This window comes from Prevotella sp. E13-27, assembly GCF_023217965.1.
GTDB lineage: Bacteria > Bacteroidota > Bacteroidia > Bacteroidales > Bacteroidaceae > Prevotella.
Map to the genome: position 1 here is coordinate 576,717 of NZ_JALPSC010000001.1, position 461,373 is coordinate 1,038,089.

381 protein-coding genes, 1 tRNA gene, 8 pseudogenes and 2 riboswitches (2 of these 392 running past the window's edge) are annotated in these 461,373 nt (G+C 47.0%); of the genes and pseudogenes, 143 read left to right on the top strand and 247 right to left on the bottom strand.

Going from position 1 to position 461,373, the window contains the following annotated elements:
• The 26 genes from secY to argB form a co-directional block, all read right to left on the bottom strand.
• A protein-coding gene (secY, locus tag M1L52_RS02440) for a preprotein translocase subunit SecY (protein ID WP_248613223.1) crosses the window boundary here: on the bottom strand, positions 1-1,076 show its 5' portion. 268 nt of this gene lie to the left of the window's left edge; only the first 1,076 of its 1,344 coding nucleotides appear in the window; the start codon lies at positions 1,074-1,076; the stop codon falls past the left edge of the window.
• Positions 1,077-1,083: 7 nt separating this feature from the next.
• Positions 1,084-1,530 (bottom strand): 50S ribosomal protein L15, encoded by a 447-nt coding sequence (gene rplO, locus M1L52_RS02445; RefSeq protein ID WP_248613224.1) that lies wholly within the window; start codon positions 1,528-1,530, stop codon positions 1,084-1,086.
• A 28-nt stretch (positions 1,531-1,558) separates the two neighbouring features.
• Positions 1,559-1,735 (bottom strand): 50S ribosomal protein L30, encoded by a 177-nt coding sequence (gene rpmD, locus M1L52_RS02450; RefSeq protein ID WP_248613225.1) that lies wholly within the window; start codon positions 1,733-1,735, stop codon positions 1,559-1,561.
• A gap of 14 nt (positions 1,736-1,749) precedes the next feature.
• Positions 1,750-2,262 (bottom strand): 30S ribosomal protein S5, encoded by a 513-nt coding sequence (rpsE, locus tag M1L52_RS02455; RefSeq protein ID WP_248613226.1) that lies wholly within the window; start codon positions 2,260-2,262, stop codon positions 1,750-1,752.
• A 7-nt stretch (positions 2,263-2,269) separates the two neighbouring features.
• Positions 2,270-2,614: a 50S ribosomal protein L18 gene (gene rplR / locus M1L52_RS02460; RefSeq protein WP_248613227.1), complete on the bottom strand. Its 345-nt coding sequence runs from the start codon at positions 2,612-2,614 to the stop codon at positions 2,270-2,272.
• A 39-nt stretch (positions 2,615-2,653) separates the two neighbouring features.
• Positions 2,654-3,223: a 50S ribosomal protein L6 gene (rplF, locus tag M1L52_RS02465; protein ID WP_248613228.1), complete on the bottom strand. Its 570-nt coding sequence runs from the start codon at positions 3,221-3,223 to the stop codon at positions 2,654-2,656.
• A gap of 14 nt (positions 3,224-3,237) precedes the next feature.
• Positions 3,238-3,633 carry a 30S ribosomal protein S8 gene (gene rpsH, locus M1L52_RS02470; protein WP_248613229.1) on the bottom strand — a complete coding sequence of 132 codons (396 nt, stop codon included), beginning with the start codon at positions 3,631-3,633 and terminating at the stop codon, positions 3,238-3,240.
• A 63-nt stretch (positions 3,634-3,696) separates the two neighbouring features.
• Positions 3,697-4,014, bottom strand: a complete 318-nt coding sequence (gene rpsN / locus M1L52_RS02475) for a 30S ribosomal protein S14 (protein WP_248613230.1) — start codon at positions 4,012-4,014, stop codon at positions 3,697-3,699.
• Positions 4,015-4,019: 5 nt separating this feature from the next.
• On the bottom strand, positions 4,020-4,574 hold the full coding sequence (gene rplE, locus M1L52_RS02480; RefSeq protein WP_248613231.1) for a 50S ribosomal protein L5: 555 nt from the start codon (positions 4,572-4,574) through the stop codon (positions 4,020-4,022).
• Positions 4,574-4,891: a 50S ribosomal protein L24 gene (gene rplX, locus M1L52_RS02485; protein ID WP_248613232.1), complete on the bottom strand. Its 318-nt coding sequence runs from the start codon at positions 4,889-4,891 to the stop codon at positions 4,574-4,576. The genes rplE and rplX overlap by 1 nt, the downstream gene beginning before the upstream one ends.
• 21 nt (positions 4,892-4,912) lie before the next feature.
• Positions 4,913-5,278, bottom strand: coding sequence for a 50S ribosomal protein L14 (rplN, locus tag M1L52_RS02490; RefSeq protein WP_027448981.1), 366 nt, complete (start codon positions 5,276-5,278; stop codon positions 4,913-4,915).
• 2 nt (positions 5,279-5,280) lie between these two features.
• The gene (gene rpsQ / locus M1L52_RS02495; protein ID WP_092067148.1) at positions 5,281-5,547 is read right to left on the bottom strand and encodes a 30S ribosomal protein S17; all 267 of its coding nucleotides are present in this window, start codon (positions 5,545-5,547) and stop codon (positions 5,281-5,283) included.
• 2 nt (positions 5,548-5,549) lie between these two features.
• Positions 5,550-5,744, bottom strand: a complete 195-nt coding sequence (gene rpmC / locus M1L52_RS02500; protein ID WP_248613233.1) for a 50S ribosomal protein L29 — start codon at positions 5,742-5,744, stop codon at positions 5,550-5,552.
• 5 nt (positions 5,745-5,749) lie between these two features.
• Positions 5,750-6,178 (bottom strand): 50S ribosomal protein L16, encoded by a 429-nt coding sequence (gene rplP / locus M1L52_RS02505; RefSeq protein WP_027448978.1) that lies wholly within the window; start codon positions 6,176-6,178, stop codon positions 5,750-5,752.
• A gap of 27 nt (positions 6,179-6,205) precedes the next feature.
• Positions 6,206-6,928: a 30S ribosomal protein S3 gene (gene rpsC, locus M1L52_RS02510; RefSeq protein ID WP_248613234.1), complete on the bottom strand. Its 723-nt coding sequence runs from the start codon at positions 6,926-6,928 to the stop codon at positions 6,206-6,208.
• Positions 6,929-6,932: 4 nt separating this feature from the next.
• The gene (gene rplV, locus M1L52_RS02515) at positions 6,933-7,340 is read right to left on the bottom strand and encodes a 50S ribosomal protein L22 (RefSeq protein ID WP_248613235.1); all 408 of its coding nucleotides are present in this window, start codon (positions 7,338-7,340) and stop codon (positions 6,933-6,935) included.
• A 38-nt stretch (positions 7,341-7,378) separates the two neighbouring features.
• Complete coding sequence (gene rpsS / locus M1L52_RS02520) at positions 7,379-7,645, bottom strand: 30S ribosomal protein S19 (protein WP_248613236.1); 267 nt, start codon at positions 7,643-7,645, stop codon at positions 7,379-7,381.
• 24 nt (positions 7,646-7,669) lie between these two features.
• Positions 7,670-8,497, bottom strand: coding sequence for a 50S ribosomal protein L2 (rplB, locus tag M1L52_RS02525; RefSeq protein ID WP_248613237.1), 828 nt, complete (start codon positions 8,495-8,497; stop codon positions 7,670-7,672).
• 7 nt (positions 8,498-8,504) lie between these two features.
• Positions 8,505-8,948 (bottom strand): 50S ribosomal protein L23, encoded by a 444-nt coding sequence (gene rplW / locus M1L52_RS02530; RefSeq protein ID WP_248613238.1) that lies wholly within the window; start codon positions 8,946-8,948, stop codon positions 8,505-8,507.
• A gap of 16 nt (positions 8,949-8,964) precedes the next feature.
• Positions 8,965-9,660 carry a 50S ribosomal protein L4 gene (gene rplD / locus M1L52_RS02535; protein WP_248613239.1) on the bottom strand — a complete coding sequence of 232 codons (696 nt, stop codon included), beginning with the start codon at positions 9,658-9,660 and terminating at the stop codon, positions 8,965-8,967.
• A 3-nt stretch (positions 9,661-9,663) separates the two neighbouring features.
• On the bottom strand, positions 9,664-10,278 hold the full coding sequence (rplC, locus tag M1L52_RS02540; protein WP_248613240.1) for a 50S ribosomal protein L3: 615 nt from the start codon (positions 10,276-10,278) through the stop codon (positions 9,664-9,666).
• Positions 10,279-10,533: 255 nt separating this feature from the next.
• The gene (locus M1L52_RS02545; RefSeq protein ID WP_248613241.1) at positions 10,534-12,891 is read right to left on the bottom strand and encodes a CotH kinase family protein; all 2,358 of its coding nucleotides are present in this window, start codon (positions 12,889-12,891) and stop codon (positions 10,534-10,536) included.
• Between the two features lie 445 nt (positions 12,892-13,336).
• Positions 13,337-13,972 carry a thiamine diphosphokinase gene (locus M1L52_RS02550; protein WP_248613242.1) on the bottom strand — a complete coding sequence of 212 codons (636 nt, stop codon included), beginning with the start codon at positions 13,970-13,972 and terminating at the stop codon, positions 13,337-13,339.
• Positions 13,950-14,546, bottom strand: coding sequence for a nicotinamide riboside transporter PnuC (gene pnuC / locus M1L52_RS02555; protein WP_248613243.1), 597 nt, complete (start codon positions 14,544-14,546; stop codon positions 13,950-13,952). The genes M1L52_RS02550 and pnuC overlap by 23 nt, the downstream gene beginning before the upstream one ends.
• Positions 14,547-14,589: 43 nt before the next feature.
• Entirely contained in the window at positions 14,590-16,911 is a 2,322-nt protein-coding gene (locus tag M1L52_RS02560) for a TonB-dependent receptor (RefSeq protein ID WP_248613244.1), read from the bottom strand.
• Between the two features lie 54 nt (positions 16,912-16,965).
• Positions 16,966-17,068: riboswitch (TPP riboswitch) on the bottom strand.
• 128 nt (positions 17,069-17,196) lie between these two features.
• Positions 17,197-17,970 carry an acetylglutamate kinase gene (argB, locus tag M1L52_RS02565; RefSeq protein WP_248613245.1) on the bottom strand — a complete coding sequence of 258 codons (774 nt, stop codon included), beginning with the start codon at positions 17,968-17,970 and terminating at the stop codon, positions 17,197-17,199.
• A gap of 247 nt (positions 17,971-18,217) precedes the next feature.
• Between argB and M1L52_RS02570 the strand changes: the two genes are divergently transcribed.
• The gene (locus tag M1L52_RS02570) at positions 18,218-18,493 is read left to right on the top strand and encodes an ATP-binding protein (RefSeq protein ID WP_248613246.1); all 276 of its coding nucleotides are present in this window, start codon (positions 18,218-18,220) and stop codon (positions 18,491-18,493) included.
• A 57-nt stretch (positions 18,494-18,550) separates the two neighbouring features.
• Here the strand turns inward: M1L52_RS02570 and M1L52_RS02575 are convergent, their stop codons facing one another.
• From M1L52_RS02575 to M1L52_RS02590, 4 genes are all read right to left on the bottom strand, one after another.
• Complete coding sequence (locus M1L52_RS02575; protein WP_248613247.1) at positions 18,551-19,792, bottom strand: aminotransferase class V-fold PLP-dependent enzyme; 1,242 nt, start codon at positions 19,790-19,792, stop codon at positions 18,551-18,553.
• Between the two features lie 51 nt (positions 19,793-19,843).
• Positions 19,844-21,232, bottom strand: a complete 1,389-nt coding sequence (gene sufD, locus M1L52_RS02580) for a Fe-S cluster assembly protein SufD (RefSeq protein ID WP_248613248.1) — start codon at positions 21,230-21,232, stop codon at positions 19,844-19,846.
• A complete protein-coding gene (gene sufC, locus M1L52_RS02585) occupies positions 21,225-21,977 on the bottom strand; it encodes a Fe-S cluster assembly ATPase SufC (RefSeq protein WP_248613249.1) in 753 nt (250 codons plus the stop codon). Before sufC ends, sufD begins: the two co-directional genes overlap by 8 nt.
• Positions 21,978-22,066: 89 nt before the next feature.
• Positions 22,067-22,148: transfer RNA gene (locus tag M1L52_RS02590), tRNA-Leu, on the bottom strand.
• Between the two features lie 161 nt (positions 22,149-22,309).
• Here M1L52_RS02590 and M1L52_RS02595 point away from each other — a divergent pair.
• Positions 22,310-23,416: a mannose-1-phosphate guanylyltransferase gene (locus M1L52_RS02595; protein ID WP_248613250.1), complete on the top strand. Its 1,107-nt coding sequence runs from the start codon at positions 22,310-22,312 to the stop codon at positions 23,414-23,416.
• Positions 23,417-23,466: 50 nt separating this feature from the next.
• Here M1L52_RS02595 and M1L52_RS02600 read toward each other — a convergent pair whose 3' ends face one another.
• The 8 genes from M1L52_RS02600 to M1L52_RS02635 form a co-directional block, all read right to left on the bottom strand.
• Complete coding sequence (locus M1L52_RS02600; protein ID WP_248613251.1) at positions 23,467-23,865, bottom strand: HIT family protein; 399 nt, start codon at positions 23,863-23,865, stop codon at positions 23,467-23,469.
• 38 nt (positions 23,866-23,903) lie between these two features.
• Positions 23,904-24,371 (bottom strand): transcription elongation factor GreA, encoded by a 468-nt coding sequence (greA, locus tag M1L52_RS02605; RefSeq protein WP_248613252.1) that lies wholly within the window; start codon positions 24,369-24,371, stop codon positions 23,904-23,906.
• Positions 24,372-24,544: 173 nt separating this feature from the next.
• Positions 24,545-25,726, bottom strand: a complete 1,182-nt coding sequence (locus M1L52_RS02610) for a MalY/PatB family protein (RefSeq protein WP_248613253.1) — start codon at positions 25,724-25,726, stop codon at positions 24,545-24,547.
• A 23-nt stretch (positions 25,727-25,749) separates the two neighbouring features.
• On the bottom strand, positions 25,750-26,601 hold the full coding sequence (locus tag M1L52_RS02615; RefSeq protein ID WP_248613254.1) for a DUF3737 family protein: 852 nt from the start codon (positions 26,599-26,601) through the stop codon (positions 25,750-25,752).
• 54 nt (positions 26,602-26,655) lie between these two features.
• Positions 26,656-27,162, bottom strand: coding sequence for a 5-(carboxyamino)imidazole ribonucleotide mutase (gene purE, locus M1L52_RS02620; RefSeq protein WP_248613255.1), 507 nt, complete (start codon positions 27,160-27,162; stop codon positions 26,656-26,658).
• A gap of 29 nt (positions 27,163-27,191) precedes the next feature.
• The gene (locus tag M1L52_RS02625) at positions 27,192-27,812 is read right to left on the bottom strand and encodes a phosphatase PAP2 family protein (RefSeq protein WP_248613256.1); all 621 of its coding nucleotides are present in this window, start codon (positions 27,810-27,812) and stop codon (positions 27,192-27,194) included.
• Positions 27,809-29,317, bottom strand: coding sequence for an RNA polymerase factor sigma-54 (gene rpoN / locus M1L52_RS02630; RefSeq protein WP_248613257.1), 1,509 nt, complete (start codon positions 29,315-29,317; stop codon positions 27,809-27,811). The genes M1L52_RS02625 and rpoN overlap by 4 nt, the downstream gene beginning before the upstream one ends.
• A gap of 12 nt (positions 29,318-29,329) precedes the next feature.
• Positions 29,330-29,980 carry a hypothetical protein gene (locus tag M1L52_RS02635; RefSeq protein WP_248613258.1) on the bottom strand — a complete coding sequence of 217 codons (651 nt, stop codon included), beginning with the start codon at positions 29,978-29,980 and terminating at the stop codon, positions 29,330-29,332.
• A gap of 92 nt (positions 29,981-30,072) precedes the next feature.
• Here M1L52_RS02635 and M1L52_RS02640 point away from each other — a divergent pair, with 92 nt between their 5' ends.
• Positions 30,073-31,356, top strand: coding sequence for a histidine-type phosphatase (locus M1L52_RS02640; RefSeq protein ID WP_248613259.1), 1,284 nt, complete (start codon positions 30,073-30,075; stop codon positions 31,354-31,356).
• A 4-nt stretch (positions 31,357-31,360) separates the two neighbouring features.
• Here M1L52_RS02640 and M1L52_RS02645 read toward each other — a convergent pair whose 3' ends face one another.
• The 3 genes from M1L52_RS02645 to M1L52_RS02655 form a co-directional block, all read right to left on the bottom strand.
• The gene (locus M1L52_RS02645) at positions 31,361-31,783 is read right to left on the bottom strand and encodes a SufE family protein (RefSeq protein ID WP_248613260.1); all 423 of its coding nucleotides are present in this window, start codon (positions 31,781-31,783) and stop codon (positions 31,361-31,363) included.
• Positions 31,784-31,807: 24 nt separating this feature from the next.
• On the bottom strand, positions 31,808-33,052 hold the full coding sequence (locus M1L52_RS02650; RefSeq protein WP_248613261.1) for a U32 family peptidase: 1,245 nt from the start codon (positions 33,050-33,052) through the stop codon (positions 31,808-31,810).
• A gap of 201 nt (positions 33,053-33,253) precedes the next feature.
• A complete protein-coding gene (locus tag M1L52_RS02655; RefSeq protein ID WP_317231464.1) occupies positions 33,254-34,414 on the bottom strand; it encodes an IS4 family transposase in 1,161 nt (386 codons plus the stop codon).
• A 382-nt stretch (positions 34,415-34,796) separates the two neighbouring features.
• On the opposite strand from M1L52_RS02655, the gene M1L52_RS02660 reads away from it, so the two are divergent.
• Positions 34,797-34,898: a smalltalk protein gene (locus M1L52_RS02660; RefSeq protein WP_248613262.1), complete on the top strand. Its 102-nt coding sequence runs from the start codon at positions 34,797-34,799 to the stop codon at positions 34,896-34,898.
• A gap of 50 nt (positions 34,899-34,948) precedes the next feature.
• Here the strand turns inward: M1L52_RS02660 and M1L52_RS02665 are convergent, their stop codons facing one another.
• The 12 genes and pseudogenes from M1L52_RS02665 to cysS all read right to left on the bottom strand — a co-directional run bounded on the left by M1L52_RS02665 (position 34,949) and on the right by cysS (position 47,161).
• Entirely contained in the window at positions 34,949-35,422 is a 474-nt protein-coding gene (locus tag M1L52_RS02665; RefSeq protein WP_248613263.1) for a hypothetical protein, read from the bottom strand.
• 17 nt (positions 35,423-35,439) lie between these two features.
• The gene (locus M1L52_RS02670; RefSeq protein ID WP_248613264.1) at positions 35,440-36,081 is read right to left on the bottom strand and encodes a hypothetical protein; all 642 of its coding nucleotides are present in this window, start codon (positions 36,079-36,081) and stop codon (positions 35,440-35,442) included.
• A 177-nt stretch (positions 36,082-36,258) separates the two neighbouring features.
• A complete protein-coding gene (locus M1L52_RS02675; RefSeq protein ID WP_248613265.1) occupies positions 36,259-36,492 on the bottom strand; it encodes a hypothetical protein in 234 nt (77 codons plus the stop codon).
• A gap of 232 nt (positions 36,493-36,724) precedes the next feature.
• Positions 36,725-37,354: a PHP domain-containing protein gene (locus M1L52_RS02680; RefSeq protein ID WP_248613266.1), complete on the bottom strand. Its 630-nt coding sequence runs from the start codon at positions 37,352-37,354 to the stop codon at positions 36,725-36,727.
• Positions 37,355-37,447: 93 nt separating this feature from the next.
• On the bottom strand, positions 37,448-37,891 hold the full coding sequence (locus M1L52_RS02685; protein WP_248613267.1) for a phospholipase D family protein: 444 nt from the start codon (positions 37,889-37,891) through the stop codon (positions 37,448-37,450).
• 68 nt (positions 37,892-37,959) lie between these two features.
• The gene (locus M1L52_RS02690; protein WP_248613268.1) at positions 37,960-38,751 is read right to left on the bottom strand and encodes a DUF6994 family protein; all 792 of its coding nucleotides are present in this window, start codon (positions 38,749-38,751) and stop codon (positions 37,960-37,962) included.
• A complete protein-coding gene (locus tag M1L52_RS02695) occupies positions 38,732-41,260 on the bottom strand; it encodes a DUF262 domain-containing protein (RefSeq protein WP_248613269.1) in 2,529 nt (842 codons plus the stop codon). The genes M1L52_RS02690 and M1L52_RS02695 overlap by 20 nt, the downstream gene beginning before the upstream one ends.
• Positions 41,261-41,272: 12 nt before the next feature.
• A complete protein-coding gene (locus M1L52_RS02700; RefSeq protein WP_248613270.1) occupies positions 41,273-43,126 on the bottom strand; it encodes a DUF262 domain-containing protein in 1,854 nt (617 codons plus the stop codon).
• Between the two features lie 13 nt (positions 43,127-43,139).
• Positions 43,140-43,632 (bottom strand): annotated as a pseudogene (locus M1L52_RS02705) (3'-5' exonuclease).
• An 82-nt stretch (positions 43,633-43,714) separates the two neighbouring features.
• Positions 43,715-44,707 carry a virulence protein RhuM/Fic/DOC family protein gene (rhuM, locus tag M1L52_RS02710; RefSeq protein WP_248613271.1) on the bottom strand — a complete coding sequence of 331 codons (993 nt, stop codon included), beginning with the start codon at positions 44,705-44,707 and terminating at the stop codon, positions 43,715-43,717.
• An 87-nt stretch (positions 44,708-44,794) separates the two neighbouring features.
• Positions 44,795-45,286: a 3'-5' exonuclease gene (locus M1L52_RS02715; protein WP_248613272.1), complete on the bottom strand. Its 492-nt coding sequence runs from the start codon at positions 45,284-45,286 to the stop codon at positions 44,795-44,797.
• A 381-nt stretch (positions 45,287-45,667) separates the two neighbouring features.
• Positions 45,668-47,161 carry a cysteine--tRNA ligase gene (gene cysS / locus M1L52_RS02720; protein ID WP_248613273.1) on the bottom strand — a complete coding sequence of 498 codons (1,494 nt, stop codon included), beginning with the start codon at positions 47,159-47,161 and terminating at the stop codon, positions 45,668-45,670.
• Positions 47,162-47,345: 184 nt separating this feature from the next.
• Here cysS and rnr point away from each other — a divergent pair, with 184 nt between their 5' ends.
• Positions 47,346-49,574, top strand: coding sequence for a ribonuclease R (gene rnr, locus M1L52_RS02725; RefSeq protein WP_248613274.1), 2,229 nt, complete (start codon positions 47,346-47,348; stop codon positions 49,572-49,574).
• Positions 49,575-49,721: 147 nt separating this feature from the next.
• On the opposite strand, the gene M1L52_RS16345 is transcribed toward rnr, so the two are convergent.
• The 5 genes from M1L52_RS16345 to sufB all read right to left on the bottom strand — a co-directional run bounded on the left by M1L52_RS16345 (position 49,722) and on the right by sufB (position 58,306).
• Complete coding sequence (locus M1L52_RS16345; protein WP_262917927.1) at positions 49,722-49,844, bottom strand: hypothetical protein; 123 nt, start codon at positions 49,842-49,844, stop codon at positions 49,722-49,724.
• 414 nt (positions 49,845-50,258) lie between these two features.
• A complete protein-coding gene (locus M1L52_RS02730) occupies positions 50,259-52,811 on the bottom strand; it encodes a DEAD/DEAH box helicase family protein (RefSeq protein WP_248613275.1) in 2,553 nt (850 codons plus the stop codon).
• Positions 52,812-52,813: 2 nt separating this feature from the next.
• Positions 52,814-54,811 carry a DNA methyltransferase gene (locus tag M1L52_RS02735; protein ID WP_248613276.1) on the bottom strand — a complete coding sequence of 666 codons (1,998 nt, stop codon included), beginning with the start codon at positions 54,809-54,811 and terminating at the stop codon, positions 52,814-52,816.
• Between the two features lie 716 nt (positions 54,812-55,527).
• Positions 55,528-56,346 (bottom strand): KilA-N domain-containing protein, encoded by an 819-nt coding sequence (locus M1L52_RS02740; protein WP_248613277.1) that lies wholly within the window; start codon positions 56,344-56,346, stop codon positions 55,528-55,530.
• A 451-nt stretch (positions 56,347-56,797) separates the two neighbouring features.
• Positions 56,798-58,306 carry a Fe-S cluster assembly protein SufB gene (gene sufB / locus M1L52_RS02745; protein WP_248613278.1) on the bottom strand — a complete coding sequence of 503 codons (1,509 nt, stop codon included), beginning with the start codon at positions 58,304-58,306 and terminating at the stop codon, positions 56,798-56,800.
• Positions 58,307-58,523: 217 nt separating this feature from the next.
• Here sufB and M1L52_RS02750 point away from each other — a divergent pair, with 217 nt between their 5' ends.
• The 8 genes from M1L52_RS02750 to M1L52_RS02785 all read left to right on the top strand — a co-directional run bounded on the left by M1L52_RS02750 (position 58,524) and on the right by M1L52_RS02785 (position 77,156).
• Positions 58,524-60,812 (top strand): fasciclin, encoded by a 2,289-nt coding sequence (locus M1L52_RS02750; RefSeq protein ID WP_248613279.1) that lies wholly within the window; start codon positions 58,524-58,526, stop codon positions 60,810-60,812.
• Between the two features lie 55 nt (positions 60,813-60,867).
• Positions 60,868-64,146, top strand: a complete 3,279-nt coding sequence (locus M1L52_RS02755) for a SusC/RagA family TonB-linked outer membrane protein (protein ID WP_248613280.1) — start codon at positions 60,868-60,870, stop codon at positions 64,144-64,146.
• A 13-nt stretch (positions 64,147-64,159) separates the two neighbouring features.
• A complete protein-coding gene (locus tag M1L52_RS02760) occupies positions 64,160-65,740 on the top strand; it encodes a RagB/SusD family nutrient uptake outer membrane protein (RefSeq protein ID WP_248613281.1) in 1,581 nt (526 codons plus the stop codon).
• Between the two features lie 22 nt (positions 65,741-65,762).
• Positions 65,763-67,499 carry a DUF5108 domain-containing protein gene (locus M1L52_RS02765; protein ID WP_248613282.1) on the top strand — a complete coding sequence of 579 codons (1,737 nt, stop codon included), beginning with the start codon at positions 65,763-65,765 and terminating at the stop codon, positions 67,497-67,499.
• A gap of 36 nt (positions 67,500-67,535) precedes the next feature.
• A complete protein-coding gene (locus tag M1L52_RS02770) occupies positions 67,536-69,254 on the top strand; it encodes a fasciclin domain-containing protein (protein WP_248613283.1) in 1,719 nt (572 codons plus the stop codon).
• 29 nt (positions 69,255-69,283) lie between these two features.
• Positions 69,284-72,415: a SusC/RagA family TonB-linked outer membrane protein gene (locus M1L52_RS02775; protein ID WP_248613284.1), complete on the top strand. Its 3,132-nt coding sequence runs from the start codon at positions 69,284-69,286 to the stop codon at positions 72,413-72,415.
• 40 nt (positions 72,416-72,455) lie between these two features.
• Entirely contained in the window at positions 72,456-74,204 is a 1,749-nt protein-coding gene (locus M1L52_RS02780; RefSeq protein ID WP_248613285.1) for a hypothetical protein, read from the top strand.
• Positions 74,205-74,399: 195 nt separating this feature from the next.
• Positions 74,400-77,156, top strand: a complete 2,757-nt coding sequence (locus M1L52_RS02785; protein ID WP_248613286.1) for a chitobiase/beta-hexosaminidase C-terminal domain-containing protein — start codon at positions 74,400-74,402, stop codon at positions 77,154-77,156.
• 80 nt (positions 77,157-77,236) lie between these two features.
• Here the strand turns inward: M1L52_RS02785 and M1L52_RS02790 are convergent, their stop codons facing one another.
• The 13 genes from M1L52_RS02790 to M1L52_RS02850 form a co-directional block, all read right to left on the bottom strand.
• Positions 77,237-78,229, bottom strand: coding sequence for an RsiV family protein (locus M1L52_RS02790; protein WP_248613287.1), 993 nt, complete (start codon positions 78,227-78,229; stop codon positions 77,237-77,239).
• A gap of 2 nt (positions 78,230-78,231) precedes the next feature.
• On the bottom strand, positions 78,232-81,192 hold the full coding sequence (gene infB, locus M1L52_RS02795; RefSeq protein WP_248613288.1) for a translation initiation factor IF-2: 2,961 nt from the start codon (positions 81,190-81,192) through the stop codon (positions 78,232-78,234).
• 206 nt (positions 81,193-81,398) lie between these two features.
• Positions 81,399-82,661: a transcription termination factor NusA gene (nusA, locus tag M1L52_RS02800; protein ID WP_248613289.1), complete on the bottom strand. Its 1,263-nt coding sequence runs from the start codon at positions 82,659-82,661 to the stop codon at positions 81,399-81,401.
• Between the two features lie 12 nt (positions 82,662-82,673).
• Complete coding sequence (gene rimP / locus M1L52_RS02805; RefSeq protein ID WP_248613290.1) at positions 82,674-83,138, bottom strand: ribosome assembly cofactor RimP; 465 nt, start codon at positions 83,136-83,138, stop codon at positions 82,674-82,676.
• A gap of 108 nt (positions 83,139-83,246) precedes the next feature.
• Positions 83,247-85,058 (bottom strand): RagB/SusD family nutrient uptake outer membrane protein, encoded by a 1,812-nt coding sequence (locus M1L52_RS02810; protein WP_248613291.1) that lies wholly within the window; start codon positions 85,056-85,058, stop codon positions 83,247-83,249.
• 132 nt (positions 85,059-85,190) lie between these two features.
• Positions 85,191-88,448 carry a SusC/RagA family TonB-linked outer membrane protein gene (locus tag M1L52_RS02815; RefSeq protein ID WP_248613292.1) on the bottom strand — a complete coding sequence of 1,086 codons (3,258 nt, stop codon included), beginning with the start codon at positions 88,446-88,448 and terminating at the stop codon, positions 85,191-85,193.
• A 41-nt stretch (positions 88,449-88,489) separates the two neighbouring features.
• A complete protein-coding gene (locus M1L52_RS02820; protein ID WP_248613293.1) occupies positions 88,490-90,331 on the bottom strand; it encodes a fasciclin domain-containing protein in 1,842 nt (613 codons plus the stop codon).
• A gap of 30 nt (positions 90,332-90,361) precedes the next feature.
• Positions 90,362-92,563: a fasciclin domain-containing protein gene (locus M1L52_RS02825; protein ID WP_248613294.1), complete on the bottom strand. Its 2,202-nt coding sequence runs from the start codon at positions 92,561-92,563 to the stop codon at positions 90,362-90,364.
• A 27-nt stretch (positions 92,564-92,590) separates the two neighbouring features.
• Complete coding sequence (locus M1L52_RS02830; RefSeq protein ID WP_248613295.1) at positions 92,591-94,378, bottom strand: RagB/SusD family nutrient uptake outer membrane protein; 1,788 nt, start codon at positions 94,376-94,378, stop codon at positions 92,591-92,593.
• 104 nt (positions 94,379-94,482) lie between these two features.
• Positions 94,483-97,893, bottom strand: a complete 3,411-nt coding sequence (locus tag M1L52_RS02835; RefSeq protein ID WP_248613296.1) for a SusC/RagA family TonB-linked outer membrane protein — start codon at positions 97,891-97,893, stop codon at positions 94,483-94,485.
• A 9-nt stretch (positions 97,894-97,902) separates the two neighbouring features.
• The gene (locus M1L52_RS02840; RefSeq protein WP_248613297.1) at positions 97,903-100,761 is read right to left on the bottom strand and encodes a fasciclin domain-containing protein; all 2,859 of its coding nucleotides are present in this window, start codon (positions 100,759-100,761) and stop codon (positions 97,903-97,905) included.
• Positions 100,762-101,119: 358 nt separating this feature from the next.
• Positions 101,120-105,076: a hypothetical protein gene (locus M1L52_RS02845; RefSeq protein ID WP_248613298.1), complete on the bottom strand. Its 3,957-nt coding sequence runs from the start codon at positions 105,074-105,076 to the stop codon at positions 101,120-101,122.
• Positions 105,077-105,478: 402 nt separating this feature from the next.
• A complete protein-coding gene (locus tag M1L52_RS02850; protein ID WP_248613299.1) occupies positions 105,479-109,144 on the bottom strand; it encodes a glycosyl hydrolase in 3,666 nt (1,221 codons plus the stop codon).
• Positions 109,145-109,340: 196 nt separating this feature from the next.
• Between M1L52_RS02850 and M1L52_RS02855 the strand changes: the two genes are divergently transcribed.
• Positions 109,341-111,212: a DEAD/DEAH box helicase gene (locus tag M1L52_RS02855; RefSeq protein WP_248613300.1), complete on the top strand. Its 1,872-nt coding sequence runs from the start codon at positions 109,341-109,343 to the stop codon at positions 111,210-111,212.
• A 7-nt stretch (positions 111,213-111,219) separates the two neighbouring features.
• Here M1L52_RS02855 and M1L52_RS02860 read toward each other — a convergent pair whose 3' ends face one another.
• The 3 genes from M1L52_RS02860 to M1L52_RS02870 are packed head-to-tail and all read right to left on the bottom strand — an operon-like array spanning position 111,220 to position 114,703.
• A complete protein-coding gene (locus M1L52_RS02860; RefSeq protein WP_248613301.1) occupies positions 111,220-111,753 on the bottom strand; it encodes a TIGR00730 family Rossman fold protein in 534 nt (177 codons plus the stop codon).
• Positions 111,750-112,160: an rRNA maturation RNase YbeY gene (gene ybeY / locus M1L52_RS02865; RefSeq protein WP_248613302.1), complete on the bottom strand. Its 411-nt coding sequence runs from the start codon at positions 112,158-112,160 to the stop codon at positions 111,750-111,752. Before ybeY ends, M1L52_RS02860 begins: the two co-directional genes overlap by 4 nt.
• 47 nt (positions 112,161-112,207) lie before the next feature.
• Positions 112,208-114,703 carry a glycoside hydrolase family 2 TIM barrel-domain containing protein gene (locus tag M1L52_RS02870; RefSeq protein ID WP_248613303.1) on the bottom strand — a complete coding sequence of 832 codons (2,496 nt, stop codon included), beginning with the start codon at positions 114,701-114,703 and terminating at the stop codon, positions 112,208-112,210.
• Between the two features lie 159 nt (positions 114,704-114,862).
• Here M1L52_RS02870 and dapB point away from each other — a divergent pair, with 159 nt between their 5' ends.
• From dapB to M1L52_RS02895, 5 genes are all read left to right on the top strand, one after another.
• Positions 114,863-115,597, top strand: coding sequence for a 4-hydroxy-tetrahydrodipicolinate reductase (gene dapB / locus M1L52_RS02875; RefSeq protein WP_248613304.1), 735 nt, complete (start codon positions 114,863-114,865; stop codon positions 115,595-115,597).
• A gap of 136 nt (positions 115,598-115,733) precedes the next feature.
• Positions 115,734-117,218 (top strand): signal peptidase I, encoded by a 1,485-nt coding sequence (lepB, locus tag M1L52_RS02880; RefSeq protein ID WP_248614558.1) that lies wholly within the window; start codon positions 115,734-115,736, stop codon positions 117,216-117,218.
• Between the two features lie 60 nt (positions 117,219-117,278).
• Complete coding sequence (gene lepB, locus M1L52_RS02885) at positions 117,279-117,845, top strand: signal peptidase I (RefSeq protein ID WP_248613305.1); 567 nt, start codon at positions 117,279-117,281, stop codon at positions 117,843-117,845.
• A gap of 2 nt (positions 117,846-117,847) precedes the next feature.
• Complete coding sequence (locus tag M1L52_RS02890) at positions 117,848-118,456, top strand: WbqC family protein (protein WP_248613306.1); 609 nt, start codon at positions 117,848-117,850, stop codon at positions 118,454-118,456.
• Between the two features lie 21 nt (positions 118,457-118,477).
• A complete protein-coding gene (locus M1L52_RS02895) occupies positions 118,478-120,394 on the top strand; it encodes an alpha/beta hydrolase-fold protein (RefSeq protein ID WP_248613307.1) in 1,917 nt (638 codons plus the stop codon).
• A 15-nt stretch (positions 120,395-120,409) separates the two neighbouring features.
• Here the strand turns inward: M1L52_RS02895 and M1L52_RS02900 are convergent, their stop codons facing one another.
• A complete protein-coding gene (locus M1L52_RS02900; protein WP_248613308.1) occupies positions 120,410-121,669 on the bottom strand; it encodes a M16 family metallopeptidase in 1,260 nt (419 codons plus the stop codon).
• A gap of 72 nt (positions 121,670-121,741) precedes the next feature.
• On the opposite strand from M1L52_RS02900, the gene M1L52_RS02905 reads away from it, so the two are divergent.
• Both M1L52_RS02905 and dusB read left to right on the top strand, forming a co-directional pair.
• Positions 121,742-122,587, top strand: a complete 846-nt coding sequence (locus M1L52_RS02905) for a bifunctional hydroxymethylpyrimidine kinase/phosphomethylpyrimidine kinase (protein WP_248613309.1) — start codon at positions 121,742-121,744, stop codon at positions 122,585-122,587.
• Between the two features lie 27 nt (positions 122,588-122,614).
• Positions 122,615-123,571 carry a tRNA dihydrouridine synthase DusB gene (gene dusB / locus M1L52_RS02910; protein ID WP_248613310.1) on the top strand — a complete coding sequence of 319 codons (957 nt, stop codon included), beginning with the start codon at positions 122,615-122,617 and terminating at the stop codon, positions 123,569-123,571.
• Positions 123,572-123,587: 16 nt separating this feature from the next.
• On the opposite strand, the gene M1L52_RS02915 is transcribed toward dusB, so the two are convergent.
• The 3 genes from M1L52_RS02915 to M1L52_RS02925 are packed head-to-tail and all read right to left on the bottom strand — an operon-like array spanning position 123,588 to position 127,816.
• Entirely contained in the window at positions 123,588-125,153 is a 1,566-nt protein-coding gene (locus M1L52_RS02915) for a S41 family peptidase (protein ID WP_248613311.1), read from the bottom strand.
• Positions 125,154-125,169: 16 nt separating this feature from the next.
• On the bottom strand, positions 125,170-127,167 hold the full coding sequence (locus M1L52_RS02920) for a DNA topoisomerase IV subunit B (protein WP_248613312.1): 1,998 nt from the start codon (positions 127,165-127,167) through the stop codon (positions 125,170-125,172).
• Between the two features lie 4 nt (positions 127,168-127,171).
• Positions 127,172-127,816 carry an AAA family ATPase gene (locus M1L52_RS02925; protein WP_248613313.1) on the bottom strand — a complete coding sequence of 215 codons (645 nt, stop codon included), beginning with the start codon at positions 127,814-127,816 and terminating at the stop codon, positions 127,172-127,174.
• Positions 127,817-127,973: 157 nt separating this feature from the next.
• On the opposite strand from M1L52_RS02925, the gene ruvB reads away from it, so the two are divergent.
• The 3 genes from ruvB (at position 127,974) to dprA (ending at position 130,666) form a co-directional block, all read left to right on the top strand.
• Positions 127,974-129,020, top strand: coding sequence for a Holliday junction branch migration DNA helicase RuvB (gene ruvB / locus M1L52_RS02930; protein ID WP_248613314.1), 1,047 nt, complete (start codon positions 127,974-127,976; stop codon positions 129,018-129,020).
• 70 nt (positions 129,021-129,090) lie between these two features.
• Positions 129,091-129,495, top strand: a complete 405-nt coding sequence (locus tag M1L52_RS02935; RefSeq protein ID WP_248613315.1) for an acyl-CoA thioesterase — start codon at positions 129,091-129,093, stop codon at positions 129,493-129,495.
• A 43-nt stretch (positions 129,496-129,538) separates the two neighbouring features.
• Positions 129,539-130,666: a DNA-processing protein DprA gene (dprA, locus tag M1L52_RS02940; protein ID WP_248613316.1), complete on the top strand. Its 1,128-nt coding sequence runs from the start codon at positions 129,539-129,541 to the stop codon at positions 130,664-130,666.
• A 78-nt stretch (positions 130,667-130,744) separates the two neighbouring features.
• Here the strand turns inward: dprA and rfbC are convergent, their stop codons facing one another.
• The 3 genes from rfbC to M1L52_RS02955 all read right to left on the bottom strand — a co-directional run bounded on the left by rfbC (position 130,745) and on the right by M1L52_RS02955 (position 133,711).
• Positions 130,745-131,305 (bottom strand): dTDP-4-dehydrorhamnose 3,5-epimerase, encoded by a 561-nt coding sequence (gene rfbC, locus M1L52_RS02945; protein WP_248613317.1) that lies wholly within the window; start codon positions 131,303-131,305, stop codon positions 130,745-130,747.
• Positions 131,306-131,385: 80 nt separating this feature from the next.
• On the bottom strand, positions 131,386-132,567 hold the full coding sequence (locus tag M1L52_RS02950; RefSeq protein WP_248613318.1) for a glycosyltransferase family 2 protein: 1,182 nt from the start codon (positions 132,565-132,567) through the stop codon (positions 131,386-131,388).
• 13 nt (positions 132,568-132,580) lie between these two features.
• A complete protein-coding gene (locus tag M1L52_RS02955) occupies positions 132,581-133,711 on the bottom strand; it encodes a glycosyltransferase (RefSeq protein WP_248613319.1) in 1,131 nt (376 codons plus the stop codon).
• Between the two features lie 220 nt (positions 133,712-133,931).
• On the opposite strand from M1L52_RS02955, the gene M1L52_RS02960 reads away from it, so the two are divergent.
• Together M1L52_RS02960 and M1L52_RS02965 are read left to right on the top strand one after the other, a co-directional pair.
• Entirely contained in the window at positions 133,932-134,735 is an 804-nt protein-coding gene (locus tag M1L52_RS02960) for a glycosyltransferase family 2 protein (protein ID WP_248613320.1), read from the top strand.
• A 30-nt stretch (positions 134,736-134,765) separates the two neighbouring features.
• The gene (locus M1L52_RS02965; protein ID WP_248613321.1) at positions 134,766-135,782 is read left to right on the top strand and encodes a glycosyltransferase; all 1,017 of its coding nucleotides are present in this window, start codon (positions 134,766-134,768) and stop codon (positions 135,780-135,782) included.
• 7 nt (positions 135,783-135,789) lie between these two features.
• On the opposite strand, the gene M1L52_RS02970 is transcribed toward M1L52_RS02965, so the two are convergent.
• Together M1L52_RS02970 and M1L52_RS02975 are read right to left on the bottom strand one after the other, a co-directional pair.
• Complete coding sequence (locus tag M1L52_RS02970; protein WP_248613322.1) at positions 135,790-136,605, bottom strand: DUF5672 family protein; 816 nt, start codon at positions 136,603-136,605, stop codon at positions 135,790-135,792.
• 40 nt (positions 136,606-136,645) lie between these two features.
• Positions 136,646-137,455 (bottom strand): DUF5672 family protein, encoded by an 810-nt coding sequence (locus M1L52_RS02975; RefSeq protein WP_248613323.1) that lies wholly within the window; start codon positions 137,453-137,455, stop codon positions 136,646-136,648.
• A gap of 107 nt (positions 137,456-137,562) precedes the next feature.
• Here M1L52_RS02975 and M1L52_RS02980 point away from each other — a divergent pair, with 107 nt between their 5' ends.
• From M1L52_RS02980 to M1L52_RS03010, 7 genes are all read left to right on the top strand, one after another.
• Positions 137,563-138,378 carry a glycosyltransferase family 2 protein gene (locus tag M1L52_RS02980; RefSeq protein WP_248614559.1) on the top strand — a complete coding sequence of 272 codons (816 nt, stop codon included), beginning with the start codon at positions 137,563-137,565 and terminating at the stop codon, positions 138,376-138,378.
• A complete protein-coding gene (locus M1L52_RS02985) occupies positions 138,375-140,225 on the top strand; it encodes a glycosyltransferase (RefSeq protein WP_248613324.1) in 1,851 nt (616 codons plus the stop codon). The genes M1L52_RS02980 and M1L52_RS02985 overlap by 4 nt, the downstream gene beginning before the upstream one ends.
• A 46-nt stretch (positions 140,226-140,271) precedes the next feature.
• Complete coding sequence (locus M1L52_RS02990) at positions 140,272-141,279, top strand: glycosyltransferase family 90 protein (RefSeq protein WP_248613325.1); 1,008 nt, start codon at positions 140,272-140,274, stop codon at positions 141,277-141,279.
• Between the two features lie 30 nt (positions 141,280-141,309).
• Positions 141,310-142,263, top strand: a complete 954-nt coding sequence (locus M1L52_RS02995; RefSeq protein WP_248613326.1) for a lysophospholipid acyltransferase family protein — start codon at positions 141,310-141,312, stop codon at positions 142,261-142,263.
• 2 nt (positions 142,264-142,265) lie between these two features.
• Positions 142,266-143,414 (top strand): glycosyltransferase family 4 protein, encoded by a 1,149-nt coding sequence (locus M1L52_RS03000; RefSeq protein WP_248613327.1) that lies wholly within the window; start codon positions 142,266-142,268, stop codon positions 143,412-143,414.
• An 89-nt stretch (positions 143,415-143,503) separates the two neighbouring features.
• Positions 143,504-145,297, top strand: coding sequence for an LTA synthase family protein (locus M1L52_RS03005; protein ID WP_248613328.1), 1,794 nt, complete (start codon positions 143,504-143,506; stop codon positions 145,295-145,297).
• 8 nt (positions 145,298-145,305) lie between these two features.
• Positions 145,306-146,457 carry a glycosyltransferase family 1 protein gene (locus tag M1L52_RS03010; protein ID WP_317231467.1) on the top strand — a complete coding sequence of 384 codons (1,152 nt, stop codon included), beginning with the start codon at positions 145,306-145,308 and terminating at the stop codon, positions 146,455-146,457.
• Positions 146,458-146,807: 350 nt separating this feature from the next.
• Here the strand turns inward: M1L52_RS03010 and M1L52_RS03015 are convergent, their stop codons facing one another.
• From M1L52_RS03015 to M1L52_RS03035, 5 genes are all read right to left on the bottom strand, one after another.
• The gene (locus M1L52_RS03015; protein ID WP_248613330.1) at positions 146,808-148,592 is read right to left on the bottom strand and encodes a membrane dipeptidase; all 1,785 of its coding nucleotides are present in this window, start codon (positions 148,590-148,592) and stop codon (positions 146,808-146,810) included.
• Positions 148,593-148,601: 9 nt separating this feature from the next.
• The gene (locus M1L52_RS03020; RefSeq protein WP_248613331.1) at positions 148,602-149,075 is read right to left on the bottom strand and encodes an Lrp/AsnC family transcriptional regulator; all 474 of its coding nucleotides are present in this window, start codon (positions 149,073-149,075) and stop codon (positions 148,602-148,604) included.
• Positions 149,076-149,406: 331 nt separating this feature from the next.
• Positions 149,407-150,318 (bottom strand): FKBP-type peptidyl-prolyl cis-trans isomerase, encoded by a 912-nt coding sequence (locus M1L52_RS03025; RefSeq protein WP_248613332.1) that lies wholly within the window; start codon positions 150,316-150,318, stop codon positions 149,407-149,409.
• 9 nt (positions 150,319-150,327) lie between these two features.
• Positions 150,328-151,200: an FKBP-type peptidyl-prolyl cis-trans isomerase gene (locus M1L52_RS03030; protein ID WP_248613333.1), complete on the bottom strand. Its 873-nt coding sequence runs from the start codon at positions 151,198-151,200 to the stop codon at positions 150,328-150,330.
• Between the two features lie 41 nt (positions 151,201-151,241).
• Complete coding sequence (locus M1L52_RS03035; protein WP_248613334.1) at positions 151,242-151,850, bottom strand: FKBP-type peptidyl-prolyl cis-trans isomerase; 609 nt, start codon at positions 151,848-151,850, stop codon at positions 151,242-151,244.
• 126 nt (positions 151,851-151,976) lie between these two features.
• Here M1L52_RS03035 and M1L52_RS03040 point away from each other — a divergent pair, with 126 nt between their 5' ends.
• Positions 151,977-152,669 (top strand): SIR2 family NAD-dependent protein deacylase, encoded by a 693-nt coding sequence (locus tag M1L52_RS03040; RefSeq protein ID WP_248613335.1) that lies wholly within the window; start codon positions 151,977-151,979, stop codon positions 152,667-152,669.
• Positions 152,670-152,700: 31 nt separating this feature from the next.
• On the opposite strand, the gene asnB is transcribed toward M1L52_RS03040, so the two are convergent.
• The 18 genes and pseudogenes from asnB to gltB all read right to left on the bottom strand — a co-directional run bounded on the left by asnB (position 152,701) and on the right by gltB (position 177,924).
• Entirely contained in the window at positions 152,701-154,413 is a 1,713-nt protein-coding gene (asnB, locus tag M1L52_RS03045) for an asparagine synthase B (RefSeq protein WP_248613336.1), read from the bottom strand.
• Positions 154,414-154,431: 18 nt separating this feature from the next.
• Positions 154,432-157,344 (bottom strand): annotated as a pseudogene (gene carB / locus M1L52_RS03050) (carbamoyl-phosphate synthase large subunit); the annotation flags it as partial.
• Between the two features lie 6 nt (positions 157,345-157,350).
• On the bottom strand, positions 157,351-159,111 hold the full coding sequence (locus M1L52_RS03055) for an amidophosphoribosyltransferase (protein ID WP_248613337.1): 1,761 nt from the start codon (positions 159,109-159,111) through the stop codon (positions 157,351-157,353).
• A gap of 10 nt (positions 159,112-159,121) precedes the next feature.
• On the bottom strand, positions 159,122-160,789 hold the full coding sequence (locus M1L52_RS03060) for a CTP synthase (RefSeq protein ID WP_248613339.1): 1,668 nt from the start codon (positions 160,787-160,789) through the stop codon (positions 159,122-159,124).
• 165 nt (positions 160,790-160,954) lie between these two features.
• Positions 160,955-161,665 (bottom strand): SDR family NAD(P)-dependent oxidoreductase, encoded by a 711-nt coding sequence (locus M1L52_RS03065; RefSeq protein ID WP_248613341.1) that lies wholly within the window; start codon positions 161,663-161,665, stop codon positions 160,955-160,957.
• Positions 161,666-161,768: 103 nt separating this feature from the next.
• Positions 161,769-162,128: a hypothetical protein gene (locus tag M1L52_RS03070; RefSeq protein WP_317231468.1), complete on the bottom strand. Its 360-nt coding sequence runs from the start codon at positions 162,126-162,128 to the stop codon at positions 161,769-161,771.
• Positions 162,129-162,195: 67 nt separating this feature from the next.
• Complete coding sequence (locus M1L52_RS03075) at positions 162,196-162,906, bottom strand: hypothetical protein (protein ID WP_248613344.1); 711 nt, start codon at positions 162,904-162,906, stop codon at positions 162,196-162,198.
• 20 nt (positions 162,907-162,926) lie between these two features.
• A complete protein-coding gene (locus tag M1L52_RS03080) occupies positions 162,927-164,183 on the bottom strand; it encodes an ammonium transporter (RefSeq protein WP_248613346.1) in 1,257 nt (418 codons plus the stop codon).
• A gap of 24 nt (positions 164,184-164,207) precedes the next feature.
• Positions 164,208-164,555: a P-II family nitrogen regulator gene (locus M1L52_RS03085; protein WP_248506211.1), complete on the bottom strand. Its 348-nt coding sequence runs from the start codon at positions 164,553-164,555 to the stop codon at positions 164,208-164,210.
• Between the two features lie 198 nt (positions 164,556-164,753).
• Positions 164,754-165,533, bottom strand: a complete 780-nt coding sequence (gene trpA, locus M1L52_RS03090; protein ID WP_248613348.1) for a tryptophan synthase subunit alpha — start codon at positions 165,531-165,533, stop codon at positions 164,754-164,756.
• Positions 165,530-166,216 carry a phosphoribosylanthranilate isomerase gene (locus M1L52_RS03095; RefSeq protein ID WP_248613350.1) on the bottom strand — a complete coding sequence of 229 codons (687 nt, stop codon included), beginning with the start codon at positions 166,214-166,216 and terminating at the stop codon, positions 165,530-165,532. Before M1L52_RS03095 ends, trpA begins: the two co-directional genes overlap by 4 nt.
• A 4-nt stretch (positions 166,217-166,220) precedes the next feature.
• On the bottom strand, positions 166,221-166,964 hold the full coding sequence (trpC, locus tag M1L52_RS03100) for an indole-3-glycerol phosphate synthase TrpC (RefSeq protein ID WP_248614560.1): 744 nt from the start codon (positions 166,962-166,964) through the stop codon (positions 166,221-166,223).
• A 52-nt stretch (positions 166,965-167,016) separates the two neighbouring features.
• Complete coding sequence (trpD, locus tag M1L52_RS03105) at positions 167,017-168,015, bottom strand: anthranilate phosphoribosyltransferase (protein ID WP_248614561.1); 999 nt, start codon at positions 168,013-168,015, stop codon at positions 167,017-167,019.
• Positions 168,016-168,077: 62 nt separating this feature from the next.
• Positions 168,078-168,641, bottom strand: coding sequence for an anthranilate synthase component II (locus M1L52_RS03110; protein WP_248613352.1), 564 nt, complete (start codon positions 168,639-168,641; stop codon positions 168,078-168,080).
• Positions 168,638-170,140 (bottom strand): anthranilate synthase component I family protein, encoded by a 1,503-nt coding sequence (locus tag M1L52_RS03115; RefSeq protein ID WP_248613354.1) that lies wholly within the window; start codon positions 170,138-170,140, stop codon positions 168,638-168,640. The genes M1L52_RS03110 and M1L52_RS03115 overlap by 4 nt, the downstream gene beginning before the upstream one ends.
• Before the next feature lie 16 nt (positions 170,141-170,156).
• Complete coding sequence (gene trpB, locus M1L52_RS03120) at positions 170,157-171,362, bottom strand: tryptophan synthase subunit beta (RefSeq protein WP_248613355.1); 1,206 nt, start codon at positions 171,360-171,362, stop codon at positions 170,157-170,159.
• A 338-nt stretch (positions 171,363-171,700) separates the two neighbouring features.
• Complete coding sequence (locus tag M1L52_RS03125; RefSeq protein WP_248613357.1) at positions 171,701-173,128, bottom strand: glutamate synthase subunit beta; 1,428 nt, start codon at positions 173,126-173,128, stop codon at positions 171,701-171,703.
• Between the two features lie 38 nt (positions 173,129-173,166).
• Positions 173,167-177,924, bottom strand: coding sequence for a glutamate synthase large subunit (gene gltB / locus M1L52_RS03130; protein WP_248613359.1), 4,758 nt, complete (start codon positions 177,922-177,924; stop codon positions 173,167-173,169).
• 295 nt (positions 177,925-178,219) lie between these two features.
• Here gltB and dapF point away from each other — a divergent pair, with 295 nt between their 5' ends.
• The 7 genes from dapF to M1L52_RS03165 all read left to right on the top strand — a co-directional run bounded on the left by dapF (position 178,220) and on the right by M1L52_RS03165 (position 188,454).
• Complete coding sequence (gene dapF / locus M1L52_RS03135) at positions 178,220-179,095, top strand: diaminopimelate epimerase (protein ID WP_248613360.1); 876 nt, start codon at positions 178,220-178,222, stop codon at positions 179,093-179,095.
• 8 nt (positions 179,096-179,103) lie between these two features.
• Positions 179,104-180,366 (top strand): LL-diaminopimelate aminotransferase, encoded by a 1,263-nt coding sequence (locus M1L52_RS03140; protein WP_248613362.1) that lies wholly within the window; start codon positions 179,104-179,106, stop codon positions 180,364-180,366.
• A gap of 183 nt (positions 180,367-180,549) precedes the next feature.
• Positions 180,550-182,766, top strand: a complete 2,217-nt coding sequence (locus tag M1L52_RS03145) for a glutamine synthetase III (RefSeq protein ID WP_248613364.1) — start codon at positions 180,550-180,552, stop codon at positions 182,764-182,766.
• A 139-nt stretch (positions 182,767-182,905) separates the two neighbouring features.
• Entirely contained in the window at positions 182,906-183,811 is a 906-nt protein-coding gene (locus M1L52_RS03150) for a helix-turn-helix transcriptional regulator (RefSeq protein ID WP_248613365.1), read from the top strand.
• Positions 183,808-184,497: a DUF4923 family protein gene (locus M1L52_RS03155; protein ID WP_248613367.1), complete on the top strand. Its 690-nt coding sequence runs from the start codon at positions 183,808-183,810 to the stop codon at positions 184,495-184,497. The genes M1L52_RS03150 and M1L52_RS03155 overlap by 4 nt, the downstream gene beginning before the upstream one ends.
• On the top strand, positions 184,481-185,890 hold the full coding sequence (locus M1L52_RS03160) for an RluA family pseudouridine synthase (protein WP_248613369.1): 1,410 nt from the start codon (positions 184,481-184,483) through the stop codon (positions 185,888-185,890). The genes M1L52_RS03155 and M1L52_RS03160 overlap by 17 nt, the downstream gene beginning before the upstream one ends.
• Positions 185,891-186,009: 119 nt before the next feature.
• A complete protein-coding gene (locus tag M1L52_RS03165; protein ID WP_248613371.1) occupies positions 186,010-188,454 on the top strand; it encodes a beta-galactosidase in 2,445 nt (814 codons plus the stop codon).
• A gap of 34 nt (positions 188,455-188,488) precedes the next feature.
• Here M1L52_RS03165 and M1L52_RS03170 read toward each other — a convergent pair whose 3' ends face one another.
• Complete coding sequence (locus M1L52_RS03170; RefSeq protein ID WP_248613372.1) at positions 188,489-190,537, bottom strand: helix-hairpin-helix domain-containing protein; 2,049 nt, start codon at positions 190,535-190,537, stop codon at positions 188,489-188,491.
• Positions 190,538-190,849: 312 nt separating this feature from the next.
• Positions 190,850-191,890, bottom strand: coding sequence for an IS110 family transposase (locus tag M1L52_RS03175; protein ID WP_248613034.1), 1,041 nt, complete (start codon positions 191,888-191,890; stop codon positions 190,850-190,852).
• A gap of 514 nt (positions 191,891-192,404) precedes the next feature.
• Here M1L52_RS03175 and M1L52_RS03180 point away from each other — a divergent pair.
• From M1L52_RS03180 to M1L52_RS03190, 3 genes are read left to right on the top strand one after another with little or no spacing between them, the layout of a single operon-like run.
• A complete protein-coding gene (locus M1L52_RS03180) occupies positions 192,405-203,591 on the top strand; it encodes a LamG-like jellyroll fold domain-containing protein (RefSeq protein WP_248613373.1) in 11,187 nt (3,728 codons plus the stop codon).
• Positions 203,588-204,385 (top strand): hypothetical protein, encoded by a 798-nt coding sequence (locus M1L52_RS03185; protein WP_248613374.1) that lies wholly within the window; start codon positions 203,588-203,590, stop codon positions 204,383-204,385. The genes M1L52_RS03180 and M1L52_RS03185 overlap by 4 nt, the downstream gene beginning before the upstream one ends.
• 12 nt (positions 204,386-204,397) lie before the next feature.
• Entirely contained in the window at positions 204,398-205,285 is an 888-nt protein-coding gene (locus M1L52_RS03190) for a fimbrillin family protein (protein WP_248613375.1), read from the top strand.
• A 177-nt stretch (positions 205,286-205,462) separates the two neighbouring features.
• Here the strand turns inward: M1L52_RS03190 and M1L52_RS03195 are convergent.
• Positions 205,463-205,675 (bottom strand): annotated as a pseudogene (locus tag M1L52_RS03195) (rhamnogalacturonan lyase); the annotation flags it as partial.
• A 335-nt stretch (positions 205,676-206,010) separates the two neighbouring features.
• On the opposite strand from M1L52_RS03195, the gene M1L52_RS03200 reads away from it, so the two are divergent.
• From M1L52_RS03200 to M1L52_RS03215, 4 genes are all read left to right on the top strand, one after another.
• Positions 206,011-206,586, top strand: coding sequence for a zeta toxin family protein (locus M1L52_RS03200; RefSeq protein ID WP_248613376.1), 576 nt, complete (start codon positions 206,011-206,013; stop codon positions 206,584-206,586).
• The gene (locus tag M1L52_RS03205; RefSeq protein WP_248613377.1) at positions 206,576-206,734 is read left to right on the top strand and encodes a hypothetical protein; all 159 of its coding nucleotides are present in this window, start codon (positions 206,576-206,578) and stop codon (positions 206,732-206,734) included. Before M1L52_RS03200 ends, M1L52_RS03205 begins: the two co-directional genes overlap by 11 nt.
• Positions 206,735-207,030: 296 nt before the next feature.
• Positions 207,031-208,071 carry an IS110 family transposase gene (locus M1L52_RS03210; RefSeq protein WP_248613034.1) on the top strand — a complete coding sequence of 347 codons (1,041 nt, stop codon included), beginning with the start codon at positions 207,031-207,033 and terminating at the stop codon, positions 208,069-208,071.
• A 543-nt stretch (positions 208,072-208,614) separates the two neighbouring features.
• On the top strand, positions 208,615-212,928 hold the full coding sequence (locus M1L52_RS03215; protein ID WP_248613378.1) for an RICIN domain-containing protein: 4,314 nt from the start codon (positions 208,615-208,617) through the stop codon (positions 212,926-212,928).
• A 124-nt stretch (positions 212,929-213,052) separates the two neighbouring features.
• Here the strand turns inward: M1L52_RS03215 and M1L52_RS03220 are convergent, their stop codons facing one another.
• Positions 213,053-214,381, bottom strand: a complete 1,329-nt coding sequence (locus M1L52_RS03220; RefSeq protein ID WP_248613380.1) for an anaerobic C4-dicarboxylate transporter — start codon at positions 214,379-214,381, stop codon at positions 213,053-213,055.
• A gap of 209 nt (positions 214,382-214,590) precedes the next feature.
• Between M1L52_RS03220 and metG the strand changes: the two genes are divergently transcribed.
• The 3 genes from metG to M1L52_RS03235 all read left to right on the top strand — a co-directional run bounded on the left by metG (position 214,591) and on the right by M1L52_RS03235 (position 220,003).
• On the top strand, positions 214,591-216,657 hold the full coding sequence (metG, locus tag M1L52_RS03225) for a methionine--tRNA ligase (RefSeq protein WP_248613387.1): 2,067 nt from the start codon (positions 214,591-214,593) through the stop codon (positions 216,655-216,657).
• 14 nt (positions 216,658-216,671) lie between these two features.
• Positions 216,672-218,480 carry a DUF6057 family protein gene (locus M1L52_RS03230; RefSeq protein WP_248613389.1) on the top strand — a complete coding sequence of 603 codons (1,809 nt, stop codon included), beginning with the start codon at positions 216,672-216,674 and terminating at the stop codon, positions 218,478-218,480.
• An 83-nt stretch (positions 218,481-218,563) separates the two neighbouring features.
• Positions 218,564-220,003, top strand: coding sequence for a lipopolysaccharide biosynthesis protein (locus tag M1L52_RS03235; RefSeq protein ID WP_248613391.1), 1,440 nt, complete (start codon positions 218,564-218,566; stop codon positions 220,001-220,003).
• On the opposite strand, the gene M1L52_RS03240 is transcribed toward M1L52_RS03235, so the two are convergent.
• The 3 genes from M1L52_RS03240 to M1L52_RS03250 are packed head-to-tail and all read right to left on the bottom strand — an operon-like array spanning position 220,004 to position 221,722.
• Positions 220,004-221,044, bottom strand: a complete 1,041-nt coding sequence (locus M1L52_RS03240) for an asparagine synthase C-terminal domain-containing protein (RefSeq protein ID WP_248613393.1) — start codon at positions 221,042-221,044, stop codon at positions 220,004-220,006.
• Between the two features lie 11 nt (positions 221,045-221,055).
• The gene (locus tag M1L52_RS03245; protein WP_248613395.1) at positions 221,056-221,247 is read right to left on the bottom strand and encodes a hypothetical protein; all 192 of its coding nucleotides are present in this window, start codon (positions 221,245-221,247) and stop codon (positions 221,056-221,058) included.
• Positions 221,248-221,257: 10 nt separating this feature from the next.
• Positions 221,258-221,722 carry an adenylyltransferase/cytidyltransferase family protein gene (locus tag M1L52_RS03250; RefSeq protein ID WP_248613396.1) on the bottom strand — a complete coding sequence of 155 codons (465 nt, stop codon included), beginning with the start codon at positions 221,720-221,722 and terminating at the stop codon, positions 221,258-221,260.
• Between the two features lie 211 nt (positions 221,723-221,933).
• Between M1L52_RS03250 and M1L52_RS03255 the strand changes: the two genes are divergently transcribed.
• From M1L52_RS03255 to M1L52_RS03300, 10 genes and pseudogenes are all read left to right on the top strand, one after another.
• Complete coding sequence (locus M1L52_RS03255; protein WP_248613398.1) at positions 221,934-223,085, top strand: CDP-glycerol glycerophosphotransferase family protein; 1,152 nt, start codon at positions 221,934-221,936, stop codon at positions 223,083-223,085.
• Positions 223,086-223,090: 5 nt separating this feature from the next.
• Positions 223,091-223,960 (top strand): capsular polysaccharide synthesis protein, encoded by an 870-nt coding sequence (locus M1L52_RS03260; RefSeq protein ID WP_248613400.1) that lies wholly within the window; start codon positions 223,091-223,093, stop codon positions 223,958-223,960.
• Positions 223,957-224,937, top strand: a complete 981-nt coding sequence (locus M1L52_RS03265) for a glycosyltransferase family 2 protein (protein ID WP_248613402.1) — start codon at positions 223,957-223,959, stop codon at positions 224,935-224,937. The genes M1L52_RS03260 and M1L52_RS03265 overlap by 4 nt, the downstream gene beginning before the upstream one ends.
• 4 nt (positions 224,938-224,941) lie before the next feature.
• Positions 224,942-225,607, top strand: a pseudogene (locus M1L52_RS03270) (magnesium chelatase domain-containing protein); the annotation flags it as partial.
• Positions 225,608-225,809: 202 nt separating this feature from the next.
• On the top strand, positions 225,810-227,633 hold the full coding sequence (locus tag M1L52_RS03275; protein WP_248614562.1) for a recombinase family protein: 1,824 nt from the start codon (positions 225,810-225,812) through the stop codon (positions 227,631-227,633).
• A 244-nt stretch (positions 227,634-227,877) separates the two neighbouring features.
• On the top strand, positions 227,878-228,231 hold the full coding sequence (locus M1L52_RS03280; RefSeq protein WP_248613404.1) for a ParB N-terminal domain-containing protein: 354 nt from the start codon (positions 227,878-227,880) through the stop codon (positions 228,229-228,231).
• A 9-nt stretch (positions 228,232-228,240) separates the two neighbouring features.
• Entirely contained in the window at positions 228,241-228,972 is a 732-nt protein-coding gene (locus M1L52_RS03285; RefSeq protein WP_248613405.1) for a tetratricopeptide repeat protein, read from the top strand.
• Positions 228,973-229,028: 56 nt separating this feature from the next.
• On the top strand, positions 229,029-230,075 hold the full coding sequence (locus M1L52_RS03290; protein ID WP_248613406.1) for a hypothetical protein: 1,047 nt from the start codon (positions 229,029-229,031) through the stop codon (positions 230,073-230,075).
• 115 nt (positions 230,076-230,190) lie between these two features.
• Positions 230,191-230,460 carry a hypothetical protein gene (locus tag M1L52_RS03295; protein WP_248613407.1) on the top strand — a complete coding sequence of 90 codons (270 nt, stop codon included), beginning with the start codon at positions 230,191-230,193 and terminating at the stop codon, positions 230,458-230,460.
• Positions 230,461-230,510: 50 nt separating this feature from the next.
• Positions 230,511-232,238 (top strand): YfjI family protein, encoded by a 1,728-nt coding sequence (locus tag M1L52_RS03300; RefSeq protein ID WP_248613408.1) that lies wholly within the window; start codon positions 230,511-230,513, stop codon positions 232,236-232,238.
• Between the two features lie 473 nt (positions 232,239-232,711).
• On the opposite strand, the gene M1L52_RS03305 is transcribed toward M1L52_RS03300, so the two are convergent.
• Both M1L52_RS03305 and M1L52_RS03310 read right to left on the bottom strand, forming a co-directional pair.
• Positions 232,712-232,867, bottom strand: coding sequence for a hypothetical protein (locus M1L52_RS03305; protein ID WP_248613409.1), 156 nt, complete (start codon positions 232,865-232,867; stop codon positions 232,712-232,714).
• Between the two features lie 7 nt (positions 232,868-232,874).
• Positions 232,875-234,641: a hypothetical protein gene (locus M1L52_RS03310; protein ID WP_248613410.1), complete on the bottom strand. Its 1,767-nt coding sequence runs from the start codon at positions 234,639-234,641 to the stop codon at positions 232,875-232,877.
• 221 nt (positions 234,642-234,862) lie between these two features.
• On the opposite strand from M1L52_RS03310, the gene M1L52_RS03315 reads away from it, so the two are divergent.
• Positions 234,863-235,390 carry a hypothetical protein gene (locus M1L52_RS03315; protein WP_248613411.1) on the top strand — a complete coding sequence of 176 codons (528 nt, stop codon included), beginning with the start codon at positions 234,863-234,865 and terminating at the stop codon, positions 235,388-235,390.
• A 27-nt stretch (positions 235,391-235,417) separates the two neighbouring features.
• On the opposite strand, the gene M1L52_RS03320 is transcribed toward M1L52_RS03315, so the two are convergent.
• From M1L52_RS03320 to M1L52_RS03555, 48 genes are all read right to left on the bottom strand, one after another.
• Entirely contained in the window at positions 235,418-235,909 is a 492-nt protein-coding gene (locus M1L52_RS03320; RefSeq protein WP_248613413.1) for a hypothetical protein, read from the bottom strand.
• Between the two features lie 7 nt (positions 235,910-235,916).
• Complete coding sequence (locus M1L52_RS03325) at positions 235,917-237,185, bottom strand: zinc ribbon domain-containing protein (RefSeq protein WP_248613414.1); 1,269 nt, start codon at positions 237,183-237,185, stop codon at positions 235,917-235,919.
• A gap of 1 nt (position 237,186) precedes the next feature.
• Positions 237,187-237,447 carry a zinc ribbon domain-containing protein gene (locus M1L52_RS03330; protein ID WP_248613415.1) on the bottom strand — a complete coding sequence of 87 codons (261 nt, stop codon included), beginning with the start codon at positions 237,445-237,447 and terminating at the stop codon, positions 237,187-237,189.
• Between the two features lies 1 nt (position 237,448).
• Positions 237,449-238,276, bottom strand: coding sequence for a zinc ribbon domain-containing protein (locus tag M1L52_RS03335; protein ID WP_248613417.1), 828 nt, complete (start codon positions 238,274-238,276; stop codon positions 237,449-237,451).
• Positions 238,277-238,281: 5 nt separating this feature from the next.
• Positions 238,282-239,547: a zinc ribbon domain-containing protein gene (locus M1L52_RS03340; RefSeq protein WP_248613422.1), complete on the bottom strand. Its 1,266-nt coding sequence runs from the start codon at positions 239,545-239,547 to the stop codon at positions 238,282-238,284.
• Positions 239,548-239,559: 12 nt separating this feature from the next.
• On the bottom strand, positions 239,560-240,087 hold the full coding sequence (locus M1L52_RS03345) for a hypothetical protein (RefSeq protein ID WP_248613423.1): 528 nt from the start codon (positions 240,085-240,087) through the stop codon (positions 239,560-239,562).
• A 7-nt stretch (positions 240,088-240,094) separates the two neighbouring features.
• Positions 240,095-240,463 (bottom strand): hypothetical protein, encoded by a 369-nt coding sequence (locus tag M1L52_RS03350; protein WP_248613425.1) that lies wholly within the window; start codon positions 240,461-240,463, stop codon positions 240,095-240,097.
• 13 nt (positions 240,464-240,476) lie between these two features.
• On the bottom strand, positions 240,477-241,010 hold the full coding sequence (locus M1L52_RS03355) for an NINE protein (protein ID WP_248613426.1): 534 nt from the start codon (positions 241,008-241,010) through the stop codon (positions 240,477-240,479).
• A gap of 134 nt (positions 241,011-241,144) precedes the next feature.
• Positions 241,145-241,372, bottom strand: coding sequence for a hypothetical protein (locus M1L52_RS03360; protein WP_248613427.1), 228 nt, complete (start codon positions 241,370-241,372; stop codon positions 241,145-241,147).
• Between the two features lie 183 nt (positions 241,373-241,555).
• Entirely contained in the window at positions 241,556-241,789 is a 234-nt protein-coding gene (locus M1L52_RS03365) for a hypothetical protein (protein WP_248613428.1), read from the bottom strand.
• A gap of 28 nt (positions 241,790-241,817) precedes the next feature.
• Complete coding sequence (locus tag M1L52_RS03370) at positions 241,818-242,342, bottom strand: hypothetical protein (RefSeq protein WP_248613429.1); 525 nt, start codon at positions 242,340-242,342, stop codon at positions 241,818-241,820.
• Between the two features lie 93 nt (positions 242,343-242,435).
• Positions 242,436-244,085, bottom strand: a complete 1,650-nt coding sequence (locus M1L52_RS03375) for an ATP-binding protein (RefSeq protein ID WP_248613430.1) — start codon at positions 244,083-244,085, stop codon at positions 242,436-242,438.
• Positions 244,086-244,149: 64 nt separating this feature from the next.
• Positions 244,150-244,677 (bottom strand): hypothetical protein, encoded by a 528-nt coding sequence (locus M1L52_RS03380; RefSeq protein WP_248613431.1) that lies wholly within the window; start codon positions 244,675-244,677, stop codon positions 244,150-244,152.
• An 87-nt stretch (positions 244,678-244,764) separates the two neighbouring features.
• Positions 244,765-246,525 carry a DUF262 domain-containing protein gene (locus M1L52_RS03385; RefSeq protein WP_248613432.1) on the bottom strand — a complete coding sequence of 587 codons (1,761 nt, stop codon included), beginning with the start codon at positions 246,523-246,525 and terminating at the stop codon, positions 244,765-244,767.
• Positions 246,512-248,230 (bottom strand): DUF262 domain-containing protein, encoded by a 1,719-nt coding sequence (locus tag M1L52_RS03390; RefSeq protein ID WP_248613433.1) that lies wholly within the window; start codon positions 248,228-248,230, stop codon positions 246,512-246,514. The genes M1L52_RS03385 and M1L52_RS03390 overlap by 14 nt, the downstream gene beginning before the upstream one ends.
• 32 nt (positions 248,231-248,262) lie before the next feature.
• Positions 248,263-248,754, bottom strand: coding sequence for a 3'-5' exonuclease (locus M1L52_RS03395; RefSeq protein ID WP_248613434.1), 492 nt, complete (start codon positions 248,752-248,754; stop codon positions 248,263-248,265).
• 17 nt (positions 248,755-248,771) lie between these two features.
• Entirely contained in the window at positions 248,772-249,338 is a 567-nt protein-coding gene (locus tag M1L52_RS03400; protein WP_248613435.1) for a hypothetical protein, read from the bottom strand.
• A gap of 1 nt (position 249,339) precedes the next feature.
• On the bottom strand, positions 249,340-250,389 hold the full coding sequence (locus M1L52_RS03405) for a hypothetical protein (RefSeq protein WP_248613436.1): 1,050 nt from the start codon (positions 250,387-250,389) through the stop codon (positions 249,340-249,342).
• A gap of 2 nt (positions 250,390-250,391) precedes the next feature.
• Positions 250,392-251,294: a helix-turn-helix transcriptional regulator gene (locus M1L52_RS03410; protein WP_248613437.1), complete on the bottom strand. Its 903-nt coding sequence runs from the start codon at positions 251,292-251,294 to the stop codon at positions 250,392-250,394.
• Positions 251,295-251,379: 85 nt separating this feature from the next.
• A complete protein-coding gene (locus M1L52_RS03415; RefSeq protein ID WP_248613438.1) occupies positions 251,380-251,901 on the bottom strand; it encodes an HAD domain-containing protein in 522 nt (173 codons plus the stop codon).
• 134 nt (positions 251,902-252,035) lie between these two features.
• Entirely contained in the window at positions 252,036-252,356 is a 321-nt protein-coding gene (locus M1L52_RS03420; RefSeq protein ID WP_248613439.1) for a hypothetical protein, read from the bottom strand.
• Positions 252,357-252,361: 5 nt separating this feature from the next.
• Entirely contained in the window at positions 252,362-252,730 is a 369-nt protein-coding gene (locus tag M1L52_RS03425; RefSeq protein WP_248613440.1) for a hypothetical protein, read from the bottom strand.
• Positions 252,720-252,935: a hypothetical protein gene (locus M1L52_RS03430; RefSeq protein WP_248613441.1), complete on the bottom strand. Its 216-nt coding sequence runs from the start codon at positions 252,933-252,935 to the stop codon at positions 252,720-252,722. Before M1L52_RS03430 ends, M1L52_RS03425 begins: the two co-directional genes overlap by 11 nt.
• A 236-nt stretch (positions 252,936-253,171) precedes the next feature.
• The gene (locus M1L52_RS03435) at positions 253,172-253,675 is read right to left on the bottom strand and encodes a hypothetical protein (RefSeq protein WP_248613442.1); all 504 of its coding nucleotides are present in this window, start codon (positions 253,673-253,675) and stop codon (positions 253,172-253,174) included.
• A gap of 86 nt (positions 253,676-253,761) precedes the next feature.
• A complete protein-coding gene (locus M1L52_RS03440) occupies positions 253,762-254,052 on the bottom strand; it encodes a hypothetical protein (RefSeq protein WP_248613443.1) in 291 nt (96 codons plus the stop codon).
• 18 nt (positions 254,053-254,070) lie between these two features.
• Positions 254,071-254,406, bottom strand: a complete 336-nt coding sequence (locus M1L52_RS03445; protein WP_248613444.1) for a hypothetical protein — start codon at positions 254,404-254,406, stop codon at positions 254,071-254,073.
• Positions 254,387-254,932, bottom strand: coding sequence for a hypothetical protein (locus M1L52_RS03450; protein WP_248613445.1), 546 nt, complete (start codon positions 254,930-254,932; stop codon positions 254,387-254,389). The genes M1L52_RS03445 and M1L52_RS03450 overlap by 20 nt, the downstream gene beginning before the upstream one ends.
• A gap of 105 nt (positions 254,933-255,037) precedes the next feature.
• The gene (locus tag M1L52_RS03455) at positions 255,038-255,334 is read right to left on the bottom strand and encodes a hypothetical protein (RefSeq protein WP_248613446.1); all 297 of its coding nucleotides are present in this window, start codon (positions 255,332-255,334) and stop codon (positions 255,038-255,040) included.
• 5 nt (positions 255,335-255,339) lie between these two features.
• A complete protein-coding gene (locus M1L52_RS03460) occupies positions 255,340-256,032 on the bottom strand; it encodes a recombinase family protein (RefSeq protein WP_248613447.1) in 693 nt (230 codons plus the stop codon).
• A gap of 123 nt (positions 256,033-256,155) precedes the next feature.
• Positions 256,156-256,554, bottom strand: a complete 399-nt coding sequence (locus tag M1L52_RS03465; protein ID WP_248613448.1) for a hypothetical protein — start codon at positions 256,552-256,554, stop codon at positions 256,156-256,158.
• Positions 256,555-256,565: 11 nt separating this feature from the next.
• Complete coding sequence (locus M1L52_RS03470) at positions 256,566-256,907, bottom strand: hypothetical protein (RefSeq protein WP_248613449.1); 342 nt, start codon at positions 256,905-256,907, stop codon at positions 256,566-256,568.
• A gap of 3 nt (positions 256,908-256,910) precedes the next feature.
• On the bottom strand, positions 256,911-257,360 hold the full coding sequence (locus tag M1L52_RS03475) for a YopX family protein (protein ID WP_248613450.1): 450 nt from the start codon (positions 257,358-257,360) through the stop codon (positions 256,911-256,913).
• Positions 257,361-257,362: 2 nt separating this feature from the next.
• Positions 257,363-257,602 (bottom strand): hypothetical protein, encoded by a 240-nt coding sequence (locus M1L52_RS03480; RefSeq protein ID WP_248613451.1) that lies wholly within the window; start codon positions 257,600-257,602, stop codon positions 257,363-257,365.
• Positions 257,603-257,609: 7 nt separating this feature from the next.
• On the bottom strand, positions 257,610-257,855 hold the full coding sequence (locus M1L52_RS03485; protein WP_248613452.1) for a hypothetical protein: 246 nt from the start codon (positions 257,853-257,855) through the stop codon (positions 257,610-257,612).
• Positions 257,856-257,984: 129 nt separating this feature from the next.
• Entirely contained in the window at positions 257,985-258,533 is a 549-nt protein-coding gene (locus M1L52_RS03490; protein WP_248613453.1) for a hypothetical protein, read from the bottom strand.
• Positions 258,530-258,682 carry a hypothetical protein gene (locus M1L52_RS03495; protein ID WP_248613454.1) on the bottom strand — a complete coding sequence of 51 codons (153 nt, stop codon included), beginning with the start codon at positions 258,680-258,682 and terminating at the stop codon, positions 258,530-258,532. The genes M1L52_RS03490 and M1L52_RS03495 overlap by 4 nt, the downstream gene beginning before the upstream one ends.
• Complete coding sequence (locus tag M1L52_RS03500; protein WP_248613455.1) at positions 258,672-258,905, bottom strand: hypothetical protein; 234 nt, start codon at positions 258,903-258,905, stop codon at positions 258,672-258,674. Before M1L52_RS03500 ends, M1L52_RS03495 begins: the two co-directional genes overlap by 11 nt.
• Before the next feature lies 1 nt (position 258,906).
• A complete protein-coding gene (locus M1L52_RS03505; protein WP_248613456.1) occupies positions 258,907-259,383 on the bottom strand; it encodes a hypothetical protein in 477 nt (158 codons plus the stop codon).
• A gap of 25 nt (positions 259,384-259,408) precedes the next feature.
• The gene (locus M1L52_RS03510; RefSeq protein ID WP_248613457.1) at positions 259,409-260,098 is read right to left on the bottom strand and encodes a hypothetical protein; all 690 of its coding nucleotides are present in this window, start codon (positions 260,096-260,098) and stop codon (positions 259,409-259,411) included.
• Between the two features lie 83 nt (positions 260,099-260,181).
• Positions 260,182-260,547 (bottom strand): hypothetical protein, encoded by a 366-nt coding sequence (locus tag M1L52_RS03515; RefSeq protein ID WP_248613458.1) that lies wholly within the window; start codon positions 260,545-260,547, stop codon positions 260,182-260,184.
• 7 nt (positions 260,548-260,554) lie between these two features.
• The gene (locus tag M1L52_RS03520; RefSeq protein WP_248613459.1) at positions 260,555-260,788 is read right to left on the bottom strand and encodes a hypothetical protein; all 234 of its coding nucleotides are present in this window, start codon (positions 260,786-260,788) and stop codon (positions 260,555-260,557) included.
• On the bottom strand, positions 260,788-261,078 hold the full coding sequence (locus tag M1L52_RS03525; RefSeq protein WP_248613460.1) for a hypothetical protein: 291 nt from the start codon (positions 261,076-261,078) through the stop codon (positions 260,788-260,790). The genes M1L52_RS03520 and M1L52_RS03525 overlap by 1 nt, the downstream gene beginning before the upstream one ends.
• Before the next feature lie 83 nt (positions 261,079-261,161).
• A complete protein-coding gene (locus tag M1L52_RS03530; RefSeq protein ID WP_248613461.1) occupies positions 261,162-262,097 on the bottom strand; it encodes a PD-(D/E)XK nuclease family protein in 936 nt (311 codons plus the stop codon).
• Between the two features lie 3 nt (positions 262,098-262,100).
• Entirely contained in the window at positions 262,101-262,904 is an 804-nt protein-coding gene (locus M1L52_RS03535; protein ID WP_248613462.1) for a DUF1071 domain-containing protein, read from the bottom strand.
• Positions 262,905-262,917: 13 nt separating this feature from the next.
• Positions 262,918-263,922 (bottom strand): hypothetical protein, encoded by a 1,005-nt coding sequence (locus M1L52_RS03540; RefSeq protein WP_248613463.1) that lies wholly within the window; start codon positions 263,920-263,922, stop codon positions 262,918-262,920.
• Positions 263,923-263,925: 3 nt separating this feature from the next.
• Positions 263,926-265,548, bottom strand: a complete 1,623-nt coding sequence (locus M1L52_RS03545; RefSeq protein ID WP_248613464.1) for a hypothetical protein — start codon at positions 265,546-265,548, stop codon at positions 263,926-263,928.
• Positions 265,549-265,680: 132 nt separating this feature from the next.
• Positions 265,681-266,700: a DUF3871 family protein gene (locus M1L52_RS03550; RefSeq protein ID WP_248613465.1), complete on the bottom strand. Its 1,020-nt coding sequence runs from the start codon at positions 266,698-266,700 to the stop codon at positions 265,681-265,683.
• Positions 266,701-266,833: 133 nt separating this feature from the next.
• A complete protein-coding gene (locus M1L52_RS03555) occupies positions 266,834-267,049 on the bottom strand; it encodes a hypothetical protein (RefSeq protein ID WP_248613466.1) in 216 nt (71 codons plus the stop codon).
• Positions 267,050-267,703: 654 nt separating this feature from the next.
• Between M1L52_RS03555 and M1L52_RS03560 the strand changes: the two genes are divergently transcribed.
• The 8 genes from M1L52_RS03560 to M1L52_RS03595 all read left to right on the top strand — a co-directional run bounded on the left by M1L52_RS03560 (position 267,704) and on the right by M1L52_RS03595 (position 274,449).
• A complete protein-coding gene (locus M1L52_RS03560; protein WP_248613467.1) occupies positions 267,704-268,033 on the top strand; it encodes a hypothetical protein in 330 nt (109 codons plus the stop codon).
• Complete coding sequence (locus M1L52_RS03565; protein ID WP_248613468.1) at positions 268,030-268,449, top strand: hypothetical protein; 420 nt, start codon at positions 268,030-268,032, stop codon at positions 268,447-268,449. Before M1L52_RS03560 ends, M1L52_RS03565 begins: the two co-directional genes overlap by 4 nt.
• Before the next feature lie 99 nt (positions 268,450-268,548).
• Entirely contained in the window at positions 268,549-268,824 is a 276-nt protein-coding gene (locus M1L52_RS03570) for a hypothetical protein (RefSeq protein ID WP_248613469.1), read from the top strand.
• Between the two features lie 476 nt (positions 268,825-269,300).
• A complete protein-coding gene (locus tag M1L52_RS03575) occupies positions 269,301-271,259 on the top strand; it encodes a hypothetical protein (protein ID WP_248613470.1) in 1,959 nt (652 codons plus the stop codon).
• A 9-nt stretch (positions 271,260-271,268) separates the two neighbouring features.
• Positions 271,269-271,814: a hypothetical protein gene (locus M1L52_RS03580; RefSeq protein ID WP_248613471.1), complete on the top strand. Its 546-nt coding sequence runs from the start codon at positions 271,269-271,271 to the stop codon at positions 271,812-271,814.
• A gap of 93 nt (positions 271,815-271,907) precedes the next feature.
• Complete coding sequence (locus M1L52_RS03585) at positions 271,908-272,813, top strand: NUMOD3 domain-containing DNA-binding protein (protein ID WP_248613472.1); 906 nt, start codon at positions 271,908-271,910, stop codon at positions 272,811-272,813.
• Positions 272,814-273,214: 401 nt separating this feature from the next.
• Complete coding sequence (locus tag M1L52_RS03590; protein ID WP_248613473.1) at positions 273,215-273,736, top strand: leucine-rich repeat domain-containing protein; 522 nt, start codon at positions 273,215-273,217, stop codon at positions 273,734-273,736.
• The gene (locus M1L52_RS03595) at positions 273,733-274,449 is read left to right on the top strand and encodes a DNA adenine methylase (RefSeq protein ID WP_262917929.1); all 717 of its coding nucleotides are present in this window, start codon (positions 273,733-273,735) and stop codon (positions 274,447-274,449) included. The genes M1L52_RS03590 and M1L52_RS03595 overlap by 4 nt, the downstream gene beginning before the upstream one ends.
• A 116-nt stretch (positions 274,450-274,565) precedes the next feature.
• Here M1L52_RS03595 and M1L52_RS03600 read toward each other — a convergent pair whose 3' ends face one another.
• Positions 274,566-274,739 (bottom strand): hypothetical protein, encoded by a 174-nt coding sequence (locus M1L52_RS03600; RefSeq protein WP_248613475.1) that lies wholly within the window; start codon positions 274,737-274,739, stop codon positions 274,566-274,568.
• Positions 274,740-274,753: 14 nt separating this feature from the next.
• Positions 274,754-275,401, bottom strand: a complete 648-nt coding sequence (locus M1L52_RS03605) for a hypothetical protein (protein ID WP_248613476.1) — start codon at positions 275,399-275,401, stop codon at positions 274,754-274,756.
• Positions 275,402-275,480: 79 nt separating this feature from the next.
• Between M1L52_RS03605 and M1L52_RS03610 the strand changes: the two genes are divergently transcribed.
• Positions 275,481-275,909 (top strand): hypothetical protein, encoded by a 429-nt coding sequence (locus M1L52_RS03610; RefSeq protein WP_248613477.1) that lies wholly within the window; start codon positions 275,481-275,483, stop codon positions 275,907-275,909.
• A gap of 18 nt (positions 275,910-275,927) precedes the next feature.
• Here M1L52_RS03610 and M1L52_RS03615 read toward each other — a convergent pair whose 3' ends face one another.
• The 6 genes from M1L52_RS03615 to M1L52_RS03640 are packed head-to-tail and all read right to left on the bottom strand — an operon-like array spanning position 275,928 to position 277,660.
• The gene (locus M1L52_RS03615; RefSeq protein WP_248613478.1) at positions 275,928-276,164 is read right to left on the bottom strand and encodes a hypothetical protein; all 237 of its coding nucleotides are present in this window, start codon (positions 276,162-276,164) and stop codon (positions 275,928-275,930) included.
• Positions 276,157-276,438, bottom strand: a complete 282-nt coding sequence (locus M1L52_RS03620; protein ID WP_248613479.1) for a hypothetical protein — start codon at positions 276,436-276,438, stop codon at positions 276,157-276,159. The genes M1L52_RS03615 and M1L52_RS03620 overlap by 8 nt, the downstream gene beginning before the upstream one ends.
• A gap of 23 nt (positions 276,439-276,461) precedes the next feature.
• On the bottom strand, positions 276,462-276,788 hold the full coding sequence (locus tag M1L52_RS03625; protein ID WP_248613480.1) for a thioredoxin family protein: 327 nt from the start codon (positions 276,786-276,788) through the stop codon (positions 276,462-276,464).
• Between the two features lie 4 nt (positions 276,789-276,792).
• Entirely contained in the window at positions 276,793-277,161 is a 369-nt protein-coding gene (locus tag M1L52_RS03630; protein WP_248613481.1) for a hypothetical protein, read from the bottom strand.
• Positions 277,158-277,475: a hypothetical protein gene (locus M1L52_RS03635; RefSeq protein WP_248613482.1), complete on the bottom strand. Its 318-nt coding sequence runs from the start codon at positions 277,473-277,475 to the stop codon at positions 277,158-277,160. The genes M1L52_RS03630 and M1L52_RS03635 overlap by 4 nt, the downstream gene beginning before the upstream one ends.
• Before the next feature lie 2 nt (positions 277,476-277,477).
• Positions 277,478-277,660: a hypothetical protein gene (locus M1L52_RS03640; protein ID WP_248613483.1), complete on the bottom strand. Its 183-nt coding sequence runs from the start codon at positions 277,658-277,660 to the stop codon at positions 277,478-277,480.
• Positions 277,661-277,802: 142 nt separating this feature from the next.
• Here M1L52_RS03640 and M1L52_RS03645 point away from each other — a divergent pair, with 142 nt between their 5' ends.
• Genes M1L52_RS03645 through M1L52_RS03685 form a run of 9 tightly spaced genes read left to right on the top strand, consistent with a single transcriptional unit; the run spans position 277,803 to position 284,261 of the window.
• A complete protein-coding gene (locus M1L52_RS03645; RefSeq protein WP_248613484.1) occupies positions 277,803-278,336 on the top strand; it encodes a hypothetical protein in 534 nt (177 codons plus the stop codon).
• 1 nt (position 278,337) lies between these two features.
• Positions 278,338-278,982: an NAD-dependent epimerase/dehydratase family protein gene (locus M1L52_RS03650; protein WP_248613485.1), complete on the top strand. Its 645-nt coding sequence runs from the start codon at positions 278,338-278,340 to the stop codon at positions 278,980-278,982.
• Between the two features lie 3 nt (positions 278,983-278,985).
• Entirely contained in the window at positions 278,986-279,492 is a 507-nt protein-coding gene (locus M1L52_RS03655) for a phospholipase D family protein (RefSeq protein ID WP_248613486.1), read from the top strand.
• Between the two features lie 6 nt (positions 279,493-279,498).
• Positions 279,499-279,933, top strand: a complete 435-nt coding sequence (locus M1L52_RS03660; protein ID WP_248613487.1) for a GNAT family N-acetyltransferase — start codon at positions 279,499-279,501, stop codon at positions 279,931-279,933.
• Positions 279,930-280,445 (top strand): pyridoxamine 5'-phosphate oxidase family protein, encoded by a 516-nt coding sequence (locus M1L52_RS03665; protein WP_248613488.1) that lies wholly within the window; start codon positions 279,930-279,932, stop codon positions 280,443-280,445. The genes M1L52_RS03660 and M1L52_RS03665 overlap by 4 nt, the downstream gene beginning before the upstream one ends.
• Before the next feature lie 6 nt (positions 280,446-280,451).
• On the top strand, positions 280,452-280,838 hold the full coding sequence (locus M1L52_RS03670) for a C-GCAxxG-C-C family protein (RefSeq protein WP_248613489.1): 387 nt from the start codon (positions 280,452-280,454) through the stop codon (positions 280,836-280,838).
• Positions 280,839-280,847: 9 nt separating this feature from the next.
• On the top strand, positions 280,848-281,612 hold the full coding sequence (locus M1L52_RS03675) for a YaaA family protein (protein ID WP_248613490.1): 765 nt from the start codon (positions 280,848-280,850) through the stop codon (positions 281,610-281,612).
• Positions 281,609-282,151, top strand: coding sequence for a nitrous oxide-stimulated promoter family protein (locus M1L52_RS03680; RefSeq protein ID WP_248613491.1), 543 nt, complete (start codon positions 281,609-281,611; stop codon positions 282,149-282,151). The genes M1L52_RS03675 and M1L52_RS03680 overlap by 4 nt, the downstream gene beginning before the upstream one ends.
• Entirely contained in the window at positions 282,138-284,261 is a 2,124-nt protein-coding gene (locus M1L52_RS03685; protein WP_248613492.1) for an ATP-dependent RecD-like DNA helicase, read from the top strand. Before M1L52_RS03680 ends, M1L52_RS03685 begins: the two co-directional genes overlap by 14 nt.
• 153 nt (positions 284,262-284,414) lie before the next feature.
• Here M1L52_RS03685 and M1L52_RS03690 read toward each other — a convergent pair whose 3' ends face one another.
• The 23 genes from M1L52_RS03690 to M1L52_RS03800 form a co-directional block, all read right to left on the bottom strand.
• Positions 284,415-285,194: a hypothetical protein gene (locus M1L52_RS03690; protein WP_248613493.1), complete on the bottom strand. Its 780-nt coding sequence runs from the start codon at positions 285,192-285,194 to the stop codon at positions 284,415-284,417.
• A complete protein-coding gene (locus M1L52_RS03695; protein WP_248613494.1) occupies positions 285,187-285,327 on the bottom strand; it encodes a hypothetical protein in 141 nt (46 codons plus the stop codon). Before M1L52_RS03695 ends, M1L52_RS03690 begins: the two co-directional genes overlap by 8 nt.
• 14 nt (positions 285,328-285,341) lie before the next feature.
• Positions 285,342-285,755, bottom strand: coding sequence for a secondary thiamine-phosphate synthase enzyme YjbQ (locus M1L52_RS03700; RefSeq protein ID WP_248613495.1), 414 nt, complete (start codon positions 285,753-285,755; stop codon positions 285,342-285,344).
• Positions 285,756-285,758: 3 nt separating this feature from the next.
• Positions 285,759-286,322, bottom strand: a complete 564-nt coding sequence (locus M1L52_RS03705; RefSeq protein ID WP_248613496.1) for a GNAT family N-acetyltransferase — start codon at positions 286,320-286,322, stop codon at positions 285,759-285,761.
• Between the two features lie 7 nt (positions 286,323-286,329).
• Positions 286,330-286,848, bottom strand: a complete 519-nt coding sequence (locus tag M1L52_RS03710) for a GNAT family N-acetyltransferase (RefSeq protein WP_248613497.1) — start codon at positions 286,846-286,848, stop codon at positions 286,330-286,332.
• A complete protein-coding gene (locus M1L52_RS03715; RefSeq protein WP_248613498.1) occupies positions 286,849-287,274 on the bottom strand; it encodes a hypothetical protein in 426 nt (141 codons plus the stop codon).
• Positions 287,271-288,554: a Y-family DNA polymerase gene (locus M1L52_RS03720; protein ID WP_248614563.1), complete on the bottom strand. Its 1,284-nt coding sequence runs from the start codon at positions 288,552-288,554 to the stop codon at positions 287,271-287,273. Before M1L52_RS03720 ends, M1L52_RS03715 begins: the two co-directional genes overlap by 4 nt.
• Before the next feature lie 163 nt (positions 288,555-288,717).
• Entirely contained in the window at positions 288,718-289,752 is a 1,035-nt protein-coding gene (locus tag M1L52_RS03725) for a tyrosine-type recombinase/integrase (RefSeq protein ID WP_248612889.1), read from the bottom strand.
• On the bottom strand, positions 289,739-292,279 hold the full coding sequence (locus tag M1L52_RS03730; protein ID WP_248613499.1) for a tyrosine-type recombinase/integrase: 2,541 nt from the start codon (positions 292,277-292,279) through the stop codon (positions 289,739-289,741). The genes M1L52_RS03725 and M1L52_RS03730 overlap by 14 nt, the downstream gene beginning before the upstream one ends.
• A 204-nt stretch (positions 292,280-292,483) precedes the next feature.
• Positions 292,484-293,704 (bottom strand): DUF3883 domain-containing protein, encoded by a 1,221-nt coding sequence (locus M1L52_RS03735; RefSeq protein WP_248613500.1) that lies wholly within the window; start codon positions 293,702-293,704, stop codon positions 292,484-292,486.
• Positions 293,705-293,714: 10 nt separating this feature from the next.
• Positions 293,715-294,017: a hypothetical protein gene (locus M1L52_RS03740; RefSeq protein ID WP_248613501.1), complete on the bottom strand. Its 303-nt coding sequence runs from the start codon at positions 294,015-294,017 to the stop codon at positions 293,715-293,717.
• Positions 294,014-294,451 carry a LexA family protein gene (locus tag M1L52_RS03745; RefSeq protein ID WP_248613502.1) on the bottom strand — a complete coding sequence of 146 codons (438 nt, stop codon included), beginning with the start codon at positions 294,449-294,451 and terminating at the stop codon, positions 294,014-294,016. Before M1L52_RS03745 ends, M1L52_RS03740 begins: the two co-directional genes overlap by 4 nt.
• 11 nt (positions 294,452-294,462) lie before the next feature.
• Positions 294,463-296,445, bottom strand: a complete 1,983-nt coding sequence (locus M1L52_RS03750; protein WP_248613503.1) for a PGN_0703 family putative restriction endonuclease — start codon at positions 296,443-296,445, stop codon at positions 294,463-294,465.
• Positions 296,446-296,455: 10 nt separating this feature from the next.
• The gene (locus M1L52_RS03755) at positions 296,456-297,964 is read right to left on the bottom strand and encodes an exodeoxyribonuclease VII large subunit (protein WP_248613504.1); all 1,509 of its coding nucleotides are present in this window, start codon (positions 297,962-297,964) and stop codon (positions 296,456-296,458) included.
• Between the two features lie 35 nt (positions 297,965-297,999).
• Positions 298,000-299,370, bottom strand: coding sequence for a DUF4236 domain-containing protein (locus tag M1L52_RS03760; protein WP_248613505.1), 1,371 nt, complete (start codon positions 299,368-299,370; stop codon positions 298,000-298,002).
• Between the two features lies 1 nt (position 299,371).
• Positions 299,372-299,806, bottom strand: a complete 435-nt coding sequence (locus tag M1L52_RS03765) for an NUDIX domain-containing protein (RefSeq protein ID WP_248613506.1) — start codon at positions 299,804-299,806, stop codon at positions 299,372-299,374.
• Between the two features lie 246 nt (positions 299,807-300,052).
• Positions 300,053-300,943 (bottom strand): hypothetical protein, encoded by an 891-nt coding sequence (locus tag M1L52_RS03770; protein ID WP_248613507.1) that lies wholly within the window; start codon positions 300,941-300,943, stop codon positions 300,053-300,055.
• Positions 300,944-300,958: 15 nt separating this feature from the next.
• The gene (locus tag M1L52_RS03775; RefSeq protein WP_248613508.1) at positions 300,959-301,168 is read right to left on the bottom strand and encodes a hypothetical protein; all 210 of its coding nucleotides are present in this window, start codon (positions 301,166-301,168) and stop codon (positions 300,959-300,961) included.
• 2 nt (positions 301,169-301,170) lie between these two features.
• Positions 301,171-301,671, bottom strand: coding sequence for a hypothetical protein (locus M1L52_RS03780; RefSeq protein WP_248613509.1), 501 nt, complete (start codon positions 301,669-301,671; stop codon positions 301,171-301,173).
• Positions 301,672-301,781: 110 nt separating this feature from the next.
• A complete protein-coding gene (locus tag M1L52_RS03785) occupies positions 301,782-302,360 on the bottom strand; it encodes a hypothetical protein (RefSeq protein ID WP_248613510.1) in 579 nt (192 codons plus the stop codon).
• Positions 302,361-302,368: 8 nt separating this feature from the next.
• On the bottom strand, positions 302,369-303,544 hold the full coding sequence (locus M1L52_RS03790) for a hypothetical protein (protein ID WP_248613511.1): 1,176 nt from the start codon (positions 303,542-303,544) through the stop codon (positions 302,369-302,371).
• 4 nt (positions 303,545-303,548) lie between these two features.
• Positions 303,549-308,990 carry a DEAD/DEAH box helicase gene (locus tag M1L52_RS03795; protein ID WP_248613512.1) on the bottom strand — a complete coding sequence of 1,814 codons (5,442 nt, stop codon included), beginning with the start codon at positions 308,988-308,990 and terminating at the stop codon, positions 303,549-303,551.
• Positions 308,991-309,011: 21 nt separating this feature from the next.
• The gene (locus M1L52_RS03800; RefSeq protein WP_248613513.1) at positions 309,012-309,212 is read right to left on the bottom strand and encodes a helix-turn-helix transcriptional regulator; all 201 of its coding nucleotides are present in this window, start codon (positions 309,210-309,212) and stop codon (positions 309,012-309,014) included.
• Positions 309,213-309,415: 203 nt separating this feature from the next.
• Here M1L52_RS03800 and M1L52_RS03805 point away from each other — a divergent pair, with 203 nt between their 5' ends.
• Both M1L52_RS03805 and M1L52_RS03810 read left to right on the top strand, forming a co-directional pair.
• Complete coding sequence (locus tag M1L52_RS03805) at positions 309,416-311,104, top strand: hypothetical protein (protein WP_248613514.1); 1,689 nt, start codon at positions 309,416-309,418, stop codon at positions 311,102-311,104.
• 29 nt (positions 311,105-311,133) lie between these two features.
• Positions 311,134-312,042 (top strand): annotated as a pseudogene (locus M1L52_RS03810) (YifB family Mg chelatase-like AAA ATPase); the annotation flags it as partial.
• Between the two features lie 77 nt (positions 312,043-312,119).
• Here M1L52_RS03810 and M1L52_RS03815 read toward each other — a convergent pair.
• Together M1L52_RS03815 and M1L52_RS03820 are read right to left on the bottom strand one after the other, a co-directional pair.
• Complete coding sequence (locus M1L52_RS03815) at positions 312,120-313,958, bottom strand: sensor histidine kinase (RefSeq protein ID WP_248613515.1); 1,839 nt, start codon at positions 313,956-313,958, stop codon at positions 312,120-312,122.
• Positions 313,955-315,358 carry a cache domain-containing protein gene (locus M1L52_RS03820; RefSeq protein ID WP_248613516.1) on the bottom strand — a complete coding sequence of 468 codons (1,404 nt, stop codon included), beginning with the start codon at positions 315,356-315,358 and terminating at the stop codon, positions 313,955-313,957. The genes M1L52_RS03815 and M1L52_RS03820 overlap by 4 nt, the downstream gene beginning before the upstream one ends.
• A 218-nt stretch (positions 315,359-315,576) precedes the next feature.
• Between M1L52_RS03820 and rmuC the strand changes: the two genes are divergently transcribed.
• Together rmuC and M1L52_RS03830 are read left to right on the top strand one after the other, a co-directional pair.
• The gene (rmuC, locus tag M1L52_RS03825; protein ID WP_248613517.1) at positions 315,577-316,986 is read left to right on the top strand and encodes a DNA recombination protein RmuC; all 1,410 of its coding nucleotides are present in this window, start codon (positions 315,577-315,579) and stop codon (positions 316,984-316,986) included.
• Between the two features lie 16 nt (positions 316,987-317,002).
• On the top strand, positions 317,003-317,896 hold the full coding sequence (locus M1L52_RS03830; RefSeq protein WP_248613518.1) for a ComEA family DNA-binding protein: 894 nt from the start codon (positions 317,003-317,005) through the stop codon (positions 317,894-317,896).
• Positions 317,897-317,924: 28 nt separating this feature from the next.
• Here the strand turns inward: M1L52_RS03830 and M1L52_RS03835 are convergent, their stop codons facing one another.
• The 3 genes from M1L52_RS03835 to murQ are packed head-to-tail and all read right to left on the bottom strand — an operon-like array spanning position 317,925 to position 320,735.
• Positions 317,925-319,355: an alanine/glycine:cation symporter family protein gene (locus M1L52_RS03835; RefSeq protein ID WP_248613519.1), complete on the bottom strand. Its 1,431-nt coding sequence runs from the start codon at positions 319,353-319,355 to the stop codon at positions 317,925-317,927.
• Positions 319,356-319,385: 30 nt separating this feature from the next.
• Positions 319,386-319,901 (bottom strand): DUF3237 domain-containing protein, encoded by a 516-nt coding sequence (locus M1L52_RS03840; RefSeq protein WP_248613520.1) that lies wholly within the window; start codon positions 319,899-319,901, stop codon positions 319,386-319,388.
• Positions 319,902-319,919: 18 nt separating this feature from the next.
• Positions 319,920-320,735, bottom strand: a complete 816-nt coding sequence (gene murQ / locus M1L52_RS03845; protein WP_317231469.1) for an N-acetylmuramic acid 6-phosphate etherase — start codon at positions 320,733-320,735, stop codon at positions 319,920-319,922.
• A gap of 164 nt (positions 320,736-320,899) precedes the next feature.
• On the opposite strand from murQ, the gene M1L52_RS03850 reads away from it, so the two are divergent.
• From M1L52_RS03850 to M1L52_RS03860, 3 genes are read left to right on the top strand one after another with little or no spacing between them, the layout of a single operon-like run.
• Positions 320,900-321,586 (top strand): SIMPL domain-containing protein, encoded by a 687-nt coding sequence (locus M1L52_RS03850; protein ID WP_262917930.1) that lies wholly within the window; start codon positions 320,900-320,902, stop codon positions 321,584-321,586.
• 4 nt (positions 321,587-321,590) lie between these two features.
• Complete coding sequence (locus M1L52_RS03855; protein WP_248613521.1) at positions 321,591-322,316, top strand: glycosyl hydrolase family 8; 726 nt, start codon at positions 321,591-321,593, stop codon at positions 322,314-322,316.
• Positions 322,317-322,346: 30 nt separating this feature from the next.
• Positions 322,347-322,862 carry a hypothetical protein gene (locus M1L52_RS03860; protein WP_248613522.1) on the top strand — a complete coding sequence of 172 codons (516 nt, stop codon included), beginning with the start codon at positions 322,347-322,349 and terminating at the stop codon, positions 322,860-322,862.
• 434 nt (positions 322,863-323,296) lie between these two features.
• Here the strand turns inward: M1L52_RS03860 and M1L52_RS03865 are convergent, their stop codons facing one another.
• Entirely contained in the window at positions 323,297-324,406 is a 1,110-nt protein-coding gene (locus tag M1L52_RS03865) for a DUF4886 domain-containing protein (RefSeq protein ID WP_248613523.1), read from the bottom strand.
• A gap of 445 nt (positions 324,407-324,851) precedes the next feature.
• Here M1L52_RS03865 and M1L52_RS03870 point away from each other — a divergent pair, with 445 nt between their 5' ends.
• Positions 324,852-325,865: a transposase gene (locus M1L52_RS03870; RefSeq protein WP_248613524.1), complete on the top strand. Its 1,014-nt coding sequence runs from the start codon at positions 324,852-324,854 to the stop codon at positions 325,863-325,865.
• A 147-nt stretch (positions 325,866-326,012) separates the two neighbouring features.
• On the opposite strand, the gene M1L52_RS03875 is transcribed toward M1L52_RS03870, so the two are convergent.
• The 4 genes and pseudogenes from M1L52_RS03875 to M1L52_RS03890 all read right to left on the bottom strand — a co-directional run bounded on the left by M1L52_RS03875 (position 326,013) and on the right by M1L52_RS03890 (position 331,153).
• Positions 326,013-326,771 (bottom strand): succinate dehydrogenase/fumarate reductase iron-sulfur subunit, encoded by a 759-nt coding sequence (locus M1L52_RS03875; RefSeq protein WP_248613525.1) that lies wholly within the window; start codon positions 326,769-326,771, stop codon positions 326,013-326,015.
• Positions 326,772-326,819: 48 nt separating this feature from the next.
• On the bottom strand, positions 326,820-328,799 hold the full coding sequence (locus M1L52_RS03880) for a fumarate reductase/succinate dehydrogenase flavoprotein subunit (protein ID WP_248613526.1): 1,980 nt from the start codon (positions 328,797-328,799) through the stop codon (positions 326,820-326,822).
• A gap of 249 nt (positions 328,800-329,048) precedes the next feature.
• Positions 329,049-329,729 (bottom strand): annotated as a pseudogene (locus tag M1L52_RS03885) (succinate dehydrogenase/fumarate reductase cytochrome b subunit); the annotation flags it as partial.
• A gap of 269 nt (positions 329,730-329,998) precedes the next feature.
• The gene (locus M1L52_RS03890) at positions 329,999-331,153 is read right to left on the bottom strand and encodes an N-acetyltransferase (RefSeq protein WP_248614566.1); all 1,155 of its coding nucleotides are present in this window, start codon (positions 331,151-331,153) and stop codon (positions 329,999-330,001) included.
• Positions 331,154-331,350: 197 nt separating this feature from the next.
• Between M1L52_RS03890 and M1L52_RS03895 the strand changes: the two genes are divergently transcribed.
• Positions 331,351-332,556, top strand: coding sequence for an OmpA family protein (locus M1L52_RS03895; protein WP_248613527.1), 1,206 nt, complete (start codon positions 331,351-331,353; stop codon positions 332,554-332,556).
• Positions 332,557-332,614: 58 nt separating this feature from the next.
• On the opposite strand, the gene M1L52_RS03900 is transcribed toward M1L52_RS03895, so the two are convergent.
• Positions 332,615-333,841, bottom strand: a complete 1,227-nt coding sequence (locus tag M1L52_RS03900; RefSeq protein WP_317231470.1) for a THUMP-like domain-containing protein — start codon at positions 333,839-333,841, stop codon at positions 332,615-332,617.
• Between the two features lie 35 nt (positions 333,842-333,876).
• Positions 333,877-335,520, bottom strand: coding sequence for an endonuclease (locus M1L52_RS03905; protein ID WP_248613528.1), 1,644 nt, complete (start codon positions 335,518-335,520; stop codon positions 333,877-333,879).
• Positions 335,521-335,772: 252 nt separating this feature from the next.
• Between M1L52_RS03905 and M1L52_RS03910 the strand changes: the two genes are divergently transcribed.
• Positions 335,773-336,708, top strand: coding sequence for a carbohydrate kinase family protein (locus M1L52_RS03910; RefSeq protein WP_248613529.1), 936 nt, complete (start codon positions 335,773-335,775; stop codon positions 336,706-336,708).
• Between the two features lie 112 nt (positions 336,709-336,820).
• Here M1L52_RS03910 and M1L52_RS03915 read toward each other — a convergent pair whose 3' ends face one another.
• From M1L52_RS03915 to M1L52_RS03990, 16 genes and pseudogenes are all read right to left on the bottom strand, one after another.
• The gene (locus M1L52_RS03915; RefSeq protein ID WP_248613530.1) at positions 336,821-337,837 is read right to left on the bottom strand and encodes an iron ABC transporter permease; all 1,017 of its coding nucleotides are present in this window, start codon (positions 337,835-337,837) and stop codon (positions 336,821-336,823) included.
• A complete protein-coding gene (locus tag M1L52_RS03920) occupies positions 337,834-338,994 on the bottom strand; it encodes an ABC transporter substrate-binding protein (RefSeq protein ID WP_248613531.1) in 1,161 nt (386 codons plus the stop codon). The genes M1L52_RS03915 and M1L52_RS03920 overlap by 4 nt, the downstream gene beginning before the upstream one ends.
• 7 nt (positions 338,995-339,001) lie before the next feature.
• Complete coding sequence (locus tag M1L52_RS03925; protein ID WP_248613532.1) at positions 339,002-345,913, bottom strand: DUF4465 domain-containing protein; 6,912 nt, start codon at positions 345,911-345,913, stop codon at positions 339,002-339,004.
• 21 nt (positions 345,914-345,934) lie between these two features.
• Complete coding sequence (locus tag M1L52_RS03930; protein ID WP_248613533.1) at positions 345,935-346,948, bottom strand: hypothetical protein; 1,014 nt, start codon at positions 346,946-346,948, stop codon at positions 345,935-345,937.
• Positions 346,949-346,985: 37 nt separating this feature from the next.
• Complete coding sequence (locus M1L52_RS03935; RefSeq protein WP_248613534.1) at positions 346,986-348,161, bottom strand: YncE family protein; 1,176 nt, start codon at positions 348,159-348,161, stop codon at positions 346,986-346,988.
• Between the two features lie 85 nt (positions 348,162-348,246).
• Positions 348,247-350,319, bottom strand: coding sequence for a TonB-dependent receptor (locus tag M1L52_RS03940; RefSeq protein WP_410896764.1), 2,073 nt, complete (start codon positions 350,317-350,319; stop codon positions 348,247-348,249).
• Positions 350,320-350,371: 52 nt separating this feature from the next.
• Positions 350,372-350,579, bottom strand: a riboswitch (cobalamin riboswitch).
• Between the two features lie 114 nt (positions 350,580-350,693).
• Positions 350,694-351,213 (bottom strand): annotated as a pseudogene (locus tag M1L52_RS03945) (virulence RhuM family protein); the annotation flags it as partial.
• Positions 351,214-351,396: 183 nt separating this feature from the next.
• The gene (locus M1L52_RS03950) at positions 351,397-352,767 is read right to left on the bottom strand and encodes an ATP-binding protein (protein ID WP_248613535.1); all 1,371 of its coding nucleotides are present in this window, start codon (positions 352,765-352,767) and stop codon (positions 351,397-351,399) included.
• A gap of 1 nt (position 352,768) precedes the next feature.
• Entirely contained in the window at positions 352,769-353,386 is a 618-nt protein-coding gene (locus M1L52_RS03955; RefSeq protein WP_248613536.1) for a DUF4062 domain-containing protein, read from the bottom strand.
• A gap of 120 nt (positions 353,387-353,506) precedes the next feature.
• Complete coding sequence (locus tag M1L52_RS03960) at positions 353,507-354,211, bottom strand: hypothetical protein (RefSeq protein ID WP_248613537.1); 705 nt, start codon at positions 354,209-354,211, stop codon at positions 353,507-353,509.
• 51 nt (positions 354,212-354,262) lie between these two features.
• Positions 354,263-356,053 (bottom strand): phospholipase D-like domain-containing protein, encoded by a 1,791-nt coding sequence (locus tag M1L52_RS03965; protein WP_248613538.1) that lies wholly within the window; start codon positions 356,051-356,053, stop codon positions 354,263-354,265.
• Positions 356,054-356,066: 13 nt separating this feature from the next.
• Positions 356,067-356,969: a phosphodiester glycosidase family protein gene (locus M1L52_RS03970; RefSeq protein ID WP_248613539.1), complete on the bottom strand. Its 903-nt coding sequence runs from the start codon at positions 356,967-356,969 to the stop codon at positions 356,067-356,069.
• On the bottom strand, positions 356,962-357,363 hold the full coding sequence (locus tag M1L52_RS03975; protein WP_248613540.1) for a LytTR family transcriptional regulator DNA-binding domain-containing protein: 402 nt from the start codon (positions 357,361-357,363) through the stop codon (positions 356,962-356,964). Before M1L52_RS03975 ends, M1L52_RS03970 begins: the two co-directional genes overlap by 8 nt.
• Positions 357,364-357,432: 69 nt before the next feature.
• Positions 357,433-358,086, bottom strand: a complete 654-nt coding sequence (locus M1L52_RS03980; protein ID WP_248613541.1) for a murein L,D-transpeptidase catalytic domain-containing protein — start codon at positions 358,084-358,086, stop codon at positions 357,433-357,435.
• Positions 358,087-358,202: 116 nt separating this feature from the next.
• On the bottom strand, positions 358,203-358,769 hold the full coding sequence (locus tag M1L52_RS03985) for a hypothetical protein (protein ID WP_248613542.1): 567 nt from the start codon (positions 358,767-358,769) through the stop codon (positions 358,203-358,205).
• Positions 358,770-358,866: 97 nt separating this feature from the next.
• Positions 358,867-359,649 (bottom strand): DUF4846 domain-containing protein, encoded by a 783-nt coding sequence (locus tag M1L52_RS03990; RefSeq protein WP_248613543.1) that lies wholly within the window; start codon positions 359,647-359,649, stop codon positions 358,867-358,869.
• Positions 359,650-360,733: 1,084 nt separating this feature from the next.
• On the opposite strand from M1L52_RS03990, the gene M1L52_RS03995 reads away from it, so the two are divergent.
• Complete coding sequence (locus tag M1L52_RS03995; RefSeq protein WP_248613544.1) at positions 360,734-361,507, top strand: hypothetical protein; 774 nt, start codon at positions 360,734-360,736, stop codon at positions 361,505-361,507.
• A 118-nt stretch (positions 361,508-361,625) separates the two neighbouring features.
• Here M1L52_RS03995 and M1L52_RS04000 read toward each other — a convergent pair whose 3' ends face one another.
• From M1L52_RS04000 to M1L52_RS04015, 4 genes are all read right to left on the bottom strand, one after another.
• Complete coding sequence (locus M1L52_RS04000; protein ID WP_248613545.1) at positions 361,626-362,117, bottom strand: hypothetical protein; 492 nt, start codon at positions 362,115-362,117, stop codon at positions 361,626-361,628.
• Positions 362,118-362,244: 127 nt separating this feature from the next.
• Positions 362,245-363,273: a helix-turn-helix transcriptional regulator gene (locus tag M1L52_RS04005; RefSeq protein WP_248613546.1), complete on the bottom strand. Its 1,029-nt coding sequence runs from the start codon at positions 363,271-363,273 to the stop codon at positions 362,245-362,247.
• Between the two features lie 167 nt (positions 363,274-363,440).
• Positions 363,441-363,668 (bottom strand): hypothetical protein, encoded by a 228-nt coding sequence (locus M1L52_RS04010; protein ID WP_248614602.1) that lies wholly within the window; start codon positions 363,666-363,668, stop codon positions 363,441-363,443.
• 16 nt (positions 363,669-363,684) lie between these two features.
• A complete protein-coding gene (locus M1L52_RS04015) occupies positions 363,685-365,199 on the bottom strand; it encodes a DNA methylase (protein WP_248613547.1) in 1,515 nt (504 codons plus the stop codon).
• A 94-nt stretch (positions 365,200-365,293) separates the two neighbouring features.
• On the opposite strand from M1L52_RS04015, the gene M1L52_RS04020 reads away from it, so the two are divergent.
• The 4 genes from M1L52_RS04020 to M1L52_RS04035 all read left to right on the top strand — a co-directional run bounded on the left by M1L52_RS04020 (position 365,294) and on the right by M1L52_RS04035 (position 371,377).
• Positions 365,294-366,142 (top strand): phosphate acyltransferase, encoded by an 849-nt coding sequence (locus M1L52_RS04020; RefSeq protein ID WP_248613548.1) that lies wholly within the window; start codon positions 365,294-365,296, stop codon positions 366,140-366,142.
• A gap of 12 nt (positions 366,143-366,154) precedes the next feature.
• Complete coding sequence (gene buk / locus M1L52_RS04025) at positions 366,155-367,222, top strand: butyrate kinase (RefSeq protein ID WP_248613549.1); 1,068 nt, start codon at positions 366,155-366,157, stop codon at positions 367,220-367,222.
• Positions 367,223-367,445: 223 nt separating this feature from the next.
• Positions 367,446-369,359: a glycoside hydrolase family 13 protein gene (locus tag M1L52_RS04030; protein WP_248613550.1), complete on the top strand. Its 1,914-nt coding sequence runs from the start codon at positions 367,446-367,448 to the stop codon at positions 369,357-369,359.
• Between the two features lie 14 nt (positions 369,360-369,373).
• Entirely contained in the window at positions 369,374-371,377 is a 2,004-nt protein-coding gene (locus M1L52_RS04035; protein WP_248613551.1) for an alpha-amylase family glycosyl hydrolase, read from the top strand.
• Between the two features lie 476 nt (positions 371,378-371,853).
• On the opposite strand, the gene M1L52_RS04040 is transcribed toward M1L52_RS04035, so the two are convergent.
• Positions 371,854-373,311, bottom strand: coding sequence for an oligosaccharide flippase family protein (locus M1L52_RS04040; protein ID WP_248613552.1), 1,458 nt, complete (start codon positions 373,309-373,311; stop codon positions 371,854-371,856).
• Between the two features lie 15 nt (positions 373,312-373,326).
• Positions 373,327-374,559: a nucleoside recognition domain-containing protein gene (locus tag M1L52_RS04045; RefSeq protein ID WP_248613553.1), complete on the bottom strand. Its 1,233-nt coding sequence runs from the start codon at positions 374,557-374,559 to the stop codon at positions 373,327-373,329.
• Positions 374,560-374,669: 110 nt separating this feature from the next.
• Between M1L52_RS04045 and M1L52_RS04050 the strand changes: the two genes are divergently transcribed.
• Together M1L52_RS04050 and M1L52_RS04055 are read left to right on the top strand one after the other, a co-directional pair.
• A complete protein-coding gene (locus tag M1L52_RS04050; protein WP_248613554.1) occupies positions 374,670-375,953 on the top strand; it encodes an LruC domain-containing protein in 1,284 nt (427 codons plus the stop codon).
• A 76-nt stretch (positions 375,954-376,029) separates the two neighbouring features.
• The gene (locus M1L52_RS04055; protein WP_248613555.1) at positions 376,030-376,989 is read left to right on the top strand and encodes a family 43 glycosylhydrolase; all 960 of its coding nucleotides are present in this window, start codon (positions 376,030-376,032) and stop codon (positions 376,987-376,989) included.
• Between the two features lie 120 nt (positions 376,990-377,109).
• Here the strand turns inward: M1L52_RS04055 and rpmH are convergent, their stop codons facing one another.
• Entirely contained in the window at positions 377,110-377,265 is a 156-nt protein-coding gene (gene rpmH / locus M1L52_RS04060) for a 50S ribosomal protein L34 (protein ID WP_027450624.1), read from the bottom strand.
• Positions 377,266-377,522: 257 nt separating this feature from the next.
• On the opposite strand from rpmH, the pseudogene M1L52_RS04065 reads away from it, so the two are divergent.
• The 14 genes and pseudogenes from M1L52_RS04065 to M1L52_RS04130 all read left to right on the top strand — a co-directional run.
• Positions 377,523-377,945 (top strand): annotated as a pseudogene (locus M1L52_RS04065) (energy transducer TonB); the annotation flags it as partial.
• Between the two features lie 124 nt (positions 377,946-378,069).
• Positions 378,070-378,249 carry a type II toxin-antitoxin system HicA family toxin gene (locus M1L52_RS04070; RefSeq protein WP_248613556.1) on the top strand — a complete coding sequence of 60 codons (180 nt, stop codon included), beginning with the start codon at positions 378,070-378,072 and terminating at the stop codon, positions 378,247-378,249.
• A gap of 50 nt (positions 378,250-378,299) precedes the next feature.
• Positions 378,300-378,698, top strand: a complete 399-nt coding sequence (locus M1L52_RS04075) for a hypothetical protein (RefSeq protein WP_248613557.1) — start codon at positions 378,300-378,302, stop codon at positions 378,696-378,698.
• A 122-nt stretch (positions 378,699-378,820) separates the two neighbouring features.
• Positions 378,821-380,656 carry a helix-turn-helix domain-containing protein gene (locus tag M1L52_RS04080; RefSeq protein WP_248613558.1) on the top strand — a complete coding sequence of 612 codons (1,836 nt, stop codon included), beginning with the start codon at positions 378,821-378,823 and terminating at the stop codon, positions 380,654-380,656.
• Positions 380,657-381,460: 804 nt separating this feature from the next.
• A complete protein-coding gene (locus tag M1L52_RS04085; RefSeq protein WP_248613559.1) occupies positions 381,461-382,309 on the top strand; it encodes a hypothetical protein in 849 nt (282 codons plus the stop codon).
• A gap of 286 nt (positions 382,310-382,595) precedes the next feature.
• Entirely contained in the window at positions 382,596-383,030 is a 435-nt protein-coding gene (gene dut / locus M1L52_RS04090; protein WP_248613560.1) for a dUTP diphosphatase, read from the top strand.
• A gap of 140 nt (positions 383,031-383,170) precedes the next feature.
• Positions 383,171-384,910, top strand: coding sequence for a tetratricopeptide repeat protein (locus M1L52_RS04095; RefSeq protein ID WP_248613561.1), 1,740 nt, complete (start codon positions 383,171-383,173; stop codon positions 384,908-384,910).
• On the top strand, positions 384,907-385,767 hold the full coding sequence (locus M1L52_RS04100) for a DUF4292 domain-containing protein (protein WP_248613562.1): 861 nt from the start codon (positions 384,907-384,909) through the stop codon (positions 385,765-385,767). Before M1L52_RS04095 ends, M1L52_RS04100 begins: the two co-directional genes overlap by 4 nt.
• Before the next feature lie 68 nt (positions 385,768-385,835).
• Entirely contained in the window at positions 385,836-387,407 is a 1,572-nt protein-coding gene (locus M1L52_RS04105; protein ID WP_248613563.1) for a murein hydrolase activator EnvC family protein, read from the top strand.
• Between the two features lie 179 nt (positions 387,408-387,586).
• Positions 387,587-389,266: a tetratricopeptide repeat protein gene (locus M1L52_RS04110; protein ID WP_248613564.1), complete on the top strand. Its 1,680-nt coding sequence runs from the start codon at positions 387,587-387,589 to the stop codon at positions 389,264-389,266.
• A 90-nt stretch (positions 389,267-389,356) separates the two neighbouring features.
• On the top strand, positions 389,357-390,361 hold the full coding sequence (locus M1L52_RS04115) for a DUF4369 domain-containing protein (protein ID WP_248613565.1): 1,005 nt from the start codon (positions 389,357-389,359) through the stop codon (positions 390,359-390,361).
• A 22-nt stretch (positions 390,362-390,383) separates the two neighbouring features.
• The gene (gene folP, locus M1L52_RS04120) at positions 390,384-391,187 is read left to right on the top strand and encodes a dihydropteroate synthase (protein WP_248613566.1); all 804 of its coding nucleotides are present in this window, start codon (positions 390,384-390,386) and stop codon (positions 391,185-391,187) included.
• Positions 391,188-391,192: 5 nt separating this feature from the next.
• Positions 391,193-392,011 (top strand): diadenylate cyclase CdaA, encoded by an 819-nt coding sequence (gene cdaA / locus M1L52_RS04125; protein WP_248613567.1) that lies wholly within the window; start codon positions 391,193-391,195, stop codon positions 392,009-392,011.
• A complete protein-coding gene (locus tag M1L52_RS04130) occupies positions 391,980-394,082 on the top strand; it encodes an AAA domain-containing protein (RefSeq protein ID WP_248613568.1) in 2,103 nt (700 codons plus the stop codon). Before cdaA ends, M1L52_RS04130 begins: the two co-directional genes overlap by 32 nt.
• Positions 394,083-394,086: 4 nt before the next feature.
• Here the strand turns inward: M1L52_RS04130 and rnc are convergent, their stop codons facing one another.
• From rnc to M1L52_RS04175, 9 genes are all read right to left on the bottom strand, one after another.
• The gene (gene rnc / locus M1L52_RS04135; RefSeq protein ID WP_248613569.1) at positions 394,087-395,139 is read right to left on the bottom strand and encodes a ribonuclease III; all 1,053 of its coding nucleotides are present in this window, start codon (positions 395,137-395,139) and stop codon (positions 394,087-394,089) included.
• 57 nt (positions 395,140-395,196) lie between these two features.
• Positions 395,197-396,462 (bottom strand): beta-ketoacyl-ACP synthase II, encoded by a 1,266-nt coding sequence (gene fabF / locus M1L52_RS04140; RefSeq protein ID WP_248613570.1) that lies wholly within the window; start codon positions 396,460-396,462, stop codon positions 395,197-395,199.
• Positions 396,463-396,629: 167 nt separating this feature from the next.
• Positions 396,630-396,866, bottom strand: a complete 237-nt coding sequence (locus M1L52_RS04145; protein WP_248613571.1) for an acyl carrier protein — start codon at positions 396,864-396,866, stop codon at positions 396,630-396,632.
• Positions 396,867-397,076: 210 nt separating this feature from the next.
• A complete protein-coding gene (locus tag M1L52_RS04150) occupies positions 397,077-398,987 on the bottom strand; it encodes a family 43 glycosylhydrolase (protein ID WP_248613572.1) in 1,911 nt (636 codons plus the stop codon).
• A 19-nt stretch (positions 398,988-399,006) separates the two neighbouring features.
• Entirely contained in the window at positions 399,007-400,593 is a 1,587-nt protein-coding gene (locus M1L52_RS04155) for a glycoside hydrolase family 30 protein (protein WP_248613573.1), read from the bottom strand.
• Between the two features lie 15 nt (positions 400,594-400,608).
• Positions 400,609-403,023, bottom strand: coding sequence for a rhamnogalacturonan lyase (locus M1L52_RS04160; RefSeq protein WP_248613574.1), 2,415 nt, complete (start codon positions 403,021-403,023; stop codon positions 400,609-400,611).
• A gap of 79 nt (positions 403,024-403,102) precedes the next feature.
• Positions 403,103-406,459: a hypothetical protein gene (locus tag M1L52_RS04165; protein WP_248613575.1), complete on the bottom strand. Its 3,357-nt coding sequence runs from the start codon at positions 406,457-406,459 to the stop codon at positions 403,103-403,105.
• A 30-nt stretch (positions 406,460-406,489) separates the two neighbouring features.
• Positions 406,490-406,663 (bottom strand): hypothetical protein, encoded by a 174-nt coding sequence (locus M1L52_RS04170; RefSeq protein ID WP_248613576.1) that lies wholly within the window; start codon positions 406,661-406,663, stop codon positions 406,490-406,492.
• A 37-nt stretch (positions 406,664-406,700) separates the two neighbouring features.
• Complete coding sequence (locus M1L52_RS04175) at positions 406,701-408,329, bottom strand: hypothetical protein (RefSeq protein ID WP_248613577.1); 1,629 nt, start codon at positions 408,327-408,329, stop codon at positions 406,701-406,703.
• Positions 408,330-408,538: 209 nt separating this feature from the next.
• On the opposite strand from M1L52_RS04175, the gene M1L52_RS04180 reads away from it, so the two are divergent.
• From M1L52_RS04180 to M1L52_RS04295, 26 genes are all read left to right on the top strand, one after another.
• A complete protein-coding gene (locus M1L52_RS04180) occupies positions 408,539-410,971 on the top strand; it encodes an AraC family transcriptional regulator (RefSeq protein WP_248613578.1) in 2,433 nt (810 codons plus the stop codon).
• 654 nt (positions 410,972-411,625) lie between these two features.
• Entirely contained in the window at positions 411,626-411,859 is a 234-nt protein-coding gene (locus M1L52_RS04185) for a DUF3791 domain-containing protein (protein ID WP_248613579.1), read from the top strand.
• Positions 411,856-412,365, top strand: a complete 510-nt coding sequence (locus M1L52_RS04190) for a DUF3990 domain-containing protein (protein WP_248613580.1) — start codon at positions 411,856-411,858, stop codon at positions 412,363-412,365. The genes M1L52_RS04185 and M1L52_RS04190 overlap by 4 nt, the downstream gene beginning before the upstream one ends.
• Positions 412,362-412,562, top strand: a complete 201-nt coding sequence (locus M1L52_RS04195) for a DUF3791 domain-containing protein (RefSeq protein ID WP_248613581.1) — start codon at positions 412,362-412,364, stop codon at positions 412,560-412,562. Before M1L52_RS04190 ends, M1L52_RS04195 begins: the two co-directional genes overlap by 4 nt.
• A gap of 627 nt (positions 412,563-413,189) precedes the next feature.
• Entirely contained in the window at positions 413,190-413,531 is a 342-nt protein-coding gene (locus tag M1L52_RS04200) for a hypothetical protein (RefSeq protein ID WP_248613582.1), read from the top strand.
• Positions 413,528-413,839 carry a type II toxin-antitoxin system RelE/ParE family toxin gene (locus M1L52_RS04205; RefSeq protein WP_248613583.1) on the top strand — a complete coding sequence of 104 codons (312 nt, stop codon included), beginning with the start codon at positions 413,528-413,530 and terminating at the stop codon, positions 413,837-413,839. Before M1L52_RS04200 ends, M1L52_RS04205 begins: the two co-directional genes overlap by 4 nt.
• Before the next feature lie 96 nt (positions 413,840-413,935).
• On the top strand, positions 413,936-415,210 hold the full coding sequence (locus tag M1L52_RS04210; protein WP_248613584.1) for a helix-turn-helix transcriptional regulator: 1,275 nt from the start codon (positions 413,936-413,938) through the stop codon (positions 415,208-415,210).
• A 411-nt stretch (positions 415,211-415,621) separates the two neighbouring features.
• Entirely contained in the window at positions 415,622-415,753 is a 132-nt protein-coding gene (locus M1L52_RS16355; protein ID WP_262917932.1) for a hypothetical protein, read from the top strand.
• Entirely contained in the window at positions 415,750-416,256 is a 507-nt protein-coding gene (locus M1L52_RS04215) for a DUF6169 family protein (protein WP_248613585.1), read from the top strand. The genes M1L52_RS16355 and M1L52_RS04215 overlap by 4 nt, the downstream gene beginning before the upstream one ends.
• 557 nt (positions 416,257-416,813) lie before the next feature.
• Positions 416,814-417,095 (top strand): response regulator, encoded by a 282-nt coding sequence (locus M1L52_RS04220; RefSeq protein WP_248613586.1) that lies wholly within the window; start codon positions 416,814-416,816, stop codon positions 417,093-417,095.
• Positions 417,088-417,360 carry a type II toxin-antitoxin system YafQ family toxin gene (locus tag M1L52_RS04225; RefSeq protein WP_248613587.1) on the top strand — a complete coding sequence of 91 codons (273 nt, stop codon included), beginning with the start codon at positions 417,088-417,090 and terminating at the stop codon, positions 417,358-417,360. Before M1L52_RS04220 ends, M1L52_RS04225 begins: the two co-directional genes overlap by 8 nt.
• Before the next feature lie 484 nt (positions 417,361-417,844).
• On the top strand, positions 417,845-418,048 hold the full coding sequence (locus M1L52_RS04230; protein WP_248613588.1) for a hypothetical protein: 204 nt from the start codon (positions 417,845-417,847) through the stop codon (positions 418,046-418,048).
• A 4-nt stretch (positions 418,049-418,052) separates the two neighbouring features.
• Entirely contained in the window at positions 418,053-418,325 is a 273-nt protein-coding gene (locus tag M1L52_RS04235) for a type II toxin-antitoxin system YafQ family toxin (RefSeq protein WP_248613589.1), read from the top strand.
• Between the two features lie 585 nt (positions 418,326-418,910).
• Complete coding sequence (locus M1L52_RS04240) at positions 418,911-419,201, top strand: DUF6722 family protein (RefSeq protein ID WP_248613590.1); 291 nt, start codon at positions 418,911-418,913, stop codon at positions 419,199-419,201.
• Positions 419,202-420,254: 1,053 nt separating this feature from the next.
• Positions 420,255-420,383: a hypothetical protein gene (locus M1L52_RS16360; RefSeq protein WP_262917933.1), complete on the top strand. Its 129-nt coding sequence runs from the start codon at positions 420,255-420,257 to the stop codon at positions 420,381-420,383.
• The gene (locus M1L52_RS04245) at positions 420,380-420,871 is read left to right on the top strand and encodes a DUF6169 family protein (RefSeq protein ID WP_248613591.1); all 492 of its coding nucleotides are present in this window, start codon (positions 420,380-420,382) and stop codon (positions 420,869-420,871) included. The genes M1L52_RS16360 and M1L52_RS04245 overlap by 4 nt, the downstream gene beginning before the upstream one ends.
• 239 nt (positions 420,872-421,110) lie before the next feature.
• On the top strand, positions 421,111-423,543 hold the full coding sequence (locus M1L52_RS04250) for a PCMD domain-containing protein (RefSeq protein ID WP_248613592.1): 2,433 nt from the start codon (positions 421,111-421,113) through the stop codon (positions 423,541-423,543).
• Positions 423,544-424,018: 475 nt separating this feature from the next.
• Entirely contained in the window at positions 424,019-424,444 is a 426-nt protein-coding gene (locus M1L52_RS04255) for a GxxExxY protein (protein WP_248613593.1), read from the top strand.
• A 196-nt stretch (positions 424,445-424,640) separates the two neighbouring features.
• Positions 424,641-426,233: a PCMD domain-containing protein gene (locus tag M1L52_RS04260; protein ID WP_248613594.1), complete on the top strand. Its 1,593-nt coding sequence runs from the start codon at positions 424,641-424,643 to the stop codon at positions 426,231-426,233.
• Between the two features lie 56 nt (positions 426,234-426,289).
• A complete protein-coding gene (locus M1L52_RS04265) occupies positions 426,290-427,813 on the top strand; it encodes a DUF1566 domain-containing protein (RefSeq protein ID WP_248613595.1) in 1,524 nt (507 codons plus the stop codon).
• Positions 427,814-427,870: 57 nt separating this feature from the next.
• On the top strand, positions 427,871-429,667 hold the full coding sequence (locus M1L52_RS04270; RefSeq protein ID WP_248613596.1) for a hypothetical protein: 1,797 nt from the start codon (positions 427,871-427,873) through the stop codon (positions 429,665-429,667).
• Positions 429,668-429,815: 148 nt separating this feature from the next.
• Positions 429,816-434,036: a hypothetical protein gene (locus tag M1L52_RS04275; protein WP_248613597.1), complete on the top strand. Its 4,221-nt coding sequence runs from the start codon at positions 429,816-429,818 to the stop codon at positions 434,034-434,036.
• A 440-nt stretch (positions 434,037-434,476) separates the two neighbouring features.
• Positions 434,477-435,613: an OmpA family protein gene (locus M1L52_RS04280; RefSeq protein ID WP_248613598.1), complete on the top strand. Its 1,137-nt coding sequence runs from the start codon at positions 434,477-434,479 to the stop codon at positions 435,611-435,613.
• A 372-nt stretch (positions 435,614-435,985) separates the two neighbouring features.
• Positions 435,986-436,771: an Ig-like domain-containing protein gene (locus M1L52_RS04285; RefSeq protein WP_248613599.1), complete on the top strand. Its 786-nt coding sequence runs from the start codon at positions 435,986-435,988 to the stop codon at positions 436,769-436,771.
• 173 nt (positions 436,772-436,944) lie between these two features.
• Entirely contained in the window at positions 436,945-437,298 is a 354-nt protein-coding gene (locus tag M1L52_RS04290; RefSeq protein ID WP_248613600.1) for a hypothetical protein, read from the top strand.
• Positions 437,295-437,594, top strand: coding sequence for a type II toxin-antitoxin system YafQ family toxin (locus M1L52_RS04295; protein ID WP_248613601.1), 300 nt, complete (start codon positions 437,295-437,297; stop codon positions 437,592-437,594). Before M1L52_RS04290 ends, M1L52_RS04295 begins: the two co-directional genes overlap by 4 nt.
• 661 nt (positions 437,595-438,255) lie before the next feature.
• Here M1L52_RS04295 and M1L52_RS04300 read toward each other — a convergent pair.
• Together M1L52_RS04300 and M1L52_RS04305 are read right to left on the bottom strand one after the other, a co-directional pair.
• Entirely contained in the window at positions 438,256-438,855 is a 600-nt protein-coding gene (locus tag M1L52_RS04300; protein ID WP_248613602.1) for a zeta toxin family protein, read from the bottom strand.
• 2 nt (positions 438,856-438,857) lie between these two features.
• Positions 438,858-439,019: a hypothetical protein gene (locus M1L52_RS04305; protein ID WP_248613603.1), complete on the bottom strand. Its 162-nt coding sequence runs from the start codon at positions 439,017-439,019 to the stop codon at positions 438,858-438,860.
• An 818-nt stretch (positions 439,020-439,837) separates the two neighbouring features.
• On the opposite strand from M1L52_RS04305, the gene M1L52_RS04310 reads away from it, so the two are divergent.
• Positions 439,838-440,878, top strand: a complete 1,041-nt coding sequence (locus M1L52_RS04310; RefSeq protein ID WP_248613034.1) for an IS110 family transposase — start codon at positions 439,838-439,840, stop codon at positions 440,876-440,878.
• Positions 440,879-441,133: 255 nt separating this feature from the next.
• Here the strand turns inward: M1L52_RS04310 and M1L52_RS04315 are convergent, their stop codons facing one another.
• Both M1L52_RS04315 and M1L52_RS04320 read right to left on the bottom strand, forming a co-directional pair.
• Positions 441,134-441,733: a zeta toxin family protein gene (locus tag M1L52_RS04315; protein WP_248613602.1), complete on the bottom strand. Its 600-nt coding sequence runs from the start codon at positions 441,731-441,733 to the stop codon at positions 441,134-441,136.
• 2 nt (positions 441,734-441,735) lie between these two features.
• Entirely contained in the window at positions 441,736-441,897 is a 162-nt protein-coding gene (locus M1L52_RS04320; RefSeq protein WP_248613603.1) for a hypothetical protein, read from the bottom strand.
• A gap of 421 nt (positions 441,898-442,318) precedes the next feature.
• On the opposite strand from M1L52_RS04320, the gene M1L52_RS04325 reads away from it, so the two are divergent.
• Entirely contained in the window at positions 442,319-443,998 is a 1,680-nt protein-coding gene (locus tag M1L52_RS04325; RefSeq protein WP_248613604.1) for an ISL3 family transposase, read from the top strand.
• 749 nt (positions 443,999-444,747) lie between these two features.
• Here the strand turns inward: M1L52_RS04325 and M1L52_RS04330 are convergent.
• The 4 genes from M1L52_RS04330 to M1L52_RS04345 form a co-directional block, all read right to left on the bottom strand.
• Positions 444,748-444,864, bottom strand: coding sequence for a smalltalk protein (locus M1L52_RS04330; RefSeq protein ID WP_248613605.1), 117 nt, complete (start codon positions 444,862-444,864; stop codon positions 444,748-444,750).
• Positions 444,865-444,954: 90 nt separating this feature from the next.
• A complete protein-coding gene (locus M1L52_RS04335; protein WP_248613606.1) occupies positions 444,955-445,437 on the bottom strand; it encodes a DNA-binding protein in 483 nt (160 codons plus the stop codon).
• Between the two features lie 90 nt (positions 445,438-445,527).
• Positions 445,528-445,929 (bottom strand): hypothetical protein, encoded by a 402-nt coding sequence (locus tag M1L52_RS04340; RefSeq protein ID WP_248613607.1) that lies wholly within the window; start codon positions 445,927-445,929, stop codon positions 445,528-445,530.
• Positions 445,930-445,970: 41 nt separating this feature from the next.
• A complete protein-coding gene (locus M1L52_RS04345; protein WP_248613608.1) occupies positions 445,971-446,510 on the bottom strand; it encodes a D-Ala-D-Ala carboxypeptidase family metallohydrolase in 540 nt (179 codons plus the stop codon).
• A gap of 334 nt (positions 446,511-446,844) precedes the next feature.
• Between M1L52_RS04345 and M1L52_RS04350 the strand changes: the two genes are divergently transcribed.
• The 3 genes from M1L52_RS04350 to M1L52_RS04360 are packed head-to-tail and all read left to right on the top strand — an operon-like array spanning position 446,845 to position 460,398.
• The gene (locus M1L52_RS04350) at positions 446,845-457,851 is read left to right on the top strand and encodes a LamG-like jellyroll fold domain-containing protein (protein WP_248613609.1); all 11,007 of its coding nucleotides are present in this window, start codon (positions 446,845-446,847) and stop codon (positions 457,849-457,851) included.
• 55 nt (positions 457,852-457,906) lie between these two features.
• Positions 457,907-458,698 (top strand): hypothetical protein, encoded by a 792-nt coding sequence (locus M1L52_RS04355; RefSeq protein ID WP_248613612.1) that lies wholly within the window; start codon positions 457,907-457,909, stop codon positions 458,696-458,698.
• 5 nt (positions 458,699-458,703) lie between these two features.
• The gene (locus M1L52_RS04360) at positions 458,704-460,398 is read left to right on the top strand and encodes a DUF4842 domain-containing protein (protein WP_248613614.1); all 1,695 of its coding nucleotides are present in this window, start codon (positions 458,704-458,706) and stop codon (positions 460,396-460,398) included.
• 12 nt (positions 460,399-460,410) lie between these two features.
• On the opposite strand, the gene M1L52_RS04365 is transcribed toward M1L52_RS04360, so the two are convergent.
• On the bottom strand, positions 460,411-460,800 hold the full coding sequence (locus M1L52_RS04365) for a VanZ family protein (RefSeq protein ID WP_248613616.1): 390 nt from the start codon (positions 460,798-460,800) through the stop codon (positions 460,411-460,413).
• Positions 460,801-460,870: 70 nt separating this feature from the next.
• Between M1L52_RS04365 and M1L52_RS04370 the strand changes: the two genes are divergently transcribed.
• Positions 460,871-461,373 carry the 5' portion of a sodium-dependent transporter gene (locus tag M1L52_RS04370; RefSeq protein ID WP_248613618.1) on the top strand. Its footprint extends 859 nt past the window's final position, so the window shows 503 of its 1,362 coding nt (coding positions 1-503); the start codon lies at positions 460,871-460,873; its stop codon lies beyond the right edge, outside the window.

Sequence of the window (461,373 nt, forward strand, 5' to 3'; positions counted from 1 at the left end):
GTATCCTTGCCTGGCTTAATGCCTGGAATGAATCCGTTGTTACGCTTCATATCTTCCGCCATCTGCGTCGGGTTGAGTGTAATAGCAGTATAGAAGTAAGTAAATGCAATAATCAACAGTGCAAAAACCAAGTTATACACCCAGCTGTGGTGATCGAGCATAGCGCGAAGCAGCCAGCTTGCATTCTCTGGATTAGCATACTGTATGATAGTCAATGGAATGAACATTATTGCCTGTGCAAAGATGATTGGCATCACATTGGCTGCAAAAAGCTTCAATGGTATGTACTGACGTGCACCACCATACTGCTTGTTGCCTACTATACGCTTTGCATACTGCACGGGAATCTTACGAACACCTTGCACCAAAACGATGGCTGCACAAACAACTGCATAAAGAATGATAATCTCTGCGAGGAACATCATCAGGCCACCACCTGTTACAGCAGTGAAGCGAGAGATTACTTCCTGGAAGAAGGCCTGTGGCAGACGAGCCACAATACCTATCATAATAATCATAGAGATACCATTGCCAATGCCCTTATCTGTAATGCGCTCACCCAGCCAAAGGATGAACATACTTCCTGCTGCGAGGATAATAGTAGCAGGGAACAAGAATACAGTCCAGCTGATACCTGTTGCAAGAGCTGAAGCAGCCTGCATCTTAAGGTTAATCAGGTAGCTCGGTGCCTGAAACAGCAGGATTGCTACTGTCAGCCACCGAGTGTACATACTGATTTTCTTGCGACCGCTCTCACCTTCGCGCTGCATCTTCTGGAAATAAGGTACAGCTACAGCGAGAAGCTGCATAACGATAGAAGCCGAGATGTAAGGCATGATTCCAAGTGCGAAGATTGACGCATTGGAAAATGCTCCACCAGAGAACATATCCAACAATGACATCAGACCGCCTGCAGTCTGTTTCTGCAATTGATCAAGCATGCCGGGGTTGATACCAGGAAGTACTACGAATGATCCGAAACGGTATATAGCTACGAACAGCACAGTGATACCAAGACGGGTTCTAAGATCCTCGATCTTCCAAATGTTCTTCAGTGTCTCAATAAACTTCTTCATGTTAAGCTTAGATTATAGTTGCGTTTCCACCTACTGCTTTGATTGCCTCTTCAGCCTTCTTAGAGAAAGCGTTTGCCTTCACTTCAAGCTTTGCCTTCAGTTCGCCATTGCCAAGAACCTTTACAAGCTCCTTGCCATTGGTCAGACCTGCTGCTACAAGTTCCTCGATACCGATAACGGTGAGGTTCTTGCTCTCAGCCAACTTCTGAAGTGTTGACAGGTTAACTGCAAAGTACTCTTTGTGGTTAATGTTCTTAAAGCCGAACTTCGGCAGACGGCGCTGCAGTGGCATCTGACCACCTTCAAAGCCAATCTTTCTCTTATAACCAGAGCGAGCCTTAGCACCCTTATGACCACGGGTAGAAGTACCGCCGAGACCTGAACCAGGACCGCGACCGATTCTACGACGTGAATGTGTAGAACCCTCTGCTGGCTGCAAATTATTCAGTTTCATAATAGAATGTCTTTTAAATAATTATTGTTTAGTCAATAACGGTCACCAGATGATGTACCTTGCGAATCATACCGCGGATAGAGGGATTATCTTCCACCTCAACAACCTGAGAGATCTTGTGAAGTCCAAGTGCCTCGAGTGTACGCTTCTGGTCAACGGGAAAACCGATCTTACTCTTAATCTGCTTAATCTTAATTGTTGCCATAGTATAATCTCCTTTTATCCTCTAAATACTTTTTCCATACTGATACCACGTGTTCCAGCTACAGTATAGGCATCGCGCATCTGAGCCAGAGCTGCGATAGTTGCCTTTACCAAGTTGTGAGGGTTAGAAGAACCCTTTGACTTAGCCAGCACATCCTTAATACCAACACTCTCAAGAACGGCACGCATTGCACCACCGGCTACGAGACCGGTACCTGCTGCTGCAGGCTTCAGGAATACCTGAGCACCGCCAAAGCGTGCTTCCATCTCGTGAGGAATAGTACCCTTCAGTACAGGTACTTTCACGAGGTTCTTCTTGGCTGCTTCTACACCCTTAGCGATGGCAGCTGTAACTTCACCTGCCTTACCAAGACCCCAGCCGATAACGCCATTGCCGTCACCGACAACAACGATAGCTGCGAATGTAAAGGTGCGACCGCCCTTCGTTACCTTAGTAACACGGTTGATGGCAACCAATCTGTCTTTCAGTTCAACGTCACTATTTACTTTAACTTTGTTCATTGCCATAATCGTTTTAGAAATTTAGTCCACCTTTACGTGCTGCATCAGCGAGCGACTTTACGCGGCCGTGATAGAGATAACCGTTACGGTCGAAGACAACAGCTGTTACGCCAGCCTCCTTAGCCTTTGCGGCAATCAGCTCACCAACCTTCTCAGCCTGCTGAATCTTTGGCATAGCCTCAAGACCCAGTGATGATGCTGCAGCAAGTGTTTTACCATCAATATCATTAATCACCTGAACGTAGATCTGCTTGTTAGAGCGGAACACGCTCATACGAGGACGCTCGGCTGTGCCGAAAACTGACTTACGAATTCTGTATTTGATCTTGATTCGTCTTTCTACTTTCTTTGTCGTCATAATCTTTTAATTTTTTAATTTCTAATTCTTAAATAAAGATTACTTAGCTGAAGCTGACTTACCCGACTTACGACGGATGACTTCACCCTTGAACAAGATACCCTTTCCTTTATAAGGCTCAGGCATACGGAAAGAACGAATCTTTGCACAGATAAGACCGAGGAGCTGCTTATCAGCACTCTCCAGGATGATCTGTGGATTCTGGTTACGCTCAGACTTCGTCTCAACCTTCACTTCCTTAGGAAGCTGAATGAAGATTGGGTGTGTATAACCCAGTGAGAACTCGATGAGGTTGCCCTGGTTAGAAACGCGGTAACCTACACCTACAAGCTCCATCTCCTTCTTGTATCCCTCGCTTACGCCAACAACCATGTTGTTAACGAGTGCGCGATACAGACCGTGGAATGCCTGCTTCTGTTTGATATTAACAGGGCTGTTCTCGTCAATCTCGAATGCGACGTGACCATCCTCAATCTTTACGATAATAGACTTGTCGACTTTCTGAGAAAGCTCACCCTTTGGACCCTTAACGGTAACTACGCCGTCCTTATCCTGTGCTACAGTAACGCCAGCAGGAATACTAATTGGCAATTTTCCTATTCTTGACATATTCTATCCTCCAATTAATAAACGTAGCAAAGAACCTCACCGCCAATCTTCAGGTCAGCAGCCTCTTTGTCTGTCATTACACCTTTAGACGTAGATAAGATTGCGATACCCAGTCCGTTAATTACTCTCGGCATGTCCTTATAACCAGTGTACTTACGAAGACCTGGTGTTGACACTCTCTTGAGACACTTGATTGCGTTCTCTTTTGTTGCGGGATCATACTTCAAGGCAACCTTGATTGTTCCCTGTGGGCCATCCTCGATGAACTTGTAGTTCAGGATGTAACCTTTCTCGAAGAGGATTTTTGTGATTTCCTTCTTCAAGTTTGAAGCTGGAACTTCTACAACACGGTGATGAGCCATGATTGCGTTTCTCAACCTCGTCAGAAAATCTGCTATTGGATCTGTCATAAAATATAAAAATTTAATTAATCGGGACTCCCCCGACAATATTAAAAAACTATCAGCTCTTTTTTACCAGCTTGCCTTCTTAACACCAGGGATGAGACCGGCAGATGCCATCTCACGGAACTGGATACGAGAAATACCGAACTGGCGGATGTAACCCTTTGGACGACCTGTCACCTTGCAACGGTTGTGCAGACGGATTGGGTTTGCGTTCTTGGGGATAGCCTGCAACTTGCGAGCAGCCTCATAAGCAGCAATAGCGCCTTCCTCTGTGTTAACATCGGCAGTAGCGATAATCTTCTTCAGAGCTGCACGCTTCTCAGCATAACGAGCTACAAGCTTGGCGCGCTTTACCTCGCGGGCCTTCATTGATTCCTTTGCCATATCTCTTAATCGTTTTTAGCGTTCTTGAATGGAAGACCGAAAGCCTTCAGCAGAGCAAAACCTTCCTCGTCGGTCTTAGCCGTTGTAACGAAGGTGATGTTCATACCCTGAATGCGGTCAACAGAATCGATATTGATCTCAGGGAAGATGATCTGCTCCTGCACACCAAGTGTGTAGTTGCCACGACCATCAAACTTGCTCTCAATACCCTTGAAGTCACGGATACGAGGCAGAGCTATGCGGACGAGCTTCTCCAAGAACTCATACATGCGCTCACGGCGGAGTGTTACCATAACGCCGATAGGCATCTTCTTACGGAGCTTGAAGTTAGCGATATCCTTCTTTGAATAGGTAGCCACAGCCTTCTGACCACAGATGGCAGAGATTTCGTTGATGGCAACCTCAATGAGCTTCTTATCCTGTGTTGCATCGCCGAGACCCTGGTTAACCACGATCTTCTTCAGGACAGGAATCTCCATAGCAGAACTATAGTTGAACTGCTTCATCAATGCTGGAGCGATCTGCTCAGCATAAACATTCTTAAGTTGTGCTGTATTCATTACTTAATCTCCTCTCCTGACTTTTTAGCGATACGGATAACGTTCTTACCCTCGTGCTTGATTGAAACGCGAGTAGCCTTGCCGCTCTTCGGATCGATAAGACTCAAATTAGAAATATGTATGGGAGCCTCTACCTTCTCGAAGCCACCCTGAGGATTCTTAGCGCTGGGCTTAGAGCTCTTGTTTACGAAGTTAATACCTTCAACAATAGCTTTCTGCTCCTTTACCAAGACCTTCAGCACCTTACCTGTCTTGCCCTTGTCCTCACCGGCCAGAACAATAACGGTATCATTTTTCTTAATATGTAACTTACTCATTACTTCTATTGCTTTAAAATGTTAAAGAACCTCAGGTGCCAAAGAAACGACCTTCATGTTAACGGCACGCAGCTCACGTGCAACAGGACCGAAGATACGGCTGCCGCGGAGCTCACCAGCGTTATTCAGAAGTACGCAAGCATTGTCGTCGAAGCGGATGTATGATCCGTCTGGACGACGAATCTCTTTCTTCGTGCGGACAATCAGAGCCTTTGAAACAGCACCCTTCTTCACGTCACTAGTAGGGATTGCGTTCTTGATAGCGACAACGATCACATCGCCTACGCTTGCATAACGGCGGCGGGTACCACCCAGTACACGGATGCAGAGAGCCTCGCGTGCGCCGCTGTTATCAGCTACTGTAAGTCTTGATTCTGTCTGTATCATAATTACTTAGCTTTTTCAACGATTTGTACTAATCTCCAGCGCTTTGTCTTTGACAGAGGGCGGGTTTCCATAACGAGTACTGTATCACCTACATTGCACTCGTTCTTCTCATCATGAACATGGTATTTCTTCGTCTTCTGAACGAACTTACCATAAATAGGGTGCTTCTCCTTGAACTTTGCTGCAATAACAATGGTTTTATCCATTTTGTTGCTGATTACGACACCCTGTCTTGTCTTTCTTAAATTTCTTGTTTCCATCTGGACCATTGTTATTTGTTAAGTTCTCTCTGGCGGAGTTCCGTCTTCATACGTGCGATATCACGACGAGCAGCCTTAATCAGTGATGGGTTCTCCAGGGGAGTGATGCTGTGGTTCAGCTTCATCTGGTTGTACTTAGCAACCTCTGTCTCAATACGCTCTACCAATTCCTTGGTCTCGAGCTCTTTCAATTCCTTGATCTTCATACTAATTAAGCGTTTTTATCGTAGTCACGTCTTACAACAAACTTAGTCTTCACGGGCAGTTTCTGAGCGCCGAGGCGAAGAGCCTCCTTAGCTACATCGAATGGAACGCCCTCGACTTCAAAGAGGATGCGACCAGGTGTGACAGGTGCAACCCATCCTGCGGGATCACCCTTACCTTTACCCATACGTACGTCAGCAGGCTTACGAGTGATGGGTTTATCTGGGAAGATGCGGATCCAAACCTGACCTTCACGGTTCATGTAACGGTTGATGGCAACACGAGCTGCCTCAATCTGACGGCTGTCAATCCACTTTGCATCAAGAGTCTTAATGCCGAAAGAGCCGAATGCCAGCGTCGTACCTCTGTGGGCGTTGCCTTTGTTGCCGCGTCCATCTTGAGGTCTTCTATATCTTACTCTCTTAGGTTGTAACATGATAACTTCTTTCTTTAATAACAGTTATTACTTCTTCTTATTACGGAACTTGCGGCCATCTCTGTTACCACCGTTAGCGCGGCCACTCTGCTTCTCCTGTGAGAAGTTTGGTGCGAGGTCAACCTTGCCATAGACTTCACCACGGCAGATCCAAACCTTAATACCGAGCAGACCAACCTTTGTGAGAGCCTCAGCCTGGCAGAAGTCGATGTCAGCACGGAAAGTGTGCAGAGGAGTACGTCCCTCCTTGATCATCTCACTGCGGGCAATCTCGGCACCATTCAGGCGTCCCGAAATCTGAACCTTAATACCTTCGGCTCCGGCGCGCATTGTGTTTGCCACAGCCTGCTTAATAGCACGACGATAAGCAATCTTGCCTTCAATCTGGCGAGCGATGTTTGTTGCAACGATTGTTGCGTCGAGCTCTGGACGCTTCACCTCAAAAATGTTGATCTGAATCTCCTTGTCGAAGAGCTTCTTCAGCTCATCCTTCAAGTTGTCAACATCCTGTCCACCCTTACCGATGACGATACCTGGACGAGCAGTGCAAATAGTGATGGTCACCAGTTTCAATGTGCGCTCGATGACAATCTTCGAAACGCTGGCCTTTGCCAGACGCTCATTGAGATACTTGCGGATCTTCTGATCCTCTACCAGGTTATCTCCGAAGTCTTTGCCTCCGAACCAATTTGAATCCCAACCTCTAACGATACCCAGACGGTTGCTAATTGGATTTACTTTCTGTCCCATTCTATTATTCTTTTACGTCGTTAGTTTTAGCGTCAACAAACAGGGTAACGTGGTTAGAACGCTTGCGGATGCGATATCCGCGACCCTGAGGTGCAGGTCTCATTCTCTTCATAGTAACGCCCTCGTCAACGAAGACGCGAGTCACGAACAGTTCGCCGGCCTCAGCCTTGCGCTCGTTCTTAGCCTCCCAGTTAGCGATAGCCGAACGGAGAAGCTTCTCCACGTCGGCAGCAGCAGCCTTCTTTGAGAATCTCAAGACGCCAAGAGCGCGGTTTACTTCCATGCCGCGAATCATGTCAACGACATAGCGCATCTTGCGCGGAGAAGAAGGACAGCCTTTCAGCTTTGCAAAATACTGTGTCTTAAGAGCTGCTTTTCTCTCTTCAGCCTTAATATGTTTTCTTGCTCCCATTTTTAATTTTCAATTTTAATTTTCAATTTTCCCTGGGATTACTTCTTGTTACCGGCGTGACCACCGAAGCGACGTGTGGGTGCGAACTCACCGAGCTTGTGACCAACCATGTTTTCTGTAACGTAAACAGGGATAAATTTGTTACCGTTATGAACTGCAACAGTGTGTCCCACGAAATCGGGGGAAATCATTGATGCTCTGGCCCAAGTCTTAACGACTGTTTTCTTACCGCTCTCATTCATAGCGAGAATCTTGTTCTCGAGAGATACGTTGATGTATGGACCTTTCTTTAATGAACGACTCATAATTTAACTCTTCTGATTTCTTGTTTACTTCTTGTTAGCTCTTTCAATAATGTACTTGTTTGAAAGCTTCTTTGGTGCGCGTGTCTTCAGACCCTTAGCGTACAGACCCTTACGTGAACGTGGGTGTCCACCAGACTGACGGCCTTCACCACCACCCATTGGGTGATCATGTGGGTTCATAACAACACCGCGGTTGTGAGGACGACGTCCCAACCAGCGTGAGCGACCAGCCTTACCAGAATGCTCCAGAGCGTGGTCAGAGTTACCCACGGCACCAACGGTAGCCTTACAAGCAGAGAGCACCTTGCGAGTTTCTCCTGAGGGGAGCTTAATCACGCAGTAGTCTCCTTCACGAGAAGTCAACTGAGCAAAATTACCAGCCGAACGAACGAGCAGTGCACCCTGACCTGGACGGAGCTCAATGTTGTGAATCACCGTACCTACTGGGATGTTGGCGAGAGGGAGTGCGTTACCAATCTCTGGCGCAGCATTCACTCCAGACATCAGAGTCATGCCAACCTGCAGTCCATTAGGAGCAATAATGTAGCGTTTTTCACCATCTGCATAGTAGAGAAGTGCGATGCGAGCCGAACGGTTTGGATCGTACTCGATTGTCTTCACTACAGCAGGAATGTCATCCTTCTCTCGCTTGAAGTCGATCAGACGATACTTCTTCTTGTGACCGCCGCCCATGTAGCGAACAGTCATCTTACCAGTGTTGTTTCGACCACCGGTAGAACGTTTACCGTAAACGAGAGACTTCTCTGGCACGGATGCAGTAATATCCTCGAACGTGCCAATAACCTTGTGTCTTTGACCCGGTGTAACGGGCTTTAATTTACGTACTGCCATTTTTTAATTAATCGATATTGCTGTAAAAATCAATTTCGTCGCCATCTTTCAGAGTTACGATTGCCTTCTTGAAAGCGTTCTTCTGACCTCTCACGAGTCCAGCCTTTGTATAACGCTGGCTACGCTTTCCAGCATAGCGCATTGTGTTAACGCTAAGAACCGTAACATTGTAAAGAGCCTCGACTTCCTTCTGAATCTCAACCTTGTTAGCCTCGGGCTTTACGATGAAAGCGTACTGGGGACGAGCAGGCTTCTCATAAGTGTAGATAGTCTTCTCCTTTGTCTCGTCAGCCTTATTCTTGTGCTTTACGACATAGGACAGTTTCTCCTCTACAGCATTATTCTTCTCAATAGTCTTCTTGCTACGAGCACGGAGCTTCTTAGGAGCAGAAGTCTTTTCTGTAATCTTGGTCATCTTCTCAGTGACCAGGGGTTTTATGATAAATGCCATATTCGTTTGTCTCCTTTTACTTGTTTAAGATTCCGTCGATGGTAGCCAGCGACTTTTCTGTAATAACGAGCAGATCAGCGTTCATAATCTTGTAGGTGTTGATGCTTGCAGCAGGAATAACCTCTGCGCTAACAGCCTTTCTTGAACGATGCTTCTGTCCCTCCTTCAGTTCACCTACAGCGATCTGCTTTGGTGCATTCAGGTTGCGAGCTGACAAATAAACGTTCTTATTTGCTTCTGGCAAAACGAACACCATCTTCTTCTCCTCACCCTTCAGGTTCTTGATAATGTTTACAAACTCCTTTGTCTTTGGTGCCTCGAAATCGAAGTCCTCAACAACGAGAATTGCATTATCCTGAGCCTTGTAAGAGAGAGCCGAACGACGAGCGAGCTGCTTCACCTTCTTATTGAGCTTGAAGTCATAGTCACGAGGTACTGGACCGAATACGCGACCACCACCACGAAGCAGAGGTGAGTTGATATCACCATGACGTGCGCCACCGCCGCCCTTCTGGCGACCAAGCTTACGTGTAGAACCAGCGTGTTCGCTGCGCTCCTTTGACTTTGCGTTACCCTGACGCTGATTAGCAAGATACTGCTTTACGTCGAGATAGATTACGTGATCATTGGGCTCAACACCAAAGATAGCCTCATTCAGAGTTACCTTTCTTCCGGTCTCCTGACCGTTGATATTCAATACACTTACTTCCATGGCTTACATCTGAATTAAGAGGGTTGAACCATTACATCCTGCAACACTACCCTTCACGAGAAGAAGGTTGTGCTCAGGAATTACCTTTAACACCTTCAGGTTCTGCGTTGTTACGCGGTCACCACCCATGTGGCCACCCATGCGCATTCCCTTGAACACCTTAGCGGGGTAAGAACAAGCACCGATAGAACCTGGCTTACGCAGACGGTCGTCCTGACCGTGTGTGCTCTGACCTACACCACCAAAACCATGACGCTTCACAACGCCCTGGAATCCTTTACCTTTCGATGTGCCTACAACGTCTACGAACTCTGCGTCAGCGAAAAGCTCTACGGTGAGTGTGTCACCAAGGTTGTAGTCCTCATCAAACTTGAACTCGGCCAAGTGCGCCTTTGGAGTTGTGCCTGCCTTCTTGAACACGCCCATCATTGGTTTTGTTGTGCGTACTTCTTTAGCCTCGCCAAAACCGAGCTGAACAGCCTTGTAGCCATCCTTCTCAACTGTCTTGACCTGGGTCACAACGCAAGGACCACATTCGATAACAGTGCACGGTACATTCTTACCGTCGGCACTGAAAACGGAAGTCATTCCGATTTTTTTTCCTAATAATCCTGGCATTTCAGTTTTAAAAAAATTGAATAATAATAAATGAATTTATTTGTTGTTTATTAGTGTCATTTTACCACCTCATACTTATACACACACGAAAAGAAGAAACAGCCCACCGCTTCTTTTAAGAAGCTAAACTGCTCTTATTCAGTGTATTGTTAGCATTTAGCCAGCGCAATTACCACTTTTGCGGCTGCAAAGGTACACATTATATTCTATACGCACAACACTTTGCAGCCGGAAATATTATTTATTTTTGAATTTTTACCTTTTGTTAACAAGAACTTTCTTGCCATTTATAATAAACAATCCATGTGACGGATTTGCCACTTTCTGTCCTTGAAGGTTATAAATTGCGTTGTCAACGCCATCTCCTCCACGAGCTTTTTCATGTTCAGCAAGTGTATTAGCATCGATACCAACCGACTGCTGCGATGGAATGAGATATACTCCGCGAACATTTGCGCTGCTATTCCAGTCAACTTTAAGCACATGCAGGTGCAGGAAATCGTCTATTCTAACATTATTACTTGTGGTTCTCATTGTCTTCAGTGCGTCGAGAGGTATAATAATCACGCCAAGTTCGTTATCCCAATATGGGTCAGTTTCATTAAAGTCAACAACAATCTGTTTCCATTCGCCATGATCCACGAGTCTGTTTGCAAGCACGCGAAGGCCATTGCCTGTTCCACGAATGGCAAGCTTCTCATAGTCGCTGATGTCTGCATACCTGTTATACTCCACATTAGCAAAACCTGCAACAGCACCGCCACCGCCAAGGTTCACGTTAAAATTCCAGTCAACTGAAGGCTGTGAGTCAAGTTGTTGCGCGTCCTTGCTGTTGCCGTTCCACTCGTGGAAGATGTCCTTCGACAAAGCCACCCATCCTTCGGGAGCCTCAAAGTCGTCAACAGTCACATAGCTCAATATACTATTCAACACTGTCTCTGAACGATAAGGGAAGTATTGCGTCAACAGACGATTACGCTCAGCCATATATGTGTTATCTACCGTATAAAGTGATCCGCGCGAAGAGTAGTTATGCACATCGCGACGATAGTCGCCCCATCGAGCTGCCTCGGCATAGAGCGCTTTTGATATAACATTGTAAAGGCTGTCCCATACTTCTACAGCCGACGTTTGTCCGAGGAAGCCATCATCAGCAAGTAGCTGTTTAGCTCTCTTCACATAGCGTCGAGCGAAGTCGTCGTTTCTCAGCAGGTTCTGGAACATTCCAGTAGGATAGCTGTTACCATTATTTTTATTGAGCACATTCTCACCTGAATTAATGATAATACACTCCGAGTCCCAGCAAAGGAAGCGGAAGCCCTGACTGCCGTCGCCGCGACGACGCAGCGCATACCAGTTATGATGATCCCAGTCGGTATTGCCACCATACTGGTTGATGAGCATATAGTCAATAAATCCATCGATATCGAGCAGAGAGTCTTTCAGTTGTTCATAAGCCTGCTGCGGGTCGATGTCAGACTTAGCGCCTCCCACTACCTTACAGAGGTTCACCATCTCATTCCATGCATCGATGGTTCCCTCGCTGGCTTCAATATGGTTGCCTCCGCTTTCCTCGATTTTTATGACATCAATATCGCTTTTCGATCCACCGAGATGATCCTTGCCGTACTGGTCATCGACACGCTCTGCGATATTATACATTCCCCAGTACATTCCATTAATGAAAAGATTAACATATAGGGCATTAACGCTCGTATGTCCCATGCGACGCTGCATGCGACGAGCCCACACATCACGTGTATATTGTGCTTTCCGACGATTATCCTCACTCCAGTGCTGCCATGAGTTTCCAAAGTGACAGCGCAGCACCAACTGGTCGAACTTGCTTGGCTCATCCTGACCAAAGAGAGGATACTTAAGCGTCTTAGCTCCATATTTCTCCTTAAAAATAAGACGGAACGAGTGTTTAGGATTCTTCTCTGCCAGTCGGCCGTGACCACCGTGCAGGCGCAGTCCGCATCCGATACTGAAGTCATGTCCCTGTCCAAACAGCTCAACACTTGCCGGACGTGTCCATCCGTGACCTGTAGCATCGCCTACTGGAGGGCCGGTGAAGATATAAATGCCGCCCTTCACCGAGTCGTTCTCGTGACTGAACAGGTTATCCTTGTCGGTAACTATGCTGAGCACAGGCAGACTCATCAGACCTTCCTTGATCTTCGGACGCAGCTTTGAGTCGTTGGTCATCTCGGGGTCCATCTCATAGTCAGCAATTGCGGTTCCGTTTATATCAGTATATTTGCCCCACGTGGCGGGATAGCCCTCTGGCGTATTCGACTGGCTGAGCACATCGTTCACAAAAAGATAGGTCGCCGTTAGCGGCATTCCGATCTGCTCACCGCCGTTGAAAGCAGCTGCACGCAGGATTGTAGTATGCGAGATGCTAAGCGGAGCGCTGTACACCTTGCTCTGTGGCGTAGGTTCAGAACCATCAAGGGTATAGTAAATGGTATTCTCTCCCCCACCGCTGATGGTAAGAGAGAACGAATTATCGTAGAATCCGTGCTGATGGCTAAGTGCAATCTGTTGTGCTGATGCCTTCGTGAAGAACAACAGGCATAACAGGCAAATGGTTGAGTAATAATTTCTCATATAAGTTTTAGTTAATTATCCAGATATATTTTCCAAGGTGCAAAATTACTCAATCATTCCGTAACACGCTATATCAAATGTAACTTTTTTTATTAGCTATGTCTCAAAATGGCTGACAGATAGACAGGAATACAGACAAAGAGCGCTTAAAATAGAAGACAAGCCAAATTAAAAAAATTAAATCTGCGACGCAGATTACTAAATCTGTGACGCAGATTATGTATTCCGTGACGCAGATTATTAAATCTGTGTCGCAGATTTAAATATTTCAATCGCAATTGGAGTGAATTTCCTGCTTATCACTAAGCTATTCCAAGCTATATGCGATTCTATTCCGAAGCGCTTTAAGATTTAGTTTAGTACATGAATACTTTTTCGACGTATCCAAATACTTATGGTTTAAGGTTAAAGCGAGGAAGTCTTCTATAACATATCTTTACCGTTTTTATTTTCCTTCGTAGGTACGGAATACGAGATAGTCGCCATCAGCCTCAACACGGAAGCTATCGGAAGTAGCTTCGTTGAGCGTACCCTGCCACCACTGTTGGAAAGGATAGCCATCGTAGCGGAGACCTTCGGTGCGTAGAGAGGTACAACCGAAATTGAAGATGCTCACCTGCTGTCTTAGGAAGGAGGCAAAACTGCAGGAGCCGCTGGCAGGCACAAACCATCCGTGGTTTGTTGCCATAATGGGTTCAACGCCCATCTCTCGGAAATAGCGCATCAAGAGCGATATATTACCCAGAGTATGGTCTTCACGAAGTCCTGTAGCTCCGAGATAGACAATCTTTTTAAACCCTCTTTCAACACAGAAGCGCGTGGCTTTAGTGAGGTCGTTATCCTCCTGCTCTTCTTCCTGATGGAATATACACTCATACTCTTCCATGGCCCACGATGGTATGCTGTCGCCATCGCCAACTACGGCATCAGCCCAGTCACAATAGTTTATAGCGCCATCGCAGCAGACAATATAAGGAGCCTCCTGCAAAAGTTCTGTAGGAATATCGTGCTCAGGCTGTTCACCGTTGGCAAGTATCACGGCATCATAGCTGCCATTATTAAGAATGTCCTTGTAGCTCATATTTAGTTTTCTTTGTCATCTTCTTCCACTTGAAATATCCCATTACGGCAATAACGACATAGAGTCCGTAGAGACCGGCCTTGAACGGGATACCTTTCTGAATATATAGGAACATACAGACAGCATCAACACCGATCCAGAACAGCCACTGCTCAAGATACTTTCGCGCCAGCGCCCACATGCCGACAAACGACAGGGCATTGGTAAACGAGTCGAGAAGAGGTACTGTGGAATCAGTCCACCTTATTAATACATAATAAACAGCTCCCCAAGCAGCGAAAAAGAATATCAAGGCAGGCAGGTACTGTCGCCTTGGCATGCTTATTATGGGGAGTTCCTTCTTCATTTTTTTAGTTTTCTTGAATTTCCAAATAAACAGACCATAGAAAGCAGCCAGGGTGTAATAGACTGCCATACCAGCATCGCCATAAAGACCATGACTATAGTAAAGATAAACATCAAGGGCAGGCATTATGATGCCCACTATCCACAATGCAATATGAGCACGATACTCGAGCCAGATGTAAATCAAGCCGAGTATCGTGGTCAATATGTCGAGCCAGTCGAAAGACATGAGAGGTGAGAATTGAGAGGTGAGAGGTAGGATTAGTCTAACGTTAGAAGTTCAGCGAGAGGTGAGCCATCCAGTTGAAGGGAGCCGACGGTGCGAAGCCTACTGCTCCGTCATCACGCACACCCCATGTATTAACAGCGATAACAGAGCCATCGGTCAGCTGACGATACTGCGGTGCAGCCCATCCGTTGTTATCAAACTTCTGGCTAAGCAGGTTGTAGAAGGTGACGCCTACGGTGGCTTCCTTCAGACGTATGGCTTTCAGTGAGAACGTATAGCTAAGGTCAAGATTTGCCAAGAAATGGTTTTTCAAGAGCAGCGTTTCATAGGTATCGTTGCCGTTGGCATCCTTACACAGCATCTCTTTATATCCGGTGTTAGTAAGATACTGATCACCCACATACTGACACTGCAGCGCAGCCTTCGCACCACCATAGCTGAACGTCATGATGCTGTTGGCAATGATGTCGGGCGAGAAAGCCAATGGTTTTTCACCATTCAGTGTGACCGTTGTCACTCCGTCCTCTAGCACAACGCCCATCTCTTTCACGCGGTTCTTAGAGAAAGTAGCATTTGCATCCCAACGGAACCACTCAACAGGCTGCCAAGCAGCTTCTACTTCTACGCCCATGCGATAGCTCTTCGGCAGGTTGCGCGTTACGGCCTCTCCAATAGCGTCAATCTCACCCGTCAACACAAACTGGTCCTTGTAGTCCATCCAGTAGGCATTGATGCCGGCACTGAAGGTGCTGCTGAGGTACTTATAGCCCACCTCCAGGTCGTTGAGTTTCTCATAGCGTGGCATTGGCGAGCCAGCATTGTAGTTATTCTCAAAGTTGTTGCGCACCGGTTCCTTGTGGGCAATGGCATAAGAAGCATACGCCCTGTGGTTACGGGCAAACTCATAGTTCAATCCGAACTTAGGGTTGAAGAAGTCATACTTCTCATCAATGATATAGTCACCGGTGGTGTTGCAGCCATACCAGTCACATGGCTCCTGCATTTTCATTCCCACGTGTCGATACTGAAGGTCAACATAAGCATTCAGGCCAACCAGAAGCTGATAGTTCACCTTGCCATAGACATTCATATCGGTCTTGCGGGCATTAGTGTCATAGTACTTATAGTTGCTGGTATAGGCCGTAGGAGCATTCTTCACCCACGTGAGCAGTCCGAAGTGGTCACCATCATAGTGGTTCCATCCGCCACCGATAGTTATATCCAGTCCATTAAGATTATCATAAAGCAGCGATGCCACAGCGCCATAGAAGTCATTAGCCATTTTCTTCTGACGTACAAGGTCACTCTTCATACCTTTCTCTGCGGCTGTCAGTGGCAGATAGTCCTTCAGTTTCTTGTTGCCCTTGAACTGCTCATAGTAGCCATCACCACGGGTGTAGTGCAGTGCGGCATTCAGCGACAAAGTGTTGGAGAACTGCTCGTTCCACACAAGCTGATAGTTCTGCTGATGATAGTTGTCGGTCTGCTTGTCGTAATATATTGCATTTCCATTGGCATCAGTATCCATATAACCACAGGGATTATAAGTGCGGCCATAGGTATCCTGTGCATAATGCGAAGCGTAGTCCCATGCATGATAGGTCTCTTCCTTACCGTTCCAAGTGATAAGTTTCACGGCACGGTTATCATCAAAATATCCTCCTTGGAGGAAATAGCTATACAGCTTCGTCTCGGCACGGTCTATATAGCCTTTTGAGCCGATATGCGACACACGTCCCTGCAGTCCCCAATGTCCTTCACCAGGCAGACCTGTAGAGAAACGCACCGTCTCTTTGTTCGACGAATAGCTTCCTGCGCTGAGGTCTATACCCACATAAGGCTTCGTTCCAATGTTTTCCGTCTGCATGTTAATAGTAGCGCCGAAGGCACCCGCACCATTAGTGCTTGTTCCCACACCGCGCTGAATCTGCATTGACTGCACGCTTGAGGCGAAGTCACCCATGTTCACCCAGAACACCGAGTTGCTCTCAGCATCGTTCAAGGGCACACCGTTGGCAGTAATATTGATACGTTCTGCTGCAGTACCACGCACACGCAACGAGGTATAGCCGATGCCATTGCCGGCATCGCTCGTAATGGTGACACTGGGGGTCAGCGACAATAAATAAGGAACATCCTGTCCGTAGTTCACCGCCTTAATCTGGTCACGATTCATGTCAGTGAATGCCATTGGCGTCTTCTTCGACGCACGTGTAGAGCGCACCTGAACGCCTTGCAGCTTAACAGTTTTCAACGAATCCACAGGTTGGGTTGCACTGCCTGCAACCATTTCTCCTGTCTGTTCTCCTGTTGCCATAGCATTCGCTGCCACAAGCAACATCGCAAAAATGAATGTCTTTTTCATCCTTTAATCTTTTACCTATTAGAACTTAATAAACGAATAAATTAAAGGGGGAAACCATACCTATCTTATCATCCCTACGTCGGCATTACCCGCATCAGGTTCTGAAGGGTATCATCTCAGCAGATTCCAAACGGAATGAGCACCCCTTGATAAGCCACTCTGGCAAATCGCGTGCAAAGGTACGCATAAGCGGACAAAATACCAAACATTTCTGGGCTTTTTAAAGCAAAAGTGCCCAAGAGCATAACTCCAAGGCACTATTATACAAACACTTTTATTCTGTTCCTAACAAATCACAGTACCGTGATTACCATCAATCTCAGTAGCGAGCGCAATGATTACTCGGCTTACACCGGCATCGACTGCAGCCAGCGCATTCTCAATCTTTGGAATCATGCCTCCAGAAATAGTGCCATCAGCTTTATACTGTTCAAAGTCGGCATGTGTAATCTTTGTTATAACCGAGTCGTCATCGTCAGGATCACGAAGCACGCCTTTCTTCTCAAATGAGTAGATAAGCGTCACATCATATATCTCTGCCAATGCCTTTGCTGCTTCTGAAGCTATTGTGTCAGCATTAGTATTAAGCATGTTGCCCTTCCCATCGTGGGTCAGAGGTGCTAATACAGGAACCATTCCCTGTTCAATGATATGGCTCAGTGCTGTGTTTCCTACTTTTTCAACATCACCTACAAAGCCATAGTCCACCCCATCCTTCACAGGACGACGATGAGAGCGTATCACATCGCCATCGGCACCTGTAAGTCCTATGGCGCTTATACCTCTTGCCTGAAGCATCGCCACAACATGCTTATTGACAAGACCGCCATATACCATTGTCACCACTTCGAGCATCTGCTCATCAGTGATACGTCGTCCATTCACCATCTGCGACTCAATCCCCAGACGTGATGCCACCTGCGTGGCACGACGGCCACCACCATGAACAAGCACCTTACGTCCTTCAATAGCGCCGAAATCATTAAGCAGCTGTGCTAACTGTAACTCATCTTCTACTATGGCACCGCCAACTTTCACCAATGTCAGTTTCTCTTTCATAATAATATATAATGTGTAGTTCTTATTATCATACAGATCGTTTTTTACTTAAAACCCGATTCCTTCTTTTACAGGAAACGGCAAAAGTCTCCGTTTTATTGCATTTTTAGTGAAACTTTGTTAATTTCTCACGATTTTAACAAACAAAGTTTCACCTGCGAACCTTTTGTGCACACTAACCTCGTTATTTTGCATGCGAAATCAAGAAACAACGAACTAATAATATAAACTAAAAACTCAAAGAACAATGAACAACGAAATGATTCTCAATCGTCGCGAACAGAAAATCAAGAGTATTCTCAACGCAACAGCTACTGCCTTCAACAACTCTCTGCGCAGTGTATCTTCTTACTACGGTCAGGTCTTGGAACGCGAAATCAACAACAGGCAGACACTCGCACTTTTAAACGCGCAGATTGCATTCATAATGGCAGTTTTCCCAATGGACTGTTCCCTACTCCTTCGCTCGCTCTGCGGATGCTGGCTTGTACTGGCCCTGTTGAAATGTAAGGAGCTGCTCTGAACGAGGTATATATCAAACAGCAACGGACTTCTTTGGAGTAAAGAAATCCGCTGCTGTTCAAAACATTTTACTTACACGGTGGATGCCATCTATAAGGGCATCCACCTCTTCTTTTGTATTGTATAGTGCAAACGAAGCACGCACAGTACCCGTAACACCGAGGCGCGTCATAAGTGGATGAGCGCAGTGGTGTCCAGTACGCACCGCAATGCCCAGTCGGTCGAGCAATGTTCCCATGTCAAGATGATGAATATCACCAACAAGGAACGAGACGACGGCATCCCGATGAGATGAGAGGTGAGAATTGAGAGGTGAGAGATGGGGTCCGAAGATACGGATATTCTCTATCTCCTGCATGCGCTCCATACAGTAACGGGTCAGTTCCTGTTCGTGAGCCTCGATATTATCAAGACCCAGAGAGAGCATATAGTCTATGGCAGTAGCCAGACCGTGGGTAGCCACATAGTCTGGGGTTCCAGCCTCAAACTTCAACGGTAGCTGTTCGAACGTTGTCTTTTCCCACGACACCTTATCAATCATCTCACCTCCACCTTGGTAAGGCGGCATCTTTTCAAGCAGTTTCTCCTTACCATATAGTACACCTATACCAGTAGGACCATACATCTTGTGTCCACTGAATGCATAGAAGTCGCAGTCAAGATCCTGCACATCAATCTTCATGTGGGGCGCACTCTGAGCACCATCCAGCAACACAGGTATATCATGTTCGTGAGCCAGGCGGATAATCTCCTTTACAGGGTTAACGGTGCCTAACACATTGCTCACATGGCAGATGCTGACAAGCTTCGTTCGAGATGAGAGGTGAGAACTGAGAGTTGAGAGGTCAAGAAGCCCATCGTCAGTAATTGGAAGATGGCGTACCACAATTCCCCTTTTTTGTGCCTGTAGCTGCCAAGGCACTATGTTTGAATGGTGCTCCATGTCGCTAACCAGCACCTCATCACCCTCTTTCATGAATGCCTCGCAGAAGGTCTGAGCAACAAGGTTTATGCTTTCTGTAGTGCCACGCGTAAAAATCACCTCACTTAGACTCTTGGCATTGATGAACGAACGCACCTTCTCGCGCGCTGACTCATGAAGGTCGGTAGCCTGCTGTGACAAATAGTGAACGCCACGATGTACATTGGCATTTACATTGAGATACTCGTTGCGCATGGCATCCAGCACACAGAGCGGTTTCTGTGTAGTGGCAGCATTGTCAAGATAGACCAATGGCTTATTATATACCGTCCTCGAGAGTATCGGGAAATCTTCGCGAATCTTGTTTACGTCGTACATCTTTATTGAGTTTTGTCCGCCACGGCGGAACCTTGTTTGTTTTTCAGCTTTCTATCGGCAAAGCTTACATCCTTCGCACTTATTGAGCTCACCACGAAAACGTTTCTCTACCAGGTAATGCAGTCGGTCTCTCAATGGAACAAGACTTATCTGGTCAATAACCTCACGAATGAATGCCACCTGTAGAAGCATGCGAGCCTCAGCCTCAGGGATACCACGCTGACGCATATAGAACAGTGCAGCATCGCTGAGCTGTCCCACGGTAGAGCCATGGGCGCACTTCACATCATCGGCATAGATTTCAAGCATAGGCTGGGTGTACATATGCGCTTCACGAGTAGTGGTGAGGTTCTGGTTTGTCATCTGCGATGTTGTCTTCTGTGCCCCTGGCGACACCAGCACACGTCCTGCAAAAGCGCCAGTGGACTTATCGTCCAGAACATACTTGTATAATTCGTTTGAAGTACAGTGCTGAGCGTTGTGCACAATAAGGGTATTGTTATCTACATGCTGCTGTTTGTCAGCAATGACACATCCGTTACAGGTGCACTCTGCCCCATCGCCAGAGAGCGTGAGGTCGAGCTTGTTACGTGTGATGCCATTATGAAGGGTTATAACATTATGTCGCACCCTACTGTCACGCTCCTGATTGACATACACATTGCTTACACGCACATTCTTGGCATGAGTCTCCTCAAGACAATACATGTCAATCTTGGCATTAGCACCGGCAAACACCTCAATCACCTGAGTTGCAAGGAAGTTGCGGTCATCGGCAGAATGGTCGCAGAACAGCAGTTTAACCTCTGCCCCCTCCTCAGCCACGATGAGCACACGTCGGTTAACCATCATATCAGGCACCTGTTTCTCAGCATTGCGTGGTGTTGCCTTCAGAATATTTATAACCTGTATAGCCTTGTCAATGACAACTCCTTTTGGAACATAGACAAGCAGTCCATCCTGAGCCAGCATGGTGTTTAGTGCGGTAACGGCATCCTCATCAGTCTTAGCGAGCGTTGCATAATATTTCGCCACGATGTCCTGACGCTCCTTCATAGAACCGATGAACACACCATCCTGCAGAAGATTCTTTGGTGCAGCATCGCCATAGAAAGAGTCGTTGACAACGAAATAGAGTAGTGTGGAAAGGTTTGGCACATCACAACGGAATGCCTCGTAAGGGTCAACAGGAATCTTAAGACGATTAAGATTTACGCCGAAGTCGGGCTCGAAGAGCTTAGCCACGTCAGTGTACTTATAGCGTTCTACTATCTTACTCTGAGCAGCATCCTTCTTTACAGCATGTTTGTTGGGGAACCCGAGCTTCTTGAAATTCTCGAATGCCACATCACGCACTGCATTCATCGCCACTGGTGCATTGGCAAATATCAGGTCACGGCACTGCTGATAAAGGTCTATATATTGAGCCTCACTATTCATTTGCTTCTGCTTTTATCCAGTCGTAACCACGTTCCTGTATCTGCTGAGCCAGCTCGGGGCCGGCAGTCTTCACAATCTGTCCTTTGTACAGCACGTGTACCACATCTGGACGAATCATATCGAGAAGACGGTCATAATGGGTGATGACTATGCACGACGTCTCCGCAGTCTTCAGCGTGTTAACGCCCTCTGCCACAATACGCATGGCATCAACATCAAGGCCAGAGTCAGTCTCGTCAAGGATGGAGAGCTTCGGCTCGAGCATTGCCATCTGGAATATCTCGTTACGCTTCTTCTCACCTCCACTGAAGCCCTCGTTCACAGAGCGGTTTGCCAGTTTGTTGTCCAGTTCAACAATCTTCTGCTTCTCACGCATGAGCTTCATGAACTCACCAGCCTTAAGCTCGGGAAGTCCCTGATATTTGCGTTTCTCGTTGACAGCAGCCTTCAGGAACTGACTCATAGGCACACCTGGTATCTCAATAGGATACTGGAAAGAGAGAAACAGTCCTTCATGAGCACGATCCTCAGGTTTCATCTCAAGAAGGTTCTTCCCATTGAACCAAGCCTCACCTTCAGTGACTTCATATAAAGGATTACCCACAAGAACAGCACTAAGTGTTGACTTACCAGAACCGTTAGGACCCATGATGGCATGTGTCTCACCATCTTTGATTGTGAGGTTTATGCCACGCAGTATCTCCTTGTCGCCGATTTTTGCATGAAGATTTCGAACTTCTAACATATATCTCTTTTGTTTTTAGTAACAAACATGTAATTTTGAAAAAGGTGCCGCAAGTCATTGACCTACAGCACCTTGCTTTTCAAGCTTTGTACCCAGACCCGGGGTCGAACCGGGACGGGTTGCCCCACTGGTGTTTGAGACCAGCGCGTCTACCGATTCCGCCATCTGGGCTCTAAAAGCGGTGCAAAGGTAATGATAAAATTTGAAACTCACAAAATTATCTCATAAAAATATTAAAAATAGTTGGAAGTTATGTCTTTATTTCGTAACTTTATCCCCACAAAAACAATTATCAATACCTGAATACGATTTTACCAACTAAACCATACGCTATGAGCACACTAAAATCCGACTATTCGAAAGACAACTATTGCATTATATTAGCAGGCGGTAAGGGTCGTCGTTTGTGGCCTTCAAGCCGTGAGGGACGCCCCAAACAATTCATTGATTTCTTCGGTACCGGCCGTTCGCTCCTGCAGAGCACCTTCGACCGCATGGCCAACATCGTCCCTCAAGACCATATTTATATATGTACTGGTGCGGAGTATGTTCACTGGGTTAAAGAACAGTTGCCCGATCTCAACGAGCGTTGCCTGATGGTAGAGCCCGTGAACCGAAATACGGCAGGCAGCGTGGCATGGGCTATGCTTAATATCCAAAAGATAAACATGACGGCAAATATCGTCATCATGCCCAGTGACCAGTTTATCACAGATGAGGAAGCTTTCCGCAAGAACATCATTGAAGGTCTCGACCTCGTGGCCCGTCAGCACATGGCGCTGATTATGGGTATCAAGCCCTCGCGCCCCGAGCCTGGTTATGGTTATATACAGATGGGCAGCGACTCCATCCAAGAGAATGTGTTTGCCATCCAGTCGTTTGTGGAGAAGCCTGAGCGTGAGTTTGCCCGACTGTTCATGGAGAGTGGCGAGTTCCTGTGGAACACAGGTATCATACTCTGCGGAGCCACCTATCTGCGCGAATGTCTGCGTAAGCTATTCTTCGAACTATTCGTCCCTGGTATGTGTGAGAACCACGACTACACCATAGACCAGATCATCGACTTCATTGAGCGCAACTACGCTTCGCTGCCCAACATCGCTATCGACCAGGGCGTGCTGCAGCAGTCAGACAATGTGTATGTCATGAAGTGTAGCTTCGGATGGGCCGACATTGGTACGTGGCATTCCATCTATGAGGGTATGCAGAAGACCGACGGCGACAACGTAGTACTCGACTCAAAGGTAATCATGGAGGACTGCCGCAATAACATCATCTGTCTGCCCAAGGGGCATATAGGTGTCATCAATGGTCTGGAAGGTTATATCATTGCCGAGCAGGACAATATGCTGCTGATATGTCCTAAGGAAGACTCTTCAGCACTCATTCGGAAATACGTGAATGAGGTGGGAATAAAATACGGCGACGAATACATCTAACATAAAAATTTGGGGCTTACCACTTGGCAAGCCCCAAACTTTTATATCACTTATTTTGCTGAGAACTCAGCAAAAATCTTGTCTGCTATCTGTTTCATCTCCTCGGCTGGAAGCTGAAGCTTCTCACGACGGAAGTCAACATCTGCCTCAGTGTTCATAGGAATGAGGTGTATGTGAGCATGAGCAACCTCAAGGCCAAGCACCACCTGAGCAACCTTCTTACATGGGAAAGCCTTCTTCAGGGCCACTGCCACCTGCTTTGCAAACTGCTGGTAACGGGCAATCTCATCATCCTCCATATCGAAGATGTAATCTACCTCACGACGAGGAATGACAAGTGTGTGACCCTTAACTACCGGATTAATATCAAGGAAAGCATAGAACTCATCGTTCTCTGCACACTTATAGCTGGGAATCTCACCAGCTGCTATCTTGCTGAAAATATCCATACTGACTTAGTTTAGAGTTGAGAGTTTAGAGTTGATAATTATCCAACTGTGATCTTCTCGATACGCAGCTTGATGGTGCCGCGTGGAATCTTTACTTCCACCTCGTCGCCAACCTTGTGGTTAAGCAGTCCCTGAGCAATAGGTGTCTGTATAGAGATCTTACCCTCACGCAGGTTTGCCTCGTTCTCGCTCACAATAGTATATGTCATGCGAGCCTTGGTTGCAAGGTTAGTCATCTCAACCTTTGACAGAATCTGTACAGAGTCAGTAGAGAGACGGCTTGTATCTACGATCTTTGCATCGGTGATAGCCAGCTTCAGCTGGTTAATCTTTGCCTCCAGATGAGCCTGTGCTTCCTTAGCTGCCTCATACTCCGAGTTCTCGCTCAGGTCGCCTTTATCACGTGCTTCCGCAATGGCTGCCGAAGCCTTGGGACGCTCTATTCCCTCCAAATGTTTCAGTTCGGCTATGAGCTTATCATAGCCTTCTTGTGACATGTATGCCATATTCCTTAGTTTTTAATTATTATTTTCTTATTGTTTTCCTTGGATTAGCAAAAAACAAAGAATCCCGACTTTCTTTCGTCGGAATCCTTGCTATCAAAATGTCTTTAACTATTATCCGTCGGCAAAGGTAATAAGTTTTTCTGATACGCCCAAATTTTGACGGTAAAAAAATGCTAATGCTCTGTCAGGCCATTTATTACCATTGCAATTCTTCTCAGTCCTTCCATCATCTGAGAGCGTGGACAAGCAATATTAATCCTTATGAAATGCTGTCCGCAGGCAGGATCATACATCGTGCCACTATTCACCTGCACACGTCCTTCTTTCAACAGGCGTTCGGTCAGCTCGTCAGCTGAGATATGCGTAGCGCTTATGTCCACCCACACAAGATATGTACCCTCAAGCGGTGTAAATGCCAACTGTGGCAGATGCTCGGCAAAGAAGTCGCTTAGCGCCTCATAGTTACTATAGATATACTCACACAGTTGGTCAAGCCACTCTTCGCTCTCGTTATAGGCAGCCTGCAGCGCCACCACCCCAAAAGGATTAACATCGCACACCTCGTTCTGGTTTATAGCACGGTCTATTTTCTCCCTCCACTCAGCCTTTGAGCAGATTATGTTGGCAATCTGCAAGCCGGCAGTATTAAACGACTTCGAAGGTGAGGTACAAACTATTGCATTCTCCAACCCTTCGTCAACAGTGCCATAAGGCACATATCGGTTACCACGATATGTCAGCTCATTATGAATCTCGTCAGAGACCACTATAACGCCATGCTCCTTACATATATTATATACGCGCGCGAGCTCTTCCCTACTCCACACCCTTCCTGCGGGGTTATGAGGATTACATAATATCAGCAGTTTCGTCCGCTCGTCGGAAGCCTTCTCTTCTAGATCAGCAAAATCCATCTCGTATGTGAGGGGTGAAGAGTGAGAGATAAGAGGCGAGCATACCACTTCGCAGCCGTTGTTCCTGATGGAAGAGAAGAAGCAGTTATAGACAGGTGTCTGCACTATGACCTTGTGGCCTGGCTCTGTAAACGCCTTCACTATAACCGACAAGGCAGGCACCACGCCCGAGGTATATTGTATCCACGAGCGGTCTATCGTCCACTGATGGCGATGCTTAAACCATGAGATTACGGCATCATAATAGCTGTCAGGCACAAGCGTATAACCAAATACGCCATGCTCCACCCTACGGTGCAGAGCATCAATGATGGCAGGTGAGGTTTTAAAGTCCATGTCAGCCACCCACATGGGTATGACACCGTCCTCAGGCGTCTCATCCCACTTATAGCAGCCCGTACCGCGACGTGTTACCGGCGTATCAAAATCATAGATTTGCATCGCTCTTGACTTTAAAGCTGTTATTAGTGCTTACCTTTTTCTTCAATCACACAGTTCGCCGGCTGCTTAATATTCTCATCAATAGTGACAGAGCCTATTGAGTCAGCCACGATATGTCCCGAGGTAGGGTTCTTGATATTCTCAATGTGTCCACGAATATCGGCCTGAACAGTACTGTATTCAAACACGCGGTCACATGCAGCATCGAAAGTACAGTTCTCCAGCACCAGACTGTCTGCATAGCAGAGCAGCTGCTCGCCTGCCAGATGACAATTGACAAGTCGCACATTCTTAGAGTGCCATGCCAGATACTCACCGTCAAGCACGGAGTCACGTATGGTAACATTCTCACACTCCCAAAACGAATCCTTCGTAACAATGTTTGCATTGCTTAGCTCCACGTTCTTACAATATTGGAAGACATACTTCGAATCGCTCTTCAGTCCGTCAATACGTATATTCTCGCAGAACATGAACGGATATGTACCTTCATGCAGCTCAAGATTCTTCGCAACGATGTTCGTGCATCGCCAGAAGGTCTCGTCAGCATCGTTAATCAGTACGTTCTCAAGACGAAGGTTATGCATCTCGCGAAACATCTTCGGTCCGTCAATCTGTGTGTTGGTCATAACCAAGTCGTTAGAATACCACAGGGCCGAGCGAGCGCCCTCGTCGAACTTACAGTTGTCAATCTTCAAGCCATCAACATGCCAGAACGGGTATTTACCCCAGAAGTGGCATCCAACGGCTTCGATGTCAGAGCATTCTTTCACTGCACTCTCGCCATCGCCGATTGTCACCTGCTCAAGTCTCAAGTGATGCCGTTCAAAGAGCGGACGTTCACCTTCGAAATGCTGTTTAACAATAACATCCATTGTAGTCGTAGTCGTTTTTTTGTTTATTTGTTTTTGATGACAAAATGATTCTGTTTAGTTGGTCTTGAACTGATATTTCACCTCAGCCAGTTCCTTGTTTGCCTTTTCTATCTTTTCCTTCAGGCCATTCTTGTATGCTGCGAGACGCTCAGCAAGAGCCTCATCGCTAAGAGCGAGCATCTCTACAGCGAGGATTGCTGCATTCTGAGCACCGTTTACGCCCACCGTTGCTACAGGTATGCCAGGAGGCATCTGAATGATTGAGAACATGGCATCAAGACCATCGAGCATGCCCTTGATGGGTACACCGATAACAGGCAGAGTAGTAGAAGCCGCGATAACGCCTGGCAGAGCAGCAGCCATGCCAGCACCTGCTATAATCACGCGCAGTCCGCGCTCCTTGGCTGTACGGGCGAATGTCTCCACAGAATCAGGAGTACGGTGGGCAGACAGAGCGTTGACTTCAAACGGCACCTGCATCTCATCAAGGAACTTGCAGGCTTTCTCCATTACGGGCAGGTCACTTGTACTGCCCATGATAATACTAACTTTAGGATTCATATCTTTTTCGTTATTACATTATTTCATTATCACAAGAACAACACTCCAAGTGCGGCACAGACAAGCCCTATATAGAAGCCCGCTACTACCTGTGCCAACGAGTGCTGGCGGAGAATCATCCTGGCAGAGCCCATGACACCTCCTACCACAAACACCACACAGAGCCACCACACCGGATTGAAGCCGAAGATTTCGGAGAAGGCGAAGAGGGCGCCTGCCACTCCGCCTATTGCTGCAGTATGAGTTGACACTTTCCACCACACATTTATTACAGCACATACTATCTGTACCAATAGAGCTGCCATGAGAATACTGCTCACGAAATGAAACACGTTCATATAACGCAGCAGCCACACACAGGAGAGATAGCACACTATTGACACTACATAGGGCACCATGCGTCGTTCACGCTGACCAAGCTCTATGAGCGTCCAACCGTGATAGCGGCGATAGAAATGAATCAGCAGTGTGGGAAGAAGTATGGTGAACAGATAGATTATTGCTATGACCTGCAACCTGTAGTCTATGGGCAGCAATGCCAGATAGCTGAAGGTAAACAGCAGTATCAGTCCCATCAGCGGGAGATAGAAAGGAGTGAACACCATGCTCACAACCCTTGACAAGTATATTATCGTCTTTTCTCTGCTCATTTCCTTAATCGTGCTACTGGTATTCCTAACTGGTCACGGTACTTTGCCACTGTGCGGCGCGCTATAGGATAGCCTCGACGCTTCAGTTCGTCTCTTATAGCATCGTCACTAAGTGGTTTCTTCTTATCCTCGCCATTGATAATCTCACGAAGTGCCGACTTTATCTCGCGTGACGACAGCTCTTCACCTTCGTCAGTAACGAAGCTATCGTTGAAAAAGAATTTCAATGGGAAGATGCCCCATCGTGTTAGCATATATTTCGAGTTGACCACTCGTGATATTGTTGATATGTCAAGTCCGGTCTTAGCAGCCACATCTTTCAGTATCATTGGACGGAGCGACGACTCGTCACCATCCTCGAAAAAGCGGTGCTGCAACTGGACAATGGCTTTCATCGTAAGCATCAACGTGCGACGACGGCTTTTCACTGCCTCTATGAAGTTCTGTGCTGCATCAACCTTCTGTTTAGTATAGAGCAGAGCCTCTTTCATCTGACGCGACAGCCCGTCACGGTTCTGCTGGTAGTCTTTCAGCAGACTGCTAAACGATTGCGACACCTGCATCTGTGGTATGTCGCCACTATTAAGCGATGCGGTTATGGTGCCATCGTCCTGTGTATCTACAATGAAATCGGGCGTTATCTGCTGCATGGAGCGTCCCACGGTCTCACCCAGTGACGTGCCTGGCTTCGGATTAAGACGTCGCAGCTCTTTCTGTAAAACCTCTGCCTGGGCATCGGTCAACGACAGGACCTGTCTCAGCCTGTGCCAGTGTTTCTTTGTGAACTCATCGAAGTAATCACGGATTACGGTTTCCATAAGTTCAGTAAGCCGCGACTTCTCACGACGTTCAATCTGCAACAGCAGACATTCCTGAAGCGAGCGTGCACCAATGCCGGCTGGGTCAAACTCCTGCAGCTTTCTTAGCACTTGTTCAATCTCAGACACTGTCACATCCATGCTATGATAGATTGCAAGCTCGTCAGAAATACTCTCAAGATCCTTACGGAGAAGCCCATCATCATCAAGAGAGCCTATGAGATATTCCATGATATCGCGCTCACGCTCAGTAAGCTGCACCTCACTCATCTGCTGTTTCAGCTGGTCATAGAAAGACAACGACTCTCCATAGACCATCTCTTCACGTTCCTCAGTGGTTGGCATGCCGCCATGATAGACAGGCAAGTCTTCATCGTCACGTCCTATATACTCAAGGGCCGCATCGAGAGCATCGCTACGCTCTTCGCGCTCACGCTCCTGGTCATAATCGTCAGTATTTTCTGGAGAATCGGAACCCTCTGATATTTCTGGCGAATCAGCATAATCGGGATAGTCGTCGGAAACGCTGCTCTCAAGCGCAGGATTATCGTGCATCTCAGTCTCTATACGCTCTATGAGCTGCGTGATAGGCAGCTCTACCAGCTGAGACTGAAGATACTGCTGAGCAGTTATGCTCTGCTGCAGTTTCTGTTCCTGTTTCTGTTCTTGTATCTGCTTTTGAGGCATCGTTCACACTACTCAACCTTTATAAAACGCTTTAAGCTCCTCGGCATATTCCGCCAACTGCTCCGTATCACCATTACCATAACGTCTCCACACCTTTTTGCAAGGAGCGAGAAGCGGCATTGGTGATGAGACGCGACGGTTCAGGTAAGGGTCACAGAGCTGATAGGTTTTTAACACGCTGACCACGAGGGCTGTTTCAATCTTCATAAGACGGGCCAGTTCCTGCACCTCGGGAGTCTCTACAGCCATGGTCTGTGGGGTTAGCTTGAAATACAGGTCAAGCATGATGATCAGCGCCACGGGGGTAAGACGGTCATCTTCTTCCAACGGACGGAAATCGCTCTCAAACGACTCCTCCACATCCACTCCCTCATAGAAAGAGTCTGCCGAGCCGAAGCCACGCATCTGTCGCCACAGGCTGACAGCTCGCTTAAGCCTACGCGGATTTGAAGAATACACCTCCCATATATGTTCCAGTCGCGGAGTACTCAGTTTGGCAATCTGCTGCATACGCTCCACCAAGACGGGTGGTGCCACATGAAGCTCCATGCTCAGACTGACCATGTCCCGACTATAGGCTGCCTTCACACCTGTGGGGTGCTTGAGATACAACTGCATCACAGGCAGCCAAAAATCATCTTGCCAAACAGTTTTTTTTGCCATGCCGTGCAAAGGTAGGTATTTTTGCTGACAAAACAACACGTTTTTCAAAGAAAAAGTTTATTGTATTCTTTTTTTTGTGTACCTTTGCCCGCATGTTCAGGCTATTAACGACTATCATCCTCGCATCGTTCATCACGATGCTGTCTGCACAGACGCCAAGAGAAGAATTCAGAAAATCTCCTGAGCGCTCTGCCAGCAATAGTGTGGCATATCCATTGCCAACCAAGAAGCTCACTCCTGCCCCAAAGGATAAAGAGCCGTTCTATCTTAGCCATTACGGACGTCACGGTTCCCGTTATCTCACGAAGACCGATGACTACGAATATATCGTTCGTCTGTTCAAGCAGGCTGACGAAGAAGGCAAGCTTACCCCATTGGGCAAGGACGTTCTCCAGCGTGCAAATCTGCTCAGCCAGCAGGCCAAGAACAGATGGGGTGACTTGACAAAGGTGGGTGTCCAGCAGCTTAAGGACATTGCGCTACGCATGACGAAAAACTTCCCCCAGCTGTTCAAGGGCAAAGCCAGTGTCAGAGCCCGTAGCACCCTCATACCGCGATGTCAGCTATCCATGACATCTGCCATACAGCAGCTGACTATTTGCAATCCCAATCTCCAGTTTGACTTCGATGCCAGTGCCCACGACCTGCACTACATGAACTTTCAGGACAGGATACTGAGAGACAGCAACAAGAAGCCCAGTCTCGAAAAATACTATGACGACTACACCAACAAGCACCTAAGCTACGATCGTCTTCTCAACTCTCTTTTCAACGACACCGCATTCATAAGCAAAAACATAGACGCCTATCAGCTCAACATCCATCTTTACCGCTTGGCAGGCAGCATCCAGAACACCAGTTATGCAGGAAAGATGACGCTCTATGACATCTTCACCGACGAAGAGATCTATGAGAACTGGCAGGTATCCAATGCATGGTGGTTCTTAGGATTCGGCTTCACCCCGCTCAATGGCAACAAGCAGCCGTTCACACAGCGCCATCTTCTACGTAAAATCATTGAAGAAGCCGATGCAGCAATAAATGGCGAGGGCACCAAAGTCGATCTGCGTTTCGGCCATGACACCATGGTTCTTCCTTTGGTATGTCTCATGGGCATAAACGGATACGACGCATCTATCGGCGACCTCGACTCACTTGTCAGTCGCGGCTGGATAGACTACAAGGTGTTCCCCATGGCAAGCAACCTGCAGATTGTATTCTATAGGAAGAACGCCAAAGACAACGATGTGCTCATAAAAGTTCTTCTCAACGAAGAAGAGGCAAGTCTGCCCGTTAAGACCGACATTGCCCCTTATTATCATTGGAACACCGTTCGCCAATATCTCTTAGATATTGTCAACAACTACAAAGAGTGACCCTTTAGTTACCCTTTGACTGAAACGCCAAGGCATACATTCTCATTTGTTTCACCATTGCCAGCAAGCCATTGCTGCGTGTAGGGCTGAGGTGCTCCTTCAAACCTATCTTCTCTATGAAATACAGGTCGGCATCCAGAATCTCCTGTGGTGTGCTGTCGCTGAGCACGCGTATCAGCAGTGCCACTATGCCTTTCACTATGAGCGCATCGCTCTCGGCAGTGAACCTTATCTTTCCGTCCTCATAGTCCGCCTGAAGCCACACACGGCTCTGACAGCCGTCTATGAGGTTGCTTTCTGTCTTATACTTCTCGTCGAGAGGTTCCTGCTCGTTGCCTAAATCAATAAGCAACTGGTATTTGTCCATCCAGTCATCGAAGTCCTGAAACTCTTCGATAATCTCGTCTTGTCTTTCGTTTATTGTCATCGTATAATTCCGTTTTGATTTCTTCTACTCCACCGTTTCCAGCTTGAACAGCTTGTCGCTCGGACGCACCTTGTCAGTCACAGGTATTGCCACGCGTGTTCCTTGCGGAGCTTCCTCCACAGGGTTGCCGTCGTTGTCGTGAATCTCCGTGGCAGTGAGATACATCACACCAGTGGTAGGACCAGTCACCAACAGCTTATCGCCAAGCTTGAACGTTGTTGCCTCAACGGTGAACTCTGCCACGCCCAACTTTGAGAAATATTTCACGCCACGACCCACATACACCTTACGCTCAGTGGCATTAGAGCCATAGCTCTTGTTCCATTCGCCCAGTGTCTGTCCCTGATAGTAGCCATCCCAGAAGCCGCGGTTGAACACTCGGGCGAGCTCCTTGTCCCATCCGTCCTTTTTCTCTTCAGTAAAGGTGCCGTCAATCACAGCCTTAATAGCCTCCTTGTAGCACTTCACCACAGTATAAACATATTCAGGACCACGGGCACGTCCCTCAATCTTGAACACCCTCACGCCACTGTTCATCATCTTGTCAATGAAGCGCACGGTCTTCAGGTCCTTAGGACTCATGATATACTTATTGTCTATCTCAAGCTGGTTGCCCGTCTCGTTGTCAGTCACCGTATATGAACGGCGACATATCTGTACGCACTCGCCACGGTTGGCAGAGCGGTTAGCGTTGTCAAGGCTCATATAGCACTTGCCCGATATTGCCATGCAGAGCGCACCGTGACAGAACATCTCTATGCGCACAGGCTCACCACTCGGGCCGCATATCTTCTCTTCCTCTATGTGACGGTATATCTCTGCCACCTGCTCCATTCTCAGCTCACGTGCCAGCACCACCACATCGGCAAACTGAGCATAGAACTTCAGCGCCTCCACGTTCGATATGTTCAGCTGTGTGGACAGATGCACCTCCTGTCCCACCTTTCGGCAGTAGTTCATCACCGCCACGTCGCTGGCTATTACGGCGGAGATGCTTGCTTCCTTGGCAGCATCAATAATCTGGCGCATCAGCTCCAGGTCTTCCTGATAGATAATTGTGTTCACTGTGAGATAGCTCTTCATGCCGTGCTCCGCACATGTTGCTGCTATCTCTCTAAGATCATCTATGGTAAACGTAGAAGCCGAATGTGCACGCATGTTCAGCTTCTCTATGCCGAAATAAATGCTGTCGGCACCTGCCTGTATGGCTGCTGCCAGCGACTCACGCGAGCCCACTGGCGCCATTATCTCAAGATCCTTTACGTTCATGCCTGCAAAGGTACTACTATTTTTTGATAAATCCTCAATTTTTTGCGCACTTTTGAATCGGAAGAATCAGACTTCGCATGATTCTTTACAGGCTTCTTCATTCGATGGCAATCTCCAAATAGTTGTTCAACACTACACAGCTACGCAGCTACGCAGCTGCGTCAATTTTAACATTTGAAATCACTACTGTCCGGTTAAATTTCACCAAAGCGAAAGTTGGCGGTCATCTTCCGGATTTTGATTAATAATTGGTTTGTCAAAAAGTTCATTCAGCGGAGTCCTCTCAAAGAGAACTTGGCCGATGACATTAGAGAATATGTAAAGATTTTGTTCGATATGATACATCTTCAGAGCAATAATAAGCAGCAGGTAGTCACAGATGGCAATCCATATCTGTGTGAAGACTGCGTTTTGGGACGTCCCATAGAACGTCTTGATGTGCAGGTGCTGCTTGATCCATTTGAAGAACGTTTCGATAGTCCAGCGCTCTCGGTACAGTTCCGCAATGGTAATTGCTTCAAGGGTGAAGTCATTCGTCAGGAATCGATACACTACGTTCTGCGCAAAGTCCTCATAGACGACCAGACGCAACAAATCAGGGTACTTCTTGGCTGTAAAGAGACCAGTAAGACTGATGGACTCGTCAGAGATGACGCCAGTCTGCCTGTCAACCTCTCTTGCCTCGAATACGGAATATTTCATGTTGTCCTTTGCTCTGGTTACAAAGTAAGCCTTCTGCTGTTGGAAGAGACGGAACAGACGGTCAAAGTCCACATAGCCTTTATCCATCAGATAGTAAGCCCCTGCTTCTACAGGCAAGCTGTCCATAGCCTGAGTATCATGCACATTGCCAGGAGTAAGCATGATGAAGTTGGGTATGTTGTTCTTTACATCAATCAAAGTGTGCATCTTGAAAGCACCTTTGTCATGATGGAACTTCGCCCATGGACAGAGATGCAGACACAGGTTGATGGTACTGCTGTCAAAGGCATACACCATATTGTCAATTCCCAACCGATAGTATTCATCTTTATACAGGACTTTAGCCCTCTCGACAAGTACCATTGCGTAGTCCTGATAGATACGCCAGTCCTTCTTCTCGTTCATGTCGGCGAGAGTGGACTTGGGCATCACCTTCAGACCGGCATGATACAACTTGGAGTTGAAAGCAGTCAACTGAGCCTCTATGCTACGAAGGCTTGCGCTGCTGGTCAGCTGAGCATAACTCATGACAAGGAACTGGTCACGGCAAGTGAATCGTCTTGCATGAAAATCCCCTCTATATCTGTCAATACATTTCCTGAGCTCGTAGTCAGGGATGAGAGACATCAGTTGCGAGAATACAGTATTTCCGGCATTCATATCCTGTGCTATCTTATATATGAGACAGTACAAAGATAAAAAATCAAATCGGAAAATTTTTAAATCGCTGTATCTCATTGAAATTTAAACATTTAATTAACGTTCGGAAAAATTTAACCGGACACTAGTGATTTGAAATAAATCTGAGATAAATGAAAGGAATCCTTGCGTGGCACCTCAAAATTTAGTACCTTTGTACTGTGTTTAGGATGCATCACAAAGACACACAACGAGCGTTTAGAAAGAACGCACGCGGCGTTTAGAAAAAACACCGCCAGCAATCAGGAAGAACGCTCACGAGAGACCTCAAAACAACTACTAATGTCTAATTAAAAACAACAAAAATTATTAATCTTAAAGACAACAAAAAAAACTGAAAGCTATGAAGAACGAAACGTGGAAATTTGTGTTGCAGACACTCGCGGCGATACTTACCGCGATAGCAACAAGTCTCGGAGTGCAGAATTGCATGACGATGATGTAATACAAAAAAAACGAGGATGTGTCAAAAGGCACATCCTCGTATAACTTTTATTATTCAGATTTTGTCCATATCGTATCATCTATCGTCATCTTGTTGCCGTTGATGGAATAGTTTAACGTATCTTTGGGAAGTTTATCCTCGCCTCCATAACCGTAGTCTTCGCTCTCGTTATCGACTTGGGTCTTGCCGTTGTAATAGTGAATATTACGTATTCTGTAGGTGATGATCAGCTTGCCGTCAGCTATCTCATAATTACCGTTCGTAGAGCTCTCCACACGGTCGTAGTTGACTATTCGGCCGCTATAATTTTGACGAGAGCCCGTCTCCTTCTTGTCAACGATATATTGGGTAGTGCCATAATCGCTGAAGTAACGGCTGATGACAACAGTATCAGGCGTATTATCCTGTATCCAGGTACCAATGATGGGAGGAATATTAGGTGAGACAACATTCTGTGCACGCTCTAAAGTGCCAACGAGCGTGTGGTGATAGGAGGGTACGGTAGAGATAGAATAAACAGGCAATAGAGAGCGACTGAGTTTTAATTCACTTGTTTAATCTCAGCATCGACAACAAAGATATCGCCTTCGTTATCAATAAGGACATTACGAGGAACTAGATCCCAGACTTCGTATTGGCCGTTTCTGTAACGCCCTTCTTGAGCAGTCTTTTCAAAGTCAAGGGCTGCCATATAAGTGTCTATCTGAATCTTTGTTGCTGGATGCGCATCTGCAATTCTTGGTTGTACAATAACAGGTTGGATGGTACGCCCATCAAACCCTGCAAAACCATAAAAAGAATATGCTGTATCTGGGAAAAGAATATTGTGCATCAATATCTTGTGAAGCAGACCAGCTATGCTTCCACAATTAAGTAAATTGTTAACTTTATATATAACTCTCTCGCCAACGTAGGTGTCGTTTTCGTTGCCGCTAGGACCTGGTATGCCAAGATTGAAGACATCCATCATGGGAATCCAAAAACCTTGGCTCTTTGCCATTTGTTCAGCGGTACGTTGCTCAATCTCGAAACGACTTACATTTTGGAGGCTATCTCCACATTGCGCTTCATGTATTGTGCAAAGTCGCTTGAGCTCATCGGCGATTGCTGCGATGCGGCGATTTTCCGTATCTTGCGCTCCGTCACTTCCTTGTGGAACTGGTTGAGAAAAGTCATGACTCATTACTATTTTTGTTTCTTCTGCTGCAAAAGTAAGAATTAATTTTGAAAAAACCAACTAATATCTCATGAAAATATTGTCAGGTGACAGGTACCTAACATCGCTAACGGCAGGCTTCCGAAATGGGAGCCTGCCGCTTTATTATTGATTGTTTGTTGTCTTATGAATAGAAGATGGTAGTTATACTCGTACTCCGAAAACAGACTGGAGCATACGGAACATCATATCTGTGAAACTTTCCTGATCCTGCTGAGCATCACCATTAGGAGCAGTCTTTACGCGAACCTCAAGATTGTTCTTCTGACCATACTCTCCTGAACGTGCGTCTGAATTAGTGGTGAACACGAATGAGAAAACGACTGCTGCAACTGTGCTCATGAGCACCTTCTTTGCATTGAAAGTATTTGTTGTCATAGCTTTAAGTTTTTTATTGTTATACTTTGTTGCTTGTTTCTTTTGTTGATGCAAAGTTACGGCCCTTTTCTTCCGATTCCAAGAAATTTCTCAGATTCTTCTTCATCTTGTATGGACAAACGCACCTTCTTTGGACAAATGGCAGAAAAAGGGCCAAAAGTTGTCCAAAGTCTTGCCTGTAGTACACAAAAAACTTGGGAAGCGTGTGTCATGTACCAGGTCCTGATACACATTAGCTCATCGTGTTACTCATACCATTACATTGTATATCTCCGACCGATACATTGTTTCTCTCGGAGCGTTGCTTTGAATAGTTTGTGATGATGTCCATCTCTCCCGTCAACCGTCTCATCTTCGTTCTACCCATAGTGTAGCCATACTCTTCCCATACTGTTTGAGTATGCCTAGAAGCAGCCTGGAGTATGGCTAAAGGCTTGATACAGCAAAGATGACGGCTGAAAAAGTGCACATTAGGGTCTGCTGTGTTCTCAGTCCATGCATTACTTACAATCTTAATGAGGTTCTTATAGCCTGTCTGGTTCTTGGCAAGAACTGTCAGATGATAGCCATTAATGTCTATGATGTTTTCTTTTTGTTCTTTGGAACCTCGTCTGGCCACATATAGCTCACACCCGATGATGGGCTTGAAAGGATTCATGCCCTTCTTTGGTCTTTCAATGTTAATGCGACTAACATATCCAAAAAATTCCATGATACCAAACATATTACCATTATCAGTAATATCAACACCTGGCATTCCATCTTTGATGGCTGCATCCACCAATTCCCTAATACTGGCGCATCCATCCATTATTGAGTAATGGGAATGGACATTCAAATGTACGAATCGATATGCTTTCATGTTTTATCAATATTAATATTTTTGCGCAAAGTAAATCTGAACTTACGCCAAATGGTGGCAGAGGTCTTATAAAATTGTTATTATTAACCCCAATTATACAATTGGGTCTATACAAAAGTCTCGACGCTTACAGGTCTTACAGAATTTTCCCATCCATACTTCATCGAACTGGTTCATTGCTTGTTCGACAATTTCTGGTTCATCTGTAAGGATGCCAGCTTCAAAGTTTCTTTTATGATCCGTTTTCATGCCGATACCAGCACCAGTAAGGTTTGCGCTCCCGATATAAACTCCTTTTCCGTCAAAGACAAGCATTTTGAAATGAACACGAGGACAAAGCACTTGCTCCAAGCGGTCATATAGAACAGGGTACTTGTCAAAATCTCCCCGAAAGTTTGGTCCAGGTTCCTTTGCATGAATAAGTCGTACCTCCACGCCGCGCCGTATAAGTTGGGCAATGATGGCGAGAAATGGTTTCTTCTCTTTGCCCACCTCAATATACAGGTCTTTTATATCGGCAGTACCAATCCAAAGCATATTCTTCACGGATTTTACCCGTGAAAGAACCTCTTTGTAGTGATCCGTATTCGATATGTATAGAACACTCATAATAGTCGTTCTTTTATATAATTAACTATACGTTTACCACGGGATTTAATGATTGTCGTTGAATCATCAATATACCTGTTGGCTTCTTGAAAGAAACGCTCTTTATTAGTATATCCACCTCTCCACCACGTATAACCTTTCGATTTAATAACGGGCAAATAGTTGTCGTCAACATAATATTCAAGCATATTCCCATCAATGAAACGTTTCCATCCGTCAACACCGAAGAATGGATTAAAATCATCCCTATTAAGCATTACAAGTTCTTCCAAATCTTCATCTGCATCATCTTGGTAAGTTAGGACTTTGTATAGGGCATAGAGAAAACGGTCTTCATAGTCATGCCATTCATCGTGACATCCTCGATGTTTATTTATACTCCATTCATCAATACGTTTATCTGGAAGAACTGTCATATTGCCTACTGTATGAAATGTAGTCTGAAACTCAGCAATCTTTTTTATGAGAAATGCTGGAGGATTCCATGTCGGAGTAAATCTGTCATTCCACGGATATGAGAAAAAAGTTGCCGAAGAGTTCATTGTATCTCCTCTCATTTTTTCATTTCCACTATTATCCATACTGAGGTTAGGCCAAACAGAACCAAATACCACACAATAGATTGCTCGCATTATGGTGGTGTCATCTGCATCGAATTTTCTGTTCGGACATCCATAGACTTCATCCTTCATCAACTTTTTCAAATCAAATGTAATTAGATTATCCAAGTTGCATTCAAGATGGTCTTCAGCAAAAGAACGTATTATATCAATGGGATTCTGTTCCATAATGTTCAGTAATGTATTCTTTTAACGAAGGCAAAAGCTGATGGAGCAATAATTGTATTCCTTTCCTTGAAAAGGTCTTTTCTGTTATATACCGTCCAGACTTTTCTTCCTGATGAATAGGGATGTTGATGTTTACATCCAAGAATGGTTTGAAGAAAGTGTAATTATTCTCAATATACAGATTCTGGTCGTTTTCCTCCTCATTAGTTGGACGCAAGAATACACTTAGAGCATAATCGTCTTCCTTTTTGCATTTATGGAATACGTCTATTGCCAGATTGCGTTTAAGTTGTGGCACAAATATTTCAAAATACATGCAGGTATCTTCTCTTGGCCATATGCCTACAGACCAACCATTTCTGTCATCCACCAAATCTTTTCTAATTGAAGTGTCGAGGTAGTCAAGATAAAGGGCATAAGTGCGGAGTTCCATCTTTCCACTATTGTTTCCGTTAGATGTTTTTAACAAAATATGAAGTCCATGTTCATCATCTTCTGGCCAACTACATCTGGATGTTCCCATATAATTCCATATACCTACGTGATGTATAAAATGAAGATTATATTTATCATCTACTTCATTCTCTTCCAATTTCTCTTCATAGTCTCTATTTGCATTATCAATAGCCTCATGCATAGATTGAAGAAGAGATTCTGATATATCAGCACAAGAAGAATGCCTTAGTGCTGGCAAACAAGTTTTTATAATCAAAAGTCTTAATGAATTGATTTCTGTATCTTTATTATTCAGGAATAATCTCCATTCTTCCATATTATCGCAAAAACACCAATAGGCATTCCTATACATTCCGTAGAAATATGGGGGGAATGACATCAAAGCACGACGTAACAATCTGTCATCTGGTTTATCGTAGATACTTTTTACTCCACCATCACGACCATCTCCTGAATAGAAGATTTCCATCAATATGTTAGAGCAGTCGATGAAGTCTTGTAATGTATAGTTTTCTATGCCATCTTCATGCTCCAGCATACGGAAAACGCTACTGATACGCCCAGAAAAGAATCTGTTATTCTCCATCTTTTCCATTTGTGGGAAATACTCTGAGGGCATAGAGGCTTTTTTACATTCTTCCTTGATTTGACTTCCGAATGAATGCAGGAAATCATTCTCTTGCTTATCATATGATTGTAGTATCGTATATACATTGCTATGCTTTGTTTGTTCAGCAAAAGCATTTAAGCAATTTAGAATCTCAGGTAACTTTTCTTTCTGTATGTCGGTATTGAGTATCAAATTTCTACACTCCCTCATCCATGCTTTAGTATCAATGTCTTCAGTAATCAGCAAAACAGCATAAAGCAAAGGAAGAGTACGTCCATACGAACTTTCTGAAAGAGCTAAATCGTAAATGGGCATAACATTTGTGTCAATATTTCCCATAAAAAGATCCAAATCATTCACCGCTCTATAAATGCATGACAGTTTGTTCAGCGAATCATGCGCAAATTTCAAAAAGTCTAACGGCAATAGTCCTAATCTTTCAATCCAAACTAAAGAAAGCATATCTCCCTTTTGCAATTTATCAAAGATATAGCTAACTATTTCTGATGTTCCATCTGTCTCTTTCGATTGAGGGAACAATGTCAACAACTGCTCATATAAATAATGATCAGTTGTTCTCATTTCTCGGATATTGCTTTGTAATTGTTCCTTGTTCAGCATCCAATACAAGATGATTAGATTACAGAAACAGAACAATTGTTCATCATCAATTTCTTCTGGATTTATTTGAGTAAGGTTACGATTGTTCCAAAAGAATTGAGTCCACGAATTATCCATGTTATTTATCCACTCATGCAGCCATAATTCATTACTATCCTTCATAGCTTGTATTACCTTCTCGTCCATCCATGATTTAAGGTTTTCAAAAACACTTAGTGGACGACCACGGCCATTCATCTTAATATAAATATCATCATCAAGCCCATTCTCTTCTGACATATCAAGAAAAGAAAAAGTAATACCATCTTCTGACAAAAGGTGTTTCCATAATGTTTCAGCCTCCTGACCTGCACACTTTCGATGAATATACTTCAGGGTTAGGAGCATATTATTCACCGTTGTATTATTTAGCCATGAGGATAAAAACCAATACTCGTCTTGAATAATTGAATTTAAGCTATCATTTTCGGTGGCTTTCTGTAAAACTTCAGGCATTTTACACTTTAATCTTTCACAGAAATCCCCAGCGTATTCTCTTGACAAGAAAGTAAGATTAACGGTAAAATCTGACATCATCCCAGCTTTGGCAGCTGCATAAAGATATAAAAGCCATAACGTTGTTAAACGTTGTTGACCATCCACAGGAATAAAACTCCCATGTTCCGTATAGCCATAAATATAGTTCAAGTCTGATGGATTTGTTTCATCGAGCAATGAATCTATAAAGGGCGAAATAACAGATTCCTTTCCACCTTGAACATAATCTCTCTGCAAAAGGGGAATGCAAATAACCTTGTTTTTGAATATATTTAGAAAGTTCATAACGAATACACTTTAATTCTTGAAATATCTTATTGTGTTACTCTCTGGCTTATCACACAGCTTTTGCTTGATGTCTTCCCTGTATGCATCGGCATCTGGCTGAAGCCAAGAATTAAGCTTTGTGCTACTCTTCTTACTGTACGCTTTGGTAAAACATTGCATTGTACATGGAGGTATATAAACCTGAGTAACATTTGTTTCCTCATCATCTTCTGATTTCAAGCCATTTGCTATAACTACAATCCTTCTTTTTCTGGGAAACAGAGAATTGTGGAAGCTTCTATTGGTATGGCTATCTAATAAAACGAGATTACCGACCTGATTCTTATCGTCTTCAGGAATATGGTCTCCATCTTGTGCATCATTATACATAATGACGGCCTTATAGAGTTCGTCAAAATTTTCTTTACTCTTTTTCAAGTCATATTTGGTTAATCTATCCTTAATCTCTGTGACTTCGAAATAAGAAGGATAGTCATTCCTCACACTGCTCAACCAATCTTTTCTATCTTGTTCATTGTCAAATTTAGAATCAGTTTGAGATGTAATATGCTCAATATCCCAACTTTGTTTATGCAGAAGTTCAAAGGGGAATTGTTCATATTCATGTTGCAAATTCAGCTCCTTACTACTTTTTAAGGTTTCATATTTCTGCAATATGGTTTCAATATTATGCAATAGGAAGAAACGACGCAACATCATAGTCGATATCTGACCATATTCAAAATCAGAAATTGATAACTTATCGTTAGGATTGATCGTTCGTCTAATACGCTCGCGGAGTCTGTTAACAAAAACAGTTTTTGAATATTCCCGACTACTTTTCAGGAGAAAAGAAAGAAATTTATATCTGTTATCTTGATTGCAATAGGTGAGATAACCAATATAATGATAGGTGTAGATATTCTTATACATATCATAAAGACGTAAGAACGTGTGTCTTATCTTCTGCCACTTTGCTTCAAGATTATCATTTGCCTCATTTGCAAACCACCTAAATGAGCTGCGGAAGTCTTTATCAGCTTCAGAGTCATCCACCTTGGCAATGAGGTTAAATAATAAATCCATCCGAGTATGGGGGAAAATCGGTTCCTCGCTTGATAGCATCGCCCAAAAATGGTCATTATTTATTATCTGCTCCATTTCCTCAAACTGTCGAGCAGCATCATCACGCAACCCTTCGTTTAGTCCAGAAGCACGGTTTAGGAAAAGGGCTTTTATTAGTTCCGTATTTGTTAATGATATTTTTCCACTATTCAGATTGCGGAACGTTTCATGTGCTTTATTCTCTGGAACTTCATACCATATGACCTGAATTGACTTAGCACTTTGTCCATTCAGTAGTTCAAGATACTTGCTTTTAATCTCTTCTGTAGTTAGTTCCTTATCTGCTGAAAAAACCTCATCATGATTAGTCTCAAAACAATCAGAAATGGTCTGGTATGCACGATGTATATAATACAAATCTATCTGGCTATCTGCCAATTCTATACTCTCTTTGCTTGATATATTTGTTAAGAAACTCCATCGATTTACAATATTGTCATCGTCCTCACTATCTCTTACAAATTCTAAAGTGTAGGCATTTTGATTGGTAAGATATTTATACAGCAGAAATAGAGTTGTCAATCTTTGTTGACCATCAAGTACACTATATTTCCCACTTAATGGAACCACAGCTAATGGCTGAAGGCAATAGACACGTTTATTCTCAGGAGCATTCATGAACTCCCATAAATCACGAAGCAGCTCTTTTATGTTAGCAGGAGTCCATTTATACCCACGTTGCTGACTCGGAATTTCGTAGATTTCACCTTTTAGTTTTGGGAAATCCCTCATTGGTATTTGTTCTGATAAAGAAGACATAATATGTTGTATCTTATAAAATTTCTCTTGCTATCCATGCACATGCCTCTGCATCGGCAAGTACGTGGTGATGGTTTTCCAACTCATAGCCACAGGCGGCAGCTACAGTTTGAAGTTGGTGATTTTCTAAATCAGGGAGCACTCGTCGTGAAACACAAAGAGTGTCGTAAAACTCGTAATCTGGGTAATCCATCTGATATACTCGAAACACGGCCTTTAGGCAACCTTCATCGAATGGTTTATTATGTGCTACGAGCGGCAAACCCTCTATCAGAGGTTCAATCTGTGCCCAAACTTTCGGAAATACAGGCACTTCCTCAGTGTCTTCCTGGCAGAGTCCATGCACCTGAGAGCACCAGTAGTTATAATAGTTCGGCTCTGGCTGGATGAGAGAATAGAACGAATCTACAATCTCACCATCACGTAACGATAACGACACCTACAGAACAAACGCTACTTCGCTCATTGTTTGCCGTTTCAAAATCTATTGCTGCAAAATCTTTCATTATAATGCTTCCTCCTTATATTTATTCCACATTCTCTTTATCTTACCTGCTATTTCTCTTGCAATCCAGGCACAAGCCTCTATCATACGTTCTGCTGGTTAATCAGATTTACCACCACTTTCACCATCACGTCTTTCTCCTCCGTCTTGCTCTCGGCAATCATCAGGGTTAGGGCAACGAGGGTATTATCGGCTAGGCGTTTAGAACCATCTGCACGGTAAAGAATGCAGTTGTTGTTGAGGAACCACAGAAAGAGGGTGGCGGCAATGCGTTTGTTGCCATCGCTGAAAGAATGGTTCTTTGTCACCAGATACAATAACATGGCTGCTTTCTCCTCCACACTGGGATAAAGTTCCTCTCCAGCAAAAGTCTGATAGATCTGGCCTATACTGCTCTTGAATGAGTCATCCTTCTCATTGCCAAACAAGGCTGAGCAACCAAACTTGTCACGAAGGAGGCGAATCTCTTCCATCGCGTTCTCGTAAGTGGCGTGGAAGGGCTCTTCCTTGGTGGTCTTGTCAATGGTCAGTCGCTCATAGTCGTAGTTATCTAGCGTGTCAAGAGCGTAAGTATAGTCCGTTACCACCTCGAAAAGGGCATTCGTTTCGTCTGTAGAAAGCAGGGGTTGTCCCTGAATGGTACGACCAAGCATCCCAACCAGCTGACGCAACTCACCAATCTGCTCGCTATGTATACGCTGATTGACGGCATAACCCTTAACAAGATAATCCTTAATAATCTTTCGGGCCCAAATGCGGAAAGCAGTACCACGTTTGCTATGTACACGATAACCAACAGAGATGATGACGTCAAGGTCGTAGTATTTCACTCTACGGGATACTTTCCTTCTGCCTTCTTGTTGAACTTGTAAGTATTCCTTACATGTTGACTCCTTTTCAAGTTCCCCCTCTTTGTACGCATTACCAATATGCATTGTAATGTTTTGCGGTGTTTTCTCAAATAGTTCTGCCATCTGAGCCTGCGTCAACCAAACCGTGTCATTCTCCAACCGGACATCAATCTGTGTCTGTCCGTCCTCTGTCTGATAGATAACTATCTTCTGATCTTCTTTCATACCTTCTTGATTCTGCTTGCAAAGATAAAACTTTTCTACCAATATAGTATTCAAAAATCTAAAATGTTACATTCTGTATAATATCATCTATAATATCTCTCTTGCTATCCATGCACATGCTTCTGCGTCAGCAAGGGCGTGATGATGGTTTTCCAAGCAATATCCACATTCAGCGGCAACAGTATGCAGTTGGTGGTTCTCCAGGTAACGGAAAGCTCTGCGTGAAGCTGCAAGTGTATCGTAGAACTCATAATTAGGGTAATCCATTTGATAGACTCGAAACACAGCCTTAAGGCAACCTTCGTCAAAAGGTTTATTATGAGCTACGAGAGGTAAACCCTCTATCAGAGGTTCTATTTGTGCCCACACCTTTGGGAATATTGGGGCTTCCTCTGTGTCTTCACGACAGAGACCGTGTACTTGGCTACACCAGTAGTTATAATAGTTCGGCTCTGGTTGGATGAGGGAATAGAATGAATCCACAATCTCACCATCACGTACGATAACGACACCTACAGAACAAACGCTGCTGCGCTCGTTGTTAGCTGTCTCAAAATCTATTGCTGCAAAGTCTCGCATTATTCAGTTTCTATGATTTATCTGCAAAAGTAAGGCAAGGGTGCGCCAAACTGTGGCAGAGGTTAGATTTTAATAGATTATTTTATTGTTTTCTTTATACGTCATTGGTAATGATGTCGCAAATATATAAAAACATTTGGAATTATTAGACAATAAAGATAAAAAAAGATTGCTTCAACAATTGATATTCTAAGGCATTATTGGTAAAACACAAAATATGTCCCAAAAATTTTGGAAGATAAGCGAAAAACACCTATCTTTGCAACAGATTATTAAAGCTCCGCCATTCTTTCTTGAATGGACATGGCCGTCTGAGGACGGCTTTTTTAGTATATAGACAATAAAGCCCCGACTTAAAATGTCAGGGCTTTATTGTTTGTTTTACTTATTCAATTTCCACGTTGCACCGTCCTTGGTGTCTTTAACCTCGAAGCCGGCTGCAGCAAGGGCATCACGGATCTGGTCGCTTGTAGCCCAGTCTTTGTTGGCCTTGGCCTTTGCACGCAGCTCGAGCACCATGTCAACGACTTTGCCGAAGGCTTCCTCACGACCGGCATTGTTTGCGCCAGCGCTCTGGGGCTGAAGGCCGAGGATGTCGAAAGCGAAGGTATGCATAACATCCTTAAGCTCTTTCAGACAGTCGGCACAGATGGTTGCCTTGTGGTCGGTGAGCTTGTTCACCACTGAGCAAGCCTCGAACAGATGGCTGAGAACCTGTGGCGTAGCGAGGTCATCGTTCATGGCGTCATAGCACTTCTGACGGAGAGCCTTGACAACCTTTTCCGTCTCAGCATCGCACTTATCGGCAACCTGAACACGCTCCATATCAGCTATTCCGTTCATGAGTTTCTCCAGTCCCTTCTCAGCTGCCTGCAGGGCCTCATCGCTGAAATCGACAGTGCCGCGATAGTGAGCAGAGAGAACGAAGAAGCGTATCACCATTGGCGAGTAAGCCTTAGACAGCAGCTCGTGATTTCCTGTGAAGAACTGCTCAAGGGTGATGAAGTTATTATATGACTTACCCATCTTCTGTCCGTTGATGGTAAGCATGTTGTTGTGCATCCAGTATTTCACGGCAGGATGGCCCATAGACGCCACTGCCTGTGCTATCTCGCATTCATGGTGTGGGAACACAAGGTCCATGCCGCCACCGTGGATGTCGAACTCCTCGCCAAGATACTTGCGACCCATAGCAGTACACTCACAGTGCCAACCAGGGAAACCATCGCTCCAAGGTGATGGCCAACGCATGATATGCTCAGGCTGTGCCTTTTTCCAGAGTGCGAAGTCGGCCTGGTTATGCTTCTCTCCCACTCCATCGAGCTCACGGCTGGCATCCTTGATGTTCTCAAGCGAACGGCCAGAGAGGATGCCGTACTTATGTTTCTTGTTATAGGCCTCGATATCGAAATATACAGAGCCGTTAGACTCGTAAGCGAAGCCATTGTCAAGGATCTGCTTCACCAGCTCCTGCTGCTCAATGATATGGCCTGTGGCATGGGGCTCAATAGACGGGCGCAGACAGCCAAGCGCATCCATGGCTTCATGGTAGCGATTGGTGTAGTACTGGGCTATCTCCATTGGCTCGAGCTGTTCCAGACGCGCCTTCTTGGCAATCTTGTCCTCGCCCTCGTCGGCATCGTGCTCCAGATGGCCTACATCGGTGATGTTACGCACATAGCGCACCTTATAGCCGAGGTGCTTGAGGTAACGGAACACAAGGTCGAAGGTGATGGCCGGACGGGCATGTCCAAGATGCGGATCGCCGTAAACAGTGGGGCCGCAGACATACATTCCCACATTAGGGGCATGAAGTGGTTCAAAACGCTCTTTCTGACGAGTCAGGGTGTTGTAAATAACAAGTTTTGATTCCATAATTATATCTATTGTTTCTTTTTTTCTGTCGCAAAGGTACTGCAATTCAACCAAAAAGCCAAATTTTTACCTTATGGAGAGACATTTTTGGTCAAAATAATTAAAATAATAGCAACTTTTGGTACAACATAACGAGAAAAAACGTATATTTGCCCAAAATAAACAAACTTAAAACAATAAGATCATGGGAAAAAAAGGTGGTAAAAGACTATCAAAGCGTGAAGTAGCGGATGCCCTGCAGGCACTGTTTCAGGCTCATCCTAACGAGACATTCACCCTTAAACAGATATTCAAGTCTTTAAGGCTTGACACACACCCTTCAAAGATGCTTGCTGTCGATATTCTTGAAGAGATGGCATGGGACGACTATGTAAGTCAGCCAGAGAGGGGCAGCTATAAGCTGAACCTGAAGACACAGGTACAGGAAGGTACATTCATTCGAAAGGCTAACGGCAAGAACTCGTTCCTTCCCGACGATGGCGGAAAGCCCATCTTCGTCAGCGAGCGCAACTCAATGTTCGCCATGGGCGGCGACCGTGTGAGGGTGGCAATGATGGCACGCCGTCAGAATCACATAAAAGAGGCCATAGTAACAGACATTCTCGAGCGCAAGCACGACCAGGCCGTAGGAACGCTGCAGGTAGAGAAGGACTATGCATTCCTCATCACCGAAGACAACATCTTCAACCACGACATCCTCATACCGAAGAAGAAGCTAAAGGGAGGAAAGACCGGACAGAAGGCTGTGGTGAAGATTACACAGTGGCCTACCACAGACGGAAGGAGCAAGGACGAGGCGGTCTTTGGCAGCAAGAGCCTTGTGGGAGAAGTCATCGATGTGCTCGGCGATCAGGGCGACAACAACGTGGAGATGCATGCCATACTTGCGAAATATGGGCTGCCATACAAATATCCGAAGAAGGTTGAAGATGCTGCCAACAAGCTCACGGCAGACATCACAGAGGAAGAGATTGCACGCCGCGAGGACTTCCGCGACGTGACAACATTCACCATAGACCCGAAGGATGCTAAAGACTTCGACGATGCGCTGTCCATACGCAAAGCACAGGGCAAGGGAAATGCCCAGCTCTACGAGGTGGGTGTCCACATTGCCGACGTGTCACACTATGTAACCGAAGGTTCCATCATTGACCGTGAGGCAGAGCAGCGCGCCACAAGCGTATATCTTGTTGACCGCACCATACCCATGCTTCCAGAGCATCTGTGTAACTTCATCTGCTCACTGCGCCCCGATGAGGAGAAGCTCTGCTATAGCGTGATTTTCGTCTTAGACGAAAATGCCAACATCAAAGACTGGCACCTGGCACACACCGTGATAAAGAGCAACAGGCGCTTCGCCTACGAGGAGGTGCAGGCGATACTTGAGCAGAATGGTGTCGTTGACGGAACAGGCGAGCCTGCGCCCCCTGCTACGAAGGCAAAGCCCTACACAGGAGAGTATGCAGAAGAGCTCATCACGCTCGACAGTCTAGCAAAGAAGCTGCGTGCTGCACGCTTCAAGAACGGTGCCGTGAAATTCGACCGTGAGGAGCTTCACTTCGACATTGACGAGAAGGGACACCCCACTCGCTGCTACTATAAGAAGTCGAAAGATGCCAACAAGCTCATTGAGGAGTTCATGCTGTTAGCCAACCGCACTGTTGCCACGTTCATTGGCAAGGCAGGAAAGAATGCGAAGACATTCGTTTACCGTATCCACGACCAGCCCGACCCACAGAAGCTGGAGTCGCTGCGCGCTGCACTCGTGCCCTTCGGCTACAAGGTAAAGACTGGCGGCACACGAAGTGCTATATCAAAGAACCTGAACAAGCTGATGGATGACGTACAAGGTCAGCGCGAGCAGAAGCTTGTAGAGACGCTTGCCCTGCGTGCCATGATGAAGGCGAAATACTCTACTCATAATATTGGGCACTATGGTCTTGCCTTTGACTTCTACACTCATTTCACCTCGCCGATACGTCGCTATCCGGACACAATGGTACACCGCCTGCTCACACGTTATCAGGAGGGCGGACGCTCAGTGAACCAAAACCACTACGAGGAGTTGTGCGAACACTCAAGTGAAATGGAGCAGACGGCACAGAACGCTGAGCGCGACTCAATAAAATACAAGATGGTGGAGTTCATGGCAGACAAGATAGGTCTGGAGTTCGATGCCCATATCTCCGGCATACAGTCCTATGGCATCTACTGTGAGATTGACGAGAACCACTGCGAAGGCTTGGTGGGCATGCACGACCTTGATGGCGACTACTACGAGTTCGACGAGCGTAACTACCAGCTCGTGGGACGACGTCATCACAAGAAATACCAGCTGGGCGACGCCATCCGCATCAAAGTGGCTCGTGCCGACATAGAAAAGCGTCAGCTTGACTTCGTCTTAGCAGAATGACTATAGACTGTTTTAGACTATAGACTACAGATTGTTTTGGACTTTAGACTATAGGTGTTTTTAGACTATAGACTGAAGGCTTTAAACTATAGAATATTATTGCATTCCGCTAAAAGATGAAATGCTATAGTTCATGCGGAGGGTGTGTCATGACACCCTCTCGTTCTTGCTGTCAGAGCGACTCGCACCGAACGGATAATAAAAGTTCTGCTGCTCAACGACACCTTCCGAACTCAGAACTATACGGTTACTTCCCATAATGTATGTCATCTTCTCAAACGCACCGTTACTAAAACTTATTTTCTTCGGCAAATTTAGGATATAACACTGACGTAGCAAAGCGATTTTGGAAGATTAACGCAGTCCGCCCCATAAATAAAGGCATTTCGAGGAAAATTGAGGCAAGTCCGCAAGATGCCACTAAACAAATCGAGGCGGATTGAGGAACGAATTAGGTTTCATATTCGTAACCCGATTGGGCTACGGTCGAAAGTTAAACTTTCTTAACCAACTAAGCAAATCTAGGCATTTCTCGGCAGTTCGAACCGTTTTCACATTTTGCGTTTTTCTTTCTTAAATCTGCCGTGATTTGCATAGCAATTTATTCCCAGAAAGGTATTACTTTTGCAGCCCGAATTTTAAAACGATTAAGAAGCATCCCGCTGAGATGCACAGTAGCAACTGCTATGCCAATAACAGATTCTCCAACTGCTCCTTGAACTCATTTTCATTGCCTTCATTATAAAACGGTATGCCTGTTATATGATAGTTGTCAGTATCTATCTTTAATGAGAGTCCGCTGTTTTGTATTTCTTTCAGGAAATCCTCTTTCCATTTGTCCTTGCCAACGAGGTGGCTTCCTTTCGGCTCTATGAAAATCTGGTAGACAGCATGGCCGCAATTCCTGTCACGCAGATACAGAAGGAAGTCTGGCTCAAATGTGCGTCCCTGCTTGTCGATAATCTTAACAACCTTTTCATTGCGGATGACATAGATGTCCTCGTACTTCTTAGTGAAGTTCTCGTATCTTCGGGCAAATAGACTGATGAACGCCCGTTCCTCGCTTGTGCCGTAGTTCGCGTTGTAGGCATACCAGTCCTTTTCGGCTAATTCATCCTCTTGTCCTCTCATACGTTCTTCATCATCCTTGGGAACAGGTACTTCCTTAGTGCCGAAGACGTCACGCAGATACTTGCTGATGTAAGGCGAGCCCTCATAGTCGGTCTTATTGGCTTTTATCTCCTGCTCTATGTTGATCAGTAGACCCTGAATGGCTCGCAAATAGTCGTGGTTCGTCAACCGGGAAAGCCGTTCCTTGCTTCCCAGAATAGTAATCTCCAAACTGCCAAGATATTCATCGGCAGAAATGAATTCCTTGTATGAAAGCAAGTTCGGACAATATCTTTTCAGATTGTTGAAGCGGAAGAATGGCACGGTGGTTAATGCGTACCTGATTACATGGAGAGGAATGTCCCTGAGAGGAACGTCTCGTCCTTCACTTACCACTGCCGGATCGCTTACTTCACCAAAGGCAAGGATGGTACTGCTTTTCAACTCGTCAAGTCGGTAAGCATAGTTCTTCTTCCTTACGGACAGGTCGGCCAGTGATGTCACCTTGTCGTATTGCTTGGGAACTTTCAGATTATACACCACCCGTGCCTCGCGGAAGAACTTTGTCTGCTTGAAACTGTCCTTCAGCCTTAGCGTTTTCCTCACCGTCTTGTCATCACCAATGCCTGCCTCATGGAGGGCTTTCTTGATTTCCGACACATAGCGGCTGTCCTCCATGATGTGGTAGTAGAGTGTCTCCAGAATGCGCAGCTCATTGTTCAGGTCATTGTCGTATTTGCGCATATAGAGCGGCTGCCCCTCTTCTATGTGGAACGGGAAATAACGTGCTCCTCGTCCAATGAGCTGTGCCTCAGCCCGTGTGGTCTTGCCTATTTTCCCCTTGTTCTCTTCGTTGCGGTCGTCATACATACGGACAATGTCGAACAGGTTCAGCACGTCCCATCCACGATCCAGTTTATTCACGGCAAATACGGCACGGATGGGATTGTCCTCATCCTCCAACGAGTTCAGCAACATTTGATTGCGCTCTTTCTCTGCATCATTGTTGGCACTGATACAGTTCTCCTCACGGAAGTTCTCTCTGGTGCGTCGCACAATGTCTGATGTGGTGATGCCCATGCGGTCGAAGTAGGCAAAGGCGGTCTTAATGATGCCGTCAACACCTGAGCCATTGCGAATACAGTCGATATCCTCATCACTGAGCAGGTCTATCCATTGATGGAAACATTTCTTGTTCAGTTCGCTCTCGGCAATGGTGCGTTTGGCCTTGAACAGGATGACTGGCTTCAGGTTGATGCCGTGATTGGCTGCAAGTACCTGTCGGTAGAGGTTTAGAATCAATGCGTGCATCACTCTGTTTTTTTGGTCAGCTGCCACCTTCATTAGTTCTATCTCTTTGGAATAACCGTCTCGGCGGAACTCTTTCAGTTCGTACTTGAAGATGGCCTTATCAGCATACTTGGCTTCTATCTGAGGTGTTTCCAAATCCATTGTCGCCGTGAACTCTAACAGAATGTTGTCTGTGCTCTGTCGGTGTATGCTTTGTATGGTGTTCTCCCAATTGCCATCCAAGGTGTTCTCATTGCGTGTTGCCACGTTGAAGGCATCGGCTTCGTCGGCCAATAGCACTATCTTACGGTTCTGAAAGTCCTCCAAACTGACAGAGTTCTCCTTGGCATTGGTCATGTCGGAGTGGAGCAGCTGTATGGTTGTGAACTTGATGTTGATGTTCTGCGGGTCGCTCTCGTCAAACGACTGCACTTCCTTCACCGTAACCCGTCGCCCGTCGAACATCAACCGCTCATTAAACACGTACTTCGACGAGCGATCGTTCAGGAAATTGTCTTTCGTCTTGCGGATGACGGCATCGCTGCTGACAAAGAACAGGAAATCCCGGTAGCCTTGGGCATAAAGGTAGAGAACCAGCCCGGCCATGATATTCGTCTTGCCACTACCTGTAGCCATATTATATAACAGGTGATAAGGGCGGCGCTGCTTGTTGGGCCGTTGGTCACGCTCATAGAAGTGGACGAACCTCGCAAAGGCTTCTGCCTGATAGGGGCGCAATGCAAACTTCGGGCGAAGATTCTCCACCACATAGCGAGGCGCCTCGGGTAGCATCCCGAAGTTGCTCAGTATATTGTAATCGTCGAATAAGAATGCCATGCCTACTCCTCTCCGTAAAATGCTTTGGTGATTCGCTTCTCCTCCTCTGTCACACCCGCCTCGGCATCCTCCATGTCCGAAATATTCACATAGAGTTGGTTCATATCGAGCAACGAACAAAGCATCTGCTTCTGCTCTTCCAAGGTAAGTGCCTTGAAGTCCTCCATATCATCGTCCAACTTCTGCATCTCTACGTTGAAGCGGAAAAATGCCCGGGCCTTCATCTGTTCCCAAATCGCAATCAGCTCGTCGGTACTCTGTGCTTCCTCTATCTCGTCAATGAACTTCTGATTATATCGCTTCAGTTCCAGATAGACAAAACTGCCGCCACCGCACCATTTGACTTCATCAGATATTCCTCCTTCATCGCTATCTACAACTTCTTTTAGCCTTCGTACATTTAGTTCGACTTGGTGGTCTATCTGCTCACAGGCTATATACTGTCGATTCATTTTATGGGCTACAGCTGCTGTCGTTCCACTGCCTGAAAAGAAATCTAAAACAATGTCATTTTCAGAAGTTGCTACAGACAGTATAGTCTTTATCAGATTCTCTGGCTTTGCATAATCAAACTCATCACGTCCGAATAGCACATCTATCTCTGCGTTTCCCTTTTCATTCTTACACTCTGAGAGCAGAGATTTTAGAAAGTCTACAATTTGTATGTCTGAGATGACAGCACTCAGTTTCCCTTTTGCGTCATCCTCATATTTGAATTTTCTGCCGTAAGGTTTTGTTATTTTCAGGAAGTCATAGTCATCTGGGAACACAATATAGCCAATGTCGTAATAATGCTGGAAAGTATCTTTTGTTACAGCCCATGTCCTCTTTTCACTTGCAGGATATTCCTTGTCGGTCTTTGGATCAACCATTGTGAAGAAGGAATTTTGACGCTCTTTCGCTGTCGTCTGTTTTGTCAAATCTGCCAATCGCCAAGGTTTTCCAGGATAATCAGGCGTTGTATAATATGTGCGCTCAATGCTTCTTCCCATAACATCAACATCATCGGATACATTGGTATAGACTAATAACCAATCGAAGTCTTGTGAGAAATTGTAGGGAACATCTGATTTGCCGGACCTTGTTCTGCGTGGCAACGTCCCTACGAAATGGTCTGCTCCGAAAATATCATCAGCCATCACTTTTAGATAGTGCATCCCGTCTTCGCCAATGTTAATCCATATTGTCCCGCCTTTCTTTAGCAGTTTCTTTGCTATTTGCAGCCTGTTGCGCATAAACACAAGCCATGAAGATAGGTGAAAACTTGAATTATACTTGAACGTGTCAGTAGAAGGATTGTTTTTGAAATAATATGGCGGGTCTATATATATCAGTTTTATCTTTCCTCCAAATTCACCCAATAGAGAATGGAGAGTAAGCAAGTTGTTGCCTTTGATAATCAAGTTGTCGGTGATGGTGTTAGCATCCAGTCCCCTTATTTCATTCTTTTGCGCATCCCTATTGAAGGATTGGATTTCGTGCTGCCCGTCTATATCATACAAGGCCGCATTCGTCAACACCTTTGGTTCCAACAATTGCGTTATCTCATCCTGTGCCAACGTCTGATTAAAGAATATCTCGTTGCGCTTCTGGTCTTCTTTCGTCTGCCCTCCCTCAAGGATGCAGTCCTTATAGGGGAACACCAGTTCCACCTCGTTGCGCTGGTTCATAAACCTGCCGCCAATCTGCAGGCCAATCTTCTGTGAATAGCGTGTGTAGCTGTCGCTCAGGTAGTTCTTCTGTTCGATGAATTGCAGAAAAGCCTCCGTCTTGAACACCAAAGCCTCTGCCGTCTCCACGAAGAACGTCTCACGCAGTTGCTCGTCCTTCAAAAGCAGGGCGAGTAGCGTGGGCGAGTAGTTGCGGGCTTCTTCTGCCACCACCCATTTCTTCACCTTTCCATCGTCCGACACATAGTTTGGCTCCTCGGTTAGCCGTTCCATCAGACGGTCGTTCAACCGGCTGCCGCCTCTCTCCTTGTTTGCCTGTTCGTTTGCCATTGTCTTGCTGTGCTTACTCGTTTGACATGAACTGCACGCTGGGCAAGGACATAAAAATGGCGTGAAGCCATCCTTATGCACTTAACCTGAGGGGCTGGCCTAGGAAACGGAGACCCCCAATCACAAATAAGGCTGCAACACGCCAAAGCGAGTGCAAAGCTAAGATGTGATTGTGAGTCAGCCTGCTTTCCAGACCTCCTCTGCTCATGAACGAACTATCTCCAAATAAAGGTTTCCTAGGCCAATTCGGTTAAGTGCGATTCAATAAGCCATGCATTATTGGCGCGGGATTTCTCCCCACACCATGTGCAAAGGTACAAAGAATTATTGAAACGACGTTTGTTTATTAAAAGATTTTACGTAAAAATGACACGTCAGACCATTAAAAGTCAACCATTTTAGACTTTCCTACTAATTACTTTGCAGTTACCCACTAAGTGTAATGAGTTACCCACTAACTCTAAAAGTCAATCTACAAAAAACTGTCTTGATAAAAAACTAATCGAAATCTTGTGAAATTCAAAAATACATTATATTTGCACAGGAATGAAGAAGATTCTCGGATAAGATAGTCCGAATCAAACGATAACAGAACCCGTCGGCATCCCGTAGATCTGCTGGCGGGTCACCTTTTTTAGATACAGCAACGAGTAATCAGAAGCCACGCACGATAGATGAACTATCATGCAATTGTGAATTTCCTATTTGAGAAAGGGTTACTTAAGAAGATTCCTATTACTATTCCCCTCCAAGACCTGCATTTGCTGGATAGCAATCTGGTTCAGTTTTACAAGCCTTTCTCCTTGTGGAACACCATCATTGATAAGCACAGCATTGATATTCTCCATATTCGACAGACATATCAATTCATTGATGGTGGCATAGTCGCGAATATTGCCTTTCAAATCGGGATTTGCCTCTCGCCATTGCTTGGCGGTCATCCCGAACATAGCCACATTTAGCACGTCTGCCTCTTCTGCATAGATGATACTGGCCTGTGCTGAGGTGACTTCTTCGGGTACCAGATGACTCTTGATGGCATCAGTATGGATGCGGTAGTTGATTTTGGATAGTTCTCTCTTGGCAGTCCATCCCAATAATTCCTGTTCCTTGGCTTTTAGGCGTTGGAACTCCATGACAAGGTAAAGGCGGAACTCAACGGAAATCCATGATGCAAACTCGAAGGCTATATCAGTTTGGGCAAAAGTTCCTCCATAGCGTCCCGCTTGCGAAACAATCCCAATAGCATTGGTGGCTTCAATCCAACGAGTAGGCGAAAGCGTGAAAGCATTCAAACCAGCCTCTTTTCTAAACCCCTCGAATTCGAGGGGGTTAAAATTTGGGTTGTGAAGAGTCTCCCATATACCAAGAAATTCCACGGTATTGCGGTTACGCATCCAGTTCGCTATAACTCCGTTGGGGTCTGTGGCGTTTTTCTGCCTGGCGATGTCTGTGATGCTAATGTAATCTATACCATCTTTTGACATAGTCTTGATAGCTACATCTTTAACGATAATCTCATTCTTCTTTGCCATAGGATAGTCTCTAATATAAATTATATGTGCAAAGGTAGCATAAAATCATGAGACAAAAGAACAAAAGGTAAACAATCCCATCCGAAAATGCATTGAATTAATGAATTGTTTAGACTGAACTGTAACATTGCATAAACGGAAATGTGATACAGTCCTGACTGTACCATCTTACAAAGTCGACGACTTTGGTGACCAAACTCGTCGACTTTGGTCACCAAACTCGACGAGTTTGGTTTTCAGCTTTGTCAGTATTGGATTACAGGACTGCCTATGCCACATTACAAAATAGGCAGAACCACATTTAATCTAAAATCTATAATCTTCAGTCTAAAGTCTATAGTCTTCAGTCTAAAGTCTATAGTCTTCAGTCTAAAGTCTATAGTCTTCAGTCTAAAGTCTATAGTCTTCAGTCTAAAGTCTGTAGTCTAAAGTCAGAGAACTACAGTCAAGGCTATCCGACGGTACCCTCTAAAGTCACGCTAAGGAGTTTGCGAGCCTCAACGGCAAACTCCATGGGAAGTTTATTGAGCACATCCTTGGCATAGCCATTGACGATGAGACCTACGGCCTGTTCTGTAGGGATGCCTCGCTGGTTACAATAGAAGAGCTGATCCTCAGAGATTTTTGATGTCGTAGCCTCATGCTCAAAGATTGCCGTGGGGTTCTTGACATCCATATAAGGGAATGTGTGGGCACCGCAGTTGCTACCAAGGAGCAGCGAGTCGCACGAAGAATAGTTACGCGCGTTCTCTGCAGAAGAGGCTGCACGCACCAAACCGCGATAGCTGTTCTGGGAATGTCCAGCGGAGATACCCTTGGAGATGATGGTCGATTTGGTGTTCTTACCTATATGTATCATCTTCGTACCTGTATCAGCCTCCTGATAGTTGTTGGTGACAGCGACAGAATAGAACTCAGCGGCGCTGTTGTCACCACGAAGGATACATGAGGGGTATTTCCATGTTATGGCAGAGCCAGTCTCCACCTGTGTCCACGACAGCTTGGAATCGACACCGCGCAGATCGCCACGCTTAGTAACAAGGTTCAGCACACCACCCTTTCCATTCTCATCGCCAGGATACCAGTTCTGCACTGTGGAATATTTCACCTCTGCACGGTCCTTAACGATAATCTCCACGATGGCAGCATGGAGCTGGTTCTCGTCACGCATAGGAGCGGTGCAGCCCTCAAGATAAGACACATAGCTGTCATCGTCGGCAATGATGAGCGTACGCTCAAACTGACCTGTGCCGGCAGCATTGATGCGGAAATAGCTGCTCAGTTCCATGGGACAGTGGACACCCTTTGGAATATATACAAAAGAGCCATCAGAGAATACAGCGGAGTTCAGGGCAGCAAAGAAATTATCCTTGTAAGGTACCACGCTTCCCAGATATTCGCGCACCAGGTCGGGATGTTCCTTTATGGCCTCGCCTATGCTGCAGAAGATGACACCACGTTCAGCCAGCTCTTTCTTAAACGTTGTCTTCACCGACACAGAGTCCATGATGGCATCGACAGCAGTATTGCCACTGAGAGCCAGACGCTCCTCCAAGGGGATGCCAAGCTTATCGAAAGTTTTTTCAAGTTCGGGGTCTATCTTACCAGCCTCATCGCCCTTCTTGGCTTTCTTCGCAGTAGGGTCGGCATAATAGCTAATTGCTTGATAGTCAACCTCTGGCACATGCACATGCCCCCACTTCGGCTCTGACTGCTCACTCCAATAGCGGAAAGCCTTAAGACGGAAGTCGAGCATCCATTCAGGTTCGCCTTTCTTCTGTGATATGAGTCTGACGACATCCTCGTTCAGACCTACAGGAATAATCTCTGTATGTACATCAGTGGTAAAGCCGAACTCGTATTTCTGTTCAGCAATGCGGCGCACCAATTCGTTATCGCCCGATTCACGCTGCGCCTCTTCCTGTTGAAGATTATTATTTTGCTGTTTATTAACTTCCATTCATCTCAATCTTTGGGGATGCAAAAGTACAAAAAATATGCATAGCATCTTTCTTTTTCAGCTTTTTTAAGCAATCAGAACCCTTGAAAAATGATTATAATGCCATGTTTTTGGCTTTTTTCAATAATGATTTAAATAATTACACAAAATTATGTAAAAAACAATTTAACTTTGCATTACCTAAAAAAGACTAACAATTAAAACTGATCATTCCAATATGACAAGGAAAACATCACTATTAATCACTGGTTGGCTACTGCTGACTAGTCTCTTTATGCTTTCTTGTCAGGATATTGCTGATGACGATCATTATTCAGCACCCTCGTGGCTGAGGGGAAATGCCTGGCAGGTTCTGGAAGGCGACGGTAATCACAAAATGTTCCTGAAAGCCGTAGAGCTAACCGATTACAAGCCCATCGTCAACGGACAGAGTATCCTTACAATCATGGCGCCCGATGATGATGCATGGCAGAAGTTCTTGCAGGAGCAGGGCTACGCATCAGTAGAGGACATGAACGAGAAAGCTCCACAGGCGTTGAAAAAGACAGTAGGTTTCCACCTGATGTACTACGCCTACGACTGGAACAATCTGGTGAACTATCGTCCTTCAGAAGGCGATGGAGCTTCTGCAGAACAGAAAGAGGCCAATGCCGGTCTGTGGTACAAGCACCGCACACGCAGTCAGGACGATATGGAAGACATGCGCGGAAAGCTCAATGGCGTTGACACGCTTGTCACCGTTTATCACTACGAGCGATTCCTTCCCGTTCTTTCAAACAAGTTCTTTGCGTCGAAAGGCATTAGCGCCAAGGAGAACTATGAGTATTTCTTCCCGCAGAGCCAATGGTCTGTGCAGAATGACGGATTCCAGGTTGCCAACGCAAGCGTGAAGGACGCAAACGCAGTAGTTACCGACAATGGCTATCTGTATCACATCAATCAGGTGATACGTCCCTTGGAGACAATCTATCAGACTCTGAAGGGCAACCCCAACTATTCAGACTATATCAGTCTATACGACAAGTATGCCGAGTTTACGGAAGCTGCTACTGAGACCAGCGACAAGGTGGGAAAGGTGGTTTACACGCTTACTCACGGCGTACTGCCCAGTATTGCCTGTGAATGGCCGGTAACCGACTATCGCAGGATGGAGACGCTGGAGCGTGCTGCATATAACATTTTTGCGCCGTCGAACCTTGCTATCAACAATTTCTTCAAGAACTATTGGACAGCAGAAGGCGGATATCTGTCACTGGACGACCTGGATCCGATGATCATGCGCTATTTCATCATGCAGTCGTTTGCAGAGAGCACGGAGCCTGTATTCCCTGAAGAAATAACAAAGGGTCTGGTAGAGACTTCGTTCGGCACACCCATCAACATTAATCCGAATGACGTGAGCGACCGCCTGTTCTGTGAGAATGGTGTGGTATATGGTATGAACGACATGAAGGCGCCCGCCATCTTCTCGTCAGTGGTAGGTCCTGCTTTCAAGGACACTACATATCAGTGCTTCCTCTACACTCTTGACAAGAGCGACCTTATCCTTTCATTGGCATCCAACAAGTCTGAATTTGTGGTATTGGTGCCCAGCAACCTGCAGTACAATCAGAACGAACCAGAGATGCGTATTAACGTCACATCACAAGGCAAGAATCTGGAAGTCTTCAATGAGACTGACGGTGGTTACGCCAACATTGGACAGAGTCAGGCACGCAATATCATCAACATTCACACTGCCACCAACCTGAACGAGCTGAAAACAACAGGTACACAGGTAGTAGAGACAAACACCGCCTTTAACTACTGGTTCGTTCACGATGGTAAGATTACCACCAACGCCCTGTTCAACGAGCAGCTGAATCCTTCATACACAGGAACACCTTTCGTGGGATTCAAAGAGGTGACCATCAACGGAAAGCCATGGGACAATGGACGCGCCTACACTTACGAGAACAAACAGCTCTTCAGTGAACAGACAGGCGACGGACTTGAGCACCTGCTGGCAGTAGGCAACGACAAGAACTACGAATACTATCTCTTCTCACAACTGCTACAGAAAGCAGGCATCGTAAATCAGGGAAAGATGTCAAGCATCTTCACTGAAGGTGAGCGCTGTGTGGCCTTTGTTCCTACCAACGAAGCCATAAAGCAGAACATCAGCAATATACCTGGCTGCAGCGGTCTGAAGGTAGCTGGAGACTATACACTCTCAGGCTCTATCACAAGCACCAACAAGACATTGCTTGCCAACTACCTTCGCAACTATTTCGTATCGTCATTGACAAACACTGTCACAAGCTATCCTTATCCAGGATCAGCTTTCAAAGGCAAGTACCTTGCTCTCAGTGGTAATAATGTAGAGTTGCAAGATCATGGCACCACCATCAGCATTGGAATGGAGAATGGTACGCAAGTCTATGCCATTGACAAGTATTTTGCATTGCCTTTCGCCTTCAGCGATGGTTGCATGCAACTAATAAATGGAATCCTTTTAAGTGAATAGTGAAAAGTGAAAAACAAATAATTTGCTACAGCTTAAATTTAAACAGGAAATGACTATGAACTATAACATATTTTTTTACACGAATAGTATGAAGTCAAGGATGTGGAAGCTTGTGATATGCACGGCATTCTTCATTCTTAACTCTTCACTCTTCACTTCCATTTCGGCACAAACCATTACCGGTACCGTCACCGAGCTTATAGGTAACACGAAAGAGCCTATCATTGGTGCCAACGTGGTGCTGGTGAACAATCAGAACCGTCATGTAAAAGGTACTGTGACCGACTTTAATGGCAACTATAACCTACAAGTGCCCAAAGATGCAAACAATCTGAGACTGAAGGTTTCATATATCGGCATGAAGACTCAAACTGTGAAATATACAGGCCAGAAAGTGCTGAACTTCACACTTGAGAACCAGGCCATGCTGAAAGAAGTGACTGTCACCGGACAGAAAGGCGGACGCGACGGTATGGGAATATCCCGTATGGAGCAGACCTCTTCAGTACAGAGACTCGACATGACGGAAATCGTGGAGACGTCGCCTGTCACCTCAGTAGAAGAGGCACTTCAAGGTCAGATTGCCGGTTTGGACATCAACCTGGGAGGCGACCCTGGTGCACGTAGCAGCATACGCATCCGCGGTACCAGCTCACTGAGTGCAAGCAACGAGCCGCTCATCGTCATCGACGGCGTGCCACAGGACATTGACATCAGCGATGACTTCAACTTCGCCACTGCCAACGAGGAAGATTTCGGCGCACTTCTGAACATCGCCCCTGCCAATATCGAAAGCATTGAGGTGATGAAAGACGCATCGGCCACTGCCATCTACGGTACGAAAGGTGCTAATGGTGTGCTGCTCATCAACACTAAGAAGGGAACAATGGGTAAGACCAAGTTCTCATTCTCCAGCAAGTTCACAGTGAAGAAAGAGCCAGAGAGCATTCCTCTGCTCAATGGTCCACAGTATGTGGCCTTGATGCAGAACTCTATCTGGAATGCAGCCAACGCGAAGGGCGTTAGCAGCGCAAGCAACGAGATGAACATGCTGTTCAACAATGCAGAGCTGAACTACGACCCGAACTTCCGTTATTACGACGAGTACAATGTAGATACCGACTGGCTGGAAGAAGTTAAGCAGGATGCCATCATCACAGACAACAACTTCTCTATGACTGGTGGTGGCGAGAAAGCTGTTTACAAGCTGAACCTCGGCTACTACGACGAGCAGGGTACGACAATAGGTACAGGTGTTCAGCGTTTGAGCGCCGGCATGAAGATTACATACAGCTTCAGTGATCGCCTGCGCGTACATACCGATTTCTCATTCTCCAACACTAACAAGGACGCCAACGTGCTGGATAACGCCCGCTCTATGGCAATGAACAAGATGCCTAACCTGAGTCCATACTGGATTGATGATGTGACAAAGCAGTCAACAGGTGTCTATTTCACTCCAGAAGAGGACTTCCAGGGTGGCTACTCCAGCAACTACAACCCTGTGGCACTGGTCAAAGAAGGCTACAGCAAGACCACACAGCGCCAGGAGAAGATGACCATTAAGCTGGACTATGAATTCCCATTCAAGCTAAGATATGAAGGCTGGGTATCCATGAACATGAGCACCACGAAGAACAAGAAGTTCCTTCCTCAGGAGGCAACGGGTGTGCTGTGGACCAGCAGCAATGCCAACCGTTCAACGGATGCTACCAGCGATGCTTTCTCTTTGCAGACAGAGAACAAGCTTATCTACAACAACACATTCGGCAAATATCACAAGTTGATTGCCACTGCCCTGGTGAAGACTGCTGACAGCCAGAGCTTCAGCTACAGCAGCAGTACCTACGGCAACGCCTCGCCAAACCTGAGCGACCCCGTAGTTGGCAGTGTGGTGGCATCTTCAGGTTCAGGCAACTCTGAACGCCGCAGCATTATGTTTATCGGACAGGCCGTCTATTCTTTCGACAACCGTTACGTGGTACGTGCAACAGTGAACCGAGAGGGTAACTCTACCATGGGTAAAGATAAGCGCTGGGGCACCTTCCCTGCCTTCGGCTTGGCATGGAACGCTGAACAAGAGCACTTCTGGAGCGAAAGCATAAAGAAATGGCTCAACACCGCCAAGCTTCGTATAGGCTACGGATTGAGCGGCTCATCACCTTCAGGTGCCAGCATCTATCTTGGTGCATACAAGAGTCTTGGACAATACATGAACATGGCGGCCATCGTGCCAGACCGCATGCAACTGGACAACCTGAAATGGGAGACAACGCGTGAGACAGACTTCGGTATCGACCTGCGTCTGTTTGACAAGTTGAACTTCACCTTCGACTATTATGACAAGGAGACAAGAGACATGCTGCTTAAAGACACCAAAGTGCCTGCATCAACAGGTTACTCATCTGTCAAGTACATAAACAGCGGAAAGATGTCGAACAGAGGTGTCGAGTTCCGCATGGACTACGAGATATACCGTAACAAGACATGGACAGTCTCCGTCAATGCCAACGTGAGCCGTAACGTGAACAAGGTTAAAGAGCTGCCATCTACATGGGTGTTTGACAACTACACCTTCGGCAACGGAAACTATGCGCTCCGCATAGTGGAGAACGCCCCAGTAGGCTCGTTCTATGGCTATCGCTACCTTGGCGTTTATCAGAACACGGAAGAGACATACGCCCGCGATGCCAACGGAAACGTGATGACCGACTGGCAGGGCAAGACCATTACCATGAAGAATGGTACTGAGCAAGTATATCCTGGTGATGCACGCTACGAAGACATCAACCACGACGGTGTAATCAACGAGAATGATATCGTATATCTAGGCAATGCCAACCCGAAGTTCTTCGGTGGTGGTGGTTTCCAGATACGCTGGAAGCAGCTGACACTGACAACATTCTTCTACGGACGCTACGGACAAAAGGTCATCAACGGTGCACGCATCTCACTGGAGAACATGCGCGGAAAGGGCAACCAGTCAACAGCAGTTCTGCACCGCTGGCGCTCGGAAGGCGACCAGACCGACATTCCACGCGCTCTCTATGGCATGGGCTACAACTATCTGGGCTCAGACCGTTTCGTGGAGGACGCATCATTCATCCGTCTGAAGACTCTCTCACTGAGTTATAACCTGCCAAAGGCATGGCTCAAGAAAATAGGTATCACACGACTGAACGTCTTCGCTACAGGATATGACCTCCTCACATGGACAAGCTATAAGGGACAGGATCCTGAGGTGAAGATGCCATCACCAACATCTTTGGTAAAGGACAACGCGACGACACCTGTCTCTAAGCGTTTCGCATTTGGTATTAACCTCGACTTCTAAAGAACTAATGATTATGAAACAGAAATATATCAAAATCATCTGCGCAATCTGCGTAATCTGCGGTCTTTCCTCCTGCAATGACTGGCTCGATGTCCTGCCCAACAACGAGCAGGTGACCGACAACTACTGGAAGTCGAAAGAGGATGTGGAAGCTGTTATCGCCTCCAGCTACTATTATATGAGACAAAGCACACCAACCATAATCAAATGGGGTGAGCTGCGAGGTGGCACCATCTATACACTGGGAGCAAGTGAAGCTAAGCTACAGGACTTCAACATGACTGCCAGCCATTCACTCTGCGACTGGTCAACCATCTACAAGATCATAGGCCTTGCCAACTCAGTCATCATGTATGCGCCTGGTGTAAACGATAACACCTATTACGACGCTATGCGTAACTCGCACCTGGCAGAAGCTTATTTCATACGCGATTACTGCTATCTCCTGTTAGTGAAGAACTTCAAGGAGGTGCCCCTCGTACTTCAGGCATACGTCAACGACCACGCTTCATTCGACTTGGCAAAATCTAGTGAACTGGAGATTATCGCACGTATAAAAGAAGACATTAAGACCATATTAAGTAAAGGGTCTGCCAAAGGCACATATGAAGAGGATTGGCAGACTAAGGGCCGTGTCACGAAATGGGCACTCTATGCTCTGATGGCCGATGCTTGTCTGTGGAGCGAGGACTACGACCAGTGTATCCAGTATTGTGACATGATACTCAATGCCACCGACAATTTCCGTCCGGCATTCATAAAGAAGTCGAACGACTGGTTTACCATGTTCTATCCTGGCAACTCCAATGAGAGTATATTCGAGCTGAACTGGGACTATAACAGCTATCAGGAGAGTAACAACTTTGCATCACTGTTCACGCCGACAGGCTCCCCCACCCTTCGTCCCACGCCACAGGCCACTGAGAAGATGAAACAGGAGACACAGGAATTAAAGAACAAAGGTGTAACGGAAGACGGACGCATGGGACGCATGCTTCTCGGAACCTACGTGCCTGATAATGGATCAACTGCAGCTTGGGCAACTGCCAACCAGTATTACATCTGGAAATATTATGGTACAGACGTGGCAGACATCTCCGGTGGTGCACGTCAACACCAGGATGCCAACTTCATTATCTATCGTGTGGCTGAAATCATGATGATGAAGGCACAGGCACTGACCATGAAAGGAGAAAGTTCATGGAAGGAAGCAATCAGCCTCATCAATAAGATTCGCAACCGTGCCGGTCTTGCCGACTTCAAGAATATCGACATCACAGCTTCAGATGCTGACGCTCTGATTTCACAACTTGACGAGCTGACTCTGCTGGAGGAAATTCTTGATCAGAAAGAGATGGAGTTCATGGCAGAAGGCAAGCGCTGGTACGACCTGTTGTGGTTCGGACGAATTGCCGGAAACAAATACAAGACGCAATTCATCAATAAAGTTATTGAAGGAAACGTGACCACTAATCAGCAGTGGATATTCTCTGTTTTGCAAGACGCAAACGCATGGTACATGCCTATTCCACAGGCAGACATTGAGCACAACACGCTGTTGGTGCAGAACCCATATTATGGAACAACGAAGTAATTGAGACAAAAAACAGATAATTATGATTACCAATAGCATAAAGAAAATCATCGCAAAAGGACTGACAGGATGTACCTGTGCTTTCGTCCTAATGGCAGTTTCTTTTCTCACTGCCTGCGACAAGGATGTATTCGACATCAACACTGACCCTTTCAAGGATCAGAAGTATGTCAATGAGCTGAAATCGCCTATCTCGACATTCCTTACCGAACAGGAAGGCTTTAGCGAGTATGTAGCTGCGCTGAATTATTCAAACATGTTCAACGCGCTTAACCAGTCGTCCTCAGGCGTCAGTTTCACAGCCTTTGTGCCTAACGACAACGCCATGAAGGAGTTTTATCAGCGTCGCGGTGCGAACAGTCTGACGGACCTCACTCCAGAATATGTACGCCAGTTCGTTCTCTATCACACGGTAAAGGACTCTATCCTGCCAGACCAGTTTATCATGAAGAAAACTGTGCAGAATCTGAGCAACGATGTGATTTCAATAAAAATCGACTCCACCCAGGCAGGACAGATACTTCTGAACGACGAAGGCCGTATCATTGAAATGGGACTTAGTGCATTCAATGGAAAGATTTATGTACTTTCTAAGGCCATGACGCCATTGGTAGAGACCGTTTTTGACCGTATTTCAGATGCCGGGCAGTCAACTATCATGGTCGAAGCCCTGCGCGCCACAGGATGGGCCAAGAAGCTCAGCACCGTGGTAGATACCACTATTGTAGAACGCCAGAAAGTTATTACACATTATTATTATACAGTACTGAATGTTACCGATGCTGTTTTCAGCAAAGCTGGTATCAGTTCATTAGACCAGTTGCGCTCGAAGCTGAAGAGCAATGACAGCAGAGCTCTTTCCGAGGACTCGCTGCTTCGCGAATATGTGGGCTATCATATTCTTCAGAATCAGTACTCAACAGACGATCTGGGAGCCATTCAGGGTTCTGAGACAACACGTATATGGAGTTCATCGGCAAACAACCAGGTATTCACAGTAACTACCGACACGCTAACCGACGTAGTAGCAGAGAAATACAAGTTGAATGCTTCTTCGGAAGCAGCTCGCTTCGTTCCAGAAAAGTCAAACATCCTGTCGAAGAACGGCTATGTGCATGAGATTGACAACTGGATGCCAGTATGGGAACCTAAGCAGACCGCAGTCCTCTGGGATTTGGCTGACTATCCGGAAATAAAGAATATTGTTCCTGCTGAGGATTATCAACCATCAGAGCCCACGTCGTCTGAGAAGCGCACCCGAGTAGCCAACGCTGCCTGCTTCGAATATGAGGTAGGAGAATCTGGCACAAATAATTCCTCTTATAGTGAGATTGACTATGTCACCTGTAAGAGCAACATGGCTGATGCGAACAACTACGACCGCATTGTATTCAACGTTGGCTATATGGGTAAGGTCAGCATGAAGACTCCTACCATTGTACGTGGCAAGTACCGCGTAGAGCTGACTCTATCCTACATGGCAAACCATAACTTCATGCGCACCATGAGCGACGGTAACGGTGGATTGCTGAAAATAACATTCGACGAGAAACAGGAACATACCATTTTCTCAGCACCTTACACCAAGGTGCCCAAACCACTGCCCGGTGTTTATACCAGCGTACTCTACGATGAGATTGAATTCGAGGAGACAGCGTCACACAAGTTCAGTTTCGTTGTTCTCGACCCGGCTGCCAGCACTAACAAAAGCTTCAGTCTGCAATTCGACTGCATACGCTTCATCCCTATTGAAGATTGATAACAGAGCATTAATGTTTGAATAAAACGAAATATTATGAAGACAAACATCATATCAAGATTATCGACCGCATTACTGGTAGCAAGTATCGCATTGGTATCTTGCTCCGAGCTGGAGGACAACGATCACTACTCCAATACAGACAGTCAGATAAACAACAAGGAGTTGAAGATTGTAAACCAGACCAGCGACCAATACATGCACAGTCGCGAGGATCTCTCCCAGATGAACCAGCTGTTTGAGGCTCAAGGCATCTACAAGGAGCTTCAGGAGAAAGGTCAGTTCAGCACACTCCTCGTGGTGGCCAACAACGACTTTAAACAGCCGTCAACAGACAGCATCAAGTTCATCACACGTTCACACATCAGTGACATATCTATCTCTCCTGCCAACCTTAAGGACGGCACTCGTCTGATGATGTGGCACGGAAAGTATGTTGACGTGAGCATCGACTCCTTGGGACATGAAGGCAATATTGTTGATCATATCATGTTCAACAACGCTGCCATCAAAGAAGTGGTGAAGACAACAAACGGATATATCTACATCATTTCCGATATGATTAAGACCCCAACCTCACTGCGCGACTATATCGAGTCATTGCCCGATGACTACTCTATCTTCCGCGACATGATCTTAGCATCCGGAGGTAAAGTCTTCGATCGCACTAACAGTAAGGCTATTGGTGTGAACAATGAAGGAAACACGGTCTATGACACAGTATGGATCTACACGAATGAATTCTTCGACAATGTTAAATTCGACATGAACTCAGAGTCGCTCACTGCAACCATGCTGCTCTTCTCTAACGATGTCATCAACGATGCCATGAACGATGCCCACGAGCGTCTTGGTAAATGGCAATTGGAACGCAGCGACAGTCTCATCAAGGACTGGCTGTTGAAGACATCATTCTTCTCTAAGAAATACACTGGCGAGGAGATTCAGACCACAGAAGAGAATGAGCTCAAGAGTATCTATAACACCGTTTGGCGCACCGACCTGCAGCAAGTAGATGCCAACAACCCCATAGCGCTATCAAATGGTATTGTTTACAATGTTAAGAAACTGCGTTTCCCATTGGGTGTGCTCGTCTATCGCCTGAAGGACTACTTCCACCATTACGAGTACTGTACCGCAGAGCAGAAAGACGAATACTTCAAGGGAACAAACCTTACCTTTAAGAATTGCAGCACAGAAGTTGTAGCATGGACACCATGGGCTGGTGTATGGCCTATGCACGAAAACCGTGTCCTTCAATACGACAAGCCATCAGGCCTCAACGACAGTGAAGGATTCCAGTTGGACTTCACCCCAGTGAAAAAAGATGCAGATGGCAACATAACGCCATATCTCATCCCACCTGGCACATACCGCATGGGTATGGGATTCACCCAAGCCGTAACATTCTCAGCCCTTACTATAACCGTCTTCGCAAACGGCACTGAAATCGCAAAGGTTTCACGAAAAGTGGGTGGAAACACTGACTATCACTACGATCGTGGCTCCACACTGCCGAGATGTTTCCCTGAGGGCTATGATGCATCATACGTTCGCGAAATGGGTGGTAACAGCAAGGCAAGCTACTACGACACCGACGGTGGTAAGATATTCGACGAGATTATTATCCCCGATGTTAATGGCGACAACTCCGGTGTAAAGATTGTCATACGTATCAGCAGCAACGACTGGGAAGGACAAACCTTTATCAGGCTCCATCACTGGTGTCTGCGCCCCATTGAGAACACAAAATGAACCTTTCAACTACCAGCATATCTATGAATATGAATATCAAGAAACTGCTTTTGACCTTGGCATTGCCCATAAGCATTGTCACAGGCACACATGCACAGAAACTCAGCGGCTATATTGTCACATCAGCCAACGAACCCATTGCTGAAGCGATCATCTCCAGCCCAGGTTGCGAGACAGTACGCTCAGCTGCCGATGGTAGTTTCACCATCGAAGGCATAAAAGAAGGTAATGCGCTTACCGTCTGGCACGACGGTTTCTTCCAGCGCAGTATATATATCCTCGACAACTCTGCGAAGAATCTTCGTGTATATATGATTGAGAGCGATCGTAGCCGCTATAACGAAACAAGCGTTACACCTTTTGCCACAAAGCAAGGCGACCCGGCTGCTAACAGCATGCAAAATATCAACCGCAAGGACTTTGCTTTAGGCTCGCTGTCTATTGACAATGCACTGAAAGGAGAAATGACCGGACTGTTGGTTACCAACAAGAGCGGCATGACGGGTGAGGGAGCATACATGCAACTGCGCGGCATACGCTCACTGGTAGCAGACAATGCGCCACTCATCGTTATCAACGGGGTACCTTACATACCCGATGCAAATCTCAGCCAGATTGTCGGAGGCTACTCACGCTCACTGTTCCAGTCGCTCAACAATCAGGACATACGCAACATCACCGTTCTAAAAGGTGCTGAGGCTGCCACATACGGTTCTATGGGTAGCAACGGCGTCATAATGATTGAGACCGACCAAGCAAGCAGTACTAATATGGACACACGTATATCGTTCTCTGCTATTGCCGGTACCAACTGGAACAGTAAGCGAATACCGCTGATGAACTCTACTGAATACAAGAACTACCTCAGCGATATTGGCCTTACCTACTATCCCAACATGGAAGCCTTCTTCAGTGACTTTAACTTCCTCAGTGACCCGAAGGCCAACAAATGGTATCTCTATCAGTATGACACCAACTGGCAGGACGAGATCTACCGCAACAGCACATCAATGGACTACTTGTTCCGCGTGGAGGGTGGTGATAACATTGCAAAGTACAACATCTCATTGGGCTATATGAGCGACGAAGGAACCCTAAAGGATACCTATAGCGATCGCTACAATGCACAGATAAACGCCTCAGTATTGGTGAGCAAGCAATTTGAGATACGTGCAAACATCAATACTGCCTATCTCAAAGGCAAGTATCAGGAGCAAGGACTAAGCCTGGAGACCAATCCTCTGTTGGCTGCCTATCGCCGTGCGCCCCTGCTCAGCCCCTATTGGAGTGACCTTTATGGCAACCTGACCGGCAAATATGCTGATTATAATCTGGGTGCCATCACCAATGAGAACTTCCGTGTGTCCAACCCTGTCTCACTGGTCAACACCATGATGGGCAAGAACCGCCAGTATGACATGAACACGAAGATACATCTCATCTATACCCCCATGCGCAACCTTACCATCAACGGCATTGTTGGCATGTATTACAACTACAATCAGGAAGAGACATTTATTCCAGGTAAAGACAATCTGGACATTGTGCCCACCTACGACCAGTACGGTCAGTCAGACAATACCGTTCGCGTAGGTACCAACCACACATTTAATATGTACTATCATCTGAATGGCGGCTACAAGCTGAATTTCGATGAGCTGCATAAGTTCAATTTCAATGCCGGATGGCAGGTGCTTACCACTTCATACGAGTATGACGCAGGATTCGGACGCAACTCAAACAACGACTTCTACCAGACTCTTGGTGATGCACAGTCATTAGGTAAATATTTCTCAGGTTATAACAACAAGTGGAACTGGGCCAATGGCTATGCTCATGCCGACTGGACCTATAACAACACCGTAAAGGTGGGACTCACAGCTTCACTCGACGGAGCTTCAAGCATTGGCAAGGATGCCACCCGTCTGTCGTTCTATCCTGCTATAGATGCTGTGTTCATGGCTAAACAGGTGCCACTTTTCAACCAGATAGAATGGCTTGAGAAGCTGAATGTCTATGCTAACTACACACTGTCAGGAAACAGCCGCTTCTCGTCAAAGTTAGGCAAATATTATTACACCTCCTATCCTTTCCAGAACATCTCCGGACTGGTGAGAGGCAATGTGCCCAACAACGCATTGGAAGCCGAGAAAGACCGCACAGTCAACATTGGCTTAGAGACTTCATTGCTCCGCAACCGTTTGTCTCTTGGCATAGGCTATTACAACATCCAGTCTTCTAATGTATTGGTGGCAGGCACACGTTCTGTCCTACTGGGCTCCAACACTTATTACAGCAACGAAGGCAAGTTTGAGTCACAAGGCATAGAACTGTCTGTAGCATTCGCCCCCATTTACATGAAGGACTTCAGATGGATGGTTGGTGGAAACCTGACCACATTGCGTAACCGCGTTGTATCATTAGGCTCGCTTGGTGAGATTGTCAACACCTTAGACGATGATGCACAGGTTATCACTCGCGTGGGCGAGGACCCCTACGCTTTCTACGGACTGAAATCAATGGGCATATTAACCACCACAACTGAGGCCGAGAAAGCCAACTTGACAGCTAACGGTGAGAAATTTGTTGCCGGTGATGTTCATTTCTATGACAAGACTGGCGATGGCATCATTGACAATCAGGACCGCGAGGTGATTGGCTCTGCCACTCCAGATTTCTATGGTTCATTCTTCACCCGCTTTGAATACAAGCAGTTTGCACTCGACATGACGTTTGCCTACAGTGTGGGTAACGATGCTTACAATGCTGTGCGCCGCATCACAGAGTCGGGAAACAGCTTTGCCAACCAGGCTAAGTCCGTCAATCGCCGCTGGCTCATGGAAGGTCAGCAGACTGACATGCCACGAGTGCAGTACAACGACCGTGTGGGCAACAATGCATTCAGTGACCGTTGGATTGAGGACGCATCATATCTGAAGCTCCGCGACGTGACCTTCAGCTACACATGGCAGAAGCCCTTGTGGAATTTCATTCAAGGAGGTACAGCCTTTATCACAGGTCAGAATCTGATTACATTCACAAAGTATCTGGGTCTCGATCCTGAGTTCTCCTATTCTTACAGTCCGATGATGCAAGGTGTTGACTATGCTAAGGCAACTGCTCCTCGCGCTGTCAAGGTCGGTGTTAATCTGAAGTTCTAAAACAGAGAAATTAGTAATTAGAAATTAGTAATTAGAAATTATGATTACCAAAGATATAAAATTCCTTATTATAGGTTTTGTTTCATTCTGCGGCTTTTCTGCTATAACGACAAGCTGTTCCGACTTCTTCGAGCCGACCACTGACGATGAACTCGACGGAAGCAAGGGATTCACCAGCAATACTGAGATGTACACAGGCTTTCTGGGCATCATCACAAAAATGCAGGCTGTGGGTGACAAGGAGATACTGTTGACCGAAACACGCGGTGAACTCATTGAGCCCAGCGACGAGTCATCAGACGAACTCATAGCCCTCTATAACTATGAGCAGAACCTGCAGAACAACTCATACGCCAATCCAAAGGGCTACTATGAGGTAATTTTGGCCTGCAACGACTACTTGCAGAATATGGAGAAATACAAATCAAACCCCAATGCTGACAAGGATGCTTGGAAGGCGCTCGTCTCCAGCACCATCCGCACTAAGGTATGGGCTTATAAGACATTAGCCGAGATCTATGGTCAGGCTATATGGTATGACACAAACGTTGTCACCCCTGAGCAAGCAGCCAATGGCGACGCTTATCCTGTGCTGCCATTAGACCAGATTATCGACAAATGTCTTTCTCTGATGGACAACGGCTTTGACGGTGTGCCCTCTACATTGGAAATCAACTGGATTGCCTGGCTTGATCCGTCAAACGTTTCAAGCATTGCCAGCAGCAGCTACCGTAAATGGACCTATATCGTTCCTCCCTACGCAGGGCTCTATTCCGAGCTATGTCTCTGGAAGGGAGCAGTACTGGATGCTGCAGGTACAGACGCTAAGACATATTACAAAAAGGCTGCCGACCTCATGCTTGAGGTGCTCAACAAACAGATATGTGTTACCAGCGACCCTGGTTCCAATGTCTATTGGATGCCTTCAGGTTCTACACCAGGTCACTACACCCCTATATGGAACTATGCACAACCCTACCCCTACGAGTCGGTTTCGGCAATCATCTACGACTTCAACAACAACCAGACCAACTCATTGTTGAAGCACTTCTCCAATGAGTTCCCCAACAAGTATCTGTTACGTCCTTCAGAGGCTGGTATTGCGCGTTTTCTCGACAAGACATTTAACCCCGGAGCTACGACCAGCGACACTCGTTACAAGTGCTGTTTTGGCAATTCCTCTGGTCAGCGCTATCTGTCGAAATTCCGCCCTGTGGGCAGTTCCGTCCGTGCCAATGCTAATCAGGATGATGTACATATCTACATCTATCGCGCCACACAGTATCACATGATGCTCTGTGAAGCATTGAACCATCTGAAGCGATTCATCGCACTAAACGCAGTATTAAACACTGGTGTAAAATCTGGCGAACTGGACTATTGTTTCAACGCCAAGTCTTCTGAGTGGGAAGGTTTTGCCAGCACCGTTGATCCGACAAAGTGTGACTGGACAGCCGATGCCAACTGGGGCACCCGCAAATATCCGTCGCTTGGCATCCGTGGCTGTTTCAGCGGCCTCACCCCTCGCAGTCTGAAAGACAACATCATAGAATTAGGTGAGACAGCATCACTGAAAGTAAACGACATGGCACTGCTCGACGAATCGATGCTTGAGTTCGCAGGTGAAGGTAAGGTATATCCTATGATGAACCGCATGGCTGTACGTTATAACGACCCAGCAATCGTGGCTAACCGCGTAAAAGCTAAATACACTGACGCTGCCCTTGCTGCCACAGTTAGTGCCCGTATCATGGAAGGAGGATACTGGGTGCCGTTTAAGTTAAACTAATTATAATTCCATTATAATAATAAGCTCTGAAATAAATTATAGCTATAATTTTCGCGATTATAGCTATAATTTTCGTATTTATAGCTATAATTTATGACCGAACACTTTTCCCTTTGAACTTATTTATTTACTTTTGCGTATTAATATAAACCAAACAAATCAATTAATATAATTATTAACTAAAAACAATTAAGCATGAAGAAATTATTTACACTTGCTATGTTACTTGTGCTCGCCCTCACGGTCAACGCACAGGAGACGTATCGTAAGTCGTGGGACTTCACAAAATGGAGCGCTACGACAGTGGCTAACCTGAAAGCAGAAGCTGTAAAGAGCGAAGTCAAAGACTTAGGAGACGGCAAGACACAGTTAGTCGATGACCATGGTGCTCTTTGGTCAGACCATGAGAAGGCTGTTGGTAAAGATTGTACATCCTATGGTGCATCTAAAGACGGCAAATGTTTCTGGGCAACCAGCAACAACAATGTTGGCGGTGACTCACTGAAGGCTAACGGTGAATTGATTCCTGAACTCGCCGGATTATACTTCAACAAGTCATATACCAGTGCACGTTCACTGGCAATTGGCGTTGACTATAACAGTGCAGGTGGCTATCAAGGAGCTTCTTACCTCTGGTTTGGAGGTTCAAAGAAAGATATTGCCGTCATCCGTGGCGTTGCGCCTGGCACAACCATTAAGATGGGTGTCGAGTCACACAAGACCACTGAAGCTCGCGGTATAGAACTCTATCTCGTTAAGAACGCCACCACATTGACGCACGGTACAAAACTGAAGGATCCTGATGGCAATGAAGTTGCTATTCCTACAACCTATCAGGATCTTGAATGGCTTCTTCCCGCAGAAGACCAGCTGACAGATGCTGACAAGCAGATGGCTAACGAGGACGGTACATACAATGTGCTCATCTATCACACCAACGGTTGCCATGTTTACTACATCACCGTTGGCGATGGCGACTCTCCAGTTGTAGAAGATGCCAAGAAGGTGGCTTATCTGACAGGTGCATCATTCAGCGCAGATGACGACATTGCGTATATCATGCTGGATGGTAACGACAAGTTCGATGTCACTCCTGTTGCTATCTCAGCGGAAGTAACACGTGACTCTTTGGCAAACTTCGATGCAGTGGTTATCGCTCCTACAATTGGTGCTGCCGAGGCTGCTATAATAAAGCCATATATCGCTTTCCTCCCCATTGTCAACCTCAGCTCTGCAATCTATGAGCCATTAGGACTTGGTAAGGCTGTTAGCACAGAAACCACAGACCTGACAATTAAGGATGCCGGCAATGCCATCTTCGAAGGCATGGAGGCTATCAGCTATGACGGTTTTATCGATGCCGTAGAGCTGGGCGACTATTTTGCAAAAGACGACACACTGGCTCTGGCAGGCGAAGCTGTTGCTATCCACGCCCACAATGCCGGACGCAATGCTTATTACTATATTCCTGGCACCAACCTGAGCGAGGATGTTTATCTGAATCTTATTCCTCAGACCGTTCTTGCTGTAGCTAAGACAAAGCGCGCCATCACTGCCGTTGGCAAGCCTGCTATCACTTTCAAGCAGGAGGACGGACAGAGTATCGTGACCATCGCTGCTGCCAACAGCAAAGCCATCTATTATACACTCGACGGTACTGATCCTACCACTGCCAGCACACTCTACACAGAGCCATTCACGCTGACCGAGGCTACTACTGTTAAGGCCTTTGCCATTGGCGACGGATATCTCGATAGTGAGATTGCTACTAACGAAGTGACCATCGCCGTTAAAGCTGCCAAGCCAACCATCGCAATTGCACGTGAGGCAGGCAAGAGCACTGTTACACTTAATGCTGCTGAAGGCATTGACATCTACTTCAACTTCACACAGAGTGAAACTCAGGCCGAGGCACAGAAGTACGATGCTCCTATCGAGATGATGGAGCCATCCTATATCACCTTCTTTGCAGTTGGTGAGAACCTGTTGCAGTCGGATGCAACAACAGAGTTTGTTGGCATTGACGGCATAGATAAGACAAACATCCGTTGGGATATTCTTGCCCACATGGATGCCAACAAAGACGACTGGAGTACTGTTGGTAGCGAAGAAAGCCGCTCAAGCAAAGTGAACTACTTCTTCGGCAAGAACGCACAGAGCATGTACACTGATGAGATTGAGAGTCAGGAGCCTGTGAGAGACTCATTGGGCAATATTATCAAGAGCCAACTAGATCCTGAGATGGACTCTGTCTTGACAGTTTACAAGAAGGTAGAGCAAATAGTTGTTCCCAATGTATCTAACACTTGGAAGGTGACCTCTTACGGACAGGTAATGACATGGGAGAACCCTGTTCCTGGTAAGAACGTAGGCGTTGCAGGCAGCAACTGTCCTGAACTGGCAGCAGACCACATGCCTGTCAATGGTACCGATGGTGTTACTAACTACATGTTGAACTTCAAAGGTAAGAAGTCTGGCGAGCCTTACAATGCTACCATCCAGACTGTAGAGGCTTATCAGGGTCCATTCGACATCGTCGTATACTTCAACAACGGCTCTGCAGGCAGCTATCCTAAGGTTGACGTAGAATATTCACTTGACGAGAAGGAGTGGGTTAAGATTGACACTCTTGAAACTCGTGACGTACGTCTTATGAAGCGCAATAAGCTGAGCTATGAGGGAACAGACAAAGTATTCATCCGTCTTGCTCATAAGGGTGGAAACAGCGCCGGTCAGGTGTTCGACATCTACCTGCTTAATAACGGTGAGCTCTCTCAGAACTACAACGAGGAGGAAACAGGTATTCAGACTGTTCAGCCAGAGGGTCCAGTTGTTCGTACAGAGTTCTTCACACTGGGTGGAAGCCGCATGAACAACGCAGGCCGTGGCATACAGATTATCCGCACTACCTATGCTAACGGTACAGTAGTAACAAAGAAGGTGATCAGATAAACACCTTCTTCATAACACACAATAAAAAACGGTAGCGATTCTTTCGTTACCGTTTTTTATTGCTGTATGTTAAAAGCGTTTCACTTCTTCAGATACGGCTTCAACAACCGAGAAGCCTCTTCTGTTAGATAGGGTGCTATCTTATTGTATGGAATGACAAACGACGGCATTCCGGCTGCATAGCAGGCCACCTCATACTGCTGATAGGTGAACACAAGGCCTTCGCCTGTAGGGAAAGGCTTCAGCATCGGTAATGGTATGGTACGCTCATTACCACTAATGCCTATCTGGAGGTTCTCAAACAGCTCATTATCGGTCATCTTCACTCCATTCTCAGCGAAATAGCTCTTCAATCCTTCACGCAGCAGCGGCTGCATGGCCTCAACCTTTGTGGAGTCAACAAAATGTTCTATCAGTTTGCCGTCAACCTTGCTGAACGTAAGGTCGCCATCGCCGCCAATTCCGCCATGGGCACCGCCGGTATAGGTATAGAACTGTGAGAGGAACGCCACATAGTTCAGTGTGTCAGCCACCTTTACAAGAGTGTAGTCATAGGCCCATGTTGGGAAAGTGCTGAGATATTCCTTACGCTGTTCGTCTGTAAACGTAGTGTCGCTGATATAGTATTTCTCTCTCTCGCTATAGTCGCTCTTGGCATCAGTGGCAACAGCCTTTGACACATTCTTGAAATAGTAGTCAAAGAATTTCCTGTTATCCACGTCCTTACCCTCAAACAAAGGGAACCGGCTATCATCCTCATAGCAATTAATATAAGATATGCACCGGCCTACTATATGACAGAGCTGGCTGCGAATAAAGCCCTCTACGCCGTCAGTAGCGGTAGGCAGTTCCATCTTCATGGACACTGAGGAGAAACGCGTTGTATCGGTCTTATAAAGCGTCTCAGTGGCTATTGTATCAAACGACAGCCCTTCTATATCTGATGAATCGCTGACGACAGTGCTGTCAGCATTATCAGAAACAGCTCCCCCTGACTTATTTGTACAGGAGGAGCTGATAGTCATGGTGCTCGCTATAGAGAAGAGAGCAACATAGAGTGATGTATGTTTCATTATTACAGTTTCTGTTCTACCTCGATTTCTGAGAATGTCTCAATCATATCACCGACCTGGATGTCGTTGAAGTTGACCAGCGAGATACCGCACTCCAAGCCTGTTGCCACTTCCTTGGCATCGTCCTTGTAGCGCTTCAGAGCATCGATATTTGCTGTATGGACAACTATACCGTCGCGAATGACGCGGGCCTTGTCCTTGTTGTGTACCTTACCCTCGGTAACGAGACCACCGGCAACGGTGCCAACCTTTGAAATCTTGAACACCTGCTTCACCTCGATCATACCAGAGACAATCTCCTTCTTGACCTTGTCAAGCATACCCTGCATGGTTGACTTAACCTCATCAATAGCATCGTAGATGATAGAATAGGTATTGATTTCAACGCCCTCGCGCTCTGCCAAACGACGTGCCTCGCTTGAAGGACGCACCTGGAAGCCCACGATGATGGCTTTTGAAGCCGATGCAAGCATCACATCGTTCTCGGAAATCTGACCAACGGCCTTGTTGATGACGTTCACCTGCACCTTCTCAGTAGAGAGCTTGATGAACGAGTCAGAGAGAGCCTCAATAGAGCCGTCGGTATCACCCTTGACAATGATGTTGAGCTCGTGGAACTCGCCAAGAGCAATACGGTGAGATATCTCGTCGAGACCAACCGTCTTAGTGGTGCGGAGCGACTGCTCACGCTGCAGCTGTGTGCGCTTGTTGGCAATGTCGCGTGCCTCCTGCTCGCTCTCCATCACGTGGAAAGAGTCACCGGCAGTAGGAGCGCCGTTAAGACCGAGGATGATTGCTGGTTCAGCAGGTCCTGCGCTCTCAATACGCTGGTTACGCTCGTTGAACATTGCCTTTATCCTACCCCATGCTGTTCCTGCTATAACGACATCACCCTGACGCAGTGTACCATTGCTTACGAGCACTGTTGACACATAGCCACGACCCTTGTCGAGAGAGCTCTCGATGATTGAGCCGGTAGCCTTACGGTTTGGATTGGCTTTCAGGTCGAGCATCTCTGCCTCGAGAAGAACCTTTTCGAGCAGTTCGTCAACGCCAATGCCTTTCTTTGCAGAAATCTCCTGACACTGATACTTACCACCCCACTCTTCCACGAGAAGGTTCATGTTTGCGAGGTCCTCACGAATCTTATCCGGGTTTGCGCCTGGTTTATCAATCTTGTTGATAGCGAATACCATTGGCACGTTGGCAGCCTGTGCGTGAGCAATAGCCTCTTTTGTGGTAGGCATGACAGAGTCGTCGGCAGCCACGATGATGATGGCAATATCGGTTACCTGAGCACCACGGGCACGCATAGCGGTGAACGCCTCGTGACCAGGAGTGTCGAGGAATGTTATCTGGCGACCGTCCTTCAGCTTAACGTTGTAAGCACCGATGTGCTGTGTGATACCACCAGCCTCACCAGCGATAACGTTTGTATTGCGGATATGGTCAAGGAGCGATGTCTTACCATGGTCAACATGACCCATCACTGTAACGATAGGTGCACGGCTCATGAGATCGTTCTCATCGTCGGCCTCCTCAGTGATAGCTTCCTGTACTTCGGCACTGACATACTCGGTGGTGAAACCAAACTCATCAGCCACAAGGTTAATGGTCTCAGCATTAAGACGCTGGTTGATAGACACCATGATGCCTACTGACATACATGTTCCGATGACCTTCACTACAGGTACGTCCATCATGGTAGCGAGCTCAGAGACGGTAACGAACTCGGTCAGCTTAAGCACCTTGCTCTCTGCTGCCTGTGACTCCATCTCCTCCATCATTCGCTCAGCCACAGCATCGCGCTTCTCCTTACGGTACTTAGCGCCTTTCTTGTTCTGCTGAGTCTTAGAAGTGAGGCGTGCCAGTGTTTCCTTTACCTGACGTGCCACATCCTCCTCGTTCACCTCAACAGGCTTAAACATCTGACGGTTCTTCTGCTTATTCTTCTTGCCACCGCCCTGCTGTCCGTCGCCCGAACGCTGTGGCTGGTCACTGAAGTTCTGGTTTCCGCCCTTATTTTTCTTCTTGCCCTGACCCTGCTGGTTCTGTTGCTGCTTCGATGCAGCCTCGATATCCACCTTGTCGGTACGTATGCGCTCACGCTTGCGCTTCTCTCCACCCATGCCAGCGCCATGCTGCTGGGCCGCTTTTTCCTCACGCTGCTTGCGCTTCTCCTCCTTAGACTTCTTCTTAGGACGAGTACTCTGGTTGATACTTGACAGGTCTATCTTTCCAAGGACATTAACCTTCGGAGCCAGCTTAGCCTCGCTCTTCAGAGTGTATATTTCCGTCTCAGAAGACTCAGAGGCAGGCGTTGCATCTTCCACATCGTCATCATCATCTTCAACGACAGGTGAATTAACAGGCTCAGCCTCCTGCTTCACATTAGCCTTAGTCTCCTGCTTTGATGTCTCAACAGGTTTTGCAGCTTCTGCCTTCTTCTCGACAGGAGCATCAACGACAGACTCTTCTACGACAGATGTCTCAACGACTTTCTCTGCCTTAGGAGCCACAGACTGTGCTTTCTTTTCTTCCTGCACAGGGCTTTCGGCAGTAGCCACAGGTGCAGCTTCTGATACAGGCTTCTCTTCACTCTTCGGTGCAGCAACAGTCTTGGGCTTTCCAATAGAGTCCAAGTCAATCTTACCCAGCGGAGTGAACTGCTGACGCTGCGCTATCTTCTCCTCAGTAGTAGTCTTCACCACCTCAGGCTGAGAATCCGTACTCACGGTTCTCTTCTCCTTCTTCTTCGGGAAGAGGTTTGCAGCTTGGGTCTTCACAGCTTTGTCGCCACTGAACTCTGCTACCAAAGCATCATACTGCTGGTCTGAGATCTTGGTGTTTGAAGTAGCGTCATCGCGTATCTCGCCCAAATTCTTCTTATTTTTCAGGAAATCAACTGCCGTTTGAAGTCCTATATTCAGCTCTGTTAATACTTTATTTAATCTTACTCCCATATTTTAAACCCACCCCCTGCCCCTCCCGAGGGGAGAGGTGCTTGGTTAGATAGGGTGGCCCAAGCAAGTAATTATTTCATTTATTTCTTCCCACTTCATTGTCTATTTAGACTCCTCTCCCCTCAAAAAGGTCAGATGGACAAAGTTACTACTTAGTAGTCTATATAGACTCCCCTCCCCTCGGGAGGGGATGGGGGTGGGTTTTATTATTCGAACTCAGCCTTCAGCACCTCGATCAGATGGTCAACAGTCTCCTCCTCAAGGTCGGCTTTCTCGATGAGCATATCACGTGGAGCGTTGAGCACAGCCTTCGCGGTGTCAAGACCGATAGCCTTAATGCTGTCGATAACCCACTGGTCAATCTCATCGCTGAACTCATCGAGGTAGATATCCTCATCATCAGCCTCAGCCTCGCTGACTACACGGAATACGTCGATGGTGTGTTCTGTAAGCATTGAAGCGAGCTTGATGTTGATACCGCCCTTACCGATAGCGAGACTAACCTCTTCTGGCTGGAGATAAACCTCTGCCTTGTGGTTCTCTTCGTCGAGCGTGATGCTTGTAACCTTTGCTGGTGACAGAGCGCGCTGAATGAACAGCTTTGTGTTAGATGTATAGTTGATAACATCGATATTCTCGTTCTGAAGCTCGCGCACGATACCGTGAACACGTGAACCCTTCACACCCACACAAGCACCTACTGGGTCTATGCGGTCGTCGAAGCTCTCAACAGCAATCTTTGCACGCTCTCCTGGCATGCGGGCCACACGACGTATAGCGATGAGTCCATCGTTGATCTCAGGCACCTCAGCCTCAAGCAGACGGCGGAGGAAGTCTGGGCTTGTGCGTGAAAGAATGATACGTGGGTTATTGTTCTCGTTCTGAACCTCCTTTACAAGTGCACGAATGGTCTCACCCTTGCGATAGTTGTCGGCAGGAATCTGCTCGCTCTTCGGCAGGTGGAGCTCGTTGCCCTCATCATCCATGAGCAGTATCTCGCGCTTCCACATCTGATAGACCTCACCTGCAACGATGGTGCCTACCTTATCCTTATACTTCTGATAGAGAGCGTCGTGATCGAGCTCAAGGATTTTCGAAGCAAGGGTCTGGCGCAGGTTCAGGATAGCACGACGTCCAAACTTCTGGAAGTCAACCTCCTCACTAACCTCTTCACCAACCTCATAGTCAGGTTCTATCTTCTGAGCCTCAGAGAGTGCTATCTCCTTGTTCTCATCCTTCACTTCACCATCCTCAACCACCACGCGGTTGCGATGAATCTCAAAGTCCCCCTTGTCAGGGTTTACAATTACGTCAAAGTTCTCATCTGAACCAAACATCTTTGCCAGTACGTTGCGGAAGCTCTCCTCAAGCACACTGACGAGAGTAGTACGGTCAATGTTCTTTGTCTCCTTAAATTCCTGGAAGGTCTCAAACATGCTTGGACCTTTCACTTCTTTCTTTGTTGCCATTTATATTGTTTTTTATTTGAAATTCAACACATATTTTGTGTACTTCACCTCATCCATTGCGAATGTCTTGTCAACATCCACGAGGACAGGGCGTTTCTTTCCTTCAGGTATTTGTTTCTCCTTTGTGGTGATTACAAAGCTGTTCTCTTCAACAGTCTTCAGCACACCTACATACTTCTTTCCATCGGCAGCGAGCACCTCCACCTCGTCACCGATGTGGTTCTTATACTGCTGAACGACCTTAAACGGCTGTCCAAGACCTGCTGATCCAACCTCGAGTTCATATTCGTCGAGTTCCTCACCGAGTTTCTCCTGCAGGTAGCGGCTCAGCTCGGCGCAGTCTTCCACCCACACGCCGTCTGCATGGTCAATTTCTATGGCGATGCGGTCGCCATCCATCATTACGTCAACAAGGAAGTAGTCGCCTTTCTGCAGCCACTCTTCCACCAGTGTTTTAATTGTTTCCTTATTAATCATTCTGATTTATTTAAAAAGAAATGAGGAGCTTTTGTCAAGCCCCTCATTCCACTGAACGCTGCAAAGGTACGACAATTTTCGTAACTATGCAAATATTTTTCAGAAAAACTACTTACCTAAGCCAATCTTTCCATTCCAGTTAAGATACCAGTTGTTCTTGTTGGTAAGGTCTTTCTTTATGTCTGCGTCCTTTGTTCCGTTACCCTTACGTGCATATACACGGTCTGCAAGGAAGCCTGTATCGTTACGACGCAATGCCATACGCATGAGGTCGTAGAAACGCTGTCCCTCAAAGGCAAATTCAAGGGCACCTTCGGTGAGAATCATACGCTCTATGCTGTCGGTCTGAAGAGCGAGCGTATCACCCGTTGTAAACTCTGGGAACGCATATTTCTTGTTTGCACGAGAGTCGCCACAGCCACGAGAATGGATACCCTGCTGGTTATCGCTCTTGATTCCGTCATAGAGTATGTAGTAGGTATCGTTGAAGTCGAACTGGTTCACGAACGCCGAATCAGATGCGGTATGACAGTAAGGCAACACCTCGTTCTTGATAACCGTGTTGTTCACGCCTGACTCCAGGAACTTGAATGCGAAACGTGGGTATCCGGCGCGGTTCAGAGCCTCAGCCATGTGGAGATAAACCATTTGGCGACGCCATATTCTCACGTTACGAGTATCATATTTCCTGATAGAAGAGATTGTCTCAATAGTACTTGTCTTTGGGTTCAGCACACCCTCACGCATGCGCCACCAGTAGCCAAGACGCATATCACCGGACATGTGGTCTTCAAGTCCTTTTGGCACATAAATAGTGTCATTGGTATTTGTAACCATGCAATAGTCTTGTGCCTCGGAAATCTGGATCAAGCGATTCGATGCAACGATGCTGGCATGATTATCATTCTGATCAGTTATAGAGAAGAGGTTTCTCAACTGGTTATAGTTAGGATTAGGCACTGAGTCATACTCCTGGGAGATAGGTATCTGAGTTATCAGCTCACCCTGTGGCATATAAGAGTTATATCCAGTCCATCTTAGAGAGTATGAATCCCATGTCGTCTGCTGTTCATTTCCCCACGACAAGCCATCAGTACCAGTTGCATAATAGCTGTTCAAGCCATTGCGCGTGCTAATGTACTTGTAGTAGTTCAACGCAGCCTCACCATAGTGTCCTGCCCAGAGGTTAAGCTCTCCAAGAAGGATATAGAGTGGGAAATAGCTCAGACGAGTGTCAACACCAGCAATAGAACCATAGCTGGGATATTCTGTCGCATACTCTGGCACCAATGGCTTCAGGTCATTAATAAGCTCATCGCAGAGAGGTGCAATCTCAAGCATCGGATAATCCGTCTCGCGGTCAGCATCCTGCTTTGTCAAAATAGGTTTCGTAACAAAACGCACCTGTCCGTAGTTCAGCGCCAGCTGCAGGTATGTCCACGCACGGAACGCCTTCACAGCAGCAAACTCACGCATGAAGATATACTGGTTACGGTTATTCTTCAGAGCGGTGTCGGCCTTTGCTATGAAGTAGTTACAGTTGTTTATCACTGCATAGTAGTCGCGTGGTGAGTTATAGATGTTATCATCATCTACATTGAACTCTGCAATCTGACGCACGTTTGCCGGAGCATAGTCGGTCAGCGATACGAGGTCGCCGCGCAGCTCACCTAACAAGATAGTACGGTCGGCCAGAATCTGCATCTTATCCATGATACCCGTAACAGAATATATGGTATCGACAGCATTGCCCAGATGGTCCTTGTCAGCAAAGATGACATGGTCAGACTCTTGCTCAAAGAAGTCTTCACAGGAGGTAAACAGCCCACCTCCGACCCCTCCCAAAGTGAGGGGAGTCAATATAGCACTAAAGAGCCAAACGGACACATTTTTTATTTGTTTATAAGAAATCTTCTTCATATTCTTTCTTACTTAATAAATACATTTATATATCTAATCCATCCCCCGGGCGCTCGGCGCTTGCGGCGCTTTACCATTCCAATTCCCCTCCCCTCGGGAGGGGTTAGGGGTGGGTTTCTGGGGGTGGGTCGTTTACAGGTTAATCTTCACACCAGCCACGAACGAGCGGCCCTGTGCCAGCTGTCCCATGTCAATACCCTGTCCGAGGACAGCGTTTGTTGATGCGAACTCAGGATCGCTGCCCAGATACTTGGTAAGAGTAAACACGTTGTTTGCCTGCACCCAGAACTGAATACCCTGGATGAACTCCGACTTCAGCGGCAGGTCATAGCTCAGAGTTACGGTCTTCAATCTCAAATAGCTTCCGTCCTCAATCCAGCGGTCGCTGAAGCGGCTGTTATTCATTGGGTCCTGGAAGGCTATACGTGGCATGTCTGTCTGCTGACCTTCAATCTGCCAACGCTGTGTCATTGCAGACGTCTGGTTCATGAAGCGGCTACCCGACTCAAGCTGCTGACGCATGTAGTTATACACATCGTTACCAAGTGAGTAATTGAAACGTACGTCGAGTTTCAAACGCTTGTAAGACAGAGATGTAGAGATGTTACCGTAGATATCGGGATTAGGATCACCGATGACAGTGCGGTCATACTCGTTGATTTCACCTGCGTTGCCATGAGTCTGGTCAAGGTCAAGGAAGTTCACGTCACCAGCCTCGAAGTATGTGCGGCTGATACCATTCTCACCAAGGATATACTTACCTGCGGTCTGTGCCTCAGCAGTTGTTGAGAACACGCCGTTAGTGCGATAGCCATAGAACAGGTTTGCAGCCTGTCCCACCTTTGTCTGTATGGTAGCGCCGCCAACAGTTGTCAGCATCTCTTCCTTACCGTCGCCAAGAGAAACGATCTTGTTCTTGTAGTGACCTACGCTTGCTCCTACTTCCCACTGCCAGTCTTTCAGTGCGAGCACCTTCACATTTGCAGCTACATCGAAGCCCTCATTACGCATCTTACCGCCGTTAGACCAGTTCTGTTCAAGACCTGACAGATAGCCCAGTGACTGATAGGTAAGAAGGTTGTCAGTAGTAGAGTTGAAGTAGTTGAAGCTCACGTATATGCGGTTGTCAGCCATGCTTGACTCCAAACCAGCATTGAAACGGCGTGTGGTCTCCCACTGAATCTCGTCGTTACCGATACCGTCGATAGTCAGACCTGAGATTGACTTCAAGTAGCGACGAGCACGGAAGTAGCTACGTGCAGCATTGCTGTTGATGTCGTCGTTACCACTTACATCGAAGCCTGCTGTCAGACGCAGATAGTTGATGCTGTTCTGCTTTGCAAGCCAAGGCTCATTAGTCAGCACCCATGATGCCTGAATGCCGGGGAAGACGCCCCATCCTGCACCGAACATCTTCAGTCCGGCATCCTTACCGAAGCGTGAAGAACCTTCAACGGTCAGGTTACCCTGCAGGTAGTAGCGGCTCTTGTAGTTATAGTTTGCCTGTGCATACCATGCCAGTGAGTTCCAGTCCTCTGTCTCACCAATGGTGTTTGCATAGAGCAGACTTGAGCTCATGAAAGGAGTCTTATCAGAACCAGTGTTATAACCATACTGGTTGTTGTACTTATAGCTCTCAAACAGCATACGAGCACCACCGAAGAGAGTTATCTCGTGAGCATCGTAACGGTTATTCCACATCAGACGTGTGTCGCTATAAACACTGTTCTGTTTTGAAGCCAATGAACGCACCTCGTTCTCCAGCTTGTTACCAACGCTGTTCACCCAGTAGCTTGGCACACCGTTAAGAGGAATATAATACTTCTCACTTGTGTTCACAAGGCTATAGCTGAAATGCTCCTGCAGAGAGAGATGCTGATTGAATTCATATTTTGGAGTAACGGCAATGTTCAGCAGTGAGTTCTCGAAACGGTTCTTGTTCTCTGCTTCAGCATATTCGTTAAGTGCTGCCGGGTTGGCAAGTCTCCAGTTATAGTCGGGATATTTTACGCTAAGAGCCTGGTTAAGATATGACTCATCATTAATCTCCCACTGGCTGTCAGAGAAGCGTCCCTGACCATAGCTATAAGGATTAAGGAACGGGCTCTTTACATATGCCAGGAACGATGGAGATGTAGGAGTTCCCTCTTCGTATGTCGTTGGAGCACCGTCGTTGCGCAGATCGCGTGTCTGGTTGCTGAACGATGCGTCAAACTTCACGAACAGCTTATCTGTAAGCGAGATGTCGGTATTGAAGCGGATGTTCAGACGTGACAGGTCATTGAATTTCAATGTATTGTCACCCATCATATAGTTCACCGACAGGTTGTAGTTAGCCACAGCGTCACCACCTTCTACATTAATACCATAGTTCTGTGTCAACGCCTCCTTATAGACATATTCTTTCCAATCGGTGTTGTTGTTATGGTACATCGGATAATAGTAAGCATTGTTCTCGTCGAGGAACTGGAAGTCGCTCAGCTTCGTACCAGTGGTTCTAAGCAGGTCAGAAGCGTAGGCACGATACTGGTTCTCGTTCATCATTGATATGAACTTCGGTTTCAGCGTAACACCTACCGATGCCGTTGCAGTGATTCGAGTAGCCATGCTCTTTGAGCGCTTTGTCTGGATAAGGATGACACCGTTGGCACCCTTTGCACCATAGAGGGCTGTACCGTTACGCATCACTGTCACCTTCTCCACGTCGAGCATAGAGATATTTGAAAGGATGTCGTTATACAGACCGTCGTGAAGCAATGTACGGCTGTACTGCTGCTCCTGGATGACGCCGTCCACCACGATGAGTGGCTGTGCGTTGACATTCAGTGAGTTCAGACCGTTCATGAAGATAGCGCCACCAATTCCGAGTGTTCCGTTGTGCATAGTGGTATGAGCCACTGCACCGAGCTGCTTCTGAATCTCTTCTTTCACGTTGACGGCACCTGAATACTTGAAATCATTTGCCGTATAGTCACTGAGCACATTGGTCTCCTTGCTATACTCAGAAGTGAACTTTGAAGAATAGAGCTTCACCTCAAACTGTTCCTCACCATCCTTCAGCGACATGCGTACAGCGTTGAAGTCTGGGGCAGTGACAATGACCGATGTAGCGATAAGAGGCACTTTCAGCTCATAGGTACCATCGTCCTCTGTCAGTACGCTATAGCCGCCAAAGTCAATGGTCTGAACCATTGCACCTGAGAGAGGCTCTCCTGTGGCAGCGTCAACGACACGGCCTTTCACCGTGCGTGTCTCGTATTTCTTTACTTTCACAGCCTTCTTCTTTACCACGACCTCAGCCTCATCTTCGTCGAAGTCTTCGTCCTGGGCTGACATGCTCAGTGGGAAAGCCATCAGCAGCGATAGTCCAAATAAGATATATCGTTTCATAATGTTCCTATTTTATTTCTTAGGTTTCAGTTTCATTATCACTATTCATCTTCTTTCAGCGGTCCGAACTCTTGCGGACGGAGGATGATGCAGTCAATACGTATTGTACGGTCATAGGCATTGTCTGGGTCATAGTCAACCCAGTTGAGCACACGCAGCTGTGTCTGTGAGTTCGTTCCCCATACACATGTCGGGAATGTCACGCCCTTAGCCAGACAGATTGTGTCAACATCGGTGCCACAGCCATAGCCCTTACCCAATGTGCCGTCCAAGTCTGCAAGCAGATACTTAGCATTGTCAAAGATACCGTCACGATTATTAGTGATAGAGTCACGCTCAGGACCATAGCCGTCCAATTCCTTATAGAGTCGAGAGATATAGTAACGTGTAGGCTTCAGTTCAGATGCAGTCACTGTTGAATCAGCAGCGTCAGCAGGAACGGTCACCATATAGATATCATACTTGACATTTGACAGTATGCTTGGCAATACGAATGTCACCTCTGGGTCAGAGATAGAACGGTCGTACGGATAAACCTCAAGATAGCCATTTCCCGAAATCTTATTATAGTATTTGCTCCATGAGGGCACTGAGACATAGTTCTTGCGGCGAAGTGTCTGCTTGTCATCGACAATGATTGTCCTTGCATTCTCGGCCTCAATCACAATCTGACGAAGGAAGGTGTTGGTCTTGTCAATACCCCAGTTGTCAGACTTCATAATCATACCGTTACTGCACTTCACCTGTTCAGCATTATAGAATGCGCCACCGGCAGCAAATGGATCCTGTGGATTCTTTCTTGTGCCATACTGATAATAATGCAGGCTGTCGTCTCCCCAATAGTATTTTCTCATGTTATACTCACAAGCAGCTACTGAGAGTATAGAGTCTGCTGCTGCACCACCATTCAGCTGGCTTCTCAAAGCCAAATTAGAGGAAAGACTGAATATACCTCCAGCAAGAATCTGAATACGTGGCATTGCCCAGCGCAGTGAGTCATACTTGTCCACCTTCTCATGGTACATGAAGTACTGCTCATATTCTTTAACCAATTTATCCCATTCCTTGTTTGTTGGAACGGCCATGATATAGGTACTGTCCTCACTGTTCAGGTTAACATAATCTCTTCCTGAGCCAAGTATCTCGAACAGCTCATTGTTCTTCACCATCACTGAGTCGAGATATGTGGTCTTACCGTTCACAATATCACCAGGAATACTCTGCTCCTCGTCAAGCTCGTAGCGATAGTAGCGCTTGTTATAAAGGAAGTTTGCAATGCTGTCCAAACCATCGGGAGTATTTGTTCTCTGCTTGTCAATGTACTCGAATACATTGCTATAGAAAGCAGCAGGACCGTCTATGGTAAAGAGCACACCGTTCTCATACAGCTGGTTCTTGGAAACAAGCTTAATTCCGCCAAACTCGTTTGTAGTAAGCGGTATATACTTACTGTTCATCATCACCACTGAGTCTGAATAAGTAGCGGCGTCAGCCACAGAGTATGTGTAGCGTGCAATATGGTTCTGAAGGAACTCTCTGATAGCACGGTTGTCGGCAGTACGTGTGCCATCGGCAATCTCCTTCTTATACACATTGATAACGCTGTCTGCCTGTTCAGAGGTGAAATGGCTGTTTGTCGGAGCAAACACTGAGAACATCTGACTGCTCTTCAATGCCTTGTCATAGCCGCATGCCTCAGCCACGCGACGGAAGTTGCTCAGCTCCGGATTCTGCTCCATTGCCTGCCAAATCGTGCCGCTGTTTGTGCCAGGCAAAGCAGCATCACTATAGTGATCGTCCCACTGGTCGGCGCAGGCGGCAAAGGTGAGGGCGGCTACAGCCAGCCCTATCACCTTATTATTATATTTAAAGAATCTTTTCATAATTGTCAATTCTCAATTCTAAATTCTCAATTAAAGATCATCCTCACGCAAGTCTCCGTCAGTAACGCCATATACGCTCTTTGGCACCACTTCGATGTAGTCAAGCATACACTCGTTCTTACCACGAGGAATGTTTGTAGCCTTACGTATGCGTACATAATAGTATTTGCCTGGCTCCATATCAACAGTACAGAGCACTATACGGAATGTAGTATTGATGTCTGCGAAGTGAGTCTTTGAGTCTTGTGTGCCAGTACCGCATCCGCATCCGTAAGCGCCACGGTAATAGCCCATGTTCTTCAGCACCTTCTGGTCTTGTGACAACAGGTCCTGACACTCCTGGTTTGGCTCTGCATCAGCCGTGGTAGGATAAGCGAGCTCTCTAACTTGTGAATAGGTCTCAGCCTTCTTCTTAGTAGAAGATGATCCTTCATCTACCGTGTACTCATAGCTGAACTTAAAGTTTGTTCCAAGCATACGAGCATTGTCAAGCATCACGAACATATCGACAGGTGTGCCCTGAGGATTTGAAGGAACAGGCTTGTCGCCGAAGTAGAACTGTGCAATGGTACGCTCGTTCATGGCTGCATAGCCTAAACGCACCTGATATGTACCGGCTGTAGGCACAGGAGGCAGACGGAAGCTCACGTCAAAGTTACCCTGCACAATCATCTCGTCGCCACTGTATGACCAGTATCCTGAGCGTGGGTGACGATAGATGAACTTACCACCCTTACAGGTCACGCCCGACAGGTATCCATCGGGATACCAGTAGTTGTAACCCACCTGAGGCATCTTGTCAAGGATAGCATCCTTCTGGTGAATCTGGTAGTCGCCATTCATACGATGTCCGTTTGTCATCATCTCTGGGAAGAGTGAAGACATATCAACACGCATACGGGCATTGTGAACCTCATCACGCACCTTCTGGTCATAAACAATGATGTCGTCAACATAGAAGTACCAACCGTTGAGAGCCTCGTTGACATACTGTGGCTCTACGTCATACTTCACGTGGATACCCTCAATTGTATTACCGAAGCCTTTGGTCTTGTCATAGTCAAAACGACGGTTAATGTAGTGGTCGCCCAACGTAGCAGTGCTTCCCACGCCCGACTTATCTACGGTACATTTCTCAACCTTCATGATAGTGTAGGTGAGCATTGTCTCATACCACTCTGTCGGATTCATAATCTTTGTGAAGATGCCCAAGTCATCACGCACTGTGAGATAAGCAGGCTTATCCATCTTTCGTGGCAAAACCTGATAAGCCATAAAACGATGGAGAGGGTTCTTCTCGCTTGTAAAGTCGTCACTGAGGCTCGGACTTCCCACATAGTCTGATGGGAACGTCTGTTTATAAACCTCATTAGCTTTCTTATACAGTTCCAGAAGAGCCTGGTCCTTGTTTTCCTTTGGATCTGTGGTGATATACCCCTTTGCCAACAGCACATCATCAGGCACTACGAAAGCCGTGAAGCCCAAATAGCGGTGCTCTGGTGACAGGGCTATCTCCCAAGGCTCAGCGCCTGAGGTATATTTGAACTGCTCGTCAACAGAAGGACGCTTATAGTTCAGGTCTTCATAGGCTTGCATTGTCTTTGCCAGACCGGTCTTCTCCAGTGCATAGTAGTAAAGGCTGATACGTGGGTTCTCCTTCATAAGGTCAGGCACAGGCTTCATAGAGTTCTCAAGCATTGCAGTGATAGGATGCACAATGCCATTCTCCACAGAGTCGTTCATTGTATTGTAGTCAATGAAAGCCACCTTGTTGAGTATTATCGTTGGATTACCATCGGCATCTACTGTGTCCTTAACAGCGATAAGACGGTCACGCATGTTCATCACGCCACCACTAGAGCTACTCAAGTCGTAAGTAGAATATATCTGTGAAGCTACCAAGTGTGTACGTGCAATGGTATCACACTCCTCTACAGTCAGGTCGTTGACCGATGCACGTCCATGAGACGACAGATATGCATTCACAGCCTCATTATTTGGAACGAAGCAGGTATAGTGGCCATAGCTTGACAGCTGTTCCGTCAGTCCTGCACGGTCCACGATGGCCTTAAACTGACTGAACTGACTTCTGTTTTTCAGATAGTCGCTCATCATCTCGCCCGTGAACGAGTAGTAGTATTGTTCATCTGGCTCGTCTGAGCAAGATGTAAGCACCGGTGTTGCTCCTGCAATCAGAGCAATGAGTGCTAATATTTTATTTTTAAGTTTCATAGTCTTTGCTGTAAAAGATTAGTTACTTCATTTACCAGTATTACTATAGCTACTGTTCTCACCGCTTGAGAACGCAGGATTCTGCTTCAAGCTGTGGTTAACACGCATCTCCTCGAGGTTGTAGGGCCAGAAAATGGCATCGATCTTCTTCAGTCGCTGGCTTGCGGCAGCGCTTGCATCCATCTTCTTCTCTGCCACTGCACTTGCAAGTACAGATGTATTGCCGTCACGGAGACTGCGGCGCACGAGGTCATACCAACGCTTGCCTTCAAACATCAGCTCACGCTGACGCTCCTTGAGCACGAGCTCACGCATCTGCGACTGCTTCTTATAGTTGTTCTGATTGAGCTTGTTCTGAGCTGTTGACAGAGGTGACTCACAGAGTGAGCGGTTGTTCACTGCCTGTACGAGCTTGAATGCCTCAGTGAGCTCTGTGCTGTTGTCAGCTCCCATCTCAACAAGAGCTTCTGCCTTCAGCAACATTATGTCAGTCAGACGATAGATAATCCAGTTTGCGTGGTTATGACCAGCTGTCTGTTTTCCTAAATAAGACACCGTTGCCATCTTTGTGGGGTCGGATGAAGAAATCAGCAGGTCCTTAATTATAAACTTACCTACTCCATAGATGTCTCCACGGACATTATACAAATTCTCATAATAACGGGAATCGGTCTTGGTATAAATGCTCTTGTTAGCGTTGTCGGAGATTACGAAGCGGTCTGATGGAGCAACAATGCCTCTTTCAGCATTTGACTTTGCACCACTTCCATAGAAACGGTTCACTGATGCGTTCTGAAGCATGTTATCGTTCTCCATGAAGGCGAGCTCGAAGATTACCTCATCACCGCTGCCAACAGCTACGCTGGTATTCTGCTTACCAAAGATATAAAAATATTCGTTTCCATAAGTTGAACTTGTACCTATGCGGCTAAGCTCAAGTGGGAAACCGTTCAGACGGCCTTCCTTATCAGGAGTCATGCCCTCATACTTCTCAGCATAGTCAAGTGAGTCACGCTTGATGACAAGGTCAGCATACTTCACACAGTTTGCATAGTCTTTCTTCCAGAGGTACATCTCACAGAGCAATGCATGGATTGCCTGCTGGGTGATACGTCCCGTCTTATGGAGAGCCTGTGTCTTTGGATAGGTAATCATTGCATCGTTCTGCACACCTTCAAGGTCGTTGATAAGGTATGTCAGAATCTCGTCAAACGATGTTGCAGCAACATCCATCTTCTGATTGTCGTCGGTGTAAGCCTCTGTTGAGAACGGTACATCGCGGAATGTACGGATGAGATAGAAGTAGCACAGCGCGCGCAGTGCCTTTGCCTCAGCTATTGTAGCCTTCAGCATGGTCTCTGAGTAAGCAGGATCCTTTGCCGACACCTTTGGCGCATAGAGAAGCACGGTGTTCAGACGATTAATAACATCATAGAGTCCATCCCATGTAGTATATCCGTTAGTAGCATCGATATTCTCATTGAGGATACGCTGTATGTTAATATCTGAGTTAACTTCAGTACCTGGCTCAATATTGTCTGAGCGGAACTCGCCCCATACCATTATACGGTCGAGCACATTCTCTGACTGCATGGCAGAGTAGCAACCGATGAGCACATTGTCAACGTCGGCCTTCTCGTTCCAGAACTTCTCCAGCACAATCTTGTCCTGCGGTTCAACTTCAAGGAAGTCGCCGCAACCAGAGAAGAGAAAAGCAACAAGGACCCACCCCCAGCCCCTCCCGAGGGGAAGGGGAGCGTTAAGAGCACTGAGCCTTGAACACTGTTCCTTTATTATATTAAAAAACTTTTCCATATATATTATCATTCTATTTTAATAATACTTACTCATCTCCCCTTCCCCTTGGGCGCTCGGCGCTTGCGACGCTTGGCTTGCCAAGAATGGGCTGGGGGTGGGTTTTAGAACTTCACAGTAATACCGAAGGTATAAGACTTTGAACGAGGAGTCTGACCTGTGTCACAGGCAGGACCATAGCCGCCGTAAGCCACTTCTGGGTCAACACCTGTATATTTCGTGAGCACGAACAGGTTGTTGGCACTTGCGTGGAAGGTAATGCCGTTGATGCCGAGCCACTTCAGCTGATTCTTCTTCAGAGCGTATGTCAGCTGAATGTAGTTAAGACGCAGGTAGTCACCCTTCTCAAGGAAGCGGTCGCTGATGAGAGTGTTGCGGTTGCTGTCGCCACCATAGAGTGCGCGAGGAATGGTTGTGTCGTCACCTTCCTTACGCCAGCGGTAGTTCACAGCCTCAGCCTGGTTGTTGTTTGAAATCATTGCCTCAGAATCGAGACGTGCCAGGTTCAGGATCTTGTTACCCAAACGATAGGTGAACTGAGTGTTCAGACGCCACTGACCGTAGTTGAAGGTGAAACCGAAACCACCGGTGAGCTTTGGCAGTGAAGAACCCAGATAAACAATATCGAGTGCGTTGATGTTACCATCGTGGTTCACATCTTCATATATAGCATCACCGCCGTTGAAGTAACGGGTGTCTGTTGACTCATTGCTGTAGTTGAACGCCATCTGCAGAGGCTTACCCTCATCATCGACGATGACTGTTCCGTCAGCATTACGGGCAACAGGAGCAGTGAGAGGCTTCTTCGTTGTTCCAAGCACATCGCTATAGAACTGATCAGGCAGAGTACCCTGCAGGAATGCGTTCACGAAATCCTTGTACGAGTCATAGTTGTCCTGGATGAGCTTTGTCTTCCAGTTGTTCTCCAAGAAATCGTATGAGCAGTTGTAAACGCCCTGTGAGCGGAAGCCGTAGATTGAACCGAAGGCATTATGCAGCTGAATACGTGTGAGCACCTGACGGTTCACGTTGTTGAACGTAGAGTTCTGGTTCTTCAGCAGGTTCTCGTCCATCTCAAGAATCTCATTGCGGTTATTACCGAAGTTCACGTTCATATCCATTGTGAACTTGCCTTTCTTGATCATCTTGTTTGTATCGATGTGGAACTCCCAACCCATGTTGCGCATCTTACCGTCATTCTTGTAAGCCAGCGTTCTGTAACCAGCATTTGAAGGAATACGGAAGTTTGCCTGCAGCAGGTTTGTCGTTGTTGCGACATATCCCTCGAGGGTGAGCTTAATTCGGTTGTCGAAGAATCCCCAGTCCATACCGAGGTTAAAGCTGTTGGTACGCTGAGCAGTGAGGTTTGTCAGTCGGATGTTCTCCGGACGCATCAGACCGTTCTGGTCCAGATAAGCTGAAGCGAAACCATAGATACTGGTGTAGAGATAGTCTCTCGAAGGCTGGTTACCAGATACACCCCATGATGGACGCAGTGACAGCATTGACAGCCACTTCTCGCTCCATTTCATCCACTTCTCCTGGTTGATGTTCCAACGGAGAGATGCCGATGGGTAGTAAACCCAGCGCTTGTCGGGACCGAAACGAGTAGTACCCTCTGCGCGAACAGCACCTGTCAAGCTATAAAGACCATCCTTAAATGAATAGTGTCCCTGAACGACGAAGTTCACGTAACGGCTTTCACCGTAGCCAGAGGCCAGACCTGTGATAAGACCACCTGCATCAGGACTGGTGATACCTCCTGAAGGCAGACCCTTACCATTGGCACCCTGATTGCTCCATGTGCTTGAGTTAAGCTCGAAGCGTCCCATGATTGAAGCGTGGTGATTCTGGTTGGTGAAGTACGGAGTGAATGTCAGCTGATGCTTCGTATTGAAAGTAACACGCTTTGACGATCCTGAATAAGAGGTGTTCACACCACCGCCAGTGCTCCATGAAGTGGTTACCAGCTCTTGTGGATAGAATGTATCGTCGTAGGCATTATTGATATTCATATAGACGGCTCCACGATAGTCGAGACGTGTGTGCTCGTCATCCATGCCGAGAAGCTTATAGTTGATGATAAGCTCAGGGTTCATGTCGTAGGTAGAAGTGATGTTCTTTGCCAGGTGTGCACTTGCCACAGGGTTTACCATAGGCTTCTGATCGTCGTTGAAGACAGAAGAGCCGCTCTGCAGCATGGTGTAGTAGGCATCGGTATCCTCACCTGTCTGTGGGTTCTGCTCATAGATGCTCATGTTTGGCATCTTGCGCAGTGCTATTGACAGGAGGTTATCACTGTTCTTGTTGTTCTTCGTATAGGTCATAGCGAAGTTAGTGCTTACCAAGATACGGTCACTGACGTTGTAGTCAAGGTTCACACGTGTAGAGAAACGGTTCAGTTTCTGCTGGATGACAGAACCTGTCTCATGGTCGAAACCTCCAGAGATACGGAAGCGGGCCTTCTCGCCACCACCTTCTACAGTGAGATAATGGTTCTGGCGCAGACCCCACTGTGTAACGGCGTCATACCAGTCAGTGTTGTTGTTGTACTGCTCATACTCAGAGAAATCAGGCAGATAGCTTATTTCCTTGATGTTTGAAGCTTCATCGTTCTGCTGTGGGTTGAAGTAAGACTCTTTCAGCAGCATGGTATAGTCATCACCGCTAAGGAGCTTGTAGCCCTTTGGCTGATAGGTGCCGGTGAGCTTCAACGAGTATGTGAGACGTGGCTTACCACGAGTACCACGCTTTGTCGTCAGCTCAATGACACCCGAACCACCTTGAGAACCGTAGATGGCTGTAGCAGAGGCATCCTTCAGCACGTTGATATCTGCAATATCCTCAGGGTTGATGTTCAGCAGTTCAGCGAACTTCTCGTTGTTGGCACCTGCCATATCGAAGTTCTCCATGTCAAGGTCGTTGCGAATGTTACCATCGACAACGATAAGCGGGTTACCGTTTGTCAGGTCGCTGACAGAGGTGGTACCACGCAGACGCATGGTTGAACCACTACCCAGGTCACCGCCTGAGATAATATCCAGACCGGCGATACGTCCCTGCAGGGCTTCATCGACGGTAGTGATGCCCAGACCTTCGAACTCCTTCATTGAGATGCTCTGCGTAGCAAACGAAATCTCCTTCTCTGGAATAGCGAGGTTGTTACCGCCAAGACGCTTCTTTGACTTTACCACCACTTCCTTCAGCTGAGTGGCTGATGACATGGTGATCTTGAAAGATGTCTTATTGATAGGCAGCGTCTGGGTCTTCATACCCACGTAGCTGAAACGGATCTTGTCTTTCTCATTCTTGACCTTCATGGTAAAGTTACCGTTCAGGTCGGTCAGAGCACTCTCAATGATACGTCCCGTGGCATCGATCTCACACACGGTAGCGCCCATAAGAGGTCCCATATCGTCGCTCACTGTACCGTGAACCGACGTAATCTGCTGTGCACTGGCACCAAGAGCCAGCATGCACATCACTGTCAATAATATGAATCTCAGTTGTTTCATAAGGCTCTTTTATCTTTTTCTTGATGAACCAGGATTTTTTGCATCGTAAGCAGCCTTGTCGAAGCCATCGGCATTATATACCTCGTCAAACCACGACGTTAGCTGATTCTTACTGAAAATGAGTGCGCCATCGATGAGATGAACCACTGCGTCGGAAGTAGAATAAATCTGCTTGTTCTCATCAGCAAGAGCAGCATTACCGCTCTTTGTAGAGCTGTTCCAGAACTCACGGGCCATGAGGTTATAGCAGCCTGATGCCTTGTCAACGCTGACGCTCTGACCTGCAATAGCAAAACCATCGTCGTCAATACCCTGATAAGGAATGCAATTCTCGTCAACCCAATACTGTCCCCATACATTCAGTCCAGAATTATCGGCTGTTACCTGCAATGAGTAGAATCGGTTGTTAGAGGTGTTAATCATTGAAGACTCGTAGGCACGCTGTGTGACAGGCTCACCGGCAATAAACAGCGAGTTATCCTGTACATGGTACTTCACGAAGTCGGCCATGCGCTGCTTCATGATGCGTTTTGCGATAGCTACGTTGGTGGCATTACCATACTTTGCCACAATGGCACCTGAGAAATCAGCAGGAGAAGGCAGATAGCCCTTAGCCTGCAGAGCCTGGATGTATTTTGCCTTTGGCACATATACAGTATAGTGATAGCCGTCTAAGAGTGACAAGTTCTGGTGACCTGAATTTGGCTGTGCATCAACAGATGTTGAAGCACCTGTCTCGTCAGTATAGTTACCTTTCAGAGAAGAGGTGAACAGTCCTGCGGGAGAGAGGAGGTCATAGAAATCCTTGAACTCGGGATACTTCGCTGTATTGCTAAGTATTGAACCTACCGACTGTGTTGAAGACATTGGCATTGACTGGTCGAGCTGATAAGACTTACCGTTCTTCTGGTTATAAGGAGTCTTTGTCACAGGACATGGGTCGTTGTTAAGGATCTCAGCACCGTCAGGGCCTAATATTGTATTGTGTCCCTCAAGCTGATAGCCACCTGCAACAGTCATAGACGTAGTGTTAGGATTAAGAACACGTACTGTGCTACCTGCACGTGTACGGTAGTATTCCTGTGAAGGGTTAAGCTCACCAACGATAATCATTGAGTTGAGCATGTCCTTCATACGGTTCTTTATGATGGTCGAGTTGAAAGCTGTTGTTGACTCATAGCTCTTACATGTCCACTGACCACCCTTGTTCTCCATGTTATAACGCTTAGCCTTTACACGCTCATCGGGAGAGATAGTAGAGTCGTTGTCATAGTAGAACTGGTAGAGGTTCATGGTGTTGGCACCATAAAGTGTCGGGTCAACATAAGTCAGCATGGATGTGTTGGCTGGCATAAGCAAGCTATAAGTTGCCTCCATTGACGAGAGGAGTGACTTGAATGCACCACCGTCGAGCTTCTCAATAGCCCAGTAGAAGATGTTCAGCACGTCCTTGTGAATCTGAGCAGGGAACACTACTGACGAGAAGCTACTTGGAGCATACACGCTGTCAGTGAGATATACGACACCATTGCTTGCGAGGTAGGTCTTCTTCACATCCTTTGTCTGCACATGCATTGGCATCATGGCATCATCCACGATATTATCGAAGTTTGAAGGAATAGAACTAACGAAGCTACTCATCATATTATTATTGATGAGGTCGGCAACGATATCATCGGGCAGTCCGTCCCATGTGCCATACTGCTCACGCAATGGCTTTCCGGCACCTTCATTCCACCACTTGTCAAGACCTGCTGTAGAAGGCACGAACATTGCACCTGCATCGTCGTGATAGTCATAGCCGCTTGAGTTGGGATAATACTGGTTCCAACCTGGGTCAAACGTGAGCGAGCCCTTCATAGTGGTCTTGCCATCGGGGAGATACTCCAGGGCAACCGAACGAGTGTCGGTAGAACCTGATGTACGGTTGCTCAGGTAACGCAGCACAAACACAGAGTCTTTCTTGCTCGTATTCAGATTGTATTTCGTGTTATAATCGTCCATCACGGTACGATTGAAATAGGGAGCCGAGAAACGGTCGAGCAGATGAGAGAAGCGTCCCATCTCATCCTTGTTATCCCTGATAATCTGTGCCATGTTTGACAGAGGCATCATCACCTCGGCAATCTTGTGAATGTAACCGTTCTTACAGGTGATGTTCTGCTTTGTCACCATCACGCCGTTTACGAACGACTCATTGACCGAGTTAGAGGCGTGGTTGGTAAGGATGTCAACATCTTCAGAAGTGAAGCTCTTCACCTTCATGAATTCAGGCAGAAGATGAATGATTGTGGGTGCAGTAGCATCACTAACAGTAAGGATCTTAGCATCCTGTGACTTGTAGTACTTCCATGCGTTGTTGTCAGGCATGGTGGAAGTGTCGAGCAAGGGCACAGAGTCAAGAATTGACGATGCTGTAAGTCGGCGCATGCTGCCGCCCTTTGTCGGTGGATTGCCTGCCTTGTTTGACATAAGCTCAATGAGGTAGGCGTTAGTAACCATTGAGGTGTTGAGCAGCATGGTCTTCTGAGCCTTCGTCAGCTTTTCATAGGAGTCAACCTTCCAGCTGTTGTTCTTGAACCAGCGCTCAAAAGCGGCATCATCGGCAGCAAAGAGCGTTCTTGAGCCTGTGTGGTTCAGAATCTCTTTTTGGCCAAGATCATCGATCAGACGAAGCAGATAGGTATATTTCTGCCCATCAGGATCGTTGTTCAACCGCTCGTAGATGGAGTTACCAAGCCACTCAGGCTGTCCAGTGAGGATAGCATCCTCGTCCTGACAAGACTGTAGCGACATAGCACCCATCAGCAAGCCGCAGAAGGCGAGTGCCACCTGTCGACTGTGTCTTACGATAAGATTGCGTTTCATAGTCTCTTAAGTTTAATTAGTATTATTGTTTATAGTTATTGCTTACTATTTCTGTTATTATATATGTCGTAGGTCCTAAGACCTGGGGGTTTCTGCTTTTGGTGGGCCCAGAGGGCCAGAAAGGGAAACTAGCTGGAGCTAGTAGAGCTAGGGAAGCTAGTGGGAACTAGGGGAACTAGTAGAACTAGTGGGACTAGTGGGTCTAGTGAAACTAGTCAGAACTAGGGAAACTAGGGAGTCTTTTCTTCAATTTTTAAAAAACGAAGGAACCGGAGACGGGGTTTCCCCCGCCTCCGATCCCTTTAGATCAGAGTTTTGTCAATATTTTTGTTGACATTAATAATTCTTTCAGTAGTACTTATTTAAGGGTTACCTTCTTCACAACAACCATGCCGTTGCTGAGAGTCTGGCGCATGATGTTGATGCCACGCTGTGGAGCAGCTGTGCGAACACCATTGAGGCTGAAGAACTCAGTGCGGAGAACCTGAGCCTCACCGGCAGTCTTCTCAATACCTGTAGAGTAAACTGTTGGGCCAGAAGCCTGCTTCGTGCTGTTAGCACCGTAGCAGATGAGCATGAAGTCGTCCATGATTGCCCATGTGTTAGCGTCATTGGTAAAGATACCGAGGCGCAGGGTCTGACCTTCCTCAACCTTTACGAATACGCTGTTAGTGTAAGGCTTGTTATACTTCTCAGTGTTCAGAGCGAAGTACTTAACTGAAGAAACCATGTCGTTTGGTGTATAGCCGAGAGTATCATTCTCAACAATATACAAGCCACCGTATCTAACGGTATCAACCTTCATTTCACCTGTACCCTCATCAATATCACCCTGAATATATTCAGTGATGACAGCTGAATCCTCAATAGCTACGAGACCTGCGGTATAGTCCTTTACGAGCACGTTGTTCAGAGCGATGGTGTCACCCTTCAGCATTGTGTTTGCATAGAGAAGCAGTGAATCCTGAGATGTCTGGTCGTCAATACGACCGAATGCGTTAACGCGTACCTCATAGATACCTGCGGGCAGACCAGCGATTTCCTGATACATGTTGAATGCTTTGTGGTAGAACTCAAGAGCGAGAGCAGCTTTCTGGGTGTCGTTGTTACCGAAGTTATAACCGTCAGTTCCCTTCCAGCCATCAATGCTGTTCACATCCTTAGCCTGATCAGTATCGAACTTAGAGAACGATGCAGACTGAATCATTGCTGTGCAGTTCACAGGATTAGCATCGGTAGCATCAGCGATGTTAGCGGGCTTGTACTTGTTAGAGATCATTACATTGATCTTGTCAATCCATGTAGGAATCTCGTCGATTACGAGTGTACCGTTATTAATAAGATCAGTAAGCTCACCAATCAGAGTGTTAGAATCGTCAATCCAGTTCTGGGTAATCTTAAGCTCTGCAAGTTCCTCTTCCTCAGTAGCCTTAACATTCTCAAGTGAAGTGATAGCGTTTCTGAGCTCGATGCACTTGTCAGCGATAGCCATCTGAGCGTGGAGCTGCTCAATCAGACTAGCAACATCATCATCACTGATTGTGCGCTGCTGCAGACCTTCACCAATCTGGTCCATCAGGTCCTTAGCATCGACGAGCACCATATCCATCTCAGCCATCTGTACCTTCTCCTTCAGAGAGTCAGCAACAGCAGCCAGGCCATTCAGCAGAGCCTCAGACTCGCGAACCTTAGCCTTCATGTTGTAGAGGTCAACCAAAGCAGCGAACAGTGCCTCGCCGTCTTCCTGCTGAGTGTTATATATTGCCTGAGCAGTCTCAATTACTGTAGCAAGCTCACCCTTGATGTTTGCACCAACGCGGAGGTCAGTGTTGGTCAGGTAGCCTTCCATCTCAATGATAGCGCCCTCGAGAGCTGGGAGCACCTTGTCAGCTCGCTTGCCCCAGAATGTAAACTTGAAGTTATCGAAAATTACCCAAGAGTCACCAAGCTGGTTAGAACTACCCTTAACGCCGAAGCGTAGCTTATCATCAGCATTTACCTGTGCACCGAATGCAGAGTTCACGAACATGTTGTTATCGAATGCACGTGCAGCACTTGACATGCCATTGGGGAAGTAGAGCGTAGAGTCGCCAGATTCATAACTAGTATAGTCGGTATCAGGATTCTTATAGAAGTTCTCATCGCTAATCTGTCTTGGCTCAGCGAAGATATTCATGAACGATGTGGTGTTAGCGTTCATATAGATATAGGTAGGAGAGTTCTTTGGAGCATTTCCATTATTATAATCTGAGAATGCACTATTACGTCCATAGCGATAGAAACCCTGAACAGAAATCTCATAAACACCTACAGGCATGTTTTCAACTTCCTGATAGATATCGAATGAAGCATTGTTCCATGCCTCGCAACATTTCTCAGCAACACGCACGTTACCACCTGAAGCAGCCTGATGCGTCCAGCCAGTCCAATCGTTGGTCTCGAATGCTGGATTATTAAGGAAAGATGTCATGTCAGTACCTTCAACGATTTCAACATTTTCCCTAACAGCCTTGATAAGATTACGCAACTTGTCAAGCTCAGCACGGAGCTCCTCATTTGTCAGCGCGCGAGCCTCAATCTTCTTCACAGCATTATCACCACGACCAGTGAGATAATTCTTCAACTGAGAAACTTCCTTAACAGCGCCCTGGCCCTTGTCAATATACTCCTGAAGGATAGTCTGGGCAATAGCAACGCTATCCTCATAAACCTTCCACAGTCTAATGTTAAGGTCAAGAGCTGCCTTTGCAGCCTTCAGCTGTGCTACGTAAGCCTCTGCCTCGTCCTTGCTATTTGCAGTAGCGTTTGTTCTGAGATTATCGTAAGCCTCCAGGTAAGACTGGGTTACAGCTGTTGTGTTGTATGCAGGATATGACTGAGCAAGAATCTTTGCATAGCCCACCCAGCGGTCTTCACCAGCACCACAGAAGATAAGTGTAAAGTCATCGAAAATTGACCATGCGTCATAGCTTGTAGCCTGATCTTTCTTCACACCGATACGTGCAGTAACGTCAGCAGCGCTTACCTCAACAGGAAGAATGTGACCATAGAGACCATCTGTGTGGAAGAACTCGTTGGCATCAGCCATGGTGTTTGGAATCCAGAAGCCATTGCTTGCCATAGCCTTACCGTGTGCAGGCTTCTCTGTTGGAGCGCCATCAAAGATGTTGCTCATGAGAAGGCTCTCAGTCTGGCCATTAATAGTAACATAGAAGCTTGACAGGCGAGCCTCATCACTGCCCGTTGAGAACAACTGGTAAGAGTTGTCAGAAGAACCAGCACGATAGAAGCCTTTCACGCCAAAGAGATACAGACCGGGATACAGGATAGTAATGTCCTGATTGATATCGAAAGCATTCTTGCCATAAACCTCAGCATTGGTAGATGTTGTACCACCAGCACCGAACTTACCATTATTGGTTGACCAACCGGTGAAGTTGCCGACAGTATCGAAAGTACCATTGGTAATCCAAGCAGAAGCGTCCTGTGGGAACTGTCCTGTCGCATTAGGGATGTTGCCCTTAATAGCTTCCTCAAGAGCTTTAATCTCATTATCCATCTCTTCGACAGTTGAATTCAGATTGTTGTAAACATAAACAGCATTTGTTACATCAACACCTGCAGCTTCAGCCTTCTCAATCATAGCCTTCAACTCTACAGACTTGTCATAGATAGCGAAGATGCTTGCATCGAAGAACTGCCAGTCAACATGGATGCCATCACCAGGAGTCAACATAGCTGACAGAGGATAGCGCTCGTTGTCGTCGGTGAACTGAGCCCAAGCATTGCCGAAATCCTGAGCAACAGCATCGTCACGACCAAGGAACTGTGTGCCATCAGACTTATGCAAAGCGTTTACCTCATTAGGCATGATGCGATAGACATTTGTGCCAGCGTCCTGTTTCTGAAGCTCATAGAAACGGTTGCCCCAAGTTGTCTGGTCAGTGTAGATGTTACCTGAATCATCCATAGACATCTTGTACCAGCTGTAATTGCCAGTGCGTGGAGTAACATAGTCCTCAATCTCATAGGTCTTGCCGTCCCAGACATCATTAACCTTGTACTGTGCAACCTTGATGAGCACAGCAGACGCCTTTGGACCTACACAACCACGTGTACCCCAAGTGTTACCTTGAGTAAAGAATTTCTCTGCTGTAACGTTGTAAAGCAGGTAAGTCTCGCCCACCTGGAACTCTACAGGAACCTCAGGTACGTCAGCATTTGTAGGCTTTGTACGCTCAATGAGGTCAGCAGCATTTGCATTGAAGCCAACAAGCCACAATGCGCTCATTACGAGTAGTTTTGAAAACTTCATAAGCTGTTTTTTTAATTAGTAAAGTTAGTAAAAATAGAAAATTGGTTTCTTAAGAATTCAATCATGGCTCTCGCCACTCTTGGTTTTAGAATTGATATCGGGTGCAAATATAAGCAAATTTTCATAAACACCAATCATTTTTCAAAGTTTTTTTCATGGCAGGAGCTGAAATGGTGTGATTTTAACACTTTGGCGGTATGAAACAAAAAGAAAATCGTTTGAAACAAATTACTATGATATATATAATCGCTACTTTAATCGTTAGGAAAAAAACGTATTGTTTAGGCAGAACTGCACCACTGTTTAGTAAGAACAATAGCAGAGTTTAGCCAGAACAGCAAGACCGTTCTGGCTAAACAATATCTCGAATTCTTAAATTCTCTAATTCTTGAAAGCTTTTCTCTAATTCTTGAAAGCTTTGCGTACACGGCCATTCTCCTTGATGATTATCAGGCCACGAGCTGTGGCAGAAGCGCGACGTCCATCAACAGTAAAGAACGAAGCCTTGACATCATTTGAAGAAACAGGCATCAGACGGATACCCTCGGTATAGTCACCATTGAGTGGCATCTTCACGCCATCCCATGATGTAAGCTGATCAATATCGGCAAAGCCATAGAGGAAAGCCTCGTTCTTGGGAACGGTGTAATAGCCTTCGGCATAGTCAGCATCTGTAAGCTCACGGAAGTTGCTGTTCTCAATAACAATGGTGCCGACAGCGCCTTCCTCGAAGCTATAGATAGGCTGAGTGGTGAAGCTGCCTGTAAGGGTATTACGACCTTCCTTTGGCAGTTTGACAGCATCGCCACTGGTGAAGAACAGTGCTGTCTTATAATCAGAATGGAAGACTGCCGGATAGCCTGCGGCAATACTCTCAATAGGCTCAAGACAGATGTAGCGCTTGTCGCCATCGGTGAGTCCACCAGCCACCTCATAGAGCTGAACATCGCTGGTCACACTTACAGCCTGAGGCAGACAGATGGTGCCCCAGAAGTCGCCTTCCACAGCTGCACTACGCGTATTAACCGGCAAGTAGTATAGCACGAAGTCAGTAGCACACCACCATCCTTCGCGATTGTCGCCCTTGCCACTACTATTTGTCCACGAGCCTTCCTGAGCACCCGTCTTAGAGCTTTCGAAGCCCACTGTTAGCGTCTCGCCATCGGCAAGATAGAGGGGCTGGGTGATAAGACGCTCCCATGCTTCGCTATCTGCCACATCGGGATGGTCGAAAAGATCGCAGGTGAGCAGTGGGGTATTATTGGTCACTGTTCCGTTGGTGATATAACCATGCTGGTCTGACAGACAGCCGTGCTGCGTAGTGGCGCGACAAACAAGATAGTAGAAGCCTGCGGGCAGGTTATTTACTTCCTGTTTGATGCCAAGAGTCTTATCGCCAACCTCAGCTGTTGGCACGCTCCACCAGGCATTCCAGCATGTGGTGCCAAGGACTGTGTTCTTACGCTGGTCGCCACCAGTATAGGTACTGGTTACGACCCAACCTGTTGTAGAGGCGAAGTTTGAGTTCTGAACAGACTGAACAGCAGAGAATCCCTTATATGCGTTGAGAGCCTTTGACAGAGCGGTATAGACAGGCTTCACCTCAGCAGCAGTGCTGATAGCATTGACCTGTTCTATAAGGGGCTTAAGTTCTGTAGTATTGGGAAGACGATTGTTGATGAGGCCTTCGGCACGTCCGACAAGTACGCGAAGCTCTGGAATATATGAGAGAGCATCCAACGCATTATCGACAGCGTCGTCGAGAGCCTTAAACGTCTCAGCATCGGTAGCAGCAGGGGTATCGATAGCTGCCTGCACCTCTGCATTGAGAGCTGGTAGTATGGTGTTATATTTTATAAATGTACGCGCGCGAAGAAGAGCCTTCTCCACACCGTCAGTGAACGCCTCTTCACGAGTGTTAAAGAGTCGGCAGAGAACGAACTTGTCCATGCGTGCCTTGTCCATATTACGGAAAGAGATGGCTATCTCTGTTTTATCGCCAACATTAAAATTACCATCCTCCATAAGCCAGTTTGTCGTTGCTCTTGTAGTAAACAGAGTGGTGGTACCAGCCTTTACGGTCTGGTTGGAACCACCAGCATTGCTAAGCATCACAGAGAAATAGTAGTGTGACTGTGGCTCAACAGTAAATTTCTTATAAAGACAGGCGGCTGTCGTTTCGGCACCATTTACCCAAGAGAGGAGATGATGGCCGGCATCGGCACCATTAACATTGACAACCTGGAACTGAGGCATGGCGGCAGCTGTACCAGCGCCGTTAGTCCAATCAACAAGTCCCATCTCAAAGTCACCATTTACCAGCATATTACCACCGATATACATTATCTTTCCATCAATGGTAACGCCATCGCCAGTTGAAGGATCAGCGAGTGTGGCAGTAACAACTCCACTATATCGGTCGGTGTTGTTGAAGTCAACGATATGTACGCGATAACGATAGCCGTCGCGCGACTCCAAGTCTGTATAGTTATAGCTTGAAGGAGCCTCCTTCTGAGTAATAACAGCAAGCTCATTATATGTCCGGCCTCCATCGGTACTACGCTCCACGACCATCGACTTGTTCCACTCACCGTTCTGGTCGTTCCAGCTCAAGGCTGTACGCATGTTGGCCTTATTATATACAGCCTTCATGTTGATGGGGCTCTTCATTGGCGGGTTCTTAGGAATGAATTCATAAGACTTCTTATAGCCAAGACCGGCATCATGCTGCGAATACCACTCACCAGCGGGGGTGAGACTATTGTTCTTATAGAGTTTAGACGGATCGCGCTCGCCATTCCAGTAGTAATAGCGCTCCACATTGTTATTATTGCTGAGGGAAGTGCAAATACGACTGAGTGCTTCCTTCACCTGCGTTTCTGTTACACCGTTGGCGAAGGCACCGTTATTGTTCCAAGATGCACCCCAGCACCACTCTGATATCCAGATAGGACGCTTGTACTTGTTATACCAGTTGTTCACATTGCCGAAATTGCTCTCAGGCCAATAGCAGTGCAGGTCAATGATGTCGCAGCGCCAGCCACGTGCATCGATGGAATCGAGGAATTCAGCCAAGAAGCCGGTAGCATTCCAGTAATCACTGCCATCCCAAGAGGCTGGTGAGCAAAGGCGCAGACCAGTAGCCATCATGTTCTCCCAGTTGTTAAGAATGGTGGTCAGGTCTTGTGGATGGTCATCGCTTGGGTTGCGCGGTTCGTTATTGTTCTTACAGTTAGGCGACTGCGATGTACCGCCGATGGTTGCCGACGATGGCCAGTCTTCGTAAATGTGGTTGGGTACCCACTCAAAATCGGGCAGGAAACTGCTGTTGCCCTGTCCCCAGTCATAGCTACTCTGCACATTCAAGGCATTGAGTGCTTCCTTATTCATATAGTTGGCAAGCTGTTTTTTGCCTGCGTCATACCACTTAAAAATGCGATAGCTGCTTATATATCCATTCATGATGGCTGGCAGGGCTGCAACCTCACGATCCTCGTAAGCTGCAACGAAGCAACGGCTATAGCCACGACCATTAGGCAATGTAGAGAAAGTAACCATATAGCCACGCTTCAACTTGAATGAGCTTATGCGGTTGTTCCACTCTGTAGGCACATTTTTCATGAATCCGTTGCCATTATGGCCGAGAGTGAAGTCATTTGACGATTCGCCCTCGTACTTATTCTCTGAATAAACGGTGAGAGGCTTGCATTTGTCGCCATAAGGCAGAATGATAGCGCCACGGTTGTAGAGCTTCACCTGACAGTTACTATCATTAATAGCAACTGCTCCATTAATCTTCACATTCTTGGAAAGGAGCTTGATGACTGACGATGGCTTAACAGCAGAGAAGATGAGCACTGCATGCTCAGTATTCTTAATATCAACAACGCCATTTGTACCGAAAGGAGTCGTACCTGTGATGACATAGTCAACATCGGTAGTCAGGTCAACAGCTGTGGTGACCTGTGCCACTGTCGTTGTAGTGTTTACTGCCATTGCCTGAACGACAAAAGCAAAAAGCACAAGGGCTACGCTCAGGAATCGATTGATGATGGTAGTCTGTTTCATAAACGTGGTATTTTTAGTTATTAATATTCAACAGTAAAAAGAAAAAAGATGTAATTAGCATTCAACCTGCAAAGATAACGCAATACAAGCAAAAAGCCAAATTTTTGCGCGATTTTATTACATTGTGGAAAGAAAACTTCCCAAATAATTTGTTTTGCTACCATTTTAGATTACCTTTGTAACCAAATCATTGATAATGAAGACATTTGAAGAACTTGGAGTAAGCGCGGACATACGTCGCGCTATTGAAGAAATGGGATTTGTACAGCCCATGCCTGTACAGGAGGCCGTAATACCAACACTTATCGAAAGCCGACGCGACACTATTGCGCTGGCACAGACAGGAACGGGAAAGACAGCAGCATTCGGAATACCACTGCTACAAAGGATAAGCCTCACACTTTCTGCCACAGAAAAGAGGGGGCTCCCCCGTGCACTGGTGCTCAGCCCTACGCGTGAGTTATGCCTGCAGATTGCCGATGACCTGCGCGATTTTTCCAAATACATTGAGGGAATACACATTGAAGCTGTCTATGGAGGCGCAGCCATTGAGCCCCAGATGCGTGCTCTGAAAAAGGGCACAGACATCATCGTGGCGACACCAGGACGACTCATTGACCTGAAGAACCGTGGCTTCGCACACTTGGAGCAGGTGCAGAACATTGTGCTTGACGAGGCTGACGAGATGCTGAACATGGGCTTCTCGGACTCTATAAACGAGATTTTCGAGGCACTGCCAGAGGAGCATAACACACTGATGTTCTCTGCTACTATGAGTTGTGACGTGGAACGCGTGGCAAAGACATACCTCAAGGACCATCAGGAGATAGTGGTGGGCTCACGTAACGAGGGTGCAGAGAGCGTTAACCACATCTACTACATGGTGCATGCAAAGGACAAGTATCTGGCACTGAAGAGAATAGTTGACTACAACCCTCGAATCTTCGCCATCATATTCTGCCGCACGAAGCTTGAGACGCAAGAGATAGCCGACAACCTGATTAAAGACGGATACAATGCCGAGTCGCTGCACGGAGACCTGTCACAGCAACAGCGCGACCTGACAATGCAGAAGTTCCGCAACCACCTGACGCAGTTGCTCGTGGCTACCGACGTAGCAGCACGCGGCCTTGACGTTGACGACTTGACACACGTTATAAACTACGGACTGCCCGACGACATAGAGAACTATACCCACCGCTCAGGACGAACTGGACGAGCAGGAAAGAAGGGCACGTCAATAAGCATTGTGCATACAAAAGAAAAGCACAAGATACGCAATATTGAAAAAGAGATTGGCAAGCAGTTCGTGGAAGCAGAGATTCCGAAGCCTGAGGAGATATGCAAGAAGCAGCTCTACAAGGTGATGGACCAGATAGTGAAGACCGACGTGGACGACGAGGAGATAGCTCCGTTCATGCAGGATATAAACCGCTACTTCGAATATATAGACAAGGAGGAGATAATAAAGAAGATAGTATCTCTGGAGTTCGGAAAGTTCCTTGCTTATTATGCTGACGCTCCAGAGATTGAAAAGCCCATCCCCAACAAATCAGGAAAGTCAGGGGAGACAGGCCGTCAGACCGACAAACAGAAGCGTGCCAACAAACCACAGAAAGGCTATGCCCGACTGTTCATAAACCTTGGCAAACGCGACGGCTTCTATCCTGGAGAGCTGATGCAGACGTTGAACCGCTATGTAGGCGGTCGTCAGGAGGTGGGCCATATCGACCTGCTCGACACCATATCTTATTTCGAAGTGCCTGAGAAGGACGCACGCAAGGTTATGACACAGCTCAGCGGCATACGCTACCACGGGCGCACAGTACGCTGTAACAATGAGAACGACGGACGGCCAGAGAACGACAATAGAAACGACAGCCGTGAGAGACGCGGCTCATCGAAGCGTTCAGCAAACGCTCCCAAAGGCCGTGATGACCATAAAACTCGTCAGCAAAATAAAGGGAAACTACCAAACTCTGCAGAGGGATGGCGCAACATGCTTCGTGGAGAAATGCCCGATTTCACCGAAGAAGGTTGGGCGCGCCGTAAGCCCAAGAAAAAATAATTTACCTCTAACCTCTCACCTCTAGAACAACCTCATCCAGTGTGTTCGCGACTTTAATATATTGGCGCCACTCGCCACGCACCATGTTCTTTTCTTGAAGATCATCAAGACAGGCGATGAGCGAAGACCAGAAGCCCTTCATATTATAAAGTATGATGGGCTTTTTATTGTATGAAAGGGTAGTTGCAGCTGCTACGGTAAACAGTTCATCGAGTGTACCTATGCCGCCAGGAAGAACGATGAAACCGTCACTTTCTGCCATCATCAACTCTTTTCTGTCAGTAAGATTCTCTGTAGGGATATGAACATCAAGATAAGGGCTTAGCTTACCCATCTCCTCAATCTTATGAGGAACGACACCTATCACCCTGCCACCGTTTTCCTTTGCAGCCTTGCTGACGCTATGCATAAGGCCGGCATCGTGACCACCGAACACAATCTCATGACCATTCACAGCAGCCCACTTACCCAGCTCTTCAGCCATCACGAAGAAATCCGGGTCTATGTTATTATTAGCGGAACAGAAAATACAGAGCTTCATAACAGACTTAATGCTTTATTCTCGGCTGCTTCCATTATCTCACGCTCACCCGGTCCTTTGTCGTTGATACCACAGAGATGAAGAATGCCGTGGATGATGACACGATGGAGCTCTTCCTCGTAAGTCTTATGGAACAGATCTGCATTGGTACGCACGGTGTCGAGAGATATGACAAGGTCGCCGTTGAGCACATCATCCTCACAATAGTCAAAGGTGATGATGTCAGTATAATAGTCGTGCTGCAGATACTCGCGGTTTACCTCAAGGATATGTTCATCGTCACAAAAGAGGTAACCCACCTCACCGACCTTCTTATTATACGTTGCTGCCACGCGACGGATCCATGCTGTGGTCTCGCGCTTCTTGATGGCAGGCATCTTCACATTTTCAGTACTGTATGTTATCATATCATTTGTTTAACGCTGCAAAAGTACTACTTTTTCCGAAACCAAAGTTACTTTTCTACCTTTAAATTTATAGTCTGCTTCAAACGGCGTTCCTTGTCAGTGACCTTAAGAGTCAGCGTGCCAGCCTTCTTTGCTGCCTGAAGAACAACGACCAGCTGACCAGAGAAGAGTTTCATGGTGGGCTGAGTGAAAGGCTCAAGAGAAGTGGCATCGCCATTACAAACACCACGGAATGAGCCAGCACCCGTGACATCAAACTGCAGCTGGTCGGCAGCATCGGGAATGAGCGTACCGTTCTTATCAACAAGAGAGACAGTGACGAAAGCGAGGTCGTTGCCATCGGCTTTTAGAGGTGAGAGATGAGAGGTGAGAGGTGAGAAGTCAGATTGTTGAGTCCAACAGTCTAAACGCAAACGTGCGGGTTTACCTGCTGTTTTCAATATCTTTTCGCCGGATTTTTTGCCGTTTTCATCGAAAACAACGACTTTCAGTTCACCTGGTTCGTAGCACACGTTATTCCAGCGCAGGCGGTAGCGGTCCAGACGCTCATTGGGGTTCTTCCTTATGCGCCCCTGACTCTTTCCGTTTAGGAAGAGCTCAGCCTCGCTATAGTCGGTGTAGCAATAGACCGGCGTCAGCTCGCCACGACGCTCCTTGCCCCAAGTCCAGTGAGGCAACAGGTGAATGGTATGCTCACGTGTCTGCCACTTGGAACGATAGAGCCAGAAACGGTCCTTAGGCAGACCGGCAAGGTCGCAGATACCGAAATAGCTACTGCGCGAAGGCCAGTACTCATCGTAGGGAGTGGGCTCGCCAAGATAGTCAAAACCGGTCCACACAAACTCACCAATGACCCAGGGTTTATCGTCCTGCCACACCCAGTCGTCATCGGGGAGATTGGACCATGAGCAATACTCCACATCGTAGGAAGAGCACTGTCCGTCGGCTTTCTTTATAGCTTCGGGATCGTAGTTCTTTGCCCAAGAAGAATATTGGGAATTGTCGGAAACAACGACAGGGAACTTATATACGCCGCGAGAAGAAACGGTGGAAGCTGTCTCAGAACCAAGAAGGAAGCCCTGCCACAGCTGTTTGATGTTGTTATCATACTTCTGCACACGATAGTTGAAGCCTGGCACATCCATCACCTGAGCAAAGCCGGTGGAGAGAGCACTCTCAGCACGATCCATGCCCTGAGTGACAGGACGTGTGGGGTCGAGCTGATGGCACAAATCCTGCAGGTGCATGGCTATGTCGCGACCACCCTGCATGCCCTGTTCGGGTATCTCGTTGCCAATGGACCACATGATGATGGAAGGATGATTGCGATGAGCACGCACGAGATTCTCTATGTCGCGGTCAGCCCAACGGCTGAAGAAACGAGCATAGCCGTTCTTACATTTCTTGTAGTTCCACATGTCGAACGACTCAGCCATAACCATCATGCCGAGAGAATCGCACACATCCATCTGCATCTGCGACGGCATGTTATGAGCTGTGCGGATGGCATCGCATCCCATGTCTTTAAGAATCTGTATCTGACGGATAAGTGCCGACTTGTTGACTGCAGCGCCTAAAGGTCCTAAGTCGTGGTGCAGACAGACACCTTTTATCTTGCGAGTGACGCCATTGAGCTGGAAGCCACCTTTCTTCGACACGCTGATGGTGCGTATGCCGAAGCGCTGCGACAGTTCATCGATTTTCTCGTTGCCATCGTAGAGACTGATGACAAGATTATAAAGATAAGGTGACTCAGGAGTCCACAAATGAGCAGTGTTAACAGGGAAGAAATAGTGAATATCACCATTTCCAAACTCCAGATATTGCGGAGAGTCCTTGGATATCTTGTTTCCTTGACGATCGTACAGGCTCACATCAAAGCGCAAGTCTGTCACAGGATTCTTTATCTCGAAGTCAAGACGCATCAATACTCGCTCGCCTTCTTTCACCTTCTTGGCATCATAGGGCTTGATGAAAACACTCCAGTCGTCGATGTAACGCTTAGTGGGCGTGAGGATGAGTTTCACCGGACGGTAGATGCCCGCACCGGGATACCAGCGCGAACTCTCTTCCAAGTTCTGCAAATCGACAGTCAGCTCATTGTCGCCAGTGGTGATAAAATCGGAAATATCTACTCGGAACGAGTTGTAGCCATAAGCCCAATAGCCGGCTTTCTTACCATTGACATAGACCGTGGGCTCTGCCATAGCGCCATCGAAGAGGAGCTCAGCCTTTCCCTTGAAATCCGATGGAATAGGAAGGTTTCTACGATAATAGCCCTCACCAATCCAAGGAAGAGCACCACTACGTCCAGACTTCTCAGTAGCTTCTTTCTCGCCATTTTGTTCAATACGAACGACCTGAAGATCCCACTTCTTATCAAACGGTCCTGCTATTGCCCAGTCATGAGGCACGCTCACGGTCTGCCATTGCTGTCGGTCATGAGAAAACTGCCAGTTGTCGGAAAGGACTATTTCCTGTCGTTGTTGTGCAAAAGATGCTGAACACAACATCAAAAAAAAGAAGATTAGTTTTGATTTCATTATCGGTAGTAATTGATTTTACATGCAAAGATATACTATTTCTTTGAAATAGCCACTAAATTATTTGCATTTTAGCTGTTTTTTATTAAAAACTCCTAACTTCTAACAACAAACTGCCAACTCTTTTGTATCTTTGCATCGTTTTTAATTCGAATTAAAATGAAAATAGCTTTAATCGGCTACGGCAAGATGGGCAAGATGATTGAAGAGATTGCCCGCAGCCGTGGTCATGAAATTGTGAGTATCATAGACATTAACAACTTAGGAGACTTCGACAGCGATGCTTTCCGCTCTGCCGATGTAGCCATCGAGTTTACTAACCCCACTGCCGCTTACGGAAACTATCTTAAAGCCTGGGAACAAGGTGTTAAGGTGGTCAGCGGCTCTACCGGATGGATGAAGGAACACGGCGATGACGTGCGCAAGGCATGTTCAGCCGTTGGCACCAACGGCATGAGCGGCAAGACGCTCTTCTGGGCATCAAACTTCTCTATCGGAGTGGCTATTTTCTCAGCCGTAAACCGCTATCTGGCAAAGATTATGAACCAGTTCCCACAGTACGACGTAGAACTTGAGGAGACCCACCACGTGCACAAGCTCGACCACCCGTCAGGCACAGCTATAACACTGGGCGAAGAGATTGTGGAAGCCATAGACCGCAAGGAGGCATGGGCTGAAGACACTACAGACCCTAAATTGCTGCGTATAGACCACATACGTCGTGGAGAGGTGCCAGGAATACACACCATCCGCTACGACTCCGACGCAGACTGCATCACCATAACCCACGATGCACACTCACGCCGCGGCTTCGCCCTCGGTGCTGTGCTCGCTGCTGAATATACCAACGAACATGAGGGTCTGCTGACAATATCAGACATGTTCAAGTTCTAAACGCTTCAGGATATAAAAAACACGTATACGATAGTATCTTATTATGACATTTTTCGATAAAGTATGGAGCGTGCTCCGTGGAAAGCCAGACTACTCATTGCCAAAGAAGAAAGCTGAAGAAGAGCCGAAGCTGAACATGAAATGGCAATGGACGAAATTTATTATCGTTCTGGCATTATACCTATTATTCCTTTATTGGGTAGAGTCATGGTGGGGACTGATTGTCGTTCCTTTCATCTATGACGTCTATATCTCGAAGAAAATAAAATGGCAGTGGTGGCGAAAGAGCGAAAGCAGTGTAACGCGAACCGTGATGTCATGGGTTGACGCTATAGTATTCGCTTTGGTGGCTGTCTATTTTATAAACCAGTTCTTCTTCCAGAACTATGTTATTCCCACATGTTCGTTGGAGAAGTCACTGCTTGTTGGCGACTACCTCTTCGTGTCAAAGGTGAGCTACGGCCCACGCATACCAGAGACGCCGCTGACGATGCCACTGACACAGCACTCGTTGCCTACAATGTTCGGTGTTACGCCAAAGTCATATATCGAATGGCCACACTGGGAGTATCGCAGAGTAAAAGGTCTGGGCAAGATAGAACTTAATGACATCGTGGTATTCAACTATCCTGCAGGTGACACTCTCCTTTCTGCACCGCGCTATTCAGCCAATGACTTCTACCTGCTCAGCTATGGCTACGGATATCAGCTCTACCCCAACAGGCCAAACCCCGACTCCATCTCGGCATTAGAGCGCTACAGACTTTATGAGCAGGTTTACGATCTCGGCAGGCGTTATCTTACAGGTAACACGATGGAGTTTGGAGAGGTCATGACACGTCCTACAGACCGCAAGGAGAACTATGTTAAGCGCTGCGTGGGACTGCCAGGCCAGACATTGCAGATCAAAGACAGAGTCATCTACCTTGATGGCAAAGAGAACAAGGAACCCGACAATGCACAGTTCTCATACGACGTTACATTCGTGCGCAACGCAAAGCTAACCAACGAGTTCCTCGAAGAAAACCATATCACACTGGAAGACCTCGGCATCATGGAATATGACCAAAGCATGAGAGCTTTCTTCAAGTCAAACGACTACATCACGTTAGTGTATAACAATGTGACTATGCCATTGACAAGAAAGACAGCAGAGGTACTGAAGCATCGCAAAGACCTTGTGGAGAGCATTGCTATCAACACTGAGGCATCTGAATGGGACATCTACCCACTGAATGGCAACAAACACTGGACTCGCGACAACTACGGTCCTATCTGGATTCCGAAAAAAGGCGAGACAATCGAACTGACACTGGACAATCTGCCTATCTACGAGAGGCCTATACGTGCTTACGAGAAGAACGACCTGTGCGTCACTGACGATGGAAAGATACTAATCAACGGACAAGAGGCAACAAGCTACACGTTCAAGATGGACTACTACTGGATGATGGGTGACAACCGTCATAACTCTCTTGACTCACGCTACTGGGGCTTCGTACCTGAGGATCACATCGTTGGTAAGCCAATATTCATCTGGCTGTCGAGCGACCCCGACAGAAGCGGTTTCTCTGGCATAAGATGGAACCGTCTGTTCCGAATGGTGGACGGGATAAAATAGAGGTGAGAAGTGAGAGGTTAGAAGTGAGAGGTTAGAGGTTAGAGGTTAGAAAATAGAGAGATGAAAGGCTGGTTTAAGTTCCTGTTGGCATTTGCGATAGCCATCATAGCAATGATAGGCTTTCGTGCCATGGCTCTCACCATATTCGTAGTGAATGGTGAGGGACTTGAACCAGAGTTCAAAGCCGGCGACAGAGTGCTAGTCAACAGATGGAGCTATGGACTGAGGACTGGCTGCCACACAGCCAATGGGAAACTGCAAACGGTTCTTTTCAGCTATGGCCGCATATGCCGGCAGCCTGTAAAGCGTTGCGATATCGTTGCATATAACGACCCGTCGGACAGCACCCATACCCGAATACTCCTTGGACGCATCTGTGCGTTGCCAGGAGACACCATCCGCTATGGCGGGCGCACAATCTTAGTACCAAGCATTGCCAACTGCGATGATGCTGACTACTACTGGATAAAAGCACTGAGCGAGACGAGCCCCATTGACTCACGCTATCTGGGATTCATCAAAGAGCCGTTTATCATTGGTCGCGCCATGATGACCGTCTATTCCCACGACCCGAAGAAGCCTGTATGGAGCGGCTACAGGAAAGACCGATGGTTCCGTTCAAAATAGATATGAGAGCACTACTTTCCACAACATTCTTCGGACCAGTACAGTGGTATCAGAAGCTGTACCGCTACGATGAAGTGTTTATTGAGAACAACGACAGCTATCAGAAGCAGACCTACCGCAACCGCTGTCTAATTGCCACCACCAACGGTGTGCAGGCGCTGACGGTGCCGGTGACAATAGAACATGCAGGAGACACAGAGACAATACGCATAAGCGACCACGGCAACTGGCGGCACCAGCACTGGCAGGCACTATGCTCAGCATATGGCGACTCGCCGTTCTTCCAGTATTACGAGGATGACCTGCGTCCTTTCTTTACAGAAAAATGGGAGTTTTTGCGCGATTTCAACGAGGCAATACGCAAGCAGATGTGCATTCTGCTTGACATAAAGCCAAAGGTGATGCTGACACCACGCTACCAGAAAGGCAATGACTTGACAGACTGTGACGACTACCGAGAGGTCATACGGCCGAAGCGTCCACTACCCGACCCCGATTTCTCGCCACAGCGCTACTATCAGGTATATGAGCACAAACACGGTTTCCTGCCAAACATGAGCATACTCGACCTGCTGTGCAACATGGGACCAGAAGGAATTTTTTATCTATAAACCATAAATATTATGAAGACCATGATGATACGAACACTATTATTGGGCACAGCGCTTTCAGCTTGTGCAATCGCTGCTGAGGCACAACCTCGTATAAACAGCGACAAGACTGTGACTTTCCAATACAGGAATGATGCAGCAAAGAATGTAATGGTTGACGTGCAGTTTGCAGGACGGAATGCAATGACACGCGACGCAAACGGAGTTTGGACAGTAACTCTCGGACCAGTAGCCCCTGACATGTACCCTTATTGCTACATCGTAGATGGTGTTAGCATTATGGATCCGGAGAACGACCAGTACTTCCCCAATGAAGGCTTTAAGAACAGCCTGCTGGAGATTCCCGGTGACAGCGCACTGCCCCACGACATACGCAGAGACGTGGCACATGGCAGGATAGAATACGTACATTATTACTCTAAGAGCCTCGGTGCCACGAACAATGCCGTGGTCTATCTACCACCATCATATATGACAGACCACCAGAAGCGCTACCCTGTGTTCTACCTCATCAGCGGTACTACCGACACTGAAGAGGTTTATTACAAGGTGGGACGCGTGAACTATATACTCGATAATCTCATTGCCGCGAACAAAGCAAAAGAGATGATTGTTGTGCTGCCTTACGGCAATCCTGCAAAGCTAAAGTTTCAGTATGCCCCATCGACAGTCCCAGGCGAGAGCACAAAGGAACGATCAGAAGCATTAGCAAAGGCAATGCGCTTCGGTGGTGACATATTCAGCCAAGATCTAATAAACGACCTCATTCCGTTCATAGAGAAAGGCTATCGCACGAAGGCCGATCGTGACCACCGTGCCATTGGCGGTTTCTCGAGAGGAGGTAACCAGGCTTTGTTCAACGGACTCACAAACCTCGACAAGTTCTCATATCTCTGCTCATATAGTTCGTTCACCTCTACTGACATACCCGATGTGTATGACAACGCGAGTGACACAAACAAGAAGATCCATCTCTTCTGGCTCGGTGTGGGAACCGACGATTTCCTCTATGGTAATGCCCGCGACTACCTTGAGTTCCTCGATAAGAAAGGCATACGCAGCGTGAAGGAGTTCACTTCTGACAAGTACGGACACACATGGATGAACGCGAAATATTTTCTTGCGAAAACATTACCACTGCTCTTCAACAAGAAAGCAGCCGAAATGGCCATGAACGACGCAAAGCCTGCTCCTGTAGCTACCGGAAACGAGAAGCAGTTCACACCAGGCGTCATGGCACGCCTATTCCCAAAGCCCATCATCTCACCAGAATATGACGAGAAGGGCATAACATTCCGTTTCAAGGCTCCCGAGGCGAAGCAAGTAAATTTGGCATGCGAGGCATTACCTGATGAGGTAGCCATGCAACGCGATAGCGACGGCGTGTGGAGCACCACCGTAACGGAGCTTTTCTTCGAAACATTCAGATATTGCTTTGTTGTTGACGGCACTCCAGTGGCAGACCCAAGCAACATGTACCTGTCACCCGACCGCGGTTTCAAGTTCAGTATTGCAGACAATCCCCGTTCTCCGTTCAACTTTGCATCACAAGGCGATATTCCCCACGGACACGTAAGCTACGACATAGACCGCCAAGAGGCCTGGTACATCTCACCCGCGCTACTATTCGGACAGAATGCTCCAACAATGCCTATGATACGACCACTATTCATACAGCTGGTTCCTGGCAAAGACGACACCATGGAGAGTTGGTTCAAGATTGGTGGTGCTGATGCCATTGCCGACCGACTGCAAGCCGATGGAAACGCTGTACCATGCATAATAACCACAAGCAGCCTCGACTTCATGAAACAAGGACCTCAGATGCCAGGCTTTGGTATTAAGACGCTGAAAGCTGACGACTATCCCACATGGTCTCAGCGTCGCCGCGCACTTTTCAAGCTTCTACTTGACGAGAGCAAGAAAAACCGCAGATAGAGAAAAAGACAATTACTACTGATAGACAAGAGTAATCATCTGAGACGGACTGAAGAGCTGTGACGCGACTTGTTGCAGCTCTTCTGCTGTAATAGCATCTACATGTTTAAGAATCTCTTCAAGATTGCGCTCTGTGCCATGATGCAGGAAGTTCCTTGCAAAGTCAAGGGCAAACTGCTCACGGTTGTCTGCGGCGATGGCAAGCTGTCCATGCAATTGCTGCTTTGCTTTTTTCAGTTGACTTTGGCTAAGCTGACTGTTTATGAGCTTATCAAGCTCGCGTCTTACCAGCTGGCAGCAACGTTTCACGTCATGTGGGTCACAACCAAAATAGACTGACCACAAACCTGTATCGCTGTAATTCGCAGTATTACTCTCTACGGTATATACAAGTCCGTTGCGCTCGCGTAACGACAGGTTCAAGCGCGAGTTCATGCCAGGTCCGCCAAGCATGTTATTCAGCAGGAAAAGTGCCCAACGACGATGGTCGGTAGCGGCGAAGGCTCGCGTACCAATCATAACATGTGCCTGATGAGTGTTACGCTGGCGAATGATGGGGGAAGGAGAGATGGTGCTCAATAATAATTTTTGATCCTTAGCTGACTCAATGGAGCCATCAGCAGTCTGTTGTCCTACTGGCTGGGTATTAGCGTTCTCAACATTAACATCTTCCATCCATGACACCAGCCTCTTGAAATCTATATCTCCACTGGAGAAGAAGATACAGTTATCTGGACGATAATATCGCCTTGTGAAACGACGTGCATCATCGCCTGTATACTGGCGCACGCGCTCCGAACTACCTAAGATATTATGGCCTAAGGAATGACCATCGAAGAGAATATTGTCGAATTCATCGAAGATAAGCTCTGACGGCGTGTCCTCATAGCTCTCTATCTCGTCGCACACCACTTCACGCTCTTTCTCCACCTCATGTTGAGGATACTGGCTGAAGAACACTATGTCAGTGAGCACATCGACAGCCTGACGGAAATGGTCACGTGTTATGGCAGCATAATAGACGGTGTCTTCTTTATTGGTGAAGGCATTAAGCTCACCGCCCACGCCCTCGATGGCATTGATTATCTGAACGGCAGTACGCCGCTGAGTGCCTTTGAATGCCATGTGCTCACAGAAATGAGCCAGTCCCTCCTCGCCTTTTTGCTCATGACGTGCGCCGGCCTTGACGGCAAAACCGCAGAAGATAACGTTTGCTGATGAGGGGAGATGTATGAGTCGTAAGCCATTACGGCAGGTATGTATATTGTAGTTCATGGCTGCAAAGGTACAAATAAATTAAGAATTGAGGACTAATTAAGAATTAATTCGTAACTTTGCACGCAGAATATGAAACAGATACTGCTCATAAACGATGTCGTGGGCTACAGCCATGTAGGAATGGTTGCCATGCTGCCCATTCTGACCTACCTTGGTCATCCCACCTACAACCTGCCCACGGCTCTCGTATCAAACACCCTTGACTATGGCCGTTTCAATGTTTTGGAAACGACTGAGTACATGCGCGGCACCATCCCAGTATGGAAACAGCTGGGCTTTCATTTCGATGCAATCTGCACAGGACTGATGTTCAGTGAGGACCAGGCGCGTCTGGTAGCATCTTACTGTACCGAACAGCATCAGCAGGGTACAACAATCTTCGTTGACCCTATCATGGGTGATGCAGGCCGACTATACAACGGCATGACCGAACATCAGGTACAGCTAATGCGTGAGATGCTTAGCGTTGCCGACCTCACCTTTCCTAATTACACTGAAGCCTGCTATCTCACCGACATACCATACCGCGAAGAAGGCATGACTTGGCAGGAGGCATGTGACATGCTTGACCGCCTTGTAGCCCTTGGTGCCAAGTCGGCAATCATCACCAGTGCGCGTGTAGATGGACACAACTGCGTTGTAGGACGCAGGAGCAATGAGCCGTTGGCTGGCTTCACTCAGCATCTTGACGATGGTCAGTATTTTCGTATTGACTACGAGGAGATACCTGTTCTCTTCCATGGCACTGGCGACATTTTCTCTGCAGTGCTCATTGGTCATCTCATGAAAGGAGAGCCCCTGCGTGAGAGCACACAGACAGCCATGAGAGTGGTTAGTCAGCTCATAGACCGCAACCGTGACCTTCCTGACAAGTGTCGTGGCATCCCCATTGAGCAATGTCTTGACTTGTTATAAACCCCATACCCCTACTCCACATATCAAATGAAAATAGGCGACATTGATTTTGGCGAGCGTCCACTTTTCCTTGCACCTATGGAAGATGTCACAGACATTGGCTTCCGTAGGCTCTGCAAGCGTTTTGGTGCTTCCATGGTATATACAGAATTCGTATCGGCAGAGGCTCTGGTGCGCGACGTAAAGACGACAGTGCGTAAGCTGCAGATTAGCGACGACGAGCGTCCTGTAGGCATTCAGATCTATGGGCGTGATATTGATGCCATGGTAGAGGCAGCACAGATTGTGGAGCAGGCTTGTCCCAATGTCATTGACCTGAACTTCGGCTGTCCGGTAAAAAAAGTAGCAGGCAAAGGTGCTGGAGCTGGTATGCTACAGAAAGAGAACCTTCCAAAGATGCTTGAGATTACACGTCGTGTGGTAGATGCAGTGAAGGTTCCTGTCACCGTGAAGACTCGTCTTGGATGGAATCACGACCAACTCATCATCACAACCCTGGCTGAGCAATTGCAAGACTGTGGCATACAAGCCCTGACAATTCACGGCCGCACACGTTCACAGATGTACACTGGAAATGCAGACTGGACGCTGATAGGTGAGGTAAAGCGTAACCCGCGCATACATATTCCTATTATAGGCAATGGCGACATACACTCACGCGAAGAGGCTGATGCAGCTTTCGACCGCTATGGCGTTGACGCAGTGATGATTGGCCGTGCCACCTTCGGCTGCCCTTGGCTATTCAGTAAGGAAGAGCTGACATTCGACCAAAAGCTTGACGTTCTTCTTGAACAGCTCCGCATAAACGTTGAGATGATTGATGAGCAGCGAGGCATCCTACATACCCGCCGTCATCTGGCTGCCACACCAATCTTCAAGGGCATTCCCAACTTCCGCCAGACACGCATTGCCATGCTCCGAGCCACCACAGTAGCTGAGCTCACCGCAATATTAGAAGACACGCGTAGTCTGTTGAGAGACTGAATTTACTACGTATATACTATTCCAGAAGTTCGAGCGCCTTCTTCACCAACTCACTTTCATCATTAACGATGCTGTAGTATTCAGTCATGTCCCAAAGATCACGGGCAATAAGCGCCTTCATCTGTAGCTTTAGCTCAGGAAGAGTCTTTGCGAGCTCTTCAGCATCCTTCGGCTTGATATTCTGCTTCTCACCCTCTTTCAAGACAGTATCAATATATGACTGCGGTATCTCGAAATCTCTCTTGAACAGCGCGAAGTCCTTGTACTGCTTTAACAGACTCTTGCGGTTTTTGTCCATATAGCGCAAGTTCTGATTGATAAGGACACTCTTTGCTGCCAACTCACGATGGAACTTTGTATAGCGAGTTGTGTCGAGAGGTATGAAATGGTCGGGCATGATACCACCGCCACCATATACCGTACGATGTTTCTTCAGAGTATAATAACGCAGAGAGTCTGAGAAATGTATGGAGTCCTTGTTAGTAAGCTCTCCATGCTTCAAGCGGTTTGCCACATCCATGGCATAGTCCTTCTTATTACCTTTCTCATAGGGTTTCTGTATGCATCGGCCCGACGGCGTGTAGTAATGAGCTATAGTAAGACGAATCATCGAACCGTCAGGAAGGTCAAGAGGACGCTGCACGAGTCCCTTGCCGAAAGTGCGACGACCGACGACTAGGCCTCGGTCTTGATCCTGAATAGCACCTGTGACAATCTCAGCCGCAGAAGCCGTATATTCATCTACCAAGACTACCACACGTCCCTCAGTAAACATACCAGTAGATGTGGCATTATAGTCACGGCGGTCCACCATGCGCCCGCGCGTATATACAATAAGGTCTCCACGATGCAGAAATTCCGATGCAATGTCAGCTGCAGCCTGGAGATAGCCACCGCCATTGCCCTGAAGATCCAGTATAAGGTCCTTCATACCCTTTGACTTCAGTTCCGTCATGGCATCAACGAACTCCTGATATGTCGTAGCGCCGAAATTGCCTATGCGGATGAGTCCCACCTGAGGGCGCACCAAATAGACTGCATCAATGGACTTAACAGGTATCTTGTCACGAACAACATTGAAGAACAGTGTGTCCTTTATTCCCTGGCGCACAACTTTAAGATGAGCAATGGTACCCTTCTTACCACGCAGACGACGCATAATCTCTTCACGCGACATCTTCACGCCAGCTATTGCAGTATCATTGACCCCCACGATACGGTCGCCAGCAAGTATTCCGACCTTCTCTGAAGGACCTTTGGTGATGGTCTGTATAACGACAAGGGTGTCCTCCATCATGTTGAACTGCACACCGATACCCTCAAACGAACCCTGGAGCGGTTCGTTCATCGCCTTTGTCTCCTTAGGAGTGCTATAGGCACTGTGAGGGTCCAGTTTCTCAAGCATGCCACGGATGGCGTCCTCTACAAGTTTTGTTTCGTCAACACTATCTACATAGAGGCTCCTAATGGCCATCTCGGCATAATTCAGCTTGCGCAAGTTGTCATCATTACGTTTCTGCGCATTAACAAGGGTTGTCGCCAGAAGCAACAAGAATACCGCTGACAGTATATAATTTCTCATAATCCGATATTCCTAATTATTCATAAACATCTTCCTCAGGTCTGTCTTCCTCTATAACGAGGTTATCGATAATGAAATTCTGGCGTTCCATGGTATTCTTTCCCATATAGTATTCCAGAAGCTTCTGAACCTGGTCGGTCTTGTGCAGTGTGACCTGCTCCAGTCGCATATCCTCACCGATGAAACCGGCAAACTCTTCAGGAGAAATCTCACCAAGACCTTTGAATCGGGTTATCTCTGGGTCTGGTCCTAAGTCGCTGATAGCCGCCAGGCGTTCCTCCTCATTGTAGCAATAGCGTGTTATGAAGTCAGACTTCTTACCATCGCGTGCCTTTGAGTCGGCATCGGCAATGACATCCTTGTTCTTTATCTTCGTACGACGGTTACGCACTCGGAACAATGGTGTCTGCAACACATAGACATGTCCTTTGCGGATAAGCTCAGGGAAGAACTGCAGGAAGAACGTTATGATAAGCAGTCGTATATGCATTCCATCGACATCGGCATCGGTAGCTACTATCACCTTGTTGTAGCGCAACGTGTCAAGTCCCTCTTCAATGTCGAGTGCCGCCTGTAGGAGGTTGAACTCCTCATTTTCATATACCACCTTCTTCGTAAGTCCAAAAGAGTTGAGTGGTTTTCCGCGCAAAGAGAACACAGCCTGTGTATTCACGTCGCGACTCTTTGTTATAGATCCGCTTGCAGAGTCACCCTCGGTAATAAATATCGACGACTCTTCTTTACGGTTATCTTTCACGTCGCTGTAGTGAATACGACAGTCACGCAGTTTGCGGTTATGCAGATTGGCTTTCTTAGCACGCTCACGGGCAAGTTTCGTCACACCTGCCATGGCCTTGCGTTCCTTCTCACTCTCCTGAATCTTCTGCATCATAACCTCTGCCACATCAGGATTCTTGTGCAGGTAGTTGTCCACCTCCTGCTTTATGAAATCACCAACATACTTATTGATGCTTGGCGGTGCCGGATGATTGGCATCAACTTGTGTCGGCACTGGTGCCATGGTGAGTGAGCCGAGCTTAATCTTCGTCTGGCTCTCAAACATCGGCTCTTCCACATTGAGTGCTATAGCTGCTACGATGCCTGTACGGATGTCGCCATACTCAAAATTCTTCTGGAAGAACTCCTTTATCGTCTTTGCTATATGCTCCTTGAAAGCACTCTGATGAGTACCGCCCTGTGTGGTATGCTGACCATTCACAAATGAATAATACTCCTCACCATATTGGTTGGCATGGGTGAACGCTATCTCAATGTCTTCGCCTTTCAAGTGGATTATCGGATAGAGAGCATCAGCGCTCATACGGTCTTTCAACAAATCCTCGAGACCATGGCGCGACAAAATGCGTCGGCCATTGTACATTATTGCAAGACCTGTATTAAGGTAAGTATAGTTACGGAGCATGTTCTCCACTATGTCATCGTGGAAATGATAATGCAAGAAAAGAGTGCTATCAGGCTCAAAATAGATATATGTTCCGTTCTCGTCCTGCGTATCTTCTGTTTTGTCTGTCAGCAAGATGCCACGTTCAAATGTAGCGCGTCGCACTTTACCGTCGCGATACGATGCCACCTCGAAGTGCGAGCTAAGAGCGTTTACGGCTTTCACACCCACGCCATTAAGACCTACAGATTTCTTGAACGCCTTCGAGTCATACTTACCACCAGTATTCAACACAGATACTGCTTCGATAAGTTTTCCTTGCGGGATACCACGTCCATAGTCGCGCACACTGACACGTAACTGCTCATCGACAGAAATCTCCAAACGGTCACCAGCATGCATCTTGAACTCGTCAATAGAGTTGTCTATCACTTCTTTAAGCAGAACATAGATACCGTCTTCTGGAAGCGAACCGTCACCCAGACGTCCGATATACATGCCTGGACGTGTACGCACGTGCTCCATGTCGGAGAGGTGACGGATATTGTCATCGGTATATTCTACTGTCTGCTGTTGCAGGTTCTCGTTGTTGGTGATAATCTCTTCTGACATATTCTTAGCGTTCAATATATTTCATGATAAGTTCTACTGCATCCTCGATGGTATGATCAGCCATAGAGATGACCAGGTCATAGTTGCGTGTGTCGTAGCGCGACGTACCTGTGTATTTACGGACATAACTCTCGCGCATACGGTCCACATCATCAATAAGCTTCTGTGCTTCCTCGCGACCAATGCCTTTCTTCTCCATAAGACGGGCAATGCGCTGTTCCATCGGTGCCTGAATGAGGATATTCAAATGGTTCGGATGATCACGGAACACATAGAAGCTGCTACGGCCTGCCACCACACACGACTCACTTTCGGCAATACCCTGCAGAATCTCCACCTCGGTCTTGAACATATAGTCTGTGGTAAGGCTATCGGCATCGTCGTTCACCATCTGGTACTTGTACTGCTGTTGTGCCATGGCAAGGCCCAGCGCCATTGTGCGCTTCAGTTCAGCCCACCAACTATGATCCTGACCTTTACGACGCTCTATCTCTTCCGCCGTCAGATTATACTTTTTCTGCAGGCCTTGAATGACAGCCTTGCTATAGAACGGTACGCCCAGTCTGGCAGCCAACTGCTCACCGACACTGCGTCCACCACTTCCCAATTCGCGGTTAATACTGATGATGAATTTCTCGTTTACATTCATGTCCGTATATGCTTGAGTTATGATTGTTTTTGTTATTCTGCTGCAAAGATAGTGATTTTCCTCACAAAAACGGCCGCTTTTAAGTGAAAGTTTGGTTGGTTAAAGAAAAAAAACTATCTTTGCAGTCAGTTTTTCAAAATAATACCCGTTTGTTATAATGGACGATAACTTCGACATAAGGGAAGAGCGCTATGCCCACCAAGGCAGCAACGAGAAAGACTTCGAGAATGCCCTGCGCCCACTAAACTTCAGCGACTTCAGTGGTCAGCAGAAGGTGGTAGAGAATCTCGAGGTGTTTGTTGAGGCAGCCAAATATCGCGGCGAACCGCTTGACCACACCCTGCTCCACGGTCCTCCAGGACTGGGAAAGACCACTCTTTCAAACATCATTGCCAATGAGCTTGGCGTGGGATTTAAGATTACCAGCGGCCCCGTGCTTGACAAACCTGGCGACCTCGCAGGAATACTCACCTCGCTTGAGCCGCGCGACGTTCTCTTCATTGACGAGATACACCGTCTGTCGCCCGTGGTAGAGGAATATCTCTATTCTGCCATGGAAGACTACCGCATAGACATAATGATAGACAAAGGTCCATCGGCCCGTTCCATACAGATAGACCTCAATCCGTTCACACTCGTTGGTGCCACCACACGAAGCGGACTGCTTACCGCACCGCTACGTGCACGCTTCGGCATAAACATGCACTTGGAGTACTACGATCCAAAGACGCTGGCAAAGATTGTGGAGCGTTCCGCAGGTCTTCTTGGCGTGCCCATCACCGAAGACGCTGCGCTCGAGATTGCCGGACGTTCACGTGGCACGCCACGTATTGCCAACGCACTGCTGCGCCGTGTGCGAGACTTTGCTCAGGTGAAAGGCACTGGCGGCATAGATGTTAAGATTACAAGGATTGCGCTGACAGCCCTGAATATCGACAAGTTCGGTCTCGACGAGATAGACAACAAGATTCTGCTCACCATCATCGACAAGTTCCGCGGCGGTCCTGTGGGCATCTCCACTATTGCCACTGCTATTGGCGAAGATGCCGGTACAGTGGAAGAGGTCTATGAGCCGTTCCTCATCATGGAAGGTTTCATAAAACGCACATCACGTGGACGCATGGCAACAGAGCTGGCATACAAGCATTTCGGCAGAAATCCTTATAGCGGAAACATCATGGAGCCGAACCTCTTCGATAATTAATACGGTACGACTCTGTAATACTTGCCTTAAACCGTTTTTAAACAAGCAATTCTATATTGTAACAAAATAAATGCAGAACTATATTTTCGAAACAAAGATGGAGGTGCGCGACTATGAGTGCGACATCGAAGGAATAGTCAACAATGCTCAGTACGTTCACTATCTGGAGCACACTCGCCACCTCTTCCTGAAAGAATGCGGACTGAGCTTCGCCGAGATGCACGACAAAGGCGTGGATGCCGTTGTGGCACGCATGCAGCTGCAATACAAGGTTCCTCTGCGTCCCGACGACGAGTTCTATTCACGTCTCAACCTCACAAAAGAAGGCATCAGATACGTTTTCCATCAGGACCTTTACCGCGCAAGTGACGAGCAGCTTTGTTTCAAAGGAAAGGTAGAGCTGGTATGTCTTATAAATGGTCGCCTCGGCAACAGTGAGGAATACGACAAAGCTTTTGAAAGGTTCATAAAATAGTGAACATCTTTTGTTTAGTGATGACAGCAAGCACCTTACTACTATGAATTTCACAGAACACCTATACTCCATTGCACTGACCCACCTCGCAGGTCTTAACCTGCAGATGGCCCCACAGTTGGTGCACGCCTTAGGTAGCGCACAGGCCGTTTATGAACACCGTAACAACATCTGTGATGCCTTACCCGACTTCTCCCCAAAATTGGCGAACAACCTTAAAGAATGGAGCGAAGCCTTGCGGAAAGCAGAGGAAGAGATGGCTTTCACAGAACGCCACCACATAAAAGTGCTTACTATCAATGACAATGACTACCCTCAGCGCCTTGTCAATTGTCCCGACGCTCCTCTTGTGCTTTATTTCCTTGGCTCAACCGACCTTAATCCCGTCCACACGATAAGCATCATTGGCACACGCCGCTCAACGAGCTATGGCCATGACATCATACGACATCTCATTAGCGACCTGCGACAGATGGGAGTGATGCCGTTAGTGATAAGTGGACTTGCCTACGGCATTGACGTATGCGCTCATCGTGAGTCGCTTGCCAATGGATTCGACACAGTCGGCGTGCTTGCGCATGGTCTTGACGACCTATATCCGCCAAAACACCGAGACACAGCAAAAGAAATGATACAGCACGGTGGGCTCCTTACCGAATATATGTCGCACACACGTGTTGACAAGATAAACTTCGTAAGACGAAACCGCATAGTAGCAGGCATGTCAGACGCCACAATTCTTGTGGAGAGTGCTGCCCATGGCGGTGGACTTATAACATGCAGCATAGCACAGGACTACAACCGCGCAGTGTTTGCATTTCCTGGTGCTGTAGGCGCACAACACAGCGAAGGATGCAACAAACTTATACGCAACAATGGTGCCGAACTAATAACATCGGCTGCCGACCTTATAGAGTCAATGGGATGGCAGAATGACATGCAGTTGCAACAGGCACAAGCGAAAGGTATAGAAAGACAGCTCTTCCCAGACCTGTCTGAAGAAGAGCTGTCTATAGTAAATGTCCTCAAAGATATTGGCGACGTTCAATTGAACATTCTGTCTGTAAAGACAAACATACCCATCGGTCAACTGTCAGCGACGCTTTTCCAAATGGAGATGAAAGGCATTGTTCGCCCTCTTGCAGGCGGCAGCTATCACCTCCTATCCTAAAGTCTTTCGTCTAAAGTCTGTAGTCTAAAGTCCAAGGCCTATAGTCTATAGTCTGTAGTCTATAGTCTAAGTCTAAAGTCAGAATCTATAGTCAAAAGGACTATCGAAATCTTTCAGGAGGGCATGCTTAGTGTCTTTTTCTGAAAGAATAGCTTTCTCAACAGGTATGCGCCAGTCAATGCCGAGAGAATCATCAAGGATGCTTATTCCTCCGTCAGCCTCAGGATGATAGAACTCATCACACTTATACTGGAACACAGCTATATCGCTAAGGACGGCGAAGCCATGGGCAAAACCCTTAGGGATGAAGAACTGTCGATGATTATCTTCGGTCAGCTCTACAGCAACATGCTCACCATAGGTGGGACTACCTTTGCGTATATCAACGGCAACATCGAGCACAGCACCTTTCACACATCTCACGAGCTTACTCTGTGTGAATGGCGGACGCTGAAAATGCAGGCCTCTCATCACGCCATAGCTCGACTTACTCTCATTGTCCTGTACGAACTCCACATGACCTATCTTCTCATCAAACTCACGCTGTGAGAACGACTCGAAGAAATATCCTCTTGCATCTTCAAAAATACGCGGTTCGATGATATACACTCCATCGATTTTTGTCTTTATTACTTCCATATTTCTATTGTTTCTGGCGGCAAAATTACAAAGAAAAAGTCAACTTAACAAGTTTTTCAAAATTATTCCCACACAAACAGTCATTTAAACAGAAAAATCAGTATGAATAACGCAATAAGTAAAACAACAGATATCAAAGACATGAACTTAAACAGCTTTTGATACTTCTTCCTTTTCTTCTGGGCATGCAACAGTTGCTGATTTAAGCTATCGATCTCATTCTTACATCTGGCTGAATCCGTATTACATCGACTCTCTAATTCATTTTTGCTTCTGACCAATTCTTCTTTGCTTCTGATTAATTCGGCGTTTTCAGAATGATAGCAAACAACCTTTGATGCCAATGCATGTAACGTGTTGGCGTTTCCGGCAGCTTGGGCTAAAGCATCGACCCAAATCCGGCTGTCTTCTGTGGGATCGAGGCGCTGAATGGCAAAATGCAAAGCATCTTCCATCATATATTGGGGAATGATGTTTTGTGCTAAATTCTGAATAATGGGCGACACTTGGCGGGAGCTCACGAATGTTTGTAGCATTTTTAATCCTTGGAAGTAATTGAGACTTCCCCTGTATTGGTCTAAGGTTACTTCTTCCTTCGTAGACATTCCCGTTCCATACCTATAATGATATAGCCTACTGTCTAATCGAACCCAGCTATTTGAGAAGAAGAACAGATAGAAGCATGCTAAAAAATCTTCCAAGTGATTGATGCGCAACGTATCCTGATGGAGGACGGCCTTTTGGGCAACCTCTGTCTTAATGGCCTTGGTTGCAATGTTCCATGGAATCTCCTTCTTCTCATAGCAGTGCATCAGCATGTCATCAGCCCCGTCAATGCTGTCAATGCTGACATTAAACCAGCTGTTGAACCATTTAACAACGGGTGAATCCTGGTCTGTGGCTTCTGTCACAAGCCCGTATTGGATAATATCCGCATGAGTTTTTTCTGCCAATGCCACAATTTTCTCACAAGCACTCTTTTCAAACCAGTCATCACCGTCCATGAATACAACATAGTCACCTGTAGCCATCTTGATTCCTTTCTGGCGTGTGGCATACAAACCTTGGTTCTCTTGGCTGACGATGATGATGCGAGCATCTTTTTTCCCGTATTCCTCTATGATTTGCAGACTGTTGTCTGTTGAACCGTCATTGATACAGATGATTTCAATATCATGATAAGTCTGCTCAACAATTGAATCAAGCGCCTCCTTCAGGTATTGACTGACATTATATATTGGGATGATAACTGAAATTTTCATAATAGTATGTTCTTTAGTCAGAAATAAGTTCTTCTAATACTTTCCGATAACCCTCACTATTACGTGACATGGTATAGCTTTTTGCCTTTTTCACTACATTTTCCCTCATTCGGGCCAACCATTTCGCGTCTGTCGCCATGCGATACAACTTATCAGCAAAAGCCTTACAATTATAGGAAGGGACTAATACGCCATTTTCCTTTGAGGGCGAAATAATATCACGTATTCCTGCCGTACAATCAAAAGCGATAGGAACGACTCCATAAGCCTGTCCTTCGGCTAAACATAGCGGCCAGCCTTCGTATTGGGATGTCAGGCATATAATAGATGCTTTTTGGTAGAAACTGACGGTATCGTTGGTAAACCCGGCAAAAACCATTCTTTCAATATGGTGCTGACATATATACTGTTCGAGATTTTCCTTCTCAGGACCGTCACCGACAATGACAAAACGCCAGTCTGGCAGACGCTGATAAATGAGTCGCCAAATCTCAGCCATTCGCATGGGGCGTTTATCCGCTAACGATAGCCGACCCACGAATATAATAATTTTCTCTTTGTTCAAGGAGGGGACAGCTGTTGTCTCAATTCCGTTTGGAACTACTCTCAGTTTTTGTGCATTGGCCTTGGAAAGCCGCATCTTTCTGACAAGCATCTTGGCATAGTCTTCGCACAACACAACATATCTGTCGGCTGCATCAATTGTGTTGCGATAAATGGGAAGCGTCTCCTTCATGCCATTGTGTAGCCACCTATCATACCAATGTTTCCAATTCAAAGAGAAATCTTTTGCTTCGTAGAAAGGACAGCCGTGTAGTGCATATACTATTTTACATGACGTGTTCTGTTTGATTACCTTTATGCGATAGAAATGCATGGCAACCACAACCAAGGCTGCAACATGGTTTTCTCTGATATGCTGGCAAAGAAAATCAAGGTTTTCGTCAGTGTCCGGATCCATGGTAGGAACTATGACAACCTGGAACAGCCGTTCGTAGCCTTTAGGATACTGGTCAGTGCAGTGACGCGCCGTATAGATGATTACCTGATGTCCTGCAGCTATCAGTTCATTTGCGGTGTGCGATACGGCTGTACCTGTACCACCGGCAGGAAATTCCAATATATAGAATGCAAACGTTGCCATCGGCGTATGTGATAATTTTTTGCAAAAGTACGAAAAAACGACATAAAAGCCAAATAATAGTTTCTTTTTCTATCCTAATTAGCCATATACCAGAGTGACAGAGACTGAATATTAATATTTTTTAAAAACAACTCTGTATTTGTGCTTTTCCGATGGCGATAAAATATTTTTTTTTAACTTTGCTCCCTTAATTTGCAAGGACATCTTCTTTGAGAGAAAAATGAAAGACGTTTCAATTATTACAATCAATCGCAATAATTTAAATGGGCTGAAAGCAACCTACAATAGCATCATTTCCCAATCCTATAATGGCTGGGAGTGGATTGTCATTGATGGTGCAAGCACAAAAGGCGATAAATCATTTTTGGAACAGCATCAGGACGACATATCCTATTGGTGTAGTGAGCCGGACAGTGGTGTGTATAATGCAATGAATAAAGGCATTGCAAAAGCAAGTGGCAACTATCTGATTTTTATGAATTCTGGCGACACGTTCCATGACGCAGCCGTTCTCGATAATGTTTTTAAGAACCATCACGAGGCAGATGTCTTATATGGTGACTGGACCCGAATCTACGAAGACGGTCATCATCTGGAAATAAAGTCGCCTGATACGTTCTCTTTGCATTTTATCAGTAGGGACAACATTTGTCATCAGGCTATGTTCATAAAGGGCAGCGTACTAAAGAAATTTCCTTACGACGAATCCTATAGGCTATATGCAGATTGGGCCAAATGGATTGAACTTACACTGAGGAAATGCACATTTGAACATCTGCCCATACAAATCTGCTATTTCATGATGGGCGGTATGAGCTGTACGGCAAACACCGAGGAGGAATTCAAAATGATGCAACAGCGCGAATTGTCGCCTGCTATTCAGGAAACCTTGAAATTGATAGATCATTATCAGGCACCTCACCCCCTAGCACAAGAGGCTGACAGGTTAATTAAGAAAAAGAAAATATACAAAAAACTCATACACTGTGCCATCAGGCTTTCCCACCTGTTGGAGAAACTATAGGTAAACCGTCATCTATCACAATTTTATTATATGCTATCACTCATCATTTGCTCAAAGTTTCCTGCTTTAGAAAAAGACCTGCTCCAAAACATTGAAGACACCATCGGTATTCCTTTCGAAATTGTGAATATTGACAACTCGCAAGGTAAATACAATATTTTTGAGGCATATAATCTCGGTGTAGAACGAGCAAAAGGCGAGTATCTCTGTTTCATGCATGAAGATATCGTATTTCATAGCAAGAACTGGGGCAAAGTCGTTGAGAACTATTTGTCGCAGGATTTCGTAGGAGCACTGGGCGTTGCTGGCGGAAATATTGTTCTTGACCAACTGGATTGGCGCTTTTATGGATTCCATAAAGTATACCTGATTCAAGGCATATACACCGAAGAAGAGTCACCTTGCTACTCTATTGCATATTATCCGCCTATGGCAAAAAACGAACCTATTTGTCAGGTTGCTGCCATTGACGGTGTTTGGATGTGCTTCAGAAAAGACATCTTCAAAGAAATACGCTTCGATGACCAGAACTTCCATGACTTCCATTTATACGATTCGGACATCAGCATGCAAGTGAACAAGACTGGCCGAGGCATATTCCTTACCCAAGACGTACTGTTGGAACACAAGTCTTATGGAACATTTACCTCAAGCTACAAGGACAGCCTCGCCATCTTTTTCAAGAAATGGGAAAAAGACTTGCCCATGATGAAAGGTGCCATCATTGCAAAAGAAGACATCAACGCAGCTCTCGTTTCTGCACAGAAAGCATTTGACGAGCGGCTGGAACAAGATGCTAAACTCGTTGAACTGAGAAAAGTCATCAGGGCAAAAAAAACTGGTGAAAAGTGCAGAGACTATACACCTGAAGAAATGGAACTAATGGACAAATCATCCTATGACTTCAGGCTGCGAATCATTAAAGACAAAAACATTCCACGGGCTGTGGTCAAAGAAAAAATAAAAGAATATGCAAATGCTCCTTATGCCCGAAAAACGAGAAAGCTCATCATGAAATATTTCTGGTACAGATATATCAAACGGTAGCAAATACTTACGGAATATACTCCTTCCAGAACTCTTCATACTGATATTTACGCCATGCGTGACAGCCGAAAGGCAACTGTCGTTGTGTCACCTCTTCAAACAGATATTTCGGCGAACACTCGAAGGAAAAAAAGGCTGCCTCTTCAGGAGAGGGAATATTCAAGCGATGGCGTGTCGGTGCCAGACCATAGCAGAAGAAACCGTCTTCCCACATCCATGAGGCCTCGCCCTTGTTCATATAATAGCCCAATGTATTGGTACCAATGACAGGACTGCAACAGCGCGAAAGGCAATGGAACAAACTGCCTATCGATTTATATTCATCACGGAATATTTCCCTACATGATTTCATGCGAAGGTTAAGATTGGTTACACGTATGAAGGCCTCAATGCGACGAAGAGACAGTCCCCCATTGCCTGCACACCACAATCCATAACCCTCTTCATGGCTTTTATGTTTCTCAAACCATGGAGCACCAATATAGTCATAACCTTTTCTACACCATGCTTCAAGTTCATCGCTGAACACCCAGGCATCCAACTGATAAATGAGCATATAGTCATAATCAGAAAACCGTTGATAAAACTTACGGCTCTTCATCAGTTTGTTATATCCAGCAATGCCATCAAAAAAAGACGGTTTAAACCTTTCTGTCGGAATGTTTCTTCCCGCACATTCGTCATATTGTGCAGTATTCATCCCTATAGGACAAACTAACATTATAGGATAATTCCCCAAGATTTTGAAACATTGCTTCAAACTACATCTTTCATCGTTGGTAAGCTCCGTCTTATAAACAGGAATAAGAATAACTGCTTTCATCTTTATTGTCAATTATTTCAATAACTACTACAAAGGACATTTATATTTTAATGTACTGTTTCCAGAACTCTTCGTACTGGTATTTGCGCCAGGCATGGCAACCAAAAGGCAACTGCCCATGGGTCACCTCATTGAAAAGATATTCCGGTGAGCATTCAAATGCAAAAAGAGCTGCCTGCTGCGGACTTGGAGTGCTTAGCTCGTAGTTGGAACCGCGCAACCCATAACAGAAGAAGAAATCTTCCTGATAGCGCTTCCTGATATGCCGAATGCTATTGGTACCCACCCAAGGTCCCATGCAGCGAAACAGGCAATGGCCTAAGTCTGAAAATGAGTGATATTCCTGCCGAAAGACCTGATGGCAGGTCTTGACTTTCGACATAGAAGGGAGTGATGATGTTGTGAGGAACTTCTCAATACGCCGCAACGACAGTCCGCCATTTCCAACAAGCCAAAGGTCATAGCCTTCCTCGTGCGTATGATTCAGTTCAAACCATGGTGCACCAACATAATCATATCCCTTAAGGCACCATTCTGTAAGTTCGTCACTGAACACCCACGCATCAAGTTGGTAGATTAGCATGTAGTCATAATCGTTGAACCGCTCATAAAACATGCGACTCATCATCAGCCTGTTATATCCATCGATATTCTCAAAAAAAGGTGGCTGAAACGTCTCGCAACGCAATTCACGCCCCGCTACCTTAGAGTACTCCGAGACATTAAGTCCATCGGGGCAAACCAATGTCACCTGATAATTGCCCAACACGCTGATACACTGACGAAGAGAATGCTCTTCATCGGCAGACAGAATGGGTTTATATACAGGTATTACGATGACTATACGCATGATTATGCTATCTAACTGCTTGCAAAGTTACTTCTTTAACATGAAAAATGAAAGTTTTCCCATGATAAAGTAGTGTTTTATGTTTATTTTTTGTACTTTTGCACGTGATGAAACTATCCGTCATAACTATCAACTACAACAACTTAGAAGGTCTCACCAGAACTTGTGAGAGCGTGACAAGTCAATCGGGCAGAGAGTTCGAGTGGATTGTCATTGACGGTGGTAGTACTGACGGTGGAAAGGAATACTTGGAAACACTCGATTTAAAGCCCGATTATTGGTGTAGCGAACGTGACAATGGCATCTACTCTGCCATGAACAAAGGCATCGACATAGCTCATGGCGAATATATGCTTTTCTTGAACAGTGGCGACATGCTGGCATCACCCGATATACTCCAAAAAGTGTTGCCGCATCTGCACGACGCTGACATTATCTACGGAAATGCCCTGTTCTGCAAACCGAAGAAAGAACGGTTGGTCAGCTATCCAGAGACATTCACTCTATACCATCTATGGAAAGGTTTTACTCCTTGTCACCAAGCCACATTCATTAAGTCAGAACTTCTGAAAGGCGATGGAAGATACGATGAACACTACAAGATTGTAGCCGACTACAAGAAATGGCTGGAATGGAAGCTAAATGGTTGCGAATTCAAACATCTGCCATTGACAATCTGCCGATACATGCTTGATGGCATCAGCACCCGCCAGAAGACACTTCACCAGCAAGAACACGACAGCGTGATAGATGAACTGTTCTCGCCCATCATTAAAGAACAGATGGAATACATCGAATGGTTGAAGACTGGTAAGGGAAAGAATAAGAAAGAACATGACGGATATACAAAAGTCATTACGCCATTATACATCATTTGCTGGAGAGCCATTAATTCATTCATCAAGAAAAAGAACAAGACATGAACATATATATTGAAGTCTATTCTATCACCCACCCCTATGTGGGAATAGGTGAGTTCTGCTTGAATTTAGGAAAGCAGCTGGCACAGCGAGCAACAGAGTTGAAGGAGAAATACGACATCAACCTGACATTCATTGTACCCAAAGGCTATGAGGGGACATTCGGTAATGACGTAAACTACGTATCGTTTCTTGGAGATGTAAAATTCCTATCCCGTCTGCATGGCAGCTGTATAGATCTGCTACACCTACCTCATCAATACTGCAGGTTCAAGCATTTCCCTAACGTGAAGAACACGTTGATGACCATACACGACATTAATTTCATGTATGAGAAGCAAGGGAGAAAGCTTGAAAAATACAAGAAGAAATTTGCAAAGAAACTGCATCTTTCAAACTATATCTGCTATATATCACAGTTCACCAAGAAAGACACTGAGAGTAACTTTGATGTAGAATGTGTCACAAGGGTAATCTATAACGGTGTATCGAAGGTACCGGCTGAATCAGTAACGGTGACTGAGGAATTCAAGAAGAAACTACCCAACAAGCCTTACCTTTTCCACATCTCAAGCTTAAGGCCGAAGAAGAATGTCCATCTGCTCATAGAGATGATGGCATTCCTGCCTGACGAGCATCTTGTCATTGCTGGTGACTGGAGCGGCAAGTACGGCGAAGATATGCAGGAGCGTATCAAAGAACTGGGACTGCAAAACATAACCTGTTTGAACAATGTGAGTGTCGATGAGAAGATTTGGCTCTACAACAACAGCAAGGCATTCCTGTTCCCGTCGGTATGCGAAGGCTTCGGCCTGCCGCCCATCGAGGCTATGTACTACGGTAAGCCTGCGTTCCTGTCAGAACTTACCAGTCTTCCTGAAGTAGGCGGTGAGCATGCTTTCTATTGGCATGACCTGGAGCCCAAAAAGATGGCGACAGTGGTAGAAGACAAGCTAAAAGATGTAGAGTCTCATCCTGATATGGTTTCTCAGATAAAGCACAGCACTGACCGCTTCGATTGGGCCAAATGTGCCGAAGAGTATATCAATTACTATTTAGACATACTAAACATACGCCATGAGGAGCCAGCAAAGGACGTATCCAAGGAGCCTCTCGTAAGTATTATCACCGTATGCTGGAATGCCGCAGACACTTTGGCTCAGACCATTGAGAACGCTGAAGCGCAGACATACAAAAACAAGGAGATCATTGTCGTTGACGGAGCATCAACCGATTGTTCGGTCGATATCATTAAACAACACAGTGACTGTATCAACAAATGGGTTAGTGAGCCCGACAAGGGTATCTACGATGCCATGAACAAAGGCGTAAGAATGGCAAAAGGCGAATGGGTAATCTTTATGAACTCTGGCGACACCTTCACGGATTCAAACGTATTAGAGCGCATATTCATTGAGCCACAGACAGCCGACATAATCTATGGCGATGTAGTAAAGCAAAGAAACGATGGCTCATATTACATCCATGCCGCAGAACAAGTACACAACAGTCACCGCATGTTCTTTTGCCACCAGAGTTCACTGGTACGCAGGACACTGCTACTGGAAACACCATTTGATACGAAGCACCGTTATTCTGCAGACTTCAAGTTTTTCAAGTTGATGTTGCTATCGGGACATAAATTCTGCAAAATGCCATTCCCAATATCGAACTTCGACACCAACGGCATTTCAAACACCCAGCGTTTCAAAGGTCTATGCGATAATCTGCTTGTCATAAAAGAGGTCGATGGATTCTGGACACGTCTGCGTTTACTGCCAAGACTCTATTTCCAACTGATCATGAGTTGGATAAGAAGCAAAATTAGAAGGAAGACTGTCGCAAAGTGACAAAACGATTCAAACAAAGAGTAAAAATATCAAACACTAAGCATATATGATCAACAAGAGGCACATATATTACTTGCTCCACAACGGAAAGAACAGCAATATGCTCTATTTCATCAAGAACTATCTCCGTCAGTGGATGCCAAGAATCTGTACCCAATGGCAACGTGAATCATTATTAAGAAGTATAGAACAGCGTCCCGACAGAGATTATATCCATCAGCGAGCTGACTATTACAACAAGATGACTCCTGACTACACATTCGACCGTGAGGCATGGGCCAAAGAGGCTGTCATGGTAAAAAAACAGCCAATGACACGACAGAAGGTGTATTATTTCGATGCCATGGAGATTGCTCGCTACTTCAGCAGCAAGCTTCGATGGATTCTTCTTTCTGGCGACATCACCCATGTACCCGATGTGCCAACCATCATCAAGAGCCGTCCATTATGCGAAAACAATCAGAACTCCGTTGTCCTGAAATTGGAGAAGGTACGCCATTTCCTGTTTGTAAACGACAAGAAGGCATGGCGTGACAAGTGCAACAGAGTCATCTATCGCGGCGACTTAGGGCCTCGCAAGGAAAACCGTGATGTATTTATGAACCTTTTTGCTGATGGTCAGAACGCAATGGTTGATGCTGCTTCAACAAACTTCATACCAGAGCATCCACAATGGCAACAGGGTAAGATGACAATCAAAGAACATCTGGATTATAAATTCATCATGTCGCTAGAAGGCAATGACGTTGCAAGTAACCTGAAGTGGGTCATGTCATCAAATTCCATTGCAGTGATGCCACGCCCCACCTGTGAGACATGGTTCATGGAAGGCACCCTCATCCCAAATTATCACTATATTGAGGTAAAAGCCGACTTCTCCGACTTGGAAGAACGTCTCAACTACTACATTGACCATCCCGAAGAGGCAGAGGCCATCATCGCTCATGCCCACGAATATGTAGAACAGTTCAAGGACAATAAGCGTGAACTGCTCATCTCTCTGCTTGTACTACAAAAATACTTCAATATCACGAATACTGACAGTAATATCTAACCTGGCTGCCAGAACACAAAAATATTAAAGATGGGATATAACAAAGAAAGATATCATACACTCAAGCAAATAGCTTACTACATACTATTTGGCGTGTGGTTTGTCTTTTCGCTTCTACCCATGTGGTTCCTGCATGCAGTAGCCAGTTTGTTGTCAATACTCCTATTCCACGTGATTCGCTACAGGCGCAAGGTGGTGCATGAGAACATTGTATCGTCGTTTCCGAACCTGTCACACAGGAAACAATGGATGATGGAACGCCGTTTCTATACCCACTTCTGCGACCTTCTGGTAGAGAGTCTGAAATATTTCTCCATGTCGAAACACACTATGCGCAAACGCATGCGTTTCAAAAATGTGGAGCAAGTCGAGGAATCACTCCGCAAAGGCCGCTCGGTAGCAGTATTCCTCGGTCACTATGGCAATTGGGAGTGGATTAGCTCCATGCCTCTTTGGGTGAATCCCGACCTTTGCGTATGCACACAGCTCTACCACCCACTGGAGAACTATGTTACCGACCAGCTCATTCTCTACACACGCCGCCGCTTCGGAGGTGTCAACATTGCCGTTGACCAATCACTGAAATATATCATCAAGAAGCAACGCGAAGGAAAGCCCGTCATCGTAGGATTCATCGCCGACCAGGCTCCTTTCTGGGATAACATCTACTACTGGTCAGACTTCTTGAATCACGAAACGCCTTGGTTCACTGGTGCAGAACGCATAGCCCAAAAGCTTGACATGGATGTCTATTATCTCGATGTACGCCGTGTGCGACGTGGTCACTACACAGCAGAGTATAAGCTCATCACCACCGAGCCTAAGAAGCAAGAGCAATTCTGGATTACAGAGCAATATGCAAAAATGCTCGAGAATACCATCCAGCGTGGACCTGCCTATTGGCTATGGAGCCACCGCCGATGGAAGCGCACCAAAGAAGAATGGCTACAGCGCACACATGGTGGCATAAAACCCAAAAACTGATTATGACAAAAGTTCTATACGATTATCAAGGATTCATGGAGCATCATGGTGGTGTGTCCAATAGCTTTGTACAGCTGATTAGCCACATGCCTGAGTCCATCAAATACGATATTGGCATTGTTGACAGCGACAATGAGCACTTGAAACATTCCAACATAGCTGATGTTCAACCTTGCCGACTATTAAGACGCAATTTCATAAAGAAGGAACATTTCCCAACCAAGGGCCATTTATACGATATGTACAAATGGCTGTTTCCTTATAAAACATCAGAGGCAACTAACGAGAAGCGTGTCATTGAATTACTACAGCGGGAAAAGTATGATGTGTTCCATCCTACCTATTTCCATCCATACTTCCTGAAGTATATCAAAGACACTCCATTTGTGCTGACCATTCATGACATGACGCCTGAACGCGCAAAGCAACATGACAAGCAGAAGAAATGGAAACGTCTGCTTGCACCAAAGGCAGCTCATATCATCGCGGTGTCTGAATCTACAAAGAATGATGTAGTGGAAATGTTAGGTATTTCTCCATCCAAGATATCAGTTATCTATCATGCTGCGCCCGACGATCAGACGTCTGTGGAACCACCAATCTTCTCAGATTTCCCATATATACTGTTCGTAGGACGACGTGGCGGCTATAAGAATTTCGGACCTATGGTTCGCAGCATGGCACCAATACTGCGGAATCATCCTCAGTTACATCTTGTCTGCACAGGCAATCCATTTACAGCAGAAGAGGAAACCTGTTTAAAGGAGCTTGGAATCAGTGACCAAACGATTCAGTATTATGCCGCTGATACGGAACTACAGAATCTTTATGCTAACGCATGCTGTTTCATCTTTCCGTCAGAATACGAGGGTTTCGGTATTCCTATATTAGAAGCATATAATGCCCATTGCCCAGTATTACTGAACAATGCCAGTTGTTTCCCAGAGATAGCGCAGGATGCCGCCCTGTTCTTTAACATGAACAGCGAAGGCACTAATCTTGCTGAAGTTCTTGAGGATTTCCTTAGTTGGGATAACAGTAAACGCAGAGAGTTAATCACACGTCAGGACGAACGCCTGAAATTCTTCTCTTGGGAAAAGTCTGCACGCCAGCTAAGTGAGATTTATGAGAAGGTGGCACAGCATGGATAAGCTATCCTGTAATGTATAATTTATTGCAGACGATGAGGACGATAGGTTCATTCTTTCGGTTTTTCATGCTATGGACGCTTGTCGGGATAATGAGCAAGGTCGTATTCCTTTTGGCTTACCACTCGTTACTGACAGAATGCACATGGGGCGAACAGCTGGCCGTGATATGGTACGGACTGCGCCTCGATTTCGCCATGGCGGGATACCTGACATTGTTACCTGGTCTGATGCTTGCAGTGAATGTGTGGTATAATGGTAAGCTGCTACATGGGCTATGGAAAGGATATCTTGCACTGACATCAATAATTGCATCATTGGCCTACGTGGCCAATATCGGTCTTTACGGCTACTGGGGATTCCCTTTAGACAATACACCTATATTATATATAAGGACATCACCGGCTGATGCGGCAGCAAGTCTGGTGTGGTGGCAACTGTTACTTGGAGTATTGGCGGTGGCAGTGGTGGCTACAGCCATCTACTTGCTACCGTTCCGATTACCCCAAAAGGAATCAGCACACACAACTCGCGGAACACAGGTTGTCATCACCATAGTATTACTTTTGCTTGAGGCAAGTCTGATATTGCCTATACGAGGAGGTGTGGGCACTGGCACCAACCATACTGGCAGCGTATATTTTTCTACTTCTCCCAGATTGAACCATGCGGCTGTCAACCCGATGTTCAGTTTTATGGAATCAGTACTGCACCAGCAGCAGATAGGCACCAAATATCGGTTCATGGCTGACGATGAAGCTAATAGGCTCATGTCCGAGCTTACAAAGACAACACTTAGAGCCGACTCAGTGACAGCTATCAACGACAGTACTGCCACTGAAGAAATAAGAAAGCTAAGGAATACGCGCCCAAATATCATTCTTATCACTCTGGAAGGTTTCTCCGACACTGTGATGAGAGTAAAAGACATAACACCAAATCTGGAAAGGCTAACTCACGAAGGCTTGTATTTCACTAATTTCTATACAAACAGCTTCCGCACCGACCGAGCGCTTGTCTCTGTACATAGCGGACTGCCTGCACAGACGACAATGAGCGTGATGGACAACCCACGCATAAGCACTTCCCTACCCTCCATCGCCGGCACCCTGTCAAAGAACGGCTATGCCACAACGTTCTACTATGGCGGTGATATTAACTACAGTAACATGCGCTCTTATTTCGTTGGAACTGGATTCCATACGATTGTTTCCGACAAAGGTTTTCCTCGAGAATTGCACACCGGCAAATGGGGAGTGGCCGACGGTGCTGTCTATGACAGGATTATTGCCGACATAAAAGCTACAAGCGATGAGCCATTCTTCTTAAGCATCATGACCGAAAGCAGCCATGAGCCTTTCGACGTGCCAAATTACAAGCGCGTTGACGACGAGGTGCTCAATGCATTCTCGTATGCTGATGATTGTCTCGGACGCTTTATAACTCAACTGAAAGAGCTTCCTTGTTGGGACAAAACCCTTGTTGTAATAGTACCTGACCACCTCGGTGCTTTCCCCAGTAACATCGACAACTATCAATACTGGCGATATCATGCACCACTGATAATCTTAGGAGGCATGATGAAAACCAACGCCACATGCAATGTCGTAGGCTCGCAGATTGACATATCTGCCACGCTGTTTGGACTTTTAGGCATTAGCCACGAGGAGTTCACCTACTCCAAAGATCTGTTAGATAACAGTGCGCCTCACTTCGCGTTCTTCACCTTCCCCGACGCCATGGGAATAATTACCGACAGTAGCCGAGTTATCTTCGACAACACTGCCAATCAGGCGGTCTCACCGGAAGGCGCTTATACAGACTCTCTCACACAGAAAGCGAAAGCATATCTCCAGAAACTCTACGATGACATAGACAAAAGATAGGAATGCATATGAAACAACAACTCACCATAGGACTCGACGCGAAACGCATAGTGCGCAACGGCACAGGACTGGGCAGCTATGGACGTACGCTGGCTAACGACCTTGCCAACATTGACGATTTGCAGTTGCTTCTCTATGCCCCAGACAGTGGACGCGAAGCTCTACGCACACAAGTGCCTGAACGTTCAAACCTGCGTTACGTCTATCCCCTATCCTCTTACCCCTCACCTCTCGCCTCTCTCTACAAATCCTATTGGCGCTCACGAGGCATCATAGGACAGCTGAAAGCCGACGGTGTACAGGTGTTCCATGGACTGTCTGGCGAGCTTCCGATAGGCATTCGCAAAGCAGGCATCAAGACGGTAGTGACCATCCATGATCTTATCTTCATGCGCCATCCTGAATACTACAACTGGATTGACGTTCAGATATATCGTAAAAAATTCTTCAAGACGCTCCGCGAAGCAGACAGCATAGTGGCTATCAGCGAGTGTACACGTCGCGACATTGTCGAACTGGGCGGTGTACCCGAAGAAAAGATCGAGCTTATCTATCAAAGCTGTGCAACACGCTTCTCTTCTAATGTCGCCCCTGACGATACTGAACGTGTAAAACAGGCTTATCATCTGCCTCAGCGTTATATCCTCGGTGTCGGTTCCATTGAAGAACGTAAGAACATGATGCTTGCAGCCAAAGCCCTTCACTGGCTTCCCGATGATATTTGCCTTGTACTTGTGGGGAAAGCAACAAAATACACGAAACGCATCACAGACATGGCTCAGCGCGAACAGCTCTCCCACCGTATCATGACGCTTCACGGCGTGCCCGATAAAGACCTGCCTTCACTCTACGCATTAGCCGAGGCCTTTGTCTATCCGTCACGCTACGAAGGTTTCGGCATACCCATCATCGAAGCCATCCGCATGGGACTGCCTGTCGTTGCCTGCACCGGCTCTTGTCTGGAAGAGGCTGGCGGTCCAGATAACCTGTATGTTAACCCTGATGATGCAGAGGCTATGGCATCGTCTGTCAAGAGCGTCCTCAGAGGTGCCGAAGGTCGTAAGCGCCGCATAGAACTGTCACAACAATACATACGTCGCTTCGAGAACAACGATGCTGCCGAGCATTTTGCCGAGCTATACCGTAAGTTAATGTTTTAAAGACAACTTAAACAACAAACGGTTGTCTTTAAGAATAATAGAAACAAAAAAGTGCGGTATGAATCTCTCACCCCGCACTTCTTCTAACGGATGTCAGTGTTTGTCAAAGTTATAACGCTAAGTATCGTTGCAACTGCTCCTAACACTAACACGGCCGTAGTTTGAAAATCTAATAACATAATCTTTACCTTAAATCTATTTACTTAGCCAACCAATTGGCTAACTAAGAACTACTAACCTAATGAATAACATGTGTACAATCTCCCGATTGATAGCGCAAAGTTACGACGTTTTGTGTGCGAACACAAAAAGCATTCGCACTTTAATTACAAACCGTCGTATTACTTGATTTAAATCAACCTTTCCTGCTGTACCTTCTCCATTACACGCAGGAAATTGCCTCCCCAGATCTTCTGTATGTCGGCTTCGCTATAGCGACGCGCCAACAGCTGACGGGTAAACAGTTTCAGCTCACTAGCATCGGCAAGACCACGCACACCACCATCGCCGTCGAAGTCGGTGCCCAGTCCCACATGGTCTATACCCATAATCTTTATGGCATGGTCAAGATGTTGCATAGCATCCAGTATGGTTGCCTCGCCTGGATTAGAATCTTTCTTCACGAAACCATGATAAAGTGTCACCTGACATACACCGCCTTTCGCAGCGAGGGCGCGCATCTGGTCGTCGGTGAGGTTTCGTGGATGGTCACAAAGAGCACGAGCAGACGAGTGGCTGCACACTATAGGCAAGTCAGAGACCTGAAGCGCATCGTAGAAACTGCTCTCAGCCCCATGGCTCAGGTCAACCATCACACCGCATCTGTTCATCTCCTTTATCACCCTTGCACCGAAGTCGCTCAGTCCACCGTGGGTCTGAGTGCTACGCGCAGAGTCACATATATCGTTATCACCATTATGACATAAAGTGATATACACCACACCACGGTCAGCGAAATGCTTCACGTTAGCAATATCGCCCTCCAGTGCCAAGCCGTTCTCTATGCCGAGTATGATTGTCTTCTTACCACTCTGTTTGTTAAGCAACAGTTCTGCTGGTGTACGTGCCAATGCCAGACGACCAGAGTTCTCATTAACAATCTGTTCTATCTTGTCAAAGATAAAATCGGCATAGGCTCGTGGACCTGCCACATCGAAAGCTATGTTCTTCTGGAATGGCTCGCCAGGTTTAGGCTGAGGCAGGTAGCACACCATTATAGTTGCATCAAGACCGCCCTCTTCCATCTTTGGCAGATCGACGAGTATTCTATTGTCGCGCGTACCGAAGTTTACGTTCTGGGGAAAGAGCATTGGTGTGTCACAATGGCTGTCCAGTGTGATTATCTGTTTATGCAGACTCTGCACCTTAGAATAAATCTTAGCCTCATCGACAAGCCAACGGAACAAAGGTAACCCATCGGCACCAAGACACTCTGGGTGCCACTGCACACCGATGAATGGTTTCTCCTCACTACTCTCTATGGCCTCTATAATGCCATCCTTAGATCTTGCCACCACACGGAAATGCTCTCCGGCATCGCTAACAGCCTGATGATGGAACGAGTTCACAAAGAGTGTGAGCGGCTCTACACCACTATTATATATATTATATAGAACAGAGCCTGCTTCAACGCTCACGCTATGTGTAGGTTCTGAACGGTCAGCATCCTGCGAATGCTTTATACTACATGAATCACTTATATCCTGTGCCACCTTGCCACCCAAAGCGACAGCCATGGTCTGAATGCCGCGACAGATGCCCAATATAGGCATCTGGCGGTTAAAGGCAAGACGTGCCAGCAACAGCTCAGGCAAATCACGCTCAGCATTTATGCCACCGAGCTTTCTGACAGGTTCCTCTCCACAGTATAGAGGATTGATGTCGGCACCGCCACTAAGTAGCAGTCCATCAATACGGCCAAGGACAGAGAGCAACGTCTCTTCGTCTGATGTAGGGGGAATGACCAGCGGTGTACCACCGGCTTTAACAATCTGCTTATAATAACCCTCACCGAGCTTACATGTCTGTTCGCCATAGTTACCGGTGATGCCAATGACAGGCTGACGTCCGTCAACGCTGAAACTCTTTGAGGAATAAATGTCTGCTAAAGATTTAGTTAGGTCAAAACGATTCATAGTCCTTTTCTATTCTTCAATGTCATCGAAGTGCACAGGTATTTCACGCTTGATGCTCTGCTCTAAAGAGATGAGCGTTTCGGTTGCCATGACACCGGGAATCTCCTGAAGTTGTCCGTTCAACAACTGCATAAGCTGCTCGTTATCACGGGCAAACAGTTTTACCATCATGGTATAAGGACCTGTTGTGAAATGACACTCCACCACCTCTGGGATAAGCTCCAATCGCCTTACCACGTCTTTGTACATGGAACCGCGCTCAAGCGTTATGCCTACATAGGTACATGTGGAATAGCCTATTGACTTTGGATTAACATTGAACCCACTACCTGTAATGATGTCGGCAGCTATAAGACGCTGCACGCGCTGGTGCACGGCGGCACGCGACACGCCACACTCTGCTGCCACATCCTTGAATGGCAGACGAGCATCTTTCGACACAATACTTAGAATCTTTTTATCGAGATTGTCTATTTTTTCCATACTCAACTGAGTAATTTTACAATTTCGGAAGCAAAAATAGACAAAAAAAACTGAACGACAAAACAATTACCGCCTTTTTATAGTAAAAAACATCAGAGCTGCAAAAACATAACAGTCAAAATCACAACACAGGACTGTCAGAACAGCAATGCAGAGCAGACTAAGGTGTAATATTACAGAATCTATCTTAAAAACCAAACTCGTCGAGTTTGGTGACCAAAGTCGACGAGTTTGGTCACCAAAGTCGACGAGTTTGTAAAATGGTACTGTCTTAAACGAATTACAATCGTTTCAGGACTGAATTGCAATTTAGGCGCAATAGCATTTCATTTTACTTCTCAATACCTACGAGTTCAACATCGAAGATGAGAGTTGCGTATGGCTTAATGTCCTTGCCTGCGCCACGCTCGCCGTATGCCAGGTCGTATGGGATGTAGAGCTGCCACTTAGAACCAACAGGCATCATGGTGAGAGCCTCAGTCCAACCCTTTATGACCTGATCGGCACGGAACACAGCAGGCTCAGTGCCATGTTTCTTTGAAGCATCGAACACTGTACCATCAATGAGACGTCCCTCATAGTGAACCTTCACACGGTCTGTGCGCTGAGGCACAACACCTGTACCGGCAGTGAGAACCTTGTACTGCAAACCGCTGGGAGTGGTGATAACGCCATCCTTGGTCTTGTTCTCTTCAAGGAACTTGCGTCCTGCCTCGCGTACAGCGCCATAGAGTTTCTCATCCTTGGCAGCCTTATTCTGCTGCTGCTTCAAGCTGAACTTCTCGCTTGCCACAGTCATTTTCATAACAGTGGTATCGCCCTTCACACCGTCGATGAAGCCACGATAGAAAAGGTCTGTTATGATGCTGTCGGGAGTATCAGTGAACTCCTGCTTCAATCCAGGGAACATGCGCTGTGACACCTGGCGAGCAATATCAACACCTGCCATGCGGGCCGTCTGACGAGGATCGTTAGCAGAGGTAATAGCCTCCTTGAAGCCCGCCACGAAATCAGCGATATAAGCAGTATCCACACCCTGCTGCTTGATGAGATAGTCCATCAAACCATTGGTCATGGTAACACCAGCCATATAGCTCAGAGAGTCGCTGCCGCTGACAAGCTTGACAGGAGCCTCAACAGGAGCAGCATCCTTCTTTTTCTTCTTATCCTTTTTACCTGCTTCAGCAGTGGTAAAAGAAGCACCCACCAGGATGGTGAGTGCCAGTAAGAGTATCTTCTTCATAATGCAAGATTACTTAACCTCAAGAAGTTCAACCTTAAAGATAAGGGCTGAGAAAGGAAGCACCTTAGCACCTGCCTGACGAGGACCATAAGCCAGCTCCTGTGGGATATAGATCTCCCAAACAGAACCCTGAGGCATGTGTGTGAGAGCCTCTGTGAAGCCCTTGATGTTCTGGTTGCAACGAGCTGTGTAAGGCTGGTTGCGCTTGTAAGAGCTATCAAATACTGAGTCGTTAATGAGACGGCCCTCATAGTGCATGGTAACCATTGAGGTATCAGCAGGGATGGCACCGTTGCCCTCTTTCAGGACCTTGTACTGAACACCGCTTGGCAGTGTCACAACGCCCTCTTTCTTTGCATTGGCAGCAAGGAAGTCCTCACCGGCTTTCTTGTTGTAGCCATAGGTCTTCTCCATTGTGCGGGTCTTAATAGCTTCTGACAGACGCTCAACAGTAGCAACAGCGCTCTTCATATCCATAACGCCATACTTTTCTGTTGTACCTGCAACAAAGCCTGCCATGAAGTTCTTCATTGAAATAGTCTGGAGGCTATCCTCACCAAAGAGGTCGTAGTTAGCCTGCTTGATAAGTCCGTTAGCAATCTGACGGCCAATCTGGATACCTGCATAGTAAGCAGCCTTCTTTTTGCTGTCGCCAGACTTAACACCATCGTTAAGTCCCTTTACGAACTCATCGATATAGGCGGTGTCAACATCGAGCTGCATAGTGATATACTGCTTCAGACCCTGAGTGTACTGAACACCCATGGCATAGCTCAATGTGTCGATATCACTCTTAAGACTCTCTTTTGGTGTTCCGTTACCACATGATGTCATTGCAGCAACGGCAATGGCCATAACAGCCATGGAAAAAAACTTTTTCATTTTTTACTCTGTAATATTTAATATTAAAACAATCGCTTTATTTACATTACTTCAATAAGCTCCACGTCGAAGATAAGAGTTGCGAAAGGAGGAATGAGTGCGCCTGCTCCACCCTCGCCATAAGCCAGACGATAAGGAATGAAGAAACGATACTTGGCACCTTCCTGCATAAGCTGCAGACCCTCAGTCCATCCTGCGATGACCTGCTGCAGGCCGAATACTGCGGGCTCGCCACGCTGTACAGAAGAATCGAACACTGTTCCGTCGATGAGGAAGCCCTCGTAGTGACACTTCACAGAATCCTTTGCACTTGGTTTCTTACCGTTGCCTTCCTTCAGTACCTGATACTGAAGTCCGCTTGGCAATGTGATAATGCCATCCTTCTTTGCGTTTTCAGCAAGATATTTCTCGCCTTCCTCGCGGGCAGCCTTTCCTTTCTCTGCACGCTCGGCATTCATCTTCTCTTCCTTCTTGGCAAAATAGCTCTGAACAAGCTCCTGTGCCTCACGGTGTGACACCTTCAGTTCACGACCTTCCAGCACGTCCTTTATTGACTGTGCGAAATCATCTACATTCAAATCGCTGCCTGCACCCATCTGTGCCAGCTGCTGTCCGATACCCAGTCCAAGGGCATAACTCAGTTTATCCATTTACATTATTATTTTAAAAATCGCGCAAAGGTAAGCATATTTTCCCATTAACACATTGTCATTTCGATAAAAATCACTATTTTTGCAAAGATTTAATAATTTATCCTGCCTAAAACGACAAGCATTATGAAAAAGAAGATAGTTGTACTCACAGGTGCCGGCATGTCAGTGGAAAGTGGTCTGAAGACCTTTCGCGATGCCGATGGTTTATGGGAAGAGTATCCCGTTCAGAAGGTTGCCACCCACGAAGGATGGGAGGCCGACCCTACTCTCGTAACAAATTTCTATAACATGCTACGCAAGAAATGCTGGGGTGTAAAGCCTAACGAGGGACATAAACTCGTAGCACAATTAGAAGAAAAATACGATGTCACCGTAGTAACGCAAAACGTTGACAACCTGCACGAAATGGCTGGCTCAACGAAGGTGGTTCATCTTCACGGCGAACTGATGAAGGTGTGCTCAAGCCGCGATGTTGACGATCCTCGCTACATACAGACGCTAACGCCCGACAACTGCGAGATTACCCCTGGAACAAAAGCTGGCGACGGATCTCTGCTACGTCCTTATATAGTATTCTTCGGTGAGGCTGTGCCTAATATTTCCATAGCCGCTGAGGAGGCTCAGGAAGCTGACATATTCATCATCATCGGAACCTCGCTCAACGTCTATCCCGCCGCAGGACTTATACACTATGTGCGTCCTGGCGTTCCTGTCTATCTGATAGACCCCAATCCTATCAGTGCAGGCAGCAACGTACAGCAGATTCAGAAAGGTGCTACAGAGGGAATGAAAGAACTTACAAAAATCCTTATGTAACTACAGGAGCAAAGGCATGTTAGACAAACGTCTAATATGCCTGCTCGTGAACACCCTTTACAGCACGGCCACTGGGGTCGTTCATATTCTTAAAGGCCGCATCCCATTCCAAAGCGATGGCGGTACTGCAGGCTACGCTGGCCTCCTGATTGACGCTACGAGCAGCGGAGTCAGAGGGGAAATGTTCGGCGAAGATACTGCGGTAGTAGTATTCCTCCTTGTTGAGTGGCGGATTGACGGGGAAGCGCTCGGCAGCGTGCGCCATCTGTTCATCGGTAACGGCCTCAGAGGTGATCTGTTTCAAAGTATCAATCCAACTGTAGCCGACGCCATCACTAAACTGTTCTTTCTGACGCCAAGCCACCTCTTCCGGTAACATATCTGCAAAGGCCTCACGGACAATGCGTTTCTCCATGGTGGAGCCTGGACACATTTTTGCTGCCGGATTAGTGCGCATAGCAACATCAAGGAACTCCTTGTCAAGGAAGGGCACGCGCCCCTCCACGCCCCAGGCAGACAGACTCTTGTTGGCACGCAGACAGTCGTACAAATATAGTTTGCTAAGCTTGCGCACGGTTTCGTCGTGGAAGTCCTTGGCCGTCGGGGCTTTATGGAAATAGAGATAGCCACCAAATATCTCATCAGCACCCTCGCCAGAGAGTACCATCTTGATACCCATAGATTTTATGACACGAGCAAGGAGATACATTGGAGTAGAGGCTCTAACAGTTGTCACATCATAGGTCTCTATGAAGTATATGACATCGCGAATGGCATCAAGTCCCTCCTGAATAGTATAGTTGATCTCGTGGTGGACGGTGCCTATATGGTCGGCAACGAGCTTAGCCTTGGCCAAGTCGGGCGCTCCCTTCAGTCCAACGGCAAACGAGTGCAGGCGGGGCCAGTAGGCCTTGGTCTTAGAGTCATCTTCTATGCGGTGCTCGCTGAACTTCTCGGCTATGGCAGAGATGACGCTCGAGTCGAGACCACCGCTGAGCAGCACGCCATAAGGCACGTCGGACATCAACTGACGCTTCACAGCATCTTCGAGTGCGTCGTGAATAGCCTCGACGCTAGCAGCATTGTCCTTTACAGAGTCGTACTGCATCCAATCACGCTTATAATAGCGTTTCATTCCAGGGTCCTTGCTCCAATAGTAGTGGCCAGGCAAGAATGGCTCATAACGCTCACACTGGCCTTCGAGGGCTTTCAGCTCAGAGGCTACATACACAGTACCGTCACTATCGTAACCAATATACAAAGGTATCACGCCAATGGGGTCGCGTGCAATCAGGAACTCGTCCTTCTCTTCGTCGTAGAGAACAAAGGCAAAGATTCCGCTGAGTTGTTCCAACATAGAGGTGAGAGGTGAGGGGCTAGAGGTGAGAGAATTGTCTATCCCCATCTTTTCTCTCATCTCGCGATAAAGAGCTAAGATGACCTCGCAGTCAGAACCTGTCTGGAACTCGTACTTACCGGCATAGCGGCGACGTATCTCCTGATGGTTATATATCTCACCGTTCACCGCCAGCACCTGCTTCCTGTCAGGCGAGAACAACGGCTGTCCGCCACTCTCAGGATCGACAATACTCAGTCGTTCGTGGGCGAGGATGGCTGAACCACCACAGTATATTCCACTCCAGTCTGGTCCGCGATGGCGGATCTTCTGACTCATCTTCAATGCCTTCTCACGAAGAGCAGATGTCTGCTCCTTGATATTTAATATTGCTACGATTCCACACATAATCAATAATTTTTAAAGGTACGACAAATACAGATAGTTCGTTTGCGCAGGATATTCAGCTGCAAGGGTGTCTATCTGGTTTACGGTAGGCACTACGCCAAGCTCTTTACGCCAGTTTCTCACCGTTAGTCCGGCATTCTCCATATTCATTAATGCCTCAAGTCCGAGTGCACGACCAATCTGGAAGTCAGAGAATCCGTAGGTCTTTGCCTCACGAAGGAGGTTAACGAACTCAGGAGTCTCAAGGTATTCAAAGAATTCTGACGACACGGAAAGGTCAGACACCTCTGCACACTGCAGCAACTGGGAGTACTCCTTTAGACGCTGGTCAATATCTACGATATGCTTCAGCTTCTGCAAGAACCATCGGTCAATCATCGTCAGCTGATGAATCTGTTCGATGGTATAGCCAACTTTCAAGGCCTTAGACACCACAAATACACGCATATCCGTTGGCTCATGCAGGGATTCCTCTATATCAGAGATCTTAATCTCGTGATTCTCCACGAAGCCATGCATGCCCTGTCCTATCATGCGCAAGCCTTTTTGCAGGCTCTCCTCGAAAGTGCGGCCTACCGCCATGACCTCGCCCACACTCTTCATTGACGATCCGAGCTGTCGCTTAACACCATGGAACTTTGTAAGATCCCAACGAGGTATCTTCACTACTACATAGTCAAGGGCTGGCTCAAAGAATGCGCTCGTAGTCTTAGTGACAGAATTCTTCAGGTCGAAGAGTCCGTAGCCAAGTCCCAGTTTGGCAGCGACGAATGCCAACGGATAGCCCGTAGCCTTAGATGCCAAAGCAGAAGAACGACTCAGACGGGCATTGACCTCGATGACGCGGTAGTCCTCGCTGTTGGGGTCGAGGGCATACTGAACATTACACTCGCCGACGATGCCTATATGGCGGATAATCTTGATGGCCAGTGCACGCAGTTTATGGTATTCTGAATTAGAAAGTGTCTGCGACGGAGCCACTACAATGGACTCGCCTGTATGGATGCCGAGGGGGTCGAAGTTCTCCATGTTACAAACGGTGATGCAGTTGTCGTATTGGTCACGCACAACCTCGTACTCTATCTCTTTCCAACCTTTCAGTGATTTCTCTACCAGCACCTGTGGCGAGAACGAAAAAGCTTCCTCAGCCTGAGCCAACAGCTCATCATCGTTATCACAGAAGCCTGAGCCTAAGCCGCCAAGTGCGTAAGCGGCTCTTAATATCACAGGGAAGCCTAATTCGTGGGCTGCCTTCTGCACCTCTTCGACTGTAGAACACGCCTCACTCTTGATGGTCTTAACATCTATCTCGTCAAGTTTTTTCACGAACAAGTCGCGGTCTTCTGTATCGATTATTGCCTGAACAGGTGTACCCAGCACCTTCACGCCATATTTTTGCAATATACCTTTTTCATATAATTCCACTCCACAGTTCAAAGCTGTCTGCCCTCCGAATGAGAGCAGTATGCCGTCTGGCCGCTCCTTTTCTATCACGCGCTCCACGAACTCAGGTGTTACAGGCTGGAAGTAAACCACGTCAGCCACGTCCTTCGATGTCTGAACTGTGGCGATATTCGGATTGATGAGTATGCTCTTCACCCCCTCTTCTTTTAGAGCCTTCAGCGCCTGAGCACCGCTATAATCGAACTCGCCGGCTTGGCCAATCTTCAGAGCGCCAGAGCCAAGAAGGAGAACCTTTTTGATAGAGGTAAGAGGTGAGAAGTGAGAAGTGAGAGAATTGTTTTGCTGCTGAGTTTTTCCGTCTTGAGAGTAATCTCTTACCTCTGACCTCTCTCCACTTACCTCTAACATTTTCACGAACTCATCAAACATCCACTCCGTATCAGTGGGACCAGAGCATGCTTCAGGGTGGAACTGAGCAGAGAACCACGGATTGGCCCTGTGCCGAATGCCCTCATTGGAACCGTCGTTCATGTTCACAAATAACGGTTCCCAATCGACAGGGAGTGTAGAAGCATCTACTGCATAACCATGATTCTGGCTTGTAATGTAACACTTCGTCGTGCCAACCTGCTGCACGGGCTGGTTATGGCTACGGTGACCGTATTTCAGTTTGTAGGTCTTAGCACCTGCAGCACGCGCCAACAATTGGTTGCCAAGACATATACCCATACATGGGCGCACATTAGGACTACTAAGGAACTTACGGATATGCTCTACTGTCTTACCACACTGCTCAGGATCACCAGGGCCGTTGGCAAGGAACAGACCATTGAACTCCAACTGATTGAAGTCATAGTCCCAAGGCACGCGCACCACCTCGATGCCACGACGGATAAGACAACGGATGATGTTCGCTTTAACGCCACAATCAACGAGGACAACGCGCTTTAGAGGTGAGAGGTGAGAGGTGAGAGGTGAGAGATTAGTTTCAGGACTATAGGTAATTACTTCCTTGCAGCTCACCTTTTCCACCCAGTTCACAGAGCCATAGTCTTCTTGGTAATCACTCCCCTCGCCTTTTGGAGAGGGGTCGGGGGTGAGGCTTATCCTTCCCATCATCACGCCATGCTCACGGAGCACCTTTGTCAGACGTCGAGTGTCAATGCCTGTTATAGCTGGGACGTTCTCGCGTTTCAGCCAAGAAGCAAGCGATTCATTAGCATTCCAATGAGAATAGGTATCACTATAGTCTGCCACAACCAATGCTTTTACATGAATCCTGTCACTCTCCATAAACAGCGGTAGGCCATTGTCACCATTGCCGGTATTCGGCACACCGTAGTTGCCTATCAATGGAAATGTTGTAACAAGTATCTGTCCTGCATAGCTTGGATCTGTCAGACTCTCAGGATAGCCAGTCATGGCAGTATTAAAAACCACCTCACCTGAGACATCTGCCTCTGCTCCAAATGACCAACCAGTAAATACCGAGCCGTCATTGAGTATTAATCTTGCTTCTCTCATCATCTGTTATTATTGCTTCTTCTGTTTGTTGTCAATATAGTTAATAAAAGCCTCGTTGCATAGACGTGTGCCACCAGGCGTGGGATAGTGACCATTGAAATACCAGTCACCTGGATGGTTGGGACAAGCTTCATGCAGCCCCTCTATGCTTTGGAACACCAGTTCAATAGGAGCCTGCATGCCCTCGGGGCGTAGCATCTCAACAATCTTCTCGTTAATCTCCTCTATGGTAAACGGTTCATACAGAGCACGAACGTGATTTCTCCCCTCGCCCTTTGGAGAGGGGCCGGGGGTGAGGCTTCTCTTGCATGCCAGATAAGTGTCATTAACAAGCTGCCACATGCCGCGCTCCTCTATCAGCGCCATCGTAGCACGGAAAGCACAAAACTCCTCCAGACGAGCCATATCGATGCCGTAGTAGTCGGGGTAGCGAATCTGTGGCGAGCTGCTGACCATTACAATCTTCTTGGGATGCAGACGGTCAAGAATCTTAAAGATACTCTCTCTTAATGTCGTACCACGAACGATGCTATCATCGATAATGACAAGGTTATCAACGCCTGGTCGCAGCGAGCCATAACTGATGTCATAGACATGAGCGGCGAGGTCGTTACGTTCAGAGTTGTCCGTGATAAACGTGCGCAGCTTGATGTCCTTCCACACCACCTTCTCCGTACGGACATTATAGCCCTGCTGACGGAAGCCGTCGGTCATGCCGTAGTAGGCCACCTCGGCAGTGTTGGGGATATATGAAAACACAGTGTTGGTTACGTCATTATCAATCGACTTGAGAATAGCAGGTGTCAATTGTTCTCCCAATCGCTTGCGTTCCTGATAGATATCACGGTCAGAGCCACGACTGAAATAGATACGCTCAAACGAGCAAGCACTCAACTTCTGAGCAGGCATAATCTGCTCCAGTTTCATTTCGCCATTCTTGTGTACAATCAGTGCCTGTCCAGGTTGCAACTCATGCACATCCTCTGTCTGAATATCGAAGGTGGTCTGTAACACGGGACGCTCACTGGCAATGGCGATGATTTCATCATCCTGATACCAAAACGCGGGACGGATACCCCATGGGTCGCGAACTGAGAACATCTCACCCGAACCTGTCAGTCCACACATAACATAGCCGCCATCATAATGACTCATTGTGGTTCGCAGTACATTGCCCATCTCCACATTATTGTCTATGTAGTCTGTGATATCGGTACCCTCAAGTCCTTTCTCCTTGGCCTCAACGAAGAGACGCTCCACCTCACGGTCCAAACGATGTCCCATCAGTTCGAGGGTGATATATGAGTCACCAAATATACGAGGGGACTGACCTTGAGCTGTAAGGAAAGAAAACACCTCGTCAATGTTGGTCATATTAAAGTTGCCGCACAGGCAGAGGTTTTTTGCGCGCCAGTTATTTCTACGCAAGAAAGGATGTACGAACGTCAGTCCACTCTTGCCTGTGGTCGAGTAGCGCAAGTGGCCCATCAGCAACTCGCCCTTCATCTCTTCCGTGACACGAGAGAAAATCTGCGTGATAGCATCCTTACCCTCCGCTTTCTCACGAAACATATACTCAGTACCAGGCTTATTCGTAAGACTTACCGAAGCGATACCAGCACCCTCCTGACCACGGTTGTGCTGTTTCTCCATCATCAGATAGAGCTTATTAAAGCCGTATGCCCATGAGCCATACTTCTTCGCATAATAATCAAGTGGCTTCAACAGGCGAATCATCGCCACACCACACTCATGTTTAAGTTGCTCCATTAATTATCAATTATTTAATGCAGGCTTTAATAAATGACATAAACAACGGATGAGGATTGAGCACCGTTGAACTATACTCTGGATGGAACTGAGTACCGATGTACCATTTCTTTTCTGGAATTTCGACTATTTCCACAAGGTTGGCAGCAGGATTGATGCCCACGCATTTCATTCCCTTGGCCTCGTACTCCTCCTGGTACTTATTATTAAACTCATAACGATGACGGTGGCGCTCCTTTATCAGTGTTTCCTCACCATAAGCCTCGTACACGCGACTGCCCTTTACCAGCTCGCACTCGTAAGCGCCCAGACGCATAGTACCTCCCATCTGCGTGATGGTCTTCTGCTCCTCCATCATGTCAATCACGTTATGAGGTGTCTTTTCGTCAATCTCGGCGCTATTGGCATCCTTATAGCCCAGCACGTTGCGGGCAAACTCTATCACCATCATCTGCATACCCAGGCAGATACCGAAGGTGGGGATATCATTGGTGCGGGTGTATTCGGCGGCAATAATCTTACCCTCGATACCACGCTGACCAAAGCCCGGACAAACCACGATGCCTGCCATGCCCTTCAGCTTCTCGGCCACGTTGGCCTTGGTTATCTCCTCGCTGTTCACAAAGTGCAGCTTAGCTTTTACGTCGTTGTAGATACCGGCCAGGTTCAGGCTCTCGCGGATACTCTTGTAAGCATCCTGCAAGTCGTATTTTCCTACCAGTCCGATGTGTACCTCCTTGGTGGCGTTGCGCTGCTTTTTCAGGAATTCGCGCCAGGGCTTCATGGCAGGTGTCTCGCCTACGGGTATGCCTATCTTTCGCATAATGGCAGCATCCAGTCCCTGGTGCTGCATATTTACAGGCACCTCGTAAATGCTGGGGAGATCCTCGCTCTGCACCACGCACTCCAGATCTACGTTGCAGAAAGATGCCACCTTCATGCGGATGCCGTCATCCAGATGTCGCTCTGTGCGCAGCACAAGTATGTCGGGCTGAATACCCATACCCTGCAACTCTTTTACGCTGTGCTGTGTAGGCTTGGTCTTCAACTCGTCGGCTGCTTTTAAGTAAGGCACGTATGTAAGGTGTACGCATACCGCATCGCGACCCAGCTGATAGCGCAGCTGTCGGATGGCCTCCATAAATGGAGCACTCTCAATGTCGCCGATGGTGCCGCCCACCTCGGTAATGACGAAGTCGAAAACCTCTCCCGACCTCCCCAAAGGGGAGGAGGTGCTATCGCATACCGAAGCCGAAGGCCACTCCCCTCCTTGGGAGGGGTCGGGGGAGGTCCTCAGCATGCGGCGCTTAATCTCATCAGTGATGTGTGGCACTACCTGGATGGTTTTGCCCAGATAGTCGCCATGACGCTCACGGTCGATCACCGTTTTGTAAATGCGTCCTGTTGTTATGCTGTTGTTTCGTGTTGTATGTATGCCTGTAAATCGCTCGTAGTGTCCCAGGTCCAGGTCGGTCTCAAAGCCGTCGGCTGTCACATAACACTCACCGTGCTCGTAAGGGTTCAGTGTGCCAGGGTCAATATTGATATAAGGGTCAAACTTCTGAATTGTTACTTTATAGCCACGTGCTTGCAACAATTTACCAATGCTGGCAGATATAATACCTTTTCCTAACGAGGAAACAACACCGCCAGTAACGAAAATATATTTTGTATCCATAAAAACAATTGTATTTATGGACTGCAAAGGTATCAAATTTCATTATTTAGTTAATGTTATATATAGTTTTAAAATCTACATTTTTCAACAAAATAACAATCTGCAAGAAAAACTTGTATTTTCCTTGCAGATTGTCAAAATATCGCCCACAAAATCGTATTTTTGTTACTCTTTCACAATAGGATAGAGTTCTATAAATTCACCCTGATGGCTCTTACCATCATTTATAAGCTCAGCAAACTTCTGACCGACAGTCTCTATGTCATGAAAACCTGGGAGAGACATATTGCCATTCAAATCGGTAGTTGTTGGGCCTGGGTGGACAGAGAATATTTCTATTGGCGTATTGCTTTGCTGAAATTCTATGGCCATCACACCCATCAACGCATTCTGCGCCGCTTTGCTGGCAACATAGGCCAGTGGATGCCAGTAAGGACTAATTTCTGATGGCACGGTGATATTGGCTATGCGGCCACTATTTTGGGCAATAAGGGGAACCAGAGCCTTTGTGAGCGCCCATGTACCTACGAAGTTTACATCAAGCGTCTCACGGATATCACTCAGTTTCGTATTCTCACTATTCACGCTCATGTCGCCAGGGATTCCAGCATTGTTCACGAGAAGTGTCAATTCTGGGAAACGCTCACCGATTTCCTTTGCTGCACGCTCTATACCTTCGAGGTCTTTAAGTTCAATGTTCACCCATCCCAGCACATCAATACCCTCCGACTTAAGTTGAGCGATAGCATTTTCTGCGCGTTGCTCGTCGCGAGCAGTTATTACTACTTTCCAGCCGCTAAGGCCAAGGTGCTTTGCAATCCCAAATCCGATGCCTTTGTTGGCACCTGTAACTAAAACAATCTTTTCGTTAGCCATAATTCTTTCTTTTGTGTTAAATCGGCTGCAAAGTTAAGAATTAATTCCAGATATAATCTATATAGGACTGCTTTTTCCTGAAAAATACCATCTTCGTGGTATATTACTCCTTATTTTTCTCTTTGAGGTGTTCCTCATACTCAGCCAGTTCACGCTCGCCAATATGAGCCAGTCCGTAGTGTTCGTCGTGTTGTGAGAAGTCGAGACCGACCTTTTCACTATAGGCCGACACACGCATAGGTATGAGACTATCGATGAGCTTATAGCCCAGCCAACTCATGGTAAAGGTGTAAACAAAGACGATGACTATAGCCAGGAGATGGTAAAGGAAAATCACGAAACCTTCCCATGTGCCAGCGATGAGCCCCATAGCGATGAACGACTGTAACATAGTAGAGATGACATTCTTAGCACCTACCATACCACCGTAGAAGAACGACAGGCCTGGGGTCATCATCAGCACAAAGATAGTAGCCGTAAAGTCCTCCCTTCCGCTAAGTTCAGCAGAAGGGAGAATACTTGGCCAATGATTATGGTTGTAGTGTCAAGCCGAGTACCAGATAGGCATTCTGGGTGCAGGGATTAGCAGCAACCTGTGCGAACACTGGTACTGAGAACGAGTCTGTAACCTTGATATCCTTTGTTGCCTTCAACGACAGGTTGGTTACAGCGAAACCACTCGTCCAGCCATTATAGAAATCAGTGGCAAACGGGACGGCGCCAGCCGTAGCAGCCCAATCGACAGAAGCAAGTTTAAATGGGACAATGACCTCGAAATAACTGCTATAGGCTCGCTTGCCGTCCTTGTTTACACCGTCGTTTCCACCGAAGTTGGTGAACAACTGTAGTGAAGCTATGCCAAAATCGTAACCTACGTTTGCCTCGAACACGTGGTTGGTGCCGTGGGCATCATACTTAAGGTAACGGTTCTTAGGATCAAGACCTGTATTGAACCAATAGTCAGTGACACCAATGTTCAGCCCACCGATAGTATAAGCTAACGTGAGGTCAAACTCTTTAGTATCAGCAGGGTTCACGAGTCCGTAACTGCCCCAAGCTGTCAGTGACAATCCTTTATAGGCTACACCCAGTGTAGGTTGGATGGCCGTGCTACCCAAATCCTGACCACGCCATATATAACTACTCACGATATCTCCACTAATCGTTGTCTCAATCTCATCCTGTGCAAAGGTGGTCATGCTCATGGCCATACCCAATGCGAATAAAACAATCTTTTTCATAAGCCTTTTTTTTAAAAATATTAGTTATAACAAGCTTCTCCGTGTTCGTAGATATCGAGTCCTTCCTCTTCAATTCGTTTGTCAACACGCAGACCGTGGATATACTTGATGCCATAGAACAAGGCAAATCCACAAGCAGCAGCCCAAAGATCAATCATAAGTACGCCGAAGCACTCAGCACCGAAGAATCCCCAACCGCCACCATAGAAGGCACCTGTCTCAGTAGCCAGCAGACCAGTCATGAGAGTACCCAGAATACCGCAGACACCATGTACAGAACTTGCACCTACAGGATCGTCGATGTGCAACTTGTGGTCAATAAACTCAATGGCAAATACCAATACTGTACCACAAACCAGACCAATAATCACAGCACCAACGGGAGATACGAGGTCGCAACCAGCGGTAATACCTACGAGACCTGCCAGCACACCGTTCAGGGTCAGAGAGAGTGAAGGTTTACCATACTTCAGCCAAGTGATAAACATCGTAGCCACACCACCTGCAGCAGCAGCGAGGTTGGTGGTCAGGAACACGTGAGAGATAGCCACGCGGTTCACCTCACCACTAGCAGCCAACTGAGAACCGGGGTTGAAACCGAACCATCCTAGCCAGAGGATGAAGACACCCAGAGCAGCCATTGTCAGGTTGTGACCAGGGATAGCACGACTCTTACCGTCCTTGCCATACTTACCAATACGGGGACCCAGTGCCAGAGCACCAATCAAGGCGAGCACACCACCTACAGAATGAACGATGGCAGAACCTGCGAAATCGTGGAATACAGCGCCAAATGTGGTCATCATAAAGCTATCGGTAGCATCGTTGCACAACCAACCGCCACCCCAGGTCCAGTGACCTTCAATGGGGTATATAATCAGTGAGATTACGGCACTATAAATAAGGTACATAGAGAACTTGGTACGCTCAGCCATAGCACCACTCACGATTGTAGCGGCGGTAGCACAGAATACGGTCTCGAAAATCAAGAATCCTTCTACAGGTAGATCGCTCTCATAGAAACTCAGGTCACCCCAGTTGGGCATACCAATGAAACCACCCAAGGTATCGGCACCAAACATAAAGCCGAAGCCTAGGAAGAAGAACAGCAACGAGCCGAACATAAAGTCGACAAAGTTCTTCATCAGGATGTTTGCCGTGTTCTTACCACGTGTAAAGCCAGCCTCACATAGTGCAAAACCGGGCTGCATCCAGAAAACCAACATAGCTGCTAATAGCATCCATACGGTATCGAGTGAAATTCCTATTTCGTTCATAATCTTTTGTCGTTTAGTTAATCCTTACTTCTTGTCTCTCAATACGGTGTCACCCTTCTCGCCTGTGCGGATAGAATAGGTCTCCAACACATCACTCACGAAGATACGTCCGTCACCGACCTCACCAGTGTGTGCCACTTCAAGCAGCACCTTGATGGTGGGGTCCAAGAACTGGTCACGACAAACAATTGTGATGGCTACACGCTCGATGACATCAGTTGAATACATCACACCACGGTAGATACGTTCCTGACGGCTCTGTCCGATGCCATGCACGTCGTGATATTCAAACCAGTTGATGTCCGACGATAGCAGGGCTTCCTTGACCTCTTCAAATTTGGTCTTACGGATAATTGCTTCAATCTTTTTCATACCTTAATACCTTTAATTAATACTACTTGTCACTGTGACGATGCAAAGGTATGACAATATGCAAGAAAAAGAGTCGAAACGCTAAATCTTTGGTTGTTAAAAATACAATAAAATAACAATCTGTAAGTTTTTATACGTCAAAAACTTACAGATTGTTATTTTTACACTAAAATCTCTACAATGTAGATTTTTAGCAAGTTAATGTGACAATGCATCAAATAGTTTGTCGAGGGCAGCATTGGCATCACCCTCAGTTTCATTGAGAAGGGTTACGAACTTCGAACCGATGATAGCGCCTGCAGCGTTCTGCTGTGCTGCATCCAGTGTCTGCTTGTTGCTTATACCGAAACCTATCATACGTGGGTTGCGAAGATTCATCGCGTTAATACGACGGAAGTACTCCTGCTTGGCATCGTCGAAACTCTTCTGTGCACCAGTGATGGCTGCACTAGATACCATATATACAAATCCATCGGTATTGTCGTCGATAAAGCGGATGCGCTCCTCGCTTGTCTCGGGTGTTATCAGCATAATGATACGCAGGTCGTACTTGTCAGCTATGGGCTTTACTATCTCCTGATAGTCCTTAAATGGCAGATCAGGTATGATAACGCCGCTCACTCCGCTCTCCACACAACTCTTGCAAAACTCCTCTATGCCGTAGTGCAGTATCGGGTTCAGATATCCCATCAGCACCAGTGGTATTCCAACCTGGTCCTTGATGGCCTTCAGCTGTCCGAATAGTGTCTTCAGGCTCATACCGTTCTTCAGTGCCTGTGTGGCAGCACTCTGTATCACAGGTCCGTCGGCCAGAGGGTCGCTGAATGGTATGCCTACCTCAATCATTGCTATACCGCGGCGTTGCATTGCCAGTATCACGTCGCCAGTGCCCTCCAGTGTGGGGCAACCTGCGCAGAAATAAAGAGACAGCAACTTTCTGTCGCCACGATTATTGAAAAGTGAATTAATCTTATTCATAACTGTTCTAAGAATTGTTTAAGTTTATTGATATCTTTAAGCCCTGGGGCGAGCTCGAAGCGAGAGTTGAGATCGATGCCGACACATTTTTTAGAGGTGAGAGGTGAGAGGTGGGAAGTGAGAAACTTTGCATCGTCGAGACCTATGCCTCCGCTCAATAGGAATGGTGTTTCGCCTCGATATTCGCTCAGTACACTCCAGTCAAACTTCTCTCCATTACCGCCCACGCTCTTGCCCTTGGTATCAAACAGGAACATGCCGGCCACACCCTCGTAGGCTTCAGTCAGTGCAAAGTCGGCTGCTGTAGCTATGTTGAATGCCTTTATAAGCTTATAACCTGCGAGCTCGGCACAATAATCTGGCGACTCGTGTCCATGCAGCTGAATATAGTCGAGGGCATAGTCATTGGCTATACGCTTCACCATCTCGATATCCTCATCTACGAACACCCCTACTCGCTTGCATTGCGTAGGCAGATAAGTCGGGCGCTCACTGACATATCGACTGGATTTGGGCCAGAAGATAAAACCCATCAGAAAGAGTGTAGAGTTCTTGCCTTGCAAGCGTCCTTCGGCCGAGCGTAGAGTGTAGAGTTTAGAGTTGGCTACCGCACTCTCGACTTCTCGGATATTATTGGGCTCGCGCATGCCGCAGACCTTTATAATGGGACTAATGGGACTCATAGGACTAACGGGTTAGCTGAGTAATGAAATCGTCAAGAGCAAGACCTGGGTCGGCAGTCTTCATAAAGTTCTCACCGATAAGGAATCCACGGAATCCTGCTTGGCGGAGAGCCTTTACCGTATCAGGATTAGAGATACCACTCTCACTGACTTTCACCGCTTCCTTAGGTAACAGTTCTGCCAAGCGGAAAGAGTTCTCTACATCAGTATGGAAAGAACCAAGGTTACGGTTGTTTATACCGCAGAGATCTGGTTCGAGTTCAGCATACTCCAGTTCCTGTTCACTATGCATCTCAAGGAGAACCTCGAGACCTAACTCATGCGCAGAACTCATGAGCACACGACATTTCTCTTTTGTAAGACAGGCTGCAATAAGCAGCACAGCACTGGCACCACAGAGGGCTGCTGCATATAGTTGTGCCTCATCGATGACGAAGTTCTTATATAATATAGGAAGAGTGACACCACTTTGACGCGCCTGACGGATAAAGTCATCAGAGCCACCAAAGTAATGCTCATCGGTAAGTATCGAGAGCGCCGCTGCTCCGTTCTGCTGATAACTAAGCGGGATGATGTTGGCACGCCCTTCTTCCTTGATCCAGCCTTTAGAAGGTGATCGGCGCTTGAACTCAGCAATGATGCCGGTCTCGCTCTGTAGGAGGACCTCACGCAAGGAGGGTTTCTTTGCCTTCAACAATGCCAGCTCCTCGTGTTTGGTGGCGATTATTTCTTGAAGAATATCTTTCATCATCTTCGTTATTTCGTTATTTCGACATATCGATAATCCGACACATCGATAATTAAGAATTAAGTTCTACGAATTTCTTGAAGGTCTTCAGGGCGGCACCACTGTCAATGCTTTCACGGGCAATCTCCACACACTCCTCGATGCTCTTCTGTCCCTTCTCCAGTACCTGTATACCGAAGGCGGCATTGGCCAGCACGATATTCTTTTGGGCTGGCAGGGCACGGTTCTCAAGGACAGAATCAAAGATCTGAGCAGCCTCTTCCTCAGTAGCGCCACCTACCAGCTCCTCAGGCTTGGCAATCTCGAAACCAAGGTCCTGAGGCTTAAAGATGCGCTCGTAGTCCTTGGTGGTCACCTTGAAGTCGCCAGTAAGCGAGATTTCATCGTAGCCGTCTATGCTGTTGACGATACCATAGTCGATGCCTAGTTTCTGGTACACCTGATGATAGAGGCGCATCTGGTCGAGGTTGGCCACACCCAACAGCTGGCACTTTGGGCGCGAGGGATTGACGATGGGACCGAGAAGGTTGAAAATGGTGGGGAAAGGCAGGGCCTTGCGGATAGGTCCAACAAACTTCATTGCCTTGGCGAAAAGCTGTGCGTGCAGATACACTATACCAGCCTCATTCAGACTGCGGTTCAGCTTGTCTATGTCGTCAGTGAACTTAATGCCGTGATGTGCAATAACATTAGAGGCTCCGCTGACGCTGGTGGCAGCATAATTGCCATGTTTAGCCACTTTGTAGCCTGCACTAGCAATAACAAAACATGCCGTAGTAGATATATTAAAGGTGTTCTTGCGGTCACCACCGGTACCAACCACGTCAATGTAGCGGTCGCAGTCGAGGATGGCGGGCACGCCAGTCTCCAAGATGCCGTCGCGGAAGCCCAACAATTCATCAACGGTCACGCCTCGCATCTGCAGGCAGGTCAACAGCGCCGTAATCTGTTCGTTGGGATACTCACTCTGTGTAATACCAATCAGTATGGTTTTCATCTCCTCGCGGGAGAGCTCTTCGTGGTTCAACAGGCGGAAGAGATAGCCTTTCATTGTCTGTTCCATAGTTATAATGGGTCTAATGGGATTAATGAGGTTATTGGGTTGGATGGAGATTATAGGAAGAGCCAGTTCTGTAGCATCTTCTTACCATTAGGGGTAAGGACACTCTCGGGATGGAACTGTATGCCGCGGATATTCAGTTCGCGATGGCGTAGTGCCATGATCTGACCCTCGTCTGAGACGGCTGTAACTTCTAAGCATTCGGGCAGTTGCTCCTTCGACACTACCCAAGAGTGATAACGGCCTATGGTGATGTCGCGCTCAATGCCGCTGAAGATTGGATCGTCTGCCACTATGTGGCAAGGTGTTGCCACACCATGAAACACGTCGCTCAAATTCTCCAGCCGTCCGCCGAATGCCTCACCGATGGCCTGATGTCCCAGACACACGCCCAGTATAGGCTTCTTGCCGGCATAAGTCTTGATCACATCCAGCAGCAGTCCTGCCTCTGATGGTATACCTGGGCCAGGCGAAAGAATGATTTTGCTGTATGACTCCAGGTCTGACAATTCAAATTGGTCGTTGCGCAGAACGGTGACTTCGGCGCCCAACTCTTTCACTAAATGACTCAGGTTATAGGTAAACGAGTCGTAGTTGTCTATGATTACAATTTTCATAATTCTTCAGCTTTAATGATTGCCTTGCGCAGTGCTCCCAGTTTATTGTTCACCTCCTGCAGTTCGTACTCAACATCGCTCTTGGCTACGATGCCGCCACCAGCTTGGAACCAAAGCTCACCATTACGCGAGACAAAAGTACGTATGGTGATGGCCTGGTTCAGTGAACCATCAAGGCCGATATAACCTATACAACCGCCGTAAGCGCCTCGGTTATGTGGCTCGTACTCGGAGATGAGTTGCATGGCGCGTACCTTCGGAGCTCCACTCAGTGTACCGGCAGGGAAGGTATCGATAAATGCTTTGATGGGGTCAGCACCATTGTCGAGTTCACCGCTCACACGGCTCACCAGATGTATCACATGACTATAGTACTGCAGATCCTTATAGAAATCCACCTTCACCCCATGACAGTTACGGCTCAGGTCGTTGCGAGCGAGGTCGACAAGCATCACATGCTCGGCATTCTCTTTGGGGTCGTTGCGCAGGTATTCGGCACCACGGCGATCGGCCTCAGCATCGCCAGTACGCTTTGTTGTTCCTGCAATCGGGTCGATGTAGGCGATATAAGAGGTGAGAGGTGAGTGGCGAGAGGTAAGAGAATTGTTTTGCAGCGAGTCTATTCTCTCACCTCTAACCTCTAACCTCTTACCACTAATTATCCTGCAGTGTGTCTCGGGTGATGAACCGAAGATTCGGAATCCGCCGAAGTCGAAGTAGAACAGATAAGGCGAGGGATTAATGCTACGCAGTGCACGATAGAGTTTGAAGTCATCACCCTCATATTTCTGGATAAATCTGCGACTCAGTACAATCTGGAACACGTCGCCACGCAGACAATGTTTGATGCCACGACGGATATTCTCGCGATGCTCATCATCGGTTAGCGTAGAACGTACATCACCTACAGGGTGGAAGTCGTATGCCTTCACGTTGGCCTTGTTCATCGCCTTCAAGATGTTATCAATAGCAGAGTCTTCTCTCACCTCTCCGTTCTCACCTCTCACCTCTAAGTTCACAATCTTCAGAGTATTGTTAAAGTGGTCGAATACTATCACCACCTTATATAATATATATAGCAAGTCGGGTGCATCGTTCTTGGCCTGTGTCTCGTCCTTTACGTTGATATCCTCGAAGTAGCGCACAGCGTTGAAACTGGTATAGCCGAACAGTCCGCACATCTTGGCGTCGTCGCCCTCCACGTGTATGCGGTCTATCAATTCGTGTATCGCCTTGTCGCTGCGATACTCCTTGTTTACCTCATGGGTGAGTGTGCTGCCGTCAGGGTATGTGATAGTAGCCTGTCCGTGCCCGATAGCCACGCTGGCCATAGGGTCGATGCCGATAAACGAACGTGAGTTGTCCTTCTCGTGATAGTCAGAGCTCTCCATCAGAGCACTCTGCGGATATAGGTCACGCAGTCGCATATATACTCCCACCGGCGTATACAAATCCGCCAGGATCGTCTTCGATGTTGTCGTATAATTGAATGTATTCATAATTATCAATTATCAATTAAAAATTCCCGTACTCCTTTGCCATTTGTTTGTTCTTAAGATAAGTCTCCACGTCCTTATCGCCACGACCACTCACTGTCAGCACCACCACGTCGTCCTTCTTAAACTGCAGCTTCTTCAGCGCAGCTATGGCGTGTGCGCTCTCGATAGCGGGTATGATACCCTCCATGCGTGTCAGCTCGTAACCGCCGTAGATGGCCTCGTCGTCGTTGATGCTCAACACCTTGGTACGTCCCTTCTTTGCCATGTTACAATGCATCGGTCCCACGCCTGGATAGTCAAGACCAGCAGAGATTGTGAATGCCTCCTGAATCTGTCCGTCCTCATCCTGCATCACCAGCATCTTTGCGCCGTGCAGGATACCTGTGGTGCCTTTATGGATGGTAGCCGCTGTATAGTCCGTGTTCCAACCGTGACCTCCAGCCTCAGCAAGTACAATCTTTACGCGCTCATCATCCATATAGTGATAGATGGTTCCTGCAGCATTTGAGCCACCACCGATGCAGGCAATGAGGTAGTCAGGATAGTCGCGACCTATCTTTTCCTCTAGTTGCCACTTAATTTCCTCTGAGATAACGCTCTGCATACGAGCCACGAGGTCAGGATAGGGATGGGGACCCATAGTAGAGCCAACGATATAGAAGGTATCTGCAGGATGACAGCACCAGTCGCGAATAGCCTCCGAGCAAGCGTCACTCAGCGTCATGTTACCAGTACGAACTGGATGTACCTCGGCACCCAGCATCTTCATACGCTCCACGTTCGTGTGCTGTCGTTCCACATCAGTAGCACCCATGAAGACCTCGCACTTCATGTTCATCAATGCACACACCGTAGCCGTCGCTACACCGTGTTGTCCTGCACCTGTCTCAGCAATGATACGCGTCTTACCCATCTTCTTTGCAAGAAGAATCTGTCCGATGGTATTGTTAATCTTGTGCGCTCCCGTGTGGTTCAGGTCTTCACGTTTCAGATAGAGCTGACAACCATACTGCTCACTCATGCGCTTTGCATAATACAGTGGACTTGGTCTTCCCACATAGTCCTTCAGCAGTGCATGATACTCTGCCTTGAACTCCTCACTCTCGATAATGGGCAAGTAAGCCTCCTGTAAATCATGTACGCACTTGTAGAGAATCTCAGGCACATAAGCGCCACCGAACTCTCCATAGAAACCGTTTTTATCTACTTGATAATTGCTCATATATATTATAGTTTTTGTGTATTTACTCTTTACTTTAATATCTAAACTCTTCATTAAAATCTGAGAGGCCCGTCGCAAGAACGACAGGCCTCTCAGTATCTCTTCCATACAATCCTATAGGTACAGGGCTATCTTCTCACGATATTTCGAATCTTGAGTTGCGCCACCACCAATAGAATGCACTTTTAATCATATCTGTTATTGTTATTATGTCTATCCGCGTGCAAAAGTATGCATAATCTTTCATCCCACCAAAAATATTTGCATTTATTTGCGGTTTTGCTCAAAAGAAATCTATTTTAGCATACTTTTCTGTATGTTTATACATAATTATTGCCTTACTTCTTATTAAACCATGCATCAACCTTTGCGGCTGTCTGTTTGCCACTAGCCATAGCACGAACCACAAGTGATGCTCCGTTGGCAGCATCGCCACATACAAATACGTTCTCAGCATACTGAGGATGTTCAGGCTTCAGGAATCCCATTGCCAGCAGAACCAGCTCGGCCTTTATGATTTCGGGCTTGCCTTTTTCTACCATGATGGGGCGACCGCCTTCTGGGTTTGGCTTCCAGTCTATCTCTTGAACCTTTACTCCTGTAAGCTTGCCGTTCTCGCCCAAGAACTCCAGGGTATTGATGTTCCAACGGCGTGTGCAACCTTCCTCATGACTAGATGTAGTCTTGAGTGTGCGAGGCCAATTTGGCCAGGGGTTCTGCGGGTCTTCGGGACCCTCGACGGGCTTGGGCATGATTTCTATCTGGGTGACGCTCTTACAGCCCTGACGATGGGCGGTGCCGATGCAGTCGCTACCGGTGTCACCGCCGCCGATGACGAGGACGTCCTTGCCCTTGGCTGTGATGCGCTCATCCTTAGAGAACTCCATGCCTGCCAGCACGCGGTTCTGCTGGGAGAGGAGCTCGAGAGCGAAGTGTACCCCCTTTAGTTCGCGGCCGGGAGCTTTCAGATCGCGGGCGGTGGGGGTACCGGTTGAGATGACGACGGCAAACCCACCCCCATCCCCTCCCGAGGGGAGGGGCGTTTGGTCACCCAGAGCCTTGTTGAATTCCTCGATAGAAAGGTAATCAAGCCCTCCCTCCCTCGGGGGGAGTTGGAGGGGGATACCGTAGCGGAACTCAATGCCTTCCTGCTCAAGCAGGTTGATGCGGCGATCGATGACTGCCTTATTGAGTTTGAAGTTGGGGATACCATATCGCAGCAATCCACCAGCGGCTTCGTTCTTCTCAAACACTGTTACCTGATATCCTTTCAGGTTAAGATCGTTGGCGGCAGCAAGGCCGGCAGGACCAGCACCAATCACAGCCACCTTCTTTCCATTGCGAACGATGTCTGTACGAGGAGTGATAAATCCCTCTTGGAAGGCCATCTCTGTGATGGCAGCCTCGTCTTCGCGGTTGGTGGTTGGCTCGTGGTTAAAACGGTTCAGTACACAGGCCTTTTCGCAGAGCGCGGGACAGATACGACCTGTGAACTCAGGGAAGGGGTTGGTGCTGTTCAGCAGGCGATAAGCCAGTTCATAATCGCCTTTGTAGAGCGCGTCGTTCCACTCGGGTGCTTTGTTGCCCAGCGGACAGGCCCAGTGGCAGAAGGGTACGCCACAGTCCATGCAGCGGCTTGCCTGCAGTTTGCGTTCGCGAGTGTTGAGCGTCTGCTCTACCTCGCCAAAGTCATGGATTCTATCGTGAATCGGACGGTAACCCGCCTCCTGGCGGTGTATCTCTAAAAATGCTTTTGGATTTCCCATCTTAATACACTAAACATTAAAGATTAAACATTAAATGATTAATAGTCGCGCTGGATGTCGGCAATCTTCTCGTGCAGGCGCGCCATCTTCTCCTCTTCGAGCACACGTTTGTACTCGATGGGCACCACCTGGATGAAGTCCTCGATGTAGCGGTGCCAGTCGTCGAGCATGCGACCTGCGAGAGCCGAACCCGTGTGCAGGTAGTGCTGACGGATGAGCTCGAGCAGTTCCTTGCGTGATACTGAGTCTTCAACCAGCGAGAGTTCTACCATATCCATGTTGCAGAAGTAGTCGAAGGTGTGATCGGGGTCGTAAACATAGGCCACACCACCACTCATACCAGCGGCAAAGTTACGGCCTGTCTTACCCAGCACTACCACACGTCCGCCAGTCATGTACTCGCAGCAGTGGTCGCCGGCACCTTCAATCACAGCGATGGCACCCGAGTTACGCACTCCGAAGCGCTCGCCCACCTTACCATTTATATAGAGTTCGCCCGATGTAGCACCATATAGTCCGGTGTTACCTGCGATAATGTTATCCTCGGCCTTAAAGTCGTCGCTGCGACGTGCGGGAGGCAGAATAGAGATGCGACCACCAGAAAGACCCTTACCAAAGTAGTCGTTGGTCTCACCCTCGAGGCGCAGGTCCAGTCCACGAACGGCAAATGCGCCAAAACTCTGACCAGCCGAGCCCTTGAACTTAATCTTGATAGCACCGTCGGGCAATCCTTCCTCGCCGTATTTCTGGGCAATCACGCCCGAGAGCATCGTGCCCACGGCGCGGTCGGTGTTCTTGATGGCGTACGAAGCCTCACCCCCGTCCCCTCTCCCAGAGGCGAGGGGAGTAGATAGTAATTCCTCAAAATCTGCAAGTATCTGCTTGTTGAGATGGTTGCCAGTAACCTCTGTGTATGCGCCGCGGTCCCAGTAGAGGGGTTTATCGGTCTCTGGCTTGTGGAGAAGTCGACTGAAGTCGATGGTACGCCATTTCTCGGTGACATCACTCCCCTCGCCCTTTGGAGAGGGGACGGGGGTGAGGCTCTCGATGAGTTCTGTATGTCCGATAATCTCCTTCAGACTCTTCACGCCGATTTCGGCCAAATATTCACGCACCTGCTCGGCCAAGAAGGTAAAGAAGTTAACCACGTACTCAGCGCGACCCTCGAAGTGCTTGCGCAGCTCGGGGTTCTGGGTAGCCACACCCATGGGGCAGGTATTGGTGTTACATTTACGCATCATCACACAGCCCAGCACAATGAGCGGCAGCGTGCCAAACGAGAACTCGTCGGCACCAAGCATCGCCATGATGATCACATCCTTGGCAGTCTTCAACTGTCCGTCGGTCTGCAGGCGAACCTGGTTACGCAGACCATTCATTACCAGTGTCTGCTGTGTCTCAGCAAGTCCTATTTCTGATGAGATACCAGCAAATCGCATTGAGCTTGCAGGGCTGGCACCAGTACCACCCTCGGCACCACTGATTACTATCAGGTCGGCCTTAGCCTTAGCCACACCAGCAGCAATCGTTCCTACACCGCTTTCGGCTACCAGTTTTACGCTTACTGCAGCTGTTGGGTTGATATTCTTAAGGTCGAAAATCAGCTGCGCCAGGTCTTCGATGCTATAGATGTCGTGATGGGGTGGCGGCGAGATGAGCGAGATGCCGGGGATTGCGTTACGTGTCTTGGCGATAATCTCGTTAACCTTGAATCCAGGCAGCTGTCCGCCCTCACCAGGCTTAGCACCCTGTGCCACCTTAATCTGTATCTCCTCGGCATTCACCAGGTACTCGGCGGTTACACCGAAACGTCCCGATGCAATCTGCTTGGTCTTTGAGCTCAGGCTTACGCCATCGACTTCTGTGTGATAGCGGGCGTTGTCCTCACCACCCTCACCAGTGTTACTGCGTGCACCCAGTTTGTTCATGGCCAGTGCCAAAGCCTCGTGGGCCTCGATGCTCAAAGCGCCAAAACTCATGGCACCTGTTACGAAGTGCTTAACGATGCTCTCAACGGGCTCAACCTCGTCGAGACTCACCCCCAGCCCCTCTCTGCCAGAGAGGGGAGTAGATGCCTTCTTAAAGGTGAGGAAATCGCGCAGGAAGATAGGCGATTCCTTCTCGTCGACAAGCTTTGACCATTCCTTAAACTTCTCGTAATCGCCAGTACGGCAGGCTAACTGCAGCTTCGCAATCGTCTCCGGGTTCCACGCGTGCTTGATGCCGTCCCTGCGCCAAGAGAACTGCCCGTGATTAGCAAGGTAACCACTCCCCTCCCTCACAGGGAGGGGTTGGGGGAGAGTCTGCAGCCGAATCTGATCCCTCGCAATCTCCTTCAGGCCCACACCGCCGATGGTGCTCACCTCGGTGCCGAAGTAGCGATGCAGCAGGTCTTCGCTCAGTCCGATGCTCTCGAAGATCTTGGCTCCACGATAAGAGCGGATGGTAGAGATACCCATCTTACTCATAATCTTCTTCAAGCCCTTGTCCACCGCTTTGATATAGTTCTTCTCGGCAGTAGCATACTCCTCCTGAATCTTATGTTTCTTCACTAGATCGTCGAGCACAGCAAATGTCATGTATGGACACAGGGCGCTGGCACCGTAGCCCAATAGCAGGGCAGCGTGCATCACCTCGCGAATCTCACCACTCTCAACAATCAGGGCGGTCTGCACACGCTTACCTACGCTGATTAGGTAGTGGTGAACGGCAGAAACAGCCAACAGAGATGGGATGTAGAAGAGACCCTCCCCCTGCCCCTCCCTGTGAGTTAGGTGAGTAGATACCTCTGCATCTTCAATTTTATCTGTTAATATAATGTAGTTCACGCCCTCGTCCACGCAGGCCTCAGCATCCTTGCATAGCTTATCAAGAGCAGCCCTTAGCGCTTCTCCGGCTTGAGTGTAATCACTCCCTTCCCTCACAGGGAGGGGTAAGGGGGAGAGTCTGAAGGTCATCGCCAGCTTCTTCGTCTTAAATCCCTTGTATCGGATGTTACATAATATATCGAGTTGTGTGTTGGTTAAAACTGGTTGTGGCAGGCGCACCATCTTACAGTTAGATGCATCGGGCGTCAGGATGTTGGTTCCTACGGCGCCGATGTACTCTGTCAACGACATCACCAGTTCCTCGCGGATTGGGTCGATGGCAGGGTTGGTGACCTGTGCAAACTGCTGACGGAAGTAGTTGAACAGCACCTGTGGACGGTCTGAGATGACTGCCAGTGGTGTATCGTTACCCATAGCAGCTACAGGTTCCTGTCCGGCTGTGGCCATAGGGATGATAGTCTTGTCGATATCCTCCTGACCGAAGCCGAAAGTCACCAGCTTAGCGTTGAGATCGCTCACGCCGTTGTCCACCTTACGTCCGCTCTTCAGTTTCTCCAACTGCACGCGGTTCTCGTTCAGCCATTCGCGATAAGGATGGGCTTTGGCCAGCTTCTCCTTTATCTCGCCGTCGTAGTATATCTTACCCTCCTGGGTATCAATCAGCAGAATCTTTCCTGGCTGCAGGCGACCCTTCGAAACTACATCGCTAGGCTCGAAGTCCATCACGCCAACCTCGCTGGCTACCACCATCATACCGCTCTTGGTAATGGTGTAACGACTGGGGCGCAGACCATTTCTGTCGAGCATACCTCCTGCATAGCGACCATCACTAAACAGCAGTGCTGCAGGACCGTCCCAAGGTTCCATCAGGATAGAGTGGTACTCGTAGAATGCCTTCAGATCCTCGCTGATAGGGTTCTTATCGTTAAAGCTCTCTGGCACCAGGATAGCCATAGCCTGTGGCAACGAGAGTCCGCTCAGCATCAGGAACTCGAATACGTTGTCCAGACTGGCCGAGTCGCTCATGCCATCCTGTACTATTGGACGCAGGTCCTTTATGTCGCCAAGAGCCTCGCTGTTAAGCACGCTCTCGCGAGCCTTCATCCAACCGCGGTTACCACGTATGGTGTTAATCTCACCGTTGTGTGCTAACAAGCGGAAAGGCTGGGCCAACTTCCACTTTGGGAATGTGTTGGTGCTAAAGCGAGAGTGTACCAGTGCCAGTCCGCTTGTAAAGTAGTCGTTCGATAAGTCAGGGAAGTAGCGACGCAGCTGTCCGCTGGTCAGCATTCCCTTATAGATAATATTCTTTGAAGAGAGGGAGCAGATGTAGAAATCGGACTCTCCCCCCTGCCCCTCCCTGTGAGGGAGGGGAGTAGATGCCTCCATTTTGGCTACCCTATTCTCGATTCTCTTCCTTATTATATATAATGTGCGCTCGAATGCCTTCTCCTCTTCGTCTGGAGTGTAATCACTCCCCTCCATTACAGGGAGGGGATGGGGGGTGGGTCCCCTCTTTACAAAAATCTGCTTGATGTCAGGCTCCACTTCGCGGGCAGCCGCACCAAGAACTTCAGGATTAGTAGGCACTGTTCGCAGATGCATCAGCGTCAGTCCCTCGCGCTCAATCTCCTCGATCATCACGCTCAGAATCTCCTGCTGCGCCTTCTCGTCTTTAGGTAGAAAGACCAGTCCTGTACCATACTTTCCCTTTTCAGGCACAGGGATTCCCTGAAGCAGAATAAACTCGTGGGGTATCTGTACCATGATACCCGCACCATCACCGGTCTTGTCGCGTGTCTCGGCGCCACGGTGTTCCATGTTCTCAAGCACCTTCAGTGCATTGTCCACCAGTTCATGACTCTTTCCGCCGTGGATATTTACTACCATACCCACGCCGCAAGCGTCGTGCTCATAGTCACTCTGGTAGAGTCCCTTTCCATCATTTTTAAGTTTTCTTTCGGTCATATTATCCTTCATTTAATCTTTCTGTCAGATATCTGCTGCAAAATTACATCTAAATACTCACGCACATATATTCATCTTATCTCTTTAAGTATAAAAAAACACCCAAACTTACGATTTATCACAAAAATCATTGTTTGCAATACAAAATAATAGCAAAATGCAAGTATTTATGTTCAAAAAGTAACAATCTGTTAGTAATATTAGTTTTAATTGAACAAAAACACTCAATATTTTTTATTTTCTTGACATAATGTCCTAATTTTGCAGTCGAATTCACAAAAAGAGGTAAAAGGGTATGACTAAGGGCTGCAACAAGACAGGAAAGATTGATTTTACAAAGATGCATGGCTGTGGAAATGACTATATTTATGTAAACACCATGTTCAATGACATACCTGACCCTTTCTCCGCAGCTATTAAGTGGAGTGACCGCCACAAAGGCATCGGTTCCGATGGTCTTGTTCTTATAGGAAAATCTCCTGTCCCCGAGGCAGATTTCTCAATGCGCATATTCAACGCCGATGGTAGCGAGGCTATGATGTGTGGAAATGCTTCGCGCTGCATAGGTAAATATCTTTTTGAACGCGGTTTTACTGACCACAAAGAAATTCGCCTGTTGACACTTTCCGGAATAAAGATACTTTTCTTGAATGTATCACAAGACATTGTTGAAAGTGTAACTGTTGACATGGGCGAACCCGCTTTTGATGTCCCCACACAGTTTACAGCTTCCCGAGAACCAAACAAGGGCACGTTTGTGTCAATGGGCAATCCACATTATGTTATTTTTACTGATAACGTAGATCAAGTAGGCGAGACAGGCCGTACATTCGAACATCACCCAGCCTTCCCACAAAGATGTAATATAGAATTTGCACAGATTATCGGCGGGGAAACCGCCGACCACACAATCGCGATAAGAACCCGCGTCTGGGAGCGCGGCAGCGGCATCACGCTGGCCTGTGGCACTGGTGCATGCGCTACTGCTGTGGCTGCTGCTCTTACCGGAAAGGCTGGTCGCACTTCACAAATCGTAATGGATGGCGGCACGCTGAATATTGAGTGGAGTGAATCTGACCACTCGGTCAATGGACGCTTTTTCCAAAAGAATCACGTCTATATGACCGGTCCTGCTGAGTTTGTATTCGATGGAGAGATTGAATTAAAATAAAAAGATATATGGCATTAGTTAACGAACATTTCCTGAAGTTGCCAAACAACTATTTGTTTGCAGATATAGCCAAGAAGGTGAATGCCTTCAAAGTGATGCACCCCAAAGCCAACGTTATCTCCATGGGTATTGGCGATGTCACACAGCCTCTGTGTCCTGCCGTGATAGAAGCGATGCACAAGGCTGCCGACGAGATGGGCACCGCTGAGGGTTTCCGCGGCTACGGTCCTGAACAGGGCTACGACTTCCTGCGTGAGGCCATTCTGAAGAATGACTTCCTGCCACGTGGCATCCATCTCGACATCGATGAAATATTTGTCAACGACGGTGCAAAGAGTGACACCGGCAATATCCAGGAACTTATTCGCTGGGACAACAGCATAGGAGTTACAGACCCAATTTATCCTGTATATATCGACTCAAATGTGATGATAGGACGTGCAGGAACTGTAGAAGACGGCAAATGGTCAAATGTTATTTATATGCCATGTACTGCCGAGAATGGCTTCGTTCCACAAATTCCTAATCGTCGTGTAGATGTAATATACCTCTGCTACCCCAACAACCCCACAGGCATGGTTATCACACGAGAAGAATTACGCAAGTGGGTGAACTACGCACTGAAGAACGACGCACTTATATTCTATGACGCTGCCTACCAGGCATATATTCAGGACGACAGCATTCCCCACTCTATCTATGAGATTCGCGGTGCCCGCAAATGTGCCATCGAGTTCCACTCATATTCAAAAACAGCTGGCTTCACTGGTATACGTTGTGGCTACACAGTAGTACCTAAGGACCTGACAGCAGCCACACTTACTGGCGAGCGCATCGCGCTGAACCCCTTGTGGTATCGTCGTCAGTGTACGAAGTTCAACGGCACCAGCTATATCAGTCAGCGTGCTGCAGAGGCTATCTACACGCCAGAGGGCAAACAGCAGGTGAAGGCCACCATAGACTACTACATGCAGAATGCGAAGAAGATGCTCACCACCCTGCGCTCACTAGGTTATGAGGTCTATGGCGGAGAGAACGCACCTTATATATGGATGCGCACGCCCGACAGTTTCCAAAAGGAAGTTGGCGGTATGGCGCCGACTTCCTCTTGGAAGTTCTTCGAGAACCTGCTCTACGGAGCAAACGTGGTATGTACGCCTGGTGTAGGCTTCGGTCCTGCCGGTGAGGGTTACGTACGTTTCACCGCCTTTGGCAGTCATGAGAAGACCGAGGAGGCTCTTGAACGCATAGCCAACTGGAGTAAAGGATAACAGCTTAATATTTATAGACTATCAGATTCTTATAGCGTAGAACTTACAATTTGTAACAAAACAGCCATATTTACTTACAATTTGTCACAACAATAAAGAAAGAAGATTTTAATTGCTACCATATAGAAGAGATTACTGACTATTTGTCGTAATTTTGCCTCGATTTCAAAAAGCTATATTATTATGGAAGCATTAAGATTTCAGGTTGTCGGTGAGGCATTCAAGAAGAAGCCACTCGACGTAAAAACACCAGCAGAGAGACCTTGCGATTATTTTGGCAAGAAAGTGTTCAATCGCGAAAAGATGTACAAGTACCTGCCAAAGGATGTCTATGAGAAAATGATTAATGTCATGGACAATGGCGCACGTCTCGACCGCACAGTTGCTGACGCTGTAGCAGTAGGCATGAAGCAGTGGGCAACAGAGAACGGAGTGACACACTACACGCACTGGTTCCAGCCATTAACTGAAGGAACTGCCGAGAAGCACGACTCGTTCATTGAGCACGACGGCAAGGGTGGTATGGTTGAGGAATTCAGCGGAAAACTGCTTGTTCAGCAGGAACCTGACGCTTCAAGCTTCCCCAGCGGTGGCATTCGTTCCACCTTTGAGGCTCGCGGTTACTCGGCATGGGATCCTACAAGTCCTGTCTTCATTATTGACGACACACTTTGCATCCCTACCGTATTTATATCATACAGTGGTGAAGCCCTCGATTACAAAGCACCTCTATTACGTGCACTTCACGCAGTAAACGTTGCAGCTACAGACGTATGTCACTACTTTGACCCAACAGTAAAGAAGGTTACATCCAACCTTGGATGGGAACAGGAATACTTCCTTGTTGACGAGGGACTGTATGCTGCACGTCCAGACCTGTTGCTGACAGGCCGCACACTTATGGGACACGACTCTGCAAAGAACCAGCAGATGGATGACCATTATTTCGGTGCAATACCTGAGCGAGTGGCAGCTTTCATGAAAGAACTGGAAATTGTTGCGCTCGAACTGGGTGTTCCATGCAAGACACGTCACAACGAGGTAGCACCAAACCAGTTTGAGTTAGCACCTATATTCGAGGAGACCAACTTGGCTGTTGACCATAACATGCTGCTGATGTCAGTAATGAAGCGCGTGGCACGCAAGCATGGCTTCAGAGTTCTTCTTCACGAGAAGCCTTTTGCCGGCATCAACGGTTCAGGAAAGCACAACAACTGGAGTCTTTCAACTGACAATGGTGTATTGCTCCACGCTCCTGGCAAGACACCCGAACAGAACCTGCGCTTTGCTACGTTCATCGTTGAGACATTAATGGGCGTTTATAAGCATAATGGACTTCTTAAGGCAAGCATCATGAGTGCTACAAACGCTCATCGTCTTGGCGCTAACGAGGCACCCCCAGCAATTGTTTCCAGCTTCCTTGGAAAACAGTTGTCAGAACTGCTCGACCATATTGAGAAAGCCGACAAGGACGACCTTTTCTCAATGAACGGCAAACAGGGCATGAAGATGGACATACCAGAGATTCCTGAGCTGCTCATTGATAACACTGACCGTAACCGCACATCACCCTTTGCCTTCACTGGCAACCGCTTTGAGTTCCGCGCCGTAGGCAGCGAGGCCAACTGCGCCAGCGCAATGATTGCCCTGAACAGCGCAGTAGCTGAAGCTCTCGTTGACTTCAAGAAGCGTGTCGATGCAAAGATTCCTGAGTTCGAGAAGAAACTTGCCGGTACAGGTCACAGCGCTACCTTTCACGCCATCATCGACGTGCTGCGCGAGGACATCAAGACCTGCAAGCCCATCCGCTTCGATGGCAACGGCTATTCAGACGAATGGGTGGCAGAAGCCGAGAAACGTGGTCTGGACGTCGAGAAGTCTTGTCCAAAGATTTTCGAACGCTATCTCGACCCCGAAAGCATCAAGATGTTCGAAAGCCTTGGTGTCATGACAAAGAAAGAGTTGGAGGCACGCAACGAGGTTAAATGGGAGACCTACACCAAGAAAATACAGATTGAGGCACGTGTACTTGGCGACCTGTCTATGAACCACATCATCCCTGTGGCAACCCACTATCAGAGTGAGCTGCTGAAAAATGTTGGCAACATGGCTGCGGTATTCTCTATTGAAACGGCAGACAAACTATCTGCCCGCAACAAGAAGATCATTCAGGAGATTGCCGAGCGAACAAGCGCCATAGAGAAAGGCGTTGAAGAACTGGTAGAAGCCCGTAAAAAGGCAAACAAAATTGAAGATGAGCACCAGAAGGCAATAGCCTATCACGACGATGTCGAGCCGAAGCTCGATGAGATTCGCTATCAGATAGACAAGCTCGAACTGATTGTCGATGATGCCCTGTGGCCTCTGCCAAAATATCGCGAACTGCTATTCATAAGATAAAAAAAACTAAACTAGACGAGGGGCTCGATGCTGTCAAGGCACCGAGCCCTTTACATATTAAAAAGGCATTAAATTGTTTGTCCATTCCAAAAAAATAGCTAATTTTGCAGCCTAATAACAGTCTGACTATCTCTTTGATATGCGCCACGATAAACTTGAACGCGAACTAAACCTGCTGCTCTTGCTCACGGAGAACCATAACTACACCGTGCCGGAGATTTGCGACCGTGTGCAGATATCGCGACGCAACTTCTACTACTATCTCGATTTCTTCAGACTGGCGGGCTTCAAGGTTGAGCACTCCAAGCCATACTACCGAGTAAGCAAAGACTCGCCATTCTTCCGTAAGATTGACGAAGTGGTACACTTCACCGAGGACGAGGCAATAACAATGCGCCGCATACTTGACAAGACCGGTGACCAGAGCATACAGGTGGAACGACTGCGCCGAAAGCTCGACCGTCTCTACGACCTGCAGATTCTTGACAATGAAGAGATGCAGGAGCAGTTAGCCCATAACGTGACGACACTCTATGAAGCTATAAAGCGACAGGTGGCAGTAAAGCTTGTCAACTACTCTTCGCCCCACAGCAATACTACGAGCAACAGAATAGTGGAACCTTTCCTGCTGATGAACGGCAATCGTGAGGTGCGCTGCTTCGAACTGTCATCGGGGATTAACAAGACGTTCAAGCTCAGCCGTATGGAAGATGTTCAACTGCTTGACGTCACGTGGGAGCACCAGAACAAACACCACAAGATTTTCACAGACATCTTCATGTTTAGTGACGAGAAACAGTGGACGGTGACCCTGCTAATGGGACGCCTCTCATCATCAATACTATTAGAGGAATATCCCAAAGCAAGGAAATACCTGACACAGCAGGACGAGACCCACTGGCAACTGGAGCTGCCCGTCTGTTCATTCATCGGCATAGGGCGCTTCGTAATGGGACTGTTTGAAGACATAGAAGTACAGGGATGTAATGAGTTTAAAGAATTCCTAAATAACAAAATCAACAATTTAAGTAAAAAAACATTATGAAAAAGATTTCAGTTTTCTTTGTAGCTGCTGCCAGCATGTTGCTGGCAAGCTGCGGTGCAGTATCATTAAACGACAACGCCTCAAGCACTGCTGCTGAGGCAGGCAACGCTGCTGCTGCAAGTCTCGGTGCTGTGGCAAGCGAGGTGCTCACTAACATGGCCACCAATGCTGTCAATGGTTCTTCAGTAGGCAACATGCTGCAGAGCGTGCTTGGTCTCGACAAGGTGACAAAAGCCAACCTCATCGGCACATGGACCTACAGTCAGCCTGGCTGTGCTTTCACCAGCGAGAAACTGTTGGCACAGGCTGGTGGCGAGGTCATTGCTTCAAGCATCAAGTCAAAGTTGCAGTCCACATACCAGAAGGTAGGAATCAACAGCTCAAGCACATCAATCACCTTCAACCAGGACGGCACCTTCGCAGCAAAGATTGCAGGCAAGTCATTCAGCGGCAACTACACCTTCAATGAGTCAACCTATGAGGTAACACTCCAGGGCTTGCTGCTCAGCTTCCACTGCTATGCAAAGAAGAACTCTGACGGCATCGGTCTGCTCTTCGAGGCAAAGAAGCTGCTCACCCTGCTCCAGACAGCTGCTGCCCTCAGCGGTAACAGCACTCTCAACTCTATCAGTGACCTGTCAAAGAACTACGACGGTCTGCGCATTGGCTTTGACTACAAGAAGTAATCTTCACCCACTGAACGTCGACGCTGAGAAGCCGCTGCGCTTCAACAATCCGTTCGACTATGAACCTCATCCGCTCTGCACAGCTGCAGCGGATGAGGTTATGCGTTATGTGAATGCCGACCCTGTGCTGAGGGCTGACGCCGAAAGGGGAAAGATGTTTGGCGTTATGGTGGTAGAGGATCCGCAGTCGGGTAAGCTCTTTTTTCTCGCTGCCTATTCAGGACTTCTGGCTGGCAGAAACGACTGGCAGTTCTTTGTGCCGCCAGTGTTCGATGCCCAACAGCCTGATGGTCACTTCAAGACCACTGAGCGCCTCATCTCTGCCATCAACAGTGAGGTGAAGGCGCTTAACGACAGCGATTCCATAGCAGAACTGAAACGACGTCGCAAACAGATGTCGGAAGAACTACAGTTGTGGCTCTTCCATCAATATGTCATGCTTAACGCCAGAGGCGAAGAGAAAGACCTTGTAGATATTTGGCGCGACTATCACTCATCTCCCAAGCTACAGGCTAAGTTTCCCCTGCCTCCTGGCGGCAGTGGTGACTGCTGCGCGCCCAAGCTACTGCAATATGCCTATCGCAACAAGCTGCGCCCAGTGGCTATAGCAGAGTTCTGGTTCGGTCAGTCACCACGCGGAGAGGTTCGCCACCATGGGCACTACTACCCTGCCTGTCGTGGCAAGTGTCTTCCCATCCTCACCTTCATGCTGCAAGGTCTGGAGGTTGACAAAGAGACCTATGCCATAGACCGTGCAAGCACATGCCTTGAGCCAGAGATAGTCTATCAAGACAGCACGATCATCGTTGTTGCAAAGCCTTCCGGAATGCTCTCCGTGCCAGGACGCATCAATGCTCCATCATTGGAGGAGATGCTCACAAAAAGCTTTGGAAGAGTGTTCATGCCCCATCGTCTTGACATGGACACGTCGGGACTTATGGTAGTGGCACGCAACGAGGATGCCTATAAAAACCTGCAACAGCAGTTCTATTCTCGTACTATTTACAAACGATACGAGGCACTCGTCGATGGAGAGCTGCCTGTAGGCAAGAGCGGCACCATTGACCTGCCTTTGCGTCCAGATCCACTCGACCGTCCACGACAGGTCGTTGACCCTGTGCATGGCAAAGCCGCTGTCACCGACTATGAAGTGTTGGCATCGCAGGCGAAGACCCTTGTATCGCTGATGCCTCACACAGGGCGCACCCACCAGTTGCGTGTCCATTGCGCCCACGCAGATGGGCTCGGCATGCCTATCATTGGCGACACTCTTTATGGCACAAAAGCCCATCGGCTGTGTCTTCACGCAGCTGAGCTTGCATTCGACCATCCAGACACTGGCGAACGCATGCATTTCTCGTTTAAACCCGATTTCTTCCCCACAACAGAGTAATTTTTAGGCAGAAATCGGCAAGAAAGTATTAAACTATCATAAACAGACACTTGGTTCTGCTTTTTTTGCTTATATTTGCAGGAAGTTACAGCTAAAACCTAAAAATAAGAGACAAAAGTATGAAACAGATCTTTCGTAAGCTTGCTCTGGCAGCCATGCTGATGGCAGCCCCATCACTCATGTCAGCAGCAAACAACAAGCCCGGTGACTTCACTGTGGGCGACAAGACTTTTCTGTTGAACGGTCAGCCTTTCATTGTGAAAGCAGCCGAAGTGCACTACCCCCGCATCCCACGTCCATACTGGGAGCACCGCATCAAGATGTGTAAGGCACTGGGCATGAATGCCATATGCATCTACATCTTCTGGAACATCCACGAGCAGCAGGAAGGCGTGTTCGACTTCACCGGCAACAATGACGTGGCAGAGTTCTGCCGCCTGGCACAGAAAAACGGCATGTATGTCATCGTGCGCCCGGGTCCCTACGTCTGTGCAGAATGGGAAATGGGTGGTCTGCCTTGGTGGCTGCTGAAGAAGAAAGACATCAAGCTCCGCGAGCGTGATCCTTATTTCATGGAGCGCGTAAAGATTTTCGAAGAGAAGGTGGGCGAACAGCTCGCAGATCTTACCATCCAGAACGGTGGTCCAATCATCATGATTCAGGTGGAGAACGAGTACGGATCATATGGCGAGGACAAACCCTACGTCTCGGAAATCAGGGATTGCCTGCGCGAAATATATAGACCCACCCCCCTCCCTCATAGGGAGGGGCCGGGAGAGGGTCTGCTCTTGTTCCAGTGCGACTGGTCTTCAAACTTCACTAAGAACGGACTCGATGATCTCGTCTGGACAATGAACTTCGGCACAGGTGCCAACATTGACGATCAGTTCCGTCGCCTCGGAGAGCTGCGACCCAATGCTCCGAAGATGTGCTCTGAATTCTGGAGCGGCTGGTTCGACAAGTGGGGTGCTCGCCACGAGACCCGTCCTGCCAAGGATATGGTAGAGGGTATGGATGAAATGCTCAGCAAAGGCATCTCCTTCTCGCTCTACATGACCCACGGAGGCACCTCGTTTGGTCACTGGGCAGGTGCGAACTCGCCTGGTTTTGCCCCCGACGTTACCTCTTATGATTACGATGCCCCCATCAACGAGTATGGCCTCGCCACGCCTAAGTTCTGGGAACTGCGCAAGATGATGGAGAAGTATAACGACGGCAAGAAGATGCCTGCCGTACCCAAGGCTCCCATGCCAATTATCACCGTGCCTAAGTTCCAGCTCACGGAGTTTGCGCCACTTATCAGTGCGATAACCAAGCCCGTCAATGGTGCCATCAAGACCTTTGAGGAAATGGACATGGGCTGGGGCACAATGATGTACTCCACCCGTTTGCCCGAGATTACTTCACAGAGTGTGCTCAGCGGTGAGTTCCATGATTTTGCTCAGGTGTTTATTGATAAAAAGTATATTGGTAAGATTGACCGTGTAAAGAATGAGAAATCACTCACTCTGCCTGCTGTGAAGAAGGGCGCCGAGTTGATTATCATCGTTGAGGGCATGGGTCGCATCAACTTCGGACGTGCCATCAAGGACTTCAAAGGTATCGTTGGCAATGTCACGCTGACAACGGAGACCGACGAGGCAGAGATTGTACTGACACCGAAAAACTGGATGAACGTTGCTATCCCTGATGATTATGAGACAGCAAAGAATGCGCTTGATATGGTGAAAGGCGTTAACGACCAGATGACTGCCGGCAAGGTAAAAGGGAGTGTTCCTGCACTTGCCTTAACACAAGGCTATGAGGGGTCAAAGAAGCTTGCCGACATCATGAAGCCGGGCTACCATCGCGGCTACTTCACACTGAAGAAGGTGGGCGACACGTTCCTGAACTTCGAGACGTGGGGCAAGGGTCAGGTTTATGTCAACGGTCATGCCATGGGCCGCATCTGGAGCATCGGTCCGCAACAGACACTCTATGTGCCGGGCTGCTGGCTGAAGAAGGGCAAGAACGAGGTGATTGTGCTCGACGTGGTTGGTCCTCGTGAGGCTGTCGTCTGGGGACAGGCTGAGCCAGAACTCAACAAGCTACAGCTGGAGAAGAGCAACAAGCACAACAACATCGGCGACAAGCCCGACCTCAACAGCGCTACACCTGCCGCTACAGGTGCCTTCAAGGCTGGCAACGGTTGGCAGACCATAAAGTTCAATGGTCAGAAGAAGGGTCGATTCTTGGCTATAGAGTGTCTGAGTACTCAGAAGAATGGCGACCGCGTTGCCATAGCAGAGCTTTATCTGCAGGGCACTGACGGCAAGCGCATCTCTCGCGAGCCATGGAAGACGAAGTATGCCAACTCTGAGGATGAGTCTGGCAACCACCTTGGTGATAAGGTCTTTGACTTGCAGGAGTCAACCTACTGGCAGACGGAGAAGAGTGCTTCCATGCCTCATCTCATTGTCATAGACCTCGGCTCTGTGCAGACCGTCACCGCACTGGAATACCTGCCACGCGCTGAACAAGGAGCGCCTGGCTCAGTGAAGGACTTCAAGATTTACCTGTATTAATCTTTTTAAAGACAACGGATTACACGCCCTCATTTTAGAATCTCCACCGCGCCTGCACATCAAGGTCAGTCATGTGGGAAGCATCTATCTGCTGAAGCCCTGTGCCTATTGTTGTGCGGTCGCGGTACTTCGTATATCCAAGCTTAGCATCAAACTGCAGGTGGCTGCCCACCATGGCACGTGCTATAAGCGACAGGCGCAGGCCTCTACCATAGACCGACAGCGATGAGAAGCAGTGGGGCAGCTGCTGCTCATTGACATACAGGCGACTATCGTAAGAATCGGTGTTGAAGTAAGCGGCCATCACTCCTAACCGCCACCACTTCTTACGCCAGCCAACGTTCTCGCTCACCATCCATCCATTGGAAATATCCTCGTTTGCCGCACGCACATAGTCACCACGCGTAGTAAACGACCAACAGCCATCATCATAGTCCAGCGACAGGCGACCACGATGGTCGTTATGCTGTCTTAGCGCCGTCTTGCTTTTGTTGTCCATCTCTCTCAGATGCATGCGATAGCGTCCTTTCATCGTCCATGACCTGCTGAGTTTATAGACAGCCTCAACGAGATAGTCCTTTGCCCACGAATCCCTCGACACCCTGTAGCGAGCCAATGGGAAATAAGCAAAGTCGGCATATCCTCTCAGCTCTAGGCGCGAGATTGGTTGCCAGGTGAAGCCTACATACACTCCACTCTCGTTCTGCACCCGCGACCCCTCGCCAAAGGCATGCCCATGAAGCGACGCGTAGCGATAGCTATAGAAACGCTGAGCAATCATAGCGCTCCATGACGCTTCCGGCTGATAGCTCAGCACGTTAAGCGTTGCCACATGTCCGTCGCCATCGACAGCTGTCTCGCCACTGAGCGAGAAGCGGTGGTGCATATAGCTATAGCTGACGCCATAATTAAGAAAGTCTTTTCCAGCAGGGAAGTATCGACGATATAGCTGTCCGTTGTCGGGTTTCAGCTGACGATCAAGATAGGTATAGGCAACGGTGGCTCCAAGTCTTAGGCCGCCTCCTGAAAAGGAGAGCATAGCACCTAAGTCGGTCTCTGTAGTATTGTGCTTCTTTGCCATCTCAGTAGGGGTGCGATGATAGCCGTTCTTCAGAATCGTTGCCACAGTACCGTCTTTGTTTAAAGTAGCATCAATAGGTCTCACTGAGCCGTATGCCGTCATCTTGAAATGTTTCGACAGCTTTAGTGCCACTGCTGCGCCCTGCATATAGTCGGCTATGGAACCCGTCGCATGTGGACTAAGTGTCTCCGTCTGTCTGCCCTTTGTCTGAAGCATAGACATCTTACCGAGCTGAAAACTGTTGTTAAGTATCAGTCCCATGCCCGAGGCTATACGGTACTTTCCCACCACGAGATTATCCAAAGCACCCAACTTCCTCACCTGCACATAGTAGGAATAGCTGTCATATCCCGTAGTGTTGCGGTTTGAGAAAAACGGCTCGCCGGCATCCTGAGCGCCAACAAAGCCGAAGCGCACATAGTCAGAATAGTGGAAATCATATTTCAGCCAGTGACGATAGGGATAGCCCAGATAGCCATTTCTGTCGCCACGTCGCTCATAGAATGGCACGCGCACTGAGGCCGACAACTCGTGGCGTCCCAGCATTGTGATGGTCTTAACCGAAGGGAAGCGCAACGTATCAGTCACCTCGCCTACATAGACAAAACAACTGAGCAATGCCAGCTGAGTATAGTCCAGCGAGCGCACCATGCGCATCTCTCCCATTGACCTAACAGGATAGTAGGTGTCGCGATAGCCCATGATGTCCATCACTTGCTGCTGAGACAGGAAAGGCAGAGCCATAAGATCGCTAAAAGAAGCCCTGTTAATGTCTATCGGGGTCTCTGCCAACTGCTGTAGCAACGCCATATTCTCCTCATACTGTCCCTGTTCCGTTGACTCATCTTCCATATCCTCCGCATTGACATAATCCTGCCATAGCTGTTGCCACGACATTCTTTCCTGCTCTTGCGAAAAGCCGTCGAGCAGCGAAAGGCAGACAAAGATTACGCAAAGTATAAGACGCATCAGACGATGCTCAGCTATCGGTGTTTCTCTCATGGAAAGCAAAGGTACAAAGAACCGATTGAAAAACAAAACAAAAGCGTCATAAAAACGAGGTCATCCTGTAAGATAAAGAGAACAGAACAGACAGAAATTCTTAAATCTGCGTCACAGATTATATAATCCATGACGCAAAATAATAAATCCACGACGCAGATTATTAAATCTGTGTCGCAGATTTATTTATTCCCATCAGTTTAGGCTCCTTTACGCGACATTTTCAGAGTCTTTATCTGTAAGACTATCCGCATTCTATGTTAAATTCCTAATATTTTTTCTGTTTTAACTATATTTTTAACACTCCCGACTTCATGCAGCCTCAAGCGCTGCATGATAGTCATAATCTGGGTTGTATTTTTCTCCATTCCTTACCATAGCCGTAATGACATGTAATAGTTTGTTCTTTACGTTATTCACGGCAACGGGCTTCTTCTTGCCAACTTCGACAAGCCTATGGTAGTATATGGCCATCTGAGGACAAAAGTGGATGGATGCCAATGCAGCCTGTGTGAGCAGTGCCTTGATGAGCTTGTTTGCAAATGGGCTTACATGTGGCGGCGTGTTTACACTTGTGCCAGACTGTCGGCCAAAGGGTGCTACTCCGTAGTAGCAGGCTATCTTTCGAGAATCGAAGTCAAAGCGGCTGAAGTTGTCTGTATAGACCATCAGGCAAACGGCGTTCTGTGTGCCTACTCCAGGAACAGAAGTGATGATCTCGAAGTTCCTGCGCAGCTCCTCATCCTCACTTATAATCTTTTCTATTCTCATATCGCATTCTGCTATTTTCTTGTTAAACTCACTGATGAGATGTTTGCTGCTCATAGCCATGAAACGGCTGATGTCGGACTTCTCCTGTGTCTGTTTCTTCTCACCCTTGCGCACTGTCATGCTCGCCTTTAGTTTGACCAGATTATGCCTATAGAGAAATACTTCACGAAGACGCTCCAGATTCTTGTCCAGAGGCTTGTACAGGCGCATCTGGTCGTAGTTGCGCATGGCATACTCTGCAATAATGCCTGCATCGGCCTTGTCGCTTTTCGTACGCTGCAGGGCAGAGCTGCGCTTGATGCTCAGGGCATTTTCCAACCACATGTCATAACCACTTCCGTAGAGATAGTTGCATAGTGCCCTGCTGTAACCGCCAGTGTTCTCTCCGCAGAACAGCCAGAGTCCAGTGTCCTGCTCGTCCACAACGGACTTCACCCATCTAAGCAGGCGACGGAAACCACTCACCTTATTGTCAAACACCTCGTGCTGTCTCTCTGCACGTTCCTCGACTCCCTCGGCCTTTATGACCGTTGCATCAAACTTTTCTTTGGAGAAATCGATGCCGATAAAGATTTTTTTCATACCTTTGTATCGTTTTATAGGAATCGGCATAGTTGCATTGACTCTACACTCTAAATAGGCTCGAAGCCGTTATCATTCTATCAGAGCTTGCAACGTGGCTGGGAGGACTGATACAGATCATGGGCTTGTCCCTGTGAAATCCAGAGTTTCCCTCTCCAGCAGGCCGGTTCCTCCTTCTTACAACAAAGGTAGGGAACCTGACCTTACTAAGCAAGATTTATACAATATTTTTCTTAGACGCTGCAAACTTAGAGTAAAATCCGTGTAATAATATTGGCTTAAAGAGCTGTTTTTTTTTACTTTTTTCTCTTTTTTCAAGAAAACATGGAGGTGTTTGAAGAAAAATGAGTATATTTGCAACGTTTTTTCATCCCCTATAATAACAAAATGAACAAGAACGCTCAATTTTGTATAATTTAATTTTAGTTTCGCATGATAAGAAGATATAGGAAGATAGAGGACCGAAGGACTTTTGGTGAGACGAAAAATGAGTATAAATGAATATAGATATCGTATGGAAGACAAAGGATTATTGAAGCGTTTTGGGGCACGTCCGACAATGGGTCGGAGCCTCTGGCTGGCTATGATGCTGTGCTTGACGGCATGGCTGGTGCCCCAGGGGGCATGGGCTGACGACAAGCTGGAGACAGCGTTCATTGGCGACAAGAGTTACTATGTGTTGCGTAGTGGCGAGGACTGGGACAAGTTCCGACAACTGGTGATTGAAGCCCACGGCGAATCGGAGGTGAACGCCATCATGGATGCCGACATCACTACGGGAAACACTTGCGGCAACGCAGAATCCCCATATACTGGCACCTTTAATGGCAACGGCCATACGTTGAACATAAACGTTTGGTCTTCGAGTAATTATCGAGGTGTTTTCACGGAGGTTAAGAATGCCACCTTTAGAGATTTGCGTGTGAAGGGCAGCGTCCGGGGAGGGCTCCATGCAGCAGGTCTTATCGGTATAACAAGGGGCTCTTCAACTGTACATATTGAAAGGGTGTGGGTATCTACCGATGTGATAGGGTCTTCTGATCATGTCGGCGGATTCATTGGACATGCCGACGTGGCCAGTGTCTATATAAATGACTGCCGTTATGATGGTAAACTTCAAGCAAACGGTGCTTCTGGTTCGTATGGAGGAGCCATTATTGGATGGTGTAACTCTGGTGGCCTATGGTATCTTCATCGCGTCTATGATTACAGTACATGGGATGAGGAGAGCATCAAATATAGATGGTTTAGTGTTAATCATGGTGAGCGTTGGGATTCCAACGACAGAAGCTCTTCCCTTGTTACCCGTTGGCATTGGGAAAATGTAAATTATTACGACAAGACCGACCAAACCGAGGTGGTCAATTTGATGAATGGCGAGAAGGCCGGCTCATGGCACACCGTTAGTGGTAATGCTGCGCCCGTAATGGAAACTTGGCCGGCGGCTGGCGACGTGAACTTTGAGACCTACGACATGGTGCCCGGCACGGAGGACAGCGAGAAGGGCATGCTGAAGATTCCCTTCTCGTGCGACCAGGCCGTGAAGTACTTCGACGTCACCTATGTCAACGAGAACGGGCAGACGAAGAGCATCCATCAGGATTGCAAGGACAACACCTACGCCGACTTCATCCTGGTGCCGGCCACCGAGAAGCACACGAGCCTGAAAATCACGGCCAAGCTCAAGGTGGGCACCGTCACCGTGACCCGCCCGGACACCGACGACGCCATACTCCACAAGCCCGAAAGCCCCGAGGCATCGGTGCTGAAGTTCGACACCCACAAGGTGCTTACCGATGCCGGTGCCGTGGAGCTGAAGTGGAAGGTGAACGATGCGGCGTACAAGGATATTATACCTGGCGACCAGTTCATAGTGATGCGCTCGCTGACAGGCAAGGACGAAGACCTGCAGTCCATCGGCATCGTGCAGTACGACGAAAATACTACTGACTATACCTTTAAGGACTCCACGCTGATCAGTGCCCTTGACAACGACCAGCTGAATGGGCGTAACGTGTCGCCTCAGTATCTTATCATCCGTGGTGCTGCCCGCGAGTTGTGGGGCATCACGGACAACCCTGCCTCGACAAGGGTGACAACGACGTTGAATAGCGTCCACCTGATGAGGGTAAGCACCGACTATACCACCAAGTGGGAGGATGAGGCCGCCCGCACCGTCCGCGTCACGTGGGACTACGTCAACGAGGATGGTGCCGTGTGGGACAGCCGCGCCCAGATGACGATGCGCCTCATGACCTTCAACCGCAAGGCCGAGCCCGTCGATACCACCACCATCGTGCTCACCGACGAGGAGATCACGGCGCGCAAGAAGGTGGTGCAGCTCAACCGCTCGTGCGTCTATTACGTGATCGACTTCGGTGTGGGGATGGGCAAAACCATAACCCGCTATGAGAAGCCCGGCCAGATTACCCTTTCAAGGACTGCTGTCAATGTCACCATTCGCTCGGATGCCGACTGGGACACTTTCGTTCAGAAGGTGGAAGAGGCCAAGGGACAATACGACGTGAATGCCTACCTGATGACCGACATCAGCGTCGACATGACCATGCAAGTAGGCTATAGCGCTTCCCCCTACCGTGGCACATTTGAGGGCAACGGCCACACGATAGCACTCAATATAAATTTAATACCATATGGAGGTGCCCTATATGTGGCACCCTTCCATGATGTGGGCTCCTCCACTTTCCGCAACCTGAACCTGACAGGCTTCCTCGGTAGTAAAGTCGAGTACACGGCCAGCCTGATAGCCTTTGCAAAAACAGGCAGTAACGTTACCATAGAAAACTGCAACTCAACGATCAACCTGGCAAGCAGCTACAATGGCAAAGCCTACATGGGTGGCTTCGTGGGCAGGAGTGATGCCAACCAGCTCACGTTCAACAACTGCCGCTTCGCTGGCAGCCTGACGGGAGCTAATACCTGGGGTAACGGCGGCTTCGTGGGTTATGCCACAGGTGGCGTGACGATTAACAACTGCCTGTTTGCACCTACTTCCATCAATACACAATACGAAGATTGTCATACTTGGGCACTTACAAGCGATTCAGGCACGCTGACCGTTAACAACAGCTACTATACAAGAGAGTACGGCGAAACAAGCTCTGGCGAGGCTACGACTTTTGGTGTTTACGACATAATCTTGCGCAATGCTGACGATTGGGAAATATTCCGACAGAAGGTGAAGGAAGCTAAAGGCGAATACCCTGTGAACGCTGTCATGGATGCCGACTTCACTGTCAATACAATGGTGGGTGAAGAAGAAAGTGCACCATTTTGTGGCATATTCAATGGCAATGGTCATACGCTGACTGTTAATATAGACAAAGGCAGTACCAGCAATGCAGCTCCTTTTGCCAATGTCAAGGAGAATCCGACCATCAAAAACCTTCATGTCAAGGGTTCTGTGAGAGGTGCTCTCTACTCTTCTGGTCTTATCGGTGCTGTTTGCGATAACAAAGGATATACTATTTCGAAAGTTTGGGTATCAGCAGATATTACAACGACAAGCACCCATCTTGGTGGATTCATTGGATATGGCAACAATGCAAAAATTGAAACGTTGACTGTAATTATTGAAGATTGCCTGTTTGATGGCTCACTGAATGCGTCTTCTGGCACCGGGCATTTTGGTGGAGCGTTCATAGGATGGATGACTAGATCTAAATATCCTCCCAAATTGTCTCTTAATAGTCTGTATGAAAACGGCACTTACAACAATATAGCAAATGTCGGACTCAACTACACCCTGAATTCCACAAGCGGAGCCCAGACAATAAATACTGGTCCCTTAGTCGTATCTTCTCATGATTGGGATGACGTGGCACAGTCATACCGTGGCATTACTAATCCTAACGAGGTCGTGAATATTCTGGGAAACAAATGGCATGTAGTTGACGGAAAGGCCGTGCCAAAAATGGATTTGGAGGACATTTACGACGTAAACCTCGGCAACGGCTGGACTAAGAATGCCTACGGTCAGCCCGTGCCAATTACCAACAGTGTTGAGCCTGTAACAGGTGATAGGTATGAGGTCACTGCAGGCCAGTTCTACTACGAAAGCTTGGGGCATGTGCTGGAGAACTCGCTGCGCAGCGAGACGCTACAGAGCTCAGTACTGCTGTCGTGGGACAAGACAGAGGAGACCGTTGACTACTTCGAGGTGATGCGCCGCAACACCACTACGGGAGCCGACTGGGAAACCATCGCATCGCAAATCTCCACTTTGGAATATGAAGACCAGACGGTGTCGCCAGTCTTCGACTACGAATACCGTGTGCAGTCAGTCAACGACTGCGAGGGTCTGCACACCACACTGACCAACATCGTTACCGGCCACTGCATTAAGACAGGTAAGGTGGAGGGCTACGTGCGCTTTGCCGATGGTACGGGTGTGGCAGGCGTCCGCGTTACGGCATCGCAATACGGCGACGGCTCCGACCCGAAGAAGGGCGGCAGCTGCGTGACTGACGAGTCAGGATTCTACGTCATTGAGAAACTGCCCTACTGGGGCAACCAGCAGGGTGCCTACCAGCTGACGGTGAGCGAAGTGTCTGACGACGACCTTGCCGAAGAGTGCAAGGGCGGTCTGTATGTAACCTTTGATGCCCAGTCGAACTACCAGAAGGGACGCACGTTCACCGTCACCAGCGGAGTACGCTTCACAGGTCTGGTCATGTATAAAGGCACCAGCATCCCCGTTCAGGGAGTCCGCTTCGAAGTTGACGGTCGCGAGGTGCATACCGCCAGCGGAGCCGTGAAGACAAACTTCGAAGGTAAGTTCGACTTCCGGATTCTGCGCGGCCAGCACAAGGTGAAGGCTGTCAAGAAGAACCATGACTTCACCGACAAGGGCTTTTACATAGAGAACAACGATTCAACAGTAGATTTCCAGACTGACAAAGACGGCTACTACTTCTACGACGAGACACGCATCAGACTCATAGGTCGCGTCGTTGGCGGTAAGAACCAGGGAGAGAAGCCCCTTGGCTATGCGCTGTCGAACAATAACCTTGGCGACTCGCTGAAGATGGTCATCACCCTGGAGGGCGACAATGCCTCGCGATTGGTTTGGGACGTACAGGACCGCACGAAGAAGACTCGCGACGAAATATTTACACATGCCAAAGCCAAAGACCCAAAGTTCACCTGTCAGACCCGTGTACACACCACGCTGAACCGCATGGAAATCTACCCCGACGAGAATACCGGTGAATACGAAGTGCTGCTGCCACCTGTGAAGTGGAAGATTCAGCAGATTACGGCAGAAGGCTACTCCAGCCTCTTCCAAGACGGACAGATGGGCGACGTGCTCGACCTGAGCGACTCGCTGACGCTGCACCGCGACACTATAAAAGGCACGTGGAAAACCAGCGGCTACGGACTGGAAGTAGCCACCCCCGTGGAGGAGTATCATGCCAAGTACAACCGCATCTACCACTCGCCGGTCATCATTGACTACAAGCAGCAGGGCTTTGCCGAGTTCGAGTACTTCGGCGACCGCTATTACGGCTATCAGAACCTTGCCGGAGCCAAAGAGCAGCTGCCCATCGTCTATGGCGTGAGGAAGCAGAACTGGCCGGAGAATAAGCGCGACTCGCTTGAGGCTCACTATACCTTCGGATACCCCGTATTCAGCACCGACAAGCAATATCCGCTGAAGATTTCTGCCACCGAACGCTACTACTATAACAACGACCACAACAGCGACCGTAAGGAAGTGGTACGCCTGAGCGGAGGCACGGTGACCATACACAACGGCATGATTGATGCCCTGCACCGTGACACGCTGGCACTCGACAGCGTGGGCGAGGCCACCTACGTGCTGAGGGCTGCACAGACACCCTACCTGCTGACAGGCGAAAAGGCTCTGCACACGATGACCATGACACTGCTGATGGATGGCACACACTACGAGGCAACTCCTCTTCGCGCGTACATATTTAAAGTTAGTCAGCAGACTGGAGCCAAGGACATCCTCAGCTGTTCGGCACCAGTGCTCGTCGACATCCTGCGCGACCCGCCAGGAGGAGCGTCGAAGGCCACCCTGTCGAAGGGCTCAACGCTGAAATATTCCTACTCAATGGATTTGAAGTGGGCTGCCGGCATGACTATCAACCTCGGTGTGGGCACAGGCGTCAACTCGTTCACGGGCGTCGTGGCAGCACCAATGGGAGGCGGTGCCGTAGGCGGATTCAACAATAGCACGGAGAGCTACTTCGGCGTAGCCATCGACCTGATATGGTCGGGTAGCGGACAGCGTGCCTTCAACTACACTATGTCTGCCAAGGAAGACATCTCAACCAGTACTGATGCGAAACTGATAGGTGCCGATGGCGACCTCTATATGGGTGTGGTTCACAATATGGTAGTGGCTCCTGCCACAGCCATACGCGCCATCCCTGACAGCATCTTCCGTCGCATGGGCGGAGCCGTAGAGGCAGGACGAATGGTGGAGATAGCACAGGGTCGCGACAAGAACGACAGTCTGCTGCACCTGGTACGCGAGGAAGTAGTGACATGCAAACCAGAGATTACCTCTACCTTCGTACACTCGCAGGACTACATCATACGTCAGCTGCTGCCTGAACTGACTGAGCACATACATTCGCTGATGTTCATAGGCAGCGTAGAAGAGGCACAGATGAAGGCTGATGCCGATAAGAAACCTGTTTACCGCTCGAAGGTTGACGTTGACAGTCCTGACTTCGGCACGGAGTATGAGATGATATATCCGAAGGACGCATCTGCCAACACCGTCGATGAGGTGAAAGGATATATAGAGAGTATGAAGAAATGGATGGAGATGATAGGACAGAACGAGAAGGAGAAACTCGATGCCACCGAACTGGTGAAGAACTTCGACGTAGATGGCGGCAGTTCGCTGAGCTACAGCGAGACGTTCCAGAGCGACTACTCGGTAATGAACTCGTTCGTCTCGCCAATCACTGCATCTACCACCCCTTACTTCGACAAAGAAGGATCGGACACGTTCTTTAGCATCGTCAGCATCGCGGGTCCGGTGGTAGGAAAGATTCTCGAGAACCTCGCCAAGGGCAAGGAAGGCAACAAGAGCAGCAGTACCAGCTCGGATGAAAAGAAGAACGAGGTGAACGTGAAGACCATCGGCTTCGACTTCAAGTTCAGTCTGGTACCTGTGATAAGTTACGATGTGACGCCAAAGGACACCAAGTCGAAGACTTACAGCCGTACGGAGAGTTTCACCATCAGCATGAATAAGCGAAGCCACCTGAACTTCGATGTGCTGCGCGTAAAGACACAGACTGATAATCCTACGGAGAGCGGTCTGAGCGAATTGGACGTGTTCTACAACAAGAACTACAACGACCAGTTGGATTACAACTACGACCACATGGAGAAGAATCGTAAGAACTTCTCCTACAGCCGCAGCTTTGTCTATCGCACCCGTGGCGGCGCTACCTGCCGTCCGTGGGAGAACGAGCGCAAGTCGCTGTTCAACCGTCCGGGTACCATCCTCGACGAGCGCACCAAGAAGATTGAGAACCCCGTAATCACTATGGATAAGCAGAGTGTGAGCGGTGTACCGTTCGACAAGGCAGCTCGCTTCAAGCTCTATCTCACCAACGAGAGCGAGCAGCCGGAAGCTGTTTACAACTACTTCGATCTTTATCAGGTTGACAAGAAGAATCCCAATGGTGCGCGACTGATGATTGACGGCATGCCGCTGACCGGTAATGGCCGTACTATTGAAGTGCGCCCCGGACAGGTGACGGAGAAAATACTGGAGGTGTACCCCGGCGAGGGATACGACTACGAGGGCTTGCAGATAGGACTTATCTCGCAGGGCGACTTGAATGTCTTTTCAGAGGTGTCGTTCGACGTACACTACCTACAGGCTCCTGGCGACATCGCCATCAGTTCGCCAGGCGACAAATGGGTGCTGAACACCGACGCTCCCTCCGATTCCAAGCAAGGCTGGTATCTGCCTGTGGTCATCAGTGGCTTTGACAGGAACCAGCATAACTTCGACCATATCGAGTTCCAGTACAAGGAGACCAACCGTGGCGACGACTACTGGACCAATCTCTGCGGCTACTATGCCGACTCTACGCTCTATGCTGCTGCCACAGGCACGAAGGCGATGATACCTACCAACGGTAACATCAGCACCAAGTTCTACGGAGAGGGCACGGTGATGGAGAAGGCCTACGACCTCAGGGCGCGCCTCTTCTGTCGCAACGGCAATGCCTTCCTAACCAACGACTCGAAGGTGCTTTCCGGCGTGAAGGATACCCGCCTTCCGCAGCTCTTCGGACAGCCCGACCCGAAAGACGGTATCATCGGTGCCGGCGACAATATCGTGTTCAACTTCACCGAGGCCATCGAGCATAACTACCTACAGCTGGCTACCAACTTCGAGGTAGTGGGTGAGACCAACGAGACGGCACTTACAGAGGAACCGGCGCTCTTCTTCGAAGGCAACGGCTACGTGCAGACTGATGCCCGCCGCAACTTCGCCAATAAGAACATGACCATCGACCTGATGATCCGCCCCGACCAGACGGACAAGGATATGCCGCTGTTCTCGCACGGCCAGGATGGCAGCACACTGCAACTGTGGCTGACGAAGGACTTGAAACTGCGTGCCGTCATCGACAGCATTCAGTTCGAGAGCCGTTATGCCATTGCTTCAGGTGCCCTGAAACAGGTAGCCCTCATCTTGGATAACGATGGCAAGCAAGCCCTGCTCTGGAACGACTCCATCATCGGAACGCAGAAGGATGTGACCTACAGCGGCTATGGCCCGCTCATCTTCGGCGCCACTAACGAAGTGGCTACCAGCGACCGCAAGCACTACAGCGGACGCATGCTGGAGGCACGTCTGTGGAACCGTACCATGAGCGCAAGCCTGCTGAACACTTACGGCAAGCGGCAGCTGACAGGCTACGAGATGGGACTGATAGACTACTACCCGATGAACGACGGCGAAGGCGACTATGCCGTAGATAAGGCACAGGGGGCCAATGCCGAACTGCACGGAGCCGCATGGGCACTGCCAAGAGGCATGTCGCTGAAGCTCGACTGGGCGGAGCAGAAGGCTGTAAAGGGTCTGAAGCTAGACTACACGAAGATGCTGCGCAGTGCCGAACAGGACTACACGCTGATGCTGTGGTTCAAGACCGACAACAAAGGACAGGGAGCGCTCATCAGCAACGGTAAGGGTGCCATCACCGACGACGATGCCCGCAACAAGTTCTTCCTGGGCTTCGAGAACAACCAGCTCATCTACCGTACCAACGGTCGCACACTGTCTCTGGGCAAGGGACTGGCTGACGACCAGTGGCACCACTTTGCCATCACCGTCGATCGTTCGCACCAGGTAGCCAACCTCTATGTCGATCGCGTACTCACACAATCTGTCAGCACCGACACCTTAGGCGGCATGATGGGACAGGACTTCTATGTAGGTAACATGGTATGGCACGAGGCTGGAGCCAACGTGCAGACCCTGCATCAGGAGAACGCCTTCAGGGGACACATCGACGAGCTGTGCCTCTTCTCGCAGGCTCTGCCTCACACGCTGCTGAAGCACTATAGCAGCAAATGTCCGACAGGACGTGAGAAGGGACTGCTGGTACGCATGGGCTTTGGTCAGTACGAGCGTCAGGCAAATAACAACCTGGAGCTTCGCCCTTATGCCCTAAACCAGGTCGTCAAGCTCGACATGGACGGCAACCCCACCGACCAGCACGACAGTTTGTTCGTAGAGCCTGTGGCTGATATCATGGCCCACATCGACCAGCAAGTAGGCGCGCCCATCCAGTTCAGTCAGGAGTTGCATAACCTGAAATTCAGTTTCGTAGGCCGCAACAACCAACTGCTGGTAAACATCAACGAACTGGACGCTCGCATCAACAAGCGCAATCTCTACGTCACTCTCACCGACATACCCGATATGAACGGCAACTACATGGCCTCGCCCGCCACGATGGAGTTCTTTGTAGACCGTAACCCGTTGCGCTGGCAGGTGAAGCGTCTTACACATGAATTCACCCACAACAGCTATAGTGACCAGGACGACATCTTCACGGTGAGCATCAGCAATACCAGCGGTGCTAACCATACCTACACCATCGGCAACATGCCGAGGTGGATGAGTGTTGACCGTCAGACCGATATCATCGGACCTCAGAACGAACAGTTGCTCGTCTTCAGCATCGCTAAAGACCTGAATGTCGGCACCTATGACGAAGTCATCTACCTGACTGACGAGAACAACCTCAGCGAACCTTTGGCACTGACCATCCGCAAGGAAGGCGTGGAGCCTGACTGGTACGTAGCCAACGAGCTGAAACACTTCTCGATGAACCTCGTAGGACAGGTGAAGATAGGCAATGCCGTCGTCACTGACAGCAAAGACAAGGTGGCTGCCTTCGACAGCATGAACCGCTGCTTAGGCGTAGCCAATGTCAACTACAGCGCAACGACAGGCAAGAGTCAACTCTTCATGACGCTCTTCAGCGACCAGTCTAACTCAGGTAATGTCGGACTGACTTTCAAACTGTGGCATCATCAGACCGGACAGATTATGGTACTGGAGCCAGACCGCACAGTCACGTTCAACCACAGCACGGTAGTCGGCACAGTCGATGCCCCCGTAGTGATGACAGGCGGCTCCATTTACTATCAGGAACTGAACCTGCAACCCGGCTGGAACTGGATTTCGCTGAACGTAGATAACAATGAATACCGCAACGTAATCGGCATGCTGAACAAGTTCAAGTGGGAGGATGGCGATATCGTGACCGACGACACTGAGGACTTCACACTGGTCTATAAGTCGAGTATGGGCACATGGTTGGCCAACAACAGCCAGAAGAGCAGTTACACCGTATCGCCCAAGCGCAGCTACCGCGTCTATGTGAAGAACAATGTGGACATTGAGATTCAGGGTTACCCGCTGCGCGACGAAAGCCAGCGTACGCTCAGAGTAAAGCACGGCTGGAACAATATAGGCTACACCCCAATGGTTAACCTGCCTGTATCGACAGCCCTTGCCGACTATACCGGCGCTGCACGCAACGGCGACGTGGTGAAGAGTCGCGAGGCGTTTGCCATCTTCACCGAAACATCGGTGGGCGGCGGCTATTGGTCGGGTTCGCTGCAATACCTGAAGCCAGGCGAGGGGTATATGCTTTACCGCAACGGCGACGAAGATGCACAGTTCCGCTATCCGTTCTACGAGCCGGGCAGCAACTTCTTTGAGCACACCGCACAGAACCGTGCACCCATGTGCTACGGACGGAACATGTCGGTGGTAGCTACTGTCGAAGGAGTCGAGGTACAGGCAGGCGACAAACTCATCGCCCTTGCAGGAGGAGAAATAGTAGGCGAAGCCCAACTCTCAACTCTCGACTCTCAACTCTCGACTGGATTCTTCCTTACCATAGCAGGCGACAGGAAAGTTCCGCTCAGCTTCGCCATAGAGCGCGACGACCAGCTTATAGCCACCACAGCCGAAGTGATGAGCTACGAAAGCAACGCCATTAGCGGTACACTCACAGAGCCGACCGTCATCAACTTCGTCAAGATAGACGTCAGCGACGACAGCTGGTACTCAATACAGGGCATCAAGCTAAACGGCAAGCCTGCACAGAAAGGAATCTACATTCATAACGGTAAAAAACAGATAGTGAAATGAAAACGATAATCAACAGCCTGATGCTATTTGCAGCCCTCACCCTTGTGTGGGGCTGCTCATCAGGCGACGACGAGAAAGACAGCAACCTCGCTACCGATAACAGTAGTACCGAAAGCGCTGCAACCTTTGAGGCAGCTGAGGCTCCGCAGTGGTCAGTCAACATGTATAGCAATCAGGAACAGCCGCAGTGGCTGTCGCCCGATCCAACGCTCTATGAAGACAAAATGATTGCGGTACTGCGCTTGCAGGAAGAACTCGTACCCTTCTCCACCGACGACGACCTGATGGCAGTATTCGTAGGCGACGAATGCCGTGCACTGTCCCATCGCTCCGGCAACGGCGAAGCAATATACTACGTGCTCAACATCTATGGCAACAGCGCCGCCGACCCTGAACAGTTCGCCCTCTGCTACTACAGCGGCGGACTCAAACAGGAGTTCTGGCGCAGGGGCGAGAACGGATTCCTCAACGAGATGAACGTAGGCACAGAGAGCGACTTCGTGCTCGACCTCATGACAGGTACTACGAAATATGAGCGTCAGACAGTATTCGTGGTAACCCCCAAGGTTAAAGAAGGAGTAGCCATTGATGCCGATGCCGACCGCGTAGGCGTATTCGTAAACGGTGAATGCCGTGGAGTAGGTAAGCCTGGTATAGCCTTCAACGTATTCCACCGGCAGGACGAGACCCAGGCAGAGCTACGCTACTACAGCAGCAGCAAGGGTGGCATCTTCACACAGACGGCACCGCTGACGCTGGATGCCGGTTACCAAACGATTGACTTTAATTTTTAGACATAACAACCAATGAATAAGAAACTTATTTTTTTCACAGTTGCCCTGACGGCAGGTCTGTTGACGGCCTGCTCGTCGGACGATGAACAGAAGCAGGAACCCCCTGTACGACACATCAGCGTAGAAGTGAACCAAAGGCCCATGACCTCTGACGATCCCGCCGGTGCACGTAGCACCGACACGCGGAGCGCCATCACCACCACGGAGACATTCAGTGCCTTTTCCATGCGAGGTATTTATAGCAATCTCACATCAGAATATTCTGTATCAAAGTCCAATGATACATGGACAGTAACTCCCAATACATGGCCTGGTGGAACGGAAAATAATAATACCACACCGTTCTATGCCTTCTCTCAAGGTGAATTCCAGTGGAATAATGGCGATCCTTACATCAGTTTTTCCATTGATGAGAATGCCTCTACCCAGCACGACTTGCTCGTGGCTAAGAACAGCGTGGCATATAGCGACCATGACGGCAAAGTGCCTCTGACCTTCGACCATGCCTGCGCCGCCTTGGCGTTCAATGTGTTTATGTCGAAAACGCTGAGTACTAACCTTGCCGGCAAGACGCTGACCGTCAGCAGCATCATGCTGAAGAATGTCAGTAACACGGGCAAATACTACTTCGAAACGCCAGAATGGGGCGATGTAAGCGGTTCGGCAGACTACACACTGAACAATAGCGACATGAACATCACTACCGATCCTCAGGCCCTCAGTAGCAACTATCTCTTCGTGATTCCACAGAGTTGTGGCACTACGGACACCTATCTGGATGTCACCTACACCATCTCAGGACAAACAAAGAAATCTGCCACCATTCCCCTTTCTGAGAACTGGGAGGCAGGCAAACAACACACGATCAATATCAAACTTGGCACAAAACTTATTCAATGATGAAAAAGAAATATACTCAACCCACCCAGAAAATTGTACTCCTCAAATCGAGGGCACACATACTAACAGGCAGTGACTATAAGGTAAATAGCTACGTAGTCACCGACGAAACCACCGTCGGAGATACTGATGAAGAATAATCGTATTTGAACGTGGAAATGGCTTTAAGCCCTTCCTCTATTTTTGCGTATCGGGCAGATAATAGCCCAGGTGGGGCGGCTGGTTGTAGGCCGTGTTCTGCCAGCAGATAGAGAGACGGTAGATGTTGTCGTGCATCAGTGTGGGCACGGCATAGGGCGTGGGGATCTTGGTGGTGAATATGTTCAGATGGGCAGCATCACTGGCGTCCCAAAGGATAATTTCTTCACGCCAGTCGCCAAAGAGGTCGGCTCTGTGCAGACCGTCACCGCACTGGAATACCTGCCACGCGCTGAACAAGGAGCGCCTGGCTCAGTGAAGGACTTCAAAATTTACCTGTATTAATCTTTTTAAAGACAACGGATTAAACGGATTTTACGGATTTTCTAAGTTACTGATTATCAGTAGGGCTTAAATCCGTAAAATCCGCGAAATCCGTTGTTTTTAATTAAATCTTGTGTTTTGATACTCCCTTATTCAAGATACATCAGTATCATATTGGCAAAAGACTCAAGAGAGATGACTTATATATTTTAACCCCATTTTTCTTGGCTGTTCGGAATGTTTTATATAAATTTGCAGCGGAAATGGCAAGAAATCTATATATCATCAGTGGTTGCAATGGGGCTGGGAAAACAACGGCTTCATATACTGTTTTGCCAGAAATATTAGATTGCAAGGAGTTTGTCAATGCAGATGAGATAGCACGTGGATTGTCTCCATTTAACCCAGAGAGCGTGGCTATTGAGGCAGGTCGTTTGATGCTGAGCCGTATTGAGGAACTATTAAGACGGAACAATTCATTCTCCATAGAAACCACACTCGCCACAAAGTCGTATATCAATCTGGTGCACAAGGCACATGCTCAAGGTTATACCGTCCGACTTTTGTTTTTCTGGTTGAACTCTCCAGAACTGGCACTGCAACGTATTGCGGAACGTGTGGCAAAAGGTGGTCATAACATCCCGGAACCCATAGCAAGAAGACGATACGTTGCAGGTATCAATAATCTTTTCAAGTTGTTTATGAGTGAAGTTGATTCATGGGAAATATATGACAACAGTATTTTCCCATCAGTACATATTGCTGCAGGTGGCAAGGACTGCGAGACTTCAATTTACGTGGAAACTACATATAAAACAATAGCTAATTATGTCAAATAAGGAATTTTCAGAGAAACTGAAGGCTGGCATAGAGTTGGCTGGAAGGCGAATGCTGGAAGAAAAAGCACTTCGTGGCGAAGATCTTATTGTATCTCCTGACGGAAAGACCATTGAACGCATTCCCGCAAGAAAGTATTTGCTTCAATGAATAGAAAAGAGGACGTGTCATTATTAACCACAACGGATTTCACTCTAAGTTTGCAGCGTCTAAGAAAAATATTGTATAAATCTTGCTTAGTAAGGTCAGGTTCCCTACCTTTGTTGTAAGAAGGAGGAACCGGCCTGCTGGAGAGGGAAACTCTGGATTTCACAGGGACAAGCCCATGATCTGTATCAGTCCTCCCAGCCACGTTGCAAGCTCTGATAGAATGATAACGGCTTCGAGCCTATTTAGAGTGTAGAGTCAATGCAACTATGCCGATTCCTATAAAACGATACAAAGGTATGAAAAAAATCTTTATCGGCATCGATTTCTCCAAAGAAAAGTTTGATGCAACGGTCATAAAGGCCGAGGGAGTCGAGGAACGTGCAGAGAGACAGCACGAGGTGTTTGACAATAAGGTGAGTGGTTTCCGTCGCCTGCTTAGATGGGTGAAGTCCGTTGTGGACGAGCAGGACACTGGACTCTGGCTGTTCTGCGGAGAGAACACTGGCGGTTACAGCAGGGCACTATGCAACTATCTCTACGGAAGTGGTTATGACATGTGGTTGGAAAATGCCCTGAGCATCAAGCGCAGCTCTGCCCTGCAGCGTACGAAAAGCGACAAGGCCGATGCAGGCATTATTGCAGAGTATGCCATGCGCAACTACGACCAGATGCGCCTGTACAAGCCTCTGGACAAGAATCTGGAGCGTCTTCGTGAAGTATTTCTCTATAGGCATAATCTGGTCAAACTAAAGGCGAGCATGACAGTGCGCAAGGGTGAGAAGAAACAGACACAGGAGAAGTCCGACATTAGCCGTTTCATGGCTATGAGCAGCAAACATCTCATCAGTGAGTTTAACAAGAAAATAGCAGAATGCGATATGAGAATAGAAAAGATTATAAGTGAGGATGAGGAGCTGCGCAGGAACTTCGAGATCATCACTTCTGTTCCTGGAGTAGGCACACAGAACGCCGTTTGCCTGATGGTCTATACAGACAACTTCAGCCGCTTTGACTTCGATTCTCGAAAGATAGCCTGCTACTACGGAGTAGCACCCTTTGGCCGACAGTCTGGCACAAGTGTAAACACGCCGCCACATGTAAGCCCATTTGCAAACAAGCTCATCAAGGCACTGCTCACACAGGCTGCATTGGCATCCATCCACTTTTGTCCTCAGATGGCCATATACTACCATAGGCTTGTCGAAGTTGGCAAGAAGAAGCCTGTTGCCGTGAATAACGTAAAGAACAAACTATTACATGTCATTACGGCTATGGTAAGGAATGGAGAAAAATACAACCCAGATTATGACTATCATGCAGCGCTTGAGGCTGCATGAAGTCGGGAGTGTTAAAAATATAGTTAAAACAGAAAAAATATTAGGAATTTAACATAGAATGCGGATTAAACGGATTTTCTAAGTTACTGATTATCAGTAGGGCTTAAATCCGTAAAATCCGCGAAATCCGTTGTTTTTAATTAAATCTTGTGTTTTGACACCCTCTTAATTATTCAAGATACATCAGTATCATATTGACAATCTGGTCCTCGGTCTTGCCCTTCATGCTGATGACAAGGTCGTAGTTGTGGGCGTCATAGCGGGAGGTGTCCGTAAATTTTTGGATGTAGCGTTAAAAATCTCTAATAATCGTATGCCTTTTTGCGACTTTCCGAAATACGTGCTAACTTAGCAATCAATTATCTTAAAGGAGTGTTCTATTTATTAATAAATTCTCTATGAATTATCTTTGCACCCGCTTCGTCCTCCGTCGCCATAAGCTCTCTTCGCCCTTCGGCCTTGAAAGTAAATCTGTTCGAAAATAGTCTAAAAGCAATGTAAAGCTAATTGATAGAACCCACCTTAACAAACTTCCATGGTTTTATGAAACAAATACTGATGAAAACAAGTCTGACTTGCCTCCTGACGATGGGGGCCTTCTTGTGTGCCCCATTTGCCTGTGCACAGAATCCTTCAGGAACTGCCGATGTTCCTCATGCTTCCATGTATCTTCATGCGTGGAACAGACAGGCTGTGAAAGTTCCTTTCGCTGCTGCCGACCCTGGTACGCCCACCCTTATCCACTGGGGCATGGACACGGCTTGGGACGACGAGGGCAACGTGCTGCGCGGCATCAACTTCATCGGGCGCGACCGTCTGACGTATGGACGTATCTCGTTTCAGGTGATGGATGCGGTCAACGACGACGGCTCGCTGTCCGACCGGCAGAAGAAATTCCTGAACGCACGCCTGCGCCATATCTCGCTCACTCATCCCGATGGGCTTCTTCTCAATTCCGACCCTGTTGACATCAATACCGATGTTTATACCCATCACCCCGAGGCTTGGTTCAAGGTCATCAAGGCAACACTGAAATATGTGCAGGACTATGGTCTGAAAGTGGTCTCCATCGCTCCCTTCAACGAGCCGGACGTGACAGCCAGCAACCAGGGAACAAAAGCCGACTTCAAGGCTGTGGCCAAACTGCTGAAGGAAGACCCGTTCTTTGAGGGGATCCGCATCTGCGCCGGCAATACCTGTAACAACGACGGGGCGACGGAGTGGTATGACTACATGAAACCTTACGTGGACGAAGGAAATACGCACCAGTTGGCGGGCGACTTCAACCATTACGCCGACTTCTACACACACGTAAAGGCCGATGGCAACGTGGCGACCAACGATGAGCTGCACAATGTGATGGAGGGTATCGTCGGTGCCAACTATGGGATGGAGAACGGTATCTGGTGGGGAACCGTAGGCCCGAGCCGTGGCGATTTCTGCCTGGCCACGAGCGAGGGTGGTGCGCGTCTGGGCTATGGCGAGAACCGCGCAGCCTGGTCGGGTGCGGCGGTCTACCGTCTGCCAGACGGCAGAATAAAGGCTTTTGCCGGTGCCAGCGAGCGTCAGGCCTCTCCCTGTAGTTATGAATATGTGTGCAGAGACAAACCTGTCTATTTTGACGGTTACGGCCCCGCATATTCTTTTGCCATTTCGTTGCCGGGTGGCTATCGGTATGGCGATGCGTTCCAGAAGAGCGCTGAGCGGAGTGTTCAGGTCTGCGAGGGTGCCGACGTGCCGCTGTGTCCGCTGACCAACGGCAACTACATCATCGTCAACAAGAAGAGTCAGAAGTTGCTGACAATACAAAGCGGATCAACGAACAACTCGGCCGCCGTCGTACTGTATGACAACAGGCGCTATGCCTATCAGCAGTGGACGCTGGAGCACCTGTCGGACAATGCGGGCGACCTTACGGGCTACTATGTCCACAGCGTCCGGAATGCCGAAATGAACATGGAGACGGGAGGCTTCCAGGTCAATGTGGGCGGCACGGTCAGCGTCTATCCTGTGACGAAAGCAGAGAACCAGCGCTGGACGTTCGAATATGCAGGGGACGGGTACTATAGAATCCGGAACTACCAGTCGGGCTTGTATCTCGAAGCAACCGGCGGACGCACGGCGAACAATGTTGCCGTGACGCTATGCGCCGACGCTACGGAGGATCATCAGTTGTGGAAATTCCTGCCCGTTGACGCCCCCTGCGAGACGAATGCCCCGCAGACACCCGTCAACCTCGTCGCCACACCGCGCAGCCATTCTGTGCTTCTTTCCTGGGATGCCAATGTCCAGGACAAGGATTTCAACGGGTATGTCGTGCTTCGCGGCGAGATGGACGAGAGGGGGGAAATCGCGTATGACGTCATAGGAAGGGGCATTCAGACCAACCGTTTCCTGGACAACACGGCGCGTCCCCGTCATACTTATTATTATGCTGTGCAAAGCGTTGACTATTCGCAGAACCGTTCTGCACGGTCTGTTCCCGTCAGCGCTTCCCTTGCCGACGAGAAAGGACTGGTAGCGCGCTACGAATTTGAGTCATCGGCATGTGACATGACCGAGAACCAGCTGCACGGCGTGGTCTGCGACCCGTCGAGCCTGGCCACCCAGACCACGGAGTATCGTTCCGGCAAGAATGCGCTGCTGCTGGATGGGGTGTCGAACTATCTGTGCCTGCCCGTCGCGGCCTGCAGCCTTCCTGATGCTACGTATGCGGTATGGGTGTGCGCTGCTTCCGGTGCGTTCGCCAAGAACAGCTGTCTGTTTGACTTCGTCTCGGATGCCGACCACTATGCCAGTCTGTCCTTGAATGCTGGAGGAAGCATCGTGTTCCAGATGAAGAACGGCGAGACGGAGCAAACGTTGCAGGCCGGCAGCATGGCCGAAGGATGGCACCACGTGGTGCTGACCATCGGCGAAGAAAGTGTGGCCATCTACGTGGACGGCGTGGAAGCGGCCAGCGCTCCTGTGGCGGTGCGTCTGTCGGATGTCTGTCCTGTGGTCAACAGCGTAGGTGCCAACCTACTGGAAGACGTGCCACTGATGGATGGTTTCATCGACGACCTGCGGATCTACAACTATGCGCTGTCTACCGATGAAATCAACGACATCATCGGCCAGACCATCGCTCAGCCGCGACAGACCGACGGATGGAACCTTCCGGTCTTGCCCAGCAAGGATGTGACAAAAATCAATTCGTCTGAGTCGATTCTCCTATACAATGTCGACGCCGACGCTTTTGTCACTTATGGAATGGACTGGAACACGCAATCGCTGGCTCAGCGTCTGCCCAAAGGCGACACGACTTTCAGTTCGAAATACCGCGTCAAGGTACAGCGACAGGCGGGCAACAAGTTATATGTCTCCATGTACGATAAGCCGAATGTCTATGTGGGTTGCCTGGCCGATGCCTGCAATGTCTGGAGTGACCGTTCGATGGCCGATGGCGCATTCGTCTATCAACCTCTGAACTCTCCCTCGGGCACCGTTTATACGCTCAAGTCCGAGAGCCAGAAGGCGTGTCTCGACCTTGCCTACGCCTACGGCGGACCGCTGACGACGAGCCATGGACGTGGCTATGTCCACTGGGCCTTCATTCCCACGCGTGACATCACCAATGGGAATTATGCCAAATACAAAGAACGGAAACAGCTGTTCAAGCTGCAGCAAGCCATTCTTGAATCAGGAAAGGAGACGGATCATGCATCGGAGCTACAGCAAGCGTATTCGGTCTATAGTGACGCAAGCGCATCAGTGACGGAATTGCGCGCGGCTACGCGACAACTGCTGCTGGCCACTGCCGGCGACCTCACCGTGCCTGTCGACGCGACTTCTTTGTTTACGAATGCCGACATGCTGGGCAATGCGACGACGGCTGACTGGACGGACGTCCCAACCACCCTCGGCGACGGTGACATCGAAGTGCTGCACCAGACTTTCAAACTCCAGCAGACTCAGACCGACCTTCCCAATGGCGTCTATGAGGCTGTGTTCCACGCATTCTACCGAAACGACGGCTCAGGGTGGCAGCCTGTTGCCACGGCTGCGGCGGGAAATACCGTCAATGGGAATCTGAACGCCTTGCAGGATATTAAGAAGAATGAAGTCTTGCTGAACACCGAAGAGACGATGGCCGGTGCTGCACAGACGCTGACAAGCGACCAGGCGCAGACGACACTCAGCGACATCATCGTCACTGACCATCAGATGACCTTGTCTGCCAACGTCACCAACAGCAGCCAGTGGCTGAACTTCCAAGGCTTCTCCCTCACTTACAAGAATCCATTTGTCACGGTGCAAGTGCCTGCATCCGGCTATACGACCTTCTATTACAGCAACCAGAGCTTCCTGCTTCCCGAAGGCATGCAGGCTTACACCTTAAAAGAGAATAACGGCACGATCGTCGTCAGCCGGGAGTTCAATGAAGCCGGATCGGTTCTCCCTGCCGGCCAGGGGGTGCTCCTGAAAGCCGAACCTGGTACATACGTCATGGTCCCCACGACGCGGAAGAAGGCGGTCGACGTGTTCAATCAGTTGCGAGGTTCCGACGAGGATCAGCTGACGTACGGAGGCAACTTCTACTACGTGCTATACGAGGACGTGCAGGAAACAGGATGGAAATGGAACGCGGCAGACGGTGCCACTTTTGTCAATCCCGCGCACCATGCTTACTTCGTCTCTAAAAGCCAGACGACGCCTCAGGACTTCTACCCTCTCGAACAACTGATGTCCGTGCCTGAAGTCGCCCTTGAGAGGGGTGCTGAAGAAGGACCTTTGTATAATCTTGCCGGACAACGCGTCGATAAATCCTATCGTTCCATCGTCGTCAAGAAAGGCAGCAAACTGCTTGTCAAATGACGGCGCAGAGCGCATCGGCTAAAGAGATTCACGTATTTTTTCACCACGGATTTCACGAATGACACGGATTCTTCATAATGCGCTGGATGCGCTGTTCGATGGGTACTGTATGATGGATTGGTTGTTAAAAGATAAGCATGGAAAGAAGATATGCCACGATGGTGGACGTGGTGACACATATCAGTCCTGGCATCATGAACGAGTGGTTAAGCAGGTATTTTCCAATGACGGTAGTACCAGAACGGTCGAAGTTCACCGTAGCAATGTCTGAAGGGTAGTTGGGGATGAAGAAGTAACCATAGACCGATGGCAGCACACCCAGGAGCACTGCTCCTTCGATGCCGAGGGAATAGGCCAGGGGCAGCATGGCTACAACAACGGCTCCTTGTGAGTTGATGAGCACGGAGACAAGGAAGAACACGAATGCAATGCTCCATGGGTATTCCTTCACTATCTCTGTCAGCATAGACTGCATCTCGCCCAAATAGTTGGAGAAATAGGTATCAGCAAGCCATGCGATGCCATAGATGGCAACCACAGCCACCATACCCGACTGCCACACAGGACCAGCGACAGCTTTCTTGGGCGATGCCTTACAGAAGATAATCATAAGGGCTGCAGCTGTAATCATCACAATCTGGATGACGATATTCATCTTCAGCGCCTTACCGTCCCATGAAGGGAGTAAGGATGGAACAGCGGCAAACAGCACAATGACGCAGAGGGCTGCCAGGAAAACATAAACGGCGCGCTTCGCCTCGACAGGAATAATCTTGTCCAGGGTGGTGGCACCGCTGCCATAGATATATTCGCGCTGTTCTGGAATCTGCAGGCGAGCCTGGAACACAGGGTCTTTATCGAGGTCCAGTCCACGCTTGTAAGACGCTGTTGCAGCAGCCATCAGTCCGCACAGACTGGCCGGGATGCTGACCATCAGCACCTGTGGGATGGTGATATCGAAACCGTTGGCATTAGAGATGCTAACGAATGCCACCACAGCAGCAGCTATAGGCGAACAGGTGATGCCCACCTGCGAGGCGATGCTTGCCACACCACACGGACGTTCAGGACGGATGCCTTTCTTCAGAGCAATATCGCAGATAATAGGCATCAAGGTGTAAACCACATGACCTGTTCCCACCAATACGGTGAGGAAGAATGTGCACAAAGGTGCCAGGAAAGTGATGCGGTCTGGGTGCTTGCGCAGCAGTTTCTCTGCAATCTGGATCAGCCAGTCCATACCTCCGGATGCCTGCATGATGCCTGCACAGGTAACAGCAGCAATGATGATATAGATGACATCCGTAGGAGGATTGCCAGGTTTCAATCCAAAGCCTAATACGAGCAGGGCCAGTCCTATACCAGAGATGGCTCCCAGGGCAAGCGATCCGTATCGAGATCCTACCCATAATGCTCCTAACACAATGAGGAGCTGAAGAATCATAATTATCATGAGCGGTAGTTTTAGGTTTGTTATTGTGCAAAAGTAGGCATTTTTCTCGCAAACAACAAAAAAATATTGAGAATATTTCAAAGAATCATTGTTTTATTGCCAACTTCTTTAATATCTTTAACTACATATCTTGCTAAAGTAGAGTAAGATATGGATGTTTTTTTGTACTTTTGCAGCCAAATTATCAATAAATACGTATTTAGAAGCAAATGGAACAGAAAAATTACAAGCGTTACACCGTCACTTCAGCGCTCCCATACGCTAATGGCGGCGTACATATCGGTCACCTCGCTGGTGTCTATGTGCCAGCCGACATCTATGTGCGCTACCTTCGTCTGAAGAAGCGCGACGTGATGTTTATCGGTGGCAGCGATGAGCACGGTGTGCCCATCACCGTTCGTGCTCGCAAGGAGGGCATCACCCCACAGGATGTTGTTGACCGCTACCACAAGATGATCAAAGACTCGTTTGAGGAGTTCGGCATCTCGTTTGATGTATATAGCCGCACCACAAGTGCGACCCACCATCAGTTCGCTGCAGAGTGGTTCAAGAAGCTCTATGACGAGGGCAAGCTGGTGGAGAAGACCACCGCTCAGCTCTATGACGAGGAGGCAAAGCAGTTCTTGGCTGACCGTTATGTTGTTGGCGAGTGTCCTTACTGCCACAACGAGGGAGCTTATGGTGACCAGTGTGAGAAGTGCGGACGTGACCTGAGTCCTACTGAGCTCATCAATCCTAAGTCAACCATCAGTGGCTCTACCCCTGTGCTGAAGGAGACAAAGAACTGGTATCTGCCTCTGAACGAGTATCAGGACTGGTTGAAGCAGTGGATTCTGGAGGGTCACAAGGAGTGGCGCTCAAACGTATATGGACAGTGTAAGAGTTGGCTGGATATGGACCTGCAGCCACGTGCTATGACTCGCGACCTGGATTGGGGTATCCCTGTGCCTGTAGAAGGTGCTGACGGAAAGGTGCTTTATGTTTGGTTTGACGCCCCTATCGGCTATGTATCAAACACCAAGGAACTTTGCGAGAAGGAGCCCGAGAAGTGGGGCAACTGGGAGAAGTGGTGGCAGGATGAGGATACTCGTCTGATTCACTTCATCGGTAAGGATAATATCGTGTTCCACTGTATCATCTTCCCTGTGATGATGAAGGCTCACGGCAAGTATATCATGCCTGATAACGTACCAGCCAACGAGTTCCTGAACCTTGAGAACGATAAGATTTCAACCTCTCGCAACTGGGCTGTATGGCTCCACGAGTATCTGGTAGATATGCCTGGCAAGCAGGATGTATTGCGCTATGTACTGACAGCCAATGCACCTGAGACAAAGGATAATAACTTTACTTGGAAGGACTTCCAGGATCGCAATAACAACGAGCTTGTAGCTGTTTACGGTAACTTCGTAAACCGTGCTCTCCAGCTCACTAAGAAGTACTGGAATGGTGTGGTTCCTGCTTGTGGCGAGTTGCAGGATGTTGATAAGCAGGCCCTTGAGGAGTTCAAGGATGTAAAGGCTAAGGTTGAGGCTCTGCTGGAGCAGTTCAAGTTCCGCGATGCTCAGTTCGAGGCTATGAACCTGGCTCGTATTGGTAACCGTTATATCACAGAGTGCGAGCCTTGGAAGGTTTGGAAGACTGATCCAAAGCGTTGCGAGACTATACTGAACATTTGCTTGCAGCTTACAGCTAACCTCGCTATCGCCTTCGAGCCATTCCTGCCATTCAGCAGTAAGAAGCTTCGCGAGATGCTTAACATCAGCAACTTCGAGTGGGAGCAGCTGGGTTCTACCAACCTCCTGGAGGCTGGTCATCAACTGGGCGAGCCTGCACTGCTGTTCGAGAAGATTGAGGATGAGGTCATCCAGAAGCAGCTCGACAAGCTCGAGGCTACAAAGAAGGCTAATCAGGCTGCCGCTTACAAGGCTGCACCTATCAAGGATACCGTTTCGTTCGAGGACTTCGAGAAGCTCGACATCCGTGTAGGATTAGTAAAGGATTGTCAGAAGGTAAAGAAGAGTAAGAAACTCCTGCAGTTCACCATCGACGATGGTTCTGGCGTGGATCGTACCATCTGCTCTGGTATCGCTGCCTTCTACGAGAATCCTGAGGAACTGATTGGCAAGCGTATCCTTTTCGTGGCTAACTTTGCACCTCGCACCATGATGGGCATCGAGAGTCAGGGCATGATTCTCAGCGCTGTCGATGCAGATGAGAGCCTCAGCGTAGTTACAACCACCAAGGATGTGAAGCCTGGCAGTCAGGTAGGCTAAACAACAACAGAGAATTGAGAGGCTGGCGCTATCTACCCTATCTATTTCCGCTCTTAGCAGCAACACTGCTGATTGTCTTCGAGAGTAACTTTCTCTTTCAGGCACAGGAGCGGAACCTGTTTCTCCATACGCCGCTCTTCTTTGAGCAGCAAATGGTGAAGCCGGGCGGGCTACTGACATGGGCCGGCACATATCTCACACAATATTTCTATTACCCAGCACTCGGAGCAGGACTACTGTGCCTGCTCTGGGTGCTTTTTATGTGGCTCACGCAGCACGTGTTCCGACTGCCAAAGACATGGATGGCGATGACGCTCGTGCCAGTGGCATGTCTGCTTACAGCCATAACGAGTCTTGGCTACTGGGTTTACTACCTAAAGCTGCCTGGACACATGTTTGACGCCACGCTCGGAGCACTCGTGGCAGTCAGTCTGACAGAACTGTATAAACGCTCGACGCGTTTAGGCTATTCGTCAACAGCGTTCTTACTAATCGCTACTGCCGTTGCCTATCCCCTCTTCGGATTCTATGGTCTGCTGGCAATGCTGCTCATGTCCATCATGGCGTGGCGCACAAGCCGTCATCCTGCCATAGACAGCACCATAGCTGTTGCAGGCATCACAATCATGCCCATAGCATGCTACCATCTTGTCTATCACGAGACAAACATTGTCAATATCTATTGGGCTGCCCTGCCTGTGTTCAGCAACACCACAGAGAGATGCTTTGCCTATTACACGCCATACATCATTCTCGTGGCGAGCCTCATCATCATGGCACTCTTCTATTGCAAGGAACGAGACGAGAAGCCACTAAAGAGACAATGGCTATGGCTGCAAGCTACTCTTCTTACAATTACAACAGCATGCGTAATAGTGTTCTGGCAGAAAGACGATAACTTCCACCGTGAGCTGTCGATGATGAGAAGCCTGGAGAACCACGACTGGCAACAAATGCTCAAGACAGCCAAATCAGCGAAGGACGAGCCCACACGCGCCATGTGCATGATGCAGAACCTGGCCCTTTTCCGACTGGGACGACAAGGCGACGAGATGTACACCTATCCCGTTGGGGCGAAACATCCCAACGCTCCCTTCCAGTCACGTATCATACACACCGTAGGGCGCACACTCTACCTGCACTATGGACTGACAAATTACTGCTATCGCTGGTGCATGGAAGACGGAGTGGAGTACGGATGGACAGTAGAGAAGCTGAAACTCATGACGCTCTGCGCGCTTGTGAACAACGAGCTGGCTGTGGCTCAGAAATATCTTCACCTGATTAGGAAGACAACATTCCACAAAGGCTGGGCCAAGCGCTACAGTCAGTATCTGCGCAACCCAAGCATGATGATGAACGCCCCAGAGTTCCGTGCCATCATTAGCCTGCGAGATAACGACAACTATATCACCAACGACATGTCTCTGATGGAGATGTTCCTCCTTGAGCATTTCTCCACCACCATGAGCGGAAACCCACTCATACAGGAACAGTCCATGCTGGCTGCCATGCAGACAAAGAACGCTCAGCTGTTCCTAACACAGTTCTTCGGCTATGCTCGCCAAAGGCAGGGACAGCACATGCCGCGCCACTATCAGGAGGCAGCCTGTCTGTTCGGCAATCTCGAAGGCATGGACACAAGCAACATGCCCTTCGACCCATCGGTAAGAAGGAACTATGAAGAGATGGCGGTGGCAATGAACACGCTCCACCAAAAGGGAATGGACATTGACCAGATGCGCCCACACATACCAGCACATCTACGCTCGACCTACTTCTTCGACTATTATTTCAACAGCTACGACTTCCTAGAGAATTAGCTTTTATCTGATTTAGGTTTTGACATCTTTGGTCATTTAAAGAAAAATTATTTACTTTGCACCAATAATAATACTAAAGCAACATGGCAGAGACACTAAAAGAGAAAACGGCCAAAGGCCTCTTCTGGGGCGGACTGAGCAATGTCATTCAGCAGCTGCTCTCCTTGGTTATTGGTGTTTTCCTGGCACGCATGCTCACTCAGGACGACTATGGCATGGTGGGAATGCTTGCAATCTTCTCAGCCATAGCAGCTGCCTTGCATGAAGGTGGCTTCGTCTCAGCATTATGCAGAAAGAAAGAAGTAACCCATGAAGACTACAATGCCGTGTTTTGGGTGTCTGTCATGGTGAGTCTGTCGCTCTATATTATTCTTTTTCTATGCGCACCGCTCATTGCCGATTTCTATGGTGTTCCAGAGTTAACACCACTGGCAAGATTTATCTTTATTGGCTTCTTCTTGTCTAGCTTGGGAGTAGCCCCAAGAGCTATCACCTTCCGCAAGATGATGGTGCGTGAAAACACCATCGTCTATATCACCGCTCAGATACTATCGGGCATAGTCGGTATCAGTATGGCTGCCAATGGATTTGCATATTGGGGTATAGCAACACAGACACTGGTATATGTTTCTGTCATTGCGTTCCTGAACTTCTATTTCGCCAAGTGGCATCCCACCCTTTCCTTTAACTTTGCTCCAATTAAGGAACTGATAGGTTTCAGCAGTAAGCTAGTGCTGACGAATATTGTGAACATTGTTAATAACAACCTGTTTGCGGTGGTCTTGGGTAAGCTTTATACGCCACATGTGGTGGGAAATTTCACCCAGGCTAACAAGTGGAACACCATGGGTTACTCCCTTGGCAGCAACATGATTGTAGGCATAGCACAGCCAGTCTTTGCCAAGACCAATGATGACCCTGCAAGGCAGAATCAAATATTCAGAAAGGTACTGCGCTTCACGGCCTTTGTCAGTTTCCCTTTCATGTTTGGGCTGTCAATGGTTTCTGAGGAGTTTATTGTTATTCTGCTTACAGAGAAGTGGGCAGAAAGTGCGAAACTCCTGCAGATACTCTGTATTGCAGGCGCATTTATCCCATTTTCTACACTTTTCTCCAATCTGCTGATCAGCAAAGGAAAGTCCACGACCTATCTATTGTGCACCTTTACCCTATGTGTGGTCCAGTTTATTGCAGCATGGTTATCATCGGCCTATGGCATCATCTTCATGGTATGGGTTTATACAGGCATAACCATCAGCTGGCTGGCCGTCTGGTTCCTTTTCGCAAAGAAGGAGATAGGGCTGAAAGCAATCCATGTTATCAAGGACATTTCCCCTTACCTGGTTTTAGCAGGATTTATCGCCGTTGCTGTCTATGAGTGGTTGGCAGTGATTCCAAACATCTATCTACGCTTCTTCCTAAAACTATTAGTAGCCGGAAGCACCTATTGCGCGGCACTCTGGCTACTAAAGTCAGCTATCTTCAAAGAGTCGATAGCCTTTATCGTAAAGCGTGAACTATAACTATAGCATGTTCAGGAACTGTTCGGCACACCACAGCTGCCACTTCTGGTTGCCTGTCAGCTTATCCATCGGAATGTCTTTGCGGAACTCTGGACGTTTCGGACCCTCCCATTCCTTGAATACAGTATCAACAGGACGTGGCATAGGAATCTTGAAAGGTATCTCAAGTTCTGGATATTTAATGGCATAAAGACCACGAACGAGATATTTAGGTTCACCTTTGCGCACGCGCTGCATGTCCAGAGGGTCAGCCATGACGAGTTTTGCGTATGGGTCATAATATGGCAACCATGCTGCACCAAAAGCGTTCATATAGGAGCCGCTGCTCTCAATAGAAAACACCTCGTCCATGAAACGCATGAAGTCTATGCTGTCAGCACCTGTGCGATACTTCTCATACAGCTCACTCTGGTCAATAGGATTGGTGAGAACGAGTTTTGGGTCAAGGAAAGTGTAGCGATTGGCAAAGCCGTCAAAGGTCCATTCAGGACTAATCAGCTTGTCCATACCACCAAAGATAAGGTCAGCACTCTCACCGACTATCATCAGTTGCACTCCGTCTTTCTTTGCCATCTCAGCAGCCTTGTATATCTGTGGTTCAATGCTATGCACAGGGGCAAACTTATGGCGCATCACTATGGGAGTATATTTCTCATAGTCTGCCATAGTGATGTCAATAAGATGATGATTCAGCTGAAATTTCTTGCAATAGACCTTTGCACGCTCTACATCGGCATCGAAGACACCTGAAACAGAATTGAAAGTATAGGCATGGCTGCCTGGCTTCAGATATGCTGCAAGGTTTGCACTATCCATGCCACCTGATAGTAAGATTCCTATACTGTCATACTTTGCATAGAGCTCATCAAACTGCTTTTGAATTTCCCTGTCGATATCATTAGATGTCTTCACGGGAATGCGGTTTTCGTCATCTACAGGACGGAAATTCTTGTGCTGGAAGCCTTCAGCAAAATCAACGCCGTCTTTCCATATATAACGGAAGGCGATATACGAGCTGAGGCAAAAGTCTTTGTTTACCATATCTGAAAACTTTATTTTTTATCGTAATTATTTAAGAATCTTTCCAGGCAATAAAGTAGCCATTTCTGGTTGCCACTATATTTAGTCATATCGATATCATCACGGAACTCTTCACGCTTTGGGCCCTCCCAGTTGGCAAAATATTCATCAACAGGTCGCGGCATCGGCTGTTTTAAAGGGACTGTCGTCTCAGGATACTTCATTCGGAAAAGATCACGTATCAATGTCATTATCCTCATGGCTATCAGACTCGACTCCATTCACCCAGCCACGTGTAGCCTTAAGCGCCTCTGTTATCTTTGTGGAAGATATGCCTTTTGTATAAGGGAAATAAACGATTCTGATTCCCTCTTTTGCAAATTCTTGCTCATACTTCTTCCATTTCTCTGTGCCATACCAGTCATCGCCAACAAAAAGGACCGTAGCTCCAAGTTTCTTGCAAGCCGCAAGCTTATCCATATCATACTGAGGTACGACAGCATCGACATATTTGATACTCCTTACTATCTCGGCACGGTCAGAGAAAGGAATCATGGCATGCTTGCCCTTGTATAGAACCAACTCATCTACAGTGACACCCACAATCAGTTTGTCACACATGCCTTTGGCATTCTTCAAAAGATTCAAATGACCTATGTGGAAAAGGTCATAAACTCCTGTTGTGTATCCTATTACCATAAATCTATTGTAATTATCATAGAAAGCGGCGCAAAGATAAGCTTTTTCCACATTTTTTCAAAAGAAAAAAGAAAAAAAGTAGCATTTTAAAAGTCTTTTGCCAATTTCTTTTTACCTTTGCATAAATTCACTAACTAAAAGCAAATGCAACAACGTGGATAGTAGAACCTTTCTTAAGTTAGCACGCAATTCCAAACTCTATAAAAAGTGCATGAAGCCTTTCATGTGTCTCTTCAGGCTCCTGCCGCTGTCGGAGAAGAAGATCATTGTCAACAACTACAACGGAAAAGGCTATGGTGACAATGCGAAGTATATTGTCGATGAAATCAGAAGACAACAGTTGCATTACGACCTGGTATGGATTGTGGAAGATGGCAAAAGCATTGAACTCCCTGATGGAATCAGAAAGGTGAGAATGTGGTCATTGCGCTGCATCTATGAATTGTCAACAGCAAAGGTAATTATTAGCAATGTAAAGAACTATCTGCCGTTTTTGAAGCGTTCTTCGCAATACTACATACAGACATGGCACGGTCCGGTGCCATTCAAATATATAGAACAAGATGCTGTTGATTTGTTGTCGCCCAGATATATCAAGGAATCGCAGCAAAACTCAAGCATCACCGATGTCATGCTCTCCTGTAATGCCATCAGTTCCTATCTTTTCAAGAACTCGTTCTGGTATGATGGTGAAGTCTATGAATGTGGTGCACCGCGTTCCGACATTTTTTTCAGCAGTCAGTCGGTGAAAGACCAGCTGAGAAGGCAGATGGGTGTGACCGAAGGGCAAAAGGTGGTGCTCTATTGTCCTACTTTCCGTGATAATGGAAGCATCAGCGCCTATGATATCGACGCGCACAAGATACTGGACACACTGAAACATACCACCAACCAAGACTGGGTGATGATGGTTCGCATGCATCCCAATGACAAGAAGGGAATAGCACGTTTCCATTTTGACAAAAAAGTCCTAAATATGACCGACTATCCCGACATGCAGGAACTCATCTTCGTGGCCGATATGCAGATTAGTGACTATTCATCAACCATCGCCGAGTTTCTCATAATGCAGAAGCCGGTATTCATCTATGCTTCCGACCTTGAGGAGTACAGTAAGAGTTGCCGTGGTCTATCACCAGCCTATTATGAACTGCCGATTCATATAAATAGGACTAACGAAGAGCTGATACAGTCTATTGAGCAATATGATGAAGCTCAGTTCCGTCAGCAGCTGGTTCCCTATCTTCAGCATTACAACAGTTTCGACGACGGCCACGCCTCTGAGCGTGTTGTTGAGCGTATAAAGAGTGTAATAGACGGAACCTTCCGTCGCCAAGATGGTTCCGAGAATCATAAGAAATAATAGCTATGTCACATCTGTTATTTAGATTATCCAGTAGGCTTCAGCCTGTAAAAGGGCTCCTGCAGATTCAAAAGGAACGATTGCTCGTCAAATTGCTAAGTCAGCATATAGACTGGGTCGATTCTGATATTAGCGGGCTTTACCGCAATCCTTCCGTAAGAATGAACAAGACGATATGGCTTATGTGGACGCAGGGTCTGGAACAGGCGCCCCCATTGGTACTTAAGTGCTACGAGAGCGTTGAGCCATATCGGGGTGACTACGACGTGGTGGTGCTCACTGCCGATAACCTTTCGCAGTATGTCCGCTTGCCCGAACATATTGCCCATCTCTATCGGGAGAAGAAAATCGGTGAGGCACTCCATTCCGACTTGGTGCGTGCCTATCTGCTGCTCCAGTATGGCGGCATCTGGCGTGATGCTACCTGCTACCAGTCGGCTCCTTATCCTTCCTATGTAGTGGAAGCACCTTTTTTTATGTTCAGCAAGAGCCTGCTGGGTGGACAGCTCTCTCCAATCATCGGTTCCAGCTGGTTCATCAAGGCTGAGGCTGACAACGTGCTGTTGAGAAAAGCTTTCGCCTTCCTATGCGAGTATTTCAGACATAACTCCACTCCTCATAACTATTATCTCTTCCATCTTACGCTTACCATGCTTGTAGAGAGTGATGAAGATTGTCATCTGCTATGGCAGACCATGCCCTATGTTTGCAACATGGACCCGCATGTATTCTACTTCCATTGGGACCTGCCCTATTCAGCCGAGGGCTATCGCCATTTGCTTAATGCCTGCTTCATCCATAAGTTGTCCTATAAGTATGATCCTTCAATACTGGAGGGTGAACAAAATATGATTAAGCACTTCCTTGAGTCATGAAGATATCGATAGTCATACCTATTTACAATGTCTCTCAGTACATTGCCGACTGTCTGAACAGCGTCTTTGCTCAGACCTACGCAGGAGCCATGGAATGTCTGCTTGTTGATGATTGTGGCACCGACGACAGTATGCGAATCGTTGACGAGCTATTGGCCAATTATCACGGTCCCATATCCTTCCGTATCTTACACCATGAACACAACCGCGGACTATCAGCGGCTCGCAACACGGGCATGGCAGAGGCCACAGGTGACTATGTGTATTTCCTTGACAGCGACGACTATGTGCCTGCCGACTGCATTGAGCAATTGGTACGTCCTTTACGTCAAGGAGGTGTGATTGATGTAGTGGTGGGCGACTACCAGCAGGTGGGCGACGAACAGCCAACCAAACGTGCCTTGTCGGAAAGGACAATCGTGCAGCCTTTCGTGCTTCATGCCTACAACCAGTGGCAATGGTACACCATGGCATGGAACAAACTCTATCGGCTCGACTATATCCGTAGCGAACAGTTGCTGTTCAAGGAAGGAATGATTCATGAGGACGAGCTGTGGACTTTCCAAGTGGCATGTACAGCTCGTGCAGTCTATGTAACAACTGCCGTGACCTATGTCTATCGACTGCGCGGCAACAGCATCGTCACTGGTACTTCTCTGCAGAAGAAGATGTCGGCCCTGACCACTGTATTACAGGAGATGTGGGCGTTTGCCACTCATCGTGGTGTAGTTCATGATACTGATGTATATGAGAAGTTTCAGAGTATGTGTATCAACAACCTTAAACTGTTAAGGGGTGACCGCGAACAGTTTGCCCAGCATTATCGCCGTCAGCGTCAGATAGTGCGCTATGGGTGGAGTGATGTGTTCCGTATGAAAGGGTTCACCATCTATAGGTTGTTGCGTGATATCCACTGTCTCATGCCTATTTCTATGGCTGATCGGTGGCTGTATTTTGTATTAACCAATTGTAAATAAACCGATGCTAGTAAAAACATTCTGTGCCGCCGTCATGGGACTCGAAGCCGTCACGGTGACCATAGAGATAAGCATGACCAAAGGCATGCTCTTTCACCTCTCAGGAATGGCTGACACCGCCGTCCGTGAGAGCTACGACCGCATAAAGGCCGCTGTAGAGAACAACGGTTTCAAGATGCCCCTTGCCGAACTTACCATAAACCTATCGCCTGCCGACTTCAAAAAAGAGGGCAGTGGTTACGACCTCCCATTGGCTATAGGCATACTGGCAGCCAACCGCAAGGTAATGCCCGACCATCTACATGAATACATGCTTGTGGGCGAGATAGGTCTCGACGGCTCGCTGCGCCCCATACGCGGAGCACTGCCCATAGCCATCCGTGCACGTGCAGAGAAGTTCCGTGGTCTCATCGTTCCAAGACAGAACGTCAGTGAGGCTGCCGTGGTTAACAACCTCGATGTCTATGGCATGGACTCAATAATGGATGTTATAAGCTTCTTTAATGGCGAGAGAGAGTTTGAGCCTACACGCATAGATACTCGTAAGGAGTTCTATGAGCAGCAGGCAATCAGTGAACTCGACTATGCAGACGTGCGCGGCCAAGAGAGCGTGAAGCGTGCTCTCGAGGTGGCTGCTGCCGGTGGCCACAACCTCATAAAAATGTGTCCGATTATACAGGAACACAAAATGCTTGATATACAGTATTTTAGCATATTTCTTTGTCTTTTACAGCCCGATTTTCTCCAAAAACGGGTGGCTTAGAAATTTGGAGATTTCAGAAAATCTTTGTATTTTTGCCACCAAATTCAAGGAGATTGTAGCCACCAGGCACTCAATTCTTCGACAAAGGTAAGTAAAAATATTGAGACCAATGATAGATTTCGGGAAAAAATGTATAATTTTAACGCGAGTATCAACTTCGCAGCAGGATTATCAATTCCAGTTGGATGCGCTTTACAAGTATGCTAAAGACTTGGGACTTGATAAGCCATTGATTGATATATCTACGAAAGAGTCTGGTTTCCGTAGCATGGAGGCCAAAGACGGTTTCAAGCGTGTCATAGAATTCCTATCTGAGAATGATTGTCGTATAGTCCTATGTACGGAACTTAGCCGATTAGCCAGAGAGAAGATAATCCTGGAGCAAATCAAAGAATGGTTTGTAACCAATAAGATTCAGCTATACGTCAAAGACCAGAACTTCCGTTTATTCAATGACAACGGTGAGGTTGACATGAGTACCGACATCATCTTCTCTGTCTATGCTTCTATGGCACAATCTGAAATGAGAGAGAAGAAAAAGAGGATGGCCAGGGGTCTCAACTCACTATTGGCATCTGGGTATTCTGTGGTTGGCCCTACTGCTTTCGGTTACAGTAAACAGAAAACGGAAGAGAAAGTACATGGCAAATATCGGTCTATCTTGGTCAAGAACGAAGAACAGGCAAAACAGGTCCAAACGATTTTTGAATGGGCTTTGCATGGAATCAACGGGGATAAAACACGGTGTTCAGCGAGAGCCATCATGTTAGAATGTGTTGCCAGGGGCTTTGATCCTTACCTAACTTCCGTTAGCAATGTCAAAAAGTGCCTGACCAATGAGGGCTATACTGGTACTAAGACCACTCACAACAGAAGGAAGAACCCAGAATATTGGGACTACGGCCATAAGGATGCTCCCAGGTATGTTGATAGTACCAGCCATACCATTAAGTACCCTCAAATTATATCGAAAGAACTGTTTGATGCAGTTCAGAAACGAATGTACTCAGAATATAGTCACCTTGAAGAAGTGGCTACTAATGTATATGCAGACAAGTCGAGGACACATGTAACCATTCTGGCAAAGATGTTTATATGTCCTGTATGTGGCCGTTTCTTGGTTGGTAGCTATAGGTATAGGGATGATCGATTGATGGCCTATTACCGTTGTGGGCAGTTCCATGAGAATAGAAAAACATTTGCTATGCCATTGTTCGACACGGCCATCTGGAGTTTCTGCAAAAGTAATTGGGAAACCTATATTGACTTCCTTAAGAAATCGTCTGGCACTGATACTGCCGAAATTGAGAAAAGAAAGGCGAACTTTGAGCAGATGGTTGAAGCTATAGAAAAAGAGAAAGACGAGTACCTGGACCAAATTCTGAGTTTGGGCAGAATGTCACCGAAGCTTCAAGCAAGGGTAAAAGAAAAAGTTGCAGAATATGACAAACAGATAGAAAACTACAGGTCATCTATACTGAAGGAGCAAGAAAATCTGGATGTGATAAGCAGGATGACCGACCTCTCCGATACCGAAATAGCTTTAGAAACTTCTAAAGAGGATATGAGGAAGTACATTCAGATTCTTGTCAAAAGTTTAATACTGGTATATCGGACTGTTAGGCTGATAGTAATTGAAGTGAAACTTAATCCAGGAGTTGTCGTTCCTTACACAACTCCAGAAACTCAGGATCCTTCCTCGGACGTTTCTGTTTATCTTTTGGTAGACGGAATCCAAGGCTATACACCCAAACTGAGGTGTATCTACTCCCCGTCTATAACATTTGATGCCACTAATGGCACTTTTAAACGAGGGGAAGAAGTCATTACCACAAAGGACGTTTTTGAAGATAAGGAAGATGTCTTTTCAAGAGAGCTACTTTTTAGACGATTGAACATCTATCAGAACGACGTTCCTAAGAACAAGGCATAGATAACATAAAAATACAAAAAGAATCAGGCGTGTCATTATGGCACGCTTTTTTTGTGTTTATAACTTAAATATCGTCACTAATCATCTATCTAAAATCTACAATTATTCTAAGAATCTAAATCCTTTCTAAGATTATTCTAAATCGTTATGTATCAATGAAATCTGCAAAAATTATCAAGTTGCGCCTGCAAAAAATACCATAAATTTGCATCGTCAATCAGACAAAAACTGGTGACATTGAGATATGATTAAGTACATAACAAATCCACTTCAAAGGGCAGTCGCTGCTGCAATCGGATTCCCTACAACAGAGAGTCTGCTCTGTGAAGGACATACGGTTAGCCTACAGAATCTCAAAGATAGTGTAGGTTCCCGTCTGGTCATCCCTAAGAGGCCGTTATGTATGTCTCATGTTAGAAGTCTCGCCACCTCTATTCTAAAACATGGCTCTATCCTATTACCTATTATATTAGAGCGAAAAGATGACGAGTATGTTGTGAAAGATGGGTTTCATAGGCTTGCGGCTCTCGAATTAATCAAAGATACTCATCCCGAAGTAATGATAACAGTAAAAGCAAAATTGTTTAATTTAAAGTAATAATCAATTATGAAGAAGAACGTAATGAACGCCAACGCATCTATAGCAGAGGCCAAGGCACTAGAGAGAATGAACACTTTTTTTGAGGTTTTCGACCTGGAGCCTTCACAGTATAAAGCAGCAAAGATTGCTATAGACTATGCTGTGAAAGAGGTTGTTGATCCTGAAAATCACGAAGATGCTGTTTTGGGTACAGCTTTCGATTTCCTCTCTGGTTTTGAATATGCACGGAATACACGGAATAAATCCGTGAACTACATGGAGATTATCGAGGAGGTAATGCTATCCAAAGGCGTGAAGGCTGCTCTTGACTCTTTAGCAGGTTTTGCGGAAGAAGGAAATGCGGATGCAACTTATCTTCTAGCAGAAATTTATTTAAGAGGTGAACTTTGCAATCAAGACGAGAGCAAAGGGTTTAGGTATTTGCAATTAGCAATACAACAGGGAAGTGTTAAGGCTTTAGTTCGCTTTGCTTCAATAGGCATGCACGTCACCCACAAAAAAGGTGTTAATGAAGAAGATGAAAACGCAATTATCACCCCCATTCATGAAGCTGCTCTTATGGGTCATCCAGAAGCGGAAATGATACTTTCTCTTCTGTATTACTCATGGTACGAGGATAAAGGAACTGAGAATATCGCAAGCCTGTGGAAATTGAAGGCCAGCATTGATGGGTTCGATCAAGAAAAAGTTCTAGAGTTAATGGGATATGAAGAAGAGCTAAAGAGAGAGAAAGAATAATCCCATCTTTCCTCACTCACAGCTAACTCGGAATTTTCTTATATACAATATATATTATGAGTAAAATCAAAACAAAGATTGCCACAGTGAAGATAGTAGCCAAGGCAGAGAAGAAGAACACCCTCATTAACGAGGCAGAGGTTAAACAGTTCATCGACAACCGTCCTTTTGATGATGTTGTCCGTCAGTTCGCCCAGAAGGAATGGGATGGTCAGCCGCTCATTGAGGACAGAGTGTATCACCTGAATAAGATGGCTGGCCTGAAGGTTGCCATCATCAAGGACAACCGCCGGACATGGAAGCGTGGTTTGAAGATGATGTTGGCTTGCATGGCTAACGGAATGACCACACCTGCAATTCTGGTTCTAGCCAAGTTGGTCTATGATTGGGGGCTTCCCCTCATAGACCCGACATCAGGGCGTGAGCTTACAGCAGACGAATTAGAGGGTGTCTACTGTGTGATGGAGGGACATGGCCGTCTTGATGGATGGGTGAACTCTCTGGCCTACACCTCGAAGCAAGGTGGTGAGCCTTTTGACTTCCATTTCATCTATAGGCACTACAATACTCCAAAGGAATTAGGCATGGCTTATGTTTCTACCAACGCAGACATGACTCGCACCACGTCCAAAGATCAGATGGGCATAGCTGGCGCACGTTCCCAGAATCCATACGTCCGGGACTATCTGGATAAGATTAAGAAAGACGGCACTATTCCAAAAGCCTCAAACTTCTGGACTTTCGGCAGAGAGCTGACCAAGGAAGAGGTCAAGAAGCTAACCTGTGACCTTGAAGATGCACCTGTATTCGACAAGGACACGACTGACGCTCTAACTCAATGCTATGAGAGTTTCAAGGCTCAGTTCGGAAATGAAGGTGCCGAGAAAATCTATCGAGGTGTCTCTGCTGCCCAATGGTGTGCTGAACGGATTAACAAAGCCAAAGATAAGACAGCAGAAGCCTTGGCTATCGATGAGAAGGTACAGAACATGAGCAAGAGCATCTACACTGCCATTATTGGAGCTGAAGGTAACAAGAAGAAGCACGTCACAAAAGACCAAGTTATCAAGAAGAAACTTGACGAAATGATGAAAGCCGCATAACAGTAGTAACCAGAGGGTGCTGTCTTTCTCACAGGCGGCACTCTCATAACCGTTTCATTATATGTCAGCACAAGTTATAATTCCAAAATTCATTCCCAGAGGCAGAACTGCTATTATGGTCACTACCCTGGGTGTATGTGTGTCTGCTGCTGCCCTCTACGCTGTAAAGCACAGGGGAACAAGGACACAGGAGCCGACTATCCAAAAGGAAGTCAAGTATGTGTTCTTCTCTGCTAATGGAAAGCCTATAACCCTTTCGGAGCAGGAGCTTTACAGTATCAGGCAAATGCACGAAGATGGTATGCAGCCGTCTACCATCGGTGAGAAGTTCGGGCTAGAGACTGTGATGGTCATGCGTATCATCAACTGTGTCAAGTCCATGTAGTATTAACCTGGGAGGGGGCTTCGGTGTCCTCTCCCAAAATTTCTTTGCAGATGAACATCCCACTTATGAATTATGCCCCTGCCGCTATTTTAGCTAATTTAGATAGTCAGGGCGAACAAAGAGCATACAGAGCAATGGATAGAATGGAAAAAGGAGTTATTAATGTTGCTTTCATTCTTTTTATGCTTGGTCTCGTATTGGTTGTTATTAAGATAGCAGTTGACAAGGCTGGTACTTGGACTATCAATAAGGCTAATAATTCTGCCAAAATTGATCTGGAGCGAGTTAAGTGTGAGGAAAAGGCCAAACTTCGTGAAAGAGAATGTGAGGCAGAGGCAAAACTACATGATGCCAATAACCAGTCAGATGTACGAAAACATAGAGAAGAGAGACTGATAGATTTGGACTATGAGAAAGAAAAGGCCGGAATAAAACTTGCTGATGGCTTCACCCTAGATAGTAATGATAACGGCTCAGACAATTCTCCAAATGATAAACTTTGGCTTGATGACTACCGCAAGAAGCATCCTATGCCTCAATTACCGTCATTCCTAAAATTCATTCTTGGTTGCCCTGAAGGATATGAAATTGCAGTCCTTCTCAACATGCTTTCCATGCTTGGCGCCATGTGCTTTTCAAGAGTTCGAGCAAAATACCTTGACGGAGTGGCTAAAGCTCCTAATTTGCAGGTCATCATTGAAGGTATTAGCGGTGGCGGGAAGAGCCTGTTCAAGCGAATATATGACTTGTATTTTGGACGAATAAAGGAATCCGATGCTGAAAAGGAGAAATCTTCAAAAGATTCTGATGCTGAAAAGGAAAAAACTTCGGAACAGAAGATAATCTCCACTAAGGGCATCGATACTTCTACTGCGGCTCTATGTGAGTTGTTGGATGACAATCAAGGCGTTCACCTTTATATACAGGAATCTGAGATTATCCGTGTTGTTGAATTGCAGAAGCAAAGGAAGGGCATCCCAGCTTCATACTTTCTTCCAGCCTTTGACAATGATGACGTTATCCGAACCACAAAGAATGGTGAGACAAGATTCAAGCTGTATCTTAACTACACCTTTACGGGAACGGCAGAAGGCGTAGAACGCTTTATTAAAGGTAAAGTAGCGGATGGTACTGCTGGCAGAATATGTTGGGGGGTTATACCGATGGATATGGCTTGCATAAGTCAGGAAACTCCAGAGTTGCCCGAAGATGAACTTATAGAGAATTACAGAGACCAAGTCGACTTATGGAGGGGGAAATACTGCTTCACTACTGATGAAGAAGGTAATGACATCGCAGTTCCAGAACAAATGATAGATTTGTCTTATGTAAACGAGGCTTTGAGTAGGTGGCTTTCCAAACAGGAGAAAAAGAACGAACCTGAAAGAAATGCTGTGGCGAGAAGATTCGGAGAAATGGCCTTTCATTGCGCAATAATTCTTCACATGCTCTGGGGTGAGCCAAAAGAAGGTAATGAGGACAGGGATAAAGTCGTGAAATTGACCTTGTACTTAGCCGACTACTTGATAGAACGATACCTAAAGAAGTTCTCAGATGAATTGAAAGAGTCCTTAGAGAGGAATCGTAATGCAGAAAGTGTGCAGACGACATCTTCTTCAAGTTCCAAACCAGTTTTTACGGATGAACTATGTGCAGAACTCATAATGAAGCAGAAAGCAGGATCGACTTGGCTGGAAATAGCACGCGATCTATACACTACTGAGGATGCTGTTAAGGCTCAAATCAAGAGGTACAAAAAGAGGCTTAATGGCAAGTAGTCGGCATGTTATCATCACTCCTTCTAGAACGCGCAATCAATTAATGTTTGTGCGTTTTGTGTGTGTCAAAGGCGTGTCATTTCTTCAAAAAGGCGTGTCAAATCAATGTCAAAGTGGGGCTAACGGGCGTGTCACCATAAGTTGTTTGACACGAATCTGACACGCTACAACACATTTACTATTATTGAATATCAAGGACTTATGACAATTCGTGTTATGGTTGACACCATCCATGACATTATCTGACACGATACTATCGTTTAATTTTGGCCGTTTTTCTCATTCTACTATATAATGGAGGAGGTGTGCCAACACCTATATATATAGTTTAAGTCAGCGCATAATAAACGGAGGGTGAGCTGAGATTACTGTTGAGAAGTAGCCCACCCTCCTACCAGCCACATTAGGACTGGTTCACCTTTTTAATTCAAGCTTATGCGCCTCTTGTTGTTCTGGTTATGTTCCGCGCAGTCTTAGTACGCATCGGAGCCATCACCATATTCTGAATCATAGTTAAACTGATCATCTAATCCTGATACTCTCATTTCCCGTGCGCTACCAGCCAAGATGTGACATTGATGCTGCAACTGAATGACTTTCACAGTTGGCTTGCTATAATCTTTCTTCATACTGTTGTTATTTAATGATTTTCTTTCCATTCACGATATAAACACCCTTGGGAAGATCTTCAAGGTCATCCCCGGCATACAGACCATTGACGGTATAGACTTTCTGGGGTATGCCTAACAGTTCCTCACCACCTACAATATCCTCAATAGCAGTAGTCACGCCGTCGATACAAAAAGCCCTTGCCTTTGCTGCATTAGGACTGGCTGGCTCGAAATAAGCACGGAAACCTTTAATTGTTCCACCTGATGCAAGAGGTCTGATGGTATTGTTTGCTGACAAGTAATAGGAACCATCTGCGGGCTGGACTGGATTATAACAACCGACAAAATTGTAATCGCCACCATAAACCACCTTTGGAGTTTTGTTTGAATTAGTAATAATGCCACCAAAAGCACCATTATCTGTCCTTTCTTTTGTAAACTTTATCAAATACGGTTTTCCTGCTTCTATCTTATTTACTGTCTGGAATGTTAAAGTTCCATCTTCTGCACCTACAAATTCAGCAAAAACGCACTCTGGATTAAACCAGTCACGAGGTTGGAAAGCGAAAGGTGTGCATATTGTGTACCATTGATTAAGTTCAAACTGCCTTGTTATGCTAAATGGTATGCTGTAGTCTATATCTTGTTGAGTAAATACATTATCTCCTTCTTCTGACATTACAACTTTAATGGGGTCACTCCATGAAGAACGCATGAATACCTTTCTATTACCTTCTATGGGATAAACGAATCCACAAACTTTAGTGTTAGTATTGTGGGGTTGATACCATTCTATATCAACACCATATCCCATATCATTATCTACTATATAAACTTCTTCTGTTATTGGCATTATAACATGATTGCACTCATAGTTCATGTAATCACTCTCAGATATTTCTATAGGGCTGGCATTTCCATCGCCAGGATCGTCATAATTCCAGTTGTAATCGACGTACTTTAATTCAGTGTAGCCATTCTCTCTAGTATATAGAGCGTAGATAGTATCGGTCATTAAAGTTCCCATCCATTGACGTACACCTTCCGTTAATGCCATAGCACCAGTGTTGTCTCTAACAAAAGCTGGACGGTTTTCTAAAAGTATCGTCAGATTGGGATTGATATACTTTACAGGTGTATTACTAGGCAACTCTTTCAACTCGCTTACACTTCTTACCAAAGTGAAAGGTTGTTTGCCGTATTTGTGCTTGCCTGTCACCTTTACTTTTTTTATATACCAATTATTGTATGCCGATGGATTCTGGTCAAATTCAATTCTCAATTTTCCATAACCTACATACTCATCCAAATCTATTTCTGCTGTAGTGAAATATCTTTGATAAGCATTATATACAATGTTTGGAATACGATAAGATTTACCTTTTGAACCACAACTTATTACAATATAATTAGAACCGTTATCCCAAGAATCGGAAGGTATAAACACGTCACCTTGAATCGCATATTCAAAAGAAAGTTTCGTATCATAATATCCTTTGTCTGTGAAATCTATTAAGGGTACATTTAAGTACCAACTCATATACTCACTACTTATTACACTTGAAACCATCCATCCATTTTCTGCATCATATTGCCAAGGTTGGACTGTTGGAGGTTCTTGCCCCCAATGCCCCATTTCATCCCAATCAAATCTTGTGGTGAAATCCCCTTGACCATCGGCAAAATCCCACTCAAAGATAGTAAACACTTCATCTGGATCAACCTGCCCATAACTCGGTGACGCTACCATTCCAAGCAGCACAACCATTCCTAAAAGTAAAATTCTTCTCATACGATTCTTGATTAAAACATGAACTGATAACTTTTTTGGTGCAAAGGTCGCTACTTTCTGATACGCAGCAAAATTGCAACGGTTGCAGAATATACTCCAACACCCCTCCTTATTTTATATATAGATAGGCTCTTGTCGTTATAACCTTACCCAGAACTCGCAGTATCGACGGAGCATAGTGTTAAACCAGTCCCTGTTCACAAGACGAGGACGCAACAACTATGTTTCTTATGGACAACATCAAGCGAGAGATTAAAAGATTAGTTATGATGCTTCGTGAAAAAGGAGCGAGTGAAGAAGAAATTAGAGAGCTGTTCGAAGTGGAGCAAAGACCTCTGAGCCGCCTATTAGTAACAAAGGACTATAGGCTGCTGATTGGTAATGAAAGACTGGAGGTGAAGATGCGGCCAATATGCAAGGCCGTCTATCTGCTGTTCCTGAACCATCCTGAAGGCATAAGGTTCAAAGAACTGCCTGACTACCGGGAAGAAATCGGGAGATACTACCGTTCAATGAAGCTATCGACACAGGCTAGGAAGAAAGTCGAGCAAAGTATCATCAACGCAACTGACCCCATCAATCATTCCATCAATGAGAAATGTGCCAGGATCAAAGAAGCGTTCCTGAAGGTGATGGATGCTGAGACGGCCACACATTATTATATATGTGGGGAGCGTGGTGAAGTGAAGAGGATTGGACTGAGCAGGGAACTTGTGACCTGGGAGCAAAAAGAAAGCCCACCTGAATGATGGACTTATCTTGTATTCCCTATTTCATTACTTTCCGACGTTTTCTAAATCACAAATGGCGATTCTCACAACATACAATTCCTGTGTGGGGTCTGATTGTAAATAATCAACACTAACAACGCCTCTTCCTGGAGATTGAACGTCTGCTTTATACATGTTGCGGGATTCATAGAAATGTGTGTTGAAAGAACTGCATATTTTGGTTTTCCACCTCTCCACTTCATTTAGGATAGTCTGGCCATTGCATTCTTTCTGAGCTAAACATGCCACAATAGCAATCTTACCAGTTCTGGGACCGATTTCTGTCTGGATTCTCACAGGTTCGTTAAGGAATGACCCTTCCAAGAAAGTATAGCCTTTCCATACGGCTTTTTTGAATCCGTTATTTAACAACTTGGTCTCAAAATTCTGCTGGGTTCCATCAATGGGAATCCCATTGAAATTCATGTGCTTTACGCCTTGGGCATTTCCAACCAAGGAAACCAGGAGTAATGATAATGCTAAAACGACCTTCTTCATAAGCTATCTATAATGAAATGGTTTTTGTGGAATACTTGTACTTATACTCATAAGTAAAATCAGCATCAGGATTAGTAATCTCTCCATAAGTCAATGTTACCTTGTCCTTACTTCCACTGAACTCTGCTTTCACACAGCCACCGCCAGTCAACTCTCTACCCGAATAATGTTTCGGATCATAAGTCACCACTAAAGTCGCAACCAAGAAGCCTGTGCTATTTCTATCTGTTTCTTCTACTATAACAGTAATCTTTCCATTTCTATAGGCATAATCATTTATCTGCATTGTGCCATCATAATAAGTATTAAAGTCAACGGCGAATTCTCCCCCATTAGACAATGACTGATAGTAGATATATGGCTCAAATCGTCTTTTACTTCCTTTCAAATAATATACATGTTCGTCATCTTTACCAATTACAGTATATTTGCGTGAAACCTCTTTGAAAACGTCACTATCGTCAGCTATATCTTCCTGGAGGGCATTCTGACCCACATATTCCTCCAGTCTTTTCTTTACTCCATTACTTTCAAAATTATAACTGATTTCCCTAATTCTGCAATTTCCCTTAACATCTTCCAAATATAGGGTCACATTCTTTATGCTCCTTCCATTATTGTCTGTCAAATCAACTCTGGCAGAAGCTTTATTAGATGGGAAGAACGTAAGATCAACTTGCGTGATATTTACAGACATTTCACGCCATTCCTCTCCTTGAAGCCAGATGTGTTTTTTCCATATTGTTGCCCCATCTGGTGTCATATCCCTGGCTTTCACATAGAGATTATAAAACTCAGAGGTTAGGTATCTTGATTCGCAATTAGCATCAGGTGAACTAAATACATCAGCGTATATTGCTTCAACTTGTTTTCTTATCAAGGTTTCGGGGTCTGTTTCTTCTACTGTTGTTTGTTGTGGTTCTGCTGACGAGTCAGAATTCTTATTGCCTAATAAGAACCCAACTCCAATAAGCAAAGCAGCTGCAAGAATCCCAGCGACCCAATAAACAGCACTCTTCTTAGAGTCTGCGTTACCTTTGTTACTGGTTTCGCTATCTGGTTTACTCGCAACAAATGTATCGGTGGCCTTATCCTCTTCTATTTCTTCTTTTGGAGCCACTTGTTCAACGGGAGCAACGTCCTGGGGCTTGACCTCTTCCCCTTTAGTTGCTACTTCATTTGTATCTTCATTAAGCCATTGGCCACAGAAACGACACTTCTTTGCAACAGCCTTTATCTCTTCGCCACAATAAGGGCATATCTTTGTATCTTCCATATCACTTGAACATGAGTTTTATTAGTTTTACCAACGTGGGTAACATTAGAGCTACAAATACTATTATCGCTATCAAAAGATAACTCTTCCATTTTTTCTTATCCTCGTTTTTTGTAATAAGGTTATAATCGGAACGTGGATATGTAGGCTGTTGGCTTCTTGTCTCAGGCTGTTCCGTGAGCCACTTGCCACAGTACCTACATTTCTTTGCAATAGCTTTTATCTCTTGTCCGCAGTAAGGACACTTCTTAGTATCTTCCATCTTAATTCATTATGTCTAATAGAACTTGTATATCTTCTTTCTCTGTTACGGCTCGATCTTGCATCTGCATCGTTCCGAACTTCCCAGCTATTATGTCGTTTAGATATGACAATCTCAATTCCAGCCTTTCTTTGCGCTCTTTTCTCTTTTCATCAGAAGAAAGCCCAAGCCTGTCATTCATTTGCTCTACGGTTACATCGAAATTTTCAAAACTCTCTTTGTAAGCGTCATATTGACCAATCGTTGAATGTGGCAACTCCCTAAATTTCCTAATCCGAACTAAGCAGTTTAGCTTCTCTGACAAGTTAGACAGATACTCCCGATATTCACTAATCGCTGTTGAATCATTGGCTATGCGGTCACTGAATTTTGCTCTCAATATCGGGAACTGTTCAAGTAGCTGCTGGTTGCTTTCATAGTCTGAGTATATATCGACCTGTTCAAAAATAGCCCTGTCTAATTTGTTATATCGCTCTAAAGACATGTCGGTGCTATTCTTATACCTATTAACTACTTTATCAGCATTTGCACACTCTTTCCTAATTGAATCTAACAACACCAAGCATTGCAGGGAATCTTTAGTAAAGATGTCAGTAGGGTTCTCTTGTTTCCTTTCAGTATGACCTGTGAAAAGCCATACAACACCTCCACCAATAATGACCACCGCCAGTACAACAAAGAGGTATATTTTTAACTTCCTATTAGATGAAGATAGCATGGTTGTTTCTGCCGAAGATTCTGTCTCCAGCCATTCGCCACAGTGCTTGCATTTTTTCGCTACAGCCTTAATCTCGCCTCCGCAATATGGGCATTTCTTCGTATCTTCCATATATATTAATCTTCAATAGGTTCATTACACTCAGGACAAATCTTACTATCAGCAGGGATAGTTTCGCCACAGGTCGGGCAAATCATCGTATCAACATGTGGCTCACCGCTCAATGGCTCATGGCAGTAAGGGCATGTTTCCAAACCCTTTTCCACCTTTTCGCCACATATAGAGCAGTCGATATATTCTTTTGGTTTACGTTGCCACTCTCCACAATACTTGCACTTCTTGGCTATATCAAGTATTTCCTCACCACAAATCATGCAGGTTTTTGTATGTTCCTCAATGTCAAGTGCAAGATGTGAAGCGTGAAGTGGCTCGTTGCAGATAGGACAGCGTTCTAATCCTTTCTCAACCTTCTCACCACAGACAGAACACCTGATAAGTTCCTTGGGCTTCTCCTGTTCTGTCAGCCATTCACCACAATACCTGCATTTGATAGCAGACTGTTGGATTACCTCACCACAATACGGACAGGTCTTAGTTCCCTCTAAAGGTGTCTGCTTGGCAGTTTCCACAGGTTTCACTACTGGAGGAGGTGGAGGAGGTGTAGGCTGGGTCTTATGCTGGGACTGTTGTACTGGATTCTGTATTGATGGCTTTTGGTATGTATTAACAATAAAAAGATTCGCCAATTTCTCGATTCGCCCTTTATGTCCCAAAACGAGTATGATCACGACGCCAATTCCTACATAGGTGAAAAACGGTATCATAATGGAATCGCTCATATCACCAGTATAGGGATTGAACACGCCAGAAGTTGCACCATTGATTAAATGAGCCAAACCAGTCACTCCGGCACGAAGAGCAAGAACTACACAAACACCTTGCCCTATGATACCAGCCCACAGCACCTCCTTGGAATACTTGAACATGCCAAAGATATAGACACCATAAGCCACGACGCATAGAATAAGACACCATAATGCCTTTGAATACTCACCATCTATGTTGTTGATCCATTGCTGAACTTCCGAAGTCCTTTCCCACGATGGCAGCACCCCTTCGTTTTCAGCAACACCACTAATTACCTCAGTAGCAGAACCAAATCCACCGCCCCAATTATTCAGGTCTCGATAGCTGTCAAGCTTGTAGATGATACCTACAGCTAAAGCAGCCAAGAGCAAACACATACAAGACAAAACAATCAGTGCCTTTGGCAAAGTTGCTGAAAGGTCTGCTCTGCCATAATGAGGATGGTTCTGAAGGATCTTTTTTGTTCCTACAGTGACTCCTATTAGAACTGCTATAATTAGGATGATGGTATTCATGCAGTCTTTACGCTATCTGTTGTTCGGATTAAAAACTATCAGGTTATATTCGTTTTGTCTTGAACTATAGTGTAGGGTGAAAACACAATCCTCACCGATTTTCTTGTATTGCCATTCCTTGTCATTGCCAAAGGAGTCTGTTTTAGTGGTCTTAAAACCCATATCGCGTAGCTGAGACATCCACCCTTGCGCTGCATCTTTGCCATAAACAATAGTTTCTACCCTATACACATCCATATCACCAGGAAGATAGTATATGGAAACGCATGTTGATTGTCCCACTTTGGCATTGCTAATCTCTACCCATCCTTGACTTGCATTTGAACCTACAGACATGACTTCCGCAGTACAATTCTTATAAAAGGCAGTTCCGTTACCCAGATCCAATTTCTTATAACCTGGCACACGTCCCATTGCCTGACAAGCAGCAGCATACTCTCTTGACATCATTTTAAGCATTTCTTTGGCACTCAGGAATTGTTGAGCACTCGCAGCTATTGAACACAACAATGCAATAGCGATAAAACACACCTTCTTCATATCGGTTTCAATTTATTGTAAATTCATCTATTTCTGGTTTGTCGTCTTGTTGTAAGTCGTAATCTTCATCTGGAAGTGTTAGTTCCGTAGAATTGTTCTCATTACCAGGATAGCTGTTATATTGCACAGGCTCATTACCTCCATTACTGGAATGAATTGAGAAGAAAACAACGAGGGCAATAATTAAAGCCCCAATCAGCATAAGAACTATTTTCTTGTTCGAGAAGATTGATTGTTTGGGGGCATTAGTTGAGATATTAGTTGGTTGCTGCATCACCGTGTTATTAGCATCAAGCCACTTACCACAATGCCTACACTTCTTTGCAACTGCTTTTATTTCACCTCCGCAATAGGGACATTTTTTAGTTTCTTCCATGTCTATTACTCTTTTAGAATGAACGACCAGCTAATTTTTCACCGCAATATGGGCAAATATCAAGACTTGCATCTGCTTCTTCTCCACAGATAGAGCAACGAATCATAACCTTCTTGGGCTTATCCAACCATTCGCCACAATACTTACATTTCTTCGCTACTTCCAAAATCTCTTCGCCACAATACGGACACCGTTTTGTAGGTTTGCTGCTTGAAGAAGATGTGGAATTGTTGGCTTGTGTTGGTGTGTATTGGGGACGTGGTTGTTGATATGAAGTCTGTTGCGGCTGCTGATAGCTATGAAAGCTACCCTTAAAATACTTTTTGTTGTATTCTGCATTAAATGCGTCATCATCCATTGAAAAGAGCTTAATAGCATCTATTATACAGACAATTAGAATAATTATTGGAATGATGACAGTCCAGAACCCTGCTATCAATGCAGCTAAATACCACCAGCCTTCTGTTGTCTTACCCAGATAGAACTTGTGAGCACCAAATCCTCCTAAAAGGAAGGCTAATAAAGCAGCGGTATTTTTATCTTTCATACCTATTGTTTAGACTTATATCTTGCCAAGTCAAGCCCAAACAAGGCATGTTTATATTCGATGTTTCGTTATATATACGAAAAGTGTGGGCCTCTTACATCACTCATCCCACTCCCAGGTCTCGCATTACCTCTCTAGTCAGGACAAGCAATGCGAACACCCACACCGAATATGATTATTTCTGCCACACCGATATATTGAATAACGATGCCACAGCACAGAATCATACCCAGAGTGGTGTCACAATTGCCTTTTTGACTAGAGATTCTTCCGTTTCCGGCCTTATCCTTCCAAGTTGCGAGTTTGGGAGTCAAATCAGCGTAGTAACACCAATCAGTATTATATGCGTTCTGCCTATCCATACAAACGGTAGTGCAGTCTGCGACTGCAAAGGTAAGCAAAAAAAGTCAAATATCGTTCTCTTTGCTCTGAAAACACAGTAAATAAAGGCATTTTTAACTCCATTATGCACATTTGCGGCCTTTTGAGCAAAAAGAAAGGCACATCATTATTGACATGCCTCTCCTAATAGATTGGGGAGTTTCTTATCCCATCCTCACGCAATCGAAGTACGACCGATTCATGTGGCTTGGGTCAATCTCAATCCCGTACTTACTCTTAAAGAGCTGTGCTAGCATAGGATGTTCGCGGGTCTGACCAAGAGGAGGTGTTGAAGATGCTGTGCTTGTCTCAACAAACATCCCTTTCTCAATCTTCTGACTTTTGTTCTTGCAAGGAGCATTAGTGCTGTTCTTTGCCGAAATTTTCCAGAGTGCCATAATGATAATGTTTAAGTGAATAACTATGTTAAGCAGTAATCTCGCAGATTAACTGTTTTTTCTGCTGGTTGACAATCTCATTCCACAACCTAGAATTCTGGAGTTTGGAGGCTGGTATATAGTCCTTGTATCTCTCGTAGAACTCAATGCCCTTCTCGTCATAGAGGCTGCAATTATAACGGTCGATGATTTCCTCCCAATTCCATTTGTCGGCATACTTTTCCAAAAGCTCATGTGTAAGTTCCAGGCTACTGTTCTCTGACAATTCAGCCCAGTTCCACTTGTCCTTGAATGCGTCGATAATAGCTTCTGTTAGTGTTTCCGTCTCAGCGTTTCTAGAAAACTTGTCCCAATCAATACGATTCTTGAATTTTTGAATCATCGGAATCGTCCAGAGAATGTTGGTATTCTCTGACACCTCGTGCCAGTCTACCTTGTCCTGGTACTTTTCCAATAAGCTCTCAGACCAGTTGTAGTTTCCTGAAAGCTCTTTCCATGCTTCATCTGTGGAGATCTTCTGCATGAATTCATTACTTAATGCCTTTGTTGCCATAATACAAAATGATTAAATGTTATACTGTTTGTTACCTAGATAATGCAAAGGTAAAGTTTGCTTATGCCGAATGGAGGCACAACTTTTATTTTTTTACAAGCAGAACCCGATTTTTCTTGTTCCTTTTGCTTCAAGCCTCTCGCTTTCACAATAAGCGGACAGTTCTTCTATGATATTCTCAGGATCTCCATGAAGGATATTCCCAATGGTATAATGCCGGGCAATATTCTCTATCTGACCGCCGCTGAAATCATACTTAGCAGCCAATACCCTTGCTTCCTCTTCCTTCAGGACTGGTATCATTTCGCGCCACATGCTTATACGAGCTTCCACGGTTGGTTTCTCGAACTTGATTTTGTAGAGGAATCGACGCTCAAAGGCTTTATCCATGTTCTGTGCCAGGTTAGTTGTGGCAATGAGGATTCCATCAAGCGTTTCCATTTCCTGAAGGATAATGTTCTGGATAGAGTTTTCCATCTTGTCAACAGCCTTTTCAGCACCTTCTTGACGCTTACCAATAACTGCATCAGCCTCGTTGAATAGCAGTATGGGGGCAATGTTACTCTCCTTGACTTTTGCACGGTAATTGTCGAATACTTGCTTAATGTTCTTTTCACTCTCGCCCACCCACATGCTTTTTATCTGTGATATGTTGACTTGAAGAATGTCTCGCCCTGTCTGTCTAGCTAGTTGTAGCACGGTCTCGGTCTTGCCAGTTCCTGCGGATCCATAGAAAAGACAAGTAAACCCACAACGGAAGCCTGTCTCTTTCATTCTTGCATGAACTTGCTTATACTGTTCTTCGTCTAAGAGCTTGCCCAATTCGGTTATCTGAGAACCAATCTTCTCTCCGTAGAATAATTTTTTGGGGATAATATCTTCTGACCTGACCATATCACCACGTTTTCTATTCTGGGTCATGGAGGAAAGGCCAAGTTCGTCAAACAGTTCTCGCTTTGCCTCAGAAGTCATCCTCATTGAGTCTCTGTTTACGAATCCATCTTCATTGTTATGCTCTATCAGTTTCTCTTCAAACAGGATATGATCACCGTTGTTTAGTCTCTGTTTCAAGTAGGATTTGTCATGCCTGTATTCATAGAGAAATTCAACATCACGGTATCTGATATTGTCATCATTGTTGTTAACAAACAGATGAGAGAACAGAATCAACAACATTTCTTCATGTTCCTCAAAGTCATAGCTCTTAACTTTCTGAACAAATACCAGTTGGTCGTTACAATTGAAAAGATGATGTATCTTCTCAACTGTTGCTTCATACTTCAACTCTTTGCTTTCACGCATATTGAAGATGTCCTCTAATTCTGCAAATAGTTCATGGCATGATAAGCCTGAACAATCTTTGGGAACATACATTTCATCTTTCTTGAACGCCTCGATTACTTCAATTGGAACTCTATATGTTATACTGTTGCTATCACGGCAGCACCTTACAAGTTCCCTCTTTTCCAACACGTCAATGTCTGACATGTATCGTAGAATCCTAGTGGTTCGGCAATCCAGGAACTTACCAAAGTCACTAATTGAAATGCTGGTGTCAGAACTGTTATCAATAAACAGTGCCATCATCACGCTCTGCTCCTTGGTAAGTTTCATCTTATCGGACACATATTTAATATATCTGTCAGCCTTTCGGTAGAACTCGCTACTAAGTCCTGTACCCTTTGCTTTTTCCATAATCTGCTCTACTGCTGTGAGCAAATCCAATTTCTTTCCTGCTGCCATTTTCTTATGCCTTTTTTGTTCATGTGAATTATTATGGCACAAAGTTACGAGCGAGATATGCCGTTTAGGGGCATAGGTTGGAAAAATTTGGGGAAACGAATAAAAAAACTGTCTTTTTCTTTTCTATGGCATCTTTTTCAACCTTAGAAAGAACCCGTGAAATATCGGTTTCATCCTCCCACCACATTTTCGCCACATCATCCACGAGAATGATATTAAAGCTACAATTGGCTAAAGACAGCCAGCCATCGCCATCGAATTGAACATAATTTGACCAAAAAGATCCATTCGGTAAATAATCATTTAGCTCTTCTGGATGCCACAGAAAGCCATGAGTTTTATATTCTGACAGTTCTTGCTCTAGCCAATTGTATTCAAGTTCGTCAGTTGCGCTTTCAAGACAGTCCTTTCTTACCAGAGAGAACACTTCGTTTTGTATTTCCTTCTTGGCATAGGTTAGTACGGTTAAAGGCTGACCTAAGTCTATACCTATTTCATAGATAAAACTGCTAACATCCACTACAGGTTGACTTGACCTAACAAGCCATAAGCCAGGCTGGATGACCTTCTCAAATGAATCAACGATTTCCATACTATACACGTTTTATTGTGCAAAAATAAAATGGAGCTATGCCGTTTTGGGGCACAACTCCTTAAAAAAGAATTGTTTATCTTCAAATCATTCTATGTCGTAGGATTTCACTAGCAAATCATACATTTTTGCTTGGTGGGCGTTCTTTACGTCAACTTTCCAGCCTGAAGGTGACTTCTCCGCATCAAGATACATTAGATACATTTTGATACTTTGTAGTGCATGATTGTGAGCTTGATCCATGATTCTTGCAAATTTGACTGTCACTGGATCGTCGCTTTGTTGAGAGTTGAAGCTTTGCGAAATCATTGCAAGATTGCCAAATGAGTGTATATCCTCATTATCCCATACGTCATTGTTTTCTTGATGTTGAGGATGAAGATGCTCAATGGATCTGTTTGCCCTAAACACATACTCGTCAATAATTTGTTTCTCTTCTTCTGTCAAATCAAATTCTTCCTTTCGCTCCCACAAATAGTAGTCCAATCTCCAGAACCAATATCTGTCTATTCCATTGTCATAAGTCATTTCGCTTACGTCAGTTGGAAGAGTGTGAAGAGAGTTGTCTATCTCTTTTATCCACAGCAACAAGTGGTTTGTATCTTGTACTTGTTCCTTATGCAGTCTTTCCAAAGTAGGTTTCAGCCAGTTATAAAAGGGAGTTTGAGATACATACAGCATGGACTGATATTGCTTCAAAGCTTCTGCTGATGACCCTCTCTTGAAAACGATGTCATATTTGTTAGCGTTCTCGTCACCCTCTTTGTAAACAATATAATAGTCAAGCAACAAGCGATAGAATAAAAGCTGATTGTAAAAGTCTTGCTTGTCTGGGATAGGATGTAAATCGTATATCTTCAACAACTCATTTCGATAGAACGAATAGGATCCTGAAAGATCCAAGTGCAGGTCAATGACCATCATTAAGAACTCCGGAAATGTGATAAAACTCCGTTCTCCTGTTTCAGTAAACGACTGTTTGAAGTCCTGTTGCTTGGCTTCAATACTACCAATCTCATTATTGTCTTCTGAGTCATAAGAACTCTCGCACAATTCAAATGCTTCATCATATTTGTGGCTTCTACACAATCCAATGGCATGTTCGTACTTGGAACGATAATCTTCCTCCAGGTCTTTTTCGTCTCGTTTTATTATAGGACGATTAAGGTCACAAACGGCATTCCATATTCGCGTAAGATGCTCTTTGTTGTCCTCGCCTTGCATTAGCCGTACTTTCAAAATCTCATGTTGTTCCAAGCCTTTGCCCCCTGCATTCATGGCTTCAAAGTATTTGTTAAGCGAAGCAGGGTTGTTTGCGTATGATGCAGGCAACTCAGAAAAGAAGAACGACATTCTACAATAAACACTCTTTGCAAAAGCTTTTCGCTGATCTTCGGTGGAGAATTGAGAAACCATGAAGTCTGATATTACTTGTTTTCCCTCCTCCATTTTCCTATTAGGATCAATCACCTCTGCCTGACCATTTATCACAGCTGCAAGGTATTCATTATCTTTTGTTCTTGAAATGAATCTCAGCCTCTTTCCATCGTCTAAGAAGTTATTCCATTCTTGATAATAATGTCGCAAGACAATGGCTACAAGTGTCATTACCGTAAATCTTTGTTGGCCATCAATTAGATCATAATGATTGCCTGACTTGATACATGACAGCATCCCCAAGTAATAAGGAGTACCATCATCATGGGACGGCTCAAAGTGATTCTTAAGGTCGTAAAGCAATCCTATGACCTGTTCTTCTCCCCAGGAGAACAAACGCTGATAGAGAGGAATGGAAAAAGATAATTTTTCCTCTACAATCTTTTCTGGTGTATATCTATAGGTATTCATTGTTATACTTATCAATTATTGTCATGTCTGTAAAATCATCGTATAGGTCGGAGAACATATCCTGTAAACGCTGATAGAACCTCATGCCTATCCCCTGTTCTTCTACGTCTCTGCCATTTTTCTTTATTGTGGAAACACATTCTGCCAGAAAGAATGTGGGTGAAGATGCTTGATCTATCATCATCACGATTTCAGAATCTTTTGCATACTCTCTTATCTTATAAGCCAATGCGCGGGTAGCTTCATATCTGTGTTGAGCAATGTACCCAGATATACAGAACAAAGCCTCAGTCAGATACTGCTCACCGAATTTCAAATAATATCCAAATAACAGTGTTTCAATAACATCTGCATATTTCCAATGCGATTCCCATTTTAGGTGATTACGCAAGGCTCTAACTTGACGTGTCCCTGAGAACTGCTTAAACCTATTCACAAAGTGTTCAGTATATGCAAAGAAGTGAGAACCACCTTGGATCTTCTCGTAAAAATCAAATTTCTCACCAAAAGGAGGTATCTCAGGGAGTATAAGGGCAGAAGAAAATTCTTCTTTAACACAGAAGCGTTCATCTGGGTTGAAGTTCTTTTTCCTCATCCATTTCCTGAGTCGGAACAAATGTGCGGCAAGAGTTTTTTCCAAAGAAGGATAATCATTTTCAATCAGATCATTCCACCTGCTTGCCAAATGCTCTGCTTGTTTTTCAATAAAAATATAGCGTAGATGGTGTGCTTTTAACAAGTCATAGTCTGATAGCGGTACACCCTTGGAATTTTCATTGGAAAAGAAGGTGTATGCCAAATCCAAGCGGCTTTCTTTAAGAATCAGTACGGTAAAAATGAGTTGGTTTATGATTCTACTACATAGAGTTTCATCATACGACCTTGATGTCAAATGCTTGATTAACCATCTGCTGTTTGCCACATGCTTCTTGGAGTTTTCAGAAAGGAACTTCTGGGTTAGCAATGGCATATTTCCCTGATAGTTTAATTCTCGAACTATTAGGGTTAAAGTAACCAATCTTTGTTGCCCATCAATAACAGCATAATTGCCATTTGGGTCTTTTTGCAGAATGATAGTACCTAAATGGTATTCGCCATCATGGGGAATCTCCTTCAAACTATCCCAAAGAGCCTTAACCTGCTTATCTTCCCAGCAATAGTTTCTTTGATAATCTGGAATGACAAGGTTATTCCCAAATAGTTTGCCCAAAGAACACGTAGCCAGGCATACTTCATCATCATTCAGCCCTTCCTCTGAGAAAACGGTATCTCCCTTATATGCTTCCACACTAGGATTGACAGATGTCCGACGAATTATCTTTTCAATAATTGGATCAAAGATACCCATTATTTCAACAAAAGCATTCATAAGCTGTTCCCAATTATCTGTAGCAGCGTCTATTCTGCAACGGCATTGATTCCTTCCTTGCCACCCCAACCAATGTAATTTCGGGTTTCTGGAAGTCTGGAATCTCAATTCCTTTGCAAAATACTTATAATCCGAACTTTGGTATTTTCCTTCAAGATGTAACTCAACTGCACCTCCAATATACTCATAATGGAGATCCTTGTCATCTTTCAAGACAGTGGTGACATAAAGATACCTACTGGACTGCCATGTACGATACTCATGGTAGGCATATACATATCTTTCAGGAAAGCAATCCTTAATGAACTTTTCTAAATGTTGGTCAATCCATGCCATAGTATTACTTTTTAATCGATTCTATTTTTATTTCAAAGGATTTCTCTTGCTATCCAGGCACAAGCTTCTGCATCTGCCAGTGCATGATGGTGATTCTCTAACTGATAACCACACTCTGCGGCCACCGTATGCAACTGATGATTCTCTAAGTCAGGGAAACTACGACGTGATGCACACAACGTATCGTAGAAATCATAGTCGGGATAGTCCATCTGATAAACACGGAACACTGCCTTCAGACACCCTTCATCAAATGGCTTGTTGTGGGCCACAAGAGGCAAGCCCTGGATTAATGGCTCTATCTGCGCCCATACTTTCGGAAACACGGGAGCATCTTCTGTATCTTCCCGGCATAGGCCATGTACCTGGGAACACCAATAGTTATAGTAGTTTGGTTCTGGTTGGATAAGTGAATAGAAAGAATCCACTATCTCACCATCCCTAACAATGACAACTCCTACAGAACAAACGGAAGAGCGTTCATTATTTGCCGTTTCAAAATCTATAGCTGCAAAATTCTTCATATATTATGTCTTTTCTGTTATTTCAGCAAATCTTCTATTTTGTCCCACCTTTCCTCGGCAATTTTCAGTCCGTTCTGTGACTGTGAAGCTAAAGGATTCTGATATTCAGGATATGTGTATTTTAATGATGACTTACCAGGTTGGTTTTTACCTTCCAACCATTCAGTAAAAACTCCAACTATCGGTTTGCATGTCAGAGTTCGATTCCAGTCTTTTACATACCAAAGGTTGCTCGAAACGATTAGTTTCTTGACCTCATCTTTTGATAAGATATAGAACTTCATTTCGGAATAGTTTTCTTTAGGCATATACACAAATACCCACGGACCGATAATCGAAGTGTCAATATTAGGTATTGTACCATCCAACTCAGAAGTGAAGCCTGTCAATATGTTATGTGTTGTTCCGGTTTTGACCTGTATCATAACACTCTTCCCTGTTTCTGGGTTCATACAAACCAGATCAGCATTTTTGTAATTCTGAAATGAACTGTTGATATTGATTACATCAAAGCCTTTCTTCAATAATTCCAAGGCTACAGCGGTTTCGCCTATAGCACATATTCTTGTATTATCTTTCTTCATGTTAGTCTTTTCCTATTCCGTGTAACGAACCAAGTGCAAAGAATATCCATCTAGGCAATATAACATTGCGGATATTGTATTTATACCATTCGTCAAAAGCGGTTACAACTTTGAATTTGTAGTTCGAATCGATATGGAAAATACCTTTGAAATCAGCAAGGACAAACGTTTCGTCAGGACGGCTATGGGCATAGATTAAGAATTCGTTAAACGCCTTTTTCATGTCACCGATAAAATCGTCCTTATCTGGCATTGGGATTTCATAGTATTTTTTGACTTGATAATCTGGAAGATTGTCTGCGAAGATGAAGTAGCATGGTTCTCCGTTCTCATCTTCATCATTTGCTTCACAATCTCTGAAATATGTTAGAGTCTTGTCATCAGTAAGTACCTCCTCAATCTCGTCATAAGCGAAACGTTGCATTTTCTTTCGCAAGGACGTGCCTTCAATAAACGTCGGAGCGTTCATTGCTACGGAAGCTTTTTCGCCTATTTCGGCAAAAGAAGGCCCACCTTGGCAGAAGGCATCTACTGCCCACATTACAAACATGGGATTATACTCTTTGAACATCGTTGGATTTACATTTACGAAAGCTGTACCGTCTTTGTGAATGGCACCACGTCCTTCAAACAAAATGTCGCAGTTGTCACCAGCCAAACCTGGCAATTCTGCATCATTAAAGTATCTAACTAAAGATGTATAGCCTTGATGTGTCACTACGTCACCAGTAAAAATATCTCTGCCCATATCGTCCTTTAACTTTGTGTCAACACCTGCAAAGATGACTGGCACAGTGGATAAAAGCGTATGAGCAAGTTGGTCATTTTTGTGGTAAGGAACATAGTCTTTATCTTTGGTGATTAGCATCATAACATCACCATCGAAATAAAAATCACCAAAGTAGGCATAGTCAAACTTACCCCAAGGGTTAATGAATCGTACACGTCGGCTTAACAAAAACCTCTTAATGTCTTTGCGTTCCATAATGTCACGATAGTATATACGGCACATGTCCTGTATTCCACGAAAGCTAAAATTGACTTTATCCATAGTTATTCCTTATATTTGTTCCACATTCTTTTTATTATGCCACCGATTTCCTTACGGAGCCAGAAGGGTTCCAACACCTCAACATCTTCGCCATTGGATAGAAGTTCAATAATGAAATCGAACTCAGGACGTAAACGATATGTAAATATACTGTATTCGTCGTTCCTCTCCACCTCATCCTGAGAAGAATGAAGCTTTAATGAACGTATATAGTTCGCTTGACCTGCTGAAACTTTGATTATTACCGTCTCTGTCTTTCTTTTGGTTCCTGCTATCACACCATAACAATCTTGGAAGAACACCGACGGCTCAAAATCTTCTGGCATTTTGAACTTATCCTTTTGCTTCCATAATCCATAGATGCGATCAAGAGAATAAATCATCACTTTGTTATAGTAAGGACTGAGGGCTACCATGTACCAACGCTGTTTGAATAGCTTGACGCAGAGAGGATGCACATTAAACGTGTGGCTCTCTTCACGCCAATAACTCTGATAAGTAATGCGGATAACATTGTTGGTTTTCATTGCCTCAATTATCATTGGCAGATACTTAACTCCTGAAGGTATATCTTCAAGTAGGATGCGGTCTTTCAACTGTTGGCTATCCAAAAGTAGGTTGCTCACAGATATTGTACTTAGTAGCCAACTGCGAAGTCCACCATTTTCGACTTCTCGCGCGTTACCTATATAATAATGGTAGCCACCTTTACGTTCACAGTCAATGACAAGACCGAACATTTCCTCTGCTGCAATACGCCATTTGTGAAATGTTCGTAAAGGTATTGGTTCTACGTCCATGTCATCGTCCAGCCACTTCTGATTGATTTCTTCAAAAGTTATATGACCAGCATTATAGATGGTTTCTACCAGCCAGACGTATTTTCCTAATAGATTTTTAGCCATAATCTGAAAATGTTTCTGCAAAGATAATCAAAACATGTGTAAAATTGAGGCATAAGTTATAAAAAATGCTGTTTATTAAAGTTTTTTATCCAACTTCTGCTTCTAATATCTGGATTATTCTGTCAGCCACCTCGCTCGTAAGCCCCTCTCTTGAATCAGTTTTTACGAAATGAGCAGCTTGACTAGTAAAGAACAAATCCTCATCATCAACTATACAGTAAGGGTTGTTTGCTGCTCTATGTAATTCAATCCAAGCAAATACCTCCAGTCCTTTTGAATATTTCACAGCTTGAACTATATTGGAATCTGTCTCTGGGATATAAAAGTTGGCAGATACCAAAGTAGGAGTAACAGAATGAAGATGCGATGGCAACTGCCTATACCACCACATTTCGTCTAAATACCCAAAACCCATTTCTTTCCATGATGAAGAAATTACAATCCTGGCATTTGTTGCAACAATGACACGTTCTAATTGAGCAACAGCCTGGGGATCAAACAACTCTCCATACTCATCAGACCTATCAAGTTGATTCTTGAACAAATAGGCTTGGTATTCAGTCGTATTCAAAACACCATCTAAATCTAAAAACAAATACTTTTCCATATCAGAATTCAAATAACTGGGGACAAATATAAAAATAAGGTATGCCAAATAGAGGCACAAGTCATAAAAAAGTTTCATATAAAGGACAAAAAAGAAAAGCATACCATTCCTGATATGCCCTCCTTTCAGAGTAGTCAATAGTAGTCTATCCTGTGTGCATACTTGGGATTCGTGAATGTCTTTTCCAGTTCCTCGTATATCCCAACCTGATCCTCGATAGAAAACTCTGACAGTTCGATTGAATCAGCGTACTCGTCAAGCAGAATCCTTACCGATTCCTTTCCTGGGTCGATATAGATTTTGTCGATATGATACACTTCTTCCTCGTAGTAGCTGAAGGACTGTCTTATTTGCAAGCCACCCAACCCAACCTCACAGTCTCTTTTTGCCAGGTCGATAATGGCTTTCTTTACCTTTTCCTTCAGTTCTTTCAGTTGTTGCTTGATACTCTCCATAATCGTTAGTCTAACCATGAAGTCCAATATGATTCTCCCTTGCCGTCATCATAGAGGTCGTTGTATTCCTCTTCCGACAAGTGCTTATGCAAACACTCTTCCGAACAATAATACTCAGCACCGTTCTCAATGCAAAATCCCTCGTACATGGGGCTTCCACATTCTGAACAGCATCGTATATGTTCCAAATCCAGTTCATCTACAAGAGTATCTGTTGTGCTATGCCCAATTACATAGTCTGCCATAAACTCCTGTATGTCCCTTGCCTCCAGTCCACCGTTGTCTTTTATGAGCTGGTGGAAAAAGCTCTCCAGATTTGAGGATGCCAAAACTTCTTGTCTCAGCACTTCCTTTGGGTCTTTCTTACATTCCATATTCTCGTTCTGTTATTTCGTTTACACTCATCCACTCACAGTCACGCAAGCGGAATTCATACTTATCTTCCAACGTGTGAAGAAAGTCCTCAAAGTCCTCATATTTCTCGGCCTCTTTCAGTTCTTCGTCCGTCAGTTGAATCTTGATTAGGGTACCTCCTGTATAGTCCAGGAGTAACACAAACTTTGTCTGATTCTTACTCATACTCTTTCCTGTTTAATGGCCAAGGGTCAGTCAGCAGCACATAAGCTACTAATGTTAATGCGACCCTCAGCAGGAATCTTGTTGATGTTTTCATTTTCTTACTAGTCTTATAAATTTGATTTCACTTGCCGTCGGATATAACCTTCGGCATTTCTGGTAGGCATAGCTCGGATTGTTGGACTGTGCATATGCCTTGAAATCCGAACCTGCCACCGTTACCATAAACTCATAGGTGTTCATTCTGATACCACTTCGTATGCGTTAAAGTATATCATCTTGTCATCATCTTCCGTGTTGCAGTTCCAGTCGCTGATGGCTTGTTCCATATCAGCCCTGGTCTTGACTTCCTTTCCGATGATTTCCGATACATAGGTACAGACACCCTCGATTGTAGTAAAGTATTCATAGTCCAAATCATACTCGATGCGGAAACGGTCTTTGAAATAGTTGCCGCCTGTATCGTTAGTAATGAATACACCCATGCCATCCTCTTCTGCCATGTAGTAGATTTCAAGGGATGGATAGGTTTCCTTGACTAGTTTGAATACCTCGTTCATAGGCCCCCAAGCGGTTTCTGTGTTGAAACGGAGTATTGATCCGTTCCAATCCAGGTCACTCCAGGAACCTCTGCAATAAACCTTCTGCCAATCTGCTCCCAGCTTAGTTACAAGGCATCCCAGCCATGTCTTGCCGAAAGAATTGTCAACTAAAGGTTTCCTTCTGTTTTCCAGATTGTTCATTTTGCTAAACAAACTCTGGACTTCTTTCCTCTTTCCGTCTATGACGTATGAGGTATAGCACCAATTCGGCATATCTACTCCTTTCTTTAAGCGATAGTGAAATAGGTGCAATGATTGAAGTCTGGGGAGAATGGTGAGAAGGAAATCATCTTGAATCCCTTGCCGAAACGTCCCCGGTACTTCTCCAGTGAAAACTTCTTTGGCGTAGCCTTTCCCCTTGCTACCGATGTGTGGTGTGGGAGAAAGCCATGCTTGATAAGTCGCTTTACTGTGTTTCGCTGCTCCTGGCTAAAGATGTAAGCCTGTGCAGCAGCCTTCTTTGTAGGATGGAGCGTCTTGATGGTCGCCCGATCCTGATTGTTAATGTCGATAATCATAATGTTTAATTTATAATGTTAATAAAGTCTCTTTGGTCGATAGACACTGGCTTTAGATGCAGGTGGCTGTACTTTCTTGAAGCAAGCTCCCCATCCCCACCAGTGGTTTTCAACATTCTCAGTCAGTTCTTCTACGGTCATTCCCTCCTTGTAATGGCGGCAAACGTCCCGTATCAGTTCGTCCTCAAATCCGTCTTGTTTCGGATTCAAGCCCATGTAGTCGGTGTCGATAGTGATGTTCCACTCGTCCACACCTTCAGGTTCCTCAAAGTAGATGGTGCATGGCATTGTGATAGTCCTTGCCCCATTCCTTTTCTTCCTGTTTACGATAATGTCATCTACTACTATTGCCATCTTTTTGGTCGATAAAGTTGATGATTTCAAATAGTTCGTTGAGTGACATATCTTCAATCGGCTCCTTGAATTCCTCTGGAGCATCTTCCTCATCTTCATTCAGGTGGTCTGGGTAGGCAGGTTCCTCCTCATATTCCACTTGACAGATGTGATGATCCATGTAGATTGATGTGTAGTGCCGATTGACAACAATTCCGTTATCGTTGCAGTCTGTCACCTCGAATCCAAGTTTTACCCCCTTCTCCTTGGTGTTCCAGACATACTTCGCCAAGGCATTCAGTACGCTTTCCCTTGCGTCCGTGAATATAGCCATTAGCGGATTGATTTCGTTTCCCCATCGTTTGAAAGCATCTTCGGGTTTGTATAGGTCATCTGGAAATGCCCATTTTATGCCCTGCTCATTAGATGTGATGGGTACAAGCCCCTGGCTTCTCCAGAACTCTTCGCCCTTGACAGGCATATTGAATCTTTTGAAGAAGCCCCTGTTCTCGCCCAGGGTGCGCCAGAAAACGGTTTCCCCAGACATGTACGGTTCTTTGTCTAACATTGTTGTCTCTTTTTTGCTGCTATGCTAGTCTTTCAGCGAAACGCCAAACCCAGTCATAGTAGCGGTTAATAAATCTTCTAATCATTAGTCCCATTCGTTTAAGTTCCACGATTCAATTTCATAGTTCACGCTGTAGCCCTGAGTCTGGTCGCTATCCTCGAAGTCCTTCCTGAGCCGACGTTTTATTTCAGCCTCACGTTGCCTCTTTGTAAGGGGTATCATTTCGTGGATGCTCTCAAAGAACTCATGGTCATCTATTGCGTGGTTTTTCACGATGGCATTGACGGCAGCAGTCCTGGAGGTGAATACCCCCTTGAATTCCTTTTTTGCCGTACTATGCCAGGCATCTGTCTCAAAGACAGTGAATACTTGTCTTGCCATAGTTTCTAATACTTAATGTTATACCTTTTCAGCAGCACAAACACCTGTGATGGTCTGAACTCATATCCCTTGGAGGTTACGAATCCCTCCTTGTTCAGTTTGTCAGTCATTTCAGTAAGTGTCATGCCCTGCTCCGCTAGGATTCTCAGCATAGCGACAGCCCTTTTGTTATTGGGGTTATCCTCTGCCTTTTTCCTGTTAGTCTTGTTGCTGTTCTCAATAGCCGTCTTATGTTTTCCCATCAGATGCTCCGGGTTGCCCAGCTTGCATCCTCTGGCTTTCTTGGCGGCTAATGCTTGTCTTGTTCTGGTACTGATAAGCTCTGCCTCATATTGACTAATGGAAGCCAAGATATGCAGTACCATCTTGTTCGCTTGTGGAAAATCGCAGAAAACGATCTCCACGTCAGAATCAAGTAGAGCGGAAAGGAAGCTCACATTTCTTGCCAGTCGGTCGAGTTTAGCCACAATCAGCTTTGCTCCATAAGTCCGGCACTGTGATAACGCTTCTTTTAACTTGGGTCGCCCCTTGTCAGTTTTGCGTCCGCTCTCTACTTCAACATACTCAAGAATCGGCTTTCTGTCACGAAGGTAATTGTGTATTATTTCCCTTTGTGCTTCAAGTCCAAGTCCTGAATATCCTTGCCTTTGTGTACTCACTCGCAGGTAAGCCACAAATCGCTCGTCGTTATTATACATTTTTTAACATGGTTTTCAGTTATTAGACGTCCGTCTTGTATTTGAAAATCCGTATCAAGGAAAGGAGAATATACCATATTCCGATATTTCACGAAACAGGCATATTTCCCCCATCCCGTCCTTTTAGAGAATAATGATTTCCATAGGTCTGACTTTCTCAGGATTGTCGGGGTCTTTGAGAAACGGATATTCCTCAGATACCCTTTTCTCGTAATTCTCGACATTCTCCACAGCGTCATCTATTACAGAAATCAGATTGTCAAGGAAAATGGACTCGTGTCTTTCCTTCGTTTCTCCAGATTCGGAGATAAGGCAGACTTCAAACAAATCCTCTCCTTCATTCAGCGTTACTTGTACCAAGCCAGTGTGCTTGAAGCCCTGGACGTGGAACTCGATACCGTACTTGATCGGTTTCAGGCTCTCAGGGTCTAAGCCCCAAGACGAAACGATGTCAATTCGGGTTTTGAGAATGGATAGTATGTACTTCCCAATCTCGATGTCATGCTGTTCAATCTTTGCCATGATGATTCTCTTTAAAAGAAGCAGCACTCTATGTAGCTCCAGTTTGGTGCTGACTGCTCCATGAACTGCTCCATGATTCGTATTACCTCTTCACGCTCGTATTCCAGAGCTTCCAAGGCGTTGTCAATAGTCTCTTGTGCATCAGCATCGAGTTTGTCATAGCTTCTAAGGGTGTCTATTCCCTTTTGCCAGTCCTCTTTGCTGACTTCAAAATCGTCATCCCACGTCTCTCCTGTATAGTACACGTCAAGTGCATCCAGGAGGTCGTGGAACTCACTGATTTTCCAATTAAAGTGAGCGGAGTCTGACCACTCAACTTCGTACTTTCTTGCTATGTGAAGTCTTTTTCCCATGCGTTATGTTTTTGATTGTTCTTGTTTGTAGCCCCTCAGTAGTTCCGGGTTCTCCATGATGTTACCGATGACATAAGCCTTTTCCCCATGAACTGCGTCATAGAGATTCCATTTGCTGCATGTCTCGATGTTATCTGGGTCACTCGCAATCACGAAGGAGCCGTTGAAATACACTACCAAACCGATAATCTCCGAATGGAAAAACTCTCGGTCGGGCATCCTCAGAATGTCACCCTCAAAAATCTCATTGATGGTGTCGCTTGCTTTCCTGGCATTAATATCCATGATGCCAGTTCCTATCCCGATGGAGTCAGGATTGCAAGTATAGAATACCGTTGTCCCTCGGTTGTCTATTGTTATTCCTACCCGATGGAGCAAAACGGTCTTCCGATGTTGCAGGTCGCCATAGTGCCAACCGTTCACATCTTGTCCTCTGAATTTGTATTTTCTCATTTCTAATCGTCAATTACTATGTTCGTTGCCAGTCCGACACTCTCATAGGTGTCATCAAGGAAGGCTCCGAACCTTGCGTTGTTTACCATCACGACCCTTGCCAGTCTGAGGTCTACACGATTGATGTTCTTCCTCACGATGTCCTTCAGGTCGTTTGCTGTCTTGATGCCCTTCTTTCGGATGATGTCAACCACATAGTCAACATATTCCTGGAAGAGCGCGTCGTATTGTCTCTGATCCATTGTTTCTTTACGGTATGAAAGTTTTGTTTACTACAGTTTTATAATGCCTGTACCCATTAGCATCTGCCTGGGGAATCCGTACTTTAGTCCATACGATTTTCCACCAAGGGTTGTCCTTGGGGTCAGGCTTCTCGTCCATGAGCATATCCACTACGGGCTTGTGTAATGGGAACACGCAGGTCAATGCTCGTCGTTTGCTGCCCTCACTGAGACTTGCCCAGTATTTGAGGCTCATCTTCGTTGTCTTTGCCATACTCAATCTTCTGTTATACAGTTCTCACGGAGGGAGTGGAGAATGTGCCTGACGATTCTCCTTTTTCTCCCCTCGTCATCTTCATCCACCAGATTTCTCAGGCAGATTTCGATGTTATGATACAATGTTTCACTTATCACCATAGTATTGAAATGCGTCTTGTCGGTGTACTTTGCCGAAGGTCAGGGCAATGTCGTGGTAGTTCATGCCGTCTAATGCGGCATCACCACAATATCGCTCGATTCTTTCCTTCAGTTCTGGTATGGTTTCACATATCTCAATGGTTGGATAGAGGATAATGAGAGGTCTGAATGATACCCTGCTTCCATCTTCATCACATTCTATTGCAATGCCGTCGTAGAAGTCGAAGTAGAGTTCCATTTCATCTGAATCATAGTCTCGTCTGTCTGTCAGGTCAAAATCCAACTCTTTCGGATAGATAATGATGTCCTCGACAAAATGATCCAATGTCTCTCGTTGCGTAAATGGTCTGTATCTGAACTCCGTCCTGCAAAAGAAGAAGTCCTTGTACTTACCATCAAACTTGCCACTCACGATATAGTTGCCGTCCACGAAACGCTCTGCGTCCTCCTGGGTCAGCTTCTCATCCTGTGTGGTCATCTGAATCTCAATAGTTCTCTGAACCTTGAAATTCCTGAATGCTTTGTTCTGTTTCATAAGCCGCGATTCTGATTTAGGCAGAAAGCCATGAACTTATCCAGTTGCCTCTCGTCAATGAGTTCAACCAGGAAATGTATCTGTGCTTCCAGCTTCTTTATCCGTTTCTCTACAGGGCTTACGCCATCCTTGTAATTCCTATTTCCCATAGTATTCCTTCATATAGCAGGCTTCACAAAGGGAGCCATAATCGTTAACATCACTACGGGTCATCGGTTTCCCACAATAGTCACAATGCCGTACCGTCTCATGGTGAACATGAAAGGCCGTCTGGAAAAGTGGGTGCTTCGCATTCTTCTTGCCATAGAGGAATTCCATCTGCTGACGGCGTTTCCTCTGGGCTGGGGTTTCTTTCTTTGTTTTTGTTGCCATATCAATCTTTCAGTTTGTCGTTATACTTGCTGTAAACGTATTCCAAGAGGATTGACCGCATGACACGGGCTTTGTCGGTCTCATCATAGCAGAAGTAGTATGTCCTGCCATTGCCATAGCGGTCTAACCTTCGGATCTCCCCTCGGAAATTGCCACGTCGGAAGAAATCGTCATATTCCTCCGATGTGTTAGTATCGGTATTCTCGTACTGGATATAGAAATCCAAGAAGAGTTTACCCTTAATCAGCTCAACACTCTCAACAGTCGAATTCCAGTTGTTGCCTTTACGTCTGTCATAGCCGATTCTGAGCTGCTTGTCCCGGCTCTTGTAGAGCCTACTGCCAGCCTCTTTCACAATCTTGGTGATAGTGGCCTCAGTCGTTGCCATTAACTCAGCTTCCGAAAGAGAATTGATAATCTCCAGTTTCTTCTTTGGCTGTGTTCTGGTAAAAATGATTTGATTGATGTTTGTTGCCATAATTGTTTTGTTATTTAATTGTTCGTTAATCGTCCTCTCTGAAGGCTGCATGTTTCTCGTCCAGAAGCAGGTAGTAGTGACCGTTACCACAGCCCCTATACTCTTCCGAATACCATGCCCTTTCACCTTCAGGATTATACTCTACGCTGTTGTCGTATGATACAGTCCACCGCATAGAGTATTTCCTTTTCTCATTCAGGGCTTCTAACCAGCCCCTCTTGATCCAGTCGTTATAAGCACCACCCCAGTTGATTGTGATGATGCCACGCTTGGAGAGTAAGCTATAATACATGTCAGGTGAAATATGCTCGATGCCATGTTCCTGCATGAATGTATTATGCTCGTCGTATTCACACTTACAGAGATATTCCAAGTCCTCATCATTCAGCTGCTGTAGCTTCATCATGTTTTCCAGAATGTCAGGCCACAGTCCGCTTGCCGTGAGGTACTTGATGATATTCTTAGTGTTCCGCTTGCAAATCGTGACTTTATCGGTGTCCTTTGTGATAGGCTCAACCTTTCGCCACAATTCTTCAAATCCGATGCACCTCCCCCTGGTTCTGCTGCGTTTCTTGAACTCGCATACAAAGCCGTCGGTGGAGATAAACATTCGCTTCCGTTCCTTTGTCCCATCAGCATAGGTGACAAGGAAGTTGTAGTTGCTGGAGTCATGGATTGATTTCTCCACGATCTCCTTTACCTGTGAGTGATTCATACGCTATAACACCACAAAGAAGAAGTCTGGGTAGTTGATAAACAGATTCCAGACCCCTTCGTATATTTGTCCTATAATTGCTTTCATGCTGCGTATTCCTCAATCTTCTTTAACTCACCATTCTTTAGCTTGCCGTACCATGCCTTATTGACTAGGTATGAACACGGCTCGATGGTGTCGCCTGAGATAAAATCACAGTTCTCATAGAAGCCCTCATATTCACTTAGTTCTTGTGATTCGGGCCAGCTAACCACCATAACAGAATCCTGGTCATCCAATACAGGTGCCATTCTTATGTCTCTGATGATGTGGTTCATGTCAACTTTCTCCAATGTCCCTTCTGCTCTGAAATTGCAGTCGATCCATTGTTCAGTTTCCTGTTGCGTCTCATTCATCGGGACTGTTATCTCGATGTCGATGGTACGCTTGATGTGAATTGTCTTATTCATTGTCGTTTTACTTTTTAATGAAATACTCGATTGAAGAGTGTACCAGGATGTAATGTGTCCTGGTCACTCTCGTTTGTTCTTCGTAGGGATTGTAAAAGTCCATACACAAAGCATCGTATAGCTCTGGCAGATACTTCTTAATCCGTCGTTTCAGCCACTTGTAGTTAAGCGGCTTACTCCCTTTCATCAGTCGGTTCCAGCGTTCTATACCGATTCCGATACAGGTACATTCCAGATACATCAGATGAAGGGCAAATAGATTTCGTCGAGGAGGTGCGACTCAACCATTTTCTTGGCTGCTTCGTGACTCCCCTTGTTCCGTAGGTCAAAACCATAATTGTCGCTCGCCATCACATGAATCATAGCGACAAAGGTTCTCATTACTTCTTGCTGTAGAGTACGGTGTTGAACAGTCATACCCATAGCAAACTTTTCAGGTTTCCAACCCATAGAGTTAACAGCGTCTGCAAGTGCTTCTGCTGCCTTGTACTCACGAGTCTCTTTCAATGTTTCTAATTCTAAAAAATCCATTTGTTTCTTGTTTTTAATTGTCCTTTAATTGAAAAGGCCAGGAATATTGCTACCCCCAGCCCATCCATTTTTTAGTTGTTTTCTTACACAGCAATCGACAGGCTTCCCGCTACCTCAGACACTCTCATGTACTGGTCATAGTCATATTCAGGATGGTCGGTCTTGAATAGTGCCAGGTTAAATGATGAGCGTTGGGTAGGCAGTTTTCTTGTAAGCCTCATTGTGTCGGTTGCCCAGGTTCTCACGTTCTTCAACTCCATGTCTTTGAGAATCTTGGCCTTGATGCCGTTCAGTTTCTCTTCGATGGCTGCTTTCGTCTGGATAAGCTCACGGATAATAGCCTCCTGTGAACGATATTCCTCTGGAATGCCGTATGGATTGATGAATTGTTCACCTCGTAGGTCTGTTGCCAACAAATCCTCACATATTTCAGAGGGGATTCTGTTGACAAAGATAATCTCGCTGATATGGTCGAAAGTACCGTCCTTCTTCTGCTTGTTACGCAGATGGATGATGAACAGTCGGCCAACCTTTGCTCCACGGTTCTGACGCTCGAAAAGCATGGCATAGATACTTAGCTGCCATCTTGCCTTCTCGGTCTTTTCCTGCGTCATCTGCCCATAAGTCTTGATGTCTCCAAGGTCAAAGGTATCATCGGACACCCTGTAAACCTTGTCAATCTGACTTGCATAATCCTTTCCATCTGTCACGGTGTACTCGGACGCTTCGTGAGTGAGATTAAATTCTGAGCACAAGGATATGTAATCAATGACCTCCTGGGTCCCGTCACATATCCAGTTCGCATCGAAGTCCTCGCATGATGCGTGAACTCCAGTTCCGTATTCCGCTGCTGCATCTACGATATGCTTTGGAATACCCTCAAACTCTGTCGGGAAGAACTGCCTCTGCAAGACAGGTGTGATACCCGAAAGGAATTTGTCACCTAACAAGTAGGTATGATCCTCGGCGTTGAAAATAACACCGGAATCCTTCAGTTTGATTTTCTTCTTTGCTGCCATAGTTTAAGCTGCTTGTTGAAGTTCGTATTTTCTCAATGTGAATAAAGCCTTGATAGCTTCGTTGCCCTCCACCTCGTTCTTGTGTTGGTTGTAGAGAGCCAAGAGAGAGTTGGTATCTTGCATTGCTGCAATAGCGGCTTTGATACCAGCATAGCGGTCATTGGCAGGCTGTGTAGGCTGTTGTGCCGTCCTGCCCTTTCTCGTTGCCGTAGCCTTCTTCGGCTTCACCTCTGCTGTTGTTGGAGCAGGAATCGTAGCCGTTGAAGTTGCAGTGGAATCCTCAGAACCAGTTGCGTTCTCTGGAAGATCCTCACCTGCATAGATGTAGAGTCCAAGCCCAAACATTGCCAGGTTCTTGACCAGGCATCGCATAAGGGTCTTGTTGATGTCGAACATGGAAACTGCCTCCACCGTCTTGTTGACATATTGGCGGTTGTTCCTGTCCCAGACCTGATACTCATAAGGCTCCAGCTTCATGGGTTTCTGAGCACCGTTGAGAACTGGTAGCCACATCTGATGGGTCTGTTCGTTAGCCGTCACTTCTGTAAAGACCATCACGCCAATGGCAGGGTCAATGAAGTACGGCAGATTGGTTGTCGGGTTGTTGATAATGCGATAGGTGGCTGAAGGATAGACCTTTTTGAATTCACCCCAGGCATTAGCCCATGACAGGTATGTGAGATTGTCGCGCTTCTCACACTTGTCATTCACGTTAAGTGAACGGAGGGCCTCGAAAAACGCTGCCCTGATTTCGTCCTGGCTTGCTCCCTCTGGAAGTCCAGCCAAAATTTCATTGCTTTTACACATAATTGTTTGTTGTTTATTTGGTTAATACTTTTGTTGTTTTCTTGTTCTCCTGTTCTTGCCAGAAGAGAATGTCCTCCCTCGCCAGTTCATAGTTGTTTTCCAAATCCCCTTTGTTGATTTTGTCAGAGCCGTACCAGTCCTTGAACATGGCTTCGACTTCTCCAAAACTCATACTGGGATTATTGGTCAACAGGTCATAGATTTCGCTGTAGAGGTCATCGTAAACAGTATCGTAGTAGTTATGTCTTTCGAGGTAAGCGGTATCATCGACATGTGGGTACACTTTGATACACGTCTCAATGATATGCTCCACGAAAGCCAAACAGTTAGAGACGGCTGGCTTGTAAACAAATTCCTGGTCTGTGTGAGGCTTGTAATACCCACAGCTCAGGTTGATACACGAAACAGCCAGTCCGTTGTCCTTCAGGGTCTCAATATCGGTCATCATTCCGTCGGTCTCTTTGTAGCCGAACTTCTTATAACCAATGTCCTTCAGGAAGTCATCAGAGCATAGGGAAGTCCATCCAATCTGTGTTATCAGATCCTCATGCTCTCGTCTGTCAGGCTCAATCACAAAACGGCAGTCGTTGAAAAAATCCATGTCTGCCTTGTCTGAGCCTCTGCATCCCACCTCTTCCTCGACGAAAAACGCCAATTTGAGGCAGTCATACTTTTGTAAACACATCAAGCCTATCCAAAGACCAACCTTGTCATCAGCCCCCAATCCTTGTTGCTCTTTCCGCTTGGGGGAGAATCCGATAATGATGTCCTCGGCTTCGTAGGCTATGAAGTCCTTAGAGTGTCTTTCCTGTACTTGATCCATGTGGGCCACGATACAGGGGTACGTTTCTGACTTGCCTTTGGTAACGTATAAGTTCCCTGGCTTGTCACACACAATCTTAGCACCTGGAACATTCTGCTTTATCCAGTTCCAGATGAACTTACGAATCTTGCCCTCCCGTCCACTCTTGGAATGGATGCAAAAGAGCTTCTTCAATAGTGAAAAATCCGTTGTCATTGTTTAAGCTGCTGCAAAATTAAATTCAATTAAATCCTCACATCCGATGGGTTTCCCCACCTCCTCGTTGATTGCATCGAAGTACATGCCGCCCCACTCATGGAAATCCCCTCGCTCTATCAGTTCAAAGAGTGATTCCTTGGAAATGGTCTTGTCCTCGTACTTCTGTGTGATGCAATTGTAGCATCTGTAGGTAGTGATGTCGTTGGCATACAGGTAATACTCGTCATCATAGTCGGAATAGTGCCAATGCTCTTTCTTGTACTCCAACTCTGCCTCGTCCCGGCAGTCCTCACAGCAATAACCCTTTCCTGTTATGCTGCTCTCGTAAACATCGTCATCCTCATCGTAATACGCAGGGTTGAGCATCTTCTCCCCACACTTCGGACAGGTCACAACGTCATCCTCGTGATACCATTTTTCGTTAAACCGAACAAAATCATCACGATCCTCAATGTCAACAGTCTCTTCGTTGCCATGATAGTAGCAAGTACAAACCTCCCATGCGTCTCTGTCATGGTAGGAATCATACTCGTCAGGTTCTTCTTCGTCGCCGTTCTCTGATGCGTCCAGGCTACCCTCCGTTACGTCAAGTGAATAATCTCCAGCCTCATAGTTGTAGGCTTTGTGATGATACATAGAGTACCATTTGAAGGTGTCCTGGTAACTGAGAATATCATCCCAGTCAAGGTCACAGTCAATATGGAAATCTTTGTCAGCGAGCGAGTTTCCATGAATGTCAATAATGGAACTTGCGTCTGAACATGCTGCCCCTATCTTCTTATAGCAGTCAATCTCACCAGCCTGAATCAGTGCGTCTATGAGTGCCTGTTTGTAAACATCGTTGCAGCCGACCGCATATTGGCGTTCTGCATAACGATACCTGTTACCTTCCTTGTCGTAGACCTCTGGCCATACGATGCAACGGGCGATAATCATTCCGTCCTCATCTTCGAGATAAGCCGCTTTTGCAGTCACGGCATCCTTGTAGAAAGAATGAAGGTCTTTGTTGACCATGCAGGAAACAAAAGCGTCAGAATCTTCATCGTAGCCTTTCAAACGGCTGGAATCATAGATGTCTGAGAAGTTGTCATTCACATACAACTTGTTCTTTGGCAGCTTGCCGATTGAGTAGGCTTGCCAGTCACGGGCGAACTCTTCACAGAGATATGTGACCACCTCTTGCGGAAGGGACTTACCGAACTTGGTACATTCGATAAGCTTCTTGTAGAACTTGCCGCACTTCATCTTCCAGGGGCGACTGTTCTCATTGTTGACGTAGCGTACAGCATTGGGAGTTCCATCTTCGCAGATGCCGTTCATGCTGTCGAGGGAATAGATGTCGCTGTAGTAGGTCACGCCCAATAGGTTGACCTCGTAGCGAAGTTTACTGCTCTTGGCTCCGCTTTCATGGAGCTTCTTGATGCAGACGTTTTTGAGATCCACCATGTTTCTGATGCTGAGTAAGGTGTAATCTCCAGTTTCGATGGCTCTTTTATGAACCGATTTGTCCTTCAGGAGAGCAAGCAGGATTTTGTTCTTCCTCGCCTTTTCTTCTCCGAACACGCGAACACCGAAAATTTCTTGAAACTCGGTGTAGTTGCTGAATGATTTGATGTAAAGCATAATTTGTTTTGTTTTTAATTGATTATTGAAATTGTTTTCTGTTCTCGCAAATGAAAAAAGGGAGGCCACCACCTGTTACAGTGATAGTCTCCCTCTTCGGTTGACATTTGAGGTTGTTGTTCCTCTGTGTCTTTACTCGATAAACCAACTCCAGGCATCGTCATCTTTGTTGATTGCTGATGCCACGCCTTTAGCACACTGGTATGCGTTGCAGGAACGCTCCAATGTCACGTCAATGTAGTTGTTCTTGTAATTTGTCAGTAGCATATAGAATTGCCATGCCGTGATTTCTTGTCCGAATCCACCAAAGTTCTCGTCGGTGTAGTAGTCACGGATCATGTTGTTCAGCTGTGCCTCTGGAAGTGTAAATTCTGGTAGGCCAAGCTCGTTCTTCATGCTTGTTGGTAGAGCTGTTGCCATTCTCGCACGGCCCAGGAATTGAGCCAAGGTGCTGACGGTGACAACAGTATCGTTCAGTCGTCTCATGTCATCAAGGTGCTGCTTATAGTTGTACTGCTTGAAAAGTTCGATGCAATACTTGTAGAAGTCGGCAGTGTTAGTTACCTTGATGGCCAAGTTTACTCCATCAGTGCAGACCATGCCATTGGTGCATACGGTATTCAGAAAACCGATTGCCAGTTTGAAGGTCTGCTTCTGGGATGAATTACCCAGTAGGTTGCAATCTGCATAGTTTCGTACAAGGCATACCTGTAGATGGCAGATGCTTCCGTTGATGTCGTGTGAGATAGATGGAATTTCAATCATTGCCATCGCTCTCTGATAGTAGGAATCGCTGTCCTCTGGATTCAGGTTCTCGACCAGTTTTCCAGCTCCGAAGCGGTTCCGTAGTTTCATTTCATGTGATACTCTTACGACGGGGGCATTGATTTCCTGTCCGTCGAAATATGTACTCACTGCATCCATTACGGTGCTGATAGCTTCCGTATGGCTGATAGTTTCCACGTTGTCCCGGCTGAAAACGGGAGTCAACATGTCACCAAGTTCTGTAAGCCCTATTTCCTTTGTGTTACCAAGGATGAAGGGGCTGCGTGCTTCTGGTTCAGGTTCGACTACTACCATTGCGGCATTGTCTGCTTCCTGTTCCACTGTAGGCGTAAAGCCTTCTGTCTGATTGTTGTTCTTCTTTGCCATAATTGTTATAATGGTTTTAAAAGTTAAAGACTATGGGGGCCTGGGCTTTTTACCCAGAATCCCCCTGAGTTTTTTTAGTGCTTTCAAGACCGCTAGTGTGGCCTCTAAGCAGGTTATGAGTACGTCCGTCGCGTCATTGCTGCTCATTTACGTTAGGTGCGATACTCTCCGTTGTTGTAGTAGGAGCATCTACCTCTTCGGCTGCTCCAGCGTTCTTGTTCTTGTGGATCTTCTTGCAGATCCAAGGGCAAATCTCATTCTTGATTAGACGATAGGCACAACATGCAACTTCTATGCACATAGCCACGTCACCGATTACCCTCACTTTTCTAAAAATTCTCTTGTTCATTGTTCTCTTGTTTTTAAAGTTAATATTGATGTTAAATTTCTCTTGTTGTTGTTCTTTCAAAAATAAAGTGAGCGGATTAACACTTTCTTCAAATGTTATCCGCTCATTATCGGTTCTGCCTTTTCCCAAGTTGGCAGATTCAATAACATAAGTATTGAAAATGTCAACCGAATCCCAACGGCACGGTCTAGAGTTTCCTCTGACACTCTTCGTATCAGTTCTCCACACCAAATATCATAAAAAATATGTTCAAGACCAGATACCTCATTAGTATCTCTTTAGTCTCGAACAAGCTTGTTTCTAATTATCTCATTTATAAGGCTTTAAGGCGATTTTGAACGTATGATTTTTAGGGGTTGAAAATAGGTCGAAATTAGCCATTTTTTAGGGTTTTGTAACCTGTAACCTCTATGTTCTCAGGTAGGGTCTGATAGCCATACACCCCTGCCTCTTTTTTCTGGGTTACAAGGTTACAACTGGCGTAAATCATTGTCATTCAGCCATTATCACTGTAACCTTATGTGTAACCTTGCTGTAACTTCAAATTGAAAAAACGCGGATTGGTTCCCCTGAGATTCTTATAAATAGATGACGAAGCGACCTTCATGGGGCGTTTGTCACGAAATTCTATTAATTATTTTCTCATATAACAAAATGATACAAACATTATTACAAACTCTATTTGGGACAATTACACGTCCTGATTTAGAGCCAACACAGGAGGTGGCTGTTCCTGTTGTTGAGAAAGAGATTAGCCCTTCAGTACCATTACCTACAACTGGTAAATATGATGCTGATGTCGAAGCCTTGCGTAATAAGCATGGCAACTTTGTAACTGGACTCTGCATCGAGGAAACATTGCAAGACTTGTTAGTGTTATGCCCCAGGAATAGACCCAGGACAGACGCATATCAGGGCTTGGTGTCTTATCTACAATCAGAGTTCGGTGTTACGTTGAACATTAAATCAAGGAAGAGAAAATGAAAATTTGGTATTTTGGAAAAGTCTATGACCTGAATCAGATGACAGACGTAGATATTGAGAAAGACATTGAGGCCAGAATAGAGGAATTCACAGGCAAAGTAATCGGAGTTAGTGTGAAACCTACTGATGATGGCTATGAGGTGATAGTTCATAGAAGCCTGAATGTGGAAGTAAAAGATGGCCTGATATTGGAGCCTGACACTTTCATTATTAGCGGAGAAGGGTACAGCGGATTCATGCCGGAGTACCAGAGTATTGGAAACTTTGCACATTTCCTTGGCTTTGTGCATTACCTCGACCTGCATGAATTTGAAAAGGCATGTAAGCGAAACGTAGAGTATTATACTGGCCAGAAAGTGAAGAAAGCTACTGTGACTGAATGGATCAATATGCTTGTCCTCGATGTGAAGTTTTAACTGCTGATAAAAGGAAAACATGGAATCCTGATATTATTTTTAGCTGACGAATAACGAAAATCTATATTGGGATTCCACTTATTTTAACCTATTGACACTATGAAACATGATATGAAAGTTGAAGAGAGATACTTTTCAGAAGATATAAATTCACTGAAAGCTTATGACGAGGGATTTGGAACCGCTTATGACAATGGCGGTTCCTATGTGCTGACTATCCAACTGTCAAAACTGAATGAGCTTTGCCCTCGTAAAACTCTGAACAAACAGATGTACCAGAGACTTGTCACTTTCCTGTATGAGAAGGGGATTACCCTTCGAATACTGTCAAGGAAGAGGGACAAGTCTATTGAAGAAGAAACTGAAGGAAACTGAATGAAACTATCTCAAAATGACTTGGTAATTGGCAAATTGTCAGATTTGCTAATTGCCAATGGAGAACAGAAAGATACTATCCCTAAACCTGTCTGACTTGGAAATTATCAGGATGACAAGCCTGATGATTGACAAGGATAGACAGAAAAAGCCTTATTGAAGATGAATTGTACTATATTATCCCTATTGAAAGATAATGATAATGGTATTCTTCAATTTGGAAAAATCATAAAGGTGGCAGGGATGGAACGTAGGCGAAGCCGAAGTGGAATGGTACGGTCGGTGCCACCTTTAATGGAAAACAATAACATTTCCCAAAGATTGACTTTCGCTTCGCTCAGTCAACCTTCAGACTATTATAGTCAATATTTGTGGTCATTTTTTGGAGTAAAACACGTATTCTCCTATATAAGAGAAAAAAAGACACAAAAAAGACACAATACAGAAATTTCAGTAATACAGAAAAATAACCATATATGATTATTGACAGAGGAAAAATAAGAGTTGACAATGGTGTAGAGTACATTATGGAATGGACTGATGATAATGGCAGATGTAAGTTTGACCAGTATCTCACCAATGGGAAAATGATAGTCAACAAGGTAATGACTGGTTGCGGATTCACTACTTACAGTCTCAAAAACCAGGAGAACACTATATTGGTTTCTCCACGAATAAGATTGCTGCAAGAGAAAGAAAGGGACTTCAATCAAAACAACAACCAGTTATGCTATTACTTCAACCGTGAAAGAGACTACAAAAACAAAGAGAAGAAGAGCATTGAACAGTTGGTTGAAGAGTTCAAGGATTATAAACAACTATGTGATAAGTACAACAGACCCATGAAACTGATGGTGACTTATGATTCTTTTGCCAATTTGATGACAATGCTGGAAAGAGTATTTGAATTAGATATAAACCTTCTATTTCGTATTGTCATAGATGAATCCCACACTATCATTAAAGATGTTCTGATAAAGGAGTATAACAATAAGTGTGTCCTATCTGCATTTCTTCATAAGTTGTTTCAGTATGAGAAGCTTTTGTTCATTTCTGCAACGCCAATAATTGACTATATGCAGGAGGTTCCAGAGTTCGCAGCATATAATGTTGAATATGTTGAGCTTGACTGGCCAAATAAGGTTCCGATAGACACAAGGCACTATAGCTGCAAGAACGCTAAAGATGCTTTCAATAGTATATACAGCTACTATTCCAGGCATATAGATCCACATAACAGACACTATTTCGATGTCATTCACTACGGCGAAGGACTAAGTGATTATAGCTATGAGGCGGTTGTGTTCCTGAATAGTGTAGATGATATAAAGGATATTGTCAGTGGATATGTGACCAAGAAGCAGCTCATTGACATTTCTGAGATAACTGTTATATGTGCCAATACAAAGGAGAATGCGACGAAATTACGCAAGGCACATCCCCAACTTGAAATAAAGGCTTCTATTCCCAAAAAGGGCGAGAGGCATACGACATGGACTTTTGTTACCAGAACTGCATTTGAGGGTGTTGATTTCTACAGTCCCTGTGCCAGTACCTATGTAATAGCCAACTACTATGTGGGAAGTTTGCAGTTAGACATAGCATCGGATATTCCCCAGATTATTGGCAGACAAAGACTAAAGACCAATGTGTTCAGGAATATTCTTCATATCTATTACAAGGAAAACATAAGCATAATAGATGATGATTTGTTCGAGGCCAAGAGAAAGGAAAAGATGGAAAGGAGCCTAATCAGAATCTCCAACTGGACTTATATAATGGATGACCAAGGTAAAAGTGCTTATCTACATGATGTGTCTCGTACAATAGACGATGACCCCAATTATCTATATATCAAGACTATTAATGGGAAACCAGAGATAGATAACTTGATAATAGTATCGGAAAACTATTGTCGGGACATTTTGAAGAACCATATTAGTTGGTATTGTATGGGGCCTGCGAAATTACACAGGCAATATTCTCCCCAGGTTATGCAACTGAAGGACAATTTGGAGGCCATTGCTACCCCCAAAAAGAACCAGGATAGGATAAAGGCGATATTATATTGCTTCCAAAAACATCCTGAATGTCAAAGGGAGATATTTGGTATGCTGCATGACGAGGGATATAATGATGTAGCCTATTACTTCAATATGCTATCAACCGAAAGGATTATTGCCAATGGCTGTGACCCTTGGAAGATGGATCAGGAACTACGGCATGTAAGCGGTGAAACTGACATTAAAGACCTTGTAGCTTCTTTATTCGAGAATGGCGAGGTTTACAGCAAGAAAGACGTGAAGTGGATGCTACAGGAAGTTTATGACAAGATGGGTATTGCAAAGACGGCGAAAGCAAGTGAACTACCGAACTATATACCTTGCAAGATTACCAATAAAGACGGATTAAAAGCATATAGGATAACAATTTAAGAATATGTTATGGCAACATTGAAAATTAGTGACCTGGAGTTTGCAAAGAAGCTGACTCCTACATTTAGAGACCACCTTGAACGCTTCTTGCCTCAGTGGTTGGATTCACTCGTACCATATTATGAGGAAGCGAAAGCCATTGGAGCAGATATGTTCAAGTTGCAAGATACTATGCCTTGTGGTGGCGAGTATTCATTATTTGAAAAGGACGGCATTGGTTATTACTTGACCGATTTCCCTTGGTTGAAGTGTCTGTCATTCAACTCAGACTACAAATATATAAAATGCTACTGGTATCAATGCTTTGTGGATTTCTACCCAAGGCTTGATACTGACTGGAAAGAGCGAATACATAATTTCGGAGCTTATAACTGGTATATGTATAGGCCATTCAACATGAAGGAAGGATATGACTGTGTAGCCAAAAGAGTAGATGATTATTTCAAGGCCATCACCAATGATCCAGATGTTACATTCATGCTGAGTGGAACTTCTGCAATATGCCTTACTCCGAAAGGCGTAAGATGGATAGAGGACTACTGTAAGTTAGAGTAGGCATCGGAGAGTCTCAGGACAGAAACAGGAGGGATAGTTGACTAATGACAATCAGCTATCCCTTCTTCTATTAACCTAAAACACAAATTTCAAATGTCGAAACAGATAGTAACCGTCGGGAAGAGACGGAAATATAACAAAGACAGCCTTACATGGGTAGCCGGTAAGGGATGGCAGGGCGTTGTTTATATTTATAGACTTGATGCGCCTGGTGATGAAAAGGATGGCTGGGTTTATGTCGGTTGTACCCCAGAGGAAGAGACACGCAAGAACAGATGGAACAAGCCCAAAAGCAAGTATGCCGGGAAGAAGATAGCTGCTGCAAGGAAAAGATATGCTCTTATCAACTTCAAATATACTGTAGTAGATACTCTCTATGACAGGGACATTGACAAACTGGTTGAGAAACTGGAGGATCGAGAGAAAGACTTTATCAAGATATTTGATTCTTTCGAGCATGGTTTCAACAGCAATAAAGGTGGGACAGGTCGTAGGGGTACAAAGATTAGCCTGGAAGAGATAGCGCGTCGGAACAAGACACGCAAGGATAATGGTTTCCATCATACTGACGCTGCAAAGCAAAAGATTAGTGCAGCCAGTAAGAAACGCAAGAAAACCCAAGCTGAGAAAAATAAAATCTCCGCTTCCAACTCTGGTAAGAAACGTACAGATGAAATGAAGAAAGCCCAGAGTGACAGGATGAAAGGCATAGAACCTACTGCTGCTACTGAAGGTGCTAAGAAATGGCGTGATATGAATGGCGGTGGCTATTGGAAAGGACAGAAGATGTCAGATGAAGCCAAGGCCAACATGAAAGCCGCTCAACAAAGATGTGCAGGTGTCAAGGTCAGGGCAAAGTTCATAGATGGTACTGATATGGACTTCCTTACGAAATCTGACGCTGCTAATCATTTTGGAGTCAGTATCGCAGCCATTGATTACTGTATAGTCCACAAAGCCTTTTCCAAGAAGGCTCAGGTGTGGTTTGAAAAAATTTAATTCGTAGCCATAAATTAAATTTTGCCCTGTGATGGTCTCTCTCGCTTGGCTGTCACGGGGCTTTTATTAAGAGAAGTAAGGGGACTACCCTTTGAGATTACAATGAGAAGATATAATTCATTTTCCAGCCAGGATCAGGAGGTCTTGGTCAGGAACGTCAGGATATTGCACCTGTCGAAAAGAGTTTGCAATATAGAAAGGAGGTGCTTACCGTGCATTATTTAAGAACATTTGAATTCATGGGTGAGTACCAGAAAGAGAAATATAGCATGGGATTTCCTCATATAGCAGCTGTAAGTGGGGCAACCATCTTCTTGGGCGAAAAAAGCATATTTGAAGTCTCAGATGATGTTGTTAAACGTATTCTATTGGAGAAATGGAATCAGGTAGGTAGTCTAAAAATGACATACGGAGAAATCGTTGCTGTTCGTGACATAACGGGATGGTTTGAGGGAAATACTGGCATTGTTGACTTCAAGGAGTACCGTTATTTTGAGGGGATGGATTATGTGCCAGGTAGATGTTTTGCAAACTGCACATCATTACGTTCAATCATTCTGCCTCCAACCATAACAACTATCTGGGACATGGCCTTTGGCAACACTTATTCGTTGGAGGAAGTTGTTATTCCAGAGAGCGTAGTGCATATTAAGGACAATGCTTTCAATTCATGCGGCCTGACATCAGTGACGGTTCCCAAAAATGTTGAGGATATAGGCGATTACGTCTGGTGTCATTGCCATAACCTCAGAGAAGCCACGTTTGAATCAGTGAATCCACCTAAGATGAATGGTGGCACACTATTCTCAGACTGTCCTAACCTGACTACTGTGTATGTGCCAGGGGAATCTATCGATAAGTACAAAAGGGCAAGGGGCTGGAGCTACTTTGCCGAGAAGATGAAACCAATAGAAGAAAAATGAAATATCAAGGAAGTAAGAGCAGGATAGTTGGTGAGATTCTACCAATAATGCTGAACAAGATGCACCTAGGGATGGCTTTTGTAGATGCGTTTGTGGGCGGTTGTAGTGTCATCCAAAACGTACCTCCAGAGTATAAGAGGATAGCTAATGACAATAACCGCTACCTTATCGCTATGTGGGAAAAGCTGACAACGACAAACTGGCAACCTCCCACCACGATTGATAAACCGTTCTATGACAAAGTCCGTGAATCCTGGCATAAGGACGATGGCAAGTATGAAGATGCACTGATTGGCTGGGTAGGTTTTATGGGGTCGAGGAATGGGAGGTTCTTTGATGGTGGATATAGTGGTCATAATGCTAAAGGCAGGGACTACATATCGGAGAACATCAGGAACACTTCACGCCAAATACCTTTCCTTATGGGGGTTGAATGGCAATGTGGAAGTTATGAATGTATCTCTATGCCGAAAGCCTCACTGGTTTATTACGATCCACCTTACAAGGGAACTTACGGCTATTCGACATCCAAGAACTTCGACCATGATAGGTTTTATGATTGGGCGAGGCAGATGAAACGAGACGGCCACTTGGTCTACATCAGCGAGTATAATATGCCAGGGGACTTTTCATGTGTTTGGCAGAAGCAGATAACTAATAGCGTCAACCTTACCAAGACCTATCTGGCTACGGAAAGGTTATGGACGTTGTGAAGAAAAAGAAGAGAGAGGTAGCTTTTACACTACTTTCTCTCTTTGTTTTCTTCTTCCTAACCATTAGAAAAAAGAGTCAAGTTATAGAAGAAGTCTTTGCCTTGCCATGTTAGAGATTAGTCCCAATAATCACTATCATATGCACTAACACAATATTTAATTGAAGGTTTCTGCATCTGGTTCTTTATAAGTAGCGCACCGATAATAATAGCAATTGGTACAGCGGCTATCTTACATACTTCTTTAACTTTCTTCATAATCGTCTCATTCTTAATTTCTTTGTTTTCCATTTTTGTTTGTTTTTTTAATGTTGTCTACTATAGATAATTCCATTAAATCGACCAGTAGAACATAAATTACAACCATTACAATTTCCTGGGCATTTATACACTCCTTTTCCGATGGCCATATTGTCATATTCCACACCTGGCACACATTTGTATTCTCTCGCTGCCCCTTGAATATTTGGTAGCGAACCATTTACCACGATGTAAGGTGCATCCCTAAAGTCAAGGTCAGACCTACATGTATATGTGTACGTTTTAATTCCTCGCGTCATATCAAAGTACCTTGCAATCTTATTCCATTGTCTCACCTGATTCTGGTCTCGAAAATCACCAGCTTCATCAAGTCGAATAAGTGTTATCGGTTCTGGTGCATTGTCTATATATGCTTCCATTAGAGAAACAATTTCTGTAGTGCGAGCATTGGTTAACCATCGTTCCATAACAAGATTCTTATGTTTGTAATTTGGATAAATCCTTTCGCACTTTAAGGCATAACATACATTCTCTACTTTACACAGACCTAATGCTCTACTAGGACAATGTTCTGCTGACGTAAGGTTTACTATCAATGTGGAACGGGGGATTTTAGTATTTCCATACGCAAAGGCTATTCCCCCAAAACCTTCAAGATATTTACATTGCAATACCTTTATCTTCTTTTTCATTACATAGTTAAGAAATTGAAGGGAATTTGAATTTACCGCCAAAATCTTAACTATGATATATACTTAAAAATCAAACAAAATGAGCAAGAAGAATTTGAAAGAGACAAAGCCTAGTAAAGAGAAAAAGCAGTTATCTACAATTCACCTAATTCAGGGTTATGTGGTAAGTATGGAACGTAGGCTTAACTACGGACTTACACCATACCTCCATTATGCCGAGTTCCCAAAGGAAATGTTGCAAGGAGTTGATTACGTTCCATGTTGTATTAGATTCCCTTTTTCGGAGCCAGTAATGATAGGAATAGATTTAGGCAAAGAAGAATACGATGATTGCTATAGGGTAAATGTAGATAGTCTTGTAATGGGATTGTCACGATATTACAAGCACCTTGACGAAGATGGATTATTAGGGAATCATGTATTTAGCGACCTTTGGATAGAAGGTTTGGACTACATAGAGGGAATACTCTTCGTACATGTTATGGATCTTTCGGAAGAGCCGGTGTAACGACCTGCTCTATCTTTTTTATACTCCAAACACGAACTTACTTCCTCTCGCTCCTTCTCCATCATAGTCACAAGCTAATGGAAACTGGCAGCAAAGGTCACTGACAGCATCTTCATCGAGGTGGGTAGCCAGTTCAAGTTCAATCGCACCTAGTCGCTCCGAATAGCTCAGGTTCCAGATGCCACAACCTACAGCAGCATCAACCACCGTTCTAATCTCGTCTTGTTGCCGCCATATAGTGTCGAAGTCAGTCATAATACTCAATCCGTAGTTCCTCGCTAACATTGAATTCATCGTGGAAGTTATCATCGTATTTATAGACCAACCGCAAGCCTCTATAGACCGATGGAACCTTCAGGACTTCCAACAGATGCCATTTAGGTTTCCCGAAATCGTATGAAGAACGGTCAAGGATAATACGGTTTGATGTGTAGTCAAAGTGATAGTAACCGCCGCCAATACACTGGTCGCCTGGTTTTAACAAGTCCTTATGCTGATTGACCATCCCTAGGCGAAAGAAGCCATCCATTGTGATAATTAATTTGGGAAGTGTCATTGGTCGAGCTGTTCAATATATCGGTTAATGTTATACCTCAATTCTTCCAAATCTATGAACTGTGAGCCTCGATAGACTTCTTTACCCTCCATCAGCAATAACACAGTTGGCCCCGAATAAACCAAGAAGCGACTGGCAATTAAAGGCTCTTCAATTATATCAGTATAGAATGAGCAAAGCGAAGGAAACCTATCTGTCACCTGTCCCACCTTATCAAGCATGACATTACAGACTCCACAATCAGGAGCTTTAATATAGAATAGACACAGACGGTTTTCTGCTATAGTCTGTTCTATATCCTGTATGTTTGTCAGATGCTTCATACTGTCATTGGTGTGCTGACCTTGTGCTTATTTTCTTACCTTCCTTGCTCCAAGTATATATCCAGGAGCCAACTTGACTGGTGAATGTCTCGCCACTAACAGACAGCACCTTCCCAACAGTTGATTCACTCAGGGTCTTTTTCTTTTTCCCATTGGCATCATAGATATAGTACCATGAGCTGCTTTTCACTACAAAGAACGATGCGCTGAACCCTTGTAACTCTCCGATAGTGCTACTGAGGGTCTTTATTTTCTTTCCATCCTGGTCATAGATATAGTACCAGTTCTTCGTTGTCTCGATATGGCTGATACTCTGTGCCTGGAGGTTGGCTACAGATAACAGTAAAACGATGGATAATAACAGTTTCTTCATACTAATGGCTCCAGATAGTTTACTTTCTTTCCTGTTTTCTCAGCGTAGGCAATTTCACTCCTGGTACTTTCGCCGATATAGCCACCCACGTTGATGACAAAGATTTCATCCGCCATGTCGATTTTCCGTTTGTGCATATCGTCGAGCATTTCCTTAGTTCCAGGTTTCCACACCTCTTCATCACCAGAATGTCCGAATAGGCCAACACTAATGACAATGCAGCCTTCAAGTGTTAATCGTTTCTGAGTCTCGATGAACTGATCCTTGAAACGAGTGCTTCCGCATAGAGTGATGATCTTGTAGTTCTGTATCATTCCTAATACTTCTGGAAGTTATACTTTGCCCTCAGTTCTGCTTTCTTTTCTTCACTCTGACTGGTAAAATATCCTTTCCAGCCTGGGCAGAAATTGATATGCCAACGCCAGAACTTACCTAAGAATGAATTGGGCTTCTTGTCGTAGTGCGCCCGAAATTTGCAGTTCTCACAATTATGTGCCATACTATTCTTCGTTCAATTTGCCGACAAAATTACACAAAAATAGGGAAAAACATTCAAATCTGGAGTGAAGATGTGTTATTTTGGCAATTTTCTAATGAAAATTGAGTAATTTTGTAGCCGCTTAGAAGTATTATAGACCAATATGATAGAACAATTTGAAGAACAACTTCACCAGGACTTGCACCAGTTCCTTCAGTCAATGAATGAGATTGATGCTCGTTTGCCTGAATGTCCCGATGTCGAAGAGAAGTGGGAACAGATAGCAAAAGCCTACATTCCCGACGGCATCAAGGAGTTCAATGACTTCCCATCCGCTTCCCTCGGTTGGATGATGTATATTGGAATGGCCGTCGCTAAGTTCTGGGATGCAGAATGGGAAATCTACTCAAAGATTGATGACCTCTACGCCTACATGAGAGACAAGAGGGGCTACGATGCAATGGACGAATACATCCGTGAAGATGTGCTGTTGCTGAGAGGCATCGACTATACTGTGTTGGAGAAACTGGTTGGTGAATGTGCCTCTCGTGTCTACAATGCACTCCGTCATCAGAACATAGAACCAGGAACAAAAGAGGCTTTCAATGCCTACGTTTCCTGCCTGCATCAACTCTACTTGTTCGGAGCCGCTATGCAATTGAACAGAATGGGCTATCACATGACAAAGATGAACTGATATGAAGATAATACTTACAGGAGCCACTGGATATGTGGGAGAAGGAACACTGCTTGAACTACTGAAGGTCGATGCAGTAGAGAAGGTTTTGTCCGTCAGCCGCAAATCAACGGGTATCAAGCATGAGAAATTGGAAGAGTATCTGGTTTCTGACTTTATGCAGCTAAAAGAAGGTGACGAGCATTTCAAGGGATATGATGCAGTGTTCTTCATTGCGGGCATTACATCTGTAGGAACACCCAAGGATGTGTATGTGCGTATCTCCCAGGAAATCCCCTTGCACTTTGCCGACATTATGCCCGACAAGGAGCGCATGACCTACATCTATCTTAGTGGTGCTGGTACAAGTCCAGACGGCAAACAGTTCTGGCAGCAAGTAAAGAGCAAGACTGAGGCAGAGATACAAACCAAGGGCTTCAAACGTACCTTCGGTTTCAGACCTGCAATAATGAAGTGGGCAAAAGGACAGAAGCATATCCAAACGATGCAGTATGCCTTTATTGTATTCTATCCTCTTATCCGACTGATAGGACAGGCTAACAATATGAAGGAAATCGCCTTGTCAATGCTAACGCTGACTCGCGACGGCTATCATAAGTTCGCCATTGCCCCGAAAGATATAACACAACTAGCAAAGAACTTCTAACGAATGAGTTTCATCAAGTACATAGCTGACGAGAACCACTACAAGGAAGTGCTGTCATTGGTGGGTAAAGCCAAGCAGACTGTGTGGATTGGAACGGCAGACATCAAAGACCTATATGTTGATGATAAGCCATTCCTTGCTATGATTGCCTCCTTGCTCAAAAAGGGTGTGGAGGTCAGACTGATTCATGCTAAAGAACCAGGAACAGCATGGAGAGAGGATCACGAGAAGCATCCTATCCTTTATGATGGTATGGAGCGTGTGCTGTGTCCCAGAGTTCATTTCAAACTCATTATCATAGACACTACCATTGCATACGTCGGTTCCGCTAACTTGACTGGCGCAGGGATGGGAATGAAATCGCCACGAAAAAGGAACTTTGAAGCTGGCATCCTGACCGATGACCCAGAAATGGTTGATGCAGCCATTGAGCAGTTCGATAATGTGTGGATTGGCAAGTTCTGCAAGGAATGTGGACGTAGAGAGTATTGTTCAGACCCGATAAAATAGCATCACATGCAGATAATAAGAGCAACAAAGACAGCAGAGCAAGCCGGAGCCTACTATGTCCGCATACAGGCAATGGCACGCAAACACCAGATTACGCTATATGCTGAGTTTGACGAGCATGATACGCCAGAGACCAAGTATATTGTGGTCGTTGATGACTATCTGCCAGTAGCCACTTGCCGGTTGTATGCCATAGACAATGAACGGGTAATGCTTGGAAGGATTGTCGTTCTGCCGGAGTATCGTCATCAGGGACTAGGAACGCTTGTAGTTCAGGAGGCTGAGAAGTGGGCCGAGGAACTGGGCTATCGTACATCTGTACTGGAGAGCCGTGACAACAAGATTCATTTCTATGAAACGATGGGTTATGTTGCAGATTACTCGCAGAAGATAGTCGGTGAGACTTTTACATGTTACAAAATGGAGAAACAATTGAAATGAGAAAAGCAAGTAGAGAAATGGATGCAGCCTTCGCATTGGAGGTATTGGATAAGGCGCCGTATGTCACCATCAGTTTCACACGACCAAATGGTACGCCTTATGGTGTACCCCTGTCGTTAGCTCGCACAGACGATAAGACGTTCTATTTCCATTGTGCCTTGGAGGGTGACAAACTGGACTGCATAGCCGCCAATCCGACAGTGGCTTTGTCGGCTGTAACCAAGTGCGCCCCGACAGTTGGCCCCAAGGATGGCAGTTTCACGCTCCAGTATAAATCGGCAATGGCAGTTGGCAAGGCTGAGATGGTGAAAGATAGAGACGAAAAGATAGAGGCACTAAGAGCCATCTGTGAGCGATTCTTACCCAACCACATGGATGCTTTCGACGATGCCATTGCCCGCAGTCTTGAACGTACAGTCGTAGTGAAAATCATCCTGACAGAGCCTCCTACAGGCAAACGTAAACAGTATGGCAAGGAGGGTGAAGAAATGAAATGGCAACGAATGGAATAGAAGAATATGGAAACAAGAAAACACATAGCAGCAGAGAAGAAGAGGTGCAACAGCCATAATTGCGCCCAGGCAATTCTACACACTTATGCCGATATTGCAGGGATAAGTGAAGATGAAGCCATGAGCATTGCCGGAGCTTTCGGTGGTGGTATGGGTAACATGGAAGGAACCTGTGGCGCACTCGTTGGGTCTGGTCTTGTCTTAGGATTGGTCAACAAGGACAAGGTGAAGTCCATGAAACAGATGCGGCAGATTATGACCAAGTTCCAGGAAAGAAACGGAGCTACCCAATGCAAGTTACTGAAAGGCATTGGAACAAAGGTAATGTTGCGTGAATGTCCTGACTGTGTAGCCGATGCAGCAGAGTTTCTTGAAGAACAATTAAATGGGTAAGATTCAAATATGCAGATAATACTCGCTTCCGCAAAGATAATGAATGACAAGCTAAAGTCTGTTCCTGGCGTTAGTCTGTCATTACCTCGTTTCAAGAATGAGGCTCAGGCTTTTGCAAAGGATATGGCTCAGTATTCTACAGAGACGATTGCCGAAATGCTGGGCTGTAGTCAACAGATTGCCGTTCAGAACAGGATGCGGTTAATGCGATTCTTTGAAGATTCCCCCAAACTTCCAGCTATCCTCGCTTATCACGGTCAGGCATACAAACATCTGAAGGCTGAAACGCTGAATGTAGATGACCTCACTTACTCACAAGGGAAGCTCTGGATAACCTCATTCCTCTACGGCTTGTTACGTCCGCTTGATGGTATTCTGCCTTATCGGATGGAAGGAAATGTAGAGTTACCCAGCGGAAAGGGGCAGAATCTGTTTGGGTTTTGGAAGAACCGACTGACAGACATATTTATTGAGGCTGTGAAAGCAGATAGTGGAACTCTAGTACATCTTGCTACAGAGGAATACCAGCACCTGTTTGACTGGCAGCGTGTCCGTAAAGAAGTCCGAATCGTTCAGCCTTTGTTCTACGTTAGAAAAGGTGGCGATTTGAAGATTCAGGCTGTTTGGGCTAAGACATGCCGGGGAGCCATGACACGATTCATCATTGAAAACCGTATCGACAACCCCGAAGATCTCTGTGCCTTCGGTTATGAGGGATTTACATACGAACCATCTTTAGGAGAACCAGATTATCCGCATTTCATAAAGCAATGAGCAGAATAGAACGAGAGAAGCAGACTGTCCGAAAGATGATAGAGCTTTATTGCCGTCATCGGTTGAACCAGGACACTATGCCAGAAGAATATCAACATCTGGCAGAGTTTGCTTGTCGCCGTCTAGATCATTGCAAGTATGGGGAAAATAAGACTGCTTGCAAGAAATGTCCCACCCATTGCTATGCCCCTAAAGAGCGTGAACAAATTCGTGAAATCATGCGCTGGGTCGGGCCTAGGATGATACTCTATGCTCCAAAAGATGCTCTTCACCATACTTGGGATAATATCAAGACATGGCTACAGTCGCTGTCATTCCGCACTGGTGTGATAGTATTACTATGCTGCATCCCTTTCTATATTCTATCCTTTGCCCAAATGCTACTCCCAATAAGTGCCGCTGCAAAAGGAGTGTTATGGACTATACTCTTCGGCCTGGCTAAGAGTTGTCAGTATGGCGGTCTTACAATTCTTGGAGTAGAGGGCTACAATAGGGTGAAGAATTGGATTAAACGGAGAAAAGACGATGGAGAAGATTAAGTGTACCATTGAGCGTATTACGTTCCAGAACCCAGAGAACGGCTATTCAGTCCTACAGGCTACCATCAAGGGCTATAGGGAAGAACAGACACTTGTGGGAACATTCCATGAGGTGACTGTTGGTGCTGTCCTTACGGTGGAGGGTACATGGAGAGTTGATAAGAGATATGGCCGTCAGTTTGCAGTAGAGAAGTGGACTGAGGAATTACCAGCCGACATCATAGGCATTGAAAAGTACCTGGGGAGTGGACTGGTGAAAGGAATCGGACCAAAATTCGCCAAGCTCATAGTCGCTAAATTCGGACTTGATACATTCAACGTGATAGAGAATGAGCCTGATAAACTGCTTGAAGTGTATGGCATCGGAAAGGGACGTGTGGCTAAGATACAAGCCTCATGGGAAAAACAGAAGGACGTAAAGGACATCATGGTATTCCTTCAGGGGCATGGTGTCAGTTCTACCTATGCCGCCAAGATATACAAGCAATACGGCAAAGAGAGCATAGAGAAGGTACAAGCCAATCCTTACTGTCTCGCTGATGACATTTGGGGCATAGGTTTCAAAACCGCTGATGGAATAGCGGAGAAGCTGGGTTATGAGAAGAATGACCTGAGAAGATGCAGAAGCGGAATATTCTACACTCTCAATAAGCTCTCAGAGGATGGCCATGTCTATTCCGAGCGTGAGCAGTTGATAAAGTCTGCCAAAGAACTACTCCAGGCAGAAGAAGAACCGATCACCCAAGCCCTCGATGACATGATAACCAAAGAGGATTTGATACTTGATGAAGAAGCGATATTCCTCCCACCGTTCTACTATGCTGAGATTGGAGTAGCCAGTAAGTTGAAGAGACTGTTGGAAGATTCGACTGGCAACTTGTTTGACGGGACACTCAACATAGAAGAAATCGTCAAGAAAACAGGAATCCAATACGATGACGTTCAAGTAGCAGCCATCCAACAAGCCGTCAAGTCAAAGGTGATGGTTCTAACTGGTGGCCCTGGAACTGGAAAGACCGTGACTACCCAAGGAATAATCGCAGCTCTCGAATCTCTGGGACAGGGCATCTTACTTGCAGCCCCAACAGGAAGAGCAGCAAAAAGAATGAATGAGGCCACAGGGAAAGAGGCCAAGACTATTCACCGCTTGCTCGAATACAATCCCGCAGAAGGTTATGGAAGAAACGACGAGAACCCCTTGGATGGTGGTGTCCTGATTGTCGATGAATCCTCAATGATAGACGTGATACTGATGAACTCTCTGCTGAAAGCCGTCCCATCACACATGCGCCTTATCCTCGTTGGTGACATTGACCAGCTTCCAAGTGTAGGCGCAGGGAACGTACTGAGAGACATCATAGATTCTGGTGTAGTCCCGGTTATCAGGCTCACTAAGATATTCAGACAAGCCCAAACCAGTAGGATTATCACTAACGCCCATAAGATTAACCAAGGCATCTTCCCAGACATTAGCAATGGCAGGGACGCAGATTTCTTCTTCATCAAACAGGAAGATCCAGAGAAAGCAGCACAGGAAATCGTCAATATCGTCAAAAACCGCATACCAAAGGCATATCACTATAGCACGAATGACATTCAGGTGCTGGCTCCGATGCAAAGAAGCGTAGTCGGAGCTACTAACTTGAACATCATTCTGCAAGAGGCCATCAATCCTGAAGGTGACTTCTTATCCCGTGGTGGCTTCAAGTATAGGAAAGGTGACAGGGTTATGCAGATACGGAACAACTACGATAAAGAGGTGTTCAATGGCGATATTGGTATAGTCCAGAACGTGAACATGGAAGATAGGTCTCTCACTGTCATCTATGAGGGGAGGGCAGTAGAGTATGAGGACAACGAGCTTGATGAAGTGACTCTTGCCTATGCTACTACTATCCATAAGTCCCAGGGCAGCGAATATCCTGTTGTGGTGATTCCCCTGCTGATGACTCACTTCGTCATGCTACAACGGAACTTAGTCTATACTGGTATCACTAGGGCTAAGAAAATCTGTATCATCGTCGGAACTACTAAAGCCCTAGCCTACTCAGTACATAACATGGTGGTTCTGAAACGGAATACCAAGCTTAAAGAAAGATTGACAACATAACACCGAAAGCGCGTAGGCATTGACAACTTATTCTGTACGGGATGTATCGTTGAGTTTCCTAGGTTCTAGACTACGCCGAATAAATAGCAAATGCTGTTAGATACTGCTGTCTGGGATAGATGGCAGTATTTCTTTTCCCACGTTTCTGAGGCTTTATTTGCTTTTCAAGTATCTACTCTTTAGCCAATTCTCGAAGCCTTCAGATGGATGGTATGGATTAGCCCAGTGCATGTAGCGGTTCAATAGCAGCCCGACCAAGGATGATGGTACTCCGTATTTCTTCGGCAGATGGTCAAGATGTTCAAGTTTAAGCTCACGGTTCCAACTATCTGCATTTGTATATGACTGTGCCAAACGCTCGACCCAAACACTTTCATAATACCACATCAATTCATCTTCTGTATTGGCCAGGGGATTCTCTTCCTCACCCTTATAGAACCTACATTTGGCTGTCAACTCAACCATACGCTGCTTAGTTCTACGCTGCAAGTTGGTCTCTCGTCTCTGATAATAGGTCTTATACCATTCCTTGAAGTTGGTGGACTGAGGATCAAGCATACCGCCCCAATGATAATAGCGGTTCCAGAACATTGCCTTCATTGTCAAAGGCGTACCGTCATTCTCTTCAAAGCCCTTGCAGCCATAGGCATGATATTCTTCTATATCGCCTTTGAAATGAGCATCACCCAAATTCGCTTCTACCCACCATTTTTCATATCCCCAGGCTGTTGAAGCATTCTGGAGGTATGCAATTTGTTCAGGTGGAAGCTTATATTCATACTTCATGCACTCTGGAGGTGGAAGATGGGATTTGTCTACTTCATGGGCAAACAGTTCCTTGGCAAATGGATCTTCTTCCTCGCCATTATAGTACCGACATTGAAGCATAAGGTACTTTCTCCTGTCCTCTACTGTATAGTTTTCCTTAGTCATTGATGAAATTCTTTGTGGTCATGTCATAGTACAGAGCTTCGAGTTCAGCCAAAGTCAACTTCTCTACTGAATGCTCGATGATACGGATAAGCTCGTCACGCCGTCCTTCTTCTGACTGTGTAAATCTTCCCATGTATGCCATTATCTCTATTCTCCTATTATCGTTACTACCAGTTTCCTTGCCCCACCATAATTACGGAACTCACAAAAGTAGATTCCTTGCCAGGTTCCCATATTCAGGTGTCCGTTGGTGATGGGAATGGTTATGCTGACACCGCTAAGAGTAGACTTTGCATGAGCTGGCATGTCATCGGAACCCTCCAAAGTATGCTCGTAGTAGGGCTGATTCTCTGGAACTAAGCGGTTGAAGATGGTTTCCATGTCAACCCTCACATCTGGATCACAGTTCTCATTGATGCTCAGTCCACAACTCGTATGCTTCGTGAAGATATTGATGATACCAGTCTTAGGTAGTTTCGGCAACTGGCTAAGTATCTCACTCGTCACCAAGTGAAAGCCTCTTGACTTGGGCTTTAGTGTTATTTCTATCTGCTGTACCATAGTCTATAATATCAAATGTTTCATTGGATGACCTCCCCATTGGTTGTCATTCACATATCGGAACCCTACGGAAGAATACAAAGTATCTCCTGATGTGTTCGCTTTATCCACTAACAGACCAACACAGGGAAGTCCCATGCTGTTAGCTCTTTCTTTTGTTGCTCTAATCAGTAGTTTAGCAATACCCCGATAGCGACACTCTGGCAAAACAGCCAATGAATCCAAATATAGTTCTCCTGCCTGTGTCTCATCATCCATTCCTGAGTGATCCTTGCCAATATGTTTCTTTGCAGCCTCGATGAAAGCTCGGCGCAGTTCATGCAGACGGCCACCATCATAGCTGACAGAGATTCCAACCACTTGATGATTAACCATAGCAACCAGAGTATTCTTGTAGCTGTACTGTGAATCCTCTCGTTCAACAAGCATCGTCATCATCTGACGGAAGTCCCCCAGTCCATAGCCATCACCACAGAAGTACAGACAGCAATCGTCTGTCATTGCCATCATTATCAGGCTTGCTATCTCTGTTGCCTGGTTCTTTGTTGCTTCTTGTATCTCTACCATATCATACTCAATCCCACCTCCAGAACTTTCTCAACTCATTGGTAATGTCATCCCAATCCTTCATCGTGAATGTACCTTCGCCTATTATCATTATGGTCATTTCTGTCACATCGTACTTCCGATAAAGATTTGTGTCCCGGAATCCATTACGAAGGTAGAACTCATACCTACGCTTCCTTTGAGTTATGTTGTCGCTTTCCTGTTTAGGTGATTCCATGTCAAGAACAAGAATCTTTCCCCTGTATTTCTCAATGAGAGTGGTTAGTATCTCCTGACCCTTACCCTGGCCTCGTAGTTCTGGTAACACAGCGAAGTACCAGTACCAGTTAAAAGGCTCATGTGGAAATACAATAGTGAAACCTATGAACTCTTCTCCCTCGTAGTAGGCAGTGAAGTCAAGGTGCATTTCTCCAATCAAGCGCACCAAGTCTTCCCAAGGTATTTGCTCGTCCTCTGGAAATGCCGTCTGATAGAGCTGCTTAATCTGCTCGTTGACGTTGGTTGCTGTTATCTGTTTTGTTGTCATTTAATATAGCTGATTATTCCAAGGAGGCAATACTCCATTTTTATATGTAGCTTCTGCAAGTAACAGTCTCTCAACTTCTACAGGATCATCCTCTTCTGTATCATACCAAAAGACTGAGAGAACAGACACCCCCATTTCTCTCATTTTCTCAGGCCAAATGCGTCTACGAGGGAGTTTCCCAAACTGATGACCATTTACCAGCCTGTCTTTTATTCCACCCAAGCCACACTTTCGATGAACTATTACACCATTCTCTTTCTTTCCAGAACGACCAATATATAATAGCTGTTCATTAGTCCATACAATATAGACCCCACTCTTATCAGTAGGTGCATTGCAGACAATTCTCAAATTATCGTCAGCATGAAATTCAAACTGCCCTGTATGACTGTATTTATTCAAAATCTCAAACATAGTTTTCTTCATTTTAGTTTAATCACGTCCGACCACCTCGTAGTTGGTGATGGACTTCTGAAATCATGTTTGATAGCATTGGCAAAAACATCAGCCTTGCCCTTGCCGTCTTTCCTTGTGTACTGCTGAGAACCAAGCACTATTGTTTCGCTTCCCTGCATTCTGTTTATGCGGTCTATCACTTCATCAAGCCGCTTCATCTTTTCAAACTGTTCAGCGTTAATATCAAATAGGTCTTGCTGGATAGGACTGTCAGCACCAATACCCATCACTATCACACCGGCTTTCTTATATTGATACCCCTGCCTATAGATTTTCTTTAGCACCTCATTGGCTGTTTCAATGATGGTAATTGAAGAACTGGTAGGTGTTATCAATCGTTGCTCCTGAAAGTTCCAGTACTGTGCAAGATCCTCTCTGAAGGCATTGGTATTGACAAATACACCTACAATAGAGGCTACTGTTTTCTGCTGCCTCAGTTTCTCAGCACACCTAGCAGCATAATTTGAGACATGGGTTCGCAGCGTATCGTAGTCGCTAATCATACCGTTAAAGCTCCTACTGGTACAAATGCTTTTCTTCTTTGCCATTTCCTCATTCGGCACGCAGTCCTCACCATTCAACTCTCGCCACGTTCTTTGAATGACAATGTTGTTGAATGTCAGCTTAACCCAATCGCCATTGTGAGCCGCAAAGTCATAAGCCGTCTTTACACCCAAGGCTTCGAGTTTGGCTGCATATCTTCTCCCGATGCCCCAAACTTCATCGATGGGGTACAGTTTAAGAGCTTTAATTCTCTTTTCATCGGAGTCAATCATGCAGCAGTGACGGTAGCCCTGGTACTTCTTAGCAAAGTGTGAGGCCATCTTAGCGAGAGTCTTGTTTGGAGCCAGACCAATACTGACAGGCATACCCACATACTGCTTAATCTTCTTATGTAAGTCCTCGCCCCACTTTTTCAAATCCAGATGCTCCATGCCGTCGAGGTAGATAAAACACTCGTCGATACTATAGCGGAAGTATGCAGGAACTTCTTGGCTGATAAGGCTAACTATACGCCCTGTCAATTCTCCATAAAGCTCATAATTGGAAGAGAATACAGCTATCTTCTGGTTTGGAAATTGCTGGGCTAACTGGAAATATGGTGTACCAGCCTTTATTCCCATCTTCTTGGCTTCATTACTGCGAGCCACTACGCAACCGTCGTTATTGCTCAACACAACAACAGGCTTGCCCTCCAGGTCTGGTCGAAAGACACGCTCACATGAAACGTAGCAATTGTTATTGATAATTAGTAATAATAACTGTTATTCCGAATAATTCTTTATTCCGAATTGTCTGAAAAAGTAATTCTGCATTTACTCAGTTTACAAGATTAATTCGGAATAACATAATAGTAAAATAGCCATCTTTTCAGTTTCTGGGATAGGGACCCCCTAATGGTAAACAGCCATCCTAAAGACCTAATAATCCTCTTAGTCCTCCTTGTATTTTATATTTCTTGGGCTGGTCAAGAGGCATATATTCCCTTTTTCTTAAGGCTGTTTCCAACTCTTCACGACTTATCCCAAGATATACACGGGTCGTTTCGAGACTGGCATGGCCAAGATATTCTGAAATCATGGCGATGTTTATCCCGTCCATGAACCAATGCGTTGCTGCGGAATGGCGAATCTGATGACTATGCATCTTCAAGGGTATTTCCGGACAGGTCTTATGTGCAGTGTAGGAAATGGCGTATAGTCTGGTGTTCACTGCATCAGCGGACATCTTTTCCGTTCGGCCCTTATGGCTTGAATGGAACAGATATGTCTTAGCATCATACGGAATAGAGAAATATGCAATATATGCCTTGAGTGTGTTCACGGTTTTCTCAGAAAGTATGAGGCAACGGTCTTTATTACCTTTTCCTTTGACAATGACATAGGGGGATCCGTGGTCCAGTATGAGGTCGCAAGTCTTAACGGACAGGACTTCACCGACTCTACAGCCTGTGTCATACATGAATGAGAAAAGTGCATAGTCGCGCTTTCCTGCTATAGTGTTGCAATCAATACTGGCAAAAAATGCTTTCATCGCCACTTTACTCAGAGGTGCGACGACTTTGCCTCTTCCGTGAGAAATCATCGGTATCTCGCAGGACTCTATGTACCTTTTCGCATATGCTATATCACGGGACTGAAGATATTTCAGGAGTGACCTTATCACTGTTAGCCTGTGATCCCTCGTACGGCGACTGCATGGTTTCCCTCCACGTCCATTTTGTAACCAGATCAGCCAGCTTTCCACAGTCTCACGGCTAAAACATATATCACTAAAACTGTCGACTGTGACAGATTTCTTTTCTTCCAAATATTCCACATAGAGGCGCATTACCTGCTTGTATGACATAACTGTTTGGACAGAATATCCACATGTCTTGGGAATATATACTTTCAGCCAAAGGTCTATATGACTGACAAGTTCTTTTGCTTGCTTAGATATTTTCATCGCTGTAAAAGTTTGAACGGTCTAATAATATGTCATTGAAAGTCTCAGCCTTGGCAGCCTTTATGTGCTCGGCCATCTTCGGGGTAAAATTGTAATAATACATCGTCATTTTGAAACTCGCATGCCCCATGCTTCTTGACAAGTAGGCAATGTGCTTGTTGAACAGTGCAGAATCAGCAGGGAGGCCATTGATGTTCTCTGTGGCATATCGATGTCTGAAATCATAGGCCACGGCATGTTCTTTGTTAAATTCATACCAACATTTTTGGAAATTGTAATCAACCCATTTCACGCTATGGTGCTCGTCTGTGGAAGTCGGGAAAAAGCACTTCCTTTTTGGTACGAGTCTCTCTATAGCTTTATCATATTCCATAAGCATTTTAAGCATTGAAGGATGGAGGGCCACCCGGTGCTCCACATACCCTTTCGTATGCCTGACATTGATGATGCCGTTTTTTAAATCCACGTCCTTTGTGTCAAGCAGACGTGCCTCAAATGTTCTCAGCCCGGAGGAGAGCAATAGCAAGAAATATATGGGCAGAGATAGTTTTGTGATTTCTGATTCAGGAGAGTCCTTAATTGTCAGGTGAGATAGCGAGAAAAAGAAATTGCACAGTTCGGATTCCGTAAATGCATGGGGCTTCTTCAGCAGAGTCTCTGTCTTCGGTCTTGTCGTAAGGACAGGACAACAAAACGTCCCATATCCCCTTCTATGGAGAAACTTGAGAAATGTACGTAACTCACTTACCCTCTTTGCTTTGGTACAGGCATTCTCCGAACTTTTCTGCATGCACCATCCGTCAATGATTTCCTGACAGAGATCTTTGCTGTCAGGAAAATTCACAAGACAGAATCTGTCGAAGTCATACAAATGATAGGATGCATAATAAGTGGGACTCCCCTTACATGTTTTCTTGTAATCCATGTATTCAAGGATATAAGGAGCGGCACAGCTGACAGGTATGGCATTCAAGAATTGCTTCTTTTTTGTCGGGACCTCATTGTTTGGAACAGTTGGTACATCGCATCCTCCCTCATGTAGGTATCGCAGGAAGCCTCTGATGCCTTGTATCCTGTGTTTGTAATAGTCTGCTGATTCTTTGGGAAAGGGTTGCATCCATAATCTAAGGATCTCAAACATACTGTTACCAATGCTCGTATCACATTCTTGGCAGAAGCTATCAAACGAGTGAAAAGCAATGTTCTTCAGATATGACCATTTGCAGGAATTGAAAGATTCTTGCCGGTATTGCGTGAGTATCTCGGAGAATCTGCATTTGAATGGCTCCATTGTAGGTAATACTTTAATGTAAGAACTGATGTCTAAAGCACACCCCCTCAAATTCTCAATATCTGCATCTATATATGGATTCAGGGATTCCAAGCTCACATGCCCCATCAGTTCACGGACAGTGTTCCTTTCTACATCATTCTCTATCAATGAAAGTGCAAAAGAATGTCTCATTGTATGTAGTCCTTGATTCCGCCCTGTTTCCTGTCTAATGCCAGTCTTTTTAAATATGTCACGAGCAATGTGTGAGATGCGTTTATGCTTTTGTCCACAGTAGGGCTTATTCGTTTCCACAAAGATGTTGTCTGTATTACATGTCGGACGTTCCGACAGTATATAGTCCGCGATGGCATTGCCGATGACCGATAACAGTGGAATTCGTATTTCTGTTCCCGTCTTTTGTTGGACGAACCGAATCTCCTCCTTATCTACATCCACGTCTTCGAATCTTAAATTGCTGATGTCACTCGCCCTCATTCCCATATAGAATGCCAGCATACCAATAGCCCTTTCCTTATAGGTCAGTGGCGTTTCTTCGCCGTTAAGACTTGCTGCTAAAATGTTGCACTCTTCCTTTGTAATGTAGTCAAACAGCTTTCTTTTGTGGGGGAATTCCGGAATCTTTGCCAAGAGCCTATGACACTCACCATTCGGATACATTGCTTGACAAATTGTCAATACCCGCATAACATGTCGGCTCACATGATAGCTGTTATGTCTTCCATACCTATCTCCAAAAACGGTTCGCACCATATATTCCGAAATTTCGTCCAAATCCTTCGCTCCCAAACGCTGGATATCCAGCAACAGAGATGCCATGCAGCCAGCCATTGTTTGGATACTACCTTCTTTGATTCGTCCTTCCTCTCGCTCCTTCTTGACGTATCTGTCTATCAACAATTTGAATTCAGGAGAAAGTTTGTCATAAGCTTTGGGGGATAAAGTAAACATACAGAGTTTACCCGTGTCAGGAAAGAAAATACCCTCTTCTTCAAAAGCCTTGAAATGACCAATTAAACGACGGTAGTCACGAATAGAATCTTTCTTGTAAGGACGTCGGGCCATCAATGCAGAATAGGCCTTCTCATAGGTATTCAAACTCTTGTCATTTTCGACGATATCAAATAAACTCTTGGCTACATACTGATACTTCCCTATATAACCATCACCATAATTCCTTGCCCTTAGCTTTTCATAGAAAGTGGGAAGGAGAATTTTCAATTTTTCTATATCCATAATCTTCTAAAATAAAGTGGTTAATATATAAACGCTTAACTAACTTTATTAGCATAAGGATTAGAAGAATAATGAAATCAAGATTGTTTATTCCGAATAGATTTCGTAGAAGTTTGCTATCTACAACACAGTAAATACTCAAATTCAGAATAACGAATTATTCGGAATAACAATTATCACAGTCAATGATGCCGTACATAAGTATTATTCCTTTAGAGATACTTTATAGCTTACAGGTTTTCCGTTCAACTCTTTAAGGCTACCATGAATCATTAGTAAATCTGCTTGCCTAGTAGCACTCTTGAAATTGTAAATCCTGTAAACGTAGTAATGTTCCTTGTTAAGTTCACTGTAGAATAGTTCATTGGAAGTGAAGTAGAAAGGCTGACCAACACCTCCAGTCGTAGTTTTTACCTCAATATATCTTGGGGTAATGCCATCATCCTCTACAGATTCTATGTCATAACCCTTCCCGTCACCTTCTTCTATTGAAGTGTGAATGACAGAGTGTGAGATACCAAGTTTGCTCAATCGCTCTTTCTCATAGATTACAGCCCATTCTTCACCTAATAGCCCAATGCCTCTGAATATTTCATCCTTCTTGGCATAGTCAACACCTTTAACTGCCTTGAACTCCCCAGAGAAACTTTCATTAACATGGGAGAACTGAGAAGCTTCTATCACTTTGGGACTGCTACTGGCAATAGGTTTCTTCTTATCTGACTTGGTGTAGGTGTTGTTATTAAAGTATCTGGCTACAGCATAGATGAAATCCTGAGTTAAAAGGTTATAGTTCTCGTCAGTATAGCTATGCGAAAGCATCCATTTATTGTATTCTGCAATAAACTCTTTTTCCTTCAGAAGTTCTTTCTTGACTTCTTCGCAGAGACTATAGAACTCAATAAATCGATCAACCTTGCCCGTCTCTTTACGCTTATACTCCACCATGCTTGCAAATGTCTGGAATATGCTGAACTTGTATATATAATGCGCCTTGGGGTAGTGCAGAGCCAAATAAACAGAGACGGCATGAATATCCTGAAAAGATTGTAAATTATCGCGCCCTTTCCAATCGCTATGACCCTCGTCTGCCATTGTCTTTACCAACTTGTCAAAGCCAGACATATAAGCAATCGCTCTTTCTTTTAGGGGTATAGTTTCATCGAAGAGGTTTGTCAGCAACTTGTCTGTAACATCTTGTTTCTCTTTGGAAACTTCAATCAGCATACCCAAAGGATAGTATGTTTGTGAATCGAGAAGATTAACATGCTTAGATAGACCTTGAATGGTGCGTGAAGTGATTGACCCCTCGACATGGAATGTGTTTTGGAAATGCTTTATAGCTTCCCATTTATAATCTTCGAGATTGTTTATATAATCCCAATTGGATATATAGGCGTTAATATATGGCTTTAGGTCTTTCATCTTTATCTGTTTAGAAATGAATCGTTGTTGTACCTGCCCACGTCGTATCAGCTGTTATTGTTATACGCAGCGATGCAGACTTTATATTGGCTTGAATCTTGGGATATAGGGAGTGTTCCTTTGATTCGGGGTACTCTGTAGTGTAGTCATTAACCTTTACGGAAAACAACTTGACACTATCAATTGTCACTTTTGGAAGTCCACAGGATTCATTATAGAAACCCTCCATTTCTGGGTAGCCTTCACCAATCACATCTTTCTCACAGCCTATAACCATGAGGCAAGCGGCAAACAATAACAGCAACTTCTTCATACTTTTTCAAATGTTCTAATCAAGTGAATAACAGTACCCCATACTTGAAATTCGTTTGGATCATCGACACGGAATACAGGGTAATCGTCATTGGCTGGACGCAATTCAATATAGCCGTCATTCTTGTGTGTCAGATCCAGGAACTTCATTGTAAAACCGCCATCCCACCATGCAACCACGATTGAACCGTCATGTGGCTCTACAGCTCTGTCGATGATGACCCTATCGCCATCAAACAGTCCTGCGTCTTTCATACTGTCACCCTCTACGTCACCATAGAACGATGCTTCGGGATGCCTGATGTAGTCACGGTTAAAATCAAGCGTCTCATGCCTGTAATCGTCAGCAGGAGAAGGAAAGCCTGCCGCAACTCCAGCATGTTCAAGTTCAAGTTTGGTGTCGAATACACCTCGTACTATCTTGATATTTCCCATATCACGTCTTTTTAATATCCGTATCTCAAATTTAGATACTGAACCAGTTTTGCATATCGTCCAGATTCATCTATCAGTTTAACAATATTCTTTGGCTCTATCCATTTGTATTTGCTCTGATCCAAAATCAAATTACGCCACGTTTCTTCTAATCCCATTTCCGAATATCTGTATCTACGATGGAGCAATGTCGCATTTTCCTTTGGCATTACATGAACGTGAACAAAATCATCTGCTTTGATTGGCTCAACAGATTTATGAGCTATAATTTGTTCTGCCCAAAGTGTCTGCCGCATCAACTGATAGAAGGGTTCTACGAAATACACGGTGTTTAGATAGCCACCAGATATTGCCTGCAACTGATTCGAGGCATTGATTAAATCTGTATATCTGCGTAGTCGCTCCTTGCCACTTCCCTCTGTGCCTGATTTGTCTATATTATATTCATTGCCTTCAGTATATTTCCATTCTATCGGAATCAGGATTTTATCACCTCCATTTATTCGGGCTATGATGACTGCATCAACCGATGTGCAGTTGGCTCCACGCTTAACGTATTTCTCATTCAGATAATCCTTGCTGCTTGTCACTTCAAATGCAATATAAGGACGAGATTTGTCACACTCGACAGGCTCTACATCTTCTACTTCATGGCCTACGAGCATTTGGGCTAATTTAAGAACCAAATCCCGATCGTATCTAATAGCAAACAGATGATTCAAACATGCTACTTGTGATGACAATATATGATTGGGAATACCGTTACTGCCCCAAAATACTATTTGTTCGTTTTTGAAATAATCAATACAATCATCTACAATATCTTCAAATATATTATTGCGAGAATCTAACAAGCAAAACTCCCATGTCTTATTCAAAAATTCTCCACCGCCACAATCACCATGAAACAAGGTTGTATTCTTCATCAATTCTAACTGGCGCACCTGCTCTTTCTTTTTGTAATTGCTTGATGTCCTTTCCGTAGAATTGTTTGAATACTTTGGCATTGATGTGTGCTGTTCTCTACTTGGCAAATCATACATTGCATCATTTATGATGTCAATTTTAGAAATGTCTTTCAAATCCTCTATGGTTTTAGGAGAGAACAGGAACTTCACATAAACCTTACCGTTATTAGGGTCTGTAACATCACCGAAAACGGATTCTACGGTTTTGCATGAAACCCTTGGGCTGTTCCAACGGGTAGCATCGTCAAACATATACCCTCCAACTGTTTGTTTTGGAGTACAAAGAGTATCGTAAGCATTATTATCAAGGGTAATAATATAGAACTCAGGTTTACTGGCCATCTGATCCATTCTCACATGCTTCAATTCTTCGGGAAAATCAGGATCCAGGTCACTGAGATTATTTAATATGGCCTTAGTTTCTCTCTTGAAGATTTCAAAGTAATTATATTTTCCAAACAAGTAAAAGTCCTCAATGTGTTTCCTTATACCACTATCTCCACCTACAGCTTTTCGACCATACTTTAGTTCAATAATGGCAATACGATATGGACTTTTCTTTGTAATCGCTATTATGTCGAACCTGGCATTAAAATCTAAATGCTCTACATCCGCAGGTCTGCGCCATTCTACATCGGTGCAATACCATTCAGATTCTACATTCCTATTATTCTTTATGAACAAGGCAGACTGCGATTTTTTCTCTTCGTTGCTTTTCTTATCGCTATTGGCCTTTATTGTATCATAACAGCCGATAATCTTTTTTCTAATCTCATCCTCAGAACATAGGGTAAGCATCGGCGAATTGCTAATACCAGTGAAATAGTATTCATTTATTTCACACCTAATCATGTTTCCCTGAGTGTAGGAAACCTTTGCTATGCTGATATTATTATAGTAGATGTTTATGTATTCATTCCTGATGGCAATGAACAACTCATTTCTATGCTGCAAATACAGTTCTTTGTATAAACAGCTTTCCTTGAACTTATCGACGAAACTGATTCCTCTGATTGACTTCTTCATAGGCAGTTGCTTATTTGAATAATAAAACAGCGAAGAAAGCGATTGCAGCAATAATTGCAATTATTTTCCAAAGGGTACTACCACTATTGGATAGTGCCTCAGATAGTTGCTTCTCCAGTTGACGTGCTTTGTCTTTGGCTTCATTCAAATCTTTGTTAGCCTGAGTATTCTGTGCTGTCAGCTTCTCCATCGACTTTTGAAGTTGACCGTTGGTTTCCTGCATCTTTTTCAGGCTCTCGTTGAACTCTTTTGACTGTTTTGTGCTGGCATCATTCTGTGCCTTCAGTTGAGCCTGGAGTTTACCTAACTGCTCAGAATGGGTCTTTGTCAGTTCCCCAAGTTTCTTTTGTAACTCTTCATTCTGCTTGTTACTTTTCTCCAGTTGCTCCTTATGCTGTTTCTGTATAGCTTCTACTTGCTCATTATGCTTCTTTGTGGCCTCATTCTGTGCTTTGGTTAGTGCCTGGACTTGCTCATTATGTTTTTTTGTTGCTTCTTCTTGGGCTTTAGTCATTGCTTGCACTTGTTCCAAATGCTTTTTATTGGCATCCTCTTGGGTCTTTGTGAGTTTTGCTAATTTCTCCTGTAGTTCTTTGTTCTGCTTTTGACCAGCCTCCAGTTGTTCCTTAAACTGCTTCTTAATCTGCTCAGTAATGGCGGCACGAGATTTGGTTTTCTTCTCCGATACTATTTCCACCATTTCAGAGAAATATTGTCCTAATCCCTGTGGAGTTGCAGTCCATTTGTCTGCAACCTGACGTAAGAATATCTTTTCGTCCTTATGACCTACACCAGAGATAAATGGTGTTTTCAGCCCTACAACAGTCTCAATGACCTCTGGTTTGTCAACATCAGTAGTTGAGTCAATACCACCACCCCGAACCATAGCTATAGCATGATAGCCTAACTGATCCAGTTGTTTTAGCTTCGTGCAAAGAAGCTTTGTCTGGGTAAATACTACCCTGTCCTCAATTAAGTCAAGTGCTACCCTCGCCGCCTTGATACCATCTTCAAAGTCCTTCAGAGTGATGGATGTCGCTGCTATCAGGAGGGCAATTTTGGGTCTTGTCTCATTGAATAAGAGAGATTCGAGGATGCTATCAACGTTCTTAAATCCATCGGACACTTTACGTTGACGGTATTCGATGCGTTTTACCTCGTTCTCGTCGATGACCTGCTCCTTAACAATTTCTACACGAGACACATTTAACTCCAGTTTAATCTCGCTTTTAGGAGTTATCTTACGTCCCAGGGTGCCAAGAATCTCGACCAAATTGCCTGGAGTAAGTTCTTTCCGTTGGGCATCACTTATCCTAATAGGTAATTCTGAGGATGACTTTTCATCACGCAAAGTATCATAATAATAGCCTTGGTATGATGTGCCATTGCCTACCAAATAAAGTCCTCGAATACACACGATTTTGCCACTCGCCTGATTATTCTGGTGAGCTAAAATGTCATTGAAGATACCTATAATCTCCGATGGCGTATATTGTTGAACTGTTATATTTGCTGGCATTACAGTCTAAATTATAATTAATGACGTTACAAATTCTATATTTGTAGACTTTCTTTTTCTCTTTGCTCTATTTTTCTGAGCCTTTCTATTTCTTCATTGCGAGTCTTTTCTACTTTTGCGAGTTCTGCTTTATGTAATTGTTCTATACGTTCTTTCTGTTTTCTTTCTTCGCTTAACACTTTTATCTCAGCATTACATTTCCTATCTATGTATGTTATTCGTATCTGCTCGAATTGTGAAGTTTTCGCATCAACTTCTCTTCCGAAAACACCATATTGAAATGCTATTTGACAGTTATTATAGTTCCATGCTTTAGAAAAAGGAGAATCAAAGTCTTTTATTTCTTTTCCATTTGGCACACCGTACTTAGTAACAAACAATGGGTATAAATCCTTTGAAATGTTTTTTTCAATTATTACTTCCAAAGAACCAATAATATCATCAATACTGCTGATAATACAATCACATTCATAGTTTATCCCATCTACGATTAACGTTTTCTGAACGAAGAAAGATTTATAATTATCATATTCATCTGTTAGTTGCCAATTAGCAATATCGTGCTTTGCTATACCCTCTCCAATTCTAATGTCATTAAACGCTAAACTAATAGCAACATCCCTGTTTCTGTCTGCTCTTTCACTAAAAGGAATTATGATGGTTTTCAATTTCTTTAGCATCGCATACTCTTGGCAGGAAGCCGCAATCCATAAAAAAACTGTTATAATTGTAATTATAGTAACTATAACGCCCCCTTCATAGGTTCTTGGCCATGAGCTGAATAAGCTCATAAATTCGCCGAACATTGCAAATAATGGATATAAACAGAAAAAGGCAATGATATCAGATATGGCCATTCTGACCTGATGGCCTTTTTGAAAATGCTTAACCTTTGCGTCGAAATCATTTTTTATCCATTGGAAAGCAAAACTTGCTGTTTTTGAACTATAGTCAACCTTATCATAAAGAACCGTCCAACAGACAATATGTATCAAAGCGGTTAAAAGGCTACAAGCTATCATCCACCACCCGTACATAAATAGAAAAAGACCCAATATTGGAGTCAATAATGCAATTAAGTATGCAATAGAGAAGTTCGTTTTGAATACAGGAATCCTTATGCCTTGTTCAGATACGAGAAAATATCTATGATTAAACAAATTCGTCTCTACCGATGAATTGGAGGTGTTAATGATATAATAACTCCCAGTAGACATAGATGGGCCTGATATTCTTTCACGGCTATAAATGCCTGTTCCGGGGATGCCAGTGTTTAAATAAGTTCCATTTGGACCAAATGTTACACTCGCTCCACGAACACCGACTGTAGTGCTTATCCCACTCTTACTAAGATTTAATCTTATGCCAGGGAGTATTTTTATGCGTTTTCTAAATCTCCATCCCATATCAATCTATATCATTATAGCATTTAATAGCATCACTCATTATATCATCGTGATCAAAAGCCAACTTGGGTAGTGCATCAAGTGGGAACCATTGAGCTTTAGCAGCATCATCTTGGCCTTTTACCTCACATGGAGAGTCAATGACAGCCAGATAAGCAACTGTTACTGTGCGTCCTCTTGGGTCTCGATCAACCTTAGAGTAGGCTCCTATCTGTCGTAGCCCCTGGATCTTCATGCCAGTTTCTTCTTCCAGCTCACGAATAGCGCATTGTTCCGTAGTTTCATCCATATTCAGGAATCCTCCAGGAAAAGCCCAGCAACCTTTGAATGGGTCTGCACCTCGCTCTATTAGCAGTACCTTCGGACAGTCCTCTTTGGTGATGACCACACAATCTGCTGTAACTGCTGGTCTTGGATATTTATATGAATACGCCATAGTTCAAAAGATTACCATCCGTTATCACCAAATCCGTCAGTGGGGAAGTCATCTGGGTCAGAAAAACCGTTCCAGCCGTCCCTTTTTGATTGGATTATTGGTACATTATCATTTATTACACTACCATATTTGCTAAAATAGGAATCACATTCGTGGCAATGGAATGTCTGTTTTCTAGAATTCCATAGCCCTATATCCGTCGAACCACATACGGGGCAAATCTTATTCTGATTATTATTCATAAGCCTACCTCCTTTTCCATCTGGTCATGCCACCCATAGGAGTATAGATGATATGCACCCACTCACTATTATTACCTGATCCTACATAGGATTTCTTTTCACTTTTAGCAGTTCTGATAGTTTCCCTCTTTTTGAAGAATCCTAATTTAGAATTGGGAGAGAGATCATCAAGGTCAAACTGGAAAACCTCTATCCCTTTTGTTTTGCCATCTTCTTTATATCCTGCCATGTTCCATCCCACACTATAGTTGGTTACGAACTTGATGACTTTGTTTTCATACACAAAATGAACTTCCCAAATTTCGTCATCATCGTCATCTAACGATGGTGGTTCAAGTATATTGGCAAATACTGGTGGAACTATCTTGCCCATATAACTCTCCCAAAAGACAAACACATCTTTATATTCCTCCTCATCCCTTAGTTGTTGCCAAGCAGAAAGCCCTACAGGTACTATAAGTCGATCTCCCTTACGTTCCATTCTTTTGGGATTTGAAGGGTGTGCAGGCTGTTTATCTAATTGGAATATGTCACATTTGAAGTCCTTGATTGGCTGCTCAAACACATGGGGATTTTTGACAAACACGAATTTGTCTGTGCTAATAGGCCAGTTCTTTGTTCTCGTACCAGCAATTGAAACTATCACATAACCCAGATATTTGTTTACAGGATATGTGTTCTCTGGCAGATTCCCAAAGAAAAGCTCATTCATAAACTTCCTATGGACTTCATTTCTAAAATCCAGAGGTTCCTTTGTGAACTGCTGAGATACACCATCCGCATATATTAGTATCTTCTCGCCCTCTTTAATGTCATCCCATCTGCTAGGAATCGTTTGGAGAGCACCGCAAATAACCATGCTTGCGTAGGGTTGTTCTAATTTCAACTTTCTCATATGCTAATGGCAAGTCTAACATTCATCGTTTAATTTCTCAATCGCCAGTTCTTTTATGGCATTACACCAGTTTACAATGTCAACAGTAGATGCAAACTCTAACGTGACATGAGTGTTGTCGATGGTCATGCACAGTTCGGAACCATTATCTGTTGATAGTATCTCACATTCAATGCTCTCGTCATCGAAATTGGAGAATTGTTTTATGTATCTCTTATTTGCCATAACTATTTCTCCACTAATTCAATGTAATACTCCCATCCGTCATTGCGTCCCATTGAGTATTCGCAGGGCTTTAGTTCTATCTTCATGTTCAGACGGTCAGCAATCTCCAAGTAGTCATATAGCTCAGACTTTTCGACAGGAACTTCATACCCAGATCGCTGATTATTGACTATCTCGCTTATGTATTCACGTTCTTCATCAGAGGCAAAATCATTTTCCATCACCTTACGCTCATACTCCCGGAATATAGAGCGGCCTTTCTTATAGTCACGAAACTTTAGGTTGTTGAAAATATCAAATGACTCTATCCCCATAATAAAGGTAGCTTTATCATCCTTTATAACTATCACAGGTGGCAAACCCTCACATCTGGGTTCATTATCTGAATAGTGAGGGGCATAGATGAACGAATCCCCCTTACGCCCAAGGTAAGAAGCACAGAAATACCCATGCTTCTGAGCGCACTTGTCAGCTAGTTCCTGAATATGTTTGTTGTTACGCATAGTCTTATCCTTGCTTTGTAGGATTCTTACTCAGGGTGTTTACTGGAGTAGGATTTTCTCTACCATGAGTCCCTTTTGTCTGAGGGACAGTCGAAGTATGAATATTATCTTTACACATATATGTATTGTTTAAAGGGTTGAAGTCTTTTATCGGCAAGTGCTTTTGCTCTATCTACCCAATCTTCATTGAGATTGCCATGAATACGACTAAACTTGTTATCATTTGGGAGCTGATTAGCCCTCGCTTCGATATATTCATTCTCAATAGATGCCACCTTACTAGATACTGCTTTGAAATGACTATCTAATTCTGCCAACCATCGGCCTAATTTGGATAAATACGAATTAGTTACTTCCAATAATCCAATCAATTCAGATTTATCATTCTCACTTGCAAACTTAGAGATAATCTTTCGGTTATGATAGATAATAATAGATGCAGCAATAGTAATAAATGCGAAAACACCCAAGAGAACATATAAGATGGTTTGGCTACATAAAAGAGAAATAGCTCCCTCTAAAATTGTTAGACCTAAACTCCAGGGCCAGCAAGTCTTTAGCCAAGTCAGCCATTTATACTTGTCCCGAAGGGCTTTATCTTCGTCCAAGTATATGCGTCCATACTCTAAAATGGGTTGCCATTTATTGAGTTCTTCGGCGATACAGTTATTGAGCTGCTCCTGTGTCATGCGTTCACTTAACAAGGTATATGGTTTTCCCTACAATATGTCATTGTTTCATCTTCATTTATAAAGCCTGCGTCACAGAATCGCTGTAGACCATTCTTTACATCATCAACAAGATTGGCCTGTGCATTTAGTACGTTGGTGGTCTTTGTGATGAAGTCCTTGAAATGGTCATTGAGCCTACAGAGTTTGTCAATAGTATAGTAGTCCAGTTCGTTCTTGCGAGCTTGGAATAGCACCTTTGTTTCACCTGTGTACGGAGAAAGAAGAATTACTCCTATACCAAACGAGCGATTGAGCCTTTCCATTTCCTCCATAACTTCCTCGTTTATCTCGAAAGCCACGAGGTAGCCATAGTTTGCCCAACTGCTATTTGAAAGTGCCTGGAAGAAATACTCTTTAAGTTGGTGGTCATTCTCAATAGTACGTTTCAATTCGTAAGAGTAAAGATATATGTACTCTTTTGTGTTGGCCGCTTTCAAGAATGAACGTGTGGCTGGATCTTGAAAGTCGTTGAATTGAACACCTACCATGTCAGGATGAACCCATTTCTTTGCCTGATCACTTCTGTTGGATGTTTCGTGGAATATAGTCTTTGAGAGAATGCCTTGGTCTAACAAATAGTTGGAAAGGAGTCTGTGCAGGCTACGTTCTTTGTAGTTTTCTTGTGTGGGAGTTGTAACAGAAGGAGTAATGTTTACAGTACCGCCATTTATTAACTGTTCTATCTCTTCTGCATACTTTGTTATGTTGCAGCAAGTGCCAATGGAACCTGTCGAGTTCTGTAGCTTCTGGGACATGGATCGTCTGGCGATAACAGCATCCAACCACCTGACGGCACGTCGATGAGGGAGTTCCGCTCCTGCTGTGTAATAGTAGTCACCTGTTATCTCGCCTACATGATAGCCCCCCTCACCATTGGATGCTAAGACAATATCACCAGTCTTTAGTCCAAAGCAGACCGTCCACAAGAACCCGATCAAATTTCTGGATGTACCAACAGACTTGTCTGGCTGTATTTCAAGAAACTTAGCGACAAGTTCCTGTCGCCACAGACTTTCATCGTTATATGGCGTTCCCGAAAGATCTAGTCCCTTCAGAACATTAATTCCGATATAATTGTGTTCAAGGCAGTCGGCTATATACATGCCATGCTCACCTAACATTATTCTATTGTACTGTTTCATAATGCTATTGATTTTCTTTTCTTTGAACTTCAATCACTTTAGAAATATGGAACTCTTCAATCCACCAACAGAACATCTTAGCTCTCACTTCAACAGGAGTAAACTCAACTTTCTCTACCTTGACAATAGCCGTATCTCTCTTCGTGTTATAGCCTACAGCTAGGAATAGAAACTTGTATTGCTTTGGTAAGAATGGGAATTTACCACCGTTGAAGTCATCAAGTTCGTATTCCAGTGAAGGATCGGTGCAACTTGGATTCAGCATCGGTTTCTTGCCTTGGTATTGTAGATAGCGTTTTGCCGTCGTACTTTTGACCTCTCTGTATTCGATGGTCTTTGTCCCTGCAACAATCTGGTCAAAGTATTCTTGTTTGATAGGCAAATAAAGAGTATTCTCTGCCGTTGGAGTTTCGTCGCTATCATTTACAAACACATTTTCATCACACCTGTAGCTAACATGTTCAGCTGTCTCAGTATTCTCATTGTCAACCTCTTTGTTCGCGTTTTTCTCGACAATAACGCTATCTCCATCAAAAATCAATTTCGGAAGCGTGTTTACTTTATGAACGGTCTTGACGGAAACATTGATGACAGAAAGCATTAATTCCAAAATGTAACGAGGATTATTGTGTTCCTTTCCCCAATCATTCGGGTCATTCTTTATCAGGCTGTTCTTGTCGATTGTTACAGCATAGCGTTCCATAAGCCATTCTATAGCAGACTTACCATTGACAACGTACTCATACGCTTCTGAAGGAATGTTGGTAATGCGAATCTTTCCATTGTAGATGATGGTGTCCTTCTGTTCTTTAGAGGGGAACTTCATCTTTTCCACATAATAATCATCATCACTCATTTCATCAGGATTAACCAAATATTCTACTTTGACAGTAGGACAAGCTTCTTCAATCTCGTAATTCAGATGCAATTCTGCCAGTTCCTTACCGACTTTGTAGAACGTCATAAAGTCATCAACCTTTTCCAAAATGGGAATACGAGGCAGAGACTTTTTTAGGTCATCGGCAAATCTCTCACGATAATCTACAGAGTGTAATAGTCCATAAACATAGTAGAAAATATGCTCCTTGGTTAATGACTTGGTATCTCCAAAGCGTTTTCTTACTTCCTTTAGGATCCAATCGCTTATTCCATCATGTCTAATGTAATCGGCATTGGAATTGTCATCAAACAACCCAAGCTGCTGTTGTTGGTTCTTTTCATACCAATAGAGGGGGAAGCATTGGCATTTCTCCACTGTATCTAACGACGGTATTTTGTCAATCATTAATGCTGTGAAGTTTTTACTAGCTCCAACGCCACTCAAACAAATAGTGTAATTTTTCTTATCTTTGGTCGGATAAAGCTTTTCCCACTGTCCTCTACTTTCAACCAATTTCTCTCCATAATAAAGATTACTCAGTACGAATGGCCTATATATGCTACTTCTTACACCTTTGTCATCAAACAAAATCTGCTCATTATTATAGGCATATCTTCTTAATGACCTCGTCCAACTTATTTTCGTTTGGTCGGTATCAATATTATCTTCAATAGCAGCTTCTGAATCTTCTGCCAATATCTTTGCAAATGATGCTCTTTGGGTGTCATAGAATTCTATCAGTCGCTTTACATTATCAGTTAATTCCGTTTTGGAATAATTATAGTCCCAAGCATCCCTGTTGGTTGCCACTCCAATAGCAACCATATTAAATAATGATTGCGTTTTGAGATTAAAGTTCTTATCGGGGGACAGGGGAATCAAACTATCAAACAAACCGTCTCGCTGGTTAATCCAATCAGCCTTCTCATTTGGCTCTATGATTTGCCATTCCAGTCTACGGGAATTAACACTTCTATATCCTTTTAAGATTCTTAGTTTGTCTTCTCTGGATAGATAATCACCAATATCGTGATAGAAAATGGTGGCCTTGCCCTTACCCTCTCCTGGTTTCTTAACCAAAATAGTTATAGCAATAGGAGTACGGGAACCAGACCCGAAGATTTTACCACCCTCTCTTCTGGAAAGTTCTCCACTTGTTCTTTGGTTTCCTCGGAGGTTTAGTACATAGATACTTGAAAACTCTTTTTCTAAGCACTTCCTGAAACCATCTTGACCATTACCGTCAATCCAAGCTCCATTACTAATGAAGGCAACTATACCTCCTTCATTATGCTGTGAAATTCTATCGCTAGCCCATCTGAAAGCCTTGATATAGCTGTCGTAAAGGGACTTAGTAAGAGTTGCAGAGCTTCTTTTTACATACGTTTCAGCAATTCGAGCATCCAGATGTTTATAGCTAACATTCTGAGCATTGTCATTGGCTGACTTCTGACCAATAGAATAAGGTGGATTTCCAATGATAACCCTGACAGGAGCCTTCTTCTGCATTTCTACACGCTCTGAATTCTCTTTGAACAAATGGCTGAATATATCCCTGTCATCATCTTCATTCAACTGGAATGTATCAGTGAGACAGATTCCATCATAAGGTAGATATTCGTCTGGGTGAATAAGGTCATGGTAAACGCTCTCAATGTTCACGTCAGCAATATAATAAGCCAGCAGTACAATCTCATTGCAATGGATTTCATTAAGATACTTCCTCTTCATATCCTCTGGCTTAATTAGCCCACTTTGCATGAGCCGTGTAATGAATGTACCAGTCCCCGTAAATGGATCGAGAATATGCACGTTTTCTTCTGTTAATGACGTATCAAATTCTTTCTGGAGGATATGCTCGACTGAATTGATAATGAAATCCACACATTCAATCGGGGTGTAGACAATACCGAGCTTCTCGACTGTCAATGGGAAAGCACCCTTAAAGAACTTCTCATATAGTTCCTTGATGATAGTCTGTTTGCCACCAAGGTTGTCGATGTTGCTTACATTTGAGCGCACCGAATCATAGAATTTTTCAAGAACTTCCAGATCTTTGCTCAGACCTTCTTCTTCCAAAAGGTCGATAATCTGCTGCATGGAACGACTGACTGCATTGTTCTTCACAAACTCATAATCCTTGAAAAGAGCATCAAACACGGGGCGTGTGATAATATGTTGAGCAAGCATTTCTACAGCCTGGCCCTCGTCAATTGATGGATTCAAGTTCTTCTGTAGTCCTTTTAAATATTCGTCAAATTCTGCTTTATGAATACCATCCTTCAATACCATTTGAGTGATACGCTCGATGAACTTTCGAGCGATGGTTCCAACTTCTTTGGCCCAATTCTCCCAATAAAGCCTATCACCGCACTTTTCAACAAGTTTTGCATAAATACCCTCCTGCATTTCTCCGAAACGGATTTCCAACTGCTTTGCCACATCAGCTTCATCAAGTACCTGTGCATCTGCCTTGTCTTGTGAATTTTGAGCATCAGTTCCAAAACCGATGCCACCGACAAGAACTTTGCTGTTTTTCTTCTTGTTCAGGGCAATCTTGTTTACCTCTGCATTGAAGTTGTCATCATGTGAGCGTAGGGCATTGAGAATACTCCACACCACATCAAAATACTTATTCTTACTCAAAGCATCTTCTGGACTAACATCCATCGGAACCACAATCGGGATGATAATGTAGCCGTATTTTTTTTCTCCAGGCTGTCCCTTTCGGAAGTTTCGCATGATACGGCCAACAGACTGAACAATATCGACTTGACTGTTTCTTGATGAAAGGAATAGAACCGCATCAAGAGCCGGAACGTCGATACCTTCAGATAAGCAGCGTACATTGGTCAGCACTTTGCACTCCTGTTCGTCCTGACTTTCTTCTTTCAACCATGCAAGCGATTGGTTTCTTTCAAGAGCGTTCTGTGAGCCGTCAATGTGCTTGGTCTTGATATGAACAACACGTTTCCTTTCTTCCTCACCAAGACTTTCAATGTATTTGTTGCAAAGCCTAGGTAGGGTATAAGCAATGTTTTTTGATGTACCAGCCTTATCCTCACTTCCTATTGCAGAACAGAAGGCTACTGCACGGTGCATTATTTGAGGATCTATCTCCCACGTCTTGCCTTCATCACCACGAACCTCTTTTGAAAGTCCATTTATAACACCTATTAACTTGGAGGTCTCGTCAAAATTCAGTTCCTTTATGTCTTTGTTCTTGACATCAGCCTTAATGGTATCAGGCACATCATCTTCATTAACGGTAAGCACCAGTACCTTATAATCTGTCAGCAATCCATGATTGACTGCATAGCTAAAGTTTACCCTAAAAAACTCTTTTCCATAGATGGTTTCGTCATCCATCGAACAAAGTATGCAGTTCTTTTCAGATGCTTTTACTCTAGCACTCTCTCCATACAAACGAGGGGTAGCTGTCATATAGAGGCGTTTCTTACCTCTTACATTGTCATTCGAGTGTACTTTTGTGAAATTACTTTCGTCTGCATCTGATAGTTTAATGCCTGTAGTCCTGTGTGCTTCATCACAAATAATCAGGTCAAATTCACCATAAATTCCATTGGTTGCTTTTAATACTTCTTTTTGAGCATCCGAAACAGCATCTATAGACTGATAAGTAGAGAATACTACCACCAGGCCATTGTGATTCTTGTAAGAAATCAACTGTCTGGATATTGATTTGGCATTTGTACTTGATGGAAGAGCAAGGTCAACTGCACTATCCGAAACATCATCAGACTCTTTGGTAATCTTTTTCTGAGCTTTATTATCAGAGCAAATACATACTGCCTTGATTGTCTCTTTTGCATCACCATACCAAGCGTTAAGAGCCTGACCAAGCAAGGAAATTGAAGGAACCAGGAATAAAACAAGTCCTTTTCCTTCTAACATGGTTTCTGCTATTTGTAATGATGTATAAGTCTTTCCTGTACCACATGCCATTACCAACTTGCCTCTGTCATTCTCTTTATAATGGTTGACAGCAGCAGAAATTGCTCTTAGCTGGTGTTCCATCGGCTGTTTACCTTCAGCCCTAGCGGTAGTACCTGTTATACCATCCTCCAACTTCTCCCAGTCAACGGGCGAAGTTTCTAAGTCAACCAGACCTATACGAGATACAGGTGGATTCTGGTTTTTGATGGCCTCTTCTGCATTGTTTCCCCAATGGTTAGTCGTAGAAATCCATAGACGATTAGAGAACCGCGTGGTCTGGAAGGTCTCAGGGTCAGTAAATGTTCTGCTCGATGTGGCAAGAAATGAATCTACTGAAGGTTTATCTATTGTGGCACTCTCTTGGTAGCATTTACATTGTATAGCCCAATATTCACCAAGTTCTGTCTTTGCAACTAGGTCTATTCCTGTATCTTTCCCACCAAAGTCACTTTTTGAAGGAAAGTCATTCCACATCCACACATGGGTTAACCTTTCATAGCGAGGATCGGTTAGTAACCAAGCTCGCATGAGGCGTTCAAACATAGTACCCTTATCCTTCTCTGTGAAAGATATGGAACGATATTTCTCTAATATTTCTTTGAACGTCATATATCTATAGTTTTTAGTCCGTTATTCAATTATTAAATCTCTTAATTCACACTCCAACAGTTCAGCAATCCTATCCAATGTTGGCAGGGTAGGTTGAGTGATATTGCTACACCACTTAGATACCGTCACAGCAGTCACGCCCAACTGTTCTGCAAGCCAAACACCAGTCTTGTCTTTCTCAACTAACACTAGTTTTAGGCGATTTAATTTCTTCTTATCCATGTTTAATATCTTAAATTCTGATGCAAATATAGCTATAAAAGTTGATATTGGAGTTCATTTTATCTTAAAACATATTAAAATGCGGGTTTTAGAGTATGTTTTATTACCTGAAAAGGCGATTTACTGGAGATTTTTGATTATTTTTGCAAACCAAAACATCAATAATGGTATTAGAAAAGAGTCACATAAAGAAGTATGCGAGTATGCTTACGAGTGTCGCGTCTAAAGAAGATGGCATCCGTAGGTTATATAGATATGTGACGTGGCCTAATGGAGAATTTGTTAAAAATGCCAAGGATCTTTTTGCTGCCTTATGTGAATTTGTGGTTTTCAATGAATGTGTTAAGCAACCGTTCCACCTGATAGTAAAGAATAGAATTGAAAAAAGGATGGGGGAACTATATGCTCATATAGCAAACCTTCAGGACAAAATGCCTACTTCATTGACCTACAAAGAGGCTTTCATGGTGTTTCAGATCCTTGGGAAAGAACAAACTCAGAAGATACTCGACGTAGAGGAAGTTTCTTCATACGCCTACAATAATATCCTAAAGTCTTTGGAAGAACACAGCTATGACATTTTTGAAAAAGCATTAGGAGAAGGTGACTACAGCATGTTGATGAAGAACCTCTGGATAGTTAGATTTATATTGTTGGGAATCAGGAAACAGCCAAAATACACAGACGATTTTGAAGAGTTGTTGAAGAAAGACCAATGGCAAGATGGCGTTGATTTGTCTAAGTTCTTCAATCTGCTGGTGGATGAAGATAAATTCATTGAAGATCGAGTAAATGAGTTCGTCCAACGATGCTTGACAGGTGATGAAACTATAGAAGTGGGTCTCGAAACTCACACCTATGATATTGTAGGAGGCTACAGCGTTATACATTATGTAGACAAAAATCGCCAATCATACAAAGATCTTAATGACACCGACAAAGAAAAGTATATAGAAAAGATATATGGCATTACCTCTATCTCAGATGGAGCATATTATCCAGCCTGGATTGACACTTTCCATCAGAAATATCAGACTGGCCATGATATAGATAGGCTTGTCCGCAATTATGATTCAGAAAGTGCAAATAGGAATATAGACCTCACTGTGTATTCTATAATCGGTAATCTGTTGTTCTGCCAAAGGGATGACATTGCTAAACATTTCAATGTTGAAGTTGGCAATATCTTTGTAACAGACCGTGACACTATATCCTGGGACGGGTGGGAAAGAGACATTGCTGATTTGGGTAAATATATCATCTACTACACAGCCCTGATGTTAGAAGTATATGGCTGCGTGAAAGACGTTCTTTACAAGGAAGATAGAGTTGTTCTGGAATGGCTGCTCGGTTGCTCCAAATATACAGAAGGAGTTAATTACCTTCTGAATGAGGTTTATTCTAACAAAAAGCAGTCTGTTGATGAAACAACTGACATTGTTGGCTCAGAAGTGTCGGTAATAGATACGAACCCATTATATCCTACATTTTTGAGATCTGGAGGTCGGCTTCATAATGAGTTCTTACAGGGCTTGATATGCAAGAAGTATCTCCCTCAATGGTTCAATAACAAGACCAACGACCCCTTATATATTAAATATGTGTTCTTTGGCAGCGGAATCGAACCGAAAGAAAAAATGGTATTCACTGGAAGTAAAACCGAACTAACTATATTCGTACTTTTCCTAAGTAAAGGCTACGGTAAGAGTGAGATTTGGAGCTACTTCAATCAATATATTGTTGACAAGAATGGGAAGCCTGTCTTTGCAAAGAATGCCCGTTCTAATGTCAAGGAGAATTTATTGGACGCAGAGGACAGGATGCGTCAAGCTCTAATGGAGATGGCAGGGAATAATAAACTGTCAAAAGAGATCTTTGAAGACTTGAAATGAGAAGGAGAAGGTTAAGAACCCGTAAAATCGGTTATAATTTAATAATGATTGGTCCTCCTGGCTCGGGCAAGTCTATGATGGCTAAGCGTCTGCCAAGCATACTGCCGCCTCTCACCCTGGCTGAGAGCCTTGAGACGACACAGATACACTCCGTGGCGGGCAAACTGAAGAAAGGCACGTCGCTAATATCACAACGCCCTTTCCGCTCACCTCATCACAGTATTTCACAAGTTGCTCTCGTAGGCGGAGGTACGAACCCGCAGCCAGGCGAAATCTCGCTTGCCCACAACGGCGTGCTCTTCTGTGACGAGCTGCCAGAGTTCAACCGAAGCGTTCTAGAGGTGATGCGTCAGCCTCTTGAAGACCGTCGCATAACCATAAGCCGTGCGAAATATTCCATCGACTATCCCTGCTCATTCATGTTTGTCGCCTCCATGAATCCATGTCCATGCGGTTATTATGGCGATCCGAACCATCAATGTGCATGCACCCCAGGTCAGATTCAGCGCTACATGAACAAGATCAGTGGTCCCCTACTCGACCGCATAGACATACACTGTGAGATACAGGCCGTACCTTTCTCTGAACTGTCACAGATGCAACCTGGTGAACCCTCCGCTGCCATCCGCGAGCGAGTCATTGCCGCCCGCAGGATTCAGGAGGAGCGCTTCAAGCCCTACAAGGGCATCCACTGCAACGCCATGATGACGGAGCGCATGCTCCATGAGTTTGCCGAGCCCGATGCCCAGTCACTCGAAATGTTGCGTATGGCCATGGAACGTCTGAAGCTCTCCGCCCGTGCCTACAGCCGCATCCTCAAAGTAGCCCGCACCATAGCCGACCTCGCTGGCAGCGAGAAGGTACAGTCCATGCACATAGCCGAAGCAATCGGCTACCGTAACCTCGACCGCGGTGACTGGGCGGAGCGAGGGATATAGTAAAAAAATGAGACGGTTCTCATGAACCGCCCCATAACAATCTAATAAAATATTGAGTTTCTATTAGTAAATCGGTATCATTGTTCTTTCGGAACCTCAAGAATAAAGCGGCAACCGTCATGATAGTTGCTATCGAGAGTAAGATTTCCACCCAAGCTGATAGCGTGACGCTTGGACAAAGCAAGACCGAGGCCGAGGCCTTCACTCAGGTCGTTGACCTTGATAAACGGTTGGAATATCTGTTCAGCAGAGGATTCGCTGATGCCTGGACCAGTGTCCTGCACAATAAAACGGAGAGTAGTATCGGTCTCTACGATTTCAAGAGATATATTCTGCCCATCCGAGTATTTGGCAGCATTATATAGCAGCTCACGCAGACTACGCATGAGGAACAGGTGATTCGTGGTAATGGTAACATCGTCAGGAACAGATGTTTTGACGCTTATCTCAATATCTGGGAAATGTATGTGCATATATCCGATACACTCCTGTGCCACAGCATTACATACAATGCGTTCGTTATGGGAGCTCTGAATTTCTTCGTTAGCTCCAGTTTCAGAGCTATCGAAGAGCATCAACACAAGACGCTCCAGCGCCATGGCATTGTGCTTCATCGTTTTAGTAATTGACGTAGCCTCCTCTTCAGAAAGGACTGCATGGCTGATGCTGTCACGCAACACCTGAGCAAAGCCAAGGATGATGTTCAGCGGGGTGCGTATCTGGTGTGTCACATTCTGCATGAAGATGGTCTTGCGCTTGGCAGCCTCCTCTGCCTTTTGGGTGGCCACGACAAGTTCTTCATTGCGCGACTTAGTCTGATCAACAGTATAACGTATGCTTCCCATGTGGAAGTTAAGAGACTGTAGCATCACGGCAAAACTATTCTGCAGACGACCTATGACATCCTTACGCTCTGTCTTGGGGATATGGGTCTCATAGTTACATCCAGCTATACGCTCCAACTTTTCCAACAGCAGTCCAAGTGGACGTATGGCTTGAAGGACAGTGTGCCGCGAGAGTATCATTATGACAACGAAGCCAATGGCAAGGAGCATTATGACAATGTTTGTAAGCCAATAGTGCAACCTCAGAATATCGTCGTCCGGACATACTAAGGCAATACTCCAGTCGGTACCATCAATAGGTCGGTAGCAGACTATGCAATCCTCTCCACGAACATTGACATTCATCATGCCTCTGGCTCCTGAGGTCATCTCGTAGCCAAGTGCTATGAGGTCAGGATGCTTAACAGGGTCAATATCGGTGAAGATCGTCTTCGCGTAAATCTTTGTTGTATCAGGATGTACGAGGTATTCTCCACTACTGCCAAGCAACACGAAGTATGCGTTCTTATATGAAACGAGCATTGTGTCGAGCACAGTGGATATAGAGTCCATAGACATTCCTGCAGAGAGAATGCCTGCAAAGCTACCGTCAGCACCATGTATTGGCATGCAGTAGAAAGCCGTGAGGGAGTCTTCATGTGAGGCCTCGTCATAGTCATTCACAGATGGAGACACCCATTGCGCCTTGCCATGTTCCAATACAGCGGTGTAGCGACGCTGTTGCATTAGCATTCCCACAGTATCAGTGGCAGAGGTTATATGACAACTGCTCACGTTACGGTTCAGCGAGGCTATACGATGTGAATAGTGATGAAGCATGTCATTGCTAAGACTCTCATTTTCCATCACCCATTGATTTGCCTTAGCAGCCGTCTCAACAGTTCCCATCTTTGTCTTCACGCGATGGGCTGTGGTGTTAAGCACGCTGTTCACATGCCTTGCAGCCTCGTTGCGTATAAGTTTCTTAGACTGCATATAGAATATTCCCAAAGACAGCATGAAAAGAGGTATAGCCAACAACAGGATAACGACACTGAGCTTCATGGAAAGGTTACTGCGAATCCTAATCATGATTCACCTCCTTTCTCTTCATCTCCAGAAGACACGTTAAGCAGGTCATTGAGCAGTTCGGTAATGATCTTTGTTTGATGCTGTATGGTTTCAACCTCCCTGTCTGCCTGCAGATATACTTTAACAGAGGCTTTCTCGCCAAAAGAGGAAGACAACTGACAAAGCTCATCCACACTATCAGAGATTATCTTGGCCGGTGGAATCATCTGGTTGGTCATGTTATGAAGGAATACAGTCTTCATGCTGTCTGCCTTGTTTGCCCTCTCATAGGCATCGCGCAGTCCTTCGCCACGCTCTTTCAGTGTTGTTGTCAGTTGTTCCAATTCACTCATATTGGCCGATAGCGACTCCTGCATCTGCCGGAAGTGCTCCTGCAACTGACCAACCTCGTCCTTACGATGTGTAGGACCAACGACTTCGTCATAATGCCCTTCAGCTATCCGCTGTGCCTTCTTTGCAAGTATGCGCAAAGGCAGCAGCTGCCTGTGGGTGAGGAAACGGCAAAGAATAAAGAACAGAACTAAGCCTACTGCGCCAATGGCAAGTACATAGTATATCAAACGGTTGTAATCACCAAAGATGTCATCCTTTGGATAAACAACACCCACGCTCCAACCAAGATTCTCATTAGTACGGCCTGGCACAGACACACGCTGGAACGGCTTATAGAATACATAACATTCCCTGCCATCCATTTTAAAGCGTTTGTAACCTGTCTCGCCAGCCACCATAGCCTCTGCAGCCTCACGAATAGAAGGGTCACCGCCATTCTCTACCTGCGTGAACACCGTCTGATGGAGCAACTTGGCAGTATCGGGATAGACTATGAATGAGCCATTGCGTCCCAAGAGTGTAGAATAGCCATTCTCCGACGGTTTGGCTTCGAGGACAATCTTTGAGAACGAGTCCAATGAAACATTAACAGCAACGACGCCTATGCGTTGTCCTTTATAATTATAGAAAGGCAGACAGAAGCTCGTCACTGCAACATCTTCATCGTCCTTCAATGGGTCTGTCCATAAGGCACGACCAGTGCTCATAGGCTCCGAATACCATAGCTGCTCAGTATATGGTTCACCGTTAGCAGGCGACAATGAGGTCACAATGCGGTCACCCTTACGATGCGCATAGACAACATAACGCTCATAATCTGGAAAATAATTGGGAGCGAAAGCAATGGCACAACTATGAATATAGGCGTTACTCTCAATAAAGCGACGACTATATGTTGGCATGAGGTCTGGATTATTGAGATGCATGAGCATATCAACACAGACATTACCCATTGCCTGCTCAACACTTAACAGAATATTGTCCATATTCTGAACAGTGCCCTCTAATGTCTGACTGGCATTTTGGAGTGCTTCTTCCTTCAGAACCTTACGAGAGAAATAGAACATAATACCCAATGACACTGACAGGAGCAGTGCTATTGCGCAAAAGATCCTCAGGCTAATCCTAAAGGACAAGGTTTTGGTGATTATTGTTGGCTGGTTAGTCATAATCTGGGACAAAGATAATAATAATCTTAACAATCTCACACAAAACGGCACTTTTTTTTCGTCATCTCGCTAACCTTTCTTACCTTTGCATAAAATATTACTAAAACAGAAAGGAAATGGAACTCTATCTCATCATAGGCATCATAGCCATTGTAATCATGGCAGCCCTCGGTTACTACTTCGGCAATCAGGGTAAGAAGGAACTCATAGACAACTACTCACGACAACTCGACACACAGAAGGCTGAACACGAGAAGCGCACTGAAACGCTTAAGGATCTCTATGAGCAACAGATAGAAAACCTCAAACACTCTTTTGAACAGCAGGCGGAGCAGATGAAGAATGCTCACGAACAACAGCTAAACCAGATTAAAGAATCTCACGAAAAGCAGATTGCCGCTCTGAAAGAGATGAACGAAGAGCAGGTGAAAAGTCAGTTGGAACTGATACGTGAGCAGATGCAGACAACCTCAGAGAAGGTATTGAAGCAACGGCAGGACGAGCTAGGTACGCAGAACAAGGAGCAGGTTTCGAAAATCATTGACCCGCTGCAGAAGAGCTTGAAGGACATGCAGGAGGCTCTCGACAAGACGAAAGAGCAACAGACGGAAGCGCTCACCCGACTTGACGAGACCATTAAGATAAACATGCAGAAGAGTCAAGCCATAGGCGAGACTGCCGACCGCCTGACACGCGCTCTGACGGGCGAGGTGAAAGTGCAGGGCAACTTCGGCGAGCTGAAGTTGAAACAGCTGCTGGAAGACCTGGAGCTGAAAGAAGGAGAGCAGTTCGACACCCAAGAGACCCTTAAAGACAAAGACGGACGCCTTGCTAAGGGTGACGATGGTCGCGGTCTCATTCCCGACTTCATACTCCACTTCCCCAATAACCGCCACGTAGTGGTAGATTCGAAGATGTCGCTCACAGACTACGAACGTTACATGAACGCTGAAGACGGCACGCCCGAGAAGAGCCTGTACCTCAAAGCCCACATAGAAAGCGTGAGAGCACAAGTGAAACGTCTTGCCAAGAAGGAATATACGAAATATCTGCCTGAGGGCTACAACCGCCTGAACTTTGCCATCATGTATGTGCCTATAGAGGGTGCACTGAACCTCGCACTGCTCAACGACTCCACTCTCTGGCGCGAAGCCTATGACGAAGGCGTCATGATTCTCGGACCTCAGACTATGTACATGAACCTGCGTGTGCTGGAGATGATGTGGACACAGGTGCGCCAATTGAAGAACCAACAGGCAATGATGGATGCTGCCAACACGGTTATAGACCGCGTACAGGATTTCGGTATGAGATTCATGGATGTGGAGTCAAGCATGCAAGACACCATAAAGAAGATTACCCGTCTTAAAATCACTACTGCCGACAGCGGTCCGAGCATCATCACTGCTGCAAAAAACCTGCTGAAAGCCGGCGCAAAGGAAAACAAGAAAAAGAAGACTCTAGAAGAGATGGACAACACGATGTTCCTCGACTCAGAGACGGATTACGACAAAGAACAGCAATAACAGTCATCTATAAGCCATGTCAAACACTTTTTTCCGACTCCATCATAACGATCGTCAGATGTTGACAGCCTTGTTGCTGATAGCCACGGTCATACTAGGTTTAATGCTGTTCTTTGAAGATGCTGATATCACTACATCCGAACCTCAAGGGATGCTCGCTGCTGACAGCACTAGACACGCTGAAAAAGACGTGAAGAGAACAGATAGAGGAAACTATGATGAGGATTCAGAAACACAGCACGAGCTGTTCACCTTTGACCCAAACACCGCCACAGCCTCCGAACTGCTACGATTAGGTCTTCCCAACGGAATGGTTCGTGGCATAATCAAATACAGATCAAAGGGCGGGCGATACATGCAGAAAGAGGATTTCGCGAGAGTGCCGGGACTATCACTGAAGGACTATCACGATCTGGAACCCTACATAACTATTGCTGCCGACTTCCAACAAGCATCGCTCTACGTTAAGTCTGCAAAGAAAGACACGCTCCACCACGCTATTCCTCAGAAACTGAAAGAGGGTGAGACTATTGACCTTGCCAATGCCGATACAACAATGCTGAAGCGTGTGCCAGGCATTGGCTCTCACTTTGCACGCAAGATAGCAGAACACAGGCAGCGGTTGGGCGGGTTTGTCAGTGTGGACCAGTTAGACGACATTGAGATGTTCCCAACAGAAGCAAAGCGTTATTTCACGCTCACAGCCGGCAACAATGTCAAACGAATTAACATCAACCAGATGTCACTGAAAGAACTGCGCCAACACCCATATCTCAACTACTATCAGGCACGCACAATAACTGAGATGAGGCGAAAGAACGGACCATTGAAAAGTCTTGACGAACTTCGTCTGTCGCCATATTTCCCTGACGAAGTACGCCAGCGGTTGGCGCCCTACGTAGAATTCTGAAGCCAAGATCTACATTCTTTCCTTTAAGCTATTCCCAGCATTCAATATCGTGTTCTATCTCTGGCAGCTGACTGCGATGGAACACAGGCTCTTTGATGCCTTTACGTTTCTGACTACGGTAGTCGTCAAGCAGGCGGAAGGCATATCGGCCAAGTAGGAATATCGCCACAAGGTTACATGCCGTAAGCAATGCCATGAACAAGTCAACAATGTTCCACACAAGTTCGAAACTGGCTATAGCACCAAAGATAATAACCACTCCTCCAGAGAAAATGCGATAGATGGTCATAACCATAGGATTTGACGTTATGAAACGAATGTTTGCCTCACCATAGTAGTAGTTGCCTATGATGCTGGAGAATGCAAAAAGGAATATTGCAATAGCAATGAACAGCGGACCTGCGCTGCCTATCTGTGCCTTGAGAGCCGACTGTGTAAGAGCGATGCCGTTGAGCTCGGGAACATCGTAGAGACCACTTATTAGAATGATAAACGCTGTGCAGGAACACACAAGCAGTGTGTCGGTAAACACTCCAAGTGCCTGGATGAGTCCTTGCTTCACCGGATGAGAGGTTGCAGCGGTTGCCGCCACATTCGGTGCACTACCTTCACCTGCCTCATTAGAGAAGAGACCACGCCTGATGCCGCACATTATAGCTGCACCAACACCGCCACCTGCCACCTGTTCAATGCCGAAGGCACTCGTGATGATAATCTTAAGCACATGGGGAAGCTGACTAATGTTCATCACTATTATTACCACGGCTAAGATGACATAGCCTATTGCCATGACAGGTACCAACACGGAACTGACATTAGCTATGCGATGTATGCCACCGAAAACTATAAGCAATGCCATTGCTGCAAGAGCCAGTCCCACCCAGAGAGGCGGCAAACCGAAGGCTTCCTGCATGGCGCCACAGATGGTATTTGACTGAATGGAGTTGTTAGAAAGGCCGAACTGAAGTGTTATGAGGATGGCAAACAAGATGGCCATCCAACGTTTATGTAATCCGCGCTGGATGTAATAGGCAGGACCACCAATGAACGAGTCTTTATGTTTCTGCTTGAACAGCTGTGCTAATGTTGACTCAACGAATGCAGTTGCAGAGCCTATAAGAGCTATCACCCACATCCAAAACACAGCGCCTGGACCACCAATAGCTATAGCCGATGCCACTCCTGCAAGGTTGCCAGTGCCAACACGGGTGGCAACGCTGACAGCAAAAGCCTGGAACGATGAGATATGCTTCTTCTTGGCGTGTTTCTGTTGTTCAACACCGACTTTATCATTAACGGTGTCAACAGCCGAGTCTGTAAGCAGACGAATCATCTCGCCCACCATGCGGAACTGTACAAAACGTGTGCGGATGGTGAACCAAACACCACAAGCAACCAATGCACCAATGAGTGCATAGGTCCATATCACATCATTAATTCCAGTTATAAGCTCATTCATAGCAGAGTTTTTAGATAATTGAATGTGCTATTACTTCACGCGCCACACATTGAGAACTATACCCTTGAAGTCCTTTGAGAACTCTGGAGTACAGAGGAACAGGGCATTGTTAAGCCAGCCATACTTACTGTCGGCAGGAGCCTCGAACTGTGGAGCTGCACGGAAATAGAATGTCGGCTTGCCGTCAGCATCTTTCCCACCTGCAATGATACCGCGATTACGCACATGGATATAAACGCCGTCATCGGTCTTTATGCAATAGATGGCCTCCAGTTCTGTACGTCCCTGAGCATTTGCCAGCTGATAGTCGGCACCGCCATTGATGATAGTCCCCTTAAGTCCTGGACCCTCAAATGTGCCGCCCGTAATGGGTATCACCGTTCTGCGCCCATGCTGTGTGTTATCTATTGAGAATGCCTCGGCAAGAGTCACCTTCAGTTGCAAGGCAAACTCCAGCTCTGGCGCATTCTTTGGCGGATAGTCCTGCGCATAAACATTTAACACAGCAGAGAGAGCTATCAAAAGTGACAACAAAACTTTTTTCATAACATCTATCTTTAACAGTTATTCCTCATTCTTCAACAGTGATTTCTCCACACTACCGGCTTCGAGTAGACACTCGCGAGCTTCCTCATAGCTTAGTCCCAACAGCTCCTGAAGCATGCGCGTACCACGATCCACGAGTTTGGTATTAGTGAGCTGCATCATCACCATGCGGTTGCCACGCACACGTCCCATACGAATCATTAGCGATGTGGAAATCATGTTAAGCACCATTTTCTGTGCCGTGCCGCTTTTCATACGGCTTGAGCCAGTCACAAACTCTGGTCCAACAATCGTCTCAATGGGATAGTCGGCAGCCTCGGCAAGAGGTGTGTTCAGATTGCTCGTTATGCAACCGGTAAGCAGTCCGTTCTGTCTTGCCAGACGGATGGCACCAATAACATAAGGCGTTGTGCCAGAAGCAGCAATGCCCAAGACGGTATCGTCGGCAGTGGGATGATATTTCTGCAGGTCCTGCCAGCCACGCTCAATGATGTCCTCTGCGTTCTCAACAGCATGGCGCAGTGCATCGTCGCCACCAGCAATGACACCAATGACCCAGCTGTCGGGCACTCCAAAGGTAGGAGGCAGCTCGCTGGCATCAAGAACACCCAGTCGGCCGCTGGTGCCGGCACCTACATAAAAGAGTCTGCCACCACGTTTCATTCTCTCTTCAACAGCCTCTACAAACGGCTCTATCTGTGGTAGGGCCCGCTTCACAGCCTCTGCTACAAGTAAATCTTCATCATTGATATGGTGAATCAGTTCACTTACCGACATCTGTTCCAGATTGTCGTAACGCGATGGCTGCTCGGTTATCTGATCCTTTGTTTCCACGGTTTTTATCAGAAATAATCTTAAGTTTATAGTCGTAATGTGCGATTGAGCGTGCAATTTTACGAAAAAAAAATTGTTCTTGCAAGCATTATCAAAAAAACGTGTATCTTTGCAGCACGATTTCACTAACCATGAAGTTTAATCAAAATTAAAAACCAACCATTATGAACAAAATTCGTGAATCAATAATCCTCGCCATCGGAATCGTTGTGCTGGGATGGTGTATCAAGAGCGGTATAGACAATTTCTCTAATAAAGACCGCAAGGTAACAGTAAAAGGACTGGCAGAGCGCGAGGTGAAAGCCGATAAGGTAACATGGAGCATCGCCACAAACGAGATGGGCAACGACCTGCCTACGCTCTACGAGAACATCAGCATGAAGACGGGAAAAATAAAGAACTTCCTGAAACAGAACGGCATTGAAGAAAGTGAGATAACGGTGAACCCACCTACTGTTAACGATCTGGAGTCTAACCAGTGGAGCGAGAACCGACGTGCCTTCCGCTACATCATCAACACCACTCTCACCGTGAGCACACAGAAGGTTGACTTGGTGAACAAAGCCATCTTCAAACAGGCCGAACTGCTGAAGCAAGGCGTGGCTATTGAAGGCAGCAATCCGCAATACGAATATGTATCGTTCCAGCAAATGAAGCCCGAAATGATGGAAGAGGCTATCAAGAACGCACAGAAGACCGCAGACCAGTTTGCCAAGGCAAGCGACTCAAAGCTGGGTAAGATTCACACGGCAGGACAAGGACAGTTCGAAATTAACGACCGCGATCTGAATACTCCTTACATAAAGAAGCTTCGCGTAGTAACCACCGTCACCTACTCACTCGACGACTAACGCCATGAAGACAAAATCCCTCCTGCTTTTTATACTGCTGACTGCGCTGACTGTCGCTGCAAGTGCATCCCAATACCGCAATGTATTTGTGGAGATGGGCTATCAGCCTGCCGAAGTCGATGCCAAGCTTAAGGAAGTATTCAACGACGTGTTCCACGGTCCCAACAAGGTGTACTTCGAAGTGGGCGATTCCATGGGCTATATCTCCGACATCAAGAACCACGATGCACGTACCGAGGGCATGTCCTACGGCATGATGATTGCTGTACAGATGGACGAGAAAGACATATTCGACCGACTGTGGCGATGGAGTAAGCATTACATGCAGCATCAGGAGGGACAGCGCGAGGGCTATTTCGCATGGAGTTGCAAGACCGACGGTACCCATCAGGCAGAGGGTGCTGCCAGCGACGGCGAGCTCTATTTCATCACTGCCCTGCTCTTTGCCTCCAACCGATGGGGCAATGATACGGGCATTGACTACAAGGCTGAGGCACAGCATATTCTGGACTGTATACAGCCTCGTGCATTCAAAGATGAGCGACCAAGACCACAGCGACCAGGTATGCCACCTTCTTCTGGCATGGCCTATCTCATAGACCCCGAGACCCACCTTATTACATTCACGCCCGATGGCTTCGGACAGCGTTTCACAGACCCCAGCTATCACATCCCCGCCTTCTATGAGGTGTGGGCTAAGTATGCCGACGACGACCGCTCCGACTACTAGCTCTTCTACGCCGAGAAAAGTCGTGAGTTCATGCATAAGGTCATAAATGAAAATACTGGGTTGAACCCAGACCTTTGCAACTATGACGGTACGATGCTCGAAGGCTTCGGAGGTCGTCGTAACGGAGGCTCAAACTTCCGCTATGACTCGTGGCGCGTGCCAATGAACATGGCCCTCGACTATGAGTGGAGCGGCACCGACAGTCTCTGGCAGCGCCAGTATGGTGAAAAGATCCAGGATTTCTTCTTCAGTCAGGGTGTCAACACATTTGTCGATCAGTATCGTGTTGATGGCTCACTGCCTGAGGGTGACGAGATTCTGCAAGCAGGCGGCTTCCGCAAGCTACGCCACAGCATCGGCCTTGTGAGCACGTTGGCAGCTGCCTCTGTGATGTGTCAGCACGAGAAAAGAAAAGCGTTCGTGGATGCCCTTTGGAATGCGCGCCACGAACCCTTCGACGATGGCTATTTCGATGCTTACTACGATGGTCTGCTCCGTCTCTTTGCCTTCATGCATCTAAGCGGCCGGTATCGCGTGATAGATTAGTAACAGAATCCTTATGGATAATCTAAAAAATAATGGTGGCTTTCTCATGGAGCCGCCACTATTATTATTTCTATCAGCTAATAGTTGAAAAGCGATAATTCATGTGTCCGCAGTGCCGATAAACAGGCATTGCGGATACTTTTTCTAAAAAGTCAAGCCCTCTAAATAAAAAAGTTGGTTCTATAAGTTTAAAATCTTTTAATACTACAGTAAATTTTATGTTTACGCACTGTAAACTTATGTTTACAGCCCTTGAACTTATGTTTACGGCCCGCGAACATAAGTTTACGGCCCGCAAACATAAATTCTTCAACTATAAAATAACTTTTTCCTTGTTTAACTTTTAGCGGACAGCAACAATAAAAATTACAAATCTGACGGAACGTCCGTAATTGCGTAACATCCCGCCAGACGGGGTAGTTGTTGCCATCAATCTATTTGATTATCTTGATGGTCTTGCAATTATTAAGTTTAATAATGTTTATGCCGCGTTGGTATGTCTTGATACGGCTTCCCCCGACATGATAGATAGAGGTATTATTAGAGCAGGGAAATGTAGAACCATCTAAACCGTCTATTGAGGTCATCACATCTTCAGGATTGACACACTCAATATAGTTCTTAGTGGCCAACACTGCAGCCCTTTGGGCAATGAGGGCATTGTCATCGGTCACACTAACGGCCGGGTAAGTGCTTTCATCATTTGATGCGTCATATCGTGCCGGATTGCCTAAGACGGTTATCCCGCTCCTTGGTGCCAACAGAGACTCGTAGTAGCAGCATGCGGCAGTATATCTGGCCAGGCCCAACCCACAATGAATACCGTCTTGTGTTAGGTCGTACTCATTGTTGAGCGAACTACTACGGAGGTTTTCAATGGCTGTGCCGTAAGGAATGACCAAATCTATTGGATATTCCTCGCAGAGTCTCTTCACGGAATTAGCTATTAATTCCCATCGCAAGAGGGATGACTTTTCATTGTTTCCGCTATAATTGTCCCAGTAGCTGTGAACAAGCAGAAAACCAATCTTGGCTTGCGGCTGTTGTTCCTTGATAAGCGACAGGAGTTCGTTCAGATAACCTTCATTTCCTGTCCCTTTCCATTTGTCGTAATAGGGAGCAAAGGTGCTTAATTGGTGAATCAAGATAATATCCCATTTTTCGTCTGTCAATGCCTCTCTAAAGAGGGCACCGTCGTTGGGTTCACCTGTTCCTGTTGATATATTGGCTTTGATACCGCCCAACACCTTTGAAATAGAGTATTTTTGATAATCATTATCATGATAGAGGTAATACCAACTCTTAAAAGACCCACTACCTCTTGTAGCTTTATAGAGACACATGTCACTTACATCCATCTGGTTTGCTTGAGTGAGCAGTTTAAGCATGGCTGTGGCATCATCTGTATAACTGTTTCCAATATCCAATACCTTTAATTGTGGTTTCTTCAGTACATCGTCAATGCTTTGTGCAACACTTTGTAACTGGATACAGAATAGTGAAAGGAACAGGATAGTTACTTTAAGAAAGCTGTTTGGTCGCATGTTTTAGATAGAATAAAAAAAGGCGGAACCGTTCAATGCTTATCGAGATTCCGGTTACCGCCAAGTGACCTGCACAAAAACAAGCATGAACAGTTCACGCCCATTGAACGTGAACCTTCAGTTACTTGTTCTCTTTGTGCGAAAATTGGCGGTATTCGAATCTCAAGAACAAGAGCTAAAAGCTCAATATCTATGTATAAGTACGAACAGAAACGCTAATCTGTAAGTTAATTATTGTGTTATATATTCTCTGTGACCCTGCAAAGCTAAGCCTTGTAACAGAAGGTCGGTTAGCGTAACTTTTTCGTTATTTTCTATATCATTGGCAAAATTATTTAAAGGGTTTAACTTCCTGTTGATTTAAATTCTGTTGGCAAATATACGAAATCTTTTTGAATAATGAAACGATGATAGGAAAAAGTTGTATTTTTGCAATTATTACGCTATGGATAGAAGAACGTTTGAAAGTCAAAAGGCATTTGCGGGTGAGAAGAAAGCCTCGATGAAGCGACGCTGTGTAGATAACGACTACACAGCGCGAAGGATGTACATGATAACTATGGTGACGGAGGAACGAAAGCTACTTTTTGGAAAAGTGGTGGGGAGAAGTGATGTCGAAGAGCCGTCGCCAGAAGCTCCTCATATTGAACTGTCGCCTTTGGGTGAGGCTGTGAAAAGAATATGGCTAACCATCAGTAGTTATCATCAGGAAATAAAGGTTGTGGCCCTACAGATGATGCCTGATCATCTGCACGCTATTCTTTTTGTAACAGAAAAGATGGAGAAGCCTTTGGGCAAGGTACTGCTGGGAGTGAAGCAAGCCTGCAACAAGACGTTCAGAGAGGTGATGCCTGTGGTGTTTGTTGCTTCAGCACAGCAACATGCAGGTCAGAGCCGCGAGAACGGGCTTTTGTTTGCGAAAGGCTTCAACGACCAGATACTGCTAAGAGATGGGCAGCTTGAGCGATGGCTTAACTATCTCAAGGACAACCCTAGACGATTGTTGATGAAACGCGAGAATCCAGACCTCTTTCGTGTGCAGAGGGGGCTTAACTATGCAGGTTTTTCTTTCTCTGCCATCGGCAATCGTTTCTTATTGGAAAGGCCACTAAAAATACAGGTACAATGCTCAAGAAGCATCAGCGAGAGCGATTTACAGATTAAGACAAATGAATGTCTTAAGGCTGCAAGACAAGGAGCTATTTTGGTATCGCCTGCTATCTCAAAGGGGGAGAAAACTATAATGAGGGCGGTTTTTGAGGAGGGACTACCACTAGTCTATCTGCAGGAAAACGGCTTTACGGACTTGGCAAAGCCAGGAGGCAAGCGTATGGTTGCTTGCGCCAGAGGGCAGCTATTAATCTTGGCACCTTGGGAGCACCATAATGAAAAGATAACGATAAAGAGGGGGCAGTGTCTGGAGCTGAACGAAATGGCAAGGGCTATTTGCGAGTGGTGAGCGAAGAGTTTGTTGCTGTGGAGTTTGTTGCTGTGACACAGCAACATGCAGGACAAGATAAAGAGACATGCAAAACAAAGAGCGCCGCAGGCTAATCCTTGCGGCGCTCTTTATATAATAAGGTGTAACCTTAGTCAGCGATTTGCCTTAATCAGCGAGCTTTGCCTTGATCATCTCGCGGTTCAGGCGAGCGATGTTAGCGATGGTCTCGTTCTTAGGACATACAGCCTCGCAGGCGCGAGTGTTGGTGCAGTTACCGAAGCCGAGCTCGTCCATCTTAGCAATCATGTTCTTCACGCGGCGGGCAGCCTCAATCTTACCCTGTGGAAGCAGAGCGAGCTGAGATACCTTAGACGATACGAAGAGCATAGCAGAACCGTTCTTACATGCTGCAACGCAAGCGCCGCAACCGATACATGTAGCGCAGTCCATTGCCTCATCGGCATCTTCCTTAGGAATGAGGATAGCGTTGGCATCCTGAGCCTGACCTGTGCGGATGGATGTGTAGCCACCAGCCTGGATAATCTTGTCGAAGGCATAGCGGTCAACCATACAGTCCTTGATTACGGGGAAGGCAGCTGAGCGCCATGGCTCTACAGTGATGACGTCGCCATCGTTGAAGCGGCGCATGTAGAGCTGACATGTGGTAGCACCGCGCTCTGTACGTCCGTGAGGAGTACCGTTGATGTAGAGCGAGCACATACCGCAGATACCCTCGCGGCAGTCGTGGTCGAACACGAAGGGCTCTTTGCCCTCATTGATTAACTCTTCGTTGAGGATGTCGAGCATCTCGAGGAACGAGGTATCGCCGGGGATGTCGTGCATCTCGTGGGTGTCGAAGTGACCCTGGTCCTTGGGGCCGTTCTGGCGCCAGAACTTTATTGTAAATGAAATATTTCTTGCCATAATTGTGTAAGGTTTTGAGGATGCTGTGACACAGCACCAAACTCAACATTAATTCTTATAGTTACGGGTTTGTACCTTAATTGCCTCGTACTCCAAGGGCTCCTTAGAGAGTTCAGGCTCGTTGCCCTTGCCTTTGTACTCCCAGCAGCCTACGTAGAAGTAGTGCTCGTCATCGCGCTTAGCCTCGCCTTCTTCGGTCTGGTACTCCTCACGGAAGTGACCGCCGCAAGACTCGTTACGAGAGAGGGCATCGAAAGCTACGAGCTGACCCATGGTGAAGAAGTCACGGAGGTGGATAGCCTTGTCGAGCTCAATGTTCAGACCTTCCTTAGTTCCTGGAACGAAGAGGTTGGTGTCGAACTCCTTCTCGAGGTCGTGCATCTTCTTCAGACCAGTCTTCAGGCCTTCAGCTGTGCGACCCATGCCTACATACTCCCACATGATGTGACCGAGTTCCTTGTGCAGGCTGTCAACAGAGCGCTTACCCTTGATGTTGAGCAGACGATCCATCTCAGCGTCAACCTTCTTCTCAGCCTCAGCGAACTCAGGCAGGTCGGTAGATATCTTACCCCAGATAGACTGGTCAGCCAAGTAGTTCTGGATGGTGTAAGGCAGTACGAAGTAACCATCGGCCAGGCCCTGCATCAGAGCAGAAGCACCCAGACGGTTAGCACCGTGGTCAGAGAAGTTACACTCACCGATAGCGAACAGACCGGGGATAGTGGTCTGCAGCTCGTAGTCAACCCAGATACCACCCATAGTGTAGTGGATAGCAGGATAGATCATCATTGGCTTGTAGTACTTCACGCCATTGATTTCGTTAGCCAGCTCACCTGGGAATACGTCGGTGATCTCCTCGTACATCTCGAAGAGGTTACCATAGCGCTGCATGATAACATCGATGCCCAGACGGTTGATTGACTCAGAGAAATCAAGATAAACGGCCAGACCAGTGTTGTTTACACCGAAGCCCTTGTCGCAACGCTCCTTAGCAGCACGTGAAGCCACGTCACGAGGAACCAGGTTACCGAATGCAGGATAGCGGCGCTCCAAGTAGTAGTCGCGATCTTCCTCGGCAATCTCCCAAGGCTGCATCTCGCCCTTCTGAAGCTTCTTAGCATCCTCAATCTTCTTTGGTACCCAGATACGACCATCGTTACGCAGTGACTCAGACATCAGAGTCAGCTTAGACTGCTTGTCACCGTGAACAGGGATACATGTTGGGTGAATCTGCACGTAAGATGGGTTTGCGAACATAGCGCCCTTACGATAGCACTGAACGGCAGCTGTACAGTTACAGCCCATAGCGTTGGTAGAGAGGAAGTATGTGTTTCCGTAACCACCAGTAGCGATAACAACAGCGTTAGCTGAGAAGCGCTCCAGCTTACCTGTTACGAGGTTCTTTGCAATGATACCACGAGCACGACCGTCAACAATGACTACGTCCTCCATCTCGTAACGAGTATAGAGCTTCACCTTGCCAGCCTGTACCTGTGCAGAGAGAGAAGAGTAAGCACCGAGCAACAGCTGCTGACCTGTCTGACCCTTTGCATAGAATGTGCGGCTTACCTGAGCACCACCGAATGAACGGTTTGCCAGCATGCCACCGTACTCACGAGCGAAAGGTACGCCCTGAGCCACGCACTGGTCGATAATATTGTTTGAAACCTCAGCCAAACGATAAACATTAGCCTCGCGAGCACGATAGTCACCACCCTTTACAGTGTCGTAGAACAGACGGTAAACAGAGTCACCATCGTTCTGATAGCACTTTGCGGCGTTGATACCACCTTGAGCTGCGATAGAGTGAGCACGGCGTGGTGAGTCCTGAATGCACAGGTTGATAACGTTGAATCCCATCTCACCGAGTGAAGCAGCTGCAGAAGCGCCTGCCAGACCGGTACCAACGACGATAACGTCGAGCTTCAGCTTGTTCTTTGGGTTAACAAGACGCTGATGAGCTTTATATTCCTTCCATTTCTCAGGCACTGGTCCTGCAGGAATCTTTGAATCTAATACTTTTGCCATAGTTGTATATAGTATTTTACGATTTTACAATTAAACTATTTAGCACTTGCAGTCTTCGCACTTGCACTCCTCGCACTTGCAGCCTTCTTTCTCAGCGCACTGGCATGGATCGCACTTGCACTCCTCACACTTGCATGCCTTTTCAGCATCGCAGCCCTCAGCCTTCTGCTCTTCGCAGCAACCTGCCTGTGCCTTCTCGCAAGGAGCCTGCATCACGCACTCAGTCTGAGCCTTGCAGCAATTCTCCTGACAGAGGCTTGGAGCACACTCGAAGAAGAAGCCCAAAACAACAACGAGGAAAGCGAGCATGAGCACTGTCACATAAGTGATGCCTATAACCTTCCAACGGCAGAACCATGTCTTACCATTCAGACCGAGGGTCTGCATAGCTGACCAGAATCCGTGAGTGAGGTGGAACCAGATGGCAAGAAGCCATACGATGTAGATAGCTACGAATACAGGATTAGAGAATGTTACCTTAATCCACTCGAAACCATCAGTAGGACTAATAGCTGGCATAGCACCAACAATCTCTGCAAACATCATGTTGTACCAGAAGTTCCACAGGTGAACTAGCAAACCAATACAGATGACGAGACCCAGCACGAGCATGTTCTTAGATGCCCACTCTACCTTTCCAGGATTAACCTGTGTTGACACCTCGTAGCGGCTTGTTCCGCGTGCGCTACGGTTCTGTGCCGTCAGTATGAAGGCATAGACGATGTGACATACTGCCAGGAAAGCCAGGCCTGCTGTTGCTACAACAGCATACCAGTTGGCACCCAGGAATTCGCAAATCATGTTGTAAGCCTCTCCCGAGAAGAGCGCCACCACGTTCATGCAACCATGGAAGGTCAGGAACAGAATGAGCGCAATACCCGTTACGGACATTACAACTTTTCTACCAATTGATGAATTGATTAACCACATAAGTTGTTGAAATTAAAATTAATTATAAAATAGTTTTTAGATTTAATCAAGCTTTTAGCCCCGCCTTCACAGGCTGTTTTCAAAGGAAACAAAGCGGTTGCAATCCGCTAAAGAATACTTAATATTAAGTACGCACACGCGTATTTAGGGCACAAAGTTACTATAAAATAATTAATATGCAAATGTTTACACACAAAAAATGTGGACTGAGCAACCTCAATCCACATTCATTAACTTTCGAAACGTCACATTGCAATATGTACTTTACATTATAGCGCTTTTTTGTAACAGCGACGACGCTTATGCTGTTCGTTCTCATAATATTGCCATTGCTGCTGTACGGCAGTGTTGCTTTCCATGTGCACATGGCTCTCGCCCCACTTGAATCCGTATTTCTGATAAACAGGTATCAGATGGTAGAACAGCAATGCATTGGCACCCTTTGACCTGTATTCTGGCAGCACGCCAATGAGTAGCAAATCTACAATGTCTGTCTTATGGAACTTCAGAGCTCTCAACAGATACCACCACCCGAAGGGGAACAGGCGTCCATTGCGACACTTCTGCAGGGCGCGTGTAAGCGAGGGTATTGTTATGCCCACTCCTACCACATCATGATCGGGCGTGTTCCAGTCCTCAATGACACAAAGCATGTCCAGCGAGATGAACTTAAAATACTTATCCACATACTCTTCAATCTGCTTATCGGTCATCTGCGAGTATCCGTAGAGGTTGGCAAAAGTCTTATTTACCACATTGAATACCTTCTTACCATACTGTTGTGGACCAGTAATCATTTCGGTTGTGAGCTTAGGACAGTGCAGGTTATAGCGCTGCATAGTCAACTCTGACACGCGCTTGAACTTCTCTGGCATTCCCTCCTTTGGCACGAACACCTTATATTCCACATAGTCGTTATCCTTCTCGTATCCCGGCATCTGCTCCATGTGCTCAGGATAGTACGGATAGTTATAGATGGTTGCCATGGTGCCAAGCTCTTCAAAGCCCTTTGTGAGCATACCCTCGGGATCCATGTCGGTAAAGCCGAGCGGGCCAATTATTTCTTTCATGCCTTTCTCACGGCCCCAGTCTTCAACAGCCTTCAACAGTGCTGCCGACACTTCTTTGTCATCAATGAAGTCTATCCATCCGAAACGCACGCATGGACGGTTCCACTGTTCATTGTAACGGCGATTGATGATGCCTGCCACACGTCCTACAAGCTTACCGTCCTTGTAAGCCAAGAAATATTCTGCCTCACAGAACTCAAATGCCGGGTTCTTATCTTTACTGAGTGTTTCAATCTCGTCACTGTAAAGATTGGGCGCATCGTACTTATTTCCACGATATAGGTCGTAGTGAAGCTGTATAAAATCGTCCAGATCTTTCTTAGAAGATACTTTCTTAATTTCTACTGACATGATAATTGAGTTTTTCCGATTTAAAATCGTGCAAAGTTAAGCATTTTATTAGAAAGATTCAGAAAAAGTAGTGTTTTTTTAGAAAAAATATGAATATTCAAAAAATGTTTGTATCTTTGCAGCACACTTTTCAACACGTACGAAAGCCTTAATTGACTTTTTTGATCGAAAAACAATAATAAAAACAAAACTCTAGAGTAATGAAAAACAAAAAATTCCTTGCAACGGCAGCTCTTGCCATGTTGCTCTCTGGTGCTGCACAGGCACAGGAAAAAGAGCTCGTATCTTATTCATTCGTAGAAGCTCAGGGCGGTCTTCAGCTCACTACTACCGATGCTAAGATGGACAAACTCCTCACACCTACCGTAGGTCTCTCTTTCGGTCACTACTTCACTCCCGTTGTCGGTGCACGTCTGCATGTCAATGGTTGGCAGGCAAAGGGCGGCTTCAGCGACACAGAGAAGTACTACCAGTGGAAGTACATCACACCTGATGTTGACCTGATGCTTAACCTGACAAACCTCTTTGCAACTTCAAAGTCAGGCAGCCACGCACTTAACGTCATCATCCTCGGTGGTGTAGGTCTTAACATTGCTTGGGACAACAAAGAGTTCAAGGATCTCAACGTCTCTCCAAACAATGTGCCTCTTGCATGGAACAAGAATCTTCTGAGCCACAACCTCCGTGCAGGTCTGCGTCTTGAGACTAACGTAACAAAGCCTTTCGGTGTTTCTCTTGAGGTTGACGCCAACTCACTCAACGACCGTTTCAACTCTAAGACCAATGATGCTGATGACTGGCAGTTTACAGCCATGCTTGGTCTCTCATACCGTTTCAACCACAAGTATCACACACCTGCTCCAAAATACATCACAAAGATTGTTGAGTATATTGACAGCGTAGAGGTTGAGGAGCCTATGGTTGTTAAGGAGAAGAAGACTCGTCCTGTTACCCGTATGGAGAAGACAACAATGAAGAAGTATGTATTCTTCAAGCTTGCTGAGAGCGATGCAGACAAGGCATCTGGCATTGACGCAGCCATCAAGGAGGCTGCTGAGATGATGAAGACCAGCGACGACGCTACATTCACCATCACAGGCTATGCCGACAAGGGCACTGGCTCAGCTAAGTCTAACAAGAAGTTCGCTAAGAAACGTGCCGATGACGTTGCAAAGAAGCTCGTCAACGAGTACGGACTTGATGCAAAGCGCCTCAAGACCGACTCAAAGGGTGACGCTGTTCAGCCATTCCCAGAGGACAACGACAAGAACCGTTGCGTTATCATCACCGGTGAGGGTACCTTCAAGATCACCTCAATGGAAGAGTATGAGGTTGAGAAGACCGTTATGCACAAGGTGAAGAAGGCTGTTATACGTCAGAAGGAAGTACAGGAGCTCGTTAAATAGTTTTTGACTATAGAGGTTTTAGACTATAGATTATAGACTATAGATTATAGACTAAAGACTAAAGACGCTCACAAATTATAAGGACATGGTCCCCGTTGGCGAGGGTGGTAGCAAAGATATAGTTGCTGCCGCCCTCGCTTATTTTCAGCCGCTTGCGCAACTCGGCCACTGATAGTGGGAAGTTACGCACGGTGATATTTGCCTGTTTCAGCGGTGCTATCTTTTCTTTCAGCTCGCGCTTGTTCATGGTTGACACGGCTACTACGCGGAACGACCTGCCGGGGAAATCTTCCACCTCTCCATTTGACACAAACAGATGGCTGTTCTGCGACAGCTGAGCAACGCCAAAACGCTCCTGCAGCTCGGCAAAACAACCGGCTTTCATCACAGAGGCATTTGGCTCATAAAGGAAAGTCTGAGGGAGCTCATGAAGCTGATAGGAAGAATGGGCTGTAGGGACGGTTTGGGCGAGATGAGTATTCGCTGATTCAAATACTTGCTCATCGTTTATGCACACAAGGCGCAAGGGCTGCTCACTGCCGTTTGCCGACAGCACCAGCAGCAATTCCTTACATTCGCCGCCTGTGGAAACGATATGCACTTCCCTCACCCACTTCTCGCCTAAGTCGCTGACCGTCTTACGCCAGTCGAGCATGGGCGACAGCTTCAGCATGACAAAGTCAGCCTTCTGCAACAGCTCGTCGAGAAGCGTGAGCACGTCGGGGGTACAGTCGCTTATGCCATAGGTACGCGCCCCATTAGTATCGCGACGGGCAGGGTCGAGGAATATCATTGTAACATGCTCTTCCAACTGATGAAGCATGTCCTCGCCATTGCCACACACCACCTCGGCATTAACGCCCAGCACAGCGAAGTTGTGGCGTGCCAACTGGCAAAGTACTTCCTGTCGTTCCACATAAACAGCACGACGGAACAATGGTGCAAGGAATGAGAAGTCAACACCAAAACCACCTGTGAGGTCAACGAGCATAGTGGCTTGTGCGGATGATAAAGAGGATAACAAGCTACGGCATACCGATTGCTTGTAGCGTGCTGTCTGCTCACTGGAACACTGTTCCATGCCAAGATGCTGAGGATAGAGAATGTTGGGCAGAGCCGCCCATGAAGGCAACTTGCGCCGTGCTGTCTGTCTGCCGGCAATCTGCTGTAGCGCCAATTGCATATCCACCGCTTCATCGCGGCTGCCATTGAGAGCCAGTCGCCTCACGTCGGCATCGAGGTTCGCCTCTATATAGCGGCGCGTCTCCTCATTCATCTGCGGCATAAGCATTATCCTCAGTTTTACACATAACTGCTTTTCTATTTCAAGAAAAGCTTTTTGCCATTTACTACATACAGTCCTCTTACAGGATTCTTTATGCGACGTCCCTGAAGGTCGTAGCAAACAGTCTGCTTGCCATTTGCAACGATGGTTTCTGCTATACCAGTGTTGCCTGTTTCTACTGTCACAGATGCTGTGGTAAGCTGCAGGTTTCCGCTGTTACCACTTACAGTGAACGTTATGCTCTTCTCATTGCCTGTCCATTTCAGTTCGTTGACTGTACCTTTCGATGCCTGCAACTCATTGCTGGAACTCTTGGCAATGGTAAACTCCACTTGGCGTATGGCACCCGTCTGAACGCTCAGCGTAAGCTTATTGTTAGGATAGAGACGTATCTGACTGTCGTTAATGTATCGCTGATTACCTTCGCCTAAAGCATAAGTAACGGTTATGCCGTCTTGGGTTCCTACGAAATCTGTGGTAATAGAACTCTTCACTGTACCGGTATAGGGCACATTGAAGAAACTGTTTTTCAGTTCTATAACACTGTTCACAGGATTAACAGCAGAACCGCCACCATCACTTATAACATATGTTGCCTCGCTGACACTGCTCTTGTCATTACCCTTCACAGCTATGGCTTTCAGGACTGTGGTCTTGGTGAAAGTCAACGGCGATGAGTATTGAGTACTGCTCGTTGAAGGAGCACTGCCGTCGGTGGTATAGTAGATAGTAGCATCGGTAGTGGTGGTAGTAATGCTTACTTTTACACTATCAAGAAAAGAACCTCCCTGAGGATTGAACACAGGCTGCGCAATGGTGGTAACAGGTCCTCCTCCACTGCCGCCGGCATAGTTGTCATAACTGAATGAAGATGTCTTGAGTGTGCCCCATATATAGTCTTCCAATCCAGGATAATCGACAAACGGATTGCGGTTGCCCTGCACTTCCTGCACGGCATTGTTGCGTGCCTTCTCCACTTCATCGACAGGATCCTGCTTTGACCAGCGCATCATCATGTCGAGTGTCCACTGCTCAAGTCCCTGCGCCTTATTGTTGGAGAACACGCTATGTCCCCATGATATAGCTCTGTCTTCATAGCATGTGACCATATAGAAATAAATACGTGCTATGTCGCCCTTTATCTCATCGTTGGGCTCAAACACAGTGCCGCTATATCCGCTGGTTACGCATGAGCCAAGCTTGCAGTAACCGTTTTTCGACGCATAGGTGACACTGCCCACCTCGCCAAAGGGATAACTGCTGCGGCGGTTGTTGACATAGCCATCGGTAGGCACCACATGGACAATGTCGGACTTCATGGGTTTTGCCTCATTGAACCAGCTCTGTGGCACTGTATGCTCACGATTGTAAGAGTCGCCTTCCTTATTATAGCCACCGGTATCTGTGCCATGACGATAAGATGTGGCATTGGAGTACCAGTCGCGCACGTAGCCGTCGGGACGTGTGTCGGTCTTTTCATAGGCGTCGATAAGTCCGTTATAGCTCACCACATCAGGGTTTTTGATAATATTGAAAAGAGCTGTCTTCAATTCTGCACCGCTCTTTCCGTTGGCAGTGGAATAGTAAACACCGGTATTGTTAGGTCCCTGGGCATAGGCTGCTACAACAGCGAAAAGAAAAGCCATAGGAAGAAACAATGTCTTTGTAGCTTTATTCATAAGATGATTTATTTCCATAGTAAAAAATCAGATTTATTCCTTCAATCAACAAACGTTGCGCAGCCATAAAGCCACGTACCGGGCAAAGGTATGAAAATTTATTGTAAGCACAACTATTATGCCATAATAATCTCATAAAAACAGTTATTTTGTACTGTATAATTGAGTTTTTTGAGATAAGCACCTATTATTACAATCAAAACAATTACCTTTGCAAGCCAAAATAAAAAAACAATAGAGATAAAAAATAATATGCGACGTGTAATAGGTATTGGTGAGACCGTTCTCGACATTATTTTCAAGGGCGAGCAGCCCATAAAGGCAGTTCCTGGCGGATCGGCTTTCAATGCGATAATATCATTGGGACGTGCCGGCATTCCTGCTTGTTTCATAAGTGAGACTGGCAACGACCGTGTGGGCGAATGGGTGAAGAGATTCCTGCGGGAGAATGGTGTTGACGACAGCGGCATTTGTATGTATCATAACTCTAAATCGCCTCTGTCACTGGCTTTCCTCGACGAGAATAACAACGCCGACTACATATTCTATAAGGATCATCCTCACGACCAGATAGAGATAACATGCTCCGACATAAAAGAGGGCGACGTTGTAGTTTACGGCTCGTTCTTTGCTATTAATCCTGTTGTGCGCCCTCAGGTATATGCGTTCCTTAAGTATGCTCATGAGCAGGGTGCCATCCTCTATTATGATCTCAACTACCGTGCATCTCACAAAGATGACATGCTGCGTGTCACCCCTAACATCATTGAGAATCTTGAGCTTGCCGACATCGTTCGCGGTTCAGACGAGGACTTCGACATCATGTATGGCAAGAAAGATGCCGATTCTGTCTATCGTTCAGAGATTTCGTTCTACACTAAGAAGTTCATATATACACGCGGTGCCCTGCCTCTTGAGGTTCGTGCCGAAGGAGGTTTTGCACGCCAATACCTAGTAAAGCCTGTAGATGGCGAGGTGGTGAGCACCATCGGTGCTGGCGACAACTTCAACGCAGGCTTTGTCTATGGACTCATCCACGAGAACGTAACACGCGAAGATATTGACCGCGGACTCACACCCGAGCAGTGGGACAGTCTCATAGATTACGGCATGCAGTTCTCAGCAGAAGTATGCCGCAGCATCAACAACTATGTGTCGCCAGAGTTCTGTGCCCGACTGAAAGCGTAGTTACAATATATTAGAAACAACGAATTACACGGATTTTACGGATTTAAAACCTGCTGATAAGCAACTTAGAGAATCCGCAAAATCCGTGTAATCCGTTGTGGTCTATTATAAATCAGTTTCTTCCCTTACTTATTACATAGATAATGACTGGAGCACCCATCAGCGGTGTTACAGCCCCGAGTGGTATTACCCCACTCTCTCCAGGAAGGAAACAAACGATGTTACACAACAGTGCAACAACCGAGCCGCAAAGAATGGTGGCAGGCATCAGCACACGATGATTGTCTGTATGCAGCAGCAGACGCGCCATATGGGGCACCGCAAGACCAATAAATGATATGGGACCACAGAAAGCGGTGGTTATGGCAGTGAGCAATCCCGTCACGACGAGCAGCATGTTGCGCACCCTATATACTGATACACCAAGATTCTCTGCGTAGCGGTCGCCAAGCAACAGCGCGTTGAGAGGTTTTATGAGCAGCAGCGATGCTATAATACCCAACAGGGTAAAGGTTGCGAAGATGGGCATGTGTCCCATTGATACGCCGCCAAACGTTCCCATTCCCCAAACCATATAGGATTTCACACCCTCGTCGGTAGCAAAGAACTGCAACAACGAGATGGCCGAGCTTGACACATAGCCTATCATTATGCCTATGATGAGCAGCATGACATTGCTTCTCACCACAGTAGAGAAGAAAAAGATTATCGCCATGACAGCCATAGCTCCCACAAACGCAGCAAGGATTATAGCCACATAGCCACTGAGACTCACTGAGCCGGCACCAATGCTTCCGCCAAGGAGCAACATGACGAGCGCCACACCCAGTCCGGCACCACTTGATATGCCGAAGATGCTTGGGTCTGCCAAGGCGTTGCGAAATGCTGTCTGCAACATCAGTCCGCTCACCGCCAGCGCCCCTCCGCAGAGCAGTGCCGTTATTGCCTGTGGCAGTCGGCTCTCCAGGACTATGTATCGCCACGATGCCTTGATGCCTTCGTCGTCACCACAAAGTATGCGTAATACGTCGGCAACAGGAATCCTTATTGATCCCGTCACTAGGCACAAGGCAAAAAGCAACACAACGAGCGAGGTGCCAATAATGAAAAAAAACTTCGTCTTCGTCATTCTAAGCTCCCTCCCCTGGGGAGGGTTGGGGTGGGTCCCACTTTATGATAATAACGTAATGGTGGCAAGTTTGTTATATCGGGGTGCAGTATTTGTATGAAGTCCTGTAACAATAGGTCGGGACGGAAAGGCGATTCCTCATAGAACATTGACGTTGTGACATTGCAACCATAGAGCTCGCCCGTCTTGGCAGGATTCAACTGCTTATAGCCAGGCTGTTCGCTTAATAGCTGCTTACGGGTGATGGGCTGTGGAGCATCATAACGGAAAAGCCACACATCGGCTTCGCCACATTTCTCCAGCATCGACTCAAAAGGCATGGCGAGCGAACCGCTACGCTTGTCGGAGGCAAAGGGATATACGCAACGTGCATCGCTGAGCATCTGTCCTATGGTGGACTGTCCTCCAGGCACATACCACACAGAGCCAGTCTGCTTGTCCATCAGCACCGAACGCATTGTTGTGGATGTCTTCACCATCTCCTTCAGTGCATGGTAGCTGCTGTCAACGATGGCAAACAGCGAGTCAGCTTCGCGCTCATGACCATATAGCATACCGTAGAAACGAATCCACTCTGCACGAGCTAGTGGCGACTGCTCCATATACTCAGCACACTCTATGAGCGGAATATCAATATCCTCCAGCTTACCGTAACCGCCCGAGTTCTCGAAAGGTGACAGCAGGATGGCATCAGCATCAGCATCTATGATTTTCTCTATGACTGGACTCATTCCGTCGCCACAGTCTATGATGCGACCTGCCTTCACCCCTTCTTGGATATAAGGCACCTTCATATACTTCAGGTCTGCCACGCCTGTGACCTGACTGCCAGCGTCGAGCTGACCTAAAAGAGCTGCATGTACACTCGTGAAGACCACGCTTCGCTGTAATGGCACACGCACCAAGGTCATTCCGTCATCAACAGCCTGCTGTGTTGTTTCGGCAGAGGGCACGAAGTAGTAGCGATGGAGTGTCTTACCTTCCTTCCATGGGTTCTTGATGTTCACCTCGGTATGGTCGGCATAGCGCACCACCTCGATGAGACGGGCATACTTGAAAGAGAGGGTATCGCCCTCCTCGCGGACAGTGGTCTTCCGACCATTGCCACACGAGAAGAGCGATACCGCTATCGTTAGTAGAACAAAGATTTTCTTCATACCATAATTACTTCACCACTACCTTGCGCACAGAGCCATCCTCCATACGGATGATGTTCATGCCATTAGACAGGCGCTGCATCTGACGACCGCCAAGGTCGAAGCGCTGCAGTTTGCCTGCGGTCTGAGGCATTGTCTTAATGCCAGTAGTGATTGGCTCCTCATTCTCAGGTGCCACTCCACCGAGGTTGTCCATGCAGAAGTAAGCAGGTGTGTTCATGCCCCACATGCCAGTGTCGCTGCTGCTCATGGTGAAGCCTAAGCGCTTAACCTTGCCAAGAGAGGTGAGGTCAACCCAGCGCCAGGTGTCAAGGATGTAAGCATTTGCAACATCGCGCAGATCAGCCAGGTAGAAGTCGACAGTGCCCGTCTGTTCTCCTGCAGCATCGTAGCCTGTAATGGTGAGCTTGAACCAGTCGTTAGTTCCGAATCTCTTTGCATAGCTGTCACCATGAGTCATTGAAGCGTAAGCATAAGCGGAGTTCGTTACGTAGAAGCCGCTAACAATCTCGCCGTCTTCGCTTGAGATAACCTCAACGCCCTTAGGTGTCCATTCGTTGACATTGTATGTTGCATAGGTCTTTGAGTCTTCTACGCCATGACCTACAACAGAGTTATACATCTCATTAGAGCCTGTAGATGTCTTTGAAGTGAGGTTGGTGTAGTAGAATCCATAAGCATAAGCACCATATTCGCTCAACTCATAGCCGTTCTCGAAGCGATAACCGCCAGAGACGAACGAGCCAGTGCCGTCGCTACCATTCCAATAGCTCTCGTCAGCCAGGTCGAGGTCTTCGAATGTTGCAGGACCCTCTGGCTTGCGAGGAGCCTCACCATTGAAGTCGTCAATACAGAAGTAGAGAGGTGTGGTGTAGCCCCATGAATTTTTGCGTGAGCTCTCCAGATGGAATGTAAGTTCTTTCACCTTACCCAGTTCAGAGAGGTCAACCCACTGCCAATTGTTAACATAGTAGTGGTCTTCATCATTCTCTGACGTATAGTCAGCCAGATAATAGTCAATGAAGTTATTGTTGTCGGCAGTGATAGTAAGCTTCAGGTAATCGCCCTTTTCGAATGCTCCAGGAGTAATGCCGTCGCCATTGAGGATGGCATTCACTGTAACAGCAGCATTAGTGATATAAAAACCACGGATAGAGTCACCGTCGGCCTTGTTAAGAACAGAGATGGTCATTGGTGCAAACTCATCCTCGAAGAACACAGCATAGTTGTCAGAATCGTTGTGTCCCTTACCTGTGCATGCATTGAACTGATCAGCCATTATATTAGCACCAGCTGTTGAGGTGTGGTTAGAATAGCTGAATCCTGACCATGAAGCCCAGTCGATAGAATAGTTATTTGAGAACTTATAGCTTCCGCTCAGGAAAGAACCCTGATACTGACTATCTCCATAGAGACCCTCTTCTATACTGCCCTTGGTGTCGGGACCTTTCCAGTGGCTCTCACTTGGGAGGAAGAGGTTCTCAAAGTCGGCAGCGATAGCCTCACCAGTAACGATGATACGGCAGGTATCATTAGCCTCGAACTTCTGGGCATCCTTGATGGTAACATAGTAGTCACCCGATTGCTCAGGAGTGATGTTAAGAACGATTTCCTCACCTTCTGCAGAAGTAATGATAGGCTCACCTACAATCTGGTTCTTGCTGTCGGTCCATGTCACGGTGTAAGGAGCCAAGCCACTTGCCACCATAACCTTCAGACTTGTCTCTGTGCCGCTTGCTACTGTAGTAACAGGCTCTGTGCAAGCAATCATCAGATCGATTGGTTCCATAGGAGTAGTGATGTCGCTGATGGTCTGCAGCTCGGTAACTACGCCATAAGCGCTCTCTACGAGCACATAAGCCTTATAGGCAGTCTTCTCACTAAGCGTATCGACCTTTACAGTAGCCTCAGCATCCTTGGTCAGTACGGCAGTATAGGTAGAAGCCTTCATAGCCTCAACTGTAGGAGCTTCGTCGGCAGCCTTCAGCACCATGACATAAGCCTTGCCAGCCATGTCGCTCTTCACGCTGACAACAACCTCGTTGAAAGCTGTTGCAGCAGCTGTGGGATAGCCCTCTGCGATAACAGGAACACGAGTTCTGTTGGGATTATATTCGTAAGCACCGATAGAGATGTTCTCTTCTGGACGGGCTGTGCCGTTCACGTCGGTAGTCACATAGTCGAGCTTTATAGCCTTGAGCAGGTCGCCGTCGAGAGTTGTGGCAGGCTCCAGAATATCGTCGCTGACAAATGTAACCTGCTTGTTGATGCAACCAGTAGCAGAAGTCTTCTCAACGAAGGCGGCAAAGTCGCCGTCTGTGCTTGAAGAAGCACGGAAGAATTTCTCACCGGCAGCATACATAAGGTTGTTCTGGAAGTTAATCTTGCTTGTGGCTAAGTTGGCATCATTATAGATGTTAACAGCATAGCCGCTGGTCTCGTTCTGTATGATATTGTTCACCACGTTCACATTGCCGTATCCATCAGAGAGGGCAGACGAAGCCCAGAAGGTTGCGCCACCATTGGCACCAGTCATGCGGAAGGTGTTGTTGGCAATGTTCACATACTTCATCTTAGCACCAGAGAGTTTGAACGTGCTACAGCTTGCGTTGGTAGATGCAAGATTAATTACATTGTTAGCAATTATAGCAGGAGCTGCTTCTGTTGCTTCCATCTGACGAACGTAAATAGCAACAACAGTGTTTGAAGAAGCGAGATTGAAGATATTGCCAGTAATCTCAGTAGCTTCTGCATGCTCGTCGCGTACATTGATGTCGATAACGCCATTGCTTATCTTCACTTCGCTATTGTCAATGATGAAAGTATTGTTACGAATCTTTGCACCCAGCTCATCATATGAGTACAACATGAAGCGACCATTGTTCTTGAAGGTGTTGCCCTCAATAACAGCACCTACCTCCTTAGGAAGAGCAACTGTGTTGGTACCACCCATATAAACACCATACTTACCACCTTCAAGGATACAGTTCTTAACGGTGAGATAGTCGTTGTTCTTGTTCTCCTCGTCAATGATGGTATGACCTACCAAAGCAGGACCGTCACCACTTGTTGAAGCATAGATATCGGTGTGGAGGTAGCAGCCATCGATGGTTGCATGACGGCTCTCGTCCTTAATCATCACTACGGCCTTATAGTTAAGGTCTGTGGTGTAAACCTCGAGGTTCTTCAGCGTGACATAGCTTGCCTGATAGAGCGTGATGACACCATAGTCCTTCTTGTGCTGATCATCGCTGTAGCCACCTGTGGTGTAGTTGTTGTGATAGATCTTAACGTCGCGCTGTCCGCTCTCACTCTCAATGGTGAGGGTGTTCACGCTACCCATACCTTTAATATAAGGTACTCGTACCTTCTCATTGTACTCGCCGGCCTTGATCTTTAGAACCACAGGACCTTCCATGCCCAGTGTGTTCATGTCGTCGATAGCGCCCTGGATGGTTGCATAGTCGCCACCCTGACCAACGGTATAGGTGCCGCTCTTGCCGCTTGCAACGGTGATAGTTGCTGTAGCTGGCTCAGTGACGTCAATAGCAGCGCCGTTGACCACGACAGAGTTGAGAGTTGCCGTAGCGGTCTGTCCTACTTCTGCTGTTGTCTTCACATCATAGGTGAGCCAGAAGTAATAAGTACCGCTATTGGTGATCTGATAGTTCTCAGCAAACTCAGTATTGGTAGAGAATGTTGTCGTTGTACCTGTTGTGTAGATGTGGGAAGCCTCGACAGGCTCACCGTCTGCACCTGTGATATTGAAGGCAGTGATGGTGGCAGGAGTAAGCTCACCCTTTGCCTCTACTGCAATCTTCAGCATCTTCACATCAGCCTGACCTTTCAGAACTTCATTGACAGAGATGTCCTCTGTGGTGATGCCAGTAATGGCAACGTCACTCTTCTTGTAACCTTCAACAGTAATGCCGAAGTTTGGCTTGGTGTAACTACCTGCACCTATATACTTAATGGTGACAGGACCATCAACGACGAATGGGTCGAACTTTGTAGAAGAGCCAGTGAGTTTAAGAAGTTCCTTGCTGTCGTCAACCTCTGTTCCCTCGTAGATATAGAGGTAAGCTGTATAGGCGAAAGAGATTCCCAGGTTTGTAAGCTTCAGGCTCTCAGCCTCGCCAGTAGGCTGTATCGTCACAACAGCCTCTACGCCGTCGGCGCCATCACCCTCAGCGCCACCGTCATCATAGATAGCCATCTGCTTGCCCAGTCCAAGGCTCATAGTGCCGTGGTTACCGCTTGTCATGAGCAACTGGTTCTTCAGTGTGCGTGCACCCTCTGGGTCGCCAGCGGTGGCGGTGACGTCGGCGGAGCCTACGTGAACGCTGACAACAGCAGCGTCGATGGTATGGTTCTCAGTAGCATCAGAGCTGATGTCAGCCTTAACAACGAAGGCGTTGTTGCCCTCAGCCAATGTTACAGGCTCAGAGAAAGCAACTTCAACCTCGGCAGCTGCAACAGCCTCGCCAAGCTTTGTCTCGCCCTTCCAAACGCTTACCTTGACGATGTTTGCCTCAGTACCCTTCAGAGAGAGCTTCATGCTGCTCATTGAGAGCTGGTTGAGGTTACCATCTGTGAACACATTTACATTAAGCAGTTCCTGCTCATTAGCACCAATAGAAGCATCGGCTGTTGTTGCCTGTGCAGCCTCAACAGCTGTTACTGCCATATCCTTTGACTGATATTCAGAGACAGTAGCCTTCCAACCATCGAGAGAATAGTAAGAAGAATTAGGTGAAAATGCAACGGTCAGCGCACCATCGGCAGCTGTAGAGCGGACAATTGTCTCAGGTCCAACGTTCTGCTTAGCATTGTCATCAAGCTCCCAGAGCTTTTCGCCTGTAGTGCCTTGTCCAGCATAGATGGCGAACTTAGCACGGGTGCCGTATGATGAGCTTGCATAGTAAACTGCGAATGATGAGAAGTCAATCTGACAAACCATACCCTCGTGCTTAGGAACGAAGATATTGATGCGGTCGTCAGTACCATACTCGTATTTAGTAGAGTACTCACTTGCAGGCTTTGTCTCGAAAGCCATAGAACCATTAACGATCTTGGTCACTGTGCCCTGATCTTTCTGCGAGAGAACGATGTTCTTCACATTGCGTGTTACCTCAGGAGTATTGGCAGGAGCATTTACGGTTTTCTCGACATTATTTACGAGAGCTGTCACGCTGACAACGCTGGCAGCAATCTCGTCGTCATTGACTACCTCATCGCTGATGTCATAGGCAAGAGTGAAGAGGTTGTCGCCCTCAACGAGAGCAACGGGAGATGTGAGAGCTATCTCGAAGGTAGCACCTTCAAAGGCTGTGCATTCGCCAACGACTGCTGCGTTCTGGAGCAGATAGGCCTTAGCGATATGGCTTGCACTTGCACCAGCAGAGAATGTCATCTTAGTAAGCTGTGCAGCAGGCTCAGTATTCTCTGTCTTTACGTTGACAGTCAGCATCTCCTGCTTCATGTCACTAGCAGCAACAGTTCCTTCTCCGGCAGCACTAACTGCCAGAGTGTTAACGTCCATAGGCTGTGGAGTGAAAAGACTCACAGTAGCCTCGAATCCGTCGGCAGCAACATCATTGCTGGCATCGCTATAGAGCACTACAGTCAGTGAGCCATCGTCGGCAGTAGAGCGAACGAGAGCCGTCTCACCCTGTTGAAGAGTCTTTATGAGCTTGTCAGCATTTACCTCCTGACCAGCATAGATGCGCAGTTCCTGATTATAGTACGATCCGTGCCAGATGTTGTTCTTGGTGAAGTCAACCATCACCTTCTTACCTTCTACACCAGAGAGGAATGTTACCTGACCATTGGTCTTAGAAACGATGCCACCTTCCTTACCACCTTCGTCATAGAAGGCATAAGGAGTATCGCCTACTGTTACCACCTGTGATGTAGAAGTCATCAGCACGAGTGCTGGATTCTCTACCTCTACAGCGGTACCTGCAGCAAACGGTGTTATGCCGTCAGCCTGGGCTGTGGTAGCTATCTTTGTTATATCTACCTGCACCTTTGCGCCTATGGCAGCAGTGCCGAGGATGTCACCCTTAATAGTGAAGGTTGTTGTGCCATCGGCAAGTGCCTCGTCGAGCACAAACTTATAGTTATCGCCATCAGCCTCAACTGAAGCAGTAACCTGTGTGTCGCCTTTAAAGAGTTTCAGGACTGCTGGGTCAACAGCACCCTCGTTCTTTGTCATTGTGAAGTGGATAGCCTTCACGTGGTCTGGGTTCATCACGCCAGTAGCGGTGACGAAAGCATTTGCCAGTGTTACATTCTGCTTTACAGAAGGAACAGCAACCACACCTTCGTAGTTAGAGCCAGCACCAGTTACAGTCATGTTCTCCAACTGAACACACTTTACCTTGGCAACCCAACCTTCACATTCGTTAGAGTTGCGATGCATGAAGCCTACTGACAAAGCGCCGTCAGCTGTGCCAGATGTGTATGTGGCTGGAAGCGAAGGCTTGTTGTCATTGTTTATCTTTTCGGCAATTAGTGTACCTGACATGCCTGAAAGACTTGTTGAAGACGTAATACTACTTGTTGACGTTGCCCATGAAAAAGCATCGTCACTATCTGCTATGCCATCATACAAGTTAATGTACAAATAATAGCTGGTGCTATACTGGTTCAGATCTAATTTTTCAAATGTAATCTGAACAGACTTGCCTGCTTCGACAGGCTTGAACACGGTAAGCGACTGTGCATTGTAAGAATTCTGATCATCAATGTCCGCCGTTCCCCATGGGTCGTAGAACGTGATGACCTCATCCGTAGCAACTTCAATCACTTGCTTTCCGAACTGCAGCTGGTTAACCTCTCTGTCGGCCCAGGCCCCGAGAGGCATGAGCAGCAGTGCTAACCATAACAGCAGCGATTGCTTGAAATTTTGTTTCATATTGTTTGATTTTTAGGTGAATTATTTGATTAGTATTTTCTTTGTTGTTCCATTCTCAAGCTGGATGATATTGATTCCCCGATGCGTTTGGCTTAAACGCTGTCCGTGAACGGTAAGAACGCTCCGAGCGTTTGGCCTAAACGCTCTGGAGGATATGCCCACCGTCTCGTTAGGATGGAGATCTTCAGCACCCAGAATCTCCGTTGAGGTCTCACCGATGCTGCCGCACCATTGGTTCATGGCGTTCTGGCAGCGAATGAAGTCGGCATATTCCAAAGTGACGGTCTGTCCCTGCTTGTTGACAGCCCACGAAAGGTCGAATGAACAGCCTTCGCGGTTCTCGTTGGGCTGATTGTCGGCATAGCCATAGTCGAAGGCAGGCAGGAAATAAGCCTGTGTGCCGTCTGTGTATTGGCCGAGATAGGCATTGTCGGGCAGTCGGCAACCAGTGAAGGTGAGCGTCTGCTGGGCGGTGAGCCACAATGGGAAGTATTCCTGCTTGTGATACTTCAGTCGTTTCACCTCGCCCGTCTGCTCATGATTGTCTGTCCAAGCGACAACCTGCTTCTCGCCAGCGTAGGTATAGGTAATCTGATAGTTGTGGATAGTTGCCAGATTGTCATACTCCGAGCCCTTCAGCTCATACCACTCGTCATCGGGCAGTCCGTTGTTGTTCGCATCTTGCGACACCCACACCGTTGCGGGCTCAGCATTGTTCTCAAACGCATTGCCCCACACGGCAAAGTCGCGCTGTCCTTCCACATTAACTATCGGATGATCGAAGTGGAATGTCACATAGCCTCCGCAAGCTCCAAGGGTAATCATGTTTCCGTTTTTGTTCTCACCAGCAATGGCATCAGTACATTTCTGTGCCATCGTGGCAGGTGTGTCTTCAGCTGTGGCAGCCGGCAACACATTGACGAACTGTCCAGGTGCAGGCACATACTCGTCAACAGCCTGAATATACTTCGACTGTGCTGTCGCCATCAGTGGCAACATTGCCATACAGATGATAGATAGTAAACCTTTCTTCATTCTCAACTCTCAATTCTTAACTCTCAATTCTCAACTCTCAATTCTTAATTCTCAATTCTCTCCAGCACGCATGTCCAGGTATGTCGCCTGTGGAAGTCTTCCACTTGAACTTTCCCTTTGCATCGTAGCAGAAGAGCCATCCGTTAGACACATAGTTTGTTGCATCCATGACATAAATGTCGCCCGTCACAGGGTGAACCATCAGTCCGTAGGCTGTCTCTATATCGTCAAGATTATCTATGAGCTTTTCACTCACAAGGGCATGACTCTTTATGTCTATCACGCCAGAATAGTAATAGTCGGCCTCCTCGTGGGTATCGTCAACGCCAATGAAGCAAAGAGAGTCGCCACGGAAGGCGATGTCGGTAACAGGAGTATCAAAGGTCTTCGCCACAGCCATAGCGCCTGTCTGTGAGTCCTTTGTCAACAGATAGAGACGCGCTGGTGTCGTGATATGGTCGCCATGTGTCGTAGCCCAGAGCTGTCCATATTGGTCGGCACGAAGTCGGAAGAGATTAGGGCCAACGTCAATCATGCTCTCCTGTTGGAAGGTCTTCAGGTCAATGACGCTTATTCGTCTATCATAGCCCTTGCCCTGCATGGCACTATAGCCACCGCTGTTGGCAACATATAGCTTTCCATCTACGACAGCCATCTCCTCTGGCTGGTATCCCACGCTGACCTGACCTTTTATCTCAAGTGAAAGAGTATCAATCTTATACACGCTGCCCAAGACTGACGTGCCTCCCACCTTGCCAACGAAGCTCGACACATAGGCATAGCCTTCATGGAAGGCCAGATAGCGACAGTTGGGCACATCGACATGTCCGAACGAACGGGCTGAGTCGGCACTGCACACCTCCACCTTGTTGGAACAGTTGATGACGAGCCACAGCTTCGAACCGTATATCTTACAGTCGTTGCCCACATCGCCAAGTTCCTTCACCTGATTAGGGTTCCGCGACGGAAAGATGTTCTGATAGTAGCGTCCATCGTGCAGGTCAAGGTAGTCCAAAGTGGCTTTGTTTGCGCCCATATTTCCTTCGCAGAGCACATACATACCCACATACTCCGTAAAGACCTTCTCGTTGGTCTCCTGAACGGTAGGCATGACCACGTCGTCATCCTTGCGGCATGAGGCAATAGCCAATAACATCAATAGTGCTATCGTCACCCATTTCGTATATTTTATTTTCTCTCTGTACCTCATCATTTATATCGTCATTATATCATCTAAAATCTATAGTCTTCAATCGTCTGTAGTCTAAAGTCTATAGTCAAAAATCTGTAGTCTAAAGTCAAAACATCATCTCTAGTCCTAGCGTGAAGTTTCTTCCTGGCATAGGATAGTTGGCTATTACGTCATATTGTTGGTCAAACAAGTTATTGGCCTCGAGCGACAGTCGCATATCAGCTTTCTTCAGCGAGAAGCGATAGGATGCCGTGAGATCGCTTGTGTACCATGGCTGCATATAGTTATAGTCGTTGTTCACCTGCGCGTTCCATCGTTCGCCAGTATAGAGGAAGCTGTAGTTAAGCGACCATCGCTTGTAGTCCAGTCCCACAATCAGAGAGCCTGAATGCTCTGGAATATATGGTATCTGATGACGATAGAACGGCTTTCGCGAGTCGGTCACATCGATGGACTTTTGATAGGTGTATTGAGCGCGGAGAGTAAGGCCTACCCCCTGCCCCTCCCCAAGGGAGGGGAGATGAAATAGTTCTTCTAAGGGGAGATATAGTGAGGTCACTACGTCGATGCCCCGTATATCTACTTCTCCGAGGTTTAGCATGGTCCAGCGGAACTGCTGTCCTTTCGGATAGGCAATAATCTTGTCTTTCACCTTATTATAATATGCATCGGCCTGAAGGGTGAAGAAGACGCTTGACTGGAAATGACGACTGATGAGCAGACCCGCATCGAACTGCGTGGCCTTCTCTGGTTTCAGCGCCGCATTGCCCAAGTCGGTGTAATAAAGGTCATTGAAAGTGGGCATACGATAGCTCTGCTTCACGTATGCCCGTAGCGACAGCCATTTGACATTGAAGGGATAGATGTTGGCAAACAGAGCTGGTGTCAGCTGGCTGTCAGTCTTTCGTTGTGTATTCTGTCTGGTATGATCGTTTACATAACTTCCCACTACCGATGCCTGCACCTTCAGTCGGCGATAGTCGATGGCTGTGGCAAGCGACAGCATGTGAGTCCAGCGTGTGGGATAGGCGAAGTTATAGGTGTCAGCATTAAGCTTGTTCCAGCGCAGGTCGTAACTCAGCGACGCGCTCCAGCCTGGCAGCATCTCAATGACGTTTGCAGTAGAGAGATACAGCTCCTGCTGACGATAGGTGTTGTCAACGGGCAGCACCGTAGTATCGCGATTGGCATAGTGGGTGTGATAATAGGCATATTTGGCGAGCCAGCGGGTGCTGAACCAGTTGCCAAGCGACTTCGAGTAGCTTGCCTGGAAAAATGTGTTCAGGTCTTGCTGACGCTCACCACGACTCCACACATTGTTTACTATCGCCCCTGGTATGCCACGGCTCGAGTTATAGACATAGCCTTTCATCTGCCACTGCCCTTGGTTAAGCACTCCGTGGAGGTTAAGTTCAACACGCTCGGCATGAATGTCACCGTTCTGACGCGTGGCAGTGGTGTCCCAAGCCACGGTACCGTCGAGGTTCTTCCTCCTGTAACGGAACTTATACTTTCCGCTGGCAGTCAGGAACTCGGCATTAGTGCTAAGGCTCACATCGCTGGAGAGGCGCTGTTCCCACAGCACAGAGGTACGCAGCATGTCGCTGGCACCATATTTCACACGGGCTTTGAAGTTGGTGTTCTTCCCTACCTCAAAACGCGGCATCTTAGTGCGCATATATACCGACGATGCCGAGGCGAAGTCGCTTGCAGCCTGGAAGATGGAGCTCTTCTGACCATTATAGAGTGACACCTCCTCAATATTATCTAGCGAGAACTGCGCCAGGTCTATCTGTCCGTTCTGTGCGTTGCCGAGGACTATGCCATCATAGCTCACAGCCAAGTGGTTAGTACCCATAGACCGTACGTCCACGGTCTTCACGCCGCCTATGCCTCCATAGTCCTTCAGCTGAATGCCAGAGAAATAGCGCATGGCATCGGCAACAGAATATGACGACAGGCGCTGAAGGTCCTTGCCTCCAAGCTTCTGCGACGGTATCACCTCGCGGAACGTAAGCTTCGACGTGATGACCACCTCGTTCACATGCTGCATAGAGTCCATGCGGCCTGTTGTGCGAGCCTTCACCTTTGACAATGGCACATGATTAGCCTGCTGCGACCATGTTGCAGTACAGCAAACAGACAAGCACAGCAATGTCAAAAGCAGTCCTCGGATCATGCCTTACGTTTCTTCTTACTTTTTCTCCGTGTGTCCTAACCCCAGAGGTACGCAGGGAGTTCTCTATCGTGGCAGGTCTTCTGACTCTGTTGCCCGATGCAAGCGTCTTCCCGAAAATGTCAGTGACTTGTCATGCTTGCATCGCTAAAAAGGCAACTTACAGCTGCGGGACAGTCGGGGATTCTCACCCGGCACACATTCCGTGTGCTTTTACGTTCCCTATTAATCGACGTAGTCGAACCACAATAGCGCTGCAAATTTATACAGAAAATACGAAACAACAAAAAAAACGGAAATAAATTATCCATTAGCACACAAAAAGCGCACAGAAAGTCGGTCTTTTGTGTGCATTATTCCCCGACATATCAAACAATCGCATAGATGTCCGTCAATTTCTGATAGAAACGTCGCTCAGACAGACGTATCTCACGAATCTCTGCTAACAGGTGTTCAAAGTAGTCCTCATCCAAAAACGTACCATTCTCCATTCGTTTTCTGTCCAGCACATAGCCACGAATGGCATACTCACGAAGCACACTTGTGGCCCACTGGCGGAACTGAGTAGCCCGGATACTATTGACACGATACCCCACACTGATGATGGCATCGAGGTTGTAAAACTGAAGCGTACGATTGACATCCCTGTTACCCTCACGTCGAACTACCGAAATTTTCTCGGTAGTTGCCTCCCTTTTTTAGTTCGTCTGTATCATAGATGTTCTGCAAATGCACACTTATATTGTCAGAGGTACAGTCGAACAACATTCCCATCGCCTTCTGGGTACACCATACCGTCTTGTCTTTATAGTATACCTCTACCCCCTATTCCTTCCCTTCTATCTGAAAGATCAGGAACTCAACTGTGCTATTTCTTATTTCTCTACGTTTTGCCATATTATATAACCTTTTTGTTCTTGCAGCTCTATTGTTTGATGAAAATGGATTAGGGGATACCCCATAATTCCGTTGCTATCGTATGCAGAAATTAGCCGATAATCGGATGAGTATTTATAACTTCTGGTTTGTGATAAATCATTAATAATCAAAGCAATACACCTTTTATCAGCTAAATATCGGCTAATGGTTAGCCAATACTACATACCTTGTAGCAGGACCAGAACCATCTTTCCGACAGAGGCGCGCATTTACCATCTGTTGCAGGTCGTTTTTGGCAGTCGGATCGGAAATCTTATAATTCCAATATTGCAGATAGTCTTGCTTAGAGAAACTGCCTCCTACCTTCTTTGTGGCTATATACTCAGTTATTCTGGCATTCAACCTAACGACATTTGGCGTGCGATATATGGTTAGTTTCGTTCTTCCGTCCAAACATTCCCATTCAGGCAATTTACGCTTCAAGTCATTCATCTGGTCGTGAATCAGTTTCAACCCTCTTCCTGTCTTTTCCATTTTTCCATCGACATAGAATATTTCTGCCATCAATGGATTTCTTGGAGTAGACACATGAGGAAGCACTACATTCTTTTTCTTTATCAGATTCTCTGGCATTGTTCCAGGGTTGATAATTTCAATTCTGTCTGCATAGATGAACACAAGCACTTCACCCGTTGTGTCGCTCATATCCCGATGAATCAGGGCATTCGTTACAGCCTCGTCCAAAACATCCTGTGGGTATTCCGAGTAATCTTTTCTGTCCCACTCCTTATGGTGGAATTCACTGACCATTGGCAGTCGATTTAGAAAGTAATCGCTTGCTCGTTTCGACAATTCCAGCAAATTTCCTTCCATCACTACTGTATCTTCATATTGGCTTGCCGCTTTTCCTCCCAGCATCACTTGTATCCGCATCCTGCTCTGCGGAAGAAATCTGGGAGCCTCTTGTCCAAACAAAGCCATTGCTCCATTCTTTACATTGGGGGTATCGACTAATTGCAGATTACCAAGGAATTTTTCTGGCGTATTGTTACGCTCGTCTAATCGGCCTCTTTCCAATCCTTTACTTACCACTTCGTGCATGAGATTTACATTCAGATCCTCCCATTCTGCGTCAAGACAAGTGCTTTTCTCCCAAGATGAGGATGAAGTCATTGAGCGGCGAATCAACAGGTTCACCTCGTCGGTATTTGGTTTGACAACCTGCTCGCCAGCCATTGTGTAATAACTTGAATCAAACGAATAGGGAGGCAGACCTCCTTTCATCACTGTCACCAGCACCACTTTGCCATCTTGATAATCCTCAGCATGAATGTATAACAGTGGAAGGGGCTTGATTCGCTGTACGGCATTTCGCTGAATATCAGCCACAACAGTTTCAACATCTACGCCAGTCCGCGCTCCATCCTCAGATGCACCTATAACAATCCATCCGCCGTCGTTATTCAGGAAGGCACACACTATTCGCATGACTGTTTCGGCATTATACCCTGCCAGCAGTCTAAGCCTTGCGCTCTCGTCTTTCTGCGAGAGCAATGCTTCTATAAACCCCATATTACTCATGACTTCCTATCAATTGCTTTATACGTTCAACATCCTTAAATTGTGCTTCCACGTGCAGCATCACGTCTTGCATGTTCCTATACTCTTGCACCCAGTTACCCTTCCTGCTTTTGGGAAGAGTATTATTCTGAATGGCAGCATTATACAACTCTATACACTCTGCATGGACCACTCTATTGGGACGTTCTACGATGCTTCCGTCACTTCGTTCTCTCTTTACAGAGTTCGGTATGTCACCAGTCGGTATCTTCATCAGGTTGGTAAACTGGCGTGCAAAAACCACGCGATAATCTGCCAGCACGAATCGTGGCATGTTTACCTTGAAAGCCACCTCAAACTCCTGCGCAGTGATGGATTTCTCTTCAGGCTTCAGGATACCCGTGCCAGTCAGAGGTCTGACGAATCCAAGGAAGACATCGCAACCCTCAACTCCTTTTAGGCAGTTCTCCACATTGCTCAACTTGCTGTCAAGGGGAATCGTTCCCTTGTGCGACATCATCACATCGTACCCATAGCCGTCCAGTGTAGAGTACACCATGTCCAACTGTGACTCAAAGTCATACACCGTTGATGATACGAACACCTTTATATGGTTCCTTTCTTGATACATATCTTATGGCTTTTGTAATTAAAACGTTTTAGTTCCTTATTCTATTGTTTACGTAAATGAATCAGGAGTCCCCGTGATTCAATTTTGATAACTGCGGGTTAGTCTTTCTATTATCTAAATTTAATAATAATTCACCCGCCCTGTTCCCTTACATCTATCGCAAGTAACTTTTATATATTGTCTACCGTCATAATCTGTATATATATCACTATCTTTTATATTTTGTAATTCTCTGCAATCTGGACAAGGAGGACAATTCTCTAATTCTTTTTTATATTCATTATAAATTAGCATAGCTTTATACATAGTAAATCTACGATCTTCATCACTTCTTAATTTCTTCCTTTCCTTATATTCTTTCAATAGAGAAAGAGCTTTTGATGAAGGTATATGCCCAGAACCACCACAGGTAAAACAGTTATGTCCAAAAAATTGTTCCCCTTTATTCCAGCCTCTACCATTACATTTTGTGCAAGTTTCAAAACGAAGATGAATCGGAATATATCCTGTACTTCCTTTAATTCCAGATGTTCGATTATTAGCACTATTATTAGCAGAATGATTAACACTCTGCTTAGATTTATCGTTTAAAAAACCATATAAGAAAATTGCTATGCCCATAATTATCACGACAACAAGCAGAACAAGACCAATCAAATCATCCAGTCCCCATCCATTATTATAATATTCTCTTCCATGATCTGAAGGAGCTGCATAGATTATGCTAAAGTTTAAAGATAACAATAAAATCAAACAAACGCATACTACTTTTATCGTATTCTTTAATTTATTATCACAGATAAACAAATCAATTATTTTATACATGTCACTTTTTATATTTCGCTAATTGTTTCTCTTCTGGTAAACGCTCCATTATTATTCTGTTCTAATGCTTTTACAATTTAATGATATTGGCTTAACAACCTTCCCATTTTTAAATGTTAGTGTTGTTACATGAATAGTTTCCTTCCCTTTAGCATTGACAAATTCGAATATGCCTGTTTTTGCATAATTCCCCGTAAAAGCCGTTATAGAAAAAGGTATTCTATTCTGTGTACTTTTCTTGCTATACAATTTGACAATAACCTCGTACTGGCCGTCTGGAAGTTTATTTTCCCAGATTATATTTTCTTGAGGATTTTCTCCTGCATTTTTAGGAATAGCATCATGATCCAAAGAACAAATACCACCATTATATTCTGATTTCAGGTGGCTGTAATAAATATCGTTATCGGTATCTATCGTCCCATTAGGCAGTATCAAGTGTAAATCCAAATCATCTTCGGTGTTCCATTTCAGATTTATTCTACACAGGCCATTATTACCTTTTAACTCTGTATCTTGTAGTGAACTAACAAATTCTTGCTGTTCTGTAATACTATTAGATTCTTCACGTAATGAATTAATTTCAGTATTATGCTTAGCCAAATTTCTGTTTATTCTATTAAGATCTGCTGTATGAGACTTTCTGAGGTCTAACAAACGAGCACTTTTCTTTTCTGGTGACAAACGCTTTGACTGAATAGCCTCTACCTTTATTTTATAATCACTTATTTTCTTGGCCTTCTTTGCAATCAAAGAATCAACCTTTCGTGTAATCGTTTCTATTTTGCGTTCATTTGTATCTATAGTTTTATATAATTCCTCAGACATTCCATTGATACTGGCATTAAAAAGATTGGTATCATGATTCTTTTCGTCCTCCACCTCTTTTTTTACCACCTCAAATATCTCAGAAGGAATTCTCTCTTCTGACACTTCTATTGGCAGGAGTTTATATATCTCTTTATATAATTCGCGTTGCTTTTTCTTTCCAACATCCGTTACTTGCTTGAAGTATTCTTCGCTATTGACATATCTATAAGAACAGGGATCAAAATCTTCTCTATCAGGCACATAATCTGGCATTTTATCAACGCGTCTGTTTTTTATCAATACAGCAAAAGCATCAATAAAAGAACGAATTACGTTTCCATTCTCTATTACAACTATATTTTCGTCGTTGTTTGTTTCAGCAAGTATAGTCCAATTGTATGAACCATCAATAACAATTTTATCATCAATGATACAAAACTTATTATGGATAAGTGATGGTGGCTCTGCAACATATAATTTAGCATCTGCTTCTACCAGCCTATCAAATGGTAGACCATTAATACGGTTGTTAATCCTATCATTATTGATAAGTAGCTGTACATTTACCCCCCTTTTACATGCCCGCCACAAAGCATTAAAGATAACGGGATTTGTAAACCATGCCATTGCGATTTTTAATGACTCCCTCGCTTGGGATACATGGTTAACTATTACATCTTGAATGTTTTCAAAATAGGCTTTACAATGAGGCAATTCTTCTTCATATTCGCGATGAATATATTTTGTGATTTCTGAATCTTCTGAGGCAATGTCATCAATAATCCGTTTCGCAGGACAAGATGTTACATATCCATCTTTCCATAGTTTATATTGGGCATCTTCTGAAGATTTAATATAGATCTTCATAAAGAAGGCTTCATCAACTATGTGATGTTTTTTGCATAACGAGATAAACGTATCATAATTATACCTATTTAAACCTTCAAATTGATTCTCGATAGCAAATAGTGCGTCATCTTCTGACAGCATATTATTCTGAATTAATTTCTTAATTAAAGAATCTATAACCATATTTTAAATCACTTTATTTTCTAAATACAAGCCACGGAACCACACATTTCCACTTCGTATGTGGATAATCAGCCGAATCGCCAATGTCATGACGGATGCCATCTTTATCGCGGTAGAAGACGTAGTCGGCACCGCCAGTGATGTAGATGGCATCGATGAAACCGTATTCGCGGAGGGCATCGGCAAAGTCCCAGAGGGTTTCTTTGTGGCGGGTGGCGATAAAATAGAGTTGGTCGTCAATGCGGCCAATGGCGCGACGCTCCACCTTGCCGTGCAGGAAGAAACGACCAGGTATTTCTCCATTGCTGACGAGGATGAACTGGCGGAAGAATGAGCCGCCATGCTCCTGAACATAGTCTTTTACTTTCTCGCTTCTCGAAATACCTATGACGAAATTGTTTCCAAGCATGGCCATATAGCCCAGGCGATGAGTATCGCTTTGACGCTCCTCGCCATTGACAACGAGTGAACCGATATATGTGTTATCTGCTTTATGATCAACAGAACGGCAATAAAGATAAACAGAAGTGTCGGCTGTATCAGGCTCTTCAAACTCGATGGAGGCCTTCAAGCCGTGAATGGCATAGAAGTCCATTGCCACACCAAGGATGCTGTCACAGGTCATCACCACTTCTGGGACTTCCTGCTTTGCTGGTCGCTGAAGCTTTTCGATGTTCTGCTCCGGGGTGACAGAAACGGATACACCAATATTATAATAGTAGTTCCAGAGGTAATAGCCTGCAAGAGCAGCAACCATCACGCAGCCAAAAGCCACCAATGCAAGGAATCGCTTCAGCCACTTATGCTTCTTGGAAGGGGCAATGACCTTTGTCACAATCTCCTTGGATTGTGGCTGCTCATCACGTTCGATAATGATGATGGGCACTTCAGGTTTCTGCATGTTTATATCATCCATTGTCGCTCCCTTTCTCATTTTCAAGTAATTCCTTCAGCTGCCTCAGTCCTTCGCGTGCAAGAGAAATATTCTGAGGACTGTCGGCTTTAGATTGCCCATAAAATACGATAGGCTCCTTTAGATCGCCTCCAGACAATATGAGTTGCTGCTCCGTCAAGTTGATTACATAGATATACCTCTTATTGACAATAAGGCTTCTTCCCACTCGGACGAACATATTGTTCTGCAACTGCTGGAAGACCTCATCGAAGAAGTGAAGCTGGAAGGTCATCTTGCGTCTTTGGCCATTAGTCAATACGAGATCAGAATAGTTACCGTCGGCACGGACATAGACAATCTCATCCGTAGCGACACGTACCAATTCGGTACTGGTAGATATTCTGAGCCATTCCATGTACTAACTGGTTATTACTCGGCAAATATACGCATTTTTATTGAAAGTTACGTGGATTGTACATCTTTTTTAACTTTGTTTACTGACAAAGGACCAAAGAAGCAATGATTTCTTCTCTTTATTGACAAGTGACCACAAGTAGTTCATACCTCTGGAAGAGATGGTAACACAGCCTTGGCAACTTGCACGGTGTAGGGGAATATAACGCATCCAGCAATGACTATCCACCCAACCGGACTTGTGAATCATCAAACCTCTGGCATAAGCCGACTGATTATCCATATCCATGCCTTTTATTCGAAAGCTGCGTTTTAACCTGTTACCATGTTCTTTGGTAACAAGGAAGCGCCCCAATGATGAGCACTCGCTTCCTGGCTTATTACTGAACACAGGACGTTCGGCTGTGCTTCCGCCGCCAGGCCCGTGCATAACGTATGTGCTTGCAACAATCTTTTTCTGATGGAAGTCCCAAACGAAGAGCCTTGGCGTTCCCGATGGGATACCATAGTCCACAAACAACGCATAATGCTCATTCATATTGTGGCGACAAGCAAAGGCAAGTGCTTTCTCGGCTCTTTCCTCTATCGTCTTATACTCCCTGCGGTCTGGCCATTCAGGCAAGCCATAGTACTTCCATGCCCAATGAAGACCGAACACTGCTGCCACGATGGTAAACAACAGTATTACAGCCAGACATCCCCATCTCTTACGTCGTCTCATCATTCTTTGTCTTTTGAAGTTGCTGTGAATACTTGATGAGTTGTATGAACCTGTTGGTCTGTTGTATGAGTTGTAAGCCACTACAACAAGCCCCCCATCTTTTCAGATTAATATGCAGGCTATATCTTCAGTACGCTACTACAATGCGGGCACAGCCCATTCTTTCCTTTGTAGCGAGGATGTCCCTTGGCAGCTTGCATCAAACAAAACGGATCATCTTTAGGGCAATGGTTATAAGTGAAATAGGTGTGGATAAACTCATGGCATACGACTTTCCAGGAATCCCGTCTGTCTTTTACCCTGAACGTTGAAGCCACACAAGCGTTACCCGGAATAAGGCTGAGTCCCTGCACGCCCCAATCCTTCTTGCCATGTACGCTGCACGATATATCCTTATGCGTTAATCCGATGTAGATGTTATGCCTGTTAGCATTTGCTGCCATTGATTTTATGATTTTGTCAGCTCTGTACCTTGTATGGCCATCGTTCATCAAAGTGTCTGAAAGGGGCAATGGAGGGTGTACTTCACATTCCAACTCTACACCAAATATATCCTCGATTCTCTTCGTTAGTTCTTTCCCCAACAGCTGAGCCTCACGTTGGCTGAATTTGCCAAATGGCTGAAGATGTATGACTGGTGGGCACAGACATCTGACTTCTTTCTCATCAGGAAGTTCACTGTTCACACCATGTTTTTTTGAACAACTGGCCATACAAATTATGGCACAAAGCAGAAGTACAATAGTATTCAATTTCATAGTCATCTTTTGTTATGCGTTAATATCAGAAGTGTTTCAAGTCTGTAGCCTTATAATGAAATACGGAGAGTATCAGGTTGTCTGCATCTTCGTCTAGCATGAACCATGGAGAACGGAAGGGATTCTCGAAATTACGCATTACATGGATTTCCCTTGCAGGTGTATTCCCTTCTGCCAAAAGAAAGGCTTTCTTGCCTCTTTTGTTGATGGCTACATCAACCACCATGACTGCATGTCCGTATTGCTGTCCATAACGAGCCGGATAGACAAACACATCACCAGGCTGCATGTCTGCCAGTCGCCCTGTCATCAGCTCCCGGCTTAGCGAGAAGGTGCTGGCCACTCCGTAAAGATTCCTCAGATAACGCTCAAAAGACTTGCGGGAACTGCCACCTCCATAGCTCAACGTCTTGCCGTTAACATTCTGAAATCGGATGCGGCCATATTGGCTCGTGTAAAAAAGGTATTCTGCTCTCAGCCTCATGCACACATCAGCACATTGTTCAGCATTCGACAACAAGGGAATGTCCACAACAGCATAGTTTAGTGATTGAAAGCGAGAGCGACCTCCTGTATAGAGCATCACGTCAGCACCTCTGCCTTTCAACGGTAAAGACCGCAGGAACTCACTATAGGCAGCATCATCGCCTTTAATCCTCTTATAGCCCCAAGGGGTAGGTATGTCGCCAATCGTTTTGTAATTGTCGGGATTACTCGTCTTACTCCCCAGCAATATCCATGCTCCATAGCTAAGCACGGAGATTACTATTAGTAATAAACCTATCAGTATCTTTTTTATTGTCTTCATACTTGTTCCTTTTTGTCGATTTCAATGCAAAGGTACAATGAGATACCTAACACACCAAAGAAAAGGGAATCCGTTGTATGAACCCCTGACATTATTGTATCAAAGTATAAGTTGTCACAGAATATTGCTTGCAATTCCACAATTATGTTCTATAGAAGGGCGTAGCCTAATACGCACTTTTCTGCGTGACAGACCTGTCCCTAGTGTCATCTAAAAAGTTGCAAAAACGTTTGCATATTTCAAAAATTTATTTTAACTTTGCACCCAGTAAAGTGCACTTGATTGTTTCGACTCTCATACTGCACTATAAAAGGAACTGATGAGGGCTGTCTTTCGAGGCAGCCCTTTTTCTGTGTCAATTATGTGTGACCGCAACGTGACATATCTGTCCCTAGTGTCATCGTTATAGCAGCTTAACATAGTTGCAATTATTTTCAGATTCTGACAGTTATTGATTCGGATGCAGTCAGAAATTCTCATCAAGACAGACTATTATTCTTAAATCTGCGTCACAGATTTATAAAACCATGACGTAGATTATTAAATCTGCGACGCAGATTATGTAATCCGTGTCGCAGATTTAACTATTTTAATCCGGCTAAGAAGCATTTTTAACCGTTACTCCGCTCTATTTCTGATTCTCTCAGTGGATAATCGGAACCGCATTTTCCTTAACGACTCTAATCAAAGAGGCAAAATGAGGGGTGACAGTGGGACAGGTTCTGCGCCTAAATATTCTTTCTGCCATCTTTTTTTATTCGGTGCAAAGATAGCTATAAAATCCCAATTAATAAAGGAAAAGAATAAAAAATGCCGAAATCCTCAAAGATTTTTCATAGAAAAACGCCAAGATTCTCAAAGTAACACGTCTTATATATGCCGAAAATCTCAATATGTAACAATCAAATTCGCCAGATTAACGGAATATGCTTTTCCTCCATCAATGTGTGTCTTCTCTCGTTTTTTTCATAACTTTGCGACAAAGTCGCGAATTTACTCCGTCTCGGAAGAAAAAAACAAACGCGTTTGTTTTGTTCTTCTCTCGACTTTTCGTAACTTTGCACTCAAAGAGCAGAACATAGTTATGGATGTATTGAACGACATATTCGCCGCCATCGCAGCACAAGGCTTTACCGCCCAAACGCTGCATATGATTGATAACTACGCAAACGACATTCGGTATGGAAGAAAAGATTTTAATGGATTTAATCTACCAGAGCATGCAGGACTCTGCAAGGGAGGCTCGCCTCTCATTGGGGCGTCCATCATCGCATGCTACGCTCGAAGAAGCCTTGCAACAGGTAGCAATGCTGAAAGCAGCCAAGGAGGCTGCCCAGCCAATTGGCAGATAGATGAAGCTCAAGAACATTTGATAGAAGAATGGTCAAGAGCCCAAGGCTTGTGGTTTGAACATTCTGAGAGTATTATAATAAAGAACTTCGGACCATTGATAGCCCAGGGGGCAGAGGCAAAAGTGTATTACAAAGATGGAGCCCCATCAGTAGCTAAAGAACGAACCTCCATCTATTCCACCTGGCAGAAGGCATTAGATGCCATTGCCCTTCACAACTATCTCTTCCCAGAGACGGCAATGAAAGTGATTGGCTTTACTCGCGATAGCGACGGTCTGATGCGTATTGTATTGACTCAACCCTACGTAAACTGTCTACGATTGGCCACGAAGGAAGAGATTGACGATATGGTTGCAACCAAAGGATTCCGTGACAATTGGAACGGCGAAGGCGTTAATTATATTTCCGACCGCCTGGCTCTCGAAGACATGCATCCCGCCAATGTGTTTATCGATACGATAACAGGCAAGCCTATATGCATTGACTGCATCGTGAAGTTTGTTTAAGACTTTTATCTTTAGTTGTGTACACAGCAGAACCGACCCGCCGTGTATTTGAGAATAGAAACTGGAGGGAGCATCGCTGCGGCCTCCAATACTTATTTAAATAACTTTACTAATTTGTTCACTTGAACAGATTCTGTTTGATGAGCTGCTGCACATCGTCTGGTGTCTCTTTCGTCTTACAGCAATCTAAAATGTGCTTTACCACCTTGTCGGGCAGCGTTTTCTTCTTCCAGATGTCATGGCGTTTCATCCACGTGCCTTTTGTTGTAGTTTTATCTACCCATTCAATGGCATCTTTGATGGGCTTACGACCCATTTCTGAGTACCAGCCATTTTTTAGCGAATAGGTTCCATACTCGTGTGGTAACACCACGACTTTACCTTCTTTGTTCAAGACAAGCTCTGCACAGGCATACTCGCCATCGGCACCATAGAACTTAAATTGGGTATAGCCCGACTCCTTGCCACACATCTTTTTCTTTTCGCCCTCCCACTGCATAGATTCCATGATCCACGTACCAACGATTTCCTTGTCGTCGATTTTTGTGCTTTGGGCATTTGCTTGCATGGTACATACCATTGCAACAGCCATTAACAAATACTTTTTCATAAACTTTAAGTTTTTAATTCGGGTTAAACATTGAGTGAATTGTCGCTGCAAAAGTAGGGGCTTTTCGCTATCCAGCCAAGTTTTTCTGTTTGCATTAACTTTGCAGCAGGTTTGCAAAATATTTGCATTAGATTGAAAGGATAAACTCATCCCATTCTTTAGCACCGCCTTTCTTGGAAAACACCTTCTGATAGAGACGGCTGCGCACGGTGCTAATGGTGCTGACATCGCGAGCAAGGACGGTGGCAATGTCTTTTGGCGCTATGCGGAGCTTGACGAGTATGCACACTTGGTACTCCAATTCCGACATCGTGTAGAGCCCCCTCAGCTGACTACTGAAGCCTGGATACACTTTTCTGATTTGACCCTCAACGTCCAGCCAGTCATCGTCCCTCAGTCTCTGTCCGGTTGAAATGCGGCGTTGCAGAGTGTGGTATTCATCGGAGGCAAAGTAGGCCGTCTCTACCGATTCGATGGCTTGCCTGACCTGTAGTGGCCGTTCTTGCTGTACCTCTTTGATTTGCTGTAGTTGCAACTGAAGCCTTTGTCTAGTCTTACGGTTGTCGATGGCTATGCGGCAAACAAGTAGCAGGAGAATGATGCCGCCGATGGAAGAGATGATGAACCAATGGATGACACTGGCCTGTTTGCGTTCCTTGGCAGACAGCATATAGCTATGTGCATCTTGTGACCCATCTTTCTGCAAGTCGGTGGTGATGATGGCTATGATGTCGTCACCCCATTCCTGTGATATGTCGTCAGCATTGAGCCAAGTATAAAGCTCGCCATTCTGTTGGATGACGATGGTTGAGTCGTCTTTCACTGTCAATGGACGTGGGTCGTCGTCCTCCAGATAGAGATACTCGCTATTACCCTTGTTGATTAGTGTCACTTTACATTGCATGTGGGGTTTAACTATGAGTCCCGATTCTGTCTTTATCAGCCAACATTGGTACATCACGTTGCTGCCGTCATAGAGCCGAAGTAAGGTGCCTTTTGCTTCTACATACTTCTCAGTATGTCCGATAGGATAATCTACCTGTTCCAACATCCATGCTCCTTGGAGGATAAACGCCTTGTCGTTCTGGTCGTTGGGGTCGTTGGGGTCGCATGCAAGCACAAACCACAATGTCAATGTAAAAACTATGTATTTCATCGCTCTATGTTTTGATTATCGTCGCAAAGATAGCAAAAAAATGCAAAGTAGTGCTTGATTACAACTTTGCATTTTCTTTGCATTCGCCCATCCACAATGAAATTGGCTATTTGTATGTTACTTCAGACACGAATGCACAATAAGGTTCCGCTTCTATCTGAGTCGAATCAGGAATCTGTCTCTGTGATTAAAGCCGAGCGAATGGCATCATCGTAGCCTGTTAATGCTGCGAAAGGTGCAAACTGGGCTGCACGATTCCACATCGACATCTGCGGATGACGCTTCGATACGTGGTGTGGCAGGTCTATAATGTCCGCATACAGTTGGGCGGTAGCCGCTCGAGCTTGCTCGCTTTCACCAAGCGAAGCAACTGAAAGAAATTCTTCACTCTTCATTCTTCACTCTTCACTTTTAAGCCTTATGTCCTCCTATTTGGTTGTTACGCTCTTTGGCGGTGGCACCCTCCTCGAAGTTCAGTCCCCTGAGGATGGCGTTCTTGCCAAAACGTTGTTTTATTTTCAACTGTGCCTCCTGCATCCGGCGCTCCTTGTCATGTTTTGCCTTTTCCTCCTGCTGCTGCTTTTCCAAGGCCTCGTAGTCTGTAAAAAGATCAAGTTGCTGGGGTCTATTCTCCTTTGCAGCGACAGATGCTTCCGTTACCACATGGTTTGTGGTCAGGTTCAGCCTGCGAATCAGTAAGTCCGTATTCACACATCGGTCGAACAGCTCAGCAGCGCCATCCATGATCTGTCTCGATGACGATGTAGGGTTGTCGAAGTTGAAAGTGCCGTGGGCATGTTTCGGAACAGCCTTGCCGTAGTAGTTGTTAGTAATCTCACCATGATACTTCTCACGAATATCAGGGCGGGTGAGGTTCTCTGCATCATAACCTACTGTCAGCACCAGCTGGTCAGTCACTAATCGCTTCGACACCAGATTAAGTGCCATACCTTCTGCCATCTCCTGTATCACCACACGGGCTTTCTTGAAATTGTAAGGCTCCTGTAACACCTGTCCGCTGCTGAAAGAGTTCGTCTCAGGTCTGTAAGCTTTTACTGCTTCCATTGTACATGGCTCCCAACCCCAGGCATGGTCTATCAGCAACTCAGCGTTCACGCCAAAAAGTCTATAGAGCGTATCCTCATTATGTAGCGACATTCGCGCCAGCTTGCCCATTGTGTCAACACCATAAGGAGCCAACTTCTCCGCAATGCCGCGTCCTACTCTCCAGAACTTCGTTATCGGACGATAATCCCATAGCTCACGACGATACGACATTTCATCCAGTTCGGCTATACGTACTCCGTCCTTGTCAGCAGGCATCTTTTTGGCCATTATATCCATCGCCACCTTACAGAGATACATGTTCGTGCCAATGCCTGCTGTCGCTGTGATGCCTGTCTGACTCAGCACGTCGCGGATCATCTTCATCGCCAAATCATGCGCACTTAATTTATAAGTACCAAGATAAGCCGTCACATCCATGATTACCTCGTCAATCGAATACACATGGATATCCTCTGGCGCAATATACTTAAGGTAAATCTTATATATCTTTGAACTGACGTCGATATAATGTGCCATCTGAGGCGGTGCTGCAATGTAGTCAACAGCCCAGTCCGGATGCTCTTTTAGTTCTATATCCGACGTGGACTTGCCCGTCAGACGATGACCTGGCACCTTACTCTGACGCTCGAAGTTTACTTCCCGCATACGCTGTACCACCTCAAATAGTCGTGCTCGTCCTCCAATGCCATATGCTTTGAGCGATGGTGACACAGCCAGACAAATGGTCTTCTCGGTACGGCTCACATCTGCTACGACGAGGTTTGTGGTCAGCGGGTCTAACCCTCTGTCCACACACTCCACTGAAGCATAAAACGACTTCAGGTCGATGGCGATATAAGTTCGCTTTTGCGCCGGCATTCCTTAATTCATATCAAAATTTGCCACAAAGGTAACAATTATTCATTATTTTTCGTAACTTTGCCCCCAAAGTTATTATTTACAACATAAAACTATGAACGCCATTACTAATTTCACATCACTTATTGACTACCTGCGTAGCTGTCAGGAGAAGAAACGTGTAGCTGTCATCCGTCCACGCGACGAGTCGACACAGAAAGCTGTCAAACTGGCTGAGGATGCCGGTTTCATGATACCAGTCATCGTTGATGACGAACAGCCTGAGACTGCTGCTGCGTTAGGCGTACAGATGGTGCGCGAAGGAAAGGCAGACGTGCTGATGAAAGGACTGGTGAATACCGATGACCTGCTTCGTGCCGTGCTCAACAAAGAGACAGGACTGCTGCCTCAAGGCAAGGTGCTCACTCACGTTACCTGCGCTGAGATTGAGGGACATGAGAAGCTGCTGTTCTGCAGCGATGTGGCAGTGATTCCCCACCCCACAGCCGAGCAACGTGAAGAACAACTGAAATACATGCTCAGCCTCATGCGCTCCTTCGGCATCGGCACACCTCGCGTGGGACTCATCAACTGCACCGAGAAGGTCAACCCAAAACATTTCCCGTTTACTGTTGAATATCGCGACCTCATAGCCAAAGCACAGACTGGGGCTTTCGGAAGCTGTATCATTGACGGACCGCTTGACCTGAAGACATGCTTCTCGCCAGAGGCTCTGCATAAGAAAGGAATAGACTCACCGCTTGAGGGTAATGCCGATGGTGTCATCTTCCCAGACATTCAGGCAGGCAACGTGTTCTACAAGACCATCACCTGTTTCTGCAAGTCAAAGACGGCAGCCATGCTTTGCGGTCCTCAGGTGCCGGTGGTGCTGCCATCACGCGGCGACAGCCCCGAGAACAAGTTCCTTTCACTTGCCATGGCATGCATGAATTCGCTTATTTAGGCTGTTAACGATATGTTGATACTTGCTATTAATCCTGGCTCCACCTCAACAAAGATGGCGGTCTATGAAGACGAGAAGCCTATCGTTCTTCGAAACATCTCACACTCACAGGAAGATCTGGCACCGTTTGACGATGTCATAGAACAGCATGACTACCGCAAACAGCTTGTCCTCGACGAGCTGGAGCGTGTAGGCATACCACTTGAATTCGATGCCGTCATAGGTCGCGGCGGACTGGTAAAACCTATCGCCGGTGGTGTCTATGAGATAAACGAGAACATGCTGAAAGACACCTACAGTGGCATTGCCATGCACAACCACGCATGTAACCTGGGCTGTCTTATAGCTCACGACATAGCAAAGGACATTCCCGGATGTCGCTCGTTCATTGCCGACCCGGGTGTTGTTGACGAGCTTAACGACTATGCACGCATAAGCGGTTCACCTCTTATGGGACGCATCTGCATCTGGCATGCCCTGAACCAGCGCGCCATAGCACGCCGCTATGCTGCCGGCATAGGCAAGAAATACGAGGACCTGAACCTTATCATCTGTCACATGGGTGGCGGAATATCGGTGGCAGCCCACGACCACGGACGTGCCGTAGATGCCAACAACGCCCTCGATGGCGAAGGACCGTTCTCGCCGGAGCGTGCCGGTTCGCTTCCCGCCGTTGACCTCATTCGCCTCTGCTTCAGTGGAAAATATAACGAGAAGCAACTGCTGAAACGTATTGCCGGCAAGGCTGGCCTTAACGCTCATCTCGGCACTGCCGACGTGCGCGAGGTGCTGCGCCGAATAGAAGATGGCGACACCCATGCGGAGCTCATCCTCAATGCTATGATCTACCACATAGCGAAGAATATCTGTGGCCTCGGAGCCGTGTTCTGCGGAAAGGTAGATGCCATCTTGCTTACTGGCGGTCTGGCGCGCTCTGAGTATGTCATCTCACGTCTGCGTCAGCGTATCTCTTATATGGCACCCGTCTATTGTTTCCCTGGCGAAGACGAGATGGAGGCGCTGGCACTGAATGCCTTAGCTGTGCTGCGCGGACAGCGCGAGGTGAAAGTTTATGACTGATCCTCCACACCGTAACACATAACCATTAACACATCAAAACGCCACGACAAAATGAAACAGATATTCCTACTGTTATCGGCATTGTTCTTTTCAGTCATCGCCTACAGTCGAAACTGTGCAAACGTTTTTGCAACAAATTGTCGTAAAAGTTGTAGGATAAAGAAAGGAGTAATTGGAAAAACACTTATATTTGCAGTTGAATTGCAATAACTAAAGTCAAAATATGCAGAAATTACTCCTATTAACAGCCATTTTATTTGCTAACATCCTAACAATGAGTGCTGCCAAACAGGCCAAACAGACAATAGACCGCATTGAGCCTACCAACTGGTTCGTAGGCATGAAGAACCCGCAGGTACAGCTGATGGTTTACGGTAAGAATATCGCCTCCGTGAAAGAGGTCACCACCGACTATCCAGGCATACGCGTTGACAGCGTGGTGAGTCTCGACTCGCCAAACTACCTGCTCATTTATATGAATGTCAAGGATGCACAGCCCGGCACGATGACACTCAACTTCAATTCCGGTAAGAAGCCGTTGAAGGCAAGCTACCAGCTGAAGCAGCGCGAGATGAAAGGCAGCGAACGCCGTGGCTTCGACATCAGCGATGTGCTCTATCTGCTCATGCCCGACCGCTTCGCACAGGGTGCCGGTCACAACCCGCAGATGAAGGGCATGCGCAACTATAAAGAGGACCGCACGGCACCATCGCTGCGTCATGGCGGCGACCTCAACGGCATCTGCGACCACTTGGACTATTTTAACGAGCTGGGTGTCACTGCCTTGTGGTTCACCCCCATCCTTGAGAACAACTCTCCCGACAACGGCCCATGGTCCACATATCATGGCTATGCCTGCACGAACTACTATCAGGTGGACCCACGTTTCGGTACCAATGCCGACTACCGCCGTCTCATCGACGAGTGTCACAAGAAAGGGCTGAAGGTGGTGATGGACATGATCTTCAACCACTGCGGCTTCGAACACCCTTGGGTGGCCGACATGCCCTCGAAAGACTGGTTCAACCACCCCGGATGGCTGAAAGAGTCGAACGGCACGAGCGACTCGCGAAACACCAGTTTTTTGCAGACCAGCTACAAGCTCACTCCAGTCCTCGACCCCTATGCCTCGGAGGTTGACCTCAGAGAGACCGTCGAGGGATGGTTTGTCTCTACCATGCCCGACCTCAACCAGCGCAACCCCCACCTCATGCGCTATCTCATTCAGAACAGCATATGGTGGATAGAGACAGCCGGCATCGACGGCATACGCATGGACACCTACCCCTACGCCTACCGCGAGGGCATGGCACAGTGGATGAAGGAGCTCAACGACGAATATCCAAACTTCAACACCGTGGGCGAGACATGGGTCACACAGCCCGCCTATACCGCCGCATGGCAGAAGGACTCAAAGCTGAGCGAGCAGAACAGCTACCTGAAGACCGTCATGGACTTCTCGTTCCAGGAGAAGCTCGACTCTGCGAAACATGAGGAGACCGACGACTGGTGGCGCGGCATGAACCGTCTGTACAACTCGTTCTGCTACGACTACCTCTACCCCAACCCATCATCGGTGATGGCATTCATCGACAACCACGACACCGACCGTTTCCTTGGCAACGGCCGTGACACCCTCGCACTGAAGCAGGCGCTGGCACTGCTGCTCACCGTGCACCGCATACCTCAGCTCTACTACGGCACGGAGATACTCATGAACGGCACGAAGGAGGTCACAGACGGCCATGTGCGCAAGGACTTCCCCGGCGGCTTCCCGGGCGACAAGCACAACTGCTTCACTGCGACAGGCAGGTCACGCGCTGAAAACAGCATGTTCAACTGGCTCAGCCGACTGCTCCACTGGCGTCAGGGCAACGATGTCATCACCAAGGGTACCATGAAGCAGTTCATACCCCATAACGGCATCTATGTCATTGCGCGTCAGCATCAGGGCAAGACGGTGCTCACCATCCTCAACGGCACCTCGCAGGAGGCCACGATGGACGTGAAGCGCTACAGCGAGGTCATAGGCACCGCGAAGCGAGCAAAAGACATCCCCACCGGTCGCTACTACGACCTGAGCAAAGACCTCACGCTAAAACCACGACAGGTTCTGGTACTAACCTCTCACCTCTAACCTCTTATATCTTTATGAAACGATTATTTTTTTCTGTATTAATGATATTGGCTGCTTTGTCAACACAGGCACAAGGCTGGCCCGAGAACTACGGTGGCGTGATGCTGCAAGCATTCTATTGGGACTCATACAGCGACAGCAAGTGGACCAAGCTTGAGTCACAGGCCGACGACCTCGCACAGACGTTCAGCTTGGTATGGATTCCACAGAGTGGCTATTGCGGCGGCCAGTCCATGGGCTACGACGACCTGTACTGGTTTACTAACTACAACAGCTCGTTCGGTACAAAGACAGAGCTAAAGTCCATGATCAACACCTTCAAGGATAAAGGAATGAAGACCATTGCCGACGTGGTCATCAACCACCGTAGGAACAAGTCCAACTGGGTTGACTTCCCCAAGGAGACCTATAACGGCGAGGTCTATGAGATGACCTCTACCGACATCTGCGCCAACGATGACGGTGGCAACACACTAACATGGGCCAATAGCAACGGCTATAGCCTTAGCACTAACAACGACACCGGCGAGGGATGGGACGGCATGCGCGACCTCGACCACAAAAGTGAGAATGTACAGCGATGTGTCAAGGCATACCTTAAGTTCCTGCTCAACGACCTGGGCTATGCCGGCTTCCGCTACGACATGGTGAAAGGCTACTCGCCATCGTTCACCGGCATGTATAACACCGACTCACAGCCCGAGTTCTCCGTTGGCGAGTGCTGGGACGGCACCACCACCATTCGCAACTGGGTCAACGGCACTAAGGTCGATGGTGTGATACAGTCGGCTGCCTTCGACTTCCAGTTCCGCTATGTGGTGCGCAACGCTGCCAATGATGACAACTGGCAGAAGCTGGGCATGCAGAACGACGGCAACTGGCCGCTGATGTCATCGAAGACATCGTCGGGAACCTATCGCCGCTATGCCGTTACCTTCGTTGAGAACCACGACACCGAGTGGCGCACAAACGCCAGGCAGGACCCACTGCTGCGCGACACGCTGGCTGCCAACGCGTTCATGCTCGCCATGCCTGGCACGCCCTGTGTCTTCCTTAAGCACTGGCAGAGCTACCGCAACGAGATAAAGTCCATGGCTGCCGTGCGCCAGCTGGCTGGCATCACCAACACCAGCGTCTATACACAGCTCGCATCACAGAAAGCCTACTATGCTGTGCAGACCGACAGCCGTCTGCTGGCAGTCGTAGGTCACACGGAGCAGTGGACACCCGACGCCGCCCAGTGGATAAAGGTTCTCGACGGCTACCACTATGCCTACTATCTGGCACCATCGCTGCAGACGGCATGGATAGACAAGGCATCAGGCACCTACGAGGGTAAGACAAGCGTCATGCTCTCAGCAGTCACCGACAACGCCAACGCTCGCATCGTCTATACCACCGACGGCACCACACCCACCGCACAGAGCACTGCCGTCGCTTCTGGCACACAGCTGGAGCTGCCCTATGGCACCACCACGCTGAAGGCTGCACTCCTCGTTGACGGACAGGTGCAGACCGTCATCGAGCGCAACTACGTGGTAAACGAAATCTATGTTCCTTCTTTCTGCGTGGTCAACGATGGCGAGACATGTGCTTTCTTCGAGGCACCGTCAACATGGACGAGCACCATAAAATGCTGGGCATGGGACGAAAACAACTATACCGGAGGCATATGGCCGGGAAAGTCGTGCTCGAAGCTCGGTAAGAACGACCGCACGGGCAACTACGTATGGAAATGGACCTATGACGGAACGCTCACCACTCAGCCGTCATGGATCATCTTCAGCAACAACGGCTCACCGCAGACGGCAGACCTGCCATTCCAGAACGGCGGCTACTACACCATCGACGGCTTTAAGGCCAACGTCATCACTGCAATAAAGGCTCCACAGACGAAGGAGGCCGTCGCCACAGCTATCTACACCATCGACGGTCGTCGCATCGCCCGTCCCACAAAAGGACTGAACATCATCCGCTATAGCGACGGCAGAACCCAGAAAGTCCTTCTCCGACCATAGAGTATGACTACAGACTTTTTTGACTATAGACTACAGACTTTGGACTATGGACGATAGAATTGCAATATAGGGCAGTCCAAATAGTGATGTAGTCTTGGCTATACTTATTTACAAACTCGTCGAGTTTGGTGACCAAAGTCGACGAGTTTGGCGACCAAAGTCGACGAGTTTGGCGACCAAAGTCGACGAGTTTGGCGACCAAAGTCGACGAGTTTGGTTTTCAGGGTAGTAAAAACGAGAATACGAGGATGTCAGAACTATATTATAGAACTGTCAGAAAAGAGGGTGTATCAAAACACAAGATTTATTTAAAAACAACGGATTTCGCGGATTTCACGGATTTAAGCCCTACTGATAATCAGTATCTAAGAAAATCCGTTTAATCCGTGAAATCCGTTGTGGTTAATAATGACACGTCCTCATAGTCTAAAGTCTATAGTCATCTATAGTCTATAGTCTAAAACTGTAGTCTGTGGTCATTTCCTGAAGTATTTACCGATGACTGGCAGGTTGGAGAGCGGGAAGTCGTTGTGGATGACAATGCTGACGAAGAACATGATGACCAGCGTGTTGAAGCCGAGGGAGATCCACTGACTGTAGTTGTCGTGGATATAGTCCATGGAGACATAGCTCACGGCAGTGAGCAACACATAGTAGAAGATGCTCTGCATGGGATAGTCGATAGGGTTCTGACGCTGTCCGATGACATAGCTCAGCACCATTGCCGTGCCATAGCCAGCCACGCCGGCCCATGCACAAGCCATGTAGCCATAGATGGGGATGAAGATGATGTTCACGGCAAACAGCATGGCACAGCCTGCCAGTGAGAACCATGCTCCGTAGATGGTCTTGTCGATGAGCTTATACCAGAACGACAGGTTGAAATAGACGCCCATCATGATCTCTGCCACCATGACGATGGGCACGACGCGCAGTCCGTCCCAGTAGTCCTCGCCAATGAGATAGCGCAGAAGGTCGATATATCCCATGACGAAAAGGAACGCCAGCAGCGTGAAGATGAGGAAGTATTTCATTGCCTTGGCATAGAACTCCTTTGAGTTCTTGTCCTTGGCTCCGGCAAAGACTAACGGCTCATAGGCGAAACGGAACGCCTGTGTTATCATGGCCATGATCATGGCGATCTTTGTAGCTGCACCATAGATGCCCAGCTGCATGTTCGCGTCGGGACCGTCATAGACCATGGGGAAGATGATGACAGAGGCCGTCTGGTTCAGTATGCCGGCTATTCCGAACAAGAGTATGGGCCACGAATAGCTGAACATGCGACGCAGCATGTCGGTGTCGAGAAGCTTTCCCTCGCCACGGAAGGCATCGGCAATCTCGCTATAAAGTGCCAGCGTGACGACGATGGTGCAGACGAGGTTGATATAGAAAACATAGCTGACATCGCTGCCGTCCATGACAACGAAATAGATGATGTTAAGACCTATGCTCAGGAGGATGTTCAACAGCTGCAGGGCGGCAAACTTCAGCGCCTTGTTCTTATAGCGCAGATAGTCGAAGGGTATGCACTTCGTGGCATCAATGGCCACGGTGAGCGCCATGACCCACACCCACTCAGTGTGGTCGGCATAGTTGATGGCCGAGCTGATAGGACCCAGCAGCACCAGCACGAGCAGGAAGAACAGCAGCGACAGTCCGCCGACGAAGAAGAGCGTGGTGGAATAGGCTGTGCGCGCATTCTCCGTATCCTTGTTGGCGAAGCGGAAGAACGTGGTCTCCATGCCGAAGGTGAGCAGCACGAGGATGATTGCCGTGTAGCCGTAGATATTTGTTATCACGCCATAGCCACCGCTTGCCGCCGAGATATAGTTGGTGTACAGGGGCACAAGCAGATAGTTGAGGAAGCGCCCGATGATGCTCGACAGACCGTAGATGGCGGTGTCTTTTGCCAGTGAAGCGAGTTTTGACATAGTCCTTTTTTTGTTTTATGCAAAGAAGAAATAGCAGATGCCTATTGCAGAGATGATGCCTGCCAGGTCGGCCAGCAGTCCGCATGCCACGGCGTGGCGGGTATAGCGTATGCCCACAGAGCCGAAATAGACGGCGAGGATGTAGAACGTGGTGTCGGTAGAGCCTTGGAAGACACACGACAGGCGCCCTATGAACGAGTCGGCACCATAGGTGGTCATGGCATCGACCATCATGCCACGGGCGCCGCTGCCAGAGAGGGGCTTCATGAGCGCCGTGGGCAGTGCGCCGACCCACTCGCTGTCAATGCCCGACACCTCAACGGCGCGCTGTATGCCGCTGATGAGCATGTCCATGGCTCCCGAGGCGCGGAACACACCTATAGCCACGAGTATAGCCACGAGATAGGGAATGATGCGCACGGCTGTCTGGAACCCTTCTTTTGCTCCCTCGATGAACGAGTCATAGACGTTGACTTTCTTTCGCATGCCTGCGATGATGAAGCCAATGATGATGGTCATGAGGAGAATGTTGGCCACAGTGGTGCTCACGCGGTTCATCATCAGCGAGTCGAGCTGGCTGAAGCCCCAGATGATGCCTGCCACCACGACACATGCGCCACCGAGGGTGAGCAGCAGCGTGCGGTTGATGAGGTTTATGCGCTGATAGAGCGAGGTGACAATGATGCCTGCCAGCGTAGAGAAGAATGTGGCAAGCAGTATGGGAATGAAGATGTCGGTAGGCTGTGAGGCTCCCATCTGCGCACGATAGACCATGATTGAGATGGGGATGAGCGTCAGACCGGAGGTGTTGAGCACCAGGAACATTATCATGGGGTTTGAGGCGGTGTCCTTCTTCGTGTTCAGCTCCTGCAGCTGCTCCATGGCCTTCAAGCCGAGCGGTGTGGCGGCATTGTCGAGGCCGAGCATGTTGGCGGAGATGTTCATGAAGATGCTGCCCGTGACGGGATGACCCTTGGGGATGTCGGGAAACAGTCGCACGAAGACGGGACTGAGCAGTCGTGCCAGTGCGTTGACAAGTCCGCCGCGCTCACCAATCTTCATTATGCCAAGCCACAGGGAGAGGACACCCGTCAGTCCGAGTGATATCTCAAAGGCTGTCTTAGACGAGGCGAATGTCGAGTCCATCATTGCGGGGAAGACATCGAAGTCGCCAAAAAACACAAGTCGTATTAATGCCACAATGAAGGCAACGACGAAAAAAGCTATCCAGATATAATTCAGAACCATAGTGCAAAATTACTATTCTATATGTGAAAATGCAAATTAATTTGCAATTTTCCTAACTTTTTTGTAATTTCGCCGCGTCATCACAACCAATTGTCTGAAAAAACCGAAAAATGAGAACTCACCTCTTTAAATATATAGCGCTTGTGCTATGCCCGTTGGCACTTGTAGCATGCAAGCGAGACATGTTCGACCCATCGGCCTACAAGACCATTATCCAGGAGTCGTTTCCAATAGAAGACATAGACCCTGCGCATAACTGGAACCTCACACAGAGCCATTCCACTGTCGTCAATGCGAATGTTGACGCCACGGTCAACATAACGCAGATACGCATACTCAACGGCAACCCCTACTCCACCAAGAAAGTGGAGGTGTTGGCGGAGACCGATGCCAGCCGCGGTGATACGAAGACACTGTCCTACTATACCCCGGCATATCAGAAAGAACTTTACATAGCTGCTGTCACCGACGACGGGCGCCATCTGCTGAAGACGTTCAATGTGGACAGCCAGCCGACGGTGGAGCTCAGTGATGTGCAGGAATATGACACGAAGATAAACAAGCCCATCTATCAGACATACACCTACCTCTATGAGACCACCTACCCTGAGCCTGGCGACTGGGACTTCAACGACCTCGTGATGCGCATTCAGAAGCTGCCGGCACAGAGCGCCAACGAGATTCGCCTTGAGGTGACACTCGAGGCTGTGGGATGCCAGAAGCAGGTGGCGGCAGCCATTCACCTGTTGAACTATAGCTACGACGACATAGAGAGCGTGACGACAGAGGACGGACGCACCTTCGACGGTGGCTTGAACATCAAGCGAACGTTCATCGAGAAGCCCGACCTGCTGCTGAAGGGTCTCCACGGTGAGGCAATAGTGAACCTCTTCGAGGATGCTCACTATGCCCTCGCGGCACAGCTCGAAGCTAAGGAGTATGGCGGCAATCCTAAACACATATTCTACAACACCCACCGTAAACCGTCAGGCAACACACAGGCACAGGTGGCAGCGAAACGCATCACCTATGTGATAAAGCTGAAGAACCCGCAACAGGCTGGTAACTTCTCACTCGAAGACATAGACCCCTTCGCCATGGAGGACTTCAACTCCGGACGATGGGAGATACATACCTTTGCACATAAGAGCGACCAGATGCTCCACGACCTCGGCTCTAACGAGACGGCAAAGAGCAACAACATGTCGTGGGCGCTGGTGATTCCTAGCTCAACCTTCCGCTGGCCGATAGAGGGCGAGAGCCTGGGACTATACAAAGAGGGCATACTCACCGGTGCATACATGAAGAGCGGCCACTCCTACGCACAGTGGGTGAGAGACCACACCATCTGTCTCGACTGGTTCATCTACCCCACCACAGGAATAGTGTATTAATAAATAGAGGTGAGAGGTAAGAGGTAAGAGGTGAGAGGTGAGCTTGTGAAACATGCGAAACTAATATATAACAGCTATGAAGAAAATCATTGTATCGCTGCTGGCACTCATCAGCATGACTGCCACAGCACAGAAAAACCCAATCCTGCCGGAGATGCACGCCGACCCTGAGGTGCTGGCCGACGGCGGACGTTACTACATCTACTCCACCACCGACGGTGCTCCCGGCTGGGGCGGCTACTATTTCACCTGCTACTCGTCGAAGAACCTGAAGAAATGGGACTATGAGGGCATAATCCTTGACCTGAAGAAAGACACCAAGTGGGCACGCGGCAACGCATGGGCACCATGTATAGAGAAGAAAAACGGTAAGTACTACTTCTACTACAGCGGCGACCAGGGCGAGCGCAAGGCAATAGGCGTGGCAATTGCCGACAGTCCCACAGGTCCGTTCCGCGACTTCGGACAGCCCATCGTGGACAAGCGTCCCGAGGGACAGAAGAACGGACAGCAGATAGATGTTGATGTGTTCACCGATGACGACGGTCAGAGCTACCTCTACTGGGGCAATGGCTACATGGCTGGTGCAAAGCTCAACGATGACATGACGTCTATAGACGAATCGACAGTGAAGCTCATGACTCCGCGTGGCGGCTCACTGAAGGACTATGCCTACCGTGAGGCTCCCTATGTGTTCAAGCGCAACGGCATATACTATTTCCTCTGGAGCGTTGACGACACCGGCTCACCCAACTACCATGTGGCCTACGGCACATCGACATCGCCTCTCGGTCCTATCAAGGTGGCCGACGAGCCTGTCATCCTCATCCAGCGTCCCGACCAGAAGATCTACGGCACCGCACATAACTCTGTACTGAAGGTGCCCGGCAAGGACAAGTGGTACATAGTCTATCACCGCATAAACCCCGCCTATCTCGACCGCAAGGACGGCCCGGGCTTCCATCGCGAAGTGTGCATAGACCGCATGTTCTTCGAGAAAGACGGCCGCATCAAACCTGTAGTACCAACGAACTAATCAAGAACTTTTTTGTTTGTCAAGAATAATCTTAATATAAAGAAAGCGGGACAAGACTTGCGTCTTATCCCGCTTAATTGTTTTTCCTTTAAAAGGTCTTGTTTGCCTCGCGGCAACATCTTACTTACCGTGGTTCTCGTCACTAACGGTGAGCTTCTTGCGACCCTTTGCGCGGCGTGAAGCCAGTACGCGACGGCCATTCTTAGTAGCCATGCGCTCGCGGAAACCATGCTTATTCACGCGGCGGCGATTGTGTGGTTGAAATGTTCTTTTCATTGCAATGAATCTTTTTATTTATTAGTACTAATCTCCGAATCGGGCTGCAAAATTACTATTTTCTTTTTATTTACGCAAGAAAATCGTAAAAAATAGGCTCTTTTTTTGTTTTTTTCGAGAAAAAGGCATCTAAAATCAAGAAAAATACGTATATTTGCAGTTCAAACTTAAAACTATAACATATCATGAAACAGCTTTTTAATCTTAGATTTATCATCGCTTCATTAGCACTCGTTTTCGGTTTGTCAACAGTCAGTGCACAAGAGGAGAAGCAAAAAGTGCTCGATGTTGTTGAACAGATGCCACAGTTTGCGCCCTGCGAATATGAGATAACGAAATGGGTGACTATTAACGATACGAATGGACCGCGACGAGTTGCAACAAAGGAGACTGTTAAGAACCCTGGCGGTGCAGCAGGTCTCATGATGTACCTCAGTCAGAACGTAAAATATCCTGCTATCGCCGAGGAGAACGGCATTCAGGGCCGAGTAGTCTGCACATTCGTTGTTGAATGCGACGGTTCCATCAGCGATGTTAAGGTTGCAAAAGGCGTCGATCCCACGCTTAACAAGGAAGCTGTTCGTGTGCTCAGCGCAATGCCAAAATGGACACCAGGCATGCAGAAAGGCGTCCCAGTGCGTGTCAAATACACCGTTCCTGTATCTTTCCGTCTGCAATAGCTTAATAATTATCAAAGAATTTGACAAGCTAACAACAAATTAATAGAAAAATTTCTATTTTTCTTGGCTAATAATAGAAATTTTTCTATTTTTGCATCGCAAATCTATACTTTATAAATAAGTAATGAAGAGCACAGAATTACATAGAAGATTCATAAAAGCAGGCTACAAGTTTGACCATGCAGAAGGAAGCCACTACTTCTATATAAAAGACGGCATAATGACCGAACCTATTCCATATCATGGAGCGAAAGAAATGGGAAAAGGAATAGCTAACAAGCTAATTAGAAAATACGGAGTGTGAGAATTAAAAAACAGAAACATTATTGTCTAATTCTAAAGAAACGTTGAGTCATGGAAAAGATTATAATGATAATTGAAAAGTCTAAGGATTTCTTTGACGCTTATTCAGACAACTGTGATGGTATCTATGCGGCAGGCGATAGTATCGAAGCTGTCAAGGCTGACGCTGAAGAAGCAATACGGCTTATCAAAAAAAATCTCCCTGAAGATCGATGGCCTAAACAAATAAAAGGAGAGTACGAGATAGAGTGGAAATTCGACGTTCCAAGTTTTCTAGAATACTATGGTGAATTTTTATCATTAGCTGGTTTGGAACGAATGACTGGCATCAACCAAAAACAACTCTCAAACTACCTTCACCATCGTGCCGTCCCACGACAAAAGCAAGCAGACCGAATCATAAACGGCTTGCACCGTTTTGCTCGCGAAATACTGAGCATAACGCTCTAATTTGTCGGTTGACTCGTATAAGAATACAATGCAGATATTGGATTTTTGTACTATCACCACCTTAAATTGAGAAAAGTGCTCGATTGTTCGGCAAAAAATAGTATCTTTGCACGAAAATCGCGATGATGAGAGTATTTAGGTATATATTAGGTGTATTAGTTTTAGTTGGCATGGCAGCACTTACTGCTTGCGAGGGAAAAAACGAACAGTCACAGGACGATATTCCTAAGAAGAAGACGCGCACCCGCGGTGACAGCATAGCTCTTGCCGCCAGGTTCACAGGCGACTTCGAGCATTTCCTTGCCGTTACCGACAGCCTTGCCAACAAAGGCGAGCTCTCACCGATACGTGCAGGCGGCTATCGCGGCGTTGCCTATTTCCAGTTGGGACAAATAGACAAATGTATAGAATGTTTCCGCAAAGTCATCGCTAACGATCCACCAGCAGAAGACTTCTGGGAGTATATACATGCCGGCACGAACCTCGTGATAATCCTGAACAGCCAGCGTGACTACGACACTGCTATGCGTACCGCCTTGCGCCTCATCGACATGCTTAAGCAGGTGGACAGCCCAGTGCGTGCTGGTGAGATGCAGACACTATACCTATGTCTTGGCGACACACAGATGATGCTCGAACGCCATGAAGAGGCTAAAGCAAGCTATGACGAGGCATACAAATGGGTGCTGCAAACACCTAACGACTCCACATGCCGTCCGTTGGCTGCCAGCTTTGAGACACTGGAGAACATCGCCGTGACCCACATAAATCACCACCTTGACGAGGCTGGCGTGTGGGTTGACCGTATGGACTCGCTTTGCGTCATCTATGAGAAGCAGCCAAAGGCCATCGAACGTGAGAAAAAGGCTTTCCAGGCACTGGTATATCTTCACCGTGCACAGGTTTGTCAGATGCGCGGTCAGGAGAAAGACGCCGCCCGCTATTATGCAGAATACATGAAGACCGACTATGGTCAGAGCCTCGAAGGACGTATCAACGGCTGTGACTATCTGGTGGAAGCACGCCGCTACAATGAGGCTGCCGACAACTACACACAGCTGGACCGCTTTATAAAGGAATGGGGCTATGACTATGACCTCGAGACAATAGGCAACAACCTGTTGCCGAAGCTACGCAGCAACTACTATGCCGACCGTAAGGACTCGGCTCTGCGTGTGGCGTTGCAGATAGCAGAGGTGTATGACTCGGCCCTTATACGCCAGAAACGTAGCGAGTCGGCCGAGCTCGCAACAATCTACGACACCCAGGGAAAGGAACGACAGATAGCCGAAGAACACGCCCGTAACCGTCTTTTCTCCGCCATCAGCACATCCACTGGCATCCTTGCCTTGCTCATCATGGTCTTCGCCATCTATATGCTCCGCCAGTGGCGCTTCACGAAAGAGAAGAACCGTATCCTCGCCCAACAGATCACCGAGGCTGTGGAGTACAAGAAGAAATACCGCGAACTGAAACAGAGCCAAGCCCAGATACTCCCAGAGACGGAGGAGTTTAACCAAGCGGAGGATGGTAATAAAACGGAAGGTATCACCACTCCACTCCCCTCGGAAGAGGCTGGAGGTGGGTCTGCAGTCATCATCTCCGACATCACCGACCTCAACGACGAGCAGATGTTTCTCTGTCTGCGCGACATTATTGAGAACGAACAGCTGTTCCTACAGTCAGACTTCGGACGTCAGACGCTTATCGACCACACCGGACTGTCCAAGGAGCGTATCGGTGCGGCCTTCTCTCAGGGCGGTGAAAACATTTCCTTGCCGCAATATATCCGTGAGTTGCGCCTTGACTATGCCATACATCTGATGAACGACCAGCCAGAACTAAACATTGAGATGGTCAGTCAGGCCAGCGGCTTCACCAGTGCCGACACATTCACCCGCAATTTCCGCGCAAAATATGGCATGACGCCTACTGCCTATAAGCAGACAAAAGCGTAAAATCTTTATTTTTCAACGATTTCATCGAGAAGTGAGAGGTGAGAAGTGAGAGGTGAGAGGTGAGAGGAAACTCAAATCCATCCGATAGTTTGTCTGAAACCACCCGATAGTTTGTCTTTGCTATTGCAGAGACAATTTTTTTGCTATACTTTTGCACCCAGATTCAAACAGCGGTTGATTAAACTAATTATCTATACATATAATCTATATCTCTATTTTTCTATCCTACCTGATACCTAATACCCCTTTTTACCTTTTGACAGCAGCACGTGCTGGAAGATAAGACACAGACTGCAGCCTCAGGTTCCAGACAAACTTCCAAAGGAGAAGTTTGGTCTGGGACCAAAGGTTAAAAAAGCAACAAACCCCAACAACATATATGGTAAGACGATTTCAAATTGTATGTTTTTTGGCATAGACCCTGTCTATGTCATTTTTTATTTATACATTTGCAGACAACAAGAAGAAAAAATGACACAGGAACAGGGAAAACGGAGGGCGGTAGATCCGATGAGACACCACCGCGAGAACGGTTGGGACTACAAGGGGCGTGCCATCTATCATTTTACGCTACCTGTAGAAGAGCGCTATCCACTGTTTGGAGTGCTGGATGGCGAGAGTGCGGAGACGGCCGTCGTGAGGCTCAATGCATTCGGGCGGCGCGTTTGTCAGATGCTTAGCGGGCTGGCGCGTTTTTATGAGAAAAAAGGATTCGCACTGAAGGTGCTGGCACAGATGGTCATGCCAGACCATGTACACCTGGTGATTCAAGTGTTAGAGCCGCTGCCACAGGGCATCGGGGCTGTGGTTAGAGGGTTTAAAAGCGGGTGTACCAAGGTTTATAAGGAGGTTTATGGCAGCGGCGAGAACGCCGCTGAAGTGCACGGAGGCGAGAACGCCGCTGAAGTGCACGGAGGCGAGAACGCCGCTGGAGTGCACGGAAACGAGGATGCCGCCCCCATGCATTTTGCTCGCATTTTTGCGAGCAGAGGTAGTATCTGGCAAGAGGACAAGGCTTATTATCATGAGCGGATACTGCACGCACCGGGACAGCTACGACGGATGATTGACTATGTGAAGGACAACCCAAGGCGGCTATGGATTAAGAGCCATAACCCCGAGCTTTTCAGGTTACACAGACGAACGGAAGCGGCGGGACTGCTGTTTACATCAATGGGTAACCATTTCATTCTGGAATGGCCAGACCGTCAGGTGGTGGAGATGTCGCGAAGTGCTACCGATGAGGAGGTACAGGAACGGCTACGGATGGTGCTGGCGGCAGCGCACAACGGGACGGTGACCTATACAGCGGCGATAAGCGAGGGAGAGAAACTCATCGCCCGCACCTTGCGCGAGCAGGGTTATCCATTGGTGGTGCTGCTCAACGACGGCTTTCCCAAAGAGGGGTCGCCACACGAACGTTACTATAAACCGGGGGGAGTGTATTTCGAGGCATGTTCCAGAGGACAGCTTCTGCTGATGGAACCTACAGAGGAGGCGTTTCGCGACGAAGGTGTCATGGCTGCTGCGGAAGAATCGCTGCGAAAGAAAGCAGAGGCAAGACACTACAGCTACACGCCCATTCCTCTGACTTCGCAACGCTATCGCTTTATAGCGCTAAATGAGATGGGCAAGCGACTGGTCGGGGAGTAAATACCGCCACAAAAATGTGGCGGAAATGCACGGAGACAAATTGTGGCGGAAATGCACGGAGACGAGAAGATGGCGAAAATGCACGGCAAGGGGACGAGAAGCGCAAAACGCAAGGACACAGATAGAAAGAAAGTGAGAATCTTATAGTTTTATTTTGCTTTGTCGTCACTTAATAGTATCTTTGCAAACAATAAATAATCAAGGGCAGAATTGCAATAACAAACAGAATTGCAATAACAAACAGAATTATAATAACAAACGAAATTACAATAACAGTTATAAAGAGATGAAGATTGAAGTAGTGAACCGCGGACATCAGCCGCTACCAACTTATGCCACGGCACAGAGCGCCGGCATGGACCTGAGAGCAAACCTTGACGAGCCAGTGGTGCTGCAGCCCATGGAGCGCCGACTCATACCGACAGGACTGTACATCGCGCTGCCAGAGGGCTACGAGGCACAGGTGCGCCCACGCAGCGGACTGGCCCTGAAGCACGGACTGACGGTGCTCAACGCACCAGGAACAATCGATGCCGACTATCGCGGAGAGGTGGGCGTGGTACTGATAAACCTATCGCAGGAGCCATTCACCATCAACGACGGCGAACGCATAGCACAGATGGTCATAGCACGCTATGAGCAAGCGGTGTTTGCAGAGGTGGAGGTGCTCAACGAGACAGAGCGCGGCACCGGCGGATATGGACACACTGGTGTTAAATAAACGCACAGACGAAACGAGGCGGAGAGAAGAGCCACCTTGTATTATGTGAATTTTTGCGTTTATTCATAAAAAAATTGTGGATGTTTGAAGAGAAATGACTACTTTTGCACACAGATTATAATCTTTTAGTAAAAAGAGTCTTGAAATTTAAACACTCTTACATAGTATTATTGTTGGCAGGCCTGTGTGTTACGATGAATGGCTTTGCCGACAACTACGATGTGAACAGGAGGTACGACACATACTTCCTGGAAGCGATGACGCAACGGCAGAAAGGAAACCACACCGAGGCTTTCCATCTGTTAGAGCGTTGTCAGCAGCTACGTCCCGACGCATCGGAGGCATACTATTTCCTTGCACAATATCTGACAGAGATGAAGCAGCAGGACCGTGCCTTCGACTATTTCCGAAAGGCAGCGGCCCTCGACTCCACCAACATCACCTATATGGAGACGCTCATGCAGGCGTATATTGGCAAGGAGATGTACAAGGAGGCGACGGTGACGGCAGAGCGAATATATAATGCCGACAAGAGTCGTCAGGAGATGCTGGAGATGATCTATAAGCTGGAGCTGCAGCAGCGTAACTTCGAGAAAGCCGTGGAGGTGCTCAACCGCATGGAGGCCATCGACGGAAAGAGTGAGCAGCTGTCGCTCTCGAAGAGCAGTCTCTACATTCAGCTGGGCGACAACGAGGCAGCCACCAATGAGGTGAAGGCGCTGTCGGAGCAGTATCCTAACGACATGAACTACCGCACTCTCTATGCCAACACGCTGATGATGGGCGGCGGTGACGATGAAGACCTTGCCAACGAACGACGACAGAAGGCACGAGAGATACTACAGGAGGTGCTGAAGGAAGAGCCCGACAACTTCCGTGCGCAGACATCGATGCGCACCTACTATATAGGAGAGGAAGACACCCTTCGCGCCGACTCGCTGACCCGCTGCATACTGCTTAACCCAAAGACGGCAGTAGAGGACAAGGTGACACTGCTCAGACAGGAGATAGGACGCAGCGAGCAGGACGGTGGTGACAGCACACGCGTGCTGGCGCTCTTCCACGAGATTCTCTCACAGCCCGAGCCCGAGGCAGACATGGCCGAGTTCTGCGCTGCCTACATGAACCTGAAGAAGATGCCACGCGACAGCGTCAGCGCCATGCTTGAGCGCACGCTACAGATAGCTCCCGACCACGCCTCGGCACGCCTGCAGCTGGTGCAGTATGCTTGGGACGACGGCGACAAAGAGCGCGTGATAGAGCTGTGCCGCGCCGCCCGACAGTATAACCCCGACGAGATGGCGTTCTACTACTATCAAGGCATTGCCTACTATCAGCTTGAAGACTACGACCACTCGCTGGAGGCCTTCCAGAACGGCATAAGCGTGATAACAGAGGAGAGCAACCCCGCAATAGTGAGCGACTTCTACTCTATCATGGGCGACCTGCTCCACCAGAAAGGACGCGAGAAAGAGGCGTTTGCCGCCTATGACTCCTGCTTGCAGTGGAAGGCCGATAACATCGGTTGTCTGAACAACTATGCCTACTACCTCAGCGAGAAGAACATTCAGCTGGAACGCGCCGAGCATATGAGCCATCAGACAATAATGGCAGAGCCGCGCAACGGCACCTATCTCGACACCTACGCATGGATACTCTTCCGCATGGAACGCTACGAAGAGGCACGCTCATACATAGACCAGGCTGTAGCTAACGACTCGGCACAGAGCAGCGTGATACTCGAGCATGCAGGCGACATCTATGCCATGTGCGGCGATACAGACAAGGCGCTCGACCACTGGACGAAAGCTCAGCAACTGGACCCTAAGAACAAGTTTTTAAAGAGAAAGATTAAAAAGAAAAAATATATTAAGCGATGAAGACCCTAAAATCACTGATGATTGCCGTTGCGGCAGTCGCACTGTCACTGACATCATGTAGCACGAAAAAGACACAGATGAAGGAAGTGGAGAGCATTATCAACAAGACTGACACGCTGACACAGAATGAGTTCCTGAACCTGGTGAACGTGTCATCTGAACAGAAGACACCGTATGTATCGTCGAAGGTGAAGTTCACCCTTGAGGTTGGTCCACAGAAAGTGAACCTCACAGGTAACCTGCGCATGAAGCGCGACGATGTCATAAGACTGCAGCTCATGGCATTCGGCTTTGTAGAGGCAGGACGCATGGAGTTTACGAAGGACTATGTGCTTATTGTTGACCGCATAAACAAGCAATACATGAAGGCTCCATACAAGTATATCGACTTCCTGCGCAACAGCGGCATTAACTTCTACACGCTGCAGGCACTCTTCTGGAACGAGCTGTTCATTCCCGGACAGGAGGACGTGAAGACCAACGACCTGTCAAACTTCACCACTGACATGGGTGGCGACGAGGCCGTCATCTACCTCGAGCGCGGAAAGATAAACTACAGTTGGCTGGCGAACCAGAAGACTGGTCGAATAAAGATGACGAACATCATGTACCGTGATCCTTACGAAGGCAACTCACAGCTCAACTGGAACTATGATGCCTATGGCTCACTGGACGGAAAGCCGTTCCCAAGCGACATGATCGTGACGCTCACCACACCAAAGAAGGAGGTGAAGATGAGCATCAAGCTGAACTACATGGGCTCTGACAGAAACTGGGAGCCACGCACAAGTGTGTCGGCAAACTACCATGAGGTGACTGCCGACGAGCTGCTGAAGAGGGTGATGTCGAGCCTATAAAGTGAAGAGTGAAGAAGGTTTAACTCGACGGCCCGAAGGGGAAAGTCAATTTGCTACCGCTAATTAAGGTGAAGAATTTGTATTATAAAGTCTTTGCGATGGTGTTCGCGCTACTGTTCTGCCTTGCTATGCCTGCACAGCAAAGCAAGACGAGACGTGCCAACACCACAACACAGAAGAAGACTCAACAGAAGACAACGGCTGCCAAGAAGACAAAACAGCAGAAGACTGCCACGACAAAACAGCAGAGCCGCAAGACAACAACAAAGAAGAGCAGCACGCAACAGAAGGGTAACACCACAAAGAAGACGCAGAAACAGCCCGAGACCATCAAAGGTTTGCAGAACGAAAGGAAAACCCTGCAGGCAAACAAAGCTGTAAACATGCGCAAGCAGGAGGAGCTGAAGCGCAACGTGAAGGCTGGCGTGGAGAACCTCATGATTCTTGATCACGAGATACAACACAAGCAGAAGGTAGTAGATACCATACGCCATGACATAACCAAGCTGAACCTGCACATCGGCCTGCTTGACAAACAGCTCGACATGCTGAACGACGAACTTGCTGAACGACGCAACCGCTACATGCAGAGCATGCGCTACATGCACCGCAACCGCTCAGTACAGAACCAGCTGATGTTCATCTTTAGTGCCGACAACTTCAACCAGATGTACCGCCGACTACGCTTCACACAAGAATATGCCGCCTACCAGAAGGCACAGGGCGAAGCGGTGAAGTCAAAGCAAAAACAGGTGGAAGAAAAGAAGCTGGAGCTGGCACAGTCGAAGAACAAGAAAGATACTCTGCTCACACGTGGCGAGCACGAGAAAAAACTCCTTGAAGGCAAGCAGACAGAACAGAAGGCACAGGTGGACAAGCTGAAGAAACAGCAGAAGACCGTGGAGGCACTCATTCTGGAACAGCAGCGACGCGAGGCCGAGCTTAACGCACGCATAGACCAGTTGATTGCCGAGGAGATAGCTCGCGAGAGGGCACGACAGGAGGCTGAGGCACGCCGCAAGGCTGCTGCCGAGGCTGCAAAGAAACGTGCAGAAGAAGAACAGAGACAGAAGGAGCTGGCAAAGAAAAGCAAGAGCAGCAAGAGCAGTAAGTCTAAGAAAGGCAGTAACGCAGAGCCAAGCAAGACAGTGAGCAGCACTACGGAGGTGGCTGTTGCCGAGCCTACAGTGAAGAAGCCAAAGGTGGAAGACTTCACCATGCCTGCCGAAGACCGTCAGATGACCGGCGGCTTCGAGTCTAACCGCGGACGACTACCATTGCCTATAACAGGTGCCTACCGACTGGTGCGCGGCTTCGGAACATACTCGCCGGAAGGACTGCGCCACGTTACACTGCAAAGCAACGGCTGGCATTTGAAAGGACAGCCCGGAGCCAAGGCACAGAGCATCTTTGACGGTGTTGTGAGCGGTGTCTATCTGCAGGGCGGCTCTTATATAGTCACCGTGCGCCACGGAAGATACATATCCGCATATATCAACCTAGCATCGGTAAGCGTGAGAAAAGGGCAGCAGATAAAGGCCCGTTCGGTTATCGGCTCGCTGGGATCCGACAACACCATGCAGTTCCAACTTAGAAACTGGAACACCCTGCTTAACCCATCACACTGGTTAGGACGATAGGCTGGTAAACGCATCAAAATGTAAGACACATTATAGCATAAACGTGTAGAAAATACATTATTATATTAATAAAAATAAAAAAATGCACATATATTGGTAATATATTGTGTTTTTATGCTTATCTTTGCAAGAGTTTATATGCACATTTATTGTGAATTACAATCATCTAATCAAATAATATGAACAAAAAACAAATTATTCTGCTGTCAGCAACCGCACTGCTGCTGACATCATGCTCCGGAAAGCTCGGAGAGCTTTCAGCTGACAATTTCAGCGTTAATCCAAACCCACTAGAGACACAGGCTGGTGAAGTTCCTGCAACCATTAACGGCATGTTCCCAGAGAAGTACATGAAGAAGAAGGCTGTGGTTACAGTAACACCTGAGCTGCGCTTCCAGACCACTAACGGCATGCAGGCTGTTAAGGGTACCAGCGCTACATTCCAGGGCGAGAAGGTACAGGGCAACGACCAGACCATCTCTTACCTCGTTGGTGGTCGCTACACCATGAAGACCAACTTCGCATATCAGCCAGAGATGCAGGAGAGCGAGCTCTACCTCACTTTCGACGCAAAGATAGGCAAGAAGACCGTTCAGGTGCCCGACGTAAAGGTGGCTACCGGCGTTATCGCTACATCTGAGCTCTACAAGAGAACACTCGCCAACACACAGGGTGCTGTTGCTCAGGACGCTTTCCAGCGTATCATCCCACAGAAGCAGGAAGCTAACATCAAGTTCCTCATTGGTCAGGCACAGCTTCGCAAGAGCGAGCTGCAGAACAACTCTGTACAGGAGTTCGTTCGCTTGCTGAACGAGATTGCTCAGGATCAGGAGAGCAAGGTTCTCGAGGGCATCGAGGTTTCTGCATACGCTTCACCTGATGGTGGCTACCAGCTGAACGAGAAGCTCGCCGGCAACCGTGAGAAGGTTTCTGAGGACTACCTGAAGAAGGAGATGAAGAAGATCGGCAGCAACTCACCTGTTGACACTAAGTACACCGCTGAGGACTGGGAAGGCTTCCAGGAGCTCGTATCTGCTTCAAACATCCAGGACAAGGATGTTATCCTCCGCGTCCTCTCAATGTACAAGGATCCCGAGGAGCGTGAGAATCAGATCAAGGCTATCTCTTCTGCTTTCCGTGAGCTCGCTGACGGCATCCTGCCTCAGTTGCGCCGCGCTCGCCTGACAGCTAACTACCAGCTCATCGGCCGTGACGACGACCAGATTAAGTTCCAGATCAGCAGCGACGCTTCTAAGCTGACCGTTGAAGAGCTGCTCTATGGTGCAACTCTCTATGACAACGACCTGAAGAGCGCAGAGAACGCATACAAGAAGGCTGTTGAGCTCTATCCTAACGACGCTCGCGCTTACAACAACCTCGCTACCATCGCTTACCAGAAGGGTAACCTCAGCGAAGCACAGCAGTGGCTCGAGAAGGCTCAGAAGGTTAACGCTAACCTGCCTGAGATCAACGCAAACCTCGGTCTCATCGCTCTCCGCAACGGTGACATCCAGGCTGCTGAGAACTACATCGCTAAGGCTTCTGCCGCTAACGGTGCCAAGGAGGCTATCGGCAACCTGCACCTCGCACAGGGCAAGTACGCTCAGGCTGAGCAGGACTTCAACGGTATCAACACCAACTCTGCTGCTCTTGCTCAGATCATGAACAAGAACTACAACGCTGCTGCCAACACTCTGAAGAACGTGAAGAATGCTGACGGCATGACCGACTACCTGAAGGCTATCGTAGCTGCTCGCACTGGCAAGGCTTCTGACGCTGCCATCGCACTGCAGTCTGCACTGGCTAAGGACGCTTCTCTCCGCCCATACGCTGAAAAGGACAAGGAGTTGAAGAAGTAATTCAACGATACTATCAAATGTGGAATGAGAAATGTGGTAATCCGACACTTCTCATTCCACATTTTCACTTTTATATCATTCACATTTCATTTGAAACATCTACTAAGCATATTGCTCATAGCCGTTCTGCTCGCGTCGTGCAGCTCGCGTAGAGGCAACTTCCGTCTCGAAGGCGAGTTCAGAAACATGAACCAGGCAGAACTTTACATCTATGATGCAGTAAAAGGACATAAGGACACTATCGGTGTGAGCCGCGGACGTTTCGTCTATGAGCGTGCGGTGGCCGACACGTCAACACTTGTCCTTATCTTCCCTAACTACTCCACAATACCCGTCTTCGCATATTCAGGAGCAAAGATAAAGCTGAAAGGCGATGTCTCTCAGCTGAAGAAAGTTGAGCTGAAAGGCTCTGACGAGAACGAAGACATGACAGCCTTCCGACTGAAGACAAGTCAGATGACTCCCCCTGAGGTGAAAGAGGCTGCCGCAAAGTTCATTGAAGAGCACCCACAGTCATACGTGAGCCTCTATCTGCTGAACCATTATTTCATAGAAACCGTTTCGCCTGATTATGAAGAAGCCTACCGCCTGAGCAACATCCTGCTCACGGCAACCCCGACACGACGACCCGTAATCCTGCTGCATAAGAGCCTCAAGACACTACATGCCGGTGCCGTGGGCAGTAAGCTGCCTGTCTTTGCAGTTATGGATATCAACAATAAAGTACTCACCACAAGCTACCTGCGCAAGAAGATCAATGTGGTATGCCTGTGGGCAAACTGGAGCTACGACAGCCGCAACACAATGTCACAGCTCAACAGACTGCAGAAGAAACACCCAGACAAGCTGGCGGTGATGGGCATATCCATTGACGCCACAAAAGACGAGAGCAAAGACTGGCGCCGACGCGACAGCATCAGCTGTGCAATAGTCTGCGATGGAAAGATGTGGAGCAGTCCGCTGGCACAGAGCATGGGACTGACAAACATCTACTCGAACATAATAGCCGACAAGAACGGAAACATCATTAAACGCGACATCGAAAAAAGCTATGACCTCAAGAAGGAGATAGAAAAGATGTTGGAAGAGAAATGACACTGTAAAGGAAAAAGACACCATGGACTATACTCTGAACATTAACGGACGACTGCTTTCACTGGAGAAGCCAGTGGTCATGGGCATACTCAATGCAACGCCAGACTCGTTCTATGCCTCAAGCCGTCAGCAGACGGAGAGCGACATAGCCCAAAGGGCAAGAGAGATAATAGACCAGGGAGGCACGATAATCGACGTGGGTGCCTACTCCACCCGACCGGGACATGCCGAGGTTACTCAGGAGGAGGAGATGAGCCGACTGCGCACGGCACTGAAGGTTATAAACTCGGAAGTCTCTGACCCCATCATCTCGATAGACACCTTCCGCCCTGACGTGGCCCGCATGGCAGTAGAGGAATACGGTGCTGCCATAATAAACGATGTTAGCGAGGGCAACGAACAGATGTTCCGCTTGGTGGCCCGTATGGGAGTGCCCTATATACTGATGTCAGTACAGCCCGACCTGCGCTCAACACTGCTCATGCTTGCGAAGAAGGTGCAGCAGCTGCGCGACATGGGACAGAAAGACATAATCATTGACCCTGGCTTCGGCTTCGGAAAGACCGTGGAGCAGAACTACCAGCTGTTCAACGAGATGGAAAAGCTCAGCGTCATGGAGCTGCCACTGCTGGTAGGCATCTCGCGCAAGTCGATGATATTCAAGCTGCTCGGCTGCACACCCAACGAAGCGCTCAACGGCACCACCGTGCTCAACACCATAGCACTCACAAAGGGTGCCTCGATACTGCGCGTACACGACGTAAAGGAAGCAGTGGAATGCTGTAAGATAACATCTCAGTTCTCACCTCTAACCTCTCACCCCTAACCTCTATGTTTATAGAATTTGGCATAAAAGACTTTATCGACATACTATGGGCAGCACTTATGCTCTACTACGTGTACCGACTGATGCGCGAGTCACGCTCGCTGAATATCTTCGTCGGTATAATGATTTTCATTGCCGTATGGTTCTTTGTGTCACAGATACTGGAGATGCGCCTGTTGGGCTCAATACTCGACAAACTCGTGTCGGTGGGAGTGCTCGCACTCATCGTCATCTTCCAGGAAGACATCAGAAAGTTCCTCTACGACCTCGGTGCCCATCAGCGCGTGCGCTCCATAGTGCGCTTCTTCTCTCCTAAAAATGACAATGAGCGCAACCAGACGGAACTGAAGAATATCATCATGCCTATCGTGATGGCATGCATGTCTATGGCGAAAGGCAAGGTGGGTGCACTCATCGTGATAGAACGTCACTCGTCGCTTAACGACATTGTGAACACTGGCGATGTCATCAATGCCAACATTAACCAGCGACTCATAGAAAACATCTTCTTCAAGAACTCACCACTGCACGACGGTGCAATGATCATTTCGAAACGCCGCATACGTGCCGCAGGATGTATCCTACCCGTGAGCCACAACCTCGACATACCCAAGAACTTAGGATTGCGCCACCGCGCCGCTCTGGGCATATCGCAGGAGACCGATGCCCTTTCGGTAATTGTGTCGGAAGAGACGGGTGCTATCTCTGTGGCAGAGAGAGGGAAGTTCCGCCTGAACCTCTCGGCAGAGGAACTGGAGTCTATACTCACAAACGAGATGGAAGAAGAGAAACATGACTCAACAAGTACAGTCGCCAATTCTTGAGCTTCAGCACCAGCAGCTATTGCTGCAGATGGAGTATGAAGAAGAGAAGAAATCATTTCAACAGAAGGTAGATGCCATAGGCATGCAGCGTCGCATAGAGCGTGGCGATGCATGGTGGCCCGTGCACTTCGTTCGCAGCTTCTACAACTCTCTGAACCAGTTCTGCGTGGAGATAACACGCACAAGGAAAGACGACGACGAGGCCGACCATAACTTTGAGTTCGGCAAGCCAGTGAGCTTCTTCAGAGAGAGTGGAGAGTTCTTGCCTTGCAAGCGTCCTTCGGCCGAGCGTAGAGTGGAGAGTGGAGAGTTTGCTACCGCAATTGATGGCAACTCAGAACAGAAAGCAAAACTGAACTCGAAACACAGTGCGGTAGCAAACTCTAAACTCTACACTCTCAACTCTCAACTAGCAAAGGGTACCGTCTCCTATGCCGATGCCGACCGCATGGTGGTGGCACTGCCCGATGATACCAATGTGGGCGACCTGAAGCAGGAGGGCATTGGCATACAGCTGTCGTTCGACGAGACCAGCTACCGCATGATGTTTGATGCCTTGGAGCGCACCATACGCGCCAAGGGACGTCTAGGCTATCTGCGCGACCTCTTCTATACGCCAGGCATGAAGGCTGAGACATTCTCGTTTCCCGACATACACTTCCCCTACCTCAACGCCACTCAGGAACATGCCGTCAACGAGGTGCTGAGAGCCAAAGACGTAGCCATCGTTCACGGTCCTCCAGGAACAGGCAAGACGACAACGCTCGTGGAAGCCATCTACGAGACGCTGCGCCGCGAGAACCAGGTGCTGGTATGCGCACAGAGCAACATGGCCGTTGACTGGATCTCGGAGCGTCTTGTTGACCGTGGTCTCAACGTGCTTAGGATAGGCAACCCTGTGCGTGTAGATGACAAGATGCTGTCGTTCACCTATGAGCGCCGCTTCGAGGCCCATCCCGACTACGAGCTACTATGGTCGCTGCGCAAGGCAATACGTGAGCTGCGCAAGAACCGCAAGCGTGGCGACGACAAGTACCACCAGAAGCTGGAGCGACTGAAAGACCGCGCTACAGCCCTTGAGATAGCCATCAACCAACAACTCTTCGGCGAGGCACGCGTCATAGCCTGTACGCTCGTGGGAAGCGGTCACAGACTATTGGAAGGCATGAAGTTCGGCACGGTATTCATTGACGAGGCAGCCCAGGCTCTCGAAGCCGCCTGCTGGATTCCAATACGCCGTGCGTCGCGAGTCATCTTCGCCGGCGATCACTGTCAGCTGCCGCCAACGGTGAAGAGCTACGAAGCACTGAAGGGCGGACTGGGAAAGACTCTCATGGAGCGCATCGTGGAACAGCATCCCGCCGTTGTCACGCTGCTCACCATGCAATACCGTATGAACGAAGAAATCATGCGCTTCTCCAGCGACTGGTTCTATGATAACATGGTACAGAGTGCGCCCGAGGTGAAATATCGTAGCATCCTCGACCTCGACCTGCCGATGACGTGGGTAGATAGTGGAGAGTTGAGAGTGGAGAGTTTAGAGTTTGCTACCGCAATTGATGGCAAATCAGAACAGAGAACAGAAATGAACTCAGAACAGAGAGCGGTAGCAAACTCTAAACTCTCCACTATCAACTCTACACTCGGAAGCATCTCCAACGCTTCCGAAGCTCGTCTCACCCTCCTTGCCCTTCGCGCCTATTATGAGATGATTGGTAAGGAGCGCATACTCAGTGAGCGGCTTGACGTGGGCATCATCTCACCCTATCGCGCACAGGTGCAGCTGCTACGCCGCATGGTGAAGAAAGAAGAGTTCTTCAAACCCTTCCGCAGCCTCATAACCATAAATACCGTCGATGGCTTTCAGGGACAGGAGCGTGACATCATCGTCATATCCCTTGTAAGAAGCAACGACGAAGGTCAGATAGGATTCCTACGTGACCTTCGTCGCATGAATGTTGCCATAACTCGCGCCCGAATGAAGCTTATCATTCTCGGCGACCGCTCCACGCTCTGTCGCCACCCATTCTATCGTAAGCTCTGGGAGTATATTCAGGGACTGAAGAATTGAGAGTTTAGAGTTTAGAAGCGAACGCCGCAGCCTCAGCAGCAGCAATAATCTCTTCGCGCGTCATACGCTCTTTCTGGTGAGTGATGTCGGAGAGAGAGAACTCATCGCTCGAGAGGTCCAGTTCAGCATCTTTTTCTTTGTTTCTCTTAGCGTTCACATCGTTTTCAGCCTCCTCAGCACTCGTTGGCTCCTCCGTCTGAACAGATTTCTGCTCAATGATGAAGTTGGTCTTCTCAGCCTCCAGGTCTGGTGCTACAGCTGTCGGCTCCTCCTCCATCTTCGTGCGCTCACTCTTAGCCTGGAAGATGGCATCGATGAACTGTGGCTCGCGGCGCAGACGCTGCAGCGTCTCCCTTGACGCCTCCTGCTGTGCCTCTTTCTTGGAAAAGCCCTGTCCACAGCTGCCTTCCACCCCTTCAAGCATCACCATGAAGCCAAAGACAGGCGAACCCTGTTTGTCGGTCTCCTGCTTCATCATCTTGAACTCCATGCGCACACGGTTCTTCTGGGTCCATTCCAACAGCTTCGACTTGAAGTTCACCTCCTTATACGCCACCTTGTCGATGTTCACCATCTGTGCGAGGATACGCTTTTTCATGAATCGCATCACAGCTGCATAACCCTGGTCGAGATATATTGCTCCTACGAGCGCCTCGAAGGCGTTACCTGCCATGTAGCTGTTGTGCGAACGCGATTGTCCTTTCGACTGTATAAGGTCTGTGAGTCCCATCTCCTCAGCCAGCTTACCAAGTGTCTCACGGCTTACGAGCTTAGAACGTGTGTTGGTGAGAAATCCCTCGCGCTTGCCTGAGAAGTGATCATAGACAATGTGTCCCACCACTGCGTCGAGAATGGCGTCACCAAGGAACTCCAGTCGCTCATTGTTTAGCGGCTTGCCCTTGTCGCCTCTCTGTGAAGCGCTCTTGTGTGTCAGTGCTATCTTGTAATAGCTTATGTTCTCGGGATAGAAACCAATGATGTTGTATAAAGAAGAATAAAGCTCCTTCTCCTGACGGAAAGGGAGCTTTATTCTGCTAATGATATCCTTAATCCTCATACTTAACTTTCGTTGAATTTTCTTTCGCTCGATAATGAAAGCACGCTTTCATTATTCTCACTTATCCGAAAATTTTTTGAACACAACGCAGGCATTGTGACCGCCGAAGCCGAAGGTGTTCGACAGACCAGCGCGAACGGTGCGCTTCTGTGCCTTGTTGAAAGTAAAGTTCAGATTATAGTCAATCTCAGGATCCTGGTCATCGTCAGCGTGGTTGATTGTTGGCGGAACGATGTCGTTCTGAACAGCCAGCAGTGTCACCATTGCCTCTACGGCACCGGCAGCACCCAGCAGGTGACCAGTCATTGACTTTGTTGACGAAATGTTGAGCTTGAAGGCTGCATCGCCGAACACCTCCTTGATGGCCTTAGCCTCTGAGATGTCACCAACATGAGTTGATGTACCGTGAACATTGATGTAGTCAATATCCTCTGGCTTCATATTTGCGTCCTCAAGAGCATTCTTCATCACGAGCTTTGCGCCCAGACCCTCTGGGTGAGAAGCGGTGATGTGGTGAGCATCGGCACTCATGCCGGCACCAACCATCTCTGCATAGATCTTTGCTCCGCGAGCCTTAGCGTGCTCCAGCTCCTCAAGGATGAGACAGCCGGCACCCTCGGCCATGACGAATCCGTCGCGTGAAGCGCTGAACGGACGGCTTGCCTTCTCTGGCTCGTCGTTACGTGTAGAGAGAGCCTTCATTGCGTTAAAGCCGCCTACACCTGTCTCACAGATGGCAGCCTCAGCACCACCGGCAACGATAGCGTTGGCCTTACCCAGACGAATCAGGTTGAAAGCATCAGCCAGTGCATTTGAAGAAGATGCACATGCAGATGCAGTGATATAGTTGGGTCCGTGGAATCCGTACATGATAGAGATCTGACCGGCAGCGATGTCGGCGATCATCTTAGGAATGAAGAATGGGTTGAACTTTGGACCCATGTCGTGATGAGCACCATAGTACATCACTTCATCCTCAAAAGTCTTGATACCACCGATACCTACACCGAACACAACGCCAATGCGATCCTTATCTTCCTTCTCCAGATCCCAGCCGCAGTCCTCAACAGCCTGCTTTGCAGAGATCAGAGCCAACTGTGTGTAACGGTCCATCTTGCGAGCCTCCTTGCGGTCGAGATAGTCATCGACATTCAGGTTCTTAACCTCGCAAGCAAACTTTGTCTTGAAGTTGGTGGTATCGAAACTTGTAATAGGAGCTGCACCGCTAACACCTGCAAGAAGGTTCTTCCACGTCTCCTGTGGAGTGTTACCCAATGGTGTAACGGCACCCAGTCCTGTTACTACTACTCTTTTTAATTCCATAATTTAGTGAAAAAAGAAAAATGAGAATTGAGAACAATGATTAGACCATGTTTAAGAAAAGTCTATTCATAATAAAAATTGAGAATTATGATTGTCACGAACACTACAAGGAGCCCCGAAACTAATCATAATTCTCAATTGTCAATTCTCAATTATCAATTGAAAAATTACTTCGAGTTCTCCTCAATATAGGCAATAGCGTCGGCAACAGTGCCAATCTTCTCAGCCTTGTCATCGGGGATGCTGATTCCAAACTCCTTCTCAAACTCCATGATGAGCTCTACAGTATCCAGAGAGTCTGCACCAAGATCATTTGTGAAGCTAGACTCGGGCTTTACAACAGCCTCGTCAACACCCAGTTTGTCTACGATGATTGCCTTTACTTTGCTTTCAATTTCTGACATGATTTTTTCTCTTTAAAATGTTAATACTTAATTTCTTATCTTAAAAAACGGTGCAAAGTAACACATTTTCTTTGACTTACGCAAATTTTTACCAAAAAAACTGCTGCCTCTTTGCACACCCCACCCTCATGTGTGCAGGTTTTCAGCACTTTTTCTTGTATTTTTTACACTTACAGTTACAAATAATGTCTTTTAAGAGAAAGAATCACTTCATGGAAGAGCATGAGGTAACGAGGTGGCTGATGGTGGAATGAAGTTTATCTTTCCATCCTTGCCGTAGCTCATTGGCTCAGCAATAATGCTACGGCTGTAGCTTCCGCCATCGGGTAAACCACCGTTGTGAGAGAAGAACAGCCACTGACCCTTAAACTCAACGATAGCGGGGTGCGTGGTGTTTGAGTTGCCCGCAATCTCGCTGATAATGCCCATAGGAGTGTAGGGGCCACCTATATTATCTGCTACGGCATAGGCTATTTTCTCGGGCCATTCAGAGGCGTAGGTTAGGTAGTATTTACCGTTCTTGCCTTGCAAGCGGTCTTCGACCGAGCGATATTTATGCATCCACGGCGCCTCAGTGAAGCGAGGAACGTCAATCTGGTGAATGTCACCATCAATCTCAATCATGTTATCCTTCAACTTGGCATAGTAGCACTCTTTATTTCCCCAAATAATATAAGATGTTCCGTCATCTTCTGTGAGAATGGCGGGATCTATGCACGCCCAACTATGCTTCGAGGCGAAGCAATCCTTGTTGGTGAGCAGTGGTTTTCCGAGTGCGTCCTTGTATGGGCCTGTAATCTTGTCGCTCACGGCCACGCCGATGCCACACCAGTTAGTCGAGACATACCAATAATACTTACCATCCTTGCCTTTGGCCACATGTCCGGCGTAGGCTTGTTTGCTGCTAGCCCACTTGAAGTCCTCGATGCGCAAGGGTGAGGGATGTTCCGTCCAGTGCTTCATATCGGTGGTCGAATAGAGCAGCCAGTCCTTCATCACGTAGCCCGACTGGTTGCCAGCAGCGTCGTGTCCGGCAAAGAGCCACAGTGTGTCGCCCTCTACTATCACGGCTGGGTCGGCGGTGTGCTTGTCACGGATGATGGGATTGCCGTTGCTCTCGAATTTGTGAGTCAGCACATAGCCCCATTTCTGTTGCAGACGATCCAACTCGTCGGCTGTCACCGCCATCACCGTACCGTGACGGGGGAAGAAGTCCTTGCGGAACGACTCCGGCTCCTTGGTAAACGTCTTCAGGTCCTTCGACCGCTGAAATTCGTAGCGGCCTGAGCTGTACAAATCGTACATCAGAATATATTCACTCCCACACTTAAACACCCCGCTTCCTTCCACATGCGTCCTCGTGCCTGCGTATGCATCCAAATACTTGAAGTCCTCCTTATATGGTCCTGTCAACTTCTTAGACGTTGCCTGCTGGATACCGTTCTTGATTTCCTTACCGTTTTCGTCCTTTGTGTTGCCCTTATAGAAAAGGTGATACACACCGTCCTTGTAGATAATATCGTTGTCTATCGAACCGTACTTCGCAGCAAACAGCACCTTCGGCTCGCTCTCGAAAGCCGTAAACTCCTTGTTGGCGTAGGCATAGTAGGTGATGAGCGTCTTACGGTCATTGCGCTGCAGTGTAAAGTATATCATGTATTTTTTCGCCTTACGGTCGTAGATGGTCTGCGGAGCCCACACCCAATAGGCATCGCTGAAGTTCTTGCTCCAGTCCTTTGCGAGGTTGATCTTCGCATGCGTCCAGTTTACGAGGTCTTTCGACTTCAGCAGCACAATGCCGGGATTGGAGCCCCAGCCCTGCTTCGGGTCAAACACGTGCATATCCGTTGCCACGATATAGTAGCAGCCGTCTTCTCCCCTTAGGATGTGCGGGTCACGTATGCCACCGCTCTCGCTGATGCTGTCGCTGGCTATGATTGGTCTGTTGCCATTCAGCGCATACCAGTTCTGGGCATCCTCGCTCACTGCAAAGCGCAACTGCTCCATCAGGTTCGTATCACCACTACCCTCGAAGTAGGCGAAAAGGTAGCCAGACATTTCTTGTGCTGAAGCCTGTAAGCCCATGACCAACAGGAATAGGATTGTCAGTTTTTTCATCATATTTTCGTTTTGGTTTTCGTTATCGTTTCTTGCTTAGTCCCTCTACAAATGTATTGAAGGAATGGGGGGCGAGGCTAACGTTGAGATATTTCTTGCCGAGCTGGATGCTGAGGGACTTCGCCTCATTGTTGGTATTGCCGCAGATGACAACACGCTTGCCGTCGGGACGCTTGAATACGATGGACTGAATGCCGTCTTTTATCGGGTAGAAGGCGATAAGCGTGCTGCCTGGCTCAACGAAATGGGAGAAATGTTTGTAGGCATAGTACTCAGGAGTGTATCGATAGGTACGGTTAGCCGAGCGTACTTGCACAAGGGCGTTCTGCTTCCAGCCCCATGCGCTGCGGCCCTGATCGCAAAGTATGAAGTTCCAGTTATAGTACTCGTCACAGCCACGACCGATATACTCGTGTAGCAGGTAGAAGGTGTGCTCACCGGCACGCCAGTCCATCTGTCCGTTGCCACACTCGCTCTCGCTGCTAATCATGTGCAGGTCGGGATGATGTTCGCGCATAAAGTCAAGATTCTCGCGACCTTCCCACTGGAAACCAAGTCCCGAAATGAGTGGAGAGTGGAGAGTGGAGAGTGGAGAGTGGGCTGGCGCAGTGAGTGCGCTGACAATTTTTTCTACGTAGTCCTGACGGTTCGTATTGAATGTACCTACATAGAGCTTCACCTCGGGATGCTTCTCTTTCAGCGTGGGTGCCAGATATTCCTTGTTAAACTTGATTGTTCCCTCCGCCGTCCATGCACAGCCAGGATATGGCGTATAGCTGTAGGCCTCGTTCTGATACATCACCATGTCGATGGGTATATTCTCCTCAGCATAGAGGTCGATGAACTTACAGAACATGTTCGCGTAAGCCTGCAGGTAGCGCGGGTCTTGGATGAAGTAGTTCTGAGTGGCCAACTTCTTGGGGAACAGACGTCCGCGCTGTCCATTGGCAAATTTCATCTCGTCAGGATCAACGACGGACTCTTGGTTTCCACTCCCCTCGCCCTTCGGGGAGGGGCTGGGGGTGAGGCTAAAGAGCAGGTAATCTTTTTCCTTCGGCTGCGTGTTAAACGGTGAGCTGGCCACACAGTAGTCCTGATTAATCTTCATCCACGAGGGCGGACTCCACGGCGACACCCAGAAGGTCATCTTGGGTTGCCACTTTTGTGCCATCTTGATGAGTTGTATGACGTTCTCCTTATCGTGCTCGATGTTGAAGTACTTCAGTTGGAAGTCGCCTGCCACCGTGTCACACGAGTACCACGCACGGCTGTAGTCATTAGCGTTCATCGTCAAGCGTCCGCGAGTGAAACGCAGGTCACCGTCAGGCGCAAAGATGTCGTGCATTATCTTTTCCTGCTCCTCCTTCGTCAAAAGGCGGATGGCATCGAGGTCGAGCTCATTGAAGCAGGTGCCCCAAGCACGGAACTGACGTTCCGAGTTGAGAGTTGAGAGTGAAGAGTGAAGAATAGGCTGCGCCTTGGCCTTCGTCGAGAGCGAAGCCTTGCCTTTCGTCTGCCACGGTGCCTGCTCTGTAGTGGTGTACTGTGTGAACGTCTGTGCCATCGCATGGGTGGCAACCAGACTGAGGATGCATAATACTTTTCTCATCTTTGAGATGTGCTTTTATAGAATAACGTATTTCTTGCCGTTTTTGATATAAATGCCACGCATTTTTGTTACATCAACCTTGCGACCTTGCAGGTCATAGACCGCTCCCTCGCCCTTGGAGAAGGTTGGGGTGATGTTTTCAATGCCACTTGGAACTTCACCATTGATGCTGATTGCCACAGCATTCTTAAGACCATTTGAAGGCTTTATAGGATTCACAACAATGTAAGAGATATCCTTGACAGCCGTCTGACCGCTAAGTGTCAGGGTGCAGAGCTTTTCGTCCTGAGTGAGGATGAAGTTATCGGCTGCAACCTCAGTGTTATCCATCAGTACAACCTTCTGAAGGGTGGCACCAGTGCAGTTGTTATAGTGGATGGTAACAGCTCCTGCTGCTTCTCCAGCGAGAGAAGTGACTGTGAAGCGAGCTGCGGTGCTGTCGGGCAGATAGTAGCCAAGATGAGGTGGCTGATTGTAACCGCTGTTCTGCCACGTGATGCCGAGACGATATACATGGTCGGTCATCAGACACGGCACGCGGGCAGCGGTCTCGTGAGCGGTAGAGAAGATATTGAGCGTCTGCTTGTCCTCGTTGTTGAAGACGATGATCTCCTCGCGCCAGTCGCCGAAGATGTCAGCCTGCAGACAGGGTGAGTTCTTCGTGCCGTTGCAGGTCACGCTGTATCCGAGCTCGTAGAGGTTCCTGCCATCGACACCTATTCGTCCTTGGTTATATTTCACCAGATAGGGCTGGTTGTGGTAATTGCCGATGCCATTGAAAATCTCCTCGTAGATGTCGCCGTCCCAGTAGATGCGGAAGTTCTGTTCGGGGGCGCCGCCAACGACACTGCCCGTAGTAGCGTTGTAGAGGCTGCCGTTGCCGAAGCAACTGAACTCCTGACCGCGCTCTTCGGTGAAGTCGGCAGCAATGCCGCGGGCCGTATCACCATCGCCTGTCATGTGGATGAGCAGTTCACCTGTGGCAGCATCACAGACGTGCATGCCGAAAGGCGGGTCTTCATGAATCTGGAACACCTCCAGTCCGGGACGGTCGGGCATAAGGTCGGACACATGGAGGGCATCGCCGTGACAGAGGCCTGTGCTCCAGAGCAGGTTGCCGTCGTGGTCGATGGCTGCCGAGCCATAGATGACTTCGTCCATGCCGTCGCCATCAACGTCGGCACAACTCAGATTGTGGTTGCCTTGGGCATAGGCAGTGGTGAAGTTAGTGTTTGCGTAGGTGGCGTGAGCGTAGGTACGAACGTCCTTCTCGCCATTACCCTCGGTCTTCATCGCTGTCTTCGATGAGATGCTGGCGTGACGCCAACGTGTAGAAAGCTTCGAGCCGTCGAAATCCACCGCCCAGAGATAAGAGCGTGTGTAGTAGCCGCGACACATCACGGCACTGGCATGTGTGGGATTCTGAGCATCGAGATGAGCCACGGTAGCGAGATAACGCTCCGAGCGGTTACCGTAGTCATCACCCCACAGGTCGGTACGCAGTTCAGGAGCACCACCCACGAAGCAACCGCGGTTGGGATTGTAATAAACGGTGTGGATGGCGTGACCGTCCTGTCCGCTGAACACGGTAAGGAACTCGGGACCGTACATCACCTGTCCGCCGCCGTTCAGGTATTCCTTCTCGTTGTCGGTGGCCTTGATGACAGCCTCATCAGCAGCCTCGGTGATATAATTGCCTGCGCCGTCCTTGGTGCCAGGGCCAGTCTTCACGATGAACTCTGCCTTGCCATCGCCGTCGAAGTCATAGAACAGGAAAGGCACGTAGTGAGGACCCGAACGGATGTTATGTCCCATATCGATGCGCCACAGCTTCTGCGCAGTCATCTTGCCGTCGGTCTCCAGAATCTTGTAGCAGTCGAAGATGGTGGGACCGGTGAAGCCGCCCTGCGAGTTGTCGGCAGGGTTAGAAGGCTCCCACTTCACCACAATCTCATATCTGCCGTCGCCATCAACGTCGGCCACTGAGCAGTCGTTGGGTGAGTAAGTGTAGTCAGAGTCGTGGAACGTACCGCCAGCAGGACGGTCGAGCTTCAGCGTGTTGTAGATTCCCTGCCAAGGCGTTATGGCATCGGTAGTGCTTACCTTCTCACCGTTTCGCTTTGTCACGATGCTGTACTTCGCCGTATTCGACCCTTTCGTATCAAGGAAGTTCGTCGAGTTGTTGATGTCTGATGCCACCACTTCTCCGTTGCGCAGCACATCGAAGGTAGTGTAGTCATCGTCGGTAGCGAGCATACGCCAGCTCACTAAGTATTTACTGCCTGAAGCTGACTGTGGAACAGCCATCACATGCCTCATAAGAACCTCACCCCAGACCCCTCTTCGAATGGCGAGGGGAGTGGTTACTTGTGCTACTGAAATGCTTGTCAATAATAAACTTATTGCGATTAGAAATACACTGCGTTTCATATCTGTTTCTTTTTATATAATGTTTCTGTTCTTGAAGGTATATACTCCCCTCTCTCTTCGGAGAGGGGTTGGGGTGAGGCTATTTCCCCAAGTATTCCAGTTTCCAGTTGTCAATCATCACCCAGTCGCGACGGATGGTGGTTGTCTTGCGCAGTCCTATGCGGAGCAGACCGTTAGTCACCTGTACCTCGATACTGTTGTCCTTGTAGTAATCCTTTGCGAAATAGACTGCCGCTGCCGACATGGTGTTGGGCACCCACCAACTGCCGAGGTTAATCTCTCCATCCACGCCCAGCTTTGAGGTTGGAGCGCCTGTGAAGATACTCTGCACCTTCGTGGTCGTGGCCTTACTGTTGGTGGTGACGTAAAGCTCAGCGTTCAGAGGCTCGTTGCCGCTCTGTTTCGCTTCGTAGGCAGGACCCTCGAGACCAGCGCGATAGAATCCCTGCAGACTCAGACGGTAGATGCCGTCGGGCAGTCCCTGAAGATATTGATAGGTGTCGAAGTTAGTATTGAAGAACTCTGCATTCTGCAGGTTACTGTTGGCATCGATGCCTGGTTGCACATTGCCCTTCCAGCCCTCGTTGTCGTTGTTCTCATAACGAGGATTGGTGATGAACTTGTCGGTCACGTCAATAGGATTCTCTCTTGAAGCTTTGGAAAGCTCGTCCTCCAACAGTTTGGCAGTGATGCTGGCAATGGCAGTCTGTATATCTGCCAATGTGCTGGCGGTATTGTTATAGACAGCCTCTTCCTCGACCACATCCATGCCAGCATCCTTTGCCTCGTCGATGAGTTCCTTCAACTGTAGCGCAGCCTTGTAGGTGGCCATGTCAGTGAGATACTGGTTGTATGCACTGGGAGTAGCCACGGTCCAATCAGTCAGATAAAGGTCCTCACCTGGTTCCTCAGCCTCCATCAACAGGGCAGCGAGGTTCGTGCGATATTCGCCCCCAAACAGGTCGAGACCCATCATCGCACTGGGATAGTTCTCTTGGTTGTAGGTCTTGTTCGGTGCAGCTATCATCAGCTTGAAGGTGCTGTTGCCGTTGTCAACTACTTTCCACCAGCACTCAGTAGCACTCTCGGCGTCAACAAACATCGCGCCATTCGTGGTTACGAACAGTGTGCGCCAAGCGCTCTTGGCATTCGAGTAGTTGGTGAGCTTATATACTTCTCCGCTCTGCACAAATTTGCACTTCAGTCCCTCTTCGCCCACACTGGCCTGTGTTCCGTAGGAATTGCCCTCGGTATAGAAGCGCTGGGCATTGACATTATAAAGGTAGCACTCCTGACCGGCAACGAATTCCGATGTGACGAGCTGCGGACGCTGCCATACGCCATCGTCAGCGGTCGCGTCGAAGTTCAGGTTCAGTGATGAGACATTTGTTTCCAATTGGAAATAACTGCGGAAAGCATCAACGGTCACGTTGCCAGACACCTTCTTCAGTTTGTTGCCGTTAAGCACATAGCTTCCCTGAGGAGCTGTGACAGCGATATAGCTGCCTGCCTTCACATTGCCGTTGCCTGTCAGTGCTGTCACGTCAGCGGTGCCACGATAGATATAGGTCTTGCCTGCCTCAGGTTTCTTCACCTCTTTCAGGTTGAGTGTCGTTCCATTGATGCTCTTCGGCTCATAGAACGTGCCGTTGGTAGCACCGGTAATGGCGAATGGCAGACAAAACACATCAGGCGTTCCTGCTTCTATGGTACGATAGTAAGTAGCTTTTGTAGCGATGAAATCGGCAGAAGCAGTAAAGTCAAAGCCATCCCACAGAACAAAGTTGGCCACCGCTCCGCTCACGAGCAGGTTGTTCAGTTTTTCTTCAGCTACGGTCTTGATGTTGCCATTGGCAGTGAACAGGCTGTTAGGATTATCCGTAGTGAGGTCACAGCACACAGCATGATTCTGTGCATCCACACCGTCGTTGTAATCAACGGCATACTGGTTTGTACCGTCGCTCATATAATAAAGGTGTACGTCGGCAATGCCTTTCCAGTCGGCTCCGTTCAGGTCGAACTCGATTGTGAGGTTGCCATCCTCTGCCAAAGTGCCAGTAGCCGTGAGCCACTGCCATCCCAAGGCTTTGTCGGCATTACTGAAACCGCCCGCCGTGCTGTATGGCATCATCACACCATTTGAGTTGAGAGCGGAGAATTGAGAGTTGAGAGTTGTTCCGCAGTTCGTCACAACCTCACCCTCATTATTTGCAATGATTGCTTGAGCAGTTGTTCCGCTTGCGCCACGCACCACAGCCACCACCTTATAGGTGCCGGCAGGCATGTTGTTCAGTATCTGTATCATGCGGGCATTATCGTTGGTGCTCTCATAGTCGTAGCCATTGCCGCGATAGAGCGTGCAGAGGGTGCGTGTGCCGCCGCGCCAGCCACCATCGCCTTTGGCAAATGACGGGTTCTTCACAAGACTGGTTGCATTGCCCTTGGCAGCTTTTATCGCAGTCAGGTTCTCAGCCACTACAGCAGGGTCGGCAGTTGCCTCGCCACTCATCGCCCATGCCACATAGTCGTCCTCGGTGATGAGCGCCCAACGTGCGAAGCTTGGCTTCGTGGCTGTAGCATTTGTCTCCTGCAGGTACATGGTCTTTCCAGCCACCTCGGCGCTGGTCTCAGTGAAGTCGTTGGTATAAATATAGAACAGCTTGTCGCCATCCTCTTCCAGCGTCCACTTCGTGCTGCTGTCATCGCCGTCGCTCCACAGGTACTGACCTTTATAAACACCTATCTTCAGGTATTTTCCTGCAGAGCCTGAAAGCAGGTATTTGCCAGATGTTGGCGTAACAGTGGTGAGAGCAGAAGGCACATCAGACAGCGAACGGTATTCGGTATTCAGGAACTGCTGGTTCAACACATCATAAAGATAGTACTGTCCCTCGGCAGTAGGCACGTCGCTGCGGTACTGTGCGGGAATAGCTTTCTCCATGGCTATAGCAATATAGTCGCTGGGCTTTATCAATGCCCACTTACAGTCATCCGTAGGCTGCGTGGCAGCGTTCGTACCATTTATATAGTAGATACCTGTCTGATCATTCAGAGTCTCGCTAACCGTACGGTGAATCTGATAGACGTTTGTCTCACCGCTGATGGCATCGAATGCCCACAGGTTCTCGCTCAGGCCTACCGTACCGTCAGTCCACAGGTACTGGTTGTTCCAGTAGCCGGTCTTCAAGTACATGCCATCGGGAAACATCACCGTCCATGCCGTACCATTCTTAGTCACCTTCACCTCGGCTGGTGCATTCGTCAGTCCGGGGAAGTTGTTGCTCAGACGCACCATGAACTGCTGTTGCGTCACATTGTAGAGATAGAACTCGCCCGATGCCACTTCGGAGAAATAACTCGAGGAAATTCCTACGGCCTTGGCTCCCACTACCGAAAGCAGGGCTGCAAAGATGAATGTCAGTACTCTTTTTGTCATACGTTTATAGTTTTTATGTTTTTCTCCCTGTTATTCCTCATCGTCCCAGATGCTTCCCTCTCGGGAGCCACCTTCGGTAATGTCATAATCTTCAGTATTACCATTAACGCGCAAACCTTCAGTGTTGGTACTTGCTATAGTAAGAACGGGTGCTGTCTTAATTCTTATTACCATCATTGATGGCGTAATATACTTCTTTTTCATAGTCGAATCTGTTTCTTTTTTATATTAATCGTCACCTTCACTTCACCACGACCTTTTTGCCGTTTACAATGTACAGTCCCTTTGTGGGCTGAGCCACACGACGGCCCTGTAGATCGTAGACAGCTCCCTCGCCTTCGGAGAGGGCTGGGGTGAGGTTCTTGATGCCAGTTGTTTCATCATCAAAGCCTATGGCAATGCGGGCAGAACTAACACCAGGAATTGTGAAGTAAGCGCGGAAGGGCTTCAGGCTCACGTCGCTGTTCACCTTGTAGAGAGAGCTCACACCATCTTTGATGCCGATGACATAACTGGTCTGTGTGCTGTGATCAATGGCATCAATCTTTGAGTATGTACCTGTCATGGTCACGGTTGAACCTGTGCCTACGGTAGTTGGGCTAAGGTCTTTTTTCAATGTCACACCTGTTGCAGAGAAGCTGGTGACAGCCTCTGTGGGCTTCACGATATAAGGCTTGCCTGCCACGATAGAAGAGGCATCGCTGAAATAGAGGGTTCTGCCATCGAACTCTGTAGGTTCCTTCACTGTCCAACCAGAAGGAATGGTCATATCGAAGGGAACTACGAATGTGTTCCAAACACCAGCGGTCATCGACTTCAGTACGGAAACGTTCATATTGTCAACGTCAGTTTCAGCACTATAACCTGTCACTTCGCTGATAAGTTTGTTGCTGTTCTGCCACTCTGGATAATCAGTTGCAGAAATAAGTGCCCAAGCATAGTTCGTCTTATTATCATCAGGTGCAGTCCAGCCGTTCACGCCTCTCGTTCCGATTCCATTAGAATAGAGATAACGGTCAACATCATTCAATGGACACTTGACAAAGAACAAACCAGACACACCGTGGAAAGATTCAAATGTCCAGGCAAACTCCTGAGTAGTGGCATCTGTCCACACATAGCAACCACTGTATTCTCCTGTTTTCAAGTATTTCCCGTCGCTGAACTGAATATAGAAAGAATTTGAGCCTGCAGACGTGAGTGTAAGCGGAGCAGGCGTATCCTTCAGTCCTGCGTAAGCACCGTCACCGCCACGATAAATGAAGCCACCTTTCTCAATGTTGTACAGGTAATAAGTTCCGGCTGTCGGCGTCGTTGTATAACAATATGAAGGAACTGTCGTGGTAGAAGCAAGATAACTGTAATAGTTTGCCTCTGTTATCAGAGCATATACGCCAGCATTTTCAGCGTCGTCCTTATCGCCAAGATTGCTCTCGTTTATGAGATAGTACGTGCCAGCTTCTTTCGTGCCGCTATTCTCGCTGACAGTAGAGGTCGTAGTGGCAGAAATCTTATATGTCTTGGTTCCCTCTACGTTGAAAGTCCAAGAAAGGACGTTGGTATCAGTGCCGTTTGGCCAAAGCCACATTCCTTTGTAATGGCCAATCTTCACAAAGCGGTCTGCATTGCCAGAGAACTTGTAGGTGCCGTCACCGTTGCTGGTCAGTGTAATGGCCTGTGGATTAGTCTGCAAAGCCTTGTTGTTTTCACTGATTCCAGCAGTCATCAAGAACTTGTTCTCAGTAACATTGTACAGATAGAATGTTCCTGCTGCAGGCTCCGAGTAGTAGCTTGACGGAATCACGTCGGCCTTGGCTCCCATAACGGAGAGCATTGCAATTGCAAAGAATAGAAGTACTTTCTTTTTCATTTTCGTTTTTAGTTTTAGTTGTTTTGTTATTTTTCTGGTTGCAAAAGTACTGTCATTTTCATATTTAGGCTGTCAATAATCTGCCATCAGCTGTCACAAATCTGTCAAAGTATTTTTGAAGTAATATTTTTTTGTCATTCTATCACAATTTCTGATAATATTGTGTATTTTTGCAGTCAGAATAAACATAAACCTAACGTGGAATAGAGATGAAGAAGCTACTGACTTTGGCAATAATCCTTATGGTGACGACAATTGCTGTCTCGGCACAGACACCACCTATTCATACACATAATTACACCACACGCGACGGACTGGGTAGCAATGTGGTGAACTGCGGATTGCAAGACCATCAGGGCTATCTCTGGTTTGGCACTAACCACGGCCTGACACGCTTCGACGGTCACCGTTTTGCAAACTTCTATATTGAAGAAAATGGTAAACGACAAATCGAAGGCATCACACACATCGTGGAAGATACCATCCACAACGTACTGCTGATGAGCGGTAGAGATTATAGGCTACTATGTTTCGACCTTACCATGATGCGGTTTGTCAGTGCTGAGGGAATGGTGTTCCCCAAGGACCAGACAAATGAGAAGGATGAGGGTTTGTATATGGCTCGTGCGCGGGAGTTGGGCATCGAACGAGGCAATCGTACGGATCGTCGCCACGACCTCCACTATGCTAAGCTAAACGATGGACACGAAATATTCGCCACCATTGACAATGGCTTTTTTGTTTACGAACCTCAAAGCCGACAGTTGCAGCACTACAGTTCCACTGATGAGCAGCCGGTCATAGAGTCCGATTATATCAATGGCATAATGCAAGACCGGTCGGGAGGGATATGGCTACTGACTACCTTTGCGGGTATCTATAAGCTTGATATAGGAGAAGAGAGGCTGCGTTCCCATCAGTTGGCACCGAATATCCGTTCATTTGCCCAACTGGATGACGAGACGATTGCCGTGGGCGACATGGACGGCAATGTTTTTCTCTATAATATCGATACATACGAAAAGCGTCTTGCTTTTAATAAAGGCTCACGCGCATATACTATCAACAAGGATGGCAATGGACGCCTGTGGATAGGCACTCGTGGCGGCGGCGTATGGATAAGTGAAGGAACATCTGCCGAGCATATTGACAATCTCCCTGCCCGACAAATCTATGACATACATTTCGCCCACGATGGCACGACATGGATTGCCACCCTCGATGGCGGACTTATAGAGGGACACCAGCAGGCAGACGGCTCTTATTCCTTTGTACAGCACCTCACAGGAGAAAGAATCCACGAACTTGACACTGACCTTAACGGACGCCTATGGGTTGCCACCGAAAACGGAATACTCAGAAAGGATGGAGCGAAGACAGACACCATATTCAATCGGGGAAAGGTGGTGTGCATATGCCATTCTCCCAACGGAACCGTATGGGCAGGCAGCAATGGCTATGGACTCATAAAGATTACAGACAACAGCATCAGCTTTATCCAGGCAGACAACGGACTCGCCAACAACTGTGTAGAGTCGGTAGTCTGTGACAATGAAGGAAACGTCATAGCAGGAACAGACCAAGGCATCTCCATTGTAAGTAGCACTGACGGCTCTGTGCGGAACATCTATTCCACACAAGGGCTTAGGACTAACACCTACAACGAAAATGCCATCTTGTACACCACGAGCGGACGTATCTTCCTTGGCAGTCTGACAGGATTGGCAGAGGTGCTCCCACAGCACATAGCCGTAAGTCCATTGGTCAGTTCGCCCATCATCACCCGTCTTGACGTCAACGACATGCCCCGCTATGAGCATCTGACGGACAAAATAGAGCTGTCTTACGACCGAAACAATCTCTGCTTCTATTTCTCTGCGTTTGCCTATCACGACATGTCGTCAGTCATCTACAGCTATTGGCTGGAAGGTATAGACAGTGACTGGCGCCCTTCAACGAAAGAGAGCCAGGCTCTTTTCACCAATCTGTCGCCAGGCCACTACCGCCTGCATGTACGCTGTCGTCTGGCAGGAACGACATGGAGCCATGAAACCGTCTGCAACATATTTATTGCCCAGCCTTGGTACTGGACATGGTGGGCACGCCTGTTCTATCTTCTCATCACCGCCCTGCTCGTCGGCTACGAGTGGAAGCAGTACCAGCAGCGCCTGTCGTTGCGCCGACAGCTAGACCAGCGACTCACAGCACTCTATGCTGTTGAAGCTCAACATGAGCCAGAAGAAAAACATCAGGAAACGGAAGAAAACATGTCCAATCCTGAGGAAGCCCAGGGCGAGGACACCATCACCGATGAGCAAAATCAAACTAATCAGAAGGACAAAGAGTTCCTGAGCAAACTCGACCGACTTATTCTTGAAAACCTGCTACAAAGCGACCTTGATGTCAACTTCATCGCTAAGGAGATGTTTGTCAGCTACTCCACCCTTCACCGCCGCATAAAATCGCTCACTGGCATGACTGCCAATGAATATGTACGCAAGCACCGTCTGGCCAAGGCCATGTCGCTTCTTCGCAACGGATACAATTCTACGGAGGTCTCCATGCAATGCGGTTTCAATTCGCCCAGCTACTTCACCCGCTGCTTCAAGGCAGAATTTGGCATCCTTCCATCGGAAGTTTAAAAAGTGCAACAAAATACTACTTGATTATTTCAAGATTTATTGTTCCTTTTGTCCACAAACCGTCGTTAAGATGTCTCATTTGAGGCACTTTTCGACTTTTCTATATGTCTCATTTGCTCGATGAGACTTTTGTTTTTTGTATCTTGAGTGGCAGAATAAACAATTTCAGTGGCAGAATTTACAAAAAAATGCATGTGGTGGCGAAAGACTCTTGCAAATGTCGAAAATTTTTTGTAAATTTAGAATAGAAAAATTGACCTCTTGGCGACAAAACGACTAAGAACATAAGAAACTTAAACCAAAAGCGATCTTTGAGGCTTCGCCTCGAAAAACGCTACGCTCGAAAGAGCCTGTAAGCGAGCTTACCGCTCTTTACTCGCTCAACGCGTTCCTTGACATACTGAGACAAACGGATATTATTTTGGGGGAGAGTGCCCCTCGCGGGGCAGCGCTCGGCGACGAAGGAGACGCTTGCTACCGAAGGGACGCAAGAAATCGAACATTTTGAGCCCCTTGATAAGGGGCGGCTATAAAGCAGGGATTAATAATAGTGATAGATTGGGTACAATTTTGAAAGATTTCTCGCCGACAGGCGACTGAATATCGGAAAAAAGTGTATCTTTGCAGCGTTGAAACGTAAAAAACGATACGATTATGGAAGCAACGGTACGGAAGACACAGTTTGCCACGCTGGCCATCGGAGCCACGGCACGGCAAATGGGCATCACGGCCACAGAGCTGCACAACCGACTGAAGCGCCACGGACTGGTGCGCCGGCTGCTGCTCGACTGCTACGACACGCTACACGCCGAGAGCATCGACGGCGTGGTGTGGAACGTGGAGCAGGCCCTGAAGAACTGGGAAGAAAAGGAAGGAGGCCAGCGATGACGACGCTCTATCACGGATCATCGGTCAGCGTGCCCGAGCCTCTGACGGGTGTAGGCCGCAGGGAACTGGACTTCGGTCCTGGCTTCTACCTGACCAACCTGCGCGAGCAGGCCGAGCGCTGGGCACGCCGCGTGTGCATAGTCCGTGCAGCCGACACGCCTCTGCTCTCCTTCTATGAGTTCGACGAGAGCCTGCTGCCCGCCGACGTTCGCCGCCTCCGTCTGGAGCACTACGACCAGCAGTGGCTCGACTTCATTGTCAGCAGCCGCCGCGGCGAGGAGCCTTGGCGCGACTACGACATCATCGAGGGCGGCGTGGCCAACGACCAGGTGATCGACACCGTCGAAGACTACTACGCCGGCCGCATCACCGCTGAGCAGGCCATCGGCCAGTTGCGCTTTGCCAAGCCCACGCACCAGATGTGCATCAGTCGTCAGGCCATCGTAGACCACTGCCTGCGTTTCGTCGGCACCGAGGCCGTAACCGAGAAAGGAGGCCAAGGATGAGAGACCAGGTACTTTGGCGCAAGGAGGGCCGCATAGCCGACCTGCTGGCCGAGCGCCTCGACATTGACACCGAGCGCGCGCTCGACATCCTCTACAACTCGCGCACCTACGCCCTGCTCGAAAACCCCGATAGCGGCCTGCAGCTGCAGAGCGATGAGTACATACTCAACGACTTGCTGCGAGAGATGGAAGACTAAGCCCCCCGACATTCCCCCCACAAGAAAAATATCCGCCGAGACATCGAGAGATGTTTCGGCGGTTTTCGTATCCGTTTGGTCTCAAGAATATGAAGTGCCCTGTCGGGCAGATATCGAACAAATCTGAAAAATCTGACAAAAAGTAATTGAAAGATTTGAATAAATTTGAAAGATTTGACTTTCCCCTTCGGGCCGTCGAGCTAAACCTTCTCCGACGACAGTCGGACTCAAAAAAATTGATGACCCGCCGTAGGGCGACGACATAAACAAGCGATCTTTAACTTATTGAGACAAACGGATATTTTCTGGGGAAAGTGCCCCTGGCGGGGCAGAAGGTTTAGCTCGACGGCCCGCGCTCGGCATCCCGAAGGGTGACGCTTGCTACCAACGGGACGCAAGAAGGGGAAAGTCAAATCCTACAAATTAATTCAAATCAAACAGAATATAGTTGTAAGATTTGGTAAGATTTGAAAGATTTCTCGCCGATAGGCGACTATATCTCGCGGGAAATGTGTATATTTGCACGCGAAAGGCGTGCGAAGCTGCTCACGCTCGGCAAAATGAGCAAGCTCTTTTGCCCTCGCTTAATCGCAGCTTTGCAGCCAGAAACAATAAACAACGACGATTATGGCAACAACAACCGCAAGAAGACGCACAGCAGAGCCTATCGCAAGGGTTTGGAAGCTGGCCAAGGATTTGAACTACAGCGAGAAGTTGGAGTTGGTGACGATGCTCATCGACAGCGTTAAGCCTAAGAATGCCGACGACTTGACCATGGAGGAGATGCTCGAAGGCTATCCCTACAAGCGCTACACCAAGGCTGAGCTAAACGCCATGCTCGACGAGGCCGAGGCCGAGATTGCAGCAGGAGGAGGAACTCCTCATGAGGAAGTGATGCGCGAGATGGACGAAGAAATTGAGCGCTGGGAGCAGGAAGATCTTAAACTGCAAATGGCTGAGGCAATATGAGAGTTATTTGGCAGGAACCTGCGAAGGTGGGCAGACGTCAGGTTGCCGCCTACATTCGCAAGGAGTTTGGTACTAAGCGGGCCAAGAAGTTCAAGCAGGAGGTTGATGACACAGTTAAGCAGCTCATGCACAGTCCAGGCATCGGGCAGATCGATCCGCTGTTCAGCGACCGTGCGATGACTTACCGCAGCGTTATCATCAATGGGCTGAACAAGCTGGTGTATTTCGTCAATGACGATACCATCTACATTGCTGGCTTCTGGGACACGCGCAGGGAGCCGACAGACGAGGCAGCCCAGACAGAGTAGCGCTTCCCCCGACAGTATCGGGAGCCGAGGATTTCCGCCTCGGCTCCCGATTTTTTTGACATGATAGTGTTGTTTTTCGGAAAAAAATGCGTACTTTTGCATATCGAAGAAGCGAAAAGGCTGCAAACACAAAACGATATGTACGAACAGATACTGGAAGATGCGATATTTATGATGCTTTATGCCGTCGTCACAGTGCTGGCGGCGCTGGGCAGCGTTTACCTGTTGTTCCGGCGGGGCAACGCCTTTGCTGCCGACGTCACGCCGCCATTGCGGCTCAGGCGCTGGACGGCTGCGTTCCTGGCGGTCATCGCCTTGGGCCACGTGTGGTACTGGCCGGGAACCATGATGGCCGATGGCGATGCGGCTGCGCTGTGGATGCTCATCGGCGCGCTGCTCGACTGTCTGCTGACCATCCCCGTGGCCCTTGTCGTCATGCTCTGCATGTTGCAAGACAAACGCCGGCCGCTGTGGCCCGTGTGGCTTGCTATGGTGCCGCTGGTCATTATGATGGGGGTGAACATTGCTAACCGCAGTTACGCCCTAATGCCGTGGATGCAGGGCTATTTCCTGCTGGCAAGCATCGGCTTTATGATATATATGGTGTTCGAGGTGCGACAGTACGGGCGCTGGCTGCGCGACAACTATGCCGACCTGGAGCACAAGGAGGTGTGGCAGAGTCTGCTGGTATTGGCGGTCATCATGTTCCTGTTCGTCTATTACGTGACGGGCTATGGCAGCATCACCTACGAGTTCATCATCCAGCTGTGCGGCATCGCGCTCGTGGCCTATCTGCTGTGGCGCGTGGAGACGCTGCAGGATCTAAATCTTGGATTTCATCCGACCTTTTCCTTGCCTCGGCATAGTCCAAACCTGTTTGGCCTCTGTTCTCGGCTGCATGAAAACGTTCCCATTTCATCGGAGAATATCGTCGTCGCAGACGCTACACCCATCGACGATAGCGATGCGATGGATACGATGATCGCTACGGAAGAGAAGGAAGAGGCTGACGCCTCGCTGTCCGTTCGCAATAACATCGGGCCGTTGCTCAGGCAGCATTGCGAGGAGCCGCAGCTCTATCTGCAGTACGACCTCTCCCTCACGCAGCTGGCCACGCTGATAGGCGTCAACCGCTCGTACCTCAGCAAGCACTTCGCCCTGCAGGGCATCACTTACAACACCTATATCAACGACCTGCGTATCCGCCACTTCGTCAGTCTCTGCCAGGAGCGTGCCGCCGCGCACCAGCCCCTGTCCGTTCAGCAGCTGTCCCTTGATAGTGGTTTCCGCAGCTACAGCACGTTCAACGGTGCCTTCAAGCAGGTCATGCATACAACGGCGACGGAATGGCTGCGTCTCCTCGCTGAGTAGGGTTGGAGTAGCGTTTTGGGGCTGTGATAGCTTCAGAATCGTAAAATCTGCTTCAAAATCGTAAAAAATTACCGGTAGGTTCCCCTTGATTGTCGTTCTTTCAAGGGGAATTTATTATATTTGTACACCAAAAAGGAGAAAACCTCAAGCGATCATTGAGGCTTTGCCTCGAGAAACGCTACGCTCGCGCTCGACCTCTGGTCGCTTGCTACCGAAGGGTCGCAAGAAAGAGCACAAGAGCGAGCTCTAAGTTCTTTACTCGCTAAATCGATCTTTGACATACTGAGACAAACGGAAATTATTCACGGTTCATGGTTCACGGTTCACGGTGAATGGTAATTTTTCTGAGTTAAAGCGTGCGTTGTTAGGAAAATTGTCGTATCTTTGCACGCAGAAACATAAAACGATACGATGATGGAAGAAAAGAAGTTCAAGAATTATTCCGACCAAGAATTCAAGGAGGCACTAAGGGCCACCCTGAATCTGAAGAAAGAGTGGATGGCCTCAGTGGCACAACGTGAAAAAGAATTAGGCATACAATGAGACTGTCTGCCGACCGCATAAATAGGAAATCACCTTACTGGGTGATTCAGTTGGATGAACTCACGTTCCGTTTCGTTACCAAAAACGGAATATTGTATCGCGTTGGGTTCTACCAGGACAGGTTTTTTCTGGGAAGCCGTGCATACCATTTCTTCATCGCCAACGACAGTGAGGCCAGCGCCCCGAAGGATGGCGACGTGTTTAGGGTAATCACGTGCGTACTGGAAGAGTTTTTCAGGCAAGACGCATCGGTGATGCTCTACATCTGTGATCCTCACGACCACCGCGAAGCCATCAGGGACAGCCTGTATAAGCGATGGTTCAACGGCTACACCCACAAAAGAAGGCTGACGCTGGAAACTGCTGAAATCAACTTCGACAACTACATTGTATATACGGGCATGATTCTGCGCAACGATCATCCCGAATACGACGAACTGTTGACAGCATACAGAGAGTTCGTACAACGAGCAAGCAGTCTGTATCAGATACAGCCCAAATAGGTTGCCCTTTTCTCAAGAAAAGAAATTTCCGCCGAGACATCGAGAGATGCCTCGGCGGTTTGTATTCACTCCCCTCGCCCTTTGGAGAGGGGTTCTTGCCTTGCAAGCGTCCTTCGGCCGAGCGGGGGGTGAGGCCTTATCCGTTTGGTCTCAGGAATATGAAGTGCCCTGTCGGGCAGATATCGAACAAATCTTAAAAATCTGACAAAAAGAAATTGAAAGATTTGAATAAATTTGAAAGATTTGACTTTCCCCTTCGGGCCGTCGAGCTAAACCTTCTCCGACGACAGTCGGACTCAAAAAAATTGATGACCCGCCGATAGGCGACGACATAAACAAGCGATCTTTGACTTACTGAGACAAACGGATATTATTCTGGGTTCACGGTGAATGGTTTTTCTTTGAACATTAATTACCGTAAATTATCCATTAATTTTCCATGAATAATAATTATATGAGAAATTATATGGGCAATTACATGGAAATTATATGTTAAAGAAAGAAGAACTTTCGAGAAATTTGTGTATCTTTGCACACAGAAATAAAACGATACGAATATGGCAACAACACAATTACCCACAGCAGGCCAGCTATTGGTAAGCATCAGCGACCTGTCGATGCTGAATGACATCAAGAAGGCCATCAGCATGCTGAAAGGCGTGACGGCTGTGAAGAAGCAAAAGGTCAAGGAGTACGACATCACCAAGACCGCGGGTTACCGCGAGGCGATGGACGACGTGAAAAACGGCAGAGTGTATCACGCAGAGAGCGTGGACGACATGTTCAAGCAGATACTTGGCGAGGAGGCATTTAGCAAAATCCGCAGAAGCAATGTATAGCATCGATTACACCAAGCGCTTCAATAAAGATTTGAAGCGCTGTATGAAGCGAGGCCTTGACTTGCAGCTGATTCACGACGCAATCGCCCTGCTCAGAACTAACGGCACTCTGCCTGCGAAGTATCGCCCCCACAAGTTATCGGGCAACCGTGACGGTCAGTGGGAGTGTCACATCGAACCTGACTGGTTGATGACATGGAATCAGAATGACACCGAGCTGACGCTCCTGTTCCTGCAAACCGGCACACACTCAGACTTGTTCTGACGCGCCGCACATTAATTCCCCCTACAGAAAATCGCGAGTAAGCGAGAGCAGAAGAGCTTGCTCATTCTGCCGAGCGTGAGCGATTTCGACCAAAGGTCAAAAATATCCGCCGAGACATCGAGAGATGGGCCGGCGGATTGTTTTTTAAGGTCGCACAGATAGCACAGATGGCACAGATATTGATTCGCAGGCGAATCATGGCGGGCCCTTTCATAAAGCGTAGCGACTGAAAGAACCAACGGGACGTAAGAATGCAGGGATTAATAATATTTGTAAGATTTGGTACGATTTGTAAGATTTCTCGCCGATAGGCGACTATATCTCGCGAAAAAATTGTATCTTTGCACACGAAAGGCGTGGCGAAAGGCTACGGGTAGGCGACCAGCGGTCGGGAATGGCTGCTCACGCTCGGCAAAATGAGCAAGCTCTTTTGCCCTCGCTTAACCGCAGCTTTGGCAGCCAGAAACAATAAACAACGACGATTATGGCAACATACACTATCACATTGAACGAGCGCACCTCCAGTGGTAAGGCTCTGATAGAGTACCTGCAGGCACTAGGCTTGTTGGTGAAAAAGGTTTCACCAAAAGCAAAGAGTAGCTACCAGCGTTCACAGGAGGACAAACAAGCTGGACGCGTTGAGAAGTTCTCTTCGTCTGAGGAAATGTTCAAGTCGTTAGGCATCTGAGCGTATGTACGAAATCAGAATGACCAAGACGTTCCGCAAGGACACGGAACGCTGTCGCAAACGCGGCTACGACATGGAGCTTCTTAAGACGGCCATCCGACTGCTTGAGGCCGACGGCAAACTTCCCACAGCGTATCGTCCCCACAAGTTGTCGGGACAATACGACGGCTGTTGGGAGTGCCATCTGAAACCTGACTGGCTCCTCATCTGGGAGCAAAACGACATCGAGCTGGTACTCTTGTTCACAGGAACAGGCACACACGCAGACTTGTTCTGACGCGCCGCACATTAATTCCCCCTACAGTAAAATATCCGCCGAGACATCGAGAGATGGGCTCGGCGAATTGTTTTTATCCGTTTGGTCTCAGGAATATGAAGTGCCCTGTCGGGCAGATATCGAACAAATCTGAAAAATCTGACAAAAAGAAATTGAAAGATTTGAATAAATTTGAAAGATTTGACTTTCCCCTTCGGGCCGTCGAGCTAAACCTTCTCCGACGGACAGTCGGACTCAAAAAAATTGATGACCCGCCGATAGGCGATGACATATACAAGCGATCATTGAGGCTTTGCCTCGAGAAACGCTACGCTCGAAAGAGCATAAGAGCGAGCTCTAAGCTCTTTACTCGCTCAACGCGATCTTTGACTTACTGAGACAAACGGATATTATTCTTCCAAAAACTTGGAAGATTGGGGAATATGCAATATCTCTGACCTTCGGTCGATGATAGGCTGCACCTAGGAACCAAAGGTCGCTGTTCGCGTAGCGAGGTAAAGCAAATACAAAGAAAAATGATTTTTCCTTGGTTTTTCGCTCGGTTTGCACTATCTTTGCAGTTGAATAACAATTCAATGCTAGATAATGTCAACGAGACGTGAAAAGGCAAAAGCGCAGAAACTGCAACTAAACAAACAGCTGGAAGCTGCGAATTCGGAGAATCAAAAGCCGAATATGGAGAGTACTTGGATAGAGAATCTGGGTAAGTATCTGCTCGACATTTCGAAATATGTCACGACAGGTGTTGTAATTGCCTCTTTGTTCAAAGACATAGACGATAGTTATACAATATATGTTGTTGGTACGATTGTGGCAGTCTCTACACTGATAGTGGGATTAGTATTAACGAATAAGAAAAGAAAAAAGGAGGAATAAAACTATGGGAATGTATCTTATATTCTTTGTTTACGGTGTTCCGTGCATTTTGTTCCTGCTGTATTGCCTAACCCCTAAGGGCAAGCAGTGGTTGCGTCAGCACAACATGCTTTAAGAACAGTCTATCTGCTTTAATTCATCAGGAAGGAACTGGGTTCCCGATTCCACACACAGAAAAATATCCGCCGAGACATCGAGAGATGGGCTCGGCGAATTGTTTTTATCCGTTTGGTCTCAGGAATATGAAGTGCCCTGTCGGGCAGATATCGAACAAATCTGAAAAATCTGACAAAAAGAAATTGAAAGATTTGAATAAATTTGAAAGATTTCTCCGACGACAGTCGGACTCCAAGAAAAAATGAGTGCTCTTCGAGCAGAAATTCCACAAATCGGAACAAATCGAACAGATAAATAATAAAAAGATTTTGTAAGATTTGAATGATTTCTCCGACGACAGTCGGACTAAAAAAAATTGATGACCCGCCGATAGGCGACGACATAAAAACATAAAGCGATCATTGAGGCTTTGCCTCGAGAAACGCTACGCTCGAAAGAGCACAAGAGCGAGCTCTAAGCTCTTTACTCGCTCAACGCGTTCCTTGACTTACTGAGACAAACGGATATTATTCTGCGGCCTGCGGCCTAAATGATAATTGATAAATGATAATTATCATAGGAGTGCCCCTGGCGGGGCAGAAGGTTTAGCTCGACGGCCCGCGCTCGGCATCCCGAAGGGTGACGCTTGCTACCAACGGGACGCAAGAAGGGGAAAGTCAAATCCTACAAATTAATTCAAATCAAACAGAATATAATTGTAAGATTTGGTAAGATTTGAAAGATTTCTCGCCGATAGGCGACTATATCTCGCGGGAAATGTGTATATTTGCACGCGAAAGGCGTGCGAAGCTGCTCACGCTCGGCAAAATGAGCAAGCTCTTTTGCCCTCGCTTCGCTCGGCTTTCTTGCCTTGCAAGCGACCAAAGGTCGAGCGGCCGCTTGGCTAGTCCAAGAACCGCAGCTTTGTCAGGCAGAAACGATTAAACAACGACGATTATGGAAGTTAAGAAGACAAAAGAGCAGGCTCTTGAATTTATCAAGGCTGCTGTAAAGCACAAGCAGGAGTGGAAGAAGGAACTCGAGGCCGAGTTCAAGGGTAAGGACGTCAACGTGGTGATGCTATGATCAAGCTGTCGCTCGAGCGCATCAACGCCAAATCGCCTTACGAGGTCCGCGAAGCCGGTGGTGGCTACGAGTTCCGCACCGAGGGCGGCATACTCTACCGTATCCGCTTCCTGGCCGAGAATCCCATCGGCGGTTGCGATACCTATCAGTTTGCCATTTCTAAGATTGACAACGTTCGCTCTCCGCACGACCCTAACATCAGCGCCATTACGTTCATCATCCTCGATGAGTTCTTCACCGAATACGAGAACGTGCTGCTTTACTACTGCGATTCGGCCGACCATCGCGAGGCTGGCCGCAATCGACTGTTTATACGTTGGTTCGAGAAGGCTGCCAATCCTAACCGCTTTACCATTCGTACTACGCATGCCACCCTTGAGGGGCAGGAGTTGTATGTAGCCATCATCGTTGAGAACCGCAACCGCTATCTGAAGGCTGTCACCGACGAGTTCGACAGCACTGTCGCAGCCTTTAAAGACAAACCATAGCTTCCCCCGACATTCCCCGAATTAAAATATCCGCCGAGACATCGAGAGATGGGCTCGGCGGTTTTGCGTTCGCAAGGAGCGGGCGCGGATATCCGTTTGGTCTCAGAGACAAGATGAAACGAAGACGGAGCACGCGGATGAGACGGATAGGAAGATGAATCCGAATAATCCGTGGTCGAGACAAAAAGAAAACATATATATAATTCACTTAATTAATAACATTTTTAAAACTAAAAGTTATGAGTAAAAACAAATTATTACTTCTGCTCGCGCTGCTCTTGACGGCGGCGACGGGCGCATGGGCACAGACGGAAATCACCACGATACCCAATGGTGATTTCGAAACGTGGACTTACGATGGAGAAGATATGCCCAATTATTGGAACTCTAATGCAACATCTGATGGTAGCTTGGCTGCTATGTCGGGCGGCAAACAGTTAAAACGCTCCACCGACGTGCGCCCAGGTTCCTCCGGACAGTATTCCTGTTCCATTTGGTCAAAGAGTACAATGGGTGTGATAAACATAGGCATTTTGACCTCAGGACGCATACATTTTGGTTCTATGTCTTCTATAGATAAAGCAAACTACATCTATTCTGATCGCGATGGCAGCAATACCAAAAATAATTTCACCAATCCATGCGCCATGCCATTCACAGGCAAGCCTACGGCTATAAAGGTATGGGTGAAGTATGTGCAGGGAGGCACCGGCTATGGCAATTATGCCACTGCCAAGTTCTCTGCCACCATTCATGGCGATGCAGACTATGTAGCATACAACCTGGCTGAACATGACAACGATAACAATAAAGCGTTGGTCGTAGCATCTGCCGAGCAAGAAATAGCCTATAATAATGGCGAGTGGGAGCAAATAACTATTCCTTTCAATTACACGGACAACGATGTCGCTCCTGCCTACATCCTTATCAATGCCTATACCAATGCCTATCCTGGCAAGGGTAAGGCTAATGACTATCTTTATATAGACGACATTGAATTGGAGTATGCGCCAGAACCCGGCATCGCTTCCACCTACACCGTTTCTCTGAAGGACGGCGTGAAGGATGCCGACAAGTGGACGGTGAAGGTGGGCGAGGGCGAGGCCCAGGCGCTGCCCATCGGCGGACTGAAGGGCGACGGCTCGGAGACCGTGACGCTGCAGTACAACGGACGACTGAAGGTGAAGTGCGTGAAGGCTACAAGCGAGGCTGCACCGGCTGAGGCCAGCGTTCCCGACGGGGCCATCAACGGCAAGTTCAGCGTAAGCGATGGCAAGCAGGTTTATTTCTCGAAGGGTAACCTGCGCTACGCATCGGGTGCTTGGAGTTTCTTCGACAACCAGTATGACTATTACACAAGCTATAGCGCAGACGCATGGGACCACTTCGGCTGGAGCACATCTGCTACCGATTACGGTAAGAATACTTCTACAACCAACAGCGATTATTCCGGCGACTTCGTGGACTGGGGCGCAACGATGGGCACAGGCTGGCGCACGCTGACAAGTGACGAGTGGACATATCTGTTGAACACCCGCAGTGCATCTTCCGTGGGCGGCACCGACAACGGCCGCTATGCCAAGGCTAAGGTAAACGATGTACCGGGCGTTATCCTCTTCCCCGACACCTATACTCACCCCGACGGCGTAAATGCTCCGACAGGTGTCAACGCAACAGGCGACACTGGCTGGAATGGCAACAGCTACACCGCTGCGGATTGGACTAAGATGGAGTCTGCCGGCTGTGTGTTCCTGCCGGCTGCAGGCATGCGGATTGGCACGTCGATGGGCGGTCTGGGCTCGAACGGCTACTACTGGTCTGCTACGCCTAATGGCCCGGGCAACGTGTACGACGTGTACATCAGTTCGGGCAGTCTGGTTTCCGCGAACTTCGGCAGTCGGATCCAAGGGCTCAGCGTCCGTCTCGTTCAGGAGGCTACGACCGACGCGGCTCCGGCGAAGCCCGCGGCTACGGTGACGACGGCACCGACGGGTGCGGCGATTGTTGGCGTTGGCAAGGGCACGGCGCTGGTTAGCGGTGGCGTGGCCGACGGCGGCACGCTCTGGTATGCAGTGACCACGACGAACACGAAGCCTGCCTCGACGGATGGCTTCAGCGACAAGGTGCCCACGGCTGAGACCATCACCGCCAGTGGCACGGTATATGTTTGGTATTACGTGAAGGCCGACGACGACACGCACTCCGACAGCGAGATTGCGGCTACGGCCATTGAGGTTCCCGTGGCCGACATCGTATGGGACGCTACGAACGTCACCGACATTGATGTCGAGGGCACCTACGTGTCATATACGAAGGAGGGCATCACGCTGAGTGCTAATGACGGAGAAGATATATATGCCATGTGGGCTGATAACGGAGATCCGAAGACGGATGGCATCAGTTTCCAAGTGTACGCTCTCGGCGGCTTTACCTTCACGGCACCGACCGGCAAGGAGTTCACAAAGATCGAGATGAATGCCCAAGGTTTTTATGGATGGAATGAGGCAAATCTCGGCGTGGGATGGACATATTTTGAAGATGAAACGAAAAACATTTATAAAGTCACGTGGACGGGCAGTGCCGCCTCGACGGATAAGCTGCTGCCGCTTACTGAGGATTTCATCGGCGAAAATGTGAAAAGCATCGGGTTCTACCTGGTGGATGCAGAGTAATCCCCTCGCGCGCGTATATATATATATAATGTATAGGAAACGAGAAAAAACGACGTGAACGATGACGACGATGGCGAGAAGGGAGTGCTCCTACGGGGCGGAGAAGCTCGGCCCGAGGCTCAGAACTCGGATTTACGCCACGGAAATCGGGATTCGTATATCAATTTCATGAAAAGAGTGCCCCTGTCGGGGCAGAAATCTAACAAATCTTACAAATCTGACAAAAGAAAAAAAAAAGATTCTGAACAATTTGAATGATTTGAAAGATTTCTCGCGAAGCGACTGAATAAGGGAGTGCCCCTGTCGGGGCAGAAATCTAACAAATCTTACAAATCTTACAAATCTGACAAAAGAAAAAAAAAGATTCTGAACAATTTGAATGATTTGAAAGATTTCTCGCGAAGCGACTGAATAAGGGAGTGCCCCTGTCGGGGCAGAAATCTAACAAATCTTACAAATCTGACAGAAAGAAATTATGGATGCAATAAGCGAATACAATAAGAAGTACGAGTTCTTCCGCGAGATAACGGGAGAAGCGATGCGCGTACACCGTAAGTTCCGTGGCGGACTGCTGGAGTCGGCCTATGAGGCTGCGCTGAAGTATCTGCTGGAGCAGAAAGGCTATGCTGTGGAGCGGCAGGTGTTCGTACCCATGTATTGGGACAACGTGCGCCTCGACCAGGACTATCGCCTCGACCTGTTGGTCAACGACAACATCATCCTGGAGCTCAAGGCCATCAAGCATATCGACACGCCGCACCGCCAGCAGCTGTGGAGCTACCTGCGCATTACTCGCAAGCCTTACGGAATGCTTATCAACTTCAGTCCTGAGGGTCTCTACTCGGAGTGGTATCACTTCGACGAGCTCACAGGCGACATCGACAGAATTAAATTAATGTGAGAGTGCCCCTGTCGGGGCAGAAATCTGACAAATCTTACAGAAAAAATTGTTTGATTTGAATGATTTGAAAGATTTCTCCGACGACAGTCGGACTCCAGAGACAAAAGATTAATGTAAGATTTGGAAGATTTGAAAGATTTCTCGCCGAAGGCGACTCAAGAACAAAGAAATAATAACAATTAAAATTATAAGTAATATGAAACAATTAAAGAAAACATTACTGACGCTCGTCGCGCTATTAGCCGTGACGACGGGAGCGTGGGCGCAGACGGAAATCACCACGATACCCAATGGTGATTTCGAAACGTGGACCTACGATGGAGAAGATATGCCCAATTATTGGAACTCTAATGCAACATCTGATGGTAGCTTGGCTGCTATGTCGGGCGGCAAACAGTTAAAACGCTCCACCGACGTGCGCCCAGGTTCCTCCGGACAGTATTCCTGTTCCATTTGGTCAAAGAGTACAATGGGTGTGATAAACATAGGCATTTTGACCTCAGGACGCATACATTTTGGTTCTATGTCTTCTATAGATAAAGCAAACTACATCTATTCTGATCGCGATGGCAGCAATACCAAAAATAATTTCACCAATCCATGCGCCATGCCATTCACAGGCAAGCCTACGGCTATAAAGGTATGGGTGAAGTATGTGCAGGGAGGCACCGGCTATGGCGACTATGCCACTGCCAAGTTCTCTGCCACCATTCATGGCGATGCAGACTATGTAGCATACAACCTGGCTGAAGATGACAACGATGACAATAAAGCGTTGGTCGTAGCATCTGCCGAGCAAGAAATAGCCTATAATAATGGCGAGTGGGAGCAACTAACTATTCCTTTCAATTACACGGACAACAATGTCGTTCCCGCCTACATCCTTATCAATGCCTATACCAATGCCTATCCTGGCAAGGGTAAGGCTAATGACTATCTTTATATAGACGACATTGAATTGGAGTATGCCGCCCCCTCCACCTCCGGCCCCGAGGTCGCCTGGAACGCTGCGGCGAAGACCGGCACGTTCACCATGCCCGGCGGAAACGTGACACTGGAGCCCGAGTACTACCCGCAGGCCACCGTGGCTGACGGTGGTGTGACCGCTGCCGACGCTGACGCGCGCGCCACTACCGACGACCCGCTGGTGAAGGTGGACGCCACGAAGCTCACCGGCGCCAAGAAGCTGATGTACTTCGTCAGCAACAGCGGCACCACCGCACCCGCCTACGACGCTGAGGGCTGGACCGACCAGCTGCCCACCGCCGAGGGCATCACCCAGCAGGGCATCGTCTATGTATGGTACTACCCCGTGGGCACTGACGAGGGCGTCGATGGCGCCACCGCCACCTACAGCGATGGCGACATCTGCCTGCAGTCCATCACCGCACGCATCGCCGACGCGCCCACCTACGCCGTCACCTTCGCCGAAGGCACCGAAGAGTCCGACAAGTGGAAGGCCGAGCCCAACGCCGGCGTGACGAAGGGCGAGACCGTCACCGTCACCTACACCGGCTCGAAGAAAGTCATCGGCGTGAAGGCCGAGAAGAAAGCGGCAGCGGCATTGAAGACCCTCATCATCACAGGCGTCGCCACCAAATCTATCAACTATGTCGAAGGCGACACTTGGCAGCAGGCCATCGAGCGTCCTGAGAACGCGGGCAGTGGCTTGAAGGTGCAGGGCAATTACATACTCAACGGGGGGTTAACATTGATGATAGGCTCTGGTTATGTAAGACCCGGAGACACAATCGATGCCACCAAGAACTATTCACTCGAAGCCGACTAACCTCTCTCTCGCGTATATAATATAAAAGGTATAAACAACATAAAGAAATACAATATATGAAAACAATATCAAGATATATAATGACGCTCGCGCTGCTACTCACGGCAGTCACGGGCGCGTGGGCCACGGACGGCGTGAAAATAACCACGACGGAGATAGTCCCCCCCGCAGCATGGAATAAAGACTACTCAGGCCTGTTACCGAGCGACATGCCCGGCCTCAAAGCCGACGCCATCACCGAAGAACAGGCCAAGGCATGGGCCGACGTTCCAAAGACCGGCAGCGTAGTACTGATTTACGGCTACGTAGATGCTGGAGACTGGATAGATTACAATCAAATCAACTTTACCGACGGTCAGGTCGTTTTGTCTACTTCATCAAGCTTAAACCACTCTTCTGTTTATTACAATACAAATAATAATATACTAAAGTATTACTACGCCACCGGCATTGAGGGCGGCATCGAGGTCGCTTGGAACGCCTCGACCAAGACCGGCACCTTCTCGATGCCCGGCAGCGACGTCGTGCTGACACCCATCTACGCCAAGGCAGCCGCATTCGCCACCACGGGCACCGAGCCCGAAGTGAAGACGCTGCTGCCCGAAGCCGCTGAAGGCGTCATCGCCGGCACCGACGCATCGCTCATCGCCGAGGGCACCGGCATCGTGGCCTTCGCCGCAGCGAGCACCGATGTCACGCAGGGCACGCTGATGTACGCCATCGGCACCTCAGCCACCGAGGCCCCCGCACTCACCGCATTCAGCGCCACAGTGCCCACAGCCGAGAACATCGCTGACGACGGCGCAGATGTCTATGTATGGTACTACATCAAGGGCGCCGACACCCCCGACGGCCAGCAAGCCACCGAGGAGAACACCTTCAACGACACCGAGCCCGCCTGCCTCACCGTCCAGGTGCTCACCAACAAGTTCGACATCCAGTTCAACGCCGCCAATGCCAACACCATCGAGGCCGGCAAGGCCACCGTTACCGTAGGTGGCACAGCCGCCACCGTCACCGAGGGCAAGCTCGAGAGCGTGAAGATGGGCACCGAGGTGAAGATGACCGCCAAGGATGGCTACAAGTTCCGCAAGGTGGAGGTGAAGAAGAAGGCGGCGGCTCCTTCGCTCAACATCACCAACCCCGTAGTGGGACAGATTATCGGCAGCGACGGCAAGAACTACATCTCCGGCACCCTGCCCACGGGCGTGACCCCCGTGGCCAAGATTTGCTATGTCGATGGCAGCAACGGCCTGGCACTGGCGCTGACCGATGAGGGCACGAAGGACTGGAGCACGGCCATGACTACCTGCGCCGCCCACACGCCGGCCTTCACCGGCGGCACGTGGAAGCTGGCCAACAATGACGAGTGGGACAACATGATTATCGCTGCCGGCAGCTACGAAGACCTGCGCGACGGCTTCAGCTTCGTCGGCGGAACGAATATGGAGATGGGCAGCTACTGGTCGTCTACGGAGATCGGTTCCAACAAGGCGTGGTTCTACGGCTTCGACGAAGGCGACTGGTACAACGACAGTAAGGCCAACGACCGCCTTGTTCGCGCCTGCCTCGCGTTCTAACCCCCTCTCGCGCGTATATAATATAAAAGGTATAAACAACATAAAGAAATACAATATATGAAAACAATATCAAGATATATAATGACGCTCGCACTGCTACTCACGGCAGTCGGCGGAGCGTGGGCGGACGAGACGCCGCTCTTAACGATTGAGAGCAAAGATTACCAGTCCTTCAAGAGCGGGAGCATGACCTTCGACGACAAGGTCACCGTCACCTTCAGTGGCGAGGTTTTCAACGACGGCGACGAGGAAGGATGGTATGCTGGTTCAGCATCGCTGCTGACCGTGGCTGGCACCAATGGCTACACCATCACCAGTTGCAAGTTCTACACCGGATACGGCATCGCAGTGACTGGCTACACCGTTGAGGGAGAGAGCCCCTCGGTATATCTCTATGCAGCGGAGGTCTACACCGATAATAGCAAATCAGTGAGTTTAGGCTCAAACGGCGTTACGAAGATCGAGGTCTACGGCGCCGCCGCCGCCACAGACCCTAACGCTGTGACGGCAGCAGAGATTAACTCTGATTTATATTCTGGCTGGAAATCAATAGACGAAAAGTTGATTAAGGCGAGCGAATTGCCTGGCTTCCAAGCTGTCACAGAGGATCAGGCAAAGAGTTGGACTGGCGTACCGAGTACCGGTGCAGTCATACTATTTTATGAATTTGTAGCAGATGGAAATGTTAAAGTCGTAAGATTTGAGGACGGAGTATATGACTCATCATACGAAGAGAATGATTTAAGATGCTATGATATCTATGAGGATATCGCATATAATTATACAAAGTACTTCTACACCACAGGCCCCGCCCCAGCCGAGCCCGACGTCGAGGTGACCACCAACAAGGCTGAGAACGATACCGTCTTCACTGAGGCATCGTTCACCATGCCCGCCTTCGACGCCACGGCCGAGTACGAACTGGTGCGCGACATGAGCATCCAGATGACCGCCACCATGGGCGACGGCACCGACGGCCTGCGCTACCGCGTGAAGAAGGCAGAGCAGGGCGAAGGCTATGAGCCCGCCGAGATGAACATGTTGCAGGTGCTGGCACTCGTAGAAGTGTACGACGGCATCGAGCAGAAAGACCTCACACTGAATCAGGACTACTACTGCCGCATCTATAAGCTCGACGAGCAGACACTCCAGCCCGAAGGCGACGGCGTCAAGCTTGCCGACTTCGACTTCGCCCCCGGCCTCTACGCCCTTAAGGCCTTCGCCAATGTCGGTAGCAACTACGACGGCGAGACCGCCCTCAGCAACACCTTCCAGCTCTTCCAGGGCTACGAAATCACCGTACCCGCAGGCGAGTTCGTCACCTACTACAAGGACGAGCCCCTGCGCATCGAGGACCAGGAAGCCGATCTCTACACCATCCAGAGCGTCAGCGCCGACCAGGCCGTGCTGAGCAGCCCCAGCGACGCCATGCCCGCCCTCACCCCGATGCTCATCTACAACAAGAGCCAGCAGGAGAAGGTCATCCTCCTCATCCCATGCGCCGAGCCCGACCAGGCCATCACCGTAGCACCTGAGTTCCAGGGCACCCTGACCGGCACCACCATCGCCGCCAGCACCGACGCCCAGACCAACTACGCCTTCAACGGCAAGGCCTTCGTCTTCGTGAAGAACGACCTCGCCATCGGCGCCAACAAGGCATGGCTGAGCATCAACACTGGCGTGCCCAGCGCACGAATCACGCTGGTATTCGACGAGACCACGAAGATTACGAACACGAATATCACGAATATCACGAATGGCAACTGGTACGACCTGAACGGACGCAAGCTCGACAAGATGCCGACGAAGAAGGGAGTTTACATCATGAACGGACGTAAAGTCGTGGTGAAGTAAAGACTCTCCCCCGACCCCTCCCTGTGGAGGGAGGGGAGTAGTAAGAAAAGAATAATGCGTGATTGATAGTAAATAAAATACGTACAGAGTGACTTCCCCCTCCCTCAACAGGGAGGGACGGGGAGGGTCCAAAAATTTATATATGAATATGAAACAAAAGATATTTTCATTGCTCGTGCTGCTGGTGACGGCAGTGACGGGCGCGTGGGCGCAGACCACCTACACCGTGGCCGGCAACAACTCAGCCATGTTTGGCTCGGTTTGGGATGCTTCTTACACCGCCAATGACATGACGAAGAACGATGATGGCACCTACAGCATCACCTACACCAACGTCTATCTCGAAGATGAGGTGCAATACAAGGTCGTGAAGGATCACAGCTGGAATGAGGCATATCCTGATGGTGATAACCGCGTTATCACTATCGCTAAGGCTGGCACCTACACCTTGACCATACACTTCAACCCAACTACCCATGAAGTATATGAGACGATGCCTGGCGTCGCTCCGAGCTATAACCTTACCGTGGGCACGAACGCTCAGGGAACCGTGAAGTTCTACGTGGGCGAGGCCGAAGTGACAAAGGCTGAGGAAGGCGCCACCGTAACGGTAGCGATTGAGCCCAACACGGGCTGGAGCGTAGGCGGACTGCAGGGACTGTGGTACGCTGCCGAGGGTAGCGCCAAGGCTCCCCGCCGCGTACAGGCTGGCTTGGACCTGCTGAAGGACTTTGAGCTGGAGCCCGTCACAGGCAACCCCAACGCCTTCACGTTCGTGATGAAGCGCGCTAATGCCGAAATCTCGGTGAACTACCGCAAGCTGCTCACACACACCGACATCACCATCGAGGACATCGCAGCCGTGACCTACACCGGTCAGGCACTGACACCCGACGTCACCGTGAAGGACGGCACCACCGTTCTTACCAAGGACACCGACTTCAGCGTAAGCTATGAGGACAACGAGAACGTCGGCACGGGTAAGGCTACCATCGTAGGTATCGGCAACTATAGCGGACAGGTGGAGAAGACATTCACCATCAACAAGGCCGACATCACGCCTACGGCTCCCACTGCCCTTGAGAACCTGGCCTACAACACACAGGCTCAGACGCTGATCAGCGCCGGACAGGCCGAGGGCGGCGAGATGCAGTACTCGCTGGACGGCACGACCTATGCTACCACCCTGCCTCAGGGCACGAACGCCGGAAGCTACACCGTATTCTATAAGGTGGTGGGCGATGCCAACCACAACGACGTTGCCCCCGCATTCATCAACGTGGCCATCTACAAGGCTGCGCTGACCAACGTGCTGCTGGAGCAGACCAATCTGGTGTACAACCAGCAGGAGCAGTCGCCCATCATCACCAGCGTGAAGGCCGGTGAACTGGTGGTGCCCGCAACTGACTATACCGTTTCTGGTTCTGCCACCAACGTAGGTACTTACACCATGACCGTTAAGGCCAAGGAGAGCGCTGAAAACTTCACGGGTACGGCAACGGCTCAGTACAGCATCGTGGCTGCCGACGCCAACCTGTTCAACATCACGCTGGGCACGAGCGAATTTACCTTTAACGGCACAGAGCTGAAGCCCACCGTTACTGTGAAGGACGGTTCAGCCGTCCTTGTCGAGAATACCGACTACACGCTGGCTTTCACCAACAACGTGAACGTGGGTACGGCTACCGTTACCGCAACGGGTATCGGTAACTACAGCGGCACGAAGACCGCTACCTACGCCATCATTAAGGCTGACATCACACCGACCGCTCCTACTGCACAGACCGGACTCGTCTATACCACCCAGCCACAGGCGCTGATTGCTGCCGGACAGGCACAGGGCGGCGAGATGCAGTACTCACTCGACAACGAGACTTGGAGCACGAACATTCCTACTGGCACCGAAGCCAAGGAATACACCGTTTACTACAAGGTGGTGGCCGATGCCAACCACAACGACGTGGCTGCACAGAACTTCAAGGTGACCATCGAACAGGCCATCCTGACCGCCGCTACGCTGACCGAGACGAACTTCATCTACAACCAGCAGGAGCAGACCGCACTGGTGGCTATCGTCAGCGCCGGAGCTATCACCGTTCCCGATGCAGGCTACGAGATTGCCGACAACAAGGCAACGAACGTGGGCAACTACACCGCCACGCTGACCGGTAAGGGCAACTTCAAGGGCTCTGTAACCGCAAACTGGAGCATCGTGGCTGCCAACGCCAACCTCTTTGAACTGACACTGGGCACTACAGAATACACCTACGACGGCACAGCCAAGACCCCGACCGTCACTGTGAAGGACGGTTCAGCCGTTCTTGTCGAGGGCACCGACTACACGCTGGCTTACACCGCCAACACGAACGCCGGAACCGCTACCGTTACCGTAACAGGTAAGGGCAACTACAGCGGCACAAAGACGGCTACCTTCACCATCAAGACCGCCAACATCACCCCGACAGCTCCTACAGCAAAGACAGGACTGGTGTTCAACGCACTGCCTCAGACGCTGATTTCCGCAGGTAGCGCACAGGGCGGCGAGATGCAGTACTCTCTCGACAACGTGAACTACTCTACTTCTCTGCCTTCGGGCTTCGAGGCCAAGGAATACACCGTTTACTACAAGGTGGTGGCCGATGCCAACCACAACGACATGGCTGCACAGAGCTTCAAGGTGACCATCGCACAGGCCGAACTGACCGAACTGATACTGGCTCAGACCACTCTGACCTACAACCAGCAGGAGCAGACCGTGGCCGTGGCAAGCGTGAAGGCAGGCAATCTGCCTGTGGCTGCCGACAGCTACGAAGTGAGCGGCAATAAGGGCACAAACGTAGACGAATACACCGTAACCGTTACAGGTAAGGGCAACTTCAAGGGCGAGGCTACTGCCAAGTTCAACATCGTTCCTGCCGAGGCCGAGGCTGAGTTCGAGATTACACTGGGTACAACCGAGTACATCTACGACGGCACAGCCAAGATGCCTACCGTAACTGTGAAGGACGGTTCAGCCGTCCTTGTCGAGGGCACCGACTACACGCTGGCTTACACCGCCAACACGAACGCCGGAACCGCTACCGTTACCGCAACAGGTAAGGGTAACTACAGCGGCACACAGACGGCTACCTTCACCATCAAGCCCGCTACGCTGACCAGCGTAACGCTCGCTCAGACAGAGTTCCAGTACAACCTGTTCGGCCCTGTGGCACAGACAGCCGAGATTGCTGAGGTGAAGGCCGGCAACCTGACCGTTCCTGCCGAACAGTACGAGGTAGAGGGCAACACACAGACCGATCCGGGCACGTACACCGTGACCGTAACGGGTAAGACCAACTTCCAGGGCACCGTAACGGCAGACTTCGTCATCAAGGACCAAGTGGTTGACGGCGAAGGCGAGAAGACCGAGAGCGGCGAGGAAGTGGACGACATCGATATGACCGTGAGCGTGGTGGATCGCACACAGCAAACGCTGAACATCGACAACATCACAGAGGCTACGCCCAATGCCGATGGCATCACCGTAGAGATTCCCGCCACCGTCAACGGTTGGAGCGTGGTGAGCATTGCTCCGGGCGCTATGGCCGGCTTGAACAACGTAACGGATATCATCATGCCCGACACAGAGGCTCCCATCGCTGTGGGCGAGGGCGCATTCCCCGGCACGGCTACCATCCACACCACACTGGCTATGCTCGACGACTACGCCCTGATGGCAAGCCTGAAGGACAACTACGAGGGCGCGAAGGTGGTTTGCACCGTGACCCCCGCGAACAAGTACTGGACGCTGGGTACTGGCTGTGATGTCATCATCCCCGACGGCATCGACGTTTACACCGTGCAGGTGAAGAACAGCGCCGAGGTGGCTACGGAGATTGTGCCCGAAGACCAACTGAAGTACGGCAACGAGCGCATCATCAAGGCTAACAACGGCGTATTGCTGCTTGGCACCGCCGGACAGACCTACGACCTGGTGGCCTACAGCGGACGCATTGCCAGCGGTATGCCCGTGGCAACGAGCGACAACAAGGACTATGGTCAGAAGAACTGCCTGGAGCCCGTCATCGAGAAGAAGCACTACGACAGCGGTCACTACTTCGTGCTGCAGAACAACGAGTTCCACGCCATCCTGGCAGAGGGTGACGAGGTGAAGGTACCCGCCGGCAAGGCTGTGCTGCACCTGGGCAACGACCAGGCCGGTGCTAACTCTCGCGTGCTGAAGATCGACAGCGAGGCTACTGGTATTAACGAAATCAGAGATGCTAAGGATGTGAACAACGATTGCTTCTACGATCTGAGTGGCCGCAGAGTCATCAAGGGCTTGAAGGGCATATATATCCAGAACGGACGCAAAGTTGTGGTAAAGTGAGAGTGATTTAAGGGTCGCTTCGCTCAAAATTATAAAAAAATTGAATCAAAAAATTGTAAAAGGAGTGCTCTTCGAGCAGAAATCTGACAAATCTGACCAAATCGAACAGAATATATTTTAAACACGAATTGCCAAAAATTGAACACGAAGGCCGAAGGGCTCGCGAGCAACAGCGAGAACGAAGTGGCAATTATCCATGAATTAATTATATGAGAAATTATATGGGCAATTAAATGACAATTCTTGCTTAGGCAAGCGACCAAAGGTCGAATTCATGTTAAAAGAAAAAGATTTTGTAAGATTTGATAAAATTTGAAAGATTTCTCCGACGACAGTCGGACTCCAAAGAAAGAAAAGAATTCTTATAATTTTTGAAATAAATTTTCTTATAATTTTGAGCCGAAGGCGACCAAACAAAGAAATATAATGAATTCAAGTATATGAAAAAAAGAGTATTGATTCTTGTACTGTTCTGCATGGCGCTGACAGGTGCCAAGGCGCAGACAACGAGAGACTCGGTGGCCTTCCAGCCCCACTGGTTCGTCCAGCCCCAGGTGGGTGTGGGCTACCATGTCGGCGAGGCCAAGTTCTCGAAGCTGCTGTCGCCTACTGCCGCGCTTAGCGTGGGCCGTCAGTTCTCGCCGGTCTTCGGCCTGCGCCTCGGTGCGTCGGGCTGGGAGGCTCGCAACTGGCAGACTCACCCCGTGGCAGAGTATAAATGGAACTATGTGCAGGCCAATCTGGACGCTACGGTGTCGCTGACCAACCTCATCTGGGGTTGGGATGCCGACCGCAAGTGGAACGTCTATGGACTGGCTGGCGTGGGACTGAATATCGCGTTCAAGAACGACGATGCCAACAAGCTGGCTGCCCAGAACGAGAGTGCGGGCATACCTGCACTGGCCAACGGTGGCTTCGAGAAGCTGTGGGACGGCACGAAGCTGTTCCCTGCCGGACGACTGGGCGCCGGCATCGAGTACGCCCTCTCTGAGCGCGTGGCGCTCGGATTGGAGTACAACGCGAACGTGCTGCCCGACAAGTGGAACTCGAAAAAGGGCAAGAACGACAACCTCGACTGGCAGCAGAACCTGCTCGTGGGTGTGAAGATTGCGCTCGGCAAGACGCGCAAGCACATCACCATAGAGGAGCCGCAGCCTATAGTGGAGCCAGAGCCGGTGGTGGAACCCGAGCCGGAGCCACAGCCTGAGACACAGGCCGTGGTAGAGGAGAAGAAGCCCGAGCCGGTGGCAGAGCCTGTACCAGAGATGCCTGAGGTGAAGGTGTTCTTCGCCGCCAGCTCATCGAAGCTGGAGCCTGCAGAGGCCGAGAAGCTGCAGCCAGTACTGGACTACCTGAAGAAGTACACGGAGAAGAACGCTGTCATCAGCGGCTACGCCTCTACCGATGGTCAGAAGGCTTACAACCAGCGTCTGTCCAACCGTCGCGCCAAGGCAGTAAAGAAGTGGCTCATCGACAACGGCATCGATGCCAGCCGCATAAAAGCTGAGGGCAAGGGCGAAGTGGACTTCGGCAGCCGCAAGGATAGCAGAATGGCAACGGTGATACAAATTGAGTAGGGCCTACCCCTAACCCCCTCCCGAAGGGAAGGGGAATAGAATAGAAACGAACATAATATTTCAAGAAACGAATTTGTCTAATTAAATTTAATTTGAAACACGAATTATTTATTAAACCACAGATTACGCAGATGACACAGATTATTTATTTTGGATTTTGTCGCAAAGCGACAGATTACAGATTATTGCCTTTCGGCGGCTTTAGTCGCAGTAATCCAAATATAATCGAAAACAATGCGCAGCAAAAATCCGTTAAATCTGTTCAATCTGTGGTCGATAAAAATATAAATTCGAAAAATTCGATTAATTCGTGGTCGAAAAAAATCGTTTAAAAAGACAATTAAGGTGTAATTAATTTAAAAGTATAATAATATGAACAAGAAAGTATTTTTTGCATTGATGATGCCCGCACTGATGCTGGGCGCAGTGTCCTGCACAGACTATCAGGACGACATCGACAAGCTGGGTGCCGAGAATGATGCCCTGCGTAGTTACAACAACCAGACCATCTCGCAGTTGAACAGCGTGGTGTTCCATACCGAGGAGGGTGTGGTGAACATCACCGTGGATCAGCCCGCCGCTGCCACCATTATCTATGAGGTGGAGCCGAAGGCACTGGCCACCACACTGGCAGCAGACATCACCCGTCTGAAGTTCGTGACTCAGCACGATGCTGCCATGGCTATCACCGCTGCAGCAGCAGACGCCTCCAAGGGTACGCTGACCGTTACCGCTACTCCCAGTGGTTTCGACGGCAGCAAGGACTACAGTCTGTCGCTCGTATATAGCGAGAATGAGCGTTCGTACCAGACCGCCTATACTCCCGTGTATGTGGTGACACGTCCAACGGCAGGCAGTCTGGCTATCACCATCCCCACCACCTCCAGCGGTAAGTATGCCGTGGGTGAGAGCTATCAGCTCGGTGCTGTGTTCACACCTGCCTATATCACCGAGACGGATGTGACATGGAGCGTTGACGACACCAGCATCGCCACCATCGATGCCAACGGTGTGCTCACTCCGCTGAAGAACGGCACCGTGACCGTTACCTGCACCTCGAAGGAGAACCCCGCTGCCACAGCCTCGATCACCATCGAGATCACCGGCGGCAACATCCCCTTGAACGAGGGCGGCGTCAGCCAGGGCGGTGCAGAGTAAAAACTACCAATAGGTATTGCTCAGGATAACACTATTGGTGCCTCCCTGACCAGCAATGGCGGGGAGGCTTTTTTTGATGTTTGTATAACAAAGATAAGATTTTCTTGAGATTTTGAGCAAACAATTGCGGAAAATATGTATCTTTGCAACCAGAAACGTAAAACGATACGATTATGGCAGCAATAGGAACACAATTACCCACAGCAGGCCAGCTATTGGTAGGGGTCAGCGACTTGTCGATGATGAACGACATTAAGAAGGCCATCAGCATGCTCAAGGGCGTGACGACGGTGAAGAAGGCTGCGAGTAAGCGAGAGCAGAGCCAAGCTCGCTTGAGCACTGCCGAGCGTAAGCAGGCTCGACCTGGTGTCAAACAGAAGACCAGACCACGCCTCTACGACCCCGAGACGGGCGAGTACCTTAACGACAAGACCATGCAGGTCATTGAGGACGTGCGCAGCGGCAAGGACCAAGGAACGACCTACGAATCGTTCGATGAGTTCAAAAAAGCAATGATGGCGCTATGAAGCAGTACTACCAGATTAAGACCTACAAGCAGTACGACCGAGATGTGAAACTGGCCGTGCGCCGCGGTCTCGATATTGAAAAACTGCTAACGGTAGTTGACATGCTACGCAAAGATGAACCCCTGCCCGCCAACCTGCACAACCACATGCTCAGTGGCGACTACAAGGGCTACTGGGAGTGCCACATCAATCCCGACTGGTTGCTGCTCTACGAGAAGGACACCGAGATACGCATTATTTCGCTCTACCGCACGGGCACCCACGCCGACATCTTCGGCAAAGGCAAGAAACGGTAGCATCCCGACATTATTTCCCCAAGACATAATATCCGCCGAGACATCCGAAAGGATGGGCTCGGCGAATTTTTTGACATCGGAAAGAAATGCTTTTATTTTAAGAAACGAATTGCCATAATTGCCAATAATTTACCATAATTATTGGTTCACCGGCAAAACTCTGCGTCTGGATTTAAACAAAAAACAAAATAACACCATTAAAGAGATTGTACTCTTGTCAGAGTACTAACGGTATTAGCGCCAAACTTCCTTGAGAGCAAGCTCTCAGACAAGTTTTCCGCTTATCCCGTTACCCCTTAGGGAACTTAATCTTTTTAATGGAAAAAACATAAAAAAGGGTTCTTTTAGTCGGCGTTCCGCCTTTGTAAAAGCGGCAGAGCCGAGCGTTTAAGGTTTTTGTAAAACTGCAAACATAGGTATTTAAAATGGGACTGAAGGTTACAGAATTGCGATGTGTTATAGTCAGGGGTGCGATGTGGTTCTGACAATACCATTTTACAAACTCGTCGAGTTTGGTGACCAAAGTCGACGACTTTGGTTTTCAGGGTAGTAAAAACAAGAATACAATGTAGTCTATAGTCATCTATAGTCTATAGTCTAAAACTGTAGTCTGTGGTCATTTCCTGAAGTATTTACCGATGACAGGCAGGTTGGACAGCGACTATTCGATGATGGTTTGCGCCCAGAGGGGAATGTCGTCGGTGTAGCGCTTGAAAGGCTTGCCGTCGGTCATGCGAAACAGCAGACGTGCCTCGGTGTCATCGATAGAGTTGTCATAGACGTACACACGGTCGGAGATAGCGGCCACGCGCTTGCAGTTGAGTATCGACTTCTGATAGCGAGAAATAATCTTGGGAATGGGCACGTCGTGACCGCCCTTCATCACACGCTTGGCTATACGTGATGAGTTGATTGATGGGTGAGTGGTAGACACGAAGAAGATGCGAATGAAATAGCCTGCCGCATGAGCGCGTCGAATGAAGTCCACCTTTCCTTCGGACGATAGCACCGTCTCGAATATCAGACTCTGCTGGTTTCGCAGACATTCCTCGCGCTGCTCCTCGCAGTACTGGGCGGCCTGAAGCACGGCCTCGGGCGAGTTCCAATCGCCGAAGCGGTCCTGCGCCACCTGGTCGGGATTGATGTAGAGCGCATTCTCTAACCATTCGTGCTTGAGGATCTTCGAGGTAATTGTCGTCTTGCCTGACCCGTTTGGGCCGGCAATCACGATGAGTACGGGGCGGTGTTCGGTCTTACTCATGGCTATCTGATGTTTGCGGCAGCCTGCCTCAGTTCTTCGAAATAGCGTTGTGTCGCCTCTGCATTCGTCTCGCGTGCCTCCTCTGCGGCCTCGCGCATCAATTGCGAGAGCACCTCGTCGGTAGGCTCCTCCGTGCTGGTAAGCTTGTAAGTGTCGATGCTCATATCTTTTTTCGTTAAGACTTTCTGGTTGCAAAGATAGTGCAAATAGATTAAAGTTCCAAATATTTCCCCAAAATGTAGTTAGGACTACTGAAAAGACATCAGATGTTTTTTTGACTATAGACTATAGATTTAGACTATAGACTACAGACTTTAGATTTTTAGATTTTTTCAATCACCGGCAAAACTTTGTGTTTAGATTTTTACAAAAACCAGAAAAACACCATTAAAAAGGGTTCTTTTAGTCGGCGTTCCGCCTTTGTAAAAGCGGCAGAGCCGAGCGTTTAAGGTTTTTGTAAAACTGCAAACATAGGTATTTAAAATGGGACTGAAGGTTACAGAATTGCGATGTGTTATAGTCAGGGGTGCGATGTGGTTCTGACAATACCATTTTACAAACTCGTCGAGTTTGGTGACCAAAGTCGACGAGTTTGGTCACCAAAGTCGACGACTTTGGTTTTCAGGGTAGTAAAAACAAGAATACGAGGATGTCAAAACTATATTATAGAACTGTCAGAAAAGAGGGTGTATCAAAACACAAGATTTAATTAAAAACAACGGATTTCACTCTAAGTTTGCAGCGTCTAAGAAAAATATTGTATAAATCTTGCTTAGTAAGGTCAGGTTCCCTACCTTTGTTGTAAGAAGGAGGAACCGGCCTGCTGGAGAGGGAAACTCTGGATTTCACAGGGACAAGCCCATGATCTGTATCAGTCCTCCCAGCCACGTTGCAAGCTCTGATAGAATGATAACGGCTTCGAGCCTATTTAGAGTGTAGAGTCAATGCAACTATGCCGATTCCTATAAAACGATACAAAGGTATGAAAAAAATCTTTATCGGCATCGATTTCTCCAAAGAAAAGTTTGATGCAACGGTCATAAAGGCCGAGGGAGTCGAGGAACGTGCAGAGAGACAGCACGAGGTGTTTGACAATAAGGTGAGTGGTTTCCGTCGCCTGCTTAGATGGGTGAAGTCCGTTGTGGACGAGCAGGACACTGGACTCTGGCTGTTCTGCGGAGAGAACACTGGCGGTTACAGCAGGGCACTATGCAACTATCTCTACGGAAGTGGTTATGACATGTGGTTGGAAAATGCCCTGAGCATCAAGCGCAGCTCTGCCCTGCAGCGTACGAAAAGCGACAAGGCCGATGCAGGCATTATTGCAGAGTATGCCATGCGCAACTACGACCAGATGCGCCTGTACAAGCCTCTGGACAAGAATCTGGAGCGTCTTCGTGAAGTATTTCTCTATAGGCATAATCTGGTCAAACTAAAGGCGAGCATGACAGTGCGCAAGGGTGAGAAGAAACAGACACAGGAGAAGTCCGACATCAGCCGTTTCATGGCTATGAGCAGCAAACATCTCATCAGTGAGTTTAACAAGAAAATAGCAGAATGCGATATGAGAATAGAAAAGATTATAAGTGAGGATGAGGAGCTGCGCAGGAACTTCGAGATCATCACTTCTGTTCCTGGAGTAGGCACACAGAACGCCGTTTGCCTGATGGTCTATACAGACAACTTCAGCCGCTTTGACTTCGATTCTCGAAAGATAGCCTGCTACTACGGAGTAGCACCCTTTGGCCGACAGTCTGGCACAAGTGTAAACACGCCGCCACATGTAAGCCCATTTGCAAACAAGCTCATCAAGGCACTGCTCACACAGGCTGCATTGGCATCCATCCACTTTTGTCCTCAGATGGCCATATACTACCATAGGCTTGTCGAAGTTGGCAAGAAGAAGCCCGTTGCCGTGAATAACGTAAAGAACAAACTATTACATGTCATTACGGCTATGGTAAGGAATGGAGAAAAATACAACCCAGATTATGACTATCATGCAGCGCTTGAGGCTGCATGAAGTCGGGAGTGTTAAAAATATAGTTAAAACAGAAAAAATATTAGGAATTTAACATAGAATGCGGATTTTACGGATTTAAGCCCTACTGATAATCAGTAACTTAGAAAATCCGTTTAATCCGTGAAATCCGTTGTGGTTAATTATGACACGTCCTCATAGTCTAAAGTCTATAGTCATCTATAGTCTATAGTCTAAAACTATAGTCTGTGGTCATTTCCTGAAGTATTTACCGATGACAGGCAGGTTGGACAGCGACTATTCGATGATGGTTTGCGCCCAGAGGGGAATGTCGTCGGTGTAGCGCTTGAAAGGCTTGCCGTCGGTCATGCGAAACAGCAGACGTGCCTCGGTGTCATCGATAGAGTTGTCATAGACGTACACACGGTCGGAGATAGCCGCCACGCGCTTGCAGTTGAGTATCGACTTCTGATAGCGAGAAATAATCTTGGGAATGGGCACGTCGTGACCGCCCTTCATCACACGCTTGGCTATACGTGATGAGTTGATTGATGGGTGAGTGGTAGACACGAAGAAGATGCGAATGAAATAGCCTGCCGCATGAGCGCGTCGAATGAAGTCCACCTTTCCTTCGGACGATAGCACCGTCTCGAATATCAGACTCTGCTGGTTTCGCAGACATTCCTCGCGCTGCTCCTCGCAGTACTGGGCGGCCTGAAGCACGGCCTCGGGCGAGTTCCAATCGCCGAAGCGGTCCTGCGCCACCTGGTCGGGATTGATGTAGAGCGCATTCTCTAACCATTCGTGCTTGAGGATCTTCGAGGTAATTGTCGTCTTGCCTGACCCGTTTGGGCCGGCAATCACGATGAGTACGGGGCGGTGTTCGGTCTTACTCATGGCTATCTGATGTTTGCGGCAGCCTGCCTCAGTTCTTCGAAATAGCGTTGTGTCGCCTCTGCATTCGTCTCGCGTGCCTCCTCTGCGGCCTCGCGCATCAATTGCGAGAGCACCTCGTCGGTAGGCTCCTCCGTGCTGGTAAGCTTGTAAGTGTCGATGCTCATATCTTTTTTCGTTAAGACTTTCTGGTTGCAAAGATAGTGCAAATAGATTAAAGTTCCAAATATTTCCCCAAAATGTAGTTAGGACTACCGAAAAGACATCAGATGTTTTTTGACTATAGACTATAGATTTAGACTATAGACTACAGACTTTAGATTTTTAGATTTTTTCAATCACCGGCAAAACTTTGTGTTTAGATTTTTACAAAAACGGTTCTTCTTCAATTTAGTTGAAAAAGCAGCAATAGTTCGATGCATTGAAAATCATGTTTCTTTAAGTGTTTAAGAGGAGACAGAATGAAATGTATTGTCGGCTTCCATATTAAACTTAATTAACTAACTATCAAGTATTTACAGTAAATAAAATTAGGATATTTGACATATTTTTTGTACCTTTATGTCGCCAAACAAGTGGTTCAAAATCATGTCAAAACATCCTAATAGCGACAAAAGTACTAATAATAATTGTCATAACCAAACTTTAGAGGCATCAAATAACGACAACCTCAAAATTTCTTCCCTGTATCCGAATGCAGAACTCAGCATAGAGGATGTGGAGGTGCTTCCAGATACCATCCATATATATGCTCGTAGTTCTCTCTCCTATGGTATCTGCCCATATTGCGGCAGTCACAGTAAAAAGATACACAGCAGATATATGCGTCACGTTACAGACCTTCCCATACTCGGCAGGCGCACTATTCTTCATCTAGAGATGCGTAAGTTCTTCTGCCACGATGAAGATTGCAGCCACAAGACTTTTGCGGAGCAGCCTGGGACGGAGGTATTCCGATACCGTAGAAGAAGCAGGCGCTGTGAGGTTTTGGTGTCAAAACTGTCACTTGACTCATCGGCAGGCAAGAGCAGCAGCCATCTTCGTATAATGGGAATACCTATTAGCAGGGCAACTGTCCTTCGCGACATCCACCGCATGCCTCTTCCCGTATATCCGGATATCGATCGGATAGGTGTTGACGACTGGGCTTTCCGTAAGGGCGTATCCTATGGTAGCGTGATTGTCAATCTGCGGACGGGTATGATCATAGACCTGTTAGGTAATCGTGAGGAGGAAACTTTCAGGGAGTGGCTGGACAGACACATAAAGGTGCAGATTGTCAGTCGTGACAGATCCACCGACTACTCTGCTGCCGTCGCAAGTACCAAGCGCCTGATCAAGGAGGTTGCCGACCACTTTCATCTAGTAAAGAATGCCTCCGATATGATAGCACGTGTTGTCAGTGAAAACTACGAGGATTACAGGATGTTAGTCATGGGAGAACGCAAGACCAACGATATCAGTAATGGCACCAACGTGCAACGGCAGGCAAAATTCAATCAGGTCAAGATTCTACAGGCCAAGGGTATGAGCAAGGGTGAGATAGTCAAAGCTACCGGCATATTCTATACAACTGTACAGTCGTATATGGACATCACATCATTACCTGCCCGTAAGAGCAATGCCCAAGTTGACTTCTCAATGCACGAGGCCTATGTGGAGACGGAATACGCCAAAGGCAGGCCTCTGTCCAAGATATTCAAGGACATCAACAAAGATGGTAGCTACAAGTCAATGGGGCCTTATTACCGCCATTTCCATTATTTGTCAGATGGCCATCGGGGACCGCGTAAGACTGAAGAGCAACACGTGCAGGCAAAGCGTGTCGCTGAGGTGTCACACAAAGAACCGCTTTTGCCTATTCACATGATGGCCAATATCATAAATAGGTCTGTAAGAGGCATGAAACTCAATGGGCAAGAGGACACGCTTATCAGAAAATTGCTCTCACTGAAGTGGTTCTCAACTCTGTATTATGCAGTTTCTGAATTCAATGAACTTCTCAAGTCTAATAATCCTAGACGACTTACCAAATGGATAGAAGAATACAGACATACCTCCATTGAAAGGCTTAGACGCTTCGTTGATGGTGTGAACAGAGACCTCAAAGCCGTTATGAACTGCATCGTCTTACCTATATCCAATGGCATTGTCGAAGGATTTGTCAACAAGATAAAGGAGGTCAAACGGTGCATGTATGGCAGGGCTGGACTGGAACTGCTTAAGAGAAAACTTATTCTGGAGCCTCTGCTTTTTCAACTAAATTGAAGAAGAACCACAAAAACCAGAAAAACACCATTAAAAAGGGTTCTTTTAGTCGGCGTTCCGCCTTTGTAAAAGCGACAGAGCCGAGCGTTTAAGGTTTTTGTAAAACTGCAAACATAGGTATTTAAAATGGGACTGAAGGTTACAGAATTGCGATGTGTTATAGTCAGGGATGCGATGTGGTTCCGACTATACCATTTTACAAACTCGTCGAGTTTGGTGACCAAAGTCGACGAGTTTGGTCACCAAAGTCGACGACTTTGGTTTTCAGGGTAGTAAAAACAAGAATACGAGGATGTCAAAACTATATTATAGAACTGTCAGAAAAGAGGGTGTATCAAAACACAAGATTTATTTAAAAACAACGGATTTCGCGGATTTCACGGATTTAAGCCCTACTGATAATCAGTATCTAAGAAAATCCGTTTAATCCGTGAAATCCGTTGTGGTTAATTATGACACGTCCTCTCAATAAAAAATAATTGTCTTCTTTTGCCTGAACGAAAATCTTCAAAAATCTCACGAAAATCTTTTTCGTGTCCCTATTTTTGTCCAATTCTCGCAGATTTTCGTCCATTAATAAGAAAAAAGCCCAAAAGTTTTGAGGTAATAAAAAAAAACAACGGATTTCACGGTTTTTACGGATTTAAGCCCTACTGATAATCAGTAACTTAGAAAATCCGTTTAATCCGTGAAATCCGTTGTGGTTAATTATGACACGTCCTCATTCCGTTTATACATAAAGGGGAGCTTTATTGCAGTAAGGTGCTGGCTTCTACGCCTCCGAGTACGCCAAGCAGCGCCGATGCTATTGCTATGATTACCTTCATGAGTATTCCCCAGGTATTTGAGTTCTTGTTATCTGCCATTTCTTTTAAAAGTGTTTTGTGTGTTAATTCATGATATTAATTTGAAAGCCCTCCTCCCACCCTACTTCTTATTACTGAAGCTACTACAGCTTAAGGCTGCTCTTCTACTGCACCACCGCTGGGAGTGTCGTTGTTCTCTTCACCGTCTTCGGCAAGATAAGACATGTTCTTAGGCAGCTCAGATATGCGCACGCCCCTTACGAGCTCGGCGACACGGTGCTTGTTGTCCAACTTTGTCTCAGGGATGAATCGAGGACGGATAGACACGATGTTGGTATTCACATCATAGTCCTCAGGGGTGTCGGTACCGGTGCTGTGTACCACCATCTTGAACGAGCCAAGATAAGGGATATAGACCTTCATTGAGCGCTGCAGCTCCTTCTTGATTGCGGGACCGAGTTCTGAGAGCACTGCCAGAATGTCTGAGCGCTTCACTGTGCAGTTGTCCTGGATCTCGTTGGCCAGTTGATCTATCTCCACCTTGTCAACGATTACAGTCTTACCATACCACTTGCGGTACATCTTTGTCATCTTCTCATTAGTGTTCTGATACTTCTTTACAAATACTGTCATAATTTCTTGTGTGTTTTTTAAATTGTTAATTACTAAAGTTTGTTGTTTGTTTTTGTGTGTCTTTCGCGATTGACAATGCAAAGGTAAGGACTATTTTTCATACGTACAATAGTTGATATGGGTAGACATTGTGGTAGGCATGTGGGTAGTACGGCTAATAATGCTCTGTTTCTTTATTCCTTTGCGGCTTTTACCCTTCTTTGCCATGTTATATGGATTGCGTGGCATCTTAACGTGAAGCACCACACAGCAGTGCTTAACAATCGACATAAAGCTCAGTGGCAGTCCGCAGTCGTCAGTAAGCGACTGCTCTTCGAAGGCACAGTAGAGCGCCTCCATCAGGTCTGTCGTCGTTCCTACCCATGAGAGTCCGTCGCTCTCATTATGCTCCATGAGTTTCTCCACTTCCTTGGTCACGGTCTGTCGGGCTTCTCTCAATAGTGCCATCTTCTCTCTGGCGGCAGCCAGTTTCATTTCAGCTGTTGTTTCCATAATTTGGTTCTTAGTGTTTCGTATAATATATAATATGTTTTTTAGAGGTTAGAGGTGAGAGTTTTTACCATCTGTCTGTTCGGTCTCCTTTCGGTGTAGCTCACATGTACCCAGAAATGGCCAGTCTTGGTATTTCGTTCCAAGAGCAGTTGGTCGAACTCGAGATTATTCCTTATGAAATCAAAATACTCGCGTGCCCTCTCTTTGGTGGGTGTATAAAGGTCGGCAGCCTCGCCCAGACGGTGCTGTGAGTTTGTCACTCCCCCTACTACATAGTTCACGCAGTCCGACCTGTATCCGCTTACCACTACCACCTTTCCGCATGCCTGTCTCAGTGGTTCGAGCACCTTCTGACAGAGTGTCCTCAGTCGGGCAATGATCACCTCTGGCTGGTTCATACGGTTTATTATCCCCAGTCGTACACATGTTTGCGAGTAGCACATCTCCCTAAGTGTGAAGTGAGGTGCCAGCCTCTCGTCATAGTCTATGCCCTGGTCCAGGTCTAGTCCTGCGTTCTTAGGGTCGTTCCACTCTACCTTAAATGTCTCTCGATTGTTTTTGTTCATAAAATTGTTCTTCATGGTTGTGTGTTGTTTGTTTGATTGTTTAACATGTTTACTATTTGTTTTTATGAATAGTTTCTTTTTGGTTTTCGGGGGCAAAATTATTGTTTAACAGTGCACAAAAGGTTCGTTTCCCAAACTTTATTTGTTAAAATTGCTCGTTTTTCAAACTATTTAACTGTTACAAGAAAATCAGGTAATTAGCCGCCGATAAGCGCGAAAAGTGTTAATTTTTTTTAATATTATAGTTAAAGCAATAATATTGTACGTAAGAAACGAACAATAATTATTACCTTTATACCCTTAAATAGTTAACAATCGTATTGACTATCAACTATCAATAATAATCATTATGATTACTGAATTTCAATCTATTAGAAGACAACATTGGCAGAAAGTGCTGCTGATAGCTCTTTTGACATTGCTCATGCCACAAAGCATTTGGGCAGACGATGACCTGGAAACCACGTTTATAGGTGACCGAACCTACTACGTGCTTCGCAGTAGAAGTGACTGGAACAAGTTCAATGATCTGGTGCGTAAAGCAGCAGGAAAGTCGGATGTTAACGCCATCATGGATGCTAACATCACCATCACTGAGCCTGTTGGTTTGGATGTGTCTCCTTTCCGAGGTGTGTTCGACGGCAACGGCCACACGCTGAGAGTCAAAATTGACTGGGGAAACAACTACTATGCTGCTCCTTTCCCATCGGTGAAAGAAGTGACCATCAGGAACCTGAATGTGATAGGCTCTGTCAACGGCCACAGACATACTGCCGGACTTATTGGCCATACTGCTGACTCCTCACCCATCACCATTGAGCGAGTATCGGTGAACGCCAATATCACTACTATAGAAAAATTTGTGGGCGGATTCATTGGCAATGCCGGCAAGTCTGATGTTTTTGTTACCGACTGTAAGTTTGGCGGCACACTTACTGCCAACGGTGCCAACGACTCTTTTGGCGGTGCCATTGTGGGCTGGGGTGAGAGCGGCGGACGCTGGACTATGCACCGTGTCTATGAGAGCGGCACATACAACAGTATAAACCATGCCGGCTTCAGCTATTATAACAGTGGCGGTACCGTGGTATGGGGCAAGAACGACAACAGTACCCTGTGTATATCATATTACAACTGGGGCGAAATGGCTTCCGACTGTAAGGATATAAGTGAATCGGAAGCGGAGACAAAGATGAACGGTGAGAAGGCCGGCTCATGGACGTATGTCTATGGCAAAGCTCTGCCCGTGATGAAAACATGGCCATCGGCCGACGACGTGACCTTTGAGACCTACGACATGATTCCGGGCACGGAGAAGGGCGAGGAGAACATGCTGAAGATCCCGTTCTCGTGTGATAAGCCCATACTCTGGATTGAGGGCAAATATACCAATGAGAAAGGTGAGACGAAGACCATCAGTCGCATGACTTTCACAAAGAACACCTATTCTAACTTCATCATGGTGCCTGCCACCGAGCAGCACAAGGACCTCACGCTGACAGCCAAGCTGCAGGTGGGTATCGTCACTAAGACCATTAAAAATGATGACGATGCCGTGATGCACAATCCGCTGAACCTGAGCGCCGAGTTACTGCGATTCAAGAAGGACAGTCTGGTTAATGCCGGCACCGTGCTGCTGAAATGGAAGACCAAGGAGCCGAAGTACAAGGACGTTGTTGATGGCGACCAGTTCATCATTTTGCGCTCTCTGACAGGCAAGATGGAGGACATGGAGAGCATTGGCAATGCGCCGCTCGACGATGCCACCACAGACTATACCTACAGAGACGAGACGCTCATAAGCAGTCTGGAAGCTAAGCACATGGATCTGAGCACAGCTATTCCGCAGGTTAGATATATCGTGGTGCGCTCCGCAGCCCAGCAGTTGTGGGGACTTACCGATAATGTTGCCTCTGCCAATATAGGCATGTCGCTGAACATGCTCCATCTGCTGCGCATAAGCGACTATGCTGCTAAGTGGGAGAGCGAGGCCGACCGCACCATCAACGTTACATGGCAGTATGCCGACGAGAGTGGAGCCGTGTGGGACAACCGCGCGGAGATGAAGATGCTCATCACGTCGTATAACCGCGACAAGGCTCCAGTAGATACCACCACCTACGTGCTCACAGCCGAAGAGATGTCGGCATGCAAGAAGGTGGTGACGCTGAAGCGCTCGTGCGTAAACTACAAGATTGAGTTCTTAGTAGATAGCGTTAAGTCACCGCTGCCGTTGAAGATTGACCTTATCAAGATACGTACTGCTGCTGACTGGAATGCTTTGGTGGACAATGACAAAATGAAGTTTGTATCGCTGGAGGCAGACATCACAGTTTCGGAACAGTTAAAATATTTCACAGGTGTCTTCGAAGGCAATGGCCACAAGGTAACCTACAATGTAAATAATGGCGACTATAGCTACCTCGCTCCGTTCAAGCAAGCCGCCAACGCTGTCATCCGCAACCTTAACGTGGCAGGCACAATAGAAAGCAGCAGGGAATATACTGCAGGACTGGTGGCTGAGACAAAGGGCGACCTGCTGATAGAGAACTGCGTCGTGTCATCAGAACTTATATCCACCAAGAGCGGCAATGCCCGTTGGGCCGGTTTCGTATCAGTAGTAAATGCCAACAACAACGTGACCATACGCAACAGTAGGTTCGAAGGTTCCTTCAAGGGCAGCGAGAGCAACAGCAACGGAGGCTTCCTGGCTTCTGTCAATGGCATCGCAACCATTGAGAACAGCCTGTTCGCCCCAAGTGACATCTCTACAAAGACTGACGCCTGCGACACGTGGGGAAGACCCATGTCTGACGGCAAACTGAACATCATCAACAGCTATGCCGCCAAGGAGTACAACAAGTATAGTAACTATTTCGTCATTGGCGACGCTGCCGACTGGGATGCTTTCCTCAAGGAGGCGAAATACAAGAGAGATATCAATGCAGTCTTGGCAGCCGACATCACCGTCACTACTCCTATGACGGAAACCAATTTCTATGGCATCTTCGATGGTAATGGCCACACGATACATGCAAACATTAGCAGAAACGGCGATGCTGCCCTATTCCTCAATGGCTATGACTGCACCGTCAGGAACCTGCATGTGACAGGCACCATACTAGGCACCAAATATGTAGGAGGTATAATAGCAAGTATTTCAGGTTATTCTGTTACCATCACCAACAGCCGTGTTTCTGCAGAAACCAAGGGAGGCGATTACAATGGTGGTTTTATCGGCCAGGGCGGCCAATATCAACTTAACAATCTTGACAACTGTCTCTTCGACGGAAAGATTACAGGAACAGGCAACACAAAGGGAGCTGCATTCGTCAGCTTTGTCGGCTGGAACCAGACACGCATGAACAACTGTCTGGAGAATGGCCAGGCATACATCGGTCTGAGATACTATGGCCTCTGCAGCGACAGTAACATGGGCTTCACACCTCCCAACAGCACCAACAACTGGGGCTTCAACATGAGTGATGATGCAAACAACATGACAGTTGACAAACTCGTCACGCAGCTGGGTTCTACCAACTGGAAGGTTGTCAACGGCGAAGCCATCCAAGTGATGAACAGCGTTGCCTTAGCCAGCAGTGTGGCAGGCAAGAGCAATGAGCAGAGAGTAGAACTCCTGGGCAGCAACTGGATGATAGACAAATACGGCTTAGCCGTTCCCAAGCAGGAAGACAACACTCAGAAGGAGATTAGTGCACCGTCAACAACCATACCTGCCTTCTACTATGAGAACTTAGGCCACATAGACCAGAACTCACTTATTGTACAGACGCTGCAGACATCAACACTGCTCACATGGGCCAACGTTGATGACGAGCCTGTTGACTACTATGAGGTATGGCGTCGCGACATGGGAACAGCTTCCAACCCCTCAACGGGAGAGTGGACACTCATTGCCACCCTGCCTACCGAGATGCAGTATGAAGACAAGGGCACATCGCCTGTACACAAGTATGAATACAAGGTGCGCGGCGTGACCAGCTGTGAGGGCCTCAACTACGACGAGACCAAAGCAGTGGAGGGCACCTGCGTGCAGACAGCTACCGTGGAGGGCTACCTGCGCTTCGCCGACGGCACTGGCATACCAGGCAAGAAAGTCATCACCACACTGGCCGACAACACCGAGGTATCCAGCATGACCGACGAGAGCGGCTTCTTCCGCCTGAGCGAGCTGCCATATATCGATGAGAAGGAGACCAACTACAAACTGACCACTACGCTGATTGGAGTAGATCCAAAGACCATCACCTTCGGCACTGAGCCCGGTGACAACGTGCTGAAGGACGTTGTGTTCGAGATTACACAGAGCGTCAAGGTAAGCGGCTATGTGCAGTACAACGGCACGAGCATCCCAGTACAGGGCGTATCGTTCAAGGTCGATGGCTATGAGGTTCACAATGCCGCAGGCAAGGTGACCACCGATGCCGAGGGTAAATTTGCCTTCCGTGTGCTTAGTGGTGCTCACGACAGCATTCAGGCCGTGATGAACGGCCACACGTTCTATCGCGACGGTATCTATCACGAGAGCGACAACGACCCCGACACCAAGACGAAATATGACTTCACAGCCGACAATGCAGGCATAATGTTCTACGACGACACCCGCGTGAAGCTCATCGGACGTGTTGTCGGTGGTAAGGATCAGGGCGCGATACCTCTGGGCAACTCACTGTCACGCAACAACCTGGGCGACGACTTGGAGATGGTGCTCGCACTGGAGGGTGACAAGTCTTCACGACTGGTATGGGACATCAAGGACCGCAACAAGAAGGAGCGCAAAGAGGTATTCGTACACAAAGCTCACGACAAGAAATATGAATATAAGACAACAGTTGTCACCACGCTGAACCGTATGGTTATCACTCCCGATATGCATACAGGTGAATACGAGGTGATGCTCCCGCCTGTGAAGTGGAAGATTCAGCAGATCACTGCCAAGGGTTATGCCACACTGTTCCAGGACGGACAGATGAACGACGTTATCGACCTCTCTGACTCGCTGACACTCCATAAGGATACCATCAACGGTGAGTGGAAGACCGCCATGGGCGTTGTCATCAACCAGGTGGAAGAGGAGTATAACGCTAAGTACAGCCGCATCTATCACTCGCCAGTCATCATTGACTACAAGCAGCAAGGCTTCGACCCATTCAGCTACTTCGGCGACCGCTACTATGCATTCAAGAACCTCTCAGGTACGAAGGAGAAGCTGGCACTGGCCTACGGAGTGAAAAAAGCCAACTGGCCTAAGGGCAAGCGCGACTCGCTGGAGACGGTCTATACCTTCGGCTATCCGGTGTTCAGCATAGACAAGAAGTATGGCATCAAGATTTCGGCTACCGAGCGCTACTACTACAACAACTATGCTAAGAGCGACACCGTGGATATTATCAAGCTGAGCGGAGGCGAGGTGACCATACACAACGGCATGGTAAGCTCTACACACAGCGAAGTGGTGAAGCTCGACAGCGTGGGCGAGGCCAACTATGTGCTGGAAGCTGCACAGACGCCATACCTGCTCACTGGCAAGAATGCTCTGCGCACGGTGAGCATGACACTGGAGATGGACGGCACGCACTACGAAGCAACGCCTCTACGCGCGTACATATTAAATATTCAGCAGCAGCAAGGTGCCAAGGACATCATCAGCTACTCTACACCACAGCTCATCGACGTGCTGCGCGACCCGCCCGGTGGCGCTTCTAAGGCTACGCTGAGCAAGGGCTCTACACTGAAGTACTCATACACCATGGACATGAAGTGGAGCGCTGGTGTAAGCATCAACGTTGGCATAGGCTCTGGCGTGAACAGCTTCACAGGTGTTGTTGTTGCCCCAATGGGTGCCGGTGCCGTGGGTGGTGTGAACAATGGTGGTTCGAGCACCTTCGGAACATCAATAGACCTGGTATGGTCGGGCAGCGGACAGCGTGCGTTCAACTATACCATGACAGCCAAGGAAGACATCTCTACCAGCACCGACAAGAAGCTGGTGGGTGCCGCTGGCGACCTCTATATCGGTGTTGACCAGAACATTGTGGTGAAGCCTGCCACAGCAATACGTGCCATCCCTGACAGCGTGTTCCGTCAGATGGGCGGACTCTTGAAGTCAGGTCGCACGATAGAGATAGCCCAGGGACGTGACGAGAACGACAGTCTGCTGCACCTCGTACGTGACGAGGTGGTGACCTACGGACCTGTTGTCAACTCAACGTTCGTACATTCACAGGACTACATCGTCAAGCAGCTCCTGCCTTCACTGACAGAGCACATACTCTCACTGATGTTCACAGGCACTGAGGCCGAGGCAAAGGCACAGGCAGAGGCTACTGGCAAGCCCGTCTATCTGTCACTGGTCGGTAAGGACGATCCCGACTTCGGCTCGAAGTACAAGATGATTCTGCCAAAGGATGCACCTGCCAACACTGAGAATGAGGTGGCACGCTACCAGCAGAACATGCTGAAATGGGTAGAGATGATTGCCCAGAACGAGAAAGAGAAACTGGAAGCCAGAGACCTGGTTAAGAACTTCGATATCGACGGTGGCGGCTCTCTGAGCTATAGCGAGACATTCTCGAGCGACTACTCAGTGGCTAACTCCTTCGTGAGCCCCATCACCGCAGGCACTGCCGGCTATTTCGACAACAAGACAGGCGATGACCTCATGGGTGTGGTAGCAATAGTAGGACCTGTAGTAGCAAAGATTCTTGCCAACATTCTTACTGGTAAGGCAGGCAAGACAACAAGCGAAACACAGCTCGACGGCGATGAGGACGGCTTGAAGATCAGTGTAGAGGCCGTGGGCTTCACATTCAAGTTCAGCCTCTCACCATCCATGAGCTTCAGCGTCACTCCAAAGAACACCGAGTCAAAGTCTTACTCACGCACAGAGAGCTTCTCTATCAGCATGGATAAGAGGAGCCATCTAAACTTCGATGTATATCGCGTAAAGACCAAGACCGACAATCTGAAGAGCACCGACCCACTCGACGTGTTCTATAACAACAACTTCTACGACATGGTGGACTACAACTATGACCACATGAAGAAGGAGGTCGATGTAAACAAGTTCACCTATTCACGCAGCTTCGTCTATCGCACACGTGCCGGCGCTACCTGCCGTCCATGGGAGGACGAGCGCAAGACTCTGTTCCACGAGACGGGCACAATGCTTGACGAGCGCACGAAGAAGATTGAGAACCCTATCATCAAGATGGACAAGCAGAGCATCAGCGGCGTGCCGTTCGGCGAGCCCGCCCGCTTCAAGCTCTACCTTACCAACGAGAGCGAACAGCCTGAGGCTGCCTATTTCTACTTTGACATCTATCAGGTTGAGAGGACTAATCCTGACGGTGCTAAGATGATGGTTGACGGAATACCTCTTTCCGGTAACGGACGCACTATTGAGATACGCCCGGGACAGGTGACAGAGAAGACCCTCGAGGTATATGCCGGCGAGAAGTTCGACTATAAGGGCCTTGAGATAGGCGTCATCTCACAGGGCGACTTAGATTGTAATCAGACGGTGGCATTCGATGTGCACTACCTGCAGACCGCAGGCGACATTGCCATCTCTTCGCCTGGCGACAAGTGGATAATGAACTGCGACGCACCTTACGAGGAAGGCAAAGGCTGGTATCTGCCAGTCATCATCAGCGGCTTCAACAAGAACCAGCATAACTTCGACCACATAGAGTTCCAGTACAAGGAGGCTACACGAGGCGACGACTACTGGACAAACCTCTGCGGATACTATGCCGACTCTACCATCTATCGTGCTGCAACAGGTACGAAGGAGATGATACCTGAGAACGGAAACATCGTTGCACGATTCTTCGGCGACGGTCAGGTGATGGAGAAAGGCTACGACCTGCGTGCAGTACTGTTCTGCAGGAATGGCAATTCGTTCCTCACCAACTCATCGAAGGTGCTGACAGGCGTCAAGGATACACGCCGTCCGGAGCTCTTCGGTACGCCAGAGCCAAAGGACGGACTGTTGGCTGCCGGCGACAACATCGTCTTCAATTTCTCTGAGGACATAGAATATAACTACCTGCAGGAAACCACTAACTTCGAGGTGATGGGCGAGACCAATGAGACCTCTGTACAGGAGTCTCCATCACTGATGTTCGGTGGCATAGGCTTTGCCTTGTCACAGGCACGCCGCAACTTTGCAGAAAAGAGCTTCACCATTGAGATGATGATCAAGCCCAACGACATTGCTGAGGAAATGCCAATCTTCTCACACGGCAGCGACGGCAAGAAGCTGGAGCTGTGGCTGACGAAGGACAAGAAGCTCAAGGCCATTGTTGACGGACGTGAGCTGCTGGGCAACAACACCATCAACACCACTGGATTCCAGCGCGTGGCCATGGTATTAGACAACAGCAAGAAACAGCTGATGCTCTACAGCGAGGAACAGGACGGCAAGTTCGAGAATGTGACCTACAGCGGTTACGGCGCATTGGTTTACGGTGCATCTAACGGCTTTAGGAAGTACTACAAGGGTCGAATGCTGGAAGCCCGCGTGTGGAACCGCGCACTTGACCTTGCAACACTGAACCGCTATGGTAACAAGCTGCTCACAGGCTATGAGCTCGGACTCACCGACTACTACCCGATGAACGACGGTAAGGGCATCTTTGCCCAGGATCTGGCACAGGGTGGTCATCTGACACTGATCGGCACCACATGGACACTGCCTCAGAGCATGTCGCTGAAATTTGACAAGAACGAGCAGCGCGCAGGCAAGTACAAGGGTCTGCAGCTCATTCCAAAGTTCTTCGAGCGCGACGAGGAGCAGAACTACACACTGATGTTCTGGTTCAAAACCGGTGAGCAAAACGGTACGCTGATAGCTAACGGCTCAGGCCGCAAGACTGACGAGGGTGCCAAGAACAAGTTCTTCATTGGTTTTGAGGATCACATACTGTGGTATCGCAGCAACAAATATGAATATAACTTAGGCGACGAGCTCTGCAATGATGTATGGCACCACTATGCAATGACAGTGAACCGTCCACGCAACGTGGCCAGCATCTATATCGACAACGAGCTGAAGGCACAGTTCACTCCCGATTCGCTCGGCGGTATGCTCGGTACTCGCTTCTACTTAGGAAACACTGTTTACCAGAAGGAAGGCGATGCCACAGTGCTTGAGGAACATGCCCTGACGGGTTACATAGATGGTATAGCCCTGTTTGAGCAGGCACTGCCTATCACGCTCATCAAGCGTTATACAAACAAGGCACCCGGTGGCACTGAGAAGGGTCTGCTGACCTATGTGGACTTCGACCATCAGGAACGCCAGAAGGGCGGTGAGCTCGTCATGGAGCCCTACCCGCTGAACAAGGTGGTGAAATATGACGACGACGGCAAGCCATCAGAGCAGCACGACAGCGTGTTCGTTGACCCCGTCAATGACATCCAAAACCGCATTGACCGTAATGTTGGTGCACCTATGCAGGCACACGAGTCACTGCGCAACCTGAACTTCAGCTTCGTAGGACGCAACAACCAGCTGCTGGTTAACATCGACGAACAGAGCTCGCGCATCAACAAGCGCAAGATCTACGTCACCGTATCAGATATTCCTGACAAGAACGGTAACTTCATGTCATCGCCAGCAACGGAGTGCTTCTTCGTGAACCGCAACCCATTGACATGGGACACCAAGCGCTACACAGAGGTAATGCAGGTAGGCCAGCAGAACTATATCAGCCTTGACATCATAAACAACAGCGGTAAGGCACATACCTACACCATTGAGAATCTGCCACGCTGGATGACGGTTGACAAGGTAAGCAACATTGTTGACGCCCTGGATAGAGACCATGTGCTCATCACCATCAGCAAGGACGTTAACGTGGGCACCTATGACGACATCATCTATCTGACTGATGAAGACGGAATGTCGGAGCCTCTGGCTTTGGATATCACCATTGAAGGCGAAGAACCGGAATGGACTGTTGACCCACAGATAAAGCGCTATTCGATGAACGTCATCGGAAAGGTGTTCGTAGGCAATACCATGGTCACCGACTCACGCGACTTGGTGGCTGCCTTCGACCAGAATGGACGCTGCATGGGTGTGAACAATATCGAGTATAATTCAGAGACAGGAGAGAGCATGCTCTACATGACTATCTATGACAGCACAACAGTTGCCAACCGCCTGTTCTTCAGCCTGTGGCACTACACAACAGGCAAGATAATGCAGCTGAGCACTTCAAAGCTGGTTAACTTTGCTGAACAGACCATCGCAGGCTCTGTGTCAGATCCTATCATGATGTTCACCGATGACAAGTATATGCAGAGAATAAGCCTCAACGAGGGCTGGAACTGGATATCTTTCAATGTGTACAACGCTGCCTTTGAGAGTGTGCCTTCAATTCTCAACATGTTCCCATGGCAGGAGGGCGACATCATGACCGAGGACTCTGAAGACCTGACACTTATCTACAGAGACGGAACATGGAACTGCAACAGCGACAAGAGCATTAACCAGATAAAACTGTCGCATGAATACTGCTATCGCGTGAAGGTTAAGCACGATAATAAAATAGACTTCTGGGGCACAAGCTTCAAGACTGATAAGGACCGCACCATAGTAGTAAAGCCAAACTGGAACAGCATTGGTTACACACCGATGGTGAACCTGCCCGTGGCAACGGCATTGGCAGAGTATTACGACCATGCTTCTGACGGCGATGTCATCAAGAACCAGCATGAATTTGCAATGTTCGTGAACGACGGTGCCGGTGGTGGCAAATGGCATGGCACTCTGAAATACATGAAGCCCGGTGAGGGCTATATGCTCCGCCGCCTGAAGAAGGACACCATCTTCTTCCGCTATCCGTACTACGAGCCGGGAACGATCTTCATTGACGGTAGCTCTTCATCTGAATTAAAGAGTAAGAAGACATCTCGCAATGCTACAACAATGAACCTGGTGGCAAGAGTTGAGGGCATTGACATGCTGGAAGGCGACAAGCTCGTGGCATATGCTGCCGGTGAAAAGGTTGGAGAGACCTGCATCGCACAGTCTATCGATGGTGAAGAGGACATCTTCTACCTTAACATCGGAGGCGACGTGACGGTTCCGCTATCGTTCGCCATCGAGCGCGGTGATGACATCATTGCCACTACAGGCGATGTGATGACCTATGAGGCTAATGCCATCAGCGGTAGTCCCACCAACCCGACGAAGATCAATTTCACACAGCGTGACATGATCCATACTGACGGCTGGTACACCGTGGCAGGCGTGAAGCTCAACGGCAAGCCATCACAGAATGGTGTGTATATCTTTAACGGAAAGAAACAGGTAATTAAGTAAATACCCACCCCCTACCCCTCCCGAGGGGAGGGGGGTGAAAATAGATTATACGATTATGAATACTACTTATATTACAAGGGGCGTATGGAAGAGCTTGGTGCTCTTTCTGATGTTTGCTTTTGCTGGCTGTTCTACAATGGAAGAAGATAATAATGATGGAGCAACGTTTGCTACTTCAGCATATCCGGAGTGGAACATTAACCAGCTGCTTATGGGCAATGACCCTGTACCAAACTGGATTGCACCCGACCCATCGAACTATGAGAGTTCTATGTTCATCATGGTTCAGTTGCAGGAAGAGTTGGTACGCTATTCTACCGATGCCGATTGCATGACAGTGTTCATTGGCAACGAGTGCCGTGCCACCCCTTCAACACGTAACGTCAGCAAGAGCGGCAACATCTATTTCGTGCTGAAGATACGTGGCAACAACGAGGACCGCAATGTTAACTTCAGCCTGCGCTATTATTGTGCAAAGCTGCATAAGATATTCACCCTAACAGGCAATGAGTCGTTCGCAACAGAGCGCACCTATGGCGTTGACGAAGAGTTTGAGCCGCAGTTCCTGAATGGCGCTACGAAATATCCTATCATAAGCTATCTTGACGTGACTCTTCAGGACAACCCGCCATTCACTCCTTCCATCGAAGATGAAGTGGCAGTGTTTGTTGGCGATGAGTGTCGCGGCACAGGCAGGCTTGGCAAGAAGTTCAGCGTGTTGAGCAACACAGATGGCGAGAACATGCAAGTGCGTTACTACAGCAAGGAGAAGAATGGTGTCTATACCTTTAATAAGCCTGTAGTAATAAATAAGAATACAACAAACAAGGTTACATTAACATTTTAGGAATTATGAAACAGAATAAAAGACTATGGTATTTTTCTGGAATAATGGCTGTCGGCTGTCTGCTGGCTCTGAACAGTTGCGAGCACGACATGGACAAGTATCAGAAGAAGCCAGTGCCGTCAGACGCAGAGCGTGTCAGCTATGCTGAGAAAGTGTTGGGCATAACTATCGACAAGCAGCAAGACTGGGTGCTCACAAAGGAATATAGCGTGAAGATTATTGCAGATGCTGACTTGCAGGACATCTTCGAGGTGCGTGTGCTCAACGCCCACCCCTATGCTGAAACAAATGCCATACTGGCTTCCTCAGCGGCTACCAACGGCAATGAGGTAACACTCCGATTCCGTTCGCCATTCGTTGCCGACAGCATGCTCTATGCTGCCTGTGTGACGAAAGACGGCAAGTGCATAGCCCGTCCGTTCATACCTGGTGTAGATGCGTCGGTATCGTTCATTGACAAGGCACCTAATCAGGCATCTGCACGCAGATACAAGGCTGCAACGGTTATCAACCCGCCACAGAGCACTATGTCTTACATCAAAGACTACTACAGCTTCATTCGTGCACTGAAGAAGGCACTGCCTGAGGGTAATGACAACCGCACTGTCATTGGCGGCAGTGACTATACCAATATCATACAGGTACGCAAGAACCCATACGACACCAATAGTCTGTTGCTGGCATATTTGGGCGGTAATAGTGGTCCTGACGATGATCTTTTTTACGTCTGGTATCCTGGTGGAACGACTGAGAACAAAGACTCCTTCCACATCATAGACAACTATCCTGCCGGCTGGATTACACCTAAGATGTCATTCGAAATGCAGGCTTATGAAGTGCCAAGTCACTATCTCAACGGACGCGACAGTTATGGCAATCTGTGTACCTACTTCTCACAGGGCGACATACTTGACCTACACCTGATGAAGAATGGCAATCTGCTTGACGACACCTCTTCACGAGTAAAGGTATATATGTTCAATGGCTATGTGTTCGTGGGATGTGAGGATGGTGACAACTGGGACTACAACGACCGTATGTTCTGGATGCCCTATGGTGCCGACCGTGTAGAGAAGGCCGAGGGTCTTCCTGTTCCGCCAGAGCCATCTGAACCAAAGGTATGGACATATGTATGGGAGGACAAGGACTATGGCGACTACGACTTGAACGACTGCGTGATAGAGGTTCAGGAAAACAAGAACGACCGCACAAAGCTTGACATCACGCTCGTGGCTCTCGGCGGTGCCCGTCAGCTGTGGCTTGGCTTCGACAATAAGAATGCTAAGACATACAAGGACTATACACCTGTGTGGAACAAGGAGCTTCACTCACTGCTGGACGTAGCAACCGGAACCTTGGTGAACACCGGTCGCGCATCGGCTAATCCCGTAAAAATAACGCTGCCTAAACCGGAAGGCTTCGACTTCCAGACCTGCTCTTTCGTGCTCGGTGCAAAGCACTCTGATGAAGACAAGAATATGATGGACTATGACAACGACTTCTACTACATCAAGATTGCTACCGTAGGTCAGGATCCTCATGGCATCGTCATTCCTGAAAAGTGGCAGTGGCCTACTGAGACGACATGCATCAAGGATGCCTATCCTAAGTTCAACACATGGTCGGCCGACCACACAAAGGCACAGGACTGGTATAAATATCCAGTAAGTGGAAAAGTTGTAAAGAGGGATAAGAAGTGAGAGGTCTCACCTCTAACCTCTAACATATTTCATAATCATTCCGCAGGCTGCACCGATAGTGCAGCCTGTTGTGTTTGCTGCAAGGTCGAGCCATTCGCCAGCGCGGGTGGCGGTGCATGTCTCCTGGATAATCTCTATGACTCCGCTCATCAGCGCTGGCGCAAGCCATGCGAAGAGAAACAGGCGCAGCGGCTGAAGAGTGCTGCGCCGGCGCAGATACTCCCACCAGATGATGCTTGTCAGCGTGCCATACATCACGAAATGTGTCCATTTGTCAATGAAAGCCACGTTACGCAACTCAGGAATATCGGGCGGCATGAACCAGATAGAAAGATACCATATCAGCGCTGTACACAACAGCGAAAACCTATAATTTGATAGGAAAACACGCATTTTAGTCATAATTATTCAAAAACGAGGTGCAAAAATAATATATTTTTATAATTTTGCAAAGTTTTTCTTACAATTTGATATGTCACAAACAGAAAGAGGTAATTTTGCGTCAAAGATAGGCATCATCCTTGCTACTGCCGGCTCTGCCGTAGGCTTGGGCAATGTGTGGCGTTTTCCATATCTGGCAGGCGAGAACGGCGGTGCCGTGTTCATCATCATCTATTTCGCGTGTGTGCTTCTGTTGGGCATCCCCTGCATGCTCAGCGAGTTCATCATAGGTCGTCATGCACAGTCGAACACCGCGCGTGCCTATCGTAAAATGTCAGGCGGCACGGCATGGACCATTGTGGGGTTCATGGGTGTGCTCACCGGCTTCCTCATCACTGGCTACTATGCCGTCGTCAGCGGATGGTGTCTGCAGTACATGTGGGCATCCATAGTAGGACACATGTCGGGCGAGCCCGCCTATTTCCAGCAGTACTTCACCTCTTTCACCCAAAGCGGCTTCAAGCCGTTGATATGGCTGTTAGTAATAATGTCAATGACGTTCTTCATAGTGCGCAGCGGTGTCCAGAGCGGCAT

What these genes read in the sequence shown, in the direction of transcription:
- rplO (WP_248613224.1), bottom strand. Translation starts at nt 1,530, where the DNA reads ATGAAACTGAATAATTTGCAGCCAGCAGAGGGTTCTACACATTCACGT.
- rpmD (WP_248613225.1), bottom strand. Translation starts at nt 1,735, where the DNA reads ATGGCAACAATTAAGATTAAGCAGATTAAGAGTAAGATCGGTTTTCCC.
- rpsE (WP_248613226.1), bottom strand. Translation starts at nt 2,262, where the DNA reads ATGGCAATGAACAAAGTTAAAGTAAATAGTGACGTTGAACTGAAAGAC.
- rplR (WP_248613227.1), bottom strand. Translation starts at nt 2,614, where the DNA reads ATGACGACAAAGAAAGTAGAAAGACGAATCAAGATCAAATACAGAATT.
- rplF (WP_248613228.1), bottom strand. Translation starts at nt 3,223, where the DNA reads ATGTCAAGAATAGGAAAATTGCCAATTAGTATTCCTGCTGGCGTTACT.
- rpsH (WP_248613229.1), bottom strand. Translation starts at nt 3,633, where the DNA reads ATGACAGATCCAATAGCAGATTTTCTGACGAGGTTGAGAAACGCAATC.
- rpsN (WP_248613230.1), bottom strand. Translation starts at nt 4,014, where the DNA reads ATGGCAAAGGAATCAATGAAGGCCCGCGAGGTAAAGCGCGCCAAGCTT.
- rplE (WP_248613231.1), bottom strand. Translation starts at nt 4,574, where the DNA reads ATGAATACAGCACAACTTAAGAATGTTTATGCTGAGCAGATCGCTCCA.
- rplX (WP_248613232.1), bottom strand. Translation starts at nt 4,891, where the DNA reads ATGAGTAAGTTACATATTAAGAAAAATGATACCGTTATTGTTCTGGCC.
- rplN (WP_027448981.1), bottom strand. Translation starts at nt 5,278, where the DNA reads ATGATACAGACAGAATCAAGACTTACAGTAGCTGATAACAGCGGCGCA.
- rpsQ (WP_092067148.1), bottom strand. Translation starts at nt 5,547, where the DNA reads ATGGTCCAGATGGAAACAAGAAATTTAAGAAAGACAAGACAGGGTGTC.
- rpmC (WP_248613233.1), bottom strand. Translation starts at nt 5,744, where the DNA reads ATGAAGATCAAGGAATTGAAAGAGCTCGAGACCAAGGAATTGGTAGAG.
- rplP (WP_027448978.1), bottom strand. Translation starts at nt 6,178, where the DNA reads ATGTTACAACCTAAGAGAGTAAGATATAGAAGACCTCAAGATGGACGC.
- rpsC (WP_248613234.1), bottom strand. Translation starts at nt 6,928, where the DNA reads ATGGGACAGAAAGTAAATCCAATTAGCAACCGTCTGGGTATCGTTAGA.
- rplV (WP_248613235.1), bottom strand. Translation starts at nt 7,340, where the DNA reads ATGGGAGCAAGAAAACATATTAAGGCTGAAGAGAGAAAAGCAGCTCTT.
- rpsS (WP_248613236.1), bottom strand. Translation starts at nt 7,645, where the DNA reads ATGAGTCGTTCATTAAAGAAAGGTCCATACATCAACGTATCTCTCGAG.
- rplB (WP_248613237.1), bottom strand. Translation starts at nt 8,497, where the DNA reads ATGGCAGTACGTAAATTAAAGCCCGTTACACCGGGTCAAAGACACAAG.
- rplW (WP_248613238.1), bottom strand. Translation starts at nt 8,948, where the DNA reads ATGGCATTTATCATAAAACCCCTGGTCACTGAGAAGATGACCAAGATT.
- rplD (WP_248613239.1), bottom strand. Translation starts at nt 9,660, where the DNA reads ATGGAAGTAAGTGTATTGAATATCAACGGTCAGGAGACCGGAAGAAAG.
- rplC (WP_248613240.1), bottom strand. Translation starts at nt 10,278, where the DNA reads ATGCCAGGATTATTAGGAAAAAAAATCGGAATGACTTCCGTTTTCAGT.
- M1L52_RS02545 (WP_248613241.1), bottom strand. Translation starts at nt 12,891, where the DNA reads ATGAGAAATTATTACTCAACCATTTGCCTGTTATGCCTGTTGTTCTTC.
- M1L52_RS02550 (WP_248613242.1), bottom strand. Translation starts at nt 13,972, where the DNA reads ATGAGCTACAAGGACATTCTTAATAATGGCAGCTATGATGCCGTGATA.
- pnuC (WP_248613243.1), bottom strand. Translation starts at nt 14,546, where the DNA reads ATGTCTTTCGACTGGCTCGACATATTGACCACGATACTCGGCTTGATT.
- M1L52_RS02560 (WP_248613244.1), bottom strand. Translation starts at nt 16,911, where the DNA reads ATGAAAAAGACATTCATTTTTGCGATGTTGCTTGTGGCAGCGAATGCT.
- argB (WP_248613245.1), bottom strand. Translation starts at nt 17,970, where the DNA reads ATGAAAGAGAAACTGACATTGGTGAAAGTTGGCGGTGCCATAGTAGAA.
- M1L52_RS02570 (WP_248613246.1), top strand. Translation starts at nt 18,218, where the DNA reads ATGAACAACGAAATGATTCTCAATCGTCGCGAACAGAAAATCAAGAGT.
- M1L52_RS02575 (WP_248613247.1), bottom strand. Translation starts at nt 19,792, where the DNA reads ATGTACGACGTAAACAAGATTCGCGAAGATTTCCCGATACTCTCGAGG.
- sufD (WP_248613248.1), bottom strand. Translation starts at nt 21,232, where the DNA reads ATGAATAGTGAGGCTCAATATATAGACCTTTATCAGCAGTGCCGTGAC.
- sufC (WP_248613249.1), bottom strand. Translation starts at nt 21,977, where the DNA reads ATGTTAGAAGTTCGAAATCTTCATGCAAAAATCGGCGACAAGGAGATA.
- M1L52_RS02595 (WP_248613250.1), top strand. Translation starts at nt 22,310, where the DNA reads ATGAGCACACTAAAATCCGACTATTCGAAAGACAACTATTGCATTATA.
- M1L52_RS02600 (WP_248613251.1), bottom strand. Translation starts at nt 23,865, where the DNA reads ATGGATATTTTCAGCAAGATAGCAGCTGGTGAGATTCCCAGCTATAAG.
- greA (WP_248613252.1), bottom strand. Translation starts at nt 24,371, where the DNA reads ATGGCATACATGTCACAAGAAGGCTATGATAAGCTCATAGCCGAACTG.
- M1L52_RS02610 (WP_248613253.1), bottom strand. Translation starts at nt 25,726, where the DNA reads ATGCAAATCTATGATTTTGATACGCCGGTAACACGTCGCGGTACGGGC.
- M1L52_RS02615 (WP_248613254.1), bottom strand. Translation starts at nt 26,601, where the DNA reads ATGGATGTTATTGTTAAACAGCATTTCGAAGGTGAACGTCCGCTCTTT.
- purE (WP_248613255.1), bottom strand. Translation starts at nt 27,162, where the DNA reads ATGAATCCTAAAGTTAGTATTATCATGGGCAGTACAAGTGACCTGCCC.
- M1L52_RS02625 (WP_248613256.1), bottom strand. Translation starts at nt 27,812, where the DNA reads ATGAGCAGAGAAAAGACGATAATATACTTGTCAAGGGTTGTGAGCATG.
- rpoN (WP_248613257.1), bottom strand. Translation starts at nt 29,317, where the DNA reads ATGCCTCAAAAGCAGATACAAGAACAGAAACAGGAACAGAAACTGCAG.
- M1L52_RS02635 (WP_248613258.1), bottom strand. Translation starts at nt 29,980, where the DNA reads ATGGCAAAAAAAACTGTTTGGCAAGATGATTTTTGGCTGCCTGTGATG.
- M1L52_RS02640 (WP_248613259.1), top strand. Translation starts at nt 30,073, where the DNA reads ATGTTCAGGCTATTAACGACTATCATCCTCGCATCGTTCATCACGATG.
- M1L52_RS02645 (WP_248613260.1), bottom strand. Translation starts at nt 31,783, where the DNA reads ATGACAATAAACGAAAGACAAGACGAGATTATCGAAGAGTTTCAGGAC.
- M1L52_RS02650 (WP_248613261.1), bottom strand. Translation starts at nt 33,052, where the DNA reads ATGAACGTAAAGGATCTTGAGATAATGGCGCCAGTGGGCTCGCGTGAG.
- M1L52_RS02655 (WP_317231464.1), bottom strand. Translation starts at nt 34,414, where the DNA reads ATGAATGCCGGAAATACTGTATTCTCGCAACTGATGTCTCTCATCCCT.
- M1L52_RS02660 (WP_248613262.1), top strand. Translation starts at nt 34,797, where the DNA reads ATGAAGAACGAAACGTGGAAATTTGTGTTGCAGACACTCGCGGCGATA.
- M1L52_RS02670 (WP_248613264.1), bottom strand. Translation starts at nt 36,081, where the DNA reads ATGAGTCATGACTTTTCTCAACCAGTTCCACAAGGAAGTGACGGAGCG.
- M1L52_RS02675 (WP_248613265.1), bottom strand. Translation starts at nt 36,492, where the DNA reads ATGACAACAAATACTTTCAATGCAAAGAAGGTGCTCATGAGCACAGTT.
- M1L52_RS02680 (WP_248613266.1), bottom strand. Translation starts at nt 37,354, where the DNA reads ATGAAAGCATATCGATTCGTACATTTGAATGTCCATTCCCATTACTCA.
- M1L52_RS02685 (WP_248613267.1), bottom strand. Translation starts at nt 37,891, where the DNA reads ATGCTTTGGATTGGTACTGCCGATATAAAAGACCTGTATATTGAGGTG.
- M1L52_RS02690 (WP_248613268.1), bottom strand. Translation starts at nt 38,751, where the DNA reads ATGGAACAGAATCCCATTGATATAATACGTTCTTTTGCTGAAGACCAT.
- M1L52_RS02695 (WP_248613269.1), bottom strand. Translation starts at nt 41,260, where the DNA reads ATGAACTTTCTAAATATATTCAAAAACAAGGTTATTTGCATTCCCCTT.
- M1L52_RS02700 (WP_248613270.1), bottom strand. Translation starts at nt 43,126, where the DNA reads ATGTCTTCTTTATCAGAACAAATACCAATGAGGGATTTCCCAAAACTA.
- rhuM (WP_248613271.1), bottom strand. Translation starts at nt 44,707, where the DNA reads ATGAAAGAAGATCAGAAGATAGTTATCTATCAGACAGAGGACGGACAG.
- M1L52_RS02715 (WP_248613272.1), bottom strand. Translation starts at nt 45,286, where the DNA reads ATGCGAGACTTTGCAGCAATAGATTTTGAGACAGCTAACAACGAGCGC.
- cysS (WP_248613273.1), bottom strand. Translation starts at nt 47,161, where the DNA reads ATGGAATCAAAACTTGTTATTTACAACACCCTGACTCGTCAGAAAGAG.
- rnr (WP_248613274.1), top strand. Translation starts at nt 47,346, where the DNA reads ATGGGAAAAAAAGGTGGTAAAAGACTATCAAAGCGTGAAGTAGCGGAT.
- M1L52_RS16345 (WP_262917927.1), bottom strand. Translation starts at nt 49,844, where the DNA reads ATGACATACATTATGGGAAGTAACCGTATAGTTCTGAGTTCGGAAGGT.
- M1L52_RS02730 (WP_248613275.1), bottom strand. Translation starts at nt 52,811, where the DNA reads ATGGCATTCTTATTCGACGATTACAATATACTGAGCAACTTCGGGATG.
- M1L52_RS02735 (WP_248613276.1), bottom strand. Translation starts at nt 54,811, where the DNA reads ATGGCAAACGAACAGGCAAACAAGGAGAGAGGCGGCAGCCGGTTGAAC.
- M1L52_RS02740 (WP_248613277.1), bottom strand. Translation starts at nt 56,346, where the DNA reads ATGGCAAAGAAGAATGAGATTATCGTTAAAGATGTAGCTATCAAGACT.
- sufB (WP_248613278.1), bottom strand. Translation starts at nt 58,306, where the DNA reads ATGGAAGTTAATAAACAGCAAAATAATAATCTTCAACAGGAAGAGGCG.
- M1L52_RS02750 (WP_248613279.1), top strand. Translation starts at nt 58,524, where the DNA reads ATGACAAGGAAAACATCACTATTAATCACTGGTTGGCTACTGCTGACT.
- M1L52_RS02755 (WP_248613280.1), top strand. Translation starts at nt 60,868, where the DNA reads ATGAACTATAACATATTTTTTTACACGAATAGTATGAAGTCAAGGATG.
- M1L52_RS02760 (WP_248613281.1), top strand. Translation starts at nt 64,160, where the DNA reads ATGAAACAGAAATATATCAAAATCATCTGCGCAATCTGCGTAATCTGC.
- M1L52_RS02765 (WP_248613282.1), top strand. Translation starts at nt 65,763, where the DNA reads ATGATTACCAATAGCATAAAGAAAATCATCGCAAAAGGACTGACAGGA.
- M1L52_RS02770 (WP_248613283.1), top strand. Translation starts at nt 67,536, where the DNA reads ATGAAGACAAACATCATATCAAGATTATCGACCGCATTACTGGTAGCA.
- M1L52_RS02775 (WP_248613284.1), top strand. Translation starts at nt 69,284, where the DNA reads ATGAATATCAAGAAACTGCTTTTGACCTTGGCATTGCCCATAAGCATT.
- M1L52_RS02780 (WP_248613285.1), top strand. Translation starts at nt 72,456, where the DNA reads ATGATTACCAAAGATATAAAATTCCTTATTATAGGTTTTGTTTCATTC.
- M1L52_RS02785 (WP_248613286.1), top strand. Translation starts at nt 74,400, where the DNA reads ATGAAGAAATTATTTACACTTGCTATGTTACTTGTGCTCGCCCTCACG.
- M1L52_RS02790 (WP_248613287.1), bottom strand. Translation starts at nt 78,229, where the DNA reads ATGAAACATACATCACTCTATGTTGCTCTCTTCTCTATAGCGAGCACC.
- infB (WP_248613288.1), bottom strand. Translation starts at nt 81,192, where the DNA reads ATGGGAGTAAGATTAAATAAAGTATTAACAGAGCTGAATATAGGACTT.
- nusA (WP_248613289.1), bottom strand. Translation starts at nt 82,661, where the DNA reads ATGGCAACAAAGAAAGAAGTGAAAGGTCCAAGCATGTTTGAGACCTTC.
- rimP (WP_248613290.1), bottom strand. Translation starts at nt 83,138, where the DNA reads ATGATTAATAAGGAAACAATTAAAACACTGGTGGAAGAGTGGCTGCAG.
- M1L52_RS02810 (WP_248613291.1), bottom strand. Translation starts at nt 85,058, where the DNA reads ATGAAGAAGATTTCTTATAAACAAATAAAAAATGTGTCCGTTTGGCTC.
- M1L52_RS02815 (WP_248613292.1), bottom strand. Translation starts at nt 88,448, where the DNA reads ATGAAACGATATATCTTATTTGGACTATCGCTGCTGATGGCTTTCCCA.
- M1L52_RS02820 (WP_248613293.1), bottom strand. Translation starts at nt 90,331, where the DNA reads ATGAAAAGATTCTTTAAATATAATAATAAGGTGATAGGGCTGGCTGTA.
- M1L52_RS02825 (WP_248613294.1), bottom strand. Translation starts at nt 92,563, where the DNA reads ATGAAACTTAAAAATAAAATATTAGCACTCATTGCTCTGATTGCAGGA.
- M1L52_RS02830 (WP_248613295.1), bottom strand. Translation starts at nt 94,378, where the DNA reads ATGGAAAAGTTTTTTAATATAATAAAGGAACAGTGTTCAAGGCTCAGT.
- M1L52_RS02835 (WP_248613296.1), bottom strand. Translation starts at nt 97,893, where the DNA reads ATGAAACAACTGAGATTCATATTATTGACAGTGATGTGCATGCTGGCT.
- M1L52_RS02840 (WP_248613297.1), bottom strand. Translation starts at nt 100,761, where the DNA reads ATGAAACGCAATCTTATCGTAAGACACAGTCGACAGGTGGCACTCGCC.
- M1L52_RS02845 (WP_248613298.1), bottom strand. Translation starts at nt 105,076, where the DNA reads ATGAAGTTTTCAAAACTACTCGTAATGAGCGCATTGTGGCTTGTTGGC.
- M1L52_RS02850 (WP_248613299.1), bottom strand. Translation starts at nt 109,144, where the DNA reads ATGAAACAGACTACCATCATCAATCGATTCCTGAGCGTAGCCCTTGTG.
- M1L52_RS02855 (WP_248613300.1), top strand. Translation starts at nt 109,341, where the DNA reads ATGAAGACATTTGAAGAACTTGGAGTAAGCGCGGACATACGTCGCGCT.
- M1L52_RS02860 (WP_248613301.1), bottom strand. Translation starts at nt 111,753, where the DNA reads ATGAAGCTCTGTATTTTCTGTTCCGCTAATAATAACATAGACCCGGAT.
- ybeY (WP_248613302.1), bottom strand. Translation starts at nt 112,160, where the DNA reads ATGATAACATACAGTACTGAAAATGTGAAGATGCCTGCCATCAAGAAG.
- M1L52_RS02870 (WP_248613303.1), bottom strand. Translation starts at nt 114,703, where the DNA reads ATGAAATCAAAACTAATCTTCTTTTTTTTGATGTTGTGTTCAGCATCT.
- dapB (WP_248613304.1), top strand. Translation starts at nt 114,863, where the DNA reads ATGAAAATAGCTTTAATCGGCTACGGCAAGATGGGCAAGATGATTGAA.
- lepB (WP_248614558.1), top strand. Translation starts at nt 115,734, where the DNA reads ATGAAATGGCAATGGACGAAATTTATTATCGTTCTGGCATTATACCTA.
- lepB (WP_248613305.1), top strand. Translation starts at nt 117,279, where the DNA reads ATGAAAGGCTGGTTTAAGTTCCTGTTGGCATTTGCGATAGCCATCATA.
- M1L52_RS02890 (WP_248613306.1), top strand. Translation starts at nt 117,848, where the DNA reads ATGAGAGCACTACTTTCCACAACATTCTTCGGACCAGTACAGTGGTAT.
- M1L52_RS02895 (WP_248613307.1), top strand. Translation starts at nt 118,478, where the DNA reads ATGATGATACGAACACTATTATTGGGCACAGCGCTTTCAGCTTGTGCA.
- M1L52_RS02900 (WP_248613308.1), bottom strand. Translation starts at nt 121,669, where the DNA reads ATGAACTACAATATACATACCTGCCGTAATGGCTTACGACTCATACAT.
- M1L52_RS02905 (WP_248613309.1), top strand. Translation starts at nt 121,742, where the DNA reads ATGAAACAGATACTGCTCATAAACGATGTCGTGGGCTACAGCCATGTA.
- dusB (WP_248613310.1), top strand. Translation starts at nt 122,615, where the DNA reads ATGAAAATAGGCGACATTGATTTTGGCGAGCGTCCACTTTTCCTTGCA.
- M1L52_RS02915 (WP_248613311.1), bottom strand. Translation starts at nt 125,153, where the DNA reads ATGAGAAATTATATACTGTCAGCGGTATTCTTGTTGCTTCTGGCGACA.
- M1L52_RS02920 (WP_248613312.1), bottom strand. Translation starts at nt 127,167, where the DNA reads ATGTCAGAAGAGATTATCACCAACAACGAGAACCTGCAACAGCAGACA.
- M1L52_RS02925 (WP_248613313.1), bottom strand. Translation starts at nt 127,816, where the DNA reads ATGAATGTAAACGAGAAATTCATCATCAGTATTAACCGCGAATTGGGA.
- ruvB (WP_248613314.1), top strand. Translation starts at nt 127,974, where the DNA reads ATGGACGATAACTTCGACATAAGGGAAGAGCGCTATGCCCACCAAGGC.
- M1L52_RS02935 (WP_248613315.1), top strand. Translation starts at nt 129,091, where the DNA reads ATGCAGAACTATATTTTCGAAACAAAGATGGAGGTGCGCGACTATGAG.
- dprA (WP_248613316.1), top strand. Translation starts at nt 129,539, where the DNA reads ATGAATTTCACAGAACACCTATACTCCATTGCACTGACCCACCTCGCA.
- rfbC (WP_248613317.1), bottom strand. Translation starts at nt 131,305, where the DNA reads ATGGAAGTAATAAAGACAAAAATCGATGGAGTGTATATCATCGAACCG.
- M1L52_RS02950 (WP_248613318.1), bottom strand. Translation starts at nt 132,567, where the DNA reads ATGAAAATTTCAGTTATCATCCCAATATATAATGTCAGTCAATACCTG.
- M1L52_RS02955 (WP_248613319.1), bottom strand. Translation starts at nt 133,711, where the DNA reads ATGGCAACGTTTGCATTCTATATATTGGAATTTCCTGCCGGTGGTACA.
- M1L52_RS02960 (WP_248613320.1), top strand. Translation starts at nt 133,932, where the DNA reads ATGAAAGACGTTTCAATTATTACAATCAATCGCAATAATTTAAATGGG.
- M1L52_RS02965 (WP_248613321.1), top strand. Translation starts at nt 134,766, where the DNA reads ATGCTATCACTCATCATTTGCTCAAAGTTTCCTGCTTTAGAAAAAGAC.
- M1L52_RS02970 (WP_248613322.1), bottom strand. Translation starts at nt 136,605, where the DNA reads ATGAAAGCAGTTATTCTTATTCCTGTTTATAAGACGGAGCTTACCAAC.
- M1L52_RS02975 (WP_248613323.1), bottom strand. Translation starts at nt 137,455, where the DNA reads ATGCGTATAGTCATCGTAATACCTGTATATAAACCCATTCTGTCTGCC.
- M1L52_RS02980 (WP_248614559.1), top strand. Translation starts at nt 137,563, where the DNA reads ATGAAACTATCCGTCATAACTATCAACTACAACAACTTAGAAGGTCTC.
- M1L52_RS02985 (WP_248613324.1), top strand. Translation starts at nt 138,375, where the DNA reads ATGAACATATATATTGAAGTCTATTCTATCACCCACCCCTATGTGGGA.
- M1L52_RS02990 (WP_248613325.1), top strand. Translation starts at nt 140,272, where the DNA reads ATGATCAACAAGAGGCACATATATTACTTGCTCCACAACGGAAAGAAC.
- M1L52_RS02995 (WP_248613326.1), top strand. Translation starts at nt 141,310, where the DNA reads ATGGGATATAACAAAGAAAGATATCATACACTCAAGCAAATAGCTTAC.
- M1L52_RS03000 (WP_248613327.1), top strand. Translation starts at nt 142,266, where the DNA reads ATGACAAAAGTTCTATACGATTATCAAGGATTCATGGAGCATCATGGT.
- M1L52_RS03005 (WP_248613328.1), top strand. Translation starts at nt 143,504, where the DNA reads ATGAGCAAGGTCGTATTCCTTTTGGCTTACCACTCGTTACTGACAGAA.
- M1L52_RS03010 (WP_317231467.1), top strand. Translation starts at nt 145,306, where the DNA reads ATGAAACAACAACTCACCATAGGACTCGACGCGAAACGCATAGTGCGC.
- M1L52_RS03015 (WP_248613330.1), bottom strand. Translation starts at nt 148,592, where the DNA reads ATGAATCGTTTTGACCTAACTAAATCTTTAGCAGACATTTATTCCTCA.
- M1L52_RS03020 (WP_248613331.1), bottom strand. Translation starts at nt 149,075, where the DNA reads ATGGAAAAAATAGACAATCTCGATAAAAAGATTCTAAGTATTGTGTCG.
- M1L52_RS03025 (WP_248613332.1), bottom strand. Translation starts at nt 150,318, where the DNA reads ATGAAGAAGATACTCTTACTGGCACTCACCATCCTGGTGGGTGCTTCT.
- M1L52_RS03030 (WP_248613333.1), bottom strand. Translation starts at nt 151,200, where the DNA reads ATGAAAAAGTTTTTTTCCATGGCTGTTATGGCCATTGCCGTTGCTGCA.
- M1L52_RS03035 (WP_248613334.1), bottom strand. Translation starts at nt 151,850, where the DNA reads ATGGATAAACTGAGTTATGCCCTTGGACTGGGTATCGGACAGCAGCTG.
- M1L52_RS03040 (WP_248613335.1), top strand. Translation starts at nt 151,977, where the DNA reads ATGAAAAAGAAGATAGTTGTACTCACAGGTGCCGGCATGTCAGTGGAA.
- asnB (WP_248613336.1), bottom strand. Translation starts at nt 154,413, where the DNA reads ATGTGTGGAATCGTAGCAATATTAAATATCAAGGAGCAGACATCTGCT.
- M1L52_RS03055 (WP_248613337.1), bottom strand. Translation starts at nt 159,111, where the DNA reads ATGGAGCAACTTAAACATGAGTGTGGTGTGGCGATGATTCGCCTGTTG.
- M1L52_RS03060 (WP_248613339.1), bottom strand. Translation starts at nt 160,789, where the DNA reads ATGGATACAAAATATATTTTCGTTACTGGCGGTGTTGTTTCCTCGTTA.
- M1L52_RS03065 (WP_248613341.1), bottom strand. Translation starts at nt 161,665, where the DNA reads ATGGCTAACGAAAAGATTGTTTTAGTTACAGGTGCCAACAAAGGCATC.
- M1L52_RS03075 (WP_248613344.1), bottom strand. Translation starts at nt 162,906, where the DNA reads ATGAAAAAGATTGTTTTATTCGCATTGGGTATGGCCATGAGCATGACC.
- M1L52_RS03080 (WP_248613346.1), bottom strand. Translation starts at nt 164,183, where the DNA reads ATGAACGAAATAGGAATTTCACTCGATACCGTATGGATGCTATTAGCA.
- M1L52_RS03085 (WP_248506211.1), bottom strand. Translation starts at nt 164,555, where the DNA reads ATGAAAAAGATTGAAGCAATTATCCGTAAGACCAAATTTGAAGAGGTC.
- trpA (WP_248613348.1), bottom strand. Translation starts at nt 165,533, where the DNA reads ATGAATAAGATTAATTCACTTTTCAATAATCGTGGCGACAGAAAGTTG.
- M1L52_RS03095 (WP_248613350.1), bottom strand. Translation starts at nt 166,216, where the DNA reads ATGAGTCCCATTAGTCCCATTATAAAGGTCTGCGGCATGCGCGAGCCC.
- trpC (WP_248614560.1), bottom strand. Translation starts at nt 166,964, where the DNA reads ATGAAAGATATTCTTCAAGAAATAATCGCCACCAAACACGAGGAGCTG.
- trpD (WP_248614561.1), bottom strand. Translation starts at nt 168,015, where the DNA reads ATGAAAGGCTATCTCTTCCGCCTGTTGAACCACGAAGAGCTCTCCCGC.
- M1L52_RS03110 (WP_248613352.1), bottom strand. Translation starts at nt 168,641, where the DNA reads ATGAAAATTGTAATCATAGACAACTACGACTCGTTTACCTATAACCTG.
- M1L52_RS03115 (WP_248613354.1), bottom strand. Translation starts at nt 170,140, where the DNA reads ATGAATACATTCAATTATACGACAACATCGAAGACGATCCTGGCGGAT.
- trpB (WP_248613355.1), bottom strand. Translation starts at nt 171,362, where the DNA reads ATGAGCAATTATCAAGTAGATAAAAACGGTTTCTATGGAGAGTTCGGT.
- M1L52_RS03125 (WP_248613357.1), bottom strand. Translation starts at nt 173,128, where the DNA reads ATGGGAAATCCAAAAGCATTTTTAGAGATACACCGCCAGGAGGCGGGT.
- gltB (WP_248613359.1), bottom strand. Translation starts at nt 177,924, where the DNA reads ATGACCGAAAGAAAACTTAAAAATGATGGAAAGGGACTCTACCAGAGT.
- dapF (WP_248613360.1), top strand. Translation starts at nt 178,220, where the DNA reads ATGACTAAGGGCTGCAACAAGACAGGAAAGATTGATTTTACAAAGATG.
- M1L52_RS03140 (WP_248613362.1), top strand. Translation starts at nt 179,104, where the DNA reads ATGGCATTAGTTAACGAACATTTCCTGAAGTTGCCAAACAACTATTTG.
- M1L52_RS03145 (WP_248613364.1), top strand. Translation starts at nt 180,550, where the DNA reads ATGGAAGCATTAAGATTTCAGGTTGTCGGTGAGGCATTCAAGAAGAAG.
- M1L52_RS03150 (WP_248613365.1), top strand. Translation starts at nt 182,906, where the DNA reads ATGCGCCACGATAAACTTGAACGCGAACTAAACCTGCTGCTCTTGCTC.
- M1L52_RS03155 (WP_248613367.1), top strand. Translation starts at nt 183,808, where the DNA reads ATGAAAAAGATTTCAGTTTTCTTTGTAGCTGCTGCCAGCATGTTGCTG.
- M1L52_RS03165 (WP_248613371.1), top strand. Translation starts at nt 186,010, where the DNA reads ATGAAACAGATCTTTCGTAAGCTTGCTCTGGCAGCCATGCTGATGGCA.
- M1L52_RS03170 (WP_248613372.1), bottom strand. Translation starts at nt 190,537, where the DNA reads ATGAGAGAAACACCGATAGCTGAGCATCGTCTGATGCGTCTTATACTT.
- M1L52_RS03175 (WP_248613034.1), bottom strand. Translation starts at nt 191,890, where the DNA reads ATGAAAAAAATCTTTATCGGCATCGATTTCTCCAAAGAAAAGTTTGAT.
- M1L52_RS03180 (WP_248613373.1), top strand. Translation starts at nt 192,405, where the DNA reads ATGGAAGACAAAGGATTATTGAAGCGTTTTGGGGCACGTCCGACAATG.
- M1L52_RS03185 (WP_248613374.1), top strand. Translation starts at nt 203,588, where the DNA reads ATGAAAACGATAATCAACAGCCTGATGCTATTTGCAGCCCTCACCCTT.
- M1L52_RS03190 (WP_248613375.1), top strand. Translation starts at nt 204,398, where the DNA reads ATGAATAAGAAACTTATTTTTTTCACAGTTGCCCTGACGGCAGGTCTG.
- M1L52_RS03200 (WP_248613376.1), top strand. Translation starts at nt 206,011, where the DNA reads ATGGCAAGAAATCTATATATCATCAGTGGTTGCAATGGGGCTGGGAAA.
- M1L52_RS03205 (WP_248613377.1), top strand. Translation starts at nt 206,576, where the DNA reads ATGTCAAATAAGGAATTTTCAGAGAAACTGAAGGCTGGCATAGAGTTG.
- M1L52_RS03210 (WP_248613034.1), top strand. Translation starts at nt 207,031, where the DNA reads ATGAAAAAAATCTTTATCGGCATCGATTTCTCCAAAGAAAAGTTTGAT.
- M1L52_RS03215 (WP_248613378.1), top strand. Translation starts at nt 208,615, where the DNA reads ATGAAACAAATACTGATGAAAACAAGTCTGACTTGCCTCCTGACGATG.
- M1L52_RS03220 (WP_248613380.1), bottom strand. Translation starts at nt 214,381, where the DNA reads ATGATAATTATGATTCTTCAGCTCCTCATTGTGTTAGGAGCATTATGG.
- metG (WP_248613387.1), top strand. Translation starts at nt 214,591, where the DNA reads ATGGAACAGAAAAATTACAAGCGTTACACCGTCACTTCAGCGCTCCCA.
- M1L52_RS03235 (WP_248613391.1), top strand. Translation starts at nt 218,564, where the DNA reads ATGGCAGAGACACTAAAAGAGAAAACGGCCAAAGGCCTCTTCTGGGGC.
- M1L52_RS03240 (WP_248613393.1), bottom strand. Translation starts at nt 221,044, where the DNA reads ATGGTAAACAAAGACTTTTGCCTCAGCTCGTATATCGCCTTCCGTTAT.
- M1L52_RS03245 (WP_248613395.1), bottom strand. Translation starts at nt 221,247, where the DNA reads ATGAAGTATCCTGAGACGACAGTCCCTTTAAAACAGCCGATGCCGCGA.
- M1L52_RS03250 (WP_248613396.1), bottom strand. Translation starts at nt 221,722, where the DNA reads ATGGTAATAGGATACACAACAGGAGTTTATGACCTTTTCCACATAGGT.
- M1L52_RS03255 (WP_248613398.1), top strand. Translation starts at nt 221,934, where the DNA reads ATGAAGCCTTTCATGTGTCTCTTCAGGCTCCTGCCGCTGTCGGAGAAG.
- M1L52_RS03260 (WP_248613400.1), top strand. Translation starts at nt 223,091, where the DNA reads ATGTCACATCTGTTATTTAGATTATCCAGTAGGCTTCAGCCTGTAAAA.
- M1L52_RS03265 (WP_248613402.1), top strand. Translation starts at nt 223,957, where the DNA reads ATGAAGATATCGATAGTCATACCTATTTACAATGTCTCTCAGTACATT.
- M1L52_RS03275 (WP_248614562.1), top strand. Translation starts at nt 225,810, where the DNA reads ATGATAGATTTCGGGAAAAAATGTATAATTTTAACGCGAGTATCAACT.
- M1L52_RS03280 (WP_248613404.1), top strand. Translation starts at nt 227,878, where the DNA reads ATGATTAAGTACATAACAAATCCACTTCAAAGGGCAGTCGCTGCTGCA.
- M1L52_RS03285 (WP_248613405.1), top strand. Translation starts at nt 228,241, where the DNA reads ATGAAGAAGAACGTAATGAACGCCAACGCATCTATAGCAGAGGCCAAG.
- M1L52_RS03290 (WP_248613406.1), top strand. Translation starts at nt 229,029, where the DNA reads ATGAGTAAAATCAAAACAAAGATTGCCACAGTGAAGATAGTAGCCAAG.
- M1L52_RS03295 (WP_248613407.1), top strand. Translation starts at nt 230,191, where the DNA reads ATGGTCACTACCCTGGGTGTATGTGTGTCTGCTGCTGCCCTCTACGCT.
- M1L52_RS03300 (WP_248613408.1), top strand. Translation starts at nt 230,511, where the DNA reads ATGAACATCCCACTTATGAATTATGCCCCTGCCGCTATTTTAGCTAAT.
- M1L52_RS03305 (WP_248613409.1), bottom strand. Translation starts at nt 232,867, where the DNA reads ATGAAGAAAGATTATAGCAAGCCAACTGTGAAAGTCATTCAGTTGCAG.
- M1L52_RS03310 (WP_248613410.1), bottom strand. Translation starts at nt 234,641, where the DNA reads ATGAGAAGAATTTTACTTTTAGGAATGGTTGTGCTGCTTGGAATGGTA.
- M1L52_RS03315 (WP_248613411.1), top strand. Translation starts at nt 234,863, where the DNA reads ATGTTTCTTATGGACAACATCAAGCGAGAGATTAAAAGATTAGTTATG.
- M1L52_RS03320 (WP_248613413.1), bottom strand. Translation starts at nt 235,909, where the DNA reads ATGAAGAAGGTCGTTTTAGCATTATCATTACTCCTGGTTTCCTTGGTT.
- M1L52_RS03325 (WP_248613414.1), bottom strand. Translation starts at nt 237,185, where the DNA reads ATGGAAGATACAAAGATATGCCCTTATTGTGGCGAAGAGATAAAGGCT.
- M1L52_RS03330 (WP_248613415.1), bottom strand. Translation starts at nt 237,447, where the DNA reads ATGGAAGATACTAAGAAGTGTCCTTACTGCGGACAAGAGATAAAAGCT.
- M1L52_RS03335 (WP_248613417.1), bottom strand. Translation starts at nt 238,276, where the DNA reads ATGGAAGATACGAAGAAATGCCCATATTGCGGAGGCGAGATTAAGGCT.
- M1L52_RS03340 (WP_248613422.1), bottom strand. Translation starts at nt 239,547, where the DNA reads ATGAATACCATCATCCTAATTATAGCAGTTCTAATAGGAGTCACTGTA.
- M1L52_RS03345 (WP_248613423.1), bottom strand. Translation starts at nt 240,087, where the DNA reads ATGAAGAAGGTGTGTTTTATCGCTATTGCATTGTTGTGTTCAATAGCT.
- M1L52_RS03350 (WP_248613425.1), bottom strand. Translation starts at nt 240,463, where the DNA reads ATGGAAGAAACTAAAAAATGTCCCTATTGCGGAGGTGAAATAAAAGCA.
- M1L52_RS03355 (WP_248613426.1), bottom strand. Translation starts at nt 241,010, where the DNA reads ATGAAAGATAAAAATACCGCTGCTTTATTAGCCTTCCTTTTAGGAGGA.
- M1L52_RS03360 (WP_248613427.1), bottom strand. Translation starts at nt 241,372, where the DNA reads ATGGATAGGCAGAACGCATATAATACTGATTGGTGTTACTACGCTGAT.
- M1L52_RS03365 (WP_248613428.1), bottom strand. Translation starts at nt 241,789, where the DNA reads ATGGCACTCTGGAAAATTTCGGCAAAGAACAGCACTAATGCTCCTTGC.
- M1L52_RS03370 (WP_248613429.1), bottom strand. Translation starts at nt 242,342, where the DNA reads ATGGCAACAAAGGCATTAAGTAATGAATTCATGCAGAAGATCTCCACA.
- M1L52_RS03375 (WP_248613430.1), bottom strand. Translation starts at nt 244,085, where the DNA reads ATGGCAGCAGGAAAGAAATTGGATTTGCTCACAGCAGTAGAGCAGATT.
- M1L52_RS03380 (WP_248613431.1), bottom strand. Translation starts at nt 244,677, where the DNA reads ATGGAAATCGTTGATTCATTTGAGAAGGTCATCCAGCCTGGCTTATGG.
- M1L52_RS03385 (WP_248613432.1), bottom strand. Translation starts at nt 246,525, where the DNA reads ATGAATACCTATAGATATACACCAGAAAAGATTGTAGAGGAAAAATTA.
- M1L52_RS03390 (WP_248613433.1), bottom strand. Translation starts at nt 248,230, where the DNA reads ATGGCATGGATTGACCAACATTTAGAAAAGTTCATTAAGGATTGCTTT.
- M1L52_RS03395 (WP_248613434.1), bottom strand. Translation starts at nt 248,754, where the DNA reads ATGAAGAATTTTGCAGCTATAGATTTTGAAACGGCAAATAATGAACGC.
- M1L52_RS03400 (WP_248613435.1), bottom strand. Translation starts at nt 249,338, where the DNA reads ATGAAGAAAGATAATACAAGAATATGTGCTATAGGCGAAACCGCTGTA.
- M1L52_RS03405 (WP_248613436.1), bottom strand. Translation starts at nt 250,389, where the DNA reads ATGGATAAAGTCAATTTTAGCTTTCGTGGAATACAGGACATGTGCCGT.
- M1L52_RS03410 (WP_248613437.1), bottom strand. Translation starts at nt 251,294, where the DNA reads ATGGCTAAAAATCTATTAGGAAAATACGTCTGGCTGGTAGAAACCATC.
- M1L52_RS03415 (WP_248613438.1), bottom strand. Translation starts at nt 251,901, where the DNA reads ATGGAAAAGTATTTGTTTTTAGATTTAGATGGTGTTTTGAATACGACT.
- M1L52_RS03420 (WP_248613439.1), bottom strand. Translation starts at nt 252,356, where the DNA reads ATGGAGAGTATCAAGCAACAACTGAAAGAACTGAAGGAAAAGGTAAAG.
- M1L52_RS03425 (WP_248613440.1), bottom strand. Translation starts at nt 252,730, where the DNA reads ATGGAATGTAAGAAAGACCCAAAGGAAGTGCTGAGACAAGAAGTTTTG.
- M1L52_RS03430 (WP_248613441.1), bottom strand. Translation starts at nt 252,935, where the DNA reads ATGAGTAAGAATCAGACAAAGTTTGTGTTACTCCTGGACTATACAGGA.
- M1L52_RS03435 (WP_248613442.1), bottom strand. Translation starts at nt 253,675, where the DNA reads ATGAACAATCTGGAAAACAGAAGGAAACCTTTAGTTGACAATTCTTTC.
- M1L52_RS03440 (WP_248613443.1), bottom strand. Translation starts at nt 254,052, where the DNA reads ATGATTATCGACATTAACAATCAGGATCGGGCGACCATCAAGACGCTC.
- M1L52_RS03445 (WP_248613444.1), bottom strand. Translation starts at nt 254,406, where the DNA reads ATGGCAATAGTAGTAGATGACATTATCGTAAACAGGAAGAAAAGGAAT.
- M1L52_RS03450 (WP_248613445.1), bottom strand. Translation starts at nt 254,932, where the DNA reads ATGTCTGGGGAAACCGTTTTCTGGCGCACCCTGGGCGAGAACAGGGGC.
- M1L52_RS03455 (WP_248613446.1), bottom strand. Translation starts at nt 255,334, where the DNA reads ATGGCAAGACAAGTATTCACTGTCTTTGAGACAGATGCCTGGCATAGT.
- M1L52_RS03460 (WP_248613447.1), bottom strand. Translation starts at nt 256,032, where the DNA reads ATGTATAATAACGACGAGCGATTTGTGGCTTACCTGCGAGTGAGTACA.
- M1L52_RS03465 (WP_248613448.1), bottom strand. Translation starts at nt 256,554, where the DNA reads ATGGCAAAGATTGAACAGCATGACATCGAGATTGGGAAGTACATACTA.
- M1L52_RS03470 (WP_248613449.1), bottom strand. Translation starts at nt 256,907, where the DNA reads ATGGGAAAAAGACTTCACATAGCAAGAAAGTACGAAGTTGAGTGGTCA.
- M1L52_RS03475 (WP_248613450.1), bottom strand. Translation starts at nt 257,360, where the DNA reads ATGAGAAAATACAAATTCAGAGGACAAGATGTGAACGGTTGGCACTAT.
- M1L52_RS03480 (WP_248613451.1), bottom strand. Translation starts at nt 257,602, where the DNA reads ATGGATCAGAGACAATACGACGCGCTCTTCCAGGAATATGTTGACTAT.
- M1L52_RS03485 (WP_248613452.1), bottom strand. Translation starts at nt 257,855, where the DNA reads ATGGCAAAGACAACGAAGATGAGCCTCAAATACTGGGCAAGTCTCAGT.
- M1L52_RS03490 (WP_248613453.1), bottom strand. Translation starts at nt 258,533, where the DNA reads ATGAAACAGAACAAAGCATTCAGGAATTTCAAGGTTCAGAGAACTATT.
- M1L52_RS03495 (WP_248613454.1), bottom strand. Translation starts at nt 258,682, where the DNA reads ATGGGAAATAGGAATTACAAGGATGGCGTAAGCCCTGTAGAGAAACGG.
- M1L52_RS03500 (WP_248613455.1), bottom strand. Translation starts at nt 258,905, where the DNA reads ATGGCAACAAAAACAAAGAAAGAAACCCCAGCCCAGAGGAAACGCCGT.
- M1L52_RS03505 (WP_248613456.1), bottom strand. Translation starts at nt 259,383, where the DNA reads ATGGCAACAAACATCAATCAAATCATTTTTACCAGAACACAGCCAAAG.
- M1L52_RS03510 (WP_248613457.1), bottom strand. Translation starts at nt 260,098, where the DNA reads ATGAATCACTCACAGGTAAAGGAGATCGTGGAGAAATCAATCCATGAC.
- M1L52_RS03515 (WP_248613458.1), bottom strand. Translation starts at nt 260,547, where the DNA reads ATGAATAAGACAATTCACATCAAGCGTACCATCGACATCGAGATAACA.
- M1L52_RS03520 (WP_248613459.1), bottom strand. Translation starts at nt 260,788, where the DNA reads ATGTATCTGGAATGTACCTGTATCGGAATCGGTATAGAACGCTGGAAC.
- M1L52_RS03525 (WP_248613460.1), bottom strand. Translation starts at nt 261,078, where the DNA reads ATGGATTTTTTAGAATTAGAAACATTGAAAGAGACTCGTGAGTACAAG.
- M1L52_RS03530 (WP_248613461.1), bottom strand. Translation starts at nt 262,097, where the DNA reads ATGGCAGCAAAGAAGAAAATCAAACTGAAGGATTCCGGTGTTATTTTC.
- M1L52_RS03535 (WP_248613462.1), bottom strand. Translation starts at nt 262,904, where the DNA reads ATGTGTAAAAGCAATGAAATTTTGGCTGGACTTCCAGAGGGAGCAAGC.
- M1L52_RS03540 (WP_248613463.1), bottom strand. Translation starts at nt 263,922, where the DNA reads ATGACAACGGATTTTTCACTATTGAAGAAGCTCTTTTGCATCCATTCC.
- M1L52_RS03545 (WP_248613464.1), bottom strand. Translation starts at nt 265,548, where the DNA reads ATGCTTTACATCAAATCATTCAGCAACTACACCGAGTTTCAAGAAATT.
- M1L52_RS03550 (WP_248613465.1), bottom strand. Translation starts at nt 266,700, where the DNA reads ATGGCAAAGAAGAACAACAATCAGACAGAAGGCTTTACGCCTACAGTG.
- M1L52_RS03555 (WP_248613466.1), bottom strand. Translation starts at nt 267,049, where the DNA reads ATGAACAAGAGAATTTTTAGAAAAGTGAGGGTAATCGGTGACGTGGCT.
- M1L52_RS03560 (WP_248613467.1), top strand. Translation starts at nt 267,704, where the DNA reads ATGATACAAACATTATTACAAACTCTATTTGGGACAATTACACGTCCT.
- M1L52_RS03565 (WP_248613468.1), top strand. Translation starts at nt 268,030, where the DNA reads ATGAAAATTTGGTATTTTGGAAAAGTCTATGACCTGAATCAGATGACA.
- M1L52_RS03570 (WP_248613469.1), top strand. Translation starts at nt 268,549, where the DNA reads ATGAAACATGATATGAAAGTTGAAGAGAGATACTTTTCAGAAGATATA.
- M1L52_RS03575 (WP_248613470.1), top strand. Translation starts at nt 269,301, where the DNA reads ATGATTATTGACAGAGGAAAAATAAGAGTTGACAATGGTGTAGAGTAC.
- M1L52_RS03580 (WP_248613471.1), top strand. Translation starts at nt 271,269, where the DNA reads ATGGCAACATTGAAAATTAGTGACCTGGAGTTTGCAAAGAAGCTGACT.
- M1L52_RS03585 (WP_248613472.1), top strand. Translation starts at nt 271,908, where the DNA reads ATGTCGAAACAGATAGTAACCGTCGGGAAGAGACGGAAATATAACAAA.
- M1L52_RS03590 (WP_248613473.1), top strand. Translation starts at nt 273,215, where the DNA reads ATGACATACGGAGAAATCGTTGCTGTTCGTGACATAACGGGATGGTTT.
- M1L52_RS03595 (WP_262917929.1), top strand. Translation starts at nt 273,733, where the DNA reads ATGAAATATCAAGGAAGTAAGAGCAGGATAGTTGGTGAGATTCTACCA.
- M1L52_RS03600 (WP_248613475.1), bottom strand. Translation starts at nt 274,739, where the DNA reads ATGGAAAACAAAGAAATTAAGAATGAGACGATTATGAAGAAAGTTAAA.
- M1L52_RS03605 (WP_248613476.1), bottom strand. Translation starts at nt 275,401, where the DNA reads ATGAAAAAGAAGATAAAGGTATTGCAATGTAAATATCTTGAAGGTTTT.
- M1L52_RS03610 (WP_248613477.1), top strand. Translation starts at nt 275,481, where the DNA reads ATGAGCAAGAAGAATTTGAAAGAGACAAAGCCTAGTAAAGAGAAAAAG.
- M1L52_RS03615 (WP_248613478.1), bottom strand. Translation starts at nt 276,164, where the DNA reads ATGACTGACTTCGACACTATATGGCGGCAACAAGACGAGATTAGAACG.
- M1L52_RS03620 (WP_248613479.1), bottom strand. Translation starts at nt 276,438, where the DNA reads ATGGATGGCTTCTTTCGCCTAGGGATGGTCAATCAGCATAAGGACTTG.
- M1L52_RS03625 (WP_248613480.1), bottom strand. Translation starts at nt 276,788, where the DNA reads ATGAAGCATCTGACAAACATACAGGATATAGAACAGACTATAGCAGAA.
- M1L52_RS03630 (WP_248613481.1), bottom strand. Translation starts at nt 277,161, where the DNA reads ATGAAGAAACTGTTATTATCCATCGTTTTACTGTTATCTGTAGCCAAC.
- M1L52_RS03635 (WP_248613482.1), bottom strand. Translation starts at nt 277,475, where the DNA reads ATGATACAGAACTACAAGATCATCACTCTATGCGGAAGCACTCGTTTC.
- M1L52_RS03640 (WP_248613483.1), bottom strand. Translation starts at nt 277,660, where the DNA reads ATGGCACATAATTGTGAGAACTGCAAATTTCGGGCGCACTACGACAAG.
- M1L52_RS03645 (WP_248613484.1), top strand. Translation starts at nt 277,803, where the DNA reads ATGATAGAACAATTTGAAGAACAACTTCACCAGGACTTGCACCAGTTC.
- M1L52_RS03650 (WP_248613485.1), top strand. Translation starts at nt 278,338, where the DNA reads ATGAAGATAATACTTACAGGAGCCACTGGATATGTGGGAGAAGGAACA.
- M1L52_RS03655 (WP_248613486.1), top strand. Translation starts at nt 278,986, where the DNA reads ATGAGTTTCATCAAGTACATAGCTGACGAGAACCACTACAAGGAAGTG.
- M1L52_RS03660 (WP_248613487.1), top strand. Translation starts at nt 279,499, where the DNA reads ATGCAGATAATAAGAGCAACAAAGACAGCAGAGCAAGCCGGAGCCTAC.
- M1L52_RS03665 (WP_248613488.1), top strand. Translation starts at nt 279,930, where the DNA reads ATGAGAAAAGCAAGTAGAGAAATGGATGCAGCCTTCGCATTGGAGGTA.
- M1L52_RS03670 (WP_248613489.1), top strand. Translation starts at nt 280,452, where the DNA reads ATGGAAACAAGAAAACACATAGCAGCAGAGAAGAAGAGGTGCAACAGC.
- M1L52_RS03675 (WP_248613490.1), top strand. Translation starts at nt 280,848, where the DNA reads ATGCAGATAATACTCGCTTCCGCAAAGATAATGAATGACAAGCTAAAG.
- M1L52_RS03680 (WP_248613491.1), top strand. Translation starts at nt 281,609, where the DNA reads ATGAGCAGAATAGAACGAGAGAAGCAGACTGTCCGAAAGATGATAGAG.
- M1L52_RS03685 (WP_248613492.1), top strand. Translation starts at nt 282,138, where the DNA reads ATGGAGAAGATTAAGTGTACCATTGAGCGTATTACGTTCCAGAACCCA.
- M1L52_RS03690 (WP_248613493.1), bottom strand. Translation starts at nt 285,194, where the DNA reads ATGACTAAGGAAAACTATACAGTAGAGGACAGGAGAAAGTACCTTATG.
- M1L52_RS03695 (WP_248613494.1), bottom strand. Translation starts at nt 285,327, where the DNA reads ATGGGAAGATTTACACAGTCAGAAGAAGGACGGCGTGACGAGCTTATC.
- M1L52_RS03700 (WP_248613495.1), bottom strand. Translation starts at nt 285,755, where the DNA reads ATGGTACAGCAGATAGAAATAACACTAAAGCCCAAGTCAAGAGGCTTT.
- M1L52_RS03705 (WP_248613496.1), bottom strand. Translation starts at nt 286,322, where the DNA reads ATGGTAGAGATACAAGAAGCAACAAAGAACCAGGCAACAGAGATAGCA.
- M1L52_RS03710 (WP_248613497.1), bottom strand. Translation starts at nt 286,848, where the DNA reads ATGACAACAAAACAGATAACAGCAACCAACGTCAACGAGCAGATTAAG.
- M1L52_RS03715 (WP_248613498.1), bottom strand. Translation starts at nt 287,274, where the DNA reads ATGAAGAAAACTATGTTTGAGATTTTGAATAAATACAGTCATACAGGG.
- M1L52_RS03725 (WP_248612889.1), bottom strand. Translation starts at nt 289,752, where the DNA reads ATGAAAATATCTAAGCAAGCAAAAGAACTTGTCAGTCATATAGACCTT.
- M1L52_RS03730 (WP_248613499.1), bottom strand. Translation starts at nt 292,279, where the DNA reads ATGGATATAGAAAAATTGAAAATTCTCCTTCCCACTTTCTATGAAAAG.
- M1L52_RS03735 (WP_248613500.1), bottom strand. Translation starts at nt 293,704, where the DNA reads ATGAAAGACCTAAAGCCATATATTAACGCCTATATATCCAATTGGGAT.
- M1L52_RS03740 (WP_248613501.1), bottom strand. Translation starts at nt 294,017, where the DNA reads ATGAAGAAGTTGCTGTTATTGTTTGCCGCTTGCCTCATGGTTATAGGC.
- M1L52_RS03745 (WP_248613502.1), bottom strand. Translation starts at nt 294,451, where the DNA reads ATGGGAAATATCAAGATAGTACGAGGTGTATTCGACACCAAACTTGAA.
- M1L52_RS03750 (WP_248613503.1), bottom strand. Translation starts at nt 296,445, where the DNA reads ATGAAGAAGTCAATCAGAGGAATCAGTTTCGTCGATAAGTTCAAGGAA.
- M1L52_RS03755 (WP_248613504.1), bottom strand. Translation starts at nt 297,964, where the DNA reads ATGCCAGCAAATATAACAGTTCAACAATATACGCCATCGGAGATTATA.
- M1L52_RS03760 (WP_248613505.1), bottom strand. Translation starts at nt 299,370, where the DNA reads ATGGGATGGAGATTTAGAAAACGCATAAAAATACTCCCTGGCATAAGA.
- M1L52_RS03765 (WP_248613506.1), bottom strand. Translation starts at nt 299,806, where the DNA reads ATGGCGTATTCATATAAATATCCAAGACCAGCAGTTACAGCAGATTGT.
- M1L52_RS03770 (WP_248613507.1), bottom strand. Translation starts at nt 300,943, where the DNA reads ATGAGAAAGTTGAAATTAGAACAACCCTACGCAAGCATGGTTATTTGC.
- M1L52_RS03775 (WP_248613508.1), bottom strand. Translation starts at nt 301,168, where the DNA reads ATGGCAAATAAGAGATACATAAAACAATTCTCCAATTTCGATGACGAG.
- M1L52_RS03780 (WP_248613509.1), bottom strand. Translation starts at nt 301,671, where the DNA reads ATGCGTAACAACAAACATATTCAGGAACTAGCTGACAAGTGCGCTCAG.
- M1L52_RS03785 (WP_248613510.1), bottom strand. Translation starts at nt 302,360, where the DNA reads ATGACACAGGAGCAGCTCAATAACTGTATCGCCGAAGAACTCAATAAA.
- M1L52_RS03790 (WP_248613511.1), bottom strand. Translation starts at nt 303,544, where the DNA reads ATGAAACAGTACAATAGAATAATGTTAGGTGAGCATGGCATGTATATA.
- M1L52_RS03795 (WP_248613512.1), bottom strand. Translation starts at nt 308,990, where the DNA reads ATGACGTTCAAAGAAATATTAGAGAAATATCGTTCCATATCTTTCACA.
- M1L52_RS03800 (WP_248613513.1), bottom strand. Translation starts at nt 309,212, where the DNA reads ATGGATAAGAAGAAATTAAATCGCCTAAAACTAGTGTTAGTTGAGAAA.
- M1L52_RS03805 (WP_248613514.1), top strand. Translation starts at nt 309,416, where the DNA reads ATGCTTACGAGTGTCGCGTCTAAAGAAGATGGCATCCGTAGGTTATAT.
- M1L52_RS03815 (WP_248613515.1), bottom strand. Translation starts at nt 313,958, where the DNA reads ATGATTAGGATTCGCAGTAACCTTTCCATGAAGCTCAGTGTCGTTATC.
- M1L52_RS03820 (WP_248613516.1), bottom strand. Translation starts at nt 315,358, where the DNA reads ATGTTCTATTTCTCTCGTAAGGTTCTGAAGGAAGAAGCACTCCAAAAT.
- rmuC (WP_248613517.1), top strand. Translation starts at nt 315,577, where the DNA reads ATGGAACTCTATCTCATCATAGGCATCATAGCCATTGTAATCATGGCA.
- M1L52_RS03830 (WP_248613518.1), top strand. Translation starts at nt 317,003, where the DNA reads ATGTCAAACACTTTTTTCCGACTCCATCATAACGATCGTCAGATGTTG.
- M1L52_RS03835 (WP_248613519.1), bottom strand. Translation starts at nt 319,355, where the DNA reads ATGAATGAGCTTATAACTGGAATTAATGATGTGATATGGACCTATGCA.
- M1L52_RS03840 (WP_248613520.1), bottom strand. Translation starts at nt 319,901, where the DNA reads ATGAAAAAAGTTTTGTTGTCACTTTTGATAGCTCTCTCTGCTGTGTTA.
- M1L52_RS03850 (WP_262917930.1), top strand. Translation starts at nt 320,900, where the DNA reads ATGAACAAAATTCGTGAATCAATAATCCTCGCCATCGGAATCGTTGTG.
- M1L52_RS03855 (WP_248613521.1), top strand. Translation starts at nt 321,591, where the DNA reads ATGAAGACAAAATCCCTCCTGCTTTTTATACTGCTGACTGCGCTGACT.
- M1L52_RS03860 (WP_248613522.1), top strand. Translation starts at nt 322,347, where the DNA reads ATGCATAAGGTCATAAATGAAAATACTGGGTTGAACCCAGACCTTTGC.
- M1L52_RS03865 (WP_248613523.1), bottom strand. Translation starts at nt 324,406, where the DNA reads ATGCGACCAAACAGCTTTCTTAAAGTAACTATCCTGTTCCTTTCACTA.
- M1L52_RS03870 (WP_248613524.1), top strand. Translation starts at nt 324,852, where the DNA reads ATGGATAGAAGAACGTTTGAAAGTCAAAAGGCATTTGCGGGTGAGAAG.
- M1L52_RS03875 (WP_248613525.1), bottom strand. Translation starts at nt 326,771, where the DNA reads ATGGCAAGAAATATTTCATTTACAATAAAGTTCTGGCGCCAGAACGGC.
- M1L52_RS03880 (WP_248613526.1), bottom strand. Translation starts at nt 328,799, where the DNA reads ATGGCAAAAGTATTAGATTCAAAGATTCCTGCAGGACCAGTGCCTGAG.
- M1L52_RS03895 (WP_248613527.1), top strand. Translation starts at nt 331,351, where the DNA reads ATGAAAAACAAAAAATTCCTTGCAACGGCAGCTCTTGCCATGTTGCTC.
- M1L52_RS03900 (WP_317231470.1), bottom strand. Translation starts at nt 333,841, where the DNA reads ATGCCGCAGATGAATGAGGAGACGCGCCGCTATATAGAGGCGAACCTC.
- M1L52_RS03905 (WP_248613528.1), bottom strand. Translation starts at nt 335,520, where the DNA reads ATGAATAAAGCTACAAAGACATTGTTTCTTCCTATGGCTTTTCTTTTC.
- M1L52_RS03910 (WP_248613529.1), top strand. Translation starts at nt 335,773, where the DNA reads ATGCGACGTGTAATAGGTATTGGTGAGACCGTTCTCGACATTATTTTC.
- M1L52_RS03915 (WP_248613530.1), bottom strand. Translation starts at nt 337,837, where the DNA reads ATGACGAAGACGAAGTTTTTTTTCATTATTGGCACCTCGCTCGTTGTG.
- M1L52_RS03920 (WP_248613531.1), bottom strand. Translation starts at nt 338,994, where the DNA reads ATGAAGAAAATCTTTGTTCTACTAACGATAGCGGTATCGCTCTTCTCG.
- M1L52_RS03925 (WP_248613532.1), bottom strand. Translation starts at nt 345,913, where the DNA reads ATGAAACAAAATTTCAAGCAATCGCTGCTGTTATGGTTAGCACTGCTG.
- M1L52_RS03930 (WP_248613533.1), bottom strand. Translation starts at nt 346,948, where the DNA reads ATGAAGAAAGGTTTACTATCTATCATCTGTATGGCAATGTTGCCACTG.
- M1L52_RS03935 (WP_248613534.1), bottom strand. Translation starts at nt 348,161, where the DNA reads ATGATGAGGTACAGAGAGAAAATAAAATATACGAAATGGGTGACGATA.
- M1L52_RS03940 (WP_410896764.1), bottom strand. Translation starts at nt 350,319, where the DNA reads ATGATCCGAGGACTGCTTTTGACATTGCTGTGCTTGTCTGTTTGCTGT.
- M1L52_RS03950 (WP_248613535.1), bottom strand. Translation starts at nt 352,767, where the DNA reads ATGGGGTTTATAGAAGCATTGCTCTCGCAGAAAGACGAGAGCGCAAGG.
- M1L52_RS03955 (WP_248613536.1), bottom strand. Translation starts at nt 353,386, where the DNA reads ATGTATCAAGAAAGGAACCATATAAAGGTGTTCGTATCATCAACGGTG.
- M1L52_RS03960 (WP_248613537.1), bottom strand. Translation starts at nt 354,211, where the DNA reads ATGTATAAAATAATTGATTTGTTTATCTGTGATAATAAATTAAAGAAT.
- M1L52_RS03965 (WP_248613538.1), bottom strand. Translation starts at nt 356,053, where the DNA reads ATGGTTATAGATTCTTTAATTAAGAAATTAATTCAGAATAATATGCTG.
- M1L52_RS03970 (WP_248613539.1), bottom strand. Translation starts at nt 356,969, where the DNA reads ATGGATGATATAAACATGCAGAAACCTGAAGTGCCCATCATCATTATC.
- M1L52_RS03975 (WP_248613540.1), bottom strand. Translation starts at nt 357,363, where the DNA reads ATGGAATGGCTCAGAATATCTACCAGTACCGAATTGGTACGTGTCGCT.
- M1L52_RS03980 (WP_248613541.1), bottom strand. Translation starts at nt 358,086, where the DNA reads ATGATGAGACGACGTAAGAGATGGGGATGTCTGGCTGTAATACTGTTG.
- M1L52_RS03990 (WP_248613543.1), bottom strand. Translation starts at nt 359,649, where the DNA reads ATGAAGACAATAAAAAAGATACTGATAGGTTTATTACTAATAGTAATC.
- M1L52_RS03995 (WP_248613544.1), top strand. Translation starts at nt 360,734, where the DNA reads ATGGATGTATTGAACGACATATTCGCCGCCATCGCAGCACAAGGCTTT.
- M1L52_RS04000 (WP_248613545.1), bottom strand. Translation starts at nt 362,117, where the DNA reads ATGAAAAAGTATTTGTTAATGGCTGTTGCAATGGTATGTACCATGCAA.
- M1L52_RS04005 (WP_248613546.1), bottom strand. Translation starts at nt 363,273, where the DNA reads ATGAAATACATAGTTTTTACATTGACATTGTGGTTTGTGCTTGCATGC.
- M1L52_RS04010 (WP_248614602.1), bottom strand. Translation starts at nt 363,668, where the DNA reads ATGAAGAGTGAAGAATTTCTTTCAGTTGCTTCGCTTGGTGAAAGCGAG.
- M1L52_RS04015 (WP_248613547.1), bottom strand. Translation starts at nt 365,199, where the DNA reads ATGCCGGCGCAAAAGCGAACTTATATCGCCATCGACCTGAAGTCGTTT.
- M1L52_RS04020 (WP_248613548.1), top strand. Translation starts at nt 365,294, where the DNA reads ATGAACGCCATTACTAATTTCACATCACTTATTGACTACCTGCGTAGC.
- buk (WP_248613549.1), top strand. Translation starts at nt 366,155, where the DNA reads ATGTTGATACTTGCTATTAATCCTGGCTCCACCTCAACAAAGATGGCG.
- M1L52_RS04030 (WP_248613550.1), top strand. Translation starts at nt 367,446, where the DNA reads ATGCAGAAATTACTCCTATTAACAGCCATTTTATTTGCTAACATCCTA.
- M1L52_RS04035 (WP_248613551.1), top strand. Translation starts at nt 369,374, where the DNA reads ATGAAACGATTATTTTTTTCTGTATTAATGATATTGGCTGCTTTGTCA.
- M1L52_RS04040 (WP_248613552.1), bottom strand. Translation starts at nt 373,311, where the DNA reads ATGTCAAAACTCGCTTCACTGGCAAAAGACACCGCCATCTACGGTCTG.
- M1L52_RS04045 (WP_248613553.1), bottom strand. Translation starts at nt 374,559, where the DNA reads ATGGTTCTGAATTATATCTGGATAGCTTTTTTCGTCGTTGCCTTCATT.
- M1L52_RS04050 (WP_248613554.1), top strand. Translation starts at nt 374,670, where the DNA reads ATGAGAACTCACCTCTTTAAATATATAGCGCTTGTGCTATGCCCGTTG.
- M1L52_RS04055 (WP_248613555.1), top strand. Translation starts at nt 376,030, where the DNA reads ATGAAGAAAATCATTGTATCGCTGCTGGCACTCATCAGCATGACTGCC.
- rpmH (WP_027450624.1), bottom strand. Translation starts at nt 377,265, where the DNA reads ATGAAAAGAACATTTCAACCACACAATCGCCGCCGCGTGAATAAGCAT.
- M1L52_RS04070 (WP_248613556.1), top strand. Translation starts at nt 378,070, where the DNA reads ATGAAGAGCACAGAATTACATAGAAGATTCATAAAAGCAGGCTACAAG.
- M1L52_RS04075 (WP_248613557.1), top strand. Translation starts at nt 378,300, where the DNA reads ATGGAAAAGATTATAATGATAATTGAAAAGTCTAAGGATTTCTTTGAC.
- M1L52_RS04080 (WP_248613558.1), top strand. Translation starts at nt 378,821, where the DNA reads ATGATGAGAGTATTTAGGTATATATTAGGTGTATTAGTTTTAGTTGGC.
- dut (WP_248613560.1), top strand. Translation starts at nt 382,596, where the DNA reads ATGAAGATTGAAGTAGTGAACCGCGGACATCAGCCGCTACCAACTTAT.
- M1L52_RS04100 (WP_248613562.1), top strand. Translation starts at nt 384,907, where the DNA reads ATGAAGACCCTAAAATCACTGATGATTGCCGTTGCGGCAGTCGCACTG.
- M1L52_RS04110 (WP_248613564.1), top strand. Translation starts at nt 387,587, where the DNA reads ATGAACAAAAAACAAATTATTCTGCTGTCAGCAACCGCACTGCTGCTG.
- folP (WP_248613566.1), top strand. Translation starts at nt 390,384, where the DNA reads ATGGACTATACTCTGAACATTAACGGACGACTGCTTTCACTGGAGAAG.
- cdaA (WP_248613567.1), top strand. Translation starts at nt 391,193, where the DNA reads ATGTTTATAGAATTTGGCATAAAAGACTTTATCGACATACTATGGGCA.
- M1L52_RS04130 (WP_248613568.1), top strand. Translation starts at nt 391,980, where the DNA reads ATGACTCAACAAGTACAGTCGCCAATTCTTGAGCTTCAGCACCAGCAG.
- rnc (WP_248613569.1), bottom strand. Translation starts at nt 395,139, where the DNA reads ATGAGGATTAAGGATATCATTAGCAGAATAAAGCTCCCTTTCCGTCAG.
- fabF (WP_248613570.1), bottom strand. Translation starts at nt 396,462, where the DNA reads ATGGAATTAAAAAGAGTAGTAGTAACAGGACTGGGTGCCGTTACACCA.
- M1L52_RS04145 (WP_248613571.1), bottom strand. Translation starts at nt 396,866, where the DNA reads ATGTCAGAAATTGAAAGCAAAGTAAAGGCAATCATCGTAGACAAACTG.
- M1L52_RS04150 (WP_248613572.1), bottom strand. Translation starts at nt 398,987, where the DNA reads ATGATGAAAAAACTGACAATCCTATTCCTGTTGGTCATGGGCTTACAG.
- M1L52_RS04155 (WP_248613573.1), bottom strand. Translation starts at nt 400,593, where the DNA reads ATGAGAAAAGTATTATGCATCCTCAGTCTGGTTGCCACCCATGCGATG.
- M1L52_RS04160 (WP_248613574.1), bottom strand. Translation starts at nt 403,023, where the DNA reads ATGAAACGCAGTGTATTTCTAATCGCAATAAGTTTATTATTGACAAGC.
- M1L52_RS04165 (WP_248613575.1), bottom strand. Translation starts at nt 406,459, where the DNA reads ATGACAAAAAGAGTACTGACATTCATCTTTGCAGCCCTGCTTTCGGTA.
- M1L52_RS04170 (WP_248613576.1), bottom strand. Translation starts at nt 406,663, where the DNA reads ATGAAAAAGAAGTATATTACGCCATCAATGATGGTAATAAGAATTAAG.
- M1L52_RS04175 (WP_248613577.1), bottom strand. Translation starts at nt 408,329, where the DNA reads ATGAAAAAGAAAGTACTTCTATTCTTTGCAATTGCAATGCTCTCCGTT.
- M1L52_RS04180 (WP_248613578.1), top strand. Translation starts at nt 408,539, where the DNA reads ATGAAGAAGCTACTGACTTTGGCAATAATCCTTATGGTGACGACAATT.
- M1L52_RS04185 (WP_248613579.1), top strand. Translation starts at nt 411,626, where the DNA reads ATGGAAGCAACGGTACGGAAGACACAGTTTGCCACGCTGGCCATCGGA.
- M1L52_RS04190 (WP_248613580.1), top strand. Translation starts at nt 411,856, where the DNA reads ATGACGACGCTCTATCACGGATCATCGGTCAGCGTGCCCGAGCCTCTG.
- M1L52_RS04195 (WP_248613581.1), top strand. Translation starts at nt 412,362, where the DNA reads ATGAGAGACCAGGTACTTTGGCGCAAGGAGGGCCGCATAGCCGACCTG.
- M1L52_RS04200 (WP_248613582.1), top strand. Translation starts at nt 413,190, where the DNA reads ATGGCAACAACAACCGCAAGAAGACGCACAGCAGAGCCTATCGCAAGG.
- M1L52_RS04205 (WP_248613583.1), top strand. Translation starts at nt 413,528, where the DNA reads ATGAGAGTTATTTGGCAGGAACCTGCGAAGGTGGGCAGACGTCAGGTT.
- M1L52_RS16355 (WP_262917932.1), top strand. Translation starts at nt 415,622, where the DNA reads ATGATGGAAGAAAAGAAGTTCAAGAATTATTCCGACCAAGAATTCAAG.
- M1L52_RS04215 (WP_248613585.1), top strand. Translation starts at nt 415,750, where the DNA reads ATGAGACTGTCTGCCGACCGCATAAATAGGAAATCACCTTACTGGGTG.
- M1L52_RS04220 (WP_248613586.1), top strand. Translation starts at nt 416,814, where the DNA reads ATGGCAACAACACAATTACCCACAGCAGGCCAGCTATTGGTAAGCATC.
- M1L52_RS04225 (WP_248613587.1), top strand. Translation starts at nt 417,088, where the DNA reads ATGTATAGCATCGATTACACCAAGCGCTTCAATAAAGATTTGAAGCGC.
- M1L52_RS04230 (WP_248613588.1), top strand. Translation starts at nt 417,845, where the DNA reads ATGGCAACATACACTATCACATTGAACGAGCGCACCTCCAGTGGTAAG.
- M1L52_RS04235 (WP_248613589.1), top strand. Translation starts at nt 418,053, where the DNA reads ATGTACGAAATCAGAATGACCAAGACGTTCCGCAAGGACACGGAACGC.
- M1L52_RS04240 (WP_248613590.1), top strand. Translation starts at nt 418,911, where the DNA reads ATGTCAACGAGACGTGAAAAGGCAAAAGCGCAGAAACTGCAACTAAAC.
- M1L52_RS16360 (WP_262917933.1), top strand. Translation starts at nt 420,255, where the DNA reads ATGGAAGTTAAGAAGACAAAAGAGCAGGCTCTTGAATTTATCAAGGCT.
- M1L52_RS04245 (WP_248613591.1), top strand. Translation starts at nt 420,380, where the DNA reads ATGATCAAGCTGTCGCTCGAGCGCATCAACGCCAAATCGCCTTACGAG.
- M1L52_RS04250 (WP_248613592.1), top strand. Translation starts at nt 421,111, where the DNA reads ATGAGTAAAAACAAATTATTACTTCTGCTCGCGCTGCTCTTGACGGCG.
- M1L52_RS04255 (WP_248613593.1), top strand. Translation starts at nt 424,019, where the DNA reads ATGGATGCAATAAGCGAATACAATAAGAAGTACGAGTTCTTCCGCGAG.
- M1L52_RS04260 (WP_248613594.1), top strand. Translation starts at nt 424,641, where the DNA reads ATGAAACAATTAAAGAAAACATTACTGACGCTCGTCGCGCTATTAGCC.
- M1L52_RS04265 (WP_248613595.1), top strand. Translation starts at nt 426,290, where the DNA reads ATGAAAACAATATCAAGATATATAATGACGCTCGCGCTGCTACTCACG.
- M1L52_RS04270 (WP_248613596.1), top strand. Translation starts at nt 427,871, where the DNA reads ATGAAAACAATATCAAGATATATAATGACGCTCGCACTGCTACTCACG.
- M1L52_RS04275 (WP_248613597.1), top strand. Translation starts at nt 429,816, where the DNA reads ATGAAACAAAAGATATTTTCATTGCTCGTGCTGCTGGTGACGGCAGTG.
- M1L52_RS04280 (WP_248613598.1), top strand. Translation starts at nt 434,477, where the DNA reads ATGAAAAAAAGAGTATTGATTCTTGTACTGTTCTGCATGGCGCTGACA.
- M1L52_RS04285 (WP_248613599.1), top strand. Translation starts at nt 435,986, where the DNA reads ATGAACAAGAAAGTATTTTTTGCATTGATGATGCCCGCACTGATGCTG.
- M1L52_RS04290 (WP_248613600.1), top strand. Translation starts at nt 436,945, where the DNA reads ATGGCAGCAATAGGAACACAATTACCCACAGCAGGCCAGCTATTGGTA.
- M1L52_RS04295 (WP_248613601.1), top strand. Translation starts at nt 437,295, where the DNA reads ATGAAGCAGTACTACCAGATTAAGACCTACAAGCAGTACGACCGAGAT.
- M1L52_RS04300 (WP_248613602.1), bottom strand. Translation starts at nt 438,855, where the DNA reads ATGAGTAAGACCGAACACCGCCCCGTACTCATCGTGATTGCCGGCCCA.
- M1L52_RS04305 (WP_248613603.1), bottom strand. Translation starts at nt 439,019, where the DNA reads ATGAGCATCGACACTTACAAGCTTACCAGCACGGAGGAGCCTACCGAC.
- M1L52_RS04310 (WP_248613034.1), top strand. Translation starts at nt 439,838, where the DNA reads ATGAAAAAAATCTTTATCGGCATCGATTTCTCCAAAGAAAAGTTTGAT.
- M1L52_RS04315 (WP_248613602.1), bottom strand. Translation starts at nt 441,733, where the DNA reads ATGAGTAAGACCGAACACCGCCCCGTACTCATCGTGATTGCCGGCCCA.
- M1L52_RS04320 (WP_248613603.1), bottom strand. Translation starts at nt 441,897, where the DNA reads ATGAGCATCGACACTTACAAGCTTACCAGCACGGAGGAGCCTACCGAC.
- M1L52_RS04325 (WP_248613604.1), top strand. Translation starts at nt 442,319, where the DNA reads ATGTCAAAACATCCTAATAGCGACAAAAGTACTAATAATAATTGTCAT.
- M1L52_RS04330 (WP_248613605.1), bottom strand. Translation starts at nt 444,864, where the DNA reads ATGGCAGATAACAAGAACTCAAATACCTGGGGAATACTCATGAAGGTA.
- M1L52_RS04335 (WP_248613606.1), bottom strand. Translation starts at nt 445,437, where the DNA reads ATGACAGTATTTGTAAAGAAGTATCAGAACACTAATGAGAAGATGACA.
- M1L52_RS04340 (WP_248613607.1), bottom strand. Translation starts at nt 445,929, where the DNA reads ATGGAAACAACAGCTGAAATGAAACTGGCTGCCGCCAGAGAGAAGATG.
- M1L52_RS04345 (WP_248613608.1), bottom strand. Translation starts at nt 446,510, where the DNA reads ATGAAGAACAATTTTATGAACAAAAACAATCGAGAGACATTTAAGGTA.
- M1L52_RS04350 (WP_248613609.1), top strand. Translation starts at nt 446,845, where the DNA reads ATGATTACTGAATTTCAATCTATTAGAAGACAACATTGGCAGAAAGTG.
- M1L52_RS04355 (WP_248613612.1), top strand. Translation starts at nt 457,907, where the DNA reads ATGAATACTACTTATATTACAAGGGGCGTATGGAAGAGCTTGGTGCTC.
- M1L52_RS04360 (WP_248613614.1), top strand. Translation starts at nt 458,704, where the DNA reads ATGAAACAGAATAAAAGACTATGGTATTTTTCTGGAATAATGGCTGTC.
- M1L52_RS04365 (WP_248613616.1), bottom strand. Translation starts at nt 460,800, where the DNA reads ATGACTAAAATGCGTGTTTTCCTATCAAATTATAGGTTTTCGCTGTTG.